Below are 461,373 nucleotides of genomic sequence, written 5' to 3' on the forward strand. Positions count from 1 at the left end.
AACACGGTGAACCAAATGAAGTTACTGTGAACGAACACGGTTAGTATGACCGAGATCAATACCATCGTGCCTGCAAAAATTCGTACTGCATTTTCTAACGTCATAACTCTTCTCCTTCGTACTCTCAAACTGAGAACGCCATCCTTTGATATTCATCACTATAATTATCTAAATTAGAAATGTCTAATGTTAATTTATCTAAATTCATAATTGCTAATTTAGCGTTGACTAAATGTTTTGTTTTAGTAATATCTAATTTAGTTTTTAATGTAGAGGTTAGTCATGAGCTATACAGATATGGATGTAGCAGCAATGAAAGGCAATGCCAATGAAGCTGCTGATCTCCTAAAAGTAATGGCACATCCGGAAAGGCTAATGGTGTTGTGCCAACTGACCCAAGGTGAGGTTGGTGTTGGGGAGCTGCAAAAGAACTCGTTCCTTAGCCAATCCGCCTTTTCACAGCACTTGACGGTGCTTCGCAAACACAAATTGATCAAGGCTCGTAAGGCATCACAGCAAGTGTTTTATTCGTTGTCAGAACCGAGAGTTGAGTCATTAATCAAGGCGCTTCATAGCGTTTTCTGTAACTAATTCGTAGCTAAGATTTTAGAGGTAAATAATGTTAAACGTTATTCCATGGGAATCGTTGTTTGGTGGCATTTTGTTAGGGATCTCCGCCACTATATTGTTGTTGGTTAACGGGAAAATTGCCGGAATCAGTGGAATTATGAATGGCATTATGTCACCGAAAAAAGGCGATTATTCGTGGCGATTGCTTTTTGCGGTTGGAATGATAGCTGGTGGCTTGATTAGCGTTCTGATGTTGGGCGTTGCGGTTCCTAGTACCGCGAACCTTTCTTTAGGGATGGTGATTGCCGCTGGTTTATTGGTAGGAATCGGGACCAGACTGGGTAACGGATGTACTAGCGGACACGGCATTTGTGGCATGGGCCGTTTGTCTAAGCGCTCTATTGTGGCGACCTGTGTATTTATGGCTGTCGCTGGTCTAACGGTATTCGTTCGACTTCACCTAGTTTAAGAGAGATTCCATGAACAAGACTATTTTTCGTTTTTCTGCTCTTTTGAGCGGTGTGTTATTCGGTATGGGCATGGCGGTGTCTGGCATGATCGACCCAGCTAAAGTCATTGGATTTTTAGATATTTCTGGCAGTTGGGATCCAAGTTTGGCTTTTGTGATGGGCGGCGCACTCGCGGTATTCATGCCAAGCTATTTTTTAATCATCAAGCCGAGAAAACAATCAGTTAGCGGTGAAGCGTTTTGCACACCAACCAATAAGAACATCGACGGACGTTTGTTATCTGGTGCGGCGATCTTTGGTTTAGGTTGGGGGTTGGCAGGTATTTGCCCTGGCCCTGCGGTTGCGAGTCTGGCATTAGGCAACGTGAGCATTGTGGTGTTCTTCCTTGCGATGTTACTTGGATCTCTGTTCGCGAAGGCGATCATTACTCACCGTAACGCGAAGAAGGTGAAAACCGCGAACGCGTAAACAATCAATCTGATATGGAGGGGAAAGGATGCCCGACAAACTAAAGCGAAGTTTTGTTCAGTCCGTGATGAACAGCTTTTTCCCTCCGATCATGATTTTACTCGCGCTTATGGTCGGTGCCGCGGCTTTGTGGCTGACCCCGAAAGAGGAAGACCCGCAAATCGTTGTGCCGATGGCGGATATATTGGTTTCGGCTCCCGGACTAAGCGCTTCTCAAGTCGAAAATCAAATCACTGAACCATTAGAAAAGCTTGTTAGCCAAATTGACGGTGTGGAATACGTTTATTCTTCGTCAATGGAAGGTGCTGCGCAAGTCATCGTTCGTTTCTATGTCGGCGAAAACCGCGAAGATGCTCTGGTTAAGCTTTACAACAAACTCTACTCCAACCAAGACAAAGTTCCTCCTTCTGTCACTAACTGGCTTGTGAAGCCTGTTGAAATCGACGATGTACCCATTGTTGTTGCTGCAATTTACTCCACCGCTCCAGACATTCTCGATCGCCATCAACTGAGACGTATTGCAGACCAAGCCACGTTAGGCATTAAATCATTGGATGCCACCAACAAGGTGGAAGTGATTGGCGGTGAGCCGAGAAAAATCCAGATAGAGCTTGATTCCGTTGCGATGGCAAACTTCAAAGTAACCATCGATGACCTCGAACAGGCCATTCAGCTCAGTAATAGCAAAACCCAAGGCAAGAACGTTCGCGTAAACGGGCAAAATTACACATTGGAGTCGGGACGGTTTCTGACCAACGCCGAAGAAGTTGGCGATCTTGTTATCGCGGTGCTCAATGGCAAACCCGTTTACTTGAAAGATGTCGCGCGTATTTACGACGGTGAAGGTGAGGCGACATCCGATACTTGGTATCGCGATAAAAACCACGATGAAGCATACCCAGCGGTGTTCATTTCTGTCGCTAAGCAAAAAGGCTCGAACGCAGTTAACGTCGCTCAGTCTGTTCGGGATAAACTGGCGGAGCTTCAATCCGAGCAGTTTCCTCCACAAGTTCACGTTGCTGTCATTCGTGACTATGGCGAAACGGCGAATGCGAAAGTAAACAACTTGGTATCAAGCCTTGGCATCTCTATTCTAACGGTCGTGGTGTTTGTCGGTTTGTTCTTGAACTGGCGAAGCGCATTGGTGGTTGGTATCGCGATTCCGATTAGCTATGGCGCCGCGCTCGGGATGGACTTGGCATTTGGCTATTCCATCAATCGAGTCACACTCTTTGCATTGATTTTGGCGCTAGGTTTGATCGTGGACGATCCGATCGCCAGTATCGACAACATTGAACGCTACCTCAAACGCAAAAATCTAACACGAACCAACGCGATTGTTCTCGCCATGGCAGAAATTCGTAGCGCCTTGTTAATGTCGACGGTCGCAATCGTGATCGTGTTTACGCCGATGTTTTTTATCACTGGGATGATGGGGCCTTACATGGCGCCACTGGCGTTCAACGTTCCGATCAGCGTTATCTTTAGTACCGTTGTCGCGTTTATGATCACGCCTTGGCTTGCCAAGAAACTACTCAAAGGTGCTGAGGAAAACGGCCACTATGACATCCAATCTTCGCCGATGTATCGTTTGTATCGTGGTGTGTTGATTCCGCTACTTGAAAGCCGCAAGAAAGCATGGCTTTTCCTTGGTTTGGTTGCCTTGTTGTTCGTCTTGGCAGCATTGTTGCCAGCACTTCGCTTAGTTCCACTCAAGTTGCTGCCTTATGACAATAAAAATGAGTTCCAATTGGTATTAAACATGCCAGAGTCTTCAAGCTTTGTGGATACCTCCAACGCGCTGTCGAGCTTTACGGACTATTTAATGACGGTGCCGGAAGTGACAAGTGTGTCGGGCTTTGCAGGCACCGCTTCCCCAATGGATTTCAACGGCATGGTGCGCCACTACTTTATGCGTAGCGAACCATACCAAGGCGAGCTTCGAGTCGTTCTTGCAGAGAAGAATCGCCGCGCAATGCAATCACACGAACTGGTGACACGACTCAGGGCGGATTTAGAGCAGATTGCAGATAATTTTGACGCTGACGTGCAGCTAGTCGAAGTGCCGCCAGGCCCGCCTGTTATCGCCACCATTACGGCAGAAGTTTACGGTGATGAAGCGACATCTTATGAAGATCTGATGATTCAAGCAGAGAAAGTCGCGGATAGGCTTCGCAAAGAACAGTTGGTTTCTGAGGTGGATACCAGCATCCAAGGTGATTTAGAAACGTGGCAGTTCATCGTTGATCAAGAAAAAGCGGCGCTGTCTGGTGTTTCTGTTGCTGATATCAATAACACGCTTATTACCGCCGCGAACGCCAAAGTGCTCGGTTATATCGCCGATCCAAGAGAAGTGGCCCCATTACCTATCGAAGTGCAGCTCCGACGCGAAGACAGAGATAACCTTAATCAACTAGAGCAACTTTATGTGCGAGGCCGTCCGGGCATTGCAAAAGTAGAATCCAATGGGGCGGTTGTGGATGCTCCTCAGCCTATCGTGCAGTTGTCTGAAGTCGGTCATTTTGTGAAACGCGCAGCGGACAAACCGATTTTCCATAAAAACCTCAAGCCTGTTGTGTATGTCTACGCCGAGGTAGTTGGGCGTGTTCCGGGTGAAGTGATTGCCGATGTGATGGCTGACCAAGATACAACTCACGCGGAAGATGTGCATCGTCACTGGCAAGATCGCACGTACTTGAGCAATGGCGCTGGTGTCACTTGGAGCGTGCCAGATTACATCGAAGTGGTTTGGAGTGGTGAGGGGGAATGGAAAATCACAGTGGACGTATTCCGCGATTTAGGCATTGCTTATGGCGCTGCGCTGCTTGGCGTATTTGTGGTGATGTTGATTCAAACTGGTTTACCTGCGGTATCGGGCATCATCATGCTGGCGATACCCCTGACCGTGATTGGGATTATGCCGGGGTTCTGGATTTTGAATGTGTTAAGCAGTGACATCGGTAATTACCCGAACCCAGCGCTGTTCACGGCGACCGCGATGATCGGCATGATTGCGCTAGCAGGGATTGTGGTGCGTAACTCACTCGTTTTGATTGAATTTGTTCAGCAATCGCTGGCTGAAGGTCGTAGTTTACATGATGCGTTGATTGAATCTGGTGTTGTTCGTATGCGGCCAATATTGCTGACCGCGGGTACAACGTTACTGGGTAACGTCGTGATTACGCTAGACCCAATTTTTAACGGTTTGGCTTGGGCAATCATATTCGGTATTACCGCCTCGACCATCTTTACGCTGCTTGTGGTTCCGGTGGTTTATAACCTTGCATACCAAAACACCAAAGGACATGGATTACCTCAGATGGAGGAAGAGCAATGAAATTAGATACCAAATGGTTAGGCGTGATTCTGTTTGCCATACTCGCGCTTCTTTTTCTCTATATGGCTGGTTTTTTTACAGAAAAGTTGCCGACAGAACATGACGCGAAAACCAACCAGATTGATGTAAATAACGCAGAGACACATCAACTGATGTTAACCAGCGAATCGGTTGTTCGAGAGTTTCCGGGCGTCGTCGTTGCAGAGCAGCACGCCGATATCGCTGCACGGTTAACGGCATCGGTGATGGAGGTATTGGTGAAGGTTGGCGATAGAGTGAAGCAAGGAGACGTGTTGGCGCGGCTAGAAAGCGATGATCTCGACGCGCGAGTTCGTCAAAGTGAGCAGGCTTTATCCTCTGCACAAGCGCAGCTCAATACGGCGAGAAAGGAGTTTTCTCGTGTCAGAGCGCTTTTAAACAAAAAACTGATCCCTCAATCGCAATTTGACCAAGCGGAAAGTGCGTTGCAAACCGCGCAAGCCAACTTCAATAAAGCTCAGGCGGCGGTCTCTGAGGCGGAAACGACCTTTGGCTACAGCATTATTACTGCGCCGTTTGATGGCTTGATCACGCAAAAGCCCATCAACAAAGGTGATACTGCGACGCCGGGGGCTTTGCTTTTATCAATGTACAATCCAAACTCGTTGGAAATAGAGGTGAACTTTGCTGAGTCTGTCATGCCTTATGTGACTTACGATAAAGAAGTGGACGTTGTTTTTCCGTCTTACAACCTCAACGCGCAAGCGGCTGTAAAAGAAGTGACGCCGTCGGCAGATGCCAACTCGCGCAGTTATACCGTAAAGCTTCAATTTGAGCCGCTAACGGCTATCTATCCAGGTACATACGCCAAAGTCGCGTTGACCTTGACCGACGATGTTGTACTTCGCGTGCCAAAAGAGGCGGTTTACCAAGTTGGCCAATTGGACTACGTAAAAGTGGTGCAAGACAGCGGTGAGGTAGAAACTCGGCTTATTCAGCTTGGAGAGTTGGGGAGAGTGCGAACGGGGTTGAAGCAGGGGGACGTCGTACTGCTGAATCCAAGATCGCTTTGATAGAACGGTTTCTCTTGTTAACTAGTTAAACGTCTATCTAACAAACAAGAAGATAAAATAGCCCAGCATGATGCTGGGCTATTTTGTTCGTTCAGTTAAGCGTTACCGTTGCGTTTACAGGGCAATGGTCACTCAGTTTGTAATCTAAAACATCTTGTGAGCTAAACAGCGTTTGATGCGCGTTTTTCGCTTTTATTTGCGGGCTAACAATAATGTGATCAATCAAAGAGCGGAATTGGTGTGTTTTTCTTGGGTTCTTATTTGAGCGAACCTTGCAATCCGCTTTGGTATCTCGCGTTACCAATTGTGCATCGTTACCAAGCGTCATGATCGCCCACAGCCAATCACGTTGATACGACAAGTTGTGATTGAAATCGCCCATTACGGCGTACTGCTGCTTTTTCTTTTCTCTCTCGCTCATCCATTTCGCAAGTGCTTCTCCTTGTTGGCTCAGTGTTTGGCAATTGCGGTTGTTTTTGTATGCTCCGCTGCATCCTGCTTTTAGATGCACAGAGAGCAGGTGAAGCTCGTCCTTTTGGTTTGGGTTAACGACGATGTAGCTGGCAAAGCGCAACTTGCTATTACTACGCGTGATTGAGAAGTCTGCTGGGTCAGACACTTCAATGTCTTTACGCACAGCAAAACCGGTGTACTGGTTGGTATCAGAAAACTGAAGGTGCTTATTGTTTGATTGAGCTCGATCAGAGAGATAAATCGCGTAGCCATCGCCTACGGCTTTTTGAACCGCGGCTTTGGAGTCGACCTCCTGAAAGGCGATGATGTCGGCTTGAGTTTTATCCACATATTGGTTGAGTTTGATGAAATCGTCACTGGTTCTCGAAACCTTACCTCCATTTATAGACAGCCATTCTATATTCCAACTGGTTAAGTTGATGGAGTTTTGAGCAAGTGATGTTGAACTAAAAATTAATAAGGCAGTAACAAATAGTGATCGCATATTGGCTTGTTTCACTCCTGGTTTTTAGCGTATTCCTTTCCAACCTTTATCCTATAAGCGCTCTAAAAAAAGCAAGTAGATTTCGTACCAATTTTGCAATTTTCATGGTTTTCTTCGCAACTGAGATCAGTACCAATAAGATCGATTTGTTCTTGTCCGCTAGCCGATCTTTATTGATCAAAATCAATGTTTTCAAGTGGTGCTTTTCGTTAAATACGCCACAATATATTGTGTTAGCAGAATAAAAAATAACCCCATATAGTGTGTTTGTGGATAACTCTGTGAGTATGCTGGGGTAAGGAGAAGAAAGTGAAACCAATCGTAATCAAGCGTGACGGCTCAAGAGCTCCGTTCAACAGGGATCGTATCCAAGCAGCAGTTGAAGCGGCAGCGGAAAACAAAGATAAAGATGTCGCCATTTATGCTCTTAATGTCGCTCTTGCTGTCGAGTTACAGCTAAAAGATCACGATGAAGTTCACATCCATGAGATTCAAGACTTAGTCGAGAATGAACTCATGCAAGGTCCTTACAAAGCCCTAGCACGTTCTTACATTGAATACCGCCATGACCGCGACATCGCGCGTGAAAAGCAAAGTGCACTAACTCGTGAAATCGAAGGTTTGATTGAAGAAAGTAACCTTGATTTGATCAACGAAAACGCGAACAAAGACGGCAAAGTTATCCCAACTCAGCGTGACCTTTTAGCGGGTATCGTGGCGAAGCACTACGCGAAAACGCACATCCTGCCTCGTGATGTGGTTCAAGCACACGAAGTGGGTGACATTCACTACCACGATCTGGATTACGCGCCATTCTTCCCGATGTTTAACTGTATGCTTATCGATTTGAAAGGCATGCTAACGCACGGCTTCAAAATGGGTAATGCAGAAATCGACACGCCTAAATCGATTTCAACTGCGACTGCCGTAACGGCGCAAATTATTGCTCAAGTGGCTAGCCATATTTATGGCGGTACAACTATCAACCGTATTGACGAAGTGTTAGAACCTTACGTCATCACGAGCTATGAAAAGCATTTAGAAATCGCGAAAGAGTGGAACATTGCTGAGCCAGAAGAGTTTGCTAAAGCGCGCACAGAGAAAGAGTGTTACGACGCATTCCAATCTCTGGAATACGAAGTAAACACATTGCACACGGCGAACGGGCAAACCCCATTCGTAACGTTTGGTTTTGGTCTTGGTACAAGCTGGGCGTCTCGTCTTATTCAGCAATCTATTTTGAAAAACCGTATCGCTGGTCTTGGCAAAAACCGTAAAACCGCCGTATTCCCTAAATTGGTGTTCGGTATTAAAGACGGTCTAAACCACAAGGCAGAAGATCCTAACTACGACATTAAGAAGCTTGCACTTGAGTGTGCTTCAAAACGTATGTACCCAGACATTCTTAACTACGACAAAGTCGTGGAAGTAACGGGGTCATTCAAAACACCTATGGGCTGTCGTAGCTTCCTAGGCACTTACGAAGAGGATGGCGAACTTATCCATGAAGGTCGTAACAACCTTGGTGTAGTTAGCTTGAACTTGCCACGTATCGCGCTTCGCGCAAAAGGCAGCGAAGCGAAGTTCTATGAACTGCTTGATGATCGTCTACGTCTTGCTCGTAAAGCACTAGAAACGCGTATTTCTCGTCTAGAGAACGTAAAAGCGCGCGTTGCCCCAATTCTATATATGGAAGGTGCATGTGGTGTGCGCTTGAAAGCGGACGATTCGATTGCAGAAATCTTCAAAAACGGCCGTGCATCAATTTCTCTAGGCTACATTGGCGTGCATGAAACTATCAACGCGTTGTTTGGTACTGAAGCGCACGTTTACGATGATGCCGTATTGCGTGAAAAAGCGGTCGCGATCATCAAACATCTAAAAGATGCGGTGAATCAATGGGCTGACGAAACTGGCTATGGCTTTAGCTTGTACGCAACACCAAGTGAAAACCTATGCAGTCGTTTCTGCCGCATCGACACCAAAGAGTTTGGTTTGATTGAAGGCGTAACAGACAAAGGTTACTACACCAACAGTTTCCACTTGGATGTTGAGAAGAAGGTTAACCCTTACGACAAGATCGACTTCGAGATGCCTTACCCAGAAATCTCAAGCGGTGGCTTCATCTGTTACGGTGAGTTCCCGAACATGCAACGTAACGTAGAAGCGCTAGAAAACGTGTGGGACTACAGTTACACCCGCGTTCCTTACTACGGAACCAACACTCCGATTGATGAGTGTTATGAATGTGGTTACACCGGTGAGTTTGAATGTACAAGCAAAGGCTTTACTTGCCCAAGTTGTGGCAACCACGATTCAACCAAAGTATCGGTGACACGTCGCGTATGTGGTTACTTGGGCAGCCCAGATGCACGTCCGTTTAACTTCGGCAAACAAGAAGAAGTTAAACGTCGAGTGAAACACCTATAAGGTTAATTACCACTCGATTCAACACTTTGAAAATCAACCTGCTTTAGGTTGATTTTCTTTTTCGCGATAACAAAGAGACTCATTATGAACTACCACCAATATTATCCAATTGACGTTGTTAACGGACCGGGTACGCGCTGCACATTGTTTGTGTCGGGGTGCGTACATCAGTGTCGTGGCTGTTATAACCAGTCGACGCAACGCTTGGATTCGGGTGTGTTGTTCACGCAAGAAGCGGAAGACAAAATCATCAATGACTTGAATGACACGCGCATTAAACGTCGAGGTTTGTCGTTGTCGGGCGGAGATCCGCTTCATCCTGCTAATGTGCCTCATATTTTAAAGATCGTGAAAAGGGTGAGAGAAGAGTGTCCCGGTAAAGACATCTGGGTTTGGACAGGCTACACGCTGGCTGAACTGGATGACGCGCAAAGAGAAGTGGTGCAATACATCGATGTTTTGATTGATGGTAAGTTTGAACAAGACAAGAAAGATCTCAATCTCGAATGGCGTGGCAGTTCAAACCAAATCATTCATCGCTTTACGGATATTTAATCAAGCATTATCCAAACATAAAAAGGGCTCACACGTGCATAACGGGTGAGCCCTTTTGGTGTGAGTTCGTCAGTGCATTTGCAGTTACGCTGTCACTGTTTGGTCATCTTCGACCATATTGTTTATCCAACGTTTAGATTGGATACGATAAGTCGTCAGTACGCCTTTCACAAATTCTTCAGCTAGCAAAGACATCAAGACAAAATGCAAAGGCAACCCGAGTACCATACCAGTGTAATAGGTAAGGGGAATACCAATAGCCCACTGACCGAACGTATCAATAAAAATGCTGTAGCGAATATCTGCGCCACTCTTTAGTACGCCGCCAATCCCTACCATGTTAAACACTCTCAAAATCATACCCAGCGCCATGACTAAGCATACGTTAAGTGCCATTTCTGCATCGGTTAATGGGCTTAGTACCAATAGATGATGAATCAAAGGCGAGCTCAACCACACTAGGAAAAACAGTAAGGTGGCTAAGATTGCGCTGGTTAACACATACCACCATGCCGTTTTCTCGACCCGATCATAATGTTTTGCGCCAATATCATTACCAAGAAGAACGGATGCAGCGACCGCAAATCCCATAAAGGTTGAAATCAGTACACCTTCAATTGGCGATAAGAATGAGATGATCGCAAGTTCTGAAACGCCCAATTGACCATAGATGATGCTGTAAACGATCAGTCCACCAGTCCAGAGCGCATCGTGGACCAGCATGGGTAGAGAAACCTTAAAGTATTTTTGACGATACTGCTTTAAACGGCCTTGCGCCCAATCGAACTTGGTCGGAATAAGGTATGCGTAGCGTTTACAGAAAAAGTAAATCAACACTGCCGTTTGGAAAAATCGAGAAACAAAGCTGCCAACGGCTGCACCAAATACGCCCCATTGAGGGAAGCCGAATAAACCGAAAATCAAAACATAATTAAGCACGATATTCACGACAATAGCCGAGACACTGACGTTGGTTGCCAGTTTGGTTTGGCCTACGGAGCGCAATACCGCTTCAATAGGTACCACTATGGCCGTTGCAATAAGACTAAAGCCCGTAACCACAAGATAATCACGTGCATAAGTGACGTATTCAGGATCGTCTGACATGAAAGAGACGATCTCTTTATCAAAAATCGCATAAAGAAAAATAAACGGCAGCGTCACTAAAATGGAAATAAACCAAGATTGCGCCAATGTTCTGCGGATTCCTGCCAGGTTCCCTGAGCCGTAATATTGAGAAGCCAGCACCGTTACTGCACCGCAAAGACCGAAAATGACTGCAAGGTTAAAGAAAAAAATGCGATTTCCGACACCGACTGCAGCCGTTGCGGATTCGCCGAGTTGGCTCACCATGAAAATATCCACGACGCCGAGTAACGCAAAAAGCATGGATTGAAGTGAAACAGGAAGGCCAATCGCAATCAGCTTTTGCCAAAATGCTTTATCGATGTATTCGCGTGTTAAGAGCATCGCATTTCTCCTTAAAGATTAATGCGAGTAGTTTATCCCTATGATTTGGCGGTGTATTTTTCAAAGGCATCCAAAACCTTTGTAAAACTCTCCACTAGTGTATATGTGAGCCAATAAATCATGGAAGATAAACAAGAACGCTACGCGATTTCAGAAAAAACCTATCAAGAGTTTATTGATCACAGTCGAGTACTGGCATTGGAGGAGAGAGGCATTGTGCAGTGCGGAATTGCAACCTGTCGTGACTTCTTCTCTGTTTATCGTAAAAACCAAAAAAAACACATGCTGCTTTACACCGTGCGCGGTAAAGGTTGGTTAGAAAGTGGGGCGTGTCGATATGATTTGGAGCCTGGCTCGTTGATCACGGTGCCTGCAGGTGTTGAAAACGGTTTTGGTATGGAAGAGGAACCCTGGCAGATCGCATGGCTTTTTCTTATTCCTGATAGAGCATGGCCAATGATAGAGAGTAATATTAGTTACCAGCTCACATCTGCACCTGAGGTGATGTATGCGTGTATCCAAACGTTGTTACGCAGTATTAATCTTCCTATTGATTATGGTGGTGCGGTTGGTGCACATAGCGTGGCTCAGTTAGAGCTGATGTTAAACATGCCGCCCTCAGAGTCGATATCACGCAGCCAATTGAGGCTTCGGCGCGTATTCGATCTTGTCCAGCGTCAGCTCCATAAGGATTGGAGTGTCGAGCAAGTGGCAGCTTTATATCCATGTTCGGAGCCACATTTGCACCGTCTGACTCAAAAGCAGTTCGGTCGAAGCCCGATGGCACATTTAACACGTATGCGCATGGAATACGCTGCTAGGTTACTTCGTTCAACAGAATGGCCGATTCAACATATTGGAGAGATAGTCGGATATCCAACTAGTGCCAACTTTAGTACACGTTTTAAAGCGTGGTCGAGCATGACGCCAAGAGAATTTAGGAAAAACGGAAGAGTGGATTGGTATATTGAGGAGTGAATCGTTCTTTTTATAACCGATAGAGCGCACAAAACTTATCGTAACCCAGAATTTTGTTCTCTAATTGATGAAATAAGTGAAAAATCATTTCGCCATTTTTTGCGATGGTGTTAACGTGAGGTTCGGTACTTGAATTTCAAAGGGTTATGACTTTCATGTTTTCTAATCTCCCAACTCCCGTATTAGATCCTATTTTATCTCTATCCGTTGCATACCGTAACGATGACCGTCCAAACAAGGTTGACCTTGGTATTGGCGTCTATAAGAACAGCGCAGGCGAAACGCCAATCATGAAAGCCATTCAAATGGCGCAGGATGTCGTTGTTGAAACTCAAAAAACCAAATCGTACGTTGGTCTTGCGGGTTGCGAAGAATTTAATAAAAGCATGATCGATTTGCTACTGACGGGAACGTCAGCAATGGATCGTGTTGCTGCCATTCAAACGCCAGGTGCAAGTGGTGCGCTGCGTATGTTAGGTGACCTGATGAAGGTCGCACAGCCAGATACGACGGTTTGGATTTCAAACCCTAGCTACGTAAACCACAAACCAGTGATGGAAGCGGCAGGTCTTAAAGTTAAGTTCTACCATTACTTTTCTCCAGAAACGAAACAAGTAGACACAGCAAAAATGATGGATGATCTTGCGAAAGCAGGGCCTTCTGATGTTGTATTACTGCATGGTTGTTGTCACAACCCAACAGGCGCAGATATCGATTTTTCTGCTTGGCAAGTCATTACGGAATTGTCACAGAAGAACGGTTTCACACCATTTGTTGATATTGCCTACCAAGGCTTTGGTGATGGCCTAGAGGAAGACGCAAAAGGGCTTCGCTTCATGGCAGATAACGTTGAAGAGATGTTAATTACGACATCATGTTCGAAGAACTTTGGCCTATATCGCGAGCGCACAGGTGCGGCGATTGTCGTTGGTAAGAACATGCAAGACGTGGCCAACGCAAAAGGCAAGTTACTTACGTTAGCGCGTTCTACTTACACGATGCCACCCGATCATGGAGCGGCTTTGGTTAAGACGATTCTTCAAGATGACAACCTGACTTCCGTTTGGAAGCAAGAGTTGAGTGAAATGCAACATCGTTTGGTTAGTCTTCGTCAAAGTTTGTGTAACGAATTGAGAAACAACCATAATACCGATCAATTTGACTTCATTGAGGGTCACAAAGGCATGTTTACTGTGCTAGGCTTTAGTGAAAACCAAATGGCGCAACTGCGTGAAGATTATGGCATTTATGGTGTTGGCGATGGTCGAATTAACATCGCTGGACTTACCGAAACTCATATTCCATACGTAGCGGACGCAATTAAGAAAGTATCTCAAGCTTAATTGGAGTGTGGATGAAAAACTGGAAACTGATTCTGCCGCTTATGATGAGCGGCAGTTTAATTGCTTGTACGTCAACTCAAACGACGCCGGAACCTGCTGAGCCTGAGTCGCCGAAGGTCGAAGAACCTGTCAAAGTAGAGCCAGAAGTGAAACCAGAGGTTGATCCAACGCCTGAGGTTGAGCCTAAGCCTGAAGTAAAACCTGAGAAAAAGTCCGAGCCAAAACCGACAAAACCAGCCAAAGTGACAAAGACACCAGACGGCATGCTGATTCTTGGTTCTGAAGAGTGGGTTTACGTTCCTGAAATTGATCAAACCTTCAAAGCTAGGGTTGATACAGGGGCGACAACATCATCAATTAGCGCGACAGACATTGTTCCGTTTGAGCGTGATGGTAAAGATTGGGTTCAGTTTAAGATCGACTTGGGCGATAAAGAAACTAAAGAGTTTAAAGTACCTGTAGAGCGCTGGGCTAAAATCAAGCAGTCATCGTCAGAAGAGGTGGATAAACGAGCGGTAGTAAAAGCGTATATTACCGTCGGTGACCACAAAGAAAAGACTGAGTTTACGTTAGCTGAGCGTGGGCATATGAAGTTTCCAATTTTACTAGGTCGAAGCTTTTTTAGAGATATCGCCGTTGTGGATGTATCGAAAAAGTATGTCCAAGATAAACCTAAAAAATCCGGCAAAAATTAAAGCCTTGTTACTAGTTCCTGCTAACAATCGGTACTTAACAAAAATGGCCTCCGAAACCGGAGGCCATTTTTATTGAATCACACACTTGTTAATGCAGTTGCTTAGTTACTTAATTAAAATGCAAAACGAGCAGACATCACAATTTGTTGGCCATAGACACCATTATTTTTGAAATCCGCGCCAAGTGATAGTTGCTGAGTAGAGTGGAATCTTGCGCCAAAATTATAAACGGTATTGGAATCGTCGTTATCCATTATTTGACCGATACGGGCATGTAGCTCAACATTTTGCATGAACCAAATACGAGTACCAATATTCACCTCAGTGCGCCACTCGTCACCCACTTTATCACTGCCGTTTTCTTTAATGTTGTGTACCAACATTTGGCCATAAATATCCGCAAATTGACCCGCAGGGCCATTAAAGCCAATACCACCAGCAATGTCCCAGTCTCCGCTGAATTCACTGTCTGCGCGAGCAATGAAGTGGGTGTTTTCCGTAAAGTAGGTATTGAACTCGCCACCAAATGTACCAGGGCTAGTGCCCATGCGAAATTCCATCGTGTTGTAGTTGAAATTATTTGCATGTGCGGAAAGTGGCAAAACAGCGCACAAACCAAAGGCTGCAACCTTTAGAACTTTACCTAGCATGGAGTCTCCGGGCAAGATGATTAAAATGAACAAAAAAATGGTCTGCAAAAAGCAGACCAAGATTGATAAAGCTATCATTTTAAGTGCTTGCCGTCACCATTTAGCTGTAATGGTCACCACATCATGCTGATATCCAAAGCAAGCGGGGTTGTTTTACATGATCACCAGTTGCTCGACTTCAATTTCTGGCTTATTTCCGCCTTCAAATTCACCAAACAGACGGACTTTAGTCGTGTGATCAATCGGAGAGTTTAGTCGGATATCGTCATCCAGTTCGACCATGACTTCACCGGAACCATCGCTAAAGACAAACTTATCCGCGCGAACTTGACGTAATAAGTTACCTTCAACGACTACATCTTTTTCAGTAAACATATTGGAGTCGTTTAGCAAGGCGTCCAATTTTTCCACAGTGACAGGACCATTAAACTGCAAGTTTGATTGGTTTTGAGCGTGATCTTTCGCGAATGCGATAGAAGGAGCAATAACTAAGGCGGCGATTGTTGCGATAATTGTATTCTTTTTCATGTTACATCCTCATCGGTTTGCTTTGATGGATTCATTAAAACAGAGCTTGTTTGAACCAATGATGATTTCAACATTCATATTCTATTCATTTGCTTGAGTAAGTGGGGACGATGACGTTATGATTGTTCATCTTCCTCTATTCCTTACAAATGTTCATGAAATCAGCGATCCCATCTTTAATGGTTCAAGGCACCACTTCGGATGCCGGAAAAAGTGTCCTTGTGGCAGGTTTATGCCGTGTATTAGCGAGAAAAGGGATAAACGTTGCCCCATTTAAGCCACAAAACATGGCACTAAATAGTGCGGTAACCAAAGATGGCGGTGAAATAGGTCGAGCTCAGGCAGTTCAGGCACAGGCGTGTAATATTGAGCCAACCGTGCATATGAATCCGGTTTTGATTAAACCCAATAGCGATACAGGTGCTCAGATCATTTTGCAGGGCAAGGCAATTTCCAATATGGATGCGGCTGGCTTTCATGATTACAAGAAAGTTGCGATGGATACGGTGTTAGATTCCTTCTCTCGTCTGACTCAAGAATTTGATTCGATCATGATCGAGGGTGCAGGGAGTCCTGCTGAAATCAATTTACGTGAAGGCGATATTGCGAACATGGGTTTTGCGGAGGCCGCTGATGTTCCGGTGATCATTGTTGCTGATATTGATCGTGGTGGTGTGTTTGCACATTTGTACGGAACACTCGCGTTACTTTCTGAATCTGAACAAGCGCGAGTAAAAGGATTTGTTATCAACCGTTTTCGAGGTGATATTCGTTTATTGCAATTGGGCCTCGACTGGCTAGAAGAAAAAACAGGCAAACCTGTACTCGGCGTGCTTCCTTTTCTTCATGGTTTGAATTTAGAAGCAGAAGACGCGATCACCGCGCAGCAAGAGTTGCACTCTGAGGTAAAACTGAATGTCGTTGTGCCTGTTTTAACCCGGATTAGTAATCATACTGATTTTGATGTGTTGCGATTGAATCCCGACATCAATCTACGTTATGTAGGCAAAGGCGAGAAAATAGATAAAGCCGATCTTGTTATTTTGCCTGGGACCAAATCAGTTAGAGACGACTTAGAGTATCTAAGAAGCCAAGGGTGGGATAAAGATATCTTACGTCATATTCGTCTTGGTGGAAAAGTGATTGGTATCTGCGGTGGCTACCAGATGCTTGGAAACTTGATTGATGATCCAAATGGCGTCGAAGGCCAGCCGGGTCAAAGCGAAGGGCTTGGCTTACTAGACATCACCACGACGCTAACTAACAGCAAACAGCTTACAAATACACAAGCACAGCTTTCTCTTAATGGCAAAACAGCCAATGTAAAGGGGTATGAAATCCACGTAGGACAAAGTGAAGTGCAGGGCATTCAACCTCTTACATTGAGTACTGGTGAAGCAGAGGGGGCTATCAGCAAGTGTGGCCAAATCATGGGAACCTACCTTCACGGGTTCTTTGATGAGGCAGATGTCTTAAGCCTGGTGTCAGAGTGGGTAAACGGCACTCAAATCAAACAACAAGACTTTGAAGAGTTAAAGGAACAAGGAATTAATCGTATTGCAGATGCGATAGAACAACATATGAACCTTGATTTTTTGTTTAAATAGCACATTAACTGATTGAACTTTCAACCCAAATAACCAGTTCTTTCGCTTGCCTTGTATTGGAGTTTCTCTATGAAAGCATGGAAAACGCATGCTTGCCTCGCGGCAATATTAAGCATTTCATTTTCAGCTAACGCAGCTACGAACCTCAAAGTGTATGCGGCGTCTTCGATGACGAATGCGATCGACGAAATCGCACAAAACTTTGAAGAAAAGTATGACGTTTCTATCACTCCCGTTTATGGTGGTTCTTCTTCTATCGCTCGACAAATTATCAACGGCGCACCAGCGGATATATTCATTTCTGCGAATACTAAATGGATGGATTATTTGGTCGATAAAGACGTTATTTCTCGTGACAATGTCACAAGCTTGGTTCGCAATAGCTTAGTGTTGATTGCGCCTCAGTCTTCAGAATTAACCTCATTTAACTTCTCTGATGCAACAGCATGGGAAAAGGCATTGCATGGAAATCGCCTTGCGTTAGGCAATCCGACGTCAGTGCCTGCTGGTATGTACGCGAAAGAATCACTGACTACACTGGGTGTATGGAAAGAGATCCAAACTCAAATCGCACCAGCAAAGAATGTGCGCCTAGCTTTGGCGTTGGTTGAACGTGGGGAAGCACCTTTAGGCGTGGTCTACAAAACCGATGCGCAGTTAACCGACAAAGTCAAAATTGTTGGTGAATTCGCGAGTGATACGCATGCGGCTATTGTTTATCCGGCTGCGGTTGTGAATGATTCTATTGAGTCCGAGCAGTTCTTCCAGTACCTAAAATCGGACGAAGCCGCACGCGTTTTTGCTCAATATGGCTTTCTGCAATAAACCGGCTTTCAATCATAGGAACGAAGCGTGACAGAACTGGAATACCAAGCCTTAATGTTAAGCCTCAAAGTGGGCGCGTACGCAGTACTTTGGCTCATTCCTCTCGGTGTTTTTCTTGCTTGGCTACTTTCTCGAAAAACGTTCTTCGGTAAATCGATTCTAGATAGCTTAATTCATTTACCACTGGTATTGCCGCCAGTGGTTATCGGCTATTTGTTGTTGGTTTCTCTAGGGCGGCAAGGATTTCTTGGCAAGTGGCTTTATGAACATGTAGGGCTAGTCTTTAGCTTTAATTGGAAAGGAGCAGTAGTCGCTTGTATTGTGGTGGCCTTGCCTTTGATGGTTCGGTCTGTGCGGTTAAGTTTAGAGAACGTCGACCCAAAACTGGAACATGCCGCTTCAACGTTAGGCGCTTCTCCTTTAAAAGTTTTTCTCACCATTACGTTACCACTGACCATTCCCGGAATTATTACTGGGACGATGCTGTCCTTTGCTCGTAGTCTTGGTGAATTCGGGGCGACGATCAGTTTCGTCTCTAACATTCCGGGAGAGACCCAAACGATTCCACTGGCAATGTACAACTTTATTGAAACGCCAGGTGCGGAAATGCAGGCGGCTCGCCTATGTATCATTTCTGTCGCGCTAGCTTTGTCTACATTAATGATCTCTGAATGGCTAAATCGCAAAGCGGCAAGTCGATTGGGTGCGAAGTAATGACGATTAAAGTTCAATTTAAACAAATGCTTGGTGATACTGATTTCGATATTAAACTTGAGTTACCTTGTAACGGAATTAGCGCTTTGTTTGGGCGATCTGGTGCGGGAAAAACCACGTTAATTAATATCATCAGCGGATTAGTTGCACCAAAGCAGGGACATGTTGCGATTGGTGATCATGTTTTGTTTGATAGTGAAATGGGGATCAACTTACCAACACACAAGCGCGGCATTGGTTACGTGTTTCAGGACTCGCGTTTATTTCCTCACTATTCGGTTCAAGGCAACTTGTTGTATGGCGTTAAAGAAAAAGATGACGAGTACTTTGATGCAGTCACCGAACTCTTGTCTATCAAACCGTTACTAAAGCGCTTCCCGATCTCACTGTCTGGTGGTGAAAAGCAACGTGTTGCGATTGCGCGCGCATTACTATCAAAACCCAACTTGCTTTTGATGGATGAACCACTTGCGTCGCTTGATATGCCGAGAAAACGTGAGGTGATGCCATTTCTGGAGGAATTGTCGGAGAAGGTAAATATCCCTATTATCTATGTCACGCACAGTCTCCAGGAAATTATAAGGCTTGCTCAACACCTCGCTATTATCGATCAAGGTAAAATTACGAGTTCAGGTAAGCTTGAAGAGGTGTGGGCTTCTCATGCTATGCGTCCATGGCAGTCTTTCTCGGATCAAAGCAGCTTATTTGAAGGCCGAATTGCTGAACATCATGAGCGTTATGCGCTGACTTGTGTCAGCCTTGCACCTAATGCATCACTATGGGTGCAAAAGATTGATGGTGAGCCAGAGACGCCAATTCGCTTACAAGTGCGTGCCAACGACGTTTCTATTACGCTAGAGCAACCTAAGGCGACTTCTATTCGAAATATCCTGCCTGCGACTGTCGATTCAATCGAGGTGTTTAACGCGGCTGATGATAAACAGAGTATTAATGTATCGCTAAAGCTAGATGAGGGATGTTATTTGTGGGCAACGATAACACCTTGGGCGCTTGATGATCTCGACTTAAAGGCAGGTGATAGTGTATTCGCACAAATTAAAGGTGTCAGTGTCACGCAGAAAGACGTGGCATTAGCGCCGCATTAATCATTTAAAGCTACGCACGCTTAATGATCAAAAAAGGCCGCAAACGCGGCCTTTATTTTGTCGGAAAAACGTTATTTTGCGAACACTTCTTTGAATTCGCGTTTAAGAAGTGGGTCGCGACGTGCTTTCTTAAGTTGCTTAACCATGTCTTTCACGCAGTTGTGAAGCACATTATCAAGTAATTGAGCGCGGTATTCTTCTTTATCTTCATCTGTCATGTTTTCTGGCAGATTAAGAGTAGGGAATTCTTCCATCACGTTGATACCAGCAAATGCTTGGCCAACAGAAACTAGAGCATGAAATTGCTCGAAGTTATCTAGAATGTTCTGAGCACTTGCAGGCATTTCGTCCCAAGACTCACGCACTGCTTCTTCAGACACTTCATGGATAGAGGTAACCATTTCGAACATTTGCTCTGGAACTTCGTCAAACTCAATAACTTTACGTAGTTCAGGAGAAATGGTTGCTAGATCGATTTTTTTGCTTTCGCTGTTAGTTGCTTCTGACATGGTGTGTCTCTCATTACAAAAAGGCGGGAATATTAATACCAAATGCATCAAATAGCTATACCCATGTGTCCGTAAGATGACCAGAACACGTGAGTTTATTGAACTAACGTTCGTTGGTCATGTTTTGGTAGCGCAATTCTCAGTGTAATCGTTATAGACAATTGATTCCGTGATATTTAAACAAAAATATAGCACTTAATTATGAGTCGAATGCAACAACTCTATGAGTATGGTATATGTTTAATAAAGACAAAATAAGAAATGGAACGCGTTATGCAACCGACAGGGACATCAATGCGAATCCTCCTGGTTGACGATGTTCAGCTAGACAGGATGCAGTTGGCTATTCGTCTTAAGCAACTTGGACATATTGTAAAAGCGGTGGGGAGTGGGCTAGAAGCACTAAACACCTACGAGAGTTTTGATCCTGAACTGGTATTACTCGATATATCGATGCCAGATATGAACGGTTTTGAAGTCTCTCTTCATATCAGAGAAACCTTTCCCGACTGGATCCCAATAATTTTCCTGAGCAGTCACGAAGAGCCAGAAATGATTGCAAAAGCCATAGAGGCCGGCGGTGATGATTATTTAATTAAACCCGTAGATAAACTCGTACTGAACTCTAAGCTTATCGCAATGCAGCGTATTGCCCATATGAGACGAGAGCTTAAACAAGCGACAGCTCAATTGGAGAAAGTGAACCAACTTTTGACCCAGCAAGCGAATGAAGATGGCTTAACCAAACTCTATAACCGTCGTTATATCGATCATAAGTTAGAATCGATGGTTGCATGGCATGGCCGTCACAACATGCCAATGGCTTTGATTTTATTGGACGTCGATTTTTTCAAACCGTTTAATGATAATTACGGTCATATAGAAGGAGATCGTTGCTTGCAAGCCATTGCGAACCAACTTAAAGCAACATTTTGTCGCTCTGGCGAATACGTAGGGCGCTATGGCGGAGAAGAGTTTGTGGTGTTACTGGGTTGCACAGACGCCCAAACCGCAGAGAGAGAAGCAGAACGTATACAAGAGGCCATGTACTTTCTGGATTACCCACATGAGTATTCTAGTGTGTCCAATAGGGTGACAGTGTCACAGGGTGTTTTTGTTTTTCAACCAACGGGAAAAGAGCAGCAGTCTGATTTGTATGCGACGGTGGATAGAGCGCTGTATACCTCAAAGTCTTTAGGAAGAAATACACATACGGTGGTAAATGCAAGTTGAAACAATCTGTTATCAATAGTTATGCCTTAGCTACACTGTCACTTTTTTCATTATGTTCTAAGGCTAATTCGATTCAAGATCAGATACAAAAAGAGTATGAAAGGAACTTTGCTATTGGGATCGTTCTGTCAGATAGCGATGTCTTTACGGTAGGATTTCATGATTTCGATCCGAACGAATACTTCAACATAGATAACGAAGACATTGGTACTCAAGATTCGGTTGATCTCAGAAAGAAGATCGCTGTATCAACGCTACCATTTAGTTTTGATTTGTTTGAACAAGAGGGAATACAAACTCACTACCTATTAAATGGCCGAGTTTATGCCTTAAGTACAGAGCAAGATGTGTATGTAGACCAAAAAGGACAGATTCCAGATAAAAGTAAAGAGTTAGTCATGGGCGGATATATTGAGTTTGCTGGAGAAAAACACCTCACTGATAAGCTAACGCTTAGTGGCGCAATCGGCTCACACTTAATGTACTATCAAAACGATTATAGTTATCGTAGTAATGCACTGAATGACCTAAAACCATTTCTAGAAGGTGTATACCTAAACACCAGTGCTTGGGCGGTTGTCGGAGAAGTCAACACAAAGCTTAAATACCTAGAGCATGAATCGTGGGGGAAATGGTACCTCTGGTCGGCTCCTCACTATTTTTATGGCACTGGCTGGGGTAAAGCAAATAATGGTGATATTGGCAATCCGGAAGGCTGGTATTGGGTCAATGGAATAAAGGTGTTTTATGATTTTACCCACATCGGAGATACTGTGCAGTCAGTGTATTCGAGCTTCAATCGAGTTGATATTGGTGGTGATACAAGAAAACCCATGAATACTGTACACTACTACGAAGCTAGTGTTGGATGGTTAATGACACCACCATTTGACTCCGATTGGATAGATAATATCGGGATCGGATTAACGATCAATTATGGCAGTGCGTTAAAAGGAGGAAGCTTAGTCTTGTTCTTTAATCAAGATTAGTCAGCTAACTTTCGCTCTGGGGTATTAATGAAGCCTCACGCAATTGCGTCCAGCTTTTTTCGCTTTGTAAAGCGCTTCGTCCGCTAACTTAATCACGTCCTGAGGTGCTTGACCGTTTTTGCTGTCGGCCGCTCCGAAACTTGCGGTAACAAAGACTGACTTTCTCCTCGAACTGTCGTTACCACGCTTTTTTTGGCCTTGTTTATGGTTATCTGGGCGGGATTCTTCATCACGTAAAATCATCTCATACTCTGCGATGGATTTACGTGCTTCTTCTAAAAACTCTTTACACTCATCTGCGTACTTGCCTTTAAAGACGATGGTAAATTCTTCTCCGCCAAATCGATATACTTTTGCGCCACCGGGAGTTTTAGTTAGACGCGAAGCGACCATTTTTAATACGTCATCACCCGTATCGTGACCGTAGGTATCGTTAAACTTTTTAAAGTGGTCAACATCAAGCATTGCGATCGTGAACTTTTTGCCCATGTGTTTTAAGTCAAGGTCGAGTGCGCGCCTACTCGGGACCCGCGTTAAGCTATCTGTGAAAGCCAATTGATGGCTGGCAGAGGCAGCATAAATAATGATAAGCAATCCCGTTAGGGTAAACATGGTGCTAGATATGTATTGCACATCAAAGAAAATGAACGTCGCGGACGCCAGCACCATTGCAGAGTAGGTCATAGCATGGATGATTTCATTCTTCTTTAAAACAAGAATTCCGAGGAAGCAGACAATACCCACACAATATAAAACTAGAATAAAAGGCAGTTTAGAAACCGTAGGTACGATAAATAAAATGCCGCTTGTCCATTGTTCAAACCCACCTTCAACGTAATACGCTAACGTAAGGTAAGACCAAAGAACGAACATCGTTAACATCAAGAGGTAAGTAAACATGGCTCTTGAGTCGAAACCATCTTTACTAAACAAAAATACCGCAAGAAAAGAAACAGGAAGTAGCGTGGCTAAAATGGTCAGCTCAAGTAAGGCTGTACCACTTTGAAGTGGAACTTGTAGCCTGTGCTGTATCACGAAATAGGCCAGTAACGTCGCTAAGCACACCATTGACTCCCGACCTTGCTTAAATGAATAGCAAAGGAGCAGTGCACAGCCTAACAGTATGTACGGCAAATTTGCGGCAATACCCCAGTTTGACTGAGTCATCTGAATGATGTTGTTCATGCTCGAACTCACTAATCCCAGCAACATAAATGGGAAAAGGAATCGAAAGCCTGATGAAGTCATTGATGATGAGGACATCTATTACAAATTGCCTGAAAATAGTTGATTATATAATTGGTTAGGTTAAGCGTTTCATCAATATAGATATTAATCTGCTATCGATTTTCATGCTTCGAGAACTAGCAAGAATACGTCTATTTGCTCATTTTCCCAAGTATTTTGGGAGACATTACGACAAAAAGAGAGAGATTGATTAAATTAAGAGCAATCAATAAGTTGTTATAAACAAGTCGTTGCTATACTTGTTTTCATAGAACAAGGGAGATTTGCCAATGCAGATAAGTTCAGATGTGCATAACTACATGGAAACACTTGTTGGACAAGTGCTCAGTTTGCCTCAGTTTGTAGAGCAGTATGACAACGAGCAGCTCGCAGATATCGCGTGCCTTGCACTTATTCAGCTCAAACCCGTCTATATTCGTCATGATATTGATTTTTTATCTTCGCTTCCGGAACAAAAGCTCACCCAATTTAAGCAAAGTGCGGATATCGCGGTGAAGAACGCGGCAGAAATGGTGAAAGAAGACCGGCGTAAAAACCGAGATCATGATGTACCTGTAATTTTTACCCATACCAGTTATGATGAAGACAAAGAATTGGACTGGTATGAAAAACCAATCCTCAATGTCAATATTAAGTGATACAAGCTTAATCTATCGATGAGCTTACCCAAGGAGGAACCGTGGGATTTTTTTCGCGTTTGTTTGGTGGTAGTGAAAAGACTGCTGAAGTAAAAACTGTGGAACCAGTTAAGTACAAAGGTTTCCTTATTTACCAAGAGAGCCTTTCAGAGGGTGGGCAATACCGCATTGCTGGTCGAATAGAAAAGCAATACGACGATGAGGTAAAAACGCATCGATTTATTCGTTCAGATTTGCTCGGCTCGGAACAAGATGCTAATGAACTTATGTTGAAGAAATCTCAAATGTTTATCGATCAAATGGGCGATAAAATCTTCGACTAACAATTCACCGCAACTTGATTCCAATCATCTTAAAAAGAGCCATTAGTGTATATGCTGATGGCTCTTTCTTTTTTAGAGCTTAAATGTTTGTTAAGTCAGTATTTAATTATGATCTGGTTAGACCTCAGTCTAGTAAGGCATGGCGTTGTTATTTTTCGTGCTCAGAGCGACAATCATTCATTACTTAGCGTTATATGTAATGAAATTTAGTATTTAAATTACAAAACACTTGAAGTAATGAGACGCGTTCGATACAAACAGAATAATAACAGGGCTGTTAGTCAAGGTGTTATTGTGCAAATGGGTGGCCCCAAACACCATCTTTCGTTTGCAATTGTCTTGCGTGGTAAACAGATAGAAATAAAAAAGAGTTAGAGTAGAGCGACGCTCTGTTTTGGGACTAATTTATTGATATGTATACAAGGAGTATGCGTTTTGCAAATCGGTGTACCTAAAGAGATACTTGCGGGTGAATCGCGAGTAGCTGCATCGCCGAAGTCGGTTGAGCAGTTAATAAAGTTGGGATTCGATATCGCGATTGAATCCCAAGCGGGGGTGCTTGCGAGTTTCGATGATGCTGCTTATGAAGCTGCTGGTGCGAAAATCGTTTCTAGTGAAGAAGTTTGGGCATCTGGTCTTATTCTAAAAGTTAATGCGCCAATCGTAGATGAAGAACAAGGCATTGACGAAATCGCACTACTACAAGATGGTGCAACGCTTGTTAGCTTTATTTGGCCTGCTCAAAACGCAGAGTTGATGGAACAACTTTCAAGTAAGAACATTAACGTTCTTGCCATGGATTCCGTTCCTCGTATCTCTCGTGCACAAGCCTTAGACGCGCTCTCTTCGATGGCTAACATCGCTGGGTATCGTGCGGTTGTTGAAGCAGCTCATGAGTTTGGTCGTTTCTTTACAGGTCAAATCACGGCTGCCGGTAAAGTACCACCAGCGAAAGTATTGGTCGCGGGTGCGGGTGTGGCTGGTTTGGCTGCAATCGGTGCTGCGGGTAGCTTAGGAGCTATTGTTCGTGCATTTGACGTTCGCCCAGAAGTGAAAGAACAAGTTGAGTCCATGGGAGCAGAGTTCCTGACCGTGGATTTCCAAGAAGACTCTGGTTCTGGTGACGGCTACGCAAAAGAAATGTCCGATGACTTCAACAAAAAAGCGGCAGAGTTATACGCAGAGCAAGCTAAAGATGTTGATATCATCATTACAACGGCACTAATCCCTGGCAAACCTGCTCCGAAGCTGATCACCAAGGAAATGGTCGACAGTATGAAAGCGGGCAGTGTTATTGTTGACTTGGCAGCTGCTAATGGCGGTAACTGTGAATACACAGTGAAAGACCAAGTTATCATGACAGATAATGGCGTAAAAATTGTTGGTTACACTGACATGGTCGGCCGTTTGCCAACGCAATCTTCTCAACTTTACGCGACAAACCTTGTTAACCTTCTAAAACTGCTGTGTAAAGAAAAAGACGGTAACATCAATATTGATTTCGAAGATGTTGTTATCCGTGGTGTCACCGTGGTTAAAGAAGGTGAAATTACATGGCCTGCACCACCAATTCAGGTTTCCGCTCAGCCGCAAGTGAAACAAGAGCAACCTGCGAAACCAGAGCCTAAAGTAGAAGAACCTACCTCTCCAACTAAGAAAATTATTGGTGTAGCCGCGGCAGTAGGTGCTTTTGCTTGGATTGCATCGGTTGCACCGGCAGCGTTCCTTTCTCACTTTACTGTATTTGTTTTAGCTTGTGTTGTCGGCTACTACGTGGTTTGGAATGTTACCCATGCACTTCATACTCCGCTTATGTCGGTAACGAATGCTATCTCCGGCATTATTGTGGTTGGTGCATTACTGCAAATTGGGCAAGGTAATGGGGTCGTTTCATTCCTATCCTTTATTGCTGTATTGATCGCCAGCATCAATATCTTCGGTGGTTTCACCGTCACCAAGCGTATGCTTGAAATGTTCCGCAAAGATAAATAGGAGTTACAATGTCTGCAGGATTAGTACAAGCAGCTTACATTGTTGCTGCATTATTTTTCATCATGAGTTTGGCGGGGCTTTCAAAGCAAGAGTCCGCTCGTAATGGTAACTACTATGGTATCGCAGGTATGACGATCGCGCTGATCGCGACGATCTTCAGCCCTGATGCTCAAGGCTTTGGGTGGATCATTATTGCGATGGCGATAGGTGGGGCGATCGGTATTTTCTATGCGAAGAAAGTAGAAATGACCGAGATGCCAGAACTGGTTGCGATACTGCACAGCTTTGTAGGTTTAGCTGCGGTTTTAGTTGGCTACAACAGTTACCTTGATGCGCCAGAAGCAGCAACTCATGCTGAACATGTTATCCACCTTGTAGAAGTATTCTTGGGTGTTTTCATTGGTGCCGTAACCTTCACGGGTTCAATTGTTGCATTTGGTAAGTTACGTGGTGTGATTTCTTCTTCGCCGCTTAACCTTCCTCACAAGCACAAAATGAACCTTGCAGCGGTTGTGATTTCTACGCTTCTTATGATCTACTTCGTAAAAGCAGATGGCAGCATGTTCGCTCTGATTGTGATGACACTGATTGCGTTCGCGTTCGGTTACCACTTAGTTGCTTCAATTGGTGGTGCTGATATGCCAGTTGTCGTTTCAATGCTGAACTCATATTCAGGTTGGGCAGCAGCAGCAGCAGGTTTCATGCTCGCAAATGATCTATTAATCGTAACAGGTGCGTTGGTTGGTTCTTCAGGTGCGATTCTTTCTTACATCATGTGTAAAGCCATGAACCGTTCGTTTATCAGTGTTATTGCTGGTGGCTTTGGTCAAGAGATTGTAATTTCAGGTGACGAAGAGCAGGGCGAACACCGCGAAACAACGGCAGAAGAAGTCGCTGAAATGCTGAAGAACTCAAAATCAGTAATCATCACTCCAGGATATGGTATGGCTGTAGCGCAAGCGCAGTATCCAGTGCATGAAATTACTGACGTACTTCGTTCAAAAGGTATTGAGGTTCGCTTTGGTATTCACCCAGTAGCAGGTCGTCTTCCGGGACATATGAACGTGTTACTTGCTGAAGCGAAAGTACCGTATGATATCGTTCTTGAAATGGATGAAATCAATGATGACTTCGCTGAAACAGATACAGTACTGGTTATCGGCGCTAACGATACGGTAAACCCAGCAGCTCTGGAAGATCCGAACAGCCCGATTGCTGGTATGCCTGTACTGGAGGTTTGGAACGCGAAAAATGTAGTGGTATTCAAGCGTTCAATGAATACTGGTTACGCAGGTGTACAGAACCCACTGTTCTTCAAAGAAAATACATCAATGCTATTTGGTGATGCGAAGGAAAGTGTTGAGTCTATTTTTAAAGCACTCTAACCATTCTTGATTTAAAACTATACAGGGTCAGCAATCGCTGGCCCTTTTTTGTTCCGTTTCAATGTTATAGTAATGCAAATCCTTCTGTTAGCAGATGTCAATTGCTTGTAGATTGATGTATAGTTTTGGCTAATGTAACAAGTGACGGTAACAGTTTGATTAAAAAGTTTTTGCTCGGTTTTGCAACTGTATTGCCGCTTTTTTCGGCACCTGCATTTTCCGATTCACTACCAGAAAGAATAGATACGTTTACAGAGCTATTTAATTATGAAGTAGCTCTTAAATCGTATGATATTCGTATTCTGCAATCAAATTATCCTACCAAGTTACTTGCGCCAGATTCGCTTCTGCCGCAAACGTCTGACTATCCGTTAAAAGATATACAACAGCTTTACAGCTTAGCAAATACTTGTCGTGGTAAATTGCCACTAAGTCCTTTAATTACTGAGCCGTTAGTATTTACAAGAGCTATCTGTAAAGGGACGCAACTGACACCACGTTGGTTTTCGCGTAGTGGGCTCATTCACCCAGGTGGTGGGACTTATGCTGCACGCTATGTGGATAAGTATCCAGAACTCAAACCCAAGCTTGCTCAATACATGCATATTAAAGAGCGTGACAATGAGGAAGGGGATGAGTTGTTAGAAAGCTTGAAAAACATGGACGACGACGCCATTAATGCTTTGATTGCAGGCGCGAGCATGTTTATCGAAGGTAACGAACTTTGGTTACGACGTGGTGACCGTTACTTTGTTTTCGAGAAAGATATCTGGGAAGAAAACGTCGCGAATGCGGGTCTGTCGTACGCTCTAGCGTCTCAAAGCAAAAGTTGCTTTGTTAAACGAGGCAATATTTGTTGGGATGTAGAAGATCACTCACAAGTTTTGCGGATCAGTATGATCATACTGGTAATCGCAAATATTCTTCTAGTGATTGGTTGGGCTGTATACCGCTGGAATAGTAAGCGAGAAGAGCTCCGTAGTAGAATGCTTGTGTTGCAAATTTTAACGCATGAGCTCAGAACACCGATTGCATCTCTATCACTGACGGTTGAGGGCTTTCGCCGAGAATTCGAGCATCTACCTGAAAGCGTATATGACGAGTTCCGCAGATTGTGTGAAGATACACGTCGTTTGCGTCAATTGGCAGAAGCGAGTAAAGATTATTTGCAATCTGATAACCAAATGCTTGCAACAGATTGGGTTCCGTCTGTCGCAGACTGGTTAGAATTTAAGATCGAAGAAGAATTTGATAGTGCCGTGCTTTTCAACATCAATGAAGATGTGGCTGCTAAAGTTAATGTGTACTGGTTAGGAACTTGTATCGATAACTTGCTTCGTAATGCGCTTAAGTACGGTATTGCACCAGTTGAATTGGATGTTTCAACTAGTGAAGAAAAAATAGTATTCCAAGTCCGAGATGCTGGTGGCCTAACGGCTAAAGATTGGGCAAATTTGAAGAAACCGTTCGTCAGTAAGAGCGGGTTAGGACTTGGGTTAACAATCGTTGAATCTATGGTAGGCCGCATGGGCGGAAAAATGTCCCTGATGGGACCACCTACAACTTTTATATTGGAGATACCTTGTGAAACAGACACTGCTTCTCGTTGAGGACGATAAAAACTTGGCTGATGGCCTGTTAGTAAGCCTGGAACAAGCAGGATATGAGTGTTTACATGTGGAACGTATTGCAGACGTAGAACCACAATGGAAAAAAGCTGACTTGGTTATTCTCGATCGCCAACTCCCAGATGGTGACTCTGTACAATGTCTCCCAGAATGGAAACAGATTAAAGACGTACCAGTTATCTTGCTAACGGCACTTGTTACCGTAAAAGATAAAGTTGCAGGCCTTGATTCCGGCGCGAACGACTACTTAACGAAGCCTTTTGCTGAAGCGGAACTCTTTGCGAGAATCCGTGCACAGCTACGAGCACCGGATTCAGCAGAGCAAAGCAGCGCTGATAAAGTGATCACAAAAGACTTAGAAATTGATCGTTCAACTCGTGAAGTTACCTATAAAGATGAGCTAATTACGTTAACTCGTACAGAGTTTGATCTACTGCTATTTTTAGCGTCGAACTTAGGTCGCGTGTTTACTCGTGATGAGCTACTTGACCACGTTTGGGGTTACAATCACTTCCCAACGACACGTACTGTGGATACGCACGTATTGCAGCTTCGTCAAAAACTGCCAGGACTGGAAATTGAAACACTTCGCGGTGTTGGCTACAAGATGAAAGCATAAGTCATAATGAAAACACTACTCCCCGTAGTTCTCTCATTAGCGTTAGTGAAACCAGTCCATGCAATGGACTGGTTTCAAACCAACACGCCTTTAACGCAGGCACATCAACACTTACTTGAAGATGATCTTGCCGGTATGTTCAACTCTCTTGTTGAACTGTGGCAAACGGAACCAAGTAAAGATTTGACTCCTCATCTCAATGACCTTCTTGGTCAGTCTCTATCTAAAAACTGTGGCAAGTCTCTCACTGGTGTAACGCTGCCTGAATGGATAAGTGGCGTGAACGTTATTCGTCAGACCATCCAAAGCCCTGGGCGAGATACATTTAGATTAGTGATCAAGCTAAGAGCTACAACTGACATCGAAAATATTTCATTTAATCGATGGGTGGATGATTCTATATCCGCAGACAGTTCATTCAGTTATGAAGAACAGCCGAGCGGTACAGAATTAGCCAATGAGCGCAGTTATTCGAAACGCTATAACCTCACGGGTAAGCTTGAAGCAGGCTTGTATCACTTAACTATTGTTTCTAAAGATAAACAAGAGTATCGAACTTGGGTAATATTAGGAGATTCCAATTCTTCGCAATATGTTCGTTGGACATCTAAAGAGAATTGGAAAGTAGAAAAGAGCGCACTTCGTAATCCCCATTGTCCATTACCGCAACTTGAAGTTGGTTTATATGACTACATTGATGGTCAATACGAGCAAATGTGGAAAAAGACTTACGAGTCTAACTATCCTAATTCACTAGAGCTTGCGGGTGTCCCAAATGATAGATACGTGCTAGCAGTGAGTATCAACAGTCGTCGTTGGCAGGGCGATATAATTGTTGAGCAAGCTCAAACTATTAGCCGAACCTATGATCTTTCCCAAGAAGAATAGTTAAAGAAATACCATTTGTGCCGATAAAGGTTCAGGAAGAACCAAAATCACAAGTGTAGTATGAAAACCAAATATAAAATTCTAGCCACCTCTGTTGCCACCACACTTTTCGCAAACGTTGCTTCGGCTGCCACTTATGCGATAGAAGCTCGTAGCGATGCGATGGGTGGCGTTGGTACGGTATCAGCAACTTATCTGACTGCTCCTTTTTTCAACCCCGCACTTACTGCAATTTATCGCCGAAACGACGACGCAGGAATGATCGTGCCAAGTTTTGGTGGTAACTACGATGATCAATATGATCTTGTCGATGAAATAGAACGCATCAGCAAATTGACCGATGTCGATGAAATCAAAAAATCGATGAATGCCATAGATGGAAAAAAAACTGACTTTGATCTTGGTGGCGTTGTCGCTATAGGTATTCCTAATAAATTTTTATCTGCAACTGCATACGGTAAGTTATACACTGAATCATTCGTACAACCAAAAGTAGATACGTCAGGTACTAATCCGTTAGACGATAGCTACGTACAAGGTGTTTCTATTGGTGTTGCTGAAGCAGGTGTATCACTTGCTAAATACACCAACTTTATGAATCAACACCTTTCATTTGGTGTTACGCCTAAACTTCAGCGTATTTATACGTACTCTTACGCCACGAGTTTTCAGAATTTCGATACCAAAGACTTACGTGAACATGAAACAGCGGAAACGATGTTTAACTTGGATGCGGGCGCGCTTTGGTTCTTTGGCCCATATCGTGTCGGTATTTCAGCAAAAAACTTGATCGGAAGAGACGTTAAAACAAAATCGTTCATGTATGGCAGTGATACGATTAAATCATACGAATACAGCATGCGTCCCGTATATACGGTCGGGGCAGGGATTGTTGCCGATTACTTTACTATGAGTGTCGACTACGATCTTAATGAAGAAAAACGTTTTTCATCCTTTGATGATAATACGCAAATGATTCGAGCTGGTATTGAATTTGATATCTTGCGTCAAATGGCGTTGCGAGCGGGTTATATGAAAAACTTAGCTCGAAGTAGCGACGAAGGTACCATTACTGCGGGTATTGGACTGTCTCCACTTAAGTTGATCGAATTAGATATTGCTGCTCAGTACACGAACGAGAACGCAATGGGGGCATCAATTAATTTCCTTGCGACCTATTAATTGAATCGTTATAGTCTGCTCCTCAAAATGAGGAGCTTTTTTATGTTTGACGATTTACCCCCTCTATCTCACCAAGAGCAACAACAAGCTGTAGAGAAAATTCAAGAATTGATGGCGAAGGGCACAAGTACAGCAGAAGCCATCAAAATTGTTGCCGAACAGATTCGATCTGAGTACGCAGAAAAACAACAGCAACAAAACTAATTAATTCATATCAGGGCTTTGGCCCTGTTTTTTTTGGTCTCATATAACCTTCAAATATCTTCACACCTTAACGTAGTTACGTCGTAACGTTATTTCTATACCTTTCAATTTATTCAACTTCCTCTATTCTGTACTAAGCAATTGGTAAAGTTTTACTTGTTTAAGTTAACCTTGATGCGTTCTGGCTTGAACGAACATGGGGTAAAATGCTATTTTTTAAATTAAAATTAATAAATTCAGTGGCTTGTGTTGGTTTTTTGTCTTGTGGTTATGTTTCGAATATCTTTTTGTGTAATTAAATTACAAGATGATGATTGGGTATGTTTTAAAGTAGAGGATTATGCTGTAAAGATAAAAAAGACACGTTGTAACAGAAAAATCAAATCTGAATATAGTTATATAGTTGACCTTATAGAGACAGTAAGTGCTCGCAGACGTATGTCGGTTTTAGGTTGAACATAGGAGTGTTGGACTCTGTTTTAACTCTAAATCTTGTCTTTAATTCAGTGTTGTCTATGAAATAACTCTTAATCTTGATCGATGGCTTACACGAAGAAATTACTTATTGCCAAGTGGTTTTACTAAACTAGGCGACGTTGTAATTAGGAATATAAAACAAGCTGCAATAGAAATTGACAGGGTTTAGAAGCGTAGTGACGGCGTAACGTGGGTTTGTTTGCGTTAGTTACATAGTTATGTACATCTTAAGGAGGGAGAACAAAATGGGCCACATATCAATAGCCGGTTCCTAAGTCACTAGTTGACTTCACGAGCCTTCAAGGCTATTAGAAAGCTGATCGCTCGGCTGTTTCCACATTCTTATATCAAACTCCAATATTTTCATGAAATATGAGTTTAGACATTGCATTCGCTCTTAGTGAACTAGACTTACTATAAGCACATGAAAACTAACTAGGAGAGAAAGAATGAGTTACAAGCACGTTTTAGTCGCTGTTGATTTATCTCAATCTAGCCAAGTCGTTATCGAAAAAGCAATAACTCAAGCAAAGAACTCGAACGCCAAACTTTCATTCGTTTATGTGGATGTTGATCGTGTGATCATGGAGCCGAAAGAAGAACAAAAGTTGCAAAAGGAGCTACAAGAACTCGCTGATAAATGCCTATATCCAGTACACGAGACGATGGCAGTTATCGGTGACCTTCATATCAAATTGTCGGGAATCGTAAAAAAAGAGGGAATAGACCTAGTTGTCTGCGGTCATCATCATAATTTATTGAGCCGTTTCTTTTCATCGGTACCAAGGGTAGCGAATGAGGTTGAAGCGGATTTATTGATTGTTTACTTGGATGAGTGACAGTAACGCAGGTTTGTGCCGCATCTTTTGTAATCCCGTTTTTCGCATATTAAAAAGCCGAACGTTTGTGTTCGGCTTTACGTATGATTGACGACAAAATTAACTAACCAGGAATGGCAGATGCCTCTTGGGATAAAATAGATGCAGACTCTGCGTTTGACTGTAAATCAAAATGCACGTTAACTTGCACACCTTCTCGCTCAAAAGTGACATCATCAAAATCGGTCATAGCAATTTTGAATCCATTTCTAGCAAAAAAGCCAGTCACCATAGTTCGCTGCTTAATTTCTAGTGCAGACGCGAGTAGCTTATCCATGGCATTCTCCTTGGTTATTGTGGGGATATGGGTAGAAGATACACACAGAATGGTATGAGATCAATTTGATATAAAGCTGCTTTCGATTAAATTTTTAATGTAAGTCAATCTATCGTTTAACCCACGTGATTTATTCCACGCAAAGCCTTGATAATGAAACGGTATAGCATCTCATGTTGTGATAACAAGCATAAAGTTGGGGATTTTCATAAATGCCTAACGAGGCTCTTTGAAACAATACGTTACAAATCTTCTCGCTAGACCTCATGAGTTATCAAAGGAAAATTATAAACCTGAAAAGCCATCCTACAGTGATTCATTTTTCAATATTTTTGATAACTCAGACCTAATAAAAGTAGATATTTCAGCTAGCTTTCTTGGTAAAGGGTTTTGATAAGGGTAGGCGATATACATGGAGCGTTCTATATCAAAATTTTGTGAAATTTGGATATTGTTGTCTATATGGTTACCTTTTACAAGGTAATTTGGAATGACGCCAACCCCAACCCCCTCAGAGACAAAGTTTATTAAAATAGAGGTGTTATCAACTTCGATAACGTCAGTGTACTGCTTTTTAATTGATTCCTTATTCGAGTGATTCTTGTAGATTAATAGCGTGTTGTTATTGGCATTGTTAACTGTAGATATTAAAACATCGTTATAATCACCGATTTTATGTGCAATCAGAGTGTCATCAATAATGTTATTAAGCCTAATCGCTAAATCTACATTGCTTTCTAATAAATTCTCAACATTGTTACTTGATGATATTTCAAAGTTAACTGCTGGATATCGCTCTTGTAAACCTTTAAGAACAGAGCCAAAAATAGAAGAGGCTATAGAGTTGGGCATTGTAATTTTAAACTTTCCATTAATGCATTCACTCAACGAGCTAGCTCTGTAATTCAACTCCTGCAAGCTCTCTAACGTTTTTATGGCAAGCTCTCTAATGCTTTCACCATGATCAGTTAAAACGAGTTTTCTTGTTGTCCTGTGAACGAGTGTTACACCAAGTTGTTTTTCTAATGCCGCTAGCTGCCTGCTGACTTGAGCTTTCGACTTTCCAAGTTCTTTTGATGCCTCTGTAAGAGAGAGGTGTTTACAAATGGCTGCAAAGCAGACCAGCTCATTGTTCATCAATTCCATGATTGTTACCTTTTTGCAACTCTGAGTCACGTTGTCTTTTAACGGGAGGGAAAGTATAACTTGCATCAACGGAGGGGGACAATGATATTTAAAAGCCGTCATGAAATAATGGCAGACTACTATCTTAATAAAACTATATTGGATATTAAGTTAAACAAATATCCTGAAGAAATTAACTCAATCTACTTAAATAACGAAAAGGAAAAATTAAAAATAAAAGTTATCTCTCGTGAAATTACTAAGTTGGATTCAGGTAATTTAACTGTCGATTGTGCATCAGTGATAATGACTCATTCAATATCGACAAAAGTAATAATAAAGATCGAACTTGAAAATAATTCTTTAAATTATAAAGTTAAAAATGTGAGAATATTTAAATATGAAGACTGCAATACAAAATTCGAAAAGATCTGTTTATCAGAAAGGTACATTGTATAGATTAATAAATAATATTAGTGCTTTGTATACAAAATCAGTAGTGAAATTATTTGGTGAAGAGTTGAGAATCCATCATTGCAAACATAAAATTAATGTAAGAACCACTAGCGAGTTGAGTGAACATATGAAGAAAGATCTAGGTATAGATTGAAAAGTAGATTTACATCTAATGGATGCCTTGTTCCTATAAAGCTAATGTAATACTTACACTTTTGGGATGAACAATATGTGGCCATAAGTGAGAACATTGAATTTTCTCGTCCTTTCGATAACTTAAAACATAAGTTATCGAAAGGATATAATGAGATTTGAAGACAAAGGCTTTAAGCAATCGTTAGGTTGCTTATCTGATATAACTTAAACACTAGCTCATGCCCAGCAGAGTTAGTATCAGAACTTCAAGAACGCCAGCAAAAGATCTTGTTAACTCAGAAAGTTGAAGAGAAATAATGGAATATCCGATCCAGTTGTTCGGTTACTTGAATGAGCAAGATGCAGAGCCAACGTGCATGGTGTCGAACGTAACCTAAGACACAGTGCAGGAACTTAATCAGCTACACGGTTTTAAAGTTGATGACTGGTTCTTATCAAGTGGCCGCTGCGGTGAAATCGAAGTTCATGGTCCATACAATACAGCCGATGAAGCCTGCAAGGCCGCAAAAGCCAAATACGGTGTAACTAAGCTGACATCGCCACTGCTAATCTCCTAACTCTAAAGTGCGCATTATGGGCGCTTATGTTGAATGCGATTGCATATGCGTGTCCTATAAAATGTCTCTCTTTTGAGGGACAATTCAATGAAGTATCACGAAATGACTAAAAACTATATTTTTCGTGAATTTGAATGTGGTTTAACCGTCGAAGAAGCTGCCAAACTTTGTTTGAAAACTGTGAGAACGGTCAAAGAATGGGACAAGGGGAAATCCATTCCTCCAGAGTGTAAACGCTTGATGAGGATGAATAAGGGTAGGGAATTGAGCTCTTGTGAAGATTGGGAAAACTTCGTAATGAGGCATGATAGATTAGAGCTTCCAACAGGACAGTTGGTCACTGCGCAACAAGTATTGATTGGGGTTGCTTTACTTGAGTTAGGTGCATCAAATGATATGAAGGTGGCTCATCAAATATTGAAGTACGCAAGAATACTAAAGAAAATAGTTTGACTAAAGGCTCCGGTTGGAGCCTTCATTGTACTACCGGATCGATGTTATTCCGCCGTTGTATGAGTATTCTCAATGTCTCTAATCAATCTTTTGAGCGTCTTTTCATCACAGGCAATTGCTGCATTTTCTAGTTCTTTCCATTTATTACTTGGTACTTTTCCAGCAAATCTTGAAAGACTATTTAATAAATCAGCTTGCTGACTATTTAACTTAGTAACGCCATAATCTGTGCTATTTATCTGATGAAGTCTGATTCTAGTTGTTAGCTCTTCGTTTCGTTCTGTTAACTCCTCAAGTCTATTGGTCTGGCTTCTGACTAACTCATTTAGAGTTTCTATACGCTCATTAAGGTTTTCTATTTCGTTATTCAAGCTCTGATTCAAATTTTTAATTTGGTCAATCTCTTCTTCGGATTCTTTTTGGATTCTAGTTGGCACATATTTCAATCTTGCTTCGTTTTCTGCAACTTCAAGGTCGAACGATGAGCGCTTTAGTTTTCGAGTAAGCCTTTGATTTTCTACACGGCCTTCCAAAGACTCAAATAATTGCTGGCGGTAAGCATTGATGGTTATTGGTATGTATACTACGAGCAAAGCAACGAAGAATGGATAGGTTAAATCGGTAATAGACAAATATTGCTGTTTAAGAACGACGATTTTAACTTCGACATCACCTTTAGCCCAAAACAGGTAATAAATCACATCCCAATTGTACATCATTAGAGATAAGCTATACGCTCCGAGAAAAGGTTGTCTAATCCGATCTTTTGTATGCTCTAAAATAGAACTTAAAACTTCTTTCATGTAATTTTTTCACTATCGTTATAGGTCACTATACGAAAATTGTTAATCATAATTGAACTTCTTCTCACTTTATAAGTGCATCAAGGTGTTGTAATCAAAAGGCTCCAGTTGGAGCCTTATTTTTCTACTCAACATCTAACGACTGTGGCCAGATAAAGTAAGGACCAAAACGTTTACTGTACTTGAACTCACCACCCAGAGACTTACCTTCTTCGGTTAAAGAATGTTTTCCATCATCGAAAGATAAGTAGCCTTTGCTTACACACATCTGAAGGAAGTCATCTGTTTTAATTTTGTGCTTCTTGGCTAGCTTGGATGAAGTCAACTTGGCTTGCTCTGGTTCTGACTCTTCATTTTTAGAAGGATCATTGACAGATGATTTAACTTTCTCTAGTGAAATACGAACCTCATCGCTAATACGAATAATACGTTGCGCTTCCTCATAAGAGTCTTTGTAGACATCGGGGTCTTCGTCACGATCAATGAAGATACCCATTTCGTTATTGTTTACTTGGCTAAACTCGTAGAGGTTTAAACTTGTAATGATACAAGCACTTTCATTCATGTAGCACTTTGCATGGAGGTTTTTGCAAAAACTCGTACGTACAAAGGAGAGACCTTTAAGCCAGTTAATCTCATCAGGTTGTAGTTCGCTTTTGCCATAGACGATTCTGATATCGATTTTTAATCGGTCTTTATCTTCTAAAAGCTCTCGAATTCGATCATTAAGCTTAAGAAAGGGGCTGATAAGGATCAGTCTTTCCGATGCGTTCTTGATAAGCTCTTCGAGATAGTAGTTTGTAGCACTTGTATTTAAAAACTTAGCCATTTCATATCCTTGACATATAAAACCTAGCGCACAAAGGCTACGACTAAGTAATGGTTAGATCAAGGGTCACAAATGTAAAACGCGAAGCAGGAGTCTCAAACATTGAGAGTTATTCTTTAGGTTCTTATGCAAAAAGATAAAGAAATAATTTTAAGTTTAACGACAAAAAGGCCTATCAAAAGGCCTTTTTGCAACAATTTTTAGGCTATTTGGGGATAGCGCTGAGATGTAAAAACATAGGTACAACCAAAGTGATAGGATCAGGTGTATCCAAAGCTGTAAACCCCAGTTGTCGATAAAAATCAACAGCATAGTGGTCTGCATCTAAGTACAGACCAGAGCATCCGGCAGAACTCGCAATTGCATGTGTTTTCTCAAAAACTAAGGCCATTAGATCGGAACCAATCCCATTTCCTTGATATTTGATATCAACACCAATCATCGTTAAGCGAACTGCCGGAACCATTGCCGTTTTACCAACAAAATCACTGACTGAGTTAAGTTTATCTCTAGTCAAAGAGTGTAATGTTAGTGTAAAAAAGCCCACAATTTGGTTTTCATTATTGAGTAGAACTACGACACCGTTTCCGGGAGCCTTAGCTTGAGCTTTTAAGCTTTTTTTGACGTATCGATTAATGATTTCATTACCACAGTCAAATTGTTTGTAGCCAGTGACTTCGACGTTACTATCTAGTACCACTGCCGTCAGGTCATGTAGATCACCTGTCGTATTATTATCCGTATTTCTATCGTCTGATTGCGCCATTTTTAATTCTCCTATTGGCTACAAGCTCTTTAGCTGCTGCTGTAGGTTCTTTAGGAGGATTACTTAACACTTCATTTAGATTGTTCCACGCAGACGGAGATAGTCGAGTGTGTGCATTAAAGCACATAATTTCTCGAGCCTTCTCTGCTGCGGCAGACAACACAAATGCTGTAAGGTTTACCCCCGTTAAAGCAGCAGCTTCTTCGAGCTGAGTTTTAACATATTGGTTAGTTTTTAAGTCCAATCTAGCTGAAACATTTACTGCTTCATTTTGGATATCATATGTGTCTGTTGACATAGTCGCTCCTTCATCGTCTCTATTATTTCTGTTCACCTCCTCAGTTACTTCTTTGACAAACATTCTCGAAATGCTAGCTCTTTAAGATTTTTCATACATGTTTCCTCATTACTAATTGTATAGTTGTATAGTTGATTGTTTATTAAAGTATTTTTAATTAATTTCGTGTTGCTTCGTTTATATTGTTTATTAAATTTTTTTATTTAAATGAGCATTTCGCATGTACGTACCATGTACGTACCATATGTATATTGATACTTTTTCGACCACATGTCAAGTTTACGTACATATTACGTACAAATTCACTTCAGATAATTTTGTAAATCATATCATCATGAGATGAAGACTGAGTACAAGTTGAGTCTCGGTGGAATTTACCCCCGTAATACAGATTCGGGGGTTTGACCTCCCGCCGCACGTCGCGCAATCGTCCTAGCCCGTCCTCACTTGCTCCGCGCGTCCGTCGGAGAGAACCCAGAAAAGAAGAATAAGCATTGCTCGACACTCGCAAAGCTTTGGCGTTGTGAGTATGCAGCGTTCCAGTAGGTTAACGCGCCTTTGGTGTGGATAGTCTCTGCGAGGCTGGTCTAGCAGGAAGGAGGGCGGCAGCATCCAAGTGGCTTTGGGCTGCTAACCGCGCCGATTAAGTAATGAGGCTAGGTTTTGCTAAGGTGGGCGGCTTGGTGCCTCGTCGTCGCTCCGCAACTCCTTATCCCTGCGGGGCTGGCACCGTGCCTTTAATTGAAGTAGTCGACCAGTTTGCCTAGGAGGTATCTCGCAAGGTCATAGGCGAGTACCACAATGACTGCGTTCACTATCGAGAGATGATCAAACAGCTCGATGATTTCAACCAGCTGTCCATGCGTTACGTATTCATTCATTAGGTTTCGTCTCCACTAAACAAACCGCCAACGGGTTTTAGTTCAATATCTTGCTCTTGCCGTTGTGCATATTGCTCATACGGCGAACACGTGACATAGAAGTTGGATGCACCGCGAGACAGCTGGACGAGGCAATCGTCCAGATATTCCATCTTGACGCCCAACTTGTTTAGGAATCCGTCATCGAGGTAAGTCACACCACGCGGTGTGACAACCTCAAAATGCACGTTGACGTGTATCGAGGTGGCTTTGTGCCAACGTTCCACCGCAGAGACATAGATACTCTCTGAGTTCGCCAGTGGGAACCAAGCCGGAACGGTACCTACGTCATGATAAGACTCATTCCCGCAACCAGAACCCGTACAGCCAGAACCACTAGAACCCATGACAGAACCAGGCGAACCACTTTGACCAGGACGTGCTTGACCTTGCGAAGTCGAAACGCCACTTTGCTGCGAAGTTTGATGAAGCTGCGTTCCTTCCGCAGTTGTCGTCTCAGAATCAGAAACCATACCAATAAGCGCATAAACTAAGTACCCAAATGAAAGCACGACCAGTGCCATAGCTGCTAAGAATTTCGGGTTAAGAAAGATGTTCTTCCCAAGTCCCGATTTGGTGATTTGCCCCGTGACAGTCGAGGCGTAGAGTAGGTGGACATCAAGCGGCACCTTGAGGTTATAAACCACATCATCTTTGCTTGGTTTGGTGACCGTTCGAGTTGGGTCATGCTCCAAGATGCGCGGTTTTCGGTTGGAAAAGAAGATCCCATCTTTCCCCTTATGTTGCTTGGCCAACTCCGCGACACCTTTTAACTCTTTCGGGATTTGAGCAAAGTCAGGCGTGAGCAACACAATGTCCCAGTTATAATGCCGGTGCTCCATAAAGGCGTTGTTAAAGTTCTCTGGATAGATGATGCGTCCTTGCTCATCAAAACGTGTGCGTTGGCAATCGTCTATCTCGCCATTGTCCAAACTGGATGTATCAATCGTTAGCCAACGAGAGTGAAACAGCTCAGAGAATCCTTCCGGTAAGTGAGGCTCAAAGTCAGTGAAAGGGCGCTTGTGTATGTTCGCCATTTTGAAACCTGCATTGACCGAGAAGATTTGCTGACACTCATCAATGAGGATGAACGCCCCAATGGGTGCCCAACAGAAGAAGTATTTCCAAAGCTCGAAGCCTTCAGGGTTGCGAGAGCTAATGCGAATGAGCCGAGCGGTATCAGGGAACTTCTCACCAAGGCGTTGTTCAATCACTTCAAGTGGCTGCATACCATGAATGTTCGTAATGCAAATTCGACCTTCACGCAGTGCAGGCAGTAAGTCAAACCACACGGCGCAAGCCGATTTGTAAGAGCCACCGTGACCGTATCGAAATGAAGTAGCCATTCAATCACCAGTTAAAGAAACGCATAACTAAAGACGTAGCGAACGCATCAAAGATGACACGTAGCCCAGAGGTGACGCCGTATTCGGTCAAGATATAACGGACGTCAGAAGGAAGCGCATTAAAGCGGTCTTCGACAAGCGTATAGACGCCATATTCTTCGAGCAGCAGCTGCGCAATCTTGAGTGCGATTTGTATCGAGGCAATCTTGATATCGAGCCATACTGAGATAAGCCACATCGCGCCGTATTCAAACGCGTTCTTTATCCATTCAATTGCCACATCAAAGAAGTCGAGAAAGGTTTGCCCAATGTTGGCAATAAACTCTAATGCTGAGTAGATGTATTCCATGTTATTTACTCCGATTACCAAACAGAACCCAAAGGGCGATTAAGGCACAAATGAACAGCACGACAGGGCGCACATAGCCCGATACCGCATCAAAACGCTGTAGTCCTGATTCAACGGTTGCGCCTTTGATGTTAAAAGACTTGTCGCTTAATGTGCCGTTGTTGAAGTTGGTGCCGATAGTGATTAAGCCTTTGATGTCGTCCACATAGCCTTGAATGGATTCGGCTTTTTCATCTATCGTGGTTTGCAGGTTGGCAAAGTCTTCTGCCGTGAAGATTTCGCCAGTGATAGCGGTGCCCGTAGGTGTGCCAAACTCTGAGCCAGTCAATAGACCCTCAATCGCATTTAAGCTGCTATCGAGTTCGCCCACTGAATCACCAAGCCCTTTTAAATCGTCACGAATGCCAATAGTGGCGTTGGTATTGTTGTTCACCGCCGTAGTGATATCGCCGTTGGCCTGTTGGATGAGTGCCTTGGTGTTGTTATAAATCTTGTTGTCATTGATTTGCTGCTCTTGAATGGCTTGGGTGTTATCGACCAAAGAGCCTTTCACACCAATGACCGCATTGGTGATGTCAGCGTGTGACTGGTTGATATCGACGTTAAGATCATGAATGCCTTTGTTCACATCCATGTTAAGCCCTTTAATGGCAGAAAGGACTGCCGTGTCTGTCGACTCATCCGTGTCAGGGTCTTCTACATCCGGTTTATCATCAACGACACCGGGATTGACCGTGTTGGTTGAATCGTCGGGTAGGACACTTGGGTCTTCAATCTCGCCTGTTGGGTCGTCAGGGTCATGGGTTGGGTCTTCCGGTTCATCGGGTGGAATGATGGGTTCATCTGGCCCATTCACGCCCCAGAAAAGTGTGCCACCTTCACACTGACGTCCAGTGTAAGCAAAGCGCAGAGAGCATTGAGAGTCGGGCGTGTACTGTCCATCAGGAACGCCAGTACAAATAATGGTGGATTCGTTTTTGGTCATTTCGCATCGAGTGGCACCGTAGTCACCGTAACACGCGCCCGTCACCAGTTCGCCGTAGACCGCAGGGTGCCAATGCAATTTCACCGTATCGCCAATGGACTGTTTGAACTGGCAAGCGTCCATACAGGTGCCATCGGGATTCTTCCCATAGTCACATTTAGGCTCGCAGGCTATCGTTGAGCTATTAAATCGCTCGCCAGATGGACATCTCGCTTTCTCATATATAACGTAGGTCTCGTAGTAGCCTTTATTGTTATAACAATTTGAAGCATATCGGTTGTAACCTAAATCAGTATCGTAAAGCACAACAGAACAATCACGCACACCACCGTAAAGGTTTTCACCGTAATTCTCATACAAGCATGCATGGACAGAAGAGGGATTATTCCAAGCTCTTTTCTCATAGCATCCCATCATTCCCGAGCTTGCATACATTTCTAAAGCACTAGAGTGACAGGCTAAAAATAAGAGAGAGAAAAAAATAAGGTAACGAAAAGTGAGACTAATATTCATCGCAACAAACCAATAAAAAAGGGAGCCGAAGCCCCCTTTATCTATTGATTAGTGAGTATTGATGCCACTCACAAAGCCGTGGAGGAATGCCCCCGCAAAGGCAACACCTAGAACGATAGCGAGAACATCTCCAAGTAAATTACCCGATAAAGGAGGCATAGAGGTGAGCCGTTAGCGACGTAAGAAGCCAACAACCATGGTCACACCAAAGCCCAGTGCAGCCATACCAATCAGACCCGCCACAACCAGTGATACGTTAGCTTGACCACCGGATACCGCAGAGTTGATTGCGCCCGTGATATCGACTTCAGCGAACGCCGGAGAGACAGACGCGGCCATAAGAGCAGCGCCAGCTGCGGTCTTTTTGTTTACTACTGCGTGTTTTACGTTAGTTACAACAAGTTCTAGTTTTTTCATAAGATTTACCTTTTACTCATAAGGCGAACAACACGACCCACCCAGTGACCAACGACCATGTTGATCAAGAGCACGCCACTGACATACAGGAACAAGTCACCGTTGAATAGGACTGGTTCCTTATATTCTTGGTAGTCCACCGCCGAAATCAGCACGTATTCTTGGCAATCCGCAACAGGCGTTTTTGTTGCTTTCAAATTGCCATACTGGTTAACGACGGTGACGCATACAGACATTTTTTAGCCTTGAACGGGTTTCATTGAAGCCTCGAAGTGCTTCTTAATTTCTTGGTCGACTGGAATAAGCTCAGTCACGATAGCGCCTGCCAATGGGTCTTCTGGGTTAATCTCCAAGCGCAATTGGTATTCACGGCGAGGAACGAGAGCACCAGTGCGCTCAAGAAGCAGGGCATATTCATGGTCAATCATCAAAGGTTGATCCCATTGGGGATTCACATCACCGGATTCACCGATAGTGCGGCGTTTGAATTTCTCCGAGTTGATTTCACGTAGAGGACGTGACACGTTCAGTTGAGCACTGTCACCACGTGCTGAGTTCCAAGTGATATCCATGCCAAGTACAAAAACGGATTTAGCCATTTGTTAAGTCTCCAATATGTGAGTCACCAACTTGCCGTAGGTATCGGGGAAGGTGAATTTAGTTCCATCACGGACAAGGGAACCGACCACGGTTTCAATGTCGCCCTCATGGAATTCGATTAAAGAGTTCAGAATTTTCCCGTACTGGCGGCGCATCCAGTGCGCAGAGGCCAACAGGTCTAACGCCGCGCGTTTAGTCGGGACAGGTTTGGTATTGAATTTCTTTGCAGTAGAAATTGACGCAGCAAAATCATTGAGCGCGGCATACGCGCCTGCTGGATTCAGCAACACATCAACATTCCATTTTTTAAGCTCGACTTCGGAGCGGTACCAGACAAGACCCGTGTTCGCGAGTTTCTGCTCAAGAGCCTTGTTGTAGATACGCCAGTAAATGCGCGAGGTACGCGAACCAATCGAGTATTGCTCTTTGGTGTAAATCGGTTTGCCGTCTTTGCCGATACTGGCAATGGTCATATCTTCATGAAGCACAGGACCACGGCCACGTTCTGCGGTGCGGAAACAGTCGTCACGCCACGCCTTGTAAGCGTATTCGCAATCGAAAATCCCGTCGTAATCGTCATAGGCCAAGTCAACACGCGCCAAAGTTTGCACACCAAGTACATTGGTCAGCCAGTCATGTAGCGACCACGTAGGACGACGGGCAAATACATGCTTGCATCCCGTTCCGTTGATTTGGAAATGCACCGTGTCATTGTTACCGCCGATACCAACGAAGCCGCAGAAGTCCTCACCATCTGGCGAAGTCAGTTTCATGGATTCGGTGTAGAACTGGAAACCCAAACCGCGAGGTGCTGACAGCGACAAACCAAGCACTTGGTTGGTGAAGATGCGCAAGCAGTCTTCCAAGTAATTGCGATAACAGAGTTCAAACGCTTTGTTGTACGCATCAATCTCGTCGGAAGTCTGAGCGACCGTCGGATTAAACACAGGTGGAGCAGGGAACTTAGGCGCACGACAGTGACGCTGTAACAGTCCAGATTTGGCAAAGCCTTTGTATTCCTCATGCTTGTGCAATCGACGAACCGCATCATGACAATGACGTAAGTCTTTCACAGCAAACGTAAAACATAGGTAATCAATATGAACGCTTTGCTCATCGAACTTTTTGAGGATGTTAGTTGCGGTAGTCATCGAACACCCCCAAATTGATACGTTGTTCAACGGTCGTGTTGGTGATGGACACCAACTCATAAGAAGCGAACTGAGACGAAGCCCAAGACTCAAGATGAGACATGGATTTAAGCAAATCCCATTCGTCGCAACCTTTGACCAACACAGAAACCGTGTAGTCAGGCAGCAAGTCGTAATAGATGATTTGAGCTTCGTTCATGATTACTGAGCCTCTAAAGCCGTCGCTTTTGAAGGTGTCATGCCTAAGAAACGACATAGAACTTCATGCTCGTCAGATTCAAAGCGAAACTCGTAATCGCCAACCGAGAGATAACCAAAGGACTCTTGGTTGTTTTCGAATGTGCTAATGCAGTAGCCAAAGTGATTAAAAGGAACGACGACTTCTTCAAAGATGTCAGTTGTAGTGATGTAACAAAGTTTGAAAGCTGGAACGTGAGACACTGCGAAGTGACGGAGCGTTAACGTTTTAACATTGACGTTTTGAACTTCAGTTTCTAATACGATCATTACAACCACCTGACTAGTTGAGAGAGTGACCGCCAAAGCCAAGCGCGAAAGCGTCAAGGGCAAACGCCCAAAGCTAAGGCGGTCTGATACAGTAAATTCTGTAGTGATTAAATACAGATATTTCTGTACCGTCAACACAGCAAAATCTGTACTAAAAGACTAAAATCAGTCCAATAGCGTGATTAGAGGAAAAGCAGAAATGTACACAAACAAGCTCATTGATGCTTATAAAGAGCAAATGAACTACATTCAATACAAGCAGATTGCTCATGACCTAGGTGTAAGCCCTCAAATGCTCACAGAAGTAAGAAAAGGTCGAAGTTATCTCAATGAAAATCAGATACTTATGCTTGCTGAAACTATTGGTGAAGACAAAGAAAAGGCACTGATTGGCTTGGCGATGGATAAAGCAAAAACGCACGAAGCGCAGACACTATGGCAGAACATAGGAAAAAAGTTTAACGGACTTGGATTATCAAGCATTTCAATGGCTTGTGCTGGATTGGCCTTAGTGATTGCAAGTCCACAGGAACCCCTACATCAGTGCGCATTATGTATATTATGTTAAATTGAATGTGATCGTACGCCAAATGTTGCCAATGAGCGCTCCTATTCCCCTGTGAATTTGAAAGTTAAAGACTTTAATGTGAGTATTAAACATAATGGCTATTTACCATAAAATAGCTAATATCGATCTATCAATCTGCGATTGCTTGTTCTTCAATTAGCGTATTACTTACTAAAATAAAAAATGGCGTCTATTTTTAGACGCCATTCTGAGTTTCCCTGAATGTAAATTAGCCACCGGCTAATTTGACTGTCATGCCTTTCTTTTCAAGATGCGCTTTGATCTTGTCTCTAGCATCACCTTGAATTTCGATATTGCCATCTTTTACCGAGCCACCACAGCCGCAGACTTTTTTGAGTTCTGCAGCTAATAATTTTAAAGGTGCATCATCCAAGTCTAAACCTGTAACGATGCATACACCTTTACCTTTACGTCCTTTCGTTTGGCGCTGAATTCGTACAATACCGTCGCCTTTGGGGCGAGATGTTTTCTCTTCTTCCGGCTTAATTCGACCGGTTTCTGTTGAATATACCAGAGTCATTCTATTGTTTCTTTTGTTGTTGAGCTTGCATCGCTTTTTGCTTTGCAACTAAATAAGCTTCGATATGACGTTGAATAGCAGTTTTACTACCCTTAATCAGTTTACCATTAAACATACAGTACCAAGAGTTGGGCTGACCTGTATCATTTTGAATCGTATAACCGTTAAAGACTTCTGATTTTGCACCACCAACTTGCTGCGCTCTTTGTCCAAGGGCGGCAAACTCTTTGGGATCAATAATTGATGCGGTGTCGCACCACCAATCAATGCTTTTCTTTACCGCCGTCAAACTACCTTGTAAGACGTGGTTCTTGATTTTAACCTTCCAAATACTGCCATCTGGTCCGCCTGACTGCAGGTTAAAACCTCTATAGTTTGAAATCGCCATACCACTGAGTCATCTGTTTAATGCGTTGATATAATCATAATTGCTACTGAGCAATATTCAAATACGGCTTGAATAAACCTTGCTCTAGAAAACAATTTCTATCATAAAACGCGCCTTGATAACGTTAATCACTTTGCACTGTTTATACAATCTTCCAAGAACTCATGGAATTTGTGCCCGTTATTTTGAAGCATTTTAGGGAACATCGAGATCGGAGTCATACCTGGGAATGTGTTTACTTCGTTTAAGTAAATCTCATCATCTTCCGTTAAGAAAAAGTCGATACGAGACAAATGGCGAAGATTCATTTGCTTAAATACCCTCTCAGATGCGTGCTGAATTGCATCTAATTGTGCTTGGGTTAGATTCTTCGCTTCAACTTCGGTGAGCGAGTGACTTGAACTGCTGTACTTTTCATCGTACGAGTAAAAAGCACCGTCAGGTGCAATAACCTCGCCTGGCTTCGTTATGTGCAGCTGGCCATTCATCTCATATGCAGCAACTTCAAGCTCTCGTGGTTTTACTGATTTTTCAACCAACACTTGGTCAGAAAACCCAAACGCATCATTTACTGCATTGGAAAGTTTATCTTTTTCTGTGACGCTGTAACATCCAACAGATGACCCTTGACGAGCGGCTTTGACAAAGACTTTTCCCCACTTTTCAAATGCTTTATGAGCTTGAGTATGAGCTTCTTCATCGTTGCGCGTTAAGAATAAGTATGGCGTATTGGGAATACCGATAGCGTCGTACCAAAGCTTAGATGTGATTTTATTGAAACTATTGCTACTCGCTTCTGGCCCGCAGCCAAGATAAGGAATACCTGCGATTTCAAACAGAGATTGAATGTCGCCTGTCTCGCCTGGAAAACCATGTATACAAGGCACAATGAAATCGATGGTTTGATTAGATTCACTTGAGCACAACTGCTTGGTATTGAGATCCAAGTAAACCAACTCACCTTGGTTGGTCATCCAACCTTCGTTTTTTATTTCTACGCGTGTAACGTGAACGTCTTCAATAAGATTTAATTGTTGTTCGACAAAGTTTGCAGACAATAATGAAATCTCGTGCTCAGAAGAGCCGCCGCCGCATAGTAGAAGAATATTTTTAATCATGAATCAATCTTTCCGTGACCTACAAAAGATACTATTTATTATGATAAACCTTTGAAGTGTGACGTACAGTAATTTTAGTGTGAGGAATTTTGTTCGAGTAGGATTTGAACAAATAAATAAGGGAGCTATTCGCTCCCTTATTTGATGTGTTAGTTTAATTTGTTAAGCGTTGGGTAAGCTGAGTTTTTAATGGCGTCAATGCTTTTAACAAATGGTCTTAACTGCTGAAATTGAGCAGGCAAAGTCGAAATCGCTTGCTTGGCTTCCGCGCTTGTTGCGTAGTCTCCGTATAAAACTGAGAACCACTTAGTACCGTTGACGACTTTATAGTTTTCCCAAATCGGCTGACCGTTTTGTGGTAGTTTATTTGCAAACTGATCGACTTTCGCTTGGCTACCCACAGCGGCGACTTGAATGGTATAGCCAAATCGTTGAATGCCAGCTTGCTTTTTACTCGGTGGTACGATCTTAACTGGCTTCGCCTGCTCTTTTGGCGTTAGCTTGACTACTTTCTTCTCTTCAGGCTTTGCCGTCATTTTCACAACAGTTGGTTGTACGTCTTTTTCTACTACAGCGTTTTCAGACGCCATAATTGGCTTAGAGATACGATCTGATTTGTAGTCCTCTCGATAACTTTCAGAAGTTACGTCTGTGATGTAAGTTTCAGATGCACAAGCAGAAAGCAGGACTGACAAGCCGATGATTGCGATTTTTTTCATGAAGTAACAAATGCTCTGGATAAATATTACGATAAATCATGCCGATAGCAGGGCCGTTTATCAAGCATCAAATACAATAATCTGTGATTTTGATGTGATGAATAACACAAACTCCATAAGCATCGCCCACATTTTATGCAATGTCTGGTCTGAAGGCGTTTTATCAATAAATTATTCGTTTATGATTGATATGAAACCGATAGGCAAACGTTACTTGCAAACGGCTAGGAGTCAGCATGAATAAACTACATAAACTCTTTAAACCCAACTCTGTGGCCGTTATTGGTGCATCTCAAAAAGCATTGCGAGCAGGGCATGTCGTTATGCGTAACCTTCTACAAAGTGGATTTGGTGGCGCGATTATGCCAGTAACGCCGCGATACAAAGCGGTATCCGGAGTTATAGCCTACCCGGATGTGGCTTCCCTACCCTATACGCCAGATATTGCGATTTTATGTACGAACGTTTCACGTAATGAGCAACTGCTTAAAGAGTTAGATGAGAGAGGCACGCCGTTTGCGATTGTTATCTCTGATGACGCTCAGCCTTTAAATATTTCATCATTGAATATTCGAGTTTTAGGACCGAACAGCTTAGGTATTATCTTGCCTTGGCACAAATTTAACTGCACGTTTTCTCCTGTTGCGGCTAAGCCCGGAAAAATTGCGTTCATCTCACAATCTGCGGCGGTTTGTACCACAGTGTTAGACTGGGCAAATGATAAGAATATTGGCTTTTCTTCGTTCATTTCGATTGGACGCGGACAGGATATCGATTTTGCAGATTTGCTTGATTACTTAAGTATGGATGGGAATACGGAAGCTATTCTGCTTTATGTGGATAACATCCAGGATGCTCGACGATTTATGTCTGCTGCGCGAGCTGCTTCACGTAACCGCCGTATATTGGTATTAAAAGCGGGCCGCTCTAAAGAGATGAATACTTTCGAACAGCAAGATGGTGATACGCTTGATGTAATTTACGATTCTGCCATCCGTCGAACTGGTATGTTACGAGTCAGCAATACGCATGAGCTCTTTGCTGCGGTAGAAACACTCACGCATTCTGTGCCACTTCGTGGGGAGCGTTTAGCGATCATCACCAATGGCGGCGGCCCTGCAGTTATGTCCGTTGATACTTTGATTGAACGTGGTGGCCAGCTCGCAACACTTGATGACGCTGCCATTGAGCAATTACAAACAGTACTCCCGTCCAACTGGCGCACTCGAAATCCGATTGATCTTTCTGGAGACGCAACAAAAAAACGCTACATTGATACCATTAACGCACTGATGAATAACGACTGTGCAGATGCGATCTTGATAATGCATAGTCCTTCTGCGGTTTCCGACCCTCTTGAAACTGCTCAAGCTGTTATTGAGGCGATCAAGGCTCACCCTCGGCATAAGCATTTTAATGTCTTGACCAACTGGTCAGGAGAACAAACGTCGAGAGAGGCACGACTGGCATTTACTCAAGCTGGCATTCCAACCTATCGAACGCCGGAAAGTGCGGTCGTTGCATACATGCACTTGGTTGAGTATCGACGAAACCAGAAGCAATTAATGGAAACGCCAACGACGGCTGAGCCATTGCACTCTGGAAGTGTGAGTTCTGCAAAAGAATGGGTAAATGAACGACTACTGGATAAAAACACAGTTACCTTGGATACGCATCAAACCAGCCCATTATTTAAGCTGTTCGGGTTTAATGTTCTGCCAACATGGATTGCATCTGACGACATTGAAGCCGTTCATATGGCAGAAAATATCGGATACCCTGTTGCGGTTAAGTTGCGATCTCCAGACATTCCTCATAAATCGGATGTACACGGTGTCGCCCTGAATTTAAGAAACAGTCGAGAAGTTTCCAACGCAGCGCTATCCATTCTAGATACCGTAAAGCTCAGTTACCCTTCTGCCAATGTACACGGTCTATTGGTGCAAGGTATGGCAAAGCTCGGCAGCGCTGAAGAACTAAGGATTAGCATTGCAGTAGATAAGGTCTTTGGACCTGTCATCTTGCTGGGTCAAGGCGGCTCGGAGTGGAATATCGCCCAAGATGCCGTCGCTGCACTTCCTCCTTTGAACATGACGCTTGCACGCTACCTTGTCGTTGTTGCTTTAAAGTCTGGAAAGATTCGCCTGCAGAAACACAAAGATGCGCTCGATATTAGTGAGTTGTCGAAATTCTTAGTTCGTATCTCCCAAATGGCGGTTGAGTTGCCAGAAATACAAAGACTGGATATCCATCCAGTATTGGTGTCGGGAAGCGATTTAACTATCCTCGATGCGGACATCACACTGTGTAAATACGAGGGAGATGCGCAAAAACGTCTGGCGATTCGTCCTTTCCCGGCAGAATTTGTCGAAACTGTAACGCTTCGAGATGGCCAACCTATCCTGCTTCGCCCTATCCTGCCTGAAGATGAGCCGCTGCATGCTCAATTCATTAATAGCGTATCGAAAGAAGATCTCTATAAGCGTTTCTTTTCTGAGGTTGGTGAGTTCAACCATGAGGCTTTGGCAAACTTCACTCAAATCGACTACGACCGCGAAATGGCGTTTGTTGCGGTAGCGTTTAATACCGACGGACCGTCTATCATAGGCGTAGCCCGCGCATTGATTACTCCAGATAATAGTGATGCTGAGTTTGCTATTTTGGTTCGTTCAGATTTGAAAGGAAAAGGCTTAGGTAAAGTGCTGATGCAGAAAATTATCAGCTATTGCAAGATTAAAGGCACAAAGCAAATGTCTGGAATGACCATGCCTACAAACAGAGGGATGTTGATGTTAGCTCAAAACCTGGGATTTGAAGTCGATGTTCAGTTTGCCGATGGTACGGCAGATATGGTGCTTCCTTTAAATTGAAAAATAAAGCATTAGCGATAACTTTACTTCTTAGATTCGATAAGCAATGGGAACCTAAGAAGTAAAAGTTACGTTGTTACTTTAGTTTCCAATTCTTTTTCAAGTATTGAATACACCAGGATTTCGCCTCACCCATGGTATTTCGGCGCCATGCTAAGATAATATCCATCGGCTGCTCTTCTGTACCTTCGATTCGCTTCAATACGCCACTATCAATCAAAGGTTGTGCAATTTGGCTTGGTAACGTACCAATGCCTAAACCTGCAGTGAGCGCATCTACTTTTGCCGTAAAGTTGGTGACGGTCAAGCGAGGCTGTTTTTGAATGATATTAATTGAGAGCGCAGGTTGTTCGCGTGCAGTGTCTGCAATGGCAATGATTCGGTACTTTTCTCGCGCCGCCTCATCAAACTTACCACTACGCTTGTGAACATAGTGATCAGCTGCCGCTACCCAAAACATGCTCATCTTACCAATTTTTTCTGATTTGACTTCTTGAGGAAGTGTATCCAATGATGGGCAAATCAGTAAATCCGCTCTACCTGTATTCAGCGATTCCCAGCTACCAGCCAAGATCTCTTCTTGCAGTCTGACTCGTGTTGAGCTGACTTCAGCCAATGCATCAACCATAGGGAAGAAATTGGATATAGGAATAATGCCATCAAAGGCAATGGTAATATCCAGTTCCCAACCATTCGCCAATAACGTTGCATCATTCACTAACTTTTCACTGGCTTGTAAAATGGCTCGTCCTCTTTCAAGGATGAGCTTTCCTGCTTCAGTAAAATGGGCTTTGTGACCAGAGCGATCGAAGATAATGATGTCTAAGTCTTGCTCGAGTTTCTGGATCTGATAGCTCAGTGATGACGGGGCTCTATCTAACTCATTCGCAGCAGCTGCAAAACTCCCTCTTCGGTCAATGGCATCCAGAATATGGAGCGCTTCTAACGTAATTGGACTCTGCACATGGCCTCTCTTAATGTGATTTTTGTCACATTGATTGTATTTGGATGATCTTATCAAGAACTAACATTAAACAATATAACACACTGATAACTAAAGACTAGAAATGCTCATAACCTAAGAGTTCTACTCAAGATAAATCCACAAACAACAATGGTAATGATAGTAATTATTATTTAGATCTATTAATATCCCGTTTGTTGTTACCTATTATGGATCTAAGGTATTGAAGCCAATGTATAAAAAATCAATTTTGTCAGCCTCTATTCTGATTGCACTATCCCAAGGTGCCTACGCTGAAGATCATTCAACCTTCAATGAAGTGGTCGTGACTGCGACTCGTACTAATAGCCAAATCGAAGACACTGCTGCTTCTGTTGCGGTCGTTACTGATAAGAACATCGAAGAAAGCATGGTCACTGGCTTAGATGACCTCTTTGAGTACACGCCAGGAGTCACGGTTAAGACAAACTCTCGCCAAGGTGTCCAGAGTATCAATATCCGTGGTATCGAAGGCAATCGAATTAAAGTTCTTGTGGACGGCGTATCTCAAGGTAACCAGTTCGAATCAGGGAATACGTTCATTAACTCTGCTCGCGTTAACGTGGATACCGACCTAATAAAAGCGGTTGAAATTGTAAAAGGTGCAGCATCGTCTCTACATGGTTCTGACGCAATTGGTGGCATTGTTGCATTTGAAACTAAAGATCCGGCTGATTTCCTTAAGGGTCGTAACTTTGGTGGCCATGCGAAGTTAAACTACTCTTCCGAAGACAATACATTCAGTGAATCTGTGGCATTAGCGCACAAAACTGGCGATTTGGAATCTTTACTTGCTTATACGCGTCGCGACGGCAATGAACTGGATAACTTTGGAGATCTAGCAGATGCAGATACAGAAGCGAACAACTTACTGGTTAAGCTTCAGTACCAACTCAATGATGCACATCGTGTTGAGTTCAATGGGAATTATATTCGCAACAAAGGCAACGGAAAGCAGTCTTACAACGGTTATACTAATGCAACAAGTGAAGATGTAACAGAACAATATCAAGTTGGTATAAAACATATTTGGGAGATGCAAACGGCCGTAGCGGACTCCCTTACCTGGCAACTAGATTGGCTTAGCAAAGAAGAAAACGGCATTACTGATCGTGTTAAAGGTCAGAATAACCAACGTAAAGACTACATCTACGAGGATGAAGGCTACCAGTTTGATTCTCAGTTCGACAAATATCTCATGCTTGGTAGTACAGAGCATTACTTTGTGTACGGTGCATCCTTCAGTGATAAAGACATTAAGAACGTTAACAAAGAGTACAACAGTGCAAGCGCAAACAAAGAAATTTTCTATATCCCTTCTGCGAGCGAGCGTCGTTACGGGCTCTTTTTACAAGACGAAATTACGGTAGGTAACTTTACGATTACCCCGGGCGTACGGTGGGATGCATTTGAAACCGATCCAGGTGACACAAGCAGCAACCCAAGTGGTAACGCGGCTAGCGACTACAAAAAGTTTTCTGATTCTGCATTTACAGGCCGCTTAGGTTCTGTTTATAAGCTTAATGAACAACATCGTTTATTCGCGCAAATCAGCCAAGGTTTCCGTGCTCCAGATTTCCAAGAGTTGTACTACTCCTTCGGCAACCCAATGCATGGCTACATTTTTAAGCCAAATCCTGATTTAAAAGCAGAAGACAGCATTTCGTACGAATTTGGTTGGCGACATAATAATGACATTTCTAGCAGTGAAGTGTCAGTTTTCTACAGCGATTACGACAACTTCATCGAGAGTAAAACCGTCTCTGGCACTTGGACACCAGTGACTGACCCTGCGATTCTGCAGTACGTAAATATTGGCAAAGCGACAATTAAAGGTATTGAGTTTTCAAACCAACTTTCGTGGAACAAGTTCATGCCAATCGAAGGCTTTAGCTCTCGTTTAGCAGCGGCATATACGGAAGGTGAAGATGGAAACAATAATCCACTAAACAGTGTTAACCCTTGGAACCTTGTCGCTGGCTTTAATTACGATTCAGAACAAAACTGGGGAACCACGTTAACCATTAACTACACCGCATCTAAAGATAAAAGCGACATAAATGACGATAAAGTATTGCCTATCTCCGCAGCTACGGTTGTAGATGTCACCGCGTACTACAAACCTATTAAAGACCTTACGTTGCGAGCAGGTCTGTTCAACGTGACAGATGAAGAGTACTACAATTGGAATGATGTGCGTGACCTTCAGACAGAAAACAAAGATCTGACTCAAGCTGGGAGGAACTGGTCAATTACAGCTAAATACGAGTTCTAAACCTTAAAAACACAAAAGCCAGCGTAATGCTGGCTTTTTTTATGGCTTTCATTTCAAAAATGTAAAGAAAAGTATGAAAAATGAAAGTTTACTGTTTTGCCATCTCTTTTTTCACCATTACTGCTGCTGCAATGATAAAAGTGATGATCAGACCGAGTTCCATGAACTACCCCAATAGCTATGAGAAAATTTATAACCCAAATTAAGAGTCGGACATAGTTTAACAGCTCTATATAGACTTGCTACCTTTTAACCAGTAATTTACGATTTTTTCCGATTTGGATCAAAAAAGACGCAATTATGCGTCTTTTTGTTATTATTGTGTAAATCAAAATTAGGCGTCTGGATAACCTTGAGGGTTGTTAGATTGCCAACGCCATGTATCACCCGTCATTTCTTCTAGAGTGCGAGACGCTTTCCAACCTAACTCATTCATTGCTTTTGATGGATCAGCCCAGCACTCCGCAATATCGCCTGGACGACGTTCAACAAGTTGGTATGGAACATCTTTACCACTTGCGGTTTCAAACGCTTTCACCATTTCAAGCACACTGTAGCCATTGCCAGTGCCAAGGTTGTAGACATGAAGCCCAGCTTTGTTACCTACTTTTTCCAAAGCAGCGACGTGACCATCGGATAAGTCCATCACATGAATGTAGTCACGCACGCCGGTGCCATCTTTCGTTGGGTAGTCGCTACCGAATACAGAGAGGAACTCTCGGCGGCCCACCGCAACTTGAGAAACAAACGGCATTAGGTTATTTGGAATACCTTGAGGATCTTCACCTAACTCACCTGTTGGATGTGAACCTACAGGGTTAAAGTAACGAAGAAGTGTGATGCTCCAATCTGGATTCGCCTTTTGGAAGTCTGTTAAACACTCTTCCACCATTAATTTACTGCGTCCGTAAGGGTTAGTTGCGCTAGTTGGAAAGTCTTCTGTGATTGGAACAGATGCAGGATCGCCATAGACAGTTGCTGAGGAGCTAAATACCAACGATTTAACTCCAGCTTCGCGCATTGCATCAACCAATACCAAAGTGCCATTCACATTGTTGTCATAATACTCTAGAGGTTTTGCTACGGACTCACCGACGGCCTTTAAACCTGCAAAATGGATAACCGCTTCTATATCGTGCGATTTTAGAACCTCTACCATTGTCGATTTATCTCTGATATCGGCTTGGATGAAGGTTGGCTTTACGCCACATACCTTTTCAATGCGCTCTAAGACCGTAGACTTACTGTTGTACAGGTTATCTAGAATCACTGGCGTCATACCAGCTTCGATCATTTGAATACATGTATGGCTACCAATATAGCCCATACCACCCGTAACAAGTACTTTCATTTTATCATTCCTTCTGACGCGAATGGGTTTAGTTTAAAGCTTTGACGTTACGATTTAAACTGTCTCCTGCAATTCACATCCCATTAATATTGCTTGGCCTTTTCCGGCTTTTTTAGCTTGATACATTGCAGTATCTGCACTTTTTAACACTCGAGTGGCATCTCGCTCATTAACACCGACCAATTTTACGCCGATGCTAACGCCAACCTTGAGCGAGTTACCTTTGTACTTGATTGGTGTGCATACGCTTTCGAGCAGTTGTTCTGCAATTCGGGTGACGACTTTTTGGTTGGCAGGATTAACCAACATGACAAATTCATCACCCGAAAGTCTTGCGATTAAATCACTATGTCGAGTCGCAGATGTTAGACGCTCGGCTACTTTTTTCAGAACTTCATCACCTGCGTCATGGCCATAAGTATCATTAACCTCTTTAAAACCATCGAGATCGAGGTAAAGCACCGCAAATTCGTCACGTAAGTATCCCGACCGTTGTACTAATTCTTCCAACTCTAAATGGAACTTAGAGCGATTCGCTAACCCCGTTAATGCATCGTGATGAGCTAAGTACTCAAGCCGTTCCATCTCTTTTGCGCCAGAAAGATCGGTAAGAACAATGACCAGGTCGTAGAACCCATGGTCTTCACACTTAACGATGCGATTAACCCTTGCAAACATCGGCACAAACTGGCCAAGATGGTTCTGTTCAATAACTTCCCCTTGCCATACCCCGTAGTTTTTTATCGATTCAATGATGCTAGGCATCATTTCCTGCAACTTGCGCCACTTAAGTGTTTGGATAAATGACTTCCCAATAAGCTGATCCATCTCTAGTCCAACTAACTTAGTGACCGCAGGGTTAGCCATTGTGATAACACCTCGATGATTAAGAACGATGAGGCCATCTTGGCTGCTCTCAAAAACACGCCCCGCAACACGCTGCCTGCTCATGGCCTCTTCAATTTCGGTGATATCTTGAATCGAAAACAATAAGTGTCCATGTGTGGACAAACGACGACTGGTTAAACTCAACTGCTGTTCGTTGTCTGCATTTTTGAGGTGAATGTCATCGCACTCTAACCCCCTACTTAGGATTTGGCTCAGCTCATTCGGTGTTTTCGTTTTAATTAGATCACGGATATTGGCATGCTCAAGTTCCTCTGACTTTTTTTGAAATATCTGCCGAGTCGCAGTATTACAGTAAATAACACGCCCGAAGTTGTCGGTAATAACTAATGCATGTTGAACAGATTCAATGACTTCTTCTGAAAACGCCCGCTTTTGTTCTAACATTTCTAATGAGTGTTGCCGCTGTTTCTCGCGTGTTGTCAACTTGTTCATCATTTGATTGAAGGAATGTGCGAGTTCTCCAATTTCATCCTTGGAGTAATAGCGAACTTGAGTATCCGTATTTTGTCCGTGTGTCACACTCTCTATCGTATGACTCAGTTCTATGACAGGTTTGAGAACAAGCTTATTGATACTTATGTAAAAGATAGTGCCTCCAGCGAACAGCAACAGAAGAAGTACAGCACCATCTTGAAGTAAAGATTGTTGGGCTTCTATGATTGGACGATGGGAAAGCGTAACCCTCATACTGCCAATGACACGACCATCGTGAATAATCGGTTCTAGAACATAAAGAAATTTGGCTGATAAGGCATAACCTAGCGCGTGTAACTTGCTTCTTTCAGTTTGATTAGGGACGGGAGCTGATACCCCACTTCCTTCAAGAACAACGAAAGGTTGATCATCTTGGTCGTAAAGTTTGACCCGCGTAACATTTGGCTGGTTTAAAAAGTTGATGAGAGTAGTTTGAGCTTTTTGCTTGTTCTTTGTCGTTAGCGCATCTTTAATTGAGAAAGAAACATTGTTAATCAACTTTCTCGTTTGTTCGACCAACTCATGCTTAGACGATTGGTATGCAGTATACGAGGTATAACCTTTTGAGATAACAAAGATAGCCGTTATAAAGACCAAAATTGGCCAAATAAGCTTTGCTCGTAATGACATATGTATTCCTGTCGCAGACAACCACTAAAAATGACAGAAGCGTTGTTATGCAATCTGTTACCCATTAAGGGCGACAAGATTAACACGATGCCAATGCAAAATAACCTTAAATTCTCAAAAATTGGATGGAAAAGGAACGAAATACCTTAAAATTCGGATCAACTCAAATAACGGCAACATCTTTATGGACTAAAGTGATCTTTTTCGTCAGCCATCAGATCATAAACCTCGCTTTCATGATAGAAGAATGAAGTGAGTCACTGAACCTAGATGCATTTTCCTGCATCGTGAACCCATTGCTTGTGTAGAAATAAAACGTATGACATTGAATAAACAGCAACTTACATTGAACTGTGACATGGGTGAGAGCTTTGGCGCTTGGATTATGGGGGCAGACGAAGATGTTATGCCTCATGTTGATATGGCAAACATCGCGTGCGGTTTTCATGCTTCCGATCCTAATGTCATGCACGACACTATCACTCTCGCCAACGACAACGATGTTGATATTGGAGCACACCCGGGCTACGCCGACCTCCAAGGCTTTGGCAGGCGCAGTATAAACATGACGGGTGATGAAATTACTAACATGGTCATATACCAAGTAGGCGCTTTACAGGCACTTTGTCAGGCTCAATACACAGATATCAGCTATATAAAGCCTCATGGCGCGTTATACAACGACATGATGAAAAGTGATGCGATATTTAGATCAGTTGTAAAGGCGGCAGCTTTATTCAAAGTGCCGTTAATGATTCTAGCGTCACAGGAAAACGAAAAATACTTAGAAATCGCAGATGATTATGACGTTCCATTGCTGTTTGAAGCATTTGCAGACCGTTTGTATCAAGATGACGGATTACTTACACCTAGGACACAGCCTAATGCCGTGTTAAAGAATGAGCATGCGATACTTGAGCAAGTCCGTACGTTAGCAGACTCTGGGCGTGTCAAAACCGCTTCTGGCGGCTACATTTTACTGGAAGCCGATACGATTTGTGTTCATGGTGACAATGAAGAGTCGATCGCGCTGATCCAAAAGATCCGTCAAAGCCTATACGCTGGAGGAAATTAATGCATAAAGAGAAATTTAGTATCTCTTTGATCTCTGAATGCAGTATTTTCATTAAGTTTGACGAGAATATCTCTGAAAATGCGGTCGGAGAACTTGCTCGAAACATCAAAGATACTCTAGCGTCAATCATTATGAACGTAGTCCCATCCTATCAAACCATCCTCATTGATTACTTGCCTTTTCGAATCAATGAAAAAGATTTAGTGCATAAACTGCATCAAATGATCAGTCAGTTTGATACTCAATCGTTCAGCCTTGTTCAACCTAACCACATCGCGATTCCCGTATACTACTCCGAAGAAACCGCGCTAGATTTGCCCCGCTTTCAAGATCGTGGACTATCACTAGACGTGCTCATTTCCTTACATACTCAAGCTGAGTATGCGGTTTCAGCGATTGGTTTTGCTCCAGGGTTTGCATTCCTCTCCGATGTCGATACTCAATTACATATGCCAAGGTTAGCTACACCAAGAACGCGAGTACCAGCCGGAAGCGTGGGAATCGCAGACAATAAAACGGCCGTCTATCCATCAGATAGTCCTGGCGGATGGAACATTATCGGTAGAAGCCCGCTTCCCCTTTTCTCTGATACGCCACCTTTTATACCGTTTGAAGTAGGTGACAAGGTCACGTTTAATGCCATTTCCAAACAAAAGTTTATCGAGTTAGGAGGTGTTCTATGAGTTACGCTGGATTGCTGGTGGAAAAGTCAGGGCCACTTTCTTTGATTCAAGACTTTGGTCGTTTTGGCTTAGCGCATATTGGCGTGACTCAAGGTGGCCCCGTAGATGATTACGCCTACAGTTGGGCAAACCATTTACTTGGTAACGTAGTCAATTGTGCTGTGATTGAAATTACTTTGGGTAACGCTTGCTTTGTCGCACTACATAACTGCCATCTTGCAATATGTGGTGGTGATTTGAATGCAAAAGTAGATGGTGAGCCTATCTCAAATTGGTCTGACTTTACATTGAAGAAGGGGCAGAAGCTGCAGTTCGGAGTCGCAAAAAATGGACTTCGCTCCTATCTTGCGGTTAAAGGTGGGTTCGATATTGCTCAGCACTTAGGAAGTGCTTCTACAGTCACGAGAGAATCTCTTGGTGGTTATGACTCAAATGGTGGCGCTTTAAAAGCAGGCGATATTCTTCCCTTTTTTCCTCATAACTTACCGAAACACAAACCAAGGCTGATGACATTTCGCTTTAAGCCGGATTACAACTTACCTATCAAGCTGAGAGTGATTGAAGGCTATCAAAATGAGGACTTTGATGAAGACGCTCGCCAAGCCTTTTATAGCAACGCATTCACCATATCCCCTGATTCAAATCGTATGGGCTATCGTCTTGAAGGAAACAAAATCAAACCGCCCTACGAAGGCGTACTGTCGGAAGGAATTGCGCTAGGATCGATTCAAGTTCCTAACGATGGTAATCCCATTGTGTTGCTCAACGACCATCAAACCATCGGTGGCTATCCTAAGTTTGGCTGTGTAGCACGTATTGACCTGCCAAGGCTGGCACAGGCGAAACCCGGGCAAAAAGTCAATTTTGTGAAAGGAGATAGACAAGGCTTGCAAGAAGTATGGTGCCAATGGGCTCAGTTTTTTGGATATTAGTACAACCTCTGAGCCCATACGTAACGGTTATGCAGGCATCCCATAACGCTCTGCTAACGCTTGCGGATAGTCTCGCTCTTGCGTGAGTTTAATCGCGTACTGCTCAATTTCTTGTTCAGACCAATGCACAGCGACAGGATGTTGGGATTCCACATTTTGGTTAGGTTCAATATCAAACCAGAACTGAAGCATTTTTTGCGCTGCGAGTAGTGTTGATGACGCTTTTACCACTTCTATCCGCGCGTAATGGTTGTCTTCAAAGGTCACATCGGCTGCCCTGAGTACCGGATCCGTTCCAGGAATTTGCTGGGCACCAAACAGGGCTTTTCCCCCTTTGATAGCAGAGTGATAGTCGGGAATGAACTGCGCCATGTGTTTGATAGCATTATTGGTTCGTTCTTCTAAGACTTCTTCTCGCCAACCGTTACGTATCTTTGAGAGTAAAGGAACTGGCAGTTCGGGCTGAGCTGAGGACGGCGTACTCTCAACTAAGCCATCTTCAAATAGCGTAATGCCTTTCGTCATGCCGTGAAGCTGAAAATAACCATCACCATAGGGGGTCAGTTGAGCCATTCCTTTATCAGTTCCACGCGGTCCATGGAAAATAACTTCTGGCCACAGTTGTTGGCAGTCTGCCCACTTGGTTACATAAGCGGCTTTAAACTCAACTAACCTATCACGCTTGGCACCGATGGTATTGTCAATGGATCCTGTTTCAAAACCACATGCATTGACCAAGTAGTCACATGTCATAAGATAATCAATGCCATCTCGTTCGTAACCAAGTTGCCAGTGATTACCCATCCAGTCCGCTTGTTTGAGCGTTGCTTGTGTGCATACTGAGGCGTTTGGCAGAGCGTTCAACGTTAAGTTGGCAATTGCGGCAAGGCGAAAAACACTCCAGCCATATTCCTGAACCGCCACAACTGGGTACTTTAGCGCTTCTAGATCAGCATGTTGAGCAAAAGGAATACACCACTCATCAAAGGTTGCAGGGTGACTTGGTTGAGTACGTTGTGCGAGTGCTTCTAGATCCTCTTTTGAATACAATTTGTAGTATTCGCTTGGCTCACCAAGCACTTTGTTGCTTTGATCTTTATCAACGAGCGTTTGATACGCATTTTTCACCACCTCTAGTCGAGGAATCAGTGCGGATGGATCTCCACCATCAGAATAAGGGACTGCAATGATCGTCGGGCGAATATTCAGTGAAAGCGGATATAGGCGAACAGTATCAATGGATTGTGCTAACAAATCTAAACATTGTTGCTCAGAAATCTCTCGATATAAGTTGCCACCTGCATGTAAATGGCAAATGGGCGGACCATTTACCAGTGATACGCCCTTCTCTATTACGGAAACTTTAAAACCCAGCTCCGCAAAATGAATTGCTGCTGTTGCACCTGCGACACCGCCACCAACAACAGCGATGTGCTTATCTTTGTAATTTGGAAACTCAGACTTCATTGCTTCACTAAAAATTTTATAAGGAAAATTCTTTACTAACGGTGGATTCTACTCGTGTTTGGGCTTGATTAAAATCACAAAAAGTTCATGGGTTTGCGAAATATCCAACTGCGCCTTTATGGTGCGTTAAAGTAGAAAAAAATTGCAAAAAAAGTACTTGACGACATGGTTAGGAAGACACTTTTTTATGCCTATGTGAATAACAATTTCACTGTAAGACCCATGGCGCAAAGCCTGCAGAAACACCCCACTTTTTACCCCATTTAGTTATCCCAAAAGTTATCCACTGTTTTTGTGGATAACTAAAATAAAAGTGTCATGGAGTGTTCCACATTTAATAACATTTGCAGTGATTAAGTGTTTACTGGCGTTAACAATCTTTTCAACAAACTCATTACGACAAGTGCCAACGTAACAAATGTTGCCAGTGGTAAAGCTATCCACAATTCGGGGTGAATTTGTGCGTTTAGGTCGAAGCCATATATCATTACCGCGGCAACACAAACTTCGGCAGCGAATACCGCGACACCGCTAGCTATCAACGCCATAATGCCGTATTCGGCCCACAGAGTTGTATTGATCCGTTTTTTACTTGAACCTAATGTGCGATACAAACGGATCTCCTGCTGACGTTGGGATAAGCTTAATCTCAATAGCGTAAAGATAAGTAGCACCCCCGCAACCACGCCTAAAAGAGCGAGAATAGTGATTGCCGATACGATTTGTTGAATCAAATCCTGGATTTTTTCGCCCATGGTACGAATATCTAAAACAGATACCGTTGGGTGAGATCGAGACATAGACGTTAATAGTGCTTCGTTCCCCTCATCAATTCTATAACTGATGAGGTAAGAACCCGGTAGATTAGCCATAACGTCGGATGAGAAAATAAAGTAAAAGTTAGGCTTCATATCACGCCATTCAACATAACGAATGGTATCTACTACCGCATCGTAGTTCTGGCTATTAATAACAAAGCGCAGTTTGTCACCAAGTTCGATGCCCAAGTCATTTGCTACATCGGCTTCTACAGAGACACTCCCTTTATTTGTCCATTCACCCGCAAGCACATCATTATACTCTGGCAGGCTGTTTCCCCACGTAAGGTTCAATTCACGACGTATTGCGTCAGAGCCTTCTCCTTCGTATTCAATCTCTTTGACGTTTTGACCATTAATCTCTGTCAATCGACCACGAATAATTGGATAAGCTTGTGACCGTGTAACCCCATTTTTATCTAAGGTTTCTAGGTAGCTATCGAGTTCGTAATCACCAATATTTAATGCAAAGACATTTGGTGCGTCTGCAGGTAAGGTTCTCTCCCAATCCGCGAGAATATCGCTGCGCACAAGCCAGATAATAGATAGCAGCATCAAAGACAACGCCAAAGCACCAAACTGCAGGCCACTGGTTACTGGCGTGCGGTTGATACGACTCAACGCAAGCTTCATGGCAGGTTGTGTTGAAATACGCGCAAACAATTTTGTGAGTGCGACGCTCACTGCAGCAAGCACAACAAAAAGTACTGCAATACCAATAAGAACAATCCAAACTAAGGTGTTATCAGCATAAAGCAAAAGTAATGGAACAACGGGGACTAGAACGAGCAACATTCGCTTCCAAGAACGTTGTGCTTTGCCCTGCTGTAGCACTTCTAAGGCTGGAGTTGTAATCAAACCCAACAATGGTATGCCAAGGGCAGGAACGGTGATCAGGACCGCTGAGATAAACGACACCAAATATGGAGTGACGCCGTAACTAGGTAATGGCTCGGGTAATAAGTCTTTGAGTGGAATGCGCAACAAGTACTCCAGCCCACTTCCCAACAATAACCCAACGACACTGGCGCTAATGAGCAGGATTGTGACTTGAATAAACAGCCATTTTTCAATCCATCGTCGACTTGCGCCAAGGCTTTTTAGCATCGCAATGGTTTGTGTTCGACTATTCACATAGTTTTGGCAAGTAAGAACCAATGTTGTCGCTGCCATAATGATGACAATCGCAACCGTTAGAGACAAATACTGCGTCGTTCGTTCAAAGACCTCATTGCTACGACTGGCAGTATCTTGCGTGCGCCAGCGATCACTAGGAGAAAGAACAGTATCTTCTTGCAGGCCTTTTAGCGTTTTATCATCGGCTTGTAGAAACAGACGGTATTGAACTCGACTCCCGACTTGAATCGCTCCTGTTTTCTCAACGTCTTTTTGATGGATGTATGCAGAAGGCATTTGTTGAAATGGGTTAAAGCTTAACCCAGGTTCCATCAGCACTGCACCTGAAACCGTAAAATCGGCATCGCCTATAGTGACGCTGTCACCCGACTTGACGTCTAGTTGAGCCATAATCCGCTCATCAAGCCAGAGTTGGTTCTCTTTAACGCGACCGGATGGGTTGTTGTCTAGTACCAGTTCTCCCATTAAAGGGTAATTGTCGTCCACTGCCCTTACGGAAATCAACTGCATACCATTGTCGCTAAATGCCATCGTGGCAAATCGTGTCATCGTCGAACGTTCTAGGTTTTCAGTCGAGGCTAACAACGTGTCAGGTATAGGATTAGCAGACACAAACACCGCATCCGCTGTCAATGCATCCTTCCCCTGTTTGACGATCACCTGCTCCATTCGCTCCGCTAATGCAGAAAGCGCAAAGATGCTCGCAATCACAAGAATAAGAGCAACGCTAATAGGCCAAAGGTTCCCCTGTCTTATTTCGCCGAAACTCCAACGTATTAGGCTTTTGTTTGACGAGTGTTTTATTGCACTGCTTCTTTCTGTCGATGTTGCTTCGCTTGATGATACTGCAGACATTACACCTCCTCCTTAAGCTCACCCGCCTCCATACGATAAATACGGTCACATCGACTTGCTAGGTGACCATCGTGTGTAACTAATATCAGCGTTGTTCCATGCTGCTCATTAAGATCGAATAAAAGCTCAATTACTTTGTCTGCGGTTTGATGGTCAAGATTGCCGGTAGGCTCGTCTGCGAATAACAGTTCAGGCTGTGTCATAAAGGCACGTGCTAGCGCGACACGTTGTTGTTCACCACCAGATAATTGACTTGGAAGATGATCGACACGTTTTTCCAATCCAACAGCGGTTAATAATTCGGCGGCTCTTGCTTCATCTTCGGCTTCACCACGTAAAAGACAAGGAAGCGTGACATTGCGTAATGCACTCAAGCTCGGGATTAATAAGAAACTTTGGAAAACAAAACCTAGAGAGTCAGCTCGAATTTTTGCGCGAGCTTCATCGTCAAGTTTTGATAACTCATGACCTAACAAGGTAATTTCACCTGATGTCGGTGTATCAAGGCCAGCTAACAACGTCATCAACGTTGACTTACCCGCACCGGAAGTACCGACGATGGCGATTTTTTCTCCTTTCCTGATGTCAACATTTACATCTTTGAGGATTGTTAATTGCTCTTGATTAGTAGAGACTTGTTTAGAAACCAAATTGGCTTGAACAATAGGTGCATTAAGTACAGGTGTTTGCATGATTCGTATACTTTCCTTAGTTCTATTTTTTTGTTTTTCCGCTACTGCACATGCGAGCGAAAAGCTACTTGTCTTAGGTGATAGCCTGAGCGCGGGCTATCAGATGCCGATCGAAAAGAGTTGGCCTAGCTTACTCCCTGATGCGTTGTCAGAACATGGTCAAGATGTAACAGTTATTAATGCCAGCATTTCTGGCGATACCACAGGCAACGGTTTAGCTCGATTACCACAGCTACTAACCCAACACAGCCCTGATATGGTGCTCATTGAGTTAGGTGCCAACGATGGCCTAAGAGGTTTCCCTCCTAAACTTATTACGTCGAATCTCTCAAAAATGATTACCATGATAAAAGATTCAGGAGCGGACGTTGTCATGATGCAAATTCGAGTGCCACCTAATTATGGTAAGCGCTATAGCGATATGTTTTACGATATCTACCCTAAGCTTGCACAACATCAACAAGTTACCTTGATGCCATTCTTCTTGGAGCATGTGGTCATCAAACCCGAGTGGATGATGGATGATGGCCTTCACCCCAAGCCTGATGCACAGCCTTGGATTGCTGACTTTGTTGCTCAAGAATTAATTAAACATCTCTAATTTTAATGGTCTAGCTCAATAAGTTTTACTTAACTTTACGTTAATCTATTTTCAATTCCACTCATCGAGGATAGATAACAACATGCGAATAGACCCTTTAATTCAAGGTGTTGTTGCTCGCTCTGCTCACCCATACGGGTGTCATGCATCCATTAAAGAGCAAATTGAATACGTAAAACACGCCCCGCAGATCAAAAGCGGTCCAAAACGGGTTTTGATTATTGGTGCTTCCTCTGGTTTCGGGTTAGCGGCTCGTATTGCCCTCACCTTCGGAGGTGCTAAAGCTGATACCATTGGTGTCTCCTTCGAGCGCGGGCCTTCAGATAAAGGCGTTGGAAGTGCGGGTTGGTATAACAACATCTTTTTTAAACAAGAAGCAAATCATGCGGGGCGTACCGCCATCAATATTGTTGGTGACGCATTCTCTGACTCTGTCCGCAATCAAGTGATTGAAGCCATTGAAACGTACTTTGAAGGTGAAGTTGATTTAGTCATCTATAGCTTAGCGACGGGTGTTCGACCTAAACCAGAGTCTGATGAGTTTTGGCGCAGCGTCATTAAGCCTATTGGTGAGCCTGTCACTGGCGCTTCAATTATGCTGGAAAACGATCAGTGGGTAGAAACCACTTTAACTCCCGCAACAGAGGAAGAGGCCGAAGCGACTATCAAAGTGATGGGCGGTGAAGACTGGGAAAGCTGGATTGATACACTGATTAATAACGACTCGATTGCACAAGGCTGCAAAACCATCGCGTTTTCTTACATGGGACCAGACGTTACGCACCCTATCTATCTCGATGGTACGTTAGGTCGAGCGAAAATAGATTTACACCAAACAAGTCACTCGTTGAATCTAAAACTTGCCAACTTTGACGGCGGTGCTTACGCAACAGTGTGTAAGGCGTTGGTGACGAAAGCCAGTGTGTTCATTCCTGCGCTAAGTCCCTACCTATTAGCACTTTATCGAGTGATGAAGGAAAAAGGTACTCACGAACGTTGTATTGAACAAATGCAGCGACTGTTTACCACTAAATTGTACGATCAAGATAAAGTGCCTGTTGACGGTGAACGCTTAATCCGAATAGACGACTTAGAGCTTGACCCGCAAGTACAACAAGAAGTCCATGCTCTTTTAGAGCAAATGAACGCCAATAACTTTAAAGAGATTGGTGATTACCAAGGCTTTAAAGATGAGTTTATGAAGCTAAATGGCTTTAACTTTGAAGACGTCGACTATTCGCAAGACATTTCTATTGAGTCGCTAAAATCGCTTAAACCTTAATGCTTGTTATCTGTTTCAAGTATGAGATATGTGATAACTATTCCTAGTCCTGAACACTTTTCAGGACTTTTTTTTGTTTCAAGCACCAGCCACCCTATACTTAATTAAAAACCGAGAACAAGATAGAGCAGTCTACATTTTAAATTCACAGGAAGTGAAACCACGTAAAGGATGACCTATATGGGGAGATTGCAAACATTAGATTATGAAATCCCTGAGTCTATGCAAAAAAGTTGGCAGGAAATCGTCAACTTACTGGCTCAAATAACGCACGTACCCACCACATTAATCATGCGTATCCATCCAGATCGTATTGAAGTCAACACATCCAGTGAAACTCAAGGCAACCCCTATCGTACCGGCGATACTGAACTGCTCGGCAACGGTTTATATTGTGAGCATGTCATTGAGCATAAGAGCGAACTCATGGTTCCTAATGCGCTCGAGGATGAAGAATGGTGCAATAACCCTGACATAAAACTAGGCATGATATCTTATTGCGGTTTACCGTTATTCTGGCCAAACGGAGAGACGTTTGGAACCATCTGCATGCTTGATTCCAAGAAGAATGAATACAGCGACACTTACCGCCAATTGCTCGGAACTTTCAAAGACTCAATCGAAGCGCAGCTCTCTGTCGTGTATCAGCAACACAAACTCCAGCGCCTTAATAATGAACTCAAAAATCGAGTTGAGAACCGTACTACGGACTTAGCGCAGTTGAGTTACTCCCTAACAAAAGAGATTGATCGTCGTAAGGCTGCAGAAAAACAAGTGAGCTACCAAAAAACACACGATCAGGGAACCGGATTCTTAAATCGCGCAGCACTGGAAAGTGTTGTCGGAGAAACGCTCGGAACGTTGGATCATAGTCAGCAATCACTGCTCGTGATAAACATTGGCTTTAGTAATGCTCGCAGTATCCAAACCCGTTATGGCTTTGAGGCCTTTGACGAGATATTAAAAGAATTTCGGTATCGCCTTGGTAAACGAGAATCGAGTTATTTTGTTACCGGGAGGCCGAGCTCGAATGACCTTGTATTACTCATTTGGGGCAACGATATTGATATGAAATTGCGTAAGCTACTGGATGATATCACCAATATTGGCTTGGGAAGCTTTTATATAAAAGACACAGAGGTTCACCTCAACTCTTATATTGGTGTTGTGCAAGCCCACCAAACCAGCAATGCCAAACAACTTCTTCAAAATGCATGCTATGCCATGCTGCTGTGTAAAGAGTCTGGCGAAGCGTATAGTTATTTTTGTGAAAGTCATTCGAATGAGCTAAACAACCACAATCAATTGGAAAGCTACTTATTGCAAGCGGTAAGAAATGACGACCTGATGCTGTACTTTCAGCCCAAAGTTCATCCCCATACTCACAAATGGATTGGCGCAGAAGCATTGCTGCGCTGGAGACACCCAATACTGGGAGACGTCTCTAACGAAGCATTAATACATATGGCTGAACAAAACGGACTTATTTTTGAAGTTGGCTCTTTTGTTCTTCGTACCGCGATAGACAAAGCTAAACAGTGGTCGGAGTTAATTGATAATTTCAAAATTGCCGTTAACGTCTCTCCAATTCAATTACAAAACGTGAACTTTGCGGAGCAAGTGCAACACCTACTCGAATCCTTTCACTTACCAGCACATTTTCTCGAACTCGAGGTGACCGAGAGCGCTTTAATTGCCGATGAAATCGTAGCACGCACAACGCTAAACAAATTGCACGAACTAGGTGTGACGTTGTCACTAGATGACTTCGGTACAGGGTACGCCTCTTTCAGCTATTTGAAGAAATACCCATTTGATGCCATCAAGATTGATAAGAGCTTTGTCCAGCAAATGGAAAAGTCGGACGATGATCGTGCGATCATTTGCTCTATCATACACATAGCTAAAAAACTGGACCTCCAAGTGGTTATTGAGGGCATTGAATCCCCCCAACAAGAGCAGTTTCTTATTGGTGAGGGTTGTGATATTGGGCAAGGCTTTCTCTATGGTAAACCGATGCCTTGTAATGAATTTGAGCAAAGTTTGTTTAATCAGCGTCTTTCAGGCGGACAATACGCCTACTCTTCCTAAGCATTCTCTTTACTAAGGTGGCGGTGGTTTCTATAATCGCCGCCCGCTTCTATTAAAAGGCCAATATCTTCATGGATCAGTTGACTGCCACGCTTAAGAAAATTGAAAAGCAGAACTACCGCGCTTATCAGCAAATCAAAGGTCAATACGACTTCACTGATTTCACTTTGTTCATCGATCACGTACAAGGAGATCCGTATGCTTCCGCGTCACGTTTTCGTGCAACTCGCGCCTGGTCCTTGACTGGTCTGGAATGGTTAAAAGACGAGTCCCCTGCTTTTCAACGAGCAGCACGTGATTTTATTGCGCGCAGTTTTGAGCTGTTTGCTAAACAAGAAAACTCCGTATCCATTTCATTGAATGGCCAAACTGTGTTGGATAGCACCGCAGTATTGTTTACCGAGGAAGGTATTGAACTGCGTTTTCGAGTTAACTTGCCTGCTGAAGGTCGTTCAGTGTTGGGGAAAAAAGCCAACAACATACTGACTTTCCATTTGCCTAAGTTTATCCGTCGAGCGACCTTAGAACGTGAACTCGACAAAGCAGCATTGATTGAGCATTGCCAAGTTGTTGAAGACCAAGACGCCCTGCGTGCACAGTTGGAAGCCAATAACCTAGTTGCGTTTGTCGCAAATGGCAGCATTCTTCCTCGAATTGCTGGCAACTGTGATCTCCCAATGAAAGAGGCGGTTGAGTTCAAGGCCCCTGAATCGCTGCAAGTGACTTTACATGCACCAAACAAAGGCCATGTCACGGGATTAGGGATTCCAAAGGGCATTACGCTAATCGTTGGTGGCGGTTTCCACGGTAAATCTACCTTACTGAATGCGATTGAGCGTTCGATTTACGACCATATTCCAGGAGATGGTCGTGAATACATCGTAGCTGATGACAAGGCAATGAAGATCCGCGCCGAAGATGGTCGATGCGTGCATCATTTGAACCTGTCGAATTACATCAACCATTTGCCAATGGGTAAAGATACAGCGGACTTTTCGACTCAAGATGCATCAGGCTCAACATCACAAGCCGCTTGGCTTCAAGAGTCTATTGAAGCGGGTGCGAGCACGTTATTGATTGATGAAGACACCTCTGCGACGAACTTCATGATTCGAGATGAACGTATGCAGGCATTGGTGGCAAAAGGTGATGAACCAATTACCCCTCTTGTCGATCGCATTGGTCAATTGCGAGATGATCTCGATATCTCTACCATTATCGTTATGGGTGGTTCAGGCGACTACTTAGACGTTGCCGACACAGTCATTCAGATGCACGACTACCAAGCGGTTGATGTGACAGAAAAAGCGAAAGAAGTGATCGCTCAGCACCCTACTCAACGTCATAACGAATCGGAAGAACGCTTACAAACCTTCCCGCCTCGCGCCCTGAATCGCGTTGCTTTGATGAATATTCTCACTGACGGTAAATTCCGTGTGAATGCGAAAGGCAAAGAGTCACTTCGATTTGGCAAAGAGTTTACTGACCTTAGCGCTTTGGAACAGATTGAGTCCGCTGATGAAGTCAACACGATTGGCTGGTTATGGTTCCAAATCGCTCAGCTTCCAGGCTGGTGTAATCATCCAGCGAAAGAAATTGAAGAAATGCTGTCTGGTGAGTGGCATGCATCGCTTCCTAAGCAAGGGGACTTAGCCAAACCACGCACACTAGACGTAATGGCTGCGCTTAATCGCATGAGAAAATCTCAGTTTAAGCCTTCATGCTAGTTTTGATACACTGATTGAGACAATCCAATGAAAAAAGGCAGCTAATAGTTAGCTGCCTTCCTTTATCTTTATTCATACCGAATCATTCGTTTCTCAGTACATTCCACGCTTCGCAAAGAATTCTAAACCTTTCTGCATCACCATTCTCTCTATCTGGGTGCCAACGAAGCGCGAGTTTTCGCCACTGCTTTCTAATTTCTGCGGGTGTTGCATCAGGGTTAAGCTCAAACAGTGAGAGTGCTTTTGTTTTATCCACACTGACTGTAGACGAACCACCAATGAATTTTTGATAAGTGGTCCAAAATTCATTCAACAATCGACGCACTTCATCTTCGTCCGCTTCGTAGTTGCGCCAATCCAGATAATATTCACGCAAAGGGTCGTTAATATCAACGATATGCCTCGAAGCTTCTAACGAAGACATCAGCTGGATATTCATCGCTTCAACTTGCAGCCAGGCATCTGGATAAAGCGTTTCTTGCAGTTGGTATAGCGCGTTCATGATTAAGAAATTTCTTTTGAATAAATCCTTATCAGGAGAATCATCCAATTTCGAAATGTAGCCCTGTTCACTCAACTTGCTTGCTAAGGTGTGAACTTTCCAATCGGAAGGCTGCTTTCTAAGAATTTCTAGCATTGGCCAAAGCAACGGGTTTTCTATTGCGTGAGTCTCAATACTACTGACCGTGCGTTGTCCTTCCATTCATCCTCTCTGTTTTTAATATTGAAGCATCACACTAATCTCAGAGAAAGCTGCTCATCTGTACTGGTAAAAATGCTTGCTGACGCGTGTTTCAGGCCCAATTTCTGTGGCACCGAATTAAGCGTGGGTATCATTTTGTACCATAAACAACAAAAGGCCGATAGTCATCAACCATCGGCCTTTGTAAGGAGATCACGTAAAGGTTAAATAACCCCTAGTTCACGTAAACGTTCCATAAGGTAGCTATGTGCGGTGTAGCGCTCTGACAAAACCACTTCTGGCTTTGGATGCAAGAACAACGGCAATGAAATACGCGACTTTTCTTGACGGCCACCCGTTGGGTTGATTACACGGTGAGTCGTTGAAGGAAAGTAACCGCCCGACGCTTCTTGAAGCATATCACCAATGTTGATGATTAAGTTTCCGAAGTCACATGGTACATCTATCCAATCACCTTCTTTGCTCTTTACTTGCAGTCCAGGCTCATTAGCGGCTGGCAGAACCGTTAGTAGGTTAATGTCTTCATGCGCAGCAGCACGAATAGCGCCAGGCTCTTCTTCGCCTGTCATCGGTGGGTAGTGAAGAACGCGTAGTAATGTTTTGTCGCTGTTATTGATCATTTCTGACAACGCGATAGAAAACTTCTCTTGAACGTCCTTAGGTGCGTACGCTTCAACCCAGCCTAATAGCTCCTGAGCAAATGCATTCGCCCGCTCATAGTACTCTAAGATTTCAGCTTTAAGTTGCTCTGGGATCTGGCCCCAAGGGTAAACATGAAAGTATTCTTTGATGTCTTTCACTTTGTGCCCTTTCGCTACTTCAGACACAGAAGGTGGGAAGTAGCCATCTTGGGTGTCTACGTTAAAGTGAAAATCATTCTTTTGATCTGAACAGAAAAACTCATGCCAGTTTTTGTAAATTGACTCTACAAGCTCTTGTGGAATCGGGTGGTTTTTCAACACACCGAACCCTGTTTCGCGCAGAGAGGTAACGAACTGTTGAGCAGCATCGTCAGCAAGATAATCGACAGTTTCCAGTTTCATGGCTTTACTTCTTTTTTATTAGACTGAATCACGGATTCTATGGATGGGCATGTTGTAAATCAAACTTTAATGAAAAGTGCACGCGCAAACGTTTTAATGTTGAGCAGTTTGGCAATAAATCAACATTTTTAGTGATCAAAAACACCATCAAAATAACAATTGCACACCGTTCAATTAAGTGTAATCATTACCCAAGTCTATGGAGTCCCACTGTAAGATAAATTGAAGGATCAAGTAACTCTATGAAAAGCACCTCGACACTCTTAGGATTGACGGTTTTTTATGCCATCGTGTTTTTATTTTCTGCGTTAGAACCTAACTCACGTGCCGTTTGGTTTGCAGAGATTATCCCAGCAATTGGTATTCTTGTTGCTATTTGGGTAATCTCGATTCGCTATCAATTCAGTAATACGGCTTACCTTTTAATGTTCATCTGGCTCTGTTTGCACACTATCGGAGCGAAATATACGTTTTCCGAAGTACCATTTGACTGGTTTAACGACATGATTGGTTCAGATAGAAACAACTTTGATCGCGTTGCGCACTTTTCGATTGGCCTTTATGCGTATCCGATAGCTGAATACTTGATACACAAGAACAAGTTCAACAAAACGTTCTCTTGCTGGTTTGCTTTGTTTGCGATCATGTCGCTTGCAGCAGGCTATGAGATTATCGAATGGTGGTATGCAGAATTGGCTGGCGGCGATGAAGGAATCGCCTTTCTGGGCTCGCAAGGTGACATATGGGACGCCCAGAAAGATATGTTGTGCGACACCGTCGGTGCAGCGTTGTCGCTGTTTTTAATGTCGGCTCAGCGTCGATTTTCTCAGCCACTCTAAATAAGGGTTAAACCCATCAACAATTGGAACCTGTACGATCTGTGCTACTTCATATTCGTGCAGGTTTTCTATTTTCTCTTCCACCAATTCATAGAGCTCTCGGCGAGTTTTGATCACCAGCAACCATTCGTTGTCAGTACAAATCTCCCCTTTCCACACATAGTGACTTTCAATAGGCATCGTTTGAATACACGCGGCTAATTGGGCATCTAGCAAACCTTTAATGATCTGATCTCGATTTTTTTCGTTGCTGGTTGTGCTTAACACCATGCAGTAGTCATGTTTTATACTCATTTTCTAGCCCTTCATTATTTCATTGTCACTTTGCCGCCAATCATTTTGTAAGCGGGCGTTCCTCTCACTAGGGTATCTCTTGCAAACTCTTGCCCGCAACTGGGACAGGTGCATGGGGTTTGTGTGAAATCGTCAACAATGCGCTCTTTGAAGCACTTGACCAGTGCGCCTTTTCCGCCTTTACGGTACTTGAATAGTTGAGTTTTACACTTTGAGCAATAGATATCGACGGTTTTCGTCGGCTGTTTCTTATTCGGTTTCGCCATGATTCATTTCTATATCAGGTTTTACCCATACGTTATTAAAGTCAAACCAACCTAAGGCATTACACTTTGCATTTTGTAAGGCGCCGCTGTGGTCTTTATTGACACCCAACCAGCAGTGAAACATCGGAATCACCTGACAACTTTTTACCAACTGACGTCCTAACTCACGTGCAGGGAAGTCTGGATAAACACCAGCACGCCACTGATCAACGAGCTTCGCCCATTCGCTAAAATCGTAACCAGAACTGAATTTCTCAATATCACTGTAATCCAGAAGCCAGCCAGCCAACGCGTCATTTCGATTCGTTGCAATACCCATGGCTTTCACCCAAATATCCACTTCCTCCGGTGCGGGCGGTTGAGAATCATAACGAATAAACTCGACCTCTATACCGTGCGGTTTTAAGAGTGTCTTGATGGCCTTGGCAACTACTGGAAACATCGGATGCTTTTTCTGATACGCTACGGAAATCACCTTATCAGCCTGCGGCACGCTGCCCGCCTCTGCTGGCCTAAGATCAATCCAACCTGGCTTAAGGCCAAAGGCTTGCAATACACCCAATTCCATCACTTTATCTTGAGGAACATGCGCGTAAATCTGGTGACTGTTGAGAGTTTGTGATAGAAATTCTGCCCAGCGTGGGTCTTTTGCAATCCCGGTGTTTTTGTTTAGTAATAGAAATGTACAGCCAGGATCAAGCTCGACCTCATCAGATGAACCTTGTTTATCCATCTTTGGCTTAGACAAGCTTGGATAGACCATTGAAGAGTACGCTTCATCAATTACCCACACCTCAACTTGGTCCAGCAAGGGACGAAAGCCAAAGTAGCCATCAAAAGCAGTCAAAATGAGACGCTTATCATCATTCATTTTAACTTGGAACGGCCCAGTCCCTATTGGTTGTCTATCGAAGTTTTCTGAACGCAAAGCGCTTGGTAGCAAAATTTTTGCTTGCGACTCACTCAGCGCCAAAGGCAGGTAGCGATCAGGACGGACGAGTTCAATATCGACGGTCCATTCCTGTGGTGAAGATACCTTTTTTATATGAGAAAACAGGTTCAGGCTACTTAGTGCAAGCACACTTTCAAGTACACAACTGGTTGATAACGGTTCACCATTATGAAAACGCACCCCACGACGAAGATAAAAACGCCAGTGCGTATCAGAAATGGCTTCCCATGTGTGGGCTAAATCTGGCTGAAGTTGTTCATTTTCATCAAGGCGAGTTAGCCCGCTAAAAATTTGTCTGGCGATGTGCTGTTCAGAACGCCGCATCGGTTTCTGTGGGTTTAACATCGCCAATGGTCGATAATATGGCAAACGTACCACCTGTTCGCCCTGCCGATGCTGAAGCCCTAAATAACCCTGAATAACCTGCGTTAATCGAGCCGCGTCGTTATCAAGCGCATCTAGAGCTTGGCCAATTTTCCCTTCGTCAAGATAACGTCTGGCGAGGTTTTCACTGACATCGCTACGGTTACGTTTGAAAACGAGTTTTGAGAGTTTTCCCCGACCCGCCGCTGGATGCCACTCAATCCAGCCCTCCTCTTCTAATTTATTGAGAACAATACGGGCATTGCGACGTGTACAAAACAGCGCTTCGGTAATGTCTTCGAGCTGAACGTCCGTATCGTGACCGGCGAATTTTTCAAACAGTGTTTCGAACTGAACACGTAAACGAGGGCTACTCATAAAGAGGAAATTCTTATCTTATTGTTGATAAGCTAAGTTTCCTCATTTTTATTAAAAAGTGCAAACGTCACGCAGTAAATTATTGAATATCGATGCCAATTTCTCGTGCAAGATCGGCAAGTTGTTCCTCATTATCCAGCTTCATAGACCATTTACACTCTGCACCATGAGATAAAACAACGTTCGCTCCTCTACCCAGTAACTGGATAGAATCGGTTTGCGCTTGTAAGGTCACCATTGCACTGCCGGAGAGCTTAATCACGATTTCACGCTGGGTAGCAATGATTTTTCCTAATGAAAACTCAATCACCATCTTGCTTTATACCGACTTCGTTTTATGTTGCTTCACTGCGATAGTTAAGCGACTGGTACACACTAATCGGCCTCGTTCATCAGTTATGTCGATTTGCCACACTTGTGTTGAAACGCCAAGGTGTACGGGTTTTGCCGTACCAATCACATGACCACTTCGCATTGCACGTACATGGTTCGCGTTGATATCCAAACCGACACAGTAACTCCCCTCATCGACAGAGAAATTTGCAGCTAAAGAGCCTAATGTTTCTGCGAGTACAACAGAAGCGCCACCATGAAGCATTCCTAAAGGTTGATGAGTAAAACTACATACAGGCATGGTTGCTGTAAGGGAGTCATCCGTGAAATCTGTGTATTCAATTTGTAGGTGCTCGATCAGGGTATTTTTTGATGTAGCATTCAGAATCTCTATGCTAACGGGCTTTTTCCATATACTCATTGTTTTACTCTTAATTTCACAAATTGGTTTGTCGGATTGTAACGATTTATTAGAGAGCTAGCATAGACTTTACTTAGGTCTAACTTCAAGGTGTAACATCTTGGCCTCCTTGCCAGTTGATGAATAATTTGATCCATGCATCGTGTTACTATTTGGGTATATACTATTGCTTCAAAACAAAAATAATTTAGATGGAGCCTATTATGAAGGTATGGATGAAAGCCTCTGCTCTTTTAACTATCGCGGGCTTAACGGCATGTAGCGCATCACCGACCGGCCGTAATCAGATCCTGATGTTTTCAGATCAAGAAATGTCATCGCTTGGCGCCAAATCTTTCGAACAAATGAAGAAAGATATCCCAATCAGCAAAGATCGCAAAACGAATGCCTACGTACAATGCGTTGCCAAACACATCACTGACACCATCCCTGCGCAAGCTGGATTTAAAGATTGGGAGGTGGTTGTTTTTGATAGTGAACAAGTCAATGCGTTTGCTCTACCTGGTGGGAAGATCGGCGTTTACACCGGGCTTTTAGGTGTCGCGAAAAACCAAGATCAGTTGGCAACAGTCATTGGTCACGAAGTGGCTCACGTCCTTGCTGACCACAGTAATGAACGCCTTTCACAAAGCCAGTTAGCAAATGCGGGATTGTCTCTGGCAAACGTTGCTATAGGAGCTTCCGAGTACAAACAGTATCAGCAAATGACGATGGCGGCACTTGGTGTCGGTGTCCAATACGGTGTTATTTTACCATACGGTCGTACACAGGAATCCGAGGCTGATATTGTCGGGCTTGAGTTTATGGCAAAAGCAGGCTTCGACCCACGTCAAAGTGTCGATTTATGGAAAAATATGAGTGCTGCATCCGGTGGTTCTCAACCGCCTGAATTCTTCTCAACTCACCCATCGCACAGTACGCGTATTAAAGATTTACAAGCAACCATAAATAAGTTGCCTGCGTATAACGCGAAAGCGCCAAAATGTGGCTAAACTTCTGCTACCAGTGTCTATTTTTCGCAAAAAAGCTCCCTAGGGAGCTTTTTTAATGGGTATAAGGAATAGTTTAAGTACCCAGTATCTGTAGTGGCAAGCTCAACAGGCTATCTCCAAGGGTAGCAAAATACCAAATGATAGCGACAAAACCACCGACAGAAACCAAGTACCAAGCAAGTGAGAAGAGTTGTCCGTAACGGGTTAACGGCAATAAATGACTATGATGTCGACCTCTCCATTCCATGACCACTTCTAGCATCCCCATTAACAATAAAAACCCTAGCAACGTCAGCCCGAAAGAATAGCTGATAAAAATACCCAAAAAGGCAGCAGCTATACTGCCGACTAATCCAACCCAAGTGTTCATCGAGAAGGTAATACTTTTGAGTACATGACCACCATCTAGTGGCAGAATAGGCAACAGATTAAACAGGTTTAGTAACGCGTTAAACACTGCTAGGCCAGCGAAGAGCACCTCTCCAGTCATCCAATAAAGCAAAGTAAACGCGATGCTAAGAACTAAACCAAAAAATGGTCCCATAATCGAGATAACCACATCTTGCCAGCGTGTGTTGATCTTTTCATCACTCAGCGCTAAACCGCCAAGAAATGGAATCAAATAGATGCCCTTGGTCTTCATTCCAAAGTACTTCATCGCTCTAATATGGCCATACTCATGGAAAACTAAACAGGCGATCAAAGCTAACGCGAACTCGATAGAAAATAGCCAAGAATATGCAGCAAGACTTGCAGATGCTAGCGCCACTTTGATTACTTTCGCACTCTTGAGTGCTTTCATTCCAAGTGATACTAGCCCTATCACACTTAAACGCTTTTCCGTTGGCGGCTCAACTTCTGGTACTTGGCGTTCGATGTCTTTTTCATTTCGGCAACCTTCGCTAATAAGCTCATCGTTAATTGTGACCTTGTAACTCAATTCAAACGGTTGCCATGTTAATGAACACTCCAAATGGCATACCAGGACTTCCTCCCCTGCAGAGAGTCTAAACTGGTGAAGGCAAGTGTCTGCAACATTATCACTGGCATCTATTTGGGACACCAAGGTGTTATCCCAATATAACTGCTGCCAACCAGCCATCGATCCTTCGAGCCTTAACGAACGACCTAAAAATTCAACATTCAGTAATTCCAACACGATTCCTATTGCGTCTATTGAATAACAACAAAGCGAGGCGCGAATTATGCCTGCTAAGTACAGAAACGGCAAAGCCCGCTATCTCTCGGTTTGAATGCCATTTAACCATAAAGCCCGTAAAACAATTCTGGTCGTACCATTCTCTTAAAAAATATAACGATAATACATGCCCTTACGAATCACCGTTTGACCTATGCATCATATTTAAAACGCAAAATACGCTCAAACTTTGACAAGTTATTAAACATACAATTAACATTACATTTACATCACAGTTGTATTTCACGTATTAACAACTGGTGTAAGTATCACACAACAATTACAAGGACTTCGGTCCAACACTATGACACCCTAGGAGGGTCAAGGATGAACAAGAAGCACTGCTCTCTGCTTACAATTTCGATATTGTTTGCGTGTAATGCCCATTCAGCGGGCTTCCAGGTAGCTGAGCATTCAGCATCTGGTCTTGGTCGAGCATTTTCAGGTGAAGGAGCGGTCGCAGACAATGCCAGCGTTCTTGCACGAAACCCAGCAGCGATGACGCTTTTCAAAGAAGCTCAATTCTCGGGCGCGTTATCTATCATCGATCCTGAAGTCGATGTGTATGACACGGTTAACAAAGAACATGCGAAAGATGTTGCCCCTTTACAAGTCGTGCCAGCGGGTTATTACATCAGCCCTATCAACGATAACTGGGCTTGGGGTATCGGTATGTTCACAACATACGGTGTTGCTACTGATTATCCAGATGATATTTCTGCGGGTGACATGGCGGGTGACACTTCCCTACTTTCAGTAAACATTAATCCTAATGTCGCTTACCGTATTAACGAGTCTTTCAGTGTCGGTGGCGGTATCAACCTAGTGTACGCGGAAGCGGAGCTGACTCGTCACAAAGGCGCACTCGCCCGTATTTTAGGTGGTAATAAGTCCGATAACCTTGTCGGCATGGAAGGCGAAACTTTTGCTTGGGGTTGGAATATTGGCGCTTTGTACGAGCTAAATGAAAACAACCGTTTTGGCTTTGGTTACCGTTCTAAAGTTGATCTAGATTTTGACGACGGTGAGTTTAGTAGTTACGACTCAGGCCGAGCTCCATCACCAAAAGTGGATGGCCGTTTAAAAATCTCTCTCCCTTCAATTATCGAATTATCGGCTTTCCATCAACTGAATGAACAATGGGCAGTACATTACGGCTGGCAACAGACCGATTGGAGCACATTTAAAGAACTGAAAGCGACGAGTCCTCAATGTAATGATGGAACTGCTGGTCAATGTTTCTACAAACCAGAGAAATACGAAGACAACAATCGTTATTCTATTGGTGCCACTTACACCCTCAATGCGGATTGGACATTCCGTGCGGGCTTTGCATACGACGAACAAGCAGGTGAAGCCACATTGAGCATCCCTGACAGTGACCGTTTTTGGTACAGCGCGGGCCTAACTTACGCAATGAATGAGAATTTAACTTTCGATGCAGGCTTTGCACTTGTTAAGAGTAAATCAGGCTCTTTCACCGAGACAAATGCTCAGGATGAAGAGATCAAGTTCGACTCTGAAGGTACTGCTTACATCAGCGCGGTACAGATGAACTACACCTTCAAATAATGGGATTACGGAGTAAACCAATGAAACACACGTTTAAATTATCAATGCTTTGTTCTGCAATCCTTCTTGCTGGTTGTGGTGATAATACATCAAGCTCTGGTACTTCCGACAAAGTTCAATTTGAAGATGAAGTCCAAGCACTGCTCGACCGTGGAACATCTATCAGCTTTACGCTTCAAGGGGCGAATGCGGATGTACCTGCGCCCTCTTACTTATTAATGGACACAACAGATGGCACGCTTGGTCTGCCAACTGACGGTGATGATGCCTTAACCAACCCTAGAGCCTCGATGAATACGATGGATGGATGGTCAACGTCTATGCCAATCGTTCTGAACTTTAAAGGCGATGGTTTTGCAACGGGTATGCTGCCGTCTGGTATTAAAGTCATCAAGATTAATCAACGTTTGACCGAGTGGGATGGTAAGTCTAACCCAATCGAAGAAGTTCTCGTTCAGAACCAAGACTACGTTGTTCAAGCAAAAGGCAACTCTCTATATATCCAGTTCATGGATGCGCTTGATGAGTCAAGCGAGTACATTTTTGCAGTAACACAAGATGTTACTGACGTGAATGGTGAGCCAATCGGTACATCAGCCAGTTACGCGACAGGTAAATCGAAAGAAATCGTTTATGAAACTGGTGCTCTTGCTTCTATTCAAGCGGTGACACAAGCGGTGGAAGGCATTTTTGGTCTAGCTCAAGTTAACCCTGACGACATCGTTTACTCCTCATGGTTCAGCACTCAGTCTGTAGGTGATACTTTGGCGGCGGTTAAAGGTGTAACCGCAACCGGTTTCTCAACGGGTGCAAATACATTAAACGCGGTTTACAAAAACGATGCGAACGAAGGTTCAGTAGATTTATCAACAGCCTACACAATGACACTTGGTGCAACCCAAGACTTTAGCACTGCGCTAGACTCTGACGATGACTTTAGTAAGTACGTTAGTGACCTAGACGCGGCAAAAACGGCAATTAAAGGCCTTTATGCGAAGTCAGGTGCCGATGTAAATGTGACTCAAGGTGTGGTCAGACTGCCTCATTATCTAGAAAAAGGGGCAAACTGGAACATGCAGCCAATGGTATCTGCGATGCCAAGCCTAGCGAAGCTAAGTGCAGCACTGGCGGATCCGAACGAGCAAGCGAACATGGTTCAGCAGCTATCAACTGGCGTTTTCGCAAATAACCCTGTTGACGTGACAAAGCTTGCAACCGATCCTACAGAGCAGCTAAAACTGGTGGGTGCTAAACTCACATTAAGCGATGGTACCCAACTCGACAGTGAACGTATTGTGACTCGCTACTCCCCAGTTCCAGTCGTTAAATCGGTAGAAGATGTCGAAGTACTTGTCTTCACACCTAAATCTGGTGTCGCGACCGACGTTGTGATTTATCAACACGGCATCACTTCAGCAAAAGAGGATTCATATGCCTTCGCGTTTAATATGGTGAAAGCAGGTGTGGCTGTTATTGCTATCGACTTACCTATTCACGGCACACGTAGCTTAGATGAGCAACGTTCAGCTAATGCTAATATCTTGGCGTATCTAAATCTTTCTAACTTGGCAATCGCTCGTGATAACCTACGCCAAAGTGTACTGGATGTATTGGGTTTACGCGCGAGCTTAGTGGTATCGGCGCAAGGTGGTCTGTTGGCAGAAGGGCCTCTGCAAGGCTTTAACCCAATGACGGGTTCTAAAGTCAAAATGTTAGGTCATTCACTTGGCGGTATTGTGGCTACATCTGCCGTGGCAGCAGCAAATAACACGCTAGGTAGCCCCAACGCAGATGCACTTTACACATTTAGCTCTGCTTCTGTACAGAACTCTGGTGGCCAAATTGGCAATTTGTTACTAGGTTCAGAAGCCTACGGCGCTCAGATCAGGCATAACTTAGCATATGCTGCGTCTGCAGACTACGCGAGTTATGCAGATGCGTCATGTACACAATTGGAAGATAAAACGTGTTACGAAGCTTTTGAGGCCGCAGCAACAGAAACTCAGTTAGCAACACTAGAAGCTGGCTTCTCGCAGTTTATCTACGCGGCACAAACCACGCTAGATACCGTAGACCCGTTCACAAACGCGTCAGATTTAGTTGCTTCTGGTTCACTAACAACACCATTCCTGATGACCGAGGTTGATGGCGATGGCAATGTACCAAACAGCGTTCCAAATGCACCGTTTGCCGGGACTGAGCCTCTAGCAGCTAAGCTAGGTTTAACGACCGTAAACAGTGCTAATACAGCAGTATCTCCAATGGCAAGCTTTGTGCAGTATAACGCTACTGCATCGCACATTACGTTTGTTTCTCCAAATGGCACACTTTCTGATATTGATCATCACGTTGAGATGCAAATGGAAAACACTGACTTCTTAATGGATGACACTTTAACGGGTGTGACTAATACTTCCGTTCTGAAGTAATCGTATTACCTCTCTTACCAAAGCCCAGTTTCGACTGGGCTTTTTCGTTCTCTATCATAAAAACCGTCCCGTATATCCTTTGCTATAGTTAAATCGGTGCCGTACCTAACTTACTTGTTTGAAAGGAAAACTCTATGCGCATATTCACTATAATGGCCACAGCTTTACTTCTTGCTGCATGCGGAAGTAGTCAATATCTTATGTCGACAAATGAAGGAAAAATTATTACTTCTTACGGTAAACCAGACCTTAACGAAGAAACGGGTATGTACGAGTATGAAGACATGGATGGGAAAGAAATGAGCATTTCAAAAGATCAAATTGTGCAGATTATAGAACGCTAGCAATATGCCCTCTATATTTTTAGAGGGCCCTACCCACACTTCTGAGCGCAGTCAATACTCCCAACGAACTTCTAACTTCCTCAATAAATGAAGCAACCAATTCATCACCCAAAGCAATCAATGCATTTTCTTATATACAGGTATTATTTGTTTAGCGAATATTTTACATCTTCACCCTAATCAGGTTGGAATATTGTAAAATCTCGGCTTTAATTCGCTAACACCCTTTTATTTCTCAGGATAAAGTGGATAATACCGCCACAAAATAACATTACTAAGGTGAGTCCTTATGTCTATTGAAGCTACTCTGCTTGCGCGCTGCGAGTCAAAATGTGAACTGTGTTCTTCTGAATCTCAACTAACAGCATACGCTGTCCCACCTCACGGTAACGTGACCGTTGATACTGCTATCATGGTTTGTGATAAGTGTCTGGGTGAGATCGATGAGCCAAAAGACATTAACCACTGGCGTTGTCTAAACGAAAGCATGTGGAGCCAGGTTCCTGCAGTACAAGTGACAGCATGGCGCCAACTCACTCGCCTAAACTCTGAAAGCTGGGCTCAAGATGCTCTTGACATGATGTACATGGAAGAAGAGCAAATGAACTGGGCGATGAAGGGTATGTCTGATGATGACAAAACGCTGGATTGCAACGGCACTGAACTTAAGAAAGGTGACGATGTAACGGTAATCAAAGACCTACCAGTTAAAGGCACTAACCAAGTAATCAAACAAGGCACAGTGATCCGTGGTATCAGCCTTGGTGATGATCCGAAACTGGTTTCGGGCAAGGCAAATGGCGGTCAGTCAATGTACGTGATCGCAGAATACTGCCGTAAGAAGTAATATCGTATTACTCTACAAGTCAAAACGGGGCACTATTAGTGCCCCGTTTTCATTTCTAATGAACACCAATTTGGAATAAGCTCCTCTACTCCGGTATTGACTCTGTATAGAGTTCTAGCTCCGTTATTCGCGTTTGAGCAGCTAAAAAAATACCGGCTTATAAGCCGGTATTTTCATTCATTATTTCAAGATTAACGGTACATACCGATATCTTTTTGAATGTGAGCTGACAAATCTTCCGCATAGTAACTGCGTGGTGCAGTATTATCTACGAATAGAATGTCTAGTAAGTGAGCAATCAGTCCTTTGAAGTTAACCGCGTAGGTTTTCTTATCCATAGAGGTTGGTAAAGCTACATTTGTCATTTGCATTGCTTGTGCCATGATTGCCTCTCTTTAAAGCAGTAGTCTGTTTTGTTGGTTGTATATTAGTCAGTTTCTTATTGTTTAAGAAATGACAAATTTTACCCATTCGGATTATATTATCTAATAAAACAAGTCCATTACAAACATCAAAAATACAAATGAATAATAACAGCATAAATAGTCATAAACTGTCTAATTATGTTGAATAACTTAACGTTACCTGCATAAAGCCATCTCGACTAACAACATATTTTTAACATTAAGTTTCGTTATTTATTTTATTTTTAGCGCTTTACTTATATTTTTTGATTAGTAATTTTAACGCTAGAGCGACTGTTCGACTTATTTTTGAGGAGCGATGCCACAACCGCTGATGTCATCACAACGATTAAGAATGTGAGTGACCACGTTGTCGGAATCTCATACTCTGTTCCCACCAATAACATCTTTACACCGATAAACATCATGATCACCGATAATGCTGGTTTTAAGTACACAAACTTGTCTAACATCGCTTGCAGAACAAAGTACAAAGATCGCAAACCCAACAGTGCAAACACGTTCGCGGCTAAGACTAAAAATGGCTCTCGTGTTACCGCGAATATGGCAGGTATAGAATCCAGTGCAAACATTACGTCCATCACTGCAATTACACCGACTACGATCAGCATTGGTGTTGCCACCCACTTACCAGCTTGCTTTAAGATTAAGTGATTTCCTTGGTAATCATCCGTAACTGGCAATATTCTGCGAATAAACTGCTCAGGGTATGGGTTAACCTCTTCTGCTTCACCTTTGTCGCGAGCAAGCTTAATACCTGTCCAAATAAGGAATGCGGCAAAGAGGTACAACACCCAGTGGTACTGCGCAAGTAACTGAGCACCAACCGCAATCATGATAGCCCGTAGAACTAACGCACCAATCACGCCCCAAAGCAGCGCTCGCGGACGCAAATGCTCCGGCACACTGTATTGTGCAAAGATGATGGCAAACACAAACAAGTTATCCACGCTTAGCGACTTCTCTAGTAAGTAGCCTGTTAAGAATGAAACCGTTGCTTTATCGTTCGTATAAGTGCTGTGCGGTGCGTAAAAGTCCCAGAATAAATAGATAGAACCTGCAAAAACAAAGGCAAGTAAGAACCAAAAAACACTCCAGAGGATGGCTTTTTTCATCGTTATAACGCCACCACGCGTTTGATAGATATCAAGCGCAACAAGAACAAGCGTAAAAAGACCAAAAGCGCCATACATCGCTAATGACTCTTGAAGTGGTGCCGATTGGCTCAATTGGGTGGTACTTTCGATAAGAGACATGCTTCCTCCCATGGCGGAAGGACATGAGTTTGGTGACCTTCCGCAGACAATAACAACAAGCAGTCACATAATAATCATGTGCTGCCAGTCAATGAATGCGTTGGTCTCGTTGAAGTGTCGGCGTGGATGAATCACGCAACACCTTTACTTACCGGATAAGCTGATGCTTAACGAGATGACGATAAGTAAACTTGCGCTAACTACTCCCCAAACGCCGCAATGATAACGCCGAATGTCACGCTTTCCAACAAAAAAACTTTGTCCAATCGAAATAAAATTCTTATTAAAAATCAGAAAGAAATATAAAAAGAAAGGAATTGATTCAACCACGTGAACTTTTGTTATTAGGTGTAAAGAGCAGCAAGTGACTCAAGGTGATACATTTAGGAGTCAGAGCGTTGTCTTTGAGAACATAGACACAAAAAAGGAGCATAACTGCTCCTTTTCTAACTTCCGTGTTATTAGCAATTCAAAAGCCGCTCAAAGGTACAAAGTAAACTAACGTTGACCAAATTGCGACCCAAGCAACCACCACTGCCGTATCTGTCCAATCTTTATTCCACATACTGCCACCCTCATCATCGCATGTAGCAATTGAAGGACAGCAAAATCGATACCAATATCTACTATCTGTGTTGCTGTGTATAAAGTTTGTGACTTTGATTCAAGCAGCTTGGCTCATCGGTCAGAAGTTCAATAAAACAGTCTGCCATGGATAAGTTGGTTACACGCCCCTCGCCTTTCATCTCCAGTAGCGCATCGTAACCTTCTTTCCCTTTCATGGTATAAGCGGAGGAAGTGCCTCTATACCAGGTGTCGTCTTGAACGTCGACCCATTGTTGACCATCAAAAATTGCTAATGACTGAATTCTTTCACCTTTAGGGGCATCAGCTCGGTACTCAAAGTTTAAATTGTAAGTGTATGGATAACTGCCAGAGCCAGTACCTTCCACATCATTGTTGAGTGCATTGTTTATGGCGCCTTCAAGTGCTCGGCGAATAGCACGGCCTTTTACGTCGTAAAAGCCGATCGGAACGGCAAAAGGCAACAACCGTCCGGCAATATCTGCCACTGTGATGTTGCCAGGATTCAATGATGTTCGCACGCCACCCGCATTATGAATCGCAAATTGAACCTCATGCCCGCGTTTATTTAGGCTGTACAAAAATGAACGAGCAACAGAAGAAGCCAGCTCGCTCTCACCAAACTCATCTGGGATTCGCACATGACGCTTTTTGGTGTCAATACTAGCAATGACTTGTGACTGTAACTGTCTTACCCGAGGGATGTATTTATCACTTAGGATCGCTTGAGTCTCTGGGTGTTTCTTACAGACCACCACATTAGGTTGACCATGGATAAAGTCACACGCGGTTTCGAATACGCCTTGGTCAAGCTGTTGATTTAGTGTCGAGTCCCAAAAAATACGTCGGCCAAGTAACAGTTCATTTTGACCACTCAGCATGGTTGCTTTGCCGTTTTCATCAAATTCAATGACGCAGTGCCCCATAGTCAAAGCATGAAAGCCCGCTTGCACAACGTAGGTATCTTTTACTTTGACACCATAAGGGTCATCTTGCCCTAAACCTATTGATGAGAAATCGCCTTGCAGTCGGTGGCTATGTCCACCAACAATAATACCAATCCCCTCAACTTGTTCAGCCAACTCTAAATCGCCTTCATAACCTAAGTGGCTCAGAAGAATGATATTTTTAATACCAGAGTAGTGAATTTGTTTTACGGTCGCCTTAGCAGTTTCAATTGCAGACTTAAATGGCGTATCTGCATCTGGGTTCGCGATATCGCTCATTTTATCAATGGATAATCCGAAAATCGCAACCTGCTCACCATGAAACTCTTTGACGATGTATTGTGCGCTTTGTGTCTCCGTTTGATAGCTATACACATTGTTGCTATCGCTGACTCGGTGAGGCTTTTGAAGCGATTCATTTGATAGATCCCAGTTACCAGCAAGCAATGGAAACTGAGTGCGTTGACAGAATAAGGCAACAGGTTCATTACCCATATCCAGTTCATGGTTGCCTAACGCCATCGCATCAATCTTTAACGCATTCAACAGATCGGCGTTGGCTTTACCTTTAAATAATGAGAAATAAAGTGTGCCTTGGAAACAGTCTCCAGCATGGAGAAATAACATCCCATGCCCTTGACGTTGAGCGTCGTCTCGTAGCTGCTCTACTCGGGTTGCGATGCGAGAAAACCCGCCAGCACTCACGTATGGCTCTAGCGTGAGTTCATTGTTGATCTTAAGCTTTAACTGTAATGACGTTGGCTCAAAGTAGGAATGTGTGTCATTGATGTGTGCCAGTTTGATTCTCACTGGCTTATGATTGTTATTCATCTTCATCTTCTCTCTTTTCATTCCTTATAATAATAAGAAGTGAATCATGACAGAATCATGAATTTTATGAAACTGTGATTTTTTGATTTCATGTTTAAGTGATCACGATGCTATCTACACTACTTTTGAAAGCAAGCGTCGCTTGTTGCGGTCTCTATTCAGTAAGGGGCTCTCGTAATTTTGTGAACTGAGCTTAACTCCAATATTTCGAATTAATATATGCTTAGGAGTAGCAAAATAACTCTCTATAATTCAAATAATTGCAAGGAGGATTGAGATGAGACTAGAACGCATCGAAATCTCCGGGTTTAGAGGCATCAAACGCCTTTCACTCTCTTTTGACGAACTCACTACGCTCATCGGTGAGAACACGTGGGGCAAATCATCATTGCTCGATGCCCTTTCTATCGCGCTACCTGCTAATGGCTCATTGTATCAATTCGAATTAAAAGATTTTCACGTTGATTATTCAATTTCTCATCCACAAACCCAACACTTGCAGATCATTGTTTGCTTTAAAGCACAAGACAAGAACGAAGTAAAAGCTGGGCGTTATCGACGGATAAAACCTGCATGGTGCACAAACGAGGATGGTGAGCAGGTCATTTACTATCGAATTAGTGCGTCTCGCGACGAGTATGATATTAAAACTGAATACGCATTTTTGGATCATAACGGTAAGCCGAAGAAACTGCACCACTCTGAGAAACTCGCCGTAGAGTTGATGACTCTTCACCCTGTTATCCGCCTACGAGACTCCCGACGCTTTCCAGATCTAAACCACGTCAACGGCGACAGCAAAAATGCTAGGATTGAAAAACGAATCAATAACACCTGTCGACGGCTATTGGCGATGCCTGGGCACGTAAACAAGGGTGAGATTCGCAGTAGTCTCGATTCAATGCAAACACTTGTCGAACACTATTTTGCGTTCCGCAGCGTCAGCAAAGGTAACCCACGAAAACCTCGTGATGGTCTTTTTTATACAAGCCCTTCCTCTGATAAAGGATTAAGTCAATTCCTTAAGGAAACAAATGATAAACAAAGCCGCTTGCTTTTAATGGGGCTTCTCAATGCTTACCTTCAAGCAAAAGGCCCTACCGATTTAAGACGCTGCGCAAGACCTATACTGATCATCGAAGACCCGGAAGGCCGACTACACCCAACTCATCTCGCTAGAGCGTGGTCATTATTGCAGTTGTTGCCAATGCAAAAGATTTTAACTACCAACAGCGGTACGTTACTTGGCTCGGTTCCACTTTATTCAATCCGGCGTTTGATTCGCTTGTCAGACCGAACCATTGCCAAGAGCTTAAACTCTGCCAAGTTTGGTAGAGATGAGTTACGCCGAATTGGTTTTCACATTCGTTTTCATCGCTCAGGGGCGTTGTTTGCACGGTGTTGGTTGCTCGTAGAAGGCGAAACTGAAGTTTGGTTATTTCATGAATTGGCTCGTCAATGTGGATATGACTTAGCTGCGGAAGGAGTTCAAATCGTTGAATTTGCACAGTCAGGACTGAAGTCACTGATCAAAGTAGCAAAAGAGTTCGGTATCGACTGGCATGTTGTTACCGATGGTGACCCGGCAGGTAAAAAGTACGCGCATGCCGTGAGAGCGCAACTCGATCATGATCAGGAAAGGCATAGACTTACAGAGTTACCTGATCGAGATATAGAACATTTTCTATATAATCATGGGTTTGAACTTTTCTTTAAGGACATCATCAAAGTTCCTCATGATCACCCTATTCCAGCTAAAAAAGTCGTAAACCGTGTTTTGAAAAAGCATGCAAAACCGGACTTAGCTTTGGCCATTGTATCTCACTGTGAAGAGAGAGGTATGGAGTGCATTCCTGTACTTCTGCGTTGGACACTTAAGCGCGTTGTCACCATGGCAAACGGTAATACATGAGTTAGAGTATTTCACACTCACACCTTGCCTTGTAATACAAAAAAAGCACACCAAATTGGTGTGCTTGTATCAAACATCATTAATTTTGATTAAAGGTATTGAGAGGGATAAAACTCAATACACAGTGGATACAAATAAGATCGGGGGTTCACTACTGTGCTTGCTCAGCAAGCGTAGAAGAAGTAGTGCTTGATTTCGTATGCAACCAAAGTCCAGTCGCTTTCATTAGATAACCAAACACACCACCTAGCAGCAAAGATGGAATGACAAGTTGCCAGTTTCCATCAGCGGCAAATGTTGCGCAGGAACCAATAAAAGTGCCTGGAATGTACGCGAGCCAAGCCTGTTTCGCTTGAATACACATGAAAAATGCCACAATAGCGGTAATCACATAACCGATAATTTCCAAACCAACGTAAGTTGAACCGTGGATAATTACCATTGCCCAGAATACACCCGTCATATTAGTGATTAAGCTGATACCAAGTCCTTTCAATCCGCTAGTTGGCGCAGCAAAGTAGCTCGTGCAACCTAAAAAACCAGCCCAAGAAAGCAAACCTAAAGAAATGGCGATCCAACCCCATACGCCAGATAAAATTCCAGTAGTGATAGAGATAGCTAAAAGTGTCGTCATGGTAGTCGTACCTGCTTGGCTATTATCGTACCCATATGGCTCAATAACTGCCTTCATACATTGAAATCAAGGACACATGTTAGATACATCAGTCTTGTTTATCGGTGATAATGATCACAATAAGGTTATAACAATTTCATGACTTGCACTAAAAGTTTGACGCAACCGATAAATCAACAGATTTAGGGAATGAGTATTTCTAATACTCGGTAAAAAAGGATGTGTGTAGGACAGTTCCAATAGGTCACTCCAGCAAGCTTTAACGAGACTGGAAGCTAATATCGGCGTGCAGAATCATGGTTCACCAAGTGAGTGCATAAAAGCTCCTGAATCACGCTTATTCTTCGAAGTTCAGTATACTGTACATAGAAATATGCCACTCCCAATTAAGCGAGTGGCATTGCTGTGCTTCTAGAGTTTATTGCATGTATTGAGTAGTAACTTACAATACCGAAGGTTTGCCTTTCATCATTCGCAGACCTTCTCGTTTAATGCAGTCGACTAGTGGGTTTTCTGCCATATCAGCTCGCCATATAAATGAAAGTGTCCTTTCCATTTTTAGCTCGGGCACATTTAACGCAACAAGATGATCCGCTTCTATATATCGCTCTACATCTAAATACGGTAAACAAGTAAGGTACTGGCCGTTAGCAACTAAACTGCGTAACACCGGAACGTGCTCGTACTCTCGCCACACATCCAAATCTTCAATTAGATGATGAATAGAGCTATCAAATGTTTTTCGTGTGCCAGAGCCATGCTCTCTCAACACCCACTTCGCTTGTTCTAACTGCGCGAGGCTTACAGATTGATTGCGAGCAAAAGGATGATGAGAAGCAGCGACAACAGTAAGATGGTCTCGGCACCAGACTTCTTGGTGCAAACGGTTATCGTCACAACGCCCCTCGATGATCCCTAAGTCATATTTATAATCTAATACGCCATCAATAACCCCTTTTGTACTCTGCACACCAAGGGAAATACGCATTTCTGGAAAGTCATTATCAATGATACTGATAAGGTCTGGAACCAGATGCTCTGCCGGAGTTTGACTCGCGCCCATGCGAATCTCACCGCTTAACAAATGTTGCTCATAAAAGCCCATTTCAATCTGCAGTGCGTCTTGTAATAAGCGTTTTGCTTTTGGTCGTAACCACATACCCCAATGGGTTAACGCCATTTGCTTGCCCTGCCTCTCAAATAAAGGCCTGCCAAGCATTTTTTCTAATTGCGCAAGCGACATACTTGTCGCTGATTGTGTCAAAGCCAGTTTCTCTGCGGCCTGGCTTACACTGCCGGTATCTGCAACTGCGTCAAAAACCGCTAATTGCTTAAGTGAGTAGCGCAAAGTGTCCTCCATTATTGGTGAGTATTTTTCATACCCTCACAATCGTTAAAAACATGCCCCAATAAGCAATAGAGTTCATTTTACCTAGCCGCATAAAGTTATCAATTAATTTGATGAGGTTTCTAAATATTATCAATTTTACCTACCAAACCCTTCTCCTTATTCTGACTGTGCGGTTCGGGAACACCGCAAGCCTCAATGACTTTGAGACTGAAGTCATTGAGGCTTCTAAATAAAAACAACAATTTCATTTTTGAGTTAATAACCAAGGAATTTTTATGCGATTACAAATTAAGGAGTCAATATGGCGGTGACCAGCTCTCAAAATCACCAGTACTTTTCTCCAAAAGAAATGATGGCTGAAGCGGAAAAATTTGCGTTAAGTAAAGCAAACAAAACCAGCAGTATGACACTGAGTCTTGCCATCATGGCGGGCGCGTTCATTGGATTGGCGTTCTTGTTTTACATCACGGTGACTACTGGCAGCGCTGGCGCTGGTTGGGGCTTAAGCCGTCTTGCTGGCGGATTAGCATTTAGTATGGGCTTGATCCTCATCGTGATCTGCGGCGGTGAACTATTTACCAGCTCAGTTCTTTCCAGTATCTCATGGGCCAATAAGCAAATCTCGTTCGGAAAAATGCTTTCTATTTGGGGCAAGGTTTACGTTGGCAACTTCATTGGTGCGATGTTCCTACTTGCGCTAGTTACTGCAGCTGGTCTTTATCAAATGGATAGCGGTCAATGGGGGTTAAATGCGCTTAACATCGCGCAGCACAAGCTTCATCACACTCTCATTCAGGCGTTTGCGCTCGGCATCCTTTGTAACCTATTGGTCTGCCTCGCGATTTGGTTAACGTTTAGCTCTGCAAATGCAATGACAAAAGCAGCAATGACAATCATGCCTGTGGCCATGTTTGTCAGCAGTGGCTTTGAACACTGTGTCGCGAACATGTTTATGGTTCCACTTGGCATTGTTATCGCGAATTTTGCGCCTGAGTCTTTTTGGGCCTCCGTCGGTGTGCCCGCTTCACAGTACGCAGACTTAAATATTGGCCACTTTATTACCGCTAACTTAATTCCTGTCACGCTTGGCAACATCGTCGGCGGAGCGGTTTTAGTTGGTCTTGCAAACTGGTGTATTTTTCGCCGACCAGAACTAAAAGCAGCGAATATATCTTCTATCACAACGACTACAACACTCTCGTCAGTTAAGGATTTCACCATGAAAAACGCATCTTTTGTTAAAGACATTATGAACCCAAAACCAGTTACCATCAGTGCAGAAACACCGATAGCAATCGCACTAGATGTGCTACTTGATAACAACGTAACTAGCGCACCTGTTGTAGACGTACAAAATCGATTGGTTGGCTTCTTCTCTGCTCACGATGTGATGGTAGAACTATGGTGTGAGGACTACATTCCGGTGAAAGACCAAAAAGTCGTCGACATCATGAGCCGCGATGTGGTCGCAATTGATGCTGGTGATCGTCTCGTTGATGTTGTCGAATTCCTATGTATCGATAAAGAGCAGTTGTACCCAACGAGCAGCATGGGCATCGCCACTCGCATGACGTCTCTATCTTTAGAAGAACGCGCAAAAAGCATCAAAGTGAGCAAGCCACAAGTACTTCCTGTACTTGAAAATGGCCAGATGGTCGGTGTTGTTACTCGTACTGAAGTATTAAAAGCACTACGCCCGATTTTTGGTGAGCGTTTAAACCTAGTAGAAAAAAACGAGTTAGAAACAGCGTAATTCATTAAACGCTTGCAACGTCTGTTGGCTTTCAATCGCTGTCACTGACTGGCTTGCCAATGTTGTCGATTGTGATTGAGGTAATAAAAAAGCGCTCTTTCGTTGAAGAGCGCTTTTACTGTATCTAAAAGAAGTTCGTTACTTCTTAACGCCTTCGATATGAAGTTCCATATCAACATAGCTTGAAGCGCCCATTACTGGGATATCAAAGTCAGCAAGCTCAAGGCGAGTGTTACCAACGAAGCCAGCGCGCTCACCACCCCATGGGTCACTACCTGCGCCAACGAATTCAGCTTCGATAGTAATAGGCTTAGTAACACCGTGTAGCGTTAGATCACCAGTTACATCTAGCTTGCCATTACCTTTATCAACCACTTTTGTGCTTTTAAAGGTCGCTTCGCTGTATTTACCAGCATCAATGAAGTCACCACTACGAATGTGCTTGTCACGTTCAGCGTGGTTGGAGTCTAAGCTAGTTGTATCAACAACAACATTCACTTTTGAATCAGCAATGTTGTTCTCATCAAAAGAAAAGTCACCAGAAAATGTATTGAAACGACCTTTGATGAAGCTGTAACCCAAGTGGCTAACTTTAAAGTTAATTGAAGCGTGAGCACCTTTGGTATCGATGACATAATCTGCAGCTTGCGCACCAAATGGTAGTGCCATAGCGATAGCTAATCCTGTAGCGAAGAGTGACTTTTTCATTTTGAAGCTCCTAACATTTTTCTTAATGTGTTGTCTTTATCGATAAAGTGGTGTTTTAGCGCAGCAATAGCGTGCAAACCTGCTATCAGGATGACGGCCCAAGCTGCGTAGAAGTGAATTTCACCCGCTATGTCTGATTGTCCTGGGAATAACTCTCCCGCTCCTGGCACGGTAAACCAATTAAACACTTCGATACCGCGTCCATCAGACGTTGAAATGAGGTAACCTGAAACAAAGATGGTGACCAATAGTAGGTACATAACACCATGAGCTGCTTTAGCAGCAAGCACTTCGTAAGGTTTGCCTTCTACCTTTGGTGACGCCGTAACATGTTTCCATACAATGCGTGCCAAAGTTAAAATAGCGAGTAAAATACCGACAGAGCGATGGTAATGTGGCGCAGTTCGATACCATTCGCTGTAATAGCTAAGGTCGACCATCCACAAACCCACTGCAAATAGACCAATAATGCACAGCGCAGATAACCAGTGCATCACGCGTGCAGTAAGGTTGTAATTCTTTACCAGTGTATCCATCTCAAGTTCCTAGATATATTCCTAAGTTAATGTTGAGCAAGAAACACTACATTAACCTATTTACGTCATATGAAACAGATTATTTACCATCATTTACATCCAGCCAATGGCACCGTATCTATCAAGTTGTTCGAATTTTTTGAAGGAACTTTAAATCGTTTATAAAACTGAAACTTACAGCTTAACTTCTTGTTCTATCTCATACAGCTCTTCGGACACTTCTAACATTCTACGTTCAACCAGTGATTTTGCATCTTCCACCCCCTTGTTGTAATAAATTGGCCCTAGTTTTTCTGTAATGAAATCAATAAGAAATGCACTATCGAACTGGCCAATCTCAACATCGAGTTCGTCCTGCATATAATCTTGAATGGCGGTTGCCAGCGTTTCTTTTTGTGCACGTTCTAACTTTATCATCTTTGCCCTTTTTCAGAATTTTGTTCTATGTGTGCTTCTATCGTCTTGCTCTCTTAAAGAGTAGGCGCGATCATTTGTGAGAAATTTGGTGTTTAGATCAAGAAGTTGCCGAAGTAAATTAGTCTATTCTCAAAAGACTATGCTAACCTTTTGCAGTTCGTTTTGTTAATTATTAAGGGATATTCTTTGCTACTCGACCTAGTGATTCAAAGTGTTAATGATTTTCAAGACGACTGTCTTAAGCTGTGTGAAAAGCATTACCCTGCGGTACATAACCAAGGCATGAGTGAGCATCATCTTGGTCTCGCGTTTTCAAGAAGAATGGAACACACTTTCCGTCACTTCGGATACAACAGCGTGGTAAAACCAATTGAAGTTTTAAATACGCCGGACCTGCCTCATCACTACCGTATTTCATCTGAAATAGGTACGGTTTGGGTCCTGAGTCACCATATGGTCAGTGCGGGAAAATCTTGTCGAGAAAACTTACTCTCATCAATTACGGAATGGCAAAGCGAATATGGTTATGCGCTGCAACCGAATGATCTACTCTTTTTAGTTTGTGATCATTGGATCAGTCGCAGCAAAACGAGCCGAGAGTTGCTTCATTGGTGGATGGGAGAACTGCCCGATCAGATCAACGAATACACGGAGCAAGGCATCACGCTGTACACCAGCGAATCGCAGCTCACGCAATCGTTAGACACTCGATTTGGCATTAGCCCTTGTTACATTAAGTTTGGTCATCCTTTGCGTCGCTCGAACAAACAACAGTTGGTCAGAAAATACTTACAACTGTATGCAGTACTACAATGGTAACATCAAATTGCAATAGGAAGATTGTCAGTCATTTCATCAATTTGTTTGATATCACTCGACAAATCTAATCATCTCTTACCATCGTTCTTGCTTGAGTTCATGAGCCCACTTAGATTCACTGCCAATGAAATAAAAAATTAGCACGATAGCGCTGATGTAGAAGCATTGATTTAGGTTGTTGTAACAATGATGAGCACCTCGCAACTCCTTAGTTGCATCCGCAAACAAGCCGACGGGCAATATATTGCGAAATACGCAAAGCTCACTCTTCGAAGTGTCTTTCAACCTATATATAAAAAAGATATTTCTATCGTTGGCCTTGAGGCACTAGTAAGAATTACCAATGCTAATGGCACCATGATCAGGCCAGATCAGTTTTTCCAATCAAAAACCATTGCCGCTCAAGACCTACTCAATGTCGAACGCTTAAGTCGCCTAATTCATATCAAAAACTTTGCCCAATCTCACTTTCACAATAAACAACTGTTTCTTAATGTATTACCAGAAGCAGCAAAAATACTAGCCAGAGACATCACGTACAATAGGCTGCTAAAACAAACCATTTATCAATCTCATTTAGTAAATGAACAAATCGTCATGGAGTTGCTTGAGTTGAACGTAGAAGACGAGTCCTCGTTGTCGCAAGCAGCTCGTGAATTAAGCCAAGGCGGGTTTAAATTGGCGATCGACGATTATGGCGTCAATGCCTCAACAATTGAACGAGTGAAAGGCGTTCGTCCAGACATAATAAAGATGGATCGCTCGTTAATGCTGAGATACGAAAATGGTGACTGGAAAGCTCTAGTCGATGCATTATCACTAGCAAGAACGTTGCGCTCTAAAACCGTTATCGAAGGAATTGAAACCGAGCATCAACTTAACTTAATGAAAAAACTCGGTTTCGATATGTATCAAGGATACCTACTCGCTATCCCGCAAACGTTAGACGTTTATGAAGAGGCAAAAACAGCCTGACTATGTAAGAACAAAAGTTTGTGCGGTTTAGCGAGAGTTACGTGATTTACCACGGTTCTTATGAATCGCTAATTTTGCTTTTAGCTTACGCTTCTCTGATGAACGGCTTCGACGGCGCCCACTACCATTTTTCTCAGGCTCGACTTCTTCTATAAGAGTTGGCTCGAAGCCTGCCAACCATTCTTGCGGTAGGCGTTGATCAAGCAAATTCTCGATAGCATGCAATAAATATTCTTCATCTCGACTCATTAGAGACACAGCTAACCCCGACTTTCCTGCACGGCCAGTACGGCCTATACGGTGGACATAATCTTCGGCTTTAAATGGCATATCAAAGTTCACCACTTGCTCTAACTCTTGAATATCCAGTCCTCGTGCTGCTACATCTGTCGCAATCAACGCACGCACCTTACCTTGCTTGAACTCATCCAACGCTCTTTGACGCGCACCCTGTGACTTATCCCCGTTAATTGAAACCGCTTTTATGCCATCTAACTTAAGCTCTTTTGCTAGCTCATCGCTACCTTGCTTAGTTTTTGTAAATACAAGCACTTGCTGCCAATTGCGCGAGCCAATCAAGTACGCCAATAATTCACGTTTACGCTTTTTGTCTACCGGATAAACCATCTGTTTTACTGTTTCAGCCGTCGTGTTTGCTGGTGACACTTCAACTTCAACCGGCGATTCCATGAGTTTGTACGCAATAGTCTTGATTCGCTTTTCAAATGTCGCAGAGAACAACAGGATCTGTTTTTCGGCGGGTAAACGTCGGAAGATGCGTTGCAAGTCAGGCCAGAATCCCATATCTAACATACGGTCGGCTTCGTCTAGAACGAGCATACTGGTTTTGGAGATGTTTACGTTGCCATTAAACAGATGATCCAAAAGGCGACCTGGTGTTGCAATCAAAATATCAGCGCCCTCTTCTAACTTCCTCTTTTGTACGCCAATGCTTGTACCACCATAAACACACACAATGCGAAGTTCGGTTTGTGCAGAGTACTGATTCAAATTATCAAATACCTGCTGCGCAAGCTCGCGTGTTGGAACCAAAACCAATGCTTGAGGCGTACCGTTGAGTTTCTTTTGCTGAACGGTTTGTATAATAGGTAAACCAAACGCAGCTGTTTTCCCCGTACCAGTTTGTGCAGCAGCAAGTAAGTTCTTTCCTTCAAGGACATGTGGAATAGACTTTTCTTGCACTGGTGTTGGCGTCACGATATTTAGATTGCTTAGCGTCTCGATTAGCTTTTGTTCAATGCCTAAGTCAGCAAAATTAACAGACATGTGTAACCTCATTATTTTTGGAGCGCAGAGTTTACCAGAGCCCCAATAGCCATACTACTTTTCTATCTCATTGGACTGAATCAATAAGCTGTTGCTGAAAATCATACGACTGGCGTAAAACGTCTCGATAGAGTGTCGAGAACTTCTCTTCCAATACTGTGTAATCACTCTCAATCACTTTAAATGTTGTAGTAAGGTCAGCCATTCTCGGACTTCTTTGCGACATTCGATGTAATGCAAATTCGATACTATCCAGGTCTTGGTATGACTGAAGCCATCGACCTTGCCACATCCGGCTGTGGAGCACCAAAAAACGCGGCGGCAAATGTTCATTAACGTCACGGTTTACTCGCTCGTATGCCGAGTCGACAAAGTGTTCGAGAGATACGGCATAAAAGTCGTCCCAGTGTTTTGCAAGACAATGGTCCCAGAACATATCGAGAGCGATAGGGGCAAAGCGCCGCGCAGTACCTTTGAAGTGAGGTTTGCATTCGTTAACAATAGGATGGTGATCGGTAATGCGGTCAACAAATCTATGCAATTTGATGCCGTTCGAGATATCACGTTCATACAGCTTGCTTGGATCTCCTTTTACGAAGTCTCCAAGCAAGTTTCCCAATAAATGGCTGTTACAGTGGTCTGCGATATGCAGGTGGGCTAGAAAGTTCATCCGACGCCAGTTTTGGCCTTTAAGGCTTGGTGTGACATGAACTTAGTATAACGTCAATTACGACGAGATGAGAGTGTTCCGCTATTCGGCTTCGTTGTCTGAGCCAACGTATTCCGACAAGATAATGCCAATTTCAAGCGCATCTAGCAGCTCTAGGCTCTCATCGTTTTGGTATTGGTCGCTCATTGTGACCTCCTTTATTTTAAGCTCTCTTGCTTGTACTTGCTGACGGCTTGGCCTTGCCATATCCACCTCAACAGCTCCTTTTTATAGTCTTTATATGACACATTCATGACAGCGAGAAGTAAAGATTTAAAAACCTATGAGCAGAATCAAAAGTAAACGTTTGCAACCAGATTTCATATCTACTTAGCACTTCAGAGAAATAGCTCTTTTATCAATATTTATGTCAATTTAAAGATATAACATACCGTTATAGGCGTCCTTAGATCTCATTTCTTAAACTAAATTTAGTTTTCGTTACATATTTTGCTGATTAACTTCGCATATTTTGTTTCGATATAGCAATAGATTTGGTCAATATCTTTTATCTCTAATGGAGCTTTAAATGAGAGAAGTTGAGTTTAGAACGATAGACAGGCTGTTTATCAAGATGTCTATCAACGACAAAATGTGGGTTATATTCCTGCTGTTTTTAGTAGCCCTCACTTCTGTGGCTGGAAGCCGCTACTTCAATGAAATACAACAATTTAAACAACAAGCGATTTCTGCTAGCGAAGCGAAACTTTCTGGTATTGTTGACGCTCAACCTGGTCATGTTCCACAAATTGACGGCGTATCGAAATCAAGTCGCGTAAGCGAGGGCTCTTTTGTTGATGGCTCTGTCACCGCTTATGCAAATTTGCATTCTGGCGAAGTGATTAAGTTGACTCAAAACGTATCCGCGCAATACGAATCTGCAAAGTCGTCAGCCTTAACCTCTCTGTTACTCAGCTTTTTATGGGTTGTTCCTTTTGCCCTTTTCTCTTACTGGGTTGCGACCTTTATAGGAGGCGCCCTGTGGGTTTTATATACGACAACCGAAAAAATTGGTGAAGGTGATTTAACCTCTCGCCTTGGCTTCCATCCTGGTCGAGACGAGTTTGGCACCATTGGTTGCGCGTTAGATAAATCGATGGACACCTTAAGTGAACTGGTTAACAGTGTGAAAAATAATGCGGCTACATTGAGTGAGACATCTTCTGCATTCGAAAAAGATATGCAGTTGAGCGAAACGCAGATATCTCATCAATATCAAACACTCGATTCCGTCGCGACAGCAATGGAAGAAATGACAGCCTCTGCAAAAGAAGTATCCAACATTTCCCAACAAGCGACGATGCAATCCGATCAGGATGCTCAAAAGATCGAGCTAAGCAGAAATCGCGTGCAAAATGTGATTGGAGAAATTGAGACGTTATCCAGCTATATTGAACAGGCTTCCACATCAGTAACCAATTTAAATGAAAACACGACGCAGATTAATGACGTTATCACAACGATCAATGCCATTTCAGAACAAACCAACCTATTGGCTCTGAATGCGGCAATTGAAGCAGCACGCGCTGGTGAACAAGGTCGTGGATTTGCTGTGGTTGCTGATGAAGTGCGTACATTGGCAAGCCGAACTCAACAGGCAACAGTAGAAATTCAAGCCATGATTGAGAAACTACAAACCGAGAGCCAGAACATTGCTTCAATCACTGATCGAACCGTTCAACAAGCGCAAACCAGTAGCCAGCTTATTGATGAAATTGGTCATGATGTGACGTCTATTGCTGAATCCGCACGCTCATTGATGGACATGAGTATCCAAATTTCCACCTCAGCAGAAGAACAAAGCGCAGTCGCCAATGATATTGCATCTGAGCTTTCAGAAATTCGCAGCCAGTCGAGCACAATCAGAGAAGTTGCAGAGCAATCTACCGTAGGGGTAGCTAATCTCACTCAGGCGTCAGTGTCTCTTGGTGAGGTATTACATCGCTACCGCACAGCATAACTTTGCAGCATTTATGATCAACAAGGGCTCCTCAGGAGCCCTTTTCTTTAAACCGTTTTCAGCCGTTATCGTCGATATTTTCTACTACACACAAGTGGATATTTGAAGTGAATCTCAAGTTCTCGCTGTACCTGATGAAATAATGTTCATAAACAAAGCGTTCCGCTATGCTTAATCCTGCCAATTCCAATTTGCTGCTGGAAAACAATATGAATAATTACAAAGATACAAAAGACATCGCAAACCTAAGTTGCCCTCTCTGCCAGGGGGATGAATATCTCATTTCATCGGATGGAGAGAAATTCACATGCGCTGCTTGCGGATTTCATACAAAAAGCTTCTCATCCATCCAATGCCTACATCAAACCCCTTACCTACAGTCCAAACTTAAACATATCCATAGCTTAAGTACGGTGTGCCATTAAGAGATTAAACAGAGCAGCTAAATAGCTGCTCTTTTAATTCATCTAAATGTTGAATGCGAATTACGCGTTCATCATCAACACGATTGATTGCCTCACCATTAAATAGCTGTACGGTTTTAATGCCAGCGTTTAGTCCCGCTTCTACGCCTTTAGGTGTGTCATCAATATAAAGACAGTCGCTTGGTAAAAAGCCCATGCTCATTGCACTGTACATAATTAAGTCAGGTTCAGGCTTCCAACTATTCGCATCGAATGCAGAGAACACTTTCCCTTGGAAAGCATCGAGCAATCCTGTTAACTCCAATGCGTATTCTATTTTATCTTTCGGCCCATTGGACGCGACACAATATTCGATATTATGCGAATCTAAAAACTGAATTAATCGCTTTGCGCCATCCATCGGTTGTAAGTGGCGAACAAAAAGAGACTGGACTTCTTCACGGTATTGCGGCTCTAAGACATCAATAGGGACTTTGATATCTTTCAGCTCTTTAGTATCTAAAAGGATGTCAGCGAGCTTTCCTCCTTTAAAATGAGAAACGCACTCTTCCATCGTTAATTCTGCGCCATGCAGGTTAAATACATTGACGAGAGCTTGGCAACACAATCGTTCACTATCGACCAACGTACCATCACAATCAAATATCACGCACTTAATATTGGTAATTGCCATAGCCATCTCCAGACATCTTAAAGGCTAATGCCCTAGCTGATTTTAAAAATGTTGGCTTAATCTTATTTAAGTTTGGGATTGTTGAAACGACGAGCTTGGCATTTCATAGAAATAGAGGGGAGCAATTACAGTTTTTCTAAGCAAGATCACCTATCGTCATCTTGCTTTGCTTTTTATGCATTTGAGTGCGCAAATTAGCTTTCAATAATCACCGAATCTAAAAGCTTGTGTTCGGTACTTAGTCTTTTAGCAAGATCCGCCACAAACGAACTCTTGTATTTTGATTCAGAAACCGCGACATCAGAGATAAGCGTGTTTCCTTCAAGGTGGCTAATAATAGCGGCACCAATTGGAGCTCCAGATTTAAAACCAACATATAATTCAAAATCTGGCGTTAGAATTATCTGAGTGAGATATTCCACAATCATATCTTTATCGTACTGTTGATCCCAACGCTGAGACTGCAGGACAGAAAACATGATAGTAAGTCGGTGAAAATCGACCAGAAAAATATCGTCAGAGCTAAATTCAGAATTACTCTCAAGTAGCGTGTCTTTGTCGACCACTTGATAGGTTGCTTGTTCTAGTGCTTTGAAATAGACATCACGCCCTTTCAGACTCTCTGGTGTTGGAAATTCAACTTCAACCAGATCATACAGCCATGTATTTTTACGCTCGATACTGGCTAACTGTTGTTCATTCATTTTGATACCTTAGTTGCAAAACGAAATGTGCAAAGTGTTTCATTCTCACATAGAGTGAAGCTTAGACAGAGCGACAAGCGATATAAAGTCATATTGGGAGAAAGTATGGTCACTCTAACTCATCATTTCGTTTAGAGCAGTACATTAGCATGAAGCCTACAACAAACCTAGCGTACGTAGACCTTTCCTTGGCTAAATTTTGTTTTAGTTGCAAACCTCTGATAGATTTCATCAATATCTTTCCTAGTTAAGGACAAAAATAATGAAAAAGATGCTGTTAAGTGCATTGCTTGCTACTACGCTGGTTGGTTGTTCAGATAACGATGTTGCTGATGTAGGACTCGGTTGGTTTACTTTGAAAGACATCAAAGTAGGTGAATTAAAAGACGAGGTAGTCACGGGGGTAACGTGTCATATAGCTTCTATCGAAGCCGATTTTAGCTTAGCGGATCCAAGTGACAGCTCAATATCATGTCGTCAGACTGGCGAAATCACGCCGGAAATGATTGCAAAAATAGATAAAAGTAAGTCTGGCGAAATTGTATTTAAGAAGTCAAAAAGTATTTTCTTCAAAACAATGAAGGTTCGCCGAATTTATGATGCAGACAACCAAACCTTACTCTACCTGTCTTACACAACAAAAGAGACAGACGGTAGCTTTAAGCACAGCCTATCGACGGTTCCACTTTGGGGCACCAAGGCTTACGTTGAGCCAACAGAAGTGAAAAAGTAACGCAGCTAATTTTGGGTAGCTCCAAGCTCGTTGTTAAAGAGAATAACCGATCAACGACCAATTGCAGTACTATAAGCATCAGTAATTTAGGCTATCTTGGTCGCAATTTCTCCAGCTCGCTGATTTTTTCAGCGGGCAAACTTCTTTGTAATAAAACGCCACGATTTTCATTTTTTTGTGATACAATCCCGCCTCTTTTTTTTCTCACTCAAGAACAAGCATGAAGTTTCCTGGTCAGCGTAAATCTAAACACTACTTCCCAACTCACGCTCGAGATCCATTAGTAAACCAAATCCGACAAGCGCCTAAGCTATATCGCCCAACTATTGTTGGTGTCGGTCAAACCATCGTAGATATCGAAGCGCGTGTAGATGATGCGTTTTTAGAAAAATACAACCTAAGTAAAGGACATTCACTCGTTCTTGAAGAAAGCAAAGCAGATGCACTTTACGAAGAACTGGTTGAGCAAGGCCTGATCACACACCAATACCCAGGTGACACGATTGGCAACACGCTCCACAATTACTCAGTATTGGCGGATAGCAAATCCGTTTTGCTCGGTGTGATGTCCAAGAACATTCAAGTTGGTTCTTTTGCTTACCGTTACCTTTGCCGCACGTCTTCACGCATGAACCTCAACCACCTACAAACGGTAGATGGTCCTATTGGTCGTTGTTATACCCTGATTTCTCAAGATGGCGAACGCACATTTGCTATCAATGAAGGTCACATGAACCAACTACTTCCGGAAAGCATTCCTGAAGAGATCTTTGAGAAAGCATCAGCTCTGGTTGTTTCTTCTTACCTAATGCGCGGTAAAGAAGAGGATCCAATGCCGAGAGCAGTACAAAAAGCGATCGACTTTGCCAAGAAGCACGATGTCCCTGTTGTACTGACTTTAGGCACAAAGTACGTTATCGAAGGTAACGCGCAGTGGTGGCAAGAGTACATTCGCGAGAACATATCTGTTGTTGCAATGAATGAAGAAGAAGGCGCCGCATTAACAGGCGAGACAGAACCGCTAGCGGCTGCTGATAAAGCACTTGAGTGGGTCGATCTTGTTCTATGTACTGCTGGGCCAAATGGCCTATACATGGCAGGTTACACTGACGAAAAAGTAAAACGAGAAACCACACACGACATTCTTGAAGGCTCAATTGAAGCCTTTAACCAATACGAATTTAGTCGTGCGATGCGTAAAGGAGATTGTGAGAAGCCAATGAAGGTATACTCTTACATTGGTCCTTACTTAGGTGGTCCACTAGAGATTAAGAACACCAACGGCGCAGGTGATGCGGCGCTTTCTGCTTTACTGCACGATATGGCTGCAAACTCTTTCCATCAAAAAGAAGTGCCTAACTCAGAAAAGCACGAAGTACGCTGTTTGACTTACTCATCACTTTCTCAGATCTGTAAATATGCAAACCGAGTAAGCTATGAAGTGTTGACGCAACACTCTCCTCGCCTATCGCGAGCACTTCCTGAACGAGAAGACAGCTTAGAAGAAACTTACTGGGATCGTTAAGATCACAGCTTTAAAGCTAAAAATACATCAAGGTCACCATTTGGTGGCCTTTTTGTTTTGATCTGGCGCAGTAATTAGTAGATTTTGTTAGTATGTAGCACAGTATAGAGCAGTAAACTCTTTACATACCGAATCGAAACCGTACCATCACCGAGCAAACGTTTGCCCAACAATAATACTTGCTCCAACTCAGATTGTTTTTCAACACTACCTGCGAGTCACTTTAGGGATTATCCATGCAGTCAGATATTGAAATTTGCCGAAACACACCACTTTCTTCTATTGATGTTATTGCGGAAAAAGTAGGGTTACTACCCGAAGAATATGACACTCACGGGAGGCACAAAGCCAAAGTCCATCCAAAATGTTTGGAGCGGCTAAAAGAGAATGATAACGGTAAGCTTGTGCTTGTTACTGCGATCACTCCTACCCCACTTGGCGAAGGAAAAACCGTTACAACTGTTGGACTGGCGCAAGGTTTAGCTAAGCTTAGACAATCCGTTATCGCATGTATTAGACAACCTTCTATGGGGCCTGTATTCGGTATTAAAGGCGGTGCTGCTGGCGGTGGTTATTCCCAAGTTGCTCCAATGGAAGAACTGAACTTACACCTTACTGGTGACATCCATGCGGTGACGGCGGCGCATAATCTAGCTTCAGCCGCGCTTGATGCTCGCTTGTATCATGAACAACGCGAAGGCTATGATGCCTTTGAAGCACGTACTGGATTAAAGGCACTTAAAATCGATACGGCAAGCATTACTTGGAAACGAGTAATGGACCATAATGATCGTGCACTACGTAAAGTCAAAATTGGGCTAAATGAGCCAGGAAAAGTCATCAATGGATACGAACGCGACGAAGGGTTCGATATTTCTGCCGCGTCTGAGTTAATGGCTATCATTGCACTGGCTAAAGATTTGAAAGATTTACGTCAGCGTATTGGGAAAATTGTCGTAGCGTACGATTTGAACGGAAACCCGGTAACCACTGAGGATCTGCAAGTTGCAGGAGCAATGGCTGTGACATTAAAAGAGGCCATTGCACCGACACTGATGCAAACTCTGGAAGGTGTTCCTACGTTGATTCACGCAGGCCCGTTTGCAAACATCGCCCATGGAAATTCATCTATTATTGCCGACGATATCGCGCTAAAACTATCAGATTACACTGTAACAGAGGCGGGATTTGGCTCAGATATGGGATTTGAGAAAGCGTGTAACATTAAAGCTGCCGCCGCTAGCAAGGCGCCAGATTGTGTAGTGATAGTAGCTACATTACGCGGCCTCAAAGCAAATTCTGGACACTACGATTTACGACCAGGTATGGCCATTCCAGATTCCATTTTTAATCCAGACCAAGCAGCGTTGGAAGCGGGATTTGAAAACTTAAAATGGCACATTAATAACGTTCATAAATATGGCATTCCAGCTGTTGTCGCTATTAACCAGTTCCCGCAAGATTGTGAGAAAGAGCTTAAAATACTTAAAGAGCTGGTTCAGCAATTTAATCCGGAAGTTAAAGTCGCTATCAGCACCGCTTTTGCGCAAGGCGGGCAAGGCACAACTCAGTTAGCTCAACATGTTATTGACGCTTGTACCCAGCCTACAGAGTTTCGTCCTTTATACAATAAAGAACAATCGTTACGCGAAAAACTTATGGCTGTGTGTGAAGCTGGCTATGGTGCCGCCAATATAGAAATGAGTTCCCTTGCTACTGAACAGCTCAACCATTTTGAAAATCTAGGTTTTAACAACTTAGCGGTTTGCATAGCAAAAACCCCACTATCGATAACAACAGATTCAGCTGTCAAAGGCGCGCCGACAGGTTTTACAGTCCCTATCCGCGAGTTACGTCTGTGTGCTGGCGCTGGGTTTGTGTATGCGTTATCAGGCACGGTGATGACGATGCCAGGTTTGCCTGATAAACCTGCATTTATGAATTTAGACCTTGATGATGAAGGAAATATCGTCGGTCTCTCTTAGTGTAACGTCAACGTATAGTTGACTATAAAGGAAGCACGTTTAAAGAGTGAGTGGTTTACTTCTATATCCACTCACTTTGAACAGATGAAGAAGCGTGCTTGATTATCTTTATCTTACTGTTTTATCCTCACTTTACATTGTAAATCCATACTTATTTTCTCCCCTTCCCTATAATCTTGCGCCAATTTGATGCACGGCCTACTTAGCACTTCACTAATGTGGTGCAATTACCTTGCGATGAACTTTTAACCCCTTTGATTTTTAAAGAGATATTCTATGGCTCGAATCTTGTACTAAAGTTTGCAGTAGTAAACACATCAGCACATGCACTTTCAAAACCTCTGCGCTGTACACCACTTCCTCCTGGTTAGCACCGTTTTGATGCATGCAAAAAAGGGAAAGGGAATAATATGGAAGACGCACTCGCCGTAATTTTAGCTGGAGGGATGGGGTCTAGACTCAGCCCACTCACCGATGATAGAACCAAGCCAGCAGTACCTTTTGGCGGAAAGTATAGAATCATAGATTTCACACTAACCAACTGTTTACACTCAGGTTTACGTAAAATCCTTGTTTTGACCCAATACAAATCTCATTCACTTCAAAAACACTTGCGAGATGGTTGGTCGATATTCAATCCAGAGCTTGGAGAGTACATTACTGCAGTTCCACCTCAAATGCGCAAAGGTGGTGCATGGTATGAAGGAACCGCTGATGCGATTTATCACAACATGTGGTTACTATCGCGCAATGACGCGAAGTATGTGGTTGTGTTATCCGGCGATCATATCTATCGAATGGACTACGCCGCAATGCTTGAAGAGCATAAAGAGAAAGGTGCTAAGCTCACCGTTGCCTGTATGGATGTTCCCGTAGAGGATGCTTCAGCATTCGGGGTAATGGGCACCGCAGAAAACGGGCTAGTTACTTCATTTATAGAAAAACCAGAATGCCCACCTACCCTTCCAGGAAGTAAAACCAGAAGCCTCGTTTCCATGGGGATTTATATCTTTGATATGGATGTTTTAAAAGAAGCACTCGAAGACGACTCAAAACTCGATTCATCAAGTCATGACTTCGGAAAAGACATCATACCTAAGCTGATTGATACGGAATCCGTTTATGCTTATCAATTCTGTGGCAGTAAAGGGCGCGTTGATAAAGATTGCTACTGGCGCGATGTGGGTACCATTGATTCCTTCTATGAAGCGAATATGGATCTGCTAGAGCCAGTACCACCAATGAACCTATATCAATCCAATTGGGCGATTCGTACTTACGAACCGCAGTTTCCACCAGCTCGTACCGTTTCTTCTGCTACGGGCAATGAAGGTATTTTTATTAACTCCATCATTGCTACCGGTGTCATCAACTCCGGAGGCTCAGTACAGCATTCCATCATTTCCTCTAACGTACGTATTCAAGACAGTGCAACGGTTGTCGATTCCATCATTTTTGATGACGTAGAGGTCGGTGAAGGAAGTCAGTTGGTCAACTGCATAGTTGATAAACATGTTCGTATTCCGCCACATACTCAAATTGGCATCAACAAACTAGAAGATGCGAAGCGATTTAAAATCTCAGACAAAGGTATTGTCGTCATACCCGAAAGTTATCAATTCGATTAAACGACAAACCATCGCAACAAAAAAAGCGCACGGTCATCATCGTGCGCTTTTGTTTAAGTGCCTATTAACGTTAGGCTATAACAGTTAATCAAAAACGATTAGATGTTACATACCGTTGACCAGCTACCATCTGTGCCCGGCTCAGCCGCTGTCCACCAGTTCGCTTGGTAAACCACACCGTTGTGGATGATCTTATCACCCTGGTTTGCGTGGCTTGGGTTACCAGCCCAATCCGTTTGTGGTAGAGCTGGGTATGTCACTAAACCTGTCGTATCACACGTACCTGGTTCAGTAGTACCACCATCACCCGAGCCTGCATTTAGGTCACCAATTGGCAGTTCTGGCTGTTCAAACTTGAACGCAAACTCTTTACCACCAGAAATCACTGAGTAGTTAGCCGGACCAGAGATTGGTAGGTAGTAAACCATATCAAGCTCGTAAGTACCGCCCGCTGGTAAATCTTTCCAAGCAGGTAGAGAGAACGATACGCGGTGCATTACGCCATCTAAGCCACCGATGTTGTTTGCACGAGTATGTCCAGAAGCAATGACTTTCAAACCGCCACCAGATTGATCTTTCGCATTATCAGGAGCTGATACTGGGATATCAAACTGGAATTCAGTACCACCAGGGATCGCTTGACCAGTGTTGTTCGTAAACGTGATCTTCGGATTAATTGGGTAGTTTTGGTCGCCAACCTTAAAGCCGCCAACGCTGACTGTAATGTCTACCGCTTCTGTTGGTGTTGGACCCGTCGCAACTTTATTGCCGTAAGGTGTTGCAGACTTAAACTTGTCGTAGATAGCTTTGGTCATAGTGTTACCCATGTGGTACTCACCATTACCAGCTGCACAAGCTTGTTCAGTTGCATCTACTGCCGTACGATTACCATTTGCATCCAGTACGTAACAGTTGTAGTCACCTGCCAGTTCCCAGAACATAATACCGCCGATTTCTTTATCGATAACGTAATCAGCTTTCACTTCGATAGAAGCTTTATCTTCCGTAGATAGGAACACGCTCTTCTCTGCGTTCCACAACCAAGGCGCTACAGCAACGCTATCGTAATGACGTGTATATGTACCAACAAACTTATCCGAAGGATCGTTAACTGGATCAAGACCGTAAGCGGCTGCGTATGAGCCCCAGATACCATTTTCTAGGTTCTTCGCATGCCACATTGGGTTAGAGCCAGCGCCCATTTCGTTGCCTTTAGGGTCGGTATCGTGCCACATGTTGTCGATACCAATAGCGCCGTGACCACAGTTGTTCTTCTCACCTTCACCGGTACCTGGTTGACACTCAGCTTGGTTTGGCAGTGCTGCTCGGCCCCACAGACCATTTTCACCACCAGTAACACCTTGCCAACCACGGGTGTAGTAAGGAACACCAATGTTGATACGACCTGCAGGCATAGAACCACGGAAGTAATGGTAAGCCCAGTCTGTGTTCAAGTAACCGATACCACCGTATGCAGCAGTGCCGTATACGTTCCACTGCGCTAGCTCCGAGTCTTTACCTGTATCGAATAATGCCGCGTTGTGACCAACGTGATCATTCCAAGCCCCATGCAAGTCGTAAGACATGATGTTTACGTAGTCTAGGTACTTAGTTACATCGAAGGTTTCCATACCACGCAGTAGGTAACCTGAAGATGGTGCTGCGATAGTCAGCATATAATGAATGCCATCTTGCGCGGATGCCGCATCAAGTTTCTCACGCAATACTTTCATCAGCTCTTGGTAAGACGCCCATAGATACTGACGACGTGGTTCCATGAAGTCTTTGTCGTAAGGGTTACCAGCACCAGCCATTGATGTCGGGTATTCATAGTCGATATCCAGACCATCGAACTTGTACTGACGCATCATTTCAACGGCTGAAGTTGCGAACTTCTCGATGCCTGCATGGTTAATAGAACCGTCCGCATTCGTCGTCATGGTGTAGAAGCCACCATCAGCTACACGATTGCCGTTCGTATCGAAGTGACCGCCCGTTTCAGCCCAACCACCGATAGAGATTAACGTTTTAACATCATGTTTTTGCTTGTAAGTCGCGAGCGCACCAAAGTGACCTTTAAAGCCAAGAGCAGGATCTACCTCAACGCCAGGCCAAGTTTTACCCGTAGCAGGGTTGTTAGGGTCATTAACGTCACCAACGTTTACTTTACCATCAGAACCAATGCTCACAAACGCGTAGTTAATGTGAGTAAGTTGCTCCCAAGGAATATCTTTAACAAGGTAAGTAGATTGAGGGTCCTCACCTGCGCGCCAGCTAGTAAAGTAACCAATCACACGACGTGGGTGATCGGCGCCCATTTTCTCGCGACCTTCTTCGTCATAAATAGAACAGTAAGGGACGTCTACACCCGTTGTTTGATACAAGCCATCAGGGCGACAGTTAGATGTCACCGCGCCACCGTTTACCGTTAACGTCGCAAGTGCAGAATCTGCAGTTGCTCCGGCATCATCGGTTGCTCTCGCATAAACACTTAGCGAACCAGCTTGTGAAGGCATTACATCAAGCGTGTATGGTGCAGTTGTTGCGGTGCCAGCAAGGACGCCCGCCACATAGAAATCAACTTTAGCAACGGTGCCATCCGCATCTGCGGCATTCGCAGTCAGTGTGACGGAGCCACCCAAGTCAATAGAAGTCGCAGAAAGCGCAACATCCACTGTCGGCGCTTCGTTACCAGGTTGTGCTGGTGCCACAGTTAACGTCACAGCACTTGCTGTGCTCACTGCACCTGCATCATCATACGCCTTAGTAGAGAATTCGTGCTGGCCTTCAGTCGCTGTCCATGACGCAGCATAAGGCGCAGACGTTGCCTGACCAACTAATACGCCATCAACAAAGAATTCTACTTTGCTAACGGTTCCATCGGTATCTACTGCATCTGCAGCTAGGTTAACAACATCCCCCGCAGTCACAGAAGCCGACGCAGAAGGCGATGTCAGAGTAACAGTCGGGACTTCATTCTGAGGTGGATCAACCGGTCCAGTGCCATCACATGCGCCAAGTGTTTCCCACTCGCCCCACTCACCAGATTGCGCTGGGTTACTGTTTTGCGTCCAGTAACGTGCTTTGTAAGCATTACCTTCATGTTGAACTTGGTCACCACCGTTATAAACTTTTGATGATTGCCAAGTTTCTAGAGGGGCACAGTCAACCGCTGCGTAGCTATTGAAGGCCATAAGACAAGAAGCGGTGAGAGTGCTTAGTGTGAACACGCTTTTCACTGCGTTGCCGTTTTTAAGGTGCATAATCGCTCTTCCTTAAGTTATTGTTAAAACAATACTAAATGCGCTAAACAAAGCGCACTTATACTTTTATTTCGACGTAAAATAACTTAAGTACAAGTTGGTGATTTCACACTATCTATTTACGAGTTTTCCACACCGCCTCGCAACAATCCACTAAATGCTTGCAACAACGTACCTATTATTTGGCACCAGTAACTAATTTTATAAATCAAATAAATATGTCACTCGCAAATTAATAAAAAAGGCAAAAAAAGTCGTTATTTTGAAATAAAGATCACTAAGCCTTTGTTGACCTTGGCGTTTCATTAAAATGTCGCTTGTACTCGCGACTAAACTGTGATGGGCTCGTGTACCCGACCAGTCTCGCGGCATCATTAACACGTCGCCCCTCCAACTGGATTAACTCGCGCGCTTTATTAAGTCGAACTTTCTTAATGTATTGCAACGGAGATTCAAGCGTGACATTGCGAAAAGCTTGATGGAAAGCAGACACACTCATATTGGCTTCTTCTGCCAATGTTTGTACGCTCAACTGTTCATGGTACGCTTGATGAACACGATTCAGTGCTTTAGCGACCCTCGCGTAAGAGCCTTCTTGGTGTGCTAAGTCAAATAAAACATACCCTTCTTTGCTTACCAAAGTGCGATAAACAATTTCCTCAAGAAGTAGATCACCGAGCATGACAACATCAAGCTCATTACACAACGCGCTCATTAATCGCTTGCATGCATCCAGCATACCTTCGCTCATGTGTACCGACTTAAGGCCACAACGGGTAGTGTCCAGGCACTTATTGCTGAATTTCTCAGCCTCAAGTTTTTTAACGAGCTTATGAAGAAGCGTTGGCGAAATATCTATCGAAATGCCAAGTAAAGGCTCATTGTTTGTCGCAAACGCTTCGCACTCCAGTGGCATAGGAACTCCTACGACAAGGTAATCATCGGGCCCATATTGGACAGGTGTATCACCGATATGAATGTTCTTATGCCCTTGCCCTAAAACAATAATTCCAGACTGATAGACAAACGGTTGGCGATGATTTCCTTTGCTACTGCGATAAAACCATACGCCATCTATTGCGGTTTTCTTCATACCTTCTAAGTCATGCAGTCCCTGATTTTCAACATATTGCTGCATGATATCTGCGAGAGTGTGCATTAGAGCGCTCCATCAATGACCAACGAGTTTGGTCTCTATTATCATTTCGAGCACTATACTTCCTCTCGACTTTAACTTTCTAGCTCAAAAGCATCAATTTTGTAGAAATAGGCAAATTATTTGCAGAAATCGACCTGTTAACGAACATTAATCAGGACTAATATGCACGTATTCAATCTCCTTTACTGGAAGCAAGAGGGCTAATAATGAACTTTTCTTATGTAAACCCAACCAAGATTTTCTTTGGTCAAAAACAAATCGCTGCAATCAAAGAAGCTATCCCATCCGACCAAAAAGTTTTAGTGGTATACGGCGGTGGCTCAATCAAAAAAAATGGCGTGTACGACCAAGTCTCAGAAGCACTAGAGGGACATGAATGGCTAGAGTTTTCTGGTGTTGAACCCAACCCAACCAAAGAAACGCTCGATAAAGCGGTCGCAATGGTAAAAGAACATGGTGTTGACTTTATTCTTGCTGTAGGTGGTGGTTCAGTCATTGATGGCTCTAAATACGTAGCAGCAGCATCTAAGTATGATGGTGATGGCTGGGATATCATGATTGGCAAACACCAAGTCACTGAAGCGACGCCTCTAGCTGCAATTTTGACACTGCCAGCAACAGGCTCAGAGTCAAACATGGGCGCAGTTATCACTAAAAAAGAAACTCAAGACAAACTTCCGTTCATGTCTCCAGCAGTACAGCCTAAATTTGCGGTGTTAGACCCGGATGTAATGAAAACATTGCCAGAACGCCAGTTGATCAACGGCATTGTTGACGCATGGGTGCACGTATGTGAGCAATACTTGACGCTTCCTACTGGCGCAATGGTTCAAGATGGCTATGCAGAAACACTGCTGAAAACCTTAAAAACACTCGGAGAACAGTTTGCCGAGCGAGACGACGATATGTGGCGCGCAAACTTAATGTGGTCTGCTAACCAAGCATTGAACGGGTTAATTGGTAGTGGCGTTCCACAAGACTGGGCGACACATATGATCGGCCATGAATTAACGGCTCTATGGGGCGTCGATCATGCACGTTCTCTTGCAATCGTCCAACCATCGCTACTTCGCAACCAAATGCAATTTAAACGTCCTAAGCTAGAGCAAATGGGTCGCAACGTATTTGGACTTGAAGCTGGAGACGATCTTGCTGAACGTACCATCGAAGCGATCGAAGCGTTTTATCATCAACTTGATGTCGCAACTAAGCTAGAAAACTATGGTGAAAGTCGTGAACAAGCGATCGATGCCATCATCGAACAACTCAATAAACACGGAATGACCGTTCTCGGTGAAAACCAGGCGATTACTCTTGAACGTAGTCGTGAAATTTTAGAACTCGCTGTTGCCTAACAGCAAAAACAGTTCACTGCCCTTTCTAGGGTTTAACGGTATTGTGACTTAACGGTCACAATACCGTTTTTTTATGCTATTTTGTAAGCTTCATCACGTTCAAATTCGGGAACTCCTCAAAATAACGATTAATCCCTACAAACTCATTGATCGTGTAGGTCAGTAAAGAGACAACTGTCCAGCTTTACACAAACAAAAATAAAATTGAATTCAAAGGTCTAACTTACTCATTTAATGGACCTTTTATTTGTTGTAGTTATCCACTACATTAGCTTGTCTGTTCGAGAATCCATTTTATGTGGCTAGTTGTTGTCGTATTAGCATTCATACATATCATCAGTATCCGTAAAGGTCCTAAGTGGCTTTTCTACGTATCCAAACCATTACCAGTGCTCTGTATGTTAGGAATTTTAATCCAGTCTCCTGCCTATCATATGCCATATACGCATTGGATTTTGATTGGCTTATCGCTCTCGTTGCTTGGTGATCTACTATTAATGCTCCCTAGAGATAAGTTTATTACCGGATTAGTGCTCTTCTGCTCTGCCCATCTTTCCTATAGCTACGGTTTTACCATCATGTCCGCTTGGCATTTTACGCCTTGGCTCCCTATTGCTTTATTTGGACTCGGTGTGTGTTTCTATTGGTTGTTTCGACCGGACCTTGGTCAAGAAAAGCTCCCGGTTGCCAGCTACATATTGGTATTGATGACCATGTGTTGGGCTGCTATCGAGTATTATTTGAGTGGAAAAACACAATCGTCCTCATTTGCAGTGCTCGGAAGCTTTATCTTCATCGTTTCTGGTACCGTCTTAGCTTTTGAACGCTTCGGGGGACGATCCGTATTTTCGCGACAAGTCGTCATGGTGACCTACTATTCCGCACAAACATTGATGGTAATGTCCGTTGTTGCCATCGTTGTTCGTTATCCGTATCTCAGTTGAACTGACTTATTAGTAATAGCTTTTGTGCCTAATTCTTAAAACATTACTTTATCAAACACTAAAGTGAGCAGGTTCTTAATCTTAGAACCTGAATATAAGCTTGTTCTTAATGAAATAATGCGCACAACTTGCTATTGTAGAAGGATATTTTTCCTTTATAGCGTGCCCCTTTGAAAGAGAACACTCCTGTTGTTGAATTTAGCAACGTAAACAAGTGGTATGGCGATTACCACGCTCTAAAAGATATCAACTTCTCCGTGCATTCTGGCGAGATCGTCGTGGTGTGTGGCCCTTCTGGTTCCGGAAAATCAACGCTCATTCGTTGCATCAACCATCTTGAATCGATTCAAGAAGGCCAACTTCATGTATTCGACCAGCCTTCTCACGCAAAATCTCTCAAGCCCGGTAAAATCGGCATGGTGTTCCAGCACTTCCACCTTTTTCCTCATTTGACTGTACTGGAAAACCTCACCTTAGCGCCGATTCGCACACTCAAATTGTCAAAACAAGAAGCTGAAAAACGCGCACGACATTACCTCAAGCGAGTCAATATTGAAGAGCAAGCGAGTAAGTACCCTATCCAGCTTTCTGGCGGTCAGCAGCAACGCGTCGCGATTGCCCGCTCCTTATGTATGAAACCGGATTTGCTCCTGTTTGACGAACCAACTTCGGCACTTGATCCGGAAATGATCAATGAAGTGTTGGATGTCATGGTTGAGCTGGCACAAAGCGGAATGACGATGATTTGCGTCACGCACGAAATGGGATTTGCCAAAAAAGTAGCGAACCGCGTGGTATTTATGGATGAAGGCCAAATCGTGGAAATGAACTCACCGATCGCCTTATTTGAGACACCACAGCATCCACGAACCCAAGCATTTTTGAACCAAATTTTAAGTTACTGATGATAGTTCGCGTAATCAAACCTGTGCTTCAAGCTTTACTACAAATGACGCTCCTCTTCATCGCGATTGTGTGGGTGTTAGACTCTGGTGCCGATGCTATGGGCTATCAATGGCAATGGGAACGCGTACCTGATTACATAGCTTTTTATGAAGATGGCGAATGGTGGCCCGCCGAACTTATCGATGGGCTATTGGTCACGCTTAACATCTCGGCCATTAGTCTATTCTTCACCTTAGTGTTGGGGTTGGTCACCGCATTACTAAGGCTTAGCGATTCGAAAGTCGGCAATGTTATTGGCGCCACTTATGTCGAGGTAATACGTAACACGCCGTTGTTGGTGCAAATCTATTTGCTCTACTTCGTGTTTGGCCCCGTGATTGGTTTGGACCGATTCAGCACCGCCGTTTTGGCTTTATCCCTTTTCCAAGGTGCTTACACTGCAGAAATACTCCGTGCAGGTTTAAACAGTATTCCTAAAGGGCAATTCGAAGCAGCACAAACTCTCGGGCTGTCGCCGTTTTACACCTACAAAGACGTGATTTTGCCTCAGGTTTTACAGCGCACATTACCGCCATTAACCAATGAAGTGGTTTCTTTGATCAAAAACTCTTCCATTGTAAGCGTGATGGCGATTTTTGATTTAACAACACAGGCACGCAACATCGTCTCTGAGACGGCGATGCCGTTTGAAATTTGGTTTACTGTGGCAGCAATTTATCTTGCTCTCACTCTATCACTTTCTGGCTTGTCTGCATGGCTAGAACACAAACTCGGAGCCAGTTGGCGCAAATTATAAGGAGATAACATGAAGTTATTCAAAGCGACCATTACTGCATTATTAGGGCTAGCCATCGCTATGCCTACAATCGCGAAAGAAGATGTTGCCACACCCAATGTAGATCAAATCAAAGAACGAGGCACTTTGCGCGTTGGTATGTCAACATTTGTCCCTTGGGCAATGCGCAACAAGCAAGGTGAGTTAATCGGTTTTGAAATCGATGTTGCCAAACGCTTAGCAGAAGATTCAGGTTTGAAAGTGGAATTTGTACCGACCGCGTGGGATGGCATTATTCCCGCACTACTGGCTAAAAAGTTCGACGTGATCATCGGTGGCATGTCGGTCACGCCCGAGCGTTCCAAAAGCGTGTTGTTTACTGAACCCTATTCACACTCCGGTGTTCAAGTAGCAGCAAATAAAGAGCTGGCTTCTGGTTTTAGCGAATTTTCGGATTTTGACTCACGACGCGTAAAAATTGCGGCTCGGCGCGGCGCATTCACCGTTCAAATCGCCAGAGAAACCTTCCCGAAAGCGAAGATTCTGCAATTTGATGACGATGCGCAAGCGTTCCAAGAGGTGCTGAATGGTAACGCCCACGCGGTCATTGCTTCTAGCCCAAAACCAGAACATGAGACAGTGAAACACAGCGACAAGCTATTCCTTCCATTCTCTGAGCGACTATCAAAAGGTAACGAAGCCTTTGCAGTTCGTTTGGGGGAAGAAGATAAAAAAGCCTTTTTCAATAAATGGATTGAAGCAAGAACCCAAGATGGATGGTTAAAACAACGTTATGAATACTGGTTCTCGACATTAGATTGGCAAGATCAAGTCGCGCGAGGCCAGTAATCTAAATGGCTCGTGGTCTTCGCGAGCCTATACTTTCCAATCATCCATTTTACTTTTTCATCATCTATCGGAGTCAAATTTTTGGGCGAACAAACCACCACTCGCACAGTATCCACTAATTCCAACACAGGTTCCTTTCTATCGCGATTAAACACGCTAGATTGGTTACTGCTTATTATCTGTGGTATTGGTGGCGTTTGGCTGTACCATCGGTCCGCTGTTGGTGTGCATTATTTGTGGCAGTGGAAAGAGGCGCTTGAATTACTTTTCACGCCAAGAGCCGATGGTGGTTTGCCCTACTTCTTCCAAGGTTTGATTTCGACGTTAAGGCTCAGTATTTGGGGCATCAGCTTCGCGTTAGTGCTTGGCACTTTGTTAGGCTTAGCACGCTTCTCTCGCTCCGTTTGGTTGCGCACACCTGCAAACACATTTATCCAGTTGGTAAGAAACATCCCACCGTTGGTTTTTGTTTTTATTTTTTACTTTTTCATTTCTAACCAGTTTATCCCGTTACTCGGTTTGGAAGATCTTCTACGAAACTATAACGGTGAACCAAATGCGCTACAGAGCTTTCTTTTTGGGCCTTATAACCTTTGGGAAAATCTTACCTCTGGCGTGTTATGCGTCGGCCTACTCTCTTCTGCCTACGTTGCAGAAGTGGTGCGTGCAGGTTTACAAAGTATCGACCAAGGACAGTGGGAAGCGGCGGATTCATTGGGCTTGTCTCGATGGGTGAAGTACCGATTCGTTATCGCGCCACAGGTGCTTAAAGCAATAACACCTGCACTTGCCGGTCAAACCATCTCTTTGGTGAAAGACACCTCTATCGTTTCGCTAATTTCTATACAAGAAATGACTTTCGTTGGGACCGAAATGGCAAATTCATCAGGCTATATCTTTGAAATTTGGCTCATTGTCGGCATTGCTTACTTTTTGATTTGTTTTGGGTTGTCACTTATTTTTCGCCACATTGAAGCAAAATCGGAATCCATTTCAAATTAACTCAACTGTATATGTAATTAGACACATTTGAATCTTCAAATCAGAATTGCATCCTGTTACATTGAAAAGATGCTAAATTTTCGGCGTTTTTCATGGAGTTAAAGAATCAATCGGACTACGAGCGATACATTAAGCAAGATAATCTTGGTGAATATTACGTAGTTCTCAATCAATTCACTTTTCACAGTGTTTATCAGCCGATTTTTGATAAGCACCAGCGTATTATTGGAATGGAAGCTCTACTGCGAATTCGTGGCATTGATGGTTCGTTAATTCGTCCTGATGTATTTCTGGCCAACAATGGCCTCGATCCCTACTTTCGATTGTGTGTTGAGTTTTTATCCAGAGCAATGCACATTCGAAATTTTGCACGCTGTTTCGCAGGAACGCCTATCAAACTGTTTCTCAATGTCATGCCTCAAACCCTACTCACCCTAACCAAAGACATGGGCTTTAAAGACAACGGCCTGCTTTACAAGCGCCTTTCCGACCTTGGTATGAGCCCATCAGACGTGGTGTTTGAAGTAGTCGAAGAGTCCTGCGGTGATACTGATTTACTGATCAAAGCCGTGCAGTTAATGAGAGCGAATGGCTTTATCTTTGCTATCGATGATTTTGGCGCTCAACATTCTGATATCGCACGTGTTCAGCAGCTCTGCCCTGACATCATAAAAATCGATCGCTCTTATCTACTTGATTACTGCGCCGGAGAAACCTTTTCCATACATAGCGCCGTTGAGCTCGCGGCTCATATGGGAGCAAAAGTGATCATAGAAGGGGTAGAAGAAGACGTGCAGCTGCAAGCGATGTATCAACTTGATTTGGATTATTACCAAGGCTTTTACTTAGGTAAGCCTTGCGCCATTCATCACTGGACCGATAGCCTAAACATTGAAACGACAGTGCATTGACACTGCCCCCTTACGATACAGTAAAACCAAAAAAGCGCCGATATATACTCGGCGCTTTTTGGTTTTGCTTGGCGATGACCTGCCTAGCTAGATATTAATTTGCTTAGAAAAAGTCAATAGAGTTACGCCCACTCTTCGGGTCGCGAGTCGCTTGCGGCTTTTCAGCTTTCTTACCTTTCTTCGCCGATTGCGACAGCGCGTTTTGTTGTGCTTTACGTTCTTTATGCGCTGCTTTTCGGCCTGTTGATTTAGGCCCAGAGGCTTTAGCTGGCTTGCTTTGGCGAGATTTCTCTTTACGTGCAGATTGCGCTTCTTTCTTCGCTTTCTTTTCCGCTTTTTGCTCTGCCGTTTCAGGCTCAGTTACCGGCGCATCGCAAACCACAACATAATATTCCTGGTTAAACTCAAAAAAGTCACCATCATACATCTTGCGGCGCTTACGTGTTTCTAGCTCACCATTCACCGCGACGTAACCTTCTTCGATGATATGCTTTGCTTCGCCGCCACCGCTGACCAAGTTCGCGATTTTAAAAAGCTTGTACAGTTCGATCGGATGCGCATCAACGTCGATGCCAATTGCTTCGATCTCAATCTCTTCGCCTTCTAAATACTCTTCGTGGTCGTAATCTTGGGTCATGTTACTTACTCTTACTATTTGATGCCCTGAAGTTTAAACGCAATGCTTAAAAATAGAAACCTCTGCCGATGCTCAATCACAGATTAGCCTTGGCATTTGAGTACCTCTTAACCCATTTAACTTGCTGCTCGTTAGCTTGTATGTCGAGGCTTGGTTCAAACGAAGCTGCAATTACGCAGCCTGAAGGTATATACTCTTCAAGTTATTGTTGAAAAGAGCGAATACTTTGTCTCAACCAAGCAGAATTACCTTTGTCACGGCTAACTTGTTTAATTTTGTCGCACCTCCTGATGCCTACTATGATTTCGAAAACATCTACTCGTTAGAGCAATGGCAAGACAAACTTGCTTGGACGCAACGCCAAATTGAAAAACTCGAAGCTGACGTGATTGGCTTACAAGAGGTGTTCAGTATCGAGAAGACTCAGGCATTCTTTTCAACCATCGGCTACCCCTACTTTGCGACCGTTGACACCCCACATGTAGAGGATGAGTACATTTACTCAAGCCCTGTTGTGGCAATCGCATCTCGGTTTCCAATCGAAAAAGTACAAGCGGTAGAGTTTGACTTAGCAACACTTGAGCCTTTTGGAATAAGTGTTGCTCCAGAGTTCAGTCGCAAACCTATCTATGCGCAAGTGATACATCCTGTACTCGGCCATATCGCCGTTTACGTAACGCACTTAAAATCTCAACGCCCAGCCGACTCAGAACAACCAGAAACGTCTAGCACGATTATTGGGCGCTGGTTATCCACCCAGCAAAGAGGTTGGGAAGCTGCGATGTTAAGAGACGCGATGCAAAAAAGGTATAGAAAGGAGCCAATGCCAACGGTGTTAATGGGCGATATGAATCAACCTATCACTCCAACCAGTGTTAATAGCGCATTGGTAGCCAATACTGGTGACAGCGTCACTGAGTTGCAACTCAAAGATGGATGGTCATTACAAAGTGACGCTCTGAAGGATGAACGCCCCGCTACGCATTATCATTTTTCCACTGGGAATGTGCTCGACTATATCTTGCTCTCTCAAGAGTTTGACACCTTATCAGATATATCGGTTGCCGAGGTTGTTGATTATCAGGTGTCTAACCAACATCTGATCAACCCGATTTATGACAGAGATAAAAACGCCAGCGACCACGCATTTGTGGCGCTGACGGCTGAAGTAAAGCTTTGAGTAACCTGTTTAGTGACGTTTAACAATTTTACGTGGAATCAACTCAACACCCGGTTTATAACGTTTGGCGGAAGCGTTGAGCGCTAACTCCATTGCGCTGTCCGCGATCAACTCAAATTGTTGAGGTAAAGAGTTGATTTTCACTGGCAAGAAGTCCAGCAGTCGATTATCACCAAACGTCGCTAGGCGAACTTTGCTCATGAGTTCTGGCTTTTCGAGCATCACATCCAACACACCTTCTAACAGTGTGTATGACGTTGTGACAATAGCATCTGGCAGCTCGTTCTCTGCTAGCCATCTCTCTAAGACTTTCTTACCTTCTTCTCGGGAGAAGTGCTGCCCATAACCCACTGTTGCCGTTTTGCCACCTTGTTGAGAAGCGGATCGAAAACCGAGCTCACGCTCTTTTGAAACTTGAAGATCTTGCAATGCGCCGATTAAGCCAATGGACTTTATATCCTCGGACAGTACTGACTGAGTGAGTTCAAGTGCGGCGTCAAAATCTTCGCTGATGACACAACAAAAGTGCTCATCATCCATTGGGCGGTCTAGCGCGATAACTGGCGTACCAGAATTTTGCAACTTAAGATAATACTCGTTTGCAGTGGGCATACCACTTGCCACAAACAACGCATCAATGCGACGACTGACTAACGCTTCCGCCACCTTTTGCTCTGTATCAGGATCATCATCAGAGCAGCCAATTAAAATTTGGTACCCTGCTTTACGCGAGTTTTGTTCAATCAGTTTTGCAAGACGCGCATAACTGGTGTTTTCTAAGTCTGGGATGATAAGCCCAAATGAGCGTGAATTACCTGCTCGCAAAGAAGACGCCGCATGATCTGGCTTATAATTGTATTCTTCTACAACGGCCATCACTTTCTTCTGAGTCTTCTCGCTGATGCGGTATTTCTGCGCTTTTCCGTTAATCACATAGCTTGCAGTTGTCTTAGAAACGCCTGCTAATTTGGCTATTTCATCCAGTGTCATATTCTAAACCTTATTCTGTGCGCGCGATCATATTAATACATCAGCGATCTTTCGATAAGTTGAATTATAAGCTGAACCGATTCAGTATAAAAGCTGAAAGGATTCAGCAAAACTTAAAAATTGACGTAAATCACCTGAATACACAACAAACCAATTTGTAGGCTAGGCTATAGGACAGCGCCAAAGACTCATTTGTTAACGTCAGTTTTTAAAATAGTTTTTCTGAGTCTTTTAAAAAATTTACCAATAAGCTGAATCGATTTAGCTTGAAAAATAGAATGGTTTGAGGAGTGATAAGCGCTCAGCAGAAGCAGCGTTCAACTTCTCACACAGAATACATTTTTAAATTGATACCTTAAGGCTGGAGAAGCACCATGCTTAAGCTAAATAAGAACGACATTACCCTCTCGCAATCAGCGACAGATAAGTTTGCAGCAATCAAGAATATTGCGCAAAGCCTGACAGACAAAGGCCTTGTTGAACAAGGTTATGTGGAAGGCATGCTAAACCGTGAAAACCAAAACTCTACGTTTTTGGGGAACGGTATTGCCATCCCGCACGGCACGACTGACACTCGCTCAATGGTGAAAACAACGGGTGTTGCTGTGCACCACTTTCCACAAGGTGTCGACTGGGGTGATGGTAACACGGTATTCGTCGCTATCGGCATTGCAGCTAAATCTGATGAGCACCTTGGCATTCTTAAACAGCTAACGAAAGTGCTAGGCGCTGACGGCGTAGAAGAACGCCTACGTAATGCAAAAAATGAAGACGAGATTATTGCCCTGCTCCACGGTGATGTTCAGCTTGAAGCAGACTTTGACGCTTCTTTAATTCAACTTATGTTCCCTGCGAGCGATATGCTACAAATGAGTGCTGTTGCTGGTGGTCTTTTGAAAAACACGGGCTGTGCTGATAACGAGTTCGTCGCAGATCTCGTTACCAAAACACCAACTCACTTAGGTAATGGCCTTTGGTTAATTGGCAGTGACAAACATGTAACTCGCACAGGCGTGTCATTTGTCTCGACGGCAAACGACTGCGAATATGAAGGTCAAAAAGTGCGTGCACTTGTCGCGTTTGCGGCATGTAACAATGCTCACCAGCCTATCCTAAAAACGCTTTCTCATATTGTGTTTAACAATGAGCACGGCAAGCTTTTAGATGCATCAGTAGAACAGATTCTTGCTTTGTTTAAAGGTGAAGAAGTCACAGCCGCATCTTCAGAAGAAGGCAATACCGCTGTATTTAAAATCAAAAACTCTCATGGTTTACATGCTCGTCCGGGTGCAATGTTAGTGGCGGAAGCGAAAAAATTTGAATCCACCATTCGCGTTGCCAACCTAGACGGTGATGGCAAAACAGTAAACGCGAAGAGCCTAATGAAAGTCATTGCGCTTGGCGTTAAGCACGGTCATCAACTTCAATTTACTGCGGAAGGCCCTGATGCACCGCAAGCCTTGGAGTCTATCGGGAATGCTATCGCTTCTGGCCTTGGTGAAGGTTAAGGAGCCGATATGACGAACAAAACAAGTAAAGTTGTCACTATTACGCTCAACCCGGCATTGGATTTAACAGGTTCAGTAAATGAGCTAAACGTTGGTTCCGTGAGCCTAGTGCAGCAAAGCAATCTCCATGCTGCAGGTAAAGGTGTCAACGTAGCAAAAGTGTTGAGCGATTTAGGCGCAGATGTCACGGTTACCGGCTTTCTCGGTAAAGATAACCCAGAGCTATTTCATCAGCTTTTCAATGACATCGGCGTAAAGAATGAGTTTGTAGAAGTACAAGGTGCCACTCGTATCAACGTCAAGCTCGTTGAGGCTAATGGCAACGTTAGTGACATTAACTTCCCTGGTGTTCAAGTAACGGCTGACGAAATTGCTCGCTTTGAGGAGACGCTATTCCGTCTCGCAAAGACTCACGATTACTTTGTGCTTGCAGGTAGCTTACCTGGAGGCGTAACCGCCGAACAATGTGCTGCGTGGATAAAAGCACTACATCAACAAGGCAAAAAGGTGTTGTTCGACAGCAGTAAAGCCGCATTGAAATCAGGTATTGAGGCTCACCCATGGTTGATTAAGCCTAATGATGAAGAACTTGGTGATTTTGTTGGCGAACAGCTAGAAACACCAGAACAATGCCAAGCCGCCGCGCAAACACTGAGTGACAAAGGCATCGAGAACATTGTTGTGTCGATGGGCGCTGACGGTGTGATGTGGCTAAACCAAGGCAAATGGCTTCGTGCACAACCCCCTCGAATGAATGTGGTAAGCACCGTTGGCGCAGGCGATACGCTAGTTGCTGGCTTGTGTTGGGGCCACATGCAACTGATGCCGAAAAACGATTTATTGCGCTTCGCTACAGCACTTTCTGCCTTGGCAGTTAGTCAAGTCGGCGTAGGGCTAACCAGTCAGGAAGAACTGGAGAACATCAAGCAGCAAACTGAAGTTAGCGAGCTTTACCCTATTACAAACTTAGAACAAAACTAAGGAACAGAAGGTTATCGTATGAATATTGCCATTATTACTGCCTGTCCGAGCGGTGTTGCAAATAGCATCCTTGCGGCAGGGTTACTAGAACAAGCAGCCGCAAAATTAACCTGGAATGCAAAAATCGAATGTCAATCAAGTGTGGTTGAACCTACACTGCTGACGGAAGCTGACGTTGAACAAGCAGAAGTCATTATCATTGCGGCAAATACTAGCGTGGATACTTCTCGTTTCGTAGGGAAAAAGGTTTACCAAGCGGAAATCAGCGAAGTAGCAAAAGACGCAACTACGTTTCTCCAGCAAGCGGTTGAAAACGCCACTTTACTTGAAAAAGCAACCACACTTGCAGCCCCTATCACTCCTGAAGCAACATCAGCAGCGAAGAAAATTGTCGCAATCACCGCTTGTCCTACTGGCGTTGCGCATACCTTTATGGCAGCAGAAGCGCTAGAAGAAGAAGGCAAACGCCGTGGCCATCAAATCAAGGTGGAAACTCGTGGTTCAGTTGGTGCGAAAAACCAACTGACAGATCAAGACATCGCAGACGCTGATCTAGTGATCATTGCTGCCGATATCGAAGTGCCACTTGATCGCTTCAACGGCAAAAAGATGTACCGCACGAAAACAGGCCCAGCTCTGAAGAAAACAGCCGAAGAGATGGACAAAGCATTCGAGCAAGCCACGATTTACCAACATTCAGGTTCTGCAAATTCTGCTTCGGCAGCAGACGAGAAGAAAGGCGCTTACAAACACTTGATGACAGGGGTATCGCACATGCTGCCTGTGGTTGTCGCTGGTGGTTTGATCATCGCCCTATCGTTCGTGTTTGGTATTGAAGCATTTAAAGAAGAAGGCACGCTAGCAGCAGCGTTGATGAACATTGGTGGTGGCTCTGCATTCGCATTGATGATTCCTGTTCTTGCGGGTTACATCGCGTTCTCAATTGCTGACCGTCCGGGTCTGGCTCCTGGTCTTGTTGGCGGTATGCTGGCAAGTTCAACGGGTGCTGGTTTCCTAGGAGGTATCGCAGCTGGCTTCATTGCCGGTTATGCAGCGAAGCTCCTTGCGGACAAAGTAAAACTCCCACAATCGATGGAAGCGCTTAAACCAATTCTGATCATTCCATTTGTAGCAACACTGTTCACTGGCCTTGTGATGATCTACATCGTAGGTGGCCCAGTCTCAGGCATCATGAACAGCCTAACTGACTTCCTAAACAACATGGGATCTGACAGTGCAGTTCTGCTAGGTATTATCCTTGGTGCGATGATGTGTTTCGACCTAGGTGGCCCAGTAAACAAAGCCGCTTACGCATTTGGCGTCGGTCTATTGGCTTCGCAAACTTACGCGCCAATGGCAGCAATCATGGCAGCAGGTATGGTTCCTGCGTTAGGTATGGGTTTAGCGACCTTCATTGCGAAGAACAAATTTGAACAAAATGAACGTGAGGCTGGTAAAGCATCATTTGTATTGGGCCTGTGTTTCATCTCTGAAGGCGCAATTCCATTTGCCGCGAAAGATCCAATGCGTGTGATTCCATCTTGTATGGCAGGTGGCGCGCTTACTGGTGCCCTATCAATGCTGTTCGGTGCAAAATTAATGGCACCACACGGCGGTCTGTTCGTACTGTTAATCCCTAACGCCATTTCACCAGTGTTAATGTACTTAGTGGCTATCGCAGCTGGTACAGCAGTAACTGGCTTTACTTACGCTTTCTTAAAAAGCAAAGCAGAAGCCAAACAAGAAGTCGCGGCATAAACAGAATTACACCGCTTAACAATGCCACCCTCGAATTTGGCATTCAGCACCTCCCTTTAATTCCGGTTAAGGGAGGTGTTTTTTATTCCGCAGCCGGAACGGCAACAATGTCTACTTCCCCACTGTTCATATCCACGGTAGCTTTATAAGTACTATGCGGATCACCGTAATGTTTAAAGGTGAAGTGGTATACATTGGCCGGCGTCCACAAAGTTTTCGAATCAGCGGGCATAATGTCATAGCCATCTTGCTGATAAAGCTCTGTCGCCATTACATTCGCAATTGCCGCCTGCTGGTTTGAGTCACGATCCACCTTTGGCTCCAAAGAAGGGTTACTCGGGTAAGATTCACCGTTGTAACTCATGAGTCGATATGAGCCATTACTCCAAACGATGAAATCTTGCCAGCCATTGCTGTAACTGTCGGCTAGTACAATAGGCGTGCGAGTTACAGACATTCGATTGATAACATTCCCCTCATTATCAAACATATAAGCTGCACAACCACCGCTGCCACAGAAATAACGGTCTTGTAGCAATACAATGTGTTCTGCATTGCCATCGCTGTTTAAGTCGGCGCTACCCGATATATAACGTAGATTGTCTTGTTCGAGTGAAAGCCCTTCAGGCGCTAAAACCTTGCTATCAATCCAGTTGGAGATGACTTCAGTGCTAACGCTGTTGATTTTAGGAACGGCTTGCTTAGCCTCTTCTGTACTCATACTGTCTGTCGTAGTACAGCCGACCAAGGTGAAAGAACCGACGAAGAAGAGTCCGTGTAATACGCGCTTGTTCATGTTATCTCGCTCTTTGATGTATCGTTCCATCAGTATACGCATGATTTGCATTGCATTCGTAAGAAAATCATTAGAATCAAGTAAATGAATGGATTGGTGTACATTGGTAAGATCAAAAAAGCCCTGAAGAAGACCTTCAGGGCTAGGCAGGAAGCTGGCAAATAGCCAGGAGTCCCTATGCAGTGGTCGGTTTTACCCTAAACAGAATCGCAAACATTACTGGCACTACAATCAGTGTCAGTACTGTAGCAAAACCAAGACCTGCCATAATCGTTATTGCCATCGATCCAAAGAAGGCATCGAAGACGAGTGGAATCATCCCCAAGATGGTCGTCAGAGCAGCCATACTTACCGGACGAACACGACTGATCGCACTATCGACAATCGCGAGGTAAGGCTCTTTCCCTGATTCCAACTCAAGGTTAATTTGATCAAGCAACACAATACCGTTTTTCAAAATCATGCCACTTAGGCTCAGCAAACCAAGGAATGCTGTAAAGCTGAACGGCATATTAGTGGTAAGTAAACCAAAGGCAACACCAATGATCGCCAACGGCACGGTGAACCAAATGACCAACGGCTTTTTAATTGAGTTAAACAGCAAAATAGTAATGATGAACATCAACAAGTAACCCATCGGCAACGAACCAAATAGACCTTCTTGCGCATCTTTCGATGATTCATACTCACCACCCCATGTGATTTCGTAACCTTCTGGAATATGCAGTGCCATCACTTTAGGCTGCACACGCGCAAACAAGCTTGCCGCCGTGTCGTCGCTCAACACATCGTGGTCAGCGAGCACAGTTAACGTGCGCTTGCGGTCACGACGCTGAATTAGCGGCTCGCTCCAATCCAATTTAACGCCATCAATCACTTGGTCGACCGGAATATACGTTTGCAGTGATGGGCTCCAAATGGTCACGTTTTGTAGTGATTCAAAGTCCACGCGTTCTTCTTCAGGAAGGCGCGTCATAATTGGCAAAGTGTGTGTACCATCACGTAAGTAACCCAACGTGCTACCACCAAACGCCATTTGCAGTGTGCTTGAAAGATCTTCTTTCGAAATGCCCAAGCGACGAGCTTTAGACTCATTGAAAACAGGCACAAGCTCCTTAGTACGCTCTCGCCAATCGTGACGAATGTTTCGGGCACCAGGGTCGGTATGAAGGATGTCTTCAACTTGCACCGCTAAATCACGTAAAACTTGTGGATCGGGACCAGTAATACGCGCTTCGATCTTAGACGCTGGTGAAGGGCCAAATTCCATCAATTTAAATTGAAATGTCGGTGCATCAAACGTCTTCGCAAGGTTAGCGTCTAACTTGTGCAACAAACCGAACATGCTCTCACGATCAGTGGCGCGAACTTGGAACTGGGCGTACGCTTCATAGCTTTTCTCTGGCTGGTAAGTCAGAGCGAAACGCTGCAAACCCTGCCCAATTGAAGCAGAAACAAAGTCAATATCGTCTTGCTGACGAATGTAGCTTTCCACTTCTTCGGCTTTTTTGATCGTTTCGCGGATATCCGTACCTTCTGGCATCCACATATCAACGTAAAACATCGGCGTGTTCGATGGTGGGAAGAACTGCTGTTTTACATTACCAAATGCCACGACAGCACCCACTAATAGCGCGACCATGCCAGCAACCGTTAGCCAACGGAATCGCAGTGCGAATTTCAGCGATGCGCCAAATACAACAAACAGCCAACCTTTGTAGGGATCTTCTTCGTTAGTATCTTGGCCCTTGTCCTCTTCTTTCAGCAATAGATCTGCGAGGAATGGCGTCAGCGTAATAGCGGTAATCCAGCTCAAAAATAGTGAGAAACACAGCACCCAGAATAGAGAGCCCATGAATTCACCCGTTGCATCTTGCGACAAACCGATAGGTGCAAAAGCCGTAATCGCAATGATGGTTGCGCCAAGCAAAGGCCATTGTGTTTGCTTTACAATATCGACGGCCGCTTGAACTTTAGTGCGCCCTTTTTTTAGGCCAACCAAGATGCCTTCCACGACCACAATCGCGTTATCAACCAGCATACCCAGAGCAATAATTAACGCGCCAAGAGAAATACGGTGCAGCTCGATATTGTTGTAGTTCATCAAGATGAAGGTACCGAACACCGTCAATAACAGCACGACGCCAATGATGACACCACTGCGTAAGCCCATCGTAAACAGCAGAACGATGATAACGATCGCCACAGCCTCTGCTAGGCTAATCACAAACGCTTTAACGGACTCATCCACTTCATTGGCTTGGTTGTAAAAGTAGTTCATATCGATGCCAGCAGGCTTGATAGACTCAAGGCTCGCAAGCTTCGCATCCAAACGTTCGCCAACCTCAACCACGTTCACACCTGACGCAAACGAGATACCGATATTAATTGCTTTTTGACCGTTAAAGAGTACGACGTTGCTTGGCTTCTCTTGGATACCACGAGAAATCGTTGCTACGTCTTTTAGACGAATTAGGTTCCCAGTGTCACGACCATGAATGATCAAGTTTTCTAGCGCTTCTACGGTGTTTAAGGTACCACTTGGACGAATGACAAGGCTTTCGCCATTGACCATCACTTCCCCTGCTGAAACTACATTATTTTGTTGGTTCAACAAGCTCGCAACCACATTCATGTCTAAGTTCAGCGCGGCAAGGCGGTCAAGAGAGATCTCAACAAACAGCATTTCTTGCTGATCGCCCGTGATATCCACTTTTCCTACGCCATCAACCAGCTCGATTTCACGAGTCAGGTAATCAGCATAGCGTTTTAGCTCGACATAATCGTAGTCATCGCCAGTGAGCATCAGCATCACGCCATAAACGTCACCGAAATCATCAATGATCTGCAAAGATTGTACGCCCTGAGGCAAAGTTGGTCGCAAGTCATTAATTTTACGGCGCATTTCATCCCAAATTTGCGGCAGTTCATCAGGACCATAGTCCATTTCCATACTGACCGTGATTTGAGACATACCATCAGAAGACGTAGAGGTAATTTTGTCTATATAAGGGAGTTTTCGAATCTCTTTTTCTAAAGGATACGTCAGCTCTTCTTCAACCTCTTTCGACGTCGCGCCAGGGTATGTTGAAATGATCATGGCATCTTTAATCGTAAATGCCGGGTCTTCTAGTCGTCCAAGCTCCAAAAACGACGTTAAACCACCAACAGCAAGGATAATAATAAACAACCAGCTGATGACTTTATTTTTTATTGAGTACTCAGCAATGTTCATTATTGTTTATTCTCCACAACATCCACATGTTTCCCTTCACGTAATTTACGTAGGTTTGAATTAATCAGAACGTCGCCTTGCTTAACTCCTGACGACACAATGGCTCCGTTGCCATTCACTTGGGAAATCATCACAGGCACCCGGGTGACAACGTCACCCTCTTTTTTCCATACAAAGAACTCATTCTCTTCGCTGCCCGCTTGAAGCGCCGTCACTGGAATACTGTAACCATCGATGGAGGTAATCCCCGCTTTCACCATATCGACCAGAACACTGACGCTGGTTCCCGGCAATATCTCTGGTTTTGGCTGTGGCATCGTCAAATACATTTCGTAAGTTTGAGTTTCGGAGTTAGGCTCACTTGTGTGCTCTAAATAGTCCAAAGCAAATGTGTCATTAATGCCGGAGAAGGTTGCTCTAGGCTTGTAACTCATGTTGTCTGAATTTGGGTCCACCATAGCGAGAACATTATCGGAAAGCTCAATACGCACGTACACCAAATCGTTTTGGTATAGGTTCAACACCGGCTCTCCAACTGCCACACGTTCAAAACGCTCTTTGAAAACGTCCGACACTTTACCGGCAAACGGGGCGAATAAACGGGTGTAGTTCAATTGATTGGTGGCGTTATAGAAATTAGCCTCTGCCAACTCTTTATTAGCCGTTAGCTCATCAAGCTCGGCTTTTGAGATCATCTGACGTGCGTGTAGGTCTTCGCCGCGTTTGAGCTGACGAATCGCCAGTGTATATTGCGCTTCTGCGTCATTTACGGCTTGCTTTTCTTTGCTGTCATCCAGCTTTGCGATCATTTGGCCTTGCTTAACAACGTCGCCCGCTTTAACCAACACGTGTTGAATTTCTCCCGCGCGGCGGAATGCCATAGGCGTTTGCTCTGCTGGTACAACTATTCCTTTAAAAGCTCGATATTGGCTTTGTACCGGCGCATCCACAGAGATAGTCGACACAAAAAGCGGCTGCTCGACGACAGCTTGGTTTTCATTTTTGCAACCCGTTAAAACTGCAAGCGCAATTGCAGAGATCGTAAGTAGAGATCGTTTCATTAAATGCCTCCCTCACGAACCCAAGCTTTCACGACTTGTCCTTCGACCAGTCGCTCAACGCCAGCAACAACAACGTAATCATTGTTATCAAGCCCTGCTTTCACACCTCCAGAGGCATCAAGAGACACAGTGACTTTATTAACTTGCTGTGTGTTTCTGTCCATTACCCACACTTCGCCTTGCGTCTCTTTTTTGTTTACCCAAGCGGATTGAGGCAACGTCATTGCGTCCGATAGATGTTGTTTAGCTATGTGCACCTGCCCTGTCATACCTGTTAGCAAATTGCGATCTTCTGGTCGAGTGATGGTTACGATCGCCTCATAACTGTTGGTATCGATATTTGGCTGAGTCGAAATTTCTTTAAATTTTCCAGGGATACGTTTTCCTGGCTCGCTATCCATCGTCACCCACATATCGGAATTTTGCAGTGACTCAAGTGATACCGATTCCGCATAACTGACTGGCAGTGTGAATGACACATCTAAGGTCGTGTTATCGATAAGATTCAGGATCTCTTGCTTCTCTGCGACCACTTGAAACGGGTTGACATAGGTGTATGACACGATGCCATCAAAAGGTGCGTGAATCTTGGTATAACTCAAGTCTGTTTTGGCTTGTTCGTAGTTTGCCAATGCCGCTTTATATTGAGTTTCTTTCTGGTCGTACTCATCTGTACTAATCAGCTTTTTTCCATAAAGGTTTTTCGCGCGCTCCCATTGCGTTTTTGCTAACGCGAACTGGGCTTGAGAGGCGTCTAACGCAAGCTGAAGATCTTTAGGGTCTAACGTTGCAAGCACTTCACCTTTTTTTACCTCTTGGCCCATGCGAACAAGTAATTCATCGACCTCACCACCCACCTGAAAAGAAAGCTGTGCGCGATGTGTCGCATCAATACGCGCTAAAAAGGCATGCGAATCTTCGACTTCTAGATCTTTCACCGCCAGTAATTTTACAGGTTTGATTAAAGGTTCAGACGGCTCGGAAATGGCTTTGTTACACCCAGTTAGCATGCCAGAGAGACTTAATGTCACCACAGCACCAACTAAAGTGCGCTTTAAATATTGTTTTCGCACCCGCTTTCTCCGTAGGTTTTATATATTACACAGTCGTGCAGTATATGCAGAATTTGAAATTGATCAACATATTTTCCAGTTGGAAAGCAAATTAATTAGTCAAAGCGTCCGGTTTCTGGTAAAAGTAAGCGCGTTGATCAATATTCGGGAAAATTCGAACTATGAATGAAAGAAAGCAGGGGCGTAGAAGTGCTGAAGCCGCAGAACAAACTAAGTGTCTGATCCTTAAGGTGGCAGCAGATATGTTTTGTGAACTTGGTTACGAGCGTGTCTCACTGCGCAATATCAGTGAAAAGGCTGGTGTTTCACATAGTTTGATCCGTCACCACTTCGGCAGCAAAGAGAAGATTTGGCAAGCGGTTAGCGACGCGATGGATGAATTCATGCAGTGCTATATGGCTGAATTAATCAATGAGATGCCTGAGAACACACCTTCGAATAGAAAAATTTATCTGTTCATGGTTCGCATGCTGGCATTTGCGCTCGTTAATCCTCACCCAGTACAGATGATCGCTGATGCTATTCGCCAAGGCGATGATGGTGCCCTGCTGCAGTATTTCTTAAAGTCAAAAGATGAGTTTGCTGCGATATTTACCGGAATTTTTGAGCAGTACAACAGTGAAAACCCTAACGCCCAATTTGATCAGTGGGAATCAAAGTGGCAGATGTTGATTTTTGCACATGGTGCAATCAGTCTTACTCCGATGATGCAAGAGACATGGCCTGACATCGCTGATAATCGCGAAAAAATGCTGATCAAACATTGGGAGCTGTTCAATACGATCATGGCGTCTCAGTTTGGGATTGCAAAAGAAGACATGATTCATCCGGAAAAACTTGAAGATATCGTTATCGACATGTGTTGTACAATCGACAAAGCGGTCGGATAAGGCTGCAGAAACTACGATAACTTCCAAGCGTATATAAAACCGATATACATAAAAATGCCGAGCTAGAAAGCTCGGCATTTTTGCTTGTTTCTTGCCTCGCGAATACGCGAAGAATGACAATAATGAGTAACCTAACCGCGGTAGTAACGTTGCGGTACAAACGGCATTTTCTCAACCGTCATTGGTAGCATTTTACCGCGTACTTCAGCGAACAATTCGGTACCAATCGCAGCAAGATCAGCACGCACATAACCCATTGAGACAGGCTTACCTGCATTTGGACCCGCAGTGCCGCTGGTGACAACGCCAATTTTAACGCCATCAGCATCAAACAATTCCGCGCCTTCACGGACTGGTGCTTTAGTTTGGCCAACCAAACCGACACGCTTACGCGCCACATCTTTGGTCTCGATCTGCTTGAGAATAATATCCGCACCTGGGAAACCACCTTCACGTTCACCGCCGATACGACGAACCTTTTGGATGCCCCATAACAAGCTCGCTTCTACAGGCGTAGTTGTTGTGTCTAGGTCATGACCGTATAGGCAAAGACCACACTCGAGACGAAGTGAATCACGAGCACCAAGGCCAATCCATTCAACTTCCTCTTCCGCGGTCAGTTTACGTGCGAGTTCTTCTGCCTTGTCAGCAGGAACCGAGATCTCGTAACCATCTTCGCCAGTGTAGCCACTACGAGAAACAATGCATTCGGCGCCTAAAATATCGACTTTACGAATATCCATGAACAGCATGTCAGAAACTTCTGGGGCAAAACGCGCCAATACAGCCGCTGCTTTAGGGCCTTGGATCGCAAGCAGAGCACGGTCTTCGATAATGTCTAGCTCAACACCAGATGGCAAATGCGCTTGTAGGTGTGCAATGTCTTGTTCTTTGCATGCCGCGTTCACAACCACAAAAAGATGATCGCCTAGGTTCGCTACCATCAAGTCATCCATGATGCCGCCCTCTTCATTAGTGAAGAACGCATAACGCTGTTTACCAGACTCAAGATCCACAATATCCACTGGCACTAATGTTTCTAGGAACGCAGCTGCACCGTCACCGAGTAGGCGAAGTTGTCCCATATGAGAAACATCAAACAGACCTGCCGCATCACGAGTGTGTAAGTGTTCCTTTTTTACGCCTAGAGGATACTGAACAGGCATATCGTAACCCGCGAACGGGACCATTTTGGCACCAACTTCAACGTGAAGTGCGTGTAGTGGTGTTTTCAGTAGTTCTTGAGTCATTTTCGTCTCCATTTAGATAGACCCGAGAATGCTATCGGCATTCGATGTGTTTCCAATAATAAACATGGCTCATTCTATTTTGCACGAACAAGACGTAGATCGACTTGCAAAAGTGTGACTCTTAACATTTTAATCACAACAAATCGTACAAAAAAAGCGCTTTAATGAGTATATTCTCATCAAAAAAGCGCCTTTTCATCATAACGACCACCAACGGCAATCGTTTGCTTTCACTATAGGAAATTTACAACTATTTATCACTATTTGGCTGTCACCCACAAAATGTGCGCATCTTCCTCGCTAACACTGGTCAACATATGTCCCATGTTCGCATCGTAATAGACGCTGTCGCCCTCGCTTAGAACAACAGGTTCGTAGAACTCAGAATAGAACATGACCTCACCAGATAAGATAAGCAGAAATTCTTCGCCATCATGACGAACCCAGTCTTTGTATTCATCAAAACTGCGAGCACGAATTTGGCTCTTAAACGGCATCATTTTCTTATTGGAAAGTTGAGTAGCGAGCAGTTCATGTTCATAAGTTTGCGTTGGGTGTGGTTTGCCTTCATTCTTCTTGGTAACATCCCTACGCCCTGTCGCAACCTTTTTTCTAGGTGGTTCAAAGAGTTGCGGCATATCAATTTGTAAGCCAAGCGCCAATTTTTGCATTGCTTGAAATGTCGGAGAAATCTGCTCATTTTCTATTTTACTCAGTGTAGAACGAGCAAGCCCTGTTCGCTGACTGGCTTCTTCTAGTGTAATACCAAGTTTTGAGCGGATATCCTTGATACGTTGACCCAGCTTTAATGGCTCGATATTTTGATCATTTTGCTCTTTCGCTAACGTCATCGATGGGTATTCATCGTAAATACTCTCTGCCATAAATCCCTCTATAGATATCCTTATTTTTGTCCTACTAGCATTGTGCATGAAGCACATAGTGGATAAAAGTCCACCAAGTGAATTAAACCGTGCTCTTGTTAACAATTTTTGAAATCTTGTTTCCTATAGGAAATTTTTGGTTGATTGTTCCCGCCGCAGGCGCTATGTTACCAACTTGTTAGATGTAGAGATGCATATTTCCGTAAGAGATTGGTAAAGGAAACACGCAATCCGACGGAGTTTTTGCCCACATTTAGGGCCGGATGTTCACTCTGTTCTGCTATGCAGTTCAGCTGTTTTGAGGACAAATGAACCACAACCGCAAATCATAATTCATCTATTGCGGGTTCATTTTAAGATTTGGAAGGTCAACTACCATGAATAAGAGTTACCCTAACCACAGCTTGGAAAACTTTTTCTCTACCAACCTCTCTGCGACAGATGATGCTGTCTTTGCTGGAATTCAGGCGGAATCCGCTCGCCAAAACGAACAAATCGAACTTATCGCTTCTGAGAACATTGTTTCTAAAGCGGTAATGCAAGCTCAAGGCACATGCCTAACAAACAAATACGCTGAAGGTTATCCAGGTCGTCGTTACTACGGTGGTTGTGAGCACGTAGATACAGTGGAAGCCATTGCCATCGAACGCGCGAAAAAACTTTTTAATTGCGAATACGCAAACGTTCAACCTCACTCAGGCGCTCAAGCAAATGGTGCGGTGAAACTGGCTCTTCTTCAACCAGGCGACACCATTCTTGGCATGTCTTTGGACGCTGGTGGCCACCTAACGCACGGTGCACGCCCAGCACTTTCTGGTAAATGGTTTAACGCAGTTCAATACGGCGTTGATCGCGAAACACTGGAAATCAACTACGACGACGTTCGTGCACTTGCAGTAGAACACAAACCAAAGATGATCATCGCGGGCGGCAGTGCTATTCCACGCGTTATCGATTTTGCTAAGTTCCGTGAAATCGCTGACGAAGTTGGCGCAATTCTTATGGTCGATATGGCACACATTGCTGGCCTTATCGCAACAGGTGCACACCCTAGCCCATTGCCACATGCGCATGTTGTGACAACCACAACACACAAAACATTGCGTGGCCCTCGCGGCGGTATGATCCTGACTAACCACGAAGACATCATTAAGAAAATCAACTCCGCCGTATTCCCTGGCCTACAAGGCGGCCCACTAATGCACGTTATCGCAGCAAAAGCGGTTGCATTTGGAGAGGCGCTTGGCCCTGAATTTAAAACTTATATTGATTCGGTGATCAATAACGCAAAAGTCCTAGCGGAAGTATTGCAAACTCGCGGTTGCGACATCGTAACTGGTGGCACAGACACGCACCTAATGCTGGTTGACCTTCGCCCTAAAGGCTTGAAAGGCAACAAAGCAGAAGAAGCTCTAGAACGTGCTGGGATCACATGTAACAAAAATGGCATCCCATTCGATACAGAGAAGCCTATGATTACATCGGGCATCCGTTTAGGAACGCCTGCGGGTACAAGCCGCGGCTTTGGCGCTGAAGAATTCAAACTCATCGGTAATTGGATTGGTGACGTACTGGATGGTTTGGTGAACAACCCAGAAGGTGACGCAGACGTTGAAAAACGCGTCCGCAAAGAAGTAAAAGAACTTTGCAGTCGCTTCCCTCTTTACCAATAAACGATTTTTTAAAAATCACAATAATTCCTGACAAGTTATTTGGAGATTAAGCAATGGACAAAACACTGAAGTTTACAGATAGCCACGAGTGGGTACGTGACAACGGTGACGGCACAGTAACACTTGGTATTTCTGAGCATGCGCAAGAAATGTTGGGTGACGTAGTATTCGTTGACCTACCAGACGTAGAAGACGAAGTAGAAGCAGGTGAAAGCTTCTCTTTGGTTGAGTCTGTAAAAGCAGCGTCAGATATCTACTCTCCTGTTACCGGTGAAATCGTAGAAATCAACGAAGAACTAGAAGACAGCCCAGAGCTAATCAACGAAGAACCGTACGAAGGTGGTTGGATTGTGAAAGTGAAGCTTTCAAACCCATCTGAGTTCGATGACTTAAAAGACGCGGAAGAATACCTAAACTCTATCGAAGAAGAGTAATTAGGATGTGACGAAAGCTGTTCCCTAGCCTGTTTAGAGAGCAGCTTTTTTTCTAGGTTCGGACGTATAATTAAATGTGTCACTAACGACCATTTCCGTTACCCGAGCCAAGGAGTAGGTAAAGGACAATGACTGAATTACTTCAAAGCCTCAGCACACAAAATGAGTTCGTTGGACGCCACAACGGACCAAGCAAATCAGACCAACAAAAAATGTTGGATGCCATCAACGCGGTAAGCCTTGACGCCCTCATCGAAGAAACCGTGCCTGCACAAATTCGCCTAGAACAACCAATGACGTTGGCAGAAGCGAAAAGCGAAGCAGACATGCTAGTGACGATGAAGCAGTTTGCTAAACAAAACCAAATTAAACGTACATTCATTGGCCAGGGCTACTACAACACGTTTACTCCAAACGTCATTCTACGTAACGTGCTAGAAAACCCTGGCTGGTATACCGCTTACACACCTTACCAACCTGAAATCTCTCAAGGTCGCTTGGAAGCACTTTTGAACTTCCAACAAATGATCATCGACCTAACTGGTATGGAAATCGCGAACGCCTCATTGCTAGACGAAGCAACAGCGGCAGCAGAAGCAATGACTCTGTGTAAGCGCGCAGGTAAGAGCAAGAGCAACGTATTCTTTGTGGCTGACGATGTTCACCCACAAACGCTAGAAGTAGTAAAAACTCGTGCAAAATTCATCGGTTTTGAAGTTCTGGTTGGTTCGCTAGAATCCCTACCAGAGCAAGACGTGTTCGGTGCATTAGTTCAATACCCAAGCACAACAGGTGAAGTTCGTGACCTAACGGACATCATCGCAAAAGCGCAAGCAAACAAAACGCTTGTCACTGTTGCGACTGACCTGCTTGCTTCTACCCTATTGAAACCTGCTGGTGAAATGGGCGCAGACGTAGCAATTGGCTCTGCACAACGTTTCGGCGTTCCTATGGGTTACGGCGGTCCACACGCGGCATTCATGGCAACGCGTGACAAACACAAGCGTACCATGCCAGGTCGTGTTATAGGTGTTTCTATCGATACCAACGGTAACCAAGCACTGCGCATGGCAATGCAAACTCGTGAGCAGCATATCCGCCGCGAAAAAGCGACATCGAACATCTGTACCGCTCAAGCATTGCTAGCGAACATGGCGTCTTTCTACGCGGTTTACCACGGCGCAGAAGGTCTACGCACTATTGCTCGCCGTACACACCATATGACTGCGATTATCGCCGCTGGCCTAACCAAAGGCGGCTTTGAACTTGCTCATAACAGCTTCTTCGATACCATCACGATCAACACAGGTTCAAAAACAGAAGAGCTTTACGCAAAAGCACTTTCAGCAGACATCAACCTACGTCTACTACCTGGCAAGCTAGGTATTAGCTGTGACGAAACAACCACGGTCGCTGATGTAGAAGCACTATTTGCAGTCTTTGGTGTAAAAGAAGACGTAGCAGCACTATCGACGGAAATCGGAGGCAACGAGTTTGCGGCAATTCCAGAAGCGCTACGCCGCACAACAGAATACCTGACTCACCCTGTATTCAATACGCACCATAGCGAAACGCAAATGATGCGTTACCTGAAACAGCTAGAGAACAAAGACTTCTCGCTAACGCACGGCATGATCCCACTAGGCAGCTGTACGATGAAGCTGAACGCAGCAGCAGAGATGATCCCAATCACTTGGCCTGAGTTTGGTTCTATCCACCCATTCGCGCCAGCAGAACAAGCGGCGGGCTATGCAGCACTAGCGAAAGATCTAAAAGAGAAGCTTTGTGAGATCACAGGCTACGACGCATTCTCACTTCAGCCAAACTCTGGTGCATCTGGTGAGTATGCAGGTCTTATCGCGATTCAACGCTACCACGAAAGCCGTGGCGAAGGTCACCGCAATGTATGTTTGATCCCGAGCTCTGCGCACGGTACTAACCCTGCGACAGCATCTATGGTGTCAATGAAAGTTGTCGTGGTTAAGTGTGATGAAGAAGGCAACATCGACATCGACGACCTAGCAGCGAAAATCGAGAAACACAAAGACAATCTATCAAGCATTATGATCACTTACCCTTCTACGCACGGCGTTTACGAAGAGAAAGTGAAAGAAGTGTGTGAAATGGTTCATGCCGCTGGCGGTCAGGTTTACCTAGACGGCGCTAACATGAACGCGCAGGTTGGTCTAACATCACCAGGCTTCATCGGTTCAGACGTTTCTCACCTAAACCTACACAAAACCTTCTGCATCCCGCACGGTGGTGGCGGTCCGGGTATGGGTCCTATCGGTGTGAAATCTCACCTAGCGCCTTTCCTACCAGGCCATATTGAAGACGGCGTAGAAGGCGAAGATTTTGCAGTATCAGCAGCAGATATGGGTAGCGCTTCTATCCTACCGATCTCTTGGGCTTACATCGCAATGATGGGCGAAGCAGGCCTAACAGATGCAACAAAAGTAGCAATTCTGAACGCAAACTACGTGATGGAAACACTTCGCCAACACTACCCTGTTCTTTATCGTGGCAAAAATGGTCGTGTAGCGCACGAATGTATTATCGACATTCGTCCACTGAAAGAAGAAACAGGCATCAGCGAAGAAGACATTGCGAAGCGTCTAATGGACTACGGTTTCCACGCACCAACTATGTCGTTCCCTGTAGCGGGCACGCTAATGGTTGAGCCAACGGAATCGGAAGATCTAGAAGAGCTAGACCGCTTCTGTGATGCGATGATCGCTATCCGCGAAGAAATGGAAAAAGTGAAAAACGGTGAATGGCCACTAGAGAACAACCCTCTCGTTAATGCGCCACACACGCAAGTTGACCTTTCTGCTGAAGAGTGGGACCGTCCTTACTCTCGCGAGCTTGGCTGCTTCCCTTCTAAAGCGACCAAGTCTTGGAAGTACTGGCCAACAGTAAACCGCGTAGATAACGTATACGGCGACCGTAACCTAATCTGTTCATGCCCAAGCATCGATAACTACGAAGATTAATTTTTGTAGTCTCTAAATCGACAAAGGCGAACCGTTTGGTTCGCCTTTTTGTTTTTGCTGTGCCGCCCTGACATTTGTTGGTACATCAAGAAGGAATGATAACTAGTTATTGTTTGCACAAAAGTGATTTAGAAATATTGTAACTTCTGAGAACCTTAGAATTAGCACTAATATCTCAGAACCTTAAAAGCTTGTTGGAAACTCCTCATGAACACTATGTTATGCAGGTGCTGTGTAGTTTCTCAGTTCAGTTGCAGTAAGTCCCATTTATTACCATAGAGATCTTGGAACACCACCACTGTCCCGTATTCTTCCACACGAGGCTCTTCATTAAATACAACACCATTTTTCTTCATCAACTCGTAGTCACGCCAAAAATCATTAGTTTGCAGAAACAGGAAAACACGACCACCTGTTTGATTTCCTACTGCATGCGTTTGCTCCGGTGTACTTGCCTGAGCTAAAAGTAGGTTTGTACCATTGGAGTTTGGAGGAGAAACTTGAACCCAGCGTTTACCACCTCCTAGGTTGGTATCTTCAACCAGAGTGAATTGAAGTTTTTGAGTATAAAATTCGATAGCATCGTCGTAATTTTCAACGACTAGAGCAATGTTTCCGATTTGCTGCTGAACAGTTTTGGACATGATGATTTCCGCTGTGTCAAAACGCTAATTGTACGCTATTTTGAGACTTTTCTAGAAAGCACGTAACGCCTTGCAAATGTTTAAGGCACACAATACGAATGTTTACGCATAGCATCAAATAGACATCCTTTTTCGCTTTCTTCGTTCACTCCTTTATCTAACTTTATTGAGTGCATGTCGAAAATCTTCAATCTTTTGCTAAGAGCGTTTTTTATTATGTGAAAAACAGAGGAAAATGACCATGAAAAAACGACTCAACTATATTGAAGTAGCGCCAAAGGCAATAGAAATCCTGTACGCTCAGGAAGCTTACTTCCATGAACAATTTAACCAATCAGAAACCATGAACATGATCATATGGGAACTGGTTAAGTTACGCATATCGCAAATCAATCAATGTGCATTTTGTATCGACATGCATAGTAAAGATGCGCTTAAGTTAGGTGAAAAGCCGGAACGCATATGGGGGCTTAGTGCATGGAAAGATATGCCATTCTACAACGATGCAGAACACGTTGCACTAGGCTGGGCTGAATTACTAACTGCTGGCCTACCAGTAGATGATGATACCTATCAGCTGACCTTGAATACCTTCGGAGAAGAAGCTATGGTCAACCTAACAATTGCGATCAACGCGATCAATAGTTGGAACCGAATAGTTAAGGCATTTAAGCCAAAGGTTGGAGTCTATAAACCTAGATAATTCTATCTGACAGTTTTTACTTATAAGTCACTGCTTATTCCTCAACTTAATATGATGAAAAGTACATGTGTATCACTTTCTCATTTAAGTTGAGGTTAAATAGGATGATTCATTTGAACTTAGAATTTGATATTTTAAAACCTCAAAAGGCTTTAGCTGGCTATGTTCAAGCCATTTGGTCAGCATCCGTCAAACCTGATACGACGCAAACCGTACGTAAACAATTACTCAGTGATGCTGGTACAGGTGTGGTATTCATTTTACAAAATGAAGTACAAATGGATGGTGAATGGCAGGCGCCGGGGGTTGTCCTACTACCTGTGAGCATTCTGGCACATCAGGTCTGCCTACCGCCAGGCGCGGTGATGACTGGCGTACGCTTTCATCCTGCAGTCGGTTATCAACTATTTGGTAAACGTCTAGAACAGTTATTGAGGATTCAAGACGACCACCCTTTGGCTTCTTCTGCGCTAGCAACATTTGAGTCTCTGCAAACAGCGCGTTCGCCGTCTGCAAGGATTTCTACGTTATATCGCTGGGTTCAAACACTGATTGAGGAATATGAACCGCAGTACGTCGGCCACATTATTGACCAACCTACAGGGACCATCAGTCAGCGCCAGAGAGAGCGCAATTTTCAGAAATGGTTGGGGATTACTCCTAAACATTACCAACGCATTAAACGAGTGAAGCACACTTTAGAGCAACTCCGAGCGCAACCCGATCTTACTTTATCGGAGTTGGCGCTGGAGCAAGGTTTTTCCGATCAAGCACACATGACTAGAGAGTGTAAGCAGATTGCGCGCATGACACCGAAGCAGTTTGTCCGAAAGAGAAATCTCTAAACCCTATTAGTTTTGTACATCAAACCCAGTTGATTCAGAATCAACCAAGCACTTGTTATGATGTTCGATCATATATCACCTACTTTTTAGATCGCTCACTCCAGCTTGATGTGAATTTGTTAGCTCGCTTTTGATGCCGCGTGCTGCTCTACCATAAACGCGATCACTTCTTCGTTTAAGCAAGATTTGCTGATGTATTGGCGTTGTTTACCAAGGTGAAGGATAAAGCCCAAATCAGTTTGTTCGAGTTGGTCGATATAATTCCAAGCGAGGCTGCGGTCAACTTTACCACTTTTGTAGCGCACGCCATCTGCATTCACTTCAAAAGCCACTTTACTGCCGCGACTTGAGCTGATGGTTTGACGCCACAGCCACCAAGTTCTTTTGAAGTAAACGCTGCACGCTTCAATCACACTCAATACGATAAAGAACCAACCGACATAACCGTTAGGTAGCAGTTCAAACTCCAATAAAACCACACCAAAGATAAGAAACAGCATCCCTTTTAGGTACGCCTGTGGAAACTTCGTTGGTTGGCTAGTTTGATCATAACACTCAGCAAAGAAAGGTTTGTCGAGTATGTATTCTGTAGTGAATTCGAAATCTTTAGACATGTATGGTTACTTCAAGGCTTCTGTAAATGAGTAATCTTGGTTGCACTCTCGCAACGCCTGCATTGTAGCGCTTCTCGGGATTTATCTTTAGTCCTTTTGATTCTGTTTTGTAAATCAATGATACCGCCACGCAAAAAGACCTCGGTGCACTCGCCAAGATCAAACAAGGCGAACCACTTGGCTCGCCTTGTTAATTAATGGCCTGTGTTAAGTAATGACCTATGTGACTTCTTGAGTTTTCTACTTTAGAGGGTCGTTGTCTGGCAATGCACTGTGTATCCATACTGCCAGTCGGTGTTTGATGCTTGCGCCGTCTAGCTTACTTTCCGGTAGTGGCGTTATCTGTTTTGCATCGACCAAGAATAGGTAAATCGCTTTTACTCTCAGAGGTTGTGGTGACTGTGGAAGGTCAAAACCTTGTAGTTTCGCCATCTTCCCACCAATCTCTAGTGCCTTCTTGACCAGTTTGTCTTCATTGTGAAGCTTGGAGCTTTTTGACATTGATAAATCCTCTTCTTCGCTTCGGCTAAGAATACATGAAGTGTCACGTATGGCGTGTTAGTAAGCTCGCATATTGATAAGTTTATGCCTTACTACCGAGTGGTCGATTAAAAAACAACCTTTTCGCGGCATGTTTTCTGTGTATGCTTCCGTGCAGAACATCCGAATGGGCTTGGGCGCAGACTCCGAATGATTTATTTAGAACAAAGATCATGTTCACCGTAAACGAGCCATTTCGGTAAATATGCGGTTTCCGGAATAGTCCAGCCATACTTATCGTATGCCAATGCAGCAAGACCAGTCAGTTTTAGAGAAACATTCCCTTTTGGCGAATAACGAACATCTTCATTCATGTAGAACTGGTAATGCGTCTCTAACGCATCTCTCAGTGCTTCTTGATAATGTGCCTCATCGCCATCTATGATGGCAACAAACACATTCACAAATGGAATAAACAAAGAGTGTACATATGGCACCCTGGTTGATTCTAAATATTGCGGGGAGGATTTCTCCATCACAGTTTGCAATAACTCTGGTAACGCTGATGAATTGCTAAATACACCGCTAACGAACTCGACCAGCGCAACATCGAAAGGATCTTTTAAACGCACTAACGACTCATCCATGATGGTCATCAGCTCTACGCAGCGCCAATCTCTCGCGGCCATCGCTAAACAGATTTCATCCAACCAAGCATCCATCGTTCCCCCTGCAATAGAACGGTTACCTACTTCCGAAAAATGTCGGTGCCCAACGGAGAATTCAACAACGTGGTCTGAATGATTGGCCAGTAAGTATACGTTATTCAGTAACTCAAGCGCTCTTTTTATATAAGCTGGCGAGGCCTGATGTTGTCCGTATTTTGAAGCAGTGAAGAATGCATCAAGCGAATACCAAGCGTCGCCTTTCATTCTTTTGAGAGGTTGCTGATAAAAAGATTGTTTTTCATCAAGCATTTCTTCCCAGAAGTTGTAGAAATCTTCATCTTCCTCACGAAAAATACGCAATTTTCTTTCTTCAGGTATCTCTAAATAGTGATTTTTCATTTGTTCCATCGTTCCCTAGCCTCGCATTATAAGTTGTTCTAATTTTTTGCCGTGATGATATTCATCTTCAAAATCAAGCCGTGAATGATGCCGAAGTTGATTTATAAAATCAATTTATAATCAGTATGTTGCATCGAAATTTAATGCTTAATTGAAATGAATCGAAAAGCCGAAAAACATTTGAAATATAAGGCTACCGCACAAGCCGCGATGGGTAAGCCAGAACGTACCTGTCCATAAACAGTGGACGACGAAAACTGACTTTGTGGAGTAAAGATAGACAGATATTCACCATTGTGTTCGCCTTTCTTTTTCTGTCGCTTTCGATAATACTCTTGCGCAATATTACTCAGCTGGAAAATTTTATGCCTCAAGCAAACTCTGTGGTCGTACTCGACTTTGAAACCACAGGTCTCTCTCCTACTTTAGGTGATCGCGCAATAGAAATTGGTGCAGTAAAGTTAGTCGATGGCGAGGTTGTTGATAGTTTTCAGCGACTCATGAATCCCGGTTTCAGAGTGAGTTCTTTCATTGAGAACTACACCGGCATTACCAACAATATGTTGCGATCGGCACCAAGCTGCGAAGAGGTAATGGCGTCATTTAGTGAGTTCATTGCTGGCGAGAACCTTATCGCTCATAACGCTTCATTCGATAAACGATTTTTAGATGCAGAACTTGAGCGAATCAACTGTGGTTATTCAGGTGAGTTTGCTTGCTCCTTACTGGTGGCAAGACGGCTCATTCAAGATGCCCCATCGCACAAACTAGGAGAACTTGTTCGCTATAAAAATATCGACAACGACGGTGTTTTTCACCGCGCACTAGCCGATGCGCAAATGACGGCCAAGCTTTGGCTCTTAATGGTCGAAGGATTAGAAAACTCAGGTATCGTTAAGCCAAGTTTTCAGTTGATGCAAACGGTTAGTAAAACAGCAAAAGGAAAGGTCGACCTGCTACTCGCCAAAAGCCGTGCTTAACTCCCTCCTCACTCAAAGTTCATTTTTGACTCTTAGACATTTAAGCAAGTTTCGATATACATAATATATTGTGCATCCCAGTGAACTTCCTACTCCGAAAGCGGCAGTTCGCTGGTCTCCCCTACAAAACTGGCTTACTATGCCAGTTACCTAAAACGCTTTGTGAGCCACTCATGAGCAGAAAAAATAACAAAAATCTCAGCATTCTTCTTAAACTCAACACCTTTATTGCACCTTATAAATGGCGGGTTGCGGCGGCTTTGGTTGCCCTTGTCGCGACAGCAAGTTTGACGTTATCCGTTGGCTATGGAGTACGTATTCTTATCGACCAAGGCTTTGCTCAGCAATCATTGCAAGAGCTTACCAATGCGATTCAGTTTATTGTCGGTGTCACATTGTGTATTGCCATTGGGACCTTCTTTCGCTTTTACCTTGTCTCTTCCGTAGGTGAGCGCGTCAGTGCGGATATTCGCCTTTCAGTGTTTAACCATGTGATTACGCTGCATCCGAGCTATTTTGAGACCAACAGTAGCGGCGATATTATGTCGCGCCTGACTACCGATACCACGTTGCTGCAAAGCATTATTGGTTCATCGTTCTCGATGGCGATGCGTAGCGCTTTGATGTGCTTTGGGGCCATCATAATGTTGTTTGCCACCAACGTTAAGCTCACGCTGATTGTGCTTGCTTCTGTGCCTTTGGTTTTGGTTCCGATTTTGTTTTATGGACGACGCGTGCGTGCGCTCTCTCGCCAAAGTCAAGACTCAATGGCTGATGTCGGCAGCTACGCAGGTGAAGCGATAGAACATATTAAAACCGTGCAAAGTTTTAGCTCAGAGCCGTACGAACGAGCGGCTTTCGCTGTCGAGGTGGAAAAAGCGTATGAAGTGGGCAGACAGAGAGTAAAACAGCGCGCAATCCTAATCTCTGGCGTTATTGTAATTGTGTTCAGCGCAATTGCAGGCATGCTTTGGGTTGGCGGCAGCGATGTGATTCACGGAAAGATGTCTGCGGGAGACCTAGCAGCGTTTGTGTTTTACGCCATTATGGTTGCCTCATCGACTGCAACCATTTCCGAAGTCATGGGTGAACTGCAAAGAGCCGCAGGTGCTACCGAACGGCTGATTGAGATCCTTCAAGTAGACAGCGATATCAAAGCGCCAATCAACCATTTGCCTATCCGTCCCGACATGCCTGCTGAGGTTAACTTTAAATCGGTGAGTTTCAACTACCCTTCTCGCCCAAATCAACCAGCTATCAAAGAGTTAAATCTAACCGCAGAACAAGGCAAAGTATTGGCGTTGGTTGGCCCTTCTGGTGCAGGTAAAACAACACTATTCGAACTGCTGCAACGCTTTTACGACCCGCAGCAAGGGCAAGTGTTGTTTGGTGGTGAAGATATTCGACAGTTCGACCCAAACGAGCTTCGACGCCAAATGGCACTCGTACCACAACAGCCAGCGCTGTTTAGCCATGATGTGTTCCACAATATTCGCTACGGCAATCCAGAAGCCACGGATGAACAAGTCATCGAAGCCGCCAAAAAAGCTCATGCCCATGAGTTTATAGAGAAGCTTCCCGAAGGCTATCACAGCTTTTTAGGCGAGCGCGGCGTTAGACTATCAGGTGGTCAAAAGCAGCGCATTGCGATTGCCCGCGCGATTCTAAAAGATCCAAAAATCTTACTACTAGACGAAGCTACCAGCGCCCTTGATAGTGAAAGTGAACATCACGTTCAGCAAGCACTTGAAGCACTGATGAAAGGACGCACAACACTTATCATTGCTCATCGCCTTTCGACTATCCAACATGCGGATAAAATAGCGGTGCTGGACAATGGTGAGTTAGTCGATGTTGGTAACCACCAATCATTAATGCAAAGCTGTGAGTTGTATCAGCGACTCGTGGCGTTACAATTTAAGCACTTAGAGTAACGCCTAGTTAAGCCCTCAAGAATAAGCAAAAACGGACCAAGTGATTTAATGCCAATAGCTTAACGATGTTTTTGTGTCATTCCAGCGAGCCTTGGCGAGACTAGGAATCTAATAGCAACGTGCTGAGTGGTTAAAGAGACAATTTTGACCATAAAAAGCTAGGATAGAAGATCCTATATCACGCACCTTCGCCGCTGTACAAGATAACGAAATACAAAAAGATGCCACTCGTAGTTAAACGAGCGGCATTAAACCAAGTGGTTCTCCTTTTAATACAGGAACTCCGGTAAGAATCCAGTAACCAGCGTACTCTCCCTTCAACTAGAAACACTCATCCCCAAGAACCATATAAAAACCAATCAACTTCATTTGTAACAAGTTAGCTTTCAAAAATAGGAAATCACCACTGTAAAAGTTCACCGCATTTTATCTTGCTGCCTATGGTTACAATGTTTTTGAAATCAAAGCCTTTAAACCAAGTTATAAGTAAGCGGCACCGAGATGAACAGTGAAGCGAAACAACTATTTTCTTATCTATGTAAGCAATACGATGTGCTCTCTCAAGAACTAGAGTCTCGCGCGTTTCCTGAGTTTTCCGAGACCATCACTCATCCGCTTGGACACTGCTTTGTCCGTTGCCCTGTTGGCAGTCAGCGCTTTTCCATTGTTGCAGTCAACTTTGCGCCCTCCGTTCGCGGGCAAGGTGTGCTTACTGCATTTATCGACTACATTAAAAGCAATCCATACCATTACCAAGGCGTTGAAGTCGCTATCATTGAAAACAAAAGCTTAGCAAAACGACTGTTGTCTCTTGGATGGAAGTATAAGTCTCTGTTTGGCAAAATTTTCTTCGCTAGCAAGCCGACCCTAGTGAAGGACTTTCAGTCTGCGTAATAGTTATTACGGCACCGCATAGGTACCCAAAGTAAAAACCATCACTCAAAATCCGTAAGCATATTGAGAAAAGTTTGGCGGTCTTCCGTTGTACTACCTCGATGAGCAGTGTATTCGACGTGCACATTCGGGCTAGCGTTGGGTGATAAATTGATGCCCCACAGCGCGTTAATTTGGTTTGGAACGATGGAGTAACGCACGTCAACAATTCGCATTTCGTTATTCGGGTCTTGCGCTACAAAACCATTTGAAAACCAACGGAAACGTTCGATGTCTTTCGCTTGCTGCGATTGCGGATCGAGCCATGGAAATTGAGTCTTCACATTGAGCTTTGGTGTGGATTCGCCTGGGTAGATTTTTATTGAACGCCCCACTCTTACCGCATCCACATAGTAGTTATCTTCCGTTTCATAAATCACTTTCCAGACCAAAAGGTTCCCGAAGGTTGGTTTTGCTTTTAGCTGCACAGCGCTGTGCTGTCGCTCTTGGACGATTTTCCATCCGGCCGCTTCTGCTCTATCTCGTTGAATAACCCCAAGAGTCAGATAAGCCAGAGACCATAGAAATGCGACACGCGCGTAATTTCGATTTCGCTTCAGTGCGGCAAACAAAAGCAGGATCAAAATAGGAAATGTGAAAGCGGGGTCGATAACCGAGATTGTGTTCCAAGCATAGCGTGTGTTGCTTATCGGCCAAAAAAGCTGAGTCCCATAGCTGGTGCAAGCATCTAACAGCGCATGGGTGCTATAACCAAGGGCACAATAAAACCAACTCTGTCGGAAGTTTAGCCCTCGTCTTTTTGCAAACAACGGATACAACACTAAAGTACAGAGAAAGCTGCCAAAAGGGATAAACAACAATGAATGGGTAAAGTGTCGGTGATATTCCAAAAACAGCAATGGGTCAGTTGATGAACGGATAAGTACGTCCAAATCCGACGCCATCCCTGAAACCACGCCTAACACGCCAGCAGCCACAATGTGCCGCTTGTTACTTGCAGACTGTGGCAAAGCAGCGCCAAGTAAACCTTGCGTTAACGGGTCCATTATTTACGCCCGCAACGAAAATGTAGCCGAGATAGAAGGCATATACGCTTCAAAATAGGCTCAAATTTAAAAACCAGAACGTTCTCCGACATAAATTATCCGTATTTAAGTGGATTGGAAGACACACCTTAATGACGCATTAAAGTGTTCGAAAACAAACACTTTGATTTTAGTGTAAGAAGGAATCGCCCTATTCGCTAGTGAGAAGCGAACCTAAAGCGAGGCTTGTGGTGTACGTCAAAAGTACAAAACTGCGGATTTTACAGATGCAAAAATAAAACAAGGCGAACCGGATGGCTCGCCTTGTTTACTGAAGGATTAACGACAAAAACCTTAGTCTTGAGGGTTTTCTTTCGCGTTGATTTCAGCGTAAGTGTGCAGAAGTTCCGTCAATGTTTTTACCCAATCAAAAACATCCGAAGGTGTATTTTCAAGTAGTTTTTCCACTAGTGCACAGTGTGTTTCTAACGTGATCGCCTCTTCCAAATGGAATGAAATCGCATAGAAATGCCAAAGAACCAGTCGCGTCATTCGCTCGCTATTTTGCTTCGCATTGTCTGAGTCATCAAACGCTTGTTGAATTTCACTCAGTGCGATTGCTGTCATGCGTAACATCGCATCAAGACGTGCAGACAACATACGGTCTTCGCTATCCACTTCTTCTTGATCGAAAGTAAATAGCTCATTCATCACGTCTTCTGGCACCATTTTACTGATCATGCGAGCACTAAACTCTTCCAGTTCATGACGAGGCATGGTTACAAGACAATCGAAGGTGTAATCACGAAGCATAAAATCACTCTAGGTTGGAAATCAATTTCAGCCACGCATTCTAAATACTGAAATCTCAATTGCCAGCGTTTATTTCTATTGGGCTACCGAAAAACTACAGAACACCGTTGATCGCGATACCAACACCAATGCGCTGCTGATTATGATCATAGTCAATCAAGCTCTTACCATACCCCGTCGAGTACTGTGCGTATCCCTGAAGTTTGCCCCAGATCGGAAATGACACCCCTAATTCGGCAAAGCCTTTATGCGTTTGGAAGTTCTGGCGGCCTAAGAAGGTAAACTCATAACCATTCCATTTGTACGCACTCGATAGCTCAAAGTGCCCCATGTAATCTTCGATATCCGGGTTATCATCACCTTTAGGATCATTCGGAGATGTTTTTTCATCCTCAGGTATACGCCACCACGGTTGAAGAGAAACCGCAAAATTGTCTTTCGCAAAGGTTAAGTTGGCGTAAACACGATTCCAACTGCGCGATAACTCTTGTCTCTGCCCATTCGACTCATGTTCAATACCAAAACCTAACCAAGTCGAACCATCAAGTGGCTTCCAGTCTGTCGGAGTATAATAAAAAAGCTCAGGACGATAATTGGTTTCACGAAATGGACGCGATGCTGCTCCTGTATACACCTGCCAAAATGACTTGAGCGTCATACCAAAGAACAAACCATCCCCATCAAACAACAAATCGTCGTAGTTCATTGGCACTTTAAAACTAATTTGGAACTCCGCTTCTTCCTTACGCAGCTCATCCCCGTACTTAGTGTCCGCATAAGCACGCTTATTTACGCGATCACTGTAAGTGAACGGCAAGATGTAGTTAACACGATGCGCTACCAAACTAAATGGTTCAAAGGCGTTTTCTCGTTCTGACTCCAAACGCTTGTCGACCAAGCTTTCCTGAAGCTCCTCAGGTTCTTCAATTTCTGGATCTGCGGGCACTGTACTTGTTACTGCATCAAGCTCACACTGCGCGCGAATGCTCTTTATGGTTTCCTCACCTTTGCTTTGCTTGATTTTGTCTAGCAAACATAAATCATAAGCACTGGCTGTTTCTCCCATCGCAACTGGCGCTGCCAACAAGCTCAGTATTGATATCCCTGCCACTTTTGAAGCCATCTGAAACCCTTAATATTCTTTATGTCAAACCAGATAATTTTAATTTTTCTTGGTAAACCGCTTGCCATTCTGGCGTTAAGGCAATGTTAAATGTTCGCCGACTTTACGTCTTGGATAAATACGACAGACCTCAAACATATCGGCCTACTATGAGCAACACGCCAAAAACGACCAAGAGTTGAGCATCATAAATAAAAACAAAAACAACTCGTTTGCATGATGCTCATATTCCCTATGCAAAATACTGGCTCGCCACTTTGATTGCAAACCCGGCTATGAATAAACCCAAACCATAAGCTAAATGCGCCAATGTGCTAAGAAAACGGGCTTTCCAAGGTGTTGGGGTTTTACTGGCAGCAAAACCAAATCCTAGACAAGGTTGAATGACAAAAAATGGGAAGACCAACATGACCACACCTGTGGCTAAGCCGGGTACTAGACTAGGCTCTACCAGCCAATGATGCCCAAAAGCAGCAATGTGAGCCAAAGCGAAAACAACACCAATGGCATAGTGCAAAAACCAACCGAGTGCTTTTTCTCCCGGCATCGCGTCTGTTGCCATAATTGGCGCATGCATAAGCTTCCCTTTGGGCATGTACAAAACCCAGCGCGCAACCAATGCATAGTTTAATGATTGAATACCAAACACTCTCCTTTGTATCCAAGCCCATAAATCCATTATCAAAGTCGCACCAATCCCTATTAGCGCCGCTTGTAATCCTATTAAAAACAGCATTTTTCGCTCCTCAAGTTTTTGATTTGTTAAGGTCTTAGTTGCATGCTACAACTTAAAGCCAACTTGAAGTCAATGAGGAATAATATGGATATTGCAGAAGTGGTTAAAAAATCAGGATTGCCGACCTCAACGCTCAGATACTACGAACAATTGGGGTTAATTCGCTCGATAGGAAGGAATGGATTGAGACGTCAATATTCGCCAGAGGTACTCAATAAACTCAACTTAATTAGTTTAGGGCGTATCGCTGGAATATCACTTAACGAAATGGCAGAAATGTTGAATCACTCAGAAGGTTCAAAACCATACATTGATCGTGACTTACTGGCGAAAAAGGCGCTTGAAATTGATGAGCAAATAAAACGTTTGAAAGCGGTTCGAGACAGCCTAAACCATGTTGCTTCCTGCCCTTATGAGTCACATATGGACTGCTCTTCATTTCAGAGGCTTATGAAGGTCGTAAAGCGTTATGTCCCCAAAAAACCGAGATAAACCACTCTACTTATTCTTGATTTAAAAGGAAGCAACTCGCGGTTGTGAGTTACTTCCTCCCATCTTACTTAGCTTGCGCTTTTACGTACTTCTTCACTTTTTTCATCGCCATTTTTTGCTTTAACGGTGAAAGGTAATCAATGAACAAGTTACCAGATAGGTGATCGATTTCGTGCTGCATCACAATCGCTAAGAACTCATCGCTCTCGATTGTCATCGGGTTGCCATCACGGTCCAATGCAGACACAACAACTGATGTGTAACGCTCTACATCGGCATAGTATTCGGGAACAGATAGGCACCCTTCTTGACCAAGTGCTTTGTTTTCTCCGCTCACCACTTCTGGGTTAACTAAGATTAAAGGATCATTACGTTCGTCAGAGATATCGATGACAACAACCGCTTCTTTTCTGCCCACTTGGGTTGAAGCTAAACCGATGCCATTGCCCGTTGCGTAAAGTGTTTCTAGCATATCGTCGATCAACGTTTGTACTGTCGATACATCAGTGACTTTTTCTGCTTTTACTTTAAGCCTTGGGTCTGGAATGGAGAGAATTTCGAGGACTGCCATACTTACCTTTCGTTATCTGTAAATCGTAATTTCCGGCGAATTATACACACGTTTCGGCAGACATAAACATGTTGAGTTTTCGTGGAAAGACCGTTTCGTCTAAAGCATTCGATTTTGCTAGAGACCAAAGAGGCACAAAGAAAGAGAAAACAATAACGCCAGCACGATATAGCTGGCGTCTTTTTTACGTATCTATCTTTAAGCGTTCGTTATATGTGAGTTACGCACTCTTTTGCGCTTTTAGCAAAACCTTAATCGCCATTTTTTCACCACTCTTGAAAATAAAGTACCCGAGACAAACGGTTATTAACGTTAATACAACGATAATAATACTGAACCAGCCTAGTTCCGCTATCAGTTCAAATATAGAGATGCCCAAAAACATTAAGATGAGAGAAAACACCACTAAGCTCGATAAATTCCAAAGCAGCACTGAATACCATCTCGTTGTCGAAGGCATTATATTCCCTGTTTTATAGCCAAAATAATATCCTACACTCATCGCTGGTATTAACGTCCCAAGAAAGCCGACACCGTTCATTTCCATGCCAGAAATGTACTCAATAATAAATAGCAGTATGGCCAAACAAACTGATGCCAAACACAAAAGCGACGTTACAAAGAGCACCGAGGGAGCGTTGTTTTCTGTTGAGTAATTATTTTTCGATTCCACTTTCATTTCCTTCCATTTATTTGAATAAAATAAGTGTTTTAGATCATGCTTCCGCTTGGACAACCTAGAGAAACAACACCGCCATAACTCGTTGTTGGTGTAGCTACCATGATTAAATCAACAGGAAGAAACACAACGTCCGTTGCTAACGACAAAGGAATGTCAATCAATGAAAGTGGGTATAACGCGATGGAAGTAATATCAGCTCTTAAATAGCAAGGTTGTCGTGCGACTGATAACGCTGTGCCTGAAAACGGCTTTCCGTATCCGCCACCAGCATGCGCATCTATAGATGAACACCCCACCATTAAAGATGCTGACACCACAAGAAATACAACTTGTAGCTTTTTAAATATATTTATTTTCATTTAACCTAGATTCCAACTAAATATTATTTTTAAAACTAAACCCTCTCTCAAATTGTATATTCAATGAATTTACTCATATGGGCCTAGTGCAACCATGTTAATACGTTCTATGTATTAGAAACAATTCATTTATTTCCAATAGCACCCGTGAGTTCATGCGACGTGACTAGAATCGCACTTGATTTTTTATGCAAGCACCAAATTAAGCTCAATCTATTCGCTTTCCCGTTGGAGTCTCGTACCTTTCATCTGATGTAAAAAAGCCGCCAGAACCGTTTGGCTCTGGCGGCTTTTGTTTTTATCGAAAACTCGATTACTGCTGTAGCTTCGCTTTGGCTTCTACTACTTTGGAGAAGTCTAGGCCTAGCTCTTCCACTGCTTCTTTAATCAGTACAGGGTTTTGCATTACCTGCGCCATCAACGCTTGAAGCTGATCTTGTGGCAGACCTAGTTGGCTGATAGTTGCCATTGCAGCCAGAGGGTTTTGAGTTAACGCCTGAAATAGCTCGTTGATTTGCTCGTCGCTAATATTGTTTTCTTTCAACATCGCAAGAATCGGGTTCATCAAATTACCTTTAAATACTATGTAAAACAGACCCGCAGTTTACCATTGGGTTTTGTTAGTTTGCACGCAGACTTTAACCACCACACCACCATCTACCAAGTTATGGTCGAATATTGGTGAACGTTGCGGTAGTGACTCCATCACTTTGCGATGAAAGCGCTTTTATATCCGCGTTAAAGTAATATGGATTAAGTGGCATTTTACTCTCGGCTGGTCGCGCGTAGTAAAGCTTGGCGGGCTGTTTTGCCATTTGTTGCGCGTACAAATACCCGACCAACGCATGTTCAAACTGGTGGTAACCATTTCCCCAATGGAACGCTTTGGTTGATTTAGGATTAAGACCAACACCTCCGTATTGATGATCCACCCACACGTCCATAAAGGTGGGTAACGTGTATTGAAGCGTTTCTTTCATCGAACCATCGACAAGAGAAACCGTCATCGCCGCTTGATCGAGTTCTGCCCATTCCCAAGACGAGCTATAATGTTTGTGTGGTCTTGATTGCCAAGCAGGAATGCTCTCTTGCGTCCATTGACTCTGCCATTCTAGCGAGAAGAGCGCTTTGACTTGCTCAAAGTTTTGCTGGTATTGCGCCTGTTTAAGCGTGTGTTTCATTCCTTTGAAACCAAACTCTGTCCAATTGGATTTCTCCAACAACTGACCAGTGAGATACGTCATCCAATACGCTTTGATGGTGTGTCCAAAATCATTGTGTTTCGCATCTGGCATCATTACCGCTTTGTGGTGTATCGCGCCATAAAAGCGCTGCTCTTTGTCGGAGTGGTAGTTATCTAGCACCACTTGCGTCAACCACTCCAGATCTTGTTTCCACTTGGCTTGCGCTGTTTCTGGTAAAAGTGGCGCCGTTAACAACAGGTAGCCATTGATTTGGTCAAGTTGAGCGACTAACTCTTGCTGCTTCTCACTTTCTCCATCACCATCTTTCAAAACCCACGCCAGACCGCGATCATCGCTTCGTCGGTATTGTTTAAATATAAACGCTTGCTGGTCGATAAGTGCTTGTTCAACCTTTGGATCTTGCGTCAAGTAGTAGTACATCGCCAAGCCCACCAAGGCGTAAGCTTGGTCTTGAGAAGTTCGCTGTTGCCACTCCATCCCCGGTTTTCCACTACGCGTAAAGCTCACAAAGCCGCCGTTTTTCTCATCTTGTAGATGATCAATCAGGTAATAAGCCCCTTTCTTTGCCAGCTCTAATGCTTGTTTGTCACCCGTAAGATGAAAAAGCACGCCATAAGCGTAAGTTTGGCGCGATTTCATGCGTGTGTATTCGCGATCGAAGTGCGGGCTAATCCACCCTTTGTTTAATTCTTCACACGGCTTTTGTGGGTCGAGAATGACACCGTTATCACAACGAAATGTCGGAAAATTCCCCGCAGGTTGCCCATGCGCGCTTTCCATCATCCAATATGGGGCTAGGCCATTCGTCACATGGTTTAACCAATCATCCCCCGAAGGCAGCTCCACATCAGCAAAGCTGTTCATGCTCGTCGTTGCGAGCAATAAGGTAAGATATTTAAAAGACATAATGCTCAATTAAGTTATTGAATTTTATCCAGTATAAATAACTCCCTTTACGCATATTGTCGTCGTGGTCACAATCGCCTTACGCATTTATTTGCATTGTTCATCTTTCAGCATTGTTCGATGACTGAGCCGAGAATAAACGCCACTCTGTCTTCGACTGACATTTTGGGCACTTCGATCAATTGATAACTAAACTTGTGATAAGCGTTGACCATCTGTTTATGCGTGGCGACCGCTTCAGAAAAATCTTGCTTTCGCTCTTCATCGTTGCTGAATATCGACGACCACGGTGGAAAAATGAACACTGAGACTGATAACGAAGCGTCTGGCAATGCGTGATGAGCTCATGCGAGATTGGTAATTGTTCCAACTTGCTGTAGCCATATACGTCCACAATACTGCGATCAAAAAACACCTCTGCTTGGCGGACATTGAAAGCTCGGTAATTGCTCACTTCTGCCTTCATCATTTCGTCTCGAAAGGCTTGTTTGTCATTCCAAGGTAATGCTGAACCGTGATTCGCAACCTGCCTTTGTATTACGTGACGACCTGTTTCTGGCGAGCAGATAAAACCTTGTGTTTTTAGTTGTTCGATTACCGAGGTTTTTCCTGCACCGGGACCACCAGTGAATACGATGAGTTTATTCAAAATTGTTTCCTTATTTTTTGTTTGAGTGAAGTAATGCGTGTACAGCCAAGAAAATTGGCATCATCTGGCGTTTGAAATTGACATGGCATTTGGCACGCCAGCGTTAAGAGAAATCAGCAGTGGAATGTTTTGGGATAGAAATGAGCAGTGAAAAATATTGATGAAATGGAAGCTTAAACGGCGTGTTCAGCGTTTATGAAAAACGGAGGAATTTTGAGCGAACCAAGCTTACCCAAAAATTGGGTTGGAAAATGGAGAGATTGGATCAGCGGGTTAGAGCGTCAATTGGCTTTCTATATCAAGAAGATGGCACCTAAGCCTAAGAACGCAAAGAAACCGACGACATCAGTAACGGTCGTCAATACTACCGAGCCAGCCACGGCGGGGTCAATGTTAAACTTCTTCAACGTGAATGGTATCAGCGTACCCGATGCCGCAGCCGCCAGACTATTGAGAAAAATTGCGCAGCAGATAATAAGCGCCAATGGCCAAGAGTCAAACACCATGTAGACGACACCCGCGATGACTAATCCCATGATCAAGCCATTAATGGTGGCGATTTTTAATTCCTTATTCACCAATAGCTTCAAGTTACTTTGGTGCAAATGGTTGAGTGCGATACCCCTAATGGCCACCGCTAAGGTTTGGCTACCTGCGATGCCGCCCATACTCGCCACCACGGGCATTAAGATCGCAAGCGCAACGACTTGCTCGACCACATTATCAAAAATACCAATGATTGCAGAGGCAACAAAAGCGGTCAGCAAGTTAATCACCAACCAAAGTGCTCTTAGCCTTGTCGCCACAGTTAATGGTGTGAACAAATCTTCTTCGCTTCGTACGTTTTCTGCCACTACAGCTTGTAGGCTGAGCTCGCGCAAAGTAATCGCGATGGTCGCCATCGACAAAACGCCCATAATTTTGCCACCAGCCATGATAGGAAACCAATGAGCTCCACCATCAATCGAGACCTGTTTACTGACGCTTTGAATCGTTTGGATATCTTCCAGAATTGGCGTTACCACGGTCAAGTCTGTGAGTTTGGTATGGTTCTCATGCAGCAACAGGGTTTGAGGTTCTATCGTCCCAATAACGCCTCCGACATCGCGCACAATGATCAATCGCACCGGGCTTTGTCCACGTTTTAACAACTCGGTTTTGATGCCTCCTACGCTGTTTTTAGGATTTGCGACTAAAAAATGCGGCTCGGCATATCTCCCCACTTTATTATCTTCATACGACAATGCTTGTTGAATGTGCGCGACCGACTCTTCACTTTGGTCGATAAGGTACTCATCCACAAACTCGGTCGGTAGAAAGTCTGCAAAGATGATCAGTTCCGAATCCGTGATGTACGCTAAGCGTTCATGTTGCAGCTCTTTGTTGAGTGATTGATGAATGTGCTTAGCGGTGTCGTATCGCAGCAAGTTTAATACCGTCCAGTACTTCTCTGGCGGCACCGCTTCTATTACGCGTTTACGATAAGCAATGTTGACCGACTCCAAAATGTTCGCGATTTGCGCTTCCTGATAGTCTTTCAAAAAACTGAGGTCTTCGGTCGACTCTATCGCTTTAATGATCTCGGCAAGCAAATGAGGCACTTTGCGATTAATTTGTAATTGGCTGGAATCTATCATCATTGTCACCGATTTCCTTGGGCATCACGTTAGTGTCAACACGATGTCTATTACCTAAAGGCATGAGATCCTGATGTTAAAATTCTAGGCAATGGCGCGCACAATTGCGGAATTTATATTTTGCTCGCAGAAACAGAACGTCTTTGCATAAGGGGATGGTATAAACTTTTAGTGTGCATTAGGCGCATTTGCCTCGTTTGATAATGGAGTAATCAATGGCACCAGTATTTTTTCTGACTCAGCAAGCCGCCTTACCAAGTCGTAAGGTGCTTCGTAAAGTGATTCAGTTTGCGACAGCACTGGCTCAACCCATCGTGGTATTGGTGGAAGATCACCGCCGGAGTGAAGATCACGCGTTCGCGCATTTCCTTAGTTTCAACTCTGACCATATAGAAAAGAGACAAGCTGAGTTTGAAGCTTGGACATCAAAATTCAAAGACTTCGTTATCGAACTTTGTGAAGAAGAGGAAGTTGAAACGCCAACCCTCTCTTACGGGCATTTCAAAGGGAGTCATTGGATTGCTCAAGTCGCGAAACGGCTTGTCGACCACACAGATTTACTGCTCGTGGGGAATTTTAACAAGCACGACATTCAAACCTTACTCACCGAGCTAGCAAAAAACGATTGTGATTTATTACTATTAAGTGAGCGTTCATGGCCTTCTCACGCCAACATGCTTTGCGCGATAGATCCGCTTCATCGCGGAGATGCAAAGTCGGTCGTAGATAAAGCCATCGTATCGCGAGGCTCAAAGCTAGAAAAAACCTTGAGCGGAAAAATGACGTTAGTTTACTGCCGCTACGTTGCGCCTTATCTGTCTCGCTATCGTGCAGAGATTTTGAGCAATCAAAAAGCAGGCATTACGGACTTTATTACTGCGCAAAAGTTAACACGAGTACCACTACTGCTGCCAGAAGGAAACCCTGAAACGGCGTTACCAAAAGCAGTTAAGCAATCACAAGCGGCAATTCTGATTATGGGCGCATGTAAACGAAGCATGTCATCCCAATTTTGGTCTGGCAGCACTGTAGACACGTTACTTGATCAACCGCCTTGTGACCTGCTGCTCGTCAATAGCACGAAGGATTGATCAGGCTTCCCCATCCCGCCGCATCTTAAATAATATCACGCGCAGTTATTGGCTCTTCATGGTCTCTAACTGCGCGGCTTCATGTTCCGCGTTCAAGGCTTGTTTCTGCTGCTGTTTAACCTCATCCCAACTGCGTCCCGATTCAATCGCAGATACACGCTGATCGTATTTGTTGCAGGCTCTTTCGAGTACTTTCTCAGGCTCTATACCCTTTTCTCTTTCCAACGCTTTTAATACGTTAAGATAGTTCCACAACACATCGCCTAACTCGTCTTCCAAATGACAAAGGCGATCCTCACGAATCTCTTCACGGACTTCATCGACTTCCTTGCCAATGGCCTCCAGATAAGTCTCTACGCCTTTAAACCAAGTGTTGGTTTGGTCATATTGAGATTTTCTCGTCGCAATTGCATACAGTTCATCAAATTTCTTCATTGCCTCTCCGTAGAACACGTTTTTATTTATGCCTTTTTAGGACGAATAAACTTCCCTTTTGCCGTCACTCTTACTTCATTATTGACCAGTAATTGAGCCACCAGTTGATATATACCGCGGCGTTCACCTTCACAGTGTGCAGTAATCGTGACGTGCTCATCTAGCTCAATAGGTGCATGGTAGCGCACATCCAACTGCGCGGTAAGGGCTTGAATGTTTCTAAATAACAAACAGTGCGTCATTGCACCATCGAGCAGCGAGCTCGCAATGCCACCATGCAACAGGTCTGTGTAACCTTGATGACGCGGTAAAACGTGAAACTCTCCGACAACAGAACCATCGGCTAGACACTGGTAGTTCACAGCCAAAGAGTTCGGATTCGCATCGATGGAAGAACAAACCGCACATTGATAATGAGCTTCGTGAGTGGAATGAAAGTGACTATTTGCGGACATGTTAAGTACTCGGCTTGTAAAAAGGAGTAATTAGCATATGCCAATTATTAAAAAGAAATGGCGAGTAATCTTTGTTTGCACGTTGTAGGGCCAACAACCTCATTGTCCATAACGTTAAATAATCATTTTTATAATTAACGATAATTTCCAGTTTATTTAGAGTAGCGATAAGGTTTGCACCGTGATTACGCAACGTTATGAAAGGCGACTTATGAAGTTTCTCCACACGATGATCCGTGTTGTTGACCTAGACAAATCTATCGAATTTTATACAAAAGTTCTGGGTATGAGCGTTTTGGATCGTTTTGAAAACCAAGAATACCGTTACTCACTGGTGTTTGTTGGTAGCCCTGATCAACCAGATGGCGCGACCATCGAGCTAACTTACAACTGGGATACCGACAGTTACGACTTAGGTAACGCATTCGGGCACATAGCGCTTGGGTGTGAAGACATTTACGCAGCTTGCGAAAAAATCAAAGCGCTTGGCGGCAACGTCACTCGCGAACCCGGTCAAATGAAAGGTGGAGAAACGCACATCGCGTTCATTAAAGATCCCGACGGCTACCCAATCGAACTGATTCAAACTAAACAATAACGAGGTTTCCTATGACAGACGCATTATTTCAACCGATTCAACTTGGCTCTCTCTCATTAAAAAACCGCATCGTTATGCCTCCGATGACGCGCTCTCGAGCCTCTCAACCGGGTAATGTCGCTAACGACATGATGGCGACCTACTACGCTCAACGCGCCGAAGCGGGATTAATTGTTGCTGAAGGCACGCAAATTTCACCAATGGGTCAAGGCTACGCGTGGACACCGGGTATTTATAGCCCAGAGCAAATTGCTGGCTGGAAAAAAGTAACTGATGCAGTGCACGAGAAAGGCGGCGTTATCTTCGCGCAATTATGGCACGTTGGTCGTGTGACTCATCCTGACAACATCGGCGGCGAGCAACCTATTTCTTCTTCTGCGCTCAAAGCAGAAAACGTGAAAGTATTTATCGACAATGGCACTGACGAACCTGGCTTTGTCGACGTGGTTGAGCCGCGTGAAATGACCAAAAAAGACATCAAGAATGTTATTGAAGAATACCGCCAAGCCGCATTAAACGCGATAAAAGCTGGGTTTGATGGTGTCGAACTTCATGCCGCAAATGGCTACTTGGTTAACCAATTTATCGATTCTGAAGCGAATCACCGCACCGATGAATACGGCGGCTCAATTGAAAACCGTCTGCGTTTTCTTGGTGAAGTGGTCGAAGCAATGACGCAAGCCATTGGCGCAGAGCGTGTTGGTGTTCGCCTTGCACCATTCACTTCGTTAAACGGCACCGTTGATAGCACACCTGTCGACACCTACACCGCTGCTGCTGCGCTGCTTGATAAACTCAACATGGTTTACATTCACATTGCAGAAGTGGATTGGGACGACGCACCAGACACTCCGCACGACTTTAAAACCGCAGTTCGTGAGGCGTATAAAGGCAAACTGATCTATGCCGGTCGTTACAACGCAGAAAAGGCGCAACACGCGATTGAAAGTGGTTTAGCCGACATGATCGGTTTTGGTCGTCCGTTTGTTGCAAACCCAGACTTACCAAGCCGCATCAAGCATGGCTATCCGCTGGCAGAACATGACCCTACGACATTGTTCGGCGGCGGTGAAAAAGGCTTAGTGGACTACCCTGCGTATCATGCGGGTTAATTCATCTGCGTAAAGCTGATTCGCAACTCGCGACAAACCAATAGCTAACCCAAAAGAACCTTGCTCTTCCCCCTGTGACGCCAAGATGCAGGGTTCTTTTTTAGGCAAGCCACCAAGAATTAACGTCTTTGACAAGATGTACAACCTCGGCACGCAGAACGTGTCGTTTTACTTAGTAAACTGCGTTGTACTTTACAGTAGGCATTTTTCAGTGCGCGGCGGCCTGAAAACCAATCATCCGGTTTAGTGAGGATTAAGTAGCCATTAAATCTCTTAACCAACTCGGTTCGGTTGTTTTCGATAAATCGGCTATCAAACTCGATTTCGAAGTAATCCAGCGCTTCTTCGATACAAGTAAAGCTGGCAATTTTTTCCTGAATCGTATTCTCTGTCATTGTTTCTTTAGCGTTATCATTTTCAATGAAGTCTAAGAGCCTGGCGCTTTACGTTCTTTGATTTGGCGCTTCTTAACATCACTCTTTCTGGGATTTCCATATTGAAATTCAATTTAGGAATTCGTTATTTCCCCCAGCCTTTTCATTTTGATAATCAATTTAAGGTGCTGATTTAAAGCAACATTATTTCTGGTTCATATTTTGCTCTACTTCGTTAAACGGAATGTTGGAGGGACACGATATGACTTACAGAGCGGAAGTAGACGGATTAAGGGCGATTGCTGTCACGTTGGTGATTTTGTTTCATGCAGGAGTTGAGCAGTTCGCTGGTGGCTTTATTGGCGTCGACGTATTTTTTGTTATCAGCGGCTATTTGATCACCACCATCGTGATTAACGATTTGGAAAACCAGAAGTTCAGCCTCGGTGATTTTTATGAGCGACGCATTCGCCGCATACTTCCCCTGCTACTGGTGGTGATTGCCGTAAGCTATTTGATGTCTTGGTGGTTATTTTTGCCACAAGCGCACAAAGACGTTGGTCAGTTCGCAGTGTCTTCTATTCTTTCTTCATCCAACATTCTTCTGTATTTAAAAGGCCACAATTACTTCGGTTTAGAAGATCAAGCCAATCCGCTGTTTCACACTTGGAGCTTGGGCGTTGAAGAACAATACTACATTGTCATTCCTTTGCTACTCATGCTTCTCGCTCGTGGCAAAAACGCGTTTTTCCTGACTTTTTTTATCGCGGTATTTGCGCTGAGTTTGATGACTATTGTCTATGCGAGCAACGATCCTGATTTCGCCTTCTACATGATCTTCTCTCGTGCTTGGGAGCTGGCAACCGGTTCATTACTCGCATTAGTAATGAGAAAAGCTCAAGTTCAATCCAACGATACGCTGGCAACCATTGGCATCGTTTTGATATTGGCCTCTGCACTTTTGTTTGAAAAATCGCAAGATGGCGCGGGCATTACGCTGCTGGTGCCGGTCATCGGTAGCGCGTTAGTGATTTTGTTTGCCTCTAAAGACAATCTCTGCGGTAAATTGCTGAGCCTAAAATGGGTCGTGTTTGTCGGCTTAATCAGCTACAGCTTGTACTTGTGGCATATTCCGCTATTTGTGTTTTACCGCTACGTGTTGGACGCAACACAAGACGTCAATATCCCACTTTACGTTGTCACTCTGTTTGTACTTTCTTACTTCACTTGGCGCTTTATTGAAAAGCCGTTCCGTAGCCGAAAAGCCATGAGCATGCGCACTGTGTCCGCGGTTATTGTGTTGTTGACGTTGCCCTTGCTAACGTTCGGCGTTATCGGTCATCAAAACGGTGGTTTTCCAGAAAGAAGCGCATTTTTCGAAGCCATGCGCGTTAATAACGGTTACGGTTTAGATTGCAACGGCAACACCGACGTTAACGATGTGTGCTCGTCTGCGCCGCAGCCCACCATCGCTGTGTTAGGCAATAGTCACAGCATGGTTTACGTGAAGCGTCTGTCCGAAGTAACACCAACTGGCGTGGTGCAACTTACTCAAGATTCCTGTGCAGTCGGTTATGTCGACACCATCAAAGATGCTGGATCAATTTCTTGCCGACAGTTCTTCAAACAGGCAGTCGATACCATTTTGCGTACCCCTTCTATTCGTCGCGTCGTTATCTCTTCCAACTTCAATAAAGAGCTTTCACAAGCCGATTATGAGGCATCATTAACTGGATTGTTGAATGAACTGGAAGGGAAAGAAGTGGTTGTTTTCGGCCCAACGCCTTCTGCACCTTTTGCGGTAGGAGAATGCCTTTGGAAAGCGCGTTTGTTTGGCGAGACGAAAGAGTCCGCATGCGATTTTTCTCCCAAACAACATCACCCTCAAAACGTGGAAAAGTTAGTGAACTACTTTGAGCAATTTGAGCATGTTGAGTTTGTCGACTTGACCGAGGCCATTTGCAGAAATGGTGTATGTCGAATGAAAGTTGGTGCGAACAACGCCATGTATACCGATGACAGCCATTTATCTTACAAAGGTGCTGAGTTGGTGCTTGGGCATTACCACAGCAGTGCGAATGAAGCGCAACAGTTCACTTACGACCGACAATAACCAAGAGAATAAACTTTTATGCTTCAGCGCTTATCTTAGGTAAGCGCTGAATATTTTAAAGCGAGAGAAAGCCAGCGCGTTTATTTGAAAATGCGTGGGTCAAACGCGAAATCGAGCTTTTCGGCCTTCTTGATGATCTCTTTCATTTTGGGATGATTTGGGTTCACCACGTAGTTTTTATCACGAGGTGAAATCGTTGAAGGCACTTGCAGCGCGGCAAACTCAGGATGAGGATCATTGAGAAACTGGTCACCTATGTACTGTGTAGACTCGCTCGCCGGTATTGCTCGCCACGTCACAGGGAGATCTTCTTCATCTAAGGTGGCGATGAGATATTCGGGCATCTCAATACGATATAAATCGTACAGTTTGGTGATAGCTGGATCGTTATTTACGTGAACAAACACTTCCAACGAGCAAAGGGATTCCGATTCAGAGAAGTAGAGGGCTTCGGTTCCTTTTGAGTTCCATCGCCCTCCAAACAACTTTGCGCCAACGGGGCTGAATGGCGTGTCAGCAAATTTCTTTTGTGTGAGACGATAGAGCTTCATATTACGAGAACACCCCGTGCTCTAAACGGCCGATCAAATCTTTGACGATTTCAAAATCCACCGTGGTCGAGACCATGTCTAGCGGCCTTTTTCCACCTAAGCCGTACACATTCTCTCTCATCCATTTTAACGCGCGCTCTTCGTCGTCAAACAACTCTGTCGCGAGTTTCAATAACATCGCTAATCGATAGATTGCATCACTCTCTTGAGTATTAAAACGCTCATCATTTTTAAGACGACGCTTAATTGTACTAACAGGAATCAGTGTCACATGTTGGAATTCACTTTGAGAAAGCTTTACTCGATCAACAATGTTCCGGTATACCTTGGGCTCAAAGCCTTTGTGAACCGCATCAATACGACCCGTTTCAGCATCTTCAATACCTAACATAAGCCAGAAATTGGCTTTATGAGATTGTTTCGGCTTAAAGCTTTTTAATGCTGCAGTTGCCATATCAAGCTCCCATGGTTCATATGGTCTAGTTATTATGGCTCAAATGAGCTTAACTTTCAATCAAAGTAAAAAGACAGGTAAAGAAAAAGGCGAGCTTTGCGCCCGCCTCTCTTACTTATTCATCAACTTTGTTTACGCATCTACCGATTTGCATCGTTTCACTTATTACAAGTCAAAACGGTCGGCGTTCATGACTTTCGTCCATGCAGCGATGAAGTCGTGGATGAATTTTTCCTGATTATCATCTTGCGCATACACTTCTGCGTATGAACGTAGAATCGAGTTTGAACCAAAGACAAGATCCACACGGGTTGCCGTCCACTTCACAGCGTCGGTTTTACGATCACGGATTTCATATTGATTAGCACTCACTGGTTTCCACGTATATGCCATGTCAGTAAGGTTCACGAAGAAATCATTCGACAAAGTGCCGACTCGGTCAGTAAATACGCCCTCTTTTCCACCGCCGTAGTTACTGCCTAAAACGCGCATACCACCGATGAGTACCGTCATTTCTGGTGCTGTCAAACCCATAAGCTGCGCTCGGTCGAGCAACAACTCTTCCGGCTTAACCGCGTAGTCTTTCTTCAACCAATTTCGGAAACCGTCAGCAACAGGCTCAAGAACTTCGAACGATTCAACATCCGTCATCTCTTGGGTGGCATCACCTCGGCCTGGCGCGAATGGTACGGAAACATCATGACCTGCGGCACGCGCAGCCAGTTCAATACCTACGTTACCAGCAAGCACGATAGTATCTGCAACACTACAGCCCTCTTCTGCTGCTATTTTTTCTAGCACAGCAAGAACACGACTTAGACGCTCTGGCTCGTTTCCTTGCCAATCTTTTTGCGGAGCCAAACGAATTCTCGCACCATTTGCGCCGCCTCGGCGGTCAGAGCCACGGTAAGTACGCGCACTATCCCACGCCGTACTTACTAGATCGCTAATGGATAGGCCACTTGCTTCGATTTTTGTTTTCACTAAATCGACATCGTAGTCTGTCTTACCTGCAGGCGTTGGATCTTGCCAAATAAGATCTTCGCTTGGCACATCAGGTCCGAAATAACATGATTTTGGTCCTAGATCGCGGTGTGTCAACTTAAACCAGGCACGAGCAAAAACGTCATCAAAGTACGCTGGGTCATTTTGGAACTTTTCTGCAATCTTGCGATATTCAGGGTCCATTTTGAGCGCCATATCGGCGTCAGTCATGATTGGATTGTAGCGCTTAGAACCGTCTTCAACATCGACAGGCTTGTCTTCTTCTTCAATGTCGATTGGCTCCCACTGCCACGCACCTGCTGGGCTCTTCTTCAGTTCCCAATCGTACTTAAATAGTAGGTGGAAGTATCCGTAGTCCCATTGTGTAGGGTGCGTCGTCCAAGCACCTTCAATACCGCTCGTTACCGTGTCACGTCCAATGCCACGTGTTTTGTGGTTAATCCAGCCAAGACCTTGTTCATGAACGTCTGCGGCTTCGGGCTCTGGACCAAGGTTTGCGGCATCACCATTACCATGACACTTACCGACCGTGTGACCACCAGCTGTGAGCGCGACAGTTTCTTCATCGTTCATTGCCATTCGCGCAAAGGTCACACGCATGTCATGTGCTGTTTTGAGAGGATCTGGGTTCCCGTCCACCCCTTCTGGGTTCACGTAGATAAGCCCCATCATTACTGCGGCAAGTGGATTTTCTAAATCTCGCTCACCAGAATAGCGGCTGTTATCAGCGTCACTTGTGGCTAACCATTCTTGCTCGGAACCCCAGTAGGTGTCTTTTTCGGGATGCCAAATGTCTTCTCGCCCAAAGCCAAAACCAAAGGTCTTAAAGCCCATGGATTCATACGCCATGTTACCGGCAAGGACAATCAGATCGGCCCAACTTAATTTGTTGCCATACTTTTTCTTGATGGGCCATAAAAGGCGGCGAGCCTTGTCGAGGTTTGCGTTATCTGGCCAAGAGTTGAGAGGAGCAAAACGCTGGTTGCCTGTCGCAGCGCCGCCACGTCCATCCGCGATACGATAACTACCCGCTGCGTGCCATGCCATTCGGATCATTAAACCGCCGTAATGTCCCCAGTCAGCAGGCCACCAGTCTTGGCTATCAGTCATTAACTCTTTTAAGTCTTTTTTAAGTGCTTCGACATCTAGCTTTTTCAGTTCTTCTTTGTAATTAAAGTCCTGGCCAAATGGGTTGGTTTTGGAGTCGTGTTGATGCAGGATGTCTAAGTTTAAGGCATTCGGCCACCAATCCATCACCGACTTATCTGTAGATGTTTGCCCACCATGCATAACTGGACATTTACCTACCGAACCGCCGTTTGTGTTGCTCATATAATGCTCCTTCGTATCGTGGTTGTGGTAACCACTCTTTGTTATTCAATAAATCGAATATCCACCTCAAACAGCGTAGTTCATACACTGAATTTTTAGTTAACGCCAAGTCAAAATTTCCATATCTCGGCTAATAAATAATTGTTATCAAACATGTACCTATATGCAGAAAATATGGATAGAGATCAGTTTAAGTCCATACCTGAATACTTGATCCCAGACAGCCTCGCCATGTTGTGATCCCAGGTCGCTAAATCATGGCGACTAAATTCATTCAGAGCGTGGTGACCACATGCCCTTGCCATAACTTGCATGAGCTCGACCGAGGATTCGAAGAAATTTTTCAGTTGCTGAGATGATTTTTCGATATCGAGACGCTGCCTCAAATCGGCATTTTGCGTTGCGATCCCCGCAGGGCAATTATTGGTGTTACAAATCCGGGCCGCGACGCAACCGATCGATTGCATCGCACTGTTTGCTATCGCCACGCCGTCTGCCCCAAGTGCCAACGCTTTGACAAAATCCATAGGAACTCGCAACCCACCAGTGATGATTAATGTGACGCGGTCACTTGCACCTTTTTCATCTAAGTACTTACGCGCACGAGCTAACGCAGGAATGGTTGGCACGCTAATATGATCACGGAACATAGTTGGCGCCGCGCCCGTGCCACCACCGCGACCATCTAAGATGATGTAATCGGCACCCGCATCGAGCGCAAATTGTATGTCTTGCTCAATATGGTTTGCACTGAGTTTAAAGCCAATTGGAATGCCGCCAGTGATGCCACGGACTCTGTCAGCAAACTTTCTGAAATCGTGAGTAGTATGAAGATCTTTAAATGTTGGCGGTGAGATTGCTGGTTGGCCTTCGGGGATACCTCTCACCTGAGAGATCTTACCCACATTTTTATTTGCTGGAAGATGACCACCCGTGCCTGTTTTGGCGCCCTGCCCACCTTTAAAATGAAAAGCCTGAACATTAAGAAGCTTAGATTCATCGTAGCCAAACTGAGCACTGGCAAGCTCATAGAAATACCGCGAATTTGCAGCTTGTTCTTCAGGTAGCATCCCCCCTTCACCGGAGCAAATACCAGTCCCTGCCAACTCAGCACCTTTTGCTAGCGCAATTTTCGCCTCTTCCGAAAGTGCGCCAAAACTCATGTCCGATACCAATAAAGGGATAGCAAGTTTGAGCGGCTTACGCGCGTTTGGCCCCACAATCAACTCGGTAGACACGGGAACGTCTTCTAACAACGGTTGTGTCGCCATTTGCGCCACCATGATTTGTATAGCATCCCAATGTGGTAGCAAATGCCTAGGAACCCCCATTGCAGCCATCGGACCATGATGACCGAGTTTAGAGAGCCCTTCTCTCGCTAATTGGTGGATAAACTCTAGGGTTGGTTCTTCTTGAGTAGCGGACGCAGTCGGTTTGTCACTTTTCTCTCGTTTTTTCTCAGGGCCTTCTTTGCCGACTTGCTCAGAAGAAAAACGCTTATGTGTTCCATCACAAAATGGGGCATTAGAGGTATGCTTGCACTGGCAGAGATAGGCATCTTCGTCTTTTTCCGCGGTAAAGCTCATTGGCTTTAAGCCTGTTCCCGAATGCGACCCATCGCAATAAGGTTGATTTTTAGAACGTCCACATCGGCAAAAGTAATATTCTTGCCCTTCGGTTAGATTCACTTTAATCGGCTTATTATCGGCGATGATTGGCTTGCTCATGTTGCCCCCTGTTTATTATTGTTAACCACGCTTTCTCGCAGGCTTGCAATAAGCGTAGAACAGGAGCGGAAAGAGCGTCAGCGAAACCAGAGTAAAATACGCGATTGTCGCTTGCCTCACCTATACTCTTTATGGGTCTCATACACGTGGAGGCTGTATGACAATTGCAACCCGATTAGATGAATATTTGACTGAGCACAACATTCACTTTCAAACCGTGAATCACAGCCACAGTCATAGCTCGCTACAAAGTGGTGTTGCCGCAGGTGTGCCTTTAATGAATATCGCAAAAGGCGTCATTCTTGAGGATCATGAAGGGCATCATATGATGGCGGTCTTACCTGCCAACAACAAAATCAGTTTGTCGAGATTAAACGATGAATTTAACGCTACTTTCCACTTGGTGAAAGAGCGTATGGTTTACCGACTCTTCACTGATTGTGAACACGGCGCGATTCCACCGATTGGTAGTCCTTACCACATGTCGACCGTTTGTGATGAAAGATTAGCAAACTTGGAACATGTCTATCTTGAAGCCGGCGATCATGAAACTCTGATTAAGCTAGATAGAAAGGCATTTAAAGAGCTAATGAACGACTGCAAATACTTAAGATTCAGCAGTGAAGTTCTGCATTAAACTTCCAAAAATCTGTCGACATTTCATGAAAAAGGCTCTTTCAAAAAGAGCCTTTCTTTTTCTATTGGCGGTGCGTGTCGGAAGCTTCTCGGCTTTTGGTAATCCGCAATTTAGAACGCATAGAACCCCCAAAAACCGCCCGTTTGGGCGGTTTTTATCAATCCACCCACTATCGAACAAAAATCTTTTGTATCGCTTTTATCGCCATAGCTCTGCGACGCATTAATGCCCCCGTCCTTGGTAGCCATTTCGGCGTGTGGAGTACGGTTTTCGCGTGGCTAAAGGTTCTGAATCCTTCCACTCCGTGATAATGACCAATGCCTGATTCACCAACTCCACCGAAAGGCGCATCCTCAGCGCCAACGTGTAATACCGTGTCGTTAATGCCGACGCCGCCACTGTGTGTGTTGCGTACAATATGCCTGATGGTCGATTTGTCGTCCGACATAACATACAGCGCAAGTGGTCTTTGGTGTTGATTAATGTAGTCAATCGCTTCATCTACCGCTTTGTAGGGCTTGATGGGTAGAAATGGCCCAAATATTTCCTCTTGCATGATGCGCATATCTGTCGACACGTCTGTGATCAAATGAGGATACAAAAGCCTTTCCTGTTGAGGTGGCGCTTCAACAGTATGGATGCTTGCGCCCTGAGCTTTGGCGTCCTCAAGTAGCGCAGTCAAACGATCATACTGTCGTTGATTAATAATATGGGTCAGCTTTTGATTCTTGTTGGATTTCAAATAGAGTTTTTCAAAACGTTTTAAGAACAGCGTAATGAACTCTTCAACGCGTTCTTGTGGTACAAACGCGTAATCTGGCGCCACACAAATCTGGCCTGCATTGATGCATTTACCAAACAAAATCGCATCAACGGTTTTCTTCATGTCTGCATCTTCCGCAATGATCACCGGAGATTTTCCACCCAGCTCTAACGTCACTGGAGTCAGGTTATCTGCCGCTGCTTTTGCCACAGCGCGACCAACATTTGTCGAGCCTGTAAACAAAAGATGATCGAATGGCAGTTGACTGAAGGATTGGGCAACGTCCGCTTCACCTTCAAATACTTCGACATATTCAGACAACTCGCGACAAATATTGACGATGACTTTATTGGTTTTGGGCGTAAATTCGCTGAGCTTCATCATCACACGGTTACCTGCGGCCAAAGCAGTAACTAAAGGCGCAAGGCTCAAAATGACAGGAAAATTCCACGGCGAAATGATCCCGACCACGCCGAGTGGCTGATACTGAACAGTCACTTTCGACGGAGCAAGCAACAGACCGGATTCACGCTTACTTGGTTTGCACCACTTTTTTAGCTGCTTGATGGTGTAATTGATGTGCGAGACCGTCGGCAAAACGTCGGTCATGGCGGTATCAAATTCGGAACGATAGCCAAAATCCTCACTCAGCGCTTCCACCAATGCTTGTTTATTCGCGATCAGAGCTTGTTTTAGCAAGACAAGGCGCTGCTTACGTTCATCCAGACTAGGATAAGGTTCGGCGGCATACGCCGCTTTTAAGCGCTCAAGGCTTTGTTGTAACGAGCTGTCCACTTCAACCTCTGCGATTGCGTTCATGATGCTTCTCCTAACCTAGTTTCAACCGATGACGCTCCAAATTAACACGAGCGCAACAATGTTACTATTGTAGCGCTCGCGAAATTAGAGTTCGAACTCTGATTAAAATACCAGTGGGTTTGGAGCTAAGTCAGGCGCAACTCATAAATGCCGAGCCGTTGAGAGCGGTCAAGCGTCTCGAACTCGTGATCAACATATTCTTTTAATGTGGCACCAGCACGCTCAGCAATACTGATACTGGCGATGTTGTCTTCCATACAGTGGAATTGGATGAATTGCGCGTGCCCTTTCTGCTTCAAAAAAGGAATCAACACCGCGAGTACTTGGTCGATCACTCGGTGTCCTCGCCCATTGTTGGCAAGCCAATAGCCAATCTCAGTGACGCGTGTGTGCGAATCCACACCTTTAATGCCAATAACACCCGAAAACTGCCCATCAAAATAAATCGCGCACCAGTGGGCATCTAACGCTTTGCTGTTCACGCGCTGAGAGATGTAGTTCACTGCTTCTCTGCGGTTGGTCACAAAGTCCGTCCAAGGCAAATAGCCAGAGAGGCTGTTTCGATACGTGTTCACCACTTCCAGTAAAACGGTCGCGTGTTTGGTGGTAAGAGGCTCAATTGAGACCCTGTCTGAAACAGAAAAACTGGCCTGCATGCTATTTCCTTGATACGCCTTTTGGCACATGACCTCATCCATCCATATTATCCCTTTTTCAGTAAACACTACTCACAAATCCTACCGCCTCATTGCGTTGAGAACAAACTTCCATATTCATTATGTCAAACGTGCTTAAAAGGATGGCGTTCTCGTCTAGTCTGTTTGTTCAATCAACGTAAATGGCGTCAACGATTCCACATCCACGTAATGCCTCCACACATGTTCGTAAAGGTGGTGCTGATTTGCAAACGGGGCTAGTCGCTTTGCTTCTTCAAGCGTACACCAACAATACTCTGTGTGTTCTTCGTTAAGTACAACCGATTGGTTAGGTGGACAAAATAATACGAAGCATGGAATAACCATGATGCGGTTATTTTTTGCTTCGTAGAACTGTTCTAGAAAGTCTGCAGTATGTAACTCAACATCGTCAATTTGCGTCTCTTCTTTCAGTTCTCTGAGAATAGTTTGCCATCCGGTTTCACCGGCCTCTACACCACCAGCAACATGGCACCAATAACCACCTTTAACACGTTTGAGCAACAGCATTTTATCGACGCCATCAATTTTAGAAATGACAACGCCAGAAGTATGCGTCGCTTGTACTGGGATCATGTATACTCCTTAAATATCTAGATATTTCCTAGATGCGCTCCATGCGCGAATGAAAGATAGGGTTGCTTGAGAACCCATAGTCTACTGCTTATTCTCACTCTCGACAGATGTGTTTAAATATCACGGATCATTTTGTGAGCTGAGTATGCTAAAGTGCGATCTGTCGCAACAAATGAGCAGTAAAATGTCTAATTCATTCAACACTCTGGTTCCCATTGGTGTGCGCTTTATGGTGCTCTCCGCATTCGGTTTCGCGCTAATGTCTGCCACAGTAAAGCATGTCAGTCTTCATGGTATCCCTGTATTTGAGATTGTTGCAGCGAGGGCACTCGTCTCACTTGTTATCAGCTATTTAGATGTTAAGCGAAAACGAATTTCTGTATGGGGCAATAATAAGCCATTACTGTTTGCGCGTGGCGCAGTGGGCACCATGGCATTGATGTGCGTATATTATTCGGTGACTACCTTACCTTTGGCAGAAGCGACCATCTTCCAATACATTCACCCAGTATTTACTGCGCTCCTAGCCGTCTTTTTCTTGAAGGAACGCATTCAACCATCGACGTTCCTTTGCATTGCCTTGTGCTTACTCGGCATCTATATAATGGTAAGTCCAGAAACAGGACAAGAAGCAGAGCGCACTTTACCTATGTTTAGCGTAATGATTGCAATCTTGGGCGCATTTGGTAGCTCAATTGCTTATGTCATTGTTAGAAAACTTAGCCAAACTGAAGATAGTTCAGTGATCATTTTCTATTTCCCTCTGGTTGCTCTACCCGCTTCACTCTTACTGATTGGCGATGATTTTGTTATGCCCGACCTGTATCTGACTTTCATGTTGGTTTTGGTTGGTGTATTCACCCAAGTTGGGCAATTGGGATTAACCAAAGCAATGCAAACTCAGCAAGCGGGCAAAGCGTCTGCTTACTCGTATATTCAGATCGTATTTTCTGTGTTGTTAGGCATCATTTTCTTCGGCGAAATCCCGCTCATTTGGACGTACATCGGTGGTGCACTAATTGTAGCGGGCGCACTCATTAACGTATTTGGTCACCATTTGCGATTGCCATTCGTTAAGCACAGCGCTTAACCCTTCAGCCCCAAAGCGAGACAACACTAAAACGTAAAAAGCCAGAGTCGACTCTGGCTTTCTTTTTATGTTTAGACTGACGTTAAGCGGATAATTTTAATCCAGCGATACCGGCAACAATAAGCAGTAAACTCAGCAATTTTATCAGCGTCGCGGGCTCGTTAAATATGTAGATACTGACGATTGCCGTTCCAATCGCTCCTATACCTACCCAAACGCCGTAAGCGATACCGAGTGGTAGCGTCCTTAATGCAATTCCAAGTAACCAAAAGCTCAACACCATAAACGTAACGGTAAAGCCAGATGCCGCCAATTTGGTAAAACCTTGTGAGTATTTTAGTCCGACAGCCCATGCCACTTCGCATAAGCCAGCAATGAAGAGAATTCCCCAAGCCATGTCATATTTCCCAACGAGATGGGGTCGTCCCCGAGAAAAGATAGAGCGGTGAGGTCGTCCTCACTTCTTTGTGACTCGCTATTATATACAGAAAATTGAACGTAAAAAAATAAGGCCCTGATATTTCAGGGCCTATTTACATAAAAATCGCTAGGGCTTAGCGATGATGAATACGGTACCATCCGTCAACGTAAAGCTAACCTCACTGGTTTTCTTTCCGATACCGGATAAACTGCACTCGTTATCGTTATCACACGGCGTATTTGAAATAACATTCCACACGCCATTCATCAAGCCAGAACCAGTAATAATCGCCGTCCATGTTTTACCATTGTTGATTGATTGTGTAGTAACTTCATCAGATGGTGGTGGCGCTTCTTGTCCTACATAACTTGCTTCCACGTTCAAGTTACTGTAACTGCTGTAAGCGTACACGCCAATGTGCCACGTTCCTTCATTCGGAGAAGTAATACTACATGCTTCATTACTGTTGCTACTGTATGAGCGACAATCGTAGCTGGTTAAACTTGGTTCACTTCCCAGCTTAACGTAAAGATCCGCATCGCCGTTTGCTCCCGATGTGGTAACAGTAAAGTCTGAACTGTTGGTAGGCACATCAATCGTAAAACAATGCCACTCACCAGTAGATGAAGAGTCTATGTTGCTGGAAACACCATTGTTTAGGGCGATAGCCTCACACGTGCTAGATGGTGGCTCGACGACTCCGCCATCAACTGAAACACCGACCTGAGCAAAAGCGTCGGCTACATCATTCGCCGCCACGTTTAAGCTTTGGGCGGCCGCCAATACACCCGCAGCTGCAGAGTCAAACGTTTCGCTTGGCGTCCAGTAGTTCTGGTTAGCGTACGCAAAAACCTCGAACGCTTGTCGCGTTCCCCAATTGTACTCAACCGCCAATAGATAAAACGCTTTGTTAAACACACCACTTGAATAATGCACATCCATGCCACTCACATACTGAGACGCGTGATCAATTGAACGACCATCAAGGGGCGGATTATCCATGTAGCGCAGCGCCGCATTGGCAGCCTTTCTAATATCGTACCCAACTTTCCAGTCGTTAGAACCACGTGAATAGAATTCAGCCGCCTCACCTGCCATATCTGAGAAAGCCTCATTGATTCCGCCAGATTGCTCTGAATAAATCAGATCAGAGTTTTGTTCTGTAAATCCATGGCTAACCTCGTGCGCTGAGACATCTAAACTCACTAAAGGATAGAAATAACTCGCACCGTCGCCAAAAGTCATACTCGAGCCATTCCAAAAGGCGTTTTCATAGCGTTTGCGGTAATGCACTCGCATTTGAAGCTGAAACGTTAAGGGAGCGGTATTTAGCCAATCTTTGTACATGTCGTATACCACTTTGCCAAAGTAATGCGCATCGTTTAACGGGCTGTACGCTCCATTAATTTCTTTAACACTATTGGTTGGACAAACGAACGTATGTGTATTGCCAGACGTCCTACCATTCAAGTTGATGGTTTTGACCACGCCAGGAATGTCCATCAAACACGTATCACCGGATTGCTGGACTAATAGAGACTCAAAGTCCACACCATAATGATAACGACCAATTTTTTGGTTTCCTCCCGGACCATTCGCTTCTACGTACGCTAACCCCTCATATTGCAGCAAAATGTTTCCTGTTTTAGCATCAACAAGAAAGGTGGGACGCGTAGGCTTACCACCATGCTCATTATCAGCAAAAAACTGGACAATATAAGCTAAGTGCGCCACGTCACTTTTATCGACATAAATACGCAAACCTTGGCGCTGATTCTCTATTTGGTATCCGTTTTCACGGTACGGCTTTTGCGTTGAAGACATTACTTGAGAAAGCGACAATCTAGGCACCATATCATTGATATCTCGGGCAATATCCTTTACGAGAGTGCCGTTGATGTGCTTGATTTGGCCCTGTTTATCACGATGTACGACAATTTGCTTGCCCCAAATCGGGACGCCTTTAAACATCTGCTGATAACGACTATGCGTACCGCCGTTTTTACCTTTGTTGGTTTTCAGCTTTTGTACACGATTTCCATTTTGTAAACCTAACACACGATCTATATTTTGTGTGGCTGCAAGGTTGCGTTTTTCTAAAGCAACAACAAGACCATGGTTTTGCTCTAGCCGTTCGGACTGAGCGGCGGATAAAGATGTTGAAAAAAGAAGTGGTGAAGCAAGCATTGCCGTGACAAATAACCTGCTCTGGTAGTTTGATACTGAACCCATCGGTTAGCCCCCTATTTTGCATCAATAGCAAAGCCAAACTGACCAGTTCTTATTTGTTTGTTTCTCACCCGAAAGTGAAGTCAAACTTATCGTAATCATCCCGCTCATTGATTTTAGCACACACAATCATACAGCTTATGTTTTAGTGCCATTTCATCTATTAAAAGCGACACCATTTTTTAACAATTTGCATATAACCTTTTGGTGTTGAAAGTGTTGCGTTTATTGCACAAATCACACAAAAACTAATTGAACATGTAAATATGAAAACGTTTGTGTGATTGATATCGCTTAAAACAATTACTGATGACTTTAATATTCAGCCGAATCAATTATTAGGTATGACGTACCCATGAAAACAATCAAAACCTCTATCGCTCTCCTGGTTGGCGCCGCTCTATTATCTGGATGTAATGACGACACTGAATACGTCAATGTTCAGCCTAAAGAAGTAAAAATAGCGACTTACAACCTCTCTTTTGACCGTGCAACTTTTGAAGCTTTAGTAAGTGAAATGCAAATTGAACCAGCGCAGCAAACTGTATTGGTTACTGCCTATTTAGACGGTTCTATCGCCGCTGAAGACAAAACCACTGCGGAAAAAGTCATTCAAATTCGAAACGTTGCTGCGATTATTCAGAAGAATCGCCCTGACGTTCTTATGATGGCGGAATACAACAACGACGGAACAGGCGAAAACAAAGCTGCCCTTGAAGGCTTCCAGAAGAACTACCTGTCTGTCGCGCAAAGCATCAATGGTGCAGGCGGTGAAGCGAACCTTGAACCTATCGAATATCCTTTCGCGGAGTCTTACTCTACCAACACAGGTTTGCTAAGCGAGTTTGACCTCGACAACAATGGAACAGCAGGTCAAATGCCGGGCGATGCATGGGGCTTTGGCATGTACCACGGTCAATACGCCTTTGCCCTAATGTCTAAATACAAGATTGATACGGCAAATACGCGCACGTTCCAAGCGTTTAAATGGAAAGATATGGAAGGTACGAAGATTCCAACCATTACTATCTGTGACGGCTCACAAAAAATTCCAGATGGCATGAAGTGTGGTGATGAGTGGTACTCTGCAGAAGAATGGGATCAAGTACGCCTATCTTCTAAAAACCACGTAGATGCACCAATTATCATTCCGACTCGCAATGGCGAGGAAGTTGTGCATCTACTGATGTCGCACCCTACTCCACCAGTATTCGACCCAGGTAAAAACAAAGCGCAAAACGCAGCCGAAGTAGAGTTCTGGCATCACTATATTCAAGGTAAAGACTATTTCTACGACGATGCTGGTAAGAAAGGCGGCTTAGCGAGCGGGGCTAAATTCGTAATGATGGGCGATCAAAACCTTGATCCAGTAGCCGGTGACGGTATTAGCTCTGTAATGCAAGAACTGCATAATGATCCATTGGTTAACCAAACCGTGATGAATGGCGAGCTTTATCCGACAAGCTTTGGGGCAGCCGAACACGCTGTTGACCGCAGCTCCACTCACCCATATCCGAATCGCATCACTTCGACGTTTGGCTTAGGTGTAGATTATGCCTTGCCTTCTGCAAACCTAAATGTGGTGGACTCTGGTGTATACTGGTCAGCTTCTTATGAAGAAGGTCGTAAGCTATTTAACGATGCGCGTATCGGCAAGTATGGTGATGGCAAAGATGTGTCTTCCGACCATCGCATGATCTGGATTAAAGCACAGTTCTAAACTATGTCATTTAAATAAAAAAAGCCAACCACAAGGATTCGTGATTGGCTGTATATATTTGTGAACAAAGTGGTTCACTAACAACGTCAGTTGGCTAGGTGACCCTCGGCTTAGAAAGGGTCATTCATACTAAAGCATGAGACGTGCCAACTTTGTAGCGCACAAAACAGGTTGTTATTTAACCACTTTCATTAAAACTTCACCAATAGCCACTGTTTGCTCACGCAATGAATTGCAATTTGCAAATTATAATTGGCATTTCGCAATAGACCCTACCATTAACTTTTGTTCTATGGCTTCCTAGCCAAATCACGTGCGAGGATTAATGCGAGTCCGAATACTTGCAAGAAGAGCCCAATATTCTTGTACCAAGCGATCTTTTCATCTTGCTTTGCCATTAGCTCATTGAGCTCTACATTCTCAATGTAATAGTCATCAATGCGATCTCTATAGGAAGCTTGTGCTTGGTTTATCTTTGACATTAGCTGAGGGAGTTTATCTATTTGTATTTTATCCGATTCGTGATGAGTCCAAGAGGATAAGTGCCCTTCCACTATCTGCTCTATCTCCGAAGGTATCGCTGCGCTCTGACCTATGTGCAAGTGAAGCAGCAACGCCTCTCTTTTTCTTTCTAGAGTTTCAACGCTATTCCACGCGAGTTGGATGGAATACAAGTTTTCCGCCTTTTGCTCTGCGAGTTGCGAATACTGTTTGCCAAGCCTATCAAGGACCAAGCTAGTAAGAACGATCGCGCCAATATTCAGTACTAACCCAATCAGAACGAGTACCCATGGCGGCGGGATATAGCTACGAAGACTTACCATAACTTATCGTACGGAAGATAAATCATATTCAGCACAACCAGAGAAAGTATCACTAGAAATGTCACCTGCATGCCCCTAACACGCCTTTTTAAGTCCTCTTTCAATATACCTCGAGCATGGATAATTCGACCGATCACGAAAATAATGCCTGTGAGATGTATCCAGGTTGGGTAAGCGCTATTGAATTCTAATAGTGCCATTAGAATCAGAGTAATGGGGATATATTCTGTCGCGTTACTCTGTGCACTACGAGCGATTTGGAGAGCCTCCACTCCTCCGTCAGCATAAGCAACCTGATTTAAGCGACGCTGCTTAATCACTTGAACGGCCAACCAAATAATCAGTATTGCAAGAATGCTAGCGTATAGAGCTGTGATCATATGTCGTCCTTTTTGATCCGGTTTTCATTATATAGCGTGTCACTTGGCTATAAATATAGCGGTATCCTAATGATAATGCGTCAATTAACCTCAAATTATGCTTATAAGAAAACGAGTAAGAGAATACTTTATGGAACTAAAAACGCCCTCGAATAGAGGGCGTGAGAGTGAAATCGTGAATATTCAAGAATGGTGCACTATAAAGGATGATTGGCCAGCTTTTTACGCTTATGCCCTTTGACAATACTTTCAAAGATTGTAAATAACAGCCCCACCCAAATAAAGGCAAAGGTCACTGCTTTAACTTCATCAAACAGTTCACCGAAAAACATGACAGCCAAAACAAACTGCAAGCTTGGTTCAATGTATTGCATTAAACCAACTGTCGATAAGTTTGTTATACGTATCGCGATAGAATAAAAAATCAGTGGTAAAAGCGTGATCGGTGCGCTGCCAAAGTACAAAAGCAATGTTGTGATATCTACACCTGAAGCCAACTCACCCACTGTCCATTGTTTGTAAAACAAATACGCCACGGCAACTGGAGTCAATAGCAGCGCCTCAACAAATAAGGTGGTGCTCCAGTCGTATGTTATCTTCTTCTTGTACAACCCATACAAAGCAAAGAACAACCCCATCGTTAGTGCGATAACAGGTAACTGGCCATAATGAATCACTTGATACATCACGCCAATTGTTGCTAGCACAATTGCGATGAGTTTGCCTTTTGATAGCTTATCTCCAAGAATAAACACGCCTAGTGCCACAGACACTAACGGTCCAATAAAAAAGCCTAAGCTTGCATCGATGACTCGATGGTGAGTCAAAGCCCAAGTGAACGCACTCCATGAAATACACATCAAGCTGCTCGCGACAAACGTGTACCACAAAGATTTTTTGTCACACCAGATTTCTTTCCAACTCGGTCCTCGACGGGTTATACCAAGCACAATTAAGAAACCGACAGGAACTGAGCCGATGATTCGCCATGCCAGCAACTCATCCATTGAAGCATTCGGTAAATAACGATAATAAATGGGTAGCAGCCCCCAAATTACAAAGGAGAATGCTGCCATAAAAGTGCCATAACGAGTGTTATTCATAAAACTATCGCTCATCTAAACGAATAAGTCAGCGCAAACAAATCGCGCTATGCATGATAAAAGGAACGCGATATCCCTGTGAATTTAAGATGCTGAGGGCATTATTGGTTCAACGCTTGTACTACTGCTGTAAACCCACTCACAAAACACAACATAAGTGCTCCAAATCGAATTTTTTCTTTTGGTAACGATTGGGTGGTTTTCATCGCGAGCCAATACCCAAGTGCTGCCGCAGGTAATAGCGGAATAGTAATCACCAAATGGTGTAATGTGAAGAAACCAGCGGGAATTTGAACAACGAGCGAAATGATGGAACTGAAAACAAAAAATGCCGATAGGTTACCACGTAACTGATTCGCTTCTTGATGTTGCAACAACAACGCCATCGGTGGGCCTCCAATCGCCGAACTGGTACCAAACAATCCAGAAAAGAATCCTGCTAATGTCATACGCGCAGGTGTGGGTTCAACCCGAAACGGTAAAACACTCACCACAACCGCGAATAACACCAAAAAACCAATCCAAAGTGTAAGGGCTTGAGTCGAGACAAAAAACAGTAGCAAGCCGCCAGCGACCGATCCGAGCACACGCCCAATCAATGCCATTTTTAAACCGCCGATTTCAACACTACTGCGGTGCTTCATCGCATTCATCAACGAAATAAATAACGCGACTAAACAGATTGGTGCAGGCACATACTCCGGCGCCCAAAGAATCAGTAAAGGTGCGGCAACAATTGCCAAGCCAAAGCCTATTGCGGTTTGTACATAAGAGCCAAGAAATATTAGCCCTATCGCAAGCAAGTTTATCGAATCGAATTCCATTTAGATTATTCTTATATTTGAAAGCCAAACACGAAAGCAAAGCACATTCGCACGATGAATGCGTCGAGTGTGTTGTGATATGAATCTCGCGTAGCATTCATCAAAGTGAACAAAAAGACAATCCATTTGTGCGGTTTGCCGTCACTTCTTTTCGTCTTTCATTCAGCCGATGTACGCGTATGCTTATATCTAGGCGAATTCATGCTCGACTGTTCATGCAGCATTTCTTCCACGGAATTAATGACTGCTCAAAAACGGCCGCATTAGATCTTTGAATCCTCCTCCCGCTCTATATAGGCGTAACCGATTCTCACTACGTCGGTATAGCACTTTATGACTCATCGCTTTATACTATTGATCATTTTGTCATTACCGTACTTATTTACACAACAACAAGTGTACGGTCAGTGTTACTTTTTCTACCTTTAACTTGCTGTGAAAATAATATGAGAAAACAAACTGGATTTACTCTAATAGAGTTAGTCGTAGTTATTGTCGTGCTTGGCATTCTTGCTGTCACTGCCGCACCACGCTTTTTAAACCTTCAAAGTGATGCGCGTGAAGCGCGTTTAGAAGGCATGAAGGGCGCGATTGCATCAGCGCTCGGTGTCGGTTATGGGAAAATGGCGATTACAGGGTTGGAGAGCAAATCTTACGTTTCAAACTTCGTAGACAGTGCTTTAATGGCCGATTTACCATTTGACGGTTGTAATATTGGTGGTTCAAAACGCTGTGTTTTCTTATATGGGTATCCTGATTCTGATAGCGAGTCGATGAAATTGCTTGTGCAAGGGCTGAACGAAGAAGGCTCAGATTGGAAAACATTTCATCACCCAGCGGGTTCAACAACACGAGAAATGGTCATTGCAGCAGTAGACGAAAAAAGAGCAAGCCTGACACAATGCGGGATTTTATATGGACCACCGCAGGCTCCAAACGAAAGTTACACCTTAAAAATTCTTCCATGCCCACAATAAGATAAGGCTGCCCATCGGCAGCCTTATTTTTAATCTTATCGGGTTTGTTTACGCAAAGTTAAATACGTATTTATCCATCATATTCACCATACGGCCAATCTCTGGCTTGGTAATCGTATCATTTGCGCCAAGAGACAGTGCTTTCGCTCGGTTATCCTCACTCATCAATGATGAGAACATAATGATCGGCATTTCATGAAACGCTTCAGTATCGCGTAGTCTCTTCACTAAGTGCATACCATCCATTCGAGGCATTTCTACGTCTGTAACCACCGCATCTAACAGCTCTTTAACTGGCAAGTTTTCTTCTTTCGCGACCTCGATTAAGCTCATTAATTTCTCATGAGCCTCACCACCGTCTTTACAAGTGATCACATTGTAACCTGAAGAAGCTAATGTATCTTGAATCAAAGAGCGAATAAATGCTGAGTCATCCACCACCATGATCGTTTTAGCATTACGCTTACCCACCATTCTCTGGTTTAGATCTACCGACTTATCCCCTTTCACATCGTATTTTTCCATACTCAGCTCTGGGTTAATATCCGCGATGATTTTTTCAAAGTCGAGAATCATGATCAGGTTGCCTTCTTTGCGAACAACGGCCACTACACAATCTTGTTCGCCCGCTTCCAAAAACTGACTTGGTGATTCCACATCATTCCAAGAGATACGATGAATACGTGAAATACTATCAATCAGAAAGCCATTGGTCATTTTGTTGAAATCAGTAACGATAACAAACTTACGCTCTAGGTCCTGGCGTGTTGGTACACCTAACCAACCAGCTAAATCTACTAAAGGCGTCAATACATCTCTGGACGAAAACACCCCGATCATGTGAGGTTGTGCGTTTGGATAATCGGTTGTCTCTGGTACGCGAATCACTTCTCGTACTTTCGCAACGTTGATGCCGTAATAACAAGTTTTTGTGCTGCCATCCGGCAATGTTTTTTCTAAATGAAACTCGATGATTTCAAGCTCATTGGTACCACTTTCTGTCAAAATGGTGCTGGTTACGTTACTCATAAAGCCAATTATCCAACCAAAATACGCATCAGAAAAAGTTTGATGCAAACGCCATGAGAAGCCATTCTCAGGCTAAAAATCCAAGCATCCTTTTTAGTCGTTACAACAAAGTTTGTAAACCACCAAAAGGACGGCCAACGCACATTTCCATATCAAACTGTGAAAAAATGTCTCATTTTTGAACAGGATAACATGAGTTAACTTAGTGCGACGTTACCTTCCCACTTTTAACGGCCATTTCGATGAAAAGTTTAGGGTTAATATTGATGTTTTTCGTTGGCCTATCACTATACCCACACATATGAAATCCCTCGTGTATTGGCGTATTCGACAGTATCTTATTCAATTGTGCTCAGTGAATTTCAATTATAGAAAATGTCATTTTCCTTTCCATCAGAAAGGTTTTTCCTACAATCCCTCTTAATACAATCATATTGCGTTGGGCGGTATGACAGTTCGGATAGTAGTGAGGCTCCATTTGAATAATGTTCTTATCATTGATGACCAACCACTTTACAGCGAAGCACTGACTTCTCTTGTTGAGAGCGTAATCATCACAGCCGAAGTCATTCAGTCGAAAGACAGCGCAGAAGTAATGGACTTAGTGAGAAATACAAAAATTGATTTTATTATTCTAGACGTTGTCCTTGGTGATCGAGATGGTATGCGTTTGGCGAAGAATATTTTAGCAACGGGCTATCAAGGTAAATTACTTTTCATTTCTTCACGCGACTATTCCAGCCTTTCTAAAGCGGCTTACGAGATGGGAGCTCATGGTTTCTTGAATAAAAACGAGACAAAAGAAGCGATTACTGACGCGATTGTGAGTGTCTCACGTGGGTACTCTATGTTTAAGTCTACTCACGCTCCTTCTAATGGTGATGTCACGCTATCCAATCGCGAAGCCATGGTGTTCCACTACTTAGCTCAGGGCTATTCAAATAAACGTATTTCAGAACAACTATCGCTCAGCGCTAAAACCATCAGCACTTACAAAACTCGTATTTTGAAAAAATACCATGCAGATTCATTAATTGAATTACTGCATACGATCCCAAGCGCTGAAAACATTCAATGCGATCGTTAGTTCTTCATATATTTTGCAATGGCATCGGTTAATATCTGGTGCATTGCGTCGTGACGATGGCTTTGCTTCATCTGAAGTACAACCTTTGGCCAGCCGTTGGGGTAATAAGATTCAGGAATACGAATAAAACGGTATCCTTCGATTGGCGCCTGATACTCCAGAAAAACCGTCGCCGCCTTTTTTTGTTTGAGCAGCTTTAGCACACTGCTCACGTTATCTAGCGCTGCAATTCGATTGATCACCATACCGTGATTCTCCATTGCTCGTTTTGCAAGCTGCTCTTTCTCTTTCCAACCGATAATTTCAAGCATAATAAATGGCAGTTTGGCAGCCTCTCCAAGAGTGGTGATCCCAAGCTCTTCCGGAACAACAACCACAGCAGGCGCGTAGCCAATAAATTTCTGATGGATAGATTTTGGCAATTCATCATTGAAGTAATGAAGCTGGGCATCCACTTTGCCTAAAAGGATTTCGTCCACCGTATATTCCGTGATGGTTGCGACAGTAATATGAGCTTTAGGAAACAGCGTCATTAAATCCATCGCCAACAAGTGTCCAAATGAGTACTGAGCCGTTTGGGGTAAACAGACCGTTATATCCTTACTGTATTTTTCTGGTTTGAATTCTGATCGAACTAAGCATGTTTCTAAGTTATCTAATGCATCTGCAATTTTGGGTAGCTGACGCATCAGAAAGTTGGTGGGTTCTAAATGATGTGGGTGACGAATGAATAGTTCATCACCAAGTTGGATGCGTAAGCGAGCAAGATATTTACTGATCGACGCCTCACTCTTGCCCAAGGCTTTCGCTACGGGTTTAAGCTGACGATGCTTTTCTAACAGAACCAGTATTTTTAATAGGTTTAGATCAAGGTCTTTGTTCACGATACAGTACCAGTTGGGTCTTATGCTAATCAGCAATCAAAGGAGCATTATGCATTGCTCGACTAATATAAAAGACCAAGGGTACTGCTTGGTCAAATTTATCAAACAGTTATGTCATGGTTATGTATTGTTGTCCTCAAACACGCTGTTTTTTCATTTCATATAACTCTTCATCTGCTCTCACGATCACCTCTTGCAGCGTTTCATCCTCTTCGCGCACAGCAACACCAGTACTAACGCTGATCTCTATATCTAATGTATTTAAACGATTGTGTTTAACAACGCCACGGAGCTTTTTCGCTAACATGGAAGCTTTGCTCATGCTGCATCCGGGCAAAATTACAATAAACTCATCACCACCAGTCCTGACTAAGTAGTCACTGTTCCGAAAAACCTTTCTCATTGAGTCTGCAATAATAACAATGACTTCATCGCCAACATGGTGTCCGTAACGATCATTAATCTTCTTGATACGATTTCCGTCAATCGCAATGATAGAGTATGGTTCAACCTCCATTCGATGTTTAAACCGCTCTTCTTTAAATACTCGCCGATTTAATAATCCGGTCAAGTCATCTTGCGTTACATCACTCAGAGCATTTTCTAATTGAATTTTGCTCTGTTTAGATTCATTGGCTTTTCGATAATAGGCGAACGCTACGACAGAATAGATGACAAGAATAAAGCTGTAGTCCACCACTATTTTACTAAACGGATATTGGTAAATAACAAGATTATTATTGTCGGCAACATAGGATTGAGTGTAAGCAAAATGAGCTAAGGGGTAGCTCGGAAAGTAAATAATTATCTGCTTATTTCCGTTACTAACCTCTACGTCAACGGCTTTGCCTTCATTATAAAGCGATGATAAATACAGTTGTTCCGAAAATTCGCCGACAAGCTTCCCTCTATAGTAGACGGGACTCATGATACTTAATGCCATCTCATCTGAATACGTGGTTTTGAAGGGCTTAGAGATAAGAACTCGGTCGGAGAGCTGCTCTTTCCACGCGGCAAGAATACAAGCGTAATTCACTCTGCACCATTCTATATCAAACGTCTCTTTAGATCCCTCTAGAGCTGGGATTGGTCGTTCTAAGATGAGTTTGTCACTAGTGTAAGAACGAAAGTACAATATGGCGTCTTCTCTATCGTAGACATTGGACAAATGAGCTTCTGCTTGGTGTAGTGCTTTACGAGCAACAGTTTCCACATAATCTAGGTTTTTATACGGCTTTAAAGCATAAATTGCATCTTGAAAACTGAAGTCAGTCAGTACTTCTATTTGTTCGATACTGAAGTTTTCATACTGCGCCAATTGAGCTTCGGTCAACAAGCCTAGCAGAATGACCTTCTGCTTTGTTTTTGCTAAATTGTTAGCGTACGTATTAAATTGCTTCTCCTCATAAGAGATGAGTACAGCACCAATCATGGTCACCGATACAATAAATAACAACATCGCAACCGCAAAAGAAGAAACAAAACTTCTTACATTCATAACACTTTATGTTCCCACTACTTTTGCAAGTTCAATAACATCATTCACATTAAACTTGTCTAGAAATCGACGTTTCTTGGTACTCACGGTTTTATCACTGATAGCCACACAGATAAACATTTGATCATCAAAGATCAAACAGTTCAATTTTTTCATATTTTTACTTCAAAATAGTGATTACCTCTAACGGCATGGGCTTATCAATGTAAAAGCCTTGGCAGATGTCTATTCCACATTCGCGCATGGTTTTATAGGTTACTTCGTCTTCGACACCTTCTGCGACAATACGAATATTGAGGCTTTTCGCTAAAGCACAAATAGCGATGACAATGCTTTTCTTTTTCAGGTCTTCACTCGCTCCGTAGACAAAAACGCGGTCAAGTTTGATCTCGTTAAAAGGTAACTTTGCCAACTTTTCAAATGTAGATGAGCCCGTACCAAAATCATCAATTGATACTGTGACACCTTTCATTCTGAGTTTGATGAGGTTTTTGTAGATAGACGTGCTAGCTTGGAAAGCTTCCCGCTCTGTAATCTCAATGGTGATTTGTGACGGGTCGACACCACTTTCCGAGCATTGTTGAATAAAACGATGCGAGAAGTCAGGGTCGTTCAAGTTTTCGTGGTCGACATTAATCGAGACCTTTTGGGTTAATCCCCTATTGTTGATGTCATAGATTGTATTAATCAGCACTGATTGAAAAAGTTCAGAAGACAAATGGCATCGTTTTACGATCGGAAGAAAGTGGTTTGGTAACAACACGCCATAAATCGGATGCACCCAACGCGCTAACGCTTCATAACCTAAAAGCTCACCGCTGTGTGCGTCTACCAAAGGTTGGTAATAATTCTTCACTCGCCCTTCACCCAAAGCAAATAAAAACTCTTGGTCTTGCAGTACGAGAGGTTGAGCAAACGCTGTTTTTCGCGTTCTTTCATCTTTTATTTGGTTGAGGAGTTTAACCACTTGCATTTCGTCGTACGGCTTAGGCAGTTCTCCTAATATCTCAAAACTAAACCCTTCGCACATTTCTCGTACTGCCGAGATGATGCTCTGCTCCAACAAACTGACTAGCACGACTTGCCCGTGATACTGAATTTGGTCGAATACTTCCAAGATGTCGATACCGCCTTTTCCCGGCATCTGGAGATCGCAAAAGATCACATCAAAATATTGCTCTTGTGCACATTGACTAGCAGTGTCCACACAATTGAATGTACTGACTGAAGCGCCACTATGACCCAATATTTGGGTAAGTATCTTGGTTTGTAGAGGATGACCATCAATCACCATCACATTAAGCTGTGTATTCATTTATCTCTATCCAGTAGTCTATATTTTCGATCTCCTGCTCGATTGGTTAAATTAATCCTGCCACTCGCTGATCAAAATCGACCAGCATTACTCAGCCTCAATGTAAAACTCAGTCTGCTTGTCTGTTCTCAATAACTGTCACTATCAATGAGTTAAAAAAGAAACTACTGGCAAAAATGTGGCAACGGACAACGCTGTAATACGACTTATCGTACTGAGCATAAAGCCTTACTCGGACTGGGCAGTCAGATTAATTTGTGTCGGCTAAAAGTCAAATTTCGGCTAATAGCGAAATGAAATATAAATTACTGATATAATGATAAAAATTTAAAATAAGTCAGAAAAAACCGACAAAACAATCCGCCTTTGACTACGCAATATTTGCGCTTAATATCTCACCAAAATGAATACTTGTTGTAGGTCCGTTGGAGAGCATACTCAACAAATGTTTGCTTGCTCGTCTGTAAACCGTGGCTTTTTGTCTCCATCTTGAATGCTTCGCCTTCATTCCGTGATAAACTAGCACGTTAACACGAAAGAAACTCTCAACTTTGCGGTACAGAGCCACAAAAGTAAGTACGGTTTTAACACACTCTGTCTAAAACTATGCTGCTCGAAGCTCAAATTACTACTCGTACGCCCGTTGGAGCAGTAAGAAAATTAAGGTATTAAATTCAAATGGTTAATAACTCAATCCAGTGGTTTCCTGGCCACATGCACAAAGCACGTAAAGAGATCGAAGAAGCAATCCCACAAGTGGATGTGATCATCGAAGTACTGGATGCTCGTATTCCTTTCAGTAGTGAAAACCCTTTGATTTCTCAAATCCGTGGTGACAAGCCGGTCGTTAAAGTCTTGAATAAGCGTGATTTGGCCGATCCTGAGTTAACTCAATTATGGATTGAGCACTTGGAGCAAGAGCAACACGTAAAAGCAATGGCGATCACGACGTCAGAACCGCAAGAAGTGCATCGAATCATGGAGCTTTGCCGTAAACTTGCCCCACACCGTGAAGAGATCGGTAAAAACATTCGTACCATGATCATGGGGATCCCAAACGTTGGGAAATCGACAATCATCAATACTCTAGCTGGTCGAACGATCGCGGTGACTGGTAACCAGCCCGCGGTAACACGTCGTCAGCAGCGCATCAACCTGCAAAATGGCATCGTTTTATCCGATACTCCAGGGATTCTGTGGCCAAAAGTGGAAAACCCACACAGTGGCTTCCGTTTAGCTGCTACAGGCGCTGTAAAAGATACTGCGATGGAATACGACGAGGTTGCGTTTTACACCATTGAGTACCTAGCAGCCCACTATGCAGACAAGCTTAAAGAGCGTTACCAAATCGAAGAGCTTCCTGAATCAGATATCGAGATCATGGAAGAAATTGGTCGCCGCCGTGGCGCACTACGCGCAGGTGGACGTGTGGACTTGCACAAAGTATCAGAGATTTTGTTGCACGAACTTCGCCAAGGCACACTAGGCCAAATTACACTAGAGCGCCCAGAAATGATCACTCAAGAGCTGATTGAAGTCGAGATTGAAACCGCTCGTAAAGAAGAAGAAAAAGCGAAGCGTAAAGAAGAGCGCCGCAAGCGCTATCTACGTAATAAGCGATAAACTGATATTATCTTTTCCCAATTATATTTTAAGGCGCGATTTTCGCGCCTTTTTGTTATCTAATGCGCCCATTTTTTCACTTTTCAAACTTTATATTCCTCATACAAAATCCAGATATGAAGCACGAAAAAAACACCGCAAAATCGCCGTATAAACTTTAAGCACAAACTAGTTTAGACCCCGGGCCCCTATAGAGTTACAGCCACCATCCAACCCTCAAATGTCGAGTTTGCAAGGGTCTGCAAACTTATGCAACCTGGTTAGTGACACTCTCCCCAAAATCCGCAATATGAATAAGTGTCAGCGCTGGCGTTTTTCCATATGAAGAAGAGATTTATTATGAGTGAAACTATACAAAGCAAACCACTTCCTTCCTTTATTGAGGAACGCCTAGATTTTCATATTCAAGATCTAATTGAACCGAACGAGAACAAGAAACACCTTGTTCTTGGTAAACGTCCACCATGTAATGCCGTTGTTATGCAAAGCAATGATTACCTGGCACTGTCTCATAACAAGGAGATTCAAAACGCGCATCGTGATGCGATTTCTCAACACGATGACAACGTCGTGATGTCCGCAATTTTCTTGCAAGATGATGAGTCGAAACCTGCATTTGAAACTCAACTAGCCAGTTTTGTCGGCATGCCTAGCTGTCTGCTTTCTCAATCGGGATGGGCTGCGAATGTCGGTTTATTACAAACTATTTGTGCACCGAACATACCTGTGTATATCGACTTCTTTGCGCATATGTCTTTATGGGAAGGTGCACGTATCGCAGGAGCACAAATTCATCCGTTCATGCATAACAACACCAACCACTTGCGAAAACAGATTTCACGCCATGGTTCGGGGATTATTGTTGTGGATTCGGTTTACAGCACTATCGGAACCATTGCTCCTCTACGTGATATCTACGAAATAGCACAAGAGTTTGACTGCGGCTTAGTTGTGGATGAATCGCACTCGTTAGGTACGCACGGTCCGCAAGGCGCTGGGCTACTGCAAGAGCTGGATTTGACTCATATGGTGGATTTTGTAACCGTAAGTCTTGCAAAGACATTTGCTTATCGTGCTGGCGCAATTTTAGGTGCAGAAAAGCTGGCTAAGACGCTTCCATTTGTCGCGTATCCTGCCATTTTCAGCTCCACCGTGTTACCGCAAGAAATTATTCGGTTAGAAAAAACACTGGACGTCATAAAAAAAGCCGATGACAAGCGGGAGATTTTGTTTAAAAGAGCGAAGTCTCTAGCCGTTGGTTTAAAACGTATTGGGTTTACTATTCGCAGTGAGTCGCAAATTATCGCGCTAGAATGTGGCAACGAAAGAAACACTGAGCGAGTTCGCGACTTTCTAGAAGAAAGGAATGTCTTTGGTGCAGTTTTCTGTCGCCCTGCAACAGGAAGAAACAAGAACATCATTCGTTTTTCTGTCAATGCGGACATGACTGCCGCCGAAGTCGATCACGTTCTTTCCGCCTGCCAAGAAGCGTTTGTTCATCCCGATCTAGAGTTTGTATAAGCTAGAGTGTAGGTAAAAATAAAGAGCTCAGCAGTTTTGCTGAGCTCTTTATCCGTATTCGCGTTATGATCAACTCGTCTCAAGATAACACAGTTGCGAGTGATTAAATCCAGTTTGCGATTTTGTCGAATAAGCGATTTTTATCCGCTGGTTTCACGATAAAGTCAGACATGCCAGAAGAGCCTATTTTGTCCAGCGTAACAGGTGAGCTATCCCCAGTATGCGCAATAATAGGTACCGACGCATAGTTTTTATCCGAGCTTCGAATTCGCCTTGAAGCTTCTACACCATCCATGATGGGCATCTCGATATCCATAAGAATGAGGTCAACGTTCTCTTGCTCTAATGTATCCAGTGCTTGCTGCCCGTCTTCTTTCTGAATCACTTCAAAGCCCTGCTTTTCGAGTAACATCGCGGTAAATTTTCGCAAAGATTCGTTATCATCCACGACCATAATTGTCCGCTTATTTGACGTATCCAAAGCCACTGAGGCCGTTGGTGTCGATACATAGCTTGAATCATACAAGAGACGGTCAATGGTTGGCTTAGTATTCAATAACCAGGCTTGAGTCTCGACCCAAATAGGCTCATATGCCGCTTTGCATGCTCTCTGTGTCGGGTGATGCTCAAAAAGATAAACGATACGAGCTTCCGTGAAAGACAAAAGAGATTCTAATCTATCCAATTGGTTTGCTCTTGCATCCAAGCTCTCAAGATCGATAAAAATCAGGTCGAATTCGAACTCATACTCTTTCTTTTTGAGCACTTGATTAACATCTAAGATCGTTGATTCAAAACCCATAAAACGGCTAATGTCCGTCACTTTCGACACAAGAATATCTTGATTAGTCACCGTTAGGATGGTTTTGAGTTTGGTCAAATCGTTTTTAATTTCAGTCACGATATCAGATGTGATCGGCGGGAAAGTTAACGTGAACTGAGACCACTCACCTAGCTGAGACTGGCATTCAATGTTACCTCCAAAAGAACGCATCACTTTTTTACAAAATGGCAAACCCAAACCATAGCTGCCTGACTTACCAGTTGTGTAAAAGTCCTGAAATATATTACGTAGGACATCAGGAGCAATGCCTGCACCATTATCGGTTACAACGATTTGGTTTGAGTGCTCCGTACTCGTCATGGAGACATGTATGTGGAAATCTTCAGATGTGCGATGATGGAAGGCGTTCTTGAAAAGGTTATACATAACGTATTTGAGTAAGGTATCGCTACCAAGAAAATCAAACTCACTTCTCGCATCTAGGGATATAGCAAAGCGATCCGTCGCACGCTTATAACTAAAGCTTTCAATCGCTTTTTCAACCACTGAGTGAGCAGAATGCTTTTGGAAACTGGATCGCGAGACACGGTTTTCGTCTATCGATGTCAAAAGTAAATCTATCGTCTCGTTGCCCGACTGGATGATGTTCATCGCATCCTCACTAACTTCGCGCAGCAGGGTGACATCCTCTCCGCTCATCAGATATTGGTCTTTCTCGGCTTCTTTTTTACTGGGTAAGACTGATTGGATAACATCGATTGACGTGCAAAGGCCACTTAAAGGGTTACGCATTTCATGCGCAATTCCGGCCCCGAATGACTTGGCCAACGACACTTTCGCTTCGTGCTCTACTTGGTTCCGAAAGTAGAATAAATTGCCAAATACATAAATAAAGAGAAAGATTGGCACATGCGTCCAGTCCATTGTTAAATCGAGATGAAACCCTTTCGCCACCCAAGCAAAGAACGTCGCTAAACCTATTCCGGCAAAAGTTTGAGCGAACATAACTCTTGTGACATGAACCAATAGAATGTGCAAGAAAATCGCGGACATAAAAGACATGACCCAAACATTGGACCAGTCATTCATCAGTAACATATAGAAAAAGAAAAACGGTAAGCAAATCGTTATCGTCACTTGGTAGTAAATATGGATATATTTTCGCCACGTTGACGACAGGCGATTTCTAAAAATGATGCCAAAGAACAATAGTGAACAAAACAATCTGAGCGGCAAGTTTTCATAAGCCTGTGGGAAAACAAAATCCCAAACAAAGTAGTACAGCGGAAAGCCAAGAAACCCCATCCAACCAACGAGAGTCAGGTTGGGTTCTGCATATTGATAAACCTTACGTATCGAGTCCATATTATCTATTTTGCCTACTCCGCCTGACGTCCCAATAGTGTGATTTGCATTCATTCTTATCGTTTTATTATTAAGTAATTATATATTACTTAACGCTTATAATCAGCGCGAAATGGCGCAAATATTTCGCGACGCTTGTCTTTAATTTCAATCTTTTATGATAGCGACACTTGATTTACAACCAAATAAATGAAGTTGCATATAGTTTAGTGTAATTTTGCGATAATCGCGTTGTATCCTAAGGGATGTTAATCTCATATACGTTCGAGACGTTTAAACAGCGCCTTTAGCTCGAACTTCCAAAGATTTAACGACAGCATTCACTGTGGATGTAACGCGGTGATGAACAATTGGCTTGGGGTGTGTTATGGAACCTTTACAAATAAAAAACGTAATTTTTGATGTGGGAAATGTATTAGTACGCTGGTCTCCGGTAGAGATTGTTCGCTTAACATTTGGTCACTCAATAGAAGCGGAGAAAATGGCCCAGTTGCTGTTTTCATCACAAATCTGGAAAGACTTAAACAAAGGAATCATTTCCGAAACGGAAGCCAAACTGTGCTATCAACGTGAGCATCAGATGACAGCGGAAGAAATGGACCGCTTTTTTTACTATGTCAAACATACACAAATATTACTTTACGGCAGTGTCGAACTGCTAAAAAGAGTAAAAAGTGCAGGATATCGCGTTTATGCGCTCACAGACAACGTCAACGAAATTGTCGAGCATCTTCGTGCTACCTATGAGTTCTGGCCGCTGTTTGATGGTGCAATCATCTCTTCTGAAGTGCAGTTAATAAAGCCACAACCTGAGATCTACCAAGCCCTACTTTCAACGTATCAGCTTCAGGCTGAGGAAACGGTATTTCTTGATGATATGCCATACAACGTCGAAGGAGCCCGAGCGGTAGGCATGGAAGCCATTCAATTTGAAAATGCTCAGCAATGCGAGTCAGAGCTAAAAGCCATGGGGCTTTGCTTTTAAGTCGCCCACTGAAACACAAAACTTTAGGACAGGCACAAAAAAGAGCAGCGTTGATGCTGCTCTTATTGCTAAGCTAAAACGTCAGACTAGGAGTAAATAACGTTTTCTTCTATCCCACTGACTAGTGACTGAGCATTCTTCCAACGGAATACCTTCTCCAATACTTCTGTACCACCTGGCGCACGCCAAGTTCGCTCTTGACATTCTTGACCTCCAATATGGCGGTAGAATTCAATTGCAGAAATGTTTTGCGATACGACTTCTAGATAAAGACCAGTGTCTTTAAAGTACTGTTGCTGCCATTCTGCGACAGCAAGTAATAGCTGCTTGCCAATACCACGACCACGGTAGCTGTCATCAACATGCAGTGCGTCAATAAAGGTTCCACGCTCGAAGTCATGGTTGCCAAACACACAAACGAAGCCGAGCAACAAACCACCCTCTTCCGCCAAGACAATGTGCTGGTTGAATGGTGGGTTGGTCAGACGGGTTTGCCAGATCAGTAGTTTGTCGTCAATCGCCTCTTTATCAAGATAGTTATCACTAAGAATGCCACGGTAATGACGCTTCCAACTATCCGCATGAAGATGCGCAATGCGCTCGTAGTCCTTATATTCCGCTAATCGTAAATCCATTACGTATTCCTATTTTCTTACATTTTTTGCTTCTTTATAGAGTCTCGGCATATTCCACCTTTATAACACTTGTTTCTTGGCAGATTTTATACACCTTAAGCCAGAGCTCATTTTTTAATACTACTCATTATTCAATTAAAAGCAAAATATCCCATCAAGTTCCTTAATGTACATCCAAAGGAACAGTCACATTTGTCTAACTTTAATTTGACTTACACGTGTACGCTGATATTCTGGCGAACAGTTGTTAGCTCAAAGTTAGGAATACACCTGTGACTCAAAACAAACCACCCATTATCTGGTTGAATATATTGATATTTTCTTCCAGTTTTGTTCTGACTTTTATTGTAATGCCTTGGTATGCATATCATTTTGGACTGGGTTGGGAGCATCTAGTTTGGGGAGTGATGGCATTCAGTTTTACGAATCTTTCTATTACAGCAGGCTATCACCGACTCTGGAGCCACAAAACATACGAAGCTCATCCAATTTTACGTGCTATTTTTGCGATTGGAGGAGCATTTTCTTTGCAAAATAGTGCATTACACTGGTCTTCTGATCATCGTGTACACCACAAGCATGTCGACAATAACGACAAAGATCCTTACTCAGCGAAACGTGGCTTTTGGTATTCTCATATTGGTTGGATGTTACGCGACTACAACAAATCGCAGGAAAACGAATACACCAACTGCCGCGATTTAAAGCGTGACAAAATCGTCATGTGGCAACATAAGTACTATGTTCCACTTGCTCTACTCACCAATATTGGCTTTCCGGTCGCTCTTGGTATTATCTACGGCGATATTTGGGGTATGTTATTAGTAGTTGGTGCCGCTCGACTCTTTATGAGCCACCACACGACCTTTTTCATTAACTCACTTGCGCATGTTTGGGGAAAACAGACTTTCACGGACAAAAACACCGCTCGCGACAACGGCGTGTTAGCCTTTTTCACATTTGGTGAGGGCTACCACAATTTCCATCATATCTTCGAGAATGACTATCGTAATGGTGTGTATTGGTGGCATTACGACCCGACCAAGTGGTTGATTAAGTCTTGTTCTTGGCTTGGACTCACATCTAAGTTGCGCACAACGCCTACATTTAGAATTGAAAAAGCTCGCGCAACTCAACTCTTGAAGAAAGCAAAAGAAAAACTGGGAGCAAAACCGAATACGCAGACGATTCTCGATCAGTTACAACACGAGTTTGATTCGCTAGTTCATCACATGCAGGAATATTATGAGATGCGAAAGGAAGTACTCGGTGCAAAAACAGCCAGTGTAGTAAAAAAATACGAGTGCTCTGTGACCAAGATAAAGTATCAGCAAATCAAAGCGGAGTTCGAGCGGCAACAACGCAGTTGGAACCTCATGGTGCGCCGATACGCTTAACTTAACCCATCCTTACGATTTAGCTTCGCTTCGGCGAAGCTTTTTTGTTGCAAGGATTATTACCCTCTTCCAACTCACTGAGTTGTTTCTTTTTCTCATTTTGAATCAATTCCCTCACTATTTATTCAAATTTCTGGTCATATTTTCCTTCCTGCAAACAGCTTCAAACCAGCACATAACACTTAGAAAACCAAATTCCAACAATACAATCTAACGAAATTAATTATTAAATTATTATTTGTCTCAGATCATGCAAGCCCCATATTTGTCTCGTGCCACAGTTAAGAATTCTGTAAATTCCTTGTCATAAACTGAAACAGTTTCTTTCTTTTTTTCATAACATTCGGAGATCCCTATGTTAGAGCTCTTAATTGGCTTAGTTGTCACCATTGCTGTGGGTTACTTTATCGTCAAAGGCTATAAAGCAGCGGGCGTGTTACTGACGGCTGGTATTGCTTTACTTCTTATGACTGGCGTATTGGGGCATGACGTGCTGCCCTCAAAAATCACCTCAACCGGTAACATGGTGACAGACGCGCTAGAATACGTGAAATACATGCTACAATACCGCGGCGGCGGCCTTGGTATGCAAATCATGTTGCTATGTGGCTTCGCTTCCTATATGACTCACATCGGCGCGAATAACGTTGTAGTGAAACAGTTCTCTAAACCGCTTTCTGTTATCAAGTCTCCTTATGTCCTTTTGGTAGCGGCTTACATTGTGGCGTGTTTGATGTCTCTTGCAGTAAGTTCTGCAACCGGCCTTGGCGTACTATTAATGGCGACATTATTCCCAATGATGGTCGCGATGGGGATCTCTCGTCCAGCAGCGGTTGCAGTTTGTGCCTCTCCTGCGGCAATCATTCTTTCTCCAACCTCTGGTGATGTGGTGATCGCCGCCGAAAAATCTGGCTTGGCGCTTGATGTATTTGCGGTACAAACAGTGTTGCCTGTTTCTATTTGCGCAATCATCGTGATGGCTGCCGCGGCTTTCTTCTGGAACAAATACTTAGATAAGAAAGAAAATACGCCAATGGAAAAAATTGACGTATCAGAGATCAAAGCCGATGCACCAGCGTTTTATGCGGCACTGCCATTTCTACCTATCATCGGCGTGTTCCTATTCAACGGTCGTACCATTCCAGGACTTAGCCTAGACATTTACACTATTGTGGTCGGTTCGATTTTCCTTGGCGCTCTGATCCATTACGTTGTAAATAAGTTTGATGGTAAGAAATCACTGGAAGATTTAGATTCTTGTTACGCTGGCATGGCTGACGCGTTCAAAGGCGTTGTGATGCTTTTGGTTGCAGCGGGGGTTTTTGCGCAAGGTCTAATGTCTATCGGCGCTATCGATAACCTACTTCACCTTGCAGACAATGCAGGTGCAGGCGGTGTTGCTTTAATGCTTATCCTTACAGCATTGACAGTTGCAGCAGCTATTGCAACGGGGTCTGGTAACGCACCTTTCTATGCATTTGTGGAGTTGGCACCATCTTTGGCTGCGAAAATGGGACTAAACCCAGCGTTCCTAATTATCCCGATGCTTCAAGCATCAAACCTAGGTCGTACTATCTCACCAGTGTCTGGCGTAATCGTTGCGACATCCGGTATGGCGAACATCAGCCCGTTTGAGGTTGTAAAACGAACATCTGTTCCGGTTCTTGCCGGTCTTATCACAGTTATAATTGGTACTATGGTGCTTGTTCCAATGAGTGCCTAACGGCATCGCCAATATCGCTTATCGACAAGGCCCGGCTTCTAGCTGGGCCTTTTTCTTTCATCTCTCCAGTGCCATTATTCTTTCTGTATTGCTTTGTAAATGCATTTTAATTGTTACTCAACTCGTGACATATTTCTCGGTTATTACATCGCTTCTTCAGAAGCATTTGCTTAATATCTCAACAGTTTATATAAGAACTGAATACATTAAGAAAATGGGATTTATTATGACTGCATTTATTGTCTTTATCGTTATTGTCCTGCTCGTTGTGGTGTACGCCGTCAGTATCTACAACAAGCTCGTTACTCTACAAAACCGTTTCAAAAACAGCTTCGCTCAAATAGAGGTTCAATTAAAACGTCGATACGATTTGATTCCGAACTTAGTTAATACTGCAAAAGGCTATATGGAACACGAAAAAGAAACATTTGAACGTGTCATCCAAGCTCGTAATCAAGCAATTGCTGGCCTGAAAGCAGCCAGTGACGCACCTGGTAGTGATGCGGCAATTAGCCAACTAAACCAAGCAGAAGGCATGCTGCAAAGTGCGTTGGGCAAACTTAATGTTGTAGTGGAAGCCTACCCTGAGCTTAAAGCGAATGAAACCATGAGTCAGCTTCAAGAAGAATTAACCAGCACTGAGAACAAAGTTGCGTTTGCTCGCCAAGCATTTAATGATGCGGTAACCAGCTACAACACATACAAACAAACGTTCCCGCCAGTGTTGTTTTCCAACGCATTCGGATTCCAAGATGGCAAACTGTTAGAGTTTTCTGACAGTGCTGAAATACAAGCGGCCCCGAAGGTTGAGTTCTAATGGATTTCTTTGACCATCAAGATACCGCGCGTCAACGCACTGGGCTTTTGGTGTTCCTGTTTTCCTTAGCAGTTGTCACCATCACTGGTTTGGTAAGCGTATTATCGATTGGTATCTATTACGGAGTAACAGGCGAACACTTTGATCAAGAAACCGCACTTACCTACGTCTTGTTGTGCTTTGCCGGTGTATTGCTGGTTGTTGCGATAAGTTCAATGGTTCGCTTGTCCGCCCTCACCTCCAATGGAGGCCGAGGTGTTGCTGAGAGCATAGGTGGCAAGCTGATTTCCTCAAACACCTTAGATGCAAAACATAGACAACTGCTCAACGTTGTGGAAGAGATGGCTATTGCATCTGGCATTCCGGTTCCTCCCGTCTATGTGATGCAGGAAGAGCGCGGTATCAATGCTTTCGCAGCAGGCATGAGCATTGATGATGCCGTCATCGGCGTCACACAAGGCGCACTGGATAGCTTCTCGCGAGATGAACTACAAGGTGTCATTGCTCATGAATTCAGCCATATCTTAAACGGAGATATGCGTTTGAATACGCGTCTTATCGGCGTACTGTTTGGCATCACTTGCATTGCACATTTTGGACACTTGGTCTTAGATAACACTCATCATACGAGTCGCGTATCAAGAAGTTCTTCCGATTCCGATAAAGGCTTTGCGGTTATCATGCTGATTGCGATTATCTGTTTGGTTCTGGGCTGGATTGGCACCTTGTTTGGCTCGATGATCAAAGCCGCAATCTCTCGTCAACGTGAATTTCTCGCTGATGCCAGTGCCGTTCAATTTACTCGAAACGATCAAGGCATTGCTGGTGCACTCAAGAAAATTGGTAGTCATATGGCGGGTTCTTCATTGAATACAAAAGCAAGCGATGAGATGAGCCATATGATGTTTGGTCAAAGCAAACTCTCCGGCTTTTCTGGCCTATTTGCTACTCACCCTCCACTAGAAGAACGGATTCGCCGAATTGAACCTGGTTGGGATGGAAGTTTTTCTCAAAGTTCGCATCGTCCAACGACAAGCTTTGAGAATGATAACGTTAGTGGATTCACATCAGGGACATCGACACAACCGGAGAAACCAACCACTGCAGAACTCAGCGAAGTAGGTCAACAACTACTTAACCAACTTCCTTCCGAACTTGTCGACATCGCTCGTGAACCATACAGTGCGCGCTTTATTGCTTTTGCCTTGATATTTGATGGCAGTGAACTCCAGCGAGAGATGATAAAAAGTCATATCCCAAATGTGTCTCAAGCACAATTATTACCATGGCTAGATTATGATTTGCCTCTTCACCTACGCTTTCCATTACTCGAACTCTCCATCCCTGCCTTGAAATCGCTGAGTGAGGGTCAGAAAAACAGACTGTGCCAGGTGCTACGTGAACTCTCTCAAACTGATGACCACTACTCACTCGCAGAATGGTGTGTCATCAACTTATTGGAGAAACAACTACTCGAATCGTATGGATGTACAAAACAGATCCAGTCTTTAAAGCAATTAAAAGAGAGTGTGTTTTGGCTACTGCGCGAATTGGCTTGGGTTAGTCACTCTCAACCGGAAGACGCTCAACGTGCATTTAGCAGCGCCCTAACCTGTTTGGGCTTTAATGATGCAGAGTTACAACCCGCAAATAAGAACTGGGGCCTAAATCGCGCCGCTTTAGAGCTCCTACTGCAACTCAAACCGAAAAGTCGTCGCTTGTTCGTAAAAGCGTGTCGATTAGCGATTAAATCGGATGGAAAGGTTACCGTTGCGGAAGGAGAACTCTATAGAGTAATCGCCTGCTTCTTAGAAGTTCCAGAGCCACCACTAACAGTATCAGTCAATACAGGACAAACCCTACCGAGCCAAACACAACAAGCTAACTGACTTAGCTTTAAACAAAAACGCCAGCACTTTTGCTGGCGTTTTTTCATTATGTTTTCTGATTTGACGATTTACGCTGACTTAAATCGATCAGGGATCTTAGTGATACTCTCTCGATAACTAAACCATAAGTAGGTCACGGCGAGAGAGAAGAATAAATACGAAAGTGCGAATACGATTGGAGATGTAATTAATTCAGCCGACATTCCCCACATCACACCAACAACCGTTATCGTCAACTTAGAAAGCATGCCGCAAATTAGTAAGAATAAAGCAAGCTGTGGAAAGCGCGAGCTACGGAATGCAAAGAAATAACAGCTCCCTACCGCTAGAGAAGCAATAGATAGACCCAACATAAATGAATGGATGTGGTCTGCAGATGCGACACCAGCAGATACCGAAGCCATGAGTAATAGGAACAGTTTCATAAGTCACCTCACAACAAGTCTAAAAAAGCATCCCTTCATAAATGGAATCTCATTTTTCGCTATATTCTGCTCCTATAATCTGCAATTACAAGTGACTTTTTTGTTCACTTAATGCACAAAAAACCTAATCAGCTCTAGTTATTACAAAAGGTTAACAATTTAAATTTAAGAAACCCTTTACATCCAATACTTACGGCGACAAGACGATATTTCAGTCATTTTTGTTACAGGGAGTTAACACGGTAACATTTTGAAATTTTTTATATGAAATGTGAGCTCTGCACCCAACTGCGCACTGAATTCTCTGTTTTGACTAGCTCCTCGTTCCTAACAACAAAAATCATCACTTTTTGATAACACTCCAACCACATACAAAACCATGAATTCACATCCGCCTTTAATGTTTCAAATTATTTTATCAGTAACGGCAAAAAGAGATTCCAATCACATATTTATTGGTTATAATCCGCGCTCATTGCGTTAATCGTTGAAAAACGCAAACTAATTTTGAGAAAAAACATCTTTAAACCAACCCTCTTTGCGGCATTGCCAACAAGAGGAAAAACTGAGAATGAAAATGAGCAAGATTGATAAAGCTATGCGCATCCTGTTAGCAGGGTTCTGTATCAACCTTTGTCTTGGCATCCTGTATGCTTGGAGTGTATTCAACAAGGCACTGGTAACTGAATCAGGCTGGAGTGCTGCAGAAGCTTCTGCACCTTATGCAACTGCAACCATCACTTTCTCTATCTGTCTTCTTGTTGCAGGTATTCTTCAAGACCGCATGGGTCCGCGTATGATTCTTATCCTAGGTACTGTTCTTACAGGTCTAGGCATGATCGCATCTGGCTTTGTTGACACTCCACTCATGCTGAACATTACCTTCGGTGTGATCACAGGTGCAGGTATCGGTTTTGGCTACGCATGCCTATCACCTTCTGCAATGAAATGGTTCCACGCTTCGAAGAAAGGCATGGTTAACGGCATTATTGCGGCTGGTTTTGGTCTAGCGGCTATCTACCTAGCACCAGTAACATCATCATTGATCGACAGCATGGGCATTCAAACGAGCTTTATGGTTCTTGGTGTTGGTATCCTAGCGATTGCGGTTCCTCTTGCAGCAACCATCAACAACCCACCAGCAGACTACACACCTGCTGAGCCGAAAGTAAAAGAAGGTCAAGCACCTAAAGCGGTTCAAAAGTCAGATGACCTAACTTGGAAAGCAATGCTGAAGACGCCACAGTTCTACTCTCTATGGATCATGTACGCATTCGCAGCTTCTGTTGGTCTAATGATCATCGGCAACATCACGACAATCGCAAGCGTTCAAGCAAACTTGCCAAACGCCGTTTACCTAGCGTCTATTCTTGCTGTATTTAACTCAGGCGGCCGTGTTGCTGCGGGTATGCTTGCAGATAAAATCGGCGGTGTTCGTACGCTTCTACTTGCGTTCGTCCTACAAGGCGTAAACATGGTGCTGTTCGCAACGTTCGACTCTGAGTTCACTCTGATCATTGGTACTGCGATCGCAGCGGTAGGTTACGGTACACTTCTAGCGGTATTCCCTACTCTAACGGCCGAGTTCTACGGTTTGAAAAACTACGGAACTAACTACGGCGTGCTTTACACTGCATGGGGTATCGGTGGTGCAATCGGCGCAGCAGTTGTTGGCTTCTCTATGACGAACGGCGAAGGCTACACCTTGGCTTACACTATTTCTTCAGCAATGATGGCAGTATGTATCGTACTTGCGTTCATCACTAAGCCACTGTCTGAAGCGAAGGTAGCGCAGCTAAAAAACGCATAATTGCGAATTGATTTGATAGCGAAAAGGCTTAACCTATGGGTTAAGCCTTTTTTGTTATCGGTCGTTTATGGAAAGCCCTATCGAACTTGCACCAGACTACTATCTAGAAAACTTCTTTAAGCTGACTCACCACGCAGTAACCTGGTACAGCGATTTACTGGCTGAGGAAGAACACGCTTGGCTTTGCTCGTTTGATTCCTTGAGCAAACACGCCCAGTGCCTGTTAGTGCGTTTATACAGCCGAAAAGGGTGTTGGTTTCGAAGTGATAAGCTGAGTTATCAAGAAATACCTTCAATCAATGAAGCACTGGCAGAATTGAGTCAACATGAGTTTGTGGCCCTTTCCCCCACACTCTCTCATCAAGAGTTAGCGTCTAACTTACTGACGAAACCGGAGATCTCTGCACTTTACCCAGAGCTACCGAAGTCATTAAAGAAAGATGCCCTTGTGGAGCGTTTAAGCAACACGGAATTTGATCGTTTTGAGCAGCTTGAGTTTACGATCATCAAACTCAATTCCGCCCACATGATCGACGTTTTACTCACCCTATTTTTTGCCAACACCCATCAAGACTTAAGTCAGTTTGTGCTTGATGACTTAGGTCTACATCAGTTCGAGCAATACCAATTGAGTAAAGTGCGCCGTTTCTTTGATTCACGTGAGCAAATAGACCGCTTAATTGAACTGAGTCAACTGGCCAACCTGTACTGGCAATTTGATCGAAAAGACAAAGCCAATCTCGACTTATTAATTGAGGCAATGCCTCAGCCCGTTAATCACCATTACGTAGATCGTAAACGTGAACACATGTTGAATGACATAGCACGTGATTACGAACGGCTTAATGATCTAGAGACCGCCCTATCTCTATTTAGCCAAACTCAGCTCGCTCCGAGCCGAGAACGACGTGCACGTATCTATGATAAACTAAACCAAGATGATTTATTTAGTGACATTGTCACAGAGATACTGCAGTCGCCAATTGATGTGTCTGAGCTCGAAGTCGCACAAAAACTTGAGCAACGGTTGAAGCGAAAACAAGGCGCGAAAGTACCAAGAGTAGCGAAGCCACTCTGCTCCGAATACCATATTGAACTGGATTTATCTCAACAACGAGTCGAACTTGCCAGTAAAGCGTATTTTGAGTCCTTAGGCTGGACAGTATTTTACGCCGAAAATGCACTGCTTAATGCATTACTTGGCCTCACTTTTTGGGATGCGATTTTTGCTCCTATTGAAGGGTCATTCATTAACGCTTATCAACACCGTCCTTTAGATTTATATCACTCAGATTTTGTTACCAAGCGCCAAGCTTTGATAGACACCGCTTTTGCCGAACTAGAAGCGGGCAACACCCAGACGTTATTGACAAAATACGATGAGAAGTTTGGCATTAGTAATCCATTTGTACATTGGAATTTAATAAGTAAAGAGCTACTCGAAACAGCGCTCAACGCTATCCCAACCAATATGCTGATGGCGCTGTTCAAAATACAATTGAGCGACCTTAAGCTTTACCGTAATGGGATGCCGGATCTCATTGCTTTTAAAGAAAATGAGTTCGAATGGATTGAAGTGAAAGGCCCTGGCGATAAAATCCAGGATAACCAATGGCGTTGGATCAAAGAGTTTACTCGCCTTAATGTCCCGTTTGCGGTGTGTTACGTCGCAGCAACTTAACTTACTCTATATAAAGAGCTTGGTGTTTGTTCACTCAAACCGCCCCTCGGTTATCGCCCCTTGCTCTTTTTTCTAAACATTTTTTTCGTTTCTTCACGATCGCTTCACGCTTCTTCACACAAAATGCGCTTCTACTCACTAAGTTGATTTGAAGAGGCAAAATAAAATGAACAAAACACTTCTTGCGTTACTTGTTACCTGCTCAGTTTCGGTATCTGCGGCTCCTTATGTAGGTCTGGAATATGGACTAGGCACCACTGACCATGATTTGGAGCCTCACTTTTCAACTGACAACGTAACACTCAACCCTGAGATTGAAGACGGTATTTTCTCAGGTTTTGTCGGTTACGCGTTCAATGACAACTGGGCGCTAGAGTTGGGCTACAGCCAATTTGACCTTGATGATAATCGTTCAAAGAACCTTGGCATCAAACAAATTGATGGCAAAGATTACCATCATGAAATGGATTGGGATGCGTCAATCAAAGCCAAGCAAGTGTCGCTGTCTCCAGTGTTTAGTTATGCATTAAATAACAAATGGACAACAAAATTCAAAGCGGGTCTAACGTACACGGAATACAACGCCAAGGTTTCTAAACATCAAGAATATGAGCTTGTCGCGAATGATGATGTAGAAATGAACAACACGCTTTTCCACAACACAGAGAAAAACAACGAGCTAGGCGCAATGTTCTCATTGGGTGCGGAATACAGAATTTTCCCGCAGCTCACCATTGGTGCAAACGCAAAATATCAACTAGACAGCTACGCAAACACAGCATCCTTTAACGTAGGCACAACTTACTACTTCTAATTTAAGGAGACGATAATGAAAAAAATGATTTTAGCATCCATGTTTGCCCTACTTTCAAGCTCAGCTTTCGCCGCGTTTAATGGTCCAGAAGTAAGCGTAATTAATTCGGTGAAAGAGGCGCACAACGCAACCGATGACAGCGCCGTCATGTTAACCGGGCACATTGTTCAATCTCTTGGTAACGAGACTTACTTGTTCAAAGATGAGACTGGCGAAATCGAAGTAGAAATCGACAATGAAGATTGGATGGGACTAGACGTTGGTCCAAACGATAAAGTGAAGATTCGAGGCGAAGTTGACTCAGAGTGGACAACCACGCAGATTGACGTAGAGACCATTCAAAAGCTTTAATTCGCCTGACACCTCAACACAAACAACACAGCCACATATTGGAGGCTGTGTTGTTTATGGGCCGTGAAACTACTCGTTTAGCTGACCAAGCAAGGACAATCTTGAGGCAAGACTAATCGTATACTCTTAGGCTGAACATCAAACCGTATTGTTCTCGAATGATATGGTTCACCATCTAAATTAAGCGGTAGTGGATTTGGGAAGTCTATCTCCAACCAGCTTGCTCTTGTGTGTTTTACAAACTCACCTTTCTCGCTAGGATTATTGATCTCTTCGATAACTTTCGGCAGCTCATGAGGCAAGAATGGACGCACCAGTGTTAGATCCATCAAGCCATCATTAATCATCGCTTTCGACGCTAACTCTTGCCCACCTCCAGCTAAGCGACCATTGCAAAAAGCGCCAAGCAACATTTCTCCCTGATAAGCCCCGCCTTCAATTGTTATTGTTCCGTCATAAGGTTTAAAGCCGAGCGCTTTTACAACACCAGTTAGTGTATAAGCGCCGCCACCAAGAAAGTTTTTAAGTTCAACAGGCGTTTCTGCCGTAACTTCTGCGCCAAACCCAGCTGTTGCCACGTTAATAAAGTAGCGATCGTTAGCCTTGACACAATCGACCAAAGCAGACTGCCCTTCTACGGCGAGAGATAAAGACGCCTTGATAGAAGCTGGCACTTGAATCGCGGTGGCAAAATCATTTGCGGTACCAAGAGGGATAATGGCTAACTCAGGGCGTTTTTCTTCTTCAATTTGGATAATCGCAGAAGCCGCCTCATTGACGGTCCCATCGCCACCAGCGACAACAATACGTTCAATCCCTTCATCAACCGCTTCTTTCACCAAGCGCGGCATGTCTTGAGATTCCCAAGTCACTCGCACTTGCACATCGACGCCCTTGTCTCTCATTTTCATGATTGCATCTCTTAACTCTGGGTTCCCAGCTTTTTTGCCGTTAAGGATGGCACGTATTGTCTTCTTCATTGCACTTCCTATTGGTTGATGGTTTTCCCTGCTCGTTTAATCTGTGATCGCAACCATTGATGGGCACTGTCGTTTGTCCGACTAGGATGCCATATTGTGCAGAGCTCATAGGTTTGTTCATCAAATGGCATAAATAAAGATTTAACATGATAGGTGTTGTTGAACAAGTTGATCATCGACTCGGGCATTAAACCAATATATTCACTACCACAGATAACAGGTAGCATTTCCAACACGCCAGAAGCTCGATACTTTATCTTTCTTTTGTCCAAGTCGACAATATCATCGGCGTTTAACAAGCTCTTACGACTCTGCCACTGCGAAACCACCACATGTTCTTCTTCAAAAAATTGTTCAGCCGTAATCTCGTTCTTTAAGCGTGGGTGCTCCTCGCTACACACCACCACCAAGCGCTCAGTAAGTACAGTTTCAACTTTTAAAACTGTTCTTGCTCTTGGCGCGATATCAATGATCAAGTCGTAACGTTGCAAACGCAGATCGCTTTCAAAATCTTCCGTAAAGAGTGGATGAACCTCTAAAGCAATATGTGGTGCTAACTCACGGATCTGTTTCATAACTTGAGGGAGCAACTCAAAACTTGCAACAGAGACACAAGCAATGGAAAACACTCGATTCGACACTTTAGGGTCAAATTCGCTAGAAGCCGTCAGAGTTGAAGTAAAGTTTTGCACCGAAGTAAGCAGCGCAGGGTAAATATCCATTGCAAAAGAGGTAGGTTCTACCCCCTTGGTACAGCGATGAAATAAAGGTTCGTCATAAATATCACGAAGGCGTGCCAACGCTTTGCTGACTGCGGGCTGCGTGATACTAAGACGTGCTGCCGCTTTAGATAAGTTCCCCTCTTCATAAATGGCAATAAAGATGGGGATAAGATTAAGATCGGTCGGTTTCATGCTATTAAATTTTTCGAAAATCACTTTTTCTATTTTAATCTAACAGCATGATTGTTAACGTAGCCAAGTACAAGAAATGGGCGGTACGACCTGTTTTAATGAGTTTTAACTCAATTTTGACGTACTCAATTCACCGCATAAGTGAGTAGCTATCGTGCAAGCCAAAGCTTACATTAAGATTTGCCTAAATATGGGGTAAGAAACTCGCTGACTTCCTCGCCGCATAAACCAATTTCTACCTCAATACCGGCTTGTTTTAGAATCTCGATACCTCGACCACTGTTGCGCGGATCTGGATCCAACATGGCTACGACGACTTTGCCAATACCGGATTTTACTAATGTCACCGCGCAAGCTGGCGTGCGACCGACAAACGAACACGGTTCGAGCGTAACGTATGCCGTCACCGATTCTAACGAGCCTTGATATGCATTCAGCGCTTCTACTTCCGCGTGGTTGCCACCAATAGCTTGAGTATGACCTTCTGAAACGATTTGATTGTCTTTCACTAACACGCAGCCAACCGGCGGGTTGGGTTGACATTCAGGAAGCGCATTTTTGGACACTTCCAATGCGCGGCGCATAAACTCGTGGCTCATTTGAACTCTATTCTCTAATAAAAACGAGGCGCTATATTAGCGCCCCGTTTTATTCATTGCCATCTCTTCCAATGACTTTGTCCAGTTCTGGTAACGCTCGCGGAATACGGAGTTTAAAGCGTTGTTGTTTGGTCTGTATTTTGCGCCACATCGACTTCATTAAATGAGCGCTATTTTCACCATTTTGCATTCGCGACGCACTTTTTTGCCACGATTCACTCGTATCGGCTTTGGTCATTTCCAGCTCTGCCGTATTTAAACGCAATTGTTTGTACAATAAGGTCCTTGCTTCAGCCCAACGTTTAGCCTTTAACAAACGGTGGAACGTCAACCATTCTGGTGTCGGTCTGTTGCGGTAGTAACGTTTAATGGCTACCAATGAAACAGTCACAAAACCCAACAATACAAGCGTTGAAACAATCCATGCAAAATACGTTTTGATGAAGGATTTCAACGTGTGCTTCGCGGCAAATGTTTTGCCCTCTAACACCACCGTTTCCACTTGCTGAGTCTTACTGTTCCACCAACGGAACTCATAATCTGGCAGGGTTAATTCACCACCTTGTTGAATCACGTACACGCTCTCTTCTGTGCGTGTTGACTGGTAATCACCACGTGTTTGCGTATCTGTAAGACGGTGCGGTTGAGGATACGCTTGGTAACGGGTTGTTGATTCTCCTTTCAACAAGTCTGGTAACAACACAGATAGCGAATCTTGAGCTGAAATGGTGATTTTACGCGTGATTGCATCCCCAACTTTGAGTGACTCAGTGGAGGTTTCCCACTCTTGTTTTACGTCTACGTGCGTTGCAGAAAACCAAGGCGTGTCACCGCTCAACAATCCCGATGGCAAGACAGTTTTGAACTTAATCGGCTGCGTGTAAAGGGTACCTGACACCTTCTCGCCGTCCGGTGCTGACACCTGAACGCCCACTGCGACAGGTGGAATCACAAAATCACCAGATGCTTGTGGATACAAAGTCACTTCCCAGCGTTGACGCGACCAAGTTTGTCCGCCCTTGTGCTCCGTGAAGTTAGTGGCTAACTGATTACGCTGTTTGGCGATAACATTGGGCATTTCAATACTGCCAATTCGCGTCCCACCCGTAAACCAGCGCGGCGTTGCCACTTCGATGGTTAAAATGACTTGCTCGTTGACACTAAAACTTGGCGTTTTACGCTTTTCCCCAGCCGTTGGTTGTTGACCGACCCACGCTTGCAACTCAACACCATGATTGCGTTGAAGATCGTAAATATCCTGAGCAAAAACGTGACGACTTACGAACAGACTCAAGCAAACCACTAACCATGCCACTATCCTTGCAGGAAGTGCAAAAGAGGTCACGCGATGGGCATTCATCATCATTGGGCAGCCTCCTCTGTATTGTGTTCCGTTGTCGTAGTTGAGTTACCCGTTGTTGGCGAGCGTAATTGAATTTGAAATTTAGCGCGTAAGAAATACTTCGGATCCGCTTCGACTCGCTTTAGCCACTTGTCGGCTAATTCTTGGCTACCTAAGATGTCGTCTGCGCTTAACGTCTCTTTAATCATCAACTCTGCTGACGTTTGTTCATCCGCTCCTTCTGAGGTTTGAGGGTTGTCGCCTAGCTCGGTTGACGCCTCTTGCTCTGTTCCGGCTTGACTCTCACTCATCTGATTTATCTCATCGACGATGCCAGCAATCACTTTCAAGTTGTGCTCAACATCAGGTCTTAACGACTCGCTCAACGTTGGCTTACTGGCTAGGGATTTTAACAAGTCACGAGCAGCCAAATATTCACGCTGACGCGCCAATGCGCTCGCCGCATTGTAAAGACCGTAATCTCTAACCTCTTCGGACGGGTCGTTTTGCATTTCCAAAAACGCACTGTGCGCGAGTTCAAACTCGCTAGCGTAGTAGTACGCCGTGCCTTTGCGTAATGGATCGACAAAGTGTTTTGCAGCTTCTAAATACGCTTGTTGGTTGAACAAACGCTGTCCTTGTTGGTCTGGCGTCAGCCACAAATCCCACCACCATTGCGCCACCTTGTCGAAGGTCGTCACTTTTTGCACAGCTTGTGGCTGCTCGGCTTTCACAGAAATGTTCTCCGCCATTGCACTGGTCGGCATCAACAGTGTACCGCTCACCATTACGATCACGCACCACTGCACTAACCACCCTTTTCTAAACCACAGCATCATGATCAACGCGATTGGGAACAGCAGTTGATAACCCATGTCTTTCCAAGGCATTGAGGATTCGCCATTAAGCTGCATATTGCGCTCAACGTATCGATTCAGTTGTTCGACATCACTGTTATCGACCGTCACTTCCACCAATCGACCGTTGGTTTGGCTGGCCAGTTTTTGCAGAGAATCCAAATCCATCGGGTTGTTACTCACGATGTCTGTATTCCCCGCAGCAAGAATTAACAGTTGATAAGGTTTGCCTGAAAAATACGCTTGGTATTGCTTAATCGTGGCCGGGTTCACGCCGTCGCTCACCAACAAAACGGTGGAGCCTGGTTGACCTTGCAATTGTTGATCAATTAACGGCAAGGCTTTTTCAGCAAGCTTACCTTGCACAGGCATGATTTCTGGCGTAATGGCCGCCAAGAATGGGTCAAATACTTTGCTGTCTTGAGTCACAGGCATCGCCACATGAGCACTGCCCGCAAACACGACTAAACCCGTTTTTCCGCCTTTTCGCGCAGCTAACAAATCGCGTATTTTCTGTTTGGAACGCTCAAGGCGGCTTGGTGGGAGATCTTTTTGCAGCATCGAGTCGCTGTTATCAAGCACCACAAGCAGAGAGGCTTTATCTTCGCCAAAGGGGGAAGATTCACGTTGCCACGTTGGGCCTGCACAAATCACAATGGCAATTAGCACAATCAGCATCAAGAGCTTAAGCGGCAGTTGCTTACGCCAACCTTGCTCGCCAATCGTCAAAGCATTGCGTAAATGTTCGGGCAGAATATCCTTCCAGCTTGGTTTGCTTTCTTCTCGCCAGCGCAACCACACCAAGAAAAACATAGGGATCAAAGCCAGTAACCACAGCGGTCGAATAAAATGAAACTGCGTAAAGAATTGCGTCCAACTAAGAGAGTCAAACATCGCTCTCTCCTAATGATGATCGTGTTGCAGCCCTTCTTTTGAGTGTCGCGACGCTGAACGCGAGTAAATGCATGATTACCACTAACGCCATCAAGTAATGGTGAAGACTTTGTTTCGGCCGGTATGTGGTGCTTTCGTAAAGTTGAGGTTCCAGTTTGCCAATCTCGTCGTAGGCAGCCGACAGTTCATCACGGTTGAGAGCTTCAAACGCTTCACCGCCGGATTCTTTAGCAATGCGATGAATCGTGTCCATATCCAACGCGGTTTCACCTATCGTTTCCGGATCGCCCATCGCAATCACGTGCACTCGCACGCCTTTGGCTTTCGCAACTTTCGCCGCATCAATCGGTTCGACAAAGCTGCCCGTGTCGTTACCATCGGTTAATACAATCGCGACTTTTTCACGGTTTTGATCTTGTTCTAAAGCACCACGCGACTTATCGCTTTGCTCAAAAACTTTAATCGCTAAGCCAATTGCATCACCAAGATGGGTACTCTGCCCTGCCATCGCCACATCGGTTTGGTTAAGCAGTTCGAGCCACACTTTTTGGTCTACGGTAAATGGCGTTTGCACAAAAGCGGCATCACCAAAAAGAACCAAGCCTAATCGGTCACCTTTACGAGACTGAACAAACTCCGTCAGCACTTCTTTTGCCGCATCAAGGCGAGAAATTTTTTCACCTGTACGAGACGTGAAGTCAGGCTCGGCCATGGAACCCGAAAGATCCACCACCACCATCACATCCCGCCCTAAACTCTCGCGAACTTGAGGCTCGCCTAACACGGTGGGTTTTGCCATCGCACACACCACCAAAAGCCATGAGAGAATTAACGTTGCTCGTTGCCACCAACTCGGGGTCAACTGGCTTGCACCTTCTGATGGCGTCTCGCCAATCGCTTCCACCAGCTGACTAAAAAACGGCACTTTGATCGCCATTTGCTTAGTGCGATATGCAGGCACCAAGTAGTACACCACCAACGGCAAGGGCAAAATCAGAAACCACATTGGGTGAGCAAATTCAAAACCAGACAAACCAGTTAGCGATACAAGAAGATCATTCATGTTGACCTCCCTGATTTGCTTTGCGTTTCAATAATGGTGATTTCTTTGTTATGTCTTTTTGAGCGTTACAACGGTGTTCACTCACCCAGTTTTTCGCACGAGCAATAAGCGTTACTCGTTCTTCGTTGGTTAGCGTAACGCTTGGGTCAACAATACTTTGTAGCCAGCGCTTTGAAAGCTCATCGTTAAAGACCACTTGCGAGTTTGCTAGAGAATCTCCGGTTTGCGGATAGAGCGCATCGAGCTTGCGCAAAAAGACGGCATCAAACAATTTCGCGTTACGACTATCCACATGAATCAACACAACTTTAAGCACAGAGAACAATGTTTTAGGCATGCCTTTGTCGCTCGGTTTGATTTGCGAAATCGCCAACAGAGCCTCTTTTCGGTAGCGATTATGCCACCATTGCCGAGCCAAGCGATATACGACGTACAAGAGTGCAATGAGCGCAACCGCCGCTAAAATTTTCCAGCCAATAGTTTGCGGATACCAACTCACGCTTGGTGGCACGGCCACATCATGTAGGTCTCTGAGTATGTAGGTACTCGGAGGCGTAGGAAGACCACTCATTTAACGTCCTCCTACCAGTTTTTGAAATTGTTTAATGTGCTCGCCTGTCGTATCGAGTTCGATGTGCGGAAGGTGTTTCATCGCCATAAGTTGAGAGAGTGATTGACGCTGTAAGCTAGTTCGAGCCTCAAGCTTTGCGCTCGCGGCTTCTACCTTTGCTTTGCTGTCTAAATTGAGTTGATACTGCCCATCACCAACCACCCATTTCGATTTTGCCAAATCGTCTGGTAGTGCTTGTTCTAATGGGTCACTGACCATCACTGCGAGAACATTGTTGTGCTGTTGTAACTGTTTAAGGTGGTCAAGATGGTGCTCCTCGCAGTCGCTCCAGTCGCTGATAAAAATCAAAGTGGATTGTTTGAGCTTCATGCGTTTAATGAGCTCAATCCATTGACTGAACGTCACTTTTTCGGAATTGCGGGAGTCCACATTGAGCGATTGATTGGCTTTAGCGAGACGCTTAAGTTGCGCCAGAAGATCGTTTTGCGAACGCTGTGCCTTGCTGTGAAACAACGCCTGCTGGGATGCGATGACAAAACCGACTCGGTCGCCATCTTTTAATACTCGCCACCCACACATCGCTGCGATCTCTGCCGCGACAACCGATTTCATTACTTGCGTCGAAGCAAAAAACATTGTGCTTCTCTGGTCGACACACACGATTACGTTGCGATCTTTTTCTTCTGTATAGCTGCGTACGTGCGGCTTACCTGTACGCATCGTAACTTTCCAATCAAGGTTACGAATATCGTCACCTAATTGGTAATGGCGCAACTCTTCGAAGTTCAATCCACGACCACGAAACAGCGAATTATGGTGGCCTGAGAGTACGCTACCCGCTTTTAGGTGAGGAAGTAAACTGAATGATTCTGCTTGTGCTTGCAAGCGTACTAAGCGAGCGTAATCGCAGTACAAACGGGGATCCATCCCCTGTGATTTTGGCGCAAGAGTTGGCTTAGCCATAATGCCTCCCGCTTACCCAATTTCTACACAATCTAGCAGCTCTTGCACGACGCGTTGGTGATCGACCCCGTCTGCTAGTGCATCGTAGGTCAAAGAAAAACGGTGGCCCAGTACAGACGGAACCATGGCTCGCACATCGTCAGGAGTGACATGGTCACGTCCTTGCATCCACGCATACGCACGAGCGCATTTGTCTAGTGCGATGGAAGCACGGGGACTAGAGCCAATCTCAATCCATTTTGCTAAGTTTGAATCGGCATAACGCTCTGGCTTACGAGTCGCCATCACTAACGCGACGATGTAGTTTTCCACTAGATCTGACACAACAATATCAGGTAGTTGACGACGTGCTTCTAGCACCACGTCAGGTTCGATGTGTTTTGGCGTAATAATTTCGCTGCTGGTTTCCGCACCTAATTCTTCACTGCGCACCAAACGAATGATGTCACGTTCGGCTTCATCTTCTGGATAGTCGACAGTAACCTTCATGATAAAACGGTCCATTTGCGCTTCTGGCAGCGGGTACGTGCCCTCTTGCTCTACTGGGTTTTGCGTTGCAAGCACCATAAATAAGTCTGGCAATACGTGAGTTTTATCGCCTACCGTGATTGTGCCTTCGGCCATGGCTTCAAGCAGTGCGGCTTGTACTTTGGCTGGCGCACGGTTGACCTCATCGGCAAGCACTATGCTGTTAAAAATTGGCCCTGGTTGAAAATGGAGCTGCGGCTTGCCATCCAACTCTTGATAAACCTCGGTTCCCGTCACGTCCGATGGCAAAAGGTCTGGCGTAAACTGGATTCGACCAAAACTGGTGTTTAACAAGTTGGCCAACGATTTTACAGAACGTGTTTTTGCCGTTCCCGGCAAACCTTCTAGAAGAATGTGCCCGTTCGTTAATAACCCGATGACTAAAGCTCGAACCACGTGGCTTTGTCCAATGACGCTTTTTTCTGTTTGTTCGATGAGTTCTTTTATCGCTTGTTGTGCGTGGTTCATAGGGTACCTTTTCAGTGGTTTAAGCCGTCTTTTCAATAGTTAAGTATAAGAACAAATGAAATAACTTAAGGTTATATTCACTATGTTATCTTTGCGCTTCTTCAGATTGGAGAAGTTGTGCAAGACCAACCAACATCGGTAACGCGTAATCAAAGAACATTTTGATTCCCGAACACAGATAGTTTAGTCCAGCCTCGCCATTCGGCGTTTTGATCAGACGGTTTTTCGGACACTCGCCCCAGCAATAAGGCAAGTAGGGACACTGCTTACAATACGTCGGCAAAGATTCGCGTTTTGCCATGCCAAAGGTGTATTGTCGTGTAGAGAAGGCCATGTCATTCAATGAGTGTTCATGAATGTTGGCGATTTTGTATTCTGGGTACACATAGTGGTCGCAACTGAACACATCGCCATTGTGCTCAATCGCCAAGCCTTTGCCACAAAACTCAGCCGTCACGCAAAGCTGAGACGGTTTCCCCATTACTTGCGCTACCGCGGTTTCAAACAGGTTAACCAGTACACGGCCAAGATCGTTATTCACCCACTCTTCAAAGGTCGCCATTAAAAAGTGTCCCCAGTCTTCAGGATCAACCGACCAATCCGTCACAACAGACATTGGATGACCCGGTTTTGCCAGATCACTGCCTTTGGTTGGGATCATCTGTTCGTTCCAAAACTGCGGTGCGGTTGTTTGGAAGTCGTTCGCTTCAACCACCGGTGCAAACTGAATGTATGTCACACCCAATTCTTGGGTTAAAAATCGATACACTTCGAGCGGGTATTTCGCATTGTGTCGATTCACCGTCACCAACGCGTTGAATTTCACGCCATGCGCTTGGAGCTTATCTACCGCTTTCATCACCAGATCAAACGTCGGCTTACCGCTGCGGGTTTTGCGATATTTGTCGTGCAGCTCTCGTGGCCCATCAATCGACAAGCCAACTAGGAAGTTGTGCTCTTTTAAAAACGCACACCACTCATCGTTTAGCAAAATGCCGTTGGTCTGAAGGTCGTTTTCAATGCGAACGCCTTGCGGCTGATGTTTCTTTTGCAGAGCTACGACATTGCGGAAATAGTCCAGCCCAAGTAGCGTTGGCTCCCCGCCCTGCCATGAGAATACAATTTCTTCGCCATCCTGACTTTCGATGTAGCTTTTCACGAACGCTTCCAATGTTGCGTCGTCCATTTTGGGCTGCTTTTCTTGGTGCAGTAGATTTTCTTTATGCAGATAAAAGCAGTACTGACAATCGATATTGCATTTTGCTCCGCCTGGCTTTGCCATCACATGGAATCGACGGTCGTACGCACCCGGAACCGTTGCTTTAGACGCCGTTTTAAGAGGCACAATAGGCATAGTAGTAGAATGGCGAGGGGAAATCTTACTCATACGTTTCTCACTATTTAATATACCCAAATAACCTCGCAAGCGTAGTGCAGTAAACGGGAAGCTATTTGGGTATATAGCGCTCCGAAGAGCGCTATGGATTATCGATGTTCTTTATTACTTAGAAGACTTAGGTACGAATGAACCTGCTTCCATGCGAGGTGGGAACTCTTTAAACGTACCCATTACCTCTTTCACTTTCTCTACCGCTGGCATCATTAGGAATGAACGCTCGTACATCCAACGAGAGTAACCCATACCTTGGTCACCACGTTCGAATGGATCGATACTCAAGTCGAAGATCAATGGAACACGAAGTTTAGTGAAAGGCTTACGCCATACATCCATGCCCGTTTCATTCTCTTGAATCATAAAGTGGAACTTGTACTTTCCTTGACGTAATGCCACAAGATCGCCGTCATCGCTCCAGTAAACGAATTCGTTACGAGCAGATTTGTCTGACTTACCCGTTAGATATGGCAGTTGGTTGTAACCATCTAGGTGAACTTTATAGTCCATATCACCAACTTTCTTACCTTTTAGTAATTCATCTTTAACTTTGGTGTCACCCGCAGCAGCAACCAATGTCGGGAAGAAATCCTCTAATGACATCATGCCGTTGAACGTTTTACCTGCTTCGATGTTTCCTGGCCATTTAATCAACATCGGCACACGGAAACTGCCTTCCCAACCAGTGTTTTTCTCTGAGCGGAATGGTGTCATCCCTGCATCAGGCCACAAATCAACCATAGGACCGTTGTCAGTGGTGTAAACAATGATTGTATTGTCATCTACACCCAACTCTTTGATCTTATTAAGTAGCTGACCGATTTGATCATCGTGCTGCTTGACACCATCCGCGTAGAAACCAGCACCTGTTTTACCTTGGTATTCTTCAGGAACATGCGTGAAGTTGTGCATGCGAGTGGTGTTAAACCAAGTAAAGAACGGCTTATCCGCTTTTACTTGTTTTTCTATGAAGGTTTCCGCGGCATCAAGGAATTCACCGTCAACATTTTCCATACGCTTACGCGTAAGTGGACCGGTATCTTCAATTTTGCCGTCAGCGTAAGAGTGGATTACGCCACGAGGGCCAAATTTCTTCTTGAACTCTGGATCTTTAGGATAATCCACGTTCTCTGGCTCTTCTTCCGCGTTCAAGTGATATAGGTTGCCGAAAAACTCATCAAAACCGTGGTTGGTAGGAAGGTGTTCGTCTCGGTCGCCTAAATGGTTCTTACCAAATTGTCCGGTTGCATAACCCATTTGCTTAAGCACGGTTGCAATCGTTGGATCTTTTTCCGAGATACCTTGCGGAGCGCCTGGTAAGCCCACTTTTGATAGACCAGTACGTTTTGGCATTTGACCAGTAATGAATGCAGAACGGCCTGCTGTCGAACTTTGCTGTGCGTAGAAGTTAGTGAACTTCGCACCTTCTTTAGCAATGCTATCGATGTTCGGCGTGTTGTACGCCATCATGCCTTGGTTGTAGGTACTAAGGTTCCAGTAACCAACATCATCACCAAAGATGACAAGAATGTTGGGTTTGTCCGCTGCGTGTGCAACTGCAGATGCAGCGCCTAATGCTAACGTACATGCGTTAAGTACGAGTTTTTTACTGCTCGTTTTGGTCGCATTTTTCATATTATCTCCAAGAGTTCGCTAGTGCGTAAAAATGGTATTCGCTTTTCAATACCATTGTTGATATAAGATAAAGCACTAATTTCAGGCGATAAATGCAGTCAGAATTAGTTAACCTATAAATTGAATTTATGAGTAACGTTATGGACTTGAATTTGATCCAAACTTTTCTTGTTGTCGCGGAGTTCCAATCTTATACGAAAGCCGCGGAACAATTGGGGCTGACACAACCCGCTGTGAGCGCTGCAATAAAGCGTTTAGAACAAGTGGTCGATAAGCAATTATTTGTCAAAAAAGGGCGAGGTATCGCACTAACATCCACCGCCTATCAACTGCTACCGCAATTCCAGCAAGCGGTTAATATCATTGACAATGCGATATCCGATAAGAATCATTTTGAAGTGTGTTGTTCCGAAATTTTATTGCACATTATGGACCCGATAAAGAACACTATTTTTTATGAATCACCACCCGAAAAGTTCTTATTATTTGAGCTTCTAAGACAACAAAAAGTCGATCTTGTCATTGATACTGTTATCACAAAAGATGCGGCGTTTATTATTGAAGATGCCTACGAAGAAGAGGCGGTGATTATCTGTCGTGAGAATCATCCCCGCGTACAAGGCTCGCTCTCAAAAGAACAGTTTTATGAGGAAACTCACTGTTTGTTTTCAGGGAAATGGAACAACATGAGCGGTTTTGAGCAGCTATCCCAAGAAACTATTCAAGAGAGAAAAGTCGATTTGATCACATCTTCGCTTGCTGGTATGGCGTTGTACGTCGCGCAACGCGATTGTTTAGGCTTAGTGTCTCAATCTTTTGCAAACAAATGGAGTAAAGCCCTTAAGCTTCAAGTTCTGCAATGCCCTATTTCTATATGCGCTATCCCTTACAAGTTTGTTTACCACAAGCGAGAGATGAACAACCCTGCTCATATTGCGCTACGTGAAAAAATTAAAGCGAACTTAACGGTAGCCCACTACGAGCCAGTTTCCTTGTAGGCCTTGTTGATTCGCATTTTCTTTGCCATTCGTTGCTCTGAAAGCTTTTATTAGACGAAAAAAGAGGCTCATATGAGCCTCTTTTCTATATGGTTGCATCGTATTGCTTACGTAGCACTAGCCTACTTATTTGGGTTCTCTTTTAATTTCTCCATCACCTGATCGAGTGAGAAGCTTGCCGCTTTTTGCCTTGGTGGGAACTCTTTAAATGTTTCGAGGAATCTGCCTACGTAAGCTTGTGCAGGAACAAGCATGTAAGCACGGTCTAGCATCCAATCATAGTAGGTGTTGGAAGTGATATCTGCCACTTCGTAAGGGTCCATACGTAAATTGAAGATCTTAGGAACTCGAAGTGTGGTGAATGGTTCCGCCCAAATGCGCAGCGTACCTTTTGCTCGTTGCTCCATGAAAACCAGTTTCCACTTGTTATAACGAAGTGCGGTTAAGTCTCCATCATCCGAGAAGTAAAAAATCTCTTCACGCGGTGCTTTCTCTTCTTTGCCAGTTAAATATGGCAGGAAGTTGTAACCATCGAGATGCACTTTGAATTTCTTACCATTCGCACTATAGCCTTTGAGTAATTTCTCTTTGATACCGTCATCACCCGCGGCAGCAACGAAAGTTGGCATCCAGTCCATATGGTGCATGATATCATTCGAGACAGAGCCAGCTTTAATTTTACCCGGCCAACGTACCATCGCTGGGACTCGATATGCACCTTCCCAGTTGGTATTTTTCTCTCCACGGAATGGCGTTGTACCTGCATCTGGCCACGAGTTCATGTGTGGACCATTATCGGTTGAATAAAAGACTATCGTGTTGTCTTTTATGCCCAAATCGTCCACTTTTTTCAGTAGTTGGCCGACATGATTATCATGCTCGACCATGCCATCTGCATACTCACTGATGCCTGTTTTTCCCGAATTCTCTTCTTTCACGTGGGTGCGGAAATGCATACGCGTTGCGTTCCACCAAACGAAGAAAGGTTTTTCAGCTTTGACGGCACGATCCATAAAATCGAGAGCCGCATCCAACGTCTCTTCATCCACGGTTTCCATACGCTTGCGAGTCAGAGGCCCGGTGTCCTCAATTTTGCCGTCAGCGTACGAGCGAATAACACCTCGTGGACCAAATTTTTTACGAAATTCTGGATCTTTAGGGTAATCGACGTTTTCTGGTTCTTCCTCGGCGTTCAAGTGATAAAGGTTGCCAAAAAATTCATCGAAGCCGTGGTTAGTAGGCAGGTGTTCGTCTTTGTCGCCTAAATGATTTTTACCAAATTGACCCGTCATATAGCCCATCGGCTTCAACATTTCGGCAATGGTGGCATCTTCTTCCTTCAAGCCAAGATCTGCGCCAGGAAGCCCTACTTTACTTAAACCCGTTCTAAGGACAGTCTGACCGGTGATAAAAGTAGAACGGCCCGCAGTACAAGATTGTTCACCGTAATAATCCGTGAACATCATGCCCTCTTTCGCGATGCTGTCTATGTTTGGTGTTTTGTATCCCATCAAGCCGAAGGTGTAAGCACTGAGATTGGACTGGCCAATATCATCACCCCAAATGACGAGAATGTTAGGTTTCTCTGCCGCGATACTGCTACTTGTCGCGCCAATTAAGGCGGCGGCAAGAATCGCTAATCGACGTTTTACGCCATATTTCGCTGTCATATAAACCTCTGTGTATATTAGAAAAGAGCTTCCTGCAACAGAATGTATAGTCTAGAAATAGTGGATAAGCGAATCTTAGAAATAAGAACTTTAGAGACATTAACAGCTGCTCTAGTCCCCAAAATAGCTGATTATTTACTTTAGAAATTGTGGTAGTACTTATTGATTTGGCGATTTAAATTGGTGCTCGTTCCCTCGTAGAGTTATTTCTTCCATATCAGAATTTTGATATGACTCCGACATATTGCATTACAAATAAAATACAGCATTGATTTCACGCCAACATTAATGATAATGGTTTTTACTATCATTAATAATTAAAATGCCAATATGTTTGAGTCTACCCTTTCGTCTGCTCCTAAGACGGCAGCTTCCGATAACGGTCTCAATAATGAATATGAGCTCGTACTGGATAAGCACAGCCATACTGTGATGATAAATCGTCCGCCAGACAAAAAGTTAGTTCAGCTTACAAGCGTTCAATTCGAGCTGCTCCGTACTCTGACTCATTATCAAGATCAAGTGCTTAGCAAACCTTTCCTTTATGAAACGGTACTGAAGCGCACGTTCTCAGAGCATGACCGCGCACTCGATATGCACATTAGTAGAATAAGAAAACGACTGGCTAGCGAAGGGATTAAAGCGGATCGAATTCAGACCGTTCATCGACAAGGTTATGTATTTAAGCATGCGAAAAAGTAAAGAAATCGCGGCGAATTGCTCCAACTTTTGGTAATTGACCGCTTATTTTGCTTTAATTAATGCAAATTCTAATCACGTAAAATAACTCAATGAATTTGCGCTTAATTTTTATACTTTGCATTGCTACATTGTTTGCTGGCTGCGCAACCTATGCAGGCCTTAACTATGACCAACTGTTTGGTCCACAGCTCGTTCGTGAACGTACGGCGGACGTAGCTACACCTCAAGCAAACTTCTTCCAAAGCGAAGTCAAACCCATTATGGATAACCGCTGTGTCGTCTGTCATGCGTGCTACGATGCACCATGTCAGCTTAAGCTTTCTTCCGTTGAGGGTATTGACCGTGGCGCGAGCAAAGCACTGGTATATGAAGGAACAAGACTCACTGCCGCAGCGCCAACACGCTTATTCGAAGATGCAGAAACGACCCAAGAGTGGCGCGATGCGGGTTTTCATCCGGTACTTAACGAACGTGATCAGAGCATGGTGGCCAACATTGATGCAGGCCTCATTGCACGTTTGCTACAACAAAAAGAACGCCACCCGCTGCCTGATCAAGTCCAGTTAGAAGGTTTTGATTTTTCGATAGACCGAGAACAAACCTGTCCAACAATTGAAGAGTACGAACAGTACGAAAAAGATAACCCAACCTGGGGAATGCCTTTTGGTATGCCAAACCTATCAAACAGTGAATACCACACACTAATGACTTGGCTGGAAAACGGCGCGATAATGAACGTTCATCAACCAATTAGTGAACAAGAGCAAGCTCAAATTGACAAGTATGAAACTTTACTCAATCGCGCTGATCTAAAAAATCAACTGATGGCTCGCTATATTTACGAGCATTTGTTTTTGTCTCACCTCTACTTTTCAGAACTCACTGAAGATCCTCGATTCTTTACGTTAGTTCGTTCTTCTACTCCACCGGGGCAACCAGTAAAACGTATTTCAACACGTCGCCCGTACGATGATCCCGGGGTTGAGCGCGTGTTTTATCGAATTATTCCAGAACAAGGGACGATTGTAGATAAAACGCACATGCCGTTCGCGTTAAACAAGCAACGTATTGAAAACTGGAACACATGGTTTATCGATGCTGATTACACGGTTAATCAACTACCGAGTTATGAACCTGAAGTTGCTGCAAACCCGATGACATCATTTATCGATCTTCCGGTTAAATCACGCTTCAAGTTTATGTTGGACAATGCGCAAAACACGATCATGGCTTACATTAAAGGGCCTGTTTGTCGTGGCCAACTTGCACTGAATGTTATCAATGATCGCTTTTGGATATTCTTTCTAGATCCAGATAAAGCAGATATCCCTGAAGTAAATGAGTTTTACCGATCTCAGGCTGATAACCTAAGACTGCCAGCAGAGCAGGAAAGCAACACGCTGCCTGTTACCAACTGGGTTAAATACGCGCGTCAGCAAGCTCGCTACCTAGAAGCCAAGTCTGAATTTACCAATAACTGGTTTAAGGAAGGCGAAAACCTATCCACCGACGTAATTTGGGACGGTAATGGCACCAACCACAATGCGGCATTAACGATTTTCCGCCACTTTGACAGCGCGTCTGTCGTACAAGGGTTAGTTGGCGAGCAGCCGAAAACGGTATGGATTCTTGACTACGCGTTACTAGAACGCATCCACTATTTGCTCGTTGCTGGGTTTGATGTGTATGGCAACTTCGGCCACCAACTCATGACACGAATGTTCATGGACTTCTTGCGTCTGGAAGGCGAAAGTAACTTTATCTCGTTGCTGCCAACCGACATGCGTCATGAACTGCAATCAAGCTGGTATAAAGATCAAAGCCCACAGTTAAGTGACTTTTTACAACGCAACGTGAAGCCATTTAACCAACCAACCAGCGTCGAGTTCAAAACTGACGATCCAAAAACAGAGTTAGTCGAGTTGCTTAGAGAACGAGTTTCAGATGTTCTTCTTCCGCGCTACGAGGTTAAAGATACTGAGCTTTCTGCTCAAAGTGAACAACAGCTCCAACGTATTGGCCAAGTTCGTGGAGAAGGCCTGAAAACCGTTCCGCAAATCACCATGCTTATGGTGAGAAGCCAGTCTGGAAAAGATGAGTTATTCACCCTACTTCACAATAATGCACACACGAATATTTCTAGCTTGTTTGATGAAGAAAGCAACCGCGACTTTGCTAACGATGATATGACCATCGTACGTGGCGTTGTGGGGAGCTACCCAGCGGCATTTTTCTCGATCAACGAAAATCAAGTAAAAGAATTTGTCGATCAATTTAGTGCCATCCAAAATGAATCCGATTACGTTAAGTTGTTGGATAATTTTGCGATTCGCAGAAGCTCAGAAAAATTCTGGCCGTTTAGCGATCGTCTGCACAATTGGTACCGTACAAAACAACCGATCGAATTTGGATTACTTGACTATAATCGTTTTGAGAATCGATGATGATTTAAGGGGGTTCTCATGGGTATCCGAGATAACATTGCCGCTCTTGAACAACAGATTTACGTTGCTTGTTCTGAGGGAGACTACGAAACGGTCAACATGCTTGAGCATCAACTCGAATACTTGCGTGGCAAAGTGGAGCATCCTTTTGATGACGACCCTTATGCCCTAGACACTCGATTCGAGTGGGAAGATGACATGACCGAATAGAAAAAACCTCCGGCTTGCCGGAGGTTTTTGTTTTTGGGATGCAATTGATTTACTTCGCCATCAACTCATCAAGAGCTTGAATTGATTCAGACACTTGAGACGCCAATTGATCTTTAGTCGCCATATAGGTATCTAAAGGTTGAGGTGCAGCTTCAATTGCTTGGCAAGAGTTCATTAATGCCGTAAGCCCTAAACTCCCTGCGCTGCCTTTTAGTTTGTGAGCAAGGTTCTTCACTTCTTTACTGTCATTACCACCAGCAGACGCTTGCAGCTTGCTTAGTACATCGGCACTGGTCGTTCTGAACAGATTAATGATGTGCAACATCTTCTCTCTGCCCAAGATTTTCATATCGGACTCAATCACGCTCGGGTTAATGATGACCACATCTGATTCCTCTGTTTTAGGGACTTGAACAACCTTTGATTGTATCGCTTGTTCTTGAGGCGAAGTTTGATCAAACGGGGTACAGTCGGCATTTTGTGGCAACAACAACGGTTTTCCATCCAGCACGTCCTGAATCAATGCCGCTAGAGCTTCTTTTGCCAATGGTTTAGGTAAATACCCGTCAAAACCTGCAGCTAAATAGCGCTCAACTTCTTCGGCAAAAACGTGTGCAGACACTGCGATCATAGGCGTAGCAGCAAGGGCTTTATTGGCTGGTTTGTTACATTCAATTTGTTTCAAACGTTGGATTAACTCGGTTCCATCACAGTCTGGCAAGTTGATGTCGACTAAAGCGATATCAAAATCCTGCGTGCTGATCAGTTGCTCTGCTTGTGAGCCGTTTTCTGCCATCACGACCTGGTGGCCCATGCTTTCTAAAAAGCCTTCCGCAACCACTCGGTTTACTTCATTGTCTTCTACCAACAAGACTTTCGCTTTCACTTTGCAGCGCGCGGTTGCCACTGCACCGGTTTCAACAGGTTCACTTTCCTCTAATGGAATGGAGAACCAGAATCGACTGCCATGTCCTTCTTCAGAATCGACTTCTAAAATACCGCCCATCGCTTCAATGATTCGTTTACTGATGGCAAGGCCAAGCCCCGTTCCTCCAGTTTGACTCATCCCACCTTCGGCTTGCGTGAAGGCATCAAACAACGTTCTCTGATCTTTTTTGGCAATACCTATCCCGGTATCTGATACTTCGAATAGGACTTGCGACTCATCCTCTGGGTTGAGGCTAACATAGATATCAATTTCACCTTCGTCAGTAAATTTAATCGCGTTTCCGACGAGGTTGTTCAGCACCTGACTGATTCTGGTGACATCCCCTTTCCAATAGCGACTTACATCACTTTCGATATGATAGGAAAACAACAGCCTCTTCTCTTGAGCTCGACTGTTCATCAACTGGAAAGTGTCTTCAACCATTTGGTGTAAATCGAAGCCCATGTGGCGAATCTCTAAATGCCCAGCTTCAATCTTGGAGTAGTCCAGCACATCATTCAGAATCGCGAGCAACGTTTTACCACTGCGGTTGATGATTTCCGCATAACGCTTTTGAATAGGATTGAGGCCGGAGTCAATCAACAGACGTGCCGTTCCGAGCACCCCATTCATCGGCGTTCTGATCTCATGGCTCATGGTCGCCAAGAATGCTGATTTAGCTCGACTCGCTTGCTCTGCTTGCTTACGAGCTTTCGCGTGATTCAAAACCTCTTCATTCAAACGGCGGTTCGCTTGTTTTAACTGCGAAGTGCGTTGCTCAACGAGCTCTTCCAAATGCTCTTTGTGCTCTTCGAGCTCTCGCTTGGCTTGAGCTTCTCCCTCTGCGACCACTTTTAGCGCTTGCGCTGTATTTCGAGCCGTGATGATAGCTTGCCCCATATGCGCTAGCTCATCTTTGCCTTTTACCTCCAGCTCGACGGCTAAGTTACCCTGCGCCACAGAAAGCAGCGCAGCAGAGTACTCTGCCAATCGCTTAACCACAGAAAGGTATACAACACGCCATAAAATCAGCACCAACACAATCAAACCAACAATTGAAATCACCGTTAGAGACCACTGAGCGAATTTCAGCGTGCTCGTCAATTCATCCACAGCGACGGTTGTCGTTTTGTTTGAATCATCAACCAATTTGTTTACGGTGCCATTCAGCTCCGAAAACAATTCCAGTGTCTTTTGCATCAGTTGTTGAGATTGTTCGTTATTCTCATACTGCTGCATCAAAATAGTGAACACGACCTGACGCTTACCGAGCTCTGTTAGTAGTTGGCTCATTTGTTTAGAGCGAGTGGGATCTTCCACGGCAAGCACACGGCGCTTCATGATTTTGAGATTACTTTCAAAATCACTTTGCACCTGCTGGATGCGCTCAATATTGGTTAATGTGCGAGCTTCTTCAATTTGATTCAGCATTTTAAAAGCCAATAAGTGCAGCTCATGCAATCGCTCTGTCAGATCTAGATCCACTTCCACCAGCGCATCTAGTGCCTGATAAACTTGCGATTTTTTATTCGATTCTAATAAGTCATAGATATGTGTGACGTTAGCAACGGCAATGGTGCTCGTGTTCTGAACTTGCGTCCGAGTTAGCTGTTCCAACTCTTCACTCAGTAAGCGCATCTCTTCGACACGAGTATCAATCTCTTTTGCCAGCCACAGCTTTCTTTCAACCGAAACACCAAGTTCTGCCAAGTTGTCGATAACGTTCTGGACGTTATTCTCGAGATCTTCTAGCAATTGAGAATCAAACGACTCACTCCCCAGCTCTTTGATATGAGTAAGCAATGATTCGAGCTGTTCGAAAAGCACACGCCCAGACTCTTTTCTTTCCTGCTCGTTTCTTGCGTTTGATAACAGTTGTACAGACGAAATGATGCGAGTACTCAACTCAGAGACTTGCCTCGCTTCAATCATGGCGGGAATTGCAGAATCCACGACATTTCTTTCCGTCTTGGCAACTAAAGAAAATCCAGACACACCAATAAGTGCCGATAACATAACCAGCATTGCCATCGCAATGAAAGACAACAAGAGTTTACGACCGATGCTTGCGGTTGCTAGCAACATATTTTCATGACCTTAATGTTCGTGTTCAGCGACATATTACGTTATATTTTGCAGTGTTTACTTAATCTATGCCAACGAACTTCATTTCATGGTTAAAAATCAACACGCATTTCGCACAATTTTCAAACATTCAGCAGTCACATTAGCCCTCGTCGCTTCTTTACCAGTGGTTGCAGCAGAAAAAGTATGTGCCATTTACCCTCACCTAAAGGATTCATACTGGTTATCCGTAAACTATGGAATGGTGTCCGAAGCGAAAAAAGAAGGCGTCGAGCTGAGAGTCCTTGAAGCAGGCGGCTATCCCAACAAAACGCGTCAAGAGCAACAACTCGCACTGTGCAGCCAATGGGGAGCAGATGCGATTGTCCTTGGGACCGTGGACCCACAGGCCTATGAACATTCGCTTAAGAATTGGGTCGGAAACATTCCTGTCTTTGCTACTGTGAACCAACTCGATCTGGATGAAGAGCAAAGTGAGCTGTTAAAAGGTACGGTCGGTGTTGACTGGCACTGGATGGGATACGAAGCAGGAAAATATCTGGCTGCTCGCCACCCAAAGGGATCAGGAAAAACAAATATTGCCTTACTTTTGGGGCCGCGTACTCGTGGAGGTACGAAGCCCGTGACTGCCGGATTTTATGAAGCGATCCAAGAAAGCGATATCAACATCGTTGACTCGTTTTGGGCAGACAACGACAAAGAGTTACAGCGTAACCTGGTTCAACGTGTGATTGATATGGGAAATATAGATTATATCGTTGGCAGCGCGGTTGCGATTGAAGCCGCTATCAGTGAACTGCGTAGCGCAGGCAAAGCTGAGGAGATCGGTTTGGTTTCTGTGTACTTAAGTCACGGTGTTTACCGAGGACTATTGCGTAACAAAGTGCTCTTCGCACCAACAGATAAAATGGTGCAGCAAGGCAGGCTTTCCGTCATGCAAGCAGCACATTACTTAAGGGGCAAAGAGTATGACAAACATGCCTCACCAACGATCAAACCACTGACTCCGAAGACGCTTCATGACGATACGATCGAAGAATCGTTATCTCCGTCAGAATATAGGCCGACATTCCGTGTTAAGGCTGTTGATTGAAAGACAAAAAACGTGTTCTATTGAATAACAACAATTTTAAAATCATACAAACGGAAACATCTTGATGCAAAAAACCATTCGTACCATGCCAACCCACAAACATGTGGCTTTGGTTGCCCATGACAACTGCAAACCTGAGCTACTTCGCTGGGTAAAAGAAAACAAAGAAAAACTGCAGAGTCACTTTCTTTACGCGACTGGCACAACCGGACACATGTTGAGCAAAGAAACTGGACTGGCGATTAAGAGCATGATCAGTGGCCCAATGGGCGGTGACCAACAACTTGGCGCGCTCATTTCAGAAGGTAAGATCGACGTTCTCGTTTTCTTCTGGGATCCGCTAAACGCCGTACCTCACGACCCAGACGTTAAAGCGCTTCTTCGTATTGCTAGCGTTTGGAATATTCCTGTGGCAACGAACCGAGCCACCGCTAAGTTCTTGTTTAACTCCCCTCTTCTTGAGCAAGAAGTGGATATTGAAGTACCGGATTACGAAGCGTATCTTGCTGAACGCATGTAAGCTTTGATGCCAACCGAATAACGTAAAGGCGATACTGAGTATCGCCTTTATTATTTCTAAAATTCAGAACTCAGCCTTCAACGCGAAGTGATGATCGGATAATCACCATTGACGAGCTCTTGAACAAATGCGGACCCAGCGCCAGTGTGCGTAATCCAAACTTTCTCTTTCGCACGCGTAATCGCCACGTAAAACAGCCTGCGCTCTTCTGCGTGAGGGAATTTGTCTTTAGACTCGGTCAATGCGCCATCAATGTGAATTTGCTTCTTCTTCGCAGGGAATTGCCCCTCATCCACAGAAAGAATAATGACAAAATCAGCCTCTCGCCCTTTACTCGCATGGCAAGTCATAAAACGAATATCGAGATTAGGAAAACGTCGCAACCAATCGTCATACAAGTCGGGCTTATGATAATGATTACGTCCTAACAATAAGACTGACTTGGTTTGCTTGGCTTGTTGATTCAATTGATCCAAGATCTTTTCAACTTGGTTACTCGGTGCGGTATGCACACTCTTCTGCTTACGTTGCTTGTGGCTATTTAGTGTTTTCGGCAATTGCGATGGGTTTTGCTGAACAAAAGTGTTTGCCACATCACCAATCTGATTGTTGAAACGATAAGTCGTATCTAGATGATGAACGGTAGAGTGAGCAAAGCGCTCTTTAAACCCAGTGATAAGATCGACGTCCGCACCAGCAAACTGATAGATGGCCTGCCAGTCATCACCAACCGCAAACAACGTCGCACCCGCTTGTTTCTGTGTGGATTCACACAGTGCTTCAATCAGTGCTAAACGGTCTGGAGAGATATCTTGGTACTCATCGACCATAATGAAGCGCCATGGGGATACAAATTTCCCTTTATTTACATAATCTGTCGCACGACTGATCATGGTAGGGAAATCCACTTGATTGCTTTCTTTAAGCATTTTCTGCCACGCCGTAAAACATGGCCAACACAAGGCAAGTTCGCTGTTTAAACGAGTATAGTCTTGGTGATTTACCAACTTTTCTTGCACTTGCTTTTTGGTTAGCCCTACCGCAGCTAAGTGAGACAACTGAGAGTCTAGCCACGCGATCAGTTTTGGGTTTTCTGAGTGACTTCCTAACTCATCGTCCCCTTTTAAATAGGCAATCGGCCATTTGTCTAAATGTTTTTGCCAACGTTTAAAGTTAGTAGGCGTCATCCAATGCTTTTTCAGCCAATCTACACACCATGCCGTTCGCTGGTTGTCATCTAACGCCAACGGACTGATCTCAACAGGCTGTTGCTCAACTTGATTAAGTATATATAAGCCTAGTTGATGGAACGTATTCACACGCACACCGTCTGCGGCCATGCCTACTTTATCCACTAAACGCTCTTTCATTTCAGTCGCGGCATCACGACCGAAAGCCAGCATAAGCAACTCTTCTGCTTGAGCCTGGTGGCTTTGCAACAAGTATGCAACTCGAGCCGTTAAAACACTGGTTTTGCCAGAGCCTGCGCCAGCAAGGACTAAGTTGTGATCATCGTTGAGCAACACCGCATATTGCTGGGATAAGTTTAAAGGCGAAGATTCTATGCGATTAAACAGCACTTCCCAATTCGGACGTTCTTCCTCAAGCCAATCACGATTACGCTCACCAAGCGTCGCAGACGTATCAATAAGCCAAGGTTCGATTTCCGCCATGCGATTCGGCATCCGCATTTTGGCTTCTTCTAGAGTGGTTTTCATTTCGCTTAACTCTTGGTTAAGACTTTCCACCCAGGAGACCACTTGAGAGTGCGATAGATAGGCAGGAAGATGCTTAAGTTTGTAGAGCTCTTCTTCCCACTTAGGTAGATACTCAGCCAGTTTTCGGCACTGAGTATTGTGCCATTCTTGATACTGACGAACAGCTTCAAGAGCAAACTTACGGCATTGTGGCCACGGTAGCCCTTGTACTAGCCAGCTTTGTTGTTTGCCTTCGTGCTCATGAGCAAAAAACTGCAAAGAGCTCCATAACAACCCACGCTTTACGCTAACTTTGCCATTCCAGATCGTAAAAGGAATATGTTCTTCACTGCCTATTGAGCTTAATAAAACACTGTTCTCTTTTATTTCGACGTGATGGTACTCATTTTGAATAAAAAACTGTGCTTTGCTAGTGGCAGTGAGCTGCATGAAACGTGCGCCTTTTAATTTAGAAGTTGTCGATTTATATCATTTTAAGGCGCCAAATTGTAGCAATGGCGAGCACCTAAGTAAGCATCTTCTTTTATTCTTTAATAAAATTCACATTACTGTCGATTTAGTAACCTAAAGCTCATTCTATTTGAAGCTGACTTTACAATTATAGACATATTGCATGGCTGCTTTAGTATAAGTCAATGACATCCCTGTTGATTTTATCAGCAACAACGAATTTTTCTTAAAGTAAATCATAAACGCGCTATAGTGGTTTTGGTAGTATTCCCCCGTTCTTCATCGGAAACATAAGGCGCATTGTGCAAGCAACTTTTAAATTTCGGCTCTATTGGGCAAACAAGACCATAAATTACAGCGTTCTTATCCTAATCACCTTACTGGGTGTGGTTATCCCGACTTGGTACTTCGAGCAAAATACGCTGATCACGCCGCTAATATTGGGCGTTATTGCTGCTGCTTTGGCAGAGAGTGATGACAGCTTCACTGGGCGCATCAAAGCGCTGATTCTGACCTTTCTCTGTTTTGCGCTCGCCGCTTTCTCAATTGAAATCTTGTTCGACACCCCTTGGGCATTTGCATTAGGGTTATTTATCTCAACCTTTGGTTTTATCATTCTTGGGGCGATAGGTCCTAAATATGCGAGCATTGCTTTTGGCTCTTTGCTGATCGCCATTTACACCATGCTTGGCGCACATGAGAGTACCAACATTTGGTTTCAGCCACTGCTGCTTTTAACTGGTGCGGCTTGGTATTACTTCATGTCGATGATTTGGCAGATATTTTGGCCTCTTCAGCCTGTGCAACAAAGCTTAGCCAATGTGTTCTTCCAAATGGCAAATTATCTCGATGCGAAAGCCAAGCTTTTTCACCCTGTCTCCAACCTAACGCCACAGCCACTTCGGATTGAAGCCGCAAAGTGCAACGCAGCGACGGTGATGGCGCTAAACGCTTGCAAAGCCACATTACTAAACCGCTCGAAACGCGGCCACATTGATGGCCCTAGTGACCGATTCTTAAATATCTACTTCATCGCTCAAGACATCCACGAACGAGTCAGCTCTAGCCATTACCGCTATCAAGATTTAGCAACTGAATTTGAACGTTCTGATGTGCTGTTTCGCTTTAAATATCTTTTGGAATCTCAAGCCCAAGCGTGTCGTGATATTGCATTAGCGATTCAGCTAGGGAATGAATACTCACATACCGATCAGTCCATCTTGGCCTTAGCTGAAGTGCAAAATTCACTTGCTTACTTAGAAGAACAAAAGCAAGGACACTGGAAACGTCTGCTAATGCAGTTAACATATTTATTCAATAACTTAGCGACGGTAGAAAAGCAACTGAATAACATTAACAACCCAGATGTTGAGGGCCTAGAGGAAGATACGCTCGCCGATACTAACCCGCACACATTAAAAGCCATGTGGCAGCGTATATCCGCGAATTTACACAAAGATTCGATGCTGTTTCGACACGCATTGCGTATGTCGATTGCCTTGACGATTGGTTATGGAATCATTCAAGTATTCAACATCGACCGAGGTTACTGGATACTCTTAACCACTCTCTTCGTGTGTCAGCCAAACTACAGTGCAACGCGTCAAAAGCTGACAGCGCGAGTCATAGGCACATTAGCCGGTTTGTTAATTGGCGTACCATTACTGACTTTCTTCCCTTCTCAAGAAAGCCAGTTAGTATTCATCGTTATTTCTGGCGTGATGTTTTTCGCCTTTCGGATGAACAATTACGGATACGCAACTGGTTTTATCACACTACTGGTCCTCTTCTTATTCAACCAGTTAGGTGAAGGTTACGCGGTTGTGCTTCCTCGACTGGCCGATACCCTCATCGGGTGTGTGCTTGCTGTAGGAGCCGTACTGGTTATTTTGCCAGATTGGCAATCGAGAAGGCTGCACAAAGTCATGTCGGATGCGATAGATGCTAACAAACAGTATCTCGATCAGATCATTGGTCAGTATCGAATTGGTAAAAAGGACAACTTGAGCTATCGCATTGCTCGTCGTCAGGCCCATAACAGTGATGCCTCACTTTCTTCTGCCATCAGTACAATGCTTGCGGAACCTGGTAAATATCGTGCTGCCGTTGATGAGAGCTTCCGCTTCTTAACGTTAAATCACGCAATGCTGAACTATATTTCTGCTCTTGGTGCGCACCGAACTCGCATTGAAGATGAGTCAATTCATAAGCTCGTTTTAGATGCGCACCGCTGTATTCATCAGCATTTAGACGTTCTCCATAAACAGCTTCACCAGCATTGCGAAGAGTGCGATTTATCTAATATTGACGACGCAGGACTTGAGCAACGCTTAAATGAGTGGCGAGATGAAGATGATAGTTCCGCTCGCATGGTATTGCAGCAACTTCACCTTATCTATCGCATGCTCCCAGAGCTACATTCACTCGCCAGTAAGTTTGCAGTGAGGGTTAACTAGTAACACACGGATAGAAAAGGGAAGCGGATTGTCGCTTCCTTTTTTCTTTCTACTTTTCTATCTACCCCAAAGTGGGTAATTATGTACCTTCATAGGAAAAATCTGACGTATCACTTAACGCACCTTGACAATATTCGGACAAAAAGCAATCGATCAAATTCTAATCTATCTAGGTTGAATAAATATGTTGTATCCAAAGGACGAAGAATTTCGGGAAATGAAGGATAAACCGAATTACAACGAGGGTATTGAGATGAACGCACAACAATTTAATGAACTTAAACAAAAGCTCAGCGATTTAACGGCGAGTCAGTTGAAATCATTACAGGGTGAGATAAGCGTAAAGTTAAACAAAACGCAAAACCCAGTACTTTCTGTTGAAGAGCGAGAAATGCTTTCTAAACTGTTTGCTTAATCAAATCATTGATATAAAACACTTGAACGTTTTATAAACTCCACCTATGCTCTCATTAGCATAGTATTGGGAGTGGTGATATGCCTGTATCAGGAATTCAATCTGGGCACCAAATTGTTCAGATGTCACAGCAGATGGCTGAAAAAGCCGCGCATGGCATTAATGATAATTTAGGTAAAGTGAAAGAAGAGATCGCTTCTCACAACATCGATTTGGCTAAAGTGGCAGATGTCGCAATAACCGCTTCAACTCCTAGCCTCCCCTCTCAAAAAGTTGAATCACTCATCAACCTTACGCAAGCTGCAGGTTACAACCGAGTGGGTGCGTCCGTCATTGAGAAAAACAATGAAGTTATTGGCAGCTTACTCGATATTCACGTCTAAAACTTCTTAGTTCCGACCTGTCACTACAAATCCGTAACAAGCCCTCTTTTGCTACCTAATGTTGTGCTATTTCGATTCAATAAGTCTCGATAAAAACCAATAACTCCCAATAAAAACGGACGCCTTGTTGAAGCCGCCCGTTTTATGTTGAATCCAAATTTATCCGTTATCAATAACACCGTGATTCAGCAATGACTCTACAATCTCATTGGAGCTAAGACCGTTGAAGTCTATCGATGTACCTAAGTTTTCCACCACAATGGTTTGCTGGACATTTGCATCCGTCGTAATGTTCAGAGAAACATTTTCTGTTGATGCATCGTAATCGGCTTGAATGTGCGCAAGTAAATCATCAATACCCGCCGTTGGGTCATTCAAATCAGCGATCACGTCTTTGAGGTCAATGGTGTCCTCATTGACGCTAAAGTCAGTGATGGTGTCAATCGCACCATTATCCACCGTGTCTTCTGTCCATTTAAAGATATCGCTACCCGCACCACCAGTCAGAATATCAGAGCCTAGTCCGCCGATAAGCACGTCATCTCCATCTCCTCCTAGGATATAATCATCTCCCGTACCTGCTGCTAAAGTAATGCCTGCATCACTACCAATAAGATAGCTGTCTTCACTTTCAGCAGACTGATCAATATCTTGACTATTTAGCGTAACGTTTAGATTAATATCTAATGGCGTTGAATACGCTTGGTCACCATTTGATGCAGTAGAAACCGCAGTCAATGTAATATCGTAATCTCCCGGGATCGCATTATTGATGTGTAGCGTATCAATTTCATCTTCTGGAACAGTCCATGTTGTACCATCAAAGCTGATATTCGATGTTGTAGCTTCACTCGTGATAGTGGCTCCTCTTGGCACGCCAGTGAGCTCTAAGGCCAGTACTTCATCGACATCGGTCAACGCCGCCATAATACCCACCAGCGCGATGCCTTGACGGCTTGCACTTTGACTCGCACTAATTTTTTGAATGTAACTAAAGTTCTGATCAATGGCCAAGTTTGGTACGTCAGCGACAGGCGTTACGTTAATATCAAACGTTTCTGATGTTTGTAGTGAGGAACCCGTTAAGTTGTCATAGAAGATACCGTTGTCATCAGCGGTAACGGTAAGCGCAATAGAATTGCTGTTCACGTCACTGGCATCAATAAATACACCGACATCCGGATCCGTCGAAGCGAAAAGACTATTAAGCTGAGACAAAGTCCCCATCAGTACAGTTTCACCTGCTAAACCAACGCCTTGAGTAATGCCACTCCCCGCCGGGACAACGACACTTATATCACCCTCATCGATGCTGAGTGACACCGTCATGATTTCATTCTCATGAATACCTGCAAAATCAACATCGGTAATTTCGATACCTGAGATTTTTTGATCCGATGACTCCACAATCGTATTTGTGACCATTGAGCCATCAATCTCCGGAGCATCGTTAATCGCCTGCACTGTCATCACGGCTGAGCCACTGACGGTCTTCGGATCCGAGACGCCATTGGTCATGCCATCATCCGTAATATCGTAATTAAAGCTTACATCCCCGTAAAAATCAGGAGCAGGTTCAAAGCTCCACTCCGTTGAGCTCAGTTGAGTAAGCGTCCCTGCTGCAGGGTCGACAAGCGTAACATTGCTAACGGTTAAATTGTCCGACTCAATATCAACCGCATTAACCAGCAAGTCTGCTGCGGTAACAATAACAGCGCCGCTGTCTTCATCAATACTTGTCAACGTCACTTCCGATGTTGTTGGCGCATCATTCACCTCTGTGACTTCAATTACAAATTGGCTACTATTTGAATTGAGTGTTTCATCGACACCGCTAATCACGATACCTTCGTTGCCTTGGTCATCGACAGAGATGTCGACATTGACGTTACCAAAGAAGTTAAGCGCTGGGTTAAACTCCACTAAACCATCAGCGATAGCGGCGTTAAGGTCAGATACGGTTCCTTTCAGTTCAATTGAACCCGTGCCGTCTCCAGAAACCGTCAATCCGTAATTGGCAATAATCGATGGTTCGAGCGCCAAGTAACCGCTATCGACAGCAATATTCAAGACATACTCTGCGGTAGGATCATCAAGTACCGCATCCACATCCGAAATACCAAATGTATCCAGCAGGATAGCGTTGTCTTCTGGTGTTTCAACGTCAATGACATTCGCGAACTCCGGTCGATCATTCACCGCTTCAACATCAACAGCTACGTCAAACTCCTCGGCTGAACCTAAACTTTGGCGACCATCGAGCCCGGTATCAACCGCTTGCACTTTGAAATGCAGTGACCCACCCCATGAGTTATCGTTGCGATCACCAGAATTAAAGACCACTTGATCCAAATCTTGAGCATCGATTTCTAATACGAAGACGCCATTTCCTTGGTCAGTAAACACCGTTCCATCAGGTAATGAAACACTCGCCCCATCAGGGACATTTGAAATCTCAACTCTCAGCGTCTCTGGATCATTTTCCTGGTAGGTTGCGCCATCTCCGATGGACTCTTTGTTATCAACCACCAGCGCATTGACGTTGATAACAATATCTTCTCCCTCATTCCCCGCAGCTGAAGTATCAGGATTCACATCGACATCATCGCCAATAGGATTCACAACCAGCGTAAAGTTATTAGTTCGCTCTGTTGGTACTTGTAACAATTCTTCTTGGATGAACACGGTAATGCCAATCTCTGCCTCGCCACTGAAGTTTTTCGGCGGTTTGATTTGGATGTCACTCAAATCAACGGATGTCTGAGTAAGGTCTTTTAGCTGAATACTCCATTCTCCTCCGCCGTTGTTCTTAACAACATAATCAGAGGAATTGGATTGCACGACAAAATCATCAGGGATCCCTGTTAACTTGAGTGAAACGAAACTTTCAGAGCCATCATTATCGTTTAAGCTGATCGAAACCCCTGAGCCTGATTGATTCAACGAAATTAAAGTATCTTCGTCACCAACCACGGTAATTGGCTTCGTAGGATCGGCACCTGTAATCGTAATATCGTCCACCACTGGCGTAACTTCGAATGTCACGTCATCAGTAAAAGTTCTTATATCGATATTATCGCCAGGGTTATTTAGGATAGACTGATCAAATACAGCCTCGTCCGTGATCTCTCCTTCGATATTAATCTTGACGGTGTTTTGTCCCCCACCTACGGGATAATTTTCTTTCGGCTTAAACAGAACATTATCAAGCGCACCCGCTAAAATCTCTGCTTCATTAAACTCAATACTTGTCCCTAAGCTATTGCCATTTGCGTCAACAAACTCCCCCAGTGTTGTGTCATCGAGTGCTAACTTAATATTCGTTAGCGTTTCCTGACCACCTTGGATATTGTTATAACGGTCGGCAAAATCGACATTCAGATTAAGCTGGATTAAACCATCTTCATAACCCACACCATCCGCCGTTGGTACATCGTTATTTAGGTCATCAACGGGTTGTTTGTTCGCGTCTAAACCGAGAGTACCTGTGATATCCACTGTCACATTTGGTGTAACATCACCATCTAATGGCTGATCACCCGCCGAACTCGGAACATCTGCAATCGGTAAAACCTGAACTGGAATTCGCACGTTGTTTTCTTTTTCGTCGCCAGACTCTGTGTCTTTGGTGACAAACCTCACAGGCAATTCGAAATCACCAGCGTAATCTTCTGCCAAGTGCATCGTTAAACCGTCCAAACCCGTGATATTGCCACTAGCATCAATATCTGCTTGGAAAACGTATTTACCATTGACAAAATCGATATCAGTGCCTGTTATCACCAAGCCTGGAGGAATACCGGGTGCAGATGGATCAATAACAACAGTCAAAACATCTTCCACACCATCCGCATTAATCGCATCGACTTTCGACGTCAATTGAGTGCCAAGGTCGATCGCATTATCTTCCGATGCTTCAATTTGGACGTCATCAGCCACCTGAATTTCAGCGGCAACACTCGTTTGCGGCGTGAGAACCGTCGGAAACTCAAGTGTCACGTCAGTTTCTCTTACTACTGTTGCGTCTTTTTCAACGGCATCTTCACCTAAATCGTTGACCTCGGCATAAATGGTTAACCCAATTTGAGATAGACCGCCGTTGTCACCATCATCGCTGTCGTCGTTTGGCGTTAAATCAAGACCCGAAGGCGCTTTAATCGAGAAGTTTTCTTCGTCAATGACTGTCCATCGACCGCCGCCTTCGTTCAATGCACCAACAATGACCAATTGATTGAGAATCTCAGGGTCGACATTGTGGAACTGAACAACAAGCTGAGTCACCACTTCATCTGAAGAGGCGTCAAACTCTTGGTATTTGATGATATTCGCACCAGACTCCCCACCCGTTGAAGTATTGATCGTAAAATCAATGTTCCCTTGGCCATCTGACTTCACGATGTCAGTGACAACGCCAGTGCTTTCAGTAACAAGCAAACGTGTCTGGGCGTCTAGCGATCCTGTTGTATTTTCTGGCTCAACGATTGGATTGACTTGGACATGCACCATGCCATTGATGGTTTTTTCTGCAATTCCCTGCCCTGGATTAGAAGCATCGACATATTCGTGGTCAATCTCTTTCACCGTCACCGTAGTATTCAAATCAAAGTCAGTACTAGAGTCTTGCTCTAATTGCACCTGGACATACCCGCTTTGAGAGATTCGAGCAGAAAAGTCTTGCTCCGACTCGTTCGCTAGTGGCGAAAGTGTTAATGTTCCAGAAACCAATGTTTGTGCTACGCCATCGACATAAACCGTGCTGCCTGGAGGAAATCCAGAAATCGTCACATCACTAAAGAACTCGTCTGTATCAGGGCTTTGAGCCAACGTTGGCTTCCAATCAATATTAAAGCGTGTATCTTCATCACCTTCTGATTGAACCGTGTAGTTATCTTGCGCATCAATGACAGGAGCGACAATAATTCGGATCTCACCCGATGAGGTTCGACTGTGACCATCATTCTCTGTGACGATCGTCGTCGCTGTAATATGAATGTTCTCCGTCGATGACGCTTCCGGTTTAATAACAATTCCAGAATTAATATTCGCCGTGGTGATATTGGCTTCATAGATTGGCTGATTTTGCGCGTCATAGCCTACAAAGGTCAGATCGACGGATGCACCATCGCTATCAAATACCTCGACACCTGCCGGAATATTGGACAGCAGAACCGTAACCGACTCTGAGTGATCATTCGGGTTATCTGGTAACTCGCCAGAGATGACACTAAAGCCCAACTCTACTTGACCATTCTCATCGATATTAGTCTCAATACCTCTCACATTGCCGTCATTAAACTCATGCCAGATCCCTGATTTATCATTAAGCTCAATAAATGGTATGTCAGCTACGCCTTTCACACCGACGATCACTGTTTTGCTGCCTAGTGACAACATATCCTCGGCAACCCCACTAGATAACGATGCCGTATCTTTTACGATACCTTCAACGTTGAAAGTAAAGTCATCATTGCTGTGCAACGGAGGAAGCACTTCGACGTTGGCTAACTCAGATTCTGGCACTTCGTAATAGAGTACATTGCCGCTTGAATCGGTCACTTCCACTATTTGGCTTGGGTTTGCTGAATCAAGCCACACTAACGTAACGCCATCAATTGAGAAGTCAGAAATACGCACAAACAGTGCTTCAGAACCATCTAAATCCGCAGACGGCTTCATGGTAATCACTTCACTTAACTGAAGTGGATCATGATCCGTGACAGGATTGACGGTGTCTTGAGTTCGAGCGTTATCCTCAAAGACATTGATTCGGTTGACTGTAAAACTACCTGGGTCCGCGATTGGGTTAACATCAATGATGATAGTTTCTGTCTCTGAACGTGCCGTTTCCTTCCCTGATAACGGATTATTGTTTTCTGTTGTAATCGCGGTTACATCAATCTTGATTTCGCCCGAGAAATTATCGATTGGGTCAATTTGAACGTCACCAATTCGGCTGGCATCTACGAGATAAACACCACCAGTTTGTGGAATCGCACTACCATCCGAATATACTAACTCTGCGTTACCTTCCCCTTGTGTAAAGACGAGCTCGTACACTATATCTTCAGGATTACTAGTATCCTGAGTTTCCGCCGTGATATTAAGTGCGACGTTGTTTCCGTCTTCATCGACAGAATAGTTAAACTCGCTGCTCGTCGTCCAAGTCGCAATATCTGCAACGGCAGCAACTTCAATGTCTAAACGACCATTAATCGTATGATCTGGCGTACCATTGTTAAGAATTTCCACACGGATACGAGGATCGATACCAGAAGCATCGGTCGAGGTATGACGATCTGGTACGAAGTACAAGTTATCTAACGAGACAAGCTCGCCACTAAATGATTGCTCGACATTCGACGCATCGAGAACAACCGTATCGCCTACTGGTGTCAGTTCAATGAAGTTACCGCTGCCATCTCGGTAATAGAAAGTACCGTTGTGCGTGCTTGCATCTCGAATCGTGATGTCACCTAAGCTCTCGTTACGGTCGATATCGTGTAAATTGATAACCAAGTCGACTTTCGCCGGCGTCACATCCAGCGTCGACAAGTTGTCCTGCGTATTTGCAGAGTCAACGCCCACAACGACACCATCACGCCCTTGGTCCTCGAACGCATTAACGGTAGACGTGTCAATTTGCGCATTGCGGTCTCTTATCGAGATATCCACATCGGCATCTGCGATATCGCCATCACCATCGGTTGCAACAACGTTGATGGTGAAATCAATCGAGTCGGTTTCGGTATGGTCAAGATCGTCATTAGGACGGAATGACACACTGCCATCAGTTCGAACAACCAAACGACCGATTTCAGTATCCACTCCGTCAAGAACCTTGTGAACAAATACGACTTGGTCGCTGCCGTTCAAATCGACAGAATCGGAATCAACACCGTTTTGCTTAAAGTAAATGCCTGAATCATCAGCCGAAAATGAAGTCACTTGTGCGCCGTCAGCACCAAGATCGTCATCAGCTTCTACAGGATCTTGGAATAAGTGAACCGTGCGGCTGCCTTGTCCCTCAACACGCAAAATAGATGCATCGTACAAGGTTGGAACATCATCGGTAATCGTCACTGGTAAGTTAATACCTGCCGTATCGCCATCGACATCTGTAGCAAAGACTGGAAGATCGAGTATGAGAGTATCTTCGCCTTGGGTTGAGTGGTCTAGCGCCCCCTCGAGTGTAAACTTGTAAGAGCCGTCAGCGCTCAAAACTAGCGTGAACACTGAGTTACCATCAGGTGTTTGACCTTGATAAGTAAAGTTGTTGTTGCTTACCGCGGTTTGAACTAACGTCACCGCAAGACCACCTGAAGTGACTCCCGGGATCGGGTTAGAAGTAAGATCCAACTGGTAAGAGACAACGGTATCTGCCCCTTCCACCGTATCGAAATTACCCGTTGCTTCAAGGCTGTCTTTGTTGGTTGCCTGAGAGCCATTAGCGAGGTCATCCTCGTCAACAGCCAAAGCATCTGCTGATTTAATTTCGGGAATGTCATCAACGATGGTGATTGGAAGGTTCAGTGATGATGACGTGTCACCATCAAAATCTGTGACTGTAATTGGGATATCAATGACAAGGTTGTTTTCACCTTGAACAGCGTCATGGTCGACTGGGCCCAACAGTTCAAACTGGTAACTGTCGTTATTCGCGTCAAGAGACAGCGTGAAGATCTTAGTTGATGTGCCAGTAATCACCGCTTCGTAACTGGTTACTCCACCATTGGTGCCTACTAGATTCAACTCGATGCTGCTGCCATTCGACGTTAAGCCTGACACGACTGCATCGAGGTCAGAAACTTGGTAGCTGACAATCTTGTCTGCACCAGCAACGACCTCAAATCCGCCGTTTAATACCGTAGAATCATTACTTGTCGTATCAGAGCCACCGGCAAGATCATCTTCATCAACGGTTTGTTGGCTAGAGTCTGTCACTTTCACAATAGCTGGAACATCGTCCACCACGGTGATCGGCAAGGTGATGTTATTGGACACATCGCCGTCGAAATCGGTCGCGTTGACTGGGAAGTTGATGACTAACGAGTTTTCATCGTTACCCGCAGGATGATCAAGTGCACCCAACAGTTCAAATTCATAGCTGTCTGCTGAACCATTTAGCGTCAGTTTAAAGACGGTATCCGTCGTACCTTGTACATAGGCTCGGTACTCAATCACACCATTTGAATTTGAGAACTCAACCAATTCAAGCGGTTGACCACCTGAGGTAAGTCCAGAAACAGGCGACGTCAAGCTATCCAACTGGAAGCTAACGATAGAATCAGCACCATCCGTAACGTCAAAGTTGCCGCCAATGATATTGGATTCTGGCGTGTCGTCCGAACCTTGGCTTGGAATATCATCCTCATCCACAGACAAGGTACTACCAGAGCTAATAGCATCAATGGTTGGCTTGTCATCTACGATGGTCACTGGCAAGGTCGCAGTGATGGTATCGTTGTCGCCATCTGTAATCTTCACAGGTAGATTCAACAAAATCTCATCAGAGTTAACCGCGTGATCTAACTGACCAGATAACTCAAAGTCGTATTTACCATCTTGATGAAGTGTCAGCGTAAAAACAGTCACTCCGCTCGGAGTTTGTCCCACGTAAACAAGCGCGTCAGCAGTTGAAGCACTAACGTCTTGAGAAAGCGTGACGTCTTCCCCACCCGATTTCAGATTCGGGATAGGATTTGAGCTCAGATCCAATTCGAAAGCATCAATACCATCTGCGCTGGTTACTTCAAATTCACCCGATACCGTTAATGGCTCTTTAGTGCCATCAGAACCAAGAGGTAAGTCATCTTCGTCGACACGTAGACTTTCAATATTGGTAACAACTGGAACATCGTCCACAACGGTAATTGGCAATGTGAAGGCTGGTGAAGTATCACCATCATTATCTGTCGCCGTCACAGGGAGATTAATAACAATCTCGTTTTGCTGATTACCATCTGGATGATCAAGCGGCTTCTGTAAATCGAACTCGTAGGTGTTGTTCGTTGCATCCAACGTCAGTTCGAAAACCACTTCAGCAGGATTGCCAGCAACACCTTGGTATACGTTCACACCGTTTGCGCTAGAAGACAGAACTAAGGTGATAGCTTCACCATCTGAAGTCAGTGACGCAACAGGCGTGGTCAGGTCACTCAGCTGAATAGAAGCAACTTGGTCAGCACCTTCAGTGATATCAAAAGTACCTGAAATAACAGTATCTTCTGCACTTGCAGCATCAGTACCTGCTGGTAGGTCATCTTCATCAACGGTTTGTTCGCTGCCTGCTAGTAAACCATCAATGGTCGGAACATCATCCACAACCATAATTGGTAAGGTGATGTCGTTCGACTCGTCTCCATCAAAGTCCGTCGCGTTTATCGGCAAATTGATGACCAGTTCATTTTGGCCATCAGCATTTGGATGATCGAGAGGAGCGAGCAAATCGAACGTGTAGCTATCATCAGAGGCATCGAGGGTCACTCGGAATACTGGTGTCGTCGTGCCATCAATACGAGCTTCGTAAACTGAAACGCCACCTGCGTTTGATACTTCAACCATGACCAGTGATTGACCACCAGAGGTCAGGCCTTGTACTGGCGTCGTTAGGTCAGAAACACCATACTCTACAATGCCATCAGAGCCATCAGTCGCGATGAAGTTACCGGCAATACTGTTCGCCTGCGTACCATCAGATCCTACCGTTGGGATATCGTCCTCATCAACCGTTTGCACACTTGTTGCTTCGATGCCACCAAGTGTTGGCTTGTCATCAACAATCTTGACAGGAATTGTCTCAACTGACGTGTCGCCATCAAAATCTGTTGCGATTATTGGGAAGTTGAGTGTCAACTCATCGCTATCTACCGAGTGGTCGATTGGACCTTCAAGCGTAAAGTTGTAACTACCATCGGTATTCACCGTCAGCGTAAAGACTGCTTCTGTGCCTGCCGTTGCTTTGTAGGTAAAGCTGCCGTCGCCATTTGCGGTTTCAGTCAGCGTGACCGCCACGCCTTGTGATGTCAGACCATCCACTGGTGTTGCAGAAGCGTCGAGCTGATAGCTTACCACTCGGTCAGAGCCTTGCGTTGTGGTGAAGTTGCCATCGATTGATATTGGATCGTTTTGATCCGAGCCAATCGTGGCTAAATCATCTTCATCAACGGTAATCGCATCGACATCAGTAATAGTCGGCTTGTCATCGACGATGGTGACTGGGATCGTTTCTGTGGTGGTATCACCATCAAAATCCGTCGCGATGATTGGGAAGTTCAGCGTCAGCTCATCACTACCTGTTGCATGGTCAATTGGACCTTCAAGCGTGAAGTTGTAACTGCCGTCGCTGTTCACCGTCAAGGTAAATACGGCTTCTGATCCTGCGGTAGCGGTATAGGTGAAACTGCCATCCGCATTCGCGCTTTCCGTCATTGTCACCACTACCCCGTGTGAGGTTAAGCCATTAATAGGGTTAGAGGACGCGTCTAACTGATAACGCACAACATGATCAGAACCCATCGTGACAAAGTGACCATCAATCGACACGGACTCGTTTTGATCAGAGCCAATCGTAGCCAAGTCATCTTCATCCACGCTGATCGCATCAACATTAATGATGCTTGGCTGATCATCAACAATAGTGACAGGCAGTATTTTAGTTGAAGTGTCGCCATCAAAGTCTGTTGCGATAATCGGGAAATCGATTTGTAGGCTGTCGCTATTCATCGCATGGTCTAGTGGACCTAGCAGAGTAAAGGTGTAGCTGCCATCTGGCTTCAGCACTAATTCAAATACGGCATTGCCATCTGCTGTGGCTGTGTAAGTAAAACTACCGTCGCCGTTAGCAGTTTCAGCAAGCGCGACAGGCTCACCATGAGAGGTCAACCCTGCAACTGGATCTGCTGTTGCATCAAGCTGGTATTTAACAACGCTGTCTGAGCCTTCAGTTGTGGTGAAAGACCCCGACATAAACGCATCATTGTTTTGGTCTGAGCCAATTGAGGCGAGATCATCTTCGTCTACTGTCAGTGGAACAACGTTATCAATGGTTGGAACGTCATCATTAATCGTGACTGGAATGGTCGCCGTCGTCGTATCGCCATCAAAGTCTGTTGCAATGATTGGGAAGTTCAGAACTAATTCATCGCTGTTTAACGCGTGATCGACTGGCCCTTCCAGACGGAAGTTGTATGTGCCATCAGCATTCACATTCATGGTGAAGACCGGATTGCCATCCGCGGTAGCCACGTAAGTGAAGCTGCCATCGGCATTCGCAGTCTCAACCAAAGTAACAGGCTCACCTTGGGAGGTTAACCCCGAAACAGGATCAGAAGCTGAATCAAGTTGGTAGCTCACCACACGGTCTGACCCTTGAGTGGTCGTGAACGCACCTTCTACATAAACAGCGTCGCTTTGGTCTGAGCCAATACCTGAGAGATCATCTTCATCCACAGCCAGCGGCACGACGTTATCGATAACTGGTGCATCATCCGTGATCGTGACTGGAATAGTTGCCGTGGCCGTATCACCATCAAAATCGGTGGCAATAATCGGGAAATCAATGGTTAGGCTGTCGCTGTTGGCCGCATGGTCGATTGGTCCTTGAAGCGTAAAGTCGTACGTACCATCCGTTGCGACGTTTAGGGTAAAAATAGGATTACCATCTGCGGTCGCGACATAGGTAAAGCTGCCGTCACCATTAGCCGTTTCGACCAAGGTAATCGCCTCACCTTGAGACATCAGGCCCGCGACAGGATCAGAGGTTGAATCCAGTTGGTAGCTCACCACTCGGTCAGAGCCTTGTGTGGTGGTAAACGCGCCTTTAACGAATAGATCGCCGCCTGGGTCGGAACCTATAACGTTAAGGTCATCCTCATCAACATTCAGCGCATCAACCGCTGTAATAATCGGTACATCATCAACAATCGTGACTGGAATGGTTTCAGTAACGGTGTCGCCATCAAAGTCGGTTGCGGTAATTGGGAAGTTCAGTGTCAGCTCGTCACTATCAACCGCGTGATCAATTGGCCCTTCTAGCGTGAAGTTGTAAGAGCCATCAGTATCTACTGTCAGAGTAAATACTGGGTTGCCACCCGCTGTCGCTTCATAAGTGAAACTGCCGTCAGCGTTTGCGGTTTCTGTCAGTGTGACAGCCACACCTTGCGATGTTAAACCGTCCACTGGTGTTGCTGAAGTATCAAGTTGGTAGCTCACCACACGGTCTGAGCCTTGCGTGGTGGTGAAGCTGCCATCAATAGAAATTGGATTACTTTGGTCTGAACCAATTGACGCTAGATCATCTTCATCAACCGTAATGGCATCTACGTCAGTAATAACTGGCTTATCGTCCACGATCGTCACAGGGATCGTGGCGTTTGTGGTATCACCATCAAAGTCGGTCGCGATGATTGGGAAGTTGAGCGTCAACTCGTCGCTATCGACAGCATGATCAATTGGCCCTTCTAGCGTGAAGTTGTAAGAACCATCAGTATTCACCGTCAGCGTAAAGACTGCTTCTGTGCCTGCCGTTGCTTTGTAGGTAAAGCTGCCGTCGCCATTTGCGGTTTCAGTCAGCGTGACCGCCACGCCTCGTGATGTAAGGCCATTAACTGGTGTTGCGGAAGCATCGAGCTGATAGCTCACCACTCGGTCCGAGCCTTGCGTGGTAGTAAAGTTGCCATCAATTGAAATCGGGTCTGTCTGATCTGAGCCAATCGTGCCTAAATCATCTTCATCAACAGTAATCGCATCAACATCGGTAATGGTCGGTTTATCATCCACGATGGTAACAGGCAGTACGATTTGGCTTGTATCACCATCGAAGTCTGTCGCAATAACGCTAAAATCAAGAGTTAAACTGTCGCTATTTGCCGCATGGTCGATTGGACCTTGCAACTCAAAACTGTACGAGCCGTCGGTATTCAAAATTAATGTGAAAACTGCACTGCCATTTGCCGTTGCGCTGTAGGTGTAACTGCCGTCTGCATTTTGCGTTTCGGCAATGGAGACGGTTTGACCTTGAGATTGCAGGCCATTTAAAGGATCAGCTTTTACATCCAACTGATACTGTACGACGCCATCTGAGCCCTGAGTCGTCGTGAACTGACCTTCAACCAGCGTTGGCTGTGATTGGTCAGAGCCTACCGAACTTAAGTCATCTTCATCGACGGTAAGAGCAACAACGTCGTTAATGGTTGGCACATCATCTGTAATGGTTACCGGTAGAACAAGTGAACTGGTGTCACCGTCAAAGTCCGTTGCGACAATAGTGAAGTCTAGAGTTAAGCTATCGCTACCCACAGCATGATCGATTGGACCTTCCAGAGCAAATGAATAAGAACCGTCAGGGTTCACTTGTAAGGTGAAGATATCGTCCCCTTCTGCCGTTGCAGAATAGGTAAAGCTGCCATCTGAGTTGACAGTTTCCGTCAGAGAGATAGATCGACCCTGTGATTCCAACCCATTGAGTGGATCAGTGCCGCTCTCTAATTGATAACTTACAACACGGTCTGAGCCCTGAGTCGTCGTGAAGCTACCTTGCGCGAGCACAGAGTCGCTTTGATCGGAGCCGATGCTTGATAAATCGTCTTCATCGACGGCTAGCGCATCAACGCCATCAATCGAAGGAACGTCATCTTGAACTTGAATGACAATTTGCGCCGCTTCTGGTGTGTTCGAACCGTCGGTAATCGAGGAGCGGTCGCCATCTGCATCTACCGCGTAAACTGGCAATGAGAAAGTAATCGAGTCATCGTTAACACCCGTATGGTCGAGTTGTTCATACAAGTTGAATTGGTATTCGCCCAATACAGGCGCATCAATCGCCACATCAAATACTGTGATACGCACGCCATCCAGCTCGATGAAGCCTTCGTAAGTGCGCACGCCGTTGCTCTCTGACGCTAGTTCCAGTTGAACAACCTGCCCTTGAGATTGGAGTTCTCCACCAACATTAAACTCTGTAGGCTCCAACTCATAGTGATCAATGATGTCACTACCGACCGCTGTCGTGATCGACCCAGTGCCACTTGTTACTACCGCGCCTTCCTGTGAACCCTGGTCAACCCCCGCCTCGTCTAAAGACAATCCCGTCACGTTTTCAATCACCGGGTTATCGCCATCAAGGATGGTCATCGTAAAGGTGTTACTTGCCGTATCTTGGTCGAAATCGACGATTGTGGTTGGCAAAGAGAGCTCAATCGTATCTTCACCGTTTGTTTGTTCTAACGGCTTAAATTGCTCAAATTGGTAGGTACCATCAGTATTCAGACTGATGGTTAAAACGGTTTCATTAGAGCCTGCAATGGACAGGGTGATAGTGCTGCCGTCTTCAGAGAGTACCGCCTCTGTTGCCTGATTATCACTCAATAGGCCATCAAATTGACTAAGTCCTTCTTGATTAAATGTGACCGTTGCCAATTGATCACTACCAATATCAACAAAAGTGCCAGTAATCGGAGTAGAAGAAGATTCAACGTTTTCGAAAGTAACGTTTTGCGGCGCCGGATCATCGCCATCAATAACAGTTGTCGTGAAATCGATAGGTGCTTGAATGCTGTTACCACCAATATCTGCGCCTGTAATGTCAAAAGCGATATTGATTTGATCACTGACGATCGATACCTGGCCATCAGAAACAGACGCGACATGGTCAATGCCCTGGCTAATCGTGGTAACGACCTCTAACTCTAAATCACGGCCTAAAGATGTCGCTTCGATCTCTATACGAAGCACTTCGTTACCTTCTTGAGTGCCGATAATAGCATTTTGCGCTTCGTCATAAACGAACGCCACTGGCTGACCAGCAGAGGTAATATCACTATTTAGCTCGGTTAACAGAGACTCTAATGAGGACGTTTCAGGTACAAATGAAGCGGTATCAAGTGCGAGATCTCCTGCTTCAATCAGCACACTAGAAGAAATGGTTTGCGGATAGCTTGATAGAGAAATTGAGCCTTCTGTTACGCTAGATTGCAGTGATTGTCCGCCATCGGCAAAAATAGTGACATCTAAATCATCAGCTTCATCGCGTTCTTCTACACCGCTACGAGTCGCTGACGTCTCAAAAAAGGTGGAGGCAAGTACTTCCGGATTATTATATTCAACGGTCACATAGCCAGCATTGGCTGAGCCTTCAGCGCCAGCACCAGCAGCCGTTGCTTCCAAAATAGCAGTCGGGTCAGCACCATCTAAAATGGCCTGTTGGATGGCCGCGACATCATTAGCGTCAAAGTTAGCACCTTCGATAGCTGTTGGATCGAAAGTAACCTGGCCATTAACTGGAGATTGCAGCAAGGTTTCTGGTTGTTCAAAAGAAGGTTCTGGAAGGCACGCGACACAATTAGCATCAACCAGATACAGCTCATTATGTATCTGTACATCAAGAGAAGCGTTATTTTCAGTAATGATCACTTCGCCAGATATTAACTCATCCCCCGCTTTTATAGACCTGGCTTTTCCATCCAGACCTAAAACCAAGACTTCACCTTTGACGGCATTTACAATCGCGTTCTGCGGCACGGTTTGCGTACTCATCTGACCTCCGCTAATGGCCTACGTTTCCCATTAACCTTTTTAGATAGTTTTTAAATGATTTAGTGCGGCATACTGCACACCTTTAGACGATTAGACTAAGTATCAACTCATTAAACAATCGATAAATGGCGCACTAATGAGCAAAGTAAGTAAAACTTACTAGTAGTCACAGAAATGTGACACATGTCCTAACACCGCAATATCGATTAATTATATGAAATTGATGTCTTATTCCGTATAAGTGTAGTCGTTTTAAAAAAGAAGATAGATGAAAACGCTCAGCTAAACGCCAAACTACCGGTTGCAATTAATAATGGAAGAAAAGCAATAAGAATGTTGTATACACCTGAACGTGATGACAACTTAATCAATATTGGTGACGAGAAAAACGTGACGATTAAATATTGAATGACATAAATCGTTGGACAAAATATAACCATGAAAATGTGGCTCACAATATGAATTCCCGAGCACCACGAATTCGGCTTTGTCCTGATATACAGTAAAAAAAATACGAGCAAGCTAATAAGAAAATACATAAACATCACACTTGAAAATAATTATCATTTTCAATCATATGTAAATATTCCCCCACTTTCAATGATGTGAGAGCTATTAATACCATCGTTATTATCAATCAACACAATAAGTAAAATTATCAGTAATTCCCGTCCTAAACGTTTGCGTAATCGCTAACCTTCTCTTAACCTTGATTTGAGGCTTTTATCACGGTTTTTCCATTGATATAGTGCGTCCATACAACAAAAAAAGACCATTCGAGGCATGGAGCTTCCTCATTAATCTCAAGATGAGAAGAATTGGTACCGACAAAATTCGGCAGATTTTAAGAGGGTCAAAAAAATGGACATGAATATGGTTGAGATTTTAGGTTATGCAGCTTCAATCATGGTCGCAATTTCGCTAACTATGAAAGATATTGTTAAGCTTCGTATCCTTAACTTTATTGGTTGTGCGCTATTTACTGCTTACGGACTAATGATTGATTCTTGGCCTGTAGTATTAACTAACGGCTTTATTGCTTGCGTTAATATCTACTTCCTAGCAAAAATGCAACAGGAAAAAAAAAGCCTAGAATCTAGAGCCTAAAAAGCAATAGCATTCGAACAATAAAAGCCCGCGAATGATAAGATCGCGGGCTTTTTGCTTTTAATGCGCTCTCATTTTCTGCACATTCATCAATAGCTCTAGCGAACCCAGTTAAGTGCTAATGTTTCTCTACGAGAGAACATGTCTACATGCGATGAGATTATCGCCTTCACTGTGCTCAATCTCTCTTCTGAATCTGCCTCACAAATAATGGTCAAGCTAGACTCGCAAAGAGCAAACTCCGCTTTTCCCGTCGGGAATGTCACCAAACCGCTGTTTTCATTCCAAGTAGCAGGAACCTTTCGTCCAAAATGCCGACAAAGTGTCACTAAGTATTTGTCAGCGTGTTCGCTATCTATTCGGGTGCTTTCTTTAATCATGAATTTACTCGTGTTTTGAAGCGCCCCCCTCTCGGGAGCCCTATTAGAATTGATAAGCAGCAGAAAGTTTGAAGTTGCGACCCGGCTCGTAGTCATCAAGCGTGAAGCCACGTGCCGTACCCGAACGAGACGCATGAGAGCTGTATAACTCGTCAAATACATTATCAATACCAAAGGTCACCGACAGTCCATCAATATTAGACGGCACCCATTGAGCATATAGATTATGTACATCATAACTTGCTTTCTTTGGCTGACCATCAAAGACGTTGTCTTCCTCTAGAACAAACATTGAGTTCCACCCGAAGATCGTTTCTAAAGCGTCTGACTGGTAATCCAAAGTTAGAGCAATACTATCACCCATATCAATGCTACGCCCATTACCCCCAGCAACAGGGCCACCGGTATTCTTGTTTTTGGTGTCCGACTTAGAGTAAGAAAGTTTGCTGTTAAACTTGTCGTAGCCATAAGAAGCACTTGCCTCAAAGCCTTTAATCTCAACATCACCTAAGTTGTAAATCAGGTAAGTTTGAGTCGCGTTTTGGTACTGGTCTGCAATGTAATCATCAATTTCCGTTTGGAATGCCGTAATATTCGCTCCAAAGAAATGCTTATCAAAGGTTTTATCAAAACGGACACCACCCTGTGTGTTCAACCCCGTTTCTGGCTTTAGTCCATCCTCTAAAAATGCAACGTCTTGGTAAGCAATAAAGGTTTCCATCAGCTCAGGGCCTTTGAATAGAGAGCGTGCGCTCGCAAACAACGTCCAATCCTGAGTGACTGCCCATTCTACCGCTAGGGCCCAGGTCACATCATCATAGTTACTCGTCCCCGTTTCCGCTTCACGTTTGTAATCATCAAAACGCATACCTGCGGTAACAAAGAAAGCATCAGAGAAGAAGAACTGGTCTTCTACAAACAATGCGGTTGAAATGGCCGATTCATCCATGAACTTACGACTACCGTAGTAACTTGAAGATGTCTTATCCATGTAGTCGAAACCATAGGTGATTCGATTATCAAACTCACCTAACATAACATCCGACTGGAACTTACCATTCAAACCAAAGTTTTGGTTTTTAGCGGTGTTCTTCGATAAACGGTTCGAAGGCCAGCGAGGAGCCATAACGCTCTCATCCCGTTTAATTTCTGTCTCGGTATTATAAAGTGTGACGTTACCTTTATGCTGTTCGCCTCGCAGCTCGTAACTCAAGGTAACGGTATCTCGGTCATAATCCGTAGGAATAAGTAACGTGCTCGATAAGCCATTGTTCGCACTACCCGACATATCAGGACGCGGACTGTAATCACCACTGTCTCGGTACATGTCATAAGAGAGCTCAAAACGATGGATGTCGTTTAGTTCATACCCCAACTTAGCCAGAATGTTGTAAACATCACCCGCAGCGCCATAGGTTTTGTTGCCGTCACCATCTTCAAAGTCATCGCGCGTAACGTAATGGCCATAAACCATCGCATCAATGTTTTCGGACAAAAGCCCGTACAGTGTCAACGAGCCTTGTTGGTTGTCGTTGGATGCATAACCGCCATAAACACGAGCGCCAAACGTTTCATCGTAACGAAGTAAATCGCGAGCGTCTTTCGTTTCAAAATAAACCGAGCCGCCTAAGCCATTTTGAGTCACAGAGTTATTACCTACCTGGATATCGGCAGATTTGAGAATGTCAGGGTTTAGCGTTAAGTTCCCAATGTGATGGAACATGCTCGCATGCTGAGAAGCACCATCAAGACGAATGTCCAAATCGGTTTCGCTCAAACCACGAATGGTAATACGTTGATTCACAGAGTGTGTTCCACCAACATCCACACCGGGAATATCGCGCAGTAAATCAGACATATGATCCGCTTGCTTCAGTGACATGTCGTCCGCAAACATCGACTCAGTATTGCTAGAAACTTTTGTTCCCCATACAACGACTTCTTCAAAATGTGACTCGGTATCTTGAGCTAAAACAGGGGTTGATAGCGCCATTCCCACTGCAAGGCAAAGGCTTGAAAGCTTGATAGATGAACAAGCAGGGCTTTCCATAACTTCATTCCTAAATATTAATGATAATAATTCTCAGGTATAATAAGCATGAGTTTTATAAATACAAAGGCGATTTGATTATGCGAAATCGCACAAGTGTTATGAGGAAGTGTCAAATGCAGGAAGTCACACCAAAACGAACTAGAGTTGCCAAGATTGCTTTAACCCAAAAACTGGAAGCCACAGAAAAGCAGTGGATCGTCACGCAAGGTCAACCTTGTCAAACTCAACTGGCAGAAGGCAAATTCCTATCATATCAGTACAATGATCAAATCTTTGTTCATGGTGGACGCTGCCTAGAGCTTGTTGATTCACATATTGTTTCTACTGCACACGCCTCACTGTTGGTCACTATTCTTTTAGAAGGTAAGCTCTCGTTTGGCTACGACGATTTGCAATTTGATTTAGACGCAAGCGACGGCCCTAAAGGTGTTGTGGTGAACCTACTCAAACCTGCAAACTTTCGTCGCTCACTGCTCAAAGATAACCTCATTAATAAGATCAACATATTGGTTAAGCCCCAGTGGCTAGAGGCTCGCCTTGACCAAACCTGTCGTCATCGGTCCTTTTTTAACTCTCATCAGGCGTTTCATCCTCTAGAGCTTAACCAGGCGTTATGCGAACTAGCTGAAACGCTGACAAGCCGAGAAACACCACAAGAATTCCAAGATAAGTTGGAAGTTGAAAGCTTGATCTATCAAATTTTGCATCAAGCGACTGAACAAATCCCCAAGCACTTCAGTGCTAATAAAAATAACCTTGAACGGCACACAGATGGTCGAATAGAGGATATTGTTAGCTATATAGAAACTCACCTTGAGCAAGAACTAGGCTTAGAAAAGTTGGCAAGCGTGTTTTCAATGAGCGTTTCAAACCTGCAGCGCCGATTTAAACAATCACTGAATATGACCGTAAATGGTTATATTCGCTTTCGTCGCCTTGAGATTGCGAGGCAGCACTTGGAACGTGGCCTAGTGACGATCACGGAAGCTGCTTATGAAGCCGGATACCACCACCCTTCCAACTTCACCTGTGCTTTCAAAAAGGTATTTGGTGTACCACCGCATGAAGTGATAAAAGAGTAAAGAGGCCCTAGGTAACTGACTGTTATTTAGGAGTGTCTTATCTACAACATCGGTATATACTCGCCTTAAACGTTATGGAGGTTAAACATGAATATTGGTGCTGTCGCAAAGCTTACTGGGCTTTCATCTAAGTCGATTCGATTGTATGAAGACAAAGGGATCATATCTCCACCAGCGCGCAGCGACTCTGGCTATCGCGAATATTCAGATAATCATATTCAAGAGCTTAACTTAGTATCACGCGCAAAAAACGCTGGCTTTTCACTGCAAGAATGCAAAGAGTTTGTGCAGCTTGCCCATAATCCCAACCGAAAAAGCAGCGAAGTAAAAGCAAGAACCATGGATAAGCTGAGAGAGGTTGAAGAAAAAATCGCGCACCTTATGGAGATCAAAACGCAACTTGAAGGTTGGGTTTCTTCTTGTCCGGGAGACGCTGAAAGCCGATGCCCAATCATAGACGAGCTCACCAAGTAAACTCGCCTATCTATCCTCATTGAAGAATCGCTTTCATTAAGCACTGAGGTTGGATTAGTGGTAAGTACACATGCGCTTGCCGTTTAATTCGATAATATTAAACGGCGTTTCGTAGATATCCTCTAGCGTAGACGCCTGAATCACCTCTTCCACCGCACCACTTGCCACAACTTTGCCTTGCTTAAGCGCCAATATGACATCCGAGTAGCACGCTGCGAAATTAATATCATGAATTACCACCACCATGGCTTTGTTCATGTCATGAGCTAACCGCTGCACGACTTTCATGATCTGAAGAGAGTGTTTGATATCTAGATTGTTAAGTGGTTCATCAAGAAAAACGTAGTCTGTATCTTGTGCAATCACCATGGCAATAAACGCAAGCTGTCGCTGACCACCACTTAACTCATCCAAATATTTGTCTTGGATACCTTGTAAATCTAGGTAGTCGATCGCTTGTTCAATCACCGCATGATCTTCTTTGGTCAGATTTCCTTTGGAGTATGGGAAACGGCCAAAAGAGACCAACTCCTTCACGGTAAATCGCATGGTAATAGAGTTGGCTTGACGAAGTACCGCCAGCTTTTTCGCTAACTCTTTAGTGTCCCATTCCGCAATTTCCTTACAATCAATGATAACACTACCACCATCCCGCTCCGTTAAGCGCGAAGCCATAGATAACAGCGTGCTCTTTCCCGCGCCATTCGGGCCAATAATGGACGTCACTTTGCCCTTTTCAAACTGAGTATTGGCCTCATCAACCACTTTATTTGAACCGAAGGCCTTCGTTAATTTGTCTATCACTATCATATTTATACAACTTTGTTTTTCAGTAGTAGGTATAAGAAATACGCACCACCAATAAAGTTAATAACGACACTCAACGTCGTCTCAAAACTGAACACGTTCTCGATAATCCATTGCCCAGCCAGTAACGAGCTGATGGAGAGAAACGAACAACCAACCAATAGCGTTTTGTGTTGGTAACTTCGGAACATTTCTCGGCTTAAGTTGGTCACCAGCAAACCAAAGAACATGATTGGTCCCACTAGAGCCGTAGAAATAGCAATCAGAACCGCCGAGATAATGAATACATTTCGCGTTACCTTAGGTACGTCGACGCCCAAACTTTTCGCATTGTCTTGGTCGAGCCAAAACACATCTAAAGTGCGATGCATACTAAATAGCAACCAACATGCAAACATCAAAGCTGGCGCACTAAAGTAAACCAAATTCACTTTGACATTATTAAAGCTGGCGTAAAGTTTCGATTGAACGATTGCAAACGTATTTGGGTCCATCAGCAAAGAGAAAAATGACGCCGCATTGGAAAATAGCTGACCAAAGATCAAGCCGACCAATAGCAACGTAATCAAGTTCTTGCTTCCTTTAGAAAAGTAAAAACCAAACAACAATAACGAAAACGACACCATTACAATTACGGCAATCGTGAAATTGACGTACAAGTTAAGAACTAAAGTACTCAAACCACCAAAAATCAGCACGATCAAAATTTGCGTCAACACATACAACGCATCAAACCCCATGATACTTGGCGTTAAAATTCGGTTGTGCGTAATGGTTTGAAATACAAGTGAAGACTGAGCGATAGCCACACCCGCTAGCACTATCGCCAATACTTTAGGAACTCTACGAGATAAAAAATACTGGTAGTTGTCAGCCGTTAGCCCAATACCAATAAACAAACATGCAAAAAGTACCGCAATGCCACCTAGCAGTAGGATTTTCGTTGAATCACGCATGTTGCTTACCTCGCAACAACATCGCGATGAATACCACACCACCCAATATGCTGATCACGATAGAGATTGGCATTTCATGAGGGAAGATAATCAAACGACTCACCAAGTCGCAACATAGCACTAAAGTCGCCCCATACATGGCCGTAAGCGGAATGTTCTTTTTGAGGTTATCACCATAAAAGTGACTAACGAGGTTCGGCACAATCAGACCAAGGAATGGCAGCTGCCCAACAATCATCACGACACTTGCTGACATGATTGACACCAATAGAACGCCAATCGTGACAACCTGCTGATAATTTAACCCCAAGTTAACCGCGAAATCTTTTCCGATACCCACGGCTGAAATCCGTGCGGCAAAAAGATAGCTGAGAATAGCCATTGGCACCGCGATGTACAGCAGTTCAAAATCACCACGCAAGATGTTGGCGAAGTTTGCGACTGTCCAAGCATTCAGACTTTGAAGTGCATCGTATTTGTAAGCAATAAATGTAGTCATTGATTGGATGACATTGCCGAAAATAATTCCGACAAGTGGCACAAAGACCACACTCTTAAATTGAATGCGTTGAATAAAGAAAATAAATGCTAACGTCCCGAACACCGAGATACCAAAGACAAGCCATAGGTGGTTGTCGTTTCCAAAGAAAACCACGCTCAGTACGTAGCCCAGCATGGCGCATTCGATCGTACCGGTTGTAGAAGGTGCAGCAAATCGGTTCTGGCTGATTTGCTGCATAATAAGGCCTGCAATACTTAAGCCTGCACCAGCAAGCAGTATGGCGAATAAACGTGGTATACGGCTGGTAAAGAAAAGCTCTAACGCTTTCTCATCACCCGAAAATAACTGTTGGGGCGTCATGTTTGCCACCCCAACAAATAACGAAACCGTGCTTAAAACCACAAGGGTTAGCAATAACTTTTTCAAAGTTAACCTCTGCTATCTTGGATTACAGTTCAACGGTTTGCTTGATCTCACTGACCATTTTTTCTGTTGCAGTCACACCAGACATCGACAAGTACCACGCGTCCACATCTAAATAAGTGATTTTGTGATTCTTATATGCGGCGGTTGCTTTGACTAAGTCGTTATCCATGGACTTACGAATATCGTTATCTGGCGTGCCTTTCAGCGAATTGCGGTCAACTACGAGTATATTTTTCGGGTTAGCTTCACGAATAAATTCATAAGAAATAATATCTCCGTGAGTGCCCGTTTTCACGTATTCAACCGTTTCCAAGAAACCGAAATCGTTATAAATCACACCAAATCGCGATTGAGCTCCAAACGCACTGATGTTGTCACCCATGCTTAAAATCGTTAACGCATCATTGTTATTTGATTGATTGTAGTTACGGATTGCTTTGAATTGAGCATCTAGCGCTTCAATTTTCTGCTCTACTTTTTCTTCGATATCGAAGATTTTACCAATATTGCGCCACTGTGCTTGCGTACCTTCCCAGTAACCTTGATTCTCTTTCGCAGCAAAAACGACCGTAGGAGCAATTTCACTCAGCTCTTCATATTTCGCAGACGCTCGCGGACCAACCAATATCAAATCCGGTTTTTGCATGTAAATGGTTTCAAAGTCAGGTTCAAACAAACTACCCGCAGAGGTGTAGTTATCTTTGCTGTATTTTGAAAGGTAGCTAGGCAGATTAGAAGAGTTAGAGACTGCAACAGGATCGATACCAAAGTTGTCCAGCGCATCTAGCGGACCAAAGCCAATCACAACCACGCGCTCTGGTGATTGCTCTAGCTCGGTTTGCCCCATGTAATGGTCAATCACAACCTTAGCAGCGAAAGAAGGAGAAACAGTAAATAGCGACAGCATAGCCGCACCGACGAATTTTTTCATTTTGTTAAGCCTTAATGAGATCTATTATCATGCGCGTTCGCAATATAACGTTACTCTTTACTGCATTCAACAAAATTTAAGGTACTTTACATTAGTTACGCTTATTCGAGCTCCAACTATATCAAAGACTTATAAAAACCATCCATTGCAATATCTAGGTGTATCATTCATGCGCTTCGATAAATGCTTTGAGTGCAAGCTCATCAATAATCTCCAACCCGTTTTCCGTTTTTGCAATCAATCCCTTTTCAATCAAATCTTTAACTGCACGTCGATAAACACGACCAGAAGTACCAAATCGCTCAGCTTCTTGATTCACTTTGTCAAAGCCACCGAGCAATGTGTTGGTTTGATTACGGACGAAAAGATCATACGCAATATTATAAGTAATGGGATGCAATAACCGATTGGTATAGATATCCATAGAATCTTGATAATCTTCGGCCAACGCTGAAGCAAAGAACACCATCATTTCTGGATGCTTTTGTAGCGCTTCAGTTAGTTTTTGGATGCAGATGACATCAACCTGCATGTGCTCGTCTGCAATCACGTTCCATTGGCAAGGAGTCTGAGTGAAGTACTCCATTTCACCATAGATATGGTAGTCGCAGTTTGCCTCTCCTAATTGAAAGCGTCGCCCATTCGCGGCCAATATGCTCATTGAAACTCGACCTACCGGCACAACATATAAGTACTGAAGTTGCTCACCTTGACGGAGAATTTCTTCCCCAGCATCAAAGTAACGCGTACTAATTTGACACTGATAGATCATCTCACGAAAGGCAACGCTCTTTTTTTCAAGGTATGTTTTGAAGCGGCCAGTTGGATACGGGCTGATTTTCATTCTCTGCTCTCTCGGAAAAGTTACTGATAACTATCTCAGGTGGATTGTACCCCGTAACACCAAATAAAAAAGCGACAGTGGCCTGTCGCTTTACATTCATTGATTTATAAGAGTTACTGAAGTTAGTACGGACTATCTCTGAGCAATCAGCGCTTCTAACGCCGTCATTGCAGCAAGCTTCTCACCTTGCATCATTACTTTCGCTTCATCAACGTACTGGCCAACCCCTTCTTTCACATCTTGTTGATACAAAACGACGTTATTTAAGATCGAAGCCACATGAAGGCCACGTAATCGGCCAACGGCAAGCAAAGCTGAGGTTTCCATATCGGCACCTAAGACGCCCTTCTTGTTCCAGTATTGGCATATCGCATCTTCGTCATCGGTATAGAAACTGTCGTGAGAACGTACCACACCGAAATGATAACGCGCCTCTTGTATTGACAGGTAACGCTCAACTTCCTTTAATAAGGAAAAGCTTGCGTACGCCGGATAAGCCGAATCCACATACGCTTTGGAGCCGCCTTCATCTCTTACCGCACCTTCGGCAATGATTAGCTCGCCAAGCTGAATGCCTGATTGCATCGCACCGGCCGATCCAACACGTACTACATGAGTGACACCGCACTGTTTTAGCTCTTCAACTGCGATGATCATCGATGGGGCGCCGATGCCTGTGCTGCATACTGAAACAGGCTGGTCCTTGTATTTGCCAGTAAAAACACGGTACTCGCGATTTTCCGAGATCATTTCTGCATCATCCAATAATGCGGCAATACGATTAGCTCGGTCTGGCTCACCACATACAATGACGAGAGGAGCGACTTGTGTTTCATCAACACCAATATGAGGTTGTTTCGCCATTTTTCGTTCCTTAAGCTGCAGCTTGAGCTAAGGTTTTATCGCCATTGCGCTTGGCGCTACGGGCCCATTCACGCGTACCATTGGCAGCAATGAACATCAAAATCGCATACTGAACAGACATCGCATAAACACCCTGTGTCGCGTAGATGCCAACACTGATGATGTTAATCACAACCCAAAGAATCCAGTTTTCCACATATTTACGTGTCATCAGAATTTGTGCAACAACAGAAAGTACTGTCATGGTTGCATCCCAAAACGGGAACGCATCAGGTTCAAGTACCGGATCAGCCAAACCTGCACCAAAGAGATTCAAGCTATCAACAGCAATGTTTGCTAATGCAAAGAAAAAAGGGTCGATGTAGATGGTTAACAACGCGATAGACACAACGCTAATAGAAGCAGTGGCGATGAGTTTCTGTTTGTTTAACCAGCGTACTTCCAGCGTTTCACCTTCCGCGTTTGGACGAGTCCACGCATACCAACCGTAAATGTTCGCACAGAAGAAAAACAGTTGAAGAAGTAATAATCCGTATAACTGAATTTGGAAAAAGATAACGGCAAAAAGAGTGACATTCAGCAAACCGAATAAGTAGTTGATGGTTTTTTCTTGGCTAGCAAACCAAATGCAAAGCAATCCAAAAACCGTACCGAAAGCTTCGATCCAACTCATTGCGTAACCGCCGCCAATTGGAATGTTAACCAGGGTGTTGTTTATATCGAGTAAGGCAAGTAGGTCCATGTCGATGTCCTTTATTATTTTGTTTGGGAATATGCCTATATTAGGGCGTGACACCTAACAAAAAGGAGGACATTTGTCCCCCTCTTGATGCACTCGATCATAATTCAGTTCAATATTTGCTTGAAAGCAATAAATGACTCAATTGAACCGCTTGGAAATTAACGCGCCTAAGAATCCAAACCTAAATAGCGCTTTTTGAATGCGGAAGCTGATGCAAATAAAGCTGACGCCAAAAGTGTAATAACAAACCCAATTGCGTACTCGAATGCTTCATTCACCAAGAGCTGATAACAGCTCACAAAAAAAATCAGTATGACCGCAATAACATTAACTCGGTGAAACCAAGGATGCTTTACGGAGAACTTAGCGTAACCTTTTGATAACATTTAACTAATCCGCCAGACAACAATTAATATTTTTATTTATAATCAATGGTGATAGTAAGGCTTTATAGTATAAAGAGAAACGACTTTTTTGATTTTTTAGCTCAACATCACAGGTCATCTAGTGCTGCTTGACTTTAATATCTTGACACTTTTTCGTTCAACTAAGGTAGGTTCTAATTGCACGACTTGCGCTTCTGTTGATTTATCATCCAATTTTCGGACAAGCGTTTCCACGGCAGCTTGCCCAAGACGGTATTTAGGCTGGTGAATTGTGGTGAGTGATGGCGACATGAACTTCGCGATATGTATGTCATCGTAACCGATGATTGAAATCTGTTCCGGGACTTTAATATTGAGCTCATTTGCGGCGTTAATCACCCCCATCGCCATCATATCATTGGAAACGAAAATCGAGCTGGGTAAGGTGCCTCGCTGCGCCATTTTCATAAATGCTTGGTATCCGCCTTCACATTCGAAGTCCGATTCAATTATCCAGTTGGCATTAAATTCCAAGCCTGCTTCGTTCATCGCACGTTTGTAACCTTCGTATCGCATTTGCGCTTGGTGTTTAATCAAAGGGCCGGTGATACATCCTATTTCTGTGTGGCCGCAATCAATCAAGTATTTCGCCGCTAGGTAACCGCCACGAAGCGAGTTATCTTGAATTTTGTCGCTCGTAAACAGCATCGGCCCCCAATCCATCACCACGACAGGGATATCAGGATAACGCTCAAATACATCGATACGCTCCCCTTCTAGCGAGGAGCACATCAAGATCAAACCATCGACACGCTTTTGCAAAAGCGTATTAATGGATTGGCGCATACGTTCGTTATCACCTTCGGTATTGCATAAAATGAGGCTGTAGCCTTTTTGGTAGCAGCTGCGTTCGACGCCTTTTACGACTTCGCCAAAGAATGGGTTGGTTGAGGTTGTCACTAGCATACCGATGGTTTTGGTACGATTGACTTTGAGGCTACGCGCCAAAGCTGATGGCGCATAGTAGTTGAGTTCTTTTGCGGCATTATTGACGCGTTCGGAGATCTCTTCACTCACAAAACGCGTCTTGTTAATAACATGGCTCACTGTTGAAGTGGAAACCCCTGCCAGTTTTGCGATGTCTTTCATCGTCGCCATGTTATTACTCCTAATTGATGAGGCGTTTAAGCCCTATTGTGCTGCGAGAAACGCGTCCACCTCTTCGCGAGTTGGGATCGACGTCTGAGCGCCAAAGCGGGTCACAGAAATTGCAGCCGCCGCATGTGCAAACTTAATTGCTGATTCTAAAGGTAAATCCTCTAACAGGCCAGTGACGAATGCCCCATTAAACGTATCCCCTGCTGCGGTGGTATCAGTCGCGTCAACACGGAACCCCGGGATGAGCTCACCTCTACCATTTTGACTTAACCAAACACCCTTCGCACCGAGAGTGATCATGACAATTTCGATACCTTTGCTATGAAGCACATTCGCCGCTTCTTGCGCGCTGTCATTATCCGTTACCGTTACCCCCGTCAGGACTTCAGCTTCGGTTTCATTTGGTGTAATGACATCAATACAAGCAAGCAGTTCGTCTGACAGTTCACGAGCAGGGGCAGGGTTTAAAATGACGTTAGTTTTTGCATCTTTCGCCACTCGCGCGGCTTTCTCAATTCCGCACATCGGCGTTTCCAATTGCATCAGCAGGTAATCCGCTTGGCGAATGCGATCTAAATCTGGCTCAATCGCTTCTGCTGTCAATTTGGCATTCGCTTCTGCTGAAATACAAATGCTGTTTTCACCACTATCCGACACTTGAATCATCGCAATGCCAGTTGGGCAGTTTGGTTGCATCTTCACACCAGTGATGTCGATGCCGTCCATATTGAAGTTTTCACGAATATTGATGCCGAACGAGTCATCGCCTACACAAGCAATAAAGCCAATATCAGCCTTGAGTCGAGCTGCAGCAACAGCTTGGTTGGCACCTTTGCCACCTGGGATAACTTGATAGTTGCGACCATGTAGCGTTTCGCCAGGGCGAGGGAAAGAAGGCACTTGAAGAACATGGTCAGCGTTTACACTACCTAACACCACTAACTTATTCATACGGTTATCCTCGGTTCTGAATGAACCCTTTTTTTGAAAAACTATTTTGGAAAATACATTAGATGACTTTAACTTCTCTTCTTAGCGAAGGAGTCACGATAAAAAGCCAAAGGCATCTATACCCTGCATTTTTAAGTCACTTGGGTATGTTTGCCCTCTCCTCCTAAACGACAGATATAAACGGAGGAGAGAGCAAAAATTAGGACGCTTTATTGAACGTCAAACTTATTTAGTCACTACTTTTAGTGGTACCGGAATGTATGCTTCTACTTTTTCACCTTTCAAGACTTTGTCAGCCGTTTCGACACCCAAAGCACCGATAAGATCTGGCTGCTGCGCGATGGTTGCTGCTAGTTTGCCACGGTTAACTGCGGCAATGCCGTCTTCCGTGCCATCAAAACCAACGATAACGACGTCTTTGCCAGAAGCTTGAACGGCGCGAAGTGCCCCTAGCGCCATCTCATCATTCTGTGCGAATACCGCCTGTACATCAGGGTTAGCCGCGAGTAGGTTTTCCATCACGTTTAGGCCTTTAGTACGGTCAAAGTCTGCTGGCTGGCTGGCAAGAAGATCCATATCGCTGCCCTTCACGGCATTCATGAAACCTTCACCACGCTCGCGCGCCGCCGATGTGCCCGCAATACCTTCAAGCTGAATTACTTTTGCTTTTTCGCCAACTTTTTCCATGATGTAGTGGCCTGCCATTTCACCACCGATCACGTTGTCGGACGCGATGTGACTCACGACTTCACCACGGCTTGCGCCACGGTCTAGTGTCAATACAGGGATCTTAGAACGGTTCGCCATACGAATCGCATTAGACACAGCATCAGAATCCGTTGGGTTGATAAGAATAGCTTTTACGCCGCGAATACTTAAATCCTCGATGTTCGACAGTTCTTTGCTCGGGTCATTTTGCGAGTCCAGTACAATTAAGTCGTACCCCAATTCTTTCGCTTTAGCTTCCGCACCGTCTTTCATCGTTACGAAGAACGGGTTGTTTAGCGTCGAAACCACAATCGCCATCGTATCTTGGGCTTGTGCCGCTACTGATACAGTGGAAGAAAGAAGTGCAGCAGAAATAAGAGTTGCAAGTTTTTTCATCGTTCTAGTCCTTTGTGTAGGGTGAGCCAGCACACGCCCACTGGCTCGGTTTGTATTCAGGATTTAATGGTTATGGATTATTTGTTTTTGTTGTCTACCAGTACTGCGAGCAAGATAACCACTGCTTTGGCAATCATTTGGTAGTAAGAGGAAACGTCTAGTAGGTTAAGAGCGTTGTTTAAGAAACCGATGATCAGCGCACCAATTAGCGTACCCATGATGCGGCCTTTACCGCCCATCAAGCTGGTACCGCCAAGTACAACCGCAGCAATCGCATCTAACTCGTAACCCATACCCGCTGTTGGCTGCGCCGAAGACAGACGAGAAGTCACGATGATGCCTGCAAGCGCTGCCAGCATACCGCAGATGGCGTACACACCAATCTTCACTCGGTCTACATTGATACCAGATAGACGAGTCGCTGATTCGTTGCCACCTAGTGCATAAACGTAGCGACCAAAGCGAGTGTGGTTAAGTAGGTACCAAGCCGCAGCGAATACAACTACCATCAACCAAACAGGTACTGGAATACCTAGCGCGTAGCCGGTACCAAACCATGCAAACGCATCAGCTGTGTCAGTAAAACCTGTCGAGATTGGACGACCTTCGGTGTACACCATAGTCACACCGCGTAGTAACGTCATGGTAACCAGCGTAGCGATAAAGGCCTGTACTTTGCCCTTCGCAATGATGATGCCGCTAATTGCACCTAACGCTGCACCTGCGACTAAAGCAGTCGGAACCGCCACCAGCACCGGGACTTCAAGCGCAATCATGCTTGCCGCAAAGGCACCACATAGCGCCAGTACGGAACCAACACTCAAGTCGATGCCTGCGGTTAAAATAACCAGTGTCATACCTACCGCGATAATGGCATTCACTGAGGTTTGACGAAGAATGTTGAGAATGTTGTCGACCGTAAAGAAGTTCGGGTTCAAAAATGACACAACAACAATCAAAAAAATCAGTGCTATCAGTGATTTTTGCTCAATCAACCACTCTTTTGTGAACAACTTCTTGTTGCTAGCTTCGGTTGGTTTGCTCATGGTATTAGTACTCATGCTGCTTCCTCATTGATCTTTTTGCCTACGGCACAGGCGAGTAATTTTTCTTGATCGGCGTCTTTCGCATCGAATTCGCCAGTAATACGACCTTCATGCATAACCAGAATGCGGTCACTCATACCGAGCACTTCTGGCATCTCGGAAGACACCAAGATGATGCTCATGCCTTCGGCTTTGAACTTGTTGATGAGTTGATAAATTTCTTTTTTCGCACCGACATCGACGCCACGTGTTGGCTCATCGAGAATCAGAACTTTAGGTTTGGTCATTAACCCTTTCGCGATCGCCACTTTTTGCTGGTTACCGCCGGATAAGTTACCAATGATTTGGTCGCGCGTAGGGGTTTTGATATTAAATAGCTTGATAAAATCTTCCACGGCAATCACTTCATCGCTATGTTGGATTTGGAAGCCTTTAGTCAACTGATTGAGCGAACAAAGTGACATATTCTCCTTAACCGAGAGACCTAACACCAAGCCATCGCCTTTGCGGTCTTCAGAGATATAAGCGATGCCATTTGCTAAGCCATCTTGTGGGCTAACCGGGTTAATGGTTTTGTTATCGAGGTTGATAACACCATGCTCACTTGGCAACGCGCCGTAAATCACTTTCATCAGTTCGGTACGGCCTGCCCCCATCAAACCAGAAATACCCAAAATTTCACCGCGTTTCAGCGTGAAGCTCACATCGTGAACGCCAGAGCCTGTCAGGCCAATCACTTCAAGGCAAGTTTCGCCATGCCGCACATCAATACGTGGGTATTGCTCTTCTAACTTACGACCAACCATCATTTCAATCAGGCCGTCTTCATCAGTGTCTGCTACTTTGCATTCACCGATAAATTTACCGTCACGAAGCACCGTAATGTCGTCACAGATTTCAAAGATTTCTTTAAGACGGTGTGAGATGTAAACGATGCCGCAGCCCTGCACTCGAAGCTCGTTGATCACTTTAAATAGTGACTCCGTCTCGGTATCGGTCAGCGCGTCAGTTGGCTCATCCATAATGATGACTTTCGATTCAAACGAAAGCGCTTTCGCGATCTCCACCATTTGCTGTTCACCTAGGCTCAAATCACCAAGCAACGTTTTCGATGAGTGCTTTACGTTAAGGCGTTGAAGCAACTTGTCTGCTTCTTCATACATCTTGCCCCACTGAATACGCCCCATCGTGCCGGTAAATTCACGACCTAGATAGATGTTTTCAGCAATCGTTAGTTCAGGGATCAAGTTCAATTCTTGGTGAATGATGCTGATGCCCGCTTCCTGTGAGTCACGCGGACCTTTAAACGCGGCAGGTTGGCCTTGATATTGGATGCTACCCGCATCCATGTGATAGATGCCCGTCAGCACCTTCATCAATGTTGACTTGCCTGCTCCATTTTCTCCCATGAGCGCCATGACACGGCCTGGGTAAACATTCAGGCTCGCTTTGTCCAGTGCTTTTACGCCCGGGAACGCTTTCTCAATGTCGCTCAGTTGTAGAATGGCTTGAGTCATAATCTGTCCTCAATATCTCTGGCTTAAAAAACCACGCCCGCTTGAAAGATAACGTTCGCGTATGGCGAGCATTCGCCAGTTCGAACGACAGCGCGGCTTTGTGCCGTGCGTGCTTTAAATGCTTCATGTGACACGTAGCTGATCTCGATAGATTTACCCGTTTCTTCGCTCTCTTTGCTCAGTTCGTTAAGCAATGCTTGATGCAAAACTGGGCTTACATCAGAAAACTCTTCCGCAATAATGACCCCTTCGATTTGCGACTCAGATAGAATCACGCGAACAGTATCAAGAAAACTTGGTACGCCATGCGTTAGCGCCAAATCAATTCGCTGTACATGCTCAGGGATTGGCAGGCCAGCGTCACATATCGTGATCTCATCGGTGTGGCCTAGCGTCGCCACCAAGTAAGAAATATCTGAGTTAATTAGGGTACTTTTTTTCATCTCATCGACCTTTCGGTTACACGTTCATACAACCATGAGCGCCTGTTTTAAAGTGTTTTCGTTATTAACAGAAAACTCATCGAAACGTTTCGATGAAATAATAATTCGTTGTGGTAATTTGACCAGAGTGAGATCGATAAGGTGTGAGAATGATCCGTAATTAACGGGTCATCGAATAGTAAAAAGGTACATGAGTCACACTTTACCATCGAAACGTTTCGATGGCTGGCTTAATCTACACTTGAAGTGAGGTTTTTAAAGACAGTTGAAAAAGAGATACGTCCCATTACTGAGAAACACTCTAGTTAATGAGATGGAAACCTTACACATCGTCACAGTTCTTGGATGGCTGTCTGATTTTGGAGAACGCTCACCTTACAATCTGGTTACAATTTGCAAAACACATCATCCGTTCAGTACCTTATATGGTATGCGACGTTTGTAGGGACACAAACGGAAACTAAAAGCCATAATGAAGTTAAGCAATCGAGTCATCTTGCTTGTCGCGCCAGTGATCTTATTAAGCGCGCTGGTATCAAGTTATATTATTTACAGCATTCAAAAAGTAACGCTCATCAAGCGAGAAGACAGCTATATCCAATTGCAAATGGAAAAGCTCGCAGGGCAGTTCCGACAAGCCAACATATTCCTCAATAGTTATGCATACACATTAAGCAAAAGTGATGTATTGCAAGACTACTTGGTGAATCATAGCAATCCGTATCGTGAACGCGTGTTATTTAACCGACTCGATGAAACCGCAGATGTGTTAAGCCATGGCTATACAGGCGATGCAAGCATGGCGATTCTTGACGGGAAACAAAACCTTCTTTATTACACAGAAAATAAATACTACGAATCATCAGGTGTAGTCGACCCTAAGGTATTGGATTACATCTCGCGAAGCTTTAGTACGAGAGAAGCGTTTAACCATACTGGCTTTATTTACAATTCCAGCGGGCAAAGTATTCTTCTGCAATACGAACTCATCGACAAACGAACAGGGACACAACCTCTAAGTTTTGATCCGCAAAATGTCTTTTTCGTGGTGGTATCGGTATCGCTCGAAGCCTTCAATGAGATCAAGCACGAAATCGAGTTCGACACGCATAGCGTGATAACTTTTGCCGACAAGCCTATTTATCTAGATATTCCTCTCGCTCAGACGATTGAACTATTGCCACACTTTTATGCAGTACTCTCCCCCGCTGAATATTTGATGTGGAATAAAGTCGATAAAGTGTGGCTAGAACTAGCCCTTTCCTTTGGTGTGGCGGCGTTTTGCACCATCACCTTAATAGTTTTGGTTTTGTATCGTTATGTATTACACCCCGTTTCTCGCCTCGATAAACAGCTACAAGAGCTGGAAACAAATCAACGCGGCAACATTGAAAAGCTAGAAACAAACGATGAAATAGGGCGCTTATCCTCACGCTTTTTTGATATGTATGAAGAGCTCAACATCATATATAAGAAGACAAAACGCCTGGCTGAAACGGATCACCTAACGCAACTCGCTAATCGCCATCGTTTCCATGAACTTGCAACTCGTGAACTCGTCTCCCCTTCGCAGCATTTGTGGGTCATTTATGTCGATCTCGATAACTTTAAGTACGTTAATGACAAATACGGGCATGAACTGGGAGACAACTTATTAAAGGTGTTTTCATCACACATCAAAAATGTCTGTCAAAAATTCTCGCACGACTACGATAGTCCCTGTTTTGCAGCAAGATTGTCTGGTGACGAATTTGCTATTTTATTGAGCTCAAATCAGGATGCACAACGCCTACCCGACTTGCTGGCCTCAGAGTTGCTAAAACCGATTAGCAATCTCAGTCCATCTTGGAGTAATTCATTCCCCGTGACTGCGAGCGTAGGTATCGCTCAGTACCCTCAAGACGGTACAGACGTCGCGAAATTACTCTCCAGTGCCGATGCGGCAATGTATCAAGCCAAACGAGCCGGGAAAAACCAGTACGCTTATTACTCAGCAGCTCTCAATGTTGAGTCTCAAAGACGCAGTCAGCTTGAGCGAGCGCTCAGAAAAAGCAACGTAGAAGAAGAGTTCCATCTCGTTTTTCAACCCTATATGAATAATCGGGACAACGAGATTGAAGGACTAGAGGTATTATTGCGCTGGGAAGCGGAAGGCATTGGTCCCGTACCTCCAAAAGAGTTTATCCCAATCGCGGAACAGGCGGGCTTATTTGATAAAATTGATCGCTGGGTTTTCGCCAACGCTACAGCGGAATATCACCAATTAAGAAATATTTTTGGTAAAGACATTGTCCTTTCGATCAACCTCTCTTCAGCAGAACTTAACTCCATCGAAATGGCGAATTATATTCACGACCAAGCAAGCAAAAACGGCGTGAAGCCAGAATGTATTGAGTTAGAAATAACAGAAACCTTTGCCGCAGAACAACAAGGTACAGCGTTACTTGATGAGCTGTCGAAGCGTGGCTATCGTCTCGCCATTGATGACTTTGGCTCTGGCTATACATCGCTGACTCAACTTGTTCAATATCCAGTTCAAAAGATCAAGTTTGACCGAGAGTTCCTCGTTACATTGATGAAAACCAACAACGGTCATGTGATCAAACCCATCATCGATCTATGCCACGCTCAAAATAAAACGGTCACCGCAGAAGGTATTGAGCACAATGTGATGCATGAATGGTTATCGTCCTACCGCTGTGACTATATGCAAGGCTATTTATTTGGTAAGCCAATGAGTAAGGAACAACTGAATTTGTGGTGGCAATCCGCAAATGACGATAGCCGCTTCGATGGTTCCATAGTTGGTTCAATTACTGTTCAAGGGACATCTTATTAAAGATTAAGTACAGAAGCCATGTATGTGGCTGCTGTACTTATATAATATAGAAACAAGACTTTACCCCTAGTTTCAATAATATAAGCAACCACATAAGTTCGTACGTTAATTTTTGGCATTATTATTTTTCGATGAAAGCTCTCAGTTATTTAAATATTTAATCAAAACGATAGAATTACTTTTTGGTAAGTTTAGTTCAGACTTTTATGTATTTAATTGAAAACATAAGGAAATAAGTAAAAGCTGACAAAACTTACTTTTGTACTGCTAATCACCGGCTTAGATGATTCGTGTAGAAGCTCATTTGTCGGCTCCACTTAGACTTAGCTTTATCACTTGTGAACAGGAAATGCCCTTCTTCTCGGTATTTCTCTACCTTTCTTATCCATCTTGTTGTTTACCCACTCACTTAAAATGCACTAACACACATAACGAGTTGACGTTACGATTTGTTACGAGTCAAATCACAAATCTAAACGCAGGCTAAATAGACGCACAAAAGACAAACACATTGAAATAAAAAGAGTTTCTAATCTAGAAAAAATAAAACGTCGTTTTTATAAATTCGCCATCTCACAAATATCCTTAAACACAGTTTTATTAATTACGCATATCAGATATTATTTATGCCGAAGTTTATCGAAACAATCGATTAACTTCATAATTTATTTGAGTTTCAAACAGTTAGTTTTTAACTTGAAAACTTATCGTTAACCCAATATTAAGTACCTAAGCGTACAATAAGAAACATTGGGAATAGAATTATATTGATGTGCATGTTGTTTTAACGAATGCATGAAGCAATCGGTAAATTTGTAACACCATAGAGTTTTATTTAGCCAAGATGAAAAAGTTAATTTTATTATTTATATGGACATTTCTGTCTGCCTCTCCTTTTGCCTTTGCAAAACAAGCAGATAACGAAGTCAAAAGTCACATACCACAGAATCAAATTGAACAAGTGTTCAAACAAGCAAAGTTAGATGGCGTAGTAGACTTTAAATTGTTTCGTGACGCTTATATCGCGTACCAAAAAACACCAGATAGAAAGAAATCAGTACTAACCATCATCGACTATAGTAAACCATCGACTGAAAAACGCTTTTATGTGGTTGATTTAGATAAAAAGAAGCTTATCTACAATACTTATGTTTCTCACGGTGTGAACAGTGGAAAGAAAACAGCGACGCAGTTTTCAAATGTGGTGAACTCGCGTAAAACATCACTGGGCACGTTTTTGACTGACACCACCTACTACGGCTCAAATGGCTATTCACTTCGACTTGATGGTTTGAGCTCAGGGTTGAACGATAAAGCTCGCGAGCGTTATATCGTTGTGCACGGTGCCGACTATGCTAACCCTTCTTTTATCAAGAAGAATGGTTACCTTGGGCGCAGTTGGGGTTGCCCTGCACTGCCAAAGAAGTTGTCTCGTGAGATCATTGACACCATAAAAGGCGGCAGTGTTATTTATGCAAGCGCATAACACGGGTGCAAATCATGTGGGGAAGAATGCTCTATTTCTTCCCTAACAAATAATCGGATTGGCTCAAGCTTCCTTGTCTCATGACTCTCTTTACCTGTTTCTCCAGTTTTCGCTTGCTTCAACGCTAAAATTATTTAGGTATTAGCTTATACCCAAATAACATCAGAAAACTCTGTTCATCCCTCTTCCATCTCGTTAGTATACGCTGAGTTGGTCAGACACCGATTTTCATTGTTATCATAGTGTCACTAAGATTCCGTAGTCATAGTGATAGTCTATGACGTTATATGTTTAGGGTTACTTCTTGCGTTATCTACACCGTATATTATTGATGCTTTCATTGTCCCTATTTTCAGGGTTCATCGTTGCCTCATATGCGCATACGTATCACCACACTAAACATTACACCTCTGAACGCTTGCTTAAACTTGCGCAACAAGACGATTTTGAACTAGCACATAGCGAATTCCATACTTTTGCCTCTCCAAGTTCTTGGGGCTCAGAAGGTTATTATCTGCATATAAAGCGCGAGTTGTTAGCGCTGGTTTCCTGCCGCCGAACATCCGCCACTGATGGTGTTTTATCATCAGATTTTACTCCTGATTATTTTTTACTTGTTGCTTTCTCTTCCCCACCACTATTGGAATTGGCAAAACAAGCATCTCGCTTACCTCTTGATGGTTATGGCGGGCTGATGAGTAAACGCTCTCTCTATCGACTCTCAGGAAGAAAAGAAGCCAATTTAATGTACGTCTTTACTCATGGTCGCAACGCCTTCCCTGTTGTTTAACTTTTTATGACATACAGAGAACACGGAAATGTAACGATGAGAACCAATACGCTCATTGTTACTAGAACCAATTTGAGGTCCATATAATGACAAAATTCGCTACGACTATCGCACTAGCATTACTATTTGCAACGAGCTCTGCCTTCGCTAACACGGAAGCAAAGCCAGAAGAAATGAGCAATGAGACTCTGCTAGAATGTGCCAATGTTTCTAATGCACGTATTGCGGTTCCTGAACACAGAGCGATGTTCAGACACTACCTAATGTCTGAAAGAAACTATAGTTTCAGCCAGTTATCTTCTGCTGAGCTTGAATTTAAAGCAGCAGATAAGAATGAATCCGAAGTAGAAAATATCTACAAGTCTCAGTGTAAAGAGGTTGGCGAGTACCTATATAGCATTGGCTATTAAACTCGAAACCCTAACGACACTCATAAAGAAAGGCGCATACATTGCGCCTTTCTTTTTACTGATAAAAACCAGCCGATTAGATGTCTAATCTGTATACAAGCTTAAAAGTGCAAATCAAAGTAAACTTACTGAGAAAACTCTGACACATCCTTGGATTTACAGAACGCTCGACGTGCTTTAACAAACAAGAAACTAAGCACCCCAATCACAAGAGTAATTATTGGGGCAGCCATTAATAGCATTGTGATCGCTTTGCTCATATTCTCTGGTAGCAAAGGAAGCAATAAACCAAAACCGCATAATATCAGCGTCCATAAAATCGCACTCAACCACGCAAAGTAATGGAATTTACTAATACGTTTCACTCGCAACCCCATCATTAATGGCAATAGGGAACGAACAACCGGAATAAACCGCGCACAAAAAAGCGCAATCAATCCATGTTTACTGAGTAATACGTCGACCTGTTCCAAACGCTTTTGAGGAACCGCGCTCACCCAGCCTCGTACCTTAGGTAAGCGATTTAGCCACTTGCCTTGTAAGTAAGCCGCCCAACTTCCCAATCCCGCACTAACAGCTATCACCAACATGATCATTATTGGATCAAGGACACCAACCGCCGCCAGCGTACCGGATAATACGACGACACTGTCGCATGGGAATGGCGCAGCAGGAATAAAACCACTTTCCAAAAAGATAAGCGCAGCAACAACAAAATAAACCAATCCTGCACCGCCTGGCGCCATTAACGCCGTAAAATCTTGATGCCAAAAGGCACTCAAGACCTGAATTATCGAATCAAACATAAACCGCTCCTAAGCATAACTAACCAAAAATTGTAAAAACATGGAATGTGTTAGCGAGCATGTATAAAGCGGTATATGAGATTCGATTCTTTCCTCGCACCGATTCTGTATTTAGAATGAGTAAAAATACTTTCAACACAACGACCTAAAGCCTCATTGCCAATGCGTTTTAGTAGCCCCATCGAGTGAATTGCCGAACGATGTGTCCACCAAACTACAGCAAGCGTTTCAAACCATTCGAGTTCTACATCGTCGTTCGAGCTCGTTTCCTTAGAATGGCTAACCCTCAATATATTCCGGCTGTTTAAACTCGGATAGTCTTGTTGTATTGGAGAGGCAGGGTGTTCTGAAAAGTGCTTCGACTTAGCGTCAACAGCAATATTCTGGTTATGAAATGAAAGAAAATTTGGGTATGAGTGCGCCATACTCATGCTCGGAGCCAACAAGCAGAAAAGTAGTCCGAGTAAAGCAATCAGAGTCGTACGCACAAAGGTAACCAAAACCAAAATAATAAGTTCTTTTAACCCTGTGCGTAACGATTGGCAATTAGTATTCTTAATCGTTAAGAATACTAATTATTTTTCACCGTAAGGGTAGTTTTCAAACATTTTCGCAATTTCTTCTTCAATCAGAGACTCTCTTTTCTCAGAGCTCATAGACTCAGATAGTTTCCTGCTTGAAACACCTTTCCACACAACCTGATTAGCCTTTGCATCAACAAGCTCTACCACCAGTTTGCCATACTTACGTTCTTTGTATCTTTCCGGGCTTGAAGTGATCACGCCAAAGCTATTCCAACCATAACCGAAACTCACCGAAGACCCAGAAGAGACAAGCTCGGACTCTTCGACGATATCATGATGAACGTAAAGGTCCCCTCCACTATTCACTTTAATTAGGCCCTTGTCTTCAAGCTGTTCAGCCAATCCTTGTTCAATACGTCGACCATCAATACTCGTAGGGGCTTCTGCTTGGGCACCGAAATCAAACGTTCTGTAAGCTGAAAAATCGGCTTGCTTATCAACATCCGTCGTTACGGTTGTACAAGCAGACACGAGCATCATCACCGCCCCTAATATCAAACCTTTCCACATGTTAAATCTCCTTTGGTTAAGCTGACTGTTTCAGCGGAATTACGCTAGTGCTATACATACGCTTCAGCAGTAAAAAGTAATCATTTCAATATCTAGTCTTGACCATGAAACGTGACTGTTCAATAAACGCGATTAACCTTTACACTGACAATCTTGAATCTCATCAATGCCTAAACGCTAGTAGACAGTGTGTTTGCCCCTAATTAGCAGCCATCGATTTTAGAAGCGGAATCGCTGACCCTCCTGAAAAACAGAGACAATGGACACTTTAACACCAAGACGCTACTTTTTTAGGCATCTGACAAGCAATTGATGAGAAAAGACTTTTCTTTTTCGTTCAGTGTGGCATATTACCTGAGTCCTATCGATGCGCGGGCATCGTATAATGGCTATTACCTCAGCCTTCCAAGCTGATGATGCGGGTTCGATTCCCGCTGCCCGCTCCAATCTCTTTTATCTCAATCTACTCAAAAGAATCCGATGGCGGAGCAAATAGACAGCGCCAACGTTGTTTCCACGTTAAATTTGGTCGTGTTACGTCATAAAACATGTCTTTCCATTCTGCAAACGTCACACGAATGGGATTAAAGCTGTTTACAGGTTTAGAAATTCCATACCTAACGGTTTCCACTTCTGGTTCAAACGTTCCAAACATCCGATCCCAGATAATCAACACTCCCGCGTAATTTTTGTCGATGTACTGACGGTTTATACCATGATGAACACGATGATGAGATGGCGTGTTAAATACCCACTCTAGCGGTCCAAGCGAGCGAATTGATTGAGTATGAACAAAAAACTGTAAGCCCAGATTAAACAGCACAACAAAGACGACCCACTTAGGATCAAAGCCAATAATCACCAAAGGCAACCAGAAAATCCACATTCCCGCTAACGGATACATCAAGCTTTGACGAAACGCGGTGCTGAAATTCATTCTCTCCGAGCTGTGATGGACCACGTGCGCAGCCCACATCCAACGAATACGGTGGCTAGCTCGATGAAACCAGTAATAGAAAAAGTCTTGCAGGACGACAAGTAACAAAAACGCTGAAACGCTCATTTCGATATCAAACAATCGCCAATCAAACCACCACAAATATAACTGAGCAATCAGTAAACCTGTGAGTATGTCTGTCGCTTGGTGTAAGCCCGCAAGCACAAAATTACATACAACTTCCGGAATATAATACGTCGCGCTTTCAGGCAAACGTCCCCTTCGTTGTCCAAACCAGTACTCTGCAACCATACATAAAAAGAAAACTGGCGCCAAAATCATCAGAAGTAATTCAGGGCGTTCCATCAACTGTGTCCAATCCATTGTGTTTCTACCATTTTGCATAGTGATCTTCAGTAAGACCTATGACTTCTTCTAACTGATGTTTGATACCATTCCCGTCAACGATGTAGCCAGAGAAATAGCCGATATATTGACGAAAATTGCTTTTGAGAAACCAAAAGTTCTTCTTTTCTGAACGTCGATTTAAAGGCGTGAATACTAGGTCAATCCGTTTATCTTCCGACATGATATGCCATCTTTGACCTTCATCATTTCGTGAAAATTGAAACTGAACAGGCTGTAAAAAATGCCGTTCACCATTAATCCAGAATACATTTTCACAGTAGCCCGTTTCATTGACGCCTGCAGCTAAGTTCAGCCCCAATCGTCTGCCGCTTTCAAAGCAATTAATACTCGCCCAGCGCCAGCTTGTCTCCCGTCGCATGTACCCAGCGGAAAAGTCGTAACCAGCAGCCACTTCTGAGAGATCTTGTTCCTTTCCTAATATGAATAAATTGCCATCTACCGTTAACGCATTATGTTTCTGCGTATAAGTCCAACCCGCATAACCGGTTGGCGTACACAACATTAATGGCAAACTCATACTTTCTGGACGTAAGTAGAGATCAGCATTGACAGATTTCGTCACAAAGTGGACGTGCCAAATACCATTCTGAATAGAAAACTGAATACTTTTGTCAGCAAGATGGGCATGACTAGACCAACTGGAAGGCTGAGTTTGATAATCAATATTAAAAGGCTTTAACCACTGCTGCTCCACTAACTCATTATTTTGAATATCAAATAGATAGCAAAAACCAGATGCTAAATACCTAATATCCGCAATCGCAACCCCAATCACGTAGTTAGGTGTGACCAAATTAACGAACTGAAACTGCTTATAGTCACAGTAACGGCGCCACTTAGACGCTGGCTTATCCATCTCATCAAGGTAGGTAAACTTATCTAACTGTAAAGATGTGGGAATCCCATCAAGATGGCCAAACACTGGTAGACCGTTTTGCTGAATAAACGAGTCCAGAGTCTTAAGCTCATGCATATTTTTATCTTTTTCGAGTCAACACGCTCAAATGTTAACACCGAGTTAACAAAAACAGTTTGCGTGACAGCACAACAATATCGACTAATTTGGCTTCTGCTCGCTATATGTGAAACCGATCACTCAACCATCCAATCATGTCACTCACTTAATCTTCCTCATCAATACGACCAGAAGTTGGAAATTGAGCGTTCTCATCCGCAGGAAAGACCATTATAGCCATTGAGAATTGGTCAAAATCACTATTTAATGGGAATAAATTCATATAAACTGATTGCTTATTCATATCAAGGAAGAGATCTATGTCACACATACACGATACTATTGTTGCGTTGCAACACAGTAGCCCGGCTCAAAAAGAGTTTTACCAAGCCGTAGAAGAAGTATTAACTTCTCTCGCTCCAGTCATAGAAAGCAATAATAAATATAAAGAACAAGCGATTATCCAAAGAATCGTAGAACCAGAACGTCAAATCATGTTTCGAGTTCCTTGGGTCGATGACGCAGGGAATGTGCAAGTAAACAAAGGCTACCGCGTCGAGTTTAACTCCGCGTTAGGTCCATACAAAGGCGGACTGAGGTTCCATCATTCAGTGAACGCGAGCATCATAAAGTTCCTCGGCTTTGAACAGATTTTTAAAAACGCGCTTACTGGCCTTCCAATTGGTGGCGGAAAAGGCGGTTCAAATTTCGATCCTAAAGGAAAATCTGACGGTGAAATCATGCGATTTTGCCAATCATTTATGAACGAGTTATACCGCCACATTGGTCCTGTTACCGATGTTCCTGCTGGCGATATCGGCGTCGGTGCGCGTGAAATTGGTTATATGTTTGGTCAATATAAGCGATTGACGGGCCGCTACGAAGGGGTACTTACAGGCAAGAGCCTTCTTTGGGGGGGCTCACTTGTTAGGAAAGAAGCAACGGGATATGGAACCGTATATTTTGCGGAATGCATGCTCAATGACCGTAATGATTCACTCAAAGGCAAAACTTGCCTCGTTTCTGGCGCAGGTAACGTCGCTATCTATGCAATTGAAAAGCTATACCACATGGGAGCAACCCCAGTAACATGCAGCGATTCTAGAGGCACGATCTATCATGAGCACGGTATTGACCTGCAGCTCCTCAAGCAACTTAAAGAAGTGAAAAGAGCAAGTTTAGAAGAGTATTTAGACACTTACCCTGAAGCAGAGTATACGCCGTTGGGTGACTATCCTAATGAAGGGCATGCTGTATGGCGATATCAAGCTGACGCCGCATTCCCTTGCGCGACCCAAAATGAACTAACGTCAAACGATGCTCTTGCTCTTATCGATAATGGGTGTGTTTTGATTAGTGAAGGCGCAAACATGCCAACCACTCGTGATGCGGCCAATATCATCGTGGATTCCGAAATGGCTTATGGGCCAGCGAAAGCAGCCAATGCAGGCGGCGTTGCAACCAGTCAGCTTGAAATGGCACAAAATGCCAGCATGCAAAACTGGACCTTTGAGCAAGTCGATAGCCAGTTACAGACCATCATGAAAAACATCTTTGTTAATGCAAACGAAACCAGTCGAGAGTTTGGTCAACCTGGTAATTTAGTTTTAGGCGCAAACATTGCCGGCTTTAGAAGAGTCGCTGATGCGATGATCGAGCAAGGCATCGTTTAGTTCACAATAGCCAGCAGCCTGACTGCTGGCTTAACACTATTCGGCGATACACTGCGCTTTGACAAAGAGCTTCATTTAATCTGTAAGCGTCGTCACTTCAGTTTTAACCGAATTGGCGATAAAACAATTCTCATGAGCCATGTGGTGCATTTTTTCTAATTGAGATCGTGTCGGTTGATTATCACCAGCAAATGTTATCTTAGGGTTTAGTGTTACCTTAGACACCCATTCTTTTCCATTTTCACCTTTTTTCAGCTCCCCTACTGCTTCATCTAGGTAGCGATCCACAACGTAACGTCGTTTCGCCGCAATAGAAAGAAAAACAAGCATGTGACAACTGGAAAGTGCCGCAACAAATGCTTCTTCCGGATCAACGTTTTCTTCTACAGATAATGGCAACGGCACTACGTGTGGAGATGGTGACGCAGGGACTTGCAACCCGCCATCAAACTTCCAAATGTGCGCCCGACTATACTGGTTATCACTGAATACTTCGTCAGCTTCGCGATGCCATTCGATTAAAGCGGAATGCTTACTCATTCTAACTCCCTGATTTTCTCATTGACGAATCAACACATCCATTCACGTCATAGTAAACCATAACGAAACAAGGTAAGGAACGTATGAACTCAGAGAGGTTACAAAATTTGTTGAGGATCGACGTTTTTTTTCTGTATGTCATCCAGAAGTCGATTAGCCTGATGGATGTTGACTTGTAATCGGTTGATTAGCATCTGTAACCGCTCAATTTCAGGAGTTTGCTTCGCTTTGAGCGTGTTTTCTAGCGCCTCCGTTTGTCCAGCTAAAATCGGCAAACCAAGGTTCAATGCCATACCTTTTGTTTTATGCAACGTGTCTTCTAGAGACGCGAAATCTTCAGCCATAAAATAATCAATAAGTTCATCAACCGATGATTCAAAATCGACAATAATACTTTTTAGTAGCTCATCTATCGCTTCCGGCGCTTCTTGCAAAGAAATGAGCATCTCTGAACTGGATAACTCTTCTTCTGTCAGCCGTAGCTTCTCTATTGGCTTGCGCTGCAACTGGAGAACGTTGTTGTCATTCGTTAATGGTAAATTCTCTTTTGGTTCGAGCCTCGTCGCAAACTGTTTAAGAGCGTCCGAAAAGCTCTCTTGTTGTAGCGGTTTTGTAAGCACATGATCCGCTCCGGCTTGAATAAAGCTATCATGCGCCTCACGAAAGACATCTGCCGTATACGCAAAGAGTAATGTTTTGATACCTAACTCTTGTCGAATCACACGCGTCGCTTCAACACCATTAATCTCAGGCATGTGATTGTCCATTAGAATCAGGTCATATTCGTTATCTCTCGCCTTTTTAACCGCCACCAATCCGTTTTCAGCAACATCGACCTCATGTCCCAACTTTTCGCAAAACCCTTTCGCTACAATGGCGTTCACTCGATTATCTTCAGCAAGCAATATCTGCAAATTGTGTGTTTTCTTGCGCGTTTTTGGGGGCTCTTGTGCCTTTGGAAGTTCGCATTCAACCCAAGGAATGGGCAGCTCGACGATGAATTGACTTCCGACACCCTCCACACTTTTCAATGTAATCTTGCCATCCATCAAGCCAGTTAATTTTTTAACTATTGCCAAACCAAGCCCTGTGCCTCCAAATTTTCGGGTAGTTGAAGAATCGGCTTGCTCAAACGAGTTGAAAACATGTTCTTGCTTGTCTAGCGCGATACCAATACCAGTATCACTCACAATCATCACCAAGCAATGATTTACCTTATCAAGTTCCGTTCTGATTAACACATGCCCTTCACTGGTAAACTTCACCGCGTTGCCAGCAAGATTAAACAAGATCTGTCGTAAACGTGCGCAGTCTCCGGTAAATTCAACGTATTCAGGCACTTCATTTTCCACGATCAATTCGATATTTTTTTCATCGATGAGCGGTTTTATTGCGCTACACACAGGAGAAATGACTTGATCTAAATTGAACTTAGCCTGCTCAAATTCCAGTTTGTTTTCTTCAACTTTAGAGAAATCCAAAATATCGTTGAGAATCGTCATCAAGTGTTGGCCAGAATCAAGAATGACTTTCACGTACTCTTTAGTCGTCGGCTCATTGGTTTCCTCTGCAATCATTTGAGAAAGGCCTAATACACCATTCATCGGCGTTCTTAATTCGTGACTCATTGCGGCGAGAAAACTTGATTTGGCTTTTGCTGCTCGCTCGGCTTTATTTCGCGCCTCCTCGATTTCGAGGTTCAATTGTTTCAAGTTGTACATTCGATATTGCGATTGATACAAGAATGCACTGACTAACAACATCACGGCAATAAAAACAAACAACCAAGTAAAACGCGCTTCACTTTGGGCAATATTGAGCAGCCGATGCTCCGCATCCTCGATAAAAACAAAGTATCCATGATCAAGCAGTTCATTCGTGAGTAGTTCTATCCTTTTATCGCTCGCTTGAAGCCGATCTAAGAAATTGGCTTCACTTTCACTCTCAACTACGTTTTGTGTCAAAAGCAGTTGGTTGAGAAACTCAAAATAGTGATGCCCACTCAACGTCTTTCCGGTATCGGTAGAAATATCTTGCTGATATAAGTTGAATAGCATTAATAACGCGTATTGATTCTCTACCTGAACGCCAATCAACATATCGAGCTTCAGCGTTGTATCAAGCACACGGTTTTTGAATAGATTGAGCGTATCCTCAACTTTTTTATGATTGGGCGTCACAGGGAACCAAACTGACTCCCTTGATGAATTTAGCAATTTCTCTGCAGCGACTTCTATATCTACTAAAGATGTCGTCAGTTCATAATTCTTCCTATCTTCAACCGCATATCGATTCACGATAACATCGCGCTCTTCAATCAACTTGTGCCCAATATCCGTCAACTCCGCGTGGAATTCTTGTGCACTTTTTGAATTCACATGTGACATATACGCCAATACACAACACGTCAGCATGGCAATAAAAAAGCAGAGATTAACCAGTTTGAATTTACTCATTTTCCAACACCTCTAAAATCACGGGTCTGGGTGCTGTCAAGGACTGTAAGAACGCTTCAATATCAGCGACACTTTCATCGCTCATCGTAATTCCGAGCTGCGTTTTCGCCATAATCTGTATCGCCTCAGATAACTGGTCAACTCGTCCGTTATGAAAATAAGGGCTTGTTAGGGCGACATTACGTAAACTGGCGACTCTAAAATAGAATTGTTCTTCACTTTCCGTCGTAATCAGGTGCCGTCCCGAATCCTCTACTACTGGCTTATCTTTGAAATAGGCGAACCTTTGTATCATCGCTCCGCCAATATTTTTGCCCTGATGACACTGTACGCAACCTGAAGACTGAAATGTTTTCCACCCCCTAATTTGCTGCTCACTGAGGACATGGGTGTAACCCAGTAAGTAGGCATCGAATGGTGCACCTGGAGTTTGGAGCCCTTCGACAAACTCCACAATGGCGGACTTAATATTGTTAATATTAATCGGTAGCTCACCATCACGACTAAATAGCGCTTGATAACGTTCGCTTCCTTTCACGTACTGCTCTATTGTTTGCCAGTTTGAGTCCATTTCTATTGGATTGTGGATTGGCCCATCAATCTGAGCCATCAAGGTGTTTTCGGTACCATCCCATAAAAAACGATAATTTAACGCTGCATTAAACACTGTGATGGAATTTCGAGTTCCATCACCTTTCACTCCTGTAGAGACGGGTGTATTTTCAGCGCCATTGGTTTGCAAGTTGTGGCACGTCGCACAACTGACGCTACCGTTTGAAGATAGCTGAGGATCACGAAAGAGATGCCAGCCAATTCTCGCCAGCTTAATATCTACGACAGGGTCACCTTCTATCGGCTGAACTAACGAAATATCACCTAGCACCTTAGCATTTCTTGCGATTGTTGCTTGGCTCAAAATGAGTGCCACAACAACTAATGTGATTATGCTGAATTGCCTCATCAACTGCATACCTTACACTTGCCATTAGTATGAAGTTAGTTGCATTTTTAGGTTTTTTCCATTAATGGAAAACGGTTACCAGAGCTGCACGCGGAGGGACTTTTATTTAAAGCTCACATAAGGAGCAAATGACGAAGGCGAGTAACGAAGAATTGACTCGCTTCGTGGAGTTATGTGTGCATATTTTAGCTTATAGAAGCCAGCAACCTTTGAACCCAAGTAATCTCACCATAGGAGATGAGATCGAAGATAGTAAAGAAAATGGCACAGATAATGGCCAGTTTGACCAAGCGTTGAACAATAAACATCATTATTACCCATCATTTTTTCGCAGTTTACTATTACAAAAGAAGTTTAGATACAGAAGAAAAGCACTAGTTACACTAATAGACTGTTTTATAAAAAGATTTATACCTTTACTAGCTGCACGATTAAACCGTAATTTGAATGCGCGGTACGTTATTGAGCATTTTAATTGCAAACACGAAAATCTAGTAATTAGGGCAAACGTTTCACTTACCATATCAGCTCAGCAAATCCTTCATTTTATCTCTATAATTTGAATCTATATCAACAATTTCTGTTAGAACATGTCGTACACTTTCAGTGAATTAACATCTATAACTATTTTTTAATGAAAACACTTCGCTTGTTTAACTTGAATCTTCGCTATAAAACCGCCCTATACTTTTCATTAGGACTGCTGGGCATGGTCATCAGCTTCCTTTTTATTAGCCGTTATTTTTTCCTGTATAGCTTAGATGAGCTCGAAGACATGGAAATTAACCATGCGAATCAGCAAGCACTCGCTGTCATCGACATGATGGTGAGCCAGCAAGAAAGCGCCTCATACGACTGGGCGTACTGGGACGAAACGTACGATCTGTTTGTTGATCGTGATATTGCGAAATATACCGAGCGAAACCTTTACACAGAGAGCATTGATGCGTTAAACCTCGATATGATGGCGTTTATCACGACTAATGGGCAAACCCTGCTCTCCTTAACTCGTGAGGATAACCCCGACACTTCTTCAGAACTCACCGCTAAAATGGCGAATCAACCTACTCTTCAAGATTACATCAAGTCCATGAATCACAAGCTTGATATCCATAGAGAGAGCATCTCAGGGTTGTTTAAAATCAACGATACTATTTGGGGTCTTAGCCTCAGCCCAGTTAGAAACAGTGAAGGCGACCGCCCTTCTAACGGATGGATGCTTTGGGGAAGAAACCTATCTTTGCGCTTTCCTGGAGACTTTAAATCCATTTTAACTGCGGAAAACTCATTAGAGACACAGATGGTAAGTGAATCAGACAGTAATCAGATGCGGGATATAGAGAAGACCTCGCGGTCAATAACAAAATGGGCCTCACTCTCTGATCTATCTGGTGAACCGATCGCATGGCTAAAAACGAAAACACAGCGAGAGCATTATGCGAAAGGTAATACGCTATTCATGTATCTGTTTGCAACAGTTGGCGTTGTAGCATCAATCATCGCTGCCGGCACCTACATCACGTTTAAAAATAAGGTCGCCACTCGCTTTAATCATTTTGCTGAAGGAATAAGCGAAATCGCCTCTCAATACCAACTTGAAGGCTTGCATTCTGTAAAAGTAGACGAATTAGAGTTAGCGACAAAACTGGTACAAAAGCTCTCTGAAAATACATCGTTAACCCAACTGCAATTGAAAGACTCGATGGAAAAGTTTGGTGCTCTGTACCATAGCTCCTCACTGGGCATGCTAATTGTTATCGATCGTAAAATTGTCGATGTTAACCAACGAGCGTTAGATCTGTTGAGCTACAGCAAATCGCAATTGATAGATCGTCCTCTAGACGCCTTGTGCCCATCTGAGGACGATGAATGTCGAGTTGACGCAATGTTCAGAGAGCTGAAAAACGGCAAAACACAATTCGAAGCGCAGGTGCTCGATAGCAATGCCGAAGAAATCGACTGTTTGATAGAAGCCACGCTCATTCAACATCATGGTCAAAGTGCGCTGATGATGTTGCTTCAGGATATGAGAGAGACAAAACAGCAAGCAGAAATGATCCAAAAACTCACCGACTTTGATCCGGTATCCGGTTTCTGTAATCGTCCTGTCATTCTCAATGCACTGCACGAGCTCGTAGAGACACGGCCAAACCATTTTTCGTTTGTGTACATAAACAGTAAGACTCTCAAGCAAATTGCAGGGGTATACGGTCACCTCATTTTTGATGAAGTGATTCAATACATCGCATCCGCAATACGCGAGCAATTAGGGGCATTCCAAATAGGCCGAATTAGTGAGCATGAATTTATCGTTTTGATTCCAGATATCGAGCACCACCAAAAAGCGATAGATGCTACCAATCGATTACTGAATCATTTGTCACATAAGGTCCAGCTCTCCGGGATCATGATGTCATTAGACAGTAAAGCGGTGATGATGGACCTAAACATTACTCACCAGTCTGTCGAGCATTTACTGCTTGCAGCACGTTTCTCATCGCAATCCGCTAAGGGTCGTCACTCTCACGAAGTATTAGTCATTGATGAAGAACTATCAGAGCAAGCGGAAACGTCTATGGTGATCAATCGCGATTTAGAAAATGCCATTAGACAAGATGCGATTAAACCTTTTTTCCAGCCTATCGTGGATGCTAAAACCACTGAAGTCATTAGCTTCGAAGCACTTGCTCGTTGGCAACATCCAACATTAGGGATGATTTCACCAGAAGTATTTATTCCGATGGCAGAACAAGGAAAACTTATCGTCGAATTGGGAGAGTCCATTCTCAAACAATCGTGCGAATTTATCAGTCGGCTCAACGGAGTTCGTCATGCGCAAGGTCTGTCGATGTTAAGCGTGCATGTGAACTTAAGTGCGCAGCACTTTTATCATTCCGGACTGATGTCCTACCTAAAAAAAGTGATGGCTCAATACAACCTCTCTGCGGGCCAGCTTGTGCTTGAAATTACCGAAAGTATGTTGATGGGCGGAGAAATAGAATCAATCCAAAGCATTCAAGACATCAAGCGACTTGGTGTTGGACTCGCTTTGGATGATTTTGGTACTGGATACGCATCATTCAGTAGCGTATGTAATTTTCCATTGGATATTGTGAAGCTGGATAAATCTTATATCGACGAGATTGAAACCAATGACAGAGCAAAAACACTGGTAAGAAACATTGCTAACATGTCTCAAGAACTAGGGTTAACTATTGTCGCCGAAGGTGTTGAAACCGCGAGCCAAGTACGCAAGCTTAAAGTTTGGAATATTGATGAGTTGCAAGGGTTTTACTTCCACAAACCGATGTCTGCCGAGCAAGCACTCGTTCAATTTTCTCGCCACGTAAACAGTTAGTCTCTCTCCTCTAAAACACATTAGGAAAGCAAAGTGATTACCGTCACTTTGCCTTTTTGTTGAACCTTTTCACATCAGACGCCCCACGATTAGTGACTACCGATATTCATATTAGGGCCCGTTGCCTCAGATGTGCCATGATAAATGCTGATATGACTAATTCGAGTGATCAATTACTTATTTGCACTAGTATTACTGCGTATATACTTGAATTAGGTTTTCAAAAAGTCCCTGTGACCGCACAAGGAGGACTGCATGAAACGACTATGGATATGGGTCTTACCTTTACTTTTGTTTGCTAGTCAAGCACTGGCCAATACTGTCTGGATTGTTCCCGTCAAAGGCGCTATAGGTCCTGCTACCAGCGACTATTTGTCTCGTGAGCTAGAAGAGGCACAACTCAACGGTGTCAGTTTAGTGATCTTAGAGATGGACACTCCGGGCGGCTTAGACAGCGCAATGAGAGATATTATTCACGCGATTACCACCTCCTCCACTCCAGTTGCGACTTGGGTTGGCCCGTCAGGCTCAAGAGCGGCTAGCGCAGGGACATACATTTTACTCGCCAGCCACGTTGCCGCAATGGCTGAAGCCACCAACCTTGGCGCGGCAACACCCGTCGCGTTAGGTGGTGCCCCTCAGCCCCCTTCATCAGATGATGGCAAAGATCAAAACGCGGAAGAAACGTCAGAAGGAACCAACGAAGGTTCAGAGAAAGTTCCCGCGAAAACCGCAATGGAGAAAAAGGTGATTAATGATGCTAGAGCCTATATTAAAGGCTTAGCAAAGCTTCATGGCCGAAATGCAGAGTGGGCAGAGAAAGCAGTAAGTGAAGCAGCGAGTTTGGACGCCACAGAAGCATTAGAATTAAACGTTATTGATTATATAGCCAACTCCCCAGAGGATTTAGTCAAAGCCATTGATGGACAAACTGTTAAAGTTAACAATCGTGATGTGACATTGTCACTGGAAAATCCCGTATGGATTGAAAGAACACCCGATTGGCGAGCAGAAATGCTAGCCGTTATCACAAACCCAAACGTCGCCTACATCCTGATGCTCATTGGCATCTACGGTTTGCTTCTTGAGTTTTACAACCCGGGCATTGGCTTACCCGGCGTATTGGGTGGTATTTGTTTGCTCCTCGCCATGTATGCATTACAAATGATGCCTGTGAACTACGCAGGGCTTGGGCTGCTGTTACTCGGAATTGCACTGATGATCGCGGAAGCATTCAGTCCGAGCTTTGGCATTTTGGGCTTAGGTGGCGTTGTCGCCTTTGTGCTCGGTTCCATCTTCCTCATGGACAGTGAGTTACCAGGATTTCAGATCGCCCTTCCTTTAATTTTCGGTATTTCTATCTTTTCTGTCGCGCTGATCGTGTTGACGGTCGGCCTGCTGCTCAAAATACGCCGACGACGTGTGACAACAGGTTTAGAAACTTACCCTGGGAAAATCGCTGTCGTGAGCGATGACTTTATCGATGGCGAAGGGCGCGTTCAGCTTGACGGTGCGCTATGGCGAGCCAAAACCAAAGACCATCAACAACTCAAACAAGGTGATCATGTCACCATTGTGAATGTGAAAGGGCTGACCTTAACCGTGATGCCTGATGACCGCCAAAATAAATAGGAGGCGCTTTATGATGCTCTATACTGTTGCGGTGATCGTGGTGCTGTTGTTCGCACTTGCGACCCAAATGTTTAAGGTTTTGAGAGAGTATGAACGTGGGGTTGTATTCTTTCTTGGTCGCTTTCAAGAAGTAAAAGGCCCTGGCTTAATCATTCTTATCCCATTTATCCAACAAATGGTACGGGTGGATTTACGTACTGTCGTTTTGGATGTGCCGACACAAGACTTGATAACCAAAGATAACGTGTCTGTGCGCGTCAATGCGGTTGTTTATTTTCGCGTAGTCGATCCTCAAATGGCAATTAACAACATTGAAAGTTACAGCGATGCCACCAGCCAGTTAGCGCAAACCACGCTGCGATCAGTATTAGGCCAGCATGAACTGGATGAATTACTTTCAGAGCGCGAGCGTCTCAATAAGGATTTACAATCCATCCTCGATCAACAGACTGATGACTGGGGCATCAAGATTGCCACGGTTGAAGTCAAACATGTTGATTTAAATGACAGCATGGTCAGAGCGCTAGCGCGTCAGGCCGAAGCAGAACGTAACCGTCGTGCGAAAATCATTCACGCTACCGGTGAGCTAGAAGCTTCTAATAAATTAAAAGAGGCAGCTCAAATGCTCAACGAAGCGCCGAATGCGCTGCAATTGCGTTACATGCAGACCCTCACGGAAATCACGACAGACAAAACATCGACTATTATCTTCCCAATGCCGATCAATCTTGTCGAAGCCGTCAGTGATATCGCCGAAGCGGTAAAAAAGAATAAAGAGACACAAGATAAATAAAAACCATATTCAAGGAAGTAACAACCTTACACGTTACTTCCTTGCTTTAACTTGCTTGTTTTCGAAGAGTATTTAGTTTCTCTTTTAGTGTTTGGAGCACTCCCGCTTCATTACCGACAAACCTGTGTTAAAACAAGCTCTCCACGCTGTTTCGACATCATCGTCGTATTCAAAATCACACTCTTGAACCGTTTCGATAAGGCTTTCAAACCAAACATCAATATCCTGTGGTTCAATGCCAATATCGGAACTCGCATGCTTCTTACCATATTTCTCCACCATCTTGTGCGCCTCGTTAGAGGTATCGGCCATCATAAAAAACACGATAGATCCTCTAAGCATTCGCACCTGTTGGTGCATGTCGACACCATCAAACTTTTGTCTGAAGCTTGTACTTTTTGACCATAACTTCTTGTAAAACAAGTCGAAAAAGCCTTGGTTCGCGATACAACGTTCATAACTATCGTTGAAAACTTGAATCACGTTCATGTTGCTCTCCATTACTCTCTTAATATGAGTGTAATTTAATAATCATCAAAAGCATCTAAATGATGATGCCTAACCCTATGAAGCACACCAATTTTCAATAAAAAGTAAAAAGTGATTCAAATAAACGCCCTCTTATCAATGAAAAAATATCCCGTATTATGAATCCATATTCGAGGTACGCATGGTTGTCGATGCTAAGCGCATCCTCATTTGTCACAAAAATAAAAAGGATACAAACGTGTCTCATCAAATCATTACTGATCTAAACAGCCGCTACACTGCTAAAAAATACGACGAAACCAAACGCGTTTCTCAAGAAGATATGGCAATCATCAAAGAAGCACTCCGTCTTTCAGCGTCTTCAATTAATTCGCAACCGTGGAAATTCATCGTGATTGAAAGTGATGAGGCCAAGCAACGTTTCCACAATACGTTTGCAAATATGCACCAGTTTAACCAGCCACACGCTAAAGCCGCGTCACATACGATTCTTTTTGCGTACGATCCAAACTTCACCAAAGAGAAGTTCGCGAAACGTGTGGATGCCGAAGTAACGTCTGGCCACCTACCGGCGGAAATGTACAACAACTTTATGGGCGCCTACGCTTTTGCCGATGCAAATACGGATGAAAATGGCTTTAACGGGAACTGGACAAAAGCACAAGTCTATTTAGCGCTAGGCAATCTACTACACACCTTGGCTCGTCTGGGTATTGACTCAACGCCGATGGAAGGCGTAGATCCAACACTAATTGGAGAAGTATTCAAAGAAGAATTAGAAGGCCATGTCTGTGAAGTTGCACTGGCGATTGGCTACCACAAAGACGGGGAAGATTATAATCATGGTCTACCAAAAGCTCGCCTTGCGATGGATGATGTAATTACGACTCTATAATCGACCGTTTCCTTAGCTTAACTATTTAACTCATTGTTTAAACCCAAAAGAGCCGCACTAATATGCGGCTCTTTTTTAGCTTGGCTTCAACTCTACTCTAACTTTATGCCACTTGCTCGGACTTAAAGTTACCAAGCAATGCATCGTAAAGCTCGTTGTCGCTTAACACACCAACTAACTGATTGTCCTCCACCATAAGCAGAGGCTGATTGCTGCGCTGCTTAAGCTCAATCGCTTCTCGCATACTGATTTCCGGGCTAACCTGAACCAGAGAATTTTCGTTTACCTCATCAAGGTTCGAAGAATCGCTCTTCCATTGAACCAACGACTTATCTGTATCCGCTAAGCTTAAGCCTTTGCTCTCTTGGGTCACCCAAATATCTTTGTCAGGGCAAATCAGAACACGCTCATCTTCACGAACTAAGTCGTCACGCATCAAAGAGCGTCCCTTAAGTACGTTCAATGGATTAGTGTGGGCTACAAAGTCAGCCACATAATCGTTTTCTGGAGCAAGAATGATCTGCTCGGGCTTGCCGTGTTGAATCAATTTTCCTGATTCCATAATGGCGATGTTATTACCGATTTTTAACGCTTCATCCAAGTCGTGGCTCACAAAAAGAATGGTTTTGTTTAGCTTTTCTTGAAGCAGAATCAATTCATCTTGAAGCTGAGCACGAATCAATGGGTCAAGCGCTGAAAACGGCTCATCCATTAACAAGATATCTGTGTCCATCGCGAACGCTCGCGCTAGGCCAACACGCTGCTGCATACCACCAGAGAGCTCGTGCGGGAATTTCGTTTCCCACTCAGACAAACCGACCATTTCGAGCTGTTCACGCGCTTTTTTACGGCGCTCTGCTTTGCCAATGCCTTGCATTTCTAGACCAAACGCAACGTTATCTAATACCGTTAACCATGGCATCAATGCAAACTTCTGAAACACCATGGATACGCGGTGAGTACGAAGGTGGCGTAACTTCTGTTCGTCACAGTTAGAGAGCTCAACCATGTCGTCGCCGTCTTTAATTTTCAGAGAGCCACGAGAAATTTCGTTCAACCCGTTAACTGTTCGCAGCAAACTTGATTTACCCGAGCCTGAAAGCCCCATCAAAACACAGATCTCACCCTGTTTCACGTTCAGCGAAACATTATCAACCCCAACCACTTGGCCAGTTTCGTCGATGATTTCTTGTCGAGACTTGCCTTGGTCTAGTAGTGCTAACGCTTGTGACTGCTGCTGACCAAAAACCACATCAAGATTTTGAATAGTAATTGCGTCCATGATTAAGCCTCCTTCTGGTTTGGTGCTTTACACAAGCGGTCAAGAATGATGGCGACGAGTACAATCGCTAAACCCGCTTCAAAACCTTGCGAGATGTTTACGGTATTCAGTGCACGTACGACTGGCTTACCAAGTCCATCAGCACCAACAAGTGCCGCAATGACCACCATAGAGAGAGACAACATAATACATTGCGTAACACCGGCCATAATACTTGGTAATGCCGCAGGTAACTCTACCTTAAACAGCAGCTTCATGCGGCTTGCACCAAATGCTTTGCCCGCTTCAAGTAGCTCCTCCGGCACTTTAATAATACCGAGGTACGTCAATCGAATTGGCGCAGCGATAGCGAAAATGATGGTCGAGATTAGGCCAGGGACAATACCTAAGCCAAACAGAACCAAAGTTGGAATTAGGTAAACGAATGTCGGTACGGTCTGCATCAAATCGAGGATTGGTCGCAACAAGGTGTATAACCAAGGACGGTGTGCCGCCATAATGCCCAACGGCACGCCAATTAATACGGAAATCGTTGTCGCTGCAAACACAAGGACAAAGGTTTCCAGCATTTCTTGCCAGTAACCAAGGTTGAGAATTGCGAGCAAGGCCAACACGATGAATACAACAAGCGGAATGCTGCGGTGTAAGAACCAAGCAATTGCCGCCGTCATAATGATTGGCGCTGCAGGTGGCATCCATTTAAAAATGTCCACCACGAAAAGAATGATCGTTTCAAGTGTAATAGAGATTGCATCGAAGAAACCCGATGCATTGATGGTTAACCAATCGACGCCAGTTTCCATCCATTGGCCCAACGGTAGTTTGTTGTCCGTAATAAAATTCAAAATAAAACCTTTGTGTTAATGAAGCGGGCATGACTGCCCACTTTCTTTTTCAAAAAAACGCGCTTAAAAACTGCTTAATTAAGCGTTAGTTTTTAAATAGTTTGTAATTGCTGTTACTGCGTCTTGACCATCCACCGTCTTAACGCCTTCTAGCCACGCTTCAATTTGTTCTTGGTTTGCGTTCAACCATGCTTGCGCTGCTTTCGACGGTTTCTGCTTCTGGTTGAGAATCGCTTCCATCAATTCGTTTTCCATTTCTAGGTTGAATTCTAGGTTTTTCACTAGCTGACCTACATTTGGACACTCAGCAAGGTAGTTTTTACGTACGTTTGTGTACACATTCGCGCCGCCGTAGTTAGGGCCGAAGAAGTCGTCACCACCCGCTAGGTATTCCATTTCAACGTTGCTGTTCATTGGGTGAGGGGCCCAACCTAGGTACACAATCCATTGGTTGCGGCGCGCAGCACGTGATACTTGAGACACCATGCCAGCTTCACTGGATTCAACTAGGCTGAAGTCTTTTAGGCCGAATGCGTTGCTATCAATCATTGATTGAATTAAGCGGTTACCATCGTTACCTGGTTCAATGCCGTAAATGCGGTCTTTAAATTTGTCGGCATGTTTTACTAGGTCAGCGAAGTTGGTCACGCCTGCGTCATAAACGTACTTTGGAACCGCGAGTGTGTATTTTGCGCCGACGAGGTTCGCTCGTACGGTTTCAACGGTACCTGCATCACGGTATTTCGCGATGTCACCTTCCATTGTTGGCATCCAGTTACCTAGGAAAATGTCGATATCGCCATTGGCCATAGAGGAGTAAGTTACAGGCACTGACAGAAGATCGGTCTTCGTTTTGTACCCCAACCCTTTTAGCAGCTCAGATGTCACGGCGGTGGTCGCCGTAATGTCAGTCCAACCTACATCTGCAAAACGTACCGTTTCACATTGGTTGGCATAAGCGCCTGTTGCTAAAGTACTTAGTGCGATTGTTGAGAAGATTTTTGTCATCTTAGACATATTGAATTCCTTGTAATGATTACTGACTTTTTTCGTTTTTATGAGATCGAATCGAGATCTCTTTTTGGCGGATGCATTCGTTGCATCTCTTGCCAGTTCGGTGCAATCCAAACTGGTGCGTTGTTCGACGTTTCCAGGGCGTTATCCAAAATCATGTCCGCGGCACGTTCTGCCACCATAATCGTTGGCGCATTTAAATTACCGTTCGGAATGGTTGGGAAAATAGAAGAGTCCACCACACGCAAGCCTTGAATACCGCGTACTTGGCACCGCTCATTCAAAACCGCTAATGGGTCATTGTCTGCGCCCATTTTGCAGGTACAAGATGGATGGTAAGCACTCTCGACATTCTGCTTCACCCATTCATCAATTTGTTCATCCGTTGTGATATTCAGACCCGGCTGGATCTCATCACCACGAAACTCATCCATGGCTGGCTGATTGAGGATCTCGCGAGTAAGGCGAATACAATCACGCCAATCCTGCTTATCTTGTTCAGTGGAAATGTAGTTAAACTCAATCTTCGGCTTATCATTCGGATTCGCAGAGACAACTTCGACCGAGCCACGACTTTCGGGCTTGTTAGGTCCAACGTGCACTTGGAAACCATGACCGTCAAAAGCAGCTTGTCCGTCATAACGCATTGCCGCTGGCAAAAAGTGATATTGAATATTTGGCCACTTTAGTCCCTCACGAGAACGGATAAACGCACATGATTCAAAGTGGTTAGTAGCCCCAAGGCCTTTGCGAGTTAATATCCATTCGGTGCCAATCAAGCCCTTGCTCACCAAACCTAATTTGCTGTTGAGCGTAATAGGTTGTTTACAGTGATATTGGAAGTACACTTCTAAGTGATCTTGCAGATTTTTACCTACCCCCTCCAACGGGTGTTTCACCTCAATGCCCGCTTTTTCTAATACTGCCTTAGGGCCAATGCCTGAAAGCTGCATCAGCTGAACTGAGCCAACCGAACCCGCACTCGAAATCACTTCATTATTCGCAAAACATTGCTGAATTGAACCTGATTTTTCAAATTCAACGCCTACCGCTTTCTTGCCTTCTGCATCAGTTTCTTCTAATAAAACTCGATGAACCGTCACTCGCTTCATTAGGGTGAAGTTTTTGCGTTTTTTGGCACGGCTTAAGTATGCGTTAGAGGTTGAAGCGCGTACGCCTTTGTCAACGGTCATGTGCATTGGGCCAAAGCCTTCTTGCTGATAACCGTTGTAATCTTTTGTTTCTGGGTAGCCCGCTTCTTTGCCTGCATCAATAAAAGCTTGATACAGCGGATTGAGCTTCATATCGTTGCCGTTACATGTGCCGACTGGACCGTTATCGCCTCGGTATTCATCAGCACCACCAATCCAAGACTCTGCCTTACGGAAATAAGGCAAACACGATTGATAATTCCAGCCTTTCGCGCCTTCCTCTTCCCACTGGTCAAAGTCACAAGCGTGTCCACGAACGTAAACCATGCCGTTGATCGACGAACTACCGCCCAGAACTTTCCCGCGAGGACAATGAAGTTGACGGCCATCCAACCCTTGCTCTTCAACTGTCTCAAACTGCCACGCGTATTTTTCAGTGTTCATAGGGTAAGAAAGCGCCGTTGGCATTTGGATAAAAATACTTTTATCCGACCCACCCGCTTCGAGTAATAGGACCGAATATTGACCACTTTCACTTAAGCGATCCGCTAACACACAGCCGGCCGAACCCGCACCGACGATGATATAATCGTAGTGTTGTTGCATTTTGATTCTCCTAGGAGTTAATACCAATCACAGTAGATAAGTGAACGAAATTAGCGTAGGAAAAATGCTTGAGAACAAGGCGGAAATTTTCGATAAGTAGTTAGCCTACAATCAAAATTGACAACGCAGTTATCGAGCATTTTAACAAGCTAAAGTGGTCAGTTATCTACTACGATTGGTATCATTTGTAAGGGCTTTCGAAGTCGCTTAGCTGAACCAGAACACTCTTCGTTTGCGTGTAATGTTTAAGGGTTTCGACACCGTTTTCACGGCCAACACCTGATTGTTTGTAGCCACCAACTGGCATTTCCGCAGGTGAGTCGCCCCATGTATTCACCCAACAAATACCAGCTTGAATTTGATGAATCACGCGGTGGGCACGAGATAGGTTTTGAGTAAATACGCCTGCAGCCAAGCCATAATCGGTGCCATTTGCACGCGCAATCACTTCCGACTCATCACGGAATTTCAGCACTGACATTACCGGACCAAAGATTTCTTGCTGAACGTGGCTCATGTCATCATCGCAATCGACAAATACGGTTGGAGCAACAAAGTTACCATTGGCTAAGCCATTCTCTGTTACTTTGTAGCCACCAGTCAGTAACGTCGCGCCACTCGCTTTCGCGGCTTCAATCGCTCCTAGTACTTTCGATTCATGATCTTTAGAGATCAGCGCGCCAATTTGCGTGTTCTCATCAAGCGGATCGCCGACAACTAACAATTCAGTTCGAGCTTTAAGTTGTGCGATAAAGTCATCATAAATACCTTCATGAACAAACACGCGTGTACCGTGCGTACAAACTTCACCTTGCGTGTAGAAGTTCGCCACCATGGCCGCAGAAACGGCATCGTTTAACTTTGCATCATCAAAAATAATCAGTGGAGACTTACCACCCAGCTCCATCGTTACTTGTTTTAGTGTCTTAGCGCTGTCACTCATGACGACTTTACCGGTGCCTGATTCGCCCGTGAACGATACTTTTGCGATGTCAGGATGCGCCGTTAGCATCTGCCCTACTCGGTAATCCCCTTGTACGACATTAAATACGCCATCTGGCATGCCCGCTTCTGAATAAATTTCTGCTAGCTTAAGCGCTGTTAATGGTGTTTCTTCTGATGGTTTGAAGATCATAGCGTTGCCCGCAGCCAGTGCTGGCGCCGATTTCCACATCGCAATTTGGATTGGATAATTCCAAGCGCCAATACCTGCGCAAATGCCCAAGGGCTCGCGACGTGTGTAGAAAAACTGGTCTTCGCTGAGTGGCTGCTGCTCACCTTGCAAGCTTGGAGCAAGACCCGCATAGTACTCAAGAACATCGGCACCTGTTGTTATATCAACCGCGATAGCTTCTTGAATTGGCTTACCAGTATCTGCAACTTCTAATGAAGCAAGCTCGTCATTACGCTCACGTAAAATGGCAACGGCTTTGTGTAAAATACGGCTGCGCTCGATCGCAGTCATTGCTGACCATGCAGCAAAACCTTTCTTTGCCGACTCAATCGCCGCTTCGAGATCGTCTTGGTTCGCTTGTTTAATGTTGGCCAATGGCTCACCATTCGCCGGATTGTAAGTGGTGAAGTGCTCATCTGAACACCCGTTGTACATCGCACCATTGATATAGTGTGCTTTCATTTCCATTTTGAAGACCTGTGACTTTTATATTTTTTCAGAATAAAACGTAAGTTGTTTGTCGAGATAGTCGTTGATGATGATTCTCGCTCTTTCTGCATCAATGCCTTGCGGGTTGAGCGTTCCGCGCAGCCAAATACCATCGATAAGTGACGCAATACCATGAGCAACCAGCTCGGCCTGCTCTGCATTTAATAATGCTTTGAGTTCTTTTCTTAGGTGGGACAATAGACGTCGTTCATTGACACGCTGCAAACGCTTAAGCTGTTCGTCATGCATTGAGTACGACCAAAACGCCAGCCAAGTCTTCGCAACTTGGTTTTCTGCCTGATAGCCGACAAAGTTACCGTCAATGATGGCATTAATTCTCTGATGATGAGCATCGCTTGGCAGCTCACGCAACTTCTGCGTGATGGTGGACGAAAGCTGACGCAAGATTTCGCGCATCGTTTCCTCCAGCAATCCGTGCTTACCACCGAAATAGTGGTTGATAATCCCCGTTGATACTCCGGCTTCTTTGCTGATTAACGAAATACTCGCCGCGTGTAAACCGACTCTATCAATCACTGACATTGTCGCTTTTACAAGCTGCGGCTTTCTGATTTCAGGCATCCCCACCTTTGGCATTTTGCGTCCTTGTTATTTTTAATTGAACGGTTAGTTAAATATAAAATGCCTGAAAATTAGTTCGAACTCAAATCATTTTTTAAGAAAAAGGTTATTAACAAAGGAAGGAAAGTTGAGGGTGTACGCAAAACTGCTATGCGATAACTTGTCGTAAATGCCAAAGCTGCGTTTAAAAAACCAAATAAAAACACAAACAAACCAACAACTTATTAATGATTCAATTTTTAACACACCTTTAATCGAATTGTTTTTCGTGCCACAAAAATTCACACTAGAAAAAATTTACATCGACCACTAATCATTTCACCTGTATCGGCTTTGTTTGTATGAAAAGCAGACATACTCGTGTGTTATAGCTTCGTATACACAAGTGACATTAGTACTTTGAAAATGGGGGAGATAAAACGAGTAGAAAATACTGAACGCTATGAGTATGTAATTCGATACTCTTAAGCGATTTTGAAGTAATCAGTAGGAAGGATGAATTCAGGCTCACCGTTTGATGAGCCTGCATTCTTGATTTTATTAGGTCAGCTTGCGCCCTTTCACGCAGTTACGTCCATCCGCTTTAGCTTGATAAAGTAATTTATCCGCCTGATCACAGAGTGATTTAAAATTCATCTCACTATCTTCAGTCGTCACAACACCAAAACTACAGGTCACTCTCACTTCTTCATTTTGTTCCGTGACGAACCCATGTAAGGATAAAGCGCTACGTAATCGTTCAGCGGTAATGAGAGAGTCTTCATGATCGGTATTGGGCATCACAACAACAAACTCCTCACCACCAAAGCGTGCAACAATGTCATTTTCACGCACCGTCTCTTCTAGCACTTTGGCAACGCCTGTTAGTACGGCATCACCGAACACATGCCCATAGGTATCATTTACCTGTTTAAAATAATCTACATCGATTAGCGCTAAACTTACCGGCCCCGACTGCGGCTTCTTTGGCACCATTTTCTGTTTATCGAGTTTGCTATCCACCCATTTGTTTAAAGCTAGGTAGCCGTACTTAACTTGCTCGACTTGCTCAGACACAAAATGCTGCACCTTTTCTTGCTTAGATTGAGGCGTCGGCTTTTCTTTGCGTTCACGTTTCGTCTCTACGGGTTTAGTGAACCAATCTTCTAAAAAACGGCGATTGAATAACCCTGTCAACGTATCTGTCTTTGCTAGGCGGCGCATTCTTAAACGTGATCGATTCACAACAAGGAATACCACTGCCATCAAAAAGAGAACACCAATGAGTGCTAGTAGCGCTTCACCCAATAGATAAAAGGTACGACGGTTATTTTCCAGTTCCATACGCTGCAACACGTTGTTCCAGTTGAGATCTTCGTTCTCATATTCAAGTCTTTCTAGCTCAAATAGCGTCTGTTGACGCTCAAGATTTTCAACTTCTCTTTGGTTGCTAAATTGGATGAATTTATCGTGATAGTTGCCGTAAGTTTTATACGCTAGTTTAAAGTCATTGCTTCCCGCGTAGGCCATGGCTGCCACTTTTAGTAGTTCCATTTGCTGTTGCTTAACATATCGGCTCTCGATAATTTCCGGCAACATAGGCGCGATCATCGCTAGAAGTGTCTCAAACTGCTTCTGTTCTAGCATATATTCGGCTTGCAACAGCTTAAATGTAGCTAAGTAGGCGCTAGAGGTTTCTCTATACTGTAAGTTCTCCGCCAACTTTAAGTGGCGAACCATCTTATTTTCCTGGTTCGTCTCACGGTATAACGCAGCAAGCTCGAGGTTAACTCGAAACCTAAAGCGCCCGTCACCAATGATTTGCGCGAGCTTTAGCGCTCTCTGATACGATACAATCGCCTCTTCGTATTGGAACTGTGCCTTATGAAGCTTTGCTATCGTTAAGACGCTCAGCAGCTCATTGAACGACATGCGTCTATCCCTAAAATAACGGTACGCTTGTTCCAACAATGCTTCTGAACGGTCATAGCCCTGAATTTTGACCAGTACGTCACCAAGCTCTAGCGCCGCCCGTTCGACCAATCCTTGAACGCCAGAGGACTCAGCCGCATCCATCGACGACATAATTGCGGCATAGGATTTTTTAAACTCGCCCTGCTCATCGTAGTAACGTCCTTTTAGCAACAGGATCTCCGACTCGAGCTGCTTATCGCCATTTTCACGCGATGTTTCCAACAAACTATCCAACGAAGAAAGCGCGGTATCGATATCGCTCTTTCCGACCATAGTTCGCATCTGAATCAACTTAAATAAGAGATACTCATGGCTTTGTGGACGCACAAGTTCCAACCCTTTTTGTGCGACGTTTTGGCTCTCTTCCGCGCGCCCAAGTAGCTCTAGAACCGTGGACTTTGCAAGCCAATAACGTACCAGTAGCTCTGTTGGTTGATTTTGTAGTAGAGAGTCTTCTTCTAACGCCTCAATCAAAGCCAAAGAGCTCTGAGGTAATGCGTAAATTTGATTTTCAATGCCTTCTAGCGACTGTAAAAACTTACCTTCTTGTTCAACCTTTTCTGCGGATGCCTGAATAGAAAGACACAGACACCCCAATAGTAGTGGCATCGTCCTAAGCGAATGAAATAGTGACATTATTGCTCTTCCCTAATGGGTAGTTACTTCAGTGTAATAGAGAATTCTGGTTATTTTATTATTAAGGTAGCTGAAGGTTATTCAGCCAGCCTCATATTCCCATGTATTTTGCGCTGAATAATAAATCACCATCTTTAGATGTCGAAATGGTTTTCGGTCACAATATAATCAATAAGAGTGTTTTTCATACCCCAAGAAGCAAAATCTCATCAATGAGACAAATAATTGTCTTAATTGTGAATTAATGTATTTACATAAAAATTAACACGAGAGTACTTATTCATACCAAAAATACAAAAGAGTTGTAAATGTAATCGGTACAGCAGCCGTTGCTAAAACATCCATTAAAAATTATCGATAGAAACAATATAAGAAAGGAGGAAGGAAGCGGACAATCAAGCTCGCTCCCCTTTTTAATATGAGGAGGGGCTACATTCGCATTCCGCCATCGACTTCGAATACTCTTCCAGTCACGAACTCATTGGTTAACACGTATTTGATGGTCGAAGAAATTTCATCAGCAAGACCTAAGCGTCCGACAGGAATCATTTTGACTAAACGCTCCATCGCTTCAGGTTTTATTTGGTCCGTCATGGCAGTCTTGATGACACCCGGAGCAATCGCTACTGAGCGAATTCCGAAACGCCCTAACTCTTTCGCCCACACCGTCGCCATGGTGGCTACCGCCGCTTTGGATGCAGAATAGTTAGTTTGACCAATGTTCCCAGCACGCGCGACGCTAGAGATGTTGATCAACACGCCTTTACTGTCGGTGTTCAGCATTACCTTGCTTGCTTCGCGGCCACACAGAAAAGTGCCTGTCACATTCACATCCATAACAGACTGAAATTGTTCCAGCGACATCGCGTTAACCTGACCATCTTTAACTTTGATGAACATGCCATCGCGCATAATGCCTGCGTTATTGATCACGCCATTGAGCTGTTTGAAATCCGCTTCAATTTGCTCAAAAGCAGCGCACACTTCTTGTTCTTCCGTCACGTTCGCTACATAAAAACGAGTGGTGACGCCGAAAGATTCACACTCCGCTTTCGTTTCAGCCAGTTGGTCTGAATTGAGGTCGATAAGCGCAAGGTGAACACCGCTTTCCGCTAGCGACAGCGCCATTTGTTTACCAAGCCCCTGCCCGGCCCCCGTGATCGCAATAACCTTATTTGCTAGATCCATAAGCACTCCTTAGGCCTGATTTTGCTTTTGGTAGAACTCAAACAAGCTTGAAAAATCTTTTTGTCCGTTGCCCTGACCGTTGTGAAAATTAAACAGGTTACGAGCCAAGCTGCCCATTGGTGTTGATGTTTGACTGGCAACCGCCGCTTCCATCGCAAGACCGAGATCTTTCGCCATTAACTGACTCATAAAGCCGCCCTGATAACCATTGCTTGCAGGCGTGTTTTCCATCACACCTGGGCACGGGTTGTAAAGCTCTAGCGCCCAGTTTCGACCCGAACTTTGCAGCATGATGTCAGACAGCACTTTGGGATCGAGTCCGTTTTCCATGCCTAAATTGAGTGCTTCACAAGTGCCGCTCATCAAAACGCCCAACATCATGTTATTGCAGATCTTCGCCACCTGACCGGCTCCGGCATCACCTGCATGGAAAATGTTTTTGCCCATGTGGCTAAGCACCACCTTGGCTTGAACAAAGTTCTCTTGTGAGCCGCCAACAATGAAAGTCAACGTACCTCCCGCTGCGCCCGCAACGCCACCAGATACCGGTGCATCAACAAAGCTGATGCCAAGCTGCAGCGCCTTTTCGCCAACCAAACGAGCGGTCGCTGGATCGATGGTCGAAGAGTCGATTAGCAGCGTCCCAGAATCTACGCTATCTAAGATCCCGTCTTGACCAAGATAAACACTTTGAACGTGTTGGCTAGCAGGTAGCATGGTGACCACCACGCTCGCACCTTGAACGGCTTGTTTTACCGAATCTGCACTCGACGCACCAAGTGCGGTAAGTTCTGCCACAGCGTTTGGATTCAAATCAAACACTTCGACGTTCAAGCCCGCTGTGAGTAGGTTCTTAGCCATAGGCGCGCCCATGTTGCCAAGGCCAATAAATGCAATTTTATCCATGTCGTATTTCTTCCTTGTCTAAAGTGCCACAGTGGCAACCGAGGATGCGGTCAGTGGGTATTCTGCTGAATCAATTGGCGCGAAGAAGCGTTCCAAAACTTGTGGCGTTACGTCAGAAACCGTGCGATGTTGCCAAGTCGGTTGATTGGTTTTATCGATAATCAGCGCACGAACCCCTTCCCTAAAATCACCTTCTAAGCCACAACGTAACGTCAGATTAAATTCCATATCAAAACACGCTTTCAAAGAGAGGTTTTGATACTGCGTTAGCTGCTGATAAGTGATATTGAGCGACAACGGACTGCCATAATTCAATGCTTTTTGCGCATTGATGAACCACTTATCATCAACGTCGGCACTGCTGATTGCGCGAACAATCGAATCTAAATCACCCGAACAAAGCTGCTCAATCAATCCCGCATATGGCATCAACATCCCTTCGCTTGGCTCGTCCACTTGTACCGAACGTAGCGTAGTAGCGATTTTTTCGTTGATCTTCGCTTCACCTTTCCAACTTACCGATGCGAGTAGATCCAACAGAGCTTGTTTGCTTTCTGGCTTTGCAATCCATTGGCTTAATCCCAACGCTTTCATGTCTGTCGCATTAATTTGGCAAGCTGTCAAACTTAAGAAAAGTGCCAAATGTTTTGGCAACTGATTTAGGAAGTACGTCGCGCCTACGTCTGGGTAAAGGCCGATTTTAATCTCTGGCATCGCAAAGCGTGTGGTGGTTTCTGCTACGCGATGGCTGGTACCCATAAACAGGCCAACTCCCCCGCCCATCAAATAACCATGTCCCCACGCGATGATCGGTTTTGGATAAGTATGAATAAGATGGTCACAGCGATATTCGAGGTCAAAGAAGGTTTCCATCGCTGAAAACGCAGAATCAAAGTCTTGCTCTTTGTTTTCAAGTGCACGGTAGATCGCTTGAATATCACCACCAGCACAAAACGCTTTTTCACCTTGAGCATGCAAGAATACCGCGATGACGCTGTCGTCCGTTTGCCATTCATTAAGCTGTTTGTACAACTTCTCAATCATCACGTAACTCAACGCGTTGAGAGCTGCTGGGTTATCAAGCTCTAGCACACCAATAACAGAGCCATCAGCGCACTCAAGTTTTGAAACATTTACTGTACCTGTCATTTGGCCTCCGCTAGCTGTTTGTCCATTGTGGCTTGCGCTTTTGCAAAAACGCATTCACACCCTCAGTCTGATCTTGTGTATTGAACAGCTGTAAAAACAGTTCACGCTCTAAAACCAACCCAGCCGCGTGAGTTTGGCTGCGTCGACCTTGAATGAGCGCTTTGCACGCAGAAATGGATTTCGGTGATTGGCCCGCAACACGCTGTGCTAGCTCCATAGCCGCTTCGAGTGCTTGACCTTTCGCCACCACCTCTTCGACTAACCCAATTTTTTCCGCTCGCTCGGCCGTCACTCGTTCGCCACATAGAATCATACGCTTCGCCCAGCCTTCACCTACCAACGCGGTCAGGTTTTGTGTCCCTCCCGCACACGGCAACAAACCTACCGATGCTTCAGGAAGTGCCATTTGTACTTGTTCTTCTGCGATGCGAATGTCACACGCCATCGCCACTTCCAAACCGCCGCCCATCGCGTAACCATTAATTGCTGCGATGGAAACACCATCGAACGCAGACAGCGCTTCAAAGGCTTCACCAAATGCGAACGCCATATCTGCGGCTTGCGATTTATCGCCGGATGCAAAGTTGTTGAGATCCGCTCCAGCAGAAAAGAATTTCTCGCCTTCGCCTGTTAATACCAACGCATAAATGGAGCGATCATTACTGAGTTCAATCGCCAACTCTTTTAGCTGATTCAAAGATTCAAGCGTCCAGGTGTTTGCTGGCGGGTTACTAATCGTGAGCTTGGCAATGTGCGCTTCGCGCTCCAATTTGATTTGTGCCGTCATAATCTTTCAGTCCTTTTTAATTTCTTTAGGTAAGGCTGTGTCTCGCTGACTAAAGCAGCTCAACGCCTTCCGTTAGTAATCGTCTTGCGACGATCAGACGCATGATTTCGTTGGTACCTTCAAGAATTTGGTGAACACGAACGTCTCGGAAATGGCGCTCGACTGGATATTCTTTGATGTAGCCATAGCCACCGTGAATTTGCAGCGCCTGATCGCAGACTTTAAAGCCCACATCAGTAGCAAAGCGTTTTGCCATGGCACAATACGCACTTTTTTCTGCGTGCTGGGCATCGAGTTTAGCGGCAGCGAGTCGCACCATTTGACGCGCAGCGACCAGCTCAGTCGCCATATCAGCAAGCTTGAACTGCAACGCTTGAAATTGCGCCAGTGAACGGCCGAACTGTTTGCGTTCGTTCATGTATTGCTTGGCTTCGTTCAGTGCTTGTTGCGCAGTACCGACGGAACAAGTAGCGATATTGATTCGACCACCATCAAGGCCAAGCATGGCGAACTTAAAGCCTTCTCCCTCTTCACCCAACAGATAGTCAGCCGGAATACGAACATTTTCGAAGGTAATCATGCGAGTTGGCTGGCAGTTCCAACCCATTTTGGCTTCTTTTTTACCGTAGCTAATGCCTTCGCAATCAGCAGGAACAACGAATGCAGAAACGCCACTCGCTCCTTCACCACAGGAACGCGCCATCACGACTAATACATCTGTATCACCGGCACCCGAGATAAACACTTTTGCGCCATTGAGAACAAACTCATCGCCATCACGCACTGCGCTAGTCGTTAGAGAAGCGGCGTCAGAGCCGGCATTAGGTTCGGTTAAACAGTAGGAAGCGAGCTTTTCACCCGAAATTAGATCCGCGCTAAATTGCTGCGCCACTTCGGCTTTGGCAAAGCTGGTGATCATCCACGTCGCCATGTTGTGAATGGTCATAAACGCAGTAGTCGCGGTACAACCCATAGCCAACTGCTCGAAAATGATCGCCGCATCCAAACGAGATAACCCCAAGCCACCGTGCTCTGGTGGCGTGTAGATACTCAAAAAGCCCAGCTCACCCGCCTGACGCAGTACATCTTTAGGGAAGTGATGGTTTTCATCCCACTCGGCCGCGTGCGGCGCTAACATTTGGTCTGCAAACTGCTTTGCTACTTCGGCAAACGCGAGTTGATCTTCGTTTAATTCAAAATCCATCTTGAAGTCCTAAGGTCTAATTCGTTGCATTTGTATCCGAGCCAAGCCCTCTAAAAGGATGAAGGGCTTGGCTAGAGGTGTCGCTAATCCAGTAATTAGCTAAGTTGAATAGTCATGTTTGGACCGCTTGGAATGTCATCTTCAAACCAACGCGCGGTGACAGTTTTCGTCTCGGTGTAGAAGCGAACCGCTTGTTTACCGTAAGCATGCAGGTCGCCGTAGAAGCTGCCTTTCCACCCAGTAAACGAAAAGAACGGCAATGGCACCGGAATCGGTACGTTGATTCCTACGTTACCTACTTCGATATTGTGTTGATACTTTCTCGCGGCAGCGCCGTTCGCCGTGAAAATAGACGTACCATTACCAAAGCGGTTTGCATTGATCAGTTCAATCGCTTCATCTAGGTCATCCACTTCCATAGTTAACAGTACAGGCCCGAAAATTTCTTCCTGATAAATCGACATGTCTGTGGTCACGTTGGTAAACAGTGTTGGCCCCACCCAGTTACCGTTCGGGAAGCCAGGTACTTGGCAGTCTGTCCCGTCCAGAACACAATTCGCGCCTGACGCTTTGCCTTCATTAATCAGATTCACCACTCGCTGCTTCGCTTGAGGGCTAATCAGTGGACCATAACCGGCGGTTTCATCATCCCACGCGCCAGGCTGAACCTGAGCTAACGCCTCTTTAAGCTCTGGAATCCATTCTTTGCTTTCGCCGACAAATACGGCAACCGAAATCGCCATACAGCGTTGGCCTGCAGCACCAACTGACGCGCCAACTAGGTTATTGATGACTTGCTGTTTGTTTGCATCCGGCATGATGACCATGTGGTTCTTAGCACCTGCAAATGACTGCACGCGTTTCAGGTTGTCTGTACCTGTTTTGTAGATGTACTCACCAACGGGCACAGAGCCAACAAAAGAGATCGCACGAACAACTGGATCAGTCAGAATGCGGTCGACTTGCTCTTTGGTCCCGTGAACAACTTGCAATACGCCTTTTGGTGCGCCAGCTTGTTCAAACAGCTCCGCCAGTTTCATTGCCGTTAGTGGCACTTGCTCTGACGGCTTCAAAACAAAGGTGTTGCCACAAGCGATCGCCATCGGGAACATCCACAATGGGATCATCGCAGGGAAGTTAAACGGTGTAATGCCAGCACAAACGCCGAGCGGTTGAATGTAAGAGTAACCATCAATATTGGTCGCGACGTTCTCAACCGTTTCGCCCATCATTGAGCTACAAATGTTTGCGGCTTGCTCTACCACTTCAATTCCGCGCCAAATGTCACCCTTTGCATCCGCGAGGGTTTTACCTGTCTCACTTGAAAGCAGTATCGCCAACTCATCGTGTTGCTCTTTTAACAGATGTTGGTAGCGCAACATCAATCTAGCACGCTCCGGCGCTGCAACTTCTTTCCAGCGTTTGAACGTTTCTGTTGCGCTGGCAATCGCCGCATTCATTTCCGATTCCGTGGCACAAGGTACTTGTGCAATCACTTCGTTGGTTGCCGGGTTGGTTACATCTAGCCATTGTTTTGAATCGGAGATGGCAAATTCACCACCGATATACTGCTTTACTTGTTCTGTCATGATGACATCCTTGTATTTTTCAGCTTGTTACTGACTACTGTTATGTAAGTGAAACTTTGTTGAGAGTGATTTAGCAGATTTCAATCGCGATAGCGGTAGCTTCGCCGCCGCCAATACAAAGCGATGCAACGCCACGCTTACCACCAGTTTGTTTTAGCGCATGAATCAAAGTGACAAGGATTCGATTGCCACTTGCGCCTATTGGATGCCCCAGCGCACAAGCCCCTCCGCGAGGGTTCACTTTGCTCTCGTTCAGTTCGAGAGCTTTCACCGCGTATTGAGTCACGACAGCAAAAGCTTCATTGATTTCCCAAAGGTCCACGTCTGATTTGTCCCAGCCCGTTTTTTCCAGCAGCGATTCAATCGCGAAGACTGGTGCGATGGTGAACTCATCAGGCTGTCTTGCATGCGTGCTGTACGCGACAATTTTGGCTAGAGGCTGAAGGTTTTCCTGACGACCAAACTCACTATCGACTAAGATCATTGCCGACGCACCATCCGAAATGGAACTAGAGTTTGCTGCGGTTACGCCGCCATCTTTGGCAAACGCAGGGCGTAAGGTAGGAATTTTAGTGACGTCGAGTTTGCTCGGTTGCTCATCGTCTACCACCAAGGTTTCGTCGCGTCGACTTTTTACGTTAACAGGCACGATCTCTTCTTTGAACAAACCTTGCTCAATCGCTTGCTGCGCGCGAGTCAACGACTGCTGCGCCCAGATATCCATACTTTCACGGCTGAATTGATACTTTTGCGCGGTTTGTTCGGCAAAGACACCCATCAATTCGCCTTGGTAGGCATCCTGCAAACCGTCATAAAACATATGATCAAGCACTTGCTCATGGCCTAAGCGGAAACCATCACGCGCTTTCTTAAGTAGATAAGGAGAAGAGGACATGTTTTCCATACCGCCAGCGATAACCGCGTGCGCGTTACCAGATTGAATAAGATCATGTGCCAGCATGACGGTTTTCATACCCGAACCACAGACTTTATTCAGTGTCGTACAACCGATCGATTGTGGCATTTCTGCTTTAAGACTTGCTTGTCTTGCTGGCGCTTGCCCCACGCCGGCGGGTAAAACGCATCCCATCAACACTTCGTCTATTTTTTGCACATCGAGTTGGCTTTCGGCTAGTGCCCCTTGGATGGCTTTCGCACCGAGTTCTGTGACATCTGTTGAAGCTAATGCACCTTGAAAAGAGCCGATAGGCGTTCGCTTGGCGGCAACAATCCATGTTTCATTTTTCATTCCATTAACCTTTTGTTGACGTTTACGTCATAACTATACTAACATTTACGTTAACGTCAAGTTTGAGGTTATTGTTTGTTCGAGTGATTATTTTATTTCGAGTAAATGCGAGTGATATCAAGACTCAAGAGTGGATGTTGTTTGTTTACTTTAACGTTAACGAATTGTATATTCGTATGAATGTTATACGAAAGTCGTAAGGTTAAGGAATGAACACATTTAAGATCAGCGAGCTCGCGAAAGAGTTCGACATTACTACCCGAAGTATTCGCTTCTACGAAGATTTAGGTCTCCTAACTCCGGAACGTAAAGGCAACACACGAATCTACAATGGTCGCGATCGAATTCGACTAAAACTGATTTTGCGAGGTAAGCGATTGGGCTTTTCTCTTGCAGATATCAAAGAGTTATTTGAACTCTACGATACCGATCAAAGTACTGAGCAGTTGAACTATATGATTCGGTTGATCGAAGAGAAGAAGGCAGCATTGCAACAGCAAGCAAACGACATTCAAGCGGTAATGATGGAGTTAAATGCTGCGCAGTTGCGATGCCAAAACACACTGAGATCCATGAAAGGCGAAAAAGTCACCTAGCACCTCAACTCTGGGATGTAGGTGACGTAAAGGCAAGGACACGCAATGAAATCTACCTACTCTTCCCTGAACTTTGTTTATGACGAAAATACCGATTTGCTTCGCGAGCAAATCAATAGTTTTGCTGCAAGAGAAATTGCGCCGCTAGCGCAATCTATCGACCAATCTAACGACTTTCCAAACCATCTTTGGTCCAAACTGGGTGACATGGGTCTTTTAGGTGTGACCACCAGCGAAGAGTTTGGTGGAGCAGGCATGGGTTATCTCGCCCACGTTATCGCTATGGAAGAAATCAGTCGAGCATCCGCTTCGGTTGCGTTAAGTTACGGCGCGCACTCCAATCTTTGTGTCAACCAAATCCACCGCAACGGCACACAAGCACAAAAAGAAAAATACCTACCAAAACTCATCTCCGGTGAACATATCGGTGCCCTTGCCATGAGTGAACCCGGTGCAGGCTCAGATGTGGTCTCTATGCAGCTTAAAGCGGAACGTAAAGGCGATATATTCCTGCTAAATGGCAACAAAATGTGGATCACTAACGGCCCAGATGCGCACACCTATGTTGTCTACGCCAAAACCGACCCAAGCCAGCACTCCAAAGGCATCACGGCCTTTATCGTAGAACGCGGTTTTCCTGGATTCACTCAAGCACAAAAACTCGACAAGTTGGGTATGCGCGGCTCGAATACGTGTGAGCTGGTCTTCCAAAACTGTGAAGTCCCTGCGGAGAATATTCTCGGCGAAGAAAACCAAGGTGTGAAAGTATTGATGAGCGGCCTCGACTACGAACGTGTGGTACTTGCCGGTGGCCCGCTTGGCATCATGCAGGCCTGCATGGACATCGTTGTGCCTTACATTCACGACCGCAAACAGTTTGGCAAATCCATCGGTGAATTCCAGCTAGTTCAAGCAAAAATCGCTGATATGTACACGCAAATGAACGCCGCTAAAGCGTATGTTTACGCCGTTGCTGCTGCTTGTGATCGCGGTGAAACCACACGTAAAGATTCTGCTGGTGCGATCCTCTACAGCGCAGAACTGGCAACCAAAATGGCATTAGATGCCATTCAGCTACTCGGTGGTAACGGCTATATCAATGAGTTTGATACCGGTCGTTTACTTCGTGATGCCAAGCTGTATGAAATCGGAGCCGGCACTTCAGAAATTCGCCGCATGCTTATTGGTCGGGAATTGTTTAACGAAAGCGCCTAATAATCAGCCCAGGCATTCTGACTCAAAAATATTTTCTTACTCAACCTAAATAAAGACGGGTGTTCTCACCCGTTTACCGAATGGAGATCGGCTATTTATGGCTTGTTTGACGACCAATATTAATACCCATTCAGAGCAGTATCAGGAAAACTACCGCTCTATGGCGTCTCTTGTGGATCAACTCTATACCGTGACTGCCCAAATCGAAGATGGTGGCGGCGAGAAAGCAAGAGAGCATCAGCATAAGAAAGGCAAACTTCCGGTACGTGAGCGCATTCTTGCCCTACTCGACTCCGGCTCATCTTTTTTAGAAATCGGTCAGTTTGCTGGCTGGGATGTGTATCCAGATTACGTTCCATGCGCGGGCGTAGTAGCGGGTGTTGGTGTGATTGACGGCACTGAGTGCATGATCGTCGCCAACGACGTGACGGTAAAAGGCGGTAGTTACTACCCACTTACGGTGAAAAAGCACTTACGCGCACAAGAAATTGCAGAAAAATGCCAACTGCCGTGTGTTTACTTAGTCGACTCTGGCGGTGCTAACCTACCCCGTCAAGATGAAGTCTTCCCTGATAAAGACCACTTCGGACGTATTTTCTACAACCAAGCTCGAATGTCAGCCAAGGGCATCCCGCAAATTGCAGTGGTCATGGGGCTATGTACCGCTGGCGGGGCGTACGTTCCTGCCATGTGTGATGTTTCCATCATCGTCAAAGAGCAAGGCACGATCTTCTTAGCAGGCCCTCCTCTGGTAAAAGCAGCAACAGGCGAAGAAGTCAGCGCGGAAGATCTTGGTGGCGCAGACGTTCACTGCCGTACGTCTGGCGTAGCCGATTACTATGCTGAAAATGATCACCACGCGTTAGAACTGGCAAGACAAGCTGTCTCTCAAATCAACCACTTGAAACCCGTTCAACTCAAGCAAAAAGCGCCACAAGAACCGCGTTTCTCTGCGCAGGAGCTTTACGGTATTGTCGGTACTGATCTTAAAAAACCGTTTGATGTAAAAGAAGTGATTGCCCGAATTGTTGATGATTCACAATTTGATGAATTTAAAGCCTTGTTCGGTGAAACCTTGGTCTGTGGCTTTGCTCATATTCACGGAATGCCGATTGGCATTGTCGCTAACAACGGCATTCTATTCTCAGAGTCGGCGCAGAAAGGCGCGCATTTTATTGAGCTGTGCGCACAACGCAAAATTCCTCTACTTTTCTTGCAAAACATCACTGGCTTTATGGTCGGTCAGAAGTACGAAGCAGAAGGCATCGCCAAACATGGTGCGAAAATGGTAACTGCTGTTGCGTGTGCAGACGTGCCAAAGTTTACCGTGGTTATTGGTGGCTCGTATGGCGCAGGCAACTACGGCATGTGCGGCCGAGCTTATGATCCAACCATGATGTGGATGTGGCCAAACGCGCGCATCTCCGTCATGGGCGGCGAACAAGCGGCTGGCGTAATGGCGCATGTGACCCGCGATATCAAAACGCGCAAAGGTGAAAGCTGGAGCACTGAAGAAGAGGAAGCGTTCAAACGTCCTATCGCGCAGCAGTACCAGACTCAAAGCCATGCTTATTACGCCAGTGCTCGCCTGTGGGACGATGGGATTATTGATCCTGCAAAAACCCGTGATGTTGTGGGTATTGCTCTATCTGCTGCGCTTAATGCACCAATACCAGACAGCAAATTTGGCATCTTCCGTATGTAGTCGGATACAAAGCAAAACCCTAACTCCTCGCTATCCATCAATGATGAATAAAGTGCTGATTAGCGAGTATTGGAATATCAGACTGAAATGTCAGACAAAGGAAGTCACATGACCGGACTACTGCTTGAAAAAGACAGCAATGGCGTTGCCTGGTTGAGCCTGAATCGGCCCGAAAAACACAACGCGTTTAATGACGCATTGATTGCCTCACTAATTGAGACACTAGAACAGCTCGAAAAGGACGATTCTCTCCGTGCACTGGTGTTAAGTGCACAGGGAAAACACTTTTCTGCGGGAGCAGATCTGGGCTGGATGCAATCAATGGCAACCAAAACCGAGAGTGAAAACCTTCAAGATGCACAGCAATTGGCGATGCTCCTGCATAAACTGGATACCTTTAGCAAGCCAACCATTGCCATGGTACATGGCGCAGCATTTGGCGGCGCACTCGGGCTTATCTGCTGCTGTGATATCGCCATCGGTACGCCTGAAAGCCGCTTCTGTTTGAGTGAAGTGAAACTCGGCTTATTGCCCGCGACCATCGGCCCCTATGTGATTCGAGCGATTGGACAACGTCAAAGCCGACGCTACTTTTTAACCGCGGAACTGATTGATGCCGAGACTGCGCTTTCGATGAACATTGTTCATCAAATCGATCCCCAGCCAAAAGAGGCGGTCAATCGTATGGTTGAACACCTGCTTAATAATGGCCCACAAGCCATGCAGGCGGCGAAAGCACTTTGTTTGCGTTGTGATAACCAACCTATCGACCACTCATTAATTGAATACACCAGCCAAGCCATTGCAACCGCCCGCGTGTCCAGCGAAGGACAAGAAGGACTAAGTGCATTTTTTGAAAAGCGCGCCGCCAATTGGAGGAATCATGTTTAAAAGAATACTGATCGCAAACCGCGGTGAAATTGCCTGCCGAATCATTAAAACCGCAAAACACATGGCTATCGAAACGGTTGCTGTTTATTCCGAAGCGGATCGCAGCAGCTTGCATGTTAAACAAGCAGATTTCGCTGAATTTATCGGCCCTGCTCCGGCGAGTGAGTCGTATCTTGATATCGATGCGATTATCGGCGCTGCGAAAAAATGGCAAGCCGATGCTATCCACCCTGGGTATGGTTTTCTTTCCGAGAACCCGAAACTAGCCAAAGCGTGCAGCGAAAATGGCATCGTCTTTATTGGCCCTTCCACCAGCGCAATTGAGGCAATGGGTTCTAAATCTCAAGCCAAAGCAATCATGTCAGAGGCGAACGTGCCCTTGGTTCCGGGCTACCACGGCACAGACAATAGCGTTGAGCATTTATTAGCGGAAGCGGAAAAAATCGGTTACCCAGTGATGCTTAAAGCAACACAAGGTGGCGGCGGTAAAGGCATGCGAGTGGTCAATAGCGCAGCCGAAATGCCCTTGGCCATCGACGGTGCGCAGCGTGAAGCGCTTTCAAGCTTTGGCGATAAGCAACTTCTAATCGAAAAATGCATATTGCAGCCTCGCCACGTGGAAGTTCAGGTATTTGCTGACCAGCATTGCAACTGTGTCTATCTATCTGATCGTGATTGTTCCATTCAGCGTCGTCATCAAAAAGTAGTCGAAGAAGCACCAGCTCCCGGTCTTAGTGATGAACTGCGTAAACAAATGGGTGAAGCTGCGGTTCAGGCCGCTCAAGCGATCGACTATGTTGGCGCTGGCACGGTGGAGTTCTTACTCGATAGCCGAGGTCAATTCTACTTCATGGAGATGAATACCCGCCTTCAAGTTGAACACCCTGTCACTGAATCGATCACCGGCGTTGATTTGGTGGAGTGGCAATTAAAAGTTGCGGCTGGCGAGCACTTACCGATCTCGCAATCTGAAATCACCCACAACGGTCATTCAATCGAGCTGCGAATTTACGCCGAAGATGCCGACAACGACTTTATGCCGTCGACTGGACGCATTGATTACTTAAAAGAACCCGTATCAGACAGTAATGTGCGCCTAGCTTGTGTACGTGTTGATAGTGGTGTTACTCAAGGCGATACCATCAGCGAATACTACGATCCGATGATCAGCAAACTGATTGTTTGGGGGCAAACTCGTGATATCGCCCTAAAGCAGCTTAAAGAGGCTTTAACTCAATATCATGTACGTGGAGTCACGACAAACATTGGTTATCTGCACAGCATTATTTCGCAGCCAGCCTTTGCCAATATCGCACTTGATACCGACTTCTTGGTTAAACACCAGCAAGGTATCAGCGCGCAGCAAAATGTGTTGGATTCTATCTGGTTAACGTTGGCTGCCGTTGCTCGCTGGAATGCTCTCACTGCTAAATCAGACAGCTCAACGTTACCCGCGCCAACCTCACAAGGTTTTAGGCTGTCAGTTGACAACGTTTATCGATTTAACTTCACGGATGCCAATGCCAACCATCAAGTACGCTTGCAACAATCATCGCAAGATACAGGGGCTCAGCATCTTAACCACTTCACTGTCCGGTGCGGCGAGGAGTTGCATCAAGTCATCCTGCTTGAAAGTGAGAGCCAGTTTATCGTCGATATCGATAGTGTGCGTTACACCTTTAATGCGCTCAACGACGAGCAAAAGACGACGCTGTTTTATCTTGGTCAGCAACGCACATTCGAACACCAACCAAGCTTTGAATCAACAAAAGGCGAGGATGATGAGCTAAGCCCAACCGCGCCACTTAACGGCATAATCTCTGCTGTCATGGTGAATAAAGGCGACGAAGTGGCGGCTGGTGATCCATTGTTAGTTCTCGAAGCGATGAAGATGGAGTACACCATCACAGCTCCGGTAGCTGCAACTGTTGATGAGATTTTTTATCAGCATGGAGACCAAGTACAGCATGGTTCGATACTGCTGCATTTAGCTTCGATACCCGAAAATGTCTCTGTCGATAAGGAGCGTGAGTATGCTACCAGCGAAGGTTAATATCGTCGAAGTCGGTGCTCGCGATGGCTTACAAAATGAAACGGCAGTGACGCTGGTCGATAAAATCCGTTTTATCAATCAGCTAAGCAACAGTGGTTTAAAACATATTGAAGCGGGTTCTTTCGTCTCACCTAAATGGGTGCCACAAATGGCCGACTCTGCTCAGGTGTTTGCGGGTATCACACAGCAACCAGATGTTGTTTACAGCGCGCTTACTCCCAACCTAGCAGGGTTAGAACGTGCGCTGGAAAGTGGTGTAAAGCAAATTGCAGTCTTTGGCTCCGCTTCTGAAGCGTTTAGCCAAAAGAACATTAACTGCAGTATCGCTGAAAGCCTCTCTCGCTTTGAGCCCGTGATCGAGCTCGCAAAGCAACACAACATTCCTGTGCGTGGGTATTTATCCTGCACCATGGTTTGCCCCTACGAGGGAGAAATAAAACCAGAGCAAACCACAGCGGTAGCGAATGCGCTTTTTGATATGGGATGCTATGAAATATCTCTGGGCGATACTGTCGGTAAAGCAACGCCCAATCGCGTTATCGCCATGCTGGATTCGCTGTTAACACAACTGCCAAAAGACGCGCTCGCGGTACATTTTCATGACACCTATGGACAAGCTTTGGCCAATATTTACCAAGCCTTGTTAATGGGCATCAATACCATTGATAGTGCCGTTGCAGGACTGGGCGGCTGCCCTTACGCGAAAGGTGCCAGTGGCAATGTTGCAACGGAAGATGTGCTTTATCTTTGTGAGCAACTTGGGATTGAAACAGGCATTGATCTTAAAATAATCAACCAAGCAGGTTGGCAAATTTGCCGAGCCTTAGGTAAACGGCCGATGTCGAAAGTGGCGTTAGCATTGGGCGATCCAAACAGCTTGTAAATTGCTCAACCCACGATACACAATTACAAACGAGCATGTTTAATAACATGCTCGTTTTTTTGAGCCGATTTAATCGAACCGAAACACTAAACAGAGGCGTGCTTTTCCTCTGTAAGGGTATGGCATCCCCACTTCGCGATCATATTAAGCAAATCACTTTTCTGAACTGGTTTTGTCAGGTAATCATCCATACCTAATGCGATACTTTTTTGTTGCTGCTCTTGCATCGCATGTGCGGAAAACGCGACGATTGGACACCAAGGAAACGCACCACTTTCCTGTAACTCACGAATGTCTTTTGTCACGCCAAAACCATCTTTGTTTGGCATAGAAATATCGGTAATCACCAAGTCCGGAGAAAGCTGTTTATAAAGTTCAACGGCTTCAACACCATCTTCCGCCAACGTCAGTTTAACACCTGTGTCTTGCAACATTTTTTCAATCAATATTCGATTGATATGGCTGTCTTCTGCGACTAATAGGTGCAGGCTAGAAAAGTCAGGATTCTCATCTGAGGAAAGTTCTCGACGCTTTTGTGTCTTAGTAGAAAACAGAGCTTGCAGTTTATGCTGCGTGACCGGTTGCGGCAATAAACGATCCCGCTCGCACGACCATGCCTGCCCTTCCTCCATCACGCAAGGTGCAAGAAACATTACCCGTTTGGCGGCTGATTCTGTCGCATCAAGCTCATAGAGCGAATCTCTATCTTGAACATTGTTTACACTTGCGAGGATACGATCAAAACCATCTAATTTTTTACCCAAAGACTGCGCAGTTGACCAATCGTTGGCATGAGTAACTTCAATGCCAATCTCTTGAGCTAAATGTATCAAGTGTTGCACGCGCGGTTGATAATCATCAATCAACAATAGTCGATTTGCACTCAGCTCTATCGGTTCGGCAAGAAGCTGACTTTGCTTAGGCAACTGCAAACTAAAGCTAAAACACGACCCTTTGCCAAAATCCGAATGCACACAAAGCTCGCCGTTGTACATGCTGATCAAACGTTTTGAGATTGCCAACCCCAAGCCTGTACCTTCATGGCGTCTTGTCGCGGAGGTATCGACCTGCTCAAACTTATCCATAATATGAGCCAATCGATCTTCGGGAATACCAATGCCCGTATCACTCACGGAAAAATCAAAACCGTGCTCACTTTCTCTGACTTTGAGTAGCACATGGCCTTCATCTGTGAATTTCACCGCATTACCGATCAAGTTAAGCAAGATTTGATTAATCCGACCTTTATCACCGACCACGACCGTATTCATGGCCAATGGCATATCAACCAACAACTTGAGGTTCTTTTTATCCGCCTGATAGGCACACAAAGCGGTGCAGCTCTCGACGAGTGAACGAAAGTCAAACTCCTCTTCAACTAACGTCAACTTGCCCGCTTCTACTTTGCTGTAGTCGAGGATGTCATTAATGATGGTCACAAGGTTGTTGGCAGATTTGTGCAGCAAGAGTAATAACTCCCTTGGCTCTCGACGGTTTTCGTTCTCAAGCAATATCTCGCTGATCCCCATGATCGCGTTCATTGGGGTACGAATCTCATGGCTCATGTTCGCCAAAAATTCCGATTTGGCTTGCATCGCCTTTTTCGATTTATCTAAAGCAGACGACAGACGCCTCTCCATCCTGCGCCTGTCGGTGATGTCACGCTCTACCGCAATAAAACGTAACAGCCCGCCATCTTCATCAAACACAGGAGATAGCTCCAACTCGACCCAATACGGGTGCTTCGACTTGGTATAGTTGAGTATTTCAACCCTAATAGGAGAGTGCTTACGGACACTTTTTGAGAGCAATGCCACCGTATTTGGGTCTGTGTCTGGCCCTTGGAGTAACTCGCCCGGCGATTTGCCAATAACTTCTTCCAACGTATATTCGGTTAGCTGTTCAAACGCAGGGTTTACCCATGCAATAGTGCCGTCAGGGTGAGTAATGATGATGGTATCACGCGCATGTTCAGCAACCTCAGCAAGCTGCGATATTTTGGCCGATAACTGTTGCTGGGTTTGATGCTCTTGCTGAAGTTTAGTTTGCGCTTGCGCTAAAGAGCGTGACATTTGGTTAAACGCTTCGCCAACACGTGTAACTTCGTCATTGCCTGAAATCGAAATTTGCGAACCCGGACCTTGCTGTGAAACCTTGATTACCCCAGTACGAAGAAGATCGAGCCGCTTCATCAAATAGCTACCGAGAGCATACGAAAACATGGCCACCAGCGACATTTCAATAAAGGCGATAACCAAACTTGCATGAGTCGCAAATGAAAGAACTTGATGTACATGTTCAACATTCACACCCATTTCAACCTTACCGAAAGTCTGCTCTCCAAGAGTAATCTCTTGCGCAACATCGTAAACTCCATCGGTCACATCAAACGGTCTTACACCAGTATCAACACCGCTGTAATCCCCCTGTAGCGTCAGCTCGACGCCATCTTGGTTAACAATACGAATATAAGCCAGCTCGCGCTCACTCACGACAGAACGAGCAAAACTGTCTAGATAGGCTAAGTCCGTCGCAATCACCGCATCTCTCGACGCCTGAGCAAATACACTCACCAAGTGTTGGCTCCCAACCTCAAGGCTAGTCTCGTTAGAACTTTCCAACCAATTAAGCCCACTAATGATGAGTACACCGAGCGCAAGGGCCTCAATAAGAGCAATGCCAAGTATCGTTTTCGAACGCAGCGTCATAGGGCAACCATTTATCTTGAGATTCCCAATTGAACAACATCTTGCCAATCTTGGTCTTGTGCAAGCTGTAACCCGTCAATGTTGAGTAAAGTAAAACTCTCCTGTGCTTTTGGATCATCATTAAGTTGCGAAATTGCCTTTCGTAAGGCAAGAGGAATCTCTTCATCGACATTATTTGAAACCGCAATAGCATGAGGCGTATAACCAGCAGTTGTATAAATGATGCTAAGTTGGTCTTTTATTTCACTCGGTAAGCTCTCAAAGGTACGCTTCACGCCACCACCAGCAATGTACAAACCTTTAAGTACCCCCAAATAGACTGAGTCGTGCGAACCGACGTATTTAGGCGTAAACTTGATGCCTTTCTGCGCCAACTCTGATTGTGTGATGATAGAAGCAGCAAATGCTCGTGGAGCAGGAAAAGCGATGGTCTTTTCTTGCAGCTCATCAAGGGAAAACGACTTCCCTCGCCTTGCTACAATAATGCCTGTGATCCGCTTATTTTTCGCTCTTGCTAACGCCGTATAACCTGGGTTTTGATTCACCAACGTAAAGTGATATGGGTTCATGTATGCAATGTCGTAGGCTCCAGCCATCAAGCGAGCTTCGAATGTGGGAATATCACGTGCCGTTGCAAACTTAATCTCAACGCCAGCAAGATCTCCCCAGCGTTGCAGTAATGGCTGCCATTGTTGCACTAGTTTGGTCGCCGACTGTTGCGGTACGACACCAAAAACAATGGAAGGTTGAGCAACGACAGAAGGTGACCATATGCATAACACCGTAAGCAACGTAAATATTCGCTTGTGAAGCCGCCAAATCAACGTCTTTAATTGGGAGTTCAACAAAATCATCTCCTTATGTTTGTCTTTCGTTAAAGATAGATAGCTATCTGAAAGATTGCGAATTATCGGATTAAATTGCCTCGTGTCTCAGATACCATTTATACTCAAATGAACACCTAAAACAGGAGCAGGTAAATGCTTATTACATTTCGTTGCCATAGCCACTCGAACGTCACTATGTTTGGCGATATTGCGATAAAGATGATCAAAATGATGGGGCATAGTGGCTCAGTACCAGGGTCAATTTCCGCTCAAGACATCCCTGATGCTCTATCTAGATTGACCTCCGCTCTCGCAGCACAAGAAGCGATAGAGAAGAACAACAGTCAAGCAATGGAAGAAGATGAGGAGCAAGAGGAACAAACGGTCAGTTTAGGACGCAGAGCATTTCCACTTATTGAGCTTTTAAAATCGGCTATTAAAGAAGAGTGCGAAGTGATGTGGGACAGCCAATAAATGCTCCAAATCAAGCTGTGGAGAGGAAAGCAACATCCAATCTATACTTTCCTCCCCTGCTAAAAGGAACTTACCCAATTCACTTCTCTATTTGAATGACTCTTAACGAGTGCTTACTCAAAACTAACCTATTGAATATAAATCAGTGATAAATATCTGATTTCATAATAAAAATCTCCTATTGACTGAAACACTCACTTATCATTGTGGCCTCAACTGCAAACCATTAATGGAATGATTGTTATGTCAGAACTGACTCGGATGCGCTCTGGAGAAACCTATAATTGCCTGGATGAAGAACTAAAGCTAATGCGCGCCAAAACCGCGCAGCTTGTCTTCCAATTTAACCACGAGCCAAACCCAGATATCCGTAGACAACTATTGGCGGAAATGGGCGTCCAATTAGAAAACAGCGCCTGTATAGAGCCACCGCTTCAACTTACCTACGGTTGCCACTTGTCCATCGGGGAAAACACCTACATCAACTGGGATGCCATTATTCTGGACAATGGGCAGGTTGAGATTGGCGCGAACGTCATGATTGGGCCTAGAGTGCAAATTTACACAGCCGCTCATTCACTGGATACACAAAGACGCTTAGCCGGAGATGAGATCGCCAAACCGGTAAAAATCAGCAATAACGTTTGGATTGGTGGGGGCGCAATCATACTGCCAGGCGTGACCATTGGCGATGAGGCCGTCGTCGGCGCTGGCTCTGTCGTAACCAAAGATGTTGCGCCAGGCGATCGAGTTGCTGGAAATCCGGCGCGCTCCATTAAACCAAAAAACTGAAGAAAGTCGCTATTTCGCCAAATGATCGCGAATAATGTTGGCAAGCAGATTGAGAGCATGGACGTATTTGTCATTGAGCTCAAAAGAAGCGTTAAGACGAATACAGTGATCGTATTGTTCTGTTAGGCTGAACATCTTTCCCGGTGCGATGCTGATATTGTCTTTTAGCGCTTCTCGATATATCTGCAAGGCGTCGATATGCTTGGGAAGCTCTAACCAAATAAAGTACCCGCCGCTTTGGCTTAACACTTTGACTTCTTCAGGTAACAGCTCATTAAGCAGATCCGTCATCTTACTTTTACGTTCAAACAGCTTTTTGCGTAACTGCTTCAAATGCGATTCATAATTGCGGCTTGTTAAATAGTGCACCAATGTCATTTGCACTGGTGCACTCGTCGCTAATGTACTCATTAACTGTAACTTTTGTACCTCTAGCGCCCGCTTTCCCGCCGCAACCCAACCAATACGTAGCCCTGCGATTAACGATTTTGAAAACGAGGAGCACAACATGGTATTGCCCGTGTCATCAAACATTCTTAGTGGGTAAACCGAGTCATTCTCGGCATGCAGTTCGCTGTACACATCATCTTCAATCACTGGCATGTTATATCGCTGTGTCAGTTCAATCAGCTTTTGTTTTTTCTCGTTGGAGAGCGTAAAACCCAGAGGATTTTGGAAGTTCGACATCAGCCAACATGCTTTCACATCGTGTGTTTGCAGCGCTCGTTCCAATGAATCTAGGTCAATACCCGTGACTGGGTCTGTTCTTACTGAGAGCGCTTTCAAACCTAACCGCTCTAAGGATTGCAATGCGCCATAGAATGCAGGCGACTCCACAACCACCCAATCTCCCGGTCTTGTGCAGGCTTGCAAACTGAGCGTTAACGCCTCCAGCGCGCCTGCCGTAATGACAATTTCATCGGGTGAAATTTCAATGCCTTTCGCAGCATAACGCTTCGCGATGATGGTGCGTAATTGTTCGTTTCCCGGCGGTAAGTTATCAAAGGTGGTGGAAATCGGCATATTGCGAGCGGCTGCGCCCATCGCCCGATTCACGTGATATCGTGGGTATAAACTTGGATCTGGATAGGCAAAGCCAAAATTGATCATGGATGGATTTTTACTCGCCTGCAGCACATCAAAGATAAACTCATTGATGTCTACCTGCTCTGTCCACGAGACCGCTGCTGGCGCTTGGGGTTCATTTGAACTCTTAATATAGGGAGCAACTCGATAACCAGATCGCGGCTGTGACGTTACCCAGCCTTGAGATTCCAGAATTTGATAAGCGTGCAATACCGTCATCAAGCTCAAACCCGAGTGTTCCGATTGGCGACGCAGAGAAGGCAGCTTGTCACCCGGATGCCATATCCCCGATTTTATCTGCCTTTTAAGCTGTTCCACTAACTCTTGATACTTCGCCACACGCGAATCCCCCTCCATAAAGCTGAATTCAAAATAATAACACTTCAATATTTAATCTGTTATAGGTTTATAGTCACTGTCTGTACCTACTTCCCTCATTCCGCTCCTTTTAAAATAGCTCTCTCATAAAACTTAAAAGATCAAAGGAAGTTTAATGTTTGGCCTCGACGCATTTATGCTTGCACGGATACAGTTCGCCTTTACGGTATCCTTTCATATTATTTTCCCCGCTATCACCATAGGTCTGGCCACCTATCTCGCCGTGCTGGAAGGCTTATGGCTAAAAACACGTAATCCCGATTACCAAAAGCTCTATCACTTCTGGTCGAAAATTTTTGCGGTTAACTTTGGGATGGGCGTTGTATCTGGCCTTGTCATGGCCTATCAATTCGGCACCAACTGGAGTGGTTTCTCCGACTTCGCTGGTTCTATCACTGGCCCATTACTGACTTATGAAGTGTTAACGGCTTTCTTTCTCGAAGCTGGATTTCTTGGCGTGATGCTATTCGGTTGGCGTCGCGTCGGCGAAAAGCTGCACTTTTTTGCAACCTCGATGGTGGCGTTAGGCACGATCATTTCGACGTTCTGGATTCTCGCCTCCAACAGTTGGATGCAAACGCCACAAGGCTATGAAATTGTCGACGGACGTGTGGTGCCAACCGACTGGTTTGCTATCGTTTTCAATCCTTCATTTCCTTATCGTTTGGCGCACATGAGCGTCGCGGCTTTCGTTAGTTCCGCACTCTTTGTAGGCGCGTCAGCCGCTTGGCATTTATTGAGAGACAATCAATCGACTGCGGTAAAAACGATGTTTTCGATGTCGCTCGGGATCTTAGTGTTCCTTGCGCCACTCCAAGCCGTGATTGGCGATGTACATGGGTTAAACACTCTCAAACACCAGCCCGCCAAAATCGCTGCCATCGAAGGACATTGGGATAACAGCGATGGCAAACCAACCCCATTGATATTGTTCGGCATGCCAAACATGGAACAAGAACGCACAGACTATGCCTTAGAAATTCCTGTTCTAGGAAGTTTGATCCTACGCCACAGTTTAACTGAGCCAATCCCGGCGCTGAAAGACTTCCCGAAAGAGGAACGACCGAACTCACCTATCGTCTTTTGGTCATTTCGAATCATGGTCGGACTAGGACTTCTGATGATTTTTCAAAGCTTCTACAGCATGTGGTTACGAAAAAAGAACACGCTTTATACCTCGCGTTGGTTCCTCAAGTTTTCATTGTTTATGGGGCCATCTGGTCTTATCGCAATACTTGCTGGCTGGTTTACGACAGAGGTTGGTCGGCAACCTTGGGTCGTGTATGGCGTACAAAAAACGCGTGATGCGGTTTCTGCACATGGAGACCTACAAATGAGCATCAGCCTGCTGTGTTTCCTTGTTGTATACAGCTTGGTATTTGGTTTTGGTTATTACTACATGATCCACCAAATCAAGAAAGGCCCCGATGCAATCGAGCACGATGAGCACGATGAGCACGACATGACGACCGTTTCAGGTCGCATTTAGAATTTGTCACAAAGTGAAGGTAAAGAATATGCATTTTGATTTATCCGTGATTTGGTTCGCGATCATCGTTTTTGCCACTTTGATGTACATCATCATGGATGGCTTCGATTTAGGTATTGGAATACTGATGCCCTTCATCAAGGATGAAAAACAAAAAGACGTCATGGTTAACAGTGTCGCGCCAGTTTGGGACGGCAACGAAACTTGGATTGTGCTTGGAGGCACATCTCTATTTGGCGCTTTTCCGATGGCTTACGCGGTAATTATTGAAGCGCTAACCATCCCTTTGACGTTGATGTTGATTGCTTTGATCTTTCGTGGCGTCGCATTTGAGTTTCGCTTTAAAGCATTGGAAAACCACTTAAAGTTCTGGGATCGCTCTTTTATGGTCGGCTCGATTTTAACCACGTTTTTCCAAGGCATCGTTGTTGGCGCGGTAATTCAAGGCTTTGCGGTGGAAAACCGCGTCTTCGTAGGTAGTCAACTCGACTGGCTCAGCCCTTTTCCCATCTTTTGTGGTTTGGGTTTAGTCGCAACGTACGCGCTGCTTGGTAGCACATGGCTCATCATGAAGACGGAAGGTGAACTGCAAAACACGATGTACCGCTTCACTAACAAAACACTACTGGCGATGATCTCCGCATTAGTCTTTGTGAGCGCTTGGACTCCACTTGCTTACCCTGCCATTGCGGAAAGATGGTTTTCTCTGCCTAATTTGTTCTACTTACTGCCCGTACCTGTCATTACTGGGCTGGTATGTTTGAAGATTGCCGACTCTGTTAAAAAGCGTAAAGAGCGCAGCCCTTTCGTGATGGCGTTAGTGATCGTGATTCTCGGGTTCGCTGGGCTTGGCATCAGTATCTGGCCAAATATCATTCCTCCTAGCATATCAATATGGGAAGCAGCGGCTCCTGCAAGCAGTCAGCGCTTTATGCTCGTTGGAGCAGTGATCATCATCCCGATCATTCTGGCTTACACCTTTTGGAGTTACTACGTCTTCTCCGGAAAAGTAAAAGAAGGCGAAGCGTACCATTAACGAGTTGATAAGGAGTGAGTATGAAAGTCAAAAATTGGTGCCGCCAATGGGCTTGGATGATTGGAATATGGGTCGTTAGCGTCGCTGCATTAGGGTTAGTGTCTATGTTATTTCGCGTCATGATGACCGCTGCAGGGTTAAAATCTTAGCTCGGTACTTTTTAGTCAATAAAAAATGGGGACCTCTAGCTCTTGCGTTAGGAGCTAGAGGCGTTTACATTCAAGTCCGACTTTTCACGTGTGCAGACAATACGATAGTAGATTCAGAACCGCGAGCCACTTCAAAATAGCCACCAGCGCGAGATAGCTGGCGAGCCGTCAATTTTTCTTTGCCCAGCTTGTCAAACCAATAAGGCGCTAATGAGCACTGAGCCGAACCTGTGGCAAGATCTTCTGAAATACCGATTTTAGGTGCAAAGTAACGCAGCACATAGCCACTATCAGAACTTTGAGCAGTCACGATGACAGCATGAAACTCATCAATTTTAATCAGCTCATCAAAGTTAGGTTGATAGCGAACAACATCATCTTCTGATTCAAGAACAACAACCAAATCACGCGTTGTAAAAGCATCTACGGGGCGATTTGAGAAGCCTGAAATATCCAAGGGGATGACATGAGGCTTGGCTTGCCAACTTGGCATCACGATCCTGTACATTCCATCCAGTTCTGTAACGGTAACATGACCATACTGACTTTGTAGAATGACCTCGTTCTTATGATAGTTGGAAATGATTGCAGAGCCTGCGCCCAAACTTCCGTGTCCGCATAGGTTGATCTCTCCTGCTAGGCTAAACCAGCGAATGTGGTAATCACTGCTAGACTGAACCACAAATGATGTGACAGGTTGAGCGACCTGATGAGTGATTTGAAGTAACTCAGAATCACTCAGCCAGTGATTTAGTTCGATAACGCCACAAGGGTTACCTTGAGCCAATTCATCACAAAATACATCATATACTTGCGCTTTAATCATCCATCATCCTTGCGGTTTAACGCTGCACTAAGTTGTGAACAACGCTATCATTAACCCGAAACCTAAAAATGACAAGCCTCGGGAGTCCCTCTAAAATGCTTTGTTAGTCTTTTTATGCATCTATCTTGGCTAGTTCAACCGTAAAACCCATGTTTTGCAACCGTCTACTGTGATGACGCAGGTTTACTTTTGAAAAAATGGCAAGTGCACTTCACCTTTCTTCTTGTTTCTTAGGGTTGATTATATCGGCCTCTTCGTAGCCTTCTTTGATCAAATATGCAACGACATTAAGCTTCATTTTATCCCTCACCACTCCTACACATAAGCAACTAATATCTCATCAAAGTTCTCCATATGGTATGACATCTGTCATAAATATTACCAATCGTAATGAATAGCTTTATCCTATTAAATCCACTAAATGGCTTTCATTAAACTCTGATAGCTTTCGCAGCTTTAGACTGGCTTCATTAAACTCTTGGTAGAACTTATCAGGTTGAGGTATCACGACTGTTTTTATGTTTGCTCGTGTTGCCGCAAGCATACCCGAATAAGAGTCTTCAAAGGCAATACAGTTACTTGAATCTACACCTAGTTTATTGATTGTTGAAAGGTAGACATCTGGCTCTGGCTTGCCCTGTTCTACATCGTCTGACGATGATATCGCGTCAAAGTAACTGGCAATACCGAGTTTGTTCAAAATGGTGGGAATGAGTTGATAAGGTGAATTAGTAGACAGCCCTATCTTAAACCCTTTTTCCTTAAGCAATTTGAGTGTTTCTGTAACACCCTCTAATTCGCATCCTTTTTCAATTATTAATGTCTCCACTTTATCCACAACAGCATTCTCTACTTCTTCTAGGCTCTTTTCTTGCCAAGGATTACGTTCATACCAAAACCTTGTTACTTCACCTGTCGTCATCGTCGCAGTTTGCTTTGATAATACTTCGGTCACTTGGACGCCAACTGATGAAAACACCTGCTTTTCCGCTTCCTTCCACAAAGGTTCTGAATCAATCAGCAACCCGTCCATATCAAAGACCGCAGCGTATATCATTGGTACATCCTCAGTAAGTTCTATTCGTTGAGTAAGATTTGTCTATTCAACCAAAGCATAGCTTTGCATATAACGAGGGAGAGTATCACATTTGCCTGTGGCTATCAGAGCCAGTTCGATGACTCATCTTTAAACCTCAACATGACCGATGTTCATGGCTACTTTCAACGCTTGTTTATTGAGATTAGATGCCTCCCAAGCAACAACAACACGACTAGTGAGAGGGATATCATCAATCTCGGCGACTGTCGCAGAATCATCGAGATGTTCAGCCAGTGAACGCGGAACGAGAGCAATACCTAACCCAGCCTGCGCCATGGCAATCGTCGTACGAAGTTGCGGTGCTGCAAACTGTGATTCGAGTCTTACTCCTGCGTCGGCAAAAAGTGTGCTCATGCCATCAAACAATGCAGGTCCAGTCTCTCGTGGAAACAGTAAAATTTTATGGTCTCTCAACTGTTTCATCTGGATACAGGGATACTTTGCCAGCTCGTGCCCCGCCGGAATTACCGCGACAAACGGGTCGTTAAACAACACCTTGTGCTCAAAAGGCTCACTGGCGTAGCAGGGTAGCCGCATGATTGCGAGATCAAGTTGTTTGCTTTTTAACTGAGCGGCAAGCTCTGGCATTGACAGTTCCGCCGCCTGTAAATGAACCCCATTCTCTTGAATACGCCCCACCCTCTCTAATACCTTAATGCAGGTTGATGTTGACGTTGCGAACCCGATTTTAACCTGCGTATTTTCACCACGGGCAATCTGTCGGGCTTTTGCTTTAGCGCGTTCCACATCAGCAAGAATATTTACCGCATCCGTATAGAAGACTTGCCCAGCATGGGTCAGTTCTACCCCTCTAGACAAGCGCTTAAATAGGTCCACACCAAGCTCGTGCTCTAACTTTTTGATTTGTTGACTTAAAGGAGGTTGCGCAATCCCTAACTGTTCAGCGGCTCGGGTAAAGTGACGAGTCTCGGCGACCGCGACAAAATACTTCAGGTAGCGAAATTCCATATATTTTCCATATCAAAATAAATCTTTTTTATATTGGATTTAGCACCGTGTAGAAGTCAATCTAAATATACTCTTCATTGCATAACTGGTCTTACTCATGCGTGGATTTTATAACCCTCTATGTGCTTGTTCGCTTGAAGTAGCGAAAGAATTTTCTGAATACCATCACGTTACCGGAGATGGTGAGATTTATCAGACTTCGTTAATGAGTGCTTTGATCGCTGGTGTTTACGAAGGCTCAACAACCATAGAAGAACTGCTGAAACATGGGGATTTTGGTTTAGGTACGTTCAATGAATTGGATGGTGAGTTGATTGCTTTTGATAAGGAAGTTTTTCAACTCAAGTCGGATGGCTCCGCAAACCCGGCAGACCTGGCGCAAAAAACGCCCTTTGCTGTCATGACTTTTTTTAAGCCTGATATCGAGCTGCCACTGACATCGCGCATGTCACGTCATGAAGTCCATAGCCTCATAGACGACATGGTTCCAAGTGACAACCTATTTTGCGCAGTGCGCATTGATGGCGTTTTCGATTCAGTTCGTACTCGCACCGTACCTAAACAAACACGCCCTTATCGGCCAATGCTTGAAGTGGTCAAAGAACAACCAACGTTCCGCTTCACGCATAAGCAAGGCGTGGTCGCCGGCTTTCGTAGTCCTAAATATACGACTGGCATCAATGTGCCCGGCTATCACGAACACTTTATTACCGATGACCGCCAAGGAGGTGGTCATATTCAGGATTACAGCATTTCGTCAGGGTTCCTCCAGATTGGCAAAGTCTCGCGGCTAGTGATTGATACCCCGGTATCGACAGACTTCCTCAGTGCCAATTTGGCTCCGGAAGATATAAATACCGCCATAGAAAAGGCGGAAAAGTAACAAAGTCAGGCAAATAATAAGGACAACAAATGCAATCCAAACCTTCAAATAAAAATGGAGCTCAGTTGATCGCTCAACAGCTAGAGTCTCTCGGCATTAAGTACATTTTCGGTATTCCCGGTGCAAAAATCGATCGACTGTTCGATGCAATTGAAGACACTAACATCCAAATGATTCCGGTACGTCACGAGGCTAACGGCGCGTTTATGGCGGGCGTTATGGGAAGACTAACCGGCAAAGCAGGCGTTACAATGGTTACGTCAGGTCCAGGCTGTGGAAACCTAGTTACGGGGGTGGCAACAGCAAACTCCGAAGGCGATCCGCTGATTGCTATCGGTGGTGCGGTGAAACGAACTGACCAGCAAAAACAAACACACCAGAGCATGGATACCGTCAGTATTTTTCGCTCTATAACCAAATTCAGTGCTGAAGTGCAGCATGTGGACGCCGCAAGCGAGATCATGGCGAACGCATTTCGTATCGCAGAGTCAGGTCGTCCTGGGGCTTGCTTTTTGAGTCTCCCCCAAGATGTTTTATCCGAGCAAACCCAAACGGACATTATTGTCCCCTCGCCTTACACACAGCCTGGTTGCGCAGACATCGCAGCAATCGAAGAAGCGGTCAGTCGAATCAGCAAAGCAAAGCGTTGTGTGGTTTTACTTGGCCTTCACGCGAGCCGCAGCCAAAACGCTGCTGCTATCGCCCGATTTCTTCAAAATACGCAGCTACCCGTTGTCGGCACTTACCAAGCCGCCGGCACGGTAGACATCAATTACTATCATCACTTTGCTGGGCGTGTCGGTTTGTTTAATAACCAACCTGGCGATGTTTTACTGCGGGACGCCGATTTAATTCTCACCATCGGCTTTAGCCCAATAGAGTATGACCCTGAGCTTTGGAACAGCCACCGCAACCCAGTGATTCACCTCGATATTGAACCGGCAGAATACCAACTTAATTATCAGCCTTGTGTTGAAATCGTCGGAAACATTGCGCAGTCATTAGACAAGATGGGCAGCTATATATCTGAATATGCTCGTCTTTCCCCAACAGCACTTTCAGTACTAGAAGAGGTAGCACTGCAACGGCAAGTGATCAAAACCTATCCCAATGTCTATAACAAGCAAGGATTTCATCCACTGGCACTGATTAAAGCCATGCAATCTATCATCACACCAGATACCACGCTATGTCTTGATATGGGGAGCTTCCACATCTGGATCGCTCGTTACTTAAGTTGTTTTCGAGCTCGCCAAATGCTGGTGTCTAACGGCCAACAAACGATGGGCGTTGCACTGCCATGGGCCATTGGTGCCAGCCTACTAAAACCTGGTAGTAAAGTGGTATCGATATCGGGAGACGGCGGTTTTATGCAATCGAGCATGGAGTTAGAAACCGCGGTTAGACTGAACTGCAATATCGTCCATATTGTGTGGGTTGATAACGCCTACAACATGGTAGAAATGCAAGAGTTCAACAAATATCAGCGCTGCTCTGGTGTGAAATTTGGACCAATTGATTTCAAGGCGTATGCCGAATCATTTGGCGCGAAAGGCTTCGCAGTGACTAGTCAACACGAATTGCTACCGACATTGAATAAAGCCATGGACGTTGAAGGACCAGCAGTGGTGGCTATCCCCGTAGATTACAGCGACAACGACAAACTGATGTTGCCGCGCACAGAGAAAAATCAAGATCCCGTTTTTGTAAGTTTCGAAGGAGAAATCGCATGAGAGGATTAAAAAACAAAGTCGCACTCGTCACTGGTTCTGCCAATGGTATTGGTTTGGCCATCGCAAAACGTCTGTATGAAGAAGGCGCAAACGTCGCTCTTGCCGATTGGAATGAAGAGCAGTTGGCAAACGCCGTTGAGGGCTTTGATAAACAACGTGTGTCTGCGCATTCCATTGATGTTTCTGATCCAGACAAAGTCGCAGCACTGATTTCTGATGTTGTTACCCGTTTCGGTAAACTGGATATTTTAGTAAATAATGCTGGCGTACATGTCCCAGGATCCGTGATTGAAGGTAGTGTGGAAGACTGGAAGAAGATCTCTGGTGTAAACATTGACGGCGTCGTTTATTGCGCCAAGTTTGCGTTACCTGAACTATTAAAAACGAAAGGTTGTATGGTGAATACCGCGTCCGTTTCTGGTTTGGGTGGTGACTGGGGTGCCGCATTCTATTGCGCGAGTAAGGGCGCTGTGGTCAACCTTACTAGAGCGATGGCATTGGACCATGGTGCGGAGGGCGTAAGAATTAACGCCGTATGCCCAAGCTTAGTAAAAACCAACATGACGAACGGCTGGCCGCAGGAAATCCGCGATAAATTCAATGAGCGCATTGCGCTTGGCCGAGCAGCAGAACCTGAAGAAATTGCGTCTGTCGTGACTTTCTTGGCAAGTGATGACGCATCTTTCATTAATGGCGTAAACCTACCTGTAGACGGCGGTGCCACCGCATCAGATGGTCAACCTAAAATAGTATAAGCATTAACACTGACTGAGCAGGATCTTTAACTGTAAGATCTCCACGTAAAAAAAAGAGCCGAGTTTGTACTCGGCTCTTGTGTGTCTGTTCTTAAGCCTGCGACGCTGCTAAACCTGCCGACGCGCCGCCTAATAACACATGATTAAACTCCATTCGAGATTCTTGGGCTTGTTCAGACAGTTCTTGCTTCTTCTGTTGAGCCAACTCAAGCGCTTCGGTTAGTTGCTGTAGCTCTGTTTGCATCTCTTCTGGTAAATGATGGTCCGAAAACCCAGATTCACAGCTGTGCTCTAAGGCAAATGCGCGAATTATCTTACGCATGCTCATCAGGGCCGCCATTGCTTCGCGCTCTTCTTCAGCCGCCTGTTGAGCTAAGTCTTTAAAGCGCTCAAATTTCGCCAAAGCCATTCCCTCTGTTGACCAAGGGTCAATTTCCGGCAGTTCTTCAATGTTAATGGTTGGCTCTTCGTATTCTGCTTGATGTTTAATATCTAGGCTCGCCGCGCGAACAAAGGACACCATCAACATCACCGAGATAACTAACAACGGTAAACCGCCCACGATCGCAGCGGTTTGTAATGTCGATAAACCTCCCATGAACATTAGGACGGTTGGCAGAAAAGACAAAGTAAACGCCCAGAACAAACGGTTCCAGCGCATCGGTTCTTCCGTCACATCATTTTGAACCACAGACGCAAGAATGTACGAGATAGAGTCAAACGACGTCGCCGTAAAAATGATACACAACAGTGTAAAAACACCAATAACGATTGGCCCTAACGGCAGTGTATCTAACGTTGCAAAAATTGCCGCCGGTGCGCCCGATTCGTTGAGGATTGCGATGACATCAAGCTCACCCGTCAATTGCAACGATAAACCATAGTTACCTAAAACAATGAAGAATAAGAAACAACCTAAAGAACCGTAAAATATAGAACCTACGACCATCTGTTTGATCGTTCTTCCACGCGAGATACGCGCAACAAACAATCCCATACAAGGAGCAAAGACCAACCACCATGCCCAGTAGAAAATAGTCCAGTCTTGCGGGAAGTGTGTATCTGTAAACTCACCATAACCACCAAACGGCTCCGCCCAGGTAGCCATAACAAAGAAGTTAGACAACATACGACCAATAGAATCTAAGCCTGTTTCTAACATGAACACGGTTGGCCCAACGGCGAGTACAAAGAGTAACAAGCCCATCGCACCCCAGAAGTTAATGTTACTAAGGAATTTGATCCCCTTCTCAAGCCCTGCATACGCGGAGTAACCAAAAATCGCAGTACAGAGAAGTAATACAGCCACTTGGCTGAAGGTATTGTTTGGAAGACCGAAGATATGATGTAGACCACCGTTGATAAGAGGCGCTGCTAAGCCAAGCGTAGTCGCCGCGCCACCCAACATACCAAAAATAAACAGCACATCAATAAACTTGCCAATACCACCGTTTGCACGCTTTTCTCCTAATACAGGCATTAACGCACTAGAGATTTTCAAAACAGGTTGTTTGCGTACATAAAAGAAGTAAGCGATAGGCAGAGCAGGAATAAGGTAAATTGACCAAGCGATCGGTCCCCAGTGAAACAGACCATAAGTCGCGGCCCAGCGAATGGCTTCTTCACTGCCTGCTTCCAACTGAAATGGTGGTGATTGATAGTAGTATGCCCACTCGATACACCCCCAATACAGAATACTTGCGCCAATACCTCCACAAAATAGCATTGCAGCCCATGAGGCGTTACCAAATTCTGGTTGCTCGTCGGCTTCACCAAGTTTGATTTGGCCAAGATCGCTGAACACGGTGTAAATCATAAAACACATTGCTGCGATACCCAGTGCGAGGTATAACACACCAAGCTTATCGGTCATGAAAAATTTGGCCGAAGCTATCCAATCCGCACCTTGTGTGGGAAATAAAATTAAAGGTATAACGACGCTGAGTAAAAGAAAGAGTGAGCCTAAGAAGGTAGGCTTATCGATGAGAGAAAATGATTTGTCCATATTATATATCCTTATGTTTTCAAAGGACATGATCTACATTTCTCACAACTTCGCCAATTCACAACACTTATCGTTACCACAAGAATAATTGTCTTTAAAATATGCATTATGTGACGCTGATTTTGTATTCATTATTTGATGCCATAGCGTTTAAATACGGCAGCTTTTCTGCCACACCATCCAGCGCTCTCTACCTTTAAAAACCTCAACACTGTTTGCCACCACTGAGGATTCCACAAGCTTAAACACCGGTTCTAAATAACCCTCCAACTCCCCACTTCGCAAACAAAATGGAGGGAAGCGAGAGTGGTAATCATCATCTATAACGAAATAACCAATTAACAAACCGCCTCTTGGCAGCAATTTATCCACCATAGCAAAGTACTCTGGCCACTGGTCTCTCGGTAGTGCAGCAAGAAAGGCACGCTCGTAAATCACATCAAATGAGTGCGTAGAGTCAGCGTTAAATACATCCCCCAGCACGACTTTATCTTTGTGCTTGCCTAACGTCGATTGCGCCATTTTTACTGCTTGTTCACTGTAATCCATCGCGATCACATCATGCCCATATTGAATAAAAGAGCTGAGTTCATAAGCAGCACCACAGCCAGGGATAAATACAGATTGACCGCTATGAAGCGCGTTTTCTAGGTAAGCTTTTAGCTCTTGAGGTGTGGTTTTGGCATCCCACGGCATGGTGCCTTGGGTAAACAAATTATCCCAAAACTGTTGATTGATGGTCGGTGCCTGCTTCATTTATCGCCCTCCTGATTGTACTGGCACAAAAAGAAAGGGATACGCAGCACAATGTGGTATCCCCTCTCCTAGCCTTTGATTTTTACGTTGTTAGCTTTTTATAAATGCGTTTTACAATGATGGGTTAACTGCGCAGGTCATTGATTAACGGCTGCTCCGTTTGGTTCGGTACAAACTGGACGTTGCCTTTCAGTTTGGTGACAGACTGAAGTGTCGCTTGAATGTCCTCTGCCGAGACATGAACATCATGACAGCAGAAAGTAATGGTATCGTTGAAGCCATCACGCTCAATTTTCAAGGAGCCTTTAATATCGTGGCGACGACAGACTTCTTGGATCTGATGCGGATAAACAAACAGGCCTTTCACTTTCACCGCTGAGTCCACACGCCCCATCCAGCCTTTAATTCGCGCATTCGTGCGTGGCGAATCCGAGCCCGTTTCTAGGTATGCCGATAAATCTCCCGTTGCGTAGCGAATCAGCGGAAACTTCTCATCGAGCGATGTCACGACCACTTCGCCGACTTCTCCCGGTTGTACAGGAATGCCATCAGGATTAACGATTTCAACGATAATATCTTCGGTAATCACCAAGCCTTGCTCGCCTGTGACTTGATAAGCAATCAAACCAAGCTCAGCACTTGCGTAGGCTTGAGAGACTGCAATGCCTTTGTCCTCAAACATCTGTTGCATGTCTGCGGTGACCGCTTCACCAGAGACCAGCGCTTTGGTAAAACTCGGCGACTCATCGTATTGTTCTTGGTACTTTTGTAGCAACGTCAGCAAGTAAGAAGGCGTGCCCGTATAACCCGTTGGCTGCAGCTGTTTAATTGCTTCAACTTGTGCCTCGGTGTTACCCACACCGGCTGGAAATACCGCGCAGCCACAAGCCCTTGCGCCACCATCCATAATAAATCCACCAGGCGAGAAATGATAAGAGAGCGTGTTATGCACTAAGTCGCCCGCACAAAATCCAGCCGCGTGGAACGCGCGCCCCATACGCCAGAAATCCGCCTCATCCGTTTGAGCCTCATACAACGGCCCCGGTGATTGGAATACACGCGCCATCTGACCAATCGCAACACTATTTAAACCACCAAACGGCGGTTTAAGTTGCTGCTGGTTTGGCATATTGAATTTGCGCGTAATTGGAAACTGGGTAAGCCCTTCACGATTATTCGCCAATGTAGGATCTAACTCAGCAAAATGCGTCGCATAATGTTCGCTGTTGGCTTTTGCATTTTCAATCAACGTTGGCAGACGTTGAAACAGCGATTCTTCTCGTGCCTGCGGAGACAAAGACTCTTTCGCATCAAATAGTTCGTTCATCCTTGCTCCTTATAACCAACGCTTACGACGTTTGTAAGATTTCAGATTCTTGAAGCTCTTGCGATCTTCATCGCCGCCGCCAAGGTAGAACTCTTTCACATCTTCATTGTTTAGCAGTTCGTGCTTGCTGCCATCCAGTACGATTTTGCCTGATTCCATGATGTAACCGTAATCGGCCGCTTGAAGGGCAAAGTTGGCATTCTGCTCAACCAAAAGCATGGTAATGCCTTGATCTTTATTAATCTTGTTAATAATGCTGAACACCTCCTTCACCAACAGCGGCGAAAGCCCCATCGAAGGTTCATCCAACAAGATCATTTTTGGACGAGCCATCAGTGCACGACCAATCGCTAGCATTTGCTGCTCACCACCTGACAAATAACCCGCTAGACCGGTGCGCTCTTTAAGGCGAGGGAAATAATCAAACACCATTTCGATATCTTGCTCGACTTCGTTGTCCGTGCGCGTGTAAGCGCCTAAGCGAAGATTTTCTATCACCGTCATGTCTTCAACAATTCGGCGCCCTTCCATAACTTGGAAGATGCCCGAACGGACGATCTCTTCAGGGCTTTTGTTGTCTATGCGCTCGCCCATGAAGTTGATTTCGCCGCGCGTCACTTCACCATCTTCGGTTTTCAACAAACCAGAAATGGCTTTTAACGTCGTGGATTTACCCGCACCGTTGGCGCCCAGTAAGGTCACAATCTGCCCTTTGGGTACCTCTAAACTCACGCCGCGTAATACTAAGATTACTTCGTCGTACACGACTTCAATGTTGTTCACTGAAAGCAGTATTTCTGCCGGTTCGATATTCGTTGCTAATTCAGCCATCAAGCTACTCCTTGCTAGGGTGAGAGTGTCTTCTCACCCATCCTTATTTTCAGTAAGCTTTGTTATTAATAAGTCGTAGATTAGTAACCTAGCCAATCGTCACGACGTGACAATGTCACCTGAGATACTTTCTTAATATCTACTGCGCCGCCGTTGTTGTTACCCATAAACACGTTCACGGTTGTTGTGCCACGGTGATCTTCCGGTTTCCAGTTCGCAGGTACACAAACACCTTCTAAGCCTTGTGGGACCCAGTTGTCATGGACATACATGCCCTTCTTGATGTTTTCACCCGTGATGCCACCGTTGTCTTTTGCCCACTCCATCGCTTCTTTCATGTAGAACGCAGAACAAATGCCGCGAATGTAGTGGTGAGTTCTAAACTCACCAGGCTCTGATTCAGACTGCTTAGAAATCTCACGAACCAGTTTCATGCCTTCGTTATCGTCTCCCCAAAACGCCGTCATGCCAGGGAAAACGTAGTCTTTAAGGCCGTCACCCGCCGCTTCAAGCACTGGCTTGTCACCGCCCCAAATGTTTGCCATGTACTGGAACTCTGTCCCAACCGTGTTACAAGACTTCACTAGTGAGATAACCGAGCTACCGATATTGGCAATGTAACCGTAGTTAGTGCCAGACTCTTTCAGTGACAGACATTGTGCTTTGAAGTCCCCCGGTTTGAGTGACACAACCACTGGGTTTTGCACCTCAAAACCAAGCTCTTCAGCATATTCTGCACACGCTTCTTTTGGCGCATTCGGGAATGGGTGGTTATCACCAATGTGGGTAAATTTTGGCGCACCTTGGTTGCCCTTTGATTCCCAATCTTCTTTCGCCCACTTCACTAGTGCACGACACGCATCTGAGTACGACGCGCCATAGAAGAAGTTATAAGGTGCTGGTTTCGCAGTTTTTGGGTTCTTGCCGGTTGGGTCGGTTAAGTGACCTGAATAAGAGGCAGAGAACACTGGCACTTTGTCTTTGGTCACAAACGAGATGAGAGCTTCGGTATCTGCCGTACCCCAACCTTGTAGCGCAACCATGTCTTTACGCGCCACCCAACGTTTGTAGTTGGAAATGGCTACTGGCACTTTATACGCCATATCTACCGTTTCAAATTCGAGCTCAGTACCGTTAATGCCACCGTTTTGGTTGATCCAGCGTAATGCGTCTCGCACGCCAGAACCATAAGGCTTACTCACGTAGGCTGTTGGTCCAGAAAAGTCGACCAATTGCCCGACAAATACAGAGTCTTTTGCCCAAGTGGCGGTAGTAAACAGTGCCGAAGATAGCACCAACGTTGTCGCTAAATGTCCTTTGTTCATAACTCGTTGTCCTTGTTATTGAGGTATATTCCACTTAATTCCACGTTAATATGAGAACGGATAGTGTTTCCAATATGCTCTAATCTGTTGCCAGCGATGCGATAACCCTTGAGGTTCGAAAATAAGGAACAGCATGATGACCAAGCCGATCGCCATTTCTTTGAAGTAAGCAAGCCCATCAACGAACGAAGTGTTATTGCTAAACGCAGCCAACCCCGTCACGCCAAACTCCAACACTTCTGGCAGTAATACGATAAATATCGTGCCCATCAATGTGCCTTTGACGGAACCCAAGCCACCAATGATGATCATTGCCAAGAACTGGATAGACATCATGATGGTGAAACCTTCTGCTGATACAAAACCTAGATAATGTCCGTAGAGTGCGCCCCCGATGCCCGCATAGAATGCGCACACACCAAATGAGAGCAGACGATATTTGGTTAGGTTGATGCCCATGATTTCTGCCGACAGGTAGTGATCTCGTACCGAGACAAACGCGCGACCATCACGAGAACGGATCAAGTTCGATGCCCACATGTACATAAAGATCAACGCAAACAGAGCAATGTAGAAGAAGCTTTCATCGGTCGTAAACTCAAAGCCAAACAGATTTATAGGGTTTGCACCAGCACCATATGAGCCGCCACTGAACCAGTCTGCGCGAGCAAAGAAGTCCTCTAAAATAAACTGCGCAGCCAAAGTCGCAATCGCGAGGTATAAGCCTTTAATTCGCGCAGCTGGCAGACCAAAGAGCATCCCGACAATCATGGTTAAGTAACCCGCAAGCGGAATCGCAAACACGACTGGAATGTTGAACTGGTTATTTAGCCAAGCCGATGCAAAGGCGCCAAAGCCAAAGAACGCACCGTGACCTAGCGAGATTTGTCCTGTAAAACCAACCAGAATGTTTAAGCCCAATGCCGCGATACCGAGGTATGCAATCTGAATAAACAGGTTGAGGAAGTAAATATCCAAGACCAGCGGTGCTGCCAGCATGGCGATAACACCAGCAATCGCAAGGCTTCTGATGGTTTTGGTTTCAAAAATTGGCGTATCACTTTTGTATGTGGTTCGAAAATCCCCACATGGGCGCATGCTAAGTTGAGCCATGTTATTTCTCCTTAAATACGCTCAATATCTTTGGTACCAAACAGGCCATATGGCTTGAAGGCAAGAATGATTAACAGCACATAGAATGGTGCGATGTTGTATAAGTTACCCACTTGCAGGTATTGGCTATCAAAAAACTCAGCCAAGTTTTCTAGCACCCCAATGGTGATACCACCGACAATCGCGCCGACCACCGAGTCCAAACCACCCAAAATAACGGCTGGGAAGACTTTGATACCGATGATGGATAGCGCGTCAGATACGCCGTTTACGATCCCGATAACAATCCCTGCTGTCGCGGATACCATTGCCGAAATAGCCCAACTGATGGCGAACACTTTCTTGATGGAAATGCCAAGACTCTGGGCGACTTGCTGGTTAAATGCCGTTGCGCGCATCGCCAAACCCATTTTGCTGAATTTGAAGAACCAGTAGAACGCACCCATGATGAACATTGAGAAGATCAAACTCAGAATGTAAGCGAACTCAACGTTCAAACCACCGATATTCACCACATTTGTTTCGAACACTTGCGGATACGACACAGCCGAGACGCCGAATATCCACTTCATCAGCGCTTGGAAGAACATAGACAGACCGATGGTCACCATGATCACAGAGATAATCGGTTCACCAATTAACGGTCTGAGCACAATGGTTTGCACGGCGATACCGAACACCATCATGAACGCGAGCGTGAGTAAAAAGCCGATAAAAAATGGCAGTTGCAGATGAACAAGCGCCGCCCAACATACCCACGCCCCAATCAGAAGAAACTCCCCCTGAGCGAAGTTCACCACCTGGGTCGATTTGTATATCAGTACAAAGCACATGGCGACCACGCCATACAACATGCCAACGATCACGCCATTAATGACGAGTTGCAGTAATAAATCCGTATTCACTATGCGATCCTCCGTTGTTCGCTATCCACTAGTGTTGGCTCATGTTCAATAAGCGTTTCAATCACTAGCGACGTTTGAATGCGTGTTTTGGTGCCATCCTGATAAGTGATCACCGTATCCACATCGACTTTTGGATCGTCACTGTAGATGGTTTCGATGATGTCTCCGTATTTCTCTGCAACCACACCACGGCGTACTTTACGTGTGCGAGTTAGCTCGCCATCGTCGGCATCTAGCTCTTTGTAAAGTAGAATGAATTTGCTGATCTTCTGTGCATCGGGTAGGGATTCGTTCACTTTCAGCACTTCTTCACGAATAGCTTGATACACTTCTGGTTGAGCAGATAAGTTGGTGTAGTTAGTGAATGCTAAGCCTCGCTGCTCTGCCCACTTCGCAACAATCGCGTAGCGAATACAGATGATGGCGGATAGCCAAGGTCGACCTTTGCCCACCACTACGGCTTCTGCAATAAACGGCGAAAACTTGAGTTTGTTTTCAATGAACTGCGGAGAGTAGCGGTCGCCATGGCTGGTTTCCGACATGTCTTTCAGACGATCAATCACCACCAAGTGACCAGAATCTTTAAAGTAACCCGCATCACCCGTATGCATCCATCCGTCTTGTACGTCTTCGTCATACGCTTCCTGGTTGTTCAGGTAGCCAGTAAACATGCCGGTACTTTTCGCGATGATCTCACCCACGCCATTGCTGTCTGGGTTGATGACTTTCACTTCTGCATTATCAAACGCAACGCCGACCGAATCATAGTCCACGTCATCGGCTTGGTGGACGGTGTACGCACCACACATTTCGGTTTGACCGTAAAGCTGCTTGAGTGGTACACCGATCGCTTGCAAGTAACGGAAAGTATCCGGTCCCATCGCCGCACCGCCGGTTGCCGCAGATGTCAGGTTCGAAAACCCTAAACGGTCACGCAGAGCACGCAGAAGAATCCATTCAGCCAACTTAGAGCGTTTACCCTGCTCCAGCGCTTTGTTGGCTAAGCTCATGCCCAGTTTGTACATCTTCTGCTTAAACGGTGTGGAATCCATCATTCGTGCAGACACGTCTGCCACAATGTTTTCCCATACACGCGGTGCAAGTAGGACGAAGTTCGGGCCAATTTCGCGCAAGTCAGACATCATGGTTTCTTGTTCTTCCACGAAGTTAACGATTTGACGAGAAATCAACGCCTGACCAACCACATACACCTGCTCCATAATCCAAGGCAAAGGCAGAACAGAAACGTAGTTGTCGCCTGGAGAGCGCGGGTCGGCACGCAGATAAGCCGCACAGTGATCTAAGAAAGTGCCGCTGTGTAGCTGAGCCAACTTTGGTTTGGAAGTCGTACCCGACGTGGTACAAAGAATCGAAAGATCGCTGCCTTTGGTTGCCTCAACCATATTGAGATATTTATCCGGATCCGCTTTGTCGATCAGTTGACCTTTTTTATAGACCTGCTCAACATCAATCAGTCGTGGATCGTCGTACTTGCGCATTCCACGCGGGTCACAATAGATAATGAATTCTACGCTTGGGATCTCATCACCGAGCTCAAGTAGCTTATCGCATTGCTCTTCATCTTCGGCAACCACGACTTTTGCTTTGGCATAGTTGATGAGGTACGCCACTTCTTCGTGCATGGAATCTTGATAGATGCCCAGCGAGAAACCTTTGATCGCATGTGCGGCCAACTCGCCCCATACCCATTCCGGGCGGTTATCACCCAGCAAACCAACAACGTCTTGCTCACCAACACCTAAATCTTGCAGTGCCAGAGCCATCCACTTCACTCGATTTTCATAATCTTGCCAAGTGAACTCTCGCCAAATGCCAAACTCCTTTTCACGCATTGCGACTTGCTCGGGCCAGTGCTTGGCATTGTGCTGCAACACTTTTGGAAAGGTATCTAAGCGGGTTATATCTGCCCAATCATTATGTTGCTGTGCCATTATGCACTCTCCTCTAATGTCGGTAGCTCTTCGCCTAAGTACGCTTGTTTCACATGCGGGTTGGCCATCACTTCTTCTGGCTCGCCCATCGCAATGTGTTTACCAAAATCCAACACCAATACGCGGTTAGAGATATCCATCACCACGCCCATATCGTGCTCGATCATGATGATGGTGATGTCTAACTCTTCATTCAGATCCATGATGTAACGCGCCATGTCTTCCTTTTCTTCCAAGTTCATGCCTGCCATCGGTTCATCAAGCAGCAACAACTTAGGTTTTAAGGCAATGGCACGAGCAAGCTCTACACGTTTACGTAAACCGTATGAAAGTGTGCCAGCGGTGGCTTTGCGAATGTGCTGAATTTCAAGAAAATCGATTACGTCTTCTACGTATTTACGGTGCGCCATTTCTTCTTTCTGCGCGTTAGAGAACCAGTAAAGTGGCCCTGTTACGAAGTTGTTTTTCAGTAGGTGATGTCGACCAACCATAATGTTGTCGAGTACCGACATATGAGAAAAGAGTGCTAAGTTCTGGAAGGTTCTTCCCAACCCTAACTCAGCTCGTTGGCTAGGTGTTCGTTTGGTTACATCATCTCCAGCGAAGATTACAGAGCCTTTGTTTGGTGTGTATCGACCAGAGATGCAATTGAGCATTGAGGTTTTACCTGCACCGTTTGGGCCAATGATTGAAAAAATTTCCTTTTCATTCACATGGAAGCTCACGTCAGTTAAAGCTTTCACCCCACCAAAAGCCAATGAAATATCGTTTACCTGCAACAGAGGCGATTCCGATACCATAGTTGATCTCCCTTTCGTTATTTTAAGTGCGTTCCATTGAGCACTATTTGATCAAACCTAACTTTGATACTGGTAACCGCTTTTACACCTATGCATCAACTTTGTATTCAGTTTACGTAAACGTCAATTTAAAATCAGAATAGTGCCTGAAAGATTAAGTTGCAATCGAGTTCATCGAGAAAGATTTGAACTAACGCAAACTTTAAGTAAATAAATCGTTAATAAAAATTATTCTCAAACGCTTACATATTTGGATAGTTCGGACCACCACCACCTTCTGGCGGAGTCCAGGTAATATTTTGACTTGGATCTTTGATGTCGCAGGTCTTACAGTGGATACAGTTGGCCGCATTTATTTGCAGCTCTGGCTGCTGCTCCCCCTGTACGATTTCATACACGCCAGCCGGACAATAGCGCTGTGCTGGCTCTGCATATAATTCAAGGTTCTGCTCAATAGGAATCCGCTGGTTCGCCAGTCGTAAGTGGCATGGTTGATCTTCCTCATGGAAGATATTGGATAGATAAACAGAAGAGAGGCGATCGAAACTTAACACGCCATCAGGCTTCGGATAGACAATTTTATTGCTGTTTTCCGCCAATAACAGAGACTGATGATCAGGCTTATCACAGCGGATATGCCACTTAGCTTTGCCTTTTAATACGTTATGTTCCAGCAGCGCTAAGCCACCGCCCAGCCACGATCCAAAGCGGTGGATTCCACTTGAGAAGTTACGTGCTTGATAAAGCTCTTCATACAGCCAAGACTGTTTGAAATGCTTTTGATAATCAGCAGTAACTGACTGCCTCTCAAGGGTTTCACATACTGCTTCGGCGGCAAGCATGCCAGATTTCATTGCGGTGTGCGTGCCTTTGATTTTAGCGCCGTTAAGCGTTCCTGCATCACAGCCAATCAACAAGCCACCAGCAAACTGTTGCGTGGGAAGCGAATGGAAACCGCCCTTGGTGATCGCTCTTGCGCCATAACTAATGCGTTTACCATTTTTGAGGTATTGCTCAATCATCGGGTGATGTTTAAAACGCTGAAATTCATCGAATGGACTCAAGTGCGGATTCTTATAGTTCAAGTCAACAATCAACCCGACGGCAACTTGGTTTCCCTCTAAATGGTAGAGGTAGCTGCCACCTGTGGCTTCGTTCGCTAACGGCCAACCTAATCCGTGCACTACTAAACCTTGCTGATGCTGCTCTAATGGTATTTCCCACAGCTCTTTAAAGCCGATAGCGTAATGTTGAGGCGTTTTATCTTCAGCGAGATTAAATCGATTAATCAACTGCTTACCAATATGACCCCGCGCGCCTTCAGCAAATAAAGTAAACTTCGCTCGCAGTTCAATACCAGGTTCGAAATTTCCTTTTTGTTCACCATTTTTGTCTAATCCCATATCGCCCGTGATCACGCCACAAACGCGGTTGTCTTCATCGATGATGGCTTGACTGGCGGTAAAACCTGGGTAGATCTCCACCCCTAAGTTCTCAGCCTGCAACGCCATCCATCGGCATAGACTGCCCAAACTTATTATGTAATTACCTTTGTTATGTAACGTATTAGGCACCGCCCAAGAAGGTAGTTCATGACCGTTGATTTCATTGCCTAGATAGTAGGTTTTATCTTGGTTTACTTTGGTATTGAGCGGTGCGCCCTTCTCTTCCCAGTCGGGAAACAGTTCATCCAAACTGCGCGTTTCAAACACCGCACCCGATAAAATATGCGCTCCAACTTCAGAGCCTTTTTCTACCACGCAAACAGAGAGGTCTTGTTCTTTTTCTGCTGCTAATTGTTTGATTCGGCATGCCGCAGACAAACCTGCGGGACCAGCGCCTACAATCAGAACATCAAATTCCATGCAGTCTCTTTCCATGATTGCATTCCTTTTTCTTTGCATGTTGCCAACTTGTTAAGCAACAATATATTTAAAGTTGACGCAAACGTAAAGGTAAATTAACATCATTTTAAAGACGTCATCACATCGTCTTCACTGTAAACACATAGTCTTCACTGTAAAAAGGAATCTAACGTGAAAATACTAGTGCCAATCAAAAGGGTCATTGATCCCTACGTTAAAGTTCGTGTGAAAGCGGACCATAGCGATGTTGAAACCAATAACGTCAAGATGACGATTAACCCATTTTGCGAAATAGCCGTTGAAGAAGCCGTACGACTAAAAGAGCAAGGAATTGCGGATGAAGTCATCGTTGTCAGTGCTGGCGGTAGCCAATGTCAGGAGCAACTACGTACTGCGCTTGCGTTAGGTGCTGATCGCGCTATTCATGTCGATACTGAAGACAAAATAGAGCCATTGGTCGTCGCTAAGCTGCTCAAAGCTCTGGTTGAGCAAGAACAAGCACAGCTTGTGATTACGGGTAAACAATCCATTGATACCGACAACAACCAAGTGGCTCAGATGCTGGCAGCCCTACTTGACTGGCCTCAAGCAACTTTCGCTTCAGACGTGAAGATAGAAGATCAAAAAGTTCAGGTCGTGAGAGAAGTGGATGGCGGCTTGATGACGGTCGCGATGAACCTACCTGCTGTGGTCAGTACTGACTTACGCCTGAATGAACCGCGTTTTGCCTCTTTGCCTAATATAATGAAAGCCAAGCGCAAGCCGTTAGATACAATCACACCTGACACTCTGGGTGTTGAAGTGGTATTTAGCCAAACCATTCAAGAAGTCACACCACCAGCGCAGAGAAAAGGTGGCATCAAGGTTGAATCTGTCTCAGAGCTTCTCGATAAGCTGCGTAACGAAGCGAAGGTGATTTCATGAAGAACTTAATCATAGCAGAACATGACAATAACCAATTGCATGCGGACACACTCAAAGTAGTTAATGCAGCAAAACAAGTCAGCCAAGACAATGTTTTGATCGTAGTGGGCCACCAGTGTGAAGAAGTCGCTCAGCAAGCTTGTCGCGTTGATGGTATATCAAACGTAATTTGTGTCGATGATGAGCAACTTAAGCATCAATTTGCCGAGAGTATCGCACCTATTGTAGTGAGTGTTGCTGAAGGTTTTGACGCAATCTGGGCTAGCTCATCATCAAAAGGGAAAGATCTTGCACCGCGAGTAGCAGCGAAGTTCGGCGTTGGGCAAATTTCCGATATTGTCCAAGTTATCGATGAAAACACTTTTATCCGCCCTATTTACGCAGGAAACGCATTTGCCAAAGTGACCACTAGCGACAAGGTTCGCGTCGTCACCGTGCGCGCGTCTGCGTTTGAGCCGGTTACTTGTCACAACCAAGCTGATATCGAACATCAGCAGGTCACTATCTCAGAGCCAATGGTTGAATTGGTTTCTGTCGATAAAACCGTGTCAGAGCGTCCTGAATTAAGCGCGGCAGAGGTGGTTGTGTCAGGTGGACGCGGGGTCGGTAGCAAAGAGAACTTCGCGTTGATCGAACAAGTTGCCGATAAACTAGGTGCTGCCATTGGCGCTTCTCGCGCGGCGGTTGATGCCGGGTTTGTTGCCAACGATTTACAAGTGGGTCAAACCGGTAAAATCGTTGCGCCTAAGCTTTATATTGCAGTTGGGATCTCCGGTGCCATCCAGCACCTTGCAGGGATGAAGGAATCCAAAGTGATTGTCGCGATCAACAAAGATCCTGAATCTCCTATCTTTGAAGTTGCCGACTATGGATTGGTTGGTGATTTATTTGAGGTATTACCTCAGCTTGCCGAACAACTTTAAACAATCAGATAAGGGGCGAACACTGCTATGTTCGCCCCTTTATTTTGTTTTGGTCATATTCAAAAAGAATTGAAATTAGAGGGACCTATGCAAAATTCTGCACCTATTTGGTCACCATCTGCTGAGCGCATCAGCAATAGCAACTTGCTACGATTTATCGAGACGGTAAATGCGCACCAAACCGAAGATATCTCAATCAATAATTACACGTCTTTACACCAGTGGTCCATTGACCACAATGACGAATTTTGGCGACATACCTGGCACTTCTGTAACGTAATTGGAAATATTGGCTCGCAAGTCAAAAGCCTTGGTGCTCCCAAATGGACACAGACAGATTCTACTCAGAGCCATGTAAATAGGGACACCGTATGGTTTGCTGACGCCACGCTGAACTACGCAGAGAATCTCCTCTCTCAGGCCGAACAAACACCTGAGCGTGAGTTTATCGTTTTTACTAATGAAAGCGGTGAACACAAGCAACTCACTGGTACACAGTTGCTCGAACAAGTGTCTGTCGTTCAGCAATGGCTACTCAATTGTGGTGTTGGCAAAGGCGATGTCGTTGCGGGTTATTTGCCCTACCTTCCTGAAACCGTTATTGCCATGCTGGCCACCACCAGTCTTGGTGCCATTTGGACTTCAACCTCGCCTGATTTTGGTATCGATAGCGTCGTAGAGCGTTTTGGCCAGGTCAAGCCGAAAGTTCTTTTTTGCTGTGATGGCTACCAGTTCGGAGGTAAAACTTTCGATATGACGGACAAGAACACCACTCTTAGTAGCAAGCTAAGCAGTGTCTCCGAATACGCCACTATTAGCGTATGCCAAATCGAATATATACAAAACGCTAAGAGTGCTAGCACTTCTGACTTTGTGTATTGGTCTGATATGGCTCACCACTTTTCTCCACAACCAATTCAATATCAACCAACACTGTTTAATGACCCGTTATTCATTTTGTATTCTTCTGGCACAACGGGGCAACCAAAGTGTATTGTCCATTCCGTGGGCGGCACCTTGCTCAATCACCTCAAAGAACATCAACTGCATTGCGATATCAAACCGCAAGACAAGGTTTTCTATTACACAACATGCGGCTGGATGATGTGGAACTGGCATGTTTCAGCACTTGCGAGTGGTGCTACCTTAGTGATTTACGATGGGAGCCCGGTTTACCCTGATCACTCCGTCTTATGGCGATTAGCAGAAGAACATAGCGTGTCACTGTTTGGTACGTCAGCGAAATATTTAGAGGCGCTAGAGCAAGCGAATTACTCTCCCAAGTCAGAACACGACCTGAAATCACTCACAACCCTGTGTTCGACCGGCTCAGTGCTTTACCCAGAACAATTTAATTATGTCTATCAGCACATCAAGCAGGATTTACATTTGGCTTCCATTGCTGGCGGCACGGATATTTGTGGGTGTTTTGTACTTGGAAACCCTATTTCACCGGTGTACAAAGGCGAATGCCAAGGTTCAGGGCTTGGAATCGACGTGCGTGTTTTGGACGACGAGGGAAAAACCATTACACAGCAACGCGGCGAACTGACTTGCAATAACTCACTACCTAACTTCCCTATCGGTTTTTGGCACGACAACGGCGAACGCTATCACAACGCTTATTGGAGCAAGTTTACCGATATCTGGCACCACGGCGACGATGTGATGCAAACCGAACATGGCGGTTTTATTTTTTATGGCCGTAGCGATGCGACATTGAATCCAGGCGGCGTACGAATCGGCACCGCTGAGATCTATCAGCAAGTGAACGCGTTACCCGAGGTCGAGGACTCCATCGCCGTCGGCAAGTTAAACCAGCAGTCTGAAGAAATCTGGTTACTAGTAAAACTCGCTCACGACGTCGAGTTAACCCAACAACTCACCGATTCAATTCGCGAAACACTAAAAACAAAATGTTCACCACGCCATGTGCCACGCCAAATTTTTGCTATCAGTGATATTCCTAAAACGCGATCAGGAAAACTCGTTGAACTAGCTGTGAAACAATTGGTTAACGGACAAGCTATAAAAAACATTGGTGCTATTGCTAACCCAGAAGTGCTGGAAGAAATTAAAACGCTTTTCAACATAGAATGCGCCACTGTCACTTAGAAACCCAACAAGTCTTCCAACAATACAGACGGGTATAACCTAACTGTATTTTTAGCTCGCTCGATAACTCCTCCCCACTTTTGTGGAAACTGAGCGAAATATGCTTCATGTACACAAAAAAGGTGAGATAATTCTATCTCACCTTTGAACCATATGAGCTGGAGCATTAGTTTGGGGGTTAAGCTTTTATCAGTTGGCTCATATCTTCGCGAACTTGTGGCACCGTTAAACCAACGATGATTTGAAGGCTCTCTTGATTTCTAACAATATTCACCGCTCCGTGCTGTGTGAAAAATGCGTTCTCCTTTACAAGGGAGACATCTTTAACTTTAACACGCAGACGCGTCGCGCAATTAGTTAACAATTCAATGTTTTCTTTTCCACCCAAACCTTCAATAAAGGCACTAGCTTGTGACGGACTTGCGCTACTGTTGTGGACCGCTTTCGCTTCTTTGTAGTCAGTTTTGGAATACAACTTACTATCTGCACCTTCACGTCCCGGAGTAAGTATGTTGTATTTTAAAATAAGCGCGCGAAACGTCACAAAGTAAACACCAGTAAACATGAGACCAATAATAATCTGAATCACGTATGTTCCCGCATGGTTACCAGCCAAAGGCAACCAGTTTTGGAAAATAAAGTCTATCAAGCCAGTCTGAAAGTTACCGGAAACACCAAACATAAAGGCGATCGTTGCCATTGTCGCAGATAACAACGCATGCAAAGCAAACAGCGCAGGTGCGATAAATAAGAATGTAAACTCTATTGGTTCAGTGATCCCTGTAAGAATTGCTGTGATTGCGGCTCCGAGCACTAACCCCATCACCATCTTTTTATTTTCTTTTTTCGCAACTGAATAAAGTGCTAGTGCGATACCCGTACAACCAAACACTTTACCCATTCCCGTCAACATCAAACCACCTTGGGGAAATTGTGTCGTTAAACTTTCCGAGCTCTGGGCGAATGTCTGTATATTTTGAATCCAATAGGCAACCGTCCCGCCATCGACTGCAACTGGCCCATAAAAAACGGGACCATATACGAAATGATGCAACCCCGTTGGTATCATGATTCGCTCTAAAAACGTAAATAGCCATACCCCTAAAGATCCAGCAGAAACCAAAAATGATTGCAGATTGTTAATACCATGCTGAATACTTGGCCAAGTCAAACAAGTTAGAATTGCCATCACGACCATAATTGGGAAACTAATGATCACAACCAATGGCGTTCCGCCAAATACAGCCGCCCAATCCGGTAGCTTTTTATCAAAGAATCGGTTGTGAACCCAAACAGAAAGACTTGCAATTAAAATGGCACCTAGCAAGTTTGTATCAAGCGTTAGAATGCCACCAACTGCAGTCAAACCTCGCTCACCTTCCGTATAGTTAACGCCCAGTTCTGGTCCCCAAAATTGAAGGATTCCACCAATAACGTAGTTAAACGTAATGTAGGAAACGAGTGTTGCAAGTACAGCGCGACCAGATGCTTTTTTAGCTAAAGCGATAGGTAACCCAACGGCAAAAATAAGTGCCATATTTTTAAATACGGCGAGTGATGCCTGTAAAATGATCGTCGAGACTTTAACCCAAGCACTCCCCTCCAGTGCCCAAGGAAACACTTCTTGATTTAACAGCACAACGGAGAAACCCAATAACATGCCCGCTGCTGGAAATAATAGAACGGGAACAAACATCGCGGCCCCGAACCTTTGAATAATGTCTTTCATATAAACCTCTTGTTTCATTCACGGAGCCTACAAGTAGGCCCCGAACGTCCAGTTGTTATTGAAAAAATTGAGGAAGGTAGGCTTTATTTTCTTCTAGTAATTGTTTTGTTATTTCTTTAGCTTTTGGCACATTAACCACGGTACGGTTAAGTGTGAGTGCATTAATCAGCTTTTGCTGACTTCCTTCGTACCAAGCATCCACGACTAATTTCTCGTAACCAAGTTGGCTCTCAATCATGGCTTTTTGGAAAGTTGGGATTTTTCCTACAGTAAAAGCTTTCGGTCCATCACTAGTTAGCGCTGCAGGAACTTCTACCATAGCGTCATTTTGTAAGTTTGTAATAGCACCATTATTCGGTACGATGACGAGATATACATCGCTCAAGTTGTAGGCTAGCGAAGCCGCGACTCTCACCATGTATCGACCATGGATATCGGCATGCAGTGTTTCGTGCTTCGTGGTGCCCGCTTCAATTATTCTTGCGTTCAATTCGAACACTCGCTTCTCACGGCCGTTAATTACCTGCCTTGCGCGAGTATTGTTGATATCCTCTTTCGCCACCATTTTTTCAGGGTACAAATAGTATTGAAGATACGTATTCGGCAAAAACTCTGGATTATCAGCAAGCATCGTTCTCATGTTTTTGAATGTGGCTTGCCACGATGGGTCATCCGCTATTTCCGCATCAACCGCACTGATCCCTTCTTTTAAGATGATATTTTTAATTTTATCCGTTAAGTCATAACCCTGTTTGTTACGAATTTTGGTAAACCAGCCATAGTGATTAAGCCCAAAGTATTCAGGAACAAAGTCCCAAATTTCACACCCTAACAATTGCGCATAGCTGACCATAATCGCTGCTGGCATATCACAGATATTTAGAATTCGCTTATCATGCGGAAATTCACGATTTAAAGCTTCAGCGACAATTGCCGCCGGGTTGGTGTAATTAAGAATCCACGCATCTGGACACGTTTGTCGGATCTCGTTCACTAGCTGGATCATGTCGCCGATAGAGCGAAGTCCATATGCCATTCCTCCCGCGCCACATGTCTCTTGCCCAACACAAGAGTTGGATAGCGGGATTTGTTCATCGCGCTCGCGCATGGCCAACCCACCAGTGCGGATCTGGATAAAGAAAAAGTCCGAATCTGCGAATGCGACAGATTTATCCGTTGTATAAACAAACTCTTCAACTTCTGGATAGTGTTCTCGCAATAGAATTTCAGTAGCTAATGCATTCGACTCTTGGCGTTTTTCATCTATGTCGTAAAACACGACTTTTGCGAGTGGAAAGTTATCTTTTTCGGCAATAAGGCTGTTCATCATACCAAGTGTGTATGTACTGCCAGCACCAACAATCGTTAATTTTTGACGTTTCATTTCGCTACCTCAAATGTTTACCCTGAAAATGTATAAAATAAGTATTAATACTTTTATAATACTTTTAAAGTGTAAGCACAAAGATACGAGATAAAAATCACACAAAGATCCTAAGGAAAAGTATTAACTACATCTCAGATCACATTCTTGCTATCATGATCCAAGACTTAGCGAGGTATTATGAAACCCAAATACATAGACATTGCGGAACGATTAGAAAAAAAGATCAAAGATGGGGAACTACAACCTAAATCGATGCTTCCAAAAGAGAGTGATTTGCAAGAAGAGTTTTCCGTAAGCCGCGTAACCATCAGAAAAAGCTTACAAATTCTGGTCGACAATAATTTAATTAGTCGGACAAGAGGTAGTGGAACTTATGTAAACGATCTAAAAGCCCAACATGATGCCTTACATTTGCTGGGTTTTATCGAGGAAGTCAGTAAACAGGGGAAAACTCCTAGCTCTCAAGTCATAAAGTTCGAACTTAAAAAGCCGAATGAGCAGGTTGCTAAGCAGTTAAATCTCTCGCCCAATGATGATACATATGAAATACATAGACTCAGATGTATTAATGATGAGCCTGAAATTTACGAAGTCACTCATATGCCAGCAGTGTTATTTCCAGACTTGAGCATAGCCATAATGAATGGTTCTAAATATGAGTACATTGAAAATAGCAAAGGATTGAAAATTGCGAAAAGCAGTCAGTCTGTCAAACCGTATTTGTTAGATGCAGAGACGGCCTCATACCTGAATGAATCAGAAGCTTCCCCTATTCTAAAAGTTGAGTCCACTGGTTACCTAGAAGATGGTCGTGCATTTGAATATACCGTCAATTACTTCCGACTTCATCAATACAGCTTCGAGTTTATTTCAACTAGGACGTAGTACTATTCGACGCTAATGGTTAATCATTGCGCCAAATCTTATATCCGACCTCTCGCATTGCTCTTCCCAGTAGGTGGGAGGCAACTGGCGCAGTGAGAACGATAAACAACATCGTACCGATAACCCGAGAGATCACAGTAACTTCAGGGAGTGAGAAGGCAACCGCTAGTAGTAAGCAACTAACTCCAACGGTACCGGCTTTGGTTGCGGCATGCATTCGGGTATATAGATCTGGCAACCGCAACACACCTAAACTAGCGCTTAGGATCAATAACGTCCCTAAACATAAAAACAGCCCAATCAACACATCCATTATTCTTTCTCCTTCCTTTTAACGATCAAACGTGCAAATGCGATTGTGCCAAGAAATGCGACCAAACCTAATGTAATGGCGATATCTAACAAGGCATCCTCACCACTGTCTAAGGTGTAAACCGTAATAAAACCGATGGTGATAAATGAAATCAAATCTAACGCCACAACTCGGTCAGCCAGCGTTGGTCCTAAAATTAAACGGAAGAAAGCCATAACAAAACTGAGTAATAGCCCTGCATAGGCAAAAGTGACACTTATTTGCAGCCAACTATCCACGCGTCACCTCCAAAATTCGATGCTCTAATCCGTTTTTAATTCCACGGATAACTTCTTCATGCTCAGGTGCAAACATGGCATGAACGATAAGATGCTTTTTATCAGGCGTAACGTCCAAACTGAGTGTGCCCGGGGTTAACGAAACCATATTCGCAAGTAAGGTGATTTCAAGGTCGGAATCGACGTCCAAAGGGACATAGACGATATCTGGCTGGCTCAAATGCGTTGGCGTCACGACATCCCACACGACTCTTGCAACCGATATGATCATTTCATAAGCGAAGTACACCAGTAACTTTAATGCCGACGCAAAACGTCGAAAGTAGCTGGTTTTTAATCCAAATGGTTGGCTCAACCGTAAGGCAAAAAAACCGACCGTAAATCCGACAATAAAATTCAAACTCGAATAACTGCCGTTTAACATCATCCATGCTAATGCTAAGAAAAGATTGAGGAATAGATAGATCATAAATTTCCTCCCAATACCGCTCGAATGTATTCATTCGGATTTAACAGTTGTTCAGCGGCTTGAACAGAAAACTGATAAAAAGGCTCCGCCACCAAGCCTATGATCAACGTGAACATGGTCAATACGGCAATTGGAACGCAATACAACCAATGTACTTTGACTTGCAGAGTCTGTTCTGTTTTCTCCCTAACCGGCTTTTTCCAGAATGCCTCACTCCAAATTTTCGTCATCGAGTAGACGGTAAGCAGCCCCACCAATAGCGCGGTACCGGCTAACCAGTAATATTCAGCCTGTAAACTCGATTTGATCACCAAAAATTTGCCCCAGAAACCAGAGAGCGGCGGAAATCCTGCCAGAGAAAACGCAGGGACAAGAAACAAGAACGCTAACCAAGGCATTGCTTTATATACCCCGCCCAAATGTTCAAGTTGACTAGAGCCATATTTGCGCTCAATAAAGCCACCGATTAAGAACAAATTCGCTTTTACAATGATGTGATGAACAATGTAGAAAATAGCGCCAGCCAAAGCTAAAGGAGTGTAAATCGCTAATCCCATTATCATGTAACCTATTTGGCTAATAATGTGAAAAGAAAGAATTTTCTTAATGTCGAATTGACTTGCCGCCCCCAAAACGCCCGTTAACATAGTGAGGCCAGCAATCCAAATCAACGTCGGCTGCCAACCACTCTCGGCGAGCGGAAATACTAATGTGAAGACTCGTATTAACGCGTATACGCCGACTTTAGTAAGCAACGCAGCAAACAGCGCAACCACACCACTTGGTAAGGTGTGATAAGAAGCTGGCAACCAAGCAAATAAAGGAAATAGTGCCGCTTTGATAGAAAAGGCAAACAAAAACAAGGCGGACAACATCATGTTGATGCTCAATTCGCTCTCTCCCGCTTTGGTATAGAGATCGGCCAAGTTCAAGGTGCCAGTTGCGCCATACAACAAACCGATGGCAAGTAAGAACACTAGCGTCGAAATCAGGTTCAACATCACATACTTCACTGCCCCATCAATTTGAGTTTTCGTTGCATCTAATACCATTAAACCAAATGACGCGATGAGCATGACCTCGAACCAAACATACAGATTAAAAATATCTCCGGTGAGGAACGCGCCATAAACACCAGCAAGCAACACGTGCGTCAACGCATGGTAATTGCTATAGGAAGGTTTTCGGTGAAGGTCCGCCATGGCATAGAAAACACATATCGCACCAATCACTGCGGTAATCATCACCATGGCAACGCTGAAGTAATCTGCGACAAAGACGATACCAAACGGTGCTTGCCACTGGCCAAAAGCAACGGCTTGAATACCATTACTTATGATGTTTTCTGTGAGAAGGCCTGCGACAACAAGGTTCAAAATCGCACTTGCGCCACTTAACCACTCAACACTTTTTGTTGAGCGACGTACAAAGAAAATGGTCAGCGCCGTACTCAATGAAAGAACAACAGGTAACGTCAGCAAAATCGAACTCATTGACCCTCCTCAGAACGTTGCATTTCGTCGACGTCTGCGGTTCCAGAATCTTTATAAGCTCGATAGAACAACATTAAAGCAAAAATAAGTAGCCCAAAACCGATGACTATCGCGGTTAAAATCAGCGCTTGAGGTAATGGGTTTGCCGCGCCATCTGGTGGCAAAAGTGCATTATCGCCAATCAATGGCGGCTCTCCAGGAGTCAGCCTTCCCGCGGTAAAAATAGCAAGGTTAACCGCACTACTGAGTAACATGATACCGAACAAAAGACGCAAGATATGCTTTTCTAGCATTAAGTAAACGCCTGCGGCAACAAGTATTCCAACGACAACACTCCAGACTATTTCCATTACTCTAGCTCCTCATTAATACGAAGCAACATCCCCATCACGCCACCTATAACGGCAAGATAAACACCAACATCAAAAACCAACGGCGTACCCAGCGGTATCACATCTTTCCACCACAACCCGGTTAAAAACGGTTTATCAAACGCAAAGCTCAAAGCTCCTGATATCAAGCTCAATGCGACGCCAAATAACGCAATGAAAAACGGCTTGAAATACAATCTAGAACGAACGTATTTCGGTGATTCCGCGAACATGAGAAGCGATAAGCCAATAACGGCAATCAATGCACCAATGAAGCCACCACCCGGTTCGTTATGACCACGTAATAACAGATGCACTGAGAACACGAGCATGAGCGCCGCGACGATATGTGCCGTGGTTGCAAAAATTAATGATTGAATACGGTTTTGCTTTTTCGCTCTTGTCTTAAGCAAGCTCACTGCTGCAATCCCAGCAATGACAACGACGACAACCTCTCCCAATGTATCAAACGCACGAAAGTCGACGAGAATGACGTTGACAATATTGCGCCCATGCCCGCCTGGTACACTATTTGCCGCAAAGAATTCCGACACCGATGAATCCATCGGCTGGGACGTGATTCCTAACAAGAGGAAAGTAATCGAAACACCTATCACGCCCGCTATACAAACATTCGCCAATTTGCGTTTTATTGAATGCTTGGGCACGGTGGTTAAACGCGGCATATGACGCATTAACAATGCTAAAAAGACCACCATTAATGTTTCCACTAACAGTAAAGTCTTCGCGACGTCCGGAGCGCTGTAGATCATAAAAACAAGCGTGGTCATAAAGCCAATCATACCTAGCGCAGAAATCGCAAGAAGCCTTGAGTGAGACAACGTACATACGATCGCTGCACCAATCAGCAATAAGGCAATGCCAATCTCATAGAAAGCCACGTTTGAAAGCTGTTCAAACAAAGGCAGAGGAATAAATGCTACCTGACCAAGTAAAGCGACGGCGAGTACCGCGAAAAATAGCAGGACATAACGACTCAACTTCTTTTGCTGCAACAGCGCCGTTTGCCACTTCGCCAGTGTCATCATGTCATCTAATAGTCGTTCAAAAACATTCTCTGCTTTGGGGACGAATAGATGTAACCGCTGAAAAAATGCAGACACAGTAGGATAAACACGGTACACCACATACCCCAATACTAGCGTGATAACGCTTAGGACCAGCGGTACATTCACACCATGCCATAATGATGTCGCTTTAATATCGGCTGCAGGCAGAATGTCAGCAGAGCCAGGAAAGATGATGTGGTGATCCAACCAATTTAAACCGACTAAAGGAACGATGAGACTGCCAAGTGCCAAGAGTAAAGGTGAAACCCACATAGCCTTTTTGGCCTCAACCGGCTTCGTTTCAATTGGCACGAGATCACGGCGGGCAAAGAATGGTCTCGCAATAAGCATAATGGTTAGCGCAACCATCAATATATTGACCATTAAAAGTACAAAGGCGATCCAGTTATTGAGCTCTACTGCGGATTTGTACATGTATTCTTTGCTCAAAAAGCCTAACAACGGCGGGAATCCCGCTTTAGACAATGCAGCCAAACTCCCCGCAACCATGCTGATGACGAGCACTGACTTCAAGCCGTACAGTTGATCAATATCTCGTGTTCCTGTCGCTTTGTCGATATTGCCCACCACCATAAACAGCGCTGCTTTATAGAAAGAGTGAGCGAGAATAAACATCAATACTGCACTCACGGCCAAATCTGTGCCCATACCTAGTAATAATGTTAATTTACCCAAAGCAACATTCGTGCTGTAGGCTAGCATCAGCTTCAAGTCAGTTTGTTTTAATGCGACAAACGTGCACCAAACGGCGGTGATACTCCCTGTGATCACTAGGGCATAAAACCAAACCTCGCTATGAGCATAAACTGGCGATAAACGCGCTAACAAGTAAATGCCCGCCTTTACCATTGTTGCCGAGTGTAAATACGCACTGACTGGAGTGGGCGCTGCCATCGCGTTAGGTAGCCAAAAATGAAACGGGAACTGCGCAGATTTAGTAAATGCACCAAGTAGTATGAGCACTAGAGATGGCATAAACCATTCGTGCTGCGCAATCGTGTCCGCCTGAGCGATGATCGTATGTAACTCATAACTCCCTGCCATCGCTCCCAACAAGATAAGACCAGCTAACAACGCTAATCCACCAGCACCTGTAACGATCAACGACTGCAGTGCATTTTTTCGTGACGTTTTGTTTTCGTGATTAAAACCAATCAGTAAGTAAGAAGTGATGGTGGTGAGTTCCCAGAAAACGAACAACAATAGGATGTTATCGCTCATCACAATCCCTAGCATGGCAAGCATGAATAGGGTTAGGTATAAATGAAAGGAAAATCGGCTATCACTCTCTCGTAAGTAAGCCAAAGCATATATTTGGATCAGTGCGCCAATCCCGCTGATCAGCCCGGCAAAAAGGAATGACAGACCATCTAACCTAAAGCTGAAGTTAATATCGAGGCCAGGTATCCATTCCGCATTCCAGCTTACGCCTGCGGGTGTGTAGATGTAAAAAAGAAAAGAGAAGATTAAAATTGGCAGCACAGGGAAAATCAGTAAGACCAACTGATTATCGGGATTTTTCGGCAGGTTTTCTTTACCCGTTATGCTATTCAACATCGCAGCCCATTCATTTTTATAAGAAAGTTCGCCCTATTTGGCGCAAAGATAAAAAGCTCCACTTGATTGTTTTAGCCCAAGTATTTCAAAAAAGATCATAAAACCAAGGGATAAGTAGCAAACAGCAATCACTGAATGCTACTTAAAGGAACGTTAATACAAACAGCTACTTACTGTCCGCTACGGTGTAAGAACGTAGATCACTACTTACGTGTTCTCGACTGAATGTGTATGGATTATCGTCATCAGTTAACTCGAACGCATCGTAGGTGCAGTCACCGATATCATTTCTCGGACAAACATAAACGTTCGAACGTTCTATCATTTCTGTGTGGCATTTCGGGCATAGGTTTTTCATGTCACTCTCCTCTGATAACTTATTGATACACTGATAATTCCATGTTCTAGAACTCCGTCTCCCTCCTTTACCTAAAACAACCACTTAAACCCAGGTTTATTACACACCAATTACTGAATCGGCGATACAAAACCATCGGGCTTAAGAGCGACCAAGCTACAGTTTATAGATTGCAAAATGTTTTCAGCCGTATTACCAATGACGTAGCCAGATATCCCAGTTCTCGCTAAGGTACCCATGACTAGAACGTCCACTTCTATGCTTTCTACGTAATCCGGGATTTTTTCATCAGGCTTTCCGTGTAAATGATGAATCACAATTTCACCCGTAATCCCCGACTCTTCCAGCAGTTGTTGTAGAGCTTGTTTATGATCGGCTTTTGCTTTGTCGAGTTCATGTTTCAACTCAGCATCGTCGACTTGAATCCAAGCATTGTCATGTAGGTAATTCTCTAAGTAATATTCCCAGCAAGAAATCACATGTAAACGACTGTCACAGGTGTCGGCTATTGAACGAGATAATTCAAGTAAACGCACCGCTAATGAGTGCTGTTCATCGCTCGCCGTTAACGGATCTATAGCAACAGCCACACGGCGTTTGTCTCTCGGCTTATCAATCGGTCGGTGTAACCATAATGGACAAGGACATTTGCGTAACAGTGTCATATCAATAGCTTTGAAACCTTCAGCGCCTTCACCGAGTGGTTCAGCTTCTTTGATTATGAGATCTTTGTTGTCAGCTAATGCTTCTTGAATAATACAGACAGCGGGTTTTTCACTGCTTTTCACAGTAAGAGGAAATGCCAGATCATCTTCAGAAAGATCGAGCTTCTGTCTGTATTCCTGAATGCTTTGTTTGAGGGAGTCTTGTAGCGATTGCTCATAACTTTGCTGATACTGGAGCATATCCGCGGGGAAATCGGGGCACGCAATTAGCCCTGAAACAGGTACTTTGTTGCTGGATGCGATCCTCATCGCTTGTTCGAGCGCCTCACTATGACCAGGCAATCCTTGTGTTGCAAAAAGTATGTTCGCGAATCGTTTCATACACACCTCCTTGTTTGGTTAAATATTAACCACCCACAAAGTATAATACCTAACGGATAATTGTAACGGCTTGTGACGTTGATGAAATCAATTCTCATTAAGCTATGGATATTGCTTCATTTTGCTTTACGTCACCTTCTCCTTTTCTTTACGACTGTGGCCCGCTGATCCCAATAGAGCTACATACTAAAAATTGAGACCAAATAAAAACCCAAATTACTCAAAGTTTTTTCTCACCTTGAGTAACTTGGGTATAAGCAATAACACACTTAGGCTACGGACTTAAATGGGTAACCTAAATTTTCATACGACTTAGTTGAAAGATGCCATATCAATCACGAATCAGTGTGCAAATATTCACAGCCCTAATGATCCAGAAGTCGCTGTAAATTAATGTTAAGGTTGCTGTTTTGTTGGTGCCAAAGCAATTTCGCGAACACATACACCTTGCGGTTGCTGATAAGCAAACAGCACTGCTCGTGCAATATCGTCGGCTGCCAACACGCCCCCCATATCCTCTTTCCAAGCATCATAGCCATCTTTAATATCTTGAGACGTAGTATGTGAAAGTAATTCAGTTTCCACTGCGCCAGGTGCAATAGTCGTAACACGAACATTCGATGATGCGACTTCTTCACGTACGTTTTCAGAAATCGCATGAACCGCAAATTTGGTACCACAGTAAGCGGCATGATCAGGAAATGTTTTCTTGCCCGCAATAGAGCTGATATTAATGATCGTACCACTGTTACGCGCTTTCATCGGTGCTAAAACGGACTGCATGCCATTTAGCAAGCCAAGTACGTTCACATCGAACATGCGCTTCCACTCCGATGCGTCCTGAGTATCTATCTGGCCTAGAAGCATAACGCCTGCGTTATTTACAAGTGCATCTACCGGACCATACAACGCTTCAGCTTTCTCAATTGCCGCTTCAAAAGAAGCTTTATCGATCACATCTACCTTTTCACAAAGCGCATTTGGCAAGTTTAATGCTTCTAAACGTTCTACACGTCTTGCTAACAAAAGAAGAGCATGGCCCTGTTCGCTGAAATGACGTGCAATCGCTTCACCAATGCCTGAACTAGCGCCTGTAATAACAATTAACTTTTTCATTTTGAATCCTTAATAGAACGGTTTACATCAGTGGCGATAAGTTTAAGAAAACTTTGTTTGTTGATATATACCGACCTAGTTGAAACACTGTTGTTATACTGCAACAATACTTTTTTGAATTACGCAGAAGTCATCATGCAAACACACATCAACCTTGCGGATATCCGCTCTTTCGTCCTAATCGCTCAACTAGGAAACTTCACGAAAGCAGCAGAGCAACTTGGCGTTTCTCGCTCACACGTTTCACGTCAAATAACAAATCTGGAACAACAGATTGGTGCCACTTTGCTACAAAGAACCACTCGAACACTGAAGCTCACCGAAGCAGGCAAGGTTCTGTATAAACAGTGTGAAACCGCCCTTCACAATATTGATCAAGCTGTTATGGCAGTGGTTGATGATGTAGAAGAATTAAGAGGCGAAATTCGTATCAACTGCGTGGGGGGGTATTTAGGGGAAGACGTTGTCGCAGATATCGTTGCTCAGTTTCTAATCCAACACCCACAAGTGAACATTAACTTAGATTTTAGCAGCCATCGTGTCGATTTAATCGCGGATGAATTCGACATCGCTTTTCGAATGGGAAAGTTAGACGACTCCAACTTTATCGCTCGCAAACTGATTGATGTGGAAATGGGGACGTACGCAAGCCCAAGTTATTTAGAAACACATGGCTATCCTTCGCATCCAAAAGACTTAGAAAAACACATTTGTTTGACAGGTAGTGTGACACGCTGGGCATTCGAGAACACAAATACAAAGCAGTCAACGGAACACCAGATACGTGGACAGTTGCGATGTAAGAGTGGCAGAGTAATGATAAAAGCAGCGTTGGCTGGAAATGGTATCATCCGTGTACCAGCACTTTATTGCCAACAAGAACTCCAGACAGGCAAGCTAAAAGAAGTGTTTACCGACTGGAGCATTCCGAGTGTGGAGTTTTCACTCCTTTACCATCACGACCGACATCAACCAAAACGCATCCGAGCCTTTATTGACTTTGCTACTCAATATTTTCGTCAGCTGCCGAGTAAACACAAGTAACGTGCTCGATAGCATTTCCCTATGTGAACCAATATATACGGAATCTATAAAGCCCAAATTTGTACTAAAGAAATACGTAAGCATCGTGATGTTTTAAGGTCTAGTTTTCATAAACATTAGCGGTGTTTGCCCAGTTTGCTTTTTGAAAAATGCAATAAAAGCACTGTCTGACGAAAACTCCAGCCAATCAGCAACGGCGCTGACTTGCATTCCCGTAGATAACAATTCAACTGCTTTTAAGAGCCTCCACTGTTGACGCCAATCTTGATAATTCATACCCGTTTCCGACTTAAATAATCGTGTTACCGTCTTGGTGCTTGCCCCAACTTTGCTTGCAAGAGTAGTAAGCGAAGGAGCGAGAAATGAAGGTTCAACCAACTCTCGACGAAACGTTGTTAAGCGCCGATGCGATGGCAAAGGCAACTGAAACGAATAACGTTTCGCAGCATAAAACTCCTCCCAGAAGAGTGCCGTCGTATTTACCATCTCGCTGCTAGGCTTATCCCACTCCCAAAATGACATTTTATCAATAAGAGCTTGGAGTAAATTATTCACTTCTATCATCGTGATCTTACTCGGACAGGCAAACTCCTCACAATCAAAATACAAAGATCGATACGCCACCACATTCGTCATTAGTGCGCGATGCGGCGTATTAGGTGGGATCCAAACCGCCTTTGTCGGGGGCAGAATACAAATCGAATCTTTCAGAGCAAAACTCATACAACCTTGATATGCGTACAACAATTGCCCTTTCTTGTGCTGATGCATACCTGAGTCGTGCTTGCCAATATCCGCAGCAATTCCCACTACACAATTAGAAATTTTGTCTGCGTCAAATTGTGTTTCTTCGTCAATAAGTGCCATTTTGTCCGAATGTTGATGTATTTGGTTTTTATGTTGTTATCAGATCAATCATAGCCTCATTTATACTGCCCGCCAACTTCATTAACAATGGGTAACAATATGAATACTAAGCCCTCTTTATGGCTCATGCTGGTTATGTTGATGTTTCCACAAATTGTAGAAACCATCTATAGCCCAGCGTTGAGCTCAATCGCTCTATCATTTGATGTAAACCACGCACAAGCAGCCCAAACATTGTCGATTTACTTCCTAGCTTTTGCCATTGGCGTTGTAGTTTGGGGAGTGCTCGCAGATAAACTGGGAAGAAGGCCTACCATGCTTATTGGGCTCTTTATCTATAGTTGTGCGTCTTTACTCGCAACTCAAACCGAGAGTTTTGCTGTTGTCATGGCTGCGCGAGCCCTGAGCGCATTTGGTATCGCGGTAGGTTCCGTTGTCACACAGACCATGCTTCGTGACGCGTTTGACGGTCAAGAACTGAGTAAAGTCTTCAGCTTAATGGGGATGGGTATATCAATCAGCCCGGTAGTAGGCATGCTATTAGGCGGACAGCTTACAGGGCTTGGTGGATATCGTTATGTATTTTTCGCTTTATTTTTAATCGCGTTAGTATTGCTCGCTTATAACGTTATTAAGCTTCCTGAAACACAGAAAGAACAGACACCAGTACGGTTGCGTCAACTTAGCTGGAAAATGGTAAGAGACGCGCGAATTTGGCGCTCAGGATTACTGGTTGCTTTGTATAACATTGCTCTATTTTCTTATTACCAGCTTGGCGCATTTACTTTCTCAGCACTTGGGTATAGCTCCGAACAATTTGGATACAGTGGCATGGTACTGGGGTTAGGCACTCTGCTTGGGAGTTATTTAAACAAATCCCTAGTGTCTAAAAATGTTCGAAAAAACCAACTACTTTGGCTCTCCGCAGTATTGCTTAGTTTGGGATCAGTCGGTGTGTTGATTCTGAGCCAATCAATCTGGTTTGTTGCTCCAATGATGTTAGTTGTCATGTCGTATGGGATTGCGATACCCAATATACTCAGTGATGCACTCGTTGATTATAAACAACAGGTAGGTAGCGCAGGTGCTTTATTTGGGCTCATGTACTACATCATGATCGGGACGGGATTAGCGATGGCTGGAACAGTACAAAACTTAGGTGTCGTTCTATTAGCATGTAGCTGTTTAGCAATTTTATTAGCGTTTTCTACAAAACAAGTTCATACCGACTTGTGAGTATAATAATGAAATACTCTCCGTAATGGTTCACCGAGAATCTAGAGAATTTTTCAATCAATAGGAACTGAGGAGCACAATAGTAACCGCTCCTCAGTTGTCTTCTAGAGGGCGATCTAAACTAAATTAACCTTAAAGAAGCTCTCTAATTTATCAAATGGGATCACATCCAATTGATCGTAGAGATCCGTATGATTCGCATTTGGAATGATCATCAATTCTTTAGGCTCTGCCGCCGCTTCATACGCCGTTTCACTGAAATAGCGAGAGTGCGCCTTTTCGCCATGAATGAACAACACTGGGCGTGGAGATATCTCTTCAATGTAGGTCAGAATTGGCATATTCATAAACGACAGCGGCGTTGTGAGTGTCCATGCAGCATTTGAGTTAATCGCTCGTGGATGAAAGCCACGTTCAGGAGACTTGTAATAGGCTGCATACTCAATAACAAATTGGGGCTCACCTCCAACTAACTCAAGCGATACTGGCCCGTAAGTAGGTGTTCCATTTTCGGCGTCTTCCCATCGTTGCAGGCTTAGCTGCTCTAACGTTTGCGTGCGCTGCTCAAACGTCGTACTGTCGTTATAGCCTTTAGACATTACACGGGTCATATCATACATCGTACTGGTTGCGACTGCTTTGACGCGTTTATCTGCAGCAACTGCGTTTAACGCCATGCCGCCCCAACCACATATGCCTATCACACCAATTTTCTGACGATCAACGTCTTTCTGTAGGCCAATAAAGTCCACAGCTGCGCTAAAGTCCTCTGTATTGATATCAGGTGATGCAACGTTTCTTGGTTCACCACCACTCTCTCCGGTATACGACGGATCAAACGCTAAAGTAATGAAGCCTCGATCGGCTAATGTTTGAGCATATAACCCTGAAGACTGCTCTTTCACAGCGCCAAATGGACCACTAATGACGATAGCCGCAAGCTTGCCACTTTTATTTTTAGGTCGATAAAGATCCGCTGCCAACATGATGCCATAACGGTTTTTAAAACTCACTTTGCGATGTTGAACTTGGTTACTTTTCGTAAATGTTTTATCCCAGGTGTCACCAAGATTTATTTGCGTCTCAGCTTGAACAGAACTCGTTGAGAGCGATCCGCCTCCCATAGCAACCACGCTGGCACCCGTCATTTTCATCATATTGCGACGACCTTCATCAGGTTCATCTTGGTAACTTGCTTGATTGTCGTTCTGGCTTTTCATGGTAGACACTCCTAATTAACGTAACACACGATGAGTACAGTACGCGGAGGCTTTATCGCTCCTACTTTACTGACACGTACATTGTTGCAACTTTCGTATTTTTTCGTTAACCAGATACTACGCATTGCTTGCCTAATCTTCCGAAGATTGGTCTAAACCTCTTCTAACGTTAATTAAGGCGTAAATAAAAAGCGCCTGTCGGCGCTTTAATTATCCATAGATCTTATTGCCATGTTGGCTCGCCAAACTCTTCACAACGTTGCTTGTCGTAATTTTCAATGCGCCCGCGTTTACCCACAAACTGAACCTGAACAACCATTCCAGCTTCAACATATTCACTGAAATAATCGCAAGAAACACGAAAACTAGTATCGCGTATCACAATTGGTACCCATTCATAGCCGCCGCTGCGTGGTAAGTAAGACTTGAAGGTAATGACACCGTCATCTGAAACGTTGATTTCTTCATCATATTCATTCAACTTATAAAAACGTTGTCCATCAAACTCTGCCTTTGCTTTTTCAATTATTTCCTTCGTTGCTGTCGATTGCATCGGCGTATTTGACACCAGTTGACACCCAACAACAGATGTCAATACGGACAAAGCCAAAGCGAGTTTAGTTATTTTATTCATTTACCTAACCACTGTATAATTATTCAACACTTACCATTTTAAAAGGAGGGAGACCATACTTTATTTTAAAGAAAATAAAAAGCGCCTTTCGGCGCTTTTTATCTGAACATTTCTTATCCAAACATCTCGAGTAAATTTTCTAGAAAAGCTAACTCTTTATTAAAATGAATTTTATTTAGGCTCTCACTGGAATCTATTGCTATTTAATCCCAAGCTTCAAACTCATTGGGCTTTACGTGTTTTATTTTTAATCTAACGTTGGGATCCAGAGCTGTTTCAGTTTCCAATTCACAGTAGTACTCAACAGCATTTTCATCTTCAATCATGTCAACGGAGTTAGCAACGACACTCAACCGCCCACCACCTCTAGTCAATGAAAAATACGCATTCTTGTTTTCATTTACTTCAAACTTCAAAGGAATGAATTCAGGTTCTTCAAAAGAAATATCTATCCATTTATAGTTATCTAAACTCTTCCCTTGTCTTGGAGTATAAACTGTTTTCAACCCATTTTCGTCAACAAAAAAATACATCGAATTCTCGGCTTGATTAAAGCAAGCTTTCAAACTGCCATCTTTATTTTCTAAATCACATGTGAATACGGTGGATTCTTGATCACAGCTTGCACTTACAGAAAGTGAAAGAGACAAGGACGATAAAAAGCTAATGATGTTTATATTCCTAATGAACAAGGAGCCCCCTCATCAAACATTCAAGAGTCACGCGCAAGAACCAGAGGATCGTTATAAGCTAACACATCTATTGTAAATTCAGTGAAACTCCGGTTCATTTGGGTCTTGAAATTGTTCAGGAAATCTTTTGATTAGTTCTTCTTCTAATATCACCGAGCCTGATGATTGACCTCCACCAAACGTGTTCAGCTCGGAAGTCTCTTCGCAAGATGAGCTAAATACAAGCTCACTACCTTTATAAACATGCAAGCTACAGTTATCAGCTAAATAACCGATACTATATCTGTAATCCCCTGAATAGAAAAAAATATTCCTACCTTGTAACTTACCAAGTCTTATATGATAACTTAAAAACTTACCTTTTGGGGTTTCTGCACTTTTTGGGTATTCTAATTCTACTTTATCGCTTGTCCCATATCGATACTTTACATAACCAGTACTTGGACTTCTATGCCCAGCCCCACACAAGGAAACATATTTTCGGTTCTCTAACTTTGCATTAAAGTAAATGTCCTCGTTGCTCTTACACAAAGTGACTGTTGTATCGCTTAGTTTTTTGTCTATCTGTGGGTGTACTGCTAAAACTGGGAAGCTTATTATGAGAATGCTTGACATAGCATGAAGTTTAATATTTTTTATCATTAGTTAAATACCTTATTTTCCCATAAAAGTTTGAAGTTTTCTCTACGCTTCCGGTAAGATTTATTGCTAGTATAACGGTTTACCTTACGTGTTATTTCATTCACAACTTTATCGTTGGCTCCTTTATCTGCCCTCTCAGGACCTTTAATATCTAGCCAAAACCAAGCAGCAGAGCGAGTCGCATATTTAGCCTCTAATATAAGCTCTGGTGTATTTAAAAAATCTACGACGTCCAATGGCCACTCTGATTGATTTTGTAAATGCCATTTATTGAAACGCTCATAATTGTCTCTGCCGGTAAGCTGTTTTAATCCACGCCCCCTAAAAATCCACCCATCATCAGTTGTCAAAAAATCACCATTCTTCATTTCGCTTCTGCCTCCATACATAACGTTAAACAATATCCTTTTGTCATCAAGAGTAGGAGAAGTACCATCTTTTTTAACGAATTTACCATTTTTCTTGTCTGCGATACCGTGAACATCAATATAGCGCTTACCTGCATATTTAGGGTGATCTAAAGGATATCGACGTGACCTAGCAGTATTAAATTCTGATGTATCCAGCGTAGAAATACGATAATTGGTATATTCAGCCATATTTAGGCTCTCACCGGTTTCTTGCATAAGCTGAGCAAAAAAGTGTGTTCTACGTAAAGGCGTATCTAGCTTATAAAAAAGCATGTGATCATTTAGTTCATTAACAATACCTTGTAAGACATCCCGCTTAGAGTCTTTAACTTCAGGGTATACCTCTTGTAGCATTTCTAGAGTAAACTTAAAGGCACCTTGAGTTTGAGGAATAAAAGGCCAATAATGCCAAAGACTCTTATCATCGCTTAGTTGCAAATCACCTTGTAAATCTTGCATCCATGAGAACTTATCTGCTCTTTCCAGTTCGAATTGCGAGAAAAGATCAAAGCTATCCATCACTTGATCGCGCCATGGGGAGTTACGGTAGTCCTCTATAGTCACAAAACCAGCGGAGCACTTAATATCTAGAGCTTCCTTTGCGGTCTGATGGATTGATTCATAAAGACTTTGTGACGACTCTGTATGCCAATCTGTAGGATGTTTCACAATAAATCGCTCAAAGTGTTTACGCTTACCGTCTAAGTATACTTTGGCATCGCGAGCAGTGAACGAGGAGAAGTCCGTTACTTGATCTTCTGTCACAGATTCAAGTAATTGCTGAATAAACGAATTACTCATATCAACGGCACCGCTACTATCGGCTCCATCGAGAACAACAAGTGGATTTTCTTCCGCATTTTTGGGAGAAATCTGTTTTTTGAAAAATTCGGGCGGCTCCTCAAAAGAGAACATCTCGATATGCACACGATTATCTTCTTTCTTAGTTCCAATTGCATCGTTACTGTACTCATGCAGTCCCATGTAACCGATATCTTCCCCAGCTGAAACCTTTATCCCCTCTCTAAATAGGAGTGGGAGTAAAGAAACCACACTACCGTCCCTAATCATTGCCGCCTTGTCCGACATCCATTTAGGTTCTGAAACTGGTTCTGATAGGACAGCAGAGGAATCTTCTAAAATGTCAAAGTCACTATTGAGACCCGAAGCAAACCAAACAATCTTGTTTAACAGTGCTTTTTCGCTACCACTTGCCGATTTACCATTCTCTACCACACGGCACTTTATCATTTTGTAGGTATTTTTGTCGATCTGGTATGGATGGGTCTCCTTCTCTTCTGCATACAGGTATTCAAGTAATGTTCCTTTAGACATCGACTGTTTTTTTTCACCAGAATTAGTAGGCACATCACTATGTTTGAAAGTGCGTACATTTCTCGCTTCTTGTAAACGGTAACGCGTGGTTATAGATGAATTGGCGCCAATATCTGAAGGTGGCGCAAGGTGCATATAAAGTGTATAGAACTTAAATACATCTTCATTATCTTCGGGGTTTACAGCCTCATGCTCGATAAGCACAAAGTTATTACTATACTTAAACTCTTGCTCTTGGTACGTTGATGTTAGGTAATCAGGATTTATGCGAAATGCCACTATTTTTCCATCAAGCATCGCTTGAATAGGTCTGAGCCCTTTCCCCCACGGTAACATTTTTGATGTTAAGTGAATGCCACTATGCCAACCGTACCCTTGTCCTATTAAATAACGACCGCTCTTAGCTTGATCAAACAATTTCGTAAAATCACTGAGCGTGTAGTAAGCGCCACCTTCTCGTTGCGCTATCGGAAAAACTGCATCCATGATTTAAATGTCCTAGTCAGAAAAGTTATCGTCAAAAGTGACAAATGATGGGCGGTTCAAGTTGTTTGACTTCGTGTACACCACCGCATTAACCCTACCTAAATTAGTAGCAAAGCTAGATTGGCTCGCTATGTTAACGGTACTCCCAAGGGCCATTGCCGATATAGAAATTAGGGTGTCATTTTTGGTTTCGAAAATTTGGCTAATGACGTCAGGAAGTGCTTGTTTGAAGTGGTTAAGTGCTTTTTTATAACCGTTTATACCCTCTTCAACAGAACTCAACGATCTTGCAGAAGCTTGGCTTTGTATGAAATCTAAACGACCGATGATTTCACTGTTTAGCTCATCGATGTATGAACAGATTTGATTGTTTATCAACGTCCATAAAACAAACTGCAAATACTTCACAGTATTCCCAGTCCCTAAAAAGCGAAGCTTCGCTAATAATTCATAGGGAGGCTCAAACACATCAGCTTGATATAAGACTCTCAATATATCGCCATTTTCGTGCACTTGCTCCAAGAGCAGTTCAACTAAAGGTTCATATTTCTCTAGCGCAGTAGTATCAGTTTGGATGTGATAAAGTGCCGAAACATAAGCATCAGAAAAATCTTTAGAGTGATTTTGACTAATCGCATAAGGAGACGATATACGGCTTTGCTCTAACACAATATCTTTAAAGTCATCATCACTGAAGGATGGGGACATCAATATCCCCCAGTCATTAGCAACCCCAACACGATCTTCCCAAAATGGCGAGCGGCGACCTGCGACAAACGTACAAAAATCATTCGGATCAGGGTAAGTTTCCGTCACAATATTTTCAGCTAAAGATTGGTTCGGCGTATAAGAGTCTTGAGTTTCGCTGAGCACTAACTTGCATTCTTTTAGAGCGAGACCATTAACAGATGCTTTTCCGCTAGAATCCAGCACTCCACTCCCAATGACAGCACCTGAAGGTTCGACTAAAGAAAATTGTGCATTAGAGTAAGGGAGCCCATTTGGATATTTGCATTCTATATCCAACGTATACGTCCCTTCCTGCTCTTCCGTCACAGAAACCGATGGGTTTTGTGCCCCACCAAGACACATGGTATTAGCTTTGTTCATGGTCATTTGATCGGATAGACGACATACGCCTTTGCCCTCAAATTTAACCGTTGGTGAAGCTGAAATGAATTTTGCTTCGGCTTCTATCGTGCCTGAGGCAACGCCTTTTCTGTCACCGCCCGCATCGCCAGTACTTTTTGAGAACGTACTGCCCTTGATAGCGACACTGTTACCGCCATCCATAGAGACTGTCGTAGTCCCACCAGCAAGGTCTGCTGATTTAGCATTGTTGCCATAAGGGATAGGAACGACTGGCTTGCCGACCTTAGTTAAACAAACATCTGGGAGCGTTGCATTCGCTTCACCACCTGAGCCTTTATGAACTATCGAAAGTCCATTCGCACCAACTGTTACGCCCATAACCAATCCATTTGAATTTTATTGATTGAATGATAAAAGAGATCGCACATAGCAATCTCTCTAAATGACTAGTGAATTTCACTAAAAGACCAGTGATATTCACAGCAAACCTTAAAACTGGCAGAAGATCTCATTTTTAGATTTCTGGTTATCTATACACTTCAAGCAGTTGCTGGAATTTTAAGTCTATGACGATGTAGGTTGCCGCATACATAAGCGCAAACGTAATCGCACTAAGACTCAAGATCAGCTTGGGTGAAATTACCCTTTTTAACGGCTTCTTTAGGTATTTAGCTTTAAGGTTGATTAAAGAAACTTTTTCTTGTTCTGCTAGGCGGTCATCTCGCACTAATCGATAAATGGTGCTGCCAATTTCCGCTAACTTTTCGTTACCACGCTCTTCACGGCCGTACTTGCCTTGGAAACCAAGTTGAAGCAATAAATAGAGAAACTCTATAACGTGACGGTATTTGCGAGGGTCGGCTTTTAAGCGGTCGAGAATAACGAAAAACTTGTCACCACCAGATGTTTCGTTATGGAATTCAGACAGTAAGCTGTTCTGGCTCCAGTGACTATTTGCCCCCCATTCTTGCCGACAAACAGATTCATCAATCGCCGCACACAAGCAGTAACGAATAACAAGAACCGAAGCACGATCGAGCTCCATTTCATTAAGTTTTCGTTCACCTTTTCGAATCTCACGTGCCACTTGTTCACGAAATGGCATCGGGTCATCAAGCCAAGGGATCGAAGACATACAAGACAGACTGGCGATCAACCATGAGAATTGATCCACCAGCGGGTTAATACCCATGTTGTCGATAGATAGATCTTGTACTGCGATGTTTCTCGATAAGTCAGGCGCTGGCATTACCTCCATTGGTTTGCCAGGCTCTGGTTGGAATAAGACTACGGTGACGTCTGTTTCTGCGTAACTCATAGACGAACGGCCCAAAGTTGCAATGATAAGTTAGCGAAATCGCCCGCAACGTGAATCGCAATCGCAGCAGTGTTCTTCAATGCCATCCACTCTTCACCCGTTTTATCGAGCTCGAAATAGGTATAGCCAGCGTGATACGGCAGCGCGCGTGGCACAACTGGCATTGGTTTGATCTCAATCCCTGGCAGTTGAAGGTTAATCAAGTCGCGAATGTTATCGATTGAACCGATCTTCGTTTGGCTGACAAACTGCGTATGCAGGACATCCAAGGTAACGTCGGCTTTAACTGCAAGAATAAAGGTCGTCGTATCAATGATCTTATTGTCAGGGATCGCTGCCGTTCTGATGCCATAGTTCTGATCTTTTAAGGTCAGTGGAATTGCTCTTTGTTCAGACATCACGCTCAATGTCATTTTCGCACTGTCTAGAACGCGAGAAAGACAGCTAGTAAGATCACCATGATTGTATTTAGTAAACTCAATAGGTCGGCGTGTCGTCGAGCACAGCGTCGAAAGCTCGCCCTCTGCCTGAAGAAGAATTCGATACAAAGACTCAGGGTGTACAGCTTCTGTGTTTGCAAAATGCCAAAACAAGGGTTCGTATCTATTGAGCGCTTGCAATAGCATAAAGTCAGAAACTGATGATACGCCTTGTTGATCCACCACTCCCAGTCGCTGAACTATGGATTCTGCGCGGTGCTTGAGCATAGAAGCAAACTCCGTCGCGAACTTATTAAGTACCGTAGATGCGTGAATATCAATACAGGTAGGAATGAAACTATCATCTAAGATCACGCTGCCATCTGGCTTCACTTCAGAGATCTTGAGGATCGGAATAGACGTGTAAGCACTTTTATCTTCATGGTCGTACATTAAGCAAAAGTTAAGCTTACCGACGACGATATTTGCCATGTCTTCCGAATCATAACAAGCATCAACCGCTTCTTGAGATTCCATCGTATAACGTGCACCGTCTTTTTTAGTGCCAAATAACTCAGAACGTTCCGATGGTAACGGACAGCACAAATAAACCACTTTATCGGCAATCGAAGGATCCACATCTTTCACTTCTGGTAGTTCAGCGAGCAGTGGAAGCTCAAATGGCGTACGGTCCTGTAGGATGCCTTCTGCACGCGTAATACCAATTTTACCGAGAGCTAGCAGTTGTGAATTAATTTCCAAACGCTTAATCCCCCAATGTAAAGGAGACGCGTTGTTGCTCAACATACTCGACAGTTTACTTTGCGAACGATCGAGTTGTTGAAAATGCTGCGGCTTCATGAACATTCCATCTTGCCAAACAACTGGATTGTATAAAGACATGTTTCTATCCCTTAAAAGTAAACCTGTTCAATGCCGCGAGTATTATCAGAAATTAACTCACTGCCTTCTAACTTGAGCTTGATGTAGTACTCGCTCTTCTCTTCAATGACTTCAACTTTACGCCATGACGAACCATCAATATCACGAAAGGCCACAGAAAAACCGACGGCACGAGTGTCAGGGTCTAGCGTTAGCATTTCATGAACTTTTCCACCTGGCTGTATTTGATATTCATAACGTTTGATGTACTCATCACCCAACGACGCTTTATCGTTTTCAAACAGCGCAAAAAAATCTAAGCTTCGGAATAAAACTGGCGAATTTAATTCGTGAAGGCGGAGAATGACCGGAGATGACTGCCCCCCATCTCTCACATTGAGTACAGGTGACGCCTCAATAACCAATTCAATGGACGAAGTTTCTGGTGTGATACCCGTGGACTCTTTAAATTGATCCCACATGGAACAACCGGACAACATGGCAAATCCGAGTAATACGGCGATACTACGCATGGTTTCCCTTAATCACTTTGTTATAGTTTTTCTTAATCAGCCCTTTTAAGGATGTTTCGTTGAGCAGGCGACGATTGTTAGAGTAGAAATCTAAATATTCGCCCCACAGTTTTGACTTCGTTGAGAACAAAGATTGACTCGCCACTTTGTTAGCAAATGCAACGGGATCGTTCGTCTCTGATTGTTCTAAAATGAGCTCATTCAGCGCTTTGTTAAACGTGACTTGGTGGTCATTCAACTCATCAAGCATTTGTTCTACCAGTTCATTTGGAGCCAGTAGATGTTGGCTATTGAGAGTCAGCATCAGCTCTGCAATGTTAGAGTTAGACTCACTCGTACTCTGCTCTTCTTTCAAGGACTCTACTTCGTGTAATTCTTTCTGTAGGTTATCAATACATAAGCGCAAACAAGTGCCCATTTGTTTGAACAACTGAGCTTCATTCGTCATTAGCTCAGGATTTCTTATACCCAAACCATCAAAAAACGCTTGTGCTATATCTTGAGAACAGGCGGTTGCTTCGATACCCGCTTGCTCTTTAGTCGTACTGTTTATCGTAGGTTCTACCGCAGGCATTTGAAGTGGCTGATTAGTTTGAGAAGAAGGAGTAAATGACTGTGTCATCTCTTCCCATTTTGAACCTTTAGCAGTATGTTCGACGATCGTCTCTGTGGAGTTAGGTGCACGATGTTGTCTTTGAACTGCCCTATCTAGAATCGTCGTTTGGGGTTGAACCGTCTCTTCTGAGACAATATCTTCTCTATATGGCGTATCGTTCTCTCCCCCTAACGAACCCTTTATTGATGCGTTACTCTTGGTCTCCGTAGCCATCCAATCTTCAGGGATGAGGCTTGGCTGATCGAACTCGGAGTATATGCTGAAACTGTCATCGACCACCTGACGTGTGCTTTCCACCGTTTTAGGCTGTTCAGGTTCTGGATGCTCATCGTCACGAATTAAATAATCATCATCTCGCTGCATTGAAAAGTTAAGGTGCGCAACAGGATCATGACAATCAATGTCATCCTGTTTAGTCTCCATAAACAAATCTTCTAAAGCGCCTACTTTTTCTTCTTCTTCGACAACTGCGTCACCGAGGCTAACCAAAGGATCATTGGATACTCGCTCAGGGGCTATATCAGCGGCAATGTCTTGTGTCGAGGTAACATGCTCCAGAGAAACGCCAATTTCATATTGTCCTAAAGAAATAATATCGCCATCGACTATCGCAACAGGTTGATTTTTTAGTATTTTGTTCCCGTTAACCATAGTGCCATTGGTGGATACGTCACTAATATAGTAGGTATCTCCATACACACTGATTAGGCAATGAGTGCCTGATATAAAGCGGTTGTGATCGGTTAAAGACACACTACAACTTGGTGAACGCCCCATTGAACCGCCACTCTCGGGCATTTCAATGTGCTTAGCACCCGTGTATTCCTCTGGGCATTTAGAAATAAATAGAACTAGCTGATTTGAGTGCATCTATATACCTCAAAATAGCATAGAAACAGACAGTTCAAGCCCACCTATCCCATCATTGATAACTGGGAGAATATAAGAGGCTTGAGGAATGATTTGTATATGAGCATCTGGGTTACTACCTAGCTTAATGACCGTACCAACGGCGATAACTGCACCCAGCTCGAACTGATCGATGTCCTCGACACTCTTATAGCGGTAACCTTCTGGGTCAACTTCCCAACGGTTTGAATATTGTGAGTAACCTGCAGATAAACCAGCACCTACGTACGGTGTGAAAACGCTCCAAGAAGCCAGCGCATATTGCGGTACAACACGAAGTTCATAGTTAGTTACTTCTTGATATAGACCGCTAGCTGGCGCTTCGATATCTTCTGCTAGGTAGTTAAGCCCTAACCACCAGCGCCAACGGTTATTATTTTCATCAATAGGGCGAGAATGAACCAAGCCAAACCTTAGAGTGTCTTGTTCACCACTGTTACCTTCTTCGTAATTAATGCTATCGATAGTCAACATACTGGCAGAGAGTCCATAACGCTCTCCCTTTGCGACTGCAAAAGAAGAAAATAGACACATGGCTGAAATCAGCCCGATTTGACTTGGTTTTAGCATTTCGTCCCTCTAGGAAAACCGATATTCTACTTAGAGGCGAAAGATATCAATTATATTCTCTTTTTCAATAAGCCTAAAAAAACACCTATAACTTAATACATTTCAACTATAGGGTTGGTTATTTTACCTACAAACAAAAACTAATGGACCGAACTGAGTTAAAGCAATGAGCCTGTAAACCTATTTAATTAAATAAAAATTAAGAAGGCTCTACCACCAATTTAAGAGGGCTAATTTAAAGAACACAGGCGAACAAAAAACAGACAAAGTTAACAATTTAGTCACATTTATTAACTCAAAAGATCGACTTCGTCATATATAAGGCTCTCCTTAAAAACAAATCGAACTATTGACATTAATATTATGAACAAAGATCACACTAAGGATAATTTAATTTATTTTTTAAGTGTTTTTATTATCTAAACAACTTCTTTTATCTATAGAATCACTTCGGTAATGCACTGCTTACAATTTAATATAACAGCAGTGGAGTCCTATATACCTTAATACTTCTATATGATCAGTTGGAATTTGCCTTATGTTTTTTAGCGACTTCGCTCGAAGACCAATCGATGAAAATAACCCAAGCGGCTCTAACCCTAATGGCTCTGAAGACTTTGACGAAATAAAACGTCAAATAAATAATCTTAATAAAGTCACCGGAAGAGTCTCTTGGAAAACGGTTCAAACACTCTCAAAAAAAATCTTGAGCACTCACTCTAAAGACTTACGTTGTTGCTGCTACTTCACGGTCGCATCAACATATAACGATGGTCTAAGAGGCCTTGTTGAAGGGTTAAATTCATTGCTTGATGTGTGTGTCGTCTATTGGAACACCGCATACCCTGAACATTCAAAGTCAAAAGCACGAATGAGCGCAATTGAATGGATGGTGGAGCATACTGAAAAACGTATTAATAAGCACCGTGCGTTGCCGGAAGAACTTCCACTGATTGAAGCTGCGCACCAGTTGTGTTTAAGAATAGAGGAAGAGCTTCGCCTTCATTACGGTATTCAAGCGCCTTCATTTGGTCGCATTCGTCGTATCTTAAACCAATGGGCTGAACAGATAAAAGAACAACAACATGCCATAGAGTTACGTGAGAAAAAACAAGCAAATACTAACGCTTCAGCTTCCGCACAGGCAACACCTGAAATTAAAGTGAATGTATCTCCCTCTCCTGCCCCGGACTCGCCATCCCCCCTCAATAACAATGAAAAAACGACCCCAACAAAGTCCGGCCGATTTATGATCTACTTCATCATTGGCTTGATTGTTACGGCGATATGTTCACATTTTGTTTACGAACAACAACGCTATCGAACGCTGGAGCAAAAAATTAGTCAAGCTTCACTTAATGAACTTGTAAAGTTGGTCGCCTCGTTAGATTACGAAAATAAAAAATATGCCCAGTCACTGAAAACACCAACTATTAATCGCGTAGATATTATGATGAATAACTGGTTTTTAGACTCGGCCAAAGTAAGTAACGTCAGCGAGCTCGATAGCTTGACCAATGAATTAATCGCAATCTATCCAGATTCATCTTCTGCCCAGCAGTTACGTCAAAACTTTTTGACACAGAGCGCCCATTTAGAAGACCAGTTTATGGATGTGTATAAGCGATTTTCAGACGCAAGAACGGTGTTTGCCAACGTAGCTAGACAGAATGTAGATAAGAACTCTAAAACGGCGTACGAATATAGTAACTCACTATTCCCGCTTCTAGGTCGTATTGAATACGCTGAAAAGTATTCACAGCAAAAGGAAATTGACCGCGCAACCCTTTTACTGAACATCTACCTATATAAATTGAGTCAGCTACAAGCTGAAAAAACTGACAATAAATAACAATACAATTAAAGAAGTTTTAGGCTTATGTTCAAACAAAAACTGTTTAGAAATCCAGTTGTGATTTCTACTATATTAACGCTTTTAGTGGCGATAACCATTACCGCTATTTATCTTCTTTTTCTAAAAGATGCAGATAGACTGTATCTTTGGCTGAGCCTTAGTGTTATCGCCATTTTCTACGTCACTTTTCAATTCACACTATGGTTGAAAAAAAAGAACAGCGCTAAAGCTCAAAATTTGGAAACTGAGGAAGAAGCTCTTTCTATGGTTATCCAACCTCTTCTTGCTAACTCAGGCAAGAAACCAATTTATCTGATGCTTGGTAATAAAGGGTCAGGGCGACGTCAATTTTTATTTAATTCTAGTGCAATTAAACCAATGGATCGCACGAGAACCGCTAAGAATGATTTTTTTGAATGGTACGAATCTGACAGCGCTGTATACATCAAACCTGACCAACGCTTAGTGTTTCAAGAAATATCAAGCAGTGATGCTTCTTTATGGAATACATTCATCGAAGAAGTGATTCGCCACCGACCTAGAAAACCATTTTCTGGCTGTTTATTCTTTATCGACTTCGAGTTCATGATCGTCTCTGAGCCAGAACAAAAAGAGTACACTATTTCGTCGTTATTGGAGCGCTTGAGCACTATCAACTCTAAAACGTCGTCAGCATTACCCATTTATCTAATTATGTCGAAGCTAGACAAGTTAGATGGATTTAAAGAATACATGCACTTTAGCTCTCTTAAGACACGTGTAGAGTTCCTTTCTATCCCACTGAAAGAGGCCAAAGGTGTTTTTTCAGAATACTATCGTGATAGTTACCGAAATCTAGTTAAAGTGCTTGAAAGTAACGCGCTAGATGCATCAGCTAACTCAACAGATATCGACGAGAAACAGGCAATTCTCGCTTTCCCTAAGCAGTTTGAGCTATGTCAGTCTGAAGTCAGCTATGTTCTAGAGCGTCTGTGTGATGTTAACAACGGTGTTTATTCGCTAGATATCCGTGAAATTTTCTTTAGCTCAAGTTTACAAGGCGGTCGTAAATACAATTTACTAGCAAAAAGTTGTAGTAACTACTTCAACTTACCAATTATCGCCTCTGAGCATACCCAGTTGACGGAAACACCGTATTTTTCTCGCTTTCTGATTGATTCGCAAATATTGCCTGAAAGCGATTTTGCGGGAGAAAACAAGACGTATCTTCGTCTAATTCAGAGACAAAGCCGTTTAGCCATACTCGGCTCCATTATTCTGCTTGCTGGCGGTGGTTACTTTTTTGCAACTACGTTAGACAGTAATTTACATGTGATGAATCAACTACTAAGTATTGATGACAAATCACAAGCAGAGCACGATGCAAGATTTAGTGAGCTTTTAGAAAATGCAACCAAAGCGATAGAACCGTCTTATGGGGCATGGCTTAAAGGTTCTAAGGCTTTAGATGAGGAAATATTACCACTCAATATTAGCCGTTTGGATCAAAGCACTCGCATTGCCTACGAAGCGTTACTTAAGGAAGTCGCTCAGCAGCTAATACCTCTGATTGAGAAAGGTTACCGCCTACAATTGGCACAAAATCAAAACGCTTTCACGCGCGCTTTACCTCTATTGAAGGGGTATTTAATGCTTAACGATCCATCTAAGCGTGATATCCGTTTTTTACGTCATCAAACACTCCAAATGATGAGTGATTTGAGTAACCGAAGTGACGTCGTTGATCAGGCCATGCGCTACTTAGACGCCTACTTTCGCACACAATTTGCTCCAATCGATATCAACATGGATCTTGTTCGTGCAACACGTCGCTCATTACTTGCAAATTCGAATGTCGACCTCGTGTATGCAGGCATTTTAAACGAAGCAAGCTCTATTGATTTAGGAACATTAGATCTGCAACGAGCCGTCGGTTTTGAGTTTAGCAATGTATTTAATACGCCAATCGATAGCGAACGCTTAATCGTCGATAAGATCTATACCTCCACTGGTTTTAGCACCTTTTATCGACCACGCGTGGACTTAATGTCACAACGAGTAATCAGCGACAACTGGGTTCTAGGTCTATCGCAACATGTCATCCCTACCAACGAAGAGCAAGAAGCCTTTAAAGAAGAAGTGCGAAAAAAATATACTGATGACTACATCAATAACTGGCGTAATGCGCTGAGTGAGCTCAAAGTCCAAAACTATGACAACGTTGGTGACCTGACCAACGCGATAGACTTAATCTCTGGCCCTTCTTCACCAATGACAACGGTATTGAAGCAGGTCTATGCCAACACACAATTTTCACCCGTTGGCGAAAAAAGCGCTCTAATTTCAAAACTTGACCCGAAACTCGCGGCAGCAGCAGATTCGGCATCAGATGCTGTAGAAGAAGTGGTAAAGCCTGATTACTTGCTAATGCAACGTGTTGAGCAAGCCTTTCACTTATTAAACCAGCTTCAAGTGAGTGAGACACCAAACTCCCCTACTCCTTGGGATGAGACCGTTGCAGCGTTGAGCCGTGTTCGCACCTACATGAAGGACATCGCCGACGCGCCAGATCCACAAATGGCGGCGCTAGCAGCAGCACAGCATCGAATGAACAGTACTGAGGCGGACCCATTAATCAAGCTTAAACAGATTGCACAAAAATCACCAGAACCCGTTCGCAGCTGGTTACTAGATGTGGTTCAGCAAAGCTGGTCAGTAATGATTACAGAGTCCGCAAAAGGCATCCAAACTCAGTGGTACAGTGAAATTTATACCAAGTTTAAAGAGATTGGATTGGGGAAATATCCATTTGACCTAACAGCGACCGAGGAAATCTCAATTGAAGATTTCGAATTGCTATTTGCTTCAGGTGGTTTGTTAGACACATTTATTCAGAAAAACTTTGCACCGTTCTACGATACGAACTTGTGGACGCCAAAGCAGGTAGATGGTGAGACGATGCCAATCTCTCCAGCTCTGCTAGTGCAACTACGCAACTATAATGTCATTCGAGATACATTAATTAATAAAAGCACCAACCGAGTTCATATTCCGTTTAGTGCAAGAGTACTCGACCTTGACTCTAGTGCAATTAGAGCCAGTTTAAAAATTGCGGATACCAATATGAGTTACTACCACGGTCCAAGCCGAATTCGTGAAATGGCCTGGCCACCGCAAAATGGTGACTTCAATATTAGTATCACACTCCAGGATGTAACAGACGAAGGTAGACAGCACGTTTTAAACAAGAGTGGTCAATGGGCGATATACAGATTGCTAGGTGACTCGACCTTGACAAACACTCATAACGGCAGCTTTGTCAGTGACATAAAAGTGTCAGGGAGGGACTTAAGCTTACGCATCACTCCATTGACGCAGAAAAACCCATTCACTCTTGCTGAGCTATATAACTTTACGCTCCCAGAGTCGATTAAATAACAATATAAAAACAAAATAGGCAGAACACATGATTTCAAACATGACTTTACAAGGTTTAGATAAATTAGATCGAAAAATACTTTCAAGTCTATTGTCAAACGGGCGTGAGTCTATTGCGAATCTATCTCGAAACATTGGTTTGTCTCGTACAGCAGTAGCAGAAAGGATTAATCGTTTAGAAAAGACCGGTATTATCAAAGGCTATACCGCACAAATTCGTGTAGAAAACGAAGGGCGCAAAGCCGCAAGCTATCTATTGATATCTTGTGAAAAGGGTAAGAAAAATGATGTAACAAATGCGCTTAAAGAAATCCCTGAGGTTCGCTTAACAAGCGTTGTTGGTGGCAACTTTGATATTATTGCCCTAATTGAAGCGCCCGATCTGCAGTCTATTCATCATCTTTGTAACGAAATTGAGTCATTTAACGGGATTCAAAGGCTTGATACTACCGTCGTACTTCACCAGCCGATCAGCCGTTAAGCTTTTCTGACCTTTTTGATGACAACATAAAAAGCCGCTCGTAGAGCGGCTTTCTTATATGCTTCCGATGACTCGGATTTTGGCATCTTTATCACTTGGGTTACCTAACCAGAATGTTTGTCCTAAGTGGTTCCCTTCCCCATTACCTAGCTTATTCTCTGGAATACTATCTAAGTTAACTGTCAACTTTAAGTCCCACGACATCGGGTCACGCAAAATGAAACGCATCAGGCCAACCAGTGTTTTGTGTAACTCACCATCGTAGGAAAACTGCTTAAATGTTTCAAAATCGATGCTGTCGATGCAAAGATTAAATTTGCCGTTTAAGTCCGCAATACTTTGTCCTAAGTGCAAATTTTGCCCTAATATGCAATTAGCACGGTTGAGTTTATTCCGTTGGCTTTCTGCGATTTCTACGCGGCGATATACCCACTCTTCAATGCGCACGCTAGGCAACGAGAAGTAATGCGAAACAATACCGGAAATCAGCTTCGGCGAACGCGTACGCGTAGAAAGTTGGTTTACATAAGACAGTATTTTCGCTCGATCTAACTCTGCGACCTTACTATCTTGCATTACGCTAGATAGGCCCGCCAAGTGCAGAATACGTCCAGAGAAGGCATCACTTGCCCCGCTTTGGTACTGCACGTGATATCGGTATTTCTTCCAAACCCGATACAACAAACTGGTGTACCTATTATGGAAAAAATCAAAGAAATCTTTTACCGGATTGTCTTCGGGATCTCGCCCTGCCAGTTTCTCAGTATAAGAAGCAGGAAGTGGTGAGCTTGAACCATGCAAGCCAAGAAAGTTAGTTTCGACTCTAGAATACTGCTGGCCATTTCTCTCCATATGAGCAATAAAGTCCATATCGCTCTTTGGAAAAGATAAGTTTGGCGAAACGCTGAACTCAATACGTTCTTGGTGGAAGTATTTGTTCTCACCGACGGCGACAAAGTTAGAGTTCGGCTCTAATTGATAATGCTTCTCTAGCAGCAAGACTGCTTGATAGAAACTAAACTCATTCGACTTATCAGAAAGTGTATTAATCATAGTATCGTCTGCTGTCCGATAAGACTTGCCCAGTTATAAACCTCGCCTGTCGCTTCATCAAACACTTCCAGTTCGGTAAAGGAGTTCACACTCGAGTACAAACGGATGAATTCGTTAAGCACCGTCGCCATCAAGAACATGTCGCCTTCATTGACAAAAAATTTGGAATTGGTGACCAACTTAAACTGATTGCCGCGTACCGAAACGCCACGAAACACACGGTCGATTGGTTTCATTTCCGAAGAGATAACCCCATCAAGTCGATGAATGGATGCGCGGTGCGCTTGTCTATCAACACGAGAGTGGAAATCATAGGTAGAGAGAAGCACTTTAAGTACATCAATATTTGCCAGCGATAAGTAGTTGAGTGACATATTCGCAATTAACTGCCACTGAAGCTCACCATTCACTTGCGGACTGACCGATTGAGTGGGCTTGGTAATATTCCTAAACGTCGCATAGGTCGGTGATTTATGAGTCGCGTAAGTGATGTCCCCCACTGACAAACGTTCCGCCAAATCTGCGTTACTACATTGCAGTTTCATGAGTACAGTTTCTGTTCCCAGTTCCGCAATGTCCCCATTATGAGTATGAAATGATATGTAGCGTTCAAGGCCTCTACCGCTTACACGCTCAGCGACTTTAGATTTGTAGAACTCGCGCTTATCTCGTTGGTTAATTTGATGCTCAAATGATTCAAATTCAATCAGAGACTTTCGACGACGCTCGTCTTTACTCCAGCTTTCCACTTGCTCAATGGAATAGACTTCGTAATGCTCCTGAGTGTTGCTTTGCGGGCGTACCTTGTACTCGTTACGTCGGTGCTCTAAACGAATTGGATCGCCATCTTTTTCAAATAAATTAACGGCAGGCGTACAGTGCAACTTCAAGTGTTTATCTTTAAGCACCACTTCTGACGGTAATGCACGCTTAAAGTGGAATTTGATTTTGACCGTGCTACGTTGTGGAATGCCTTTTAGCCACTCTAAGCCTTTAATGTCGAAGAACATGAACTTATCTGGCAAAGAGAAGAATTCTTGCAGCAAACGGTAGCCTGCAAATGAATTTTTGCTGTAAGGCAGGAGCGCTTCGTCCTCTTCATGCCCAACTGGCTTAACATATTCTGGCCCTAAGCGATGTTTGTAACCACCACCAACATCTAATTCGACATAATCTAGGTAACGGAACAGCCATAAGAAGACAGTTCGAGTAATATGAATCTCGCCATGCAAGTGTAATCGCAGCGTGTCTAAACCGATCCGAGACAGTTCAAGACCATGCTCCGTCGATAAAGTCACATCAATCATCGAACTGGTGCGGCTGTTGGTCTGTTCGATGTTAGTGATCGTAATTGGGTATAGATTGACGTCGTAACAAGTACGGAACAAACATTGCGTGCCCTCTACCTGTTCACTCGCCATTTCTGCGCCACGTTTCACCACGGTTTTCTCAGTAACACTTCCGGTATGCGGCTTTAGTTCGCTAATGCACAAAGACGGAATCGAACGCATGTAATGTGGCCACAGCAAAGTCATCAGAGATTGCGTCAGCTCAGGCAGTTCATCATCAATCTTCTCGCGGATTCTACCTGTCAGAAAGGCAAAACCTTCGAGCAGTCGTTCGACATCTGGGTCAAAGGTTCCCTCAGAGAGAAAGTGAGTTAACTTCGGATGATATTTGGCAAACTCACTACCCGACTCACGCAAATACGTGAGTTCATCTTGAAAGTATTTACTGTTACTCAAGTGGCACCTACTAAACGTTAAATTGGCCGTCGGTTCCCATGTAGACGTCTATCGACATTGGGACTTTACCGCCGTTATGGGAAACTTCGCCGCGAATACCAAAGCCGAGTTGTAGCGGGTTATGGTGATCTTCACGATAATTAACCTCGACATTCAACAGTCGCGGTTCAAAGCGTTCTATGGTTGACGTGATGTTTTTTTGAATGTGGCGAACTAGGTTCGTGTTGTTAGAAAGTACGTCATTAAAATCTGGTAAACCATACTCATTGTCGATCATTGCATTCCCAGAATGTGTATTCAGCAAGTCTGCGAGATGAGAATGAATAGATTCAATCAAATGCTTGTGAGAAACGACTTTCTCGTAACAGTTTTTGGGTTCACCAAGCTCAATCCGCTCTAAAAGGCGATAACCTTTTTCCATCTTCACTCCTACGAAAAAAGCAGCCAGTCTTTACTGGCTGCTTTATGGTTTCAGCAATGGGTTATTGGTCTAACTTACCAACTAGAGACAAGTCGAAGCTTGCACCCATGTACTTGAAGTGAGGACGTACAGACATTGATACTTTGTACCAACCTGGGTCACCTTCTACGTCTGATACTTCAACCTTAGCAGCACGTAGTGGACGACGACCACGGACTTCTGCTGGCGGGTTTTCCTGGTCAGAAACGTATTGACGAATCCACTTGTTCAGTTCAATTTCTAGGTCTGAACGCTCTTTCCACGAACCGATTTGCTCACGCTGTAGCACTTTTATGTAGTGTGCTAGACGGTTGATGATGAACATGTAAGGAAGCTGAGTACCTAGCTTGTAGTTCATCTCTGCTTGTTTGCCTTCTGGCGTGTTCGCAAACACTTTCGGTTTTTGAACAGAGTTTGCAGAGAAGAACGCCGCGTTGTCAGAACCTTTACGCATGGTTAGCGCAATGAAGCCTTCTTCTGCTAGCTCGTACTCGCGACGGTCAGAAACAAGAATCTCAGTTGGGATCTTAGTTTCGATTTGACCCATGGCTTCAAAGTTGTAAACCGGTAAGTCATGCACAGTACCACCGCTTTGAGGACCAATGATGTTTGGACACCAACGGTACTTAGCGAAAGACTCACTAATTTTTGATGCCATCGCGTACGCAGAGTTACCCCATAGGTAGTTGTCATGGCTGTCTGTTACTTGCTCATCGTAGTCAAACGCCTTAATTGGGTTATCTTCTACAGAGTAAGGTGTACGTAGCATAAAGCGAGACGTACATAGACCTAGGTAACGTGCATCTTCGTGTTCACGTAGACTACGCCATTTAGTGTATTGTGGGCCTTCAAATACTGACTTAAGATCTTTTAGATTCGGTAGCTCTTCATAGCTATCTAAACCAAAGAACTTCGCAGACGCAGATGTAATAAATGGAGCATGAGACATTGCACCCACGTTTGCCATGTACTCCATCAGTTTGATGTCTGGAGACGAAGCCGACATATCGTAGTCACAAATGACTGCGCCAACAGGTTTACCACCAAATTGGCCATATTCACGCGTATAGATTTGTTTGTACAAACCAGACTTCACCACTTCTGGCGCGTCTTCGAAGTCATCAAGAACTTCATCTTTCTTTGCAGAGATCAATTCAATTTGAATGTTCTCACGGAAGTCAGTGTGGTCAACCAGGTACTTAAGGCCACGCCAAGTTGATTCAATCGCTTGAACTTCTTCGTTGTGAAGAATTGCATCAACTTGCTTAGACAGTTTTTGGTCAATTTCTGAGATCATCAGATCAACTAAAGACTGATCCACTTTCTCTGTGTTCGAGCTGCTTAGTAGCTCACTGATGAATGCTTCTACGCCGCGTTTTGCAACATCAAAACCTTCATCACTTGGCTTTAAACGAGTTTCGTTAAGAATGCTATCCAGAAGTGAGCCTGATTCAACTAAGGCTGCTTCTTGTTCTGGCGCTTGTGCTTCTGCAGACATGATATCCCTTACTCTTCTTTTGCTTCTTGGTCGTTACCAATGCTTAGTTCATCCAACAGTTTCTTTCTCGCGTCTTCATCTTGAAGAACCGATGCGATCTTCTTGCGGAATGCAGGAACATTACCTAGAGGGCCTTTCAGCGCCACCAAGGCTTCGCGAAGTTCAAGCAGGCTGTTTAGTTCAGGCACGCTTTTCGCAATCGCTTCTGGAGAGAAGTCCTTCATGTTTTGGAACGTTAGATCAACACCGATTTGGCCGCCTTCTTCATCAGAAAGACGGTTTTCAACGTTCACTTTAACGTTTGGAGACATGCCTTCTAGCACTTCGTTAAAGTTGTCTTTATCGATATTGATTGGAGTGCGTTCTTCAATTGGCGTCTCATCTGCACGTGCAGTAAAGTCGCCAACCACCATCATGCTTAGCGGCAGTTCTACGTCTTCTTGCGTATCGCCAGTTGCTGGAACATAACGGATATTAATTCGCTCTTTAGGAGCCACCGAGCCGTCACGTGACATAATTCGTTCCTTATCTAACTCTTTAATTAGTCATAAATTGCTTTCCACTCTTCATACTTCTCAGGTAAAAGATCCTTACTTCTGAATAACTGATGGAGTGTTTTTCGAATCAGGTCTTCTAACTGCGACGATAAGTGGGGTTCCCAGCTCGCGAGATTAAACGCATTTTGTACTTCCCACCCCTTCTCAAGATACGGCAAACACAACGGGTATAATCCAACAGACTGGTAAGCTGCTATCAATTGTAAATACAGCATGAACTGTCCACGCCCTGAGCCATCCAGCTCAAGCTTGCGGGCAAGTTCTGCGGCATATTCCCCTAGATTTTCTAGAGTGATATCCTCCACCAGCAATGAATCTTCTTCAGCGATCACAACCGTCTGTACAACAGTTTGTGCTGCCGATGAAGTAGCATCTTGAGTAGACAACCAACTCAATGTTGCTTCATCTGCAAATGGTATAGAATTCTTAAAAGAGAGGCGTTCGATGCCCTCCAATGACTCAACAAACCGCTTTACTTCTTGTTTCACGGCAAGTGCTGCGTCATCAAAACCTAAGTTAGTAAGCATCAAATACACGAAATGGTGGCCTGTGAGCCAAAATGGCGCGTCAGTTAGCGTGCGCTCCAAACGTTTAATCGTGTCGATGTCACTTTCCTGATTGGCTTTGTCGCGGTATTCCGCTTGCTGATCGGACGATACCGCCAAGCTCAATGGCGTTTGATCGTTTTGGTGGTCAGGTAGACCATCAATGTCATCCCAAGTCAGATGACGATAAATTCGGTAAGCCAGCGGATCACTTGGATTCGCATGAAGCATGACTTCCGCGACTTTTTTTAACGTGCGTTTTGAAGCCGTAGGCGACGAGAAATCTGTATCGACATCGACTTCTTTTGCTACGGCTTTCTTAACTGGCGCAGGTTTAGGCGTCGGCGGAACCGTCTTCGCTGAAGCGGTTTGAACGTCGTTCTGTGCTGGCGTTTCTACCGCGGCAGGCTGCGTAGCTGGTGCCGCTTGTTCGATGGTAGCTATTGCGTCATCGCTCTGGTCATCGGCAGCTGCTTGTTGAGATAAAACATTGAGCTGCGTGCGAATCTCAAAGAAGTCAGCTTCGGAATCTTGGTAAACATCGTCGTACTGACGCTGCACTTCTTCAATAGTCGAAATGCAACCTGAAACTAATTCCCAAGATTGCGCACTGTCCGCAAGTTTAGTGCTCATCAATTTAAATTGATGATTCAACCACTCCACCGCACCGTCTCTACCGCGTTTCCGTGACGGGTAAAGATCACTACCGAAGCAAGCTAACGCCTCATTAAGCAGTTTCAGACCTTGTTCAAAACCTTTGAGCCCGGATTCCTCTGCAAGCGCTCGTACTAAATAGCAAAGTGCTTTTAAATCTTTACTATGATGCTCGAGCACTTCCATCGCATTGGTTTTTACTACATTCCAGTCGACCGTTTCGCCAAATAGTGAGCCGAACTTTTTTACCTCGGCTTCCATCATTTCATAGCAAAACTCGTAACGAGCATCGTTACCCGCAGGAGATTCATCAGAAATCGGTTTAAGAAGGTGATCAGTATCAATGTTGGACAAAATTCGCATCTCCTTCAGTCAAGTAGTCTCTCAATGCACGAGCTACGGCGATGGCACCATTTGCAGGCTTAGAAAACTGATGACTCTGATTAATCGCATCCGACGCCATGCTATCTAGAATTTTTGTGATCTCTGTAAATTTTCTTGGCGCATTTCGTTCTAAATCAGCAAGGGACTCATGCAATTTCTGTTTGTCGAAAATGGATTGCTCCATCACCGTACTAAACAAAATAAATTCGCTTCTTGCGATGATTAAGTCTGTTATTTTTTTTTCTAGTTCTGGCGTATTACCAAAGTAGTCTTTGGCTAATTCAGCTTCTTCAATCGCTTTGGTATAAAAGTGAGCTTCTGCATGTTTATCAATGGAGTCATTAATATTTTCCATCACTCTCTTTGGTAAAATTTGGCTATAGAAATATGCCTGTGACTGGTTTAATAACCACGCCTCTTTCATTTCTTCTTCTGCGAGCTTAGCTTCACCATCTAAAATTAAGTGAGCAATCTGCTTATCACGACTGCCAGCAATGGCAGATACTTTCATGGAATCAACAGAGGCGACATTCAAACCCGACATCACTTTAGTCAGTGTTTCGTCCGCATAGGGAAACAATGCACCATCACGAACGAGTTCCTCTCGTAACGTGACAAGCTCCTTGCGTAAATCCACTAATGTCTGTGGTAGTCCATCAGCTAAAGATTGATAAGACTTCAACTGAGTCTGTTTTTCATTATATAAACCCGAAAGGCTTAATTGCTGAACTCGATACGCTTCTCGGTAGGCTTTAGTTGTATCAACGCTCTGCTCAGTTTTTGCTAATACTTCTTTGATTTTCCATGGCGGCTCAGCCAAAAAAGAAGCAGTATCTGTGGGCGTGATTGTGTGACTTAAAGGTGTCGTTTCTTTGGCAAAAATAGCATCCAATGCATCCGAATTTTGCTGATACAAATAACTTCCTGTCATTGCCACCACACTCAACACTAAACTCGCCTCCAATAGTTTGAAGCGTCCGTACGCTGTTTTATCATTCGACTTACAGTGTGTAAGCAGAAGATCCGCATTACGCAAGCTACTGAAAATTGGTGCGTTAGAATTTGAGTTAATCGATTGAGTATCGATTCGTGCTAACTGCTGGGCGAAAGAAATAGCGGTATAGCCATGCCCTCTTGGTTTATTGATGACTTGTTTCAACAACTTCCAAATATGAGCCGGGATCAATGCAGGACGCTTTCGGTCTTTTAATTGTTTATTCCAAGTATCACCAAATATTGAACCCAAAAATAAATGTCCAGCGAGCAAAGCAAGGGAGTAAACATCATCTTGCGGTTCCGCGATGCCAGTTTCGATATAAAGAGGTGAAGCGTAGTTCAAGCTTGCTTCTGCGTAAGGTTCCGTTTCTCCAATATAACGAGCAGCACCGAAATCGATGAGTTTAACGTAATCGCCTTCACTCACTAGCACGTTGGATGGCTTAATATCAAGATGGCAGATGCCTCTTGTGTGCATAAACTCTAAGGCACCAGCGAGTTGATATACCAACCAAGCGATATGGTCGTGGCGGAAACCTTTAAAAGAGTGACGCTCCATCTTTTCTGCCAGTGATTCACCTTGGATCCACTCGTACATCAAATATGGGCGTTCGAATTCGTTGCCGATTTTTATGAAGTTAGCCACGCTAGGATGTTGGGAAAGCTCTAATCGACTCGCTTCGTTAACCAACATTTTACTCGCAAATTCTGGCGAGTCATCATTGATAACTTTGCAACAGATCTGCTTTTCTGGCTGCCCTTTTTTTGCGAGATGATAAACGGTTGTTTTACCATTTTTAGAGGGAAGCTTGTCTAATACATCAAATTGTGAAAAAAGCACGTACTCAAGCTTTGGCTTATTTTTTTCTGCTAGCCTTTGCTCATTCAGTTTCTTTTTCTCAATAGCTTTCACAACCAACTGATCGATATATCCTTTGGCTGTACTCTGATTATTAGACACTTAGTACTCTTTCATAGAATAAATATTATTAGAGTTGAATAATATTTTCTTGAACATACTTGTATCAAGGCTAGTATTTAAAACAAACAGTAAGCCTATTATTTTAGTTATTATTACTAACTTATTAGAGTTTTTTACTTACGCTTTCACTGCATCAGTTATACGCTTTTTCATGATACAAACGTAAACCTAATAATATGAGTGTATTTTCATTGCCATTTGATCGATAAGTGCCTACTAACATTGCAGCAACTGGAGAATCCCCTTGTCACCATGAAAGTCAAACATTAACAACGTGGTTGGTTGCCTAAAATGGTGATCTCTGACCGCAAAGGCGATTAAGGCTAGAGAAGAGCAACTGCCCATCGTGCCCCACAACTCATTGATAAGCTGCGGTTGTTCTGGGTTCGTGAATCGTTCTGCTTTAGCCCCCAGAGCAAAGCCGTAATCTTCCGAGTGCATGCGAAGGTTCGTCATATCGGAATACACTTCACCAAATGAATCGATCTTTTTACTTGCACGCTGAACAAGTCGAAACATGCCTCTTCGGTCTGAAGTGTTTAATTCCGTATCAATGTAGCCAAGCTGCGCTTGAGGCTTAAGTTTCAATGTCTCTATGGTATTTCTGCGACAAAGAATTAAACCTGCCCCACCCTCGCTCGGAATAACGCCCCATGGATTATTCGTACTCATTACCATCGCATCGTCGATGAGTGTTTGCATCGAATTCACCAAGGAATCGACACTGATACACATCATGGCATCATATTTATCCAATGATTTCATGGCCAGGAGAACGAAACTAGGCCCACTGGCATGAACTGCATTCACCACAGAGAGAAAGTCAGCGTAGTGACTTTCACCAAGCCATTCTTGCACCTTTACTAGTGAAACAGACGCAGGCACCGCTATAAGCAAAGGTATTGGTCTCAATGAACGTGGTAACTGCGCTAACAATGAATCAAGCAAGTGGGTTATTAACTCACACGTTTTCTCAAACTGCTCAATTTCTTTGGTGTATTCGATTTTTGCGTAAGTAAAACGCTCGATACCATCATCCCCTACACATTGGTCGAATCTTCCTAAATCAGCATACGAAACTGCACTGGCAATATCTAAATTCATACCGGTTGGCGTCATCACTTCCATACCTAGCACGTAACGGCCTGTTGAATTATGCATGCTCGCTTACCTCTTCCAACTTAGCGATAGATGTAGACACCAGCAAGTGTTCTTTCCCCTGACAAGGAAACGCGGCGGTGTAACTGATTGATATAGTTTTCTTTTCAGCATCAACGAATAAGGTGTACATCGCCATATCAACTTGATAGCTATCGTTATTAAAAACGGCAGTTGCTCGATATTTCTCTTTAGGAATGCGGAATGAAAGCGTGTCATCATGACAAAAGCCGCTCATCATCAAACGCTCTCCTCCACGAAGGAAGCCTTTGCACTGTTGATCAATAGGCGCGCTTTGGAAGAAACGCTTATCAAAATCGAGTGGCAACATTGGCTTGCGGTTCTCAATCCAATCGTAATCGAACGTGCCGGCCAGCTTCTGGCGCGACTCAAAGAAAGGAGGCACGGGCCCGAAACCCGCAACACGTAGTTTTTTCGCGGTGGCACTCCAGTCCTCTCGAGGATAAAAAACCGAGGGCACTTTCTGCTCAAGCAACTCTTTGTTGGAATCGGCAATACCACCGCCAATTCGGTTGCGTAAATCACCACCAATCGCGCAAGTGTAATCAATGTCTTTTTCAATAAATGGGACTGGGTTACTCAGCGTGATACTGCCAGCATGCTCAACCCATACGCGTTCCCCGTGAATAGCGAGACTCTTATCGATATGACCATCAATCAGCACACGACACTCTTGGTATGTCACTGGCTTTTTCGCGTAGCTGCGCGCTTTGCCGTAAACAAGTACATCTGTGTTGTCTTTGGTATACGCGAACTCGTGGTCAACTTTCATCGCAGAGAAGCCTTCTTCGCCCAAATATTGGGGATCATCGAAGATTTCACTTTCACCTAATTCGTGCCAAACCACACCATCGAATTGCCATGTGCGTTTGGCGACCACAACCCAGACTTCATCGCCGTTTTCGTCACGTTGAAAACGACCTTTAAGTGATAGCTCAGGGTGCGCCTCAATATCCCATAACTGCATTGCTATTCCTTAAGTTGAATCGTTCGCTCGCAGAAGGTGCGGCCTTTAAATTGTTGAAGTTCCAGTCTTGTTGATGAATCGGCATTGCCATATCCCAAGGCACGTAGGCTCTGGATTGAATACAGAGTTGACGCCATAGCCAATCGCGGAACAGCACATCAACGTTAGCATCTTGCATCGCAGCTAACGTAGACTCGAAGCTCAATGCGTAACCCAAGCGGCTTGGTAGATTTTGGATATATTTTTCATCTTCCACCCACTCATTGAGAAGATCGACGATATCTTCCCATTCATACTCGACACCAACATCTTGCGGAGTCAGAGGAAGAAGCTTTCCGTAGACGACATACAAAGCTTGAAGCCAAATTTCACCCTCAGCTTCCTCCAGACTTTCCAAGTGCTCGATGATTGGGGGCATCAACTTCCAATCACCACTCAGAGCAAAATCAACAGGTGCTAATGGAGAAGAGATATCAAACGCCTCAAACTCTTTTAACTCAAGCAACTTGGCATAAGTGAGCGCTTGCGCTGATGGTAATCCACTTGGTTCGATGCCAAAGCTCTGACGGAACCAAGTGCCTCTGTCACGTTTGGTAATCAAGCGTTCAAATAGATATTGTTCGCTGCCTTCATTGTCATTAAGCCAATCAATCCCCTCTTTCACGTCTTGTAAAGCGAGTAGTGGCAAAGCAACATGAGAGCTAATGATGCTGGCTTTGTTCCAGCGCTTGATGAGAGAGACGCTTAGTGTTTGACGTACACGTAAGCATTCAAAGTAAAACGCACTGGATGTCGCATTACCCTCAATAAGCTCCGAAAGCGTGCTATCCATAGACTCAACCGGAGATTGTACGGCAATGACCATTGCAGTTTTAGCATCTAACTCTTCGAGTAAACTCAATCCACACAAAAGGTTATCCAACTCTGAGCCCAACTCGCCCTGTAGCATCAGCCAGCCGTAGATTTCTGGCTCCTGGCCTCTTAATTGATGAATCAACCCCGGTGCTAACCGATAAAACGACAAGTACACCTGCTTCAGTTCTTCAATTTGGCGTTCGATCAGTTTGAGATACTCCAACTCACGACTTGGATAACCCCTTTTGTGAATTTGAACTCGCTGCCTGATTAAAAACCCGATACTTTCAGAAGCAATGGACAGCTTTTCATTACAGAAATCCAGCCACGTTACTGGCAATTGGGAAAGGTCATTCACAGCGCGCTCAGCTTTTGCTAACGCGCCTTCGACTTCTTGATTGGTTATGGGTGCCTTTAGGTGCTCGGCACCGATTCTTTGTCGCATCTAGTTGTCCGTTATTAGCGTGCCATAACGCGATTGCAATTAGTTAACTCGAAGTAATTAGCTCACTCGGCGTGACTTGTTAACACAAAACCATTAGCTAACGCGATGTAACTAGTTAATTGCGATCGTTCCGCCTTGAATTTTTTGTGCTTTTTCTGCTTGAGAAGTGACGTACTTCGCTTTAGTGGTAATTCGTCCATCGCGCCCGCTATAGCGAGTTTCTGTCTCACCACTTTTGACTATCAACTCTTGTTCTGTCTCGATCACCATCTTCTTAGCTCGCAATACAAACTCATCAGAGTCATCCAGAATGGAGAAGAAAATGTCCGTCACAAGAGGCAAGCTTAAGTCGTCGTTCAAAAACTCAATTCGACAACTTAATCGATTATCAATAGCCATTTGCAGTTCAGAACGACGAAAGCCACGTCCTAGCCTCGCAGTGAGTGGCTGCTTAAATGGGTTACCATCAAAATCAACTCGCACACTGCCCGTAGACTCATTGATAGCCACTATTATTCCAAAACGCGAAAAGCAAGCCGTTGATTCGGCTTGCTGCTCTGATATTACTTCTGTTGTAAGAGGTTGTTTTTCCATTGTTAGTTAACCACTACGTTGCCACCTTTCACGACGACTTTGTCACTGCCTTCGATCGTAATAGCCGAGCCTGATAACTTTATTGAACCATCACTGTTCATCACTAAAGAGGAACCACCCGTTTTCAATACAATCTTGTCGCCACTGATGATTTGCGTCGCACCATCGGCTTTATAAGCGGTGTTCCCTTTCACTGATACCGTTAAGTTGCCACCAACCGTCTGGTTATCATCAGCACCAATGTCTGAACTCTTAGACGCACCGATAGTAAGGTTACTGTTTTCACCAATATCTAAGTCATCATTTTTGCCGATCTTAGTCGTACGGTTATCACCAATTTCTAAGTCAGAATTGTTTTTCACATACTGAGCTTCATTCGCGTTGTATGTGACGGTAACGTCTTGCTCGACTGTCTCGGTAAACGTACTGTTTACTTGTGTCGTTTTATGCCCATGAATGGTTTCTTTATGGTCACCATGAACTTCATTCGTTTGGTGACGTGCAACCTTCAAGAATTCATCTTGACCGATATCACGGTAACGGTTGTTGAGCACCTTGGTCGACATGTCTTTTTGAGCGTGAATATAGACTTCTTCTTGGTTCGCTTCGTCTTCAAAACTCAACTCGTTGTAACCTGTTCCTTTGTGCGTTTGCGTGCGGAACGTGGTGCGAGTTTTGTTTTCAGGTAAAGAGTACGGAGGAAAATGTAAACCGTTGTAAACTGCGCCCGTAACTAACGGACGATCTGGATCCCCCTCAAGGAAAGTCACTACGACTTCATGGCCAATACGCGGCAAGTACACTGCGCCCCAAGTTGGCGCCGCCATTGATTGGCTTACGCGGATCCAGCAACTTGAGTGCTCGTTGTTATCACCGTAGCGATCCCAATGGAACTGTACTTTCACTCGACCAAGTTTGTCGGTGTAAATCTCTTCACCTTCTGGTCCTACAACAACCGCTGTTTGCGGGCCATCCACTACTGGTGCCGCTAGTTTAGGTGCTTTAAACACCACATCACGTGGAATACACGAGAACTGGTTGTAGTAAGTGGTTGGCATACCACTCGCTTCATCTTCATGCACTTGCGGATCTTGACCTGTGTGCATTACAGACAACATGAGGTAATCGCGGTTAATCTCAGAACGCGGGTGGTCACTGACGTTAAAGCTGTAACCAGATGCTAAGCGCATTACGTCACTCGTTGCTTCCACTTGTTGATTATCGACTATGTGTTCCGACATCCACTCCGTGGTTCTCACCTGACCCATCAGCGGATCGACGTATCGTCCAGGATAATCAAACTGCTTGAGATCTTGGTCTAGATCGCCAGCCTGTGTCATCTCTTGTGGAATTTTAGGGTGTTCGTAGTTGTAATCTGTGTACGTAACCTGTCCCGTTCTAACGCGGTTAACTAACCCGAGATCAGAGATATGTTCGCGATCGGCAACACCGCCACCATCGGCATGATAAACAATCGGCCCAATGTAAGAAGCATTTAGTGGCGAGCTTATCAAAGGTGCAATCGCGTCATTACTGTCGACAATGACCATCGTATGATTTGAATCGCTATGGTCAAAGTAATACCACATACCGTGTTCAGCCATCATACGCTGCACGAAGTGCAAGTCAGACTCACGGTATTGCAGAACGTATTCTTTTGGAGGATAAGTACCCGACACTTCAAATCGGTAATCGGTGACTGCCCCATCATCGAGTACTTCTGTGATGATGTCTTGCGCTGACTTTTGCTGGAAAATACGACAATCTTGGCGCTGAGATAAGAACCAAGCTTGAGGAACCAAGACTAATTGATAACGAGAAAAACGACGTCCAGTCCCTAAGTAACGAACTTCATTCACCACGCCGTTGAACACACGCGCAGCCCCAACACCTTGTCCGTAAAGTGTCAATGTTCCTGCTTTACGTATTAACTCATCGAACGAGATATCTGGATCAAGTGAAAGTAATGAGAGATTGATGTGGAAAGGCTTAGATAACTCTTCATGAACATGAAAGCTCTCAACCCGAAATTCATGCCCACATCCAGGCACTTCAAATTTAAATTCTACGTCATTCACCATATCTTTTACCTGATACAAATAATCGAATTAGGGCCAACAATCGTTGGCCCTGAATCTTTACGCGACGAGCAATTAAGCTTCGCGTGGAGCACGCCAGTCGTCGTTACCCGCAGTACCGCAGTTTTCGTGAGTTACTTCGATCGCACGGTAAGTGAACTTAAGCACTTCTTCTGTCACGCGGTCAGCTGTTGCTGCGTCTTGACAGTGGTTCATACGAGTTTGGATATCGACAAGTAGCGCATCAATCAATTTGATTGAGTAGTAGTGCTCTTGTTTACCTTGAACTGAAGTGCGGTAGAAGCGGATCACACACTCAGGAAGTTTTTCGCCAGATACTAGTGCGTTGAATAGTAGTGGAGATGAGCGATCTTGAACTTTAGTTACAACAAGTGGACGGTGTACACGTTGACCAGTTGGCTGACCACTTTGTGGATCACGTGGAACTGTTAGCACGTGATCAAGTTCTTGTACTAGGAACTCATCAACGTGAGCTTCTTGCCATGTGTTACCTACTGAATCTGCAGAGTAAGTATCTTTAGTAATATGGCCTTGAGTCTCACCTTGGATAGACATATATGCTGGAGTTGGCATCGCTATTTCCTTTTCTAAAATCTGTTTTGTTTAAATCACCAAATCGCTTATCACCGCGACTAGTTGGTATAATCAAAGTCTGTGCCAACTTTAAAAATCAAACAAAAACAACAACTTAAGTAATATTAGGCATTATTCACTAATATATTGAGTACAATTTATTGGATAAAAAACCAAAAAGTTGGATTAAGATAATAATAAATTGTTCTAACTTTAAAAAGTGAAAATAACCATATAAAACTGTGTAAATAAAGTCATTAAAACTAATAAATCCGACACTTTTACTATCAATTAATTTAGAATGACAACGCCATTAAAATAACCGCAAACATTAATGTCACAATAATCATTAAAAATAACCAACAAACGATAGTCAAAATATCTTGATAAAAAAAGAACGCAATCACTTTTAGTATAATAGCCGCTACCTCTTTTCCTCTAAAGAATAAAATGGCTATGATAAATATAAACCTTTCTTCATTAATTCAGCGTCTACACCCGATTGCAAAAGTAGCATTAGAAGACGCCGCTGCACTTGCAGTCTCTGAAAAAGCAAACGAAGTTCAAATTGAGCATTATTTACTGAGTCTATTAGAAAGGCCAAATAGTGATTTTGACGTCTTATTAAGTCATTTTGATTGTTCTGAGAACTTATTAAGACAATCGGTTCGATCCACACTCGACACCAGCGCCAAAGGAAATGGCAGCAAACCTGTTTTTTCTGCGTTATTAATCGAATGGTTACAAGAAAGCTGGCTGGTTTCTTCTTTAGATCTATCCGAAACACAAATCCGCTCTGGTGCCCTACTCCTTACTCTTGTTAGCAACCCTCTCCGTTACGGCCAACATGGTTACGCCTCTACCCTTGAAGCGGTAAACCCTGACAGCCTTAAGCGTAACTTTGCGGAGCTAACAAGCCAATCTATTGAGGCGCAAGTTGCTACTTCAGAGAAAACACAAGCTCGTGAAGATGGTTCAGCACTGAGCAAGTTCACAACCGACTTCACTGGTAAAGCACGCAAAGGCGAAATCGACCCTGTTTTCTGCCGCGACCAAGAAATCCGCCAAATCGTGGACATTCTTGCTCGTCGCCGTAAAAACAACCCTATTGCTGTTGGTGAACCGGGCGTTGGTAAAACCGCAGTAGTAGAAGGTTTGGCACTTAAGATTGTACAAGGTGACGTACCAGACAACCTCAAAGGTGTTGAGCTTTACGGGCTAGATATGGGTCTTCTGCAAGCTGGTGCAAGCGTAAAAGGTGAATTCGAAAAACGCCTAAACGCGGTATTGGATGAAGTGAAAAACTCGCCAACCCCTATCATTCTTTTCATCGATGAAGCACACACCCTTGTTGGCGGTGGTAACCAAGCGGGCGGCAGCGACGCGGCAAACTTGCTAAAACCAGCCCTAGCGCGTGGTGAAGTGAAAACCATCGCTGCGACAACATGGTCGGAATACAAGAAGTACTTCGAGAAAGATCCTGCCCTTGCACGTCGTTTCCAATTGGTGAAACTCGACGAACCATCTCCTGAACAAGCAGCATTGATCATTCGTGGTCTGCGCCCAGCATACGAGAAGTCACACAACGTTTACGTGCGTGATGACGCCATCACTGCTGCGGCAGCGCTTTCTGCTCGTTACATCTCTGGCCGTCAACTGCCAGACAAAGCGATCGATGTACTAGATACGGCGTGTGCACGAGTGAACATCAGCCTTAATGCCATTCCTGCTTCTGTAGAGACACTGCAACAAGAACTTGCAGCTCAACAGCGCGAGCTTGAAGCACTTGAGCGTGATGCTCTGCAGCAAACTGGCGACAAGCACAGCCTTGCTAACATTCCAGACCTAGAACTGGCAATGGAAACAACGAAAGAAGAGCTAGCAGAACAAGAAGCGCAATGGCACAAAGAAAAAGAGCAGATCCAAGAGATGATTGCTCTACGCTCTCGCTTGCATGAGCTGGTGTTTGGCGAAACAAATGAAGAAGAGCTTGTTGCAGAAGAAGATTCAGAACAAGAGCAAGACGTTTCTCCATATGCAGAGATGGATGAAGAAGCCGTTCGCATTGCAATTTCGGCCTGCCAGGAACAGCTAGACGCAATCCGCAATGGCAACCCATTGGTTCACTTTGAAGTTGGTCCAGATGAAGTTAGCCACGTGATCTCGGACTGGACTGGTATTCCAATGGGTAAGATGCTTCAAGACGAAGCAGAAACCACGCTAAAACTGAAAGAAAGCCTAACACAGAGCATCAAAGGCCAAGAATACGCTATCGATGCACTGTCTGAAGGCATTCAAACCGCAAAAGCAGGCCTAGGCAACCCAGACGCACCGACGGGCGTATTCCTACTGGTTGGCCCAAGTGGTGTGGGTAAAACCGAAACGGCTCGTTCGATCGCTGATCAAATGTTTGGTGGTGAGCGCTTTATGACGACCATCAACATGTCTGAGTTCCAAGAGAAGCACACGGTATCTCGCCTAATTGGTTCACCTCCGGGTTACGTAGGTTACGGTGAAGGCGGCATGCTGACAGAAGCGGTACGTCAGCGTCCATACTCTGTTGTACTTCTTGATGAAGTAGAAAAAGCCGACCCAGAAGTGTTGAACCTATTCTACCAAGTGTTCGACAAAGGTACGCTGAACGACGGCGAAGGCCGAACCATCGATTTCAAGAACACGCTGATCATCATGACCAGTAACCTTGCGACGCACGAGATTGAATCTTTGGTTCATCAATCCAAAGACATTGATGCAAACATCATCGCAGAAGCTATCCGCCCTACTTTGAACCAACACTTCAAACCGGCGCTGTTGGCACGTATGTCGGTACTGCCATTTGTTCCGCTTTCTGATGAAGCGATGACAGAAATCATTCACCATAAGCTGAACAAAGTTTCTCAGCGTCTACAGAGCCATCACAAGTTGTCTCTGAGCTACGAAGAAAGCTTGGTTGAGTTCGTACTAGGCAACTGTCGCCTTGCTGAAACGGGCGCGCGTAACATTGACGCGGTAATCAACCGTCAGTTACTGCCTCAGCTATCGACTCAACTATTAGTGCATGACAAGGATGATTCACATACGCAAATCGAAGTGTCTGTCGATGAGCAAGGAACACTAACCTATGCGTTCAGCTAACCATAGCGAACTTAGCAACGCCCTACTTGCGATCAGTCAGTCTTTGGCTGATCGCAGCCAGCTTACCCAAACCTTGGATGCTGTGTTGACCGCTGCGAGACAAATGACCCTCGCAAAGCACGGCATCATTTATGTTTTGGACCAGACTGGGCAGGCGTTGATTCCAAGTACCGCTCACCATAACGATAAAACAATCGTTTCCCACCCTTGGGAAGCATTGCAGTTAGACTCAGCCAGTGAAAACGACCCATTTAACTTTGCCATTCGTAATGGTGAAGTGGTGTTGATTAACGAGTTGTATAAGTACAACGGCTATGACTGCGAAAGCATCTATCAAACTGAGCAGACACTGGGATTAAAAAGCGAGAACTTACTGGCTTGGCCTTTGATTGATAGCGAAAGCAAAACCATTGGGCTGTTAGTCTTACTCGATTTGAACGTCATCGACAACGAGGCAGCCTTGACGGAGTTTTGTCGAATGGCCGCGAGTAATATTCGCCAAGCTGTGTGGTTAGAGCAATACGGGCAAGTAATAAAAAATCTCAATGCCGACAATCAAGCCCTAGTACGCGAGAACACTCAGCTCAAAAAACGTACTCAGAAAGCCTATCAAGGTCCTATTGCAGAGAGCGAAGAAATGCTCAATGTCTTGAATCGTCTTGATAAGGTGCTATCTCTTCCTGTCGACGTTCTGTTGCGTGGTGAAACGGGCGCTGGTAAAGAGGTGATCGCGAAATACATTCACGAAAACTCTAATCGTTCAGAACAACCTTTGATCGTACAGAACTGTGCCGCAATCCCAGAGCAGTTATTAGAGTCAGAACTCTTTGGCCATAAGAAAGGCTCATTCACTGGCGCGGACAAAGACAAAGTCGGTTTGTTTGAAGCAGCCAACGGCGGTACGCTTTTCTTGGATGAGATTGGCGATATGCCAATGCTACTGCAGGCAAAATTGCTGCGTGTGCTACAAGAACGTAAAGTTCGCCCTATCGGTACCAGCAAAGAGATTGAAGTGGACGTTCGCGTTATCGCCGCAACCCACTGTAATCTTATGCAGCAAATTAGAGATGGCGGATTTCGTGCCGACTTGTTCTATCGCTTGAATGTGTTCCCTATTACATTACCACCACTGAGAGCACGCAAGTCGGATATTATTCCCCTTGCTGAACATTTCGTGCAACACACAACCAACACGCTAGGCTTGCCGCAAGCGCCAGGGTTAAGTGCCAACGTACGTAAACAGCTTCTTGCCTATCAATACCCAGGTAACGTGCGTGAGCTTAAGAACATCATTGAGCGCTCGGTGCTACTGTCCGATTTTGAAACCATTACTCACATTGAGTTTGGCGAACAAATCCCAGAAAGTGTGCCAAGTATCGACATGAAAGCAGCTTCACCTACCCCAGAGCAACCTGCTTACGAGCAGCAGGCACAAGCGGATTTAGAAGACGTTTCAAAGAGTCTTAAGGACGTCGTTAGCCAATACGAGCGTACAGTGATCATCGATTGCTTAAATGCCTGCAATTGGCACACCAAGAAGGCCGCTGAGCAATTGGCACTTCCAATGAGCACTCTCAACCATAAGATGAAGAAATACGACATTTCTGCAGCTGGTTAAGCGAGATGCGAGATGCGAGATGCGAGAAAACTTTACTTCAGTTTCCGTTGGTAAGAGAAGAAAAACCGCCCGAAGGCGGTTTTTTTATATTGATTCTTGCTGCGGAGCACTAACATTCATTGGTTCTTTCATAATCCAATCCTCGATCCATGCTTTTCGTTTCACTGGGTTGTTCGCTAACTCTTTTTGCCAGTAGAGAAAAGCCGAATCATTCATTCGAGAAGCATCTCCTTCAATCTCCATCCAAGGCACACCTTCCACACTGTATTTTTGACCACCAGGCAAAGACAATTTCTGAGACTGCTTTATAGGGTACTCCCCTACACCGGGGGCAAGCCCCGTTTGCGATAGTGATGATACGGAAATATGCACCGGTAAGAACTCTGCTTTTTTCTTGTCTACTATAGGACCAAATGGCCTTAAAGTAGGCACTCGTCGTCCCGTAGGAGAGGTGTATCTAAGCTCAAACTTAACAATATGCAGCGTTCTACGGTCATTAAATGGGTCTAGGTATCGATTTGGAGCGTCCTTGACTTTCGCCTGAAACTCTTGAACGAAAGAGGCTAGATCCGATGTAATCTCAGTATCAGCCTCAGTGAAACTCACCTCTTTAATTTCTACTTTTGCATAAGGAGAAGGGACTTCTTTCTTATAAGTGTACTCGCCTACTTCAAGCAATGAACCAAAGAAACTTGGCCCTTCAGTCGTATCTTTTGAAAACATCGATTCTTGCTCTTCAATCGACAAAGATAACCGCATTGGCACCCGATAGCCCTCTCCCATCATGCGCTTATATGTCTCTTTTTCGCCCCCTTCGGAAAGTAAAGCGACATATATAGTGACTGGCTTGTCATTGGACCAATCAAGCACGGAGGATTTTGGTGCTTTGTCATCGAACCACTCAAAACCACTCCCTTTCGAAACAGCACTAAAGCTCGAAACATCACCTTTTAGATACGGAGCAATACCTTCAGTTTTTTTAGCAGAAGCACTTTTAACAAACTCTTCGATTAGTAAATCATATTCGTTAATCACTACTTGCCTATTCGCCAGACCGTCGTATAGAACAAGTGGTAAACCATCAACCTCGACTTCTCCATCGTCATTCAGATAACACTGCTTACCATAGGTATTATTGTCATCGACACCATAGTTAAACTTGGATAACTGCTGTTCAGTACCTGCTAGAGACAACGTATTCCCATCAGCAGTGAAATAGTATTGCATTGAGCGAGCTTCTCCACTTTGTTTCCATTTATCGAAGCTTTGCATCTCGTAATTTGAGTATAAAGGCTTAAGACCTGGGATTTCATATTCGCCGAACCAATATGTTGGCTCAAATTCAACACATGTCAGATGCTCTTCAACTGCGTGTTGGTCAAAGTAACTTTTTAGCTTATCGTTGCTTCCGCACAAAGTTAGATCATCCGCTTTTCGCGGCGCCATCAAAACCTCAAAGCTTGGCCCTTTAAAGTCCCAAAGCGACCGCTCACAACAATATTGCAAAGTTGTCTTAAATATCTTCTTTTTAGATTTAGAGGCATTACTTGATAATACAATCTGTACCTTAACACGTGTAAAAGGCGTAATTCGATTGGTTTTATTTGGGGAAATCCACTCTTCAAGCGGCTTCCAAGAAACCCCATCCCCTTTACTATCAACTAGCAAACGGCTGAAGCCAATATCGTCCGATTTAATCGACTCCACATTGTTATCGAACATTTTCGCGAAATCGGAAAAGCCATTGTCCGCATCTCCCTGATATAGACGGGCTTGTACTGGGAAGCCTTTATTGAACTCCCCTTGAATGCGAGCTCTCTTTAACAAAGGTGACAATTGTGGCGAATGTTCATTTTTCCAAGATTGAGCAAAAGCACGGGCAGCACTTACACCTGACTTATCATCCCTAACTCGTTGTATCCAATTCTGAGCCATGGTGTTATAGCTACTTAACGGTGCCTCCCAGTTATCATTGATAACATAAACATCGATGTAATCCTTAACTCGATATTCCTCAAGCAACCCTTGCAACTTAGAAACATTAGGGTTCCAAAGCGAAATTCGAGCAAGCAGTTCCACGAGCCCATTAAGCGCAAGAGCACGGAGTAAAAATCGTTTCTGCAACTCTTGCACCGTTTCTTTATTCTTCAGGTGAGATTCAACTTCATCACGTGTTTTTATCTCACTACGCTCAATCGTTACCTCTAGATCTCTGTACTGCTGAAGAACTCGAATATGGATTTTACCCAACTGGTTTAGTTGGTCGATATTCTGATAACGTCCTTTAAAGTCAGAATAGGCTTTTTCAGTAATGAGCTCGTCCAGCACAGATAGCGCGCAGTCTGCGAGTTCTGCTCCCGACCTTAGGTACAAAATGCCCGCAGCAAGCGGAGCTAACGGTGTAAACATCGCAAACCCGCTAAGAGTGGTTAACACCGCCGCGACTTGCGCCTTCTGCGTATCATCTAAGCCAACATCCAATGCTTGCTTCAACTGACGTGCTTTCTCTAATTCCACCATGCCGCTGCGGCTCGGTGGTAAAACAACTTGATAGTTAGGAATAATCAAGCGAACTTCAACTCGTCGATCTAGGGCTGCAGGTGCGCTGTCTCCGGTCTGTGACATATCGCTCTTGGTACTATCAGCCGTGAGCGGCTGAGTATTGCCATAAGACGCTGTGTAAACCCTTTCTTCCAAGCTGGGGTCAATGGAGATAATCGCGTTAGTAACAGTCTTTGCACGTTTAGCAGCCACGAGAGCGTTCGCATCAGAAGAACCAATCCTACCAGCATGCCCTTCTATCGATACCTTGTAGCTTGGGTTATCTAGCATCAATTGCGACAAATACTTACACACTTGTTTAATGTCTGTTCTCAGCTTGCCGTGCTCATTGCCATGTTGCCATTCGTTGAACTTAAAGTTGATATGAATCGCTAACCCTTGGCTGTCCTCAACTATGTGGGCTATCTCCTCACCATCGCTACCATTGATGACGTTTTTAGCATCGTCTAACGCTTGTGCCCATTCTTGATACGCTTTAATAACTGAAATAGATTGAAGGTAACTTTGAGATACCGCATCGAAATCTTCTTTGGCTTCAAGAGACTTCTTCTCAAGCTCGTTTTCTTTTTGCACCAAATCGTACAAGTCAACTAAGCTAGAGCCAGATTCAAGAATTGGAAATGCTCGGTTCATCTTCTCCATAACGGAGCCATTAAACCATGACCTCGCAAGTCGTGTTGAGTTCTCGCTGAATGTACCCGTGATCAAGTTAGCTTTTATCACATCGAGTTCGCGTTTAATAAAAGAGATGTTCATACCGCTCTTTCGAAACGCCAAGGCCGCCGCCTGATTAAAGTCGAGCCCCTTATTGGCAAATCTTATCGCCTTGGTCAATTCTTTACGGCTTTCTTTAAATGCTGAAAAGCCAAAAGCGAGTGCAACACTACTGGTCATTAAATCGGGCAGTTTTTGTTTCTCTATGTCCGACCAGATACCTTTAGAGACACTAAACATGGTTGCTTTCAGGTTATCTGAAAATGGATTCCCTCCCATCAGAAAACCTTCAGCCAGACTTTCCGCGTTCTTTTTGATTGCTGACGCTAAACCGAGTGTATTGACACCTGTCCCAGAGAGAGGAACGGATTTACCAGTTTTTGTCATCAACTCGCTGTAATTGGAAGGTAATGCTTGGGGGTACTGGTAAAACAAACATTCTTCAAGAGAGATCATGTCGCCACACACAATGGCTAGTTTTCCGTAACCACTGATTGATTTAAACGTTACCTTTTCATTCAATTCGTAGGTATAACAATCCTGCTCTTCTAGGCCAGTAACCGCCGACGATTTATTACGTTCAAATCGAAGTCGTCCAGACTTGATAACTTCAGGAAACTTATTTTGAAGACGCTTATTTTCTTTAAGATAATCCTGAACAAAGAACTGAACCCTCAGACCGTAGAAACCATCCCCAAGTACGATGTGATTACCTTCTGAGGTTGACTCAGAACTTGAAGGTTCGATGACCGACGGTAGATTAAATGATACAGATGGTAAAGTGTCGTTAAATTCTTGCGACTCTTGATCTTCATCATCATAAAAAGGCCGCACTACAATCCCCCTTGCTAACACCTGTTCTGAGGTTTGCTGCTGATTTTCAAGGTGGCTCCGATATTTTATTAATGACACCTCAGCACCTATGTAAATATCGCTGCTAAACACTATGCTAATGGTATTTACACTGGGTACAACAAACCCTTCAATAAACTCAACACCAGATGACTGAATATCAGCATACCATTGGTTGTAGTTTTCTTCTTCTTGCGAAAGTAACGCCCCAAACTCTTGAGTGTAAGGCTTCGCAAGTTGTTTTACTGAAACTTTCGACGGTTTAAAAAGCCTCGGCTGATTTAACTGAGGACTCATTTTCGTATAGAGGGACTTTATGGTTTCCTTAATTTCAGTAATAGATGATGAACTTTTCGCCAATTGACCAATTAAATTAGTTGGTGGAAAAAGCATCTCATAGTCATGGGCATCATCAATCGTTGTGATGGGGCTGTTATGGCGAAGAAGCACTTGCGGTTTACTCTCCTCGGCTTCACTTAAGTACGACACCTTACATAGCCTGCCATATTGATCACTTCCCCAAAACCTAGGCAAAGTTACAGAGTCTTGAGAGAGAGCATCTATTAGTATTGGGGTAAATGGGATAGGTCGAACATTCTTTACATGATTTACGCTGGTTAAGTCTGACACTGTATTCCAATTACTGAACTCGCGTCCTGCTTCTGTTTCTTCACCTTGAAAATACACTCCTAGCAAGTACATTGGTTTATCGTAAGTACATAAGTCAACCATCACTCACTCTCCTTAAACCAAAGACCATCATTTGCCAAGCCATTGTATAAGCTCATGTTTGAGTTAACGCCTATTTCACCAGTACCTAGCGCATACCATTGCCACCTTATCTGTGTTTCGCGATCAACCACTGTCATACGGGATACACGGTCGTGTGCACTGAATCGAGCATCTTTTCCTAATATCCCCGAACCCACATATTCAGTTTTGTCATATTTTTTTACAGTTTCATTCTCAATATCAAAAAAGAATCGATTTTGAGCATTTTGGCCCCAAGCATATCTTCCCATTGGGCTCATACCCCTAAATTTCAACCACTCTCTTTGCTGAACCTTGCCTTTTGGCTTAATGCTTATGTGTTTCAGAGCATTGTTCGTTAAATTTCGCTTAAACACCCCTGTGTAACTTAGATTCGTTATTGTCTTATTATTTAGGACAGCGTAAGGGCCAACTCCAAAATCAATTGCTTCAATTTCGCCAGTTTCAGAATCCCAACGAGCGTTATCAAAGTCGCCCATCGTATGAAAATACAAATAACGGCTATCCTCTGACCAAACCATGCCAGGGGAGCCTAATCCCATCACTCGCGTTTTTACACCTGTTTTTAGGTCGTAAACATACTTGCCAGTTCCTCTATCTATCCAAGCAACATAACGCAAGTTAGGAGAGCGTCGAATAAGCACAATGCCATCAACCTTAGTATCTGGCACCACTAAGCGTAAATCTGTGCCATCCGTCTTCATGCTCCAAATCTTCAGTTTCACCCTGTCATCATCATCATTGTCCCATGCGAACTGAAAACGCGGCAGGTCATAAGAGCTAGCATCATTAATATCCTCCTTAGGCCATTCATCTGAATTAAAGACATAGTACTTAGGGAACATGCCAGGCATTGGTTTTATTTTGTCATCGGATACCCAATTTTCATTGGTGACTGCCGACTCCATTACGTAGTAGTTATGCTCGCCGACATAAACGCGATCTGGGTGTTTTTCTTGCTCTGTTTGCGCAGAACTCGAAACAGGGGAAGCACTTTGTTGAGATTGGTCATTACAACCAATGATTGCTAAGCCTAATAACGTGATTAGTAGTGTTTTTTTCATTTTTTAGCCTAATAAATCCGTAACTTTTACTTTTTCGCGCAACTTAAACGTTTCGGGAGTTTCATTCCCTCGTGATGCATGAGCCCCCCTTAAAATATCGACTTCTTTAACCTTTTCAGGCCAGCCACTAAATCGTAAATTTAGGTAACCATCAACATCAGGAGTGGCACACCTGAAGTAAGCTTTTTGTGACCATCCATGTTCTTCATTTTGTAACATAAAATAATCATCGGGCTGATCGGTGGAGCCAAGGACTCGATAGCGTAATATGATCTCGCTTCCAGGAGGCGGTATGTTTACTGCCGCGACATTACAATTGCTCTGCTCATTAACAACCGCCTTCACTTTTTGATTTTCAGATAGCTTTGGTAACTTAAAAACCGTTTGTAGAGTGAAATCTTTAGAGCTACTGTAATCCGACATCTCAGATAGTGAAATTGCCATCGACTGATAGTTACTCTCTAACTCAGAAACAGCACCATCACTCAAGGCTTGAGGCGAGTAATACAGGTACACATCTTGGCATTCGCCTTTAATTTTGTATGGTAGCCAGATATGAGGCAGCGGATAGCCCAACACCTCATCACTCGGCGCAGAAGAGGCCTTCATAGGGCTAGGATGTGTCGAAACCATCATTTGCTCATGTGCAAAACCAGCAAATTTGACCTCAACCTCTTCAGCGAGCAAACTAAACACTCTTGCCTGCTCATTGATGTCTAGTTCACCGCTAAATACTTCTACCCCATCTTGCAAAATTGAGAATGGTTCAAATGCAACATTCTCACCGGGGAACAATGAAGAGCCATCAATATTGACGTGCCTTGTTTTCATTGTTTTCTTCCGGCTACTGCTCATATCCACATCAGCAAAGTATCCATTGCTAGTCACTTGCAACTCACGCCAGACTTCTCCTTTCCAAATAATGTAAACACGCCCTGATGTGTAGCCATCCCATGAAGAACCCGATTTGTATAGAGGAACCACAGGCACCAACACGTTATCCCACTCATCCATCTGAGTTTCTTTATCAACGGGTTGCAGGTCTTCGGCGAGTTTAAGCAAAATTGGCTGAGGCTGGTCGGAACAAGGGATTTTGATGTAAAGCGTTTTGCCCTCAGCTTCGAGATCTTTAAATGTCGCGAGGCTGCGGTGTTTGTTTTCTGTATCAGCCTTGCCTACAGTCACTTTTTCTTTTTGAGTTTCCGTTTTTCCCAACATCAAACATGCCGCGTTGCTAGACCACTGCCCTGCAAACTCGACAACAATTTTTTGGTCTGGGCTTGGCTCAGAAGGTACATGCGTGTAACTGCGAACTAGAGCAACATCGTCAGTAACCTGCTTGTAACCCGCTTTAAAAACTTTGCTTTCATTCGAAGCAGATACAGAGTCAACGAGTGTTTTAAGTCTAGGGAAGCTTTGCAGCTGAGAGTCCGTCAATGGAGACCGACGAGCAACGGTAGATAATGACACCCAATTGCCTTTTCCCAATTCGATTCTTATAGCAGCTAGCAATGCGCTGGTCGTTATTTTGGCAGAGATGGAAATCTTTTGCGCCAATTCTTTAGGGAGGTTTCTAAGGATGTCATCTGAATTTCGCAAACGCGAAAGCTGTCCTATACACTCGTCCGGTGTAAGAACATAAGATAGCTCGTTGGAGGATAGCTTCGAGCTAGGTATAAATTTGCAAACTAAATGCATTTGAATTCTCCACAACCAACATCGTAAATATGGCTGCGGTGACAATTAAGCTGATAAGGCTTACAAGTACGATTTGGTCTGCGTATCCTACTTACTTAGCCATTTATTTTCAACGAGATAGAAAAATCACCCGAATTCAAAAACACCAAGCAAATGGTGATTTTTACTATCAAAACATGCGATTTAACCACAACAAAAGCCAGTAACATCACCCACTTTGTCAAAATGGTAAAATCTTACTCTCTAAAAAAATTTAATTTATGGACTGAAGTTAACAAAAGTCGTAGTAACGTGCGCTTCAGGTAAGCACGAGGAAATTCAGAAGTTTATGAGGTGCCCTCCTCAGCAACAAACAACAAATTGACTGTTACTGAGGAAGTTTAAATAAAAAGGTGAGCGCATTACGCACTCACAAAAGTAACTGCTCTGAAGCTTGCTAGGATTAAATTTGCTTCATCGCGAGTTAAAGAGGCGAGGTATTACCCATCGACCTCATGCAGAACACTATACTCAGAGTATAGAAACGAGCATAAATGTATAATATTTAAAAAGATTTTCAACGCGACACATTCACCACAGCATCTACCGAGCGACCATCACAATCACGTCATACACACCTAAAAGCAACATTGGCCTAGTTATTATAGTTATTCAGCCTTGTATTAAGACGATTTATTAATTCGAGTAACTTATCAATAAAGGCAATTATTTTGATAAATATCACAAAAAGTCCCAAATAAATAAAGCGAGCTAAAACGCTCGCTTTATTTATGCCGCATTTTTTAAAGTTTTGTTCTCACTAAAATATCGGTTGTAGACAGCACCTAAGGAGGCTGTACTTGCGAAACGATCATAGTTCAATGTTGCTTGGACCTCTTCGGCAGAGGCAGACAGCTTGTTGGTACCATTCACATAAATCGTTACGGCTCCGTCCTTCAGTCCTGAAAGATCTAAATCAGTTGTCCATGAGTCTGAAAACACGGTAGCCATGCCTGTGGCTTCTGTACCATCAACGTCGACTGCTTTGATATCTATATACTCACCATCTTCAAACCGTTCACTGCTACCACTTACTGTCACGCTTTCCACTCCAGCAACATCGTTGATAGCATCTAGATGTATTGTTGGTGTAATTGGCATGGAGTAAGCCGTGTTCTGGCTACCGGTATTCCCTGACAAGTCTTGGTAGTCACGAACCAGCAACGCCACATTGAGCTCTGACGTGCTTGGTACCACCACATCACCAGTCCAAACGCTTGGGTCCGCTGTTGCCACTAATGAGGTGATCGTCGTGCCACCTAACTCCGCTGCGGCGGATTGCAGATCTTTATCGAATTCCAGCGTTACCGTCACGCTTTGGCCGATGGCTTGATGCTCAGGCGTAAACGTCACATTAGTCAGCGTTGGCAGAGACTGCGCGAGTGTAAAGCTCTGGCTTTCACTCACTTCAATGCCCGCTGAGTTTGTCCCCGTCACCATCACAGTATAAGTGCCATTGGTTTGGTGACTCATATCCATTGCGTCACTGGTCCAAGTGCCACCAGCTTGTACCGTTGCACTGCTGCTTTTTAGTACCGTCGTGCTGCCTTGTGCTTTCACTTCAAGACGCAGGGACTGGCCGTCAAAACGTGTCGACGTACCTTCGAATTGTAGCGTGGCGGCTTGCATTTCATTCACACTGCCCACCGGCGTAATAGCTAAGGTCGGCGTGATCGGCATGGAGTAAGCCGTGTTCTGGCTACCGGTATTTCCTGATAAGTCTTGGTAGTCACGAACTAGCAACGCCACATTGAGCTCTGACGTGCTTGGTACCACCACATCACCAGTCCAAACACTTGGGTCTGCGGTTGCCACTAACGAGGTGATCGTCGTGCCACCTAACTCCGCTGCGGCGGATTGCAGATCTTTATCGAATTCCAGCGTTACCGTCACGCTTTGGCCGATGGCTTGATGCTCAGGAGTAAACGTCACGTTAGTCAGTGTTGGCAAGGATTGCGCGAGAGTAAAGCTCTGGCTTTCACTCACTTCAATACCAGCTGAGTTCGTCCCTGTCACAATCACGGTGTAAGTGCCGTTGGTTTGGTGACTCATATCAATCGCGTCACTGGTCCAAATGCCACCGGCTTGTACTGTTGCACTGCTGCTTTTCAATACCGTCGCGCTGCCTTGGGCTTTCACTTCAAGACGCAGGGACTGGCCGTCAAAGCGTGTCGACGTGCCTTCAAATTGTAGCGTGGCGGCATGCGTTTCATCCACATTGCCCACTGGCGTAATAGCTAAGGTCGGCGTGATCGGCATGGAGTAAGCCGTGTTCTGGCTACCTGTATTCCCTGATAAGTCTTGGTAGTCACGAACCAGCAACGCCACATTGAGCTCTGACGTACTTGGTACCACCACATCACCAGTCCAAACACTTGGGTCCGCGGTTGCCACTAATGAAGTGATCATCGTACCACCTAACTCCGCTGCGGCGGATTGCAGATCTTTATCGAATTCCAGTGTTACCGTCACGCGTTGGCCGATGGCTTGGTGCTCAGGCATAAACGTCACGTTAGTCAACGTTGGCAGAGACTGCGCGAGTGTAAAGCTCTGGCTTTCACTCACTTCAATGCCCGCAGAGTTCGTCCCCGTCACCATCACGGTATAAGTACCGTTGGTTTGGTGACTCATATCAATCGCGTCACTGGTCCAAGTGCCACCAGCTTGTACCGTTGCACTGCTGCTTTTTAGTACCGTCGCGCCGCCTTGGACTTTCACGTCAAGACGCAGGGACTGGCCGTCAAAGCGTGTCGACGTACCTTCGAATTGTAGCGTGGCGGCATGCGTTTCATCCACACTACCCACAGGAGTGATGGCTAAGGTCGGCGTGATTGGCATGGAGTAAGCCGTGTTCTGGCTACCGGTGTTTCCTGATAAGTCTTGGTAGTCACGAACTAGTAACGCCACATTCAGCTCTGACGAGTCTGGTACCACTACATCACCAGTCCAAACACTTGGGTCCGCGGTTGCCATTAATGAGGTGATCGTTGTACCACCTAATTCCGCTGCGGCGGATTGCAGATCTTTATCGAATTCCAGCGTTACCGTCACGCTTTGGCCGATGGCTTGGTGCTCAGGCGTAAACGTCACGTTAGTCAGCGTTGGCAGAGATTGCGCGAGTGTAAAGCTCTGGCTTTCACTCACTTCAATACCCGCTGAGTTCGTCCCCGTCACCATCACGGTGTAAGTGCCATTGGTTTGATGACTCATATCAATCGCGTCACTGGTCCAAGTGCCACCGGCTTGTACTGTCGCACTGCCTCTTTTTAGTACCGTCGCGCTGCCTTGGGCTTTCACTTCAAGACGCAGGGACTGACCGCCAAAGCGTGTCGACGTACCTTCGAATTGTAACGTGGCGGCATGCGTTTCATCCACACTGCCCACTGGCGTAATAGCTAAGGTCGGTGTGATCGGTAATTCGTGAGCGGTGTTATCCTCACCTATGTTGCCAGTCAAATCTTTAAACTGACTAACAACCAAGTCGACACTTAACAGCGCGGTGCTCGGAACTTGTACATTACCAACCCAGACCTTTTTATCTGCCGTTGCTGACAGAGAACTGATGCGATTGCCGCCAAGCTTGGCGGTCGCCTCTTGGAGCTCTTTATCAAACTCAAGCGATACACTCACGCTTTGACCCACACTCTGATGCTCGGGGTTAAATGTCACATTGGTTAGTTTTGGTAAGGTTCCTTCAACCGCGATACTTAAGCTGCTTCCTTTTCCAGGAATTGTATTGGTACTTTGATAGCTATTGTCTTCTACCTGAATAGTGATATTTTTATCTTGTTTTTCTGGGCTGACATAGTTAACCATCCACGTAATATTGTCTGAAGTCGACCAAGTATCTTGTTTTAACGTTCCTGTTGCACCGCTATCACTAGCGACAAGATGGACATCTGAGATATCAAAGTTCGTAACTTCTTCTGTAAAGTTAAACGCGAGCGTAATCTCTTCGCCTCCAAAAAGAGGGGCGCTTGAGGCGGTAGAGATTCTTAGCCCGGGAACGGTTGCCGCTTCCACATGCGCGTCAATAGAACTTTCACTCTTGTTATCCACCTTGTCTGTTGCTGCCACCGTGATCGTATGATCGCCTTTAGGTAACAAATAGCTTATGACATAAGGCCCTGCTTCGGTTGTCGGCTCAGTAATCGCTTGAGGAGCCACAGTGCTGCCACCACTCACCGCTTTTGAAGTGACAAGATTTAAATTTTTATCTGTAATGTATGCACTAATTTCTAGCTGATACTTATCGTTTGTCGGTATCTTAGAGATTTGATTAGCACTTAAGCCAGAAATACTTGGAACGTCATAATCAACAATAGACTCGATAACTTGTCCATCATAACTTTTGCCTAGTAATTCAAAGCTTGTATTCTCTCTTCCAACTGAGTCCGTCACCGTCACCTTAAGGGTATATGACCCTTGATTATCGACGGCAAAGTTCATCATTCCATTACCACTAGATGAGATAACATCACCTGAGTAACGCAAGGAATCACCGAGGCTTGGAATAAGCTCCACAGAATATTGTGAAGCTTTCACTCTTTCTCCTTCCACCGTAGATAGCGTAAACGGCTGGCTCGCCTTGGTTAAAAACAGTTTCCCCCCCTGCAAACTCGTAATTCCATCGAAATCAACTGTGACTTTAGGAACACTAATATCAATGACTTTTCTGATATCAGAATACAGTCCGACGCTATCTGTCGCTTTGATGTCTACTGTGATTGAACCACGCCCCTCTAACTGAGATTTCGGTAGTTCAAAGTACGTAGATGAACCATTCCCATCCTCTACTCTTTCTTCTTGATAACTCGGGTTTAAAACCGAGTAGTTTACTTTTGCGAGGCTGCTACCAGTGTCCGTTATATCAAAACGAAAACGAACATTATCAGGATTTGTTGGCGATTCGGTTACGATAATCTCATCGCCAACACTTGGAGGTGTGTTGTCAACTTTAATATCAACGGTCGCTTCACCGACTCTCGACCACACATCCGTTGCGGTAATAATTGTCCTGATCGTTTTTCCATCCGCATCGCTAGGAAGTTCACTTGTAAATGTTGAACACTTGTAGGTTGGATCATCTGCACACACCTCTAATTGTGCAAACTTCTCCGGATTATCTTTATAGTTGTAGGATTCCGTTCCAAACCTGGCCATCACATTGTCTAGTCTAGAGTTTTCATACAGCTTAATTCTGAATTTGGCGACAAGCTGCTGACCATTAATGGTTGTGTTTCCAATCGGATCAGTAATTTCGACGACTACCGAACCTTTAGGTAATTCAAGCAGTAGATCGTGCTCTGCCGTCAAGTTTCCTGCTAAATCAGATAAGTTCTTGATTTTGTATTCTTGAGTTGTACTCAGGCCATCAATAATATCGGCATAGGATTCAGAATACGTACACTTGATATTTCCAACACCTTTGGCACAAGTCGTTGGTGTATAAGCTTTGTTGCCAAGATTACGAACCAACTTTGGATATTCATCTGAACTTTCGGTATTCACGCCTGATAAAGCATCATTAAAAGAGAGCTCAAATGTGAGCATCTTCTTCTTCAAAGCTTCATCAAACCAAACATCACTTCCTTTAAAACTGTATGAGTTACCATCTACGACTGTCGGTGCATCAATATCCACCATCGAGAAATTGAACTTGTTGATCGTTTCACGCCCATTTGTACCCAAGGTTTTAGTTATCAAAGTAACAGGTGCTTTGGTCATGTTTTGCCCAACATTGACACTACAACTGTAAGGTTCTTGCGATACGTTGATAACACCAGAAGTTGGTTGCTCATTAGTTGGTGGCGCATCTAGAGAGCTGTATTCTTCACGAACCCAACACTCTAACGTTTTGGCTTTGACCGCACTCAATGTAGTAAAGGTGACATCAAGAACACCATCAGATAAGTAATTTTGGAAGTCCAGCGGGCTTTCAACTGTTAGAACCACGCCTTCACGCTGTACGCTAAAGGTTTGGTTTACTTTTCCAACCTTTCGGTCTTTTTCATCAAGGTAACGAACTTTGTTATAAACTTTGATATCAAGTTCATAATTACCATCTTTGGCAATTTGTGTAGAAAGCAACGTTGCAGTCCAAGTGCCATCTGCGGTTTCTGAGAACGTAAAGTTAGTCCCGTTTTGCTCTCCAGAGAATCTATACGTTGAGTCAATTCGATCAACGCCACTATCATCAACAATATCAAGCGTAAGTACGATATTCCCATCTTGATAGATGGTGTTGTTTGTAATTGGCGTTCCATCCGTGTAACTCATCGCCAGCGTCACCTGCGGGATGGAATTGTACACTTTGACGGTAAAATCTTGCTCATCACTGGTTAAGGTTGTGTTGCCACGAACATCAGACCCTTTTAAACGAACCTTGTGTGTACCCGTACCTAAATCACCAAGGCTCACTTTGAGATCCTCATTGATTTTTGTACCGGGAGAGCCAGGTAATGGCTCCAGATCGCTAAACGTCCAATACTCTAGGCTTTCTCGATTGACACCATTAATTGAAACATCACCGTTTGCATTTAGGTCTAGAGCCGTTAGGTCAAAGACATAGTTACCTAAGTAGTAGTCATTCGCATTGAAACCACTTAATCCTAATGTTGGTCCATCACGATCAAGAATAACCTTGTGCGTGTTAGAACTAGACTCAAAACCATAAATATCGGTTGCTTTTACATACAATGACGTTGTTTTTTCATCTTCAGAAATGTCTATTTTATCTGTGTCACTCTTGATAAGAGACATGACAAACTCTTTAGATGAATCCGTTGGCACAATTGTCTTAATTGGCGAATCTTTACCACTTTGATACAGCGAGACTTGCTCAAGGTCTGAATCGTCTATTACGGATTTAAATCGCACATTGAACTCACGCCCTATGACATAGTTCTCTTTAGACAATGTGTCTTCAACCCAAGGCGTATTTAGGATGATTTCGGGGCCTTTGTTATCGACTTGGAAGGTGAATTTCCCTGTTGTACTGACATTGGCAGGGTAAGCGTTGTCCGTCGCAGTGACGTAAAATTCATTCCATTCATCGTAATCAAATGCTTTTGAAACCAGTTGGACTTTGACGTCAGGCTGTTCACCAACTAGGTATGGTACGTCACACGCCTCTGTTAGAGGGTCACAGCTTTCTAATGTCAGAGCCTGACCAGATCCGCGGCGCAGATCTATTTTTACGTTATTGCCAGAGCTTAACGTCCCCCAATCAATGACAGGTGTCCATTGGTTGTTACCGCCTAAACGGCTTTGAACCTGCTCACTTTTTACAATAGGAGCTTCAGAGTCGATACGAATATTGAATCTCGGAGCCGTGCTAGTTAACTCTGAAACGGAGTTACCTAAATTATCCTCTGCCGCTGCAACGACTAGCCAATCACCATCACCCGGGTAAATCGTCGCGCCTTGATTTGAACAAAGCTCCCCCGTACATAATTTGACTTTAAAGGCGTCTTTCGAGTTATTCGCAAAGTCCTCTGGTGTGTATGTGACTTTTTCACCCGTTTGCTGGTAGAAAACAAGACCTCTTGAAGAAAGCTTGTCACCCACAACGTCTTCAACCTTGAAGGTCAATTCATGGGTATTTTTGGCATTTAAATAAATACCGTCTTCTACAGGTTTACCATCGACATCATTAGGTGGGAGGTAACTCGTTTTAGGGAAATCATTATCAATAAATACCGTTTCTATGAACGGATCTTTGCCATCGTAACCATACGCATTACCATGTGGGTCCATGGCACTGGTTTCCACAGCAAACTCTACAATATCTTTTAGTTCACTAGACTGAGAGTTAAGGGTAAAGAGGTACTCTTTTCGATAAGCATTGCTGTTGCCAGGGTTCTCTACAATGTTAATGTCCAGCGGTATTTCAATGTTTGGCCCACTGGCTTGATACCACATCGTGCTAAACTTCGGACCATAAGCGTCGGTTTCTACAATACCAGAAGGATCGTCTAGGATAATTTTAGAAACAACTTCACCAGCAATATAAAGCCTATTGCCAACCATCGTCTCTCGACCGCTTTCAATCGTTAATTTTGGCTGTGGAGGCAAGATATCGATACTGCTACCCTCTGTATCAAAAATGTTCTTACCATTTAAGTTAGGATTAGCCATCGAAATATCATCAGCATAGAGCTGCGCGATATTGGTCTCAATACCGTATTTGCTCGCCATGATTTCGTAATACGATTGCGCTAAATCCTTTCGATAAGTATCGGAACCGAATTGATAAGAATCGAGCATAACCTGACGTCCACCAACACCAATACCATTCGCTTTTCCATCAAAGCTCAAATCATCGTAAATAGCGGAGGCAAAATCTAATGAGTTATTTCTCGGCATTCCTTGAGCAATACTATCGATAGCTTCGACAAGAAATCGGTGTAGATAATCGTTTGATGGCTTTTCTGGAATCGCTTTGGTAGCAAGCATTTCGTTCGTTGCATAAGGCACAACCGTTGGATCAAATCCAAAGAATGAGCTGTTGTTCGTGCCTGATAACGCGTAGCGCACCTCATCAAGAATTTGAATCGCACGCTCAGAAGTTTTCTCTCCGGCAGTGACTTGATCCCACTGGAAATCAAACAAGCTAGTCTGATATGTCGATAGTTCAGTAATATAGTAAGTCTGAGAGCCATTGAGCTTAAAGTACACGCCAATATTGGCCTTGTTTAAATCAACCGTTACTTTTTTGGTTCCTGGATCTCTTTTCCATTGATAGTAGTATGGCTCGCTGCCTTCGATACCAATTAAACGAACACGCATGAAGTCATAATTCACAACATCAGTTGTGGTTTCACAACTCGCGACGTCAAGAGCCATTGATTGGTCACTTTCCAATTGTTGGATAGTGGTACAACTCGCAAGTGAAGTGAATTCACCATTTGGACTCAATCCTTCAAGTTGAGCTCGCGCACCAATAAATGGTGTCACCACTTTTATAGTTGGCAGATCAAAGCTACTTCTAAAATATACTTCTCTTGGAGTGCTTTCGTTATCAGACTCATCGACGGTTTGAATGACTAACTTTTGACTACTGTTTTCTGATACCGATTTAAAGCTGTCACCCAAAATATCTCTTACAAATGGAATGTAATAGATGACATCTTCTACACGCCCATTGCTATCTAACAACGTTTCGTGCGGAATTTTTGCGATGTAGTCATCATCCGATGCGGTTGTATCAATAACTTGCTGAAGTGAGTAGTTGTTATCGTTATTTTGGCTGACATAATACTTGACGACGAGCTTAAGTTTATTGGCGTTGGAGCCTAAAACCGTATCGGTATTTACGTCTGACACTTTCACACGAACATAAGGGATTTTATTCTCTTTCAACAAGTTAGCGTTGAAGTTACTAAAATCTACCCCTTTTAATGAATTCTGAATGCCTATACTCGCGTAAGCGTAGTCTATCTTTAGGTAATCACGGCTCGCTTGAACATTGTCTGGGGTATACGTATCTTGAGAGTAGATACCATCGTAAGTGGTTCGTTCACCATCTAAACCGACATTTACGTACGTCATTGACGCACCTTCAGGATAAGTAATCGTTTGTGCTGGCGCTTGATCGTCACGACTTACTGCATGCTGAGCGGTGCCCGTATTGCCTTTGCTATCCTTCGCTCGAACCTCAAAGACCGTCGTAGATAGGAATTCATCAATTGGGTAAGCCTTACTAAACTCACAAGCATTTCCAGACTCTACAGTGACAGGAGAACATGTGACGTCCTCATGTAAGCCATCTTTAAATGAAATACTGACCGAACTGATCTCTTGCGAGCTTTCTTTTACAACCCCTTTCAGAACATACTCTTTAAGTTGATTATTAATTGCACTCGCCGATGTAATATCGATAACAGGCGCATCGTTATCCCATTCAAAGTTGATATGAAGACCCGAATGGCTGCCTGGAATTAACTCATTACCCAGTACATCCGCTGTATATAAGACTAACCGTGCTGCTGCTACGTTTGAGAGCCCTGTGGCAGGGTTCATATCTGCACTATCGATCTCTTTGGTATTAATGTTAACTTTAACGTTGGTCTCTCGAAGGCCAACTTCAAAATCATCAAATTCAACCGAACAGAATGTGCTTCCAAAATCTTGTATGTCGTTACATTGAAATTCACCAGACCAAGAGCCATTAACCTGATACTGAATAAAGGCGGATACGTCTTCTACGCCGATATCATCTACAATCTTTAGATCAACTTTATCGGTGCCAGCGAGCACATCACTGTCCGTACGAGTAACTATTGGCGCATCTGTATCGATATCCGTACCATCTCGCGGTGGAATGACGCCATCAGTACTGCCATATGTACCTAAGTCATTAAGCTTCTTACTAAAGTCGACATAGTCTGCGGCATCAGTACCAGAGATATTGACACTTGGATCGTTTACCACGATCAGAACATGCTGAGATAAATCACGTGTATAAATGTCGCTATTTATCTTTTTCTGTCCAAAGCTGAGGGGAGTCACTGCTCCTGAAGTCTGGCTCACTTCAAGACCATCAAGAACACCATCTGCAATAACATCCCGATATTGGATATCAGCGAAATGCATTGAAGTGTAGACGTTATCGCTGTTGCCGTATTTTTTTATAAGATCGTAAGAGTAAGACGAGTATGCAGTTAATAAAGCGCCGTATTGATGCCCAGCACTAGCAAAACTGCTTTGCCCACCTTTGGTTATATCAATAGGTTTGGTCTCATTTACGTCAAACCCATACATGCTATTGATACTATCCAAAGCGGTTGAAAAGGCACTCTCATCTGTAGTTCCTTGAGAAATTTTGTACTTTGCCAAGCCTGCTGCCAAGTTCGACAGCGGAGTAAGCATTAACTTTTGCTCACTCCCCTCTTTAAAGTTCACAACACCTTCAAATTTAAGTGTCTTCGCATTGCTCACTGATACCGTTTCATTCGTAAACGGGTCGGTATAACTCCCCTCTTTTGCAACAACAAAAAGAGGCATTGAAGACGATTCAAACTCTAGCAGATAGTTTCCGAACGCATCAGACGTCGTGTTAGCCAACTTCCGGCCTAAGTTTCCATTTTTGAACTCGAAAACCTCAATCTTTGCGCCATTTACAGGGGCGTCAAAAACCATACCGGAAATGCTTCCTTTGCTTCTAGCTGGAGGTGTGTTGTCTCCTCCATCACCACCACCACATGCACTCAATAAAAGAGATGTAAGCGTAAGACCTAATGTTAATTTCAGCGTATTTTTAGCGAACATAGTAATTTGGCAAAATATATTTTGCCGAGATTATATTATTGTAAAATATTTTCTCAACGTGACAATAACACCATTTAAAAAGCCAAAAACACCAGACCAACCGTCACTTTTACTAAATTATTAAATTAAAATCATCACCTATAATTATTCACTTAGTTAAAACGGAGGAATTAGCCATACTTTAATGCTAGGTTTTATTTAAAATATTATACTCTACGCACAACTGTCAGCCTTGATAAACCACCAAAACTAATGACTATTTTAATAATAAAAAGGAGTGTGCGAACTCCTACCGCAACCCTTCTCACCATTGCCTTACTCATTTTTATTAGCGTGTCGCTTTCTCACCACATCCTCACTCCCATGGATAGACTGCCTACCGTTAAGCCTTTGGAGTTCAAGAATGAGGGAGTTCAAGCACCTTTTGAGGGGGGGACTCTTAGACAAAAAATCACCATAGGTGTGGTTGAGTACTCGTTTGTCGCTTCATTGTTAAAATCAGGGATAAGTCAAAAAGAGATTAATTTGCTATTGGCCCTTATTAAAAGTAACTTTAATATTATTGATTCAGTTAAGAGAGATGACCATTTTATCTTAAGAACTAAGTTAAATAGTAGAAATGAAACCTATATTAGTTCTTTTTACTATTTAGGTAGTAAAACCGATTTATTTATTATCAATGATGGGCAAGGCAACATATTTGATGAGCATGGCGTGTCAATAAAAAATAAACTCCGATTTTCAGATCCCTTTGATAAAAGCTACAGAGTAAGCTCTGGCTATGACTTAAAACGAACACACCCAGTAACCAATATAACGACTCCACACTTAGGCACTGACTATGCAACACCAGTAGGCACAACGATTCGTAGTATTGCTGATGGCATCGTTTTAAAGTCTCGTTACAACCGTTTTGCGGGCAACTACATTAATATCCGCCACACAAATGGCTCTGTATCACGCTACCTACACTTATCTCAACGCCACGTCCACGTTGGCGAGAAGATCAGCCGAGGACAAGTGATAGGAAAAACGGGTAACACAGGAAGAACAACAGGGCCGCATTTACACCTTGAACTGCACATTAATGGTATTCCGGTTGATTACGAGCGATACATTCAAAAGCACCCAAACACTGACGTTAATATAGAAATGCTGATTGCAGCGAGAAAAGAAAAAGCAGAATTAACAGCGGAATGGCAACGGTATAGACAGTCAAACCGGCAATAACATACTTCGGTTCGATCTTTCTTCATTTATCTGAAGCGAGTCCTCGTAACCCTCTGAGCACTTCAAGACCTGTCGCCACTTTCCAAGTTCAGGACAAAAAAGAGCCGCTATATGTGGCTCTTAGTGATTCGAATCTTTGTTTGCAGACCCATAAGTTAATATTTTTGTGGGCACAACTGCACAACTGAATGTAGAAAACTTGCTGGCACGTAACACGCTTAGACTTCAGAAAAAGCTATCATCCTCCAGTAAGAGCTTTAATGGTTCAGCATCCAACTGCTGTTGATCGCCTCTCCCTGCTCATCAAGTTTATGAATAATATAGTCGATAAACACTTTTACTTTCGCGGGCACAAACTTACGACTTGGATAGTATATATAGACACCTTGACCATCGGTTCTTTGAGGTTCAGAAACCAACATCAGTTTACCTTGCTGTACTAAGTCTCGAGCAAGATATTGGGGCATCAGTGCAATCCCTGCTCCTAAACTCGCTAAAGAGGCCATCGCATAACCATTGTCTACTGTCACTTGATGTGTAGGACTAAATTCTACTAATTGCCCATCTAAAGGCATCGTCAAGGTAAGCAAGCGCCCCGATTGTTTATAGCGGTACATTATCCATTTGTGCTGGTTAAGCGCTTCAACACTCTGAGGCCGACCAAACTTCTTTATGTACTCCGGACTGGCAAACATACCCATATCAATAGGACATAATCGCCTCGCAATCAGGTTGCTGTCATTTAGTCTCCCGCTTCGAATAGCAACGTCCATCCCACTCTCCAATATACTGGTGTATTCATCGGAAAAGCTAAGATCCAACTTCACTTCAGGGTAACGTTCGCAAAACTCTGGAATCAGCGGAGTTATATAGTTTTGCCCGAACGATAAAGGAAGGCTGACACGAAGTGTACCAAACGGAGATGCAATACTTTGATGAAGCTGCTCTTCACTACTTTTGAGCAAGTTGATCACTTCTCTTGCCGTCTCAAGGTAGTTAAACCCCGCTTCAGTGAGCTGGAGTTGACGTGTTGTACGGTGAACTAAACGAACACCCAAATCCTGCTCTAGGCGAGCAATCGCTTTACTAACAGTAGAAGGCGACTGCCCTAATTGATTCGCGACTGCTGTAAAGTTCCCTAAGTCCACAACAGATACAAACAACTTTATTAATGACAGCTTATCCATAACGCTCACAATTAATGAAAAATAATCACATCTAATATGACAGAAAAAGTATTTTTGTGTCATGCAAACTTTTCTAGTATTTCGGAAAAGCATTCCTAGCTATGGATATTTCTACTGACCTCAGAGACGACAAATAAAGCCAACACCATTAACTCTACACTCAGAATGCTCGGGCTTACGGCATTTTCTCCAACCTTTAATTCCATTGCATCTCATTAAGTGCAATGAAACATACTGAACTTGCTCTAACACGGTAAGAGGTTTTAATGACAATAATTCAACTTAAACGCGAAGTGATCTGTTTTGCTGGCGATTCTGGAGATGGTATCCAATTACTTGGAGAACGCTTTTCAGACAACTCGTCGAAACAAGGAAACGATGTCATGACGTTACCTGATTATCCAGCAGAGATACGGGCTCCGGCAGGAACCACATCTGGAGTATCGGCTTTTCAGATGCAATTTGCCTCAACAGAGATTTATACTCCTGGCGACGATTTTTCAGTCTTAATCGCTCTGAATGCCGCTGCATTAAAAACCAAAATCTCACAACTCGTTGAAGGCGGTTTGGTGCTTATTGATCTCGATGGTTTTAATAAAAAAAACCTTGAGCTTGCTGGCTATGAATCGAACCCATTGAGCGATGGTAGCCTCGCAAATTACCGAGTGATTAGTGACAGTTTTACGCGTTTAACCGTCCAATCTCTTTCTGAGTTAAACATAGCGCCAAAAGTAGTGAAGCGAAGCAAAAACTTTTTTATGCTGGGTATCGTTTTATGGATTTACAGCCGTCCGCTAGAACCGACCATTGAATGGCTAAATAATAAATTCGCTGACAATCCGCAAGCGAGAGAGGCAAATACTTTAGCCATAAAGTCAGGATTTAATTATGCCGAAACAACCGAAGTATTCAGCGACTGTTTTCAGGTTGCTCCCGTAGCAGATAAAGCTGGCTTGTATCGTACTGTTTCAGGGAACGAAGCATTATCGCTTGGGTTAATATGCGCAGCAGAAAAACTCCAACGCCAGCTATTTTTGGGCTCTTACCCCATAACACCCGCCTCAGATATTCTACACACACTATCAACCTATCAACACTTTGGGGTCACGACATTCCAAGCAGAAGATGAGATTGCAGCTGCTTGTTCAGCTTTAGGTGCATCTTATGCTGGCGGTTTAGGAGTCACATCAACGTCTGGCCCTGGATTATGTTTGAAAGCAGAGACCATTAACCTTGCCGTGATGGCGGAGTTGCCAATGGTTGTTATCAACGTACAACGTGGAGGCCCCTCAACTGGCCTACCGACTAAAACAGAGCAATCAGACTTGCTTTTGTCTTTGTATGGTAGAAATGGGGATTCACCACTCTCAGTGTTGGCTCCTGCCTCTCCTGCAGACTGCTTTGACATGGCAATCGAGGCCTGTCGAATTGCTACTACATTTATGACGCCAGTGATCTTATTGAGTGACGGCTACTTAGCAAACGGCTCCGAATCTTGGCTCGTGCCCAACCCTGATGAGATTAAGCTCACTGCCGAGGCAACAAAAGCAAACATAAGCCCGTTTTATCCCTATGCCCGTGATGACGTGTATTACAGCAGAGAGTGGGTCACGCCTGGAACAAAAGAGAAAATGCACCGCATTGGAGGGTTGGAAAAGCAAGCGATTACAGGCAACCCTTCTCATGATCCTGAAAACCACCAGCGCATGACTGATGAAAGAGCAAAAAAAATAAATAACATCTGCCATTTCATCCCTAAACAAACGCTAACAGGCAGTACTCAAGACTCACTGCTAGTGCTAAGTTGGGGAGGCACGCAAGGTTCTGTGTCGACCGCAATTGAGCATCTGAGAAAGCAAGGCGCATCGGTTGCCCACGCCCATATTAAGTATCTAAACCCGTTTCCAATCAATTTGGAAGAGATCATTAGCCAATTCAAGCATGTGCTTGTTTTTGAGTTGAATAACCAACAACTCGTCAAAGTGATTCGCTCACAATATGCCATTTCGGCACGCTCCGTAACCCAAGTTAAGGGGTTACCATTCAAAGTTCACGAGGTCATTGAGTCTATCAACCACCACCTGAAGGAAATTAAAAATGACGACTAAGGTACTCAACCGCAAAGATTTCGCTTCTGATGTTGAAGTCAAATGGTGTCGAGGCTGTGGTGATTTTAACGTATTAAAAACGATGCAGTCCGTTCTAGCACGACTAGGTCGAACTAAAGAGAACACCGTATTCATCTCAGGGATCGGCTGCTCATCTCGTTTTCCTTATTATCTCGATACTTATGGATTTCATACGATTCACGGCCGTGCCCCTGCCATCGCTACTGGTGTAAAAGCTAGCAATCCAGAGTTAGATGTTTGGGTCGTAACCGGCGATGGTGACGCACTGAGTATTGGCGGAAATCACTTTATTCACGCGATTCGACGCAACCAAGACATTAAAATTTTGCTTTTTAATAATGCTGTCTACGGACTTACCAAAGGCCAATTTTCTCCGACAAGCGAACAGGGCTTCATTTCTAAGTCGAGCCCTGAAGGCTCTCCCGATCAAGCGCTTAAACCTCTGGCATTAGCAGCATCCGCAGGTGCTACGTTCATAGCACGAACATCAGACAATGATCCTACACACATGACGATGGTGTTAGAGGCTGCTGCCGCGCATTCGGGCACTGCTGTAGTTGAAATCCTGCAAAACTGCGTCATTTTTAACGATAAAGTGCACGAACCTTACAACGGCCCAGCTAATAGAAGCGAACATCTACTTTATCTCTCAGATAATGAACCGTTATTGTTTGGTAAAACACACTCAAAAGCGTTGATCAATAAAGGGTTTGGCTTCGAGATTGTCGAATCAGAGGCCCCGAACCTTTTGCTCCACTCCAGTCAATGCGAGGAGTCATACTATGCTTATGCGCTTGCTAACTTGAGCTATCCAGACTTTCCCGTACCCGTGGGCGTTTTTCGTTCAGTGACTCGACCTACTTTTGATCAGGTCATTCAACATCAAAAACACCAAGCAACTCTAAAATATGGTCAAGGCGACTTAACCGAATTGCTCAAACAAAACAGTTATGAGCGTCTCTGCTAACACTTGAAAGAGCCAACTATTGAGGTAACCTTTCCTGCAAAGATGAAACTAAAAGGTTTCCGATTCTAGTTGGCGACTTGCTGAATGATGAGTTGATAAGGAAGTGTGGTGGTTGCAGATATCCATCACACTAAAAAGAGGCTCTATAATGAGCCTCTTCTGTTTTTTAAAATAGTGACATCGTCACTCTACTGAATGATTTCTATCGTATTCAGCGCTTGCCTTTTTCAGCCCTTCTAAATCGTCTGAACATAACAATCTCTTCAGGCTGTCGATTTTCTTATCAGGCCAATCATATATCCTAAGGGCGAGCAGTTCGTCTATCGTCTCGCGAGAAAAGCGATATTTGACATGCTTAGCTGGTGAGCCTGCAACCATGCTGTAAGGCTCAACATCTTTCGTCACCACGCTGTTTGCCGCAACGATTGCTCCTTCTCCGATAGTCACACCCGGCATTATCATGGATCGCATACCGAGCCAGGCGCCATCGCCAATGTGAGTATCTCCTTTCCCGACATACGCTTCTTCAATAAAGTCCATAAATGGGTACAAGGAGAACCAATCAGCTCTATGTGTACTATTTCCCCCCATAACAATCACAACTTCCGCTGCAATACAGACAAAGTCACCTATATGTAACTTATCAATCTTCCATTTTGGTTCCCAATCTCGGCTGAACTCATCGCCTTGTAGATACCTTACAACGGACTCCTCAAAACCGGCGTCCCAACAATCACTGTAATAACTATGTTTACCTTTAATCGTTATATTTGGATTCGTAACAACTTCATGTAGCAAAGTCACCTTAGACCAATGCTTAGTTTTCATGAATACTCCTATAAATACTATCGAATAAAACAATGCAGATAGTATTTATCTAAATAAGCGCTAATAATTACGTAGTGCCTATTACCACTAAAGTTTATTTCACCACCGAGCTAATAATATTGTAAGCAGCCTCTACTCTTTCTGCATTAGGGTAGTTTTTATTCGCCAGAATCACTATGCCTATTTTTTCAGAGGGTACATATGCGATATATGCCCCAAAGCCACCTGTTGAGCCCGTTTTGTTATACCAAACGTCGCGACCGAGAGTACCGGATACACTTGCTTGAACCGGTTTAGCGTTGAGAATTACGTCGCTGGAGTTCCCCTTCAATAATTGCGAAAGTGAAACGGGGTAATCATAACCTTCCCACCCTACGGCTTGCGTAAACGTGTCGGTATCAAAATACTTAGTATGAGTTCGCTCTAGCGCATTTTCTATATCAGTATTAAGTTGCGCTTGACCCATATTTGCTTCGATATATTGAAGCATATCTAAGCTTGTTGATTTAATACCATAGGCTTGTGCATCAAGAATACCTGGATTAACTCTAACGGGTTTTCCCTCAGAACTATAACCAAAAGCATAGTTGTTAAGCTTATCCTTTGGTACATCGACAAAGGTATTGGTCATACCGAGCTCAGGTAGGATGACGGTTTCCATCATTTCCGTATAGTCTGACTTCATACTCAAGGCACCGATGTAGCCAAATAGACCAATACTAGGGTTTGAGTACTTCCTCTTAGTACCGGCTTCGTACTCCGGTTGCCACGTTTTGTAGTACTGCATCATTTCAGCGTCGTTCGTTACTTCGCTAGGAAATTGCAATGGTAGACCACCCGCAGTGTAGGTGGCGACATGAACTAGCTTGGTATTACCCAGAGCACTATTCTCTAATTCTGGAATATAATCCTTGACCTTGTCACCCATGTCTAGCTTACCTTTTTCTTGGGCATAACCAGTCAAAGTAGCGGCAAAAGTTTTACTGATAGAGCCGAGTTCAAAAATTGTGTCGTTGGTGACTAAACTCCCCTTACTTTCGTCAGCCAAACCGTAATTATAAAAATAACGTTTACCATCAATCGTTACTGCAACAGCCAAACCCGGAATGTCGTATTCGTTCATTAATCCTTTAGCGCATTCATCAACTACGCTCTTTAATTGACTGCTAACCGTTAACTCCGTTTTCGCAAACGTGACGAAAGAAGTGAGCGATAAAATGGCTACCAAGGCATTGTTTAACTTCATTGAACCCTCAATTTTTAATTTTCACTTATAATTAATTTCTAGTTTATTCCAAGGCTTTTAACTTTTTATATAAAAGTAATCCTGACTTGAAGAACTCCAATCGTTAACCCTCGATGAATAACACTGTGTCTTCAAATTTTTAGCGCGATATAAACAGGTTTAAACCTGATCACCGTTGATAGGTAGGCCGATTAGATACGAATGTGAGTAACATCCGTTTGCAAAATGGGGAAATAGTGTACTCAAATGCGCTTTTTCCATACCAAGATAACGGTATACTAGGCAGATATACTTGGTATATACAGATCCACATCCTCACAACGCTTTAGAACCACTTTTCAACGTCTACAGAGAAAACGATGCCATTTTCACTACACTTCGAAACTGGAAAAGTCACCAGCCAACAGCTTTATTCCGAGATATACCAAGGGATATTAGAAGGCAGATTACGATCAAATGAGAGATTACCGTCGACTCGCATGTTGTCAAAAAAGTTAGGCATAGCAAGAAACACTGTCATTTCGGTGTATGAGCGACTTCAGTTCGAGGGGTGGATAGTAAAAAAGGCAGGGTCTGGCACGTACGTAAGTAATGCTCTAGAGCAAACGGTGAATCAAGATAAGAGACCAATAAAACACTACCAACTAGGGGTGTTTGGCACTAACGCAGCGAAGAAGCCAGAGATCATCGCACCAAAGAATCTAGACTATGACTTCACTTTAGGCGTTCCTGATCATCAGAGAATAGCAAAGCATATTTGGCGACACTCAAGACTGAGTAGGCTCAATGCATTAACTCCAGAGTTTGCACATGGTGGTGATTTGCAAGGACTAGCTTGTTTACGAGAGTCTATCTGCGAGTATGTAAGACATTCGAGAGGCGTAATCTGTGATCCTGAAGACATCATCATTACGCAAGGGGGCCAGCAGGCAATAATGACGACTCTCCTTACATTACTCTCTCCCGGGGATCTCGTGTCGACGGAAGATCCAGGATATCCTGTTTTTCGAAATCAAGCTCGATTGCTTGGCGCGCAAATAGGCACCGTGCCGATGGACGACCAAGGCGTTGTCGTTGAATCAATCCCTTCTAATACCAAAATTATTTATACAACGCCTAGTCATCAGTTCCCTTTAGGCTTTAGCTACTCAGTTGAAAGGAAGTTAGAACTGCTGAGATGGGCAGAAGTTAATAACGCAATCATTATCGAAGATGATTATGATGCGGAATATCACTATCTCAATACCAGTAAGCAAGCTCTCAAGTCACAAGACAAAAATGACTGCGTCATTATGGTAGGCAGTTTCTCTAAAATACTATTTCCCGGCATACGCATTGGCTATATGATTCCACCAAAGTCTTTAATAGAGCCAATTTCAAATATGTTATGGCACTTGGGAAGAAGTACATCTGTAGTGTCTCAAATCCTACTTGACGAATTCATGCGTGACGGTCATTTGTCTCACCATTTACTCAATATGAATAAAATCTATAGCGAAAGGTACCATAAACTCACTCAATTAATTGACAACATAGATTGCTTACAACGTATTCCAAGCCAAGGTGGATTGCATATAGCAGCTGAAGTATCGGGATGCGCGACACAAATGATGAATAAACTTGCTTCATCAAATGTAGCGGTTTACCCATCATCGCATTTTTCTATCAACAATCATTCTAATGCCCTCTTATTTGGGTTTGGCATTATCCCTACCCAAAAAATAGAAAAAGCGTTTAATACTATTCAATCAGTATTAGATTAAACCGAGATAGTAGCAAGCATCTCATCCTAAAGCAGATATAAAATTGCCTCTTCAAAAAATGTCATAAACTTAAAAAGCAATAGATTTATGAAGAGGCAATATCAAATTATCGTCTTGATAGGTATCAATTTATCGTCGTGTTATCACCAGCAGAGTCAGAGCAACTGCGAGCTTGGAACGCTTTTCAACTCAATAAGGGTTCACTACGAATTGTGTCGCTCTAACCCGCTTGTTTTGCTTCAGCCCCCAAACTATATTTCTTCGACTGTAAACGTACTAGGTTCAAAGTAAAGCGACGTATCACGCTGACATTTTCAGCGCCACCAGCAACCCTATTACGTAAATCATCTTCTTTTAAGTTCACATCTAGTATCCAATGAACCTTATTTTTCTAATATCGAACGGATAGTAAGTTCTGCTTAACACTCTATCAATCACTATCTTTCCCTAGATGTTAAAGAAGAGAAGACTTCAAGATAATTAAGGATTTGTCATGGACTATTGCTCTACATAATAAAGAGCACAATCACGATATTAATCTCCAGTGATTTACCATACCGCTTCATGAGCAATTGGGATATAAATTATCGAAAAATACCAAACCATAAGTTAATACGCTGCTAACGGCTCAAAAAAATAACGAAGTTGTAGCGCAATTATATCAACATCATTTTCATGTAAAAAATAACGAGCGCCTTGGACACCGATCTCCCAATTATCTGAGAGGTTGTAGCCAACTTCTGCACCAATATATCCATCAAAACCATCCACTTCCGTCGTTATCTTGCTGCCTTGATACGTACTTTCAATATCGGTATCCCAGAACAAGCCCCCTAAACTCAGTTTTGCGGACCATGAATTGTATTGCCAGAACTTATAACCGATGTCGAAGCCTATGCCCTTAACAAGGAGTGGTGCTATAAATGCGACACTGGTGTGATAGTCTTCTGGTGAAGTAGTCGCACTACGCAATGTTGCACTACCTTCACCCATATCTATATAACGAATAGTTCCTGACCATTGCTCAGAAAAAGTATATCCAAACCCGATAGAGCGGTAGAGCCCGGTGTTGTCAGTAGAAATTACGTTATCACCTTTAACAGCATCACGCTCATCTGCATGGCTTGACCCCATTTGAACATCAACATACCAACCCGCTTGACTACTAAAACTAAACACAGCAATTAGTGCTAGAGCACTGTTTCTTCCATAACGTTGCATGGCTCCTAACAAAATCAAAAGCATCAACACTATGCTACCCAATGATCCTGCTGAAGTATTTTCAACCTTTACATCTCTTACCAACTTAACTGTCACTATAACTTTCCCTGTGTCTTGCAGGCCTTGACTATCTTGAATGATATATGTCAACACATCATTGCCTTCAAACCCTGAGGTAGGGGTATAGGTCACGCTCTGATCTGCATTCATGACCACCTGCCCATACTGCGCTTGGACTGAAACCAACTTCAATGTGTCGTTATCCGGATCGGTATCGTTAGCAAGGACATAAACCGTGACAGGGGTACGATCATCGGTGGTAATATTATCGTCCACCGCATTCGGATTCTGACTGTTTACCACATTCACCGTCACCTTCGCCGATCCCGTTCCACCATTACCATCCGTTACGCTATAAGTGATCAAAGCCTCCCCGTAGTACTGTGGTTGAGTGACATAACTTAGTTTGTTATCAACCACACTAACACTACCAATATCTACAGAAGCGCGACTTACCTTCAGCCCATCACCATCAGCATCGGTATCATTGCTCAATACATCGAGCGTCACCGTACCATTGAGACTAACAAACGCATTGTCGTCAATCGCTTGAGGGAGTGCATTATTGTTTACACGAGCGGCAACGACGCCAGGGTCAACGACACTTCCATTAGCCAATCCATCATCATCGTTCGGACCACCGTCTTCAATGGTAAGTTGTACACACCAGTCACCTTCAGTCAGACCCTGTGACCATGAACTGTGCCCTGGTGGCGGACAATAACCAGCCTCGCCAGCACTAGAAGAAACTGTGTTTTGAGCATCCTCAATAAAGTCTATCCACCCCTGTTCAGCGTTATACTTTCGGTACACTGCATTTGCTGGAACAGGTAAACGCTGAGGCAAAACTAATTGATAGCTTTGGCCGGGCAGCGGCAAATTAGTTACTACAAAATCAAAGATTCCCCCGATGCTCTTCATGTTGATATCTTTAGGAAGCTCCTCATCTAGCAATAAAGCTCCTCCTGTTGTGTTAGTCAGAATGGTTATTCCTTTGCGTAAACAGACACCTGGCTGCCCCTCAATGAGGAAGCGATCTTTTTCTGACACAACCTGTTGAATTACGTTACAGTCAGAAATTGCATCAAGATAGTCAGGAATGCCATCACCATCACTATCATTATGACCTTCTTGATCATCCGGGATTAAGTCGCCATCACTATCTTCACTTCCGAGCTCCGCCAATGTTTGTACCACTTCTAAATAGACATTCCGTGTCACTGATAATGGCGGAGTGCCATTGTCAGTAACTGTCAATTGCAAATTGTAAATCGCTGAACTCAGTAATTGCGGAGAGAAAGTCAATGTTTCGCTGTACATCTGCCCCGCAATCGCTTGGTTAAGTACATCGCTATCACTACTCCATCTGAAACTGTGTATATCGGACATATTTGCATCATTAACACTGCTTGTGATTGTGACCGGTTCAACACCATTTTCAATTTGGCTCCGCTGCTCCCCCGCCTGAGATACACTTACCGAGACCTTCGGAGCCACATTCTCTTCAAAGATTGTCAAGGTGTAACGACGCTTACTACCTAGATTAAGGGTGCTGTCCAAATCAATCACTAAGGTTTCAACGCCTTCACTTTGTCCATCATTAAGTAGTTCGAACGAAAGTTTGCCTTCGGTACCACTAGTTATCACCACTTCGCCAGAGGTGAGTGTGTGGTCATCACTGTCTGTGCTTCCTGAAACCGTGTAAGGTACGACTACTGGGTAACTCGGCGAAAGGCCGTTAAGGTGTATCGTTACGCTATGGTTGGTGCCTTCCGTGGTTTGCGCATCTTTGGAGATACTTATCAGTGGATACACTGTTACCGTTTGACTAGCCTCAGCGACGTTTCCATCAGAGTCTTGAGTACGCCAATAGACCGTATTAGTCCCAGGTCGGAAGAAGGTCGTGCTGTCGACCAATGAAACAGGTAATAGCTTGCCTGTACTATCTCGGGCCACGGCAGAGCCTAATGCAACTTTAGTAAAGAGCGAAGTTGCTTTCACTTCAATATCTGAAGGTGCGGTTATTGTTGGTGCGTCCAATTTCGCACTTTTAATTGTCACGATTGCTTTCGCGGTGGCCTTTCCTCCATTACCATCTTTCACACTGTATTGCACTGTCACTGTACCAATTGAGGTCGTTACCAATTGGATTTGACTGCCCACAATTGTTGCCGTTCCAGATGTAGGTTTAACCCATTCCAGTTGTAATGTGTCTAGATCAATATCGCTGTCGTTGCTGAGTACATCCAATAAGTAGCTACCATCGTTACTCTCGGTAAAGGCATAGGTATCATTAACTGCCATTGGTTCATCATTGACGTTGATTACCGTGATGCTAAACGCTGCTAGAGAAGCGCTTAGCTCACCGTCAGAGACACTAATAACAATATTATTGGTGCTGCCAACATGCTCATTTTCCGGCGTACCACTTAGCAACCCAGTAGCTCTATCAAAGGTTGCCCATGATGGTTTATTGCGGATTGAAAAGCTCAAGCTACTACTATCAACATCCGATGCCTGCAGCGCAAAGCGATACGTACTGCCTTCGTTGACAGTAAGAGCAGGAGTGCCACTGATCACTGGCGCGTCATTGACATTGTTAACCACAATACTGAATCTATTGAGCATTGTGGTCGTGAGACCATCAGAAACCGAGATAACAATGCCCTGATATTTGCCAACATCACCATTATCTGGTGTACCACTGAGCGTGCCTGTTGATGCATCAAAGCTAGCCCAAGATGGCTTGTTCACGATACTGAAGGTAAAGGCTTGGCTGTCAACATCTGACACTTTTGGCATGAACAGATAGGTACTGTCTTCATTCACTTGTGTTGCTGGTGAGCCAGAGATAACAGGTGCATCATTCACGTTATTCACAGTAATCGAAAACGCTGACAATGAGGAAGAAATAGTACCATCGGATACGCTAATCACGATATCTGGATAAGTACCCACATCACTGTTACTTGGCGTGCCAGAAAGTGCTCCTGTTGTCTTGTCAAATGTAGCCCAAGGTGGCTTGTTAGCTATCAAGTAGGTCAGAGTATCCGCTGGGTCATTGTCCAATGCCGCGGGCACAAACTGATACACACTATCTTCATCCACTTGCGTTGATGGGGTACCCGTAATCACTGGCGAGTCATTAACGTTATTCACCGTGATAGTCACTAACGCCACTCCAGAGGTAAGTTCTCCGTCACTTACGCTGTAAGTGAAACTGTCCTGACCAAAGAAGTTACTGTTACCCGTATAAACCGCGTGATTGCCTGTGACGGTAACATTACCGTTGACTGGCGATTTTACAATTTGATAGCTCAAAGATGAGCCTTCTGCATCGTTACCATTTAAAGTAATGGTCAGCGGTATCTCTTCCTCTCCCGTAGCACTGATATCGGTCGCGGTTGGTGTATCGTTGACTGGATTAACCGTCAAATCGACACGAACCTCTGTCGAGTCTAGATCACCGTCGTTGACCTTGAACAAGAAGAAGTCGGAGCCATTGAAGTTCGCTTCTGGCGTATAGCGCCAACCATTATTGGTCAACTGCTCTAGCACGCCATGATTGACTTGCTCAGTGATAAGATACTGCAGAGTGTCATCATCGTTATCAATATCTGAACCAACCAGCGTGATCACCAAACTATTGTCTTCATCAAGCGTTTGTGACTGTGCTTGCGCCATTGGTGCGTCGTTGACTGGTGTTACCGTCATGGTCACTGTTGCGACGTTAGATACAGCACCTGCTAAGTCTGCCACCGTATAGGTGAAGCTGTCTTCACCGAAGTAGTTCTCATTGGGGTTGTAAACAATCGCTCCTGACGCCGTCACGTTCACACTGCCATATGCTGGCGTATCGACGACTGTGACACTAGTGAGTTCAAACCTGTCTCCAGCATCGGCATCACTATCATTGCCTAATACGTTGACCTCGAAGGAGCCTCCCTCTAGTAGTTGTGCACTATTATCAACAGCAACGGGGGCATCATTCACTGGCATAATATTGAGCGTGACGGTTGCTGGCACGGAGACTGCTTGACCACTATCGGTTAACGTGTAGGTAAAGCTATGTTGACCATTAACGTTCGCTGTTGGCACAATCTTTAAGGTCCCATCGGCATTGACACTGACCTTGGCAAAACTGTATCCCCCCTCTCCTTGACCAAGATCTTGTAGGGTAATACTACTCGCGGTGAATGACCCATCTTCAATATCACTGTCGTTACTTAAAACATCGAGTGTCGATGTGACATCTTCATCAAAGGTAAAACTGTCTGCCTCCGCCACTGGTGAGTCATTGACGGAACCGATATTGACGCTGACCGTGGCCGCAAGAGAAACGCCGCCTTCACTGTCTGCGATCGTGTAAGTAAAACTGTCGCTACCATTTTCATTCGCATTCGGCGTATATACAAAAGTGCCTACAGTTTGATCAATGGCGACTTGTCCTTTTTGAGGCAAACTAACTAACGCTAAATCACCCGTTGGGATGCCATCTTCAACATCCTTCGCTTGACTACGCGCGGTGACTGCTGCGCTTGCGGTATCTTCGTCAGTGTTAATGGTCAGCGCTTTCGCGACTGGCGCATCATTTATAGCCATGATAGTGACGGTTACTGTCGCGTCTTGTGACTCCTGTAACAGGGCATCTTTCACGGTATAGGTAAAGCTATCCGTGCCTGTCTCATTACTATTTGGCGTATAGGTAACAACGCCGTTGCTGATCGACACCTGACCTTTAATTGGTTGCGTTTTAACCGTTGCAGAAGAAGCGACCATGTCATCATTAATATCGGAATCGTTGGCTAACAGATCAAATTGCTTCGCCGTATCTTCCTCAGTCGAGAAGCTATCATCAACTGCCGTTGGCGCGACATCGTAGCGTTTAGTCACCGTATCCGTCACTGCATCAGATGCATTGCCTGCGGCATCGGTTACCACCACGCTTACTGTCAGCGTCCCCTCTTGCAAACCAGTGACGTCAATGCCCGTTACTTGCATGGTCTCCGAGGAGATTGTTTGACTAGCGCCGTCAATGGTCGTGGTACCGTCGGTCACGCGATAAGTGAACATCGCGTTCACTTCAGCTGCTGCGAAGGTAAAGCTCATCGCTTGTTCGTTGGTTTTGTTAATGCTCTCCTGATCAATGCTGATGCTATGTCCAGTGGGGATCCCCGTATCCACTGAAATCAACAACTGAGTCGCTGCAGTATTGAGGTTGCCAGCTGCATCGCTAAATTGCTCTGCTGCAACATCAATAGTTGCATCCTCAGTGCTTTCTTCTGCTGGTGTAAAGGTAGCCGTGTAACTGGCGCCACTGCCCGCAAAGTTAGAAAGAGTTCCGCCAGCAACGGTCACATCGGCTTCGGCAAAATCAGTTGCGGCTTCACTCAAGGTAAACATGAGTGTTGCCGTTTCACCCGCTTTCAGCGCAGCACTGGAGCTAGTGATACTGACGGTTGGAAGCACAGTATCGACGCTGATGGAAAGTGGTGTTGCTGCACTATTGCTGTTACCAGAGGCATCGGTAAATGTGTCGGTGGCAACATCAATGGTGCCGCTCGCCACACTCTCTTCCGTTGGTGTAAAGGTCGCCGTGTAACTGCTACCGCTGCCCGCAAAGTTGGACAAACTGCCGCCAGTGACGGTGACATCTGACTCAGCAAAGTCACTTGATGACTCACTTAAGGTGAACGTGATACTCGCCGTTTCGCCAGAGATCAAATCGAGGTCTGAACTGCTCAAAGAAACAGTTGGCTGCACGTTATCTAACGTAAATGTTTTGCTAGCTGCACTGGAGGTGTTGCCCGCAGCATCGCTCTGGCTAGCCGCGACCGTCAGGGTGCCGTTGTTAAACGCACTTACATCAAGCTCACTGCCGCTCAACGTCCAGTTGCCTGAGTTGTCGGCCGTCACCGTACGACTGGCATAATTGCTGTAGTCCGTGATGGTCACGGTCACGCTATTGCCTGCTTCCGCGCCGGAGCCAGCAATCAGCACGTCGTTGTCTTCTGCCGCATTGACGATGCCATCAGTTTCAATCGGCGTGGTGATGGTCACAGCTGATGGTGCGGCGTTATCCAGGGTAATGCTCTGGGTGGCGGCGGTGGAAGTATTACCTGCTATATCTGCTTGGGTTGCAGACACCGTCAGGGTGCCGTTGTTAAACGCACTTACATCAAGCTCGCTGCCGCTCAACGTCCAGTTGCCTGAGTTGTCGGCCGTCACCGTACGACTGACAAAGCTGTTATTGTCCGTGATGGTCACGGTCACGCTGTTGCCTGCTTCCGCGCCGGAACCGGCAATCAGCACATCATTATCTTCCGCTGCATTGACAATACCATCGGTTTCAATCGGCGTGGTGATGGTCACTGCTGATGGGCCAGCATTGTCCAGGGTAATGCTCTGTGTGGCTGCGGTGGAGATATTACCTGCTATATCAGCTTGGGTTGCAGACACCGTCAGGGTACCATTGTTCAAGCCACTGATATCCAGCTCGCTGCCGCTTAATGTCCAGTTGCCTGAGTTGTCGGCCGTCACCGTACGACTGACAGAGCTGTTATTGTCTGTGATAGTCACGGTCACGCTGTTACCTGCTTCCGCGCCGGAGCCAGCGATCAGCACATCGTTGTCTTCTGCAGCGTTGACGATACTATCAGCCTCAATCGGCGTGGTAATGCTCACTACGGATGGTGCTACTGTATCAATGGTGACACTTAACGCGTTGGATGCCGAGCTAACATTATCATCGCTATCAGACGCTTTAGCACTTATTGCATGTGTAATACCAGACGCCAACTCATTGGTTGTTATCTGCCAGTTTCCTCCAGTAGCAGTGCCTGTGCCAATAACCGTTGCACCTCCACCGACTTGATCACTGTATAAAGTAACGATCGATCCACTCTCGGAAATCCCACTAAACGTTGGAGTAGTGTCACTGGTAATATTATCAGTATTTAATGATCCGGTATCCGAACTAGCATCTAAATCGGGTGTAGATGGCGCATTTGGCGTGGTATCGACCGTAGTAAAGTTAAATGTGGCATCATCGCTGATCCCAGCAAAGCTATTATTTGCGGTGTCAGCCACGGCACTAGATTCAATATGAATGGCGTAAGTCCGGTTTCCTATCAGATCACTGGTTGGGTTTAAGTAAACTTTATCGTTGGTAACACTGATGCGGCCAGCGCCTGGTGAAGTTGTTGTGCCATCGCTTTCGGTGGCAACATTAAATACTTCAAAATCGCGACTGTCTGTAACATTACGAATGGTAATATTGCCGCTCTTCAGCTCAATATTCTCATCAAAGGCAATCTCGATGTTGTTGCTAACAGAAACATTGGTTGCATCATCAGTGGGGGTTGAGCTCGCACTGACAAAAGTAGGCGCGGTTGAGTCTGAAACCGCAGCGTCATCAATCTTGATACTTTTGATAAGATAACGAGAGTCAGCACCCGGACTTCGGGTAAACGCCATAGTCACTGTATCAACGTCCTGCCATGCAGAATCAGTAAAGTCTGTACCACGGGTCAGGGTAAACAAATCCTGTAACCCTGAGTTTGCTTCACCACCTTTTGGCAAGGTGACAGTTTCGGTCACTGTTTGAGTATCATTAGAGAAGCCAGTTAATACAAGTTGATACGTTTTATCTGAGTCTCGGGCCGACCCCTGCATAAAGGTAATTTCGTCGAAACTGAAGTTAGTACTTGATCGCTCAAAAAAGCGGAAGCCACGATTGTTGAACTCATTAATCATGGTATTTGAGAAAAAAACACCAGCTACAAACCCGAGGTCATTTAGGCCAGTAAACGGAGTGCTATCAGTGCTATTGCCGGCATCTAATACCATAGACACAGCACCTGCACTGGTAAGAGTGACCGAGGGCATACCCCCAGTGACACCTGTCTCCACCTCACTAAAATTGGAACCTGAACCATTAGAGTAGTTAATCGTTTGCTGTGCGGCCCAGACTTCACCGGAAAAAAACGCTGAGGACACCCATGCTGTTGTAATTGCGATCGCTACCTGACGACGTAATCTCATTTTCCTCTCCTGAATATGACGGCCTTATCAACATAGCCGGGTTATCATAATCAACTTAAATATTTAATTTTTTATAGGAAAGGATTAGCGAAAGTTTCAGCCAATTCTTTCTTGGTTGATTAGCTGCACGGTGGGTATACTCCCGCAGTGGCAATTAACCAATTAATCGGCAATACCGGGCTCAAAATATTAAGTGGCTCTGAACCGCCTGTTTCAGTCACAGTTACAGTACCTCCTTCCGAGCCACCACCAGACACACTTAAGCCTTCGATCTCAGTCAAATCTGGTTGCTGAAACGTCGGTTTATAGAACCCGGGGGTAGAGTTTTGCGCTATATACGAATTACTTTCGGGTACCTGCGTATTTGCAGCATTGGTAGCAACCTGCATCCTGCCTGTTACAGGTGCAGCAGTGCCAAGAGGGGTAAAAATTGCCGTATGTAAGTGTGCTGGCATTTGGATTATATCAATAGTTACCAGTTCAGTACCCAATCTTTCTCCCTGATGATAATCCATCCCCCAGGTCGTGTGCCTACACCAACTGGACTGCGGCCACGCAAATCAGGTAAACCAAAGGTAGTTCGGGCGTCACCTCCGTATAGAGTGCTAACTAGAGAGAAGAGTGCTGGATTATCTTCAATTGCCTGCATTTGCCCCGAGCACATTGCCCAATTTCTAATTGCAAAATTGCCGCCAAATGCGGTTAGTGTCCCAAGATACGGTTCTGTAGCCATACTGTTCTTCCTTTTAACGTATACACTTAAGTTAAAACCAACCCATAACGTAATTGGTGTGGTTGGTTAAAACTTTCCAATCTCGCATTACTAAATACCGTTACGGGCTTCATTAATGCCGCAAAGAGCCGTATTGATATATTTCTTTACTCGCAGGCTGAAGCGTGCTGAAGCAATGACATCCCAGCGTCCAGCCCAGATGTGGAAATGTACTGTCGGGTCAGTTCCTCTTGAGTGAGTTTAGCCAGAGAAAGAGATTGGCAAGCGTTGCCATACATGCTCTGAAAGGCTTGCACCAGTGTTAGGTGCTCAACTTTCGTCTCCTTCAATACGAGCTCAACTGCCGCAGCGAAACTCTCTTTCAGTTGCCGTTGGCGTTCAGCCGTGCTGAGTTGGTTTTGGAGCATAGCCTCAAGTTGAGTCCGTAATGAGTACTTAAGCAGCTCATCCATTTCGGGTTCAGCAAAACCAAACTGTTGAGTTTGTTGCTGCACTTCTTCAACACCGACCGTCTCACGAGATTGAGGACGTTGCTGATAGAATTCTATAGGTGAGCCCTTTTGCATAATTCATGAACCTCAATTGCCGCTGTAGCAGTTGTTAATGATGTAAACACGCCTGTACTTGAGAAAAACATACGCCATAAGCTCGGCGTTATAATATCTGAGCTCACGGCTCTAATTTCATAAACCGTACTGACAAAATTGGGCAGCAAAATTGAGATAAAAACAGTTCCAATTCTGGAAATTCAGAGAGTAGTAAATAGTTAGGGTAATAGGCCTTTCGATAGGATTCTTCTAAAGCAAGCGCTTGCCAATCCCCTCTATAACAAGATCGTTTGACATGTGGCAGCCACGCAGTCACCTTGATAGAGGTAAGCGCGGCATTAAAGTGTGGTGTAATATGAAATCCTTTTAACAGGCAGAAAAAGCCAATATCCATTGTATAAAGCCAACTATTTATAATATTGAAATTAAAATTATTTTTATCGGAAGTTATTTAGAAAGTGCCGATATTTAATTTATAGACTAGAAAAACCTAACTCGCCAGAATAGGAATAAAAAAAACACTAAAAATAAGATTATCAATTTATATCTCTAAAATTAAAGAGTTTAATTGTTAAAGTTCAATGCAGTCCAATATAAGTTGAAGGTGTGCAATCTTTTAAAAGATATACACTTAAAGATATTTCAAAAAACTTATTAAGAAAAACATGAATTCACAACAATAATTATCAAAATTATTAATAACAAAAACACCACTAATACAACAATGAATTGAGGTAGTTTGAAGATTAAAATGCCCATTTCATTTTCGTATATAACATTTTAACTACTAGTATTATATGTAGTGAAATAAGATAAATTTATTCACTCAACATATCCAATCGATTCAGGTTTACTGGGAAAAGCTATACGTTACAACGGAGTGAAATATGGCAAATAGGGATGGAAGAATTCCACTCAACGTATTACGACTCAAAGAACTGAGAAAGAAATTAGGACTGAGCCAAGAAAGACTGGCGGAAGAATGCTTTCAACAGGGTTTTGTCGTATCTATTGCTTCCATAAAGCGAGCAGAGTCTGGGGCGAATGTGCTGTATCGTACCGCATCCAATCTCGCGGAATACTTTTCTGTCCCCGTAGAGGACCTCTTAATAGATCGCGCCTCAGAACCATTACTTACAAATGTGTCTTCATCACCACCATATTTTTTTATTTTTGCAATCGAAGCAAAGTGTGATTTGACCGTAAAGACTCTGCAAACATTACTTTTCAGCCAAAACACTACACCCATAATACAAAACCGGACGTTTGTTCTTACTTGGTCTATACAGGAATCGGACGAATATGTTTTTGAACGAATTCGACAACTAGCCCTTCAATTACAGGTTGCTCTTTCGGCTTCGATTCGGTCTTTTATCAATGTGAAATACAAGCATCGAGTCACTGAGCTATCGGAACATCCGAATGCGATAACCCCAATCAATGAAATCCTAGTTAAAATCCCTTGGGGAGAAATAGCTGCTTGTCCTTGCTTTATCTCGTCCAATTGTGCCAGACCAATAAAACCGTTTCTAACAGGAGAGCCAGACTTCAACAACTGGCATCTTGTATCCTTACACCAAAGCCATACTGACTGTTTTGTAGGGCGTAAACTTGAACTAGAAACATTAAATAGCGGAATCAAGCGATGGCAAAAACAAGAAGCAGGCCAAACGTATTGTATTACTGGTACCGCAGGGATAGGAAAGACCAGCCTACTCAACCAGGTCATTGCGTCTTTGAATCGATCCTCGTGTTTAACCACAGAGATTCAAATCCTGAATCATGGTAGTGCTGATCTCTTGTCCCCTCAAAATATATTCACTCGGGCAATTTGTTCATTTACTCGTGAAGATACCGATGATTCTATTCGTCAGCAAACTGTCGAGTCATCAATTCCGTCTTCTTTCCACCTCTGCCTTTATTGGTTAATGGGGGTAGCACTCAACGAATCAGAAAAGCAGTTGCTGAACTTAATGGAGTTCCAAACGCTGAAACAAACGATAGAGCAATCTATCCCTTTCTTAATTCAACAACGGCAGACCAGCAAACCGCATTTGATAATTGTTGAAGATGTCCATTGGGCCGACGAGGTAATGTTGGCATTTCTTGAGACACTGCTACCTCATATTACAAACACCAATATTTTGCTCTTTCTGACGTTTAGGCAGCAAAAACGACTTAGTTCCAAACAATCTTGGTTTACCAACGTGAATCTAATCGAACTTAGGGAGTTATCATCTGAAGAGTCTTACGAGTTAGCTTGCTCAATCACATGCCAACAGAATGAACATATCAATGACTGTATAAAGCTTGCGAAAGGCCATCCTTTATACTTGCGCCAAACACTGCTTTGCTCTCAGTTTGATAAAGACGTTCCGGAGTCATTGGAGCATTTAGTTTCGATACAATTAGCTCAACTTCCAGCCCAAGATCGCCAAGCACTCTGTACTGCCTCTGTGTTGGGGCAGTGCTTTCAACTGGAGCAACTGCGTGAAATCACTCGAATTCCCGGCTACGTACCAGATAAGTTAGTCGACGCTGGCTTAGTAAAACTCAATGGCGATCAATACCTTTTCCATCATGATTTGATTTGCAATGCTGTTTTCCGTCAAATAGACAAGTCACAGTGTTCAAAAATACACATGGCCTGTGCAAAATGGTATGAGAACCGAGATCGATTCTTATATGCCGTCCATATTAATCATGCCAAGGTCGAAGGTGTATTTACTGTTCTTGAACAGACCGCCAAACATTACCTGAGTAATTATCAGTTTGAAAAAGCACTGACACTTATTGAGTACGCTATTAAAGAGTCACCTAAAGAACAGATGGCGTATGCACTAAATATGAAAGGAAACTGCCTGTATTCGATGGGACGCATCAAAGAGAGTATTGAGGTCCTTGAGCAAGCGATTCATCACACAGAAAATGATCCTGAACGTGTTCAATACTATTTAGACCTCATTAACCCCTATCGCTTAACCGACAACTTTGTACAAGCGATGTCGATTTTAGACCAGGCCCAAGTCCTGTGCGAAAGGCTGACGTTAAATAAATCTTTGTGTGAAATTCACTCGATGAGAGGTAATATGCTGTTCCCTACTGGGCAGCTAGACGAATGTGAGAAAGAACATTTGCTTGCATTAGATTACAGTCAACGAGCAAACTGTTTTCGCGCGAAAGCGAAATCGCTTGGCGGCCTCGGTGATTGTGCCTACGCACAAGGGAAAATGGCCCGCTCATACGAGCACTTAACCGAGTGTTTGCAGCTGTGTGAAGAGCATCAGTTGCTTTCGATTGAAACTGCCAATCGCTACATGCTGGCAACAGTGATGATCTATCAACTGCAATCTGACGAAGCACTAAAACAGGCTCAGCATGCCTCGAATCTTGCCTATCTCACGGCAAACCGCCGAGCAGAAATTGTTTCCAGGCTTACGGCAGCATGGATCTTTCTCGACCGTAATGTATTGGTGCAAGCTGAAAACGAAATCTCGACCGCTCTGCAACTTTCAAAACAGCTTAATGCTCATCGATTTGTCGCTTTTCTTTTGGAGTCCAGTGCAAGATTGCACTGGTATCAGGGAAAAGAGGAGAAAGCCCTTTCGGACATCGACACGGCTCTAGATCTTGTTCATATCAATAAGCTACACAATTTTATTGGTCCTTGGCTCGTATCTACCAAGGCACTTGTTTGTGGCGATGAATCAACGGCCCTCTCCGCTTTGCGCACTGGTGAGGCTTGGCTAGAATCTACCTGTGTTGGTCATAACTATTTACGCTTTTACCAACAAGGAATCCAAGTAGCGTGGCAGTATAAGCAGCCTACGCTACTTCGAAAATATCGCGATAAGCTTGCTAACTTCACCCGAGAAGATCCGCATCCATGGGGTGATTTTTATATTGAACAAGCGAATCTGATGCTTGCCTTACTCGACCAGTCCAGCTCCGTCTCTGAGTTGTTAAACTTCAATCAGGCCGCGCGTAAGCATCAACTGAACCAGGCTCAAATAAGTGTTGATGAGCTCGACCATTGGCTCTTCACATCTACTCAACCATGAAATATTCAATAAACGAAGAAAGTCGACTAATTGCACTGTCAAATCATCTTGTTTGCTCGATTTACCTCGTCAAACACAGATATTCGAAACCATCGAATATCTGTGTTTTGGCACAGTGTCATCGCTGATTAGATTTATGCTGGCGCATGCTCACTTTGCTCCACCTTAAAGTTTTCGATGCTAGGAACATGCTCAGGTAAAAGTAGAGTAACGCGTTGATTTGCTACTTCAACCCATTTACCTGAACTATTTTTATATCGATAGAATGCCACGCCTGACTTCCAATCATCATTAAGTAGGATGTTGAGCGTTACGTTGTGAAGATCTGCTCCTAGAGGAGCAATGCCTAGGTAAGGCTGGTAGCCCTGCAACGTCACCATGATATGACAATCACGCATCGTGCATTGATAGTTGAAACTGCCATTGAGATCAGACACCACATTTAACGGTGGGTTAATGGCCTGGAAGATATGTCCTTTACCCACTATTGATTTGTCTTCGCTGGCCACGAGTAGATTAACATCGAAGTTCACTCCTCCAGGTAAGCCGTTACCAATTTGATAATGAGCAGTAAAAATTGCTTGTGATTCTTTTGATTCCATTTTCATTGTGTTCTCCAACTGAATTTATTGTCGTTAGTGACCCATTCAATGTAGATAACACGTCATTTAAGTTCAGTATCACTTTAGGCTCAGATCTACTTGACTACATAAATTATCTACGGTCACGCAGATGCCGCTCGTTCTTTTCATCAACCAGATATTATTGCTCTCTCGCTGATGCTTTTGGCGATTTGTACAGAACAACTGATACCAAACTGATATGGCGAACATATGCATTCGAGTTAATATTTAAACAACTATTCAATACATAAGCCAAATGGAAAAAATAATGGAACAAGAATGGATGCAGGGAACTAAAGAAAACCAAGTGGTAGAACAGCACCCTAACCCTCAAATACAACGCCTCGCTGTACTTAACGCGTACTCAATCTCAATCAATAATGCCAAACTGTTTATTCAGAAAATGGATAAATGCGGTTTTCCTAAAGAGCGACTACTGACACCTCTTGAAAACACGGTTTCACCGGTTCCCGGTTTGAACCAATATCAAGTCGAGTCACTCATCTTCAACACTCGCTATCAACACCAACCCTTTGTCATTGTCATGTGCGAAAGTACGCAAGAAGTTCAGCAAGCCTATCTAACAGCAACTCGATTCAGTCTCCCGATTCGTGTTCGCTCAGGAGGGCATGATCACGCAGGTGAATGCAGTGGTGACAACGTTATTTTGATTGACGTGAGCAGAATTAAGACCTTTCAATTGTGTGAAAATATTGCCACCATTGGTGCTGGCTATCGCTTCTATCAACTGACACCAAAACTTGCAGAGCATGATCGAATGATTGCACATGGAACCTGTGCCACAGTTGGGTTGACTGGCTATATTCAAGGCGGAGGATGGGGCCCTTGGACGCGAAAATACGGCATGTGTTGTGAGCACCTAGTGAGTGCAACCGTGGTATTGGGTGATGGTACGATCACAGAAGTCTCAGCAGAGTCCAACCCTCACCTATTTTGGGCACTAAGAGGCGGCGGAGGCATGAGTTATGGCATTGTTACCGAGCTACGCGTAAAAACATTCCCTTTACCCAAAGAGATCCACCGCTTCGAGCTTCAGTGGAACCTCTATCCAAAAATCAACGGTATGCTTCAGCCAATACCAACGCACCCTACCATAGATGTGCTAAAAAATTGGGAGCAGGCTATAAAAAGCCTCGATACGCCTAAACTTCTTGGCACCAACTTGCAAATTGATGCTCTGCCTGAATCATCTAACCACTGTGATCTCGAAACCATCAGCCATCACTGCACTATGTACGGTTACTGGGAAGGAACAGTGCAAGATCTTGACCAATTTATAGCCGTTCAATTTAGCGCCTGCTCCCCTGATTTAGTTCAAGTCTATGAAGCACATGGTACTGATTTTGACGGGAAGAAATACGATCACTCCCTGATGAGCACATGGGGGCGCGATTCTTTGTGTCAAAGCGGTTCTCCTTTCCCTCCAGATTATGACGCCCCAGCACCTCACAAAATCACTTCGCGATTGGTGTCAGAGCGAGGTCTTAAAGCAGAAGGCTATACTGCACTTTTGCAAAGCTTAACTTCGCCTTTGATAAAGCCAGAAAACCGCGATCAAGGGCTATTTAGTTACGTAACCTTAGGTGCGATCACTGGTGGCTTTTATCATCACTCAGACGACCTTGAAGACATATCTTTCCCCTACCGCCAGTGTCAATATACAGTCCAATACCAAACTTGGTGGAATGAAGAGATAAAGCAAAAACTAGAACTACAAAATAACCCAGTACTTGTTGATGTAAACAGAGCCATGGACTGGATTGATAAAGCCAGAGAAGCTGATATACCGGGAACCTATGGTGCCTTCATCAGCTTTAAAGATCCGGCAATTCCGACAAGCGTTTATTTTGATCGAAGCTACCGCGACTTAATCGGTATAAAAGAAAAATACGCTAAGGATAAGTTTAATCATCTTAGAACTAATAAGACCATCATTTAACATCAATATGCATCTTAAAAAGCATATATTTACAGACCGTCATTTGGCCGTTCTATCACGTATAGAAATTAAAAAAGAGGAAAAATCATGGCAACTAAGGGGGCATTTTACGTTAAAAATAACTCCAGAGATAGAATCACCGGATATGTGAGATTTAAAGACTCTCCGGAAATGGAAGTCCGTTTCGACTTGAATACTGGCGAACAATCTGAATCTGCTAGTTTTGAATCCGGTGCCGCTACCCATGACTCCTGGTACTACAGTTTCAAAAAGGCAGGTGAAACCTATACTGGGGACAAGTCCTGTGCATACTATGCAAAAGGCGAAAATAAAGGCCCCGTCGCTGTGGAAATCTTTAATGATAATTTAAAAATATCTCCACCACTTAGCGGTTCTTGTGAGAAAACTTTATAGCCGCTTACCCGATTCATCACTTCGCCCGAGACAGTTGCACAACTTCTCGGGCAGTTTCATTTCTCGGTATTTGGATTGAAAACCCTCCCCATTTTCAATCACAATCTGAAATTGTTAACTTTATGTTCTCACTTTATATCACCACTGCAAGATAATCGAATCAATACAAATCACTTTTAAAATCAACTTTAAATCTAGAGTAACCAAGATTGAAAAAATAAATATATTATTGAGTTCTAAGATCAAAGAGTTTTACTTAATACATCACTTTTTATTTTAACTCTATCAACTGATACTAAACTGCTACTGACGTTTTTTGATTGAATGCTTAACTTAATAGCATGCGCTTATCTCAATGGCTAAAACCATTATTAAAGCGCAATTATTCTATATCCACGTAATCTCTAAGCATTTGATTCAGAGAGTTTCTTGGATATGCATCATTCAAAATAAACAACGGAAAGCATGGCTATGTGTACAGATGTGAATATCAATTATGGTTGCAACAACCAAACCTTATCCGCTAGAACCATGGAGTTTGCAGTTAACCTTCAGACCGAGATTTGGTTTAGAGCCCAACAAACTTACCAAATTACGACCTTTACTTCCGACGAAAAAGCCGACCGTGTTTTTAATGGTCAGCCGCCACAACGTCACAGTAAAGAATGTGAGTTTAAAGCAAGTTGGAAGGGAAAATTAAGCTTCATCCACTGCAACGGCATTACCCGATATAATAACCCTCTTTTAACAGCTGATGGCATTAATGAATCCGGCCTTTCTGTTGGGTCACTGTACTTGCCCATTCTCAATCAAAATGTATCGACCTCTCACATCCCTGATGATGCCTTTGCATTAGGCAGCGGCCTGTTTGGTACTTTTATCTTGTCTACGTTTAATACTGTGGACGAGATGGTGAAGTACTTCACTACTCACCCCGTTTACGTGTTTAACTCGACCATTTCAACTGGTGAAAAAGAGAGTGAAAACATGACGTTGGACCAGCATTTCGTGATTCACGATGCAAATAATGACAGTGCAGTCATTGAGTTTCTTAACGGTAATATGCATATCTATCGAGCATTTAAAGAAAGCGATATGTTCAGCAAAGAGGAAAATCAGCAAGCACGCTATCAATGTACCGAATATGACTTTGATGATTATAAAGTGGTTGTGGACCACTCCTACGTAGGAGTAATGACTAACTGCCCAAATTACCATTGGCATGTCAATCACCTCTCTTATTTTTCCAATTTGCGCAACTACAACCCAGAACCGAACAATGAAGTAGCCATGCAACGTCATGTCCAAGTGCCTGGCCCACTTCAATCAATCAATGGCGCTGGCTTGATGGGCCTACCCGCCGACCCAACACCGCCGTCTCGATTTGTACAAACTTATGCAATTAAGCAGTTAAGCGAACAACCAACTAACTTCGACGAGGCCTTCTCACTCGGACAAAAGCTACTTAATCGCGTTGATATACCTTTGGGCATCATGGCGAATGAGTTTGAGACATCCGATAACCCTGAAGTCTTTTTTAGTGATATCACCCAATGGAGCGTTATTAGACATAACAGTCATCAGTCACCCGCGTTCTATCTGCGTACTTACGGAGACATGACTTGGCGAGTAGCCAATGTCAAAGACTATATTGGATTAAATAGAGACTGTCAGATTTCAAGCGTTTTACAGCTCATGCCAGTTACAACATCATTACCGTTTGAACAAGTCGAATCTCGACCAACTATTAAAATCGCTTAGAGTTAATTTTGAAGCGCAAACAAATGAGAAGCAAAAAGCCCCGCTTTCTAAGCGGGGCTTTTAAAAGACAAACTGCTAAATTCACTATTCTTAATTTATCTGGAACTAAACAAGATAATCGCTATAAAGCTAATAAAAAAGCCAGAGTAAGAAATCAATCTCACTCTGGCTCATAGCTGCATATAGTATAGTTTTATCCGCTATAGATATAACGTATGGTTACTTTTACACTTGTTACATTCAGTCGATTTACTCTTTACCGAACACGTTGTTCTCTTGTTCTTGAACGCGGATGAATGTAGTACGCTTGGTTAGCTCTTTAAGCTTTGCTGCACCCACGTATGTACAAGTTGAGCGAACGCCACCAAGGATGTCTTGAATAGTGCCGTGAACGCTGCCACGGTATGGCAATAACACGGTTTTGCCTTCGGCTGCGCGGTAACCAGCAACACCACCTGAGTGCTTCTCCATCGCGCTCTTCGACGACATTCCATAGAACTTCATGAACTTCTCGCCGTCTTTCTCGATCACTTCGCCGCCTGACTCTTCGTGGCCCGCTAACATGCCGCCTAGCATAACAAAGTCCGCACCGCCGCCGAATGCTTTGGATACATCACCTGCGCATGAGCAACCGCCGTCACCGATGATCATGCCACCAAGGCCGTGCGCTGCATCGCCACACTCGATGATTGCAGAAAGCTGCGGGTAACCAACACCCGTTTTTACACGAGTTGTACAAACTGAGCCAGGGCCAATGCCTACTTTCACGATGTCTGCACCAGCGAGGATCAACTCTTCACACATATCACCAGTAACCACGTTACCCGCAGAAATCACCTTGTCTGGGAACTCTGCTCGCACGCGTTCAACATACTCGACTAAATGCTCTGAGTAACCATTTGCAATGTCGATACAGATGAAAATAAATTCATCTGAAAGCGCCATAATATCTTTGGTTTTTTGGAAGTCTGCGTCAGATGTTCCCGTAGACACCATTACGTTATTCAGGGTTGCTTTATCAGCTGATTTAGCAAACTCAGCCCAATCTTCTACCGTGTAATGTTTGTGAACAGCAGTCATTACACCATGCTCAGCTAGCGCTTTAGCCATTGCAAAGCTACCAACCGAATCCATGTTTGCTGCGATTACAGGCACACCAGACCATTGACGACCACTATGCTTGAATGTAAAATCGCGGGTTAAATTTACTTGAGAACGGCTCTTAAGGGTAGAACGTTTCGGGCGAAACAGTACATCTTTAAAACCTAACTTAAGTTCTTGTTCGATACGCATTGTGTAATTCCTTGATTCATATGTATATGTGTCATCTCAGAGTGCGTAGTGATTTCGTTGGCAGACGAGTTCACTGTTCTTCGGACACAAAAAAACCGGAGCGTTGGCAGACGCTCCGGTTTTCAGCATTATAGGCTGTGATTTATTTCCTACAAGTCTGATATTTGAATTTTTTTTGTGATACCATCTTGATAATCGCATATCAAAAACACTCCTCAAGTCGTTATTTTTTCTCATTATTTATAATTATCAACAACTTAAGAAAACGTTTAAGTTAACCTATTGCGCAAACCTTTGCGTCATACCTTTAAAATGAAAACGCATCACCTCTCAAATCTGCCTAAAACTCAATCACCTAATACTAAGATGCGCTGCTAATTCGGAAAAAGTACTCCAAAAAAATCGATCATTTTTTCATAGTGATGGGCGAGATCTAGCTACGTCCTATCGATTTGTTGAGTAATAGCGGTACGAAGTGTGCCTATAACATCACTTGCCAAAAGACCAACTTGACCATGCTGACTCACGTTTATATCCGCAGCATGACTGTGGAGTACCACACCTAAACGTGCCGCAACGGAAATGGGTAACCCTTTAGCTAGCAACGCACCAATAACACCAGATAGCACATCTCCCATTCCGCCCGTCGCCATTCCGGCGTTACCCGCTAGGCAGACGTACATTCTCGTTCCATCGTAAATAAGCGTTCCCGCACCTTTTAAAACCACCACACCGCCATAACGCTCTTGCAGTTGTCTTGCAGCAGAATATCGGTCATTTTCTATTTGTTGAGTGGTCACATTTAATAGTCGAGCTGCCTCTCCAGGATGCGGCGTGATCACTCGCTGGTTGTCGCACACCAAAGTGCCATCACATCGTTGGCTTAGCATCGCTAGAATATTGAGCCCATCAGCATCAACAACTTTAGGTTTCTGTTCTTGAGCCAGATATTGATAGGCTTGATAAGCCCACTCATCATCACCAAAACCTGGACCAAACACCAATACTTCAGCCCAGCGAATGCGTTTGGTTAAGTCATTCTCAGTATCCCTGAGTAAGTCGGCGGTGATGCTTTGGCTCATTACTTCTGGGCAGCCAATCTGTAGCGGAACAAGGCTACTCGGGTGAGTAATTGCGGCAGTTAAACCCGCTCCGGATCTAACCGCTGCGGAGGAGCATAAACGAATCGCTCCTGACATACCTTGGTTACCACCGACACAAAGTAGTTTGCCATTGTCACCTTTGTGTGCTGTCGGGTTTGGCTTGGGCATTAACCTTGAAACAACCTGATGATCAATACCTAGTGCACTTTCTACTTCGATAGAAGCAAACTCAACATTTACACCCAACCCACAAAAGTGGAGTTCACCAACTCGATCTCTCGCTTGTCCGGTGCACAAGCCTTGCTTAACACCAATGAAGGTTACAGTATGCTCAGCATGAATGGCATCGCCTAAAATAGCACCTGTATTTGCACACAACCCGGAAGGAATATCGACTGCAATCACTGGGGTGTGAATTTGATTGATTTGCTCAATGTAGCGACGGTACTCCGAACGAACCTCACCACTTAGACCAGTGCCTAACATGGCATCAATGATCACATCGGCTTCTAGCAATGCGGTATTCCACTCATCCCAATCATTGTTAACACCATCGATGGACTGCCAATCTTGATATGCGCGTAAAGCATCACCTTTGAGCGCAGTCACATCACCAAGTTGGAAAACCTGTACATTGAGTTGCGCTTGTTTAGCAAGCGAGGCAAATACGTATCCGTCACCACCATTATTCCCTTTGCCACAAATGACTAAGATATTTTTTGATTTGGGATATAAGTGTAAAAAACGCTCATACACAGCCATACCTGCGCGTTGCATTAGGCTATACATAGAAACACCAGCCATTTGCGCTGCCAGCGTTTCACCGTTTTTTACTTGTTCTGCGGTGTAGAGTTTTAGGGCGAGATTAAAGTCCATCTTCACGTTCTGCGCATTAGGAAACACAATTATAAGTATACAAAAAAGCCAAGGCGAACCTTGGCTTTTGAGAAAGTTTTTTATCGCTACTGACTCTGAGACATCAATGCTTCAGCCGTCGCGTCTTGTATAGATAAAAACAACGAATTGATTTTCCCAGTCGGGGTACGCATGGGGTTCAGCGTAACGTTCTGGTACATAAACTCCGCTTGCTGAGTAACAGGGCGTACGTTACGGCAACGGAACAAGTAAGGACGCTGGCGCCACGTAATAAAGCTGCGGCAACCTAAATCATACACGGGCTTTGTTTTTAACTTAAACCATTCCTGCGGGATTTCAGGGAAGATATCAAAGATAGAACGACCAATTGCATCATGAGATTGCAAACCACTGTGATGAGTCATAAACCCATTCCACACTTGCACATTATAATCTCGGTCAATGACGACGAGCCCCATGTCGACGTTTTGCACCATGTCGACCATCCAATGGAATTGTTCAAACTCTGCTGGCATATTCAACATTAGAACTCCTCCATTAGATATGACAGTTTGTTATCGAGCAGCGGCAAAGATTCATCGACGAACATAAACAATAAATCACAACGGATTGACGTTCCCTCAATGTTGTAGCTCACCTCGAATGTCATGGTGCGGCTGAATGCGCCCGTCGTAGACTCAATGATCGAATCAATTGATATATGCTGACCAAGAAGCACTGGAGGGCTTTGGAAGAATCGCACTTCAGATTGTTCGCCCAAGCCATTTAAGAATGACCCCACCAAGATATTGGAAATATCCATGAGCAGCTCAAGCTCTTCCAGTTCGTCGCTATCAGCTGGCACTTTCATCAACTTCTTGAGATCCGATACGCTCGAATCGCTCAAAATCACCAGCGCTTCACCCGCAATACCTTCGCCACAAAAGCCCTGACAAACGCCCGATACGTTATCATGCGACGCTAAGTCACGGAGAGCCATGTGTAGTTCACTCACTTCGAAGATATTAACGTTCGGGAGCGGTAATTGCACAAACACATCAAAATGACGCGCCAATGCATCTGCGGCTCGACCAATAGAGACGTTCGCCACTTCCATATAAATATCGCGACGACGTAAAATCGGTAACTCAATAGAAACAGGCGTGATAATTTGAGGACGAGGCTCTGGCTCAACCAACTCTTTAAGCGCATTCTTGAGTTCATCTTTGGCGATCGGTTTTTGAATAAACGCTTTTGCACCCAGTGCGAACACGCGCTCTTTCGCTTTAGGTTGGATATCCCCCGACACCACAACCACCGGAGTTGTATTCCCTAACCGCTGCATGTTTTCTAGTGTTTCAAAGCCATCCATTTCTGGCATGGTCAAATCAAGAAACATCAATTTAAACTCGTTCTTTTCGAGTTCTTCTAGCGCATTTTTTCCGTGGATAGCAAACGTAATATCGGCATTCAATGTGGCTGGTAGTGATCTCGCCATCTGTTTGCGTGCTAACGCTGAATCATCACAGATGAGTACGGGAAAAGACATTCAATCACCTTTTTATATTCCACAATCTGCGCCGGAGTCTAACAGATTGTTACAGCATGTAATACGAGAAAACTGACGAGTTTTTATTTCTTTTTTATTCAATAAGCATACGCAATATGAATGGATGAGTGAACAAAATGGCGAAAAAGCAAACATCCCATTCGCTGTTTAGTGACATGAAACAAACATGGATAAAACGCCTCCATTAAAAATAAGCACAAAGTTGCATTTTAAATTAAAAATCCGTTTTTACTTACACTCTATCCGCTCAGTATGAGTGCTGGGGAAATCGGTATCACGTAGCAATAAAAAAGCACCCTTTCATAGGGTGCCTTGAATAATGTATTCATCAATAACGTGTCACTTCTATGGCACACCGTGACCTTTCGAAGCCACCCATACGCGATACCATTGCTCTCGAGTCAATTCGATACTCAGCGCATTTACTGCCGTTTGCACACGCTCAATCTTACCAGAGCCAATGATTGGAATTGGGTTAGATGGCAAACGGCGTACCCAAGCGTAAATCACTTGGTCAATGCTAGTCGCGCCCACTTCTTCGCGAATCGCTTCTAATTCGTTGCGAACACGAACGGCTTGCTCACTGTCACCACTGAAGATAGAGCCTCCACCGAAGCAAGACCAAGCCATTGGGCGCGTACGCAGCATTTGCATTTGATCAAGCGTTCCATCATGTGCAACTTCAAAATTAAGCGGGTTGATTTCCACTTGGTTAGTCACAAGAGGCTTACCTAAACGGGATTGCAACAATTCAAACTGACGTGGAGTAAAGTTAGATACACCAAAGTGCTTCACTTTACCCACTTTGTGTAGCTCTGAGAATGCTTCAGCCACTTCATCGGCATCCATTAACACGTCAGGGCGATGGATTAAAAGCACATCGATTTCGTCCACATTCAAACGCTCAAGCGAGTTATTCACCGATTGGTAGATGTGAGCGGAACTCGTATCGTAGTGATTGATCTTACGCTCTGGTGTTTTATCTCCACACAGATTGATATCACACTTTGTGACGATTTGAACCTGCTCTCGCACGCTCTTATCGAGAGCAAGTGCTTCACCAAACAACTTCTCACACTCGTAATTACCGTATATGTCTGCGTGATCGACCGTGGTAATGCCTAACTCAATATGTTGCTTGAGGAATGACAAGCGCTCTTGAGCAGTCATGCCCCAATCAACTGCACGCCAATATCCTTGAACCAGTTCTGAGAACTCAGGTCCTTTTGGTGCAGTTACAACTTTTGCAACCATGGTTTTTCTCCTTCAATTGATCTGCATTCATCGTAGTCTTGTTTTCACATCGGCTCAACGGGTAAACTTTGGCAATTCGAACTGGAGTACGAAATATGTCTTTTGCCCAACGCCTAGCCACCTTGATCGGAGAAGAAAGCATCAGCGGATTTGCACGACGCGTTGATGTGTCTGAAGCTTTAATACGCAAATATTTAAAAGGCAGTGAACCTAGCCTAACGAAAGCAAATCAAATTGCGATGCGAGCCAACTGCTCTCTTGAATGGTTAGCGACCGGATGTGGTTATTTATATCGCCGCGCTGAAGTCGTAGATATGGATGCGTACAAACTTGCATTTCAACACGTTATGAATCAGCCGTTGCCAGATGAGGCAGAAGAACTGCACCGGAATCTCATCGCTGGCTATCAATACCTGCGTGCGCACAAAAAATCGGATGGATTTTTAGACGAGTCTGCGATGGCGACCTTCCTATCTCTCCATAAAGAATCTAAAAACGAGTCACTTTAACATCGATAATTTCGCCATCGCTGTGCAATTCCACATTTAAAGACGGTGATGGCGTCGCAAACTCGTCCGGCTTTACCCAAAGTAAGCTTCGAATCGTTTCTTGCGGATAGCGGTTTATCAACAAGATAACTTCTTTATCGACAAGCTCAGAAGATTTCTTTTCCAGCGCTTCAACGACGTCATAGTGCTCTTGTCCGATAGTTATACTACGTAAAACCAACCCGTCTTTTCTTAAATTGAGGATTAAGTCATTGAGACTTTGCCATTGATATTCGGTCAAAAAAGAGAACAGAGCACTGTCCTTTCCCAAAACAACTTCACCATACAGATGCTGCTGATAGTACGAAAAATCGTCCAAACAAAATGTGCTGAAATACGTTGAAGCATCTTGCTGCTGCACGTCACAGCGATACCAGCTTCCCTTTGTTTCTATACGCTCTTTTAAATTGGAGTACGGCATTGCAGACAACGTGTCCTGCCACCAACTCTGGGTTGAAAATGCTGGAAACGTTACCGAAAAACAACATAAAGAAAACAGGACTCGAGGATAAAAGCGCATGAATTACTCTGGTTGATTAACATCGACCCCAGACATTACCGACTAGTAGAAATTGTTCAAGATAAAAATAGTGGCAAGTAGTGCGGAAAGTCGTACAGCAGAAATTAAGAAGGCGCACATTTGCGTGCGCCTCTACCTCGTTACTCAATCGTGAGTGTGCGAATCGGAGATGTCTATTGATGCATCCCGAACATAAAACGAGGACTTACCGTAGGGTTTGAATCCATCCAAATTGTGTGTAAAACCTCACATCCCTCCTTCTGAAGCAGTCATGTTGCTTTACACCTAAAGCATGGTTCATTTTGCTCAAAAAACAAGTTTTTTATCCCAAATTATGAGAGCAATAGCACAGTCTTGGTGAATGAATGATATCGCGACACTTCGAACACTCAATAGTGAAAAGCTAAATTGCATCTTTATTGATTAGGTCTAGACTCTGCGAAGCGTATACTTTCTCGCGTCCCTTCCACCAGCAATAGGAGAACTTGTTAATGACCAAACGAGAGAGAATTGTGAAATCTGTGTTAGCGCACGTACCGAAAGATGCGATTAACCAGTTTGTCTCTCGAGGGTCCACACCATTTTCTGTCCTGATTATGGCCGCAATCGTTGGCACACTAGCTGGTTTTGTCGGCACTTACTTCGAACTTGCGGTTCATTTTGTTTCTGAAACCCGTACCGAATGGCTAAGAAGCGAAATCGGTAGCGTACTTCCTCTTTGGCTTGCTGCTGTACTGATCAGTGCTCTACTTGCTTTTGTTGGTTACTTTCTTGTTCACCGCTTTGCTCCAGAGGCAGCGGGATCAGGCATACCAGAAATAGAAGGCGCGATGGACAACATTCGTCCAGTACGTTGGTGGCGAGTTCTACCTGTTAAATTCTTCGGCGGCATGGGTGCACTTGGCTCCGGAATGGTACTTGGTCGCGAAGGCCCAACGGTGCAAATGGGCGGCGCAGTTGGTCGAATGGTGACCGATATTTTCCGTGTGAAAGATGACGATACTCGTCATTCCCTACTCGCTTCAGGTGCCGCTGGTGGTTTGGCTGCCGCCTTTAATGCCCCACTCGCTGGCATTATGTTCGTTGTGGAGGAAATGCGACCTCAATTTCGCTATTCTCTGATCTCAATTCGCGCGGTGATCATCTCTGCTATTATGGCCAACATTGTGTTTCGCGCCATCAACGGGCAAGACGCTGTCATCACAATGCCGCAATATCACTCTCCAGAGCTTCAGTCCCTTTGGTTATTTTTATTGCTTGGCGCATTGTTTGGCGTATTCGGAGTGATCTTCAATAAATTGATTACCGTGGCACAAGACAGTTTTGTCGCAATTCACAAAAACGATCGTAAACGCTATTTAATCGTGGGTTCACTACTTGGTGGCATTTTTGGTCTGCTTCTCTTATACGTGCCACAGCTAACTGGCGGTGGCATCGGCCTTATTCCTGATATTACCAATGGCAACTACTCGGTATCCGTTTTAGTTCTGCTTTTCTTTGGTCGCGTCATCACGACGTTGCTATGCTTTGGCTCTGGTGCGCCGGGTGGTATCTTTGCACCGATGCTTGCTCTGGGGACCTTGTTTGGCTATGCATTCGGAGCGAGTGCTGATGTGTTGCTTCCTACGCTTGATATCGAACCTGGCGTATTTGCTATTGCGGGCATGGGGGCCCTGTTTGCTGCAACGGTACGCGCACCGATCACGGGCATTTTGTTGGTGATTGAAATGACCAATAACTACTACTTAATTCTACCACTTATCATTACTTGTTTAGGTGCCGTGATTATTGCTCAGTTGTTTGGCGGACAACCGATTTACAGCCAGTTGCTACATCGTACAATCAAAAACGATAAGTTACGTCAGCAGGATCTTCCTGAAAACCAGTCGACATAATTCTCGCTTTGTTATTATTTCGCTCCAAACTATCGAAGGGTTTGGAGCGATAAACTCTACATTTTTACATCCTTTCCCAAATATTCGATACCAAACTCACAAAAATACCATTCTCTGATATTTCCTCACCACCTTTCATGAGTAAGCACTCTCTAAACTTGCTAGTATTCGCTACTCAAATAGAGCATTTCATCCAAATCATCACGTTTCGTTTCATTCAGGCAAAAATCAAATGGAGTAGATTTGAACTGGAGAAGACTTGTGCAGTTTTATAGCGTTCCGCCGTCTCAAGCCGCGTTAGCGCTAGGTATGATAGGTTTAGGACAAGCTTGGGCACTCTATGTCCCTGAAATTGGTGAACCAATACGCCCATTTTTAGCGTCACTCGGCGCGCTTTTACTCGCCCCTGTGCTGATAAAATATGCCACGAATCCACGATTATTTATGGTCGACATTCGTCACCCATTGAGCGGTAGCTTAATGGCACCCATGAGTATGGCGTTACTGATCCTTGCAGATTATCTTGCTTCTGTAGCGCCAATCATTGCTTATCCACTCTGGTTTATGGCACTTTTGCTGCATTTTACTATGATGGTACTGTTTTTTAGCTTTCAGCTAATGAACTTCAAAATGTCGAATATCGTACCTAGTTGGTTTCTCTATCCAGTGGGACTGATCAGCAGCTCATTAGCAGGCTCCCAATTGGGTCACAACCTATTCTCTGAAACCTTAGCGATGATGTGCATTGGCATTTATTTCTTTATGTTACCGCTGGTGCTCTATCGTTTGGTGTTTTTCGGATCTCTACCGAGACGAGCCAGGCCGACCCTCGCAATTATGGCCGCACCGGTAAACTTGTCATTGGCGGCATACTTGGTGAACTTTCCCCTTCCCGATCCGATACTGACGGGCGCATTAGCAGGGATTGCTATCACAATGACGTTATTGATCTACCTGTGTTACTTCCGCTTACTTCGATTGAAG

At 44.2% G+C, this 461,373-nt stretch carries 376 protein-coding genes, 1 tRNA gene and 2 pseudogenes (2 of these 379 only partly in view); 153 read left to right on the forward strand and 226 right to left on the reverse strand.

What is annotated here, in order from left to right; translation table 11 throughout:
- Window positions 1–104, reverse strand: partial view of a YgaP family membrane protein gene (locus VEA_RS15550; RefSeq protein WP_012842250.1) — the 5' portion only. It extends 82 nt beyond the left edge of the window; 104 of the gene's 186 nt are visible here — the first part of the coding sequence; its start codon is at window positions 102–104; its stop codon lies off the left edge, out of view.
- 178 nt (window positions 105–282) lie between these two features.
- Between VEA_RS15550 and VEA_RS15555 the strand changes: the two genes are divergently transcribed.
- From VEA_RS15555 to VEA_RS15575, 5 genes are read left to right on the forward strand one after another with little or no spacing between them, the layout of a single operon-like run.
- On the forward strand, window positions 283–591 hold the full coding sequence (locus VEA_RS15555; protein WP_012842251.1) for an ArsR/SmtB family transcription factor: 309 nt from the start codon (window positions 283–285) through the stop codon (window positions 589–591).
- A gap of 28 nt (window positions 592–619) precedes the next feature.
- Window positions 620–1,039: a YeeE/YedE family protein gene (locus tag VEA_RS15560; RefSeq protein ID WP_005394547.1), complete on the forward strand. Its 420-nt coding sequence runs from the start codon at window positions 620–622 to the stop codon at window positions 1,037–1,039.
- A 10-nt stretch (window positions 1,040–1,049) separates the two neighbouring features.
- Window positions 1,050–1,508, forward strand: coding sequence for a YeeE/YedE family protein (locus VEA_RS15565; RefSeq protein ID WP_012842252.1), 459 nt, complete (start codon window positions 1,050–1,052; stop codon window positions 1,506–1,508).
- Between the two features lie 28 nt (window positions 1,509–1,536).
- Complete coding sequence (locus VEA_RS15570; protein ID WP_012842253.1) at window positions 1,537–4,845, forward strand: efflux RND transporter permease subunit; 3,309 nt, start codon at window positions 1,537–1,539, stop codon at window positions 4,843–4,845.
- Window positions 4,842–5,897: an efflux RND transporter periplasmic adaptor subunit gene (locus VEA_RS15575; RefSeq protein ID WP_012842254.1), complete on the forward strand. Its 1,056-nt coding sequence runs from the start codon at window positions 4,842–4,844 to the stop codon at window positions 5,895–5,897. The genes VEA_RS15570 and VEA_RS15575 overlap by 4 nt, the downstream gene beginning before the upstream one ends.
- A 91-nt stretch (window positions 5,898–5,988) precedes the next feature.
- Here the strand turns inward: VEA_RS15575 and VEA_RS15580 are convergent, their stop codons facing one another.
- Window positions 5,989–6,855 carry an endonuclease/exonuclease/phosphatase family protein gene (locus VEA_RS15580; protein ID WP_012842255.1) on the reverse strand — a complete coding sequence of 289 codons (867 nt, stop codon included), beginning with the start codon at window positions 6,853–6,855 and terminating at the stop codon, window positions 5,989–5,991.
- 309 nt (window positions 6,856–7,164) lie between these two features.
- Here VEA_RS15580 and nrdD point away from each other — a divergent pair, with 309 nt between their 5' ends.
- Window positions 7,165–9,285 (forward strand): anaerobic ribonucleoside-triphosphate reductase, encoded by a 2,121-nt coding sequence (gene nrdD / locus VEA_RS15585; protein WP_005394532.1) that lies wholly within the window; start codon window positions 7,165–7,167, stop codon window positions 9,283–9,285.
- Between the two features lie 84 nt (window positions 9,286–9,369).
- A complete protein-coding gene (gene nrdG, locus VEA_RS15590) occupies window positions 9,370–9,840 on the forward strand; it encodes an anaerobic ribonucleoside-triphosphate reductase-activating protein (RefSeq protein ID WP_005394529.1) in 471 nt (156 codons plus the stop codon).
- Between the two features lie 84 nt (window positions 9,841–9,924).
- Here the strand turns inward: nrdG and VEA_RS15595 are convergent, their stop codons facing one another.
- Window positions 9,925–11,310, reverse strand: a complete 1,386-nt coding sequence (locus VEA_RS15595) for an MATE family efflux transporter (protein WP_012842256.1) — start codon at window positions 11,308–11,310, stop codon at window positions 9,925–9,927.
- Window positions 11,311–11,430: 120 nt separating this feature from the next.
- Between VEA_RS15595 and VEA_RS15600 the strand changes: the two genes are divergently transcribed.
- The 3 genes from VEA_RS15600 (at window position 11,431) to VEA_RS15610 (ending at window position 14,326) form a co-directional block, all read left to right on the forward strand.
- Window positions 11,431–12,288 carry an AraC family transcriptional regulator gene (locus VEA_RS15600; RefSeq protein WP_012842257.1) on the forward strand — a complete coding sequence of 286 codons (858 nt, stop codon included), beginning with the start codon at window positions 11,431–11,433 and terminating at the stop codon, window positions 12,286–12,288.
- Between the two features lie 155 nt (window positions 12,289–12,443).
- The gene (locus VEA_RS15605) at window positions 12,444–13,631 is read left to right on the forward strand and encodes an amino acid aminotransferase (RefSeq protein ID WP_005394524.1); all 1,188 of its coding nucleotides are present in this window, start codon (window positions 12,444–12,446) and stop codon (window positions 13,629–13,631) included.
- Window positions 13,632–13,642: 11 nt separating this feature from the next.
- Entirely contained in the window at window positions 13,643–14,326 is a 684-nt protein-coding gene (locus VEA_RS15610) for a putative ATP-dependent zinc protease (RefSeq protein WP_012842258.1), read from the forward strand.
- 113 nt (window positions 14,327–14,439) lie between these two features.
- Here the strand turns inward: VEA_RS15610 and VEA_RS15615 are convergent, their stop codons facing one another.
- Entirely contained in the window at window positions 14,440–14,976 is a 537-nt protein-coding gene (locus VEA_RS15615; protein ID WP_012842259.1) for a hypothetical protein, read from the reverse strand.
- Between the two features lie 153 nt (window positions 14,977–15,129).
- Window positions 15,130–15,504 (reverse strand): YgiW/YdeI family stress tolerance OB fold protein, encoded by a 375-nt coding sequence (locus VEA_RS15620; protein ID WP_012842261.1) that lies wholly within the window; start codon window positions 15,502–15,504, stop codon window positions 15,130–15,132.
- Window positions 15,505–15,659: 155 nt separating this feature from the next.
- Here VEA_RS15620 and VEA_RS15625 point away from each other — a divergent pair, with 155 nt between their 5' ends.
- The 4 genes from VEA_RS15625 to modC all read left to right on the forward strand — a co-directional run bounded on the left by VEA_RS15625 (window position 15,660) and on the right by modC (window position 19,756).
- On the forward strand, window positions 15,660–17,111 hold the full coding sequence (locus tag VEA_RS15625) for a cobyric acid synthase (RefSeq protein ID WP_041853132.1): 1,452 nt from the start codon (window positions 15,660–15,662) through the stop codon (window positions 17,109–17,111).
- A 69-nt stretch (window positions 17,112–17,180) separates the two neighbouring features.
- Window positions 17,181–17,936, forward strand: a complete 756-nt coding sequence (modA, locus tag VEA_RS15630) for a molybdate ABC transporter substrate-binding protein (RefSeq protein ID WP_012842263.1) — start codon at window positions 17,181–17,183, stop codon at window positions 17,934–17,936.
- A 27-nt stretch (window positions 17,937–17,963) separates the two neighbouring features.
- Window positions 17,964–18,650 (forward strand): molybdate ABC transporter permease subunit, encoded by a 687-nt coding sequence (gene modB / locus VEA_RS15635; RefSeq protein WP_012842264.1) that lies wholly within the window; start codon window positions 17,964–17,966, stop codon window positions 18,648–18,650.
- Window positions 18,650–19,756 (forward strand): molybdenum ABC transporter ATP-binding protein ModC, encoded by a 1,107-nt coding sequence (modC, locus tag VEA_RS15640; RefSeq protein ID WP_012842265.1) that lies wholly within the window; start codon window positions 18,650–18,652, stop codon window positions 19,754–19,756. Before modB ends, modC begins: the two co-directional genes overlap by 1 nt.
- Before the next feature lie 71 nt (window positions 19,757–19,827).
- Here modC and VEA_RS15645 read toward each other — a convergent pair whose 3' ends face one another.
- The gene (locus VEA_RS15645; RefSeq protein WP_005394495.1) at window positions 19,828–20,265 is read right to left on the reverse strand and encodes a DUF3069 domain-containing protein; all 438 of its coding nucleotides are present in this window, start codon (window positions 20,263–20,265) and stop codon (window positions 19,828–19,830) included.
- Window positions 20,266–20,538: 273 nt separating this feature from the next.
- On the opposite strand from VEA_RS15645, the gene VEA_RS15650 reads away from it, so the two are divergent.
- A complete protein-coding gene (locus tag VEA_RS15650; RefSeq protein WP_012842266.1) occupies window positions 20,539–21,498 on the forward strand; it encodes a GGDEF domain-containing response regulator in 960 nt (319 codons plus the stop codon).
- Window positions 21,495–22,487, forward strand: coding sequence for a Solitary outer membrane autotransporter beta-barrel domain (locus VEA_RS15655; protein WP_012842267.1), 993 nt, complete (start codon window positions 21,495–21,497; stop codon window positions 22,485–22,487). The genes VEA_RS15650 and VEA_RS15655 overlap by 4 nt, the downstream gene beginning before the upstream one ends.
- Window positions 22,488–22,511: 24 nt before the next feature.
- Here the strand turns inward: VEA_RS15655 and VEA_RS15660 are convergent, their stop codons facing one another.
- Window positions 22,512–23,750: a GGDEF domain-containing protein gene (locus VEA_RS15660; RefSeq protein ID WP_012842268.1), complete on the reverse strand. Its 1,239-nt coding sequence runs from the start codon at window positions 23,748–23,750 to the stop codon at window positions 22,512–22,514.
- 254 nt (window positions 23,751–24,004) lie between these two features.
- On the opposite strand from VEA_RS15660, the gene VEA_RS15665 reads away from it, so the two are divergent.
- The 10 genes from VEA_RS15665 to VEA_RS15705 all read left to right on the forward strand — a co-directional run bounded on the left by VEA_RS15665 (window position 24,005) and on the right by VEA_RS15705 (window position 33,910).
- Entirely contained in the window at window positions 24,005–24,373 is a 369-nt protein-coding gene (locus VEA_RS15665; RefSeq protein WP_005394489.1) for a late competence development ComFB family protein, read from the forward strand.
- 41 nt (window positions 24,374–24,414) lie between these two features.
- Window positions 24,415–24,696 (forward strand): HlyU family transcriptional regulator, encoded by a 282-nt coding sequence (locus VEA_RS15670; protein ID WP_012842269.1) that lies wholly within the window; start codon window positions 24,415–24,417, stop codon window positions 24,694–24,696.
- A 435-nt stretch (window positions 24,697–25,131) separates the two neighbouring features.
- Entirely contained in the window at window positions 25,132–26,688 is a 1,557-nt protein-coding gene (locus tag VEA_RS15675) for a Re/Si-specific NAD(P)(+) transhydrogenase subunit alpha (protein ID WP_005394487.1), read from the forward strand.
- Window positions 26,689–26,696: 8 nt separating this feature from the next.
- Window positions 26,697–28,073, forward strand: a complete 1,377-nt coding sequence (pntB, locus tag VEA_RS15680) for a Re/Si-specific NAD(P)(+) transhydrogenase subunit beta (protein ID WP_005394484.1) — start codon at window positions 26,697–26,699, stop codon at window positions 28,071–28,073.
- Window positions 28,074–28,228: 155 nt separating this feature from the next.
- Window positions 28,229–29,683, forward strand: coding sequence for a sensor histidine kinase VxrA (gene vxrA, locus VEA_RS15685; RefSeq protein ID WP_005394482.1), 1,455 nt, complete (start codon window positions 28,229–28,231; stop codon window positions 29,681–29,683).
- Window positions 29,658–30,320 (forward strand): response regulator transcription factor VxrB, encoded by a 663-nt coding sequence (vxrB, locus tag VEA_RS15690; RefSeq protein WP_005394480.1) that lies wholly within the window; start codon window positions 29,658–29,660, stop codon window positions 30,318–30,320. Before vxrA ends, vxrB begins: the two co-directional genes overlap by 26 nt.
- 6 nt (window positions 30,321–30,326) lie before the next feature.
- On the forward strand, window positions 30,327–31,208 hold the full coding sequence (locus VEA_RS15695) for a DUF2861 family protein (protein ID WP_005394478.1): 882 nt from the start codon (window positions 30,327–30,329) through the stop codon (window positions 31,206–31,208).
- 60 nt (window positions 31,209–31,268) lie between these two features.
- Window positions 31,269–32,390, forward strand: coding sequence for a conjugal transfer protein TraF (locus tag VEA_RS15700; RefSeq protein ID WP_012842270.1), 1,122 nt, complete (start codon window positions 31,269–31,271; stop codon window positions 32,388–32,390).
- 42 nt (window positions 32,391–32,432) lie between these two features.
- A complete protein-coding gene (locus VEA_RS23515; protein ID WP_005394474.1) occupies window positions 32,433–32,594 on the forward strand; it encodes a YoaH family protein in 162 nt (53 codons plus the stop codon).
- 926 nt (window positions 32,595–33,520) lie between these two features.
- Entirely contained in the window at window positions 33,521–33,910 is a 390-nt protein-coding gene (locus VEA_RS15705) for a universal stress protein (protein WP_012842271.1), read from the forward strand.
- A gap of 103 nt (window positions 33,911–34,013) precedes the next feature.
- On the opposite strand, the gene VEA_RS15710 is transcribed toward VEA_RS15705, so the two are convergent.
- Window positions 34,014–34,226, reverse strand: coding sequence for a hypothetical protein (locus VEA_RS15710; RefSeq protein WP_012842272.1), 213 nt, complete (start codon window positions 34,224–34,226; stop codon window positions 34,014–34,016).
- A gap of 306 nt (window positions 34,227–34,532) precedes the next feature.
- Entirely contained in the window at window positions 34,533–35,372 is an 840-nt protein-coding gene (locus VEA_RS15715) for a LysR family transcriptional regulator (RefSeq protein ID WP_012842273.1), read from the reverse strand.
- Window positions 35,373–35,453: 81 nt separating this feature from the next.
- On the opposite strand from VEA_RS15715, the gene VEA_RS15720 reads away from it, so the two are divergent.
- The 3 genes from VEA_RS15720 to VEA_RS15730 all read left to right on the forward strand — a co-directional run bounded on the left by VEA_RS15720 (window position 35,454) and on the right by VEA_RS15730 (window position 36,973).
- Window positions 35,454–35,810: a hypothetical protein gene (locus VEA_RS15720; RefSeq protein WP_041853066.1), complete on the forward strand. Its 357-nt coding sequence runs from the start codon at window positions 35,454–35,456 to the stop codon at window positions 35,808–35,810.
- A 536-nt stretch (window positions 35,811–36,346) separates the two neighbouring features.
- On the forward strand, window positions 36,347–36,520 hold the full coding sequence (locus tag VEA_RS15725; RefSeq protein ID WP_012842274.1) for a hypothetical protein: 174 nt from the start codon (window positions 36,347–36,349) through the stop codon (window positions 36,518–36,520).
- A gap of 87 nt (window positions 36,521–36,607) precedes the next feature.
- A complete protein-coding gene (locus VEA_RS15730) occupies window positions 36,608–36,973 on the forward strand; it encodes a phage protein (RefSeq protein ID WP_041853067.1) in 366 nt (121 codons plus the stop codon).
- Between the two features lie 44 nt (window positions 36,974–37,017).
- On the opposite strand, the gene VEA_RS15735 is transcribed toward VEA_RS15730, so the two are convergent.
- The 14 genes from VEA_RS15735 to VEA_RS15795 all read right to left on the reverse strand — a co-directional run bounded on the left by VEA_RS15735 (window position 37,018) and on the right by VEA_RS15795 (window position 46,457).
- On the reverse strand, window positions 37,018–37,776 hold the full coding sequence (locus tag VEA_RS15735) for a coiled-coil domain-containing protein (protein WP_012842276.1): 759 nt from the start codon (window positions 37,774–37,776) through the stop codon (window positions 37,018–37,020).
- A gap of 124 nt (window positions 37,777–37,900) precedes the next feature.
- Window positions 37,901–38,605, reverse strand: coding sequence for a phospholipase D family protein (locus tag VEA_RS15740; RefSeq protein ID WP_012842277.1), 705 nt, complete (start codon window positions 38,603–38,605; stop codon window positions 37,901–37,903).
- 205 nt (window positions 38,606–38,810) lie between these two features.
- Entirely contained in the window at window positions 38,811–39,371 is a 561-nt protein-coding gene (locus tag VEA_RS15745) for a GNAT family N-acetyltransferase (protein ID WP_012842278.1), read from the reverse strand.
- The gene (locus VEA_RS15750) at window positions 39,352–39,669 is read right to left on the reverse strand and encodes a type II toxin-antitoxin system TacA family antitoxin (RefSeq protein ID WP_140076634.1); all 318 of its coding nucleotides are present in this window, start codon (window positions 39,667–39,669) and stop codon (window positions 39,352–39,354) included. The genes VEA_RS15745 and VEA_RS15750 overlap by 20 nt, the downstream gene beginning before the upstream one ends.
- Window positions 39,670–40,406: 737 nt before the next feature.
- On the reverse strand, window positions 40,407–40,550 hold the full coding sequence (locus tag VEA_RS24025; RefSeq protein WP_005477649.1) for a hypothetical protein: 144 nt from the start codon (window positions 40,548–40,550) through the stop codon (window positions 40,407–40,409).
- Complete coding sequence (locus VEA_RS15755) at window positions 40,550–41,935, reverse strand: zonular occludens toxin domain-containing protein (protein WP_012842279.1); 1,386 nt, start codon at window positions 41,933–41,935, stop codon at window positions 40,550–40,552. Before VEA_RS15755 ends, VEA_RS24025 begins: the two co-directional genes overlap by 1 nt.
- Window positions 41,936–41,939: 4 nt before the next feature.
- Window positions 41,940–42,284 (reverse strand): DUF2523 family protein, encoded by a 345-nt coding sequence (locus tag VEA_RS15760; protein WP_005477634.1) that lies wholly within the window; start codon window positions 42,282–42,284, stop codon window positions 41,940–41,942.
- 1 nt (window position 42,285) lies between these two features.
- Window positions 42,286–43,782 carry a hypothetical protein gene (locus VEA_RS15765; RefSeq protein WP_081442441.1) on the reverse strand — a complete coding sequence of 499 codons (1,497 nt, stop codon included), beginning with the start codon at window positions 43,780–43,782 and terminating at the stop codon, window positions 42,286–42,288.
- Between the two features lie 171 nt (window positions 43,783–43,953).
- Window positions 43,954–44,199: a hypothetical protein gene (locus VEA_RS15770; RefSeq protein ID WP_005477614.1), complete on the reverse strand. Its 246-nt coding sequence runs from the start codon at window positions 44,197–44,199 to the stop codon at window positions 43,954–43,956.
- Window positions 44,200–44,204: 5 nt separating this feature from the next.
- Window positions 44,205–44,435: a hypothetical protein gene (locus tag VEA_RS15775; protein ID WP_005477619.1), complete on the reverse strand. Its 231-nt coding sequence runs from the start codon at window positions 44,433–44,435 to the stop codon at window positions 44,205–44,207.
- A gap of 3 nt (window positions 44,436–44,438) precedes the next feature.
- Window positions 44,439–44,798 carry a DUF1293 family protein gene (locus VEA_RS15780; RefSeq protein ID WP_005477647.1) on the reverse strand — a complete coding sequence of 120 codons (360 nt, stop codon included), beginning with the start codon at window positions 44,796–44,798 and terminating at the stop codon, window positions 44,439–44,441.
- 3 nt (window positions 44,799–44,801) lie between these two features.
- Window positions 44,802–45,950 (reverse strand): replication initiation factor domain-containing protein, encoded by a 1,149-nt coding sequence (locus VEA_RS15785; protein WP_012842281.1) that lies wholly within the window; start codon window positions 45,948–45,950, stop codon window positions 44,802–44,804.
- Window positions 45,934–46,149 (reverse strand): hypothetical protein, encoded by a 216-nt coding sequence (locus VEA_RS15790; protein WP_012842282.1) that lies wholly within the window; start codon window positions 46,147–46,149, stop codon window positions 45,934–45,936. The genes VEA_RS15785 and VEA_RS15790 overlap by 17 nt, the downstream gene beginning before the upstream one ends.
- A gap of 2 nt (window positions 46,150–46,151) precedes the next feature.
- Entirely contained in the window at window positions 46,152–46,457 is a 306-nt protein-coding gene (locus VEA_RS15795; RefSeq protein ID WP_012842283.1) for a hypothetical protein, read from the reverse strand.
- A 199-nt stretch (window positions 46,458–46,656) separates the two neighbouring features.
- On the opposite strand from VEA_RS15795, the gene VEA_RS15800 reads away from it, so the two are divergent.
- Window positions 46,657–47,025, forward strand: coding sequence for a DUF3693 domain-containing protein (locus VEA_RS15800; RefSeq protein WP_012842284.1), 369 nt, complete (start codon window positions 46,657–46,659; stop codon window positions 47,023–47,025).
- 229 nt (window positions 47,026–47,254) lie between these two features.
- Here VEA_RS15800 and yciH read toward each other — a convergent pair whose 3' ends face one another.
- From yciH to VEA_RS15820, 4 genes are all read right to left on the reverse strand, one after another.
- Entirely contained in the window at window positions 47,255–47,566 is a 312-nt protein-coding gene (yciH, locus tag VEA_RS15805; protein WP_012842285.1) for a stress response translation initiation inhibitor YciH, read from the reverse strand.
- A 1-nt stretch (window position 47,567) separates the two neighbouring features.
- A complete protein-coding gene (locus VEA_RS15810; protein ID WP_005395460.1) occupies window positions 47,568–47,954 on the reverse strand; it encodes a DUF3319 domain-containing protein in 387 nt (128 codons plus the stop codon).
- 128 nt (window positions 47,955–48,082) lie between these two features.
- A complete protein-coding gene (locus VEA_RS15815) occupies window positions 48,083–49,072 on the reverse strand; it encodes a D-alanine--D-alanine ligase (protein WP_012842287.1) in 990 nt (329 codons plus the stop codon).
- Between the two features lie 149 nt (window positions 49,073–49,221).
- Window positions 49,222–49,791, reverse strand: a complete 570-nt coding sequence (locus VEA_RS15820; RefSeq protein WP_005390018.1) for an SPOR domain-containing protein — start codon at window positions 49,789–49,791, stop codon at window positions 49,222–49,224.
- 236 nt (window positions 49,792–50,027) lie between these two features.
- Between VEA_RS15820 and VEA_RS15830 the strand changes: the two genes are divergently transcribed.
- Window positions 50,028–52,661 carry a bifunctional acetate--CoA ligase family protein/GNAT family N-acetyltransferase gene (locus VEA_RS15830; RefSeq protein ID WP_012842288.1) on the forward strand — a complete coding sequence of 878 codons (2,634 nt, stop codon included), beginning with the start codon at window positions 50,028–50,030 and terminating at the stop codon, window positions 52,659–52,661.
- A gap of 76 nt (window positions 52,662–52,737) precedes the next feature.
- Here VEA_RS15830 and VEA_RS15835 read toward each other — a convergent pair whose 3' ends face one another.
- On the reverse strand, window positions 52,738–53,625 hold the full coding sequence (locus tag VEA_RS15835) for a LysR family transcriptional regulator (protein ID WP_005395465.1): 888 nt from the start codon (window positions 53,623–53,625) through the stop codon (window positions 52,738–52,740).
- 232 nt (window positions 53,626–53,857) lie between these two features.
- Here VEA_RS15835 and VEA_RS15840 point away from each other — a divergent pair, with 232 nt between their 5' ends.
- Window positions 53,858–55,939 carry a TonB-dependent hemoglobin/transferrin/lactoferrin family receptor gene (locus tag VEA_RS15840; protein WP_012842289.1) on the forward strand — a complete coding sequence of 694 codons (2,082 nt, stop codon included), beginning with the start codon at window positions 53,858–53,860 and terminating at the stop codon, window positions 55,937–55,939.
- 334 nt (window positions 55,940–56,273) lie between these two features.
- Here the strand turns inward: VEA_RS15840 and galE are convergent, their stop codons facing one another.
- Both galE and VEA_RS15850 read right to left on the reverse strand, forming a co-directional pair.
- Window positions 56,274–57,290 carry a UDP-glucose 4-epimerase GalE gene (galE, locus tag VEA_RS15845; protein ID WP_012842291.1) on the reverse strand — a complete coding sequence of 339 codons (1,017 nt, stop codon included), beginning with the start codon at window positions 57,288–57,290 and terminating at the stop codon, window positions 56,274–56,276.
- 54 nt (window positions 57,291–57,344) lie between these two features.
- The gene (locus tag VEA_RS15850; RefSeq protein WP_012842292.1) at window positions 57,345–59,303 is read right to left on the reverse strand and encodes a diguanylate cyclase domain-containing protein; all 1,959 of its coding nucleotides are present in this window, start codon (window positions 59,301–59,303) and stop codon (window positions 57,345–57,347) included.
- 319 nt (window positions 59,304–59,622) lie between these two features.
- Between VEA_RS15850 and VEA_RS15855 the strand changes: the two genes are divergently transcribed.
- The 3 genes from VEA_RS15855 to VEA_RS15865 are packed head-to-tail and all read left to right on the forward strand — an operon-like array spanning window position 59,623 to window position 61,993.
- Window positions 59,623–60,378 carry a 5-oxoprolinase subunit PxpA gene (locus VEA_RS15855; RefSeq protein ID WP_012842293.1) on the forward strand — a complete coding sequence of 252 codons (756 nt, stop codon included), beginning with the start codon at window positions 59,623–59,625 and terminating at the stop codon, window positions 60,376–60,378.
- Window positions 60,378–61,061 (forward strand): 5-oxoprolinase subunit B family protein, encoded by a 684-nt coding sequence (locus VEA_RS15860; protein WP_012842294.1) that lies wholly within the window; start codon window positions 60,378–60,380, stop codon window positions 61,059–61,061. Before VEA_RS15855 ends, VEA_RS15860 begins: the two co-directional genes overlap by 1 nt.
- Window positions 61,058–61,993, forward strand: a complete 936-nt coding sequence (locus tag VEA_RS15865; RefSeq protein ID WP_012842295.1) for a 5-oxoprolinase subunit C family protein — start codon at window positions 61,058–61,060, stop codon at window positions 61,991–61,993. Before VEA_RS15860 ends, VEA_RS15865 begins: the two co-directional genes overlap by 4 nt.
- Window positions 61,994–62,020: 27 nt before the next feature.
- Here VEA_RS15865 and VEA_RS15870 read toward each other — a convergent pair whose 3' ends face one another.
- The 3 genes from VEA_RS15870 to VEA_RS15880 form a co-directional block, all read right to left on the reverse strand.
- Window positions 62,021–63,460 (reverse strand): FAD-dependent oxidoreductase, encoded by a 1,440-nt coding sequence (locus VEA_RS15870; protein ID WP_012842296.1) that lies wholly within the window; start codon window positions 63,458–63,460, stop codon window positions 62,021–62,023.
- Between the two features lie 353 nt (window positions 63,461–63,813).
- Entirely contained in the window at window positions 63,814–66,270 is a 2,457-nt protein-coding gene (locus tag VEA_RS15875) for an ABC transporter permease (protein WP_012842297.1), read from the reverse strand.
- Window positions 66,270–66,962, reverse strand: a complete 693-nt coding sequence (locus VEA_RS15880; protein ID WP_005395482.1) for an ABC transporter ATP-binding protein — start codon at window positions 66,960–66,962, stop codon at window positions 66,270–66,272. The genes VEA_RS15875 and VEA_RS15880 overlap by 1 nt, the downstream gene beginning before the upstream one ends.
- Here VEA_RS15880 and tesA point away from each other — a divergent pair.
- The 4 genes from tesA to VEA_RS15900 all read left to right on the forward strand — a co-directional run bounded on the left by tesA (window position 66,961) and on the right by VEA_RS15900 (window position 72,663).
- Window positions 66,961–67,563 (forward strand): multifunctional acyl-CoA thioesterase I/protease I/lysophospholipase L1, encoded by a 603-nt coding sequence (tesA, locus tag VEA_RS15885; RefSeq protein ID WP_005395483.1) that lies wholly within the window; start codon window positions 66,961–66,963, stop codon window positions 67,561–67,563. The genes VEA_RS15880 and tesA overlap by 2 nt on opposite strands.
- A gap of 82 nt (window positions 67,564–67,645) precedes the next feature.
- On the forward strand, window positions 67,646–68,845 hold the full coding sequence (gene fabV / locus VEA_RS15890; RefSeq protein ID WP_012842298.1) for an enoyl-ACP reductase FabV: 1,200 nt from the start codon (window positions 67,646–67,648) through the stop codon (window positions 68,843–68,845).
- 180 nt (window positions 68,846–69,025) lie between these two features.
- Entirely contained in the window at window positions 69,026–70,936 is a 1,911-nt protein-coding gene (locus tag VEA_RS15895; RefSeq protein WP_005395487.1) for a bifunctional diguanylate cyclase/phosphodiesterase, read from the forward strand.
- Between the two features lie 71 nt (window positions 70,937–71,007).
- Window positions 71,008–72,663: an ABC-ATPase domain-containing protein gene (locus tag VEA_RS15900; protein WP_012842299.1), complete on the forward strand. Its 1,656-nt coding sequence runs from the start codon at window positions 71,008–71,010 to the stop codon at window positions 72,661–72,663.
- An 82-nt stretch (window positions 72,664–72,745) separates the two neighbouring features.
- Here the strand turns inward: VEA_RS15900 and VEA_RS15905 are convergent, their stop codons facing one another.
- Together VEA_RS15905 and VEA_RS15910 are read right to left on the reverse strand one after the other, a co-directional pair.
- Window positions 72,746–73,366 (reverse strand): DNA-J related domain-containing protein, encoded by a 621-nt coding sequence (locus tag VEA_RS15905; RefSeq protein WP_012842300.1) that lies wholly within the window; start codon window positions 73,364–73,366, stop codon window positions 72,746–72,748.
- A 203-nt stretch (window positions 73,367–73,569) separates the two neighbouring features.
- A complete protein-coding gene (locus tag VEA_RS15910) occupies window positions 73,570–74,409 on the reverse strand; it encodes an isopenicillin N synthase family dioxygenase (RefSeq protein ID WP_005376329.1) in 840 nt (279 codons plus the stop codon).
- A gap of 242 nt (window positions 74,410–74,651) precedes the next feature.
- On the opposite strand from VEA_RS15910, the gene VEA_RS15915 reads away from it, so the two are divergent.
- Window positions 74,652–75,248, forward strand: coding sequence for a DUF2238 domain-containing protein (locus tag VEA_RS15915; protein WP_012842302.1), 597 nt, complete (start codon window positions 74,652–74,654; stop codon window positions 75,246–75,248).
- Here the strand turns inward: VEA_RS15915 and cutA are convergent.
- From cutA to VEA_RS15940, 5 genes are all read right to left on the reverse strand, one after another.
- Window positions 75,210–75,542 (reverse strand): divalent-cation tolerance protein CutA, encoded by a 333-nt coding sequence (cutA, locus tag VEA_RS15920; RefSeq protein WP_041853070.1) that lies wholly within the window; start codon window positions 75,540–75,542, stop codon window positions 75,210–75,212. The genes VEA_RS15915 and cutA overlap by 39 nt on opposite strands.
- A gap of 14 nt (window positions 75,543–75,556) precedes the next feature.
- Window positions 75,557–75,808, reverse strand: coding sequence for a hypothetical protein (locus tag VEA_RS15925; protein WP_012842304.1), 252 nt, complete (start codon window positions 75,806–75,808; stop codon window positions 75,557–75,559).
- Entirely contained in the window at window positions 75,792–77,501 is a 1,710-nt protein-coding gene (locus VEA_RS15930; RefSeq protein WP_012842305.1) for an SgrR family transcriptional regulator, read from the reverse strand. Before VEA_RS15930 ends, VEA_RS15925 begins: the two co-directional genes overlap by 17 nt.
- Before the next feature lie 79 nt (window positions 77,502–77,580).
- Window positions 77,581–77,814 carry a DUF3389 domain-containing protein gene (locus VEA_RS15935; RefSeq protein ID WP_012842306.1) on the reverse strand — a complete coding sequence of 78 codons (234 nt, stop codon included), beginning with the start codon at window positions 77,812–77,814 and terminating at the stop codon, window positions 77,581–77,583.
- Window positions 77,815–77,820: 6 nt separating this feature from the next.
- Window positions 77,821–78,255, reverse strand: a complete 435-nt coding sequence (locus VEA_RS15940) for a hotdog fold thioesterase (protein ID WP_012842307.1) — start codon at window positions 78,253–78,255, stop codon at window positions 77,821–77,823.
- Window positions 78,256–78,458: 203 nt separating this feature from the next.
- On the opposite strand from VEA_RS15940, the gene VEA_RS15945 reads away from it, so the two are divergent.
- Entirely contained in the window at window positions 78,459–79,247 is a 789-nt protein-coding gene (locus VEA_RS15945) for a M48 family metallopeptidase (RefSeq protein ID WP_012842308.1), read from the forward strand.
- A gap of 73 nt (window positions 79,248–79,320) precedes the next feature.
- On the opposite strand, the gene VEA_RS15950 is transcribed toward VEA_RS15945, so the two are convergent.
- Window positions 79,321–80,349 (reverse strand): site-2 protease family protein, encoded by a 1,029-nt coding sequence (locus tag VEA_RS15950; protein WP_043884567.1) that lies wholly within the window; start codon window positions 80,347–80,349, stop codon window positions 79,321–79,323.
- A 423-nt stretch (window positions 80,350–80,772) separates the two neighbouring features.
- Here VEA_RS15950 and VEA_RS15955 point away from each other — a divergent pair, with 423 nt between their 5' ends.
- From VEA_RS15955 to VEA_RS15970, 4 genes are all read left to right on the forward strand, one after another.
- Window positions 80,773–82,017 carry an outer membrane protein transport protein gene (locus VEA_RS15955; RefSeq protein WP_012842310.1) on the forward strand — a complete coding sequence of 415 codons (1,245 nt, stop codon included), beginning with the start codon at window positions 80,773–80,775 and terminating at the stop codon, window positions 82,015–82,017.
- A gap of 20 nt (window positions 82,018–82,037) precedes the next feature.
- Entirely contained in the window at window positions 82,038–84,446 is a 2,409-nt protein-coding gene (locus VEA_RS15960) for a VolA/Pla-1 family phospholipase (protein ID WP_012842311.1), read from the forward strand.
- Between the two features lie 134 nt (window positions 84,447–84,580).
- Window positions 84,581–84,790, forward strand: a complete 210-nt coding sequence (locus VEA_RS15965) for a YgdI/YgdR family lipoprotein (RefSeq protein WP_041853072.1) — start codon at window positions 84,581–84,583, stop codon at window positions 84,788–84,790.
- A gap of 289 nt (window positions 84,791–85,079) precedes the next feature.
- On the forward strand, window positions 85,080–85,637 hold the full coding sequence (locus VEA_RS15970) for a PhnA domain-containing protein (RefSeq protein WP_005395511.1): 558 nt from the start codon (window positions 85,080–85,082) through the stop codon (window positions 85,635–85,637).
- 191 nt (window positions 85,638–85,828) lie between these two features.
- Here VEA_RS15970 and VEA_RS15975 read toward each other — a convergent pair whose 3' ends face one another.
- From VEA_RS15975 to VEA_RS15990, 3 genes are all read right to left on the reverse strand, one after another.
- Entirely contained in the window at window positions 85,829–86,020 is a 192-nt protein-coding gene (locus tag VEA_RS15975; RefSeq protein ID WP_005376351.1) for a hypothetical protein, read from the reverse strand.
- A gap of 278 nt (window positions 86,021–86,298) precedes the next feature.
- Window positions 86,299–87,318 (reverse strand): TerC/Alx family metal homeostasis membrane protein, encoded by a 1,020-nt coding sequence (locus VEA_RS15980; RefSeq protein WP_012842313.1) that lies wholly within the window; start codon window positions 87,316–87,318, stop codon window positions 86,299–86,301.
- Between the two features lie 626 nt (window positions 87,319–87,944).
- On the reverse strand, window positions 87,945–89,687 hold the full coding sequence (locus VEA_RS15990) for a bifunctional metallophosphatase/5'-nucleotidase (RefSeq protein ID WP_041853073.1): 1,743 nt from the start codon (window positions 89,685–89,687) through the stop codon (window positions 87,945–87,947).
- A gap of 271 nt (window positions 89,688–89,958) precedes the next feature.
- On the opposite strand from VEA_RS15990, the gene VEA_RS15995 reads away from it, so the two are divergent.
- Window positions 89,959–91,593 carry an ATP-dependent endonuclease gene (locus tag VEA_RS15995; RefSeq protein WP_012842315.1) on the forward strand — a complete coding sequence of 545 codons (1,635 nt, stop codon included), beginning with the start codon at window positions 89,959–89,961 and terminating at the stop codon, window positions 91,591–91,593.
- A gap of 151 nt (window positions 91,594–91,744) precedes the next feature.
- Here the strand turns inward: VEA_RS15995 and VEA_RS16000 are convergent, their stop codons facing one another.
- Both VEA_RS16000 and VEA_RS16005 read right to left on the reverse strand, forming a co-directional pair.
- Entirely contained in the window at window positions 91,745–92,227 is a 483-nt protein-coding gene (locus VEA_RS16000; protein WP_005395520.1) for a DUF1097 domain-containing protein, read from the reverse strand.
- A gap of 442 nt (window positions 92,228–92,669) precedes the next feature.
- Window positions 92,670–93,575: a LysR substrate-binding domain-containing protein gene (locus VEA_RS16005; RefSeq protein WP_012842316.1), complete on the reverse strand. Its 906-nt coding sequence runs from the start codon at window positions 93,573–93,575 to the stop codon at window positions 92,670–92,672.
- Between the two features lie 304 nt (window positions 93,576–93,879).
- On the opposite strand from VEA_RS16005, the gene focA reads away from it, so the two are divergent.
- Window positions 93,880–95,331, forward strand: a complete 1,452-nt coding sequence (gene focA / locus VEA_RS16010; RefSeq protein ID WP_012842317.1) for a formate transporter FocA — start codon at window positions 93,880–93,882, stop codon at window positions 95,329–95,331.
- 138 nt (window positions 95,332–95,469) lie between these two features.
- On the opposite strand, the gene VEA_RS16015 is transcribed toward focA, so the two are convergent.
- The 3 genes from VEA_RS16015 to VEA_RS16025 all read right to left on the reverse strand — a co-directional run bounded on the left by VEA_RS16015 (window position 95,470) and on the right by VEA_RS16025 (window position 96,992).
- Window positions 95,470–96,039, reverse strand: a complete 570-nt coding sequence (locus tag VEA_RS16015; protein ID WP_005395526.1) for a YceI family protein — start codon at window positions 96,037–96,039, stop codon at window positions 95,470–95,472.
- Entirely contained in the window at window positions 96,036–96,575 is a 540-nt protein-coding gene (locus VEA_RS16020) for a cytochrome b (protein ID WP_012842319.1), read from the reverse strand. The genes VEA_RS16015 and VEA_RS16020 overlap by 4 nt, the downstream gene beginning before the upstream one ends.
- A gap of 174 nt (window positions 96,576–96,749) precedes the next feature.
- Window positions 96,750–96,992: a DUF2164 domain-containing protein gene (locus tag VEA_RS16025; RefSeq protein WP_012842320.1), complete on the reverse strand. Its 243-nt coding sequence runs from the start codon at window positions 96,990–96,992 to the stop codon at window positions 96,750–96,752.
- Window positions 96,993–97,178: 186 nt separating this feature from the next.
- On the opposite strand from VEA_RS16025, the gene VEA_RS16030 reads away from it, so the two are divergent.
- On the forward strand, window positions 97,179–97,811 hold the full coding sequence (locus VEA_RS16030) for a hypothetical protein (RefSeq protein ID WP_005395531.1): 633 nt from the start codon (window positions 97,179–97,181) through the stop codon (window positions 97,809–97,811).
- Between the two features lie 186 nt (window positions 97,812–97,997).
- Complete coding sequence (locus tag VEA_RS16035) at window positions 97,998–98,786, forward strand: EAL domain-containing protein (RefSeq protein WP_005395532.1); 789 nt, start codon at window positions 97,998–98,000, stop codon at window positions 98,784–98,786.
- Window positions 98,787–98,813: 27 nt separating this feature from the next.
- Here VEA_RS16035 and VEA_RS16040 read toward each other — a convergent pair whose 3' ends face one another.
- On the reverse strand, window positions 98,814–100,073 hold the full coding sequence (locus VEA_RS16040) for a DEAD/DEAH box helicase (RefSeq protein ID WP_006742246.1): 1,260 nt from the start codon (window positions 100,071–100,073) through the stop codon (window positions 98,814–98,816).
- 67 nt (window positions 100,074–100,140) lie between these two features.
- Entirely contained in the window at window positions 100,141–100,743 is a 603-nt protein-coding gene (locus VEA_RS16045; RefSeq protein WP_006742247.1) for an acyl carrier protein phosphodiesterase, read from the reverse strand.
- Window positions 100,744–101,311: 568 nt separating this feature from the next.
- On the opposite strand from VEA_RS16045, the gene VEA_RS16050 reads away from it, so the two are divergent.
- A complete protein-coding gene (locus VEA_RS16050; RefSeq protein ID WP_006742248.1) occupies window positions 101,312–102,742 on the forward strand; it encodes a methyl-accepting chemotaxis protein in 1,431 nt (476 codons plus the stop codon).
- A 429-nt stretch (window positions 102,743–103,171) separates the two neighbouring features.
- Here the strand turns inward: VEA_RS16050 and VEA_RS16055 are convergent, their stop codons facing one another.
- Complete coding sequence (locus VEA_RS16055; RefSeq protein WP_005397612.1) at window positions 103,172–103,840, reverse strand: HAD-IA family hydrolase; 669 nt, start codon at window positions 103,838–103,840, stop codon at window positions 103,172–103,174.
- 194 nt (window positions 103,841–104,034) lie between these two features.
- Window positions 104,035–104,544 carry a hypothetical protein gene (locus VEA_RS16060; protein ID WP_006742250.1) on the reverse strand — a complete coding sequence of 170 codons (510 nt, stop codon included), beginning with the start codon at window positions 104,542–104,544 and terminating at the stop codon, window positions 104,035–104,037.
- 262 nt (window positions 104,545–104,806) lie between these two features.
- On the opposite strand from VEA_RS16060, the gene VEA_RS16065 reads away from it, so the two are divergent.
- From VEA_RS16065 to glgC, 4 genes are all read left to right on the forward strand, one after another.
- Window positions 104,807–105,277 carry a CreA family protein gene (locus VEA_RS16065; protein WP_005397614.1) on the forward strand — a complete coding sequence of 157 codons (471 nt, stop codon included), beginning with the start codon at window positions 104,807–104,809 and terminating at the stop codon, window positions 105,275–105,277.
- 220 nt (window positions 105,278–105,497) lie between these two features.
- Complete coding sequence (locus VEA_RS16070) at window positions 105,498–106,802, forward strand: inosine/guanosine kinase (protein ID WP_006742251.1); 1,305 nt, start codon at window positions 105,498–105,500, stop codon at window positions 106,800–106,802.
- A 236-nt stretch (window positions 106,803–107,038) separates the two neighbouring features.
- Window positions 107,039–108,787 carry a formate--tetrahydrofolate ligase gene (locus tag VEA_RS16075; RefSeq protein WP_006742252.1) on the forward strand — a complete coding sequence of 583 codons (1,749 nt, stop codon included), beginning with the start codon at window positions 107,039–107,041 and terminating at the stop codon, window positions 108,785–108,787.
- Between the two features lie 410 nt (window positions 108,788–109,197).
- Window positions 109,198–110,415, forward strand: coding sequence for a glucose-1-phosphate adenylyltransferase (gene glgC / locus VEA_RS16080; RefSeq protein WP_006742254.1), 1,218 nt, complete (start codon window positions 109,198–109,200; stop codon window positions 110,413–110,415).
- 98 nt (window positions 110,416–110,513) lie between these two features.
- On the opposite strand, the gene VEA_RS16085 is transcribed toward glgC, so the two are convergent.
- Window positions 110,514–113,678: a chitinase C-terminal domain-containing protein gene (locus VEA_RS16085; protein WP_006742255.1), complete on the reverse strand. Its 3,165-nt coding sequence runs from the start codon at window positions 113,676–113,678 to the stop codon at window positions 110,514–110,516.
- A 277-nt stretch (window positions 113,679–113,955) separates the two neighbouring features.
- Entirely contained in the window at window positions 113,956–114,837 is an 882-nt protein-coding gene (locus tag VEA_RS16090) for an AraC family transcriptional regulator (RefSeq protein WP_006742256.1), read from the reverse strand.
- Between the two features lie 206 nt (window positions 114,838–115,043).
- Between VEA_RS16090 and VEA_RS16095 the strand changes: the two genes are divergently transcribed.
- From VEA_RS16095 to VEA_RS16125, 7 genes are all read left to right on the forward strand, one after another.
- A complete protein-coding gene (locus VEA_RS16095) occupies window positions 115,044–116,192 on the forward strand; it encodes an iron-containing alcohol dehydrogenase (protein WP_006742257.1) in 1,149 nt (382 codons plus the stop codon).
- 296 nt (window positions 116,193–116,488) lie between these two features.
- The gene (locus VEA_RS16100) at window positions 116,489–117,136 is read left to right on the forward strand and encodes a lysoplasmalogenase (protein WP_006742258.1); all 648 of its coding nucleotides are present in this window, start codon (window positions 116,489–116,491) and stop codon (window positions 117,134–117,136) included.
- A 170-nt stretch (window positions 117,137–117,306) separates the two neighbouring features.
- Window positions 117,307–118,041, forward strand: coding sequence for an amino acid ABC transporter ATP-binding protein (locus VEA_RS16105; protein WP_006742259.1), 735 nt, complete (start codon window positions 117,307–117,309; stop codon window positions 118,039–118,041).
- On the forward strand, window positions 118,041–118,838 hold the full coding sequence (locus VEA_RS16110) for an amino acid ABC transporter permease (protein ID WP_006742260.1): 798 nt from the start codon (window positions 118,041–118,043) through the stop codon (window positions 118,836–118,838). Before VEA_RS16105 ends, VEA_RS16110 begins: the two co-directional genes overlap by 1 nt.
- Window positions 118,839–118,847: 9 nt before the next feature.
- Window positions 118,848–119,666: a transporter substrate-binding domain-containing protein gene (locus tag VEA_RS16115; RefSeq protein ID WP_006742261.1), complete on the forward strand. Its 819-nt coding sequence runs from the start codon at window positions 118,848–118,850 to the stop codon at window positions 119,664–119,666.
- Between the two features lie 81 nt (window positions 119,667–119,747).
- A complete protein-coding gene (locus tag VEA_RS16120; protein ID WP_006742262.1) occupies window positions 119,748–120,668 on the forward strand; it encodes an amino acid ABC transporter permease in 921 nt (306 codons plus the stop codon).
- 92 nt (window positions 120,669–120,760) lie between these two features.
- Window positions 120,761–121,579 carry an EAL domain-containing protein gene (locus tag VEA_RS16125; protein ID WP_005397994.1) on the forward strand — a complete coding sequence of 273 codons (819 nt, stop codon included), beginning with the start codon at window positions 120,761–120,763 and terminating at the stop codon, window positions 121,577–121,579.
- Window positions 121,580–121,682: 103 nt separating this feature from the next.
- On the opposite strand, the gene VEA_RS16130 is transcribed toward VEA_RS16125, so the two are convergent.
- The gene (locus tag VEA_RS16130; RefSeq protein ID WP_006742263.1) at window positions 121,683–122,216 is read right to left on the reverse strand and encodes an RNA-binding S4 domain-containing protein; all 534 of its coding nucleotides are present in this window, start codon (window positions 122,214–122,216) and stop codon (window positions 121,683–121,685) included.
- Between the two features lie 226 nt (window positions 122,217–122,442).
- Between VEA_RS16130 and VEA_RS16135 the strand changes: the two genes are divergently transcribed.
- A complete protein-coding gene (locus tag VEA_RS16135) occupies window positions 122,443–123,396 on the forward strand; it encodes an endonuclease/exonuclease/phosphatase family protein (RefSeq protein ID WP_006742264.1) in 954 nt (317 codons plus the stop codon).
- 9 nt (window positions 123,397–123,405) lie between these two features.
- Here VEA_RS16135 and cra read toward each other — a convergent pair whose 3' ends face one another.
- Window positions 123,406–124,386: a catabolite repressor/activator gene (gene cra, locus VEA_RS16140; RefSeq protein ID WP_006742265.1), complete on the reverse strand. Its 981-nt coding sequence runs from the start codon at window positions 124,384–124,386 to the stop codon at window positions 123,406–123,408.
- A 374-nt stretch (window positions 124,387–124,760) separates the two neighbouring features.
- Between cra and fruB the strand changes: the two genes are divergently transcribed.
- Genes fruB through fruA form a run of 3 tightly spaced genes read left to right on the forward strand, consistent with a single transcriptional unit; the run spans window position 124,761 to window position 128,633 of the window.
- Window positions 124,761–125,894, forward strand: coding sequence for a fused PTS fructose transporter subunit IIA/HPr protein (gene fruB / locus VEA_RS16145; protein WP_006742266.1), 1,134 nt, complete (start codon window positions 124,761–124,763; stop codon window positions 125,892–125,894).
- Window positions 125,895–125,903: 9 nt separating this feature from the next.
- Window positions 125,904–126,875, forward strand: a complete 972-nt coding sequence (gene pfkB / locus VEA_RS16150; RefSeq protein ID WP_006742267.1) for a 1-phosphofructokinase — start codon at window positions 125,904–125,906, stop codon at window positions 126,873–126,875.
- Window positions 126,876–126,893: 18 nt separating this feature from the next.
- Entirely contained in the window at window positions 126,894–128,633 is a 1,740-nt protein-coding gene (gene fruA / locus VEA_RS16155) for a PTS fructose transporter subunit IIBC (protein WP_006742268.1), read from the forward strand.
- Window positions 128,634–128,715: 82 nt separating this feature from the next.
- Here fruA and VEA_RS16160 read toward each other — a convergent pair whose 3' ends face one another.
- From VEA_RS16160 to VEA_RS16175, 4 genes are all read right to left on the reverse strand, one after another.
- A complete protein-coding gene (locus VEA_RS16160; protein ID WP_041853134.1) occupies window positions 128,716–129,429 on the reverse strand; it encodes a hypothetical protein in 714 nt (237 codons plus the stop codon).
- A gap of 175 nt (window positions 129,430–129,604) precedes the next feature.
- The gene (locus VEA_RS16165) at window positions 129,605–132,664 is read right to left on the reverse strand and encodes an efflux RND transporter permease subunit (RefSeq protein ID WP_006742270.1); all 3,060 of its coding nucleotides are present in this window, start codon (window positions 132,662–132,664) and stop codon (window positions 129,605–129,607) included.
- On the reverse strand, window positions 132,664–133,725 hold the full coding sequence (locus VEA_RS16170) for an efflux RND transporter periplasmic adaptor subunit (RefSeq protein WP_006742271.1): 1,062 nt from the start codon (window positions 133,723–133,725) through the stop codon (window positions 132,664–132,666). The genes VEA_RS16165 and VEA_RS16170 overlap by 1 nt, the downstream gene beginning before the upstream one ends.
- Window positions 133,725–134,798, reverse strand: coding sequence for an efflux RND transporter periplasmic adaptor subunit (locus tag VEA_RS16175; protein ID WP_006742272.1), 1,074 nt, complete (start codon window positions 134,796–134,798; stop codon window positions 133,725–133,727). The genes VEA_RS16170 and VEA_RS16175 overlap by 1 nt, the downstream gene beginning before the upstream one ends.
- Window positions 134,799–134,959: 161 nt before the next feature.
- Here VEA_RS16175 and vdeR point away from each other — a divergent pair, with 161 nt between their 5' ends.
- Window positions 134,960–135,688 carry an efflux transporter transcriptional repressor VdeR gene (gene vdeR, locus VEA_RS16180; RefSeq protein WP_006742273.1) on the forward strand — a complete coding sequence of 243 codons (729 nt, stop codon included), beginning with the start codon at window positions 134,960–134,962 and terminating at the stop codon, window positions 135,686–135,688.
- A gap of 131 nt (window positions 135,689–135,819) precedes the next feature.
- On the opposite strand, the gene gcvT is transcribed toward vdeR, so the two are convergent.
- Together gcvT and VEA_RS16190 are read right to left on the reverse strand one after the other, a co-directional pair.
- Window positions 135,820–136,938, reverse strand: a complete 1,119-nt coding sequence (gene gcvT / locus VEA_RS16185) for a glycine cleavage system aminomethyltransferase GcvT (RefSeq protein WP_005395175.1) — start codon at window positions 136,936–136,938, stop codon at window positions 135,820–135,822.
- A 260-nt stretch (window positions 136,939–137,198) separates the two neighbouring features.
- On the reverse strand, window positions 137,199–137,822 hold the full coding sequence (locus VEA_RS16190; RefSeq protein ID WP_005395176.1) for a helix-turn-helix domain-containing protein: 624 nt from the start codon (window positions 137,820–137,822) through the stop codon (window positions 137,199–137,201).
- A 377-nt stretch (window positions 137,823–138,199) separates the two neighbouring features.
- Between VEA_RS16190 and VEA_RS16195 the strand changes: the two genes are divergently transcribed.
- The 3 genes from VEA_RS16195 to gcvP all read left to right on the forward strand — a co-directional run bounded on the left by VEA_RS16195 (window position 138,200) and on the right by gcvP (window position 142,922).
- The gene (locus VEA_RS16195; RefSeq protein WP_005395177.1) at window positions 138,200–139,495 is read left to right on the forward strand and encodes a serine hydroxymethyltransferase; all 1,296 of its coding nucleotides are present in this window, start codon (window positions 138,200–138,202) and stop codon (window positions 139,493–139,495) included.
- A gap of 53 nt (window positions 139,496–139,548) precedes the next feature.
- Window positions 139,549–139,929: a glycine cleavage system protein GcvH gene (gene gcvH, locus VEA_RS16200; RefSeq protein ID WP_006742274.1), complete on the forward strand. Its 381-nt coding sequence runs from the start codon at window positions 139,549–139,551 to the stop codon at window positions 139,927–139,929.
- 128 nt (window positions 139,930–140,057) lie between these two features.
- The gene (gcvP, locus tag VEA_RS16205; RefSeq protein WP_006742275.1) at window positions 140,058–142,922 is read left to right on the forward strand and encodes an aminomethyl-transferring glycine dehydrogenase; all 2,865 of its coding nucleotides are present in this window, start codon (window positions 140,058–140,060) and stop codon (window positions 142,920–142,922) included.
- Window positions 142,923–143,164: 242 nt separating this feature from the next.
- On the opposite strand, the gene VEA_RS16210 is transcribed toward gcvP, so the two are convergent.
- On the reverse strand, window positions 143,165–143,566 hold the full coding sequence (locus VEA_RS16210) for a VOC family protein (RefSeq protein WP_006742276.1): 402 nt from the start codon (window positions 143,564–143,566) through the stop codon (window positions 143,165–143,167).
- A gap of 241 nt (window positions 143,567–143,807) precedes the next feature.
- Between VEA_RS16210 and VEA_RS16215 the strand changes: the two genes are divergently transcribed.
- Both VEA_RS16215 and VEA_RS16220 read left to right on the forward strand, forming a co-directional pair.
- A complete protein-coding gene (locus VEA_RS16215; protein WP_006742277.1) occupies window positions 143,808–144,269 on the forward strand; it encodes a carboxymuconolactone decarboxylase family protein in 462 nt (153 codons plus the stop codon).
- Window positions 144,270–144,373: 104 nt separating this feature from the next.
- Window positions 144,374–145,114, forward strand: a complete 741-nt coding sequence (locus VEA_RS16220) for a helix-turn-helix domain-containing protein (protein ID WP_006742278.1) — start codon at window positions 144,374–144,376, stop codon at window positions 145,112–145,114.
- Between the two features lie 119 nt (window positions 145,115–145,233).
- On the opposite strand, the gene VEA_RS16225 is transcribed toward VEA_RS16220, so the two are convergent.
- The 3 genes from VEA_RS16225 to VEA_RS16235 all read right to left on the reverse strand — a co-directional run bounded on the left by VEA_RS16225 (window position 145,234) and on the right by VEA_RS16235 (window position 147,284).
- Entirely contained in the window at window positions 145,234–145,728 is a 495-nt protein-coding gene (locus VEA_RS16225) for a YcxB family protein (protein ID WP_006742279.1), read from the reverse strand.
- A gap of 240 nt (window positions 145,729–145,968) precedes the next feature.
- Window positions 145,969–146,229 carry a DUF5062 family protein gene (locus tag VEA_RS16230; protein ID WP_005376453.1) on the reverse strand — a complete coding sequence of 87 codons (261 nt, stop codon included), beginning with the start codon at window positions 146,227–146,229 and terminating at the stop codon, window positions 145,969–145,971.
- A 194-nt stretch (window positions 146,230–146,423) separates the two neighbouring features.
- Window positions 146,424–147,284: an immunity 49 family protein gene (locus tag VEA_RS16235; protein WP_006742280.1), complete on the reverse strand. Its 861-nt coding sequence runs from the start codon at window positions 147,282–147,284 to the stop codon at window positions 146,424–146,426.
- A gap of 356 nt (window positions 147,285–147,640) precedes the next feature.
- On the opposite strand from VEA_RS16235, the gene VEA_RS16240 reads away from it, so the two are divergent.
- The 3 genes from VEA_RS16240 (at window position 147,641) to VEA_RS16250 (ending at window position 151,083) form a co-directional block, all read left to right on the forward strand.
- Window positions 147,641–148,255 (forward strand): 3'-5' exonuclease, encoded by a 615-nt coding sequence (locus VEA_RS16240; protein WP_005395184.1) that lies wholly within the window; start codon window positions 147,641–147,643, stop codon window positions 148,253–148,255.
- Between the two features lie 173 nt (window positions 148,256–148,428).
- Window positions 148,429–150,189 (forward strand): ABC transporter ATP-binding protein/permease, encoded by a 1,761-nt coding sequence (locus tag VEA_RS16245; RefSeq protein ID WP_006742281.1) that lies wholly within the window; start codon window positions 148,429–148,431, stop codon window positions 150,187–150,189.
- A gap of 501 nt (window positions 150,190–150,690) precedes the next feature.
- Complete coding sequence (locus VEA_RS16250) at window positions 150,691–151,083, forward strand: hypothetical protein (protein WP_006742282.1); 393 nt, start codon at window positions 150,691–150,693, stop codon at window positions 151,081–151,083.
- Window positions 151,084–151,124: 41 nt separating this feature from the next.
- On the opposite strand, the gene VEA_RS16255 is transcribed toward VEA_RS16250, so the two are convergent.
- From VEA_RS16255 to VEA_RS16270, 4 genes are all read right to left on the reverse strand, one after another.
- Complete coding sequence (locus tag VEA_RS16255) at window positions 151,125–152,129, reverse strand: metal-dependent hydrolase (protein ID WP_006742283.1); 1,005 nt, start codon at window positions 152,127–152,129, stop codon at window positions 151,125–151,127.
- A gap of 333 nt (window positions 152,130–152,462) precedes the next feature.
- On the reverse strand, window positions 152,463–152,921 hold the full coding sequence (locus VEA_RS16260) for a hypothetical protein (RefSeq protein WP_005395188.1): 459 nt from the start codon (window positions 152,919–152,921) through the stop codon (window positions 152,463–152,465).
- Between the two features lie 94 nt (window positions 152,922–153,015).
- Window positions 153,016–154,044: a phospholipase A gene (locus tag VEA_RS16265; protein WP_006742284.1), complete on the reverse strand. Its 1,029-nt coding sequence runs from the start codon at window positions 154,042–154,044 to the stop codon at window positions 153,016–153,018.
- 232 nt (window positions 154,045–154,276) lie between these two features.
- Window positions 154,277–154,780 (reverse strand): DUF2938 domain-containing protein, encoded by a 504-nt coding sequence (locus VEA_RS16270; RefSeq protein WP_006742285.1) that lies wholly within the window; start codon window positions 154,778–154,780, stop codon window positions 154,277–154,279.
- A gap of 84 nt (window positions 154,781–154,864) precedes the next feature.
- Here VEA_RS16270 and VEA_RS16275 point away from each other — a divergent pair, with 84 nt between their 5' ends.
- Window positions 154,865–155,272 carry a helix-turn-helix domain-containing protein gene (locus VEA_RS16275; protein ID WP_006742286.1) on the forward strand — a complete coding sequence of 136 codons (408 nt, stop codon included), beginning with the start codon at window positions 154,865–154,867 and terminating at the stop codon, window positions 155,270–155,272.
- A gap of 64 nt (window positions 155,273–155,336) precedes the next feature.
- On the opposite strand, the gene def is transcribed toward VEA_RS16275, so the two are convergent.
- From def to VEA_RS16310, 7 genes and pseudogenes are all read right to left on the reverse strand, one after another.
- Entirely contained in the window at window positions 155,337–155,843 is a 507-nt protein-coding gene (def, locus tag VEA_RS16280) for a peptide deformylase (protein WP_006742287.1), read from the reverse strand.
- A 220-nt stretch (window positions 155,844–156,063) separates the two neighbouring features.
- Window positions 156,064–156,522 carry an ABZJ_00895 family protein gene (locus VEA_RS24495; protein WP_029817912.1) on the reverse strand — a complete coding sequence of 153 codons (459 nt, stop codon included), beginning with the start codon at window positions 156,520–156,522 and terminating at the stop codon, window positions 156,064–156,066.
- A gap of 32 nt (window positions 156,523–156,554) precedes the next feature.
- A complete protein-coding gene (locus tag VEA_RS16290; RefSeq protein ID WP_005478428.1) occupies window positions 156,555–156,884 on the reverse strand; it encodes a YceK/YidQ family lipoprotein in 330 nt (109 codons plus the stop codon).
- Window positions 156,885–157,197: 313 nt separating this feature from the next.
- Window positions 157,198–157,449, reverse strand: coding sequence for a DUF2999 family protein (locus VEA_RS16295; protein WP_005395194.1), 252 nt, complete (start codon window positions 157,447–157,449; stop codon window positions 157,198–157,200).
- Window positions 157,450–157,549: 100 nt separating this feature from the next.
- Window positions 157,550–158,995: an AGE family epimerase/isomerase gene (locus VEA_RS16300; RefSeq protein ID WP_006742289.1), complete on the reverse strand. Its 1,446-nt coding sequence runs from the start codon at window positions 158,993–158,995 to the stop codon at window positions 157,550–157,552.
- A gap of 107 nt (window positions 158,996–159,102) precedes the next feature.
- Window positions 159,103–159,644, reverse strand: a pseudogene (locus VEA_RS16305) (AAA family ATPase).
- Window positions 159,645–159,937: 293 nt separating this feature from the next.
- Complete coding sequence (locus VEA_RS16310) at window positions 159,938–161,284, reverse strand: magnesium transporter (RefSeq protein ID WP_006742292.1); 1,347 nt, start codon at window positions 161,282–161,284, stop codon at window positions 159,938–159,940.
- A gap of 212 nt (window positions 161,285–161,496) precedes the next feature.
- On the opposite strand from VEA_RS16310, the gene VEA_RS16315 reads away from it, so the two are divergent.
- Entirely contained in the window at window positions 161,497–162,372 is an 876-nt protein-coding gene (locus VEA_RS16315; RefSeq protein WP_006742293.1) for a universal stress protein, read from the forward strand.
- Between the two features lie 45 nt (window positions 162,373–162,417).
- Here VEA_RS16315 and VEA_RS16320 read toward each other — a convergent pair whose 3' ends face one another.
- Window positions 162,418–162,807: a MazG nucleotide pyrophosphohydrolase domain-containing protein gene (locus VEA_RS16320; RefSeq protein ID WP_006742294.1), complete on the reverse strand. Its 390-nt coding sequence runs from the start codon at window positions 162,805–162,807 to the stop codon at window positions 162,418–162,420.
- Window positions 162,808–162,833: 26 nt separating this feature from the next.
- Complete coding sequence (locus VEA_RS16325; protein WP_006742295.1) at window positions 162,834–163,262, reverse strand: PaaI family thioesterase; 429 nt, start codon at window positions 163,260–163,262, stop codon at window positions 162,834–162,836.
- A 211-nt stretch (window positions 163,263–163,473) separates the two neighbouring features.
- Between VEA_RS16325 and gloA the strand changes: the two genes are divergently transcribed.
- Together gloA and VEA_RS16340 are read left to right on the forward strand one after the other, a co-directional pair.
- Entirely contained in the window at window positions 163,474–163,860 is a 387-nt protein-coding gene (gloA, locus tag VEA_RS16335) for a lactoylglutathione lyase (RefSeq protein WP_006742296.1), read from the forward strand.
- 11 nt (window positions 163,861–163,871) lie between these two features.
- Window positions 163,872–164,972 (forward strand): alkene reductase, encoded by a 1,101-nt coding sequence (locus VEA_RS16340; RefSeq protein WP_006742297.1) that lies wholly within the window; start codon window positions 163,872–163,874, stop codon window positions 164,970–164,972.
- A 119-nt stretch (window positions 164,973–165,091) separates the two neighbouring features.
- On the opposite strand, the gene VEA_RS16345 is transcribed toward VEA_RS16340, so the two are convergent.
- Window positions 165,092–165,367: a nitrogenase-stabilizing/protective protein NifW gene (locus tag VEA_RS16345; RefSeq protein ID WP_005498697.1), complete on the reverse strand. Its 276-nt coding sequence runs from the start codon at window positions 165,365–165,367 to the stop codon at window positions 165,092–165,094.
- Window positions 165,368–165,608: 241 nt separating this feature from the next.
- Here VEA_RS16345 and VEA_RS16350 point away from each other — a divergent pair, with 241 nt between their 5' ends.
- On the forward strand, window positions 165,609–167,459 hold the full coding sequence (locus VEA_RS16350; RefSeq protein ID WP_006742298.1) for an acyltransferase family protein: 1,851 nt from the start codon (window positions 165,609–165,611) through the stop codon (window positions 167,457–167,459).
- 80 nt (window positions 167,460–167,539) lie between these two features.
- Here VEA_RS16350 and VEA_RS16355 read toward each other — a convergent pair whose 3' ends face one another.
- From VEA_RS16355 to VEA_RS16370, 4 genes are all read right to left on the reverse strand, one after another.
- The gene (locus VEA_RS16355; protein ID WP_005376497.1) at window positions 167,540–168,010 is read right to left on the reverse strand and encodes an RES family NAD+ phosphorylase; all 471 of its coding nucleotides are present in this window, start codon (window positions 168,008–168,010) and stop codon (window positions 167,540–167,542) included.
- Window position 168,011: 1 nt separating this feature from the next.
- On the reverse strand, window positions 168,012–168,464 hold the full coding sequence (parS, locus tag VEA_RS16360) for a type II RES/Xre toxin-antitoxin system antitoxin (RefSeq protein WP_006742299.1): 453 nt from the start codon (window positions 168,462–168,464) through the stop codon (window positions 168,012–168,014).
- A gap of 165 nt (window positions 168,465–168,629) precedes the next feature.
- Window positions 168,630–170,801 (reverse strand): catalase/peroxidase HPI, encoded by a 2,172-nt coding sequence (gene katG, locus VEA_RS16365; protein ID WP_006742300.1) that lies wholly within the window; start codon window positions 170,799–170,801, stop codon window positions 168,630–168,632.
- Window positions 170,802–170,986: 185 nt separating this feature from the next.
- Window positions 170,987–172,528 (reverse strand): glutamate synthase-related protein, encoded by a 1,542-nt coding sequence (locus VEA_RS16370; protein WP_006742301.1) that lies wholly within the window; start codon window positions 172,526–172,528, stop codon window positions 170,987–170,989.
- Between the two features lie 157 nt (window positions 172,529–172,685).
- Between VEA_RS16370 and VEA_RS16375 the strand changes: the two genes are divergently transcribed.
- Window positions 172,686–173,165, forward strand: coding sequence for an aminoacyl-tRNA deacylase (locus VEA_RS16375; RefSeq protein WP_006742302.1), 480 nt, complete (start codon window positions 172,686–172,688; stop codon window positions 173,163–173,165).
- 169 nt (window positions 173,166–173,334) lie between these two features.
- On the opposite strand, the gene VEA_RS16380 is transcribed toward VEA_RS16375, so the two are convergent.
- The 3 genes from VEA_RS16380 to VEA_RS16390 all read right to left on the reverse strand — a co-directional run bounded on the left by VEA_RS16380 (window position 173,335) and on the right by VEA_RS16390 (window position 176,018).
- Window positions 173,335–174,747, reverse strand: coding sequence for a coniferyl aldehyde dehydrogenase (locus VEA_RS16380; RefSeq protein ID WP_006742303.1), 1,413 nt, complete (start codon window positions 174,745–174,747; stop codon window positions 173,335–173,337).
- 125 nt (window positions 174,748–174,872) lie between these two features.
- Entirely contained in the window at window positions 174,873–175,445 is a 573-nt protein-coding gene (locus VEA_RS16385; RefSeq protein ID WP_006742304.1) for a GNAT family N-acetyltransferase, read from the reverse strand.
- A 114-nt stretch (window positions 175,446–175,559) separates the two neighbouring features.
- Entirely contained in the window at window positions 175,560–176,018 is a 459-nt protein-coding gene (locus tag VEA_RS16390) for an NUDIX hydrolase (RefSeq protein ID WP_006742305.1), read from the reverse strand.
- Window positions 176,019–176,202: 184 nt separating this feature from the next.
- Between VEA_RS16390 and VEA_RS16395 the strand changes: the two genes are divergently transcribed.
- The gene (locus tag VEA_RS16395; RefSeq protein WP_006742306.1) at window positions 176,203–177,108 is read left to right on the forward strand and encodes a DMT family transporter; all 906 of its coding nucleotides are present in this window, start codon (window positions 176,203–176,205) and stop codon (window positions 177,106–177,108) included.
- A gap of 82 nt (window positions 177,109–177,190) precedes the next feature.
- Here the strand turns inward: VEA_RS16395 and VEA_RS16400 are convergent, their stop codons facing one another.
- On the reverse strand, window positions 177,191–177,505 hold the full coding sequence (locus tag VEA_RS16400) for a DMT family transporter (RefSeq protein WP_005395239.1): 315 nt from the start codon (window positions 177,503–177,505) through the stop codon (window positions 177,191–177,193).
- A 150-nt stretch (window positions 177,506–177,655) separates the two neighbouring features.
- Entirely contained in the window at window positions 177,656–179,761 is a 2,106-nt protein-coding gene (locus tag VEA_RS16405) for a M4 family metallopeptidase (RefSeq protein ID WP_012842325.1), read from the reverse strand.
- A 352-nt stretch (window positions 179,762–180,113) separates the two neighbouring features.
- Here VEA_RS16405 and VEA_RS16410 point away from each other — a divergent pair, with 352 nt between their 5' ends.
- On the forward strand, window positions 180,114–181,478 hold the full coding sequence (locus tag VEA_RS16410; RefSeq protein ID WP_006742308.1) for an endonuclease/exonuclease/phosphatase family protein: 1,365 nt from the start codon (window positions 180,114–180,116) through the stop codon (window positions 181,476–181,478).
- Between the two features lie 290 nt (window positions 181,479–181,768).
- Here VEA_RS16410 and VEA_RS16415 read toward each other — a convergent pair whose 3' ends face one another.
- The 4 genes from VEA_RS16415 to VEA_RS16430 form a co-directional block, all read right to left on the reverse strand.
- A complete protein-coding gene (locus VEA_RS16415; protein WP_006742309.1) occupies window positions 181,769–182,302 on the reverse strand; it encodes a hypothetical protein in 534 nt (177 codons plus the stop codon).
- A complete protein-coding gene (locus tag VEA_RS16420) occupies window positions 182,296–182,682 on the reverse strand; it encodes an MAPEG family protein (RefSeq protein WP_012842326.1) in 387 nt (128 codons plus the stop codon). Before VEA_RS16420 ends, VEA_RS16415 begins: the two co-directional genes overlap by 7 nt.
- Before the next feature lie 197 nt (window positions 182,683–182,879).
- Window positions 182,880–183,785 carry an EamA family transporter RarD gene (rarD, locus tag VEA_RS16425; protein ID WP_006742310.1) on the reverse strand — a complete coding sequence of 302 codons (906 nt, stop codon included), beginning with the start codon at window positions 183,783–183,785 and terminating at the stop codon, window positions 182,880–182,882.
- A 101-nt stretch (window positions 183,786–183,886) separates the two neighbouring features.
- A complete protein-coding gene (locus VEA_RS16430) occupies window positions 183,887–184,609 on the reverse strand; it encodes a sulfite exporter TauE/SafE family protein (RefSeq protein WP_006742311.1) in 723 nt (240 codons plus the stop codon).
- Between the two features lie 446 nt (window positions 184,610–185,055).
- On the opposite strand from VEA_RS16430, the gene VEA_RS16435 reads away from it, so the two are divergent.
- Complete coding sequence (locus VEA_RS16435) at window positions 185,056–185,586, forward strand: prepilin-type N-terminal cleavage/methylation domain-containing protein (RefSeq protein ID WP_006742312.1); 531 nt, start codon at window positions 185,056–185,058, stop codon at window positions 185,584–185,586.
- Window positions 185,587–185,634: 48 nt separating this feature from the next.
- On the opposite strand, the gene VEA_RS16440 is transcribed toward VEA_RS16435, so the two are convergent.
- Entirely contained in the window at window positions 185,635–186,615 is a 981-nt protein-coding gene (locus tag VEA_RS16440; RefSeq protein WP_025998672.1) for a chemotaxis protein, read from the reverse strand.
- 478 nt (window positions 186,616–187,093) lie between these two features.
- Between VEA_RS16440 and VEA_RS16445 the strand changes: the two genes are divergently transcribed.
- On the forward strand, window positions 187,094–187,702 hold the full coding sequence (locus VEA_RS16445) for a response regulator transcription factor (protein WP_006742315.1): 609 nt from the start codon (window positions 187,094–187,096) through the stop codon (window positions 187,700–187,702).
- Here the strand turns inward: VEA_RS16445 and VEA_RS16450 are convergent.
- The 4 genes from VEA_RS16450 to VEA_RS16465 form a co-directional block, all read right to left on the reverse strand.
- Entirely contained in the window at window positions 187,699–188,586 is an 888-nt protein-coding gene (locus tag VEA_RS16450; protein WP_006742316.1) for a LysR family transcriptional regulator, read from the reverse strand. The two genes, VEA_RS16445 and VEA_RS16450, sit on opposite strands and share 4 nt — an antisense overlap.
- Window positions 188,587–188,722: 136 nt before the next feature.
- Window positions 188,723–190,084, reverse strand: a complete 1,362-nt coding sequence (locus tag VEA_RS16455; protein WP_006742317.1) for a GGDEF domain-containing protein — start codon at window positions 190,082–190,084, stop codon at window positions 188,723–188,725.
- A gap of 6 nt (window positions 190,085–190,090) precedes the next feature.
- Window positions 190,091–190,240, reverse strand: coding sequence for a hypothetical protein (locus VEA_RS24480; RefSeq protein ID WP_006742318.1), 150 nt, complete (start codon window positions 190,238–190,240; stop codon window positions 190,091–190,093).
- A gap of 4 nt (window positions 190,241–190,244) precedes the next feature.
- Window positions 190,245–191,399: an EAL domain-containing response regulator gene (locus tag VEA_RS16465; RefSeq protein WP_006742319.1), complete on the reverse strand. Its 1,155-nt coding sequence runs from the start codon at window positions 191,397–191,399 to the stop codon at window positions 190,245–190,247.
- 678 nt (window positions 191,400–192,077) lie between these two features.
- On the opposite strand from VEA_RS16465, the gene ylqF reads away from it, so the two are divergent.
- Window positions 192,078–193,022, forward strand: a complete 945-nt coding sequence (gene ylqF / locus VEA_RS16470) for a ribosome biogenesis GTPase YlqF (protein WP_005376521.1) — start codon at window positions 192,078–192,080, stop codon at window positions 193,020–193,022.
- 339 nt (window positions 193,023–193,361) lie between these two features.
- Entirely contained in the window at window positions 193,362–194,543 is a 1,182-nt protein-coding gene (cqsA, locus tag VEA_RS16475) for an alpha-hydroxyketone-type quorum-sensing autoinducer synthase (protein WP_006742320.1), read from the forward strand.
- A gap of 103 nt (window positions 194,544–194,646) precedes the next feature.
- Here the strand turns inward: cqsA and VEA_RS16480 are convergent, their stop codons facing one another.
- Complete coding sequence (locus VEA_RS16480) at window positions 194,647–196,692, reverse strand: response regulator (protein WP_006742321.1); 2,046 nt, start codon at window positions 196,690–196,692, stop codon at window positions 194,647–194,649.
- A gap of 367 nt (window positions 196,693–197,059) precedes the next feature.
- On the opposite strand from VEA_RS16480, the gene VEA_RS16485 reads away from it, so the two are divergent.
- On the forward strand, window positions 197,060–197,677 hold the full coding sequence (locus VEA_RS16485; RefSeq protein WP_006742322.1) for an HAD family hydrolase: 618 nt from the start codon (window positions 197,060–197,062) through the stop codon (window positions 197,675–197,677).
- An 86-nt stretch (window positions 197,678–197,763) separates the two neighbouring features.
- Here VEA_RS16485 and VEA_RS16490 read toward each other — a convergent pair whose 3' ends face one another.
- Window positions 197,764–198,312 (reverse strand): GNAT family N-acetyltransferase, encoded by a 549-nt coding sequence (locus VEA_RS16490; protein ID WP_005398196.1) that lies wholly within the window; start codon window positions 198,310–198,312, stop codon window positions 197,764–197,766.
- Window positions 198,313–198,584: 272 nt separating this feature from the next.
- Between VEA_RS16490 and VEA_RS16495 the strand changes: the two genes are divergently transcribed.
- From VEA_RS16495 to VEA_RS16510, 4 genes are all read left to right on the forward strand, one after another.
- Window positions 198,585–199,709, forward strand: a complete 1,125-nt coding sequence (locus VEA_RS16495; protein ID WP_006742323.1) for an acyl-CoA desaturase — start codon at window positions 198,585–198,587, stop codon at window positions 199,707–199,709.
- Between the two features lie 355 nt (window positions 199,710–200,064).
- Window positions 200,065–201,432 (forward strand): anaerobic C4-dicarboxylate transporter DcuC, encoded by a 1,368-nt coding sequence (gene dcuC, locus VEA_RS16500; RefSeq protein WP_005398199.1) that lies wholly within the window; start codon window positions 200,065–200,067, stop codon window positions 201,430–201,432.
- Window positions 201,433–201,658: 226 nt separating this feature from the next.
- Complete coding sequence (locus VEA_RS16505; protein WP_006742324.1) at window positions 201,659–202,249, forward strand: LemA family protein; 591 nt, start codon at window positions 201,659–201,661, stop codon at window positions 202,247–202,249.
- Window positions 202,249–204,138 carry a M48 family metallopeptidase gene (locus tag VEA_RS16510; RefSeq protein ID WP_006742325.1) on the forward strand — a complete coding sequence of 630 codons (1,890 nt, stop codon included), beginning with the start codon at window positions 202,249–202,251 and terminating at the stop codon, window positions 204,136–204,138. The genes VEA_RS16505 and VEA_RS16510 overlap by 1 nt, the downstream gene beginning before the upstream one ends.
- A 68-nt stretch (window positions 204,139–204,206) precedes the next feature.
- Here the strand turns inward: VEA_RS16510 and VEA_RS16515 are convergent, their stop codons facing one another.
- A complete protein-coding gene (locus VEA_RS16515) occupies window positions 204,207–204,563 on the reverse strand; it encodes a hypothetical protein (protein ID WP_005398137.1) in 357 nt (118 codons plus the stop codon).
- 577 nt (window positions 204,564–205,140) lie between these two features.
- Between VEA_RS16515 and VEA_RS16520 the strand changes: the two genes are divergently transcribed.
- The 4 genes from VEA_RS16520 (at window position 205,141) to VEA_RS16535 (ending at window position 209,219) form a co-directional block, all read left to right on the forward strand.
- Window positions 205,141–206,373 carry an L-lactate MFS transporter gene (locus tag VEA_RS16520; RefSeq protein ID WP_041853136.1) on the forward strand — a complete coding sequence of 411 codons (1,233 nt, stop codon included), beginning with the start codon at window positions 205,141–205,143 and terminating at the stop codon, window positions 206,371–206,373.
- Window positions 206,374–206,440: 67 nt separating this feature from the next.
- The gene (locus VEA_RS16525; protein WP_012842329.1) at window positions 206,441–208,054 is read left to right on the forward strand and encodes a VRR-NUC domain-containing protein; all 1,614 of its coding nucleotides are present in this window, start codon (window positions 206,441–206,443) and stop codon (window positions 208,052–208,054) included.
- A 166-nt stretch (window positions 208,055–208,220) separates the two neighbouring features.
- Entirely contained in the window at window positions 208,221–208,868 is a 648-nt protein-coding gene (locus VEA_RS16530) for an AcfA family outer membrane beta-barrel protein (protein WP_006742802.1), read from the forward strand.
- 15 nt (window positions 208,869–208,883) lie between these two features.
- A complete protein-coding gene (locus VEA_RS16535) occupies window positions 208,884–209,219 on the forward strand; it encodes a NirD/YgiW/YdeI family stress tolerance protein (RefSeq protein WP_006742801.1) in 336 nt (111 codons plus the stop codon).
- A gap of 77 nt (window positions 209,220–209,296) precedes the next feature.
- Here the strand turns inward: VEA_RS16535 and yegS are convergent, their stop codons facing one another.
- The 11 genes from yegS to VEA_RS16590 form a co-directional block, all read right to left on the reverse strand.
- Window positions 209,297–210,199, reverse strand: coding sequence for a lipid kinase YegS (gene yegS / locus VEA_RS16540; RefSeq protein WP_006742800.1), 903 nt, complete (start codon window positions 210,197–210,199; stop codon window positions 209,297–209,299).
- Window positions 210,200–210,207: 8 nt separating this feature from the next.
- Window positions 210,208–211,113: a LysR family transcriptional regulator gene (locus VEA_RS16545; RefSeq protein WP_006742799.1), complete on the reverse strand. Its 906-nt coding sequence runs from the start codon at window positions 211,111–211,113 to the stop codon at window positions 210,208–210,210.
- A gap of 173 nt (window positions 211,114–211,286) precedes the next feature.
- Window positions 211,287–211,712 carry a bifunctional diaminohydroxyphosphoribosylaminopyrimidine deaminase/5-amino-6-(5-phosphoribosylamino)uracil reductase RibD gene (locus VEA_RS16550; RefSeq protein WP_006742798.1) on the reverse strand — a complete coding sequence of 142 codons (426 nt, stop codon included), beginning with the start codon at window positions 211,710–211,712 and terminating at the stop codon, window positions 211,287–211,289.
- Between the two features lie 49 nt (window positions 211,713–211,761).
- The gene (locus VEA_RS16555; RefSeq protein WP_006742797.1) at window positions 211,762–213,078 is read right to left on the reverse strand and encodes a BatD family protein; all 1,317 of its coding nucleotides are present in this window, start codon (window positions 213,076–213,078) and stop codon (window positions 211,762–211,764) included.
- Window positions 213,075–214,805: a vWA domain-containing protein gene (locus VEA_RS16560; protein ID WP_006742796.1), complete on the reverse strand. Its 1,731-nt coding sequence runs from the start codon at window positions 214,803–214,805 to the stop codon at window positions 213,075–213,077. The genes VEA_RS16555 and VEA_RS16560 overlap by 4 nt, the downstream gene beginning before the upstream one ends.
- Window positions 214,798–215,868 carry a vWA domain-containing protein gene (locus VEA_RS16565; protein ID WP_006742795.1) on the reverse strand — a complete coding sequence of 357 codons (1,071 nt, stop codon included), beginning with the start codon at window positions 215,866–215,868 and terminating at the stop codon, window positions 214,798–214,800. The genes VEA_RS16560 and VEA_RS16565 overlap by 8 nt, the downstream gene beginning before the upstream one ends.
- Window positions 215,861–216,439 carry a DUF4381 domain-containing protein gene (locus tag VEA_RS16570; protein WP_006742794.1) on the reverse strand — a complete coding sequence of 193 codons (579 nt, stop codon included), beginning with the start codon at window positions 216,437–216,439 and terminating at the stop codon, window positions 215,861–215,863. Before VEA_RS16570 ends, VEA_RS16565 begins: the two co-directional genes overlap by 8 nt.
- Window positions 216,440–217,402, reverse strand: a complete 963-nt coding sequence (locus VEA_RS16575; RefSeq protein ID WP_006742793.1) for a DUF58 domain-containing protein — start codon at window positions 217,400–217,402, stop codon at window positions 216,440–216,442.
- A gap of 12 nt (window positions 217,403–217,414) precedes the next feature.
- Window positions 217,415–218,398: an AAA family ATPase gene (locus VEA_RS16580; RefSeq protein WP_006742792.1), complete on the reverse strand. Its 984-nt coding sequence runs from the start codon at window positions 218,396–218,398 to the stop codon at window positions 217,415–217,417.
- An 85-nt stretch (window positions 218,399–218,483) separates the two neighbouring features.
- Window positions 218,484–219,785: an anaerobic sulfatase maturase gene (locus tag VEA_RS16585; protein WP_012842330.1), complete on the reverse strand. Its 1,302-nt coding sequence runs from the start codon at window positions 219,783–219,785 to the stop codon at window positions 218,484–218,486.
- Window positions 219,786–219,899: 114 nt separating this feature from the next.
- On the reverse strand, window positions 219,900–221,426 hold the full coding sequence (locus VEA_RS16590; RefSeq protein WP_006742790.1) for an arylsulfatase: 1,527 nt from the start codon (window positions 221,424–221,426) through the stop codon (window positions 219,900–219,902).
- A gap of 140 nt (window positions 221,427–221,566) precedes the next feature.
- Here VEA_RS16590 and VEA_RS16595 point away from each other — a divergent pair, with 140 nt between their 5' ends.
- Window positions 221,567–222,424, forward strand: a complete 858-nt coding sequence (locus VEA_RS16595) for a LysR family transcriptional regulator (RefSeq protein ID WP_006742789.1) — start codon at window positions 221,567–221,569, stop codon at window positions 222,422–222,424.
- Window positions 222,425–222,546: 122 nt separating this feature from the next.
- Here VEA_RS16595 and VEA_RS16600 read toward each other — a convergent pair whose 3' ends face one another.
- Entirely contained in the window at window positions 222,547–224,094 is a 1,548-nt protein-coding gene (locus tag VEA_RS16600) for an arylsulfatase (protein ID WP_005396662.1), read from the reverse strand.
- 330 nt (window positions 224,095–224,424) lie between these two features.
- Here VEA_RS16600 and VEA_RS16605 point away from each other — a divergent pair, with 330 nt between their 5' ends.
- From VEA_RS16605 to VEA_RS16615, 3 genes are all read left to right on the forward strand, one after another.
- Complete coding sequence (locus VEA_RS16605) at window positions 224,425–224,796, forward strand: winged helix-turn-helix domain-containing protein (protein WP_043884638.1); 372 nt, start codon at window positions 224,425–224,427, stop codon at window positions 224,794–224,796.
- A gap of 89 nt (window positions 224,797–224,885) precedes the next feature.
- Window positions 224,886–227,240: a fatty acid cis/trans isomerase gene (locus VEA_RS16610; protein WP_006742787.1), complete on the forward strand. Its 2,355-nt coding sequence runs from the start codon at window positions 224,886–224,888 to the stop codon at window positions 227,238–227,240.
- 18 nt (window positions 227,241–227,258) lie between these two features.
- A complete protein-coding gene (locus VEA_RS16615; RefSeq protein ID WP_005376565.1) occupies window positions 227,259–227,450 on the forward strand; it encodes a hypothetical protein in 192 nt (63 codons plus the stop codon).
- Window positions 227,451–227,499: 49 nt separating this feature from the next.
- Here the strand turns inward: VEA_RS16615 and torS are convergent, their stop codons facing one another.
- Window positions 227,500–230,463 (reverse strand): TMAO reductase system sensor histidine kinase/response regulator TorS, encoded by a 2,964-nt coding sequence (torS, locus tag VEA_RS16620; RefSeq protein WP_006742786.1) that lies wholly within the window; start codon window positions 230,461–230,463, stop codon window positions 227,500–227,502.
- Between the two features lie 88 nt (window positions 230,464–230,551).
- On the opposite strand from torS, the gene torT reads away from it, so the two are divergent.
- A complete protein-coding gene (gene torT / locus VEA_RS16625; RefSeq protein WP_006742785.1) occupies window positions 230,552–231,556 on the forward strand; it encodes a TMAO reductase system periplasmic protein TorT in 1,005 nt (334 codons plus the stop codon).
- A gap of 64 nt (window positions 231,557–231,620) precedes the next feature.
- Window positions 231,621–232,076, forward strand: coding sequence for a methylglyoxal synthase (locus VEA_RS16630; protein ID WP_005376571.1), 456 nt, complete (start codon window positions 231,621–231,623; stop codon window positions 232,074–232,076).
- Window positions 232,077–232,153: 77 nt separating this feature from the next.
- Here VEA_RS16630 and helD read toward each other — a convergent pair whose 3' ends face one another.
- Window positions 232,154–234,223, reverse strand: a complete 2,070-nt coding sequence (gene helD / locus VEA_RS16635) for a DNA helicase IV (protein ID WP_006742784.1) — start codon at window positions 234,221–234,223, stop codon at window positions 232,154–232,156.
- Window positions 234,224–234,546: 323 nt separating this feature from the next.
- Between helD and yccS the strand changes: the two genes are divergently transcribed.
- From yccS to VEA_RS16650, 3 genes are all read left to right on the forward strand, one after another.
- The gene (gene yccS / locus VEA_RS16640; RefSeq protein WP_006742783.1) at window positions 234,547–236,700 is read left to right on the forward strand and encodes a YccS family putative transporter; all 2,154 of its coding nucleotides are present in this window, start codon (window positions 234,547–234,549) and stop codon (window positions 236,698–236,700) included.
- A gap of 184 nt (window positions 236,701–236,884) precedes the next feature.
- Complete coding sequence (locus tag VEA_RS16645; protein WP_041853076.1) at window positions 236,885–237,115, forward strand: hypothetical protein; 231 nt, start codon at window positions 236,885–236,887, stop codon at window positions 237,113–237,115.
- An 80-nt stretch (window positions 237,116–237,195) separates the two neighbouring features.
- Entirely contained in the window at window positions 237,196–237,498 is a 303-nt protein-coding gene (locus VEA_RS16650; RefSeq protein WP_005396673.1) for a hypothetical protein, read from the forward strand.
- Between the two features lie 159 nt (window positions 237,499–237,657).
- On the opposite strand, the gene VEA_RS16655 is transcribed toward VEA_RS16650, so the two are convergent.
- Window positions 237,658–253,029, reverse strand: coding sequence for a retention module-containing protein (locus VEA_RS16655; RefSeq protein ID WP_006742782.1), 15,372 nt, complete (start codon window positions 253,027–253,029; stop codon window positions 237,658–237,660).
- 861 nt (window positions 253,030–253,890) lie between these two features.
- Between VEA_RS16655 and VEA_RS16660 the strand changes: the two genes are divergently transcribed.
- Window positions 253,891–254,136, forward strand: coding sequence for a YgjV family protein (locus VEA_RS16660; protein ID WP_005397186.1), 246 nt, complete (start codon window positions 253,891–253,893; stop codon window positions 254,134–254,136).
- 98 nt (window positions 254,137–254,234) lie between these two features.
- On the opposite strand, the gene VEA_RS23540 is transcribed toward VEA_RS16660, so the two are convergent.
- Both VEA_RS23540 and VEA_RS16665 read right to left on the reverse strand, forming a co-directional pair.
- A complete protein-coding gene (locus VEA_RS23540; protein WP_006742780.1) occupies window positions 254,235–254,516 on the reverse strand; it encodes a DUF2218 domain-containing protein in 282 nt (93 codons plus the stop codon).
- A 43-nt stretch (window positions 254,517–254,559) separates the two neighbouring features.
- On the reverse strand, window positions 254,560–256,566 hold the full coding sequence (locus VEA_RS16665; RefSeq protein WP_006742779.1) for a TonB-dependent siderophore receptor: 2,007 nt from the start codon (window positions 256,564–256,566) through the stop codon (window positions 254,560–254,562).
- Between the two features lie 116 nt (window positions 256,567–256,682).
- On the opposite strand from VEA_RS16665, the gene VEA_RS16670 reads away from it, so the two are divergent.
- On the forward strand, window positions 256,683–257,651 hold the full coding sequence (locus VEA_RS16670) for a helix-turn-helix domain-containing protein (RefSeq protein WP_012842331.1): 969 nt from the start codon (window positions 256,683–256,685) through the stop codon (window positions 257,649–257,651).
- Between the two features lie 87 nt (window positions 257,652–257,738).
- A complete protein-coding gene (gene cueR, locus VEA_RS16675; protein WP_012842332.1) occupies window positions 257,739–258,125 on the forward strand; it encodes a Cu(I)-responsive transcriptional regulator in 387 nt (128 codons plus the stop codon).
- Window positions 258,126–258,179: 54 nt separating this feature from the next.
- Here cueR and vctC read toward each other — a convergent pair whose 3' ends face one another.
- The 13 genes from vctC to rbsD all read right to left on the reverse strand — a co-directional run bounded on the left by vctC (window position 258,180) and on the right by rbsD (window position 270,781).
- Window positions 258,180–258,935 carry an iron chelate ABC transporter ATP-binding protein VctC gene (gene vctC / locus VEA_RS16680; protein WP_005397181.1) on the reverse strand — a complete coding sequence of 252 codons (756 nt, stop codon included), beginning with the start codon at window positions 258,933–258,935 and terminating at the stop codon, window positions 258,180–258,182.
- A 2-nt stretch (window positions 258,936–258,937) separates the two neighbouring features.
- Window positions 258,938–259,888 carry an iron chelate uptake ABC transporter permease subunit VctG gene (vctG, locus tag VEA_RS16685; protein WP_012842333.1) on the reverse strand — a complete coding sequence of 317 codons (951 nt, stop codon included), beginning with the start codon at window positions 259,886–259,888 and terminating at the stop codon, window positions 258,938–258,940.
- Window positions 259,881–260,816: an iron chelate uptake ABC transporter permease subunit VctD gene (gene vctD / locus VEA_RS16690; RefSeq protein WP_041853077.1), complete on the reverse strand. Its 936-nt coding sequence runs from the start codon at window positions 260,814–260,816 to the stop codon at window positions 259,881–259,883. Before vctD ends, vctG begins: the two co-directional genes overlap by 8 nt.
- Before the next feature lie 22 nt (window positions 260,817–260,838).
- On the reverse strand, window positions 260,839–261,747 hold the full coding sequence (locus VEA_RS16695) for a siderophore ABC transporter substrate-binding protein (RefSeq protein ID WP_012842335.1): 909 nt from the start codon (window positions 261,745–261,747) through the stop codon (window positions 260,839–260,841).
- Between the two features lie 163 nt (window positions 261,748–261,910).
- Window positions 261,911–262,591, reverse strand: a complete 681-nt coding sequence (locus VEA_RS16700; protein WP_006741007.1) for a Crp/Fnr family transcriptional regulator — start codon at window positions 262,589–262,591, stop codon at window positions 261,911–261,913.
- A gap of 132 nt (window positions 262,592–262,723) precedes the next feature.
- Entirely contained in the window at window positions 262,724–263,455 is a 732-nt protein-coding gene (locus VEA_RS16705) for a nucleoside phosphorylase (RefSeq protein ID WP_006741008.1), read from the reverse strand.
- A gap of 10 nt (window positions 263,456–263,465) precedes the next feature.
- Window positions 263,466–264,197, reverse strand: coding sequence for a nicotinamide riboside transporter PnuC (gene pnuC, locus VEA_RS16710; RefSeq protein ID WP_005397168.1), 732 nt, complete (start codon window positions 264,195–264,197; stop codon window positions 263,466–263,468).
- Between the two features lie 500 nt (window positions 264,198–264,697).
- Window positions 264,698–265,720 (reverse strand): substrate-binding domain-containing protein, encoded by a 1,023-nt coding sequence (locus VEA_RS16720; RefSeq protein ID WP_006741009.1) that lies wholly within the window; start codon window positions 265,718–265,720, stop codon window positions 264,698–264,700.
- A 33-nt stretch (window positions 265,721–265,753) separates the two neighbouring features.
- Window positions 265,754–266,671: a ribokinase gene (gene rbsK / locus VEA_RS16725; RefSeq protein WP_005397162.1), complete on the reverse strand. Its 918-nt coding sequence runs from the start codon at window positions 266,669–266,671 to the stop codon at window positions 265,754–265,756.
- Window positions 266,672–266,896: 225 nt separating this feature from the next.
- Window positions 266,897–267,775 (reverse strand): ribose ABC transporter substrate-binding protein RbsB, encoded by an 879-nt coding sequence (gene rbsB, locus VEA_RS16730; protein ID WP_006741010.1) that lies wholly within the window; start codon window positions 267,773–267,775, stop codon window positions 266,897–266,899.
- 77 nt (window positions 267,776–267,852) lie between these two features.
- Window positions 267,853–268,836, reverse strand: coding sequence for a ribose ABC transporter permease (gene rbsC / locus VEA_RS16735; RefSeq protein WP_006741011.1), 984 nt, complete (start codon window positions 268,834–268,836; stop codon window positions 267,853–267,855).
- Window positions 268,833–270,338: a ribose ABC transporter ATP-binding protein RbsA gene (rbsA, locus tag VEA_RS16740; protein ID WP_006741012.1), complete on the reverse strand. Its 1,506-nt coding sequence runs from the start codon at window positions 270,336–270,338 to the stop codon at window positions 268,833–268,835. Before rbsA ends, rbsC begins: the two co-directional genes overlap by 4 nt.
- A 23-nt stretch (window positions 270,339–270,361) precedes the next feature.
- On the reverse strand, window positions 270,362–270,781 hold the full coding sequence (gene rbsD / locus VEA_RS16745) for a D-ribose pyranase (protein ID WP_005397153.1): 420 nt from the start codon (window positions 270,779–270,781) through the stop codon (window positions 270,362–270,364).
- A 472-nt stretch (window positions 270,782–271,253) separates the two neighbouring features.
- On the opposite strand from rbsD, the gene VEA_RS16750 reads away from it, so the two are divergent.
- The 4 genes from VEA_RS16750 (at window position 271,254) to VEA_RS16765 (ending at window position 276,306) form a co-directional block, all read left to right on the forward strand.
- A complete protein-coding gene (locus VEA_RS16750) occupies window positions 271,254–273,620 on the forward strand; it encodes an EAL domain-containing protein (protein WP_006741013.1) in 2,367 nt (788 codons plus the stop codon).
- Between the two features lie 844 nt (window positions 273,621–274,464).
- The gene (locus tag VEA_RS16755) at window positions 274,465–275,106 is read left to right on the forward strand and encodes a murein L,D-transpeptidase catalytic domain family protein (protein WP_006741014.1); all 642 of its coding nucleotides are present in this window, start codon (window positions 274,465–274,467) and stop codon (window positions 275,104–275,106) included.
- Between the two features lie 331 nt (window positions 275,107–275,437).
- Entirely contained in the window at window positions 275,438–275,896 is a 459-nt protein-coding gene (locus tag VEA_RS16760; protein WP_006741015.1) for a hypothetical protein, read from the forward strand.
- 86 nt (window positions 275,897–275,982) lie between these two features.
- Window positions 275,983–276,306 carry a hypothetical protein gene (locus tag VEA_RS16765; protein WP_006741016.1) on the forward strand — a complete coding sequence of 108 codons (324 nt, stop codon included), beginning with the start codon at window positions 275,983–275,985 and terminating at the stop codon, window positions 276,304–276,306.
- Window positions 276,307–276,431: 125 nt separating this feature from the next.
- Here VEA_RS16765 and VEA_RS16770 read toward each other — a convergent pair whose 3' ends face one another.
- Together VEA_RS16770 and VEA_RS16775 are read right to left on the reverse strand one after the other, a co-directional pair.
- A complete protein-coding gene (locus tag VEA_RS16770; protein WP_005397139.1) occupies window positions 276,432–277,112 on the reverse strand; it encodes a DedA family protein in 681 nt (226 codons plus the stop codon).
- 575 nt (window positions 277,113–277,687) lie between these two features.
- Window positions 277,688–278,206, reverse strand: a complete 519-nt coding sequence (locus VEA_RS16775) for a DUF4136 domain-containing protein (RefSeq protein ID WP_005397138.1) — start codon at window positions 278,204–278,206, stop codon at window positions 277,688–277,690.
- 371 nt (window positions 278,207–278,577) lie between these two features.
- Here VEA_RS16775 and VEA_RS16780 point away from each other — a divergent pair.
- Window positions 278,578–278,652: transfer RNA gene (locus tag VEA_RS16780), tRNA-Gly, on the forward strand.
- A gap of 17 nt (window positions 278,653–278,669) precedes the next feature.
- Here VEA_RS16780 and VEA_RS16785 read toward each other — a convergent pair.
- The gene (locus VEA_RS16785) at window positions 278,670–279,527 is read right to left on the reverse strand and encodes a sterol desaturase family protein (protein WP_005397136.1); all 858 of its coding nucleotides are present in this window, start codon (window positions 279,525–279,527) and stop codon (window positions 278,670–278,672) included.
- A gap of 7 nt (window positions 279,528–279,534) precedes the next feature.
- Window positions 279,535–280,545 (reverse strand): DUF2804 domain-containing protein, encoded by a 1,011-nt coding sequence (locus VEA_RS16790; protein ID WP_006741018.1) that lies wholly within the window; start codon window positions 280,543–280,545, stop codon window positions 279,535–279,537.
- A 302-nt stretch (window positions 280,546–280,847) separates the two neighbouring features.
- On the opposite strand from VEA_RS16790, the gene gdhA reads away from it, so the two are divergent.
- The gene (gene gdhA, locus VEA_RS16795; protein ID WP_006741020.1) at window positions 280,848–282,200 is read left to right on the forward strand and encodes an NADP-specific glutamate dehydrogenase; all 1,353 of its coding nucleotides are present in this window, start codon (window positions 280,848–280,850) and stop codon (window positions 282,198–282,200) included.
- 75 nt (window positions 282,201–282,275) lie between these two features.
- Here gdhA and VEA_RS16800 read toward each other — a convergent pair whose 3' ends face one another.
- The 3 genes from VEA_RS16800 to VEA_RS16810 all read right to left on the reverse strand — a co-directional run bounded on the left by VEA_RS16800 (window position 282,276) and on the right by VEA_RS16810 (window position 286,157).
- Entirely contained in the window at window positions 282,276–282,740 is a 465-nt protein-coding gene (locus VEA_RS16800) for an OsmC family protein (protein WP_006741021.1), read from the reverse strand.
- A gap of 98 nt (window positions 282,741–282,838) precedes the next feature.
- The gene (locus VEA_RS16805; protein WP_006741022.1) at window positions 282,839–285,196 is read right to left on the reverse strand and encodes an ATP-binding protein; all 2,358 of its coding nucleotides are present in this window, start codon (window positions 285,194–285,196) and stop codon (window positions 282,839–282,841) included.
- A complete protein-coding gene (locus VEA_RS16810; RefSeq protein ID WP_006741023.1) occupies window positions 285,189–286,157 on the reverse strand; it encodes a cytochrome-c peroxidase in 969 nt (322 codons plus the stop codon). The genes VEA_RS16805 and VEA_RS16810 overlap by 8 nt, the downstream gene beginning before the upstream one ends.
- Before the next feature lie 709 nt (window positions 286,158–286,866).
- Here VEA_RS16810 and VEA_RS16820 point away from each other — a divergent pair.
- The 3 genes from VEA_RS16820 (at window position 286,867) to VEA_RS16830 (ending at window position 291,940) form a co-directional block, all read left to right on the forward strand.
- Window positions 286,867–289,515 carry an EAL domain-containing protein gene (locus tag VEA_RS16820; protein ID WP_006741024.1) on the forward strand — a complete coding sequence of 883 codons (2,649 nt, stop codon included), beginning with the start codon at window positions 286,867–286,869 and terminating at the stop codon, window positions 289,513–289,515.
- A gap of 255 nt (window positions 289,516–289,770) precedes the next feature.
- A complete protein-coding gene (locus tag VEA_RS16825; protein WP_006741025.1) occupies window positions 289,771–291,147 on the forward strand; it encodes an NfeD family protein in 1,377 nt (458 codons plus the stop codon).
- A gap of 10 nt (window positions 291,148–291,157) precedes the next feature.
- Window positions 291,158–291,940, forward strand: a complete 783-nt coding sequence (locus tag VEA_RS16830; protein ID WP_005373196.1) for a slipin family protein — start codon at window positions 291,158–291,160, stop codon at window positions 291,938–291,940.
- A gap of 84 nt (window positions 291,941–292,024) precedes the next feature.
- Here VEA_RS16830 and VEA_RS16835 read toward each other — a convergent pair whose 3' ends face one another.
- A complete protein-coding gene (locus tag VEA_RS16835; RefSeq protein WP_006741026.1) occupies window positions 292,025–292,429 on the reverse strand; it encodes a globin in 405 nt (134 codons plus the stop codon).
- A 238-nt stretch (window positions 292,430–292,667) separates the two neighbouring features.
- On the opposite strand from VEA_RS16835, the gene VEA_RS16840 reads away from it, so the two are divergent.
- A complete protein-coding gene (locus VEA_RS16840; RefSeq protein ID WP_041853138.1) occupies window positions 292,668–293,324 on the forward strand; it encodes an NAD(P)H-dependent oxidoreductase in 657 nt (218 codons plus the stop codon).
- Window positions 293,325–293,427: 103 nt separating this feature from the next.
- On the opposite strand, the gene choV is transcribed toward VEA_RS16840, so the two are convergent.
- From choV to VEA_RS16910, 14 genes are all read right to left on the reverse strand, one after another.
- Window positions 293,428–294,606 (reverse strand): choline ABC transporter ATP-binding protein, encoded by a 1,179-nt coding sequence (gene choV, locus VEA_RS16845; RefSeq protein WP_006741028.1) that lies wholly within the window; start codon window positions 294,604–294,606, stop codon window positions 293,428–293,430.
- A gap of 2 nt (window positions 294,607–294,608) precedes the next feature.
- Window positions 294,609–295,451, reverse strand: a complete 843-nt coding sequence (gene choW, locus VEA_RS16850) for a choline ABC transporter permease subunit (protein ID WP_005392552.1) — start codon at window positions 295,449–295,451, stop codon at window positions 294,609–294,611.
- A 78-nt stretch (window positions 295,452–295,529) separates the two neighbouring features.
- On the reverse strand, window positions 295,530–296,468 hold the full coding sequence (locus VEA_RS16855) for a choline ABC transporter substrate-binding protein (RefSeq protein ID WP_005392553.1): 939 nt from the start codon (window positions 296,466–296,468) through the stop codon (window positions 295,530–295,532).
- Window positions 296,469–296,506: 38 nt separating this feature from the next.
- Entirely contained in the window at window positions 296,507–298,222 is a 1,716-nt protein-coding gene (betA, locus tag VEA_RS16860; protein ID WP_006741029.1) for a choline dehydrogenase, read from the reverse strand.
- A 181-nt stretch (window positions 298,223–298,403) separates the two neighbouring features.
- Window positions 298,404–299,864: a betaine-aldehyde dehydrogenase gene (betB, locus tag VEA_RS16865; protein ID WP_012842338.1), complete on the reverse strand. Its 1,461-nt coding sequence runs from the start codon at window positions 299,862–299,864 to the stop codon at window positions 298,404–298,406.
- 18 nt (window positions 299,865–299,882) lie between these two features.
- Window positions 299,883–300,482 carry a transcriptional regulator BetI gene (gene betI / locus VEA_RS16870; protein WP_005392557.1) on the reverse strand — a complete coding sequence of 200 codons (600 nt, stop codon included), beginning with the start codon at window positions 300,480–300,482 and terminating at the stop codon, window positions 299,883–299,885.
- Between the two features lie 525 nt (window positions 300,483–301,007).
- Window positions 301,008–303,029 carry a tetratricopeptide repeat-containing diguanylate cyclase gene (locus VEA_RS16875; protein WP_012842340.1) on the reverse strand — a complete coding sequence of 674 codons (2,022 nt, stop codon included), beginning with the start codon at window positions 303,027–303,029 and terminating at the stop codon, window positions 301,008–301,010.
- Between the two features lie 456 nt (window positions 303,030–303,485).
- Window positions 303,486–304,244, reverse strand: coding sequence for an SDR family oxidoreductase (locus tag VEA_RS16880; protein WP_006741033.1), 759 nt, complete (start codon window positions 304,242–304,244; stop codon window positions 303,486–303,488).
- Window positions 304,245–304,253: 9 nt separating this feature from the next.
- Window positions 304,254–305,150 carry a 3-hydroxyisobutyrate dehydrogenase gene (mmsB, locus tag VEA_RS16885; RefSeq protein WP_006741034.1) on the reverse strand — a complete coding sequence of 299 codons (897 nt, stop codon included), beginning with the start codon at window positions 305,148–305,150 and terminating at the stop codon, window positions 304,254–304,256.
- Between the two features lie 18 nt (window positions 305,151–305,168).
- Window positions 305,169–306,299, reverse strand: a complete 1,131-nt coding sequence (locus tag VEA_RS16890; protein WP_006741035.1) for an enoyl-CoA hydratase/isomerase family protein — start codon at window positions 306,297–306,299, stop codon at window positions 305,169–305,171.
- 10 nt (window positions 306,300–306,309) lie between these two features.
- On the reverse strand, window positions 306,310–307,086 hold the full coding sequence (locus VEA_RS16895; protein WP_006741036.1) for an enoyl-CoA hydratase: 777 nt from the start codon (window positions 307,084–307,086) through the stop codon (window positions 306,310–306,312).
- A 49-nt stretch (window positions 307,087–307,135) separates the two neighbouring features.
- A complete protein-coding gene (locus VEA_RS16900; protein ID WP_006741037.1) occupies window positions 307,136–308,290 on the reverse strand; it encodes an acyl-CoA dehydrogenase family protein in 1,155 nt (384 codons plus the stop codon).
- A 95-nt stretch (window positions 308,291–308,385) separates the two neighbouring features.
- Window positions 308,386–309,879: a CoA-acylating methylmalonate-semialdehyde dehydrogenase gene (locus tag VEA_RS16905; protein WP_006741038.1), complete on the reverse strand. Its 1,494-nt coding sequence runs from the start codon at window positions 309,877–309,879 to the stop codon at window positions 308,386–308,388.
- A 70-nt stretch (window positions 309,880–309,949) separates the two neighbouring features.
- Window positions 309,950–311,128 (reverse strand): thiolase family protein, encoded by a 1,179-nt coding sequence (locus VEA_RS16910; RefSeq protein ID WP_006741039.1) that lies wholly within the window; start codon window positions 311,126–311,128, stop codon window positions 309,950–309,952.
- A 209-nt stretch (window positions 311,129–311,337) separates the two neighbouring features.
- Here VEA_RS16910 and VEA_RS16915 point away from each other — a divergent pair, with 209 nt between their 5' ends.
- From VEA_RS16915 to VEA_RS16940, 6 genes are all read left to right on the forward strand, one after another.
- Window positions 311,338–311,724 carry a MerR family transcriptional regulator gene (locus tag VEA_RS16915; RefSeq protein WP_005373242.1) on the forward strand — a complete coding sequence of 129 codons (387 nt, stop codon included), beginning with the start codon at window positions 311,338–311,340 and terminating at the stop codon, window positions 311,722–311,724.
- Window positions 311,725–311,769: 45 nt separating this feature from the next.
- Window positions 311,770–312,939, forward strand: a complete 1,170-nt coding sequence (locus VEA_RS16920) for an isovaleryl-CoA dehydrogenase (protein WP_006741040.1) — start codon at window positions 311,770–311,772, stop codon at window positions 312,937–312,939.
- A 97-nt stretch (window positions 312,940–313,036) separates the two neighbouring features.
- A complete protein-coding gene (locus VEA_RS16925; RefSeq protein WP_006741041.1) occupies window positions 313,037–314,644 on the forward strand; it encodes a carboxyl transferase domain-containing protein in 1,608 nt (535 codons plus the stop codon).
- A gap of 108 nt (window positions 314,645–314,752) precedes the next feature.
- Window positions 314,753–315,535, forward strand: a complete 783-nt coding sequence (locus VEA_RS16930) for an enoyl-CoA hydratase-related protein (protein ID WP_006741042.1) — start codon at window positions 314,753–314,755, stop codon at window positions 315,533–315,535.
- Window positions 315,528–317,588 (forward strand): acetyl/propionyl/methylcrotonyl-CoA carboxylase subunit alpha, encoded by a 2,061-nt coding sequence (locus VEA_RS16935; protein ID WP_006741043.1) that lies wholly within the window; start codon window positions 315,528–315,530, stop codon window positions 317,586–317,588. Before VEA_RS16930 ends, VEA_RS16935 begins: the two co-directional genes overlap by 8 nt.
- Window positions 317,569–318,471, forward strand: coding sequence for a hydroxymethylglutaryl-CoA lyase (locus VEA_RS16940; protein ID WP_006741044.1), 903 nt, complete (start codon window positions 317,569–317,571; stop codon window positions 318,469–318,471). Before VEA_RS16935 ends, VEA_RS16940 begins: the two co-directional genes overlap by 20 nt.
- Before the next feature lie 86 nt (window positions 318,472–318,557).
- Here VEA_RS16940 and VEA_RS16945 read toward each other — a convergent pair whose 3' ends face one another.
- Both VEA_RS16945 and VEA_RS16950 read right to left on the reverse strand, forming a co-directional pair.
- Window positions 318,558–321,179, reverse strand: coding sequence for an ATP-binding protein (locus VEA_RS16945; protein WP_006741045.1), 2,622 nt, complete (start codon window positions 321,177–321,179; stop codon window positions 318,558–318,560).
- An 11-nt stretch (window positions 321,180–321,190) separates the two neighbouring features.
- A complete protein-coding gene (locus VEA_RS16950) occupies window positions 321,191–322,027 on the reverse strand; it encodes a phosphate/phosphite/phosphonate ABC transporter substrate-binding protein (RefSeq protein WP_041853139.1) in 837 nt (278 codons plus the stop codon).
- Between the two features lie 132 nt (window positions 322,028–322,159).
- Here VEA_RS16950 and VEA_RS16955 point away from each other — a divergent pair, with 132 nt between their 5' ends.
- Together VEA_RS16955 and VEA_RS16960 are read left to right on the forward strand one after the other, a co-directional pair.
- Window positions 322,160–322,480, forward strand: coding sequence for a DUF1840 domain-containing protein (locus tag VEA_RS16955; protein ID WP_005392576.1), 321 nt, complete (start codon window positions 322,160–322,162; stop codon window positions 322,478–322,480).
- A 243-nt stretch (window positions 322,481–322,723) separates the two neighbouring features.
- The gene (locus VEA_RS16960) at window positions 322,724–323,272 is read left to right on the forward strand and encodes a sugar O-acetyltransferase (RefSeq protein WP_006741047.1); all 549 of its coding nucleotides are present in this window, start codon (window positions 322,724–322,726) and stop codon (window positions 323,270–323,272) included.
- Window positions 323,273–323,281: 9 nt separating this feature from the next.
- Here VEA_RS16960 and VEA_RS16965 read toward each other — a convergent pair whose 3' ends face one another.
- Window positions 323,282–324,697 (reverse strand): aminotransferase-like domain-containing protein, encoded by a 1,416-nt coding sequence (locus VEA_RS16965; protein ID WP_006741048.1) that lies wholly within the window; start codon window positions 324,695–324,697, stop codon window positions 323,282–323,284.
- Between the two features lie 154 nt (window positions 324,698–324,851).
- Between VEA_RS16965 and VEA_RS16970 the strand changes: the two genes are divergently transcribed.
- Genes VEA_RS16970 through VEA_RS23550 form a run of 3 tightly spaced genes read left to right on the forward strand, consistent with a single transcriptional unit; the run spans window position 324,852 to window position 327,410 of the window.
- A complete protein-coding gene (locus tag VEA_RS16970) occupies window positions 324,852–326,225 on the forward strand; it encodes a cytochrome ubiquinol oxidase subunit I (RefSeq protein WP_006741049.1) in 1,374 nt (457 codons plus the stop codon).
- A gap of 28 nt (window positions 326,226–326,253) precedes the next feature.
- Window positions 326,254–327,261 (forward strand): cytochrome d ubiquinol oxidase subunit II, encoded by a 1,008-nt coding sequence (gene cydB / locus VEA_RS16975; protein ID WP_006741050.1) that lies wholly within the window; start codon window positions 326,254–326,256, stop codon window positions 327,259–327,261.
- Between the two features lie 20 nt (window positions 327,262–327,281).
- Window positions 327,282–327,410, forward strand: coding sequence for a DUF2474 domain-containing protein (locus VEA_RS23550; RefSeq protein ID WP_006741051.1), 129 nt, complete (start codon window positions 327,282–327,284; stop codon window positions 327,408–327,410).
- Between the two features lie 70 nt (window positions 327,411–327,480).
- On the opposite strand, the gene VEA_RS16980 is transcribed toward VEA_RS23550, so the two are convergent.
- The 4 genes from VEA_RS16980 to VEA_RS16990 form a co-directional block, all read right to left on the reverse strand.
- Window positions 327,481–328,236: a PhzF family phenazine biosynthesis protein gene (locus VEA_RS16980; protein ID WP_006741052.1), complete on the reverse strand. Its 756-nt coding sequence runs from the start codon at window positions 328,234–328,236 to the stop codon at window positions 327,481–327,483.
- Window positions 328,237–328,348: 112 nt separating this feature from the next.
- Window positions 328,349–328,435, reverse strand: a complete 87-nt coding sequence (locus tag VEA_RS24645; RefSeq protein ID WP_310648655.1) for a hypothetical protein — start codon at window positions 328,433–328,435, stop codon at window positions 328,349–328,351.
- 201 nt (window positions 328,436–328,636) lie between these two features.
- Complete coding sequence (hxpB, locus tag VEA_RS16985; RefSeq protein WP_230198161.1) at window positions 328,637–329,269, reverse strand: hexitol phosphatase HxpB; 633 nt, start codon at window positions 329,267–329,269, stop codon at window positions 328,637–328,639.
- Window positions 329,270–329,422: 153 nt separating this feature from the next.
- Window positions 329,423–330,304 carry a LysR family transcriptional regulator gene (locus VEA_RS16990; RefSeq protein WP_006741054.1) on the reverse strand — a complete coding sequence of 294 codons (882 nt, stop codon included), beginning with the start codon at window positions 330,302–330,304 and terminating at the stop codon, window positions 329,423–329,425.
- A gap of 97 nt (window positions 330,305–330,401) precedes the next feature.
- Between VEA_RS16990 and budA the strand changes: the two genes are divergently transcribed.
- The 3 genes from budA to budC are packed head-to-tail and all read left to right on the forward strand — an operon-like array spanning window position 330,402 to window position 333,675.
- Window positions 330,402–331,187, forward strand: a complete 786-nt coding sequence (gene budA / locus VEA_RS16995) for an acetolactate decarboxylase (RefSeq protein ID WP_005392587.1) — start codon at window positions 330,402–330,404, stop codon at window positions 331,185–331,187.
- 29 nt (window positions 331,188–331,216) lie between these two features.
- Window positions 331,217–332,920 (forward strand): acetolactate synthase AlsS, encoded by a 1,704-nt coding sequence (alsS, locus tag VEA_RS17000; RefSeq protein WP_006741055.1) that lies wholly within the window; start codon window positions 331,217–331,219, stop codon window positions 332,918–332,920.
- The gene (gene budC, locus VEA_RS17005; protein WP_005392589.1) at window positions 332,917–333,675 is read left to right on the forward strand and encodes a meso-2,3-butanediol dehydrogenase; all 759 of its coding nucleotides are present in this window, start codon (window positions 332,917–332,919) and stop codon (window positions 333,673–333,675) included. The genes alsS and budC overlap by 4 nt, the downstream gene beginning before the upstream one ends.
- A 91-nt stretch (window positions 333,676–333,766) precedes the next feature.
- On the opposite strand, the gene VEA_RS17010 is transcribed toward budC, so the two are convergent.
- The 10 genes from VEA_RS17010 to VEA_RS17055 form a co-directional block, all read right to left on the reverse strand.
- Window positions 333,767–335,680 carry a BCCT family transporter gene (locus tag VEA_RS17010; RefSeq protein ID WP_006741056.1) on the reverse strand — a complete coding sequence of 638 codons (1,914 nt, stop codon included), beginning with the start codon at window positions 335,678–335,680 and terminating at the stop codon, window positions 333,767–333,769.
- Window positions 335,681–335,830: 150 nt separating this feature from the next.
- Window positions 335,831–336,436, reverse strand: a complete 606-nt coding sequence (locus VEA_RS17015) for a methyltransferase domain-containing protein (RefSeq protein ID WP_006741057.1) — start codon at window positions 336,434–336,436, stop codon at window positions 335,831–335,833.
- Between the two features lie 124 nt (window positions 336,437–336,560).
- Entirely contained in the window at window positions 336,561–337,763 is a 1,203-nt protein-coding gene (locus VEA_RS17020) for a phenylacetate--CoA ligase family protein (RefSeq protein WP_006741058.1), read from the reverse strand.
- Window positions 337,764–337,772: 9 nt separating this feature from the next.
- Complete coding sequence (locus tag VEA_RS17025; protein WP_005392594.1) at window positions 337,773–338,594, reverse strand: ABC transporter ATP-binding protein; 822 nt, start codon at window positions 338,592–338,594, stop codon at window positions 337,773–337,775.
- An 80-nt stretch (window positions 338,595–338,674) separates the two neighbouring features.
- The gene (locus VEA_RS17030; RefSeq protein ID WP_006741059.1) at window positions 338,675–339,919 is read right to left on the reverse strand and encodes an ABC transporter substrate-binding protein; all 1,245 of its coding nucleotides are present in this window, start codon (window positions 339,917–339,919) and stop codon (window positions 338,675–338,677) included.
- A 45-nt stretch (window positions 339,920–339,964) separates the two neighbouring features.
- A complete protein-coding gene (locus VEA_RS17035; protein WP_006741060.1) occupies window positions 339,965–341,032 on the reverse strand; it encodes a branched-chain amino acid ABC transporter permease in 1,068 nt (355 codons plus the stop codon).
- Window positions 341,033–341,043: 11 nt separating this feature from the next.
- Window positions 341,044–341,937: a branched-chain amino acid ABC transporter permease gene (locus tag VEA_RS17040; protein ID WP_006741061.1), complete on the reverse strand. Its 894-nt coding sequence runs from the start codon at window positions 341,935–341,937 to the stop codon at window positions 341,044–341,046.
- Window positions 341,937–343,889: a long-chain fatty acid--CoA ligase gene (locus VEA_RS17045; RefSeq protein WP_006741062.1), complete on the reverse strand. Its 1,953-nt coding sequence runs from the start codon at window positions 343,887–343,889 to the stop codon at window positions 341,937–341,939. The genes VEA_RS17040 and VEA_RS17045 overlap by 1 nt, the downstream gene beginning before the upstream one ends.
- Window positions 343,889–344,689 (reverse strand): ABC transporter ATP-binding protein, encoded by an 801-nt coding sequence (locus tag VEA_RS17050; protein WP_005392600.1) that lies wholly within the window; start codon window positions 344,687–344,689, stop codon window positions 343,889–343,891. The genes VEA_RS17045 and VEA_RS17050 overlap by 1 nt, the downstream gene beginning before the upstream one ends.
- Before the next feature lie 242 nt (window positions 344,690–344,931).
- Window positions 344,932–346,569 carry an electron transfer flavoprotein-ubiquinone oxidoreductase gene (locus VEA_RS17055; RefSeq protein ID WP_006741063.1) on the reverse strand — a complete coding sequence of 546 codons (1,638 nt, stop codon included), beginning with the start codon at window positions 346,567–346,569 and terminating at the stop codon, window positions 344,932–344,934.
- 156 nt (window positions 346,570–346,725) lie between these two features.
- Here VEA_RS17055 and VEA_RS17060 point away from each other — a divergent pair, with 156 nt between their 5' ends.
- From VEA_RS17060 to VEA_RS17070, 3 genes are all read left to right on the forward strand, one after another.
- Window positions 346,726–347,478: an electron transfer flavoprotein subunit beta/FixA family protein gene (locus VEA_RS17060; RefSeq protein WP_006741064.1), complete on the forward strand. Its 753-nt coding sequence runs from the start codon at window positions 346,726–346,728 to the stop codon at window positions 347,476–347,478.
- Window positions 347,475–348,401: an electron transfer flavoprotein subunit alpha/FixB family protein gene (locus VEA_RS17065; protein ID WP_006741065.1), complete on the forward strand. Its 927-nt coding sequence runs from the start codon at window positions 347,475–347,477 to the stop codon at window positions 348,399–348,401. Before VEA_RS17060 ends, VEA_RS17065 begins: the two co-directional genes overlap by 4 nt.
- Before the next feature lie 87 nt (window positions 348,402–348,488).
- Window positions 348,489–350,516, forward strand: coding sequence for an acetoacetate--CoA ligase (locus VEA_RS17070; RefSeq protein WP_041853140.1), 2,028 nt, complete (start codon window positions 348,489–348,491; stop codon window positions 350,514–350,516).
- Between the two features lie 178 nt (window positions 350,517–350,694).
- Here the strand turns inward: VEA_RS17070 and VEA_RS17075 are convergent, their stop codons facing one another.
- Window positions 350,695–352,245 (reverse strand): alpha-glucoside-specific PTS transporter subunit IIBC, encoded by a 1,551-nt coding sequence (locus VEA_RS17075; protein ID WP_041853141.1) that lies wholly within the window; start codon window positions 352,243–352,245, stop codon window positions 350,695–350,697.
- 55 nt (window positions 352,246–352,300) lie between these two features.
- Window positions 352,301–353,629, reverse strand: a complete 1,329-nt coding sequence (locus tag VEA_RS17080) for a 6-phospho-alpha-glucosidase (RefSeq protein WP_006741068.1) — start codon at window positions 353,627–353,629, stop codon at window positions 352,301–352,303.
- Window positions 353,630–353,809: 180 nt separating this feature from the next.
- Between VEA_RS17080 and VEA_RS17085 the strand changes: the two genes are divergently transcribed.
- Window positions 353,810–354,517 carry a GntR family transcriptional regulator gene (locus VEA_RS17085; RefSeq protein WP_005373312.1) on the forward strand — a complete coding sequence of 236 codons (708 nt, stop codon included), beginning with the start codon at window positions 353,810–353,812 and terminating at the stop codon, window positions 354,515–354,517.
- A gap of 19 nt (window positions 354,518–354,536) precedes the next feature.
- On the opposite strand, the gene mnhG is transcribed toward VEA_RS17085, so the two are convergent.
- The 9 genes from mnhG to VEA_RS17125 form a co-directional block, all read right to left on the reverse strand.
- Window positions 354,537–354,830, reverse strand: a complete 294-nt coding sequence (mnhG, locus tag VEA_RS17090; protein WP_005392605.1) for a monovalent cation/H(+) antiporter subunit G — start codon at window positions 354,828–354,830, stop codon at window positions 354,537–354,539.
- A complete protein-coding gene (locus VEA_RS17095) occupies window positions 354,830–355,108 on the reverse strand; it encodes a cation:proton antiporter (protein ID WP_005392606.1) in 279 nt (92 codons plus the stop codon). The genes mnhG and VEA_RS17095 overlap by 1 nt, the downstream gene beginning before the upstream one ends.
- The gene (locus VEA_RS17100; RefSeq protein ID WP_005392607.1) at window positions 355,101–355,577 is read right to left on the reverse strand and encodes a Na+/H+ antiporter subunit E; all 477 of its coding nucleotides are present in this window, start codon (window positions 355,575–355,577) and stop codon (window positions 355,101–355,103) included. The genes VEA_RS17095 and VEA_RS17100 overlap by 8 nt, the downstream gene beginning before the upstream one ends.
- Window positions 355,574–357,070: a Na+/H+ antiporter subunit D gene (locus VEA_RS17105; protein WP_006741069.1), complete on the reverse strand. Its 1,497-nt coding sequence runs from the start codon at window positions 357,068–357,070 to the stop codon at window positions 355,574–355,576. Before VEA_RS17105 ends, VEA_RS17100 begins: the two co-directional genes overlap by 4 nt.
- Complete coding sequence (locus VEA_RS17110) at window positions 357,067–357,420, reverse strand: Na+/H+ antiporter subunit C (protein WP_006741070.1); 354 nt, start codon at window positions 357,418–357,420, stop codon at window positions 357,067–357,069. Before VEA_RS17110 ends, VEA_RS17105 begins: the two co-directional genes overlap by 4 nt.
- Complete coding sequence (gene mbhE / locus VEA_RS17115) at window positions 357,420–360,089, reverse strand: hydrogen gas-evolving membrane-bound hydrogenase subunit E (protein WP_006741071.1); 2,670 nt, start codon at window positions 360,087–360,089, stop codon at window positions 357,420–357,422. The genes VEA_RS17110 and mbhE overlap by 1 nt, the downstream gene beginning before the upstream one ends.
- Window positions 360,090–360,255: 166 nt before the next feature.
- Window positions 360,256–360,447, reverse strand: coding sequence for a hypothetical protein (locus VEA_RS23555; RefSeq protein ID WP_005392611.1), 192 nt, complete (start codon window positions 360,445–360,447; stop codon window positions 360,256–360,258).
- Between the two features lie 110 nt (window positions 360,448–360,557).
- Window positions 360,558–361,493 carry a universal stress protein gene (locus VEA_RS17120; RefSeq protein ID WP_006741072.1) on the reverse strand — a complete coding sequence of 312 codons (936 nt, stop codon included), beginning with the start codon at window positions 361,491–361,493 and terminating at the stop codon, window positions 360,558–360,560.
- Window positions 361,494–361,889: 396 nt separating this feature from the next.
- A complete protein-coding gene (locus tag VEA_RS17125; protein ID WP_006741073.1) occupies window positions 361,890–362,609 on the reverse strand; it encodes an SDR family oxidoreductase in 720 nt (239 codons plus the stop codon).
- Between the two features lie 135 nt (window positions 362,610–362,744).
- Here VEA_RS17125 and VEA_RS17130 point away from each other — a divergent pair, with 135 nt between their 5' ends.
- Entirely contained in the window at window positions 362,745–363,653 is a 909-nt protein-coding gene (locus VEA_RS17130) for a LysR family transcriptional regulator (RefSeq protein ID WP_031780274.1), read from the forward strand.
- Window positions 363,654–363,746: 93 nt separating this feature from the next.
- Here VEA_RS17130 and VEA_RS17135 read toward each other — a convergent pair whose 3' ends face one another.
- The gene (locus VEA_RS17135; RefSeq protein ID WP_006741074.1) at window positions 363,747–364,520 is read right to left on the reverse strand and encodes an AraC family transcriptional regulator; all 774 of its coding nucleotides are present in this window, start codon (window positions 364,518–364,520) and stop codon (window positions 363,747–363,749) included.
- A gap of 99 nt (window positions 364,521–364,619) precedes the next feature.
- On the opposite strand from VEA_RS17135, the gene VEA_RS17140 reads away from it, so the two are divergent.
- Complete coding sequence (locus tag VEA_RS17140; protein ID WP_006741075.1) at window positions 364,620–365,756, forward strand: multidrug effflux MFS transporter; 1,137 nt, start codon at window positions 364,620–364,622, stop codon at window positions 365,754–365,756.
- A 116-nt stretch (window positions 365,757–365,872) separates the two neighbouring features.
- Here the strand turns inward: VEA_RS17140 and VEA_RS17145 are convergent, their stop codons facing one another.
- From VEA_RS17145 to VEA_RS17195, 11 genes and pseudogenes are all read right to left on the reverse strand, one after another.
- Window positions 365,873–366,976: an alpha/beta hydrolase gene (locus VEA_RS17145; protein ID WP_006741076.1), complete on the reverse strand. Its 1,104-nt coding sequence runs from the start codon at window positions 366,974–366,976 to the stop codon at window positions 365,873–365,875.
- Between the two features lie 223 nt (window positions 366,977–367,199).
- Window positions 367,200–367,610 carry a hypothetical protein gene (locus VEA_RS17150; protein ID WP_006741077.1) on the reverse strand — a complete coding sequence of 137 codons (411 nt, stop codon included), beginning with the start codon at window positions 367,608–367,610 and terminating at the stop codon, window positions 367,200–367,202.
- A 203-nt stretch (window positions 367,611–367,813) separates the two neighbouring features.
- Window positions 367,814–368,302 (reverse strand): hypothetical protein, encoded by a 489-nt coding sequence (locus VEA_RS17155; protein ID WP_230198162.1) that lies wholly within the window; start codon window positions 368,300–368,302, stop codon window positions 367,814–367,816.
- A gap of 78 nt (window positions 368,303–368,380) precedes the next feature.
- A complete protein-coding gene (locus VEA_RS22995; RefSeq protein ID WP_049775473.1) occupies window positions 368,381–368,944 on the reverse strand; it encodes a hypothetical protein in 564 nt (187 codons plus the stop codon).
- Complete coding sequence (locus tag VEA_RS17165; protein ID WP_006741081.1) at window positions 368,944–371,175, reverse strand: hypothetical protein; 2,232 nt, start codon at window positions 371,173–371,175, stop codon at window positions 368,944–368,946. The genes VEA_RS22995 and VEA_RS17165 overlap by 1 nt, the downstream gene beginning before the upstream one ends.
- A gap of 897 nt (window positions 371,176–372,072) precedes the next feature.
- Window positions 372,073–372,645 (reverse strand): annotated as a pseudogene (locus VEA_RS24680) (DUF4150 domain-containing protein); the annotation flags it as partial.
- Between the two features lie 148 nt (window positions 372,646–372,793).
- The gene (gene icmH, locus VEA_RS17175; RefSeq protein ID WP_006741083.1) at window positions 372,794–373,585 is read right to left on the reverse strand and encodes a type IVB secretion system protein IcmH/DotU; all 792 of its coding nucleotides are present in this window, start codon (window positions 373,583–373,585) and stop codon (window positions 372,794–372,796) included.
- Window positions 373,582–374,907: a type VI secretion system baseplate subunit TssK gene (gene tssK, locus VEA_RS17180; protein ID WP_006741084.1), complete on the reverse strand. Its 1,326-nt coding sequence runs from the start codon at window positions 374,905–374,907 to the stop codon at window positions 373,582–373,584. The genes icmH and tssK overlap by 4 nt, the downstream gene beginning before the upstream one ends.
- 11 nt (window positions 374,908–374,918) lie before the next feature.
- On the reverse strand, window positions 374,919–375,419 hold the full coding sequence (gene tssJ, locus VEA_RS17185) for a type VI secretion system lipoprotein TssJ (RefSeq protein WP_005392625.1): 501 nt from the start codon (window positions 375,417–375,419) through the stop codon (window positions 374,919–374,921).
- On the reverse strand, window positions 375,412–376,905 hold the full coding sequence (gene tagH / locus VEA_RS17190) for a type VI secretion system-associated FHA domain protein TagH (RefSeq protein WP_006741085.1): 1,494 nt from the start codon (window positions 376,903–376,905) through the stop codon (window positions 375,412–375,414). Before tagH ends, tssJ begins: the two co-directional genes overlap by 8 nt.
- 9 nt (window positions 376,906–376,914) lie before the next feature.
- On the reverse strand, window positions 376,915–377,514 hold the full coding sequence (locus VEA_RS17195; protein ID WP_006741086.1) for a hypothetical protein: 600 nt from the start codon (window positions 377,512–377,514) through the stop codon (window positions 376,915–376,917).
- Window positions 377,515–378,052: 538 nt separating this feature from the next.
- Here VEA_RS17195 and VEA_RS17200 point away from each other — a divergent pair.
- Genes VEA_RS17200 through VEA_RS17210 form a run of 3 tightly spaced genes read left to right on the forward strand, consistent with a single transcriptional unit; the run spans window position 378,053 to window position 383,267 of the window.
- Entirely contained in the window at window positions 378,053–379,366 is a 1,314-nt protein-coding gene (locus VEA_RS17200) for a type VI secretion system ImpA family N-terminal domain-containing protein (RefSeq protein ID WP_006741087.1), read from the forward strand.
- A gap of 27 nt (window positions 379,367–379,393) precedes the next feature.
- Entirely contained in the window at window positions 379,394–382,786 is a 3,393-nt protein-coding gene (gene tssM, locus VEA_RS17205) for a type VI secretion system membrane subunit TssM (protein WP_006741088.1), read from the forward strand.
- Between the two features lie 28 nt (window positions 382,787–382,814).
- Window positions 382,815–383,267 (forward strand): Lrp/AsnC family transcriptional regulator, encoded by a 453-nt coding sequence (locus tag VEA_RS17210; RefSeq protein ID WP_005373369.1) that lies wholly within the window; start codon window positions 382,815–382,817, stop codon window positions 383,265–383,267.
- 54 nt (window positions 383,268–383,321) lie between these two features.
- Here the strand turns inward: VEA_RS17210 and tssG are convergent, their stop codons facing one another.
- The 13 genes from tssG to VEA_RS17275 all read right to left on the reverse strand — a co-directional run bounded on the left by tssG (window position 383,322) and on the right by VEA_RS17275 (window position 398,853).
- Window positions 383,322–384,320: a type VI secretion system baseplate subunit TssG gene (gene tssG / locus VEA_RS17215; RefSeq protein WP_006741089.1), complete on the reverse strand. Its 999-nt coding sequence runs from the start codon at window positions 384,318–384,320 to the stop codon at window positions 383,322–383,324.
- The gene (gene tssF, locus VEA_RS17220) at window positions 384,317–386,065 is read right to left on the reverse strand and encodes a type VI secretion system baseplate subunit TssF (protein ID WP_006741090.1); all 1,749 of its coding nucleotides are present in this window, start codon (window positions 386,063–386,065) and stop codon (window positions 384,317–384,319) included. Before tssF ends, tssG begins: the two co-directional genes overlap by 4 nt.
- Window positions 386,066–386,075: 10 nt before the next feature.
- On the reverse strand, window positions 386,076–386,486 hold the full coding sequence (gene tssE / locus VEA_RS17225; protein WP_005392634.1) for a type VI secretion system baseplate subunit TssE: 411 nt from the start codon (window positions 386,484–386,486) through the stop codon (window positions 386,076–386,078).
- 61 nt (window positions 386,487–386,547) lie between these two features.
- Window positions 386,548–388,023, reverse strand: a complete 1,476-nt coding sequence (gene tssC / locus VEA_RS17230) for a type VI secretion system contractile sheath large subunit (RefSeq protein ID WP_005392635.1) — start codon at window positions 388,021–388,023, stop codon at window positions 386,548–386,550.
- Window positions 388,024–388,031: 8 nt separating this feature from the next.
- A complete protein-coding gene (gene tssB, locus VEA_RS17235) occupies window positions 388,032–388,538 on the reverse strand; it encodes a type VI secretion system contractile sheath small subunit (RefSeq protein WP_006741091.1) in 507 nt (168 codons plus the stop codon).
- A gap of 26 nt (window positions 388,539–388,564) precedes the next feature.
- On the reverse strand, window positions 388,565–390,133 hold the full coding sequence (tssA, locus tag VEA_RS17240; protein ID WP_006741092.1) for a type VI secretion system protein TssA: 1,569 nt from the start codon (window positions 390,131–390,133) through the stop codon (window positions 388,565–388,567).
- The gene (locus VEA_RS17245; protein WP_006741093.1) at window positions 390,120–392,120 is read right to left on the reverse strand and encodes a serine/threonine protein kinase; all 2,001 of its coding nucleotides are present in this window, start codon (window positions 392,118–392,120) and stop codon (window positions 390,120–390,122) included. The genes tssA and VEA_RS17245 overlap by 14 nt, the downstream gene beginning before the upstream one ends.
- A 237-nt stretch (window positions 392,121–392,357) precedes the next feature.
- The gene (locus VEA_RS17250; protein ID WP_006741094.1) at window positions 392,358–393,302 is read right to left on the reverse strand and encodes a hypothetical protein; all 945 of its coding nucleotides are present in this window, start codon (window positions 393,300–393,302) and stop codon (window positions 392,358–392,360) included.
- Window positions 393,295–394,287, reverse strand: coding sequence for a DUF2169 family type VI secretion system accessory protein (locus tag VEA_RS17255; RefSeq protein WP_006741095.1), 993 nt, complete (start codon window positions 394,285–394,287; stop codon window positions 393,295–393,297). The genes VEA_RS17250 and VEA_RS17255 overlap by 8 nt, the downstream gene beginning before the upstream one ends.
- Window positions 394,268–395,587, reverse strand: a complete 1,320-nt coding sequence (locus VEA_RS17260; protein WP_006741096.1) for a hypothetical protein — start codon at window positions 395,585–395,587, stop codon at window positions 394,268–394,270. Before VEA_RS17260 ends, VEA_RS17255 begins: the two co-directional genes overlap by 20 nt.
- A 111-nt stretch (window positions 395,588–395,698) precedes the next feature.
- Window positions 395,699–396,181: a hypothetical protein gene (locus VEA_RS17265; protein WP_006741097.1), complete on the reverse strand. Its 483-nt coding sequence runs from the start codon at window positions 396,179–396,181 to the stop codon at window positions 395,699–395,701.
- 2 nt (window positions 396,182–396,183) lie between these two features.
- Window positions 396,184–398,262 (reverse strand): type VI secretion system Vgr family protein, encoded by a 2,079-nt coding sequence (locus tag VEA_RS17270; RefSeq protein ID WP_006741098.1) that lies wholly within the window; start codon window positions 398,260–398,262, stop codon window positions 396,184–396,186.
- A gap of 72 nt (window positions 398,263–398,334) precedes the next feature.
- On the reverse strand, window positions 398,335–398,853 hold the full coding sequence (locus VEA_RS17275) for an Hcp family type VI secretion system effector (protein ID WP_005373415.1): 519 nt from the start codon (window positions 398,851–398,853) through the stop codon (window positions 398,335–398,337).
- Window positions 398,854–399,309: 456 nt separating this feature from the next.
- On the opposite strand from VEA_RS17275, the gene tssH reads away from it, so the two are divergent.
- On the forward strand, window positions 399,310–401,988 hold the full coding sequence (tssH, locus tag VEA_RS17280; protein WP_006741099.1) for a type VI secretion system ATPase TssH: 2,679 nt from the start codon (window positions 399,310–399,312) through the stop codon (window positions 401,986–401,988).
- A complete protein-coding gene (locus VEA_RS17285; protein WP_006741100.1) occupies window positions 401,975–403,606 on the forward strand; it encodes a sigma-54-dependent Fis family transcriptional regulator in 1,632 nt (543 codons plus the stop codon). The genes tssH and VEA_RS17285 overlap by 14 nt, the downstream gene beginning before the upstream one ends.
- A gap of 84 nt (window positions 403,607–403,690) precedes the next feature.
- Here VEA_RS17285 and VEA_RS17290 read toward each other — a convergent pair whose 3' ends face one another.
- The 4 genes from VEA_RS17290 to VEA_RS17305 form a co-directional block, all read right to left on the reverse strand.
- The gene (locus VEA_RS17290; RefSeq protein ID WP_006741101.1) at window positions 403,691–408,466 is read right to left on the reverse strand and encodes an OmpA family protein; all 4,776 of its coding nucleotides are present in this window, start codon (window positions 408,464–408,466) and stop codon (window positions 403,691–403,693) included.
- A complete protein-coding gene (locus VEA_RS17295; RefSeq protein WP_012842351.1) occupies window positions 408,466–409,569 on the reverse strand; it encodes a TolB family protein in 1,104 nt (367 codons plus the stop codon). The genes VEA_RS17290 and VEA_RS17295 overlap by 1 nt, the downstream gene beginning before the upstream one ends.
- 3 nt (window positions 409,570–409,572) lie before the next feature.
- Complete coding sequence (locus tag VEA_RS17300) at window positions 409,573–411,267, reverse strand: hypothetical protein (RefSeq protein ID WP_012842352.1); 1,695 nt, start codon at window positions 411,265–411,267, stop codon at window positions 409,573–409,575.
- A 768-nt stretch (window positions 411,268–412,035) separates the two neighbouring features.
- On the reverse strand, window positions 412,036–422,448 hold the full coding sequence (locus VEA_RS17305; protein ID WP_006741105.1) for a tandem large repeat: 10,413 nt from the start codon (window positions 422,446–422,448) through the stop codon (window positions 412,036–412,038).
- 381 nt (window positions 422,449–422,829) lie between these two features.
- On the opposite strand from VEA_RS17305, the gene VEA_RS17310 reads away from it, so the two are divergent.
- Window positions 422,830–423,807 (forward strand): M23 family metallopeptidase, encoded by a 978-nt coding sequence (locus VEA_RS17310; protein WP_006741106.1) that lies wholly within the window; start codon window positions 422,830–422,832, stop codon window positions 423,805–423,807.
- A gap of 257 nt (window positions 423,808–424,064) precedes the next feature.
- On the opposite strand, the gene VEA_RS17315 is transcribed toward VEA_RS17310, so the two are convergent.
- On the reverse strand, window positions 424,065–424,994 hold the full coding sequence (locus VEA_RS17315) for a LysR family transcriptional regulator (RefSeq protein WP_006741107.1): 930 nt from the start codon (window positions 424,992–424,994) through the stop codon (window positions 424,065–424,067).
- A gap of 266 nt (window positions 424,995–425,260) precedes the next feature.
- Between VEA_RS17315 and VEA_RS17320 the strand changes: the two genes are divergently transcribed.
- Entirely contained in the window at window positions 425,261–427,102 is a 1,842-nt protein-coding gene (locus VEA_RS17320; protein ID WP_006741108.1) for a 2-oxoacid:acceptor oxidoreductase subunit alpha, read from the forward strand.
- Complete coding sequence (locus tag VEA_RS17325) at window positions 427,092–428,090, forward strand: 2-oxoacid:ferredoxin oxidoreductase subunit beta (RefSeq protein WP_006741109.1); 999 nt, start codon at window positions 427,092–427,094, stop codon at window positions 428,088–428,090. The genes VEA_RS17320 and VEA_RS17325 overlap by 11 nt, the downstream gene beginning before the upstream one ends.
- Window positions 428,091–428,273: 183 nt before the next feature.
- On the opposite strand, the gene VEA_RS17330 is transcribed toward VEA_RS17325, so the two are convergent.
- Window positions 428,274–428,918, reverse strand: coding sequence for a CatB-related O-acetyltransferase (locus tag VEA_RS17330; RefSeq protein WP_006741110.1), 645 nt, complete (start codon window positions 428,916–428,918; stop codon window positions 428,274–428,276).
- Between the two features lie 94 nt (window positions 428,919–429,012).
- Window positions 429,013–430,164 carry a class C beta-lactamase gene (gene ampC / locus VEA_RS17335; RefSeq protein ID WP_006741111.1) on the reverse strand — a complete coding sequence of 384 codons (1,152 nt, stop codon included), beginning with the start codon at window positions 430,162–430,164 and terminating at the stop codon, window positions 429,013–429,015.
- A 359-nt stretch (window positions 430,165–430,523) separates the two neighbouring features.
- On the opposite strand from ampC, the gene pdxR reads away from it, so the two are divergent.
- On the forward strand, window positions 430,524–431,927 hold the full coding sequence (gene pdxR / locus VEA_RS17340) for a MocR-like pyridoxine biosynthesis transcription factor PdxR (protein ID WP_006741112.1): 1,404 nt from the start codon (window positions 430,524–430,526) through the stop codon (window positions 431,925–431,927).
- A gap of 220 nt (window positions 431,928–432,147) precedes the next feature.
- On the opposite strand, the gene VEA_RS24485 is transcribed toward pdxR, so the two are convergent.
- The 5 genes from VEA_RS24485 to VEA_RS17355 all read right to left on the reverse strand — a co-directional run bounded on the left by VEA_RS24485 (window position 432,148) and on the right by VEA_RS17355 (window position 442,550).
- Window positions 432,148–432,291 (reverse strand): hypothetical protein, encoded by a 144-nt coding sequence (locus VEA_RS24485; protein ID WP_006741113.1) that lies wholly within the window; start codon window positions 432,289–432,291, stop codon window positions 432,148–432,150.
- A gap of 245 nt (window positions 432,292–432,536) precedes the next feature.
- Window positions 432,537–441,251, reverse strand: coding sequence for an Ig-like domain-containing protein (locus VEA_RS17345; RefSeq protein WP_230198164.1), 8,715 nt, complete (start codon window positions 441,249–441,251; stop codon window positions 432,537–432,539).
- Between the two features lie 119 nt (window positions 441,252–441,370).
- Window positions 441,371–441,742: a hypothetical protein gene (locus tag VEA_RS24570; protein WP_230198165.1), complete on the reverse strand. Its 372-nt coding sequence runs from the start codon at window positions 441,740–441,742 to the stop codon at window positions 441,371–441,373.
- Entirely contained in the window at window positions 441,724–441,984 is a 261-nt protein-coding gene (locus tag VEA_RS24575) for a phage tail protein (protein ID WP_230198166.1), read from the reverse strand. Before VEA_RS24575 ends, VEA_RS24570 begins: the two co-directional genes overlap by 19 nt.
- A gap of 146 nt (window positions 441,985–442,130) precedes the next feature.
- Window positions 442,131–442,550 (reverse strand): hypothetical protein, encoded by a 420-nt coding sequence (locus VEA_RS17355; RefSeq protein WP_006741115.1) that lies wholly within the window; start codon window positions 442,548–442,550, stop codon window positions 442,131–442,133.
- Window positions 442,551–443,911: 1,361 nt separating this feature from the next.
- Between VEA_RS17355 and VEA_RS17360 the strand changes: the two genes are divergently transcribed.
- Window positions 443,912–446,593, forward strand: coding sequence for an ATP-binding protein (locus VEA_RS17360; protein ID WP_230198167.1), 2,682 nt, complete (start codon window positions 443,912–443,914; stop codon window positions 446,591–446,593).
- A gap of 134 nt (window positions 446,594–446,727) precedes the next feature.
- On the opposite strand, the gene VEA_RS17365 is transcribed toward VEA_RS17360, so the two are convergent.
- Window positions 446,728–447,201, reverse strand: coding sequence for a DUF1842 domain-containing protein (locus VEA_RS17365; RefSeq protein ID WP_006741117.1), 474 nt, complete (start codon window positions 447,199–447,201; stop codon window positions 446,728–446,730).
- A 283-nt stretch (window positions 447,202–447,484) separates the two neighbouring features.
- On the opposite strand from VEA_RS17365, the gene VEA_RS17370 reads away from it, so the two are divergent.
- The 3 genes from VEA_RS17370 (at window position 447,485) to VEA_RS17380 (ending at window position 451,351) form a co-directional block, all read left to right on the forward strand.
- Window positions 447,485–449,176 carry an FAD-binding oxidoreductase gene (locus VEA_RS17370; protein WP_006741118.1) on the forward strand — a complete coding sequence of 564 codons (1,692 nt, stop codon included), beginning with the start codon at window positions 447,485–447,487 and terminating at the stop codon, window positions 449,174–449,176.
- Between the two features lie 87 nt (window positions 449,177–449,263).
- Complete coding sequence (locus VEA_RS17375; protein WP_041853081.1) at window positions 449,264–449,590, forward strand: hypothetical protein; 327 nt, start codon at window positions 449,264–449,266, stop codon at window positions 449,588–449,590.
- Window positions 449,591–450,055: 465 nt separating this feature from the next.
- Window positions 450,056–451,351, forward strand: a complete 1,296-nt coding sequence (locus tag VEA_RS17380; RefSeq protein WP_244265469.1) for a linear amide C-N hydrolase — start codon at window positions 450,056–450,058, stop codon at window positions 451,349–451,351.
- Window positions 451,352–451,600: 249 nt separating this feature from the next.
- Here the strand turns inward: VEA_RS17380 and VEA_RS17385 are convergent, their stop codons facing one another.
- The 5 genes from VEA_RS17385 to VEA_RS17405 form a co-directional block, all read right to left on the reverse strand.
- A complete protein-coding gene (locus tag VEA_RS17385; RefSeq protein WP_005396079.1) occupies window positions 451,601–452,644 on the reverse strand; it encodes a GMP reductase in 1,044 nt (347 codons plus the stop codon).
- Between the two features lie 437 nt (window positions 452,645–453,081).
- Window positions 453,082–454,623, reverse strand: coding sequence for an NAD(P)H-hydrate dehydratase (locus VEA_RS17390; RefSeq protein ID WP_006741120.1), 1,542 nt, complete (start codon window positions 454,621–454,623; stop codon window positions 453,082–453,084).
- Window positions 454,624–454,709: 86 nt separating this feature from the next.
- A complete protein-coding gene (locus tag VEA_RS17395) occupies window positions 454,710–455,147 on the reverse strand; it encodes a PAS domain-containing protein (protein ID WP_005396081.1) in 438 nt (145 codons plus the stop codon).
- Entirely contained in the window at window positions 455,147–456,151 is a 1,005-nt protein-coding gene (locus VEA_RS17400; RefSeq protein WP_006741121.1) for a response regulator, read from the reverse strand. Before VEA_RS17400 ends, VEA_RS17395 begins: the two co-directional genes overlap by 1 nt.
- A gap of 366 nt (window positions 456,152–456,517) precedes the next feature.
- Entirely contained in the window at window positions 456,518–457,426 is a 909-nt protein-coding gene (locus VEA_RS17405) for an aldo/keto reductase (RefSeq protein ID WP_006741122.1), read from the reverse strand.
- Window positions 457,427–457,521: 95 nt separating this feature from the next.
- Between VEA_RS17405 and VEA_RS17410 the strand changes: the two genes are divergently transcribed.
- Window positions 457,522–457,935: a helix-turn-helix domain-containing protein gene (locus VEA_RS17410; protein WP_006741123.1), complete on the forward strand. Its 414-nt coding sequence runs from the start codon at window positions 457,522–457,524 to the stop codon at window positions 457,933–457,935.
- On the opposite strand, the gene VEA_RS17415 is transcribed toward VEA_RS17410, so the two are convergent.
- Window positions 457,916–458,395 (reverse strand): hypothetical protein, encoded by a 480-nt coding sequence (locus VEA_RS17415; protein WP_006741124.1) that lies wholly within the window; start codon window positions 458,393–458,395, stop codon window positions 457,916–457,918. The two genes, VEA_RS17410 and VEA_RS17415, sit on opposite strands and share 20 nt — an antisense overlap.
- A gap of 590 nt (window positions 458,396–458,985) precedes the next feature.
- Here VEA_RS17415 and clcA point away from each other — a divergent pair.
- Together clcA and VEA_RS17425 are read left to right on the forward strand one after the other, a co-directional pair.
- Window positions 458,986–460,389, forward strand: a complete 1,404-nt coding sequence (clcA, locus tag VEA_RS17420) for a H(+)/Cl(-) exchange transporter ClcA (protein ID WP_005396086.1) — start codon at window positions 458,986–458,988, stop codon at window positions 460,387–460,389.
- Between the two features lie 243 nt (window positions 460,390–460,632).
- On the forward strand, window positions 460,633–461,373 hold the 5' portion of the coding sequence (locus tag VEA_RS17425; RefSeq protein ID WP_081442399.1) for a TDT family transporter. The gene runs 225 nt beyond the window's last position; the window shows 741 of its 966 coding nt (coding positions 1–741); the start codon lies at window positions 460,633–460,635; its stop codon lies beyond the right edge, outside the window.

It is taken from the genome of Vibrio antiquarius (genome assembly GCF_000024825.1).
GTDB lineage: Bacteria > Pseudomonadota > Gammaproteobacteria > Enterobacterales > Vibrionaceae > Vibrio > Vibrio diabolicus.

Excerpts from the sequence above, each read along its gene's own strand:
- VEA_RS15555 (WP_012842251.1), top strand. The coding sequence starts at position 283 with ATGAGCTATACAGATATGGATGTAGCAGCAATGAAAGGCAATGCCAAT.
- VEA_RS15560 (WP_005394547.1), top strand. The coding sequence starts at position 620 with ATGTTAAACGTTATTCCATGGGAATCGTTGTTTGGTGGCATTTTGTTA.
- VEA_RS15565 (WP_012842252.1), top strand. The coding sequence starts at position 1,050 with ATGAACAAGACTATTTTTCGTTTTTCTGCTCTTTTGAGCGGTGTGTTA.
- VEA_RS15570 (WP_012842253.1), top strand. The coding sequence starts at position 1,537 with ATGCCCGACAAACTAAAGCGAAGTTTTGTTCAGTCCGTGATGAACAGC.
- VEA_RS15575 (WP_012842254.1), top strand. The coding sequence starts at position 4,842 with ATGAAATTAGATACCAAATGGTTAGGCGTGATTCTGTTTGCCATACTC.
- VEA_RS15580 (WP_012842255.1), bottom strand. The coding sequence starts at position 6,855 with ATGCGATCACTATTTGTTACTGCCTTATTAATTTTTAGTTCAACATCA.
- nrdG (WP_005394529.1), top strand. The coding sequence starts at position 9,370 with ATGAACTACCACCAATATTATCCAATTGACGTTGTTAACGGACCGGGT.
- VEA_RS15595 (WP_012842256.1), bottom strand. The coding sequence starts at position 11,310 with ATGCTCTTAACACGCGAATACATCGATAAAGCATTTTGGCAAAAGCTG.
- VEA_RS15600 (WP_012842257.1), top strand. The coding sequence starts at position 11,431 with ATGGAAGATAAACAAGAACGCTACGCGATTTCAGAAAAAACCTATCAA.
- VEA_RS15605 (WP_005394524.1), top strand. The coding sequence starts at position 12,444 with ATGTTTTCTAATCTCCCAACTCCCGTATTAGATCCTATTTTATCTCTA.
- VEA_RS15610 (WP_012842258.1), top strand. The coding sequence starts at position 13,643 with ATGAAAAACTGGAAACTGATTCTGCCGCTTATGATGAGCGGCAGTTTA.
- VEA_RS15615 (WP_012842259.1), bottom strand. The coding sequence starts at position 14,976 with ATGCTAGGTAAAGTTCTAAAGGTTGCAGCCTTTGGTTTGTGCGCTGTT.
- VEA_RS15620 (WP_012842261.1), bottom strand. The coding sequence starts at position 15,504 with ATGAAAAAGAATACAATTATCGCAACAATCGCCGCCTTAGTTATTGCT.
- VEA_RS15625 (WP_041853132.1), top strand. The coding sequence starts at position 15,660 with ATGAAATCAGCGATCCCATCTTTAATGGTTCAAGGCACCACTTCGGAT.
- modA (WP_012842263.1), top strand. The coding sequence starts at position 17,181 with ATGAAAGCATGGAAAACGCATGCTTGCCTCGCGGCAATATTAAGCATT.
- modC (WP_012842265.1), top strand. The coding sequence starts at position 18,650 with ATGACGATTAAAGTTCAATTTAAACAAATGCTTGGTGATACTGATTTC.
- VEA_RS15645 (WP_005394495.1), bottom strand. The coding sequence starts at position 20,265 with ATGTCAGAAGCAACTAACAGCGAAAGCAAAAAAATCGATCTAGCAACC.
- VEA_RS15650 (WP_012842266.1), top strand. The coding sequence starts at position 20,539 with ATGCAACCGACAGGGACATCAATGCGAATCCTCCTGGTTGACGATGTT.
- VEA_RS15660 (WP_012842268.1), bottom strand. The coding sequence starts at position 23,750 with ATGTCCTCATCATCAATGACTTCATCAGGCTTTCGATTCCTTTTCCCA.
- VEA_RS15665 (WP_005394489.1), top strand. The coding sequence starts at position 24,005 with ATGCAGATAAGTTCAGATGTGCATAACTACATGGAAACACTTGTTGGA.
- pntB (WP_005394484.1), top strand. The coding sequence starts at position 26,697 with ATGTCTGCAGGATTAGTACAAGCAGCTTACATTGTTGCTGCATTATTT.
- VEA_RS15695 (WP_005394478.1), top strand. The coding sequence starts at position 30,327 with ATGAAAACACTACTCCCCGTAGTTCTCTCATTAGCGTTAGTGAAACCA.
- VEA_RS15700 (WP_012842270.1), top strand. The coding sequence starts at position 31,269 with ATGAAAACCAAATATAAAATTCTAGCCACCTCTGTTGCCACCACACTT.
- VEA_RS23515 (WP_005394474.1), top strand. The coding sequence starts at position 32,433 with ATGTTTGACGATTTACCCCCTCTATCTCACCAAGAGCAACAACAAGCT.
- VEA_RS15705 (WP_012842271.1), top strand. The coding sequence starts at position 33,521 with ATGAGTTACAAGCACGTTTTAGTCGCTGTTGATTTATCTCAATCTAGC.
- VEA_RS15710 (WP_012842272.1), bottom strand. The coding sequence starts at position 34,226 with ATGGATAAGCTACTCGCGTCTGCACTAGAAATTAAGCAGCGAACTATG.
- VEA_RS15715 (WP_012842273.1), bottom strand. The coding sequence starts at position 35,372 with ATGGAATTGATGAACAATGAGCTGGTCTGCTTTGCAGCCATTTGTAAA.
- VEA_RS15720 (WP_041853066.1), top strand. The coding sequence starts at position 35,454 with ATGATATTTAAAAGCCGTCATGAAATAATGGCAGACTACTATCTTAAT.
- VEA_RS15730 (WP_041853067.1), top strand. The coding sequence starts at position 36,608 with ATGAAGTATCACGAAATGACTAAAAACTATATTTTTCGTGAATTTGAA.
- VEA_RS15735 (WP_012842276.1), bottom strand. The coding sequence starts at position 37,776 with ATGAAAGAAGTTTTAAGTTCTATTTTAGAGCATACAAAAGATCGGATT.
- VEA_RS15740 (WP_012842277.1), bottom strand. The coding sequence starts at position 38,605 with ATGGCTAAGTTTTTAAATACAAGTGCTACAAACTACTATCTCGAAGAG.
- VEA_RS15745 (WP_012842278.1), bottom strand. The coding sequence starts at position 39,371 with ATGGCGCAATCAGACGATAGAAATACGGATAATAATACGACAGGTGAT.
- VEA_RS15750 (WP_140076634.1), bottom strand. The coding sequence starts at position 39,669 with ATGTCAACAGACACATATGATATCCAAAATGAAGCAGTAAATGTTTCA.
- VEA_RS24025 (WP_005477649.1), bottom strand. The coding sequence starts at position 40,550 with ATGAATGAATACGTAACGCATGGACAGCTGGTTGAAATCATCGAGCTG.
- VEA_RS15755 (WP_012842279.1), bottom strand. The coding sequence starts at position 41,935 with ATGGCTACTTCATTTCGATACGGTCACGGTGGCTCTTACAAATCGGCT.
- VEA_RS15760 (WP_005477634.1), bottom strand. The coding sequence starts at position 42,284 with ATGGAATACATCTACTCAGCATTAGAGTTTATTGCCAACATTGGGCAA.
- VEA_RS15765 (WP_081442441.1), bottom strand. The coding sequence starts at position 43,782 with ATGAATATTAGTCTCACTTTTCGTTACCTTATTTTTTTCTCTCTCTTA.
- VEA_RS15770 (WP_005477614.1), bottom strand. The coding sequence starts at position 44,199 with ATGAAAAAACTAGAACTTGTTGTAACTAACGTAAAACACGCAGTAGTA.
- VEA_RS15775 (WP_005477619.1), bottom strand. The coding sequence starts at position 44,435 with ATGTCTGTATGCGTCACCGTCGTTAACCAGTATGGCAATTTGAAAGCA.
- VEA_RS15780 (WP_005477647.1), bottom strand. The coding sequence starts at position 44,798 with ATGGCTAAATCCGTTTTTGTACTTGGCATGGATATCACTTGGAACTCA.
- VEA_RS15785 (WP_012842281.1), bottom strand. The coding sequence starts at position 45,950 with ATGACTACCGCAACTAACATCCTCAAAAAGTTCGATGAGCAAAGCGTT.
- VEA_RS15790 (WP_012842282.1), bottom strand. The coding sequence starts at position 46,149 with ATGAACGAAGCTCAAATCATCTATTACGACTTGCTGCCTGACTACACG.
- VEA_RS15795 (WP_012842283.1), bottom strand. The coding sequence starts at position 46,457 with ATGATCGTATTAGAAACTGAAGTTCAAAACGTCAATGTTAAAACGTTA.
- VEA_RS15800 (WP_012842284.1), top strand. The coding sequence starts at position 46,657 with ATGTACACAAACAAGCTCATTGATGCTTATAAAGAGCAAATGAACTAC.
- yciH (WP_012842285.1), bottom strand. The coding sequence starts at position 47,566 with ATGACTCTGGTATATTCAACAGAAACCGGTCGAATTAAGCCGGAAGAA.
- VEA_RS15810 (WP_005395460.1), bottom strand. The coding sequence starts at position 47,954 with ATGGCGATTTCAAACTATAGAGGTTTTAACCTGCAGTCAGGCGGACCA.
- VEA_RS15815 (WP_012842287.1), bottom strand. The coding sequence starts at position 49,072 with ATGATTAAAAATATTCTTCTACTATGCGGCGGCGGCTCTTCTGAGCAC.
- VEA_RS15820 (WP_005390018.1), bottom strand. The coding sequence starts at position 49,791 with ATGAAAAAAATCGCAATCATCGGCTTGTCAGTCCTGCTTTCTGCTTGT.
- VEA_RS15830 (WP_012842288.1), top strand. The coding sequence starts at position 50,028 with ATGAATAAACTACATAAACTCTTTAAACCCAACTCTGTGGCCGTTATT.
- VEA_RS15840 (WP_012842289.1), top strand. The coding sequence starts at position 53,858 with ATGTATAAAAAATCAATTTTGTCAGCCTCTATTCTGATTGCACTATCC.
- galE (WP_012842291.1), bottom strand. The coding sequence starts at position 57,290 with ATGAAAGTACTTGTTACGGGTGGTATGGGCTATATTGGTAGCCATACA.
- VEA_RS15850 (WP_012842292.1), bottom strand. The coding sequence starts at position 59,303 with ATGTCATTACGAGCAAAGCTTATTTGGCCAATTTTGGTCTTTATAACG.
- VEA_RS15855 (WP_012842293.1), top strand. The coding sequence starts at position 59,623 with ATGACATTGAATAAACAGCAACTTACATTGAACTGTGACATGGGTGAG.
- VEA_RS15860 (WP_012842294.1), top strand. The coding sequence starts at position 60,378 with ATGCATAAAGAGAAATTTAGTATCTCTTTGATCTCTGAATGCAGTATT.
- VEA_RS15865 (WP_012842295.1), top strand. The coding sequence starts at position 61,058 with ATGAGTTACGCTGGATTGCTGGTGGAAAAGTCAGGGCCACTTTCTTTG.
- VEA_RS15870 (WP_012842296.1), bottom strand. The coding sequence starts at position 63,460 with ATGAAGTCTGAGTTTCCAAATTACAAAGATAAGCACATCGCTGTTGTT.
- VEA_RS15875 (WP_012842297.1), bottom strand. The coding sequence starts at position 66,270 with ATGTCTGCAGTATCATCAAGCGAAGCAACATCGACAGAAAGAAGCAGT.
- tesA (WP_005395483.1), top strand. The coding sequence starts at position 66,961 with ATGATTCGTATACTTTCCTTAGTTCTATTTTTTTGTTTTTCCGCTACT.
- VEA_RS15880 (WP_005395482.1), bottom strand. The coding sequence starts at position 66,962 with ATGCAAACACCTGTACTTAATGCACCTATTGTTCAAGCCAATTTGGTT.
- fabV (WP_012842298.1), top strand. The coding sequence starts at position 67,646 with ATGCGAATAGACCCTTTAATTCAAGGTGTTGTTGCTCGCTCTGCTCAC.
- VEA_RS15895 (WP_005395487.1), top strand. The coding sequence starts at position 69,026 with ATGGGGAGATTGCAAACATTAGATTATGAAATCCCTGAGTCTATGCAA.
- VEA_RS15900 (WP_012842299.1), top strand. The coding sequence starts at position 71,008 with ATGGATCAGTTGACTGCCACGCTTAAGAAAATTGAAAAGCAGAACTAC.
- VEA_RS15905 (WP_012842300.1), bottom strand. The coding sequence starts at position 73,366 with ATGGAAGGACAACGCACGGTCAGTAGTATTGAGACTCACGCAATAGAA.
- VEA_RS15910 (WP_005376329.1), bottom strand. The coding sequence starts at position 74,409 with ATGAAACTGGAAACTGTCGATTATCTTGCTGACGATGCTGCTCAACAG.
- VEA_RS15915 (WP_012842302.1), top strand. The coding sequence starts at position 74,652 with ATGAAAAGCACCTCGACACTCTTAGGATTGACGGTTTTTTATGCCATC.
- cutA (WP_041853070.1), bottom strand. The coding sequence starts at position 75,542 with ATGAGTATAAAACATGACTACTGCATGGTGTTAAGCACAACCAGCAAC.
- VEA_RS15925 (WP_012842304.1), bottom strand. The coding sequence starts at position 75,808 with ATGGCGAAACCGAATAAGAAACAGCCGACGAAAACCGTCGATATCTAT.
- VEA_RS15930 (WP_012842305.1), bottom strand. The coding sequence starts at position 77,501 with ATGAGTAGCCCTCGTTTACGTGTTCAGTTCGAAACACTGTTTGAAAAA.
- VEA_RS15935 (WP_012842306.1), bottom strand. The coding sequence starts at position 77,814 with ATGGTGATTGAGTTTTCATTAGGAAAAATCATTGCTACCCAGCGTGAA.
- VEA_RS15940 (WP_012842307.1), bottom strand. The coding sequence starts at position 78,255 with ATGAGTATATGGAAAAAGCCCGTTAGCATAGAGATTCTGAATGCTACA.
- VEA_RS15945 (WP_012842308.1), top strand. The coding sequence starts at position 78,459 with ATGAAGGTATGGATGAAAGCCTCTGCTCTTTTAACTATCGCGGGCTTA.
- VEA_RS15950 (WP_043884567.1), bottom strand. The coding sequence starts at position 80,349 with ATGGCTGGTTGGCAGCAGTTATATTGGGATAACACCTTGGTGTCCCAA.
- VEA_RS15955 (WP_012842310.1), top strand. The coding sequence starts at position 80,773 with ATGAACAAGAAGCACTGCTCTCTGCTTACAATTTCGATATTGTTTGCG.
- VEA_RS15960 (WP_012842311.1), top strand. The coding sequence starts at position 82,038 with ATGAAACACACGTTTAAATTATCAATGCTTTGTTCTGCAATCCTTCTT.
- VEA_RS15965 (WP_041853072.1), top strand. The coding sequence starts at position 84,581 with ATGCGCATATTCACTATAATGGCCACAGCTTTACTTCTTGCTGCATGC.
- VEA_RS15970 (WP_005395511.1), top strand. The coding sequence starts at position 85,080 with ATGTCTATTGAAGCTACTCTGCTTGCGCGCTGCGAGTCAAAATGTGAA.
- VEA_RS15975 (WP_005376351.1), bottom strand. The coding sequence starts at position 86,020 with ATGGCACAAGCAATGCAAATGACAAATGTAGCTTTACCAACCTCTATG.
- VEA_RS15980 (WP_012842313.1), bottom strand. The coding sequence starts at position 87,318 with ATGTCTCTTATCGAAAGTACCACCCAATTGAGCCAATCGGCACCACTT.
- VEA_RS15990 (WP_041853073.1), bottom strand. The coding sequence starts at position 89,687 with ATGAAGATGAATAACAATCATAAGCCAGTGAGAATCAAACTGGCACAC.
- VEA_RS15995 (WP_012842315.1), top strand. The coding sequence starts at position 89,959 with ATGAGACTAGAACGCATCGAAATCTCCGGGTTTAGAGGCATCAAACGC.
- VEA_RS16000 (WP_005395520.1), bottom strand. The coding sequence starts at position 92,227 with ATGACGACACTTTTAGCTATCTCTATCACTACTGGAATTTTATCTGGC.
- focA (WP_012842317.1), top strand. The coding sequence starts at position 93,880 with ATGGCGGTGACCAGCTCTCAAAATCACCAGTACTTTTCTCCAAAAGAA.
- VEA_RS16015 (WP_005395526.1), bottom strand. The coding sequence starts at position 96,039 with ATGAAAAAGTCACTCTTCGCTACAGGATTAGCTATCGCTATGGCACTA.
- VEA_RS16020 (WP_012842319.1), bottom strand. The coding sequence starts at position 96,575 with ATGGATACACTGGTAAAGAATTACAACCTTACTGCACGCGTGATGCAC.
- VEA_RS16025 (WP_012842320.1), bottom strand. The coding sequence starts at position 96,992 with ATGATAAAGTTAGAACGTGCACAAAAAGAAACGCTGGCAACCGCCATT.
- VEA_RS16035 (WP_005395532.1), top strand. The coding sequence starts at position 97,998 with ATGATGAGCACCTCGCAACTCCTTAGTTGCATCCGCAAACAAGCCGAC.
- VEA_RS16040 (WP_006742246.1), bottom strand. The coding sequence starts at position 100,073 with ATGTCTGTTAATTTTGCTGACTTAGGCATTGAACAAAAGCTAATCGAG.
- VEA_RS16045 (WP_006742247.1), bottom strand. The coding sequence starts at position 100,743 with ATGAACTTTCTAGCCCACCTGCATATCGCAGACCACTGTAACAGCCAT.
- VEA_RS16050 (WP_006742248.1), top strand. The coding sequence starts at position 101,312 with ATGAGAGAAGTTGAGTTTAGAACGATAGACAGGCTGTTTATCAAGATG.
- VEA_RS16055 (WP_005397612.1), bottom strand. The coding sequence starts at position 103,840 with ATGGCAATTACCAATATTAAGTGCGTGATATTTGATTGTGATGGTACG.
- VEA_RS16060 (WP_006742250.1), bottom strand. The coding sequence starts at position 104,544 with ATGAATGAACAACAGTTAGCCAGTATCGAGCGTAAAAATACATGGCTG.
- VEA_RS16065 (WP_005397614.1), top strand. The coding sequence starts at position 104,807 with ATGAAAAAGATGCTGTTAAGTGCATTGCTTGCTACTACGCTGGTTGGT.
- VEA_RS16070 (WP_006742251.1), top strand. The coding sequence starts at position 105,498 with ATGAAGTTTCCTGGTCAGCGTAAATCTAAACACTACTTCCCAACTCAC.
- VEA_RS16075 (WP_006742252.1), top strand. The coding sequence starts at position 107,039 with ATGCAGTCAGATATTGAAATTTGCCGAAACACACCACTTTCTTCTATT.
- glgC (WP_006742254.1), top strand. The coding sequence starts at position 109,198 with ATGGAAGACGCACTCGCCGTAATTTTAGCTGGAGGGATGGGGTCTAGA.
- VEA_RS16085 (WP_006742255.1), bottom strand. The coding sequence starts at position 113,678 with ATGCACCTTAAAAACGGCAACGCAGTGAAAAGCGTGTTCACACTAAGC.
- VEA_RS16090 (WP_006742256.1), bottom strand. The coding sequence starts at position 114,837 with ATGCACACTCTCGCAGATATCATGCAGCAATATGTTGAAAATCAGGGA.
- VEA_RS16095 (WP_006742257.1), top strand. The coding sequence starts at position 115,044 with ATGAACTTTTCTTATGTAAACCCAACCAAGATTTTCTTTGGTCAAAAA.
- VEA_RS16100 (WP_006742258.1), top strand. The coding sequence starts at position 116,489 with ATGTGGCTAGTTGTTGTCGTATTAGCATTCATACATATCATCAGTATC.
- VEA_RS16110 (WP_006742260.1), top strand. The coding sequence starts at position 118,041 with ATGATAGTTCGCGTAATCAAACCTGTGCTTCAAGCTTTACTACAAATG.
- VEA_RS16115 (WP_006742261.1), top strand. The coding sequence starts at position 118,848 with ATGAAGTTATTCAAAGCGACCATTACTGCATTATTAGGGCTAGCCATC.
- VEA_RS16125 (WP_005397994.1), top strand. The coding sequence starts at position 120,761 with ATGGAGTTAAAGAATCAATCGGACTACGAGCGATACATTAAGCAAGAT.
- VEA_RS16130 (WP_006742263.1), bottom strand. The coding sequence starts at position 122,216 with ATGACCCAAGATTACGACCACGAAGAGTATTTAGAAGGCGAAGAGATT.
- cra (WP_006742265.1), bottom strand. The coding sequence starts at position 124,386 with ATGACACTGGATGAAATAGCCAAATTAGCAGGCGTTTCTAAGACAACT.
- fruB (WP_006742266.1), top strand. The coding sequence starts at position 124,761 with ATGCTTAAGCTAAATAAGAACGACATTACCCTCTCGCAATCAGCGACA.
- pfkB (WP_006742267.1), top strand. The coding sequence starts at position 125,904 with ATGACGAACAAAACAAGTAAAGTTGTCACTATTACGCTCAACCCGGCA.
- fruA (WP_006742268.1), top strand. The coding sequence starts at position 126,894 with ATGAATATTGCCATTATTACTGCCTGTCCGAGCGGTGTTGCAAATAGC.
- VEA_RS16160 (WP_041853134.1), bottom strand. The coding sequence starts at position 129,429 with ATGAACAAGCGCGTATTACACGGACTCTTCTTCGTCGGTTCTTTCACC.
- VEA_RS16165 (WP_006742270.1), bottom strand. The coding sequence starts at position 132,664 with ATGAACATTGCTGAGTACTCAATAAAAAATAAAGTCATCAGCTGGTTG.
- VEA_RS16170 (WP_006742271.1), bottom strand. The coding sequence starts at position 133,725 with ATGAAACGATCTCTACTTACGATCTCTGCAATTGCGCTTGCAGTTTTA.
- vdeR (WP_006742273.1), top strand. The coding sequence starts at position 134,960 with ATGAATGAAAGAAAGCAGGGGCGTAGAAGTGCTGAAGCCGCAGAACAA.
- gcvT (WP_005395175.1), bottom strand. The coding sequence starts at position 136,938 with ATGACTCAAGAACTACTGAAAACACCACTACACGCACTTCACGTTGAA.
- VEA_RS16190 (WP_005395176.1), bottom strand. The coding sequence starts at position 137,822 with ATGGCAGAGAGTATTTACGATGAATACCCATCGATGACGTTAGCGAAA.
- VEA_RS16195 (WP_005395177.1), top strand. The coding sequence starts at position 138,200 with ATGAATAAGAGTTACCCTAACCACAGCTTGGAAAACTTTTTCTCTACC.
- gcvH (WP_006742274.1), top strand. The coding sequence starts at position 139,549 with ATGGACAAAACACTGAAGTTTACAGATAGCCACGAGTGGGTACGTGAC.
- gcvP (WP_006742275.1), top strand. The coding sequence starts at position 140,058 with ATGACTGAATTACTTCAAAGCCTCAGCACACAAAATGAGTTCGTTGGA.
- VEA_RS16210 (WP_006742276.1), bottom strand. The coding sequence starts at position 143,566 with ATGTCCAAAACTGTTCAGCAGCAAATCGGAAACATTGCTCTAGTCGTT.
- VEA_RS16215 (WP_006742277.1), top strand. The coding sequence starts at position 143,808 with ATGAAAAAACGACTCAACTATATTGAAGTAGCGCCAAAGGCAATAGAA.
- VEA_RS16220 (WP_006742278.1), top strand. The coding sequence starts at position 144,374 with ATGATTCATTTGAACTTAGAATTTGATATTTTAAAACCTCAAAAGGCT.
- VEA_RS16225 (WP_006742279.1), bottom strand. The coding sequence starts at position 145,728 with ATGTCTAAAGATTTCGAATTCACTACAGAATACATACTCGACAAACCT.
- VEA_RS16230 (WP_005376453.1), bottom strand. The coding sequence starts at position 146,229 with ATGTCAAAAAGCTCCAAGCTTCACAATGAAGACAAACTGGTCAAGAAG.
- VEA_RS16235 (WP_006742280.1), bottom strand. The coding sequence starts at position 147,284 with ATGGAACAAATGAAAAATCACTATTTAGAGATACCTGAAGAAAGAAAA.
- VEA_RS16240 (WP_005395184.1), top strand. The coding sequence starts at position 147,641 with ATGCCTCAAGCAAACTCTGTGGTCGTACTCGACTTTGAAACCACAGGT.
- VEA_RS16245 (WP_006742281.1), top strand. The coding sequence starts at position 148,429 with ATGAGCAGAAAAAATAACAAAAATCTCAGCATTCTTCTTAAACTCAAC.
- VEA_RS16250 (WP_006742282.1), top strand. The coding sequence starts at position 150,691 with ATGAACAGTGAAGCGAAACAACTATTTTCTTATCTATGTAAGCAATAC.
- VEA_RS16255 (WP_006742283.1), bottom strand. The coding sequence starts at position 152,129 with ATGGACCCGTTAACGCAAGGTTTACTTGGCGCTGCTTTGCCACAGTCT.
- VEA_RS16260 (WP_005395188.1), bottom strand. The coding sequence starts at position 152,921 with ATGCTTCGTGATTACACCTTCGATTGTCTTGTAACCATGCCTCGTCAT.
- VEA_RS16265 (WP_006742284.1), bottom strand. The coding sequence starts at position 154,044 with ATGGCTTCAAAAGTGGCAGGGATATCAATACTGAGCTTGTTGGCAGCG.
- VEA_RS16270 (WP_006742285.1), bottom strand. The coding sequence starts at position 154,780 with ATGCTGTTTTTAATAGGATTACAAGCGGCGCTAATAGGGATTGGTGCG.
- VEA_RS16275 (WP_006742286.1), top strand. The coding sequence starts at position 154,865 with ATGGATATTGCAGAAGTGGTTAAAAAATCAGGATTGCCGACCTCAACG.
- def (WP_006742287.1), bottom strand. The coding sequence starts at position 155,843 with ATGGCAGTCCTCGAAATTCTCTCCATTCCAGACCCAAGGCTTAAAGTA.
- VEA_RS24495 (WP_029817912.1), bottom strand. The coding sequence starts at position 156,522 with ATGAAAGTGGAATCGAAAAATAATTACTCAACAGAAAACAACGCTCCC.
- VEA_RS16290 (WP_005478428.1), bottom strand. The coding sequence starts at position 156,884 with ATGAAAATAAATATATTTAAAAAGCTACAAGTTGTATTTCTTGTGGTG.
- VEA_RS16295 (WP_005395194.1), bottom strand. The coding sequence starts at position 157,449 with ATGAACCCGATTCTTGCGATGTTGAAAGAAAACAATATTAGCGACGAG.
- VEA_RS16300 (WP_006742289.1), bottom strand. The coding sequence starts at position 158,995 with ATGTCTTTTAAATATCTTACCTTATTGCTCGCAACGACGAGCATGAAC.
- VEA_RS16310 (WP_006742292.1), bottom strand. The coding sequence starts at position 161,284 with ATGATGATAGATTCCAGCCAATTACAAATTAATCGCAAAGTGCCTCAT.
- VEA_RS16315 (WP_006742293.1), top strand. The coding sequence starts at position 161,497 with ATGGCACCAGTATTTTTTCTGACTCAGCAAGCCGCCTTACCAAGTCGT.
- VEA_RS16320 (WP_006742294.1), bottom strand. The coding sequence starts at position 162,807 with ATGAAGAAATTTGATGAACTGTATGCAATTGCGACGAGAAAATCTCAA.
- VEA_RS16325 (WP_006742295.1), bottom strand. The coding sequence starts at position 163,262 with ATGTCCGCAAATAGTCACTTTCATTCCACTCACGAAGCTCATTATCAA.
- gloA (WP_006742296.1), top strand. The coding sequence starts at position 163,474 with ATGAAGTTTCTCCACACGATGATCCGTGTTGTTGACCTAGACAAATCT.
- VEA_RS16340 (WP_006742297.1), top strand. The coding sequence starts at position 163,872 with ATGACAGACGCATTATTTCAACCGATTCAACTTGGCTCTCTCTCATTA.
- VEA_RS16345 (WP_005498697.1), bottom strand. The coding sequence starts at position 165,367 with ATGACAGAGAATACGATTCAGGAAAAAATTGCCAGCTTTACTTGTATC.
- VEA_RS16350 (WP_006742298.1), top strand. The coding sequence starts at position 165,609 with ATGACTTACAGAGCGGAAGTAGACGGATTAAGGGCGATTGCTGTCACG.
- VEA_RS16355 (WP_005376497.1), bottom strand. The coding sequence starts at position 168,010 with ATGAAGCTCTATCGTCTCACACAAAAGAAATTTGCTGACACGCCATTC.
- parS (WP_006742299.1), bottom strand. The coding sequence starts at position 168,464 with ATGGCAACTGCAGCATTAAAAAGCTTTAAGCCGAAACAATCTCATAAA.
- katG (WP_006742300.1), bottom strand. The coding sequence starts at position 170,801 with ATGAGCAACACAAACGGCGGTTCGGTAGGTAAATGTCCAGTTATGCAT.
- VEA_RS16370 (WP_006742301.1), bottom strand. The coding sequence starts at position 172,528 with ATGAGCAAGCCAATCATCGCCGATAATAAGCCGATTAAAGTGAATCTA.
- VEA_RS16375 (WP_006742302.1), top strand. The coding sequence starts at position 172,686 with ATGACAATTGCAACCCGATTAGATGAATATTTGACTGAGCACAACATT.
- VEA_RS16380 (WP_006742303.1), bottom strand. The coding sequence starts at position 174,747 with ATGAACGCAATCGCAGAGGTTGAAGTGGACAGCTCGTTACAACAAAGC.
- VEA_RS16385 (WP_006742304.1), bottom strand. The coding sequence starts at position 175,445 with ATGGATGAGGTCATGTGCCAAAAGGCGTATCAAGGAAATAGCATGCAG.
- VEA_RS16390 (WP_006742305.1), bottom strand. The coding sequence starts at position 176,018 with ATGATCCCAGTACAAGCGACGCATACTTCTGGCGTTGTCATTTCTAAA.
- VEA_RS16395 (WP_006742306.1), top strand. The coding sequence starts at position 176,203 with ATGTCTAATTCATTCAACACTCTGGTTCCCATTGGTGTGCGCTTTATG.
- VEA_RS16400 (WP_005395239.1), bottom strand. The coding sequence starts at position 177,505 with ATGGCTTGGGGAATTCTCTTCATTGCTGGCTTATGCGAAGTGGCATGG.
- VEA_RS16405 (WP_012842325.1), bottom strand. The coding sequence starts at position 179,761 with ATGGGTTCAGTATCAAACTACCAGAGCAGGTTATTTGTCACGGCAATG.
- VEA_RS16410 (WP_006742308.1), top strand. The coding sequence starts at position 180,114 with ATGAAAACAATCAAAACCTCTATCGCTCTCCTGGTTGGCGCCGCTCTA.
- VEA_RS16415 (WP_006742309.1), bottom strand. The coding sequence starts at position 182,302 with ATGGTAAGTCTTCGTAGCTATATCCCGCCGCCATGGGTACTCGTTCTG.
- VEA_RS16420 (WP_012842326.1), bottom strand. The coding sequence starts at position 182,682 with ATGATCACAGCTCTATACGCTAGCATTCTTGCAATACTGATTATTTGG.
- rarD (WP_006742310.1), bottom strand. The coding sequence starts at position 183,785 with ATGAATAACACTCGTTATGGCACTTTTATGGCAGCATTCTCCTTTGTA.
- VEA_RS16430 (WP_006742311.1), bottom strand. The coding sequence starts at position 184,609 with ATGGAATTCGATTCGATAAACTTGCTTGCGATAGGGCTAATATTTCTT.
- VEA_RS16435 (WP_006742312.1), top strand. The coding sequence starts at position 185,056 with ATGAGAAAACAAACTGGATTTACTCTAATAGAGTTAGTCGTAGTTATT.
- VEA_RS16440 (WP_025998672.1), bottom strand. The coding sequence starts at position 186,615 with ATGAGTAACGTAACCAGCACCATTTTGACAGAAAGTGGTACCAATGAG.
- VEA_RS16455 (WP_006742317.1), bottom strand. The coding sequence starts at position 190,084 with ATGAATGTAAGAAGTTTTGTTTCTTCTTTTGCGGTTGCGATGTTGTTA.
- VEA_RS24480 (WP_006742318.1), bottom strand. The coding sequence starts at position 190,240 with ATGAAAAAATTGAACTGTTTGATCTTTGATGATCAAATGTTTATCTGT.
- VEA_RS16465 (WP_006742319.1), bottom strand. The coding sequence starts at position 191,399 with ATGAATACACAGCTTAATGTGATGGTGATTGATGGTCATCCTCTACAA.
- ylqF (WP_005376521.1), top strand. The coding sequence starts at position 192,078 with ATGGTTAATAACTCAATCCAGTGGTTTCCTGGCCACATGCACAAAGCA.
- cqsA (WP_006742320.1), top strand. The coding sequence starts at position 193,362 with ATGAGTGAAACTATACAAAGCAAACCACTTCCTTCCTTTATTGAGGAA.
- VEA_RS16480 (WP_006742321.1), bottom strand. The coding sequence starts at position 196,692 with ATGGACTCGATACGTAAGGTTTATCAATATGCAGAACCCAACCTGACT.
- VEA_RS16485 (WP_006742322.1), top strand. The coding sequence starts at position 197,060 with ATGGAACCTTTACAAATAAAAAACGTAATTTTTGATGTGGGAAATGTA.
- VEA_RS16490 (WP_005398196.1), bottom strand. The coding sequence starts at position 198,312 with ATGGATTTACGATTAGCGGAATATAAGGACTACGAGCGCATTGCGCAT.
- dcuC (WP_005398199.1), top strand. The coding sequence starts at position 200,065 with ATGTTAGAGCTCTTAATTGGCTTAGTTGTCACCATTGCTGTGGGTTAC.
- VEA_RS16505 (WP_006742324.1), top strand. The coding sequence starts at position 201,659 with ATGACTGCATTTATTGTCTTTATCGTTATTGTCCTGCTCGTTGTGGTG.
- VEA_RS16510 (WP_006742325.1), top strand. The coding sequence starts at position 202,249 with ATGGATTTCTTTGACCATCAAGATACCGCGCGTCAACGCACTGGGCTT.
- VEA_RS16515 (WP_005398137.1), bottom strand. The coding sequence starts at position 204,563 with ATGAAACTGTTCCTATTACTCATGGCTTCGGTATCTGCTGGTGTCGCA.
- VEA_RS16520 (WP_041853136.1), top strand. The coding sequence starts at position 205,141 with ATGAGCAAGATTGATAAAGCTATGCGCATCCTGTTAGCAGGGTTCTGT.
- VEA_RS16525 (WP_012842329.1), top strand. The coding sequence starts at position 206,441 with ATGGAAAGCCCTATCGAACTTGCACCAGACTACTATCTAGAAAACTTC.
- VEA_RS16530 (WP_006742802.1), top strand. The coding sequence starts at position 208,221 with ATGAACAAAACACTTCTTGCGTTACTTGTTACCTGCTCAGTTTCGGTA.
- VEA_RS16535 (WP_006742801.1), top strand. The coding sequence starts at position 208,884 with ATGAAAAAAATGATTTTAGCATCCATGTTTGCCCTACTTTCAAGCTCA.
- yegS (WP_006742800.1), bottom strand. The coding sequence starts at position 210,199 with ATGAAGAAGACAATACGTGCCATCCTTAACGGCAAAAAAGCTGGGAAC.
- VEA_RS16545 (WP_006742799.1), bottom strand. The coding sequence starts at position 211,113 with ATGAAACCGACCGATCTTAATCTTATCCCCATCTTTATTGCCATTTAT.
- VEA_RS16550 (WP_006742798.1), bottom strand. The coding sequence starts at position 211,712 with ATGAGCCACGAGTTTATGCGCCGCGCATTGGAAGTGTCCAAAAATGCG.
- VEA_RS16555 (WP_006742797.1), bottom strand. The coding sequence starts at position 213,078 with ATGATGATGAATGCCCATCGCGTGACCTCTTTTGCACTTCCTGCAAGG.
- VEA_RS16560 (WP_006742796.1), bottom strand. The coding sequence starts at position 214,805 with ATGTTTGACTCTCTTAGTTGGACGCAATTCTTTACGCAGTTTCATTTT.
- VEA_RS16565 (WP_006742795.1), bottom strand. The coding sequence starts at position 215,868 with ATGAATGATCTTCTTGTATCGCTAACTGGTTTGTCTGGTTTTGAATTT.
- VEA_RS16570 (WP_006742794.1), bottom strand. The coding sequence starts at position 216,439 with ATGAGTGGTCTTCCTACGCCTCCGAGTACCTACATACTCAGAGACCTA.
- VEA_RS16575 (WP_006742793.1), bottom strand. The coding sequence starts at position 217,402 with ATGGCTAAGCCAACTCTTGCGCCAAAATCACAGGGGATGGATCCCCGT.
- VEA_RS16580 (WP_006742792.1), bottom strand. The coding sequence starts at position 218,398 with ATGAACCACGCACAACAAGCGATAAAAGAACTCATCGAACAAACAGAA.
- VEA_RS16585 (WP_012842330.1), bottom strand. The coding sequence starts at position 219,785 with ATGAGTAAGATTTCCCCTCGCCATTCTACTACTATGCCTATTGTGCCT.
- VEA_RS16590 (WP_006742790.1), bottom strand. The coding sequence starts at position 221,426 with ATGAAAAATGCGACCAAAACGAGCAGTAAAAAACTCGTACTTAACGCA.
- VEA_RS16595 (WP_006742789.1), top strand. The coding sequence starts at position 221,567 with ATGGACTTGAATTTGATCCAAACTTTTCTTGTTGTCGCGGAGTTCCAA.
- VEA_RS16600 (WP_005396662.1), bottom strand. The coding sequence starts at position 224,094 with ATGACAGCGAAATATGGCGTAAAACGTCGATTAGCGATTCTTGCCGCC.
- VEA_RS16605 (WP_043884638.1), top strand. The coding sequence starts at position 224,425 with ATGTTTGAGTCTACCCTTTCGTCTGCTCCTAAGACGGCAGCTTCCGAT.
- VEA_RS16610 (WP_006742787.1), top strand. The coding sequence starts at position 224,886 with ATGAATTTGCGCTTAATTTTTATACTTTGCATTGCTACATTGTTTGCT.
- VEA_RS16615 (WP_005376565.1), top strand. The coding sequence starts at position 227,259 with ATGGGTATCCGAGATAACATTGCCGCTCTTGAACAACAGATTTACGTT.
- torS (WP_006742786.1), bottom strand. The coding sequence starts at position 230,463 with ATGTTGCTAGCAACCGCAAGCATCGGTCGTAAACTCTTGTTGTCTTTC.
- torT (WP_006742785.1), top strand. The coding sequence starts at position 230,552 with ATGGTTAAAAATCAACACGCATTTCGCACAATTTTCAAACATTCAGCA.
- VEA_RS16630 (WP_005376571.1), top strand. The coding sequence starts at position 231,621 with ATGCAAAAAACCATTCGTACCATGCCAACCCACAAACATGTGGCTTTG.
- helD (WP_006742784.1), bottom strand. The coding sequence starts at position 234,223 with ATGCAGCTCACTGCCACTAGCAAAGCACAGTTTTTTATTCAAAATGAG.
- VEA_RS16645 (WP_041853076.1), top strand. The coding sequence starts at position 236,885 with ATGTTGTATCCAAAGGACGAAGAATTTCGGGAAATGAAGGATAAACCG.
- VEA_RS16650 (WP_005396673.1), top strand. The coding sequence starts at position 237,196 with ATGCCTGTATCAGGAATTCAATCTGGGCACCAAATTGTTCAGATGTCA.
- VEA_RS16655 (WP_006742782.1), bottom strand. The coding sequence starts at position 253,029 with ATGAGTACGCAAACCGTGCCGCAGAACGCGATTGTAAATGCCGTCAAA.
- VEA_RS16660 (WP_005397186.1), top strand. The coding sequence starts at position 253,891 with ATGGACATGAATATGGTTGAGATTTTAGGTTATGCAGCTTCAATCATG.
- VEA_RS23540 (WP_006742780.1), bottom strand. The coding sequence starts at position 254,516 with ATGATTAAAGAAAGCACCCGAATAGATAGCGAACACGCTGACAAATAC.
- VEA_RS16665 (WP_006742779.1), bottom strand. The coding sequence starts at position 256,566 with ATGGAAAGCCCTGCTTGTTCATCTATCAAGCTTTCAAGCCTTTGCCTT.
- VEA_RS16670 (WP_012842331.1), top strand. The coding sequence starts at position 256,683 with ATGCAGGAAGTCACACCAAAACGAACTAGAGTTGCCAAGATTGCTTTA.
- cueR (WP_012842332.1), top strand. The coding sequence starts at position 257,739 with ATGAATATTGGTGCTGTCGCAAAGCTTACTGGGCTTTCATCTAAGTCG.
- vctC (WP_005397181.1), bottom strand. The coding sequence starts at position 258,935 with ATGATAGTGATAGACAAATTAACGAAGGCCTTCGGTTCAAATAAAGTG.
- vctG (WP_012842333.1), bottom strand. The coding sequence starts at position 259,888 with ATGCGTGATTCAACGAAAATCCTACTGCTAGGTGGCATTGCGGTACTT.
- VEA_RS16695 (WP_012842335.1), bottom strand. The coding sequence starts at position 261,747 with ATGAAAAAATTCGTCGGTGCGGCTATGCTGTCGCTATTTACTGTTTCT.
- VEA_RS16700 (WP_006741007.1), bottom strand. The coding sequence starts at position 262,591 with ATGAAAATCAGCCCGTATCCAACTGGCCGCTTCAAAACATACCTTGAA.
- VEA_RS16705 (WP_006741008.1), bottom strand. The coding sequence starts at position 263,455 with ATGGCGAAACAACCTCATATTGGTGTTGATGAAACACAAGTCGCTCCT.
- pnuC (WP_005397168.1), bottom strand. The coding sequence starts at position 264,197 with ATGGACCTACTTGCCTTACTCGATATAAACAACACCCTGGTTAACATT.
- VEA_RS16720 (WP_006741009.1), bottom strand. The coding sequence starts at position 265,720 with ATGGCGACGATGAAAGACATCGCAAAACTGGCAGGGGTTTCCACTTCA.
- rbsK (WP_005397162.1), bottom strand. The coding sequence starts at position 266,671 with ATGAATAAGTTAGTGGTGTTAGGTAGTGTAAACGCTGACCATGTTCTT.
- rbsB (WP_006741010.1), bottom strand. The coding sequence starts at position 267,775 with ATGAAAAAACTTGCAACTCTTATTTCTGCTGCACTTCTTTCTTCCACT.
- rbsC (WP_006741011.1), bottom strand. The coding sequence starts at position 268,836 with ATGAGTACTAATACCATGAGCAAACCAACCGAAGCTAGCAACAAGAAG.
- rbsA (WP_006741012.1), bottom strand. The coding sequence starts at position 270,338 with ATGACTCAAGCCATTCTACAACTGAGCGACATTGAGAAAGCGTTCCCG.
- rbsD (WP_005397153.1), bottom strand. The coding sequence starts at position 270,781 with ATGAAAAAAAGTACCCTAATTAACTCAGATATTTCTTACTTGGTGGCG.
- VEA_RS16750 (WP_006741013.1), top strand. The coding sequence starts at position 271,254 with ATGAAGTTAAGCAATCGAGTCATCTTGCTTGTCGCGCCAGTGATCTTA.
- VEA_RS16755 (WP_006741014.1), top strand. The coding sequence starts at position 274,465 with ATGAAAAAGTTAATTTTATTATTTATATGGACATTTCTGTCTGCCTCT.
- VEA_RS16760 (WP_006741015.1), top strand. The coding sequence starts at position 275,438 with ATGCTTTCATTGTCCCTATTTTCAGGGTTCATCGTTGCCTCATATGCG.
- VEA_RS16765 (WP_006741016.1), top strand. The coding sequence starts at position 275,983 with ATGACAAAATTCGCTACGACTATCGCACTAGCATTACTATTTGCAACG.
- VEA_RS16770 (WP_005397139.1), bottom strand. The coding sequence starts at position 277,112 with ATGTTTGATTCGATAATTCAGGTCTTGAGTGCCTTTTGGCATCAAGAT.
- VEA_RS16775 (WP_005397138.1), bottom strand. The coding sequence starts at position 278,206 with ATGTGGAAAGGTTTGATATTAGGGGCGGTGATGATGCTCGTGTCTGCT.
- VEA_RS16785 (WP_005397136.1), bottom strand. The coding sequence starts at position 279,527 with ATGGATTGGACACAGTTGATGGAACGCCCTGAATTACTTCTGATGATT.
- VEA_RS16790 (WP_006741018.1), bottom strand. The coding sequence starts at position 280,545 with ATGCATGAGCTTAAGACTCTGGACTCGTTTATTCAGCAAAACGGTCTA.
- gdhA (WP_006741020.1), top strand. The coding sequence starts at position 280,848 with ATGTCACACATACACGATACTATTGTTGCGTTGCAACACAGTAGCCCG.
- VEA_RS16800 (WP_006741021.1), bottom strand. The coding sequence starts at position 282,740 with ATGAGTAAGCATTCCGCTTTAATCGAATGGCATCGCGAAGCTGACGAA.
- VEA_RS16805 (WP_006741022.1), bottom strand. The coding sequence starts at position 285,196 with ATGAGTAAATTCAAACTGGTTAATCTCTGCTTTTTTATTGCCATGCTG.
- VEA_RS16810 (WP_006741023.1), bottom strand. The coding sequence starts at position 286,157 with ATGAGGCAATTCAGCATAATCACATTAGTTGTTGTGGCACTCATTTTG.
- VEA_RS16820 (WP_006741024.1), top strand. The coding sequence starts at position 286,867 with ATGGTCATCAGCTTCCTTTTTATTAGCCGTTATTTTTTCCTGTATAGC.
- VEA_RS16825 (WP_006741025.1), top strand. The coding sequence starts at position 289,771 with ATGAAACGACTATGGATATGGGTCTTACCTTTACTTTTGTTTGCTAGT.
- VEA_RS16830 (WP_005373196.1), top strand. The coding sequence starts at position 291,158 with ATGATGCTCTATACTGTTGCGGTGATCGTGGTGCTGTTGTTCGCACTT.
- VEA_RS16835 (WP_006741026.1), bottom strand. The coding sequence starts at position 292,429 with ATGAACGTGATTCAAGTTTTCAACGATAGTTATGAACGTTGTATCGCG.
- choV (WP_006741028.1), bottom strand. The coding sequence starts at position 294,606 with ATGGACGCAATTACTATTCAAAATCTTGATGTGGTTTTTGGTCAGCAG.
- VEA_RS16855 (WP_005392553.1), bottom strand. The coding sequence starts at position 296,468 with ATGTCTAAGATGACAAAAATCTTCTCAACAATCGCACTAAGTACTTTA.
- betA (WP_006741029.1), bottom strand. The coding sequence starts at position 298,222 with ATGCAACAACACTACGATTATATCATCGTCGGTGCGGGTTCGGCCGGC.
- betB (WP_012842338.1), bottom strand. The coding sequence starts at position 299,864 with ATGGAAATGAAAGCACACTATATCAATGGTGCGATGTACAACGGGTGT.
- betI (WP_005392557.1), bottom strand. The coding sequence starts at position 300,482 with ATGCCAAAGGTGGGGATGCCTGAAATCAGAAAGCCGCAGCTTGTAAAA.
- VEA_RS16875 (WP_012842340.1), bottom strand. The coding sequence starts at position 303,029 with ATGCCACTACTATTGGGGTGTCTGTGTCTTTCTATTCAGGCATCCGCA.
- VEA_RS16880 (WP_006741033.1), bottom strand. The coding sequence starts at position 304,244 with ATGGATCTAGCAAATAAGGTTATTGCGATCACGGGGGCCGGGCAGGGG.
- mmsB (WP_006741034.1), bottom strand. The coding sequence starts at position 305,150 with ATGGATAAAATTGCATTTATTGGCCTTGGCAACATGGGCGCGCCTATG.
- VEA_RS16890 (WP_006741035.1), bottom strand. The coding sequence starts at position 306,299 with ATGACAGGTACAGTAAATGTTTCAAAACTTGAGTGCGCTGATGGCTCT.
- VEA_RS16895 (WP_006741036.1), bottom strand. The coding sequence starts at position 307,086 with ATGACGGCACAAATCAAATTGGAGCGCGAAGCGCACATTGCCAAGCTC.
- VEA_RS16900 (WP_006741037.1), bottom strand. The coding sequence starts at position 308,290 with ATGGATTTTGAATTAAACGAAGATCAACTCGCGTTTGCCGAAGTAGCA.
- VEA_RS16905 (WP_006741038.1), bottom strand. The coding sequence starts at position 309,879 with ATGACAGAACAAGTAAAGCAGTATATCGGTGGTGAATTTGCCATCTCC.
- VEA_RS16910 (WP_006741039.1), bottom strand. The coding sequence starts at position 311,128 with ATGAAAAATGAAACATGGATTGTTGCCGCCAAGCGAACGCCTATCGGC.
- VEA_RS16915 (WP_005373242.1), top strand. The coding sequence starts at position 311,338 with ATGAACACATTTAAGATCAGCGAGCTCGCGAAAGAGTTCGACATTACT.
- VEA_RS16920 (WP_006741040.1), top strand. The coding sequence starts at position 311,770 with ATGAAATCTACCTACTCTTCCCTGAACTTTGTTTATGACGAAAATACC.
- VEA_RS16925 (WP_006741041.1), top strand. The coding sequence starts at position 313,037 with ATGGCTTGTTTGACGACCAATATTAATACCCATTCAGAGCAGTATCAG.
- VEA_RS16930 (WP_006741042.1), top strand. The coding sequence starts at position 314,753 with ATGACCGGACTACTGCTTGAAAAAGACAGCAATGGCGTTGCCTGGTTG.
- VEA_RS16935 (WP_006741043.1), top strand. The coding sequence starts at position 315,528 with ATGTTTAAAAGAATACTGATCGCAAACCGCGGTGAAATTGCCTGCCGA.
- VEA_RS16940 (WP_006741044.1), top strand. The coding sequence starts at position 317,569 with ATGCTACCAGCGAAGGTTAATATCGTCGAAGTCGGTGCTCGCGATGGC.
- VEA_RS16945 (WP_006741045.1), bottom strand. The coding sequence starts at position 321,179 with ATGACGCTGCGTTCGAAAACGATACTTGGCATTGCTCTTATTGAGGCC.
- VEA_RS16955 (WP_005392576.1), top strand. The coding sequence starts at position 322,160 with ATGCTTATTACATTTCGTTGCCATAGCCACTCGAACGTCACTATGTTT.
- VEA_RS16960 (WP_006741047.1), top strand. The coding sequence starts at position 322,724 with ATGTCAGAACTGACTCGGATGCGCTCTGGAGAAACCTATAATTGCCTG.
- VEA_RS16970 (WP_006741049.1), top strand. The coding sequence starts at position 324,852 with ATGTTTGGCCTCGACGCATTTATGCTTGCACGGATACAGTTCGCCTTT.
- cydB (WP_006741050.1), top strand. The coding sequence starts at position 326,254 with ATGCATTTTGATTTATCCGTGATTTGGTTCGCGATCATCGTTTTTGCC.
- VEA_RS23550 (WP_006741051.1), top strand. The coding sequence starts at position 327,282 with ATGAAAGTCAAAAATTGGTGCCGCCAATGGGCTTGGATGATTGGAATA.
- VEA_RS16980 (WP_006741052.1), bottom strand. The coding sequence starts at position 328,236 with ATGATTAAAGCGCAAGTATATGATGTATTTTGTGATGAATTGGCTCAA.
- hxpB (WP_230198161.1), bottom strand. The coding sequence starts at position 329,269 with ATGGACGGGTTGCTGATTGATTCAGAACCTTTGTGGAAGGAAGCGGAA.
- VEA_RS16990 (WP_006741054.1), bottom strand. The coding sequence starts at position 330,304 with ATGGAATTTCGCTACCTGAAGTATTTTGTCGCGGTCGCCGAGACTCGT.
- budA (WP_005392587.1), top strand. The coding sequence starts at position 330,402 with ATGCGTGGATTTTATAACCCTCTATGTGCTTGTTCGCTTGAAGTAGCG.
- alsS (WP_006741055.1), top strand. The coding sequence starts at position 331,217 with ATGCAATCCAAACCTTCAAATAAAAATGGAGCTCAGTTGATCGCTCAA.
- budC (WP_005392589.1), top strand. The coding sequence starts at position 332,917 with ATGAGAGGATTAAAAAACAAAGTCGCACTCGTCACTGGTTCTGCCAAT.
- VEA_RS17010 (WP_006741056.1), bottom strand. The coding sequence starts at position 335,680 with ATGGACAAATCATTTTCTCTCATCGATAAGCCTACCTTCTTAGGCTCA.
- VEA_RS17015 (WP_006741057.1), bottom strand. The coding sequence starts at position 336,436 with ATGAAGCAGGCACCGACCATCAATCAACAGTTTTGGGATAATTTGTTT.
- VEA_RS17020 (WP_006741058.1), bottom strand. The coding sequence starts at position 337,763 with ATGAACGAACTATTTGATGCGAAAGAGTCTTTGTCTCCGCAGGCACGA.
- VEA_RS17025 (WP_005392594.1), bottom strand. The coding sequence starts at position 338,594 with ATGGCTGAATTAGCAACGAATATCGAACCGGCAGAAATACTGCTTTCA.
- VEA_RS17030 (WP_006741059.1), bottom strand. The coding sequence starts at position 339,919 with ATGAACAAAGGACATTTAGCGACAACGTTGGTGCTATCTTCGGCACTG.
- VEA_RS17035 (WP_006741060.1), bottom strand. The coding sequence starts at position 341,032 with ATGGCTCAACTTAGCATGCGCCCATGTGGGGATTTTCGAACCACATAC.
- VEA_RS17045 (WP_006741062.1), bottom strand. The coding sequence starts at position 343,889 with ATGGCACAGCAACATAATGATTGGGCAGATATAACCCGCTTAGATACC.
- VEA_RS17050 (WP_005392600.1), bottom strand. The coding sequence starts at position 344,689 with ATGGTATCGGAATCGCCTCTGTTGCAGGTAAACGATATTTCATTGGCT.
- VEA_RS17055 (WP_006741063.1), bottom strand. The coding sequence starts at position 346,569 with ATGGAAAGAGACTGCATGGAATTTGATGTTCTGATTGTAGGCGCTGGT.
- VEA_RS17065 (WP_006741065.1), top strand. The coding sequence starts at position 347,475 with ATGAAGAACTTAATCATAGCAGAACATGACAATAACCAATTGCATGCG.
- VEA_RS17070 (WP_041853140.1), top strand. The coding sequence starts at position 348,489 with ATGCAAAATTCTGCACCTATTTGGTCACCATCTGCTGAGCGCATCAGC.
- VEA_RS17075 (WP_041853141.1), bottom strand. The coding sequence starts at position 352,245 with ATGAAAGACATTATTCAAAGGTTCGGGGCCGCGATGTTTGTTCCCGTT.
- VEA_RS17080 (WP_006741068.1), bottom strand. The coding sequence starts at position 353,629 with ATGAAACGTCAAAAATTAACGATTGTTGGTGCTGGCAGTACATACACA.
- VEA_RS17085 (WP_005373312.1), top strand. The coding sequence starts at position 353,810 with ATGAAACCCAAATACATAGACATTGCGGAACGATTAGAAAAAAAGATC.
- mnhG (WP_005392605.1), bottom strand. The coding sequence starts at position 354,830 with ATGGATGTGTTGATTGGGCTGTTTTTATGTTTAGGGACGTTATTGATC.
- VEA_RS17100 (WP_005392607.1), bottom strand. The coding sequence starts at position 355,577 with ATGATCTATCTATTCCTCAATCTTTTCTTAGCATTAGCATGGATGATG.
- VEA_RS17105 (WP_006741069.1), bottom strand. The coding sequence starts at position 357,070 with ATGAGTTCGATTTTGCTGACGTTACCTGTTGTTCTTTCATTGAGTACG.
- VEA_RS17110 (WP_006741070.1), bottom strand. The coding sequence starts at position 357,420 with ATGGAAATAGTCTGGAGTGTTGTCGTTGGAATACTTGTTGCCGCAGGC.
- mbhE (WP_006741071.1), bottom strand. The coding sequence starts at position 360,089 with ATGTTGAATAGCATAACGGGTAAAGAAAACCTGCCGAAAAATCCCGAT.
- VEA_RS23555 (WP_005392611.1), bottom strand. The coding sequence starts at position 360,447 with ATGAAAAACCTATGCCCGAAATGCCACACAGAAATGATAGAACGTTCG.
- VEA_RS17120 (WP_006741072.1), bottom strand. The coding sequence starts at position 361,493 with ATGAAACGATTCGCGAACATACTTTTTGCAACACAAGGATTGCCTGGT.
- VEA_RS17125 (WP_006741073.1), bottom strand. The coding sequence starts at position 362,609 with ATGAAAAAGTTAATTGTTATTACAGGCGCTAGTTCAGGCATTGGTGAA.
- VEA_RS17130 (WP_031780274.1), top strand. The coding sequence starts at position 362,745 with ATGCAAACACACATCAACCTTGCGGATATCCGCTCTTTCGTCCTAATC.
- VEA_RS17135 (WP_006741074.1), bottom strand. The coding sequence starts at position 364,520 with ATGGCACTTATTGACGAAGAAACACAATTTGACGCAGACAAAATTTCT.
- VEA_RS17140 (WP_006741075.1), top strand. The coding sequence starts at position 364,620 with ATGAATACTAAGCCCTCTTTATGGCTCATGCTGGTTATGTTGATGTTT.
- VEA_RS17145 (WP_006741076.1), bottom strand. The coding sequence starts at position 366,976 with ATGAAAAGCCAGAACGACAATCAAGCAAGTTACCAAGATGAACCTGAT.
- VEA_RS17150 (WP_006741077.1), bottom strand. The coding sequence starts at position 367,610 with ATGAATAAAATAACTAAACTCGCTTTGGCTTTGTCCGTATTGACATCT.
- VEA_RS22995 (WP_049775473.1), bottom strand. The coding sequence starts at position 368,944 with ATGATAAAAAATATTAAACTTCATGCTATGTCAAGCATTCTCATAATA.
- VEA_RS17165 (WP_006741081.1), bottom strand. The coding sequence starts at position 371,175 with ATGGATGCAGTTTTTCCGATAGCGCAACGAGAAGGTGGCGCTTACTAC.
- icmH (WP_006741083.1), bottom strand. The coding sequence starts at position 373,585 with ATGAGTTACGCAGAAACAGACGTCACCGTAGTCTTATTCCAACCAGAG.
- tssK (WP_006741084.1), bottom strand. The coding sequence starts at position 374,907 with ATGTCTTTATACAATCCAGTTGTTTGGCAAGATGGAATGTTCATGAAG.
- tssJ (WP_005392625.1), bottom strand. The coding sequence starts at position 375,419 with ATGCGTAGTATCGCCGTATTACTCGGATTTGCCATGTTGTCCGGTTGT.
- tagH (WP_006741085.1), bottom strand. The coding sequence starts at position 376,905 with ATGCACTCAAATCAGCTAGTTCTATTTATTTCTAAATGCCCAGAGGAA.
- VEA_RS17195 (WP_006741086.1), bottom strand. The coding sequence starts at position 377,514 with ATGCTAAAACCAAGTCAAATCGGGCTGATTTCAGCCATGTGTCTATTT.
- VEA_RS17200 (WP_006741087.1), top strand. The coding sequence starts at position 378,053 with ATGTTTTTTAGCGACTTCGCTCGAAGACCAATCGATGAAAATAACCCA.
- tssM (WP_006741088.1), top strand. The coding sequence starts at position 379,394 with ATGTTCAAACAAAAACTGTTTAGAAATCCAGTTGTGATTTCTACTATA.
- VEA_RS17210 (WP_005373369.1), top strand. The coding sequence starts at position 382,815 with ATGATTTCAAACATGACTTTACAAGGTTTAGATAAATTAGATCGAAAA.
- tssG (WP_006741089.1), bottom strand. The coding sequence starts at position 384,320 with ATGATTAATACACTTTCTGATAAGTCGAATGAGTTTAGTTTCTATCAA.
- tssE (WP_005392634.1), bottom strand. The coding sequence starts at position 386,486 with ATGGAAAAAGGTTATCGCCTTTTAGAGCGGATTGAGCTTGGTGAACCC.
- tssC (WP_005392635.1), bottom strand. The coding sequence starts at position 388,023 with ATGTCTGCAGAAGCACAAGCGCCAGAACAAGAAGCAGCCTTAGTTGAA.
- tssB (WP_006741091.1), bottom strand. The coding sequence starts at position 388,538 with ATGTCACGTGACGGCTCGGTGGCTCCTAAAGAGCGAATTAATATCCGT.
- VEA_RS17250 (WP_006741094.1), bottom strand. The coding sequence starts at position 393,302 with ATGCATAATTCAACAGGCCGTTACGTGCTAGGTATGGAAGTGATGACG.
- VEA_RS17255 (WP_006741095.1), bottom strand. The coding sequence starts at position 394,287 with ATGCAGTTATGGGATATTGAGGCGCACCCTGAGCTATCACTTAAAGGT.
- VEA_RS17260 (WP_006741096.1), bottom strand. The coding sequence starts at position 395,587 with ATGCGACAAAGAATCGGTGCCGAGCACCTAAAGGCACCCATAACCAAT.
- VEA_RS17265 (WP_006741097.1), bottom strand. The coding sequence starts at position 396,181 with ATGGAAAAACAACCTCTTACAACAGAAGTAATATCAGAGCAGCAAGCC.
- VEA_RS17270 (WP_006741098.1), bottom strand. The coding sequence starts at position 398,262 with ATGGTGAATGACGTAGAATTTAAATTTGAAGTGCCTGGATGTGGGCAT.
- VEA_RS17275 (WP_005373415.1), bottom strand. The coding sequence starts at position 398,853 with ATGCCAACTCCAGCATATATGTCTATCCAAGGTGAGACTCAAGGCCAT.
- tssH (WP_006741099.1), top strand. The coding sequence starts at position 399,310 with ATGATAAATATAAACCTTTCTTCATTAATTCAGCGTCTACACCCGATT.
- VEA_RS17285 (WP_006741100.1), top strand. The coding sequence starts at position 401,975 with ATGCGTTCAGCTAACCATAGCGAACTTAGCAACGCCCTACTTGCGATC.
- VEA_RS17290 (WP_006741101.1), bottom strand. The coding sequence starts at position 408,466 with ATGGTTGACTTATGTACTTACGATAAACCAATGTACTTGCTAGGAGTG.
- VEA_RS17295 (WP_012842351.1), bottom strand. The coding sequence starts at position 409,569 with ATGAAAAAAACACTACTAATCACGTTATTAGGCTTAGCAATCATTGGT.
- VEA_RS17300 (WP_012842352.1), bottom strand. The coding sequence starts at position 411,267 with ATGCATTTAGTTTGCAAATTTATACCTAGCTCGAAGCTATCCTCCAAC.
- VEA_RS17305 (WP_006741105.1), bottom strand. The coding sequence starts at position 422,448 with ATGGTTTTTGACGCCCCTGTAAATGGCGCAAAGATTGAGGTTTTCGAG.
- VEA_RS17310 (WP_006741106.1), top strand. The coding sequence starts at position 422,830 with ATGACTATTTTAATAATAAAAAGGAGTGTGCGAACTCCTACCGCAACC.
- VEA_RS17315 (WP_006741107.1), bottom strand. The coding sequence starts at position 424,994 with ATGGATAAGCTGTCATTAATAAAGTTGTTTGTATCTGTTGTGGACTTA.
- VEA_RS17320 (WP_006741108.1), top strand. The coding sequence starts at position 425,261 with ATGACAATAATTCAACTTAAACGCGAAGTGATCTGTTTTGCTGGCGAT.
- VEA_RS17325 (WP_006741109.1), top strand. The coding sequence starts at position 427,092 with ATGACGACTAAGGTACTCAACCGCAAAGATTTCGCTTCTGATGTTGAA.
- VEA_RS17330 (WP_006741110.1), bottom strand. The coding sequence starts at position 428,918 with ATGAAAACTAAGCATTGGTCTAAGGTGACTTTGCTACATGAAGTTGTT.
- ampC (WP_006741111.1), bottom strand. The coding sequence starts at position 430,164 with ATGAAGTTAAACAATGCCTTGGTAGCCATTTTATCGCTCACTTCTTTC.
- pdxR (WP_006741112.1), top strand. The coding sequence starts at position 430,524 with ATGCCATTTTCACTACACTTCGAAACTGGAAAAGTCACCAGCCAACAG.
- VEA_RS17345 (WP_230198164.1), bottom strand. The coding sequence starts at position 441,251 with ATGAGATTACGTCGTCAGGTAGCGATCGCAATTACAACAGCATGGGTG.
- VEA_RS24575 (WP_230198166.1), bottom strand. The coding sequence starts at position 441,984 with ATGGCTACAGAACCGTATCTTGGGACACTAACCGCATTTGGCGGCAAT.
- VEA_RS17355 (WP_006741115.1), bottom strand. The coding sequence starts at position 442,550 with ATGCAAAAGGGCTCACCTATAGAATTCTATCAGCAACGTCCTCAATCT.
- VEA_RS17365 (WP_006741117.1), bottom strand. The coding sequence starts at position 447,201 with ATGAAAATGGAATCAAAAGAATCACAAGCAATTTTTACTGCTCATTAT.
- VEA_RS17370 (WP_006741118.1), top strand. The coding sequence starts at position 447,485 with ATGGAACAAGAATGGATGCAGGGAACTAAAGAAAACCAAGTGGTAGAA.
- VEA_RS17375 (WP_041853081.1), top strand. The coding sequence starts at position 449,264 with ATGGCAACTAAGGGGGCATTTTACGTTAAAAATAACTCCAGAGATAGA.
- VEA_RS17380 (WP_244265469.1), top strand. The coding sequence starts at position 450,056 with ATGGCTATGTGTACAGATGTGAATATCAATTATGGTTGCAACAACCAA.
- VEA_RS17385 (WP_005396079.1), bottom strand. The coding sequence starts at position 452,644 with ATGCGTATCGAACAAGAACTTAAGTTAGGTTTTAAAGATGTACTGTTT.
- VEA_RS17390 (WP_006741120.1), bottom strand. The coding sequence starts at position 454,623 with ATGGACTTTAATCTCGCCCTAAAACTCTACACCGCAGAACAAGTAAAA.
- VEA_RS17395 (WP_005396081.1), bottom strand. The coding sequence starts at position 455,147 with ATGTTGAATATGCCAGCAGAGTTTGAACAATTCCATTGGATGGTCGAC.
- VEA_RS17400 (WP_006741121.1), bottom strand. The coding sequence starts at position 456,151 with ATGTCTTTTCCCGTACTCATCTGTGATGATTCAGCGTTAGCACGCAAA.
- VEA_RS17405 (WP_006741122.1), bottom strand. The coding sequence starts at position 457,426 with ATGGTTGCAAAAGTTGTAACTGCACCAAAAGGACCTGAGTTCTCAGAA.
- VEA_RS17410 (WP_006741123.1), top strand. The coding sequence starts at position 457,522 with ATGTCTTTTGCCCAACGCCTAGCCACCTTGATCGGAGAAGAAAGCATC.
- VEA_RS17415 (WP_006741124.1), bottom strand. The coding sequence starts at position 458,395 with ATGCCGTACTCCAATTTAAAAGAGCGTATAGAAACAAAGGGAAGCTGG.
- clcA (WP_005396086.1), top strand. The coding sequence starts at position 458,986 with ATGACCAAACGAGAGAGAATTGTGAAATCTGTGTTAGCGCACGTACCG.